Origin of the sequence: Enterobacter sp. MGH85, assembly GCF_001037655.1 — a bacterium.
GTDB lineage: Bacteria > Pseudomonadota > Gammaproteobacteria > Enterobacterales > Enterobacteriaceae > Enterobacter > Enterobacter intestinihominis.
On sequence record NZ_KQ089925.1, the window covers coordinates 2292070 to 2753442 of the forward strand.

Below are 461373 nucleotides of genomic sequence, written 5' to 3' on the forward strand. Positions count from 1 at the left end.
GATGACGGGCTCGAACCGCCGACCCCCTCCGTGTAAAGGAGATGCTCTACCAACTGAGCTAATCGCCCAATCTCAATTCTTATCTACACTGCGAGTCTACCGAAGTAGATGGTGGGTGATGACGGGCTCGAACCGCCGACCCCCTCCGTGTAAAGGAGATGCTCTACCAACTGAGCTAATCACCCCCGCTGTGTGGAGTCGCATTATAGGGAGAGTTGAAAATGAGTCAACGCATTTTCTAAAGTTTTTATTCGTTCGTCGTAAAATTAGTCAAAACGATCGCAAAACGGACTGTGGTGCATGATTTCTAAACAAAAACAGCAATCTCGAACCGGATAAAGTGATCGACATTGAGGAATCGGCCCACAGTGATAGAATATTGCCCATTGTTTTCTTCCCAGGATTTGCCGATTACCGGCATCTTTATAACGTAAGGCCATTTCATGAAAATCAAAACTCGCTTCGCGCCGAGCCCGACAGGCTATCTGCATGTCGGTGGTGCACGTACTGCTCTCTACTCCTGGCTTTTCGCACGCCACAACAAAGGTGAGTTTGTGCTGCGTATTGAAGACACCGACCTGGAGCGCTCAACGCCGGAAGCAATTGAAGCCATTATGGATGGGATGAACTGGCTGAATCTGGAGTGGGACGAAGGCCCATACTTCCAGACCAAACGTTTTGACCGCTATAACGCCGTAATTGACGAGATGCTGGTCGCAGGCACGGCCTATAAGTGTTACTGCTCAAGGGAGCGTCTGGATGCGCTGCGCGAAGAGCAAATGGCAAAAGGCGAAAAACCGCGTTATGACGGTCGTTGCCGTCATGACCACAGCGAGCATGCTGCTGATGAGCCTTGCGTAGTGCGTTTTGCTAACCCGCAGGATGGCTCTGTTATCTTTGATGACCAGATCCGTGGCCCGATCGAATTCAGCAACCAGGAGCTGGATGACCTCATCATTCGTCGTACTGACGGCTCGCCAACCTATAACTTCTGCGTGGTTGTGGACGACTGGGATATGGAAATCACTCACGTGATCCGTGGTGAAGACCATATCAATAACACCCCGCGTCAGATCAACATTCTGAAAGCGCTGAACGCGCCTGTACCGGTGTATGCGCACGTATCGATGATCAACGGTGACGACGGTAAAAAGCTGTCCAAACGTCATGGCGCGGTGAGCGTGATGCAGTACCGTGATGACGGCTATCTGCCGGAAGCGCTACTGAACTATCTGGTGCGTCTGGGCTGGGCTCATGGTGACCAGGAGATCTTCAGCCGCGAAGAGATGATCGAGCTTTTCTCTCTGAACTCGGTAAGCAAATCAGCCAGCGCGTTCAACACTGACAAACTGCTGTGGCTGAACCATCACTACATCAATACCATGCAGCCAGAGTATGTGGCGACTTATCTGCAATGGCACATTGAGCAGGCAAACATCGATACCCGTACGGGCCCTGAACTGGCGGATCTGGTGAAGCTGCTTGGCGAGCGTTGCAAAACGCTGAAAGAGATCGCCGAGAGCTGCCGTTACTTCTATGAAGAGTTTGACGCGTTCGACGCCGACGCGGCCAAGAAACACCTGCGTCCGGTTGCGCGTCAGCCGCTGGAAGTGGTGCGAGATAAACTCGAAGCCATTACCGAATGGACTGCAGAAAATGTTCACCACGCGATTCAGGCAACCGCTGATGAGTTGGAAATTGGCATGGGTAAAGTCGGTATGCCGCTGCGCGTTGCGGTGACGGGGGCAGGCCAGTCTCCGGCGCTGGACGTGACCGTTCATGCCATTGGCAAATCACGTAGCGTTGCGCGTATCAACAAGGCGCTGGGCTTTATTGCTGAGCGCGAAAGCCAGCAGTAATGCTCGTGAAATACAAATAACGGCAGGGTAACCTGCCGTTTTTTATGTCTGTTATTCAGCAATACCAAGACGCGTGAGAAAACCCTGCAAACCTTCGCGAGCGAGCAGCTTGTGCAAACGTTCCTGTTCGACAGTGGTCATGCTTTCCAGCGAGTCGATAATTTGTGGAAGCAGGCTGGATGAGGTCGCCACGCCATAGAGTGAAGGGCTTTCTGCCACATGGTAAACAGCCCGACTGTTACGAATGGCGGGAAGGCTAATGATGTGCTCCTTAACGTGCGCATCAATACATATCACCCTCGCTCTTCCGCCTTTTACACCGTTGATACCCTCCGTTTTCCATCCTTTCTGTCGTATCCAGCGATTAACGGTTTGTCGGGCGACGCCCAGACTGTCCGCCAGCTCTTCCGTGGTCATTTTGCTGCGTAATCTTTTCATATTAGCGTTGGTCGCGAATCCCTAAGCGTTGTAACAATCCGGTAATCCCTTCCCGCAGTAACAGAGATGTCATCTGCTTTTGCTCATCCGGCGTCATTTCATTCGCCAGCGTCAGGAGCAGGGCGTGAAGCGAGCCTTCGTGGTACGCCTTTTCTGGCATTTCCGGCGACTCTGTTACCCTGCGTGCGCTGCGAATAAAGTCGCGCACTTTTTCATTGACGTGTACCAGACGCGCCTTGCCGCCCTGAACGCCTGGTTTTGGCGATGTAATCCAACCCTCTTTGCGTACCCATTTATTGATGGTCTGTCGGCTATAGCCAGTCAGCAGGGCTAACTCTTCTGGCGTCATTCGTTCCTTGATCATACAATTTCCTGAATATCTGTGGGGTTAATTAGTGGTTCATTTTATAGCACCGTTTTACGTGAAAACGTGACAAGCTTAACTCCTGGCTGCGAGCAGACTCGCAAAGTGATTCATTTGCATGATTTTTCGGCGGTTGAAAGGCTGAGGTTGAATTTGCCGTTGACACTGTGCGGCGGAATTCATATTATGCCGCCCGTCAACATGACAGCTTTACGATGGGGCTATAGCTCAGCTGGGAGAGCGCCTGCATGGCATGCAGGAGGTCAGCGGTTCGATCCCGCTTAGCTCCACCAAACTCTGAACCCAACAGAGTACGGTAGGTAAAGTAACATGTGGGGCTATAGCTCAGCTGGGAGAGCGCTTGCATGGCATGCAAGAGGTCAGCGGTTCGATCCCGCTTAGCTCCACCAAAATTTAAACCCTCGTCGTCAGACGGGGGTTTTTTATATCTTGTAAAATATTTAGACTGTTTTTGTTGCAATTAACGTCGTTTTCTATACCTCACCTCAATCCAAATCAATAATTAAGTCCATAAATAGACCTAAACTTGATTCATCCAATTAATAAACCTATTATCGATCCGGTCAATAAGACGATGGTTAAATAGATTACCCGGATTAATGAATAGAAAAATTTACAATAATGTAAAAATATTTATGATTGCCCTGGCGCTAAGCCTGATTGCGATCCCCTTTTCCCGTTATATCTCTCCGCGCGCTATCGTTAACGAAAATGATGTTTATTTAGCGTGGCTGCCCTTAAGCGCCATGCTCGCCATCGTGTTGTTATTTGGACGATGGGCAATCATTCCTTTGTTGCTAAGTTTTAGTGTTACTAATGCTTATTACTTTGATTTAGCCCCGCTACAATCTATCGTTTTATTATGTTGTCAGACGTTTTCCGTCTTCGCCGCCTGTGGCGTTATCCGTTTGATGCTGGGCAAGCGCTGGCGCCACAGCATGCCGAATAAGTACATTGGTATACGTATTTTATGGCTCGGATTTATGGTGCCTGTGGGCATCAAATTATCGATGTATCTGGCGGGGTATTTATTTGATTTCCCGGTAACAATCTCCTCCTATTTCGGCGAAGGCTCTGCAATTTATAACGTTATCGATATTCAGAGTCTGATTTGCGCCGCCCTGATTTTCACCATGATGTTCTATTATCCATTAAGAATGATTATTAATCCTCGCTATGCCCGAACATTCTGGCGGCGAAGCGTGAAGCCCCTCTTTTGCAACAAAAAAGCGTTATTTATCGTTGTGTGGCTGATGCTGTTGGTCTCAATGATCGCTATTTTATGCGCGCCTTTTGAGTCGCAGTTTATTGCGGGTTATTTGATGCCGACCGTTTTCATTCTTTTTACCCTGGGTATTGGTCGTTTGAGCTATGCGCTCATCTCTTTATTCTGGGCAGCCTCAGCGCTCATGTTGTTGACCTATAATTATAATTTTCTCAATGGCGTTGAATCGGGCCACTCGCTCTCCTTTATTCTGTCGGTACTCATCTCTTTCGCTATCTGCCTGCTTTACATGTCGCAGATCTATCAGAAAAGTGAATGGCTGAAACAGGGGTGGCAGGAGAGGGCGCTTACCGATCCGCTCACCGGTCTGCCTAACATTCGTGCGCTGGAAGTTTTTCTACAGCATCATCCTGAGGCCAAAGTCTGCTGCTTGCGTCTGGATAATCTGGAATTCCTGAGCCGTCACTACGGCATCCTCATGCGCGTGCACTGTAAAAAGATGATCACCGCGTCGCTGCAGCCGTTATTGCAAAAAGACGAGAAGCTCTTCCAGTTACCAGGCAGTGAACTGATGTTGGTCTTGCTGGGACCGGGCACGGCTGAACGTCTGCAATTTATGGTTGACCATCTGAACAGCCGTAAAATTATCTGGAACAAGACTGAGCTCGACATTGAGTTTGGTGCCTCCTGGGGGGAAGTGCCAAATGGAGAAAGCGTGCATCACACGCTGGGTCAGTTGAGCTGGCTGTCCGAGCAGTCCTGTTCCGGGCATAACGTCCTTGCGTTAACCAACAGTCTGGATGATGTTTCTGGTCATACGACTGACAGGGTGCTAATGCTGGCCCGTATAAAACGCGCCCTTGATATCGGTGGTCTCCATCTTTACGCGCAGCCAATTCACAACGCGCGCGGAGAAGGGTACTTTGAAATCCTTTCGCGTCTTGAAAGTGATGGTGAGATCATCACCCCTGACCGCTTTATTCCGCTGATTGCTCAGTTCAACCTGAGCCACCGATTCGACCTGAACGTGGTGGAAAAATTGCTGATGTGGATGCGCAGTCATCCATCCGGACGGGCCGGAACGCGGTTCTCCGTTAATCTGATGCCGCTGACGCTGATGCAGAACGAGATTGCAGCTGAGATCATCGCGCTTTTTGAACGCTACGCCGTTGCACCGCAAGATATCGTCATTGAGATCACCGAGGAACAGGCTTTCTCTGACTCGGGAAGCAGCATCAACAATATCCAGCAGCTGCGGGATTATGGCTTCCGCATTGCTATCGATGACTTTGGTACCGGCTATGCCAACTTTGAGCGCCTGAAGCGACTGGAGGCCGATATCATTAAGATCGATGGCTGCTTCGTGAAAGATATCTGCACCGACAGCATGGATGCGATGATCGTGCAGTCCATTTGCAACATGGCAAAAACGAAATCGCTTTGTGTGGTGGCTGAATATGTGGAATCGGCTGAACAACGCGAGATGTTGCTGCGATACGGCGTTGATTATTTGCAGGGCTATTTGATTGGTAAACCACTGCCCCTGACGGCGCTGGAGACATAAAAAAACCGGGAGCGATGGCTCCCGGTTTTCATTGAGCGGTATGGATTACAGCACCAATGCTGCGATAGAGGCAGACAGGACGCTCACCAGCGTTGAACCGTAAACCAGCTTCAGGCCAAAGCGAGAAACGACGTTACCTTGCTCTTCGTTCAGGCCTTTAATCGCACCAGCGATAATACCGATGGAAGAGAAGTTCGCGAAGGAGACCAGGAAGACGGACAGGATCCCTTCCGCACGCGGGGAGAGCGTGCTGGCAATCTTCTGAAGATCCATCATCGCCACGAATTCATTGGATACCAGTTTCGTTGCCATGATACTGCCCACCTGCAACGCTTCGTGAGCGGGCACACCCATTACCCAGGCGACCGGGTAGAAGATATAGCCCAGAATACCCTGGAACGAAATACCAAGTACGGCCGCAAACAGGGCGTTCAGCGCAGCGATCAGTGCGATAAAGCCAATCAGCATCGCGGCAACGATAATCGCAACCTTGAAACCCGCCAGAATGTATTCACCCAGCATTTCGAAGAAGCTCTGTCCCTCGTGCAGGTTTGACATCTGAATGTTCTCTTCGCTGGCATCCACGCGGTACGGGTTAATCAGCGAAAGAACAATAAAGGTGCTGAACATATTCAGAACCAGCGCTGCAACCACGTATTTAGGTTCCAGCATAGTCATATACGCGCCCACGATAGACATGGAAACGGTAGACATTGCTGTCGCCGCCATGGTGTACATGCGGTTACGGGACATCTTGCCGAGGATATCTTTATACGCAATGAAGTTCTCAGACTGACCCAGGATCAGCGAGCTGACTGCGTTAAAGGATTCCAGCTTGCCCATGCCATTAACTTTCGATAACAGGAAGCCGATTGCACGGATAACCACCGGCAGAACACGAATGTGCTGGAGGATCCCGATCAGGGCAGAGATGAAGACGATAGGGCAGAGCACTTTCAGGAAGAAGAAGGCCAAACCCTGATCGTTCATGTTGCCAAAGACAAAGTTAGTCCCGTCGTTGGCAAATCCGAGCAGTTTTTCGAACATTTCGGAGAAGCCTTTCACGAAGCCGAGGCCTACGTTGGAGTTCAGGAAGAACCACGCAAGTAAAACTTCAATGACCAGCAGCTGGACAACATAGCGAATACGAATATTTTTGCGGTCAGTGCTGACCAGCAATGCGAGTGCAGTAACGACAACGAGTGCCAGGACAAAATGAAGGACGCGGTCCATATTTGCTCCAAATATGAGGCAGGTTTAATTTCCGTGCACATTCTATGTAACAAGCACAAAGAAAACGAGATCAAGCCCACACTATAGTTACATCCTGTGACGAGTCTCAAAAATAGTGATCAACAATACATTTTTGTTATGTTAGGTAAATGAGTGAAAAGTTAAGTTTGTGTGCTACGCTTCACAAATGTCTGCGCATTTTCACATTCTGTGACCTTGCTCCACCTGCCTGTCCATTGTCCCTGGCTATCAGAGTAATCATGTTAACCATTACAAATGAACTTGATAATCATTCTCATTTTGATAGCATAAAACATAGCACAGGCTATATTTCCAGAGGCAGAAATGACGAATAGTCGCGTAGAGAGTAGCAGCGGCAGGGCGGCACGCAAGCTGCGGTTCGCATTAATGGGACCTGCATTCATTGCCGCGATTGGCTACATCGATCCGGGTAATTTTGCGACCAATATTCAGGCCGGGGCCAGTTTCGGCTATAAGCTGCTGTGGGTTGTGGTGTGGGCCAACCTGATGGCGATGCTGATTCAGATGCTTTCCGCGAAGTTGGGTATTGCCACCGGGAAAAACCTGGCGGAGCAAATCCGCGATCACTATCCGCGTCCGGCGGTATGGTTTTACTGGGTCCAGGCGGAAATTATCGCCATGGCCACCGATCTCGCCGAGTTTATCGGGGCGGCGATCGGCTTTAAGCTTATTCTGGGCGTCTCCCTGCTACAGGGCGCCGTGCTGACCGGTATCGCCACGTTCCTTATTTTGATGCTCCAGAGGCGGGGACAAAAACCGCTGGAGAAAGTCATCGGCGGCCTGCTGCTGTTCGTCGCTGCCGCCTATATTGTTGAGCTGATTTTCTCCCAGCCGAATCTGGTGCAGTTGACGAAAGGGATGGTGATCCCGTCGTTACCCACCTCTGAAGCCGTATTTCTGGCCGCCGGGGTGCTGGGGGCGACCATTATGCCGCACGTAATTTATCTGCACTCTTCTTTAACCCAAAATCTGCACGGCGGGACGAGTAAAGAGCGCTACTCCGCCTCGAAATGGGATGTGGCAATTGCGATGACCATTGCCGGATTTGTGAATCTGGCGATGATGGCGACTGCCGCCGCCGCGTTTCACTTTAACGGGCATACCGGGGTTGCCGATCTCGACCAGGCGTACCTGACGCTGGAGCCGTTGCTGAGCCATGCCGCTGCCACTATTTTTGGTTTAAGCCTGGTTGCTGCGGGACTTTCCTCTACGGTTGTGGGGACACTGGCCGGGCAGGTGGTGATGCAGGGGTTCGTACGTTTCCATATTCCACTGTGGGTTCGCCGTTCGGTAACGATGCTGCCTTCCTTTATTGTAATTCTGATGGGGCTGGATCCGACCCGCATTCTGGTGATGAGTCAGGTGCTGCTGAGTTTCGGTATTGCGCTGGCGCTGGTGCCGCTACTGATATTCACCAGCAACAAATCGCTGATGGGCGATCTGGTGAATTCGACGTGGGTGAAACGCGCCGGGTGGGCCATTGTGGTCGTGGTGGTGGCGTTAAACATGTGGTTGCTGATAGGCACAGCCGCAGGCCTGTAAAAGAAAAAGGAGCCGTGAGGCTCCTTTTTGCTGTTAATGGTGATGGCCGTGACCATGGCCTCTGCCTTTTCCGTGCCCCCTGCCGCCACGGCGGTCGTCACGATCGTTCCAGCCTTCGCGGTAGCCGCGCTCGTAGGCCTTACGCTTATCCCAGCCACGGTGATAGCCGTTATCGTGTTTCCACCAGCGGTTTTTACGCCACTCATAATGTCGGTGCCAGTAGTCACGGTCGCGCCAGTAGCCACCGTCCCAGTATCTGCCGTAGTCATCACGATCGCCAATTTGTAATTTAATCGATGGCAACAGGGTGATTTCGCCCGCATTGGCGACCAGCGGGGCCGAAGCCAGTAGTACCGCTGCAAGAATCAGTGACCTGAACATACTCTTCTCCTTCACGATCGGGGCCGCTGTGCGACCTGTTAACGCAATTTTACGAGTTGGTAAACATTCGTTTCATCGCCTCAACTCCTAAATCATGAACGAGAGCACTTTTTGCTAAAAGTGTTTTTAATCTGAACTGGACAGGATCGCTTCTATCGTCTTCAGCTCTTCTGCGGAGAAATGACGATTTTCAAGCATGCCTGCAGCATCTTCAATTTGTCCGGTTTTGCTTGCGCCGATGAGCACTGATGTCACCGCATCGTGGCGCAGGATCCAGGCCAGTGCCATTTGCGAAAGCTTTTGCCCCCGTTTTTCCGCCAGCGCATTCAGCTTGCGTACCTTTTCCAGCTTTTTGTCGGTGATCTGGTCCGGATTAAGGAACTTACTGCCGCTTGCTGCGCGAGAATCCGCCGGGATGCCGTTCAGATAGCGATCGGTCAACTGTCCGCCCGCCAGGGGAGAGAAGGGGATACATCCCACCCCTTTTTGCTGCAACACGTCCAGCAACCCCTCTTCAGGCGCACGTTCAAACATGGAGTACTTCGGCTGGTGGATTAGACAGGGCGTACCCAGATCCTCCAGTATTTCAATCGCCTGCCGCGCCAGTTCTGCCGGGTAGTTGGACAGGCCGATGTACAGCGCTTTGCCCTGGCGCACCACATGGTCAAGCGCTTTCATCGTTTCACGTAGCGGCGTTTGTGGATCGGGGCGGTGGTGATAGAAGATATCAACGTACTCCAGCCCCATACGCCTGAGGCTCTGGTCCAGGCTGGAAATCAGATATTTACGCGAGCCCCAGTCGCCGTAAGGCCCGTCCCACATGGTGTAGCCCGCTTTGGTGGAGATGATTAGCTCATCGCGCCAGGGCAGGAAATCCTCCTGCAGGATGCGTCCGAAGTTGCGTTCGGCTGAACCAGGAGGTGGGCCGTAATTATTGGCAAGGTCAAAATGAGTAATACCCAAATCGAAGGCGCGCTGTAAAAGTTGACGGCTGTTTTCGAGCAGCGTCGCGTCGCCAAAATTATGCCAAAGCCCCAGCGAGATGGCGGGAAGCTTGAGGCCGCTTTGTCCACAGCGGCGATATTGCATTGTCTGGTAACGATTTTTGTCAGGTTGATAACCCATGAGCGAGACCTCTGGCGCTGGAAAGAAAAATCAGTGTATGCGTTTACACTAACCTGAAGAAAATGAGCATAGCTCAGCTTTTTTTGTAAAGCATTCTTTCCAGCCCCTGATTGTCGCCAATTCTGGACACCCTTCACGCTTATTTAATACTCAGAGTGAGGTCAACGTCAGAAGGACACCTATAATATGCGTACCCCCTATTGCGTCGCCGATTACCTGCTGGACCGACTAACAGATTGCGGTGCCGATCATCTGTTTGGCGTGCCGGGCGACTATAACCTGCAGTTTCTCGACCATGTGATAGACAGCCCGGACATCTGCTGGGTGGGCTGTGCCAACGAGCTGAACGCGTCTTACGCCGCAGACGGCTATGCCCGCTGTAAGGGATTTGCCGCACTCCTGACGACTTTCGGCGTTGGGGAGTTAAGCGCCATGAACGGTGTGGCGGGCAGCTTTGCCGAACATGTCCCCGTGCTCCATATTGTGGGGGCTCCGGGTATGGCGGCGCAGCAGCGAGGAGAGTTACTGCACCACACCTTAGGCGACGGCGAGTTCCGCCATTTCTACCACATGAGCGAACCCATCACCGTTGCACAGGCGGTGCTTACCGAACAAAACGCCTGCTATGAAATTGACAGAGTCCTGACCACCATGCTGCGGGAGCGCCGTCCGGGCTACCTGATGCTGCCCGCCGATGTGGCGAAAAAAGCCGCTACGCCCCCTGTAAGCGCTCTCACTCTTAACTCCGCACCGGCCGATTCAGCCTGCATGCAAGCGTTCCGTGAGGCTGCCGAAAAGCGTTTGTCAACGAGCAAACGCACCGCGCTGTTAGCGGACTTCCTGGTGCTGCGCCACGGTTTGCGCGCGGCCCTTCAGACGTGGGTGAAAGAGGTGCCGATGGCACACGCCACCATGCTGATGGGCAAGGGCATTTTTGACGAACGACAGAGCGGTTTTTATGGCACCTACAGCGGATCGGCGAGCGCCGCGGCGGTCAAAGAGGCAATCGAGGGGGCTGATACGGTGCTGTGCATTGGCACGCGCTTTACCGATACGCTCACAGCCGGGTTTACCCACCAGCTGACGCCAGATCAGACGATAGAGGTTCAGCCCCACGCGTCCCGCGTCGGCGACGTCTGGTTTACGGGTATCCCGATGAGGGAGGCCATTGAAACGCTGACAGCGCTGTGTAAAACGCATGTGTGTGATACGCGAGCTCCATCTGATCACAGCTCTTCTTTCCCCACTATCGAAGGGGCGCTGACTCAGGAGAGCTTCTGGCGTACCCTGCAAACGTTTATTCGCCCCGGAGACATTATTCTGGCCGACCAGGGGACGTCTGCTTTCGGCGCTATCGATTTGCGTTTACCGGCAGACGTGAACTTTATCGTCCAGCCGCTTTGGGGATCGATCGGCTACACGCTCGCGGCGGCGTTTGGCGCGCAAACAGCGTGTCCGAACCGACGCGTGATTGTCCTGACGGGTGACGGTGCCGCGCAGTTGACCATTCAGGAGCTGGGATCGATGCTGCGCGACAAGCAGCGCCCGATTATTCTGGTGCTTAACAACGAGGGATACACGGTTGAGAGAGCCATCCACGGGCCGGAGCAGCGCTATAACGATATTGCCCTCTGGAACTGGACGCAGATCCCGCAGGCGCTGAGCCTGGCGCCAGAGGCAGAATGCTGGCGCGTCAGCGAAGCGGAAACACTGGCGGAGGTGCTGGATAAAGTAGCACACCACGAGCGACTATCGCTGATCGAGGTGATGCTGCCGAAAGCCGATATTCCGCCGCTGCTGAGCGCGCTGACCAAAGCGCTGGAGGCGCGCAATAACGCCTGATTACCTGTCGTTTCGCCATGCCATCAACATCGGTTTGCCCGCCAGCAGGAGCCAGGCGGGCAACATCACGATACAAAGGAGCGGCAGAAGCGTGGTATCCGGCACCACAACGGCCGCCATAAACAGACTCAGCCATGCATCGCGCGTTACCACCAGTACCAGCCCCAGAATGGAGCAGGAGACGGTAATCGCCGCAGGGACAGCGTCGACGTGCTCATGCAGCATCAGCCCCAGCGCGACGCCAACAAATACCGCCGGGAAGATCCGTCCTCCCCGGAAACCACAGGCCGCAGCGATCACCAGCGCCGCCAGTTTTACCAGCGCGAACAGCAGATAATCGGAGACGCCAAAAACCTGGCTGAAGGCCAGCTGCTGCATCTCGTCCAGACCCTTAAACAGCGTAACCGTCCCGCCGATAGCGCCTAAAACGCCCAGAATAAAACCGCCCATACCCAGAATCAGCACCGGATGCTTCAGCCTGTGCATCAGACGATGCAGGCGCGGAAGACACCACACTGCGATCATTCCCAGCGCAATGGCTATCGCGACGACGACGGCACCGCTGACAATATCGGTGAGTTGCATCTGGCCATAGTGGGGGATGGGGAGTGAAAAATGAGGATGGAAAAACAGGCTGGTCGTGAGGGCCCCTGCTGCGGCGGCCATCAATGGCGCAAAGAGTTTATCCCACAGCGGCACATCATTGTCGCTGCTGAGCGTTTGCGAAAAGATGAGCGCAGCCGCTATTGGGGTACCAAACAGTGCCCCGATGGTACCGGCGGAAGCCAGAATCGTCCAGTCCAGCGCGCCAACGCGCGGGAAAAGACGCGCTCCCAGAAAGACCGCCAGCGCGATATTAACCGCCATAATGGGATGTTCAGGCCCGAGGCTTACGCCGCCCGCAAGACCGATAATCAGCGCGATAACAAGCCCCGGCAGAGCCGAGGGAGATACTGGCGCACCAATCAAGGGTTCCAGTGCCGGGTCCGGCCCGGCATGGCCCGGGCTATAGCGGATCACCAGACCTACGGCAATTCCGGTCAGGGTCAGCATCATCATGATCCACCCTGGCGAGTCAGTGCTGATGCCAAGTTTAACCGGCAGCGCGGTCCATAAAATCGTTTGCAGCACTGCCGCTACTTTCATGACGACGATGAGCACCAGGCTCGACGCTACGCCAATAATTAGCGCCGGGACAGCCAATAACAGCATGGTTCTGGCTCGCGGATGGAGCATGATGATTTCCTTGTACAAAACGGCTTAACGTTACTTTGCACAATCAGCATTGTGGCAATAGTGCAAAAGGTGCTGAAACGGTAAAGTTATTATGTGACGAAGATCGATAATCCATGGGCAGTCACCTTCTGGTCGTTGTTGTTATCACGCCTTGAATTTACAGTGTCCCAAAGATTTATTCTGACTTTAGCGGAGCAGTAGAAGAATGACAAAGTATGCTTTGGTAGGTGATGTAGGCGGCACCAACGCGCGCCTTGCCCTGTGCGATGTAAACAGCGGTGAAATTTCTCAGGCGAAAACCTATTCAGGGCTGGATTACCCAAGCCTGGAAGCGGTAGTTCGCGTCTATCTTGAAGAGCATAAAGTGAGCGTTGAAGACGGTTGTATCGCCATCGCCTGTCCGATCACTGGCGACTGGGTGGCGATGACCAACCACACGTGGGCCTTTTCAATTGCCGAAATGCGGAAAAACCTCGGCTTCTCGCACCTTGAAATTATCAACGATTTCACTGCGGTTTCCATGGCTATCCCAATGCTTAAACCTGAGCATCTGATTCAGTTCGGCGGTACGGCCCCGGTTGAAGGCAAACCCATTGCTGTTTACGGCGCCGGAACCGGTCTGGGGGTGGCGCACCTGGTTCACGTCGACAAACGCTGGGTCAGCCTGCCGGGTGAGGGCGGTCACGTGGATTTTGCGCCGAACAGCGAAGAAGAGGGCATTATTCTTGAGGAGCTACGCGCCGAAATTGGTCACGTGTCGGCCGAGCGCGTGCTTTCTGGCCCGGGTCTGGTGAACCTGTATCGGGCGATTGTAAAATCAGACGGACGTCTGCCGGAAAATCTGCAGCCTAAAGATGTGACCGAACGCGCGCTGGCCGACAGCTGTATTGACTGCCGTCGTGCTTTGTCGTTGTTCTGCGTCATTATGGGGCGTTTCGGCGGCAACCTGGCCCTGAATCTCGGCACCTTTGGCGGGGTCTATATTGCGGGCGGGATCGTGCCGCGCTTCCTCGATTTCTTTACCGCCTCCGGTTTCCGTGGTGGCTTTGAAGACAAAGGCCGCTTCAAAAGTTACGTGCAGGACATTCCGGTTTACCTGATTGTCCACGACAATCCGGGCTTGCTTGGCTCCGGGGCGCATCTGCGTCAGGTACTTGGCCAGATCCTCTGACATCCGTCTCCCTCTCCTGCGGGAGAGGGAACGCGCTACAGGTGCATGAGCTGGCGGAACGCTTTCACTCTGCTGCGGCTTACCGGCACCTGAAAATCCAGATCCTTCAGCCGCAAAATATAGGTGTTATTAAACCAGGGTTCGATCTCGCGGATCTTGTTCAGGTTGACGCAGAACGAGCGGTGGCAGCGGAAGAAGTGCGCTGCCGGGAGTTTGTTGCAAAATTCGGTGATGTTCATCGCCATTACGTAGGCCTCACGCCGCGTATAGACAAACGTCATTTTTTCGTGCGCTTCAGCATAGTAAATATCGTCGACAGGCGTGACGATGATCCGTTCGTCCTTGACCAGATTAATGGTGTCGTTTTCCCGCGCTACCGGATTGGCACTGGCGGGCAGCGACTGCTGCTGCCATGCGGCTTCCAGCTTATGCAGCATGCTGATAATACGCGACTCCTGATACGGCTTGAGAATATAGTCAAACGCCTCCAGCTCGAAGGCTTCCACGGCATGCTCTTTCCACGCGGTGACAAACACAATAAACGGCTTGTGGGCGAACTGATTGATATTTTGCGCCAGCAGAACGCCGTCCAGAGACGGAATATTAATATCGAGAAAAATCGCGTCGACCCGGTTATGCTGCAAAAATTTCAGCACGTCCAGGCCATCCTCAAAACAGCCAACAATCTCCATCTGGCTGTGGGTTTTGATAAGCCAGCTCAACTCCTGCTGAGCCAGAATTTCATCTTCTACGATGATGACTTTCATCTGTTACTCCGGCCTACGGCAACAAGGATATGGGGGCATTAACGGGCGTTCGTTCGTTCGGAACATAAAAAGCAATCTCGGTGCCCGGCTCAAGGCGGTGAATGTGCAGCCCGTCACCGTACAGCAGCTTGACCCGGTGGTGCACGTTCAGCAGTCCGATTTTATTTCCCGGCATTTCGTTTGATTCGACGCGCTCGATCACTTTTGGATCGATGCCGTGTCCGGTATCGCGCACGGCGATTCGCACGCGGTTACCGCTTTCCGTCACGCTAATCGTGACCACGCCTTTTCCTTTACACGGCTGAATGCCGTGAACAATGGCGTTTTCCACCAGCGGCTGGATCAGCAGGCTTGGGATCACGCAGTTGACCTCTTCATCAATATCGTAAATGACCGTCAGCTTATCGCCAAAGCGTGCCTGCTCAATCGCGATGTAATCCTTGATTTGATACAGCTCTTTTTTGATGTCGATCTGCTCGTCGTCTTTTAACTCAATGTTGTAGCGCAGATAGCGCGACAGATTAAAAATCAGCTGCCGCGCGGTATCCGGATTAAGACGAATGGAAGAGGAGATAGCGTTCAGCGCGTTAAACAGGAAATGGGGATTGATCTTGCTTTGCAGGGCACGCAGCTCTGCCTTATTTGCCATCTCGCGCAACTGCTCCGCACGCGAAACTTCGAGTTGGGTGGAGATAATCTGCGACAGGCCAATCGCCATCTCCTGGAGCGAGGAGGTGATTTGGTGCGCATGGCAGTAGTAAATTTTCAGCGTCCCCGTGACCACGCCTTTTTCCCACAGCGGGATCACCAGCATTGAGTGGATCTCTGGCGTCCGGTGGGCTTCATCATTGTTTTTAATGATGATTTTTCCGTAGTTAATCGCCTGTCTGGTGGTCGGGCTGATGGTATCGTCGCTGTCGCGATAATTGTGCTCACCGACGCCAACATAGGCCAGCACGTGGTCAATATTGGTGATGGCGACCGCATCGGCGTGAATATCCCGGCGGATGATATCGCAAACCTGACGTAAAGATTCGGTGTTAACGTGTCGGAAAAGCGGCAGCGTTTTGTTGGCAATATCCAGTGCCAGCTTCGCCTGACGCGCGGCGCTGGCCTCTTTTTCGCCTTCCACGCTTTGCACCAGCAGCACGATAAAGCCTATACAGACGCTCCCGAGGATCATCGGAATACCGATCTTCGAGACGATATCCAGCCCCAGCGCAGTGGTCGGTGCCCAGACGACGACCAGGATCATGGTCAGCGTTTCGCAGACCATCCCCGCGATTATACCCGCACGCCAGTGCTGTTTTTTTGGGATTTTGCGGTTAATCCAGCCGGAGAGTACCCCGGCAATAATGCTGGTGATAAAGCAGGGGACTGCCGTCACGCCGCCAATATCAATCAGGTATCGATGTGTGCCGGCGATAATGCCTGTGATAATCCCGACCCAGGGACCAAAGAGGATCCCGCCCGACATGACGGCGATGATGCGCACGTTCACCAGCGAGCCTTCTACCGGCACGCCGGACCAGGTGCTGAACAGGGCAAACATCGAAAAGATAAACGTAACGGCCAGCAGCTCTTTTGGCGAGTGGGCAGATTTATGCAACAGTTCGCGAAACAAGCGGATGCGGATAAGGAAAAAGAGACAGATCAGCATTAATGCCGCGCGGTCGAACACCGCCAGGAGCATATTGAAGATTTCGTGCACGGTCAGGCCTGGGAAAACGGGAAAAATCTATGATAGAAAACATAGGGCCAGATGACCAGCTATCCATCAGATTTATCAAATGGGGAAAAACCATAATTCTCAAAGGGGATTGCTGGCTTTTGACTGAAAGTCGCTGCTTTTTCGTTTGGGGAGAAGCGTCAGGTAACGATACTGAAAATATTGTGTTAAATCGCAGCGCTTAAAACTGCCTGTTCACGATAAGAGTTCCGCTTTTCACTGCAATCGCATTCCCGTTTTAGCGCAATATATTGTTTTGCCGTTATCCCCTCGACAGCGTCTTTTTCTTCAGGTTATTTTCTAAGCATGCCACACGGGTGGCAGCGTCGCTCGGACGGTCCGGGCGCTAACGTGACTCTGAGGAATCTATGGCTGAATTCAGTCCTGAACGCCGTTTTACGCGTATCGATCGTCTCCCCCCTTATGTTTTCAACATCACTGCTGAACTGAAAATGGCTGCGCGTCGGCGCGGTGAAGACATTATCGATTTCAGTATGGGTAACCCTGACGGCCCAACGCCGCCGCATATCGTTGAGAAACTCTGCACAGTTGCCCAGCGTCCCGATACCCATGGGTATTCAACCTCACGCGGCATTCCACGCTTGCGTCGGGCGATCTCCCGCTGGTATCAGGATCGTTATCAGGTGGATATCGACCCTGAAAGCGAAGCGATTGTGACCATTGGCTCCAAAGAGGGGCTGGCCCACCTGATGCTGGCGACGCTCGATCACGGCGATACCGTCCTGGTGCCGAATCCGAGCTACCCAATTCATATTTATGGGGCGGTGATTGCTGGCGCGCAGGTGCGTTCTGTCCCACTGGTGGAAGGCGTCGACTTCTTCAACGAGCTGGAACGGGCGATTCGTGAAAGCTATCCGAAGCCGAAAATGATGATCCTCGGTTTCCCGTCCAACCCAACGGCACAATGCGTCGAACTCGAATTCTTTGAGAAAGTGGTCGCGCTGGCTAAGCGTTACGACGTGCTGGTGGTACACGATCTCGCCTATGCTGATATCGTTTATGATGGCTGGAAAGCGCCGTCAATTATGCAGGTACCGGGTGCCCGTGATGTGGCGGTTGAGTTTTTCACCCTGTCGAAAAGCTACAACATGGCGGGCTGGCGAATTGGATTTATGGTGGGAAACAAAACGCTGGTGAGCGCCCTGGCGCGTATTAAAAGTTACCATGACTATGGTACGTTTACGCCATTGCAGGTCGCGGCCATCGCGGCGCTGGAAGGGGATCAGCAGTGCGTGCTTGATATTGCCGCCCAGTACAAGCGCCGCCGTGATGTGCTGGTAAAAGGGCTTCACGAAGCGGGCTGGATGGTTGAAATGCCTAAAGCTTCCATGTACGTCTGGGCGAAAATCCCCGAGCCGTATGCGGCGATGGGATCTCTGGAATTTGCCAAAAAACTGCTTCAGGACGCGAAGGTTTGCGTTTCTCCAGGCATTGGCTTTGGTGACTACGGTGACACGCATGTGCGTTTCGCGCTGATCGAAAACAGCGACCGTATCCGTCAGGCTGTGCGGGGGATTAAAAGCATGTTCCGCGCGGATGGCCTGCTCGCAGTGAAGAGCGTCGTGGAACAACCCGAGTCGTAACGGACACCAAAAAAACAGGCGCCAACGGCGCCTGTTTTTTTGACTGCATTTTCTTAACTAGATCATCAGAGCAAACGTTCCGGCCCAAACTAAAACAATAACCGAAATGCCCATAAAGAAATATTTCACGTTTCATCGCTCCGCGTATCTTCCGGTACGCATTAAAAAAACAGAGTCCAACTGAGTATAGAGAGTTGAAATCAGGCGAAAGGGGAAATCGGAATTATCCCGTTACGTCGCTAACTTCAGCTCTGAATTCTGTGCTTTCCTGTCGCCAGACGGCGCTAATGTACGCCTAAATTTCAGGAGTGACAAGAGGCATTTTTTCAAATAATTTCCGATACTTACGGGTGTCGTGGAACGGCGACAGTTTGATTTCGGTACGCAATAAATGCCTGTTGAGCGACGGTCGAAAAAAGCCGTTACGCACTGCGATTACAGGTGCTTGAAAAGGTTAGTTTCTTAGCGAAACTAACCTTCGAAAGGGGTTAGATATAAAGTGAGGCTTCGCCCAGAGGGCGGGTTTTAAAGCGGCGGTGCATCCACAGATACTGCTCAGGTGCTCGCATAATCTCAAACTCAATCACCTTATTGATAAAGGTCGCGGCTTCACTCTCATCCTCAGGATAGTTCGCCATCTCCGGTGAGATATGCAGACGATAGCCTGACTTATCCGCTTTTCTGACCATGGTCACCGTTAACATCGAGGCGCCAGAGAGACGTGAAATCACAAAGGTACCGTTCGTCGTAGCGACATCTTTAACCGCAAAGAAAGGGGCAAAGCTGCTGCCTTTAGGGCCGTAGTCCTGGTCCGGGGCAAACCAGACGGCTTCACCTTTTTTCAGGGCGCCAACCATACCGCGCAGATTGTTACGGCTGATCATCGCCTTATTTGAACGCATGCGGCCCCGCGTTTGTACCCATTCCATCAGTGCGCTGTTATGCGGGCGATAGGTTGCCATCATCGGCTGACAAAGACCCATAACGCGGCCGCCCAGCTCAAGCGACATAAAATGCACACCCACAACCATCACGCCGCGTTTTTGCATCTGGGCATGTTTGAGGTTATCCAGACCTTCAACGTCAAACCATTTACGGACACGCTCGTCTGGCCAGAACCAGGCCATACCGGTTTCAAGCAGCGCCATACCGATAGATTTAAAGTTTTCAGCGATCAGCGTTTCACGCTGCTGCGCGTTGTAATGCGGAAAGCAAAGTTCAAGATTTTTTCGGGCAATGGACTCGCGACGCTTAAGAAAGTGACGCGATGCGCTGCCGAGCTTCGAACCCAGGAAGCGAATCACGGGATAAGGAAGCTGGACCAGCAGCCAAAGTACGCCAAGGCCGAACCATGTAAACCAGTAGCGCGGGTGCAGAAACGCCCGCTGAAATTTGGATTGAGACAAAATAGTGGAACCTTTGTAAAGCCTGTGAAGGTAGCGCAGACTTCGCGATACCACGTGCCATTGAGACCGTAGGACGAGGTCATGGTTGCAGGCTTTACCGTTCTTTACGACGTTGCCTGGCCATTGCTGACTTGGGTGGGCGGCTTAATGTAGCACCGTTATACAATATGAGCTATTACTCGTTTTTGCTTAAAAAAGCGGCAATTGCAAAGCGGATTGATAAATCAGGCATTATAGGGGGAAATTAAAAGTGTCCCCTGCAGGAATCGAACCTGCAACTAGCCCTTAGGAGGGGCTCGTTATATCCATTTAACTAAGAGGACGTAGAAATAACTGATTTTTAAGTGTTCGTCTTGTGTTGCATGTTATCCCAATAGTCCACGCAGCTTCAAGCTTTTAGTCTCTTTTATTTCCTGTTCGTTCATGTCTGTACGCAAAGAAAATCATTTGGTTCACTTGCCATTGCGTACAGATTGAGTACAGAATGCTGAAAATCAGTGTGTACAGGATACAGAGCCGTGGCCCTCAGTGATACCAAACTACGCAGCATCAATGACAAGCCATACAACGGCGCGCCAGAAGTAACAGATGGCGACGGTCTCAGCGTGCGTATAACCCCTACCGGAACGATTACGTTTCAGTTTCGGTACCGATGGAACGGTAAACCTGTTCGCCTTTCTATTGGACGCTATCCAGCTACCTCTCTGAAAGAAGCGCGCGTAATAGTCGGCGAGATGCGCGAATTGTACCTCAAGGGGCTAAACCCTAAAAATTATTTTGCCAAAGAGGATGGCGAGCTGACGCTGAAAGAGTGTCTCGATCAGTGGTGGAACAAGTATGTTGAAACCCTGAAGCCTAATACACAGACTTTATACAAGTCAGTTGTGTACAACACTATGTACACAGAATTCCCGGATGCCCCCGTCGTCAACATCCCTGTTTCAGCATGGGTTAGGTTTTTCGATAAGCAGGAAAAGAAAAACGGCAAAAAGGCCAGGGTACTTCTCCTGCAGCTGCGATCAGTAATGAACTGGTGTATCAGCCGACAACTCATACCTTCGTGCGAGGTTCTGAAGCTCAGCGTTAAGACGATAGGAAAGAAGCCGGATGTTGGTAACAGGGTTTTAACCTATACCGAACTGGCAAAAATATGGCTCGCGCTGGAAAACAACAAGATCGTTACTTCCAACAAGGTGCTTCACCAACTGTTGTTGTTGTGGGGAGCCAGATTGTCAGAACTTCGCCTGGCTACTAACAGTGAATTCAATATGGACGATCTTATTTGGACTACTCCAGCTGAGCATTCAAAAATGGGGAATGTTATTCGTCGTCCTGTTTTTGAGCAGGTAAAGCCTTTTGTAGAGAGGCTTTTAAATTCGGGTAACACCGTCCTGTTCCCTGGCCAGGAACTGGATAAGGCAATAGATCGTTCGTCAGCAAATCTCTACATGAAAAAACTAAGGGATAAAATTGATATACCTGAATGGAGAACGCACGATTTCAGGCGCTCACTGGTAACGAATTTGTCAGGGGAGGGAGTTATGCCCCATGTCACCGAAAAGATGCTGGGGCATGAACTGGGTGGTGTGATGGCCGTGTACAACAAACACGACTGGCTGGTGGAGCAGAAAGAGGCTTATGAAATGTATGCCGATAAAATATTCTGGCATGTTAAACAGCTCGGTTGACGCCGCCCTCTTCAATCCATTTCATAACTGCTTTACGGCTGTAGCGTGACGGATATGTGAGAACAGGATTGGGGAAACCACGTTCTTTGCGTAAGCGCCAAACAGCAGTTTTTTTCTTTTTGAGCAGGTCGAATACTTCCTGCTCCTCCATAAAATCAGTAGTAGTCATAAATACCTCATCAAAAATTACCGTTAAAAACACACGTACCACACCCGCCGCGAGCGCCTTCAGTGCAGACATCGCAGCGATCTACTTTTTTGATTTTACCGTCTCCTCCTGCTGCATTGCTCCCTGCATGGCGGCGTGGCAGGCGTCTTCAATATGATTTCTAATACGTTTCCGGCATTCGTCCTGATTATCTGCGTAAGTAGACATTATTCCATCAACGGCAAGACTTATAGCCTCATCAGGAACTACCGGCGCTGGCGGGGCGGAGTAAAAATACTCGTCCTCAATTCCCTCAACGGGTTTTGAGAAGCCGATAAAATTACCGTAATGCCAAGGATAAGGGCCGTATGGCTCAACGGTCACACGACGCCAGCGGTGAATCGCAGGCTCCGTTTCGAGCGATGCCAGCGCGATACGCGCCAGCTTCAGTACCACCTTGGCAGTTATTTTTTCACTGAAGTGCTCTCGTGCTTTCTTTTCCGACCACACGACAGGCCACAGGACTTCTTTCGCAGCTGCTTCGATTTGCTGTAACTGCTCTTTGGTGAACTCTTTGGTAATAGTGCTCATTGGGCTTTGTCCTTCACCAGTTTTTCCCATTTTTCGCGCAGCTCTTTTCGGGCCTCAGCTTCATGATCTGGCGGGTACGAAAATCCGGCGCGCATACCCGAACAGCCATTCGAGCAACGAATTTCTGCCGATCCCCAGTTCATTCCCCGACTACGAACCTTCAAAGAGGGTGACATACCGCAATTAGGACAGCGTGGTAAGTGATAATTTTCCACGATGGGCCTCTTACTCATTGGCAATGATGATCATCGGTTTACCTCACGCACTGCTGTTTTATTGGCGCGAAGCATTTCTTTAGAGCGACCTGAAATCACCGTTTTCATGAGGAAGAAACCACGGCGATCCGCAATGACTCCAGGAGTACACATCAAAATCGTATCAACAACCCGAACGTGTCGGCGAAACTCGAATACGGTGCTGGTGATTATGATTTTTGCAGTGGGCCCCATGTCTTGGTATTCAATTTTCATGCTATTACCCTCGCGATCAGCTTTACAGTCCCGATGAAACAGTAGAATCCAGCAGTTAACCCAATCCCTGTTAAGAGAGAAAAGAACAGGGACCACATCATCAGTTCGGATATTTTTTTCATGGTGCAGCCTCGTCAGTTTCGTGACGAAACTCCCGAAGAATAGATGTGATTTCGGCTTGTATTGCTGGTGGAATTTCAATGGTTAGCCCTTCCCCGGAATCCTTTGTACAAGAGGAAATAAGTTCAAGGAACTTCCTGGCTTTTCCAGCATTAAACTGAGGGCTAGCTATGCTCTTGGTAACTTTTTTCTTTCCAGCTGCCTCGGCTTTTTTCATCAGACGTGAAGCTTCACGATCTGCGTAAACACCATGCTCACGAGATATACCGATTGCGATTGCGTAATTCATTGAGCCGTCACGAACGAGCTTTTTGATATACGGTGTGCATTCGTGAAGCTGGAGGTGCTGAAGAATATCTGACTCAGAGCGTTTAACTTTTGACGCTATCTCTGAAGGGCTCCACCCCTGATTTTGAAGGCGATGATAAGCTGCGCCTCGTTCAAGTGGAGTCAATGCCAGCCCCTGAGAACTGGTCACCATGAAGGCGATTTTGTCAGCCTCACTGCCTACAAAATCTTTGCACTCAAGACGAACAATATCGTGCCCCATTGCGATAGCAGCCAACGCGCCATGATAACGGTGGTGGCCGTCGATCACTTTCACCCCGCGCTCAGTAACTTCTACGGCAAGCGGCGGTATATATTCCCCGGCAATAAAGGCATCGCGGAATTCTTCTACATGCGCCTGGTTAAGTTCACGAACGTTGTAGCCTTCCTCGGCATAAATTTTATCTACTGGTACGTTGTAAGTTTTTCGGGTGGTTAATCCGGCGTCTTTATCGTTATAGAGCTGGCCTAAGCTTGGCATATGATCACCTTCTTTCAGGGAATGCTTTGCTATACGCCCCCACGAATGGGGGCGCATAAAACAACACACGGTATTGATGGGTTAAATGGAGCCTTCGTAAATAGGCAGGTCTTCACCGAGCTGGTTTTCCATATCAGTGACGATTTCCTGGAATGCATGCTCAACAACTTTCTTAGGTTCGATCAGCTCATACCAGAGGATTAACTGACCGTCACGCAGGCGATAACGGATACGGGCATCGACCTGATACGGCGAACCGTTATGGAATGGTGAAATTGCCAGGCTGATTTTTTCTGGCATTTTGGTGTTGCCAGAACCGGATTTTTCATCGCTGAACTGGAACTGGCAGGTGCCATCAGAAAGACGTTTAACGGACTTAAACTCTGACTTACGGGTTTCCTGGAATGCGAGAACCATTTCCAGCAGTTCAGTTCCTGACGGCCCTAGATATGAATCACTAACCGGCGCGACATTCTGAATGTTGTTTTCCAGGAACTCAGCAAAGTTAATCTGGTCCATTTTGCTCCCATCAGCAGCAACCCAGGCTTTCCATTCATCAGAGAACGGGCAGTCATAAACGGCCTTGTGTGCGGCCCAGCTTGGTTTTTCTGCATCCTGATGGAAGTCCAACACGGCTACGATTCGCGTTTTGGTCTTATCTGCGAAAACAACAGTACGAGAATCACGGAAACGTTGAATGTAAGCGATCAGAGACCCAGGGGAGATCAGGTTTGCAGCTTGACGAATACGTGACGGTGCCAGCTGTAGGCTTTCAAGCGACTTGACTTCAAAGCCCTCCGGCACGACAACAGACGGAATATCAGTTTGTGTTTTCAGGTTTGCAGAAACCAGATCACGAATTTCGGATACGGCAGAGCCTTCAATATGAGACATTGAATATTTCCTTTTCAGATTAGAACGGTTGGTTAGATAGGTATTACTGGGCCAGCTTGATTGGTGCAGTCTGAGTTTTTGGCTCAATGACTTTCAAATCCAACTGGGTTTGTGAAGGGTCATCGCGGAGCAAATCGCCATCGGCAGTGGCAAACATGATGGTGTCTGCACGGTCAAGCTCTGGAATAGTGCGAGTGACCTTTGGCGTAACCTTCATGGTGTTTTCATCGCGGTTGTTCAGCATTGCACAGTTCAGCGTCAGAGTAACAGCGCCTTTCTTACCTGTTTCTCGAACAGCCTTAATAACTTCTGCCAGCGCCTCGGTTAATTCAGCATCCAGCGTGCCTTTATTGATATAGGCAAGTTGCTGACTAAACGGCGTGGTGTTTTTATTTTCGGACATAAATATCTCCAGTTAACTATTTGGATCGCCTTTCTGGATAAGCAACCTGCACAGCCAGCTACGCCGCCAGATACTAGCGATGGTTTTTGGGTTGCGAACAGCCTGCACACCACGAGGGGCGCGCATCAGATCGCCGTACTGAAAATTAACGTTACGGAAGGTCATACTGGTCACCGATAGATAGGGTATCCGGCAGGAGTTGAACCCGCGCTGGGCAGGGAAACCCAGCCAACACCGGAAGCGGACACATTGAAGAAAAAGGGCGGTTAGCCATCAGAACATTATCATCTTCCTCCTGTTGGAATGGTTGAAGACTGGATAACCGCCAAGACTTAGGCAATAAAAAAGGCCGCTTTTGCGACCTTGTTAAATTATGGATTAAACTACCTAGGCCTAGTCCAATAATTTGTACTGGTATAAAGTTCATACTTATCTATGAAAAATCTTGTATCAATAAGATAGTTAGGATATGCGTAAGATAATTTGCGTAAATCATCCATTTCTACAAACAGGCCGTTCGCCTCTTCATCCTTTTCAACGGCTGAGTAAGCTTGAATAGCCAAATGTTTTTGCAATGGCGTATACGCTTTGTAATATATTTTATTACCTTTTAAGGCAATGATAACATACCCACCTTTTATTTTTGATAAGTCTAAATCCTTATCTGAAAATAACCTGTTGAATGACTTCAGTTTTTCTATTGCATTGAGCTTATCATTTAAACTCATTAATCTTATTTTGATCTGATTTTTTTCTTGCGGGGTTAGAGTTATAAACTCTTCTTCTTCAGCTATAAATTCGCTCATTAGCCTGAAAAAATTAACCCATGATGGGTTTGATTCAAAGGGGTTCGTTTTAAGTGTACGGCCTTCACATAAGTCGACCACCTCAATAGTCGTAGCCCACAAGTGCTGAAGCTTTGTTCTTAACTGAACCTCAATATCGAATCCTTTCCATTGGTGAGCTTCATCTTTATCGTAGCAGGTATAAATCCGATGAATGCCACGGTATCCTGTAGACTTTGGTGACTTTATGTAATCTTTAACTTTTGATTTATGCGTGGTTCTACTTTTGTCAAGAGATGAATCCAACAAAAGCAATTGTAATCTATTTTCAACAATAACACGACAGCCGCCAATATCACTCATTCTCGTTACTGCAATAGAGTTTGGGGTGACGCCATCCAGCGTTTTGCGTCGAAGCTTATCAATGATTGTCGGGAGTCGTTTTAAACGCCGCGCTATAATCGCGTTTTTATTTATCTTCTGTGCATGCTTCCATACCAGATTTTTTATAATCATCAATGGGTAAAGATGTGCGGCGCGATACTGCTGGATAATTTCGATAGCTTTTTCGATATCGCCATTTCCTTTACGTATACACTCTCCAGCTTTTTTTACTTGGTTTTTTGAGTGTTCGAGTACTATTTTTCCCTTCTCGTACTGTGCATTTGCCATGTTGTTACCTGCATCTGGTAGCTTTAATAATGGCACTATAACCTCCTGAAATCGTTGACACAACGCAATGACATTACTGTGTGCTCCGTATCTCGTTTAGCATTGCTAACTGGTGTTGATTCAGCCCAACCCCCTCACCATGAAGAGGCTGGAATAAATCTTTTTTTGCCCCGTATTGCCGACATCCTGTCCCGCCACGGTTCCGACGCATGGTTTAAAGTCGCGCCGTTCGACCATCTCCAGCAAACCGACGTTTTAAACGTTACGGTTGGGTACCTTACCGCTGTTGATGTGCTTAATGTAGGATATCCAACATTGTGGTGTCAAGGATGTATGTAGGAAAACCAACGTGAACTATTTGGGCATAAAAAAACCGAGCGAGAGCTCGGCTTGTTGGGGAGGAGGCTTAGAAGTCCATGATCACTTGTTTAACAAGGCCAACGATTGTGCAGTTTTCTCCGCACTCAATAGGCTTGTAATGTGGATTTAATGGCACTAAATAACGGTAAGGCCAGTCCACAACAAGCTTTTTAAGTGTGGCTTCATGGCCTCCATCAAGGTATGCAACAACGATTTTCCCATTAAGGGCTTCGATGTCCATGATGTCAGGCTCAACGATGATTATTGAATCTTCAGGGATAGATGGAGCCCCTGACGGGTTAGTCATTGAATCACCACGCACCCGCAGAGCAAAAGCACCGTCAGAAACTAGCGCGGTGGTATATACCCATTCTTTAGCATCGTCAGCCCTTACTCCCGGATCAGTTCTTGTCCAGGAACCGGCTTGAACCCATGAAATTAACGGCACTTCTTTTACACTGAATATCTCGGGTTTCAGATTGAGCTTGGGCTTAGGGTCACCTTTGCCAGATACAAGCCAAAGTGGATCACATTGAAGTGCATTCGCTAAAGACTGTAGGTTTGCTCCGTTCGGTTGGTAGTCATCCTTTTCCCACCCTGTAACCGTGACTCGATTCACACCAGCCATCTCAGCCAGTGCTTGCTGTGTCAGTTTTAACTCTTTCCGCCTTTGGCGGATACGGTCACTCATATTCATCATGTAGGCAATCCTACCACTTTTGCTGTGTAGGATTCTTGACATTGTTATGTTGGATATCCTACATTAAGTCTAAATTAAACCGTCGGAGAACAAACATGAGGAAATCCGAAGTTATTAATTATTTCGGAGGTGTCTGTAAAACCGCGACAGCCCTAGGAATCAAGCATCCTTCAGTATCCGAATGGCCTGAGATTATTCCAGAAGTTAGGGCGTATCAGGTTGAGAAAATCACCAACGGACTTTTGAAGTTTGATCAGTCGCTTTATCAAAATTCTACTGATTCAGCCGCCTAGCCGTAACTACCAAGGAAAATTCAAGATGGTAGAGCAAAGTCTCAAAGAAGTTGTGAAAGCAATGTGTAAGGCATACCCCGGCGGGCGTGAGGCTATGGCTGGCGCTCTTGGTATGACCGTCACGCAGTTTAATAACAACCTGTATGAGAAAAACGGGTGCCGGTTCTTCGAAGTCGCTGAACTTGAGGCGATGGAAGATATTTCAGATACCGCCGAACTGGCTGATTACTTCGCAAAGCGACGCGGAGCATTGCTGGTGGAGGTCCCCAAGTTTGAAGAACTCGATCGGGTCGAATTATTCAATAAAGCCATGAAAACAGCCGCCATGCGTGGGCATGTGGATCAGGTCATCAATCTTGCCCTTGAAGATGGGGTCATTGATGAAGCCGAAGCTGATGAAATCAGGTTTTACCACAGAAAGCATCTTGCCGCCCGAGAGGAAGAAGTGAATTCCATCCTTGCCGTCTTTGGTCGACGAAAACCAAAGCGAGAGTAACTCCTTACAGGCTCACCATGTAATCAGGAGGGCCGATGTATCAGGAACAAAATTTCCACGTGACTATGCCCACGGTTTTTGCTCGTGAGGACGCCCCGTGGATTAAAGAGCAGTTATCAACGCTCCCGGCAGGTATGCGGGAAAAAATCGCGATTGCGTATGCGCAGGCGTACCAGGAAGCGTTCGACGCTGAACCTGTGTCATTCCGGCAGCAGAACGCAGCACGGCGGAATGCTAATCGCCGATTGCGAGAGTTTTGCACGAGGTATACCCCGGCAGTCAGGGGATATACGTCACCCCCACCCAGGGTATGAATTTTTAAATCTGGTTTGGGGGAAAGGGGGCGGTGTTGGGTTTTAGCCCGAAGGGCTGGAACAGCTTTACCAGAAGAGATCGATCTAACAGATAGATCACTGTATGGGGTTAAACCGTCGATTGGAAATCCAGACGTTTAGCCATCCAAAAGGAGATTTAAATGATTTATTCAGAAGCTAACGAAAAATGGGCTCCAGTCCCAGTAGAGCTTTATTCCAAAGCTTACGAAGTCAGCAATCTTGGCCGGGTGCGCAGCATTCCACGTCTGGCTAATTCTGAATATTTTATTCGGCACATCCACGGTGGCTTTCTCAAAGGCCGGATGCGTAAAGACGGGACCAAAACCGTTGTGCTTTCGGTACAGCGTCAGCGTCAAAAGTTTGTAATCGCCGATCTGGTTGCGAAAGCATTTGGGGAGGTATCAGCCAATGCTTAACATCCAGCCGCGTGAGAAACAGATCGTCGCACTCAACATGTTGCGCAGCGCATGGAAGGGAAATAATTCTTTCATGCTCTATGCACCTGTTGGTTTTGGCAAAACTGCCATTGCAGCGCTGATCACTGACGGATTTGTAAGTCGTCAGATGCGTGTAATGTTTGTTGCGCCTTACACCGTTCTGCTGGACCAAACAGCAACGCGTTTCATGGAATATGGCCTTCCTGGCGAAGAGATCAGTTATGTCTGGCGTGATCATCCGTCGTACAACCCAAACGCGCTCATTCAGATTGCGAGCGCTGATACGCTTATTCGACGTGAATTTCCTGACAATATCGAACTGCTGATCGTTGATGAAGCACACCTGAAGCGCAAAAAGCTTCTGGAAGTTATCGACAAACTAACCCGTAACACTTCAACGAAGGTGATCGGCCTTTCTGGAACACCTTTCGCTAAATTCTTGGGCAATTACTATCAGCGTCTGATTAAGCCAACGACGATGAAAGAGCTGATCGCTATTGGCGCTCTTAGTAAATATGAGTTTTACGCACCGTCACACCCCGATCTTTCAGGTGTTGAAACGTCCTATGTCGCTGGTTATGGGAGTGATTACAAAGAAGGCCAACTCAGTAAAGTTATGAGTGAAGCCAAACTGGTCGGCGACATCGTAAAAAACTGGCTTGAGAATGGAGAAGACCGGCCGACGATTTGTTTCTGCGTGGATGTTGCTCATGCGAACTATGTGACCATGGAATTTTCGCGTGCCGGTGTAGCGGTTGAAGTCATGACTGCCAGCACACCACACGACGAACGCCAGCTGACCATCCGCCGATTTGAGCAGGGTATTACCAAAATCATCATTAACGTTGGTGTACTAGTAGCCGGATTTGATAGCGACGTCCGCTGCATCATTTTTGCCCGTCCAACCAAAAGCGAAATGCGCTGGATTCAGACGCTGGGCCGTGGTTTACGTGCGGCCCCTGGCAAAGACTACTGCCTGATCTTCGATCACAGCGGGACGGTCAATAAACTTGGCTACCCCGATGATATTGAATATGACTATCTCCCGTCGTCTTCAGACGGAATGGAAGATGCCCCGCAGCGAGTTGTAAAAGCTGACGAGCCGGAAAAACTGCCGAAAGAGTGCAGTCAATGCCATTACGTAAAACCTGCCGGAATTTACATCTGTCCGAAGTGTGGTTTTAAACCACTGGCTGGGGAAGACGTTGAAACCGATAAATCCCGTGGACTGACGAAGGTCAGCAAAGCGGAAGTCAAATTCACCAGTGAGCAGAAGCAATCCTGGTGGTCACAGATTCTTTTTTATCAGCGCACCCGAGCAACGCAGGGCCGACCTGTAAGTGACGGTTGGTGTGCTCATACCTATCGACAGAAATTCGGTGTCTGGCCGCGCGGACTTCACCACACGCCAAAAGAGATCACACCTGAAGTCAGCAATTACATCAAATCCAAGCAAATCGCCTTTGCAAAAGGCAAAAACAAACAGGGAGAGCAAGCCGCATGAATACCAAACAAGCCGCCATTGGCCGCTGGTCTGAAATTTTCGAGTATTACGGCCTGCCTGGCATTACTGGTAAAAATCATTTCAAGGGAGAGTGTCCGTTATGCGGTCGCAAGGGCAAATTCCGGTGTGACAACAAGAACGGCACCGGGTCATTCATTTGTGTATGTGGTTCCGGTGACGGATGGACCCTGCTGACTGGCGCAACGGGCAAAGAGTTTAAGGTTCTCGCTTCGGAAGTGGACAAGCTTATCGGCAATGAGTACACCGCTGCTCGCTCTGCTGCAAATCCCGTGCGTACATCTCTGGCGCAACAGCGAGAAAGGGTGAGCCGTAAGTTTGCAAAGCTAATTCCGTTACGAGGTACCAACGCTGACAGATATCTGAAGGGAAGGGGAATAAATACGCTTCCTGCTGAAAGCATCAGGTTCTGCGATACGCAGCCAGTCGACGGGAAAAACCTTCAGGCCATCTATGCCCTGGCTACTGATGACCGTGGCGAGCTGTGTTATCTGCACCGCACCCTCCTGGACGGCGACAAGAAAGCAAACACAGGCGGCGCATCTAAAAAGATGATGAAGCTGCAGGAGGATAGTTACCTGGAGTTTGCTAAATCCGTTGCAATTCGCATGTTCCCTACAGCCTCAACGCTTGGCATCGCTGAAGGTATCGAAACCGCGCTGGCGTGCCATCAGATCACCAAATGCAACACCTGGGCAACGATGAACACTGCTTTCATGAAGAAGTTCCGTGTTCCTGCAGGCGTAAAGAATCTCATTATTTTCGCAGACTCCGACGCGAACGGTGCCGGTCACGCAGCTGCATTCGAATGTGCAGCTGCAAACTTACACGCAAAGAACGATTTGGAAAGCGTCTCGGTTCGTTGGCCTGCACAGGGTGACTTTAACGATCTGCTTCTGAATGGTTCAGAAGTATTCGAATGGGTATTTCACAGAGGGATGAAGCAGTGAAGAAACCAGTTAAAACAAAACTGAAGGTTTACAAACCGAAAAAATGCGCTCACTGCGGGGAGACCTTCACACCAGATCGTGACCTGCAAAAGGTCTGCGGTCCTCTGTGCGCTATAGGTCACAACCGTGCGCTCAAAGCCAAAAAGGCAGAGGCCGAAAGAAAGGACAAGCTGAAGATGCGCAAAAAAGCGCTGCAGCCTCGGGGTTATTTTCTTAAGAAGGCTCAGACAGCATTCAATGCATTCATCCGCGAGCGTGACGTGGACAAAGCTTGCCCATCCTGCGGGGAATATCACCCGCCGATGATCTTTGGCGGTCAATGGGATTGTGGTCACTTCATGAGTGTAGGCGCTCGTCCTGAACTTCGGTTCGAAGAGAAAAATGCCTATCGACAATGCAAGGCCTGTAATGGTGGCGCTGGCCGGTTCACAGCAAAAAATAAGACGGTTCATGCCCGGTACCGAGAAACCTTAATTAATTGGTACGGGCTAGAGCTGGTGGAATGGCTGGAGGGGCCACACGAAGCGAAGAATTACTCAAAAGAAGACCTGGAAGAAATTGCGGCCAAATACCGCCGTAAAACTCGCGAGCTGAAAAACCGGAGCGCTGCATGAATTACCAACTGATCTACTGTGACCCACCCTGGGAATATGGCAACAAAATCAGTAACGGAGCTGCCTGTAATCATTACAGCACAATGAGCATGGAGGAACTTAAGCGTTTACCAATATGGTCACTGGCAGCTGAAAACGCTGTTTTGGCAATGTGGTACACCGGGACACACAACCGGGAAGCAGTAGAGCTGGCGGAATCCTGGGGTTTCCGTGTCAGAACGATGAAAGGGTTTACGTGGGTGAAGCTGAATCAAAATGCCGCTGATCGCTTCAATAAGGCATTGAACACCGGAGAGCTGGTGGACTTTAACGATCTGCTGGAAATGCTGGACCGTGAAACCCGCATGAATGGCGGGAACCATACGCGCAGCAATACAGAAGATGTATTGATTGCAACCCGAGGCGCAGGATTAACCCGCGTCAGCGCATCGGTAAAACAGGTTGTTCATACCTGCCTTGGCGAACATAGCGCGAAGCCGTGGGAAGTAAGGAACCGACTGGAAAAACTTTACGGAGAAGTGAAAAGAATCGAAATATTCGCTCGGGAAGAATGGAAAGGATGGGACCGCTGGGGAAACGAATGCACCAACAGCATTGAAATTATTACAGGACAGATAAAAGAGGTGAACGCCAATGATTAATCCATCTGAAGTTGGGAAAAAAGGCGAAATGATTCGCCTCAGGACTCTCGAAAGTCTCTGGATTCAGGGCAAGCTTCGCATGTGGGGGCGATGGTCTTATATCGGCGGTGGTTCTGGCGGAAATATGTTTAACCAACTGCTCGCGGCAGGGAAAGTTACAAAGACCGCCATCAATGATGCCCTGCGCCGCATGAAAAAAGCCGGTATCAAGAAGCCAGAACTGGAAGCATTCTTCAAAGAGTTACTCGAAAGCAAACATAAAAGTGGTCTGGCGTTCTGCACAGACGAAGAAGCTCTGATCGTTAACTCAGTGCTTTGCAAGGTGCTCATCCAGGCAGACCATAAAAATTTATATTGGTTAATTGAGGATCGTTACATTAAACGCCTCAGTAAAAAAGCGATGGCTCGCGACCTGAACAAAAAACATCCTGAGTGGTGCTTGCGTACTTGTGAGAGCCGAGTTGATGTCTGGCTAAATCTTGCAGAATCGATGCTTTACGCACCAATGTGTGACGCATTCGGAACAAATGACGACAAATTTAGCTTGAAAGTTTGCGCGCAAAGTGCTTAAATTGTGTTATGCTCGGGACGTTAAAGCGAACTGAGCAACAGAACAAAACATAAACCCGCCACTGCTGCGGGTTTTTTATTTTAAGGGCTGCCTTTGGGCGGCCTTTTTTTGTTTCCCCTCGTTCTGAGAGGACTCACGGCAATAAGAGGGGGCTAAATGTCCGATCCATTAACCGGCACCGGCGCTGTTCTCGGCGGCGGCCTGCTGGGTTCAGTCCTGTACGGCGTCTTTACTCATACAGATTTTGGTGTGGTGTTCGGGGCGTTTGGTGGTGCGGTGTTCTACGTCGCGACAGCCACAAACCTGTCCCGCGCCCGACTGGCAGCATATTTCCTGACGTCGTTTATCGTTGGGGTGCTCGGGGCAGGACTTATTGGCTCACTGCTAAATGCAGCTTCGCACTATGAAAAACCGCTGGATGCACTGGGCGCAGTGATTCTGTCTGCCCTGTGTATAAAAATCCTCACTTATCTTAACAACCAGGATTTGAACAACGTGTTCAAGTTTTTCTCGCGGCTACGCGGGGGAGGGGGAAATGGCAATTGACCCGTCAGCATTCTTTAATGCGTTTATCTGTGCGGCCATAGTTATCGTGCTGATGTTTTACCAGCGACATGGCGCCCGGCATCGCCCCTTTATTTCTGTCCTGGCGTATATAACCGTGCTGGTTTACGCCGCGATCCCCTTGCAGTTCATCTTCGGCCTTTATCGTGATTCCAGCTGGCTGGTGGTGGTCGCAAACATTCTTATCTTCGCCGCCATCCTGAAGGTTCGTGGAAATATGGCGCGGCTGGTTGATCGTCTGAGGCACTAATGAACCAATCACAATTTCAGAAGGCGGCTGGTATCAGCGCCGGATTAGCTGCGCGCTGGTTTCCGCATATCGACGCCGCCATGAAGGAATACGGCATCACCGCACCGCTTGACCAGGCCATGTTTATTGCCCAGATGGGGCATGAAAGCACCAGATTTACCCGGCTGGTGGAGAACCTGAATTACGCGGTTGAAAACCTGGTACCGACGTTCGGTAGCCACCGTATCACGCAACAGCAGGCCGCCGCGCTTGGCAGAACGGCAACACAGCCGGCAAATCAGAAAGCGATTGCCAATCTGGTTTACGGCGGTGAGTGGGGCAAAAAGAACCTGGGCAACCAGGTTTCTGGTGATGGCTGGAAATATCGCGGTCGCGGCCTGAAGCAAATCACCGGGCTCAGCAATTACCGCAACTGTGGCCACGCGCTGAAGTTGGACCTTGTAACCCAGCCTGAATTGCTGGAACAGGATGAATATGCTGCGCGCTCCGCTGCATGGTTCTATGTCTCGCACGGATGCCTGCTCCATTCAGGCGATGTGGAGCGCGTCACGCTGCTTATCAATGGCGGCAGGAACGGACTGGATAAACGCCGCGCGCTGTTTAACCTGGCGAAATCTGTGCTGGTCTGAGGTCACTATGGGATTTGAAACGGTAATTGGGATTGTTGCAGCAGTCATTGCTGCGATCGCCGGCGCTTTCGGCCTGGGCCATATTCGCGGCACCAGCAAGGCGGAAGCCAAAGCTGATAAGCAGCGCACCGAGGAGAACGCAGCGGCGAGCGTTGCGGTAGCAGAACGTAAAGCTGAAGTCACTAAAGAGGCCAGCAATGTCCAGCAGACTGTTAATCACATGCCTGATGACGATGTTGATCGCGAGTTGCGCGAAAACTTCACCCGCCCCGGTGGTGATTGATACGGGCTGCCTGTGGACCCGGATTATCTACGTGACAAACCACGATATTGACGTCCTGGATAAGCAAACCAAGCGCGACATCCTGGTGCATAACAAAGCGTGGCAGGCGAACTGCCAGAAGGTGAGCCCATGAGTTATACGCGATGCACATTTTGCGGTTCGGGTTTACACACCCGTGAAAATTGCCCGCATACATGGAGTGGCAACGCTCGCCGGGTGAATCTGCGCTGTAGCTACTGCGGCGCCACCGGTCACAATTCTAACGCCTGCCCGCACAACGCCAGCAGCGCTAACCGTCGTCGACTTAATGACGATTTCTATATGGACTGAGGATAAAAAATGACTCCGATAGTGCTTACAGCTGAACAAATTAAATCGCTCGCTGAGTTTGCTGAATCAGAAGGTCAAGCGGCGTATACGATCGCCCACGCAACAATTCCGGCTTTTGAAGCCGATGATGGCGAGGTTATCCCGGAATACACGGGTCTGGTCGCCTATTCATCTTCAGAAGAGCACGGCGTACTGCAACTGGAAGACTAGGCATTACAGCAGGCACTCAATGAATGCCTGCTGTAAAATGGACGGTTAGAGTAATTTTATAAATTTATCGCCGTCGTTAACTTGCTTGGCAATCCTGAGAATTACCGCAGCTATAGAGGCAATGAACTTTTCACGATTTGAAATCCCTTCGTCATTGAGATGTATTCCTTTGTCACCAATCAGGATGCCAAATTTTGGGTTTTCAATTAGCTCTCTTTGATCGCCCTTGCTTATGAGTGTGATTAATTTATTTATCTCTTCATTGGTAATTTCTGAATTATCAATTTGATGTGAGCGTGCATTTCTGATTTTGTTTACGACTTTAAGCTCCTGGTAGGAAAACTCATTCAAACCAAAATTTGTAGCGAGCTTGAGTTTTGCCGCGTATGACATAGTTAAGTTTTCGCCGAAACCATCAAAAAAATTAACGTTGTTTGATGCAGCACAGCACCACGCTTCAATAATTTTCTCGGTTACCAGGTGAAGGCGCAAGACGACACCTATGTCGTCTTCGCTTTGCATTATCGAAGATAGCCTTTCCCATGTTTGTTCATTAAGCAGAACCATTTCATTGAAAATTTTCTTATTCATAAATCATTCCTTTGTTGATTGTGCCAGTGCTCGTGGGCAGATGAGCACTCTACACCAGTATACAGAGAGGTAACTCATGGGCGGAACAATTGAGATCAGTGAGGTTGGGATGACAGTCAATATGGCTGGTGGCGGGAAAATAGTTATCGGCAATTGGGGTGATGGCCCAGTAAATACAGCAGCCGCTCGTCCACCCCTTACCCCGGAAGAGGAGCTTTACGGTCGTGGGCTCTGTCTCCTGCCTGATGGATGGGAAGATCTAAGCGGTGATGGACACTGGCAACATCACCTCACTGAATCTTTGCGTCATCTTTGGCCGTCGTTCAGCAGGGAACAGAAGATGGCTATCGCTTACTCCATCAGCGAACTGTCAGATGAGCTGACGAACATCACATACGAAGGTTCCTGGTAAAAACACATCTGCGCATCGCACGCGCACATCAAAGAAAGTCTTTCAGCTGTGAGCCTGGGCAAACCGTTAACTTTCGGCGGCTTCGCCGTGCGACAGGCTCACGTCTAAAAGGGTAGTAAACATGAAAAAAACTCTAAGCCTAAAAGATGCAATGCGTAGCCTTCACGTTATCGAAACCGATGAAGGAATCGAACTACAAAGCGCAGCTGGCACGGCAAAATATGATGCATGGGGCGCACGCCGTGAGGTGAATGGTATCCCAGAGTACTTTCCCTCTTCTGTCACGGTAAATAAGCGTCAGCCTGCGCCAGTGGGCGATAAAGCCCCATCTGTAACTGATGAATCATGCGCACCATTAGTACGCACAATGAAGCTTCGTGTTGAGTTGGACACCTCAGACGCACAAAAGGCTATTGATGATCTGGACGACAAAATCCGTAATAGCCATGCATTCAAAGTCCTGAAAGATGGCTTGTCATTCGAAAAGAACGGGGCGCTGGTGATTAATGACGGGCAGGTGTTCATTACCGATGCGAAGATTAGCGGTGGCGTATTGTCTACAAACTATAACGTAAAGTTGAACGACTCCGATAAAGGCAAGCCGCACGAAGCTGGCATGACCCTCGGTATTGAAGGTGACCAGAGCAAGGTAGTGTTTAAAGCTGATCGCTTTCATGTGCATGAAGCCGATCCATCCATCATCGGAAACGCCGTTGTATCAGCCACGAAGACGAAGATTGGGTTTGGCGATGAAACGAAGCAGGCCGTCATTGATGCCGTGCGTGAAAGCGATTTGTTCGCAGCCCTCCAGGCAAGTATTAATGCGCAGGCAGCTTCAGTAGCTAGCCTGCAACAGGCGATGCACGATGCGGTGAACGGTGCTATCCGCAATGCGCTCAAGCCTGGCGGTTTCCTCTGGAATGCACGGTCGCGTGGATTCTGACGGGAGGTAATATGCAGGTCACTATTGATGGTGTCCCGTTTGTGCCTGCCTGCGCTTCAGCGTCACGGATTGGCATTGCCATTTCGACACATCAGCGCGCAGACGTATTAAAACGAGCACTCGAACAGCACATGAAGCATCTTCCCGCCGGCGCGCTGGTGGTGGTTGTCGATGATGGTTCAAAACCTGCAGCGGTAGTGCCACACGGCGTGCAGCTGCTTCGCCATGAAACATCACTCGGCATTGTTGCATCGAAGAACGCCAGTTTAACCGCGCTGATGGACGCCGGGTGTGAACATCTTTTCCTTTGGGACGATGATGCTTTTCCGATTGCTGATAACTGGCACTTGCCATACATCGAATCACCCGAACCGCACCTGGCTTACCAGTTTCTCGATCTGGCAGGAACGAATAAGCTGAAGGACATGGCGGTCCTGTACCGGGATGATAAGCACATCGCTTACACCGGGCAGCGTGGCGTGATGCTGTATTACCACTGTAGCGCTATCGAGAAGGTTGGCGGTTTCGATCCGGTTTACGGTCGCGGCATGTACGAACACAGCGACCTCGCCCTGCGCATCCATAATGCTGGCCTGACGACGTGGGCTTACGGTGATGTGGTCGGTTCAGAAAAACTGATCCATTCTCTCGATGAGCATGAAGCCGTAGAGCGTTCGGTACCGCGTCCCGACCGACAGGCGCTGGTGGAACGTAACGTGAAGATCCACAACGAACGGCGTGATGCCGGGTTTACTGGTTACGTTGAATACCGCCAGCAGCGCGATGTAGTTATCACAACGCTGCTCACCAGTCAGCCTGACCCGCAGCGCGGCACGAAAATGGCGGCCTCGCCTGACATGCTGAGCAAATGGGCGGCCTCGCTTCGCCAGTGTGGGCGTATAGCGCTGGTGGATGAATTACTGACGGCCCCGGCCGATGTTGAGCTGTATCTCGTACCTGACGTGAAGATGAATGTCTACTTCCGTCGCTGGCTACACATCTGGCAGCACCTGCGAGAACACCCTGAATACCGGTTCGTCTGGTGTACCGATGGTACCGATGTCGAAATGCTTCGCGCGCCGTGGGAAGAAATGGAAGCCGGAAAGGTGTATGTCGGTTCAGAACCAAAGACCTACGCCGATACCTGGGCAAAGCAGAACCATCCGGAGCGCATCTATCAGGAATTCATTGAAGAGCACCGCAACGATGTGATGCTTAACGCTGGGCTGCTGGGTGGTACCCGCGCTGATGTAATGGCGTTCGCTCACGGCATCATCCGTCTTTACTACCGGATCGAGAGTTATCGGTTCTGGAAGAAAGAACAGGCTGGCGCCGCGGTGGGCGACATGCTGGCGTTCGGCATTGTTGCGAAGTCATTCGCTGACAGGCTGGTCACCGGCCCTCTGGTGCATACCGTGTTTAAAACTGATGGCATCGGCAAAGAAAATGCCTGGTGGCGCCATAAATAACAGGAGGTCTTATGATTTCGTATGAGGTTGAGTTCCCGACCCAAAAATCTGTAAGTTTCAAAATTAATGGTTACTCCTCAGCAGAGGGACTGGACTGTAAAACGGTAGAGGCTATTGGCGGTGAAGTCAAAGTACAGCTCGATAAGAAAAACATGTTGACTGTACCTTATCGTGAAGACATTACAGCAGACTTTACTCTTGAAGGTTACAAGCAGCGCGCTGAAACTCACGCGAAAACTGTAATCGATCAGATTGTGAATGCGGCTCAGCACCGAGCCGCCGACGATTTAATTCAGGAAGTTACGAACGCGATTGCTTCTTCTGAATTATTTTCTCAACTCTCTTAATCGCTTCGTGAGCATCTGGGGCAGATGAAATTTCAGGCGGTGTAACCTCCTTCAGTACATCCATCAGAACGTCCCCAACATTCTGTTTTGGTGACAGCTTGTTAACAGCTTCAATAATCAAAGAAAAAACCAGTTTATTGGTGGCTTTTTCAATCTTTAATTCACGTTGTAAATCTGCAACTGCTTTTTCCAGTTCTGACATGGAGCTCATGGGTATTTTCCTTATCGGAGGTAATCAGCTATCCCCCCGCGACAGAGTGCGCCAGTGTCCCACCACTGACGGGCTGAATGCTTACCTTAACCAGGGTTAAAGCGGAGCAACACCCTGATATTCAGACAGTAGCCGCCATCGTGCGGCTTTTTTATTGGAGATTCGCTGGTGGCTGAAGAGATTAAGTTTGTGGTGGTCGGCCATGTTTCTCGCATAGTTCATGCACAACGACTTGCAGCGCTGCTGGATGCTCATCTGCTTATTGATGACGGTAACCGCGGCGCGAACTGGAATCATCGTCGCGCTATCGAATGGGCTGCTGAGCAACCTTGCCGGGTAGTGGTGTTAGAAGACGACGCGCTGCCGGTTGAGGGATTCACCGAGACGGTAACGGACTGGATAGCGCGCTTTCCTGACGACATGCTGAGCTTTTATCTCGGTACCGGCCGACCGCCGCAGTATCAGAAAGAGATTGCCGGAATGCTGGTGGATGCGGATCGCGTCTGTGGTGACCACATCGTATTAAGCAAGCTGATTCACGGCGTATGTTATAGCCCTCCTCAGGGCAGGTTGGCGCGCATGCTCAGCACATGGAATAAAACGTTGGCAGCTGATTACGCCGTTGGTGAGGCATTCGGTGGCCGAGTAATTTATCCGTGTTACTCGCTGGTGGATCACGCTGACCTCCCGACGGTTGAGCGTCACCCTGACAACGAGCCGAGGACAGAACGCCGCCGCGCATGGAGGCTGGCATAAGCTGTTGTTTATCCCATCCTTCCTCACTTTGAGCACCGTCACGCATGGAGACTGGCATGAACAAAGAGCCTCGCGTATATGGCAGCCGATGGGATAAGGCCCGCCTGCGTTTCCTGCAGCAGCACCCACTATGTGTGATGTGCGAGCAGCAGGGGCGGATTACCCCAGCAACGGTGGTTGACCATATCGAGCCCCACAAACTTAAAGATGCGCTTAAGTCACGTAACCCGCTGGCTATATCGAAAGCACAGCTCCTGTTCTGGAGTAAAGAGAACTGGCAGCCACTGTGCAAAGCTCATCATGACTCAACGAAGCAGAGAATGGAGAAGAGCGGCACAGTCATCGGCTGTGATGCAAACGGCTACCCGCTCGATCCTGCTTCTCACTGGAGCACGTAATGACACAAGACCAACAAACGATCCTGATGTTCAAAGGGCTTATTGCTTCATTGCCTGAAGAGAGCCAGTCGAAAGTGAAGAAGGCAGAGCAAGCCATCCGTGAAGTACTGGCAACTTATCCTGATGGCGAGGCGACGATTGCACTCGGTTTGATTGGTGCAGAGCTTCAGTGCGATGAATTGGAACATGTAACAAAATGAAATTATTTCAAATGCAATGATCTCAAGTGAGAATGAATCGCATCAGTGGTAGGGGGGGGATCAAATCTTCAAAACCTTTGCCCCAAATGACCGCCGCCAAAGTTTGATTTTAACGCTAACCCGATTTTTTTAGTTTTAAGGTGTTGACATATGGCAGATAAACGAACCCGTTCCGACAGTTCGGCGGCAGCGGTTCAGGCCATGAAAAATGCATCAGTGGACACCATCGATCCTCCGTCCCATGCAGGTTTGGAAAAAAAAGCCGAACCATTCTGGCATGACAATATCAGATCGAAAGCTCTGGACAGCTGGACGCCAGCCGACCTTCTGGCCGCCGTAGAACTGGCAAATAACCAGCTCTATCTCACCGTTTTACGCAGAGATTTGCGTAAAGAAGAACGCGCGCGCGGTGAAGCGAGAAATGAGGCACTGATTAAAAATCTCCGCAAACAAATTCCTGATTTGCAGCGAACTATCCTGGCTCAGCGCCGTGACCTGCAGATCCATTCCCACGCAACCAACGGTGAAAGCCGCGACCAGAAGAAACGCAATCAGAATGATCGTGATGCACGAAACACGAAAAACGAGCATCAGGGCCAGGACGACAACCTGATCGCCTTTCCCAAGCACGGATAAAAGACTATGACGCGAGGTGAGCGTGTAATAGCGTTCATCGAGCGCTATTGCATCGTGCCGGAAGGCAAGCTTATCGGTCAGCCAATGAGGCTAGACCCCTTTCAGAAAGAATTCATCCTGGCGGTTTACGACAATCCAGCCGGAACGGATATGGCGATCCTCAGCATCGCACGAAAAAATGGGAAGACAGGCTTAATCGCCGGAATCCTGCTGGCACACCTGGTAGGGCCAGAAGCGGTGCAGAACACGCAAATTGTCAGCGGTGCACTTAGCCGGGAACAAGCAGCCATCGTTTTTAACCTCGCGGTGAAGATGGTTAACCTGAACCCCAGTCTGCAGGAGATAGTGCACATTACGCCGAGCGGCAAAAAGTTGATCGGTCTGCCGTGTAACGTCGAATACAAGGCTTTATCCGCAGAAGGTAAGACGACGCACGGCCTTTCCCCCATTCTGGCCATTCTCGATGAAACCGGGCAGGTTAGGGGGCCGCAGGATGATTTTATCGATGCAATAACTACCGCGCAGGGGGCCCATGAAAACCCGCTGCTGATTGTTATCAGTACGCAGGCAGCAAACGATGCTGACCTGCTGAGCATCTGGATTGATGATGCGGTCAAATCGAAAGATCCGCACATCGTGTGCCACGTTTATGAAGCGCCAAAGGACGCTGATATCAGCAAACGCGAGTCCTGGCTGGCTGCGAACCCGGCACTGGGAACATTCAGGTCAGAAAAAGACATGGCGCGCCAGGCCGAGAAAGCAGGCCGAATGCCAAGCTTCGAAAACACCTTCCGAAATCTCAACCTCAATCAGCGCGTTTCTACCGTATCGCCATTTATCTCCCGTAGCGCGTGGGAGCTTTGCGGAGAGATGCCGATTAACACCCCGAGGAAGTGGTACGCGGGGCTGGATCTGTCAGCCAGGAACGACTTAACGGCGCTGGTTATCGCTGGCGAAGCAGATGATGGTGTCTGGGATGTTTTCCCCTTCTTCTGGACACCGCAAAAGACTCTTGAAGAGCGAACCAAAACGGACCGCGCACCCTATGACGTTTGGGTGAGAGAGGGGCTGCTGCGCACCACGCCAGGCGCTTCGGTGGATTACTCATTCGTCGTTGCGGATATCGCAGAAATTATCGGTGATTTCGACCTTACCTCGATGGCTTTTGACCGCTGGCGTATTGACCAGTTCAGGAAGGATGCCGATGCCATTGGGCTGAGCCTCCCGCTGGTCGAGTTCGGCCAGGGCTTTAAGGATATGGGGCCAGCTGTAGACACGCTGGAGTCTCTGATGCTTAACGGGCGCGTGAGGCATGGCATGCACCCCGTATTAACGATGTGTGCTGTGAATGCGGTGGTGGTGAAAGATGCTGCTGGCAACCGCAAGCTCGATAAGTCCAAAGCAACAGGCCGTATTGATGGCATGGTCGCAATGACAATGTCCGTTGGTGCTGCTAATGGGGAAGTTACCGAACAGGGTGGTGACTTCGATGACTTCATTTTCCGACCGCTGAGCATGTGATGGAAGAACCTAAATACACGATTGACCTGCGAACCAATAACGGCTGGTGGGCAAGGCTGCAGTCCTGGTTTGTCGGCGGGCGTTTAGTCACCCCAAATCAGGGCTCACAGACGGGGCCTGTTTCGGCCCACGGACACCTGGGCGATTCATCCATTAACGATGAACGGATACTGCAAATTTCGACGGTTTGGCGCTGCGTGAGCCTGATTTCAACGCTCACGGCATGCTTACCGCTTGATGTCTTCGAAACCGACCAGAATGACAACCGCAAAAAAGTGGGTTTGAGCAATCCGCTGGCGCGACTGCTGCGCTACTCACCGAATCAGTACATGACCGCCCAGGAATTCAGGGAGGCCATGACGATGCAGCTCTGTTTCTACGGTAACGCGTATGCACTGGTGGACCGCAACAGCGCGGGTGACGTGATCAGCCTTCTCCCGCTTCAGTCTGCCAATATGGATGTGAAACTCGTCGGAAAAAAAGTGGTTTATCGCTATCAGCGCGACAGCGAATACGCCGACTTTTCGCAGAGAGAGATTTTTCACCTTAAAGGCTTCGGATTCACCGGGCTGGTCGGCCTGTCCCCCATTGCTTTTGCCTGTAAATCGGCAGGTGTGGCAGTTGCGATGGAGGACCAGCAGCGAGATTTCTTTGCCAATGGCGCCAAGTCTCCGCAAATCCTCTCAACCGGCGAAAAAGTGCTAACTGAACAGCAGCGCTCGCAGGTCGAAGAGAACTTCAAAGAGATCGCCGGCGGCCCGGTTAAAAAACGCCTTTGGATTCTGGAAGCGGGCTTTTCCACATCGGCAATTGGCGTAACGCCGCAGGATGCCGAAATGATGGCGTCCCGAAAATTTCAGGTAAGTGAACTGGCGCGATTCTTTGGCGTACCGCCTCACCTTGTCGGCGACGTCGAGAAATCAACGAGCTGGGGATCGGGCATCGAGCAGCAGAATCTCGGCTTCCTGCAGTACACCCTGCAGCCCTATATCTCCCGGTGGGAAAACAGCATTCAGCGGTGGCTTATTCCTGCTAATGATGTTGGCCGCATTCATGCTGAGCACAATCTCGACGGCCTGCTGAGGGGCGATTCGGCATCCCGCGCTGCCTTTATGAAGGCAATGGGAGAGGCAGGGCTACGCACCATCAACGAGATGCGACGAACGGACAACCTCCCGCCATTGCCGGGTGGAGATGTGGCTATGCGCCAGTCGCAATACGTGCCGATCACCGATTTAGGAACCAACAAAGAGCCCCGTAATAACGGGGCTTAATTTTTATGGGGGCCGTAATGCCTGAGATCGTAAAAACGCTGTCCTTCGACGAGACAGAAATCAAATTCACCGGTGACGGTAAACAGGGGATTTTTGAAGGCTACGCCTCTGTTTTTAATAACACCGATTCCGATGGCGACATCATTCTGCCCGGGGCGTTTAAAAACGCACTGGCGAACCAGACCCGCAAAGTGGCGATGTTTTTCAACCACAAGACGTGGGAGCTGCCGGTTGGTAAATGGGACAGCCTGGCCGAAGACGAAAAAGGTCTGTATGTGCGTGGTCAACTGACGCCAGGGCACAGCGGCGCCACCGACCTGAAAGCGGCAATGCAGCACGGTACCGTTGAGGGGATGTCGGTTGGTTTTTCAGTTGCGAAAGACGATTACAACATCACTACCACCGGCCGCATTTTTAAGAATATTCAGGCCCTGCGTGAAATCAGCGTTTGTACCTTCCCGGCCAACGAACAGGCTGGCATTTCAGCCATGAAAAGTGTCGATGGCATTGAAACGATCCGTGATGTGGAGAACTGGCTGAGGGATTCAGTCGGGCTCACCAAATCACAGGCAGTTGGGCTAATAGCCCGGTTTAAGTCAGCGATTCGGAGCGAGTCCGAGGGCGACGGAAACGAAGCACAAATCAAAGCTCTGCTTCAGAGCATCAAATCTTTCCCTTCTAATTTAGGTAATTAATTATGTCTGAACTCGCTCTCATTCAAAAAGCTATCGAAGAGTCACAGCAGAAAATGTCCCAGCTTTTCGATGCGCAGAAAGCAGAAATCGAAAGCACTGGGCAGGTTTCCAAGCAGCTGCAGTCCGACCTTGCGAAAGTACAGGAAGAACTGACCAAATCCGGCACTCGCCTCTTCGATCTTGAGCAGAAACTGGCCTCCGGTGCCGAAAATCCGGGTGAGAAGAAATCCTTCTCCGAACGGGCTGCTGAAGAGCTGCAGAAGTCCTGGAACGGCAGCAAAGGCAGCTTCGACGCGAAAACCTTTAACAAGTCGCTGGGCAGTGATTCTGATTCTGCAGGCAGCCTGATCCAGCCGATGCAGGTTCCAGGCATCATCATGCCGGGCCTGCGCCGTCTGACCATTCGTGATCTGCTGGCGCAGGGCCGCATTTCCAGTAACTCCCTGGAATACGTCCGTGAAGAGGTGTTTACCAATAACGCCGATGTGGTGGCGGAGAAAGCGCTGAAACCTGAATCGGATATTACCTTCAGCAAACAGACCGCGAACGTGAAGACCATCGCCCACTGGGTGCAGGCGTCACGTCAGGTTATGGACGATGCGCCAATGCTGCAGTCATACGTCAATAACCGCCTCATGTACGGTCTGGCGCTGAAGGAAGAAGGCCAGCTGCTGAACGGCGACGGTACCGGGGATAACCTGGAAGGTCTGAACAAAGTGGCTACCGCCTACGACACCTCGCTGAATGCCACTGGCGACACCCGCGCTGACATTATCGCTCACGCTATTTACCAGGTGACAGAGTCTGAGTTTAGCGCTTCCGGTATCGTCCTGAACCCGCGCGACTGGCACAACATTGCGCTGCTGAAAGACAACGAAGGCCGCTATATCTTCGGTGGTCCTCAGGCGTTTACCAGCAACATCATGTGGGGCCTGCCAGTGGTTCCGACTAAGGCTCAGGCCGCCGGTACCTTTACGGTTGGCGGTTTCGATATGGCCTCTCAGGTTTGGGATCGCATGGATGCCACCGTTGAAGTCAGCCGTGAAGACCGCGATAACTTCGTGAAAAACATGCTGACCATCCTGTGCGAAGAGCGCCTGGCGCTGGCGCACTATCGCCCGACGGCAATCATCAAGGGCAGTTTCTCTTCTGGCTCATGATGGAGGGGGCGGGGTGACCCGCCCTTTTAACTTATGGCGATAGATGTTCTGGATGTAATTGGCCTCCGCCTGTTTAAGCAGCAGATTGAATTTGAGGAAGACGACAGGGACGAGCTGATCACCCTGTACGCTCAGGCAGCTTTTGACTACTGCATACGCTGGTGCGATGAACCAGCATGGAAAGTTGCAGCTGATATTCCTGCAGCCGTTAAGGGCGCCGTTCTCCTTGTCTTTGCTGACATGTTTGAACACCGCACCGCGCAAAGCGAAGTACAGCTTTATGAGAACGCCGCAGCAGAACGCATGATGTTCATCCATCGCAACTGGCGCGGAAAATCTGAACCTGAGGAGGGCTCCTGATGGAACCTGGACGATTCAGGCACCGGGTAAAAATTCTCACCTTCACGACTTCGCGCGATCCATCTGGTCAGCCGGTTGAATCGTGGACTGGTGGCAACCCGGTCCCGGCTGAGGTAAAGGGGATCAGCGGCAGAGAGCAGCTTTCAGGCGGCGCGGAAACGGCGCAGGCAACCATTCGCGTCTGGATGCGCTTCAGGTCAGAGCTGAATGCATCTTCTCGTCTGGAAGTGCTCAGCGGCCCGTATAAAGGTCAGGTGCTAAATATCATCGGTCCTCCTGTAGCAAATGCGACCGGCACTCGCCTGGAAATTCTTTGCAAAACGGGAGCTGAAAAATGATTGAGACGAGCCTCGATTTTTCCGGGTTAAATGACATCGCAAAGGACCTGGAGGCGCTTAGCCGCGCTGAAAACAACAAGGTCCTGCGTGATGCTACGCGCGCCGGTGCCGAAGTGCTTAAGGAAGAAGTAATCGCACGCGCACCAGTGCGCACCGGGAAACTGAAAAAAAACGTGGTGGTGGTGACCCAAAAAAGCCGCCGCCGCGGGGAGATTTCTTCCGGCGTCCATATTCGTGGCGTTAACCCGCGCACCGGCAACAGCGATAACACGATGAAGGCGAATAACCCGAGAAACGCCTTTTACTGGCGCTTTGTAGAACTGGGCACTGCGAACATGCCTGCACATCCGTTTGTACGACCCGCTTACGATACGCGCGAGGAAGAGGCCGCCAGCGTCGCCATTGCCAGGATGAATCAGGCTATTGATGAGGTATTGAGCAAGTGAATGAAGATAATATCTACGCCTTGCTTTCTTCCCTGGCAGAAGGGCGGGTATATCCCTACGTTGCACCATTAGGTAGTGACGGAAAGCCGTCTGTCTCGCCACCCTGGATTATTTTTTCCATCGTCGATGATGTTTCCGCTGACGTGCTGTGTGGCCAGGCAGAGAGCAGGGTTTCCATTCAGGTAGATGCTTACTCAACCTCCATCAAAGAGGCGCGCGCGCTCGTGGAAGATGCTCTAGTGGCGCTACGGCCACTAAACCCGACGGAGGTCGCCAGGCTCCCCGGATACGAGCCCCATCGACGACTCTACCGCATGACCCTCGATTTCAGGGTTACCCCCTGACAATTAATTCACCCAACGAACCCGCCTGATGGCGGGTTTTCTTTTTCCAGGAGACAGCTATGTCTGCACTTTATGAAAAATCGCAGCTGACGAAGATCCTTATTTCCTCTCTGCCAGCCACCAAAGAAACGATGGATTCCGCAACCTTCCTCGATCTGAGTTGCACCATCAAAGAAATTCAGTTCACCGGTGGTCAGAAGCAGGATATCGACGTAACAACGCTTTGCTCTACCGAGCAGGAGAACATCAACGGCCTGCCTTCTCCGTCAGAAATCTCTCTATCCGGTAACTTCTACAAGAATCCGGCGCAGGACGCCTTGCGTGAAGCGTATGACAACGATACGACCTACGCTTTCCAGGTTATCTTCCCGTCCGGCAAGGGCTTTAAGTTCCTGGCTGAAATCCGCCAGCACACCTGGTCTTCCGGTACCAACGGCGTAGTGGCGGCAACGTTCTCCCTGCGCCTGAAAGGTAAGCCTGAAAACATCGAGTCTGGCTCCTGAGAGGTCTCATGAAGAATATTAAAAATCTCGCCCTGGCTAAGATGTCGGGATTTCGTCATAAGACGGTCGCCGTTCCTGAGTGGGAAGGCGTCAAAGTGGTTCTCCGTGAGCCGTCAGGTGAAGCCTGGCTGCGCTGGCAGGAAGTGGTGAAAGCGGGTGCTGATGATGAAAATGTGTCAGTATCGGAAAAGGCACACCGTAATCTTTGCGCTGACGTTGTGCTCTTCATTGACGTTCTGTGTGACACCGATAAGCAACCGGTATTCAGCGTAGATGAAGAAGAGCAGGTGCGTGAAATCTACGGCCCCGTCCATTCACGCCTGCTAAAACAGGCGCTTGACCTGATCAACAACGCGGACGAAGCGCGGGAAAAGTCTCAACCCCCGGCGTAAAGTTTCTGATGTCGCTTGCGCTCCGGATGGGGCGCACGCTATCAGAACTTCGGCAGAACATGACGGCAAGCGAGCTTCTGATGTGGATTGAGTACGACAGGCAAAGTCCGGTTGGCGATATTCGCGGGGACATTCAGGCCGCCCAGCTCGTCTCTGCCATCTACGGATCACAGGGGGCAAAAGTACCGCTGGACGATGCGATCCTGCGCTGGGGTGGTGACGAGCAATCAGCACCAAAAGACCCGTTTGCAGGACTTGAGGCTGCACTTACAGCTGCGACACAGTAAGAACATTCTTTTTACTCTCTGGCTAAAGAAATTTGGTGATTACAATCCCGAGCCTGCTTTAACACGAGTTTAATCCAAAATAAATTGCTGTTAATCTGAGAAAAAACTAAGAGGATGTGCAATGAAACGATTTATTTTGGCCCTGGGTATCTCTAGCGTGCTTTCAGGTTGTGCCGGCCTGCTTGATAAACAGGACCCTATTTGTTCTGGTGTGGCCATGGTTGGCGGACAAGAAACAACGGTGCAAATTTATGGCATTCGTAAGGTGGTTGAACAAACTCAGTATCGAGCTGGTTATCCGTTTAACTGGCAGTGGGTCGCAGCCAATAATTTCAAATCCAATACTTGTTCAAAATGAGTTTGTCAGATACGAACTCCTAAGTTAGCATAATGTTGCTGCTGTGAATCCACCTATGCGGATGGGCGTACAGTCAAATTTCTCTGATGAGAAACGTAAACGAGATCGCGAGTTCTTTGACTGGAGGACTCACCGGGAGGCACCCGGCACAGCAGCAACAAATTAAACCTCGCTCCGGCGGGGTTTTTTTTCGCCTGGAGAAATGTGATGGCAACCTTACGCGAATTAATAATCAAAATTTCCGCTAACTCGCAGTCATTCCAGACGGAAATTTCCCGCGCCTCACGTATGGGGCAAGACTATTACCGTACCATGCAAAATGGTGGACGACAGGCCGCCGCCGCCGCCCGTGAGAGCGAAAGGGCTCTATCCGATTTGACTGATGGATTTGCATCAGTAGGGAGAGCAGCAGCCGCTGCTACAGCTGCCTTTGCGACAGGTAAACTTGTTCAGATTGCCGATGAGTGGAATTCAGTAAACGCTCGTCTAAAGCAGGCCTCATCTTCTGCTGATGATTTTGCTGCCTCTCAGCGGCAGTTAATGGAAATAAGCCAAAGAACCGGCACGGCATTTTCAGATAACGCAAACCTTTTTTCTCGCGCAGCTGCCTCAATGCGCGAGTACGGTTATAGCTCTGACGAAGTTCTGAAAATTACAGAAGCTGTCTCTACCGGTCTTAAGCTTTCTGGGGCTAACACTCAGGAGGCGAGTTCTGTTATCACTCAGTTCAGTCAGGCGCTCGCACAAGGCGTTCTTCGTGGTGAAGAATTCAACGCCGTTAACGAAGCAGGTGATCGTGTTATTCGCGCACTTGCCGCCGGAATGGGCGTGGCCAGAAAAGACCTGAAGAGCATGGCTGACCAGGGGCAACTTACGATTGATAAGGTTGTACCTGCATTAATGAGCCAGTTGGGCTCATTACAGGGTGAGTTTGCCAGCATGCCGCAAACAGTTTCCGGATCCCTGCAAAAAGTCACAAACTCGTTCATGGCATGGGTTGGCGGTGTCAACCAGGCTACAGGTGCTACCGATGCGCTATCTGGTGGCCTGGACGGGGTTGCCCAAACGCTTGATTCATTTACATCATCGGCAGTAAGTGGCGCACTGAGTGATGTTGCAGACAATATGTCCACGATCACAACAGTGGCGGGTGCGCTTGTTGGTGTTGGGCTGGCAAGGTATCTCAGTGGAGTAGTAACTAGCGCCACGAGCGCAACCGGCGCGCTAATTTCTGCGGCTAAGTCAGAGGTCGCACTTGCTGTTGCGCAGGATAAAGCGGCTCAGTCTGCTGTTGCAGCTTCAAGGGCTGAAGTTTATCGAGCCCAGCAAGCTGTTCAGCGTTCACGAAGCGCAGATGTCCAAGCTGCTCAGCAAGAGAAAATTGCGGCAGCGGAAGCAAAGGTTACAGCAGCTCAAGCCAGGCTGACTACTGCTCTTGCAACTGGCACCGCTACGGAAAAAGTCAGAGCCAGAACTGCGCTTGAACGTGCACAGGCAGGGCTGGTGGCCGCAAAAAACGCCGATGCCCAGGCTGTTGCAGAAAGGCGTTTGGCCGCGACACAGGCCTCCTTAAGCCGGAACCTTGCAAACCGCGTTTCGACTCAGAGCAATCTCAATAGCGTAACATCTGTCGGTACTCGGCTGATGAGTGGTGCGCTTGGCTTGATTGGTGGCGTGCCTGGGCTGGTGATGCTGGGAGCAGGCGCCTGGTATGCGATGTATCAGAATCAGGAGCAGGCTCGTCGTTCTGCACAGGAGTATGCCAGTCAAATTGACGAGATTAGAGAGAAAACATCTCGCATGTCCTTATCGGAAACGGATGACAACCGTGGTAGGACTGTTGGAGCCCTTGTCGAGCAAAATCGTCTGATTGATGAGCAAGCAAGGAAGGTTGGTGACCTGAAGTCTCAAATTGACGATCTTAATGCCTCCCGTGGTAAGCCGGGCATTACCAGCGAGAACGATGCCAATATTTTAAGCGCTATCGCGATTGTTACTGATCAACTCGCGGTTGAAGAGGGAAAATTGAATGATATGCGAGATAAGTCTCGCGGAATTCAGCAGGCCCTCGAAGAAATAGAGCGGCGTCGTAACGATTTGATACGTGAGCAAGCCTGGCGTCAGAATGCTGTATATCAGTCACTAATTATGATGAATGGGCAGCATACTGAATTTAATAAACTTCTTGGTTTGGGCAATCAACTTCTCATGGCTCGCCAGGGGCTGGCTAACGTCCCGCTCAGACTCCCGCAGGCAGACCTCGACAAAAAGCAAACCGATGCCATCGAAAAGAGCCGCCGGGATCTGGAGTTGTCACGCCTGAAGGGGGAGGCCAAAGAGCGCCTGCGGCTGAGTTATGCAGCCGATGACCTGGGGTTAACCAGTGATCCACAATTCCAGACTGGACGTCAGGAGTTGATTAATAACGGTCTGGCTGAATGGCGGAATAATGAGGCCAACAAACCCAAGGCGAAGGGCGGTAAAACCGAAGGAGAGAAAACAGAGGATGTGTATAAGCGCCTTATCAAGCAGCAAAAAGAGCAGATCGCCCTGCAAGGTCAGAATACTGAACTGGCGAAGGTTAAATATCAGGTCAGCCAGGGCGAACTTGCTTCTCTGACGGAAGCCCAGAAAAAGACGGTATTGCAGAATGCAGCGCTGATTGACCAGGTTAAATTGCGTGAGCAACTGCGAAATTACGAAGCCAACCTTGCCGACAGTAACGCCAGCGCCCGCGCAGCTAATGAAGCGCAACTGCTTGGTTACGGGCAGGGAACCAGGTTCCGTGAAAGACTTCAGGAGCAGTTCAATCTGCGTAAGGAGTTTGAGCAGAAGAATACCGATCTTCTCCGCCAGCGTCAGGCTGGTGAAATCGACGAGACGTTCTATCAGCAGGGGCTGACACTTAATAAGCGCTACCTCGAAGAGCGCCTGCGCGACCAGGAGGGATATTACGCAGCTTCTGATGCGCAGCGTGACGACTGGATGACGGGACTGTCTGAGGGTTATGCGAACTGGGTGGACGAAGCTACTGATTATTCTTCCATGGCCGCTGACGGCATGAAGCAGGCTATGGGTGGCGCGGTCACCACGATCACCGACATGCTCAATGGCAACGTTGACAGCTGGAAGGACTGGGGCGTGAGCGTACTGAAGATTATTCAGAACGTTCTGGTGAACATGGCTGTTGCTAATGGCGTCAGCTCAATTGGATCACTGTTCAGTTTTGGTGCCTCGTCAGCCGCAACCGCCAGCAGCGGTACCGCTATTCAGAATGCTGGCGCGAACTTCACATTTAATGCGAAGGGTAACGTTTACGACTCTCCGTCCCTGAGCGCTTACAGCAATGGCGTTTTCCAGACGCCTCAGCTGTTTGCTTTTGCCAAAGGCGCAGGGATTTTCGGCGAGGCAGGTCCTGAAGCAATCATGCCCCTCACGCGGGCACCTAATGGTGATCTTGCCGTTCGCGCAGTGGGGATGCCGCAGGTCTCTGGCGGTGTGCCTTCAGTTAACTTCGGCGATATCAATATTCAGGGCGGATCTCCACAGGCATCCAGTCAGGGTACTGCCGGAGCAGCAGGCAGGCAGCTTAAGGATGCCATCACTGGTGTCATTAACGAACAGGCCAGCATGCCGGGCTCGCCTCTGTGGCGATTAATCAAGGGAGTTTAACCATGGCAGTCGAAACCTTCAGCTGGTGCCCAAAGGTTGCCTCTCAGGTTGATACAAGTTTTCGTACCCGAAAGGCGCAGTTTGGTGATGGCTATACACAGGTGGCCGGGGACGGCATCAACCCGGTAACACCTCAGTGGAGCGTGAGCTTTACCGGCGACGAGGCTTACATTCAGGCCATTAAAAACTTTCTGAACAGACATGCAGGGTGGAAGTCATTTATCTGGAAGCCGCCGCTTGAGCCTTCAGGTTTATGGCGCGCGGAATCCTTCCAGATATCTACCCACGGCAACAAAAAATACACCCTCAGCAGCACATTCATACAGGCATACCATCCATGAGTATTTCATCTGATGTCCAGAAACTGGAACCGGGTAAGCGCGTCCGCCTGATCGAGGTGGACGGCTCAGCGTTCGGTGCGGGTATTCTTCGCTTTCACAACGAGACAATCCCGCATACCGAGGCGGAAATCATCGCCGCAGGCGGCGACGAGTCAAAACTTGAGCCGAAGTCGGTGTGGTGGCAGGGGCAGGAGTATGGCGCGTGGCCGTATGAACTGACCGGCATATCTGTAAGCAGTGACGGCCAGAGTTCACGGCCGTCTCTCACCGTGGCAAACATCAGCGGTACGATTGGCGCGCTGTGCCGAAGATTTCAGGGGATGGCTAAAGCTAAGGTGATCATCCATGACACTTTCGCACACTATCTAGACGCCAGAAACTTCCCTGATGGGAACCCGACTGCGAATCCCAACGAGGAGCGCAAACAGGTTTATTACATCGACCGTAAGTCAGGATCGGACGATGAAACCGTAGAGTTTGAGCTTTCCAGTCCAGCCGATCTGCGCGGGCAACTTATTCCGACCCGGCAAATTCAGCCAATGTGCACGTGGTGCATGCGGGGCTGGTACAAAACCGGGAACGGCTGCACCTACGCCGGGCAAAACGGCTGGTTCGATAAAGACGGCAACCGGGTGGATGATCCTTCACAGGATGTTTGCTCCGGACTGCTGTCAACGGGCTGCAAACCTCGTTTCGGAGAGAATGAACAGCTGGATTATGGCGGGTTCCCCGGCGCTTCACTTCTGAGAGGATAATCATGCGCGACAAAACAGTTAGCGCCATTCTGGCGCATGCCGCCACATCCTTCCCCGAGGAGTGCTGTGGCGTGGTTATTCAGAAGGGGCGGGTGGAGAAATACATCCCCTGCAAAAATAATGCTGAGTCGCCGACTGAGCAATTTGAACTCAATCCTGAGGATTATGCGGCCGCCGAAGAGCAGGGCACTGTGGTGGCGATCGTCCACAGTCACCCCGGCGACGGGGCAACAACCCAGCCGAGCGAGCTCGACATGCTGATGTGTGATGCCACGGAACTGCCCTGGATTATTGCATCGTGGCCGGAGGGCGACATTCGCACCGTCATGCCTCGCGGAGACCGTCCCCTCACAGGACGCCAGTTTGTGCTCGGGCATGCAGACTGCTGGTCTCTCATCATGGACTATTTCCGCATCGAACACGGAATTGAACTGCCCAACTACAGCGTAGATCGGCACTGGTGGGAGCAGGGTGAAAACCTCTATATGGACAACTGGCAGGAATGCGGTTTCCGTGAGTACGACGGTCCCGCTCAGCCCGGTGACATGGTTATCATGCAGGTACAGTCCACCGTCCCGAACCATGCCGGGATTTTGCTTGATGGCAATATGCTACTGCATCACATGTATGGCCAGCTAAGCCAGCGTATTCCCTACGGTGGCTATTACCGTGACCGTACCATCAAAATTCTGCGTTATAAGGATTTGATGTAATGGAAAGAAAAACCGTTATCAAACTCAGCGGCTCAATGGCTCAGCGATTTGGCAGGATACATCGCCGCGCACTAACGTCGGCCAGCGAAGTGTTCAGGGCACTTTCTAACACCATTGACGGATTTGATGCCTACCTGCGAGAGACCAGAGCGAAAGGGCTGGACTTTGTCATCTTCCGAAACCAAATAAACATAGGCAAGGAAGAGTTTGAACTTCTTGGGCCTGGTGATGAGCTCCGAATTATCCCTGTCATACGCGGTAGTAAAAGGGCGGGCCTCTTTCAAATTGTCACTGCCGCCGCAATTGCGGCCTTCACCTGGTGGAACCCAATAGGATGGGCAGCAAGCACACAAATGGCACTATATGCCGCAGCTGGTTCTATGGCCGTTGGCGGTGTAGTGCAGATGCTCTCTCCTCAGGTTTCAGGTCTGCGAATGCGCCAGGAACCTGATAACAAACCCTCCTATGCGTTTGGTGGTCCCGTTAACACGACGGCATCTGGCAATCCCGTCCCCCTGCTTTATGGGCAACGGGAAATTGGCGGCGCCATTATATCCGCCGGGGTTTATGCAGAAGATCAGCAATAAACCAAACCACGTACTGCATGCCACCTGACGGTGGCTTTTTTATGGACGCGATATGACGACGACAATCATCAAAGGCCGCGGTAAAGGTGGCAGCAACCAGACCCGAACGCCCGTTGAAGCACCGGACAGCATTCAGTCCATTGCAAGGGCAAAGGTGCTGATTGCTCTTGGGGAGGGTGAGTTCGCCGGCGGGCTTGACGGTAAAAATATTTTTCTTGGTGACTCATCTTCATACACGCCTCTTCAGAACGACGACGGAAGTTATAACTTCAATAATGTGAAATATGAGTTCCGTTCCGGTACTCAGGACCAGGACTACATTCAGGGCTTCCCTGGCATTGAAAACGAACTTCAGGTTTCATATGAGCTGAAACAGGCTGTGCCGTACGTGCGCGCGGTATCCAACACGCAGCTCTCTGCGCTGCGAATTCGCCTGGGATGGCCAACTCTTTTACTCCAGAAAAACAACGGTGATAAAGTCGGCACCCGCGTCGAGTATGCTATCGATCTGTCGGTCGATGGCGGGCCGTATGAAACGGTGGTTAACGGTGCTGTTGATGACAAAACCACGTCGCTTTATGAGCGCAGTCACCGCGTCAATCTTCCGAAAGCCTCGACTGGATGGCAGTTGCGGGTTCGCAGAATCACGCCGGATTCCACGAGCATGAATATCGTCGACACCATGCGCGTTGTGGCCGTTACTGAAATTATTGACGCCAAAATTCGCTACGTTAACACAGCGCTGCTGTATGTAGAGTTTGACGCAAAGCAGTTCCCTAATGGCATTCCTCAGGTTGTGTGCAATCCGAAAGGGCGAATCATCCGTGTACCTGATACTTATGATCCCGAAACCCGCACTTATTCTGGTACATGGGAGGGCGTATTTAAATGGGCGTGGACGGATAACCCTGCCTGGATTTATTACGACATCATTCTGAACGAGCGCTTCGGGCTGGGTCAAAGAATCGATGCGAATCAGATAGACAAATGGGAACTTTATCGCATCGCCCAGTATTGCGATCAACTGGTACCAGACGGCAAGGGCGGCAGCGGGACGGAGCCTCGTTTTCGTTGCAACGTTTATATCCAGGACCGTAATGACGCCTGGACCGTACTTCGTGATCTGGCGGGTATATTTCGCGGCATGACGTACTGGGGCGACAATAAGATGTATGTCCTGGCTGATATGCCACGGGATGTGTGGCACATCTATAACCACGCCAGCGTTGTTGAAGGAAAATTTACTTTTGCGGATCCGAGTGAAACCACCCGAAACACTGCCGCGCTGGTGAACTGGTCTGACCCAGCTAACCACTACAAAGACACGCCTGAGCCTGTTTACGATAACGATCTGGCCATGCGCTTCGATTATCGTCAGCTCGAAATGACTGCAATCGGCTGCACCAGGCAGTCAGAGGCAAACCGGCGGGGGCGCTGGGCGCTGCTTACCAACGGTATCGGCGAGGTGGTGACCTTCAGCACGGGCATGGACGTTCCCCCTGTTGGTGAGGTGATCGGCGTGGCTGCTAACGAGCTGGCCGGAAGAACTATCGGCGGCAGGGTGAGCGCGGTTAACGGCCGCAACATAACCCTCGATCGCGCTGCTGATGTGAAAGCCGGTAATAGGCTGTTTTTGAATCTTCCATCAGGCACAGCTCAGGCCAGAACCGTCCAGGCCGTTAACGGAAACACAGTCACTGTCACCACACCCTACAGCGAAACGCCGGAGGCTGAATGTAACTGGGGCGTGGACTCTGACGATCTGTTTATAGCGCTTTTCCGTGTTACGGGAACGCGGGACAACAACGATGGCACTTTCGAAGTCACCGGGACGACTTACAACCCTGATATCTATTCCGCCGTTGATACCGGCGCAAGACTTGACGAGCGGCCAGTCAGTGTCATTCCACCTGGGGTTCAGGCTCCACCAGGAGATATTGTCGTAGACAGTTACTCTACGGTTAACCAGAACATTGCGATTACCACTATGCGTGTTGCCTGGGATTCTGTTCAGGATGCAGTTGCGTACGAGGCGGAATGGCGGCGTGACAGCGGCAACTGGATTAGTGTGCCCCGAACGTCTTCTCTCGGCTTTGAAGTGCAGGGTATCTACTCGGGTCGCTATCTGGTCCGTGTCAGGGCGGTGAACGCCAGCGACGTTTCATCAGTATGGGCGACATCATCAGAAGTAAATCTTACGGGTAAAGTGGGCAATCCGCCGAAACTGGTCGGCTTCATCGCTTCCGATAATGTGGTATTCGGTATCGAGCTGAGCTGGGGATTCCCGGCGAACACCGACGACACGCTGAAGACGGAAATTCAGTACAGTCTGACCGGGACGGAAGACGATGCGATGCTGCTGGCAGACGTACCCTATCCGCAGCGCAAGTATCAGCAGATGGGCCTAAAGGCTGGGCAAATTTTCTGGTACCGCGCGCAGCTGGTGGACCGCAGCGGAAACGAATCAGGGTATACAGACTTTGTGCGCGGACAGGCCAGCATTGATGTATCCGATATCACCGATGCCATTCTGGAGGACATGAAAGGTTCCGATACGTTCAAAGACCTGATCGAGAACGCGGTAGACAGCAATGAAAAAATTGCTGGCATGGCTGACGACATCAAACAGGCCAACGACGAACTGGCGCAACAGGCGCAGGAAATCGCAAAAAACGCCCAGGATATCGGGGAAGTTCAGACCAGCGTTACAAACCTGACGAGCACGGTTGGAGATGTGTCTTCTTCTCTGAGCGAGCTTGAGCAGACAGTGGCGACGGCTGATACCGCGCTGGGCCAGCGCATCGATAACATCAGCGTGTCTGTGGACGGCATGGCGGGGGGAGTGAAGAACTCCGCTATCGCGATTATTCAGGGCAACCTGGCGCAGGTGGCCGCGCGCAAAACGCTGTCGGCATCGGTCGCCGGTAACAGTGCGCAGCTGGATCGCATTGATGAGGTGATCGTCAACGAGAAGGAGGCAACGGCGCGTTCGCTGCTGAGTTTGCAGACTGACGTGAACGGAAACAAGGCATCCATCAACAGCCTGAACCAGACGTTCTCCGATTACCAGCAGGCCACGGCCACGCAGATAAACGGCATCACGGCGACCATCAACGGGCACACTTCAGCGATCACCACCAACGCGCAGGCCATTGCGAACGTCAACGGCGACCTGAAGGCGATGTACAGCATCAAGGTCGGGTTATCCAGCAATGGTCAGTACTACGCCGCAGGGATGGGGATCGGCGTGGAGAATACGCCGTCCGGCATGCAGTCGCAGGTTATCTTCCTGGCTGACCGCTTCGCCGTTACTCACCAGGCCGGAGCGACCGTTACGCTTCCTTTCGTTATCCAGAACGGGCAGACCATAATTCGGGACACGGTCATTGGAGACGGGACGATTGGAAACGCCAAGATCGGCAGCTATATCCAATCTTCAACCTGGGACGGCACCGGGAACGTTGGCTGGCACATCAACAAATCTGGCTACGCGACGTTTAACAACGTGACCGTTCGCGGCTCGATTTACGCCACAAACGGTAATTTTTCTTTCAATGGCTCCGGCAACACAACGGTGATTAATGGTAATGGCGTAACCATTAATATTCCGGGTGGCGGCCGCATCGTACTGGGGACGTGGACATAAAATGCCGACAGGACTACTGATAGAACTAAATGACGGCGGAAAGCGCATGGAGATAACTGCGGGCCTGCGATGCCCGTCGTTTGGGGCCAACTTTGACAGTGGCTACCAGAAAGCCAAGTACGCTGATGTTGCCGGTTATGTTTCCGGGGCGCAGGTGCTGTTTATCCCTCACGCGACGGCTTATCTTGATTCAGGGCTGCTTCATAAAATGAACTCGGTCACCATATCCGGTGGACGCGTGACGCAGAACTCCACGATGAAGGATGTAAGCATCAGTGAGCGTGAAAGCACGTACACGTTCCCCGGAAGCCTCTGGCAGATATTTCCGTCAGGCCAGCGTAGTGGGGTGGGACTGCTCATAAGCAACAGCACTGACTTCACCTCAATAACCAATGCCACGCAGTCAGGGCAGTGTATCTGGAAGGGGACCGTCAATGTCCCCACTGGCGGCTGGGCAGTTCCCACGATAGCGGGGTACGACAAGTCCAAATATATCGTCTTTGGGCGCTGCAATAGCGGTAACACAGTCGATTTCGATGGCAACACGGTCAGGTTCTTCAGCCCTCCATTCACCAACGATGATGCTCCGACGACCGGCACGATAGATATTGTCATCTTTGCCAGTGGCGTGGCGCCTCAGCCGGGCACCGGGCTCAACATCTTCAATGCAGCCGGGGCCTGCACGTTTTCGACGACAAAGCGGCCTTTCGTCTACCTCAACCAACTCTGGACGCCTTCGAAAAATGCCGTGAGCATCGGCAGCGGCTATGTTCCGCTGGGCAGGTTCGGGTTGATGGCTCACGAAGTAAATGGCATGTACGTGTATCGAATGTTCGGAATAAAAATACAGAACGGCAGTGCTTCAGTTCAGGGTGGGAAATATCTTGGGCGCGAGCGGTATGCAATTTTTGGTAATGACACGGTAACGCCACTGAACCTTCCCGTTCTTCCCGATATGTACGTCTGAATAAACTGTCTTTTTAATCAACCTCGCTCCGGCGGGGTTTTTTATTGCCTGGAGAAAATATGCTTTATAACACTGGCACCATCGCCATTAAAGGAAATACAGCCACCGGCACCGGCACGAACTGGGCGGCACCCGCCAGCCAGATTCGGGTTGGCCAGACGTTATTTGTTCTTTCTAACCCGGTACAGATGTTTCAGATCACGGCCATCAACAGTGCGACGTCACTGACGGTTACGCCTGCCGCGTCTCCGGCGTTGAGCGGCCAGAAGTACGGCATTCTTGTTACTGATAGTCTCTCGGTCGACGGCCTGGCGCAAAGCATGTCTCAGCTCATCAACGAGTATGACGAGAACATCGGCGCCTGGGAGACGTTCGCCACCACCTCAGCAAACCAGAACATCACCGTTACCATCAACGGCACCGCCGTAACTATCCCTGGCATTGGTAAACTGGCACAGAAAGGGAGCAACGGTGCGCTTGCTGTCGCAGACGGCGGAACCGGCGCAACGAATGATGCAGACGCTCGCACAAACCTCGGTTTGGGAAGCTCTGCAACAAAAAACACAGGAACAACGAGCGACAATGTCATGCAGCCCGGCATGTTTGGGCTTGGTCGTCCGGATGGGGCATTAATATTCAACACAACGAGCCAGGATGATCTTCTTACTGGATTGACAGGATATGGGCTTACAGTTCTTCGAAATAATGCACAGATACCAGAGCCATGGAATATATGGAACTATTCACCGACAATATTTGCCCGGACAGGTGATACGTATAGCCTTTTTTCAATGCCTTTTCAGTCATCTGGCAAAGTTCGTATTTTTGGTGGTGCAGCAGCAACTGGATGGAATCACAGCAGGATATTATACGATGATAAAAACACAGTCGTGGATAGCAATGGCTTTATAAAGCAGGCATCCCCGGTCGTCAAAATCTTCACTGATGGTAAGTATGAAACTAACGACGAATCAGAAGGCGTCACGGTGACTCGTCTGGATGTCGGGCAATATCTTATTGAAGGCTGTAAAGCACTCAATTCAGACGCTGCCTGGGGCGGTATCGACGGAGGATTTGAAATCCCCACAGACAGGAATAAGCAACCGCTCATATGGCTGGATTATGAGGTTAGCGCGGATGGTTCTGTGCTGGTGAAAACCTACCACCGAACTCACCCTGATGCGCCAGCATTTGCCAGGAATGAGCGTGATGGATTGGCAGATGGTGAGCCGGTTGACATCCCGGCTCACCAGTTCGTCAGCGTTCGTGTAGAAATGCCAGTTGATAGTATCTGGAATACAAAGCAACTGGCTGCAAAAAATGCTTTAGAAGACTCCATTGCATTATCAGCTGAACAAAAACAAGGCTCGTGAAGAAGAAGCCGCCGACCGCTATTACATATGACGGGCGGCGGCTGGTTGCTCAGTGTTCATGCCCGAGCAAACGTGGGGAATATTAACCGAGTAAAATTTAAAGGCCAACCTGGCGAACGGTAGGGAATTCAGATACAAGCCACATATCTGACTCTTCAAACATATCCTCCAGCATGCGGTTCAGCTTTTCCCGATCGCTTTTGCTGGCATCACTATTTAAGCCGTTCGCCTGCATCGGCTTCACCCTCACTTCAGCATCAGGGAAAATCTGGTTCACCCGCTTCGTCAGTTCGGCCAGAATGATCTCCCTGGCCCCTTCGAGCCCCTCTACATTTCGCTTGTCATAAACCAGTTCAACAAACATTATGTGCTCCATTGTTTACTGTTTGGATATACAGTATTTAAGCTTCAGAGCAATGCTGCGTCAAGTAAAGGTTTAAATCGGCTTGTGTACACATATGGGTACATAATAATTGGTTTGTTGGTGTTTATATTTAATAAAATCAGTTAATTGAATTTAATGTGCACTTTAACCATTTAACTAAGGGGACGAAGCGGCAAGAGTATAGCGTTATTTACACTTCTCGTTAAGCGCATTGCCGCCTGACTGGTCAAAGAGTCACCGTTCACGCCGATTTTTCGGCAGTTTTATCCTTTTTTTCCTGAGCCTTAAGTTCGGCCTTACGCTTGTTGGACATGTCGTTACGGATTTGCGCATGGCTCAGCAGTGCAAAGATAAAGGTTCCGCCACAAATGTTGCCTGCGAGAGTAGGCAGGGCGAACGGCCAGAAAAAGTCGCTCCAGTGGAGTGTGCCGTTAAATACCAGATAAAGGATTTCAACGGTCCCGACAACAATGTGCGTGGTATCGGCGAGTGCGATAAGCCAGGTCATCAGGATAATCACCACGATTTTCGCGCTGCCCGCTGACGGGAACATCCAGACCATAGTGGCGATGATCCAGCCGGAGATAATGGCATTAGAGAACATTTCAACCGGCGTATTTTTCATTACATCCATGCCAATCTTCACGAATGCGTCGCGGGTCGGTTCATCAAAGATTGGCATATACTCGAAGGCCCAGGCTGCAACGCCCGTACCGATCAGGTTCCCCAGCAGCACGACGCTCCACAGGCGCATCAGTAAACCAAAATTACCAAGGGTCGGATTTTGCATGACGGGCAGTACGGCAGTGACGGTGTTCTCCGTGAAAAGCTGCTGTCGCGCCATAATGACGATAATAAAGCCGAACGTGTAGCCTAAATTCTCCAGCAAAAAACCGCCCGGCACGCCTTCCAGTTGAACGTGAAATATACCTTTGGCGAGCAGAGAGGCACCCATCGACAGACCGGCTGCGATGGCCGACCACAGCAGGGCCATTGCGTCACGCTCCATCTCCTTTTCGCCATCCTGGCGAATATGCTCATGAATGGCCATGGCACGCGACGGCAGGCGATCCTCATCGACTTCTATCTCTTCTCCCCGGTCTTTCTCCTCACTTTCAATCTCATGTTCCTCATTGTTCTCGCCAATTTTTTCTTCGTTAATATCTTTCATAACTGCTCCTTCGGGGGTAATCGCTCATTTAAGCGTAGCGGCTTTTGGCGCCTTGCCCGTGGGGAAGCTCTTAAATTGCTGAAAATGGCAATAAAGGTGAGACATCTCTTTCAAAGCCAATATAAAATTGCCAGCGAAACGAATTCTTAAAGACAGGCTATGCTGAAATTAGCGTGATGACGCGAGCGGGTCGTCATTGTCCTCGTAGACATCGGTAAGCGTGCTGTTACAATCACTTGCACGTTTCAGGCGGAGCCTCACAGGCTCCGTCACAGATGGCATTCAACGATAGCCATATTGAACAGGGAGAAATATATGAAGCTTCGGCTGTCGGCGCTTGCGCTGGGCGTAACGATGCTTGTGGGCTGCGCCAGCTCTGGCGAGCAAACGGGACGCTCCGATCCTCTCGAAGGATTTAACCGTTCAATGTACAACTTTAACTATAATGTGCTGGATCCATATCTGGTTCGTCCGGTTGCCGTGGCATGGCGTGACTACGTTCCGCAGCCAGCGCGTAACGGGCTGAGCAACTTTACCAGTAACCTGGAAGAGCCAGCGGTGATGGTGAACTACTTCCTCCAGGGCGACCCGTATCAGGGGATGGTGCATTTCACCCGTTTCTTCCTGAACTCTCTGCTGGGTATGGGCGGCTTAATAGATGTCGCAGGCATGGCGAACCCGAAATTACAGCGTGAACAGCCGCATCGTTTCGGCAGTACACTGGGGCATTATGGCGTAGGTTATGGGCCGTATGTGCACCTGCCATTCTACGGCAGCTTTACCGTGCGTGATGATGGCGGCGATATGGTGGATACGCTGTATCCGGTGCTGTCATGGCTCACCTGGCCGCTGTCGATTGGTAAATGGACCGTGGAAGGGATTGAAACGCGTGCGCAACTGCTGGACTCTGACGGTCTGCTGCGTCAGTCTTCCGATCCGTACATCATGGTCCGCGAGGCCTATTTCCAGAACCATGACTTTATTGCCAACGGCGGTAAGCTGAAGCCGGAAGATAATCCGAACGCGAAAGCCATCGAGAACGAATTAAAAGATATCGATTCGGAATAAATAAAAAAGGTGAGCGATGCTCACCTTTTTTAATCGTGTTGGGATTAGAACGCGTAGTTGAAGTTGGTACCAAACAGCCAGGCTTTACCTTCAGAGGTAAACTCGTAAGGGCCTTCCTGGAAGGTCACTTTCTGTCCATGCATGTACGACACGCCCGCGTCGATAGAGGCATTCTCGTTGAACGCGTAGGTTGCCCCCGCACTTACCCAGAAACGGTCCTGATCCGGAATGGAGATAGAACGCTTATCTGCCGGTACCGGACTGTCATCAAATGCCACGCCGGTACGGAACGTCCAGTTGTCATCCATATAATAGGTCGTACCAAGTGCGATACGGTAAGCATCGTGGAAGCTTTCGTCTTTATAGAACAGCGTCTGGCCGTTGCTGCCGGTGGCTTTCAGCTCCTGGAACTGGCTCCAGCTGGTATACGCGAGGCTATAGTGAATAGCCCACTGCGGCGCAACGCGGTTATAACCTGACACTTCCCACATTTCTGGCAGATGCAGTGACAGTGAACCCGGTACGGTTTGATTCGAGGTACCCCATGGAATGGTGGTGCCTGCGCCCGGTACCATACCGTTGACTGGGCTCAGGATGCCGCTTTTGTAATCGCCATCGAAGTCAATCTTCACTTCTGAGCGGTAGGTCAGACCCCAGCGGTTGTTTTTATCCAGTTCATACAGGATACCGGCGTTCCAGCCGTAACCCCACTCGTCACCTTTCAGGCTGGCAATTTTATTGCTGTTTTTCGGCAGCGCAGCAGTTTGCTCCCCGGAATAACGCTCGATTTTTGCATCAGCGTAGACAGCATCAAAGCCCAGACCAAAGCTCCAGTTATCGTTCAGACGATATGCGCCGCTCAGGTTGAGGTTCAGGGTCGTCAGGTCGGTTTTACCGCCGTATTCCCCGGCCGGATAGTTGTTATTGAACTCCGTTGCCAGGCCATAGTTAGAAGTGACAGAGGCCCCCCAACCAAACTGTTCATTGATTGGCGCAACAAAGTGCAGGTTAGGCACCCACGCGGTCGGCGCAATGTTATCCGCCTTCAGATCTGCGCCGGTATACTGAGATTTGCCAGAAATGTTGACATCAGGATCGATGTAAACCGCACCGGCAGAGAAGGTAGGGCGATCAAACATCATGATAAGCGCCGGGTTACGGCTTGCGTTGCCTGCGTCATCGGCAATCGCACCTTCCCCGGAATACGCACGGCCAAGGCCAGAGGAAGAAAATTCGTTTAACTGGAAGCCCGCTGACCAGGCGGACGTTGAGACGATTGCCACTGCAACTGCTAAAGCAGTTTGTTTGAACAGGGTTTTCTGGCTCATGACCATAACCTCATTGAGTTATTTTTATTCAATAATTGTTACATACCGTAACAGGAGCGCGAAGTGTAGGGTCTGAGGTATGACATACAAATCAGACCAGTGGCGAGAGTATAGGTCTGACCAGCTGGGATGTTGCAAGTTTGTTTATTAATATTTTCAAACATGTTTCATGAAACGAGATCTGGTTGGCAAAATTGTGACCACTACGATTCATCCGAAAAGGTGAATTTTGTTTTAGATCATTTTTTAGTGTGATATTGCTCACTTATCCGGTTTTGCGCCATTAACGGCTGGAGGGGGCTCGTCCGGGGGCGTAAAATAGTCGCATCGTGTTTATCTCGCGCGCTGCGCGAATACAGAGGAAATTGAGCTATGAGTAAATGCAGTGCTGATGAAACCCCGGTTTGCTGCTGTATGGATGTTGGCACCATTATGGACAACACCGATTGCACCGCCTCTTACAGCCGCGTATTCCCTAACCGCGCTGAAGCGGAAGAGACGCTGGCCGCGCTGAGCAAGCGTGCGCGTGAAGTCGAATCCGATCCATGTGAAATCAAATCTACCTTCACGGAAGTGGAAGGCGGCGTACAGCTGGATATCGACTTTGTGTTCGCCTGCGAGGCAGAAACGCTGATCTTCCAGCTGGGCCTGCGTTAATTCCTGCGGTCTGGTGCCCTCACCCCAACCCTCTCCCACGGGAGAGGGCGCAAACACTAAAAACGGTAACCCACGGGTTACCGTTTTGCTTTTACCCTGGGCATTTTCTTTTTCTTCTCTGTGCCTTAGCTCGCAATTTTTCGCTTCCCCGATTGGCTCAATGTAAAAAAATAGTTAAGACTATTATCAGGTCAGACCACTTAACGTGCGCGCAAAATTTTTTTACAGGGGAGTGTTATGAGTCAGGCATTACCGCTTATCACCCGACACGGTGACCGCATTGCCATTGTCAGCGGGTTACGTACGCCGTTTGCACGTCAGGCAACCGCGTTTCACGGTATACCGGCTGTCGATCTGGGAAAAATGGTGGTGGGGGAGATGCTGGCTCGCAGCGAGATCCCGCCAGAGGTTATTGAGCAACTGGTTTTCGGCCAGGTGGTACAGATGCCGGAAGCACCCAATATCGCGCGTGAAATCGTGCTGGGTGCCGGCATGAATGTTCATACCGACGCCTACAGCGTCAGCCGCGCCTGCGCCACAAGTTTCCAGGCGGTGGCGAACGTGGCGGAAAGCCTGATGGCGGGGACCATTCGCGCGGGGATCGCCGGCGGCGCGGATTCCTCCTCCGTGCTGCCCATCGGCGTCAGCAAACAGCTGGCCCGCATCCTCGTGGATGCCAACAAAGCTCGCACTACCGGTGCAAAGCTTAAACTCTTCTCGCGTTTACGCCTGCGCGACCTCATGCCCGTGCCACCTGCCGTTGCTGAATACTCCACCGGCCTGCGCATGGGCGATACAGCCGAGCAGATGGCAAAAACCTATGGTATTACCCGCGAACAGCAGGATGCGCTGGCGCATCGCTCGCATCAGCTGGCAGCGAAAGCCTGGTCGGAGGGCAAACTGACCAACGAAGTGATGACCGCCTATGTACCGCCTTACCGGGAACCGCTCGCGGAAGATAACAACATTCGCGGCACCTCAACCCTGGCAGATTACGCAAAACTGCGCCCGGCCTTTGACCGTAAACATGGCACCGTTACGGCGGCCAACAGTACGCCGCTGACGGACGGTGCCGCCGCCGTGATCCTGATGACGGAATCCCGGGCGAAAGAGCTGGGCATCACACCGCTGGGCTATTTGCGCAGCTACGCCTTTACCGCCATCGATGTCTGGCAGGACATGCTGCTCGGACCGGCCTGGTCCACGCCGCTGGCGCTGGAGCGCGCGGGGCTAACGCTCTCCGATCTCACGTTAATTGATATGCACGAAGCCTTTGCCGCACAAACGCTGGCAAACGTGCAGCTTATGGCGAGCGAACGTTTTGCCCGCGACGTGCTGGGCCGCGCACATGCCACAGGCGAAGTGGATCAAAGTAAATTCAATGTGCTGGGTGGCTCCATTGCTTACGGTCATCCGTTTGCAGCGACCGGGGCGAGAATGATCACCCAGACGTTGCACGAACTGCGTCGCCGTGGCGGCGGCTTTGGTCTCGTCACCGCCTGTGCGGCGGGCGGCCTGGGCGCAGCAATGGTTCTGGAGGCTGAATAATGGAAACGACATCTGCATTTAACCTTGCTGTTCGCCTTGATAACGTGGCCGTTATCACCATTGATGTGCCCGACGAAAAAATGAATACCCTGAAGGCGGAGTTCGGCGTTCAGGTGCGTGCGATGCTCAGACAGATCCGCGAAAACAAAGCGATACGTGGCCTGGTATTTATCTCGGCAAAGCCGGATAACTTTATTGCCGGGGCCGATATCAACATGATTGCCCGGGCGACAAGCGCTCAGGAAGCAGAAGATCTGGCGCGTCAGGGGCAGCAGGTGATGGCGGAGATCCATGCGCTGTCGATACCCGTTGTCGCTGCGATCCACGGGGCTTGCCTGGGCGGCGGGCTTGAGCTGGCGCTGGCCTGCCACAGTCGCATCTGTACCGACGATGCGAAAACCGTACTCGGACTGCCTGAAGTACAGCTTGGATTGCTGCCCGGTTCAGGTGGCACGCAGCGCTTGCCGCGGCTGGTGGGCGTCAGTACTGCGCTGGAGATGATTTTAACCGGTAAACAGCTGCGCGCCCGTCAGGCGTTAAAGGCGGGTCTGGTTGATGAGGTCGTTCCGCACGCAATCTTGCTTGAGGCTGCCGTTGAGCGGGCGCTGAAAGGTCGTCAGGCGAAACGCCCCCTGCCGGTGCGTGAGCGTATCCTCGCCGGGCCGCTGGGGCGCACGCTGCTGTTTAATATGGTGGGTAAAAAAACCGAGCAAAAAACCAGAGGGAACTATCCGGCAGCGACGCGCATTCTGAAGGTGATTGAAACCGGTTTATCCCAGGGCAGCAGCAGCGGTTATGCCGCGGAAGCGAAAGCGTTTGGCGAGCTGGCGATGACGCCGCAGTCGCAGGCGCTGCGCGGCATTTTCTTTGCCAGCACGGAGGTTAAAAAAGATCCGGGCAGTGAAGCTGAACCGGCTCCGCTGCGCGCCGTTGGGGTTCTGGGTGGTGGGCTGATGGGCGGAGGCATCGCGTTTGTCACCGCCAGCAAAGGCAAATTGCCCGTACGTATCAAAGATATCAATCCTCAGGGCATCAACCACGCGTTGCAGTACAGCTGGCAGAACCTTGATCGCAAAGTGAAACGCCGCCATATCAAGGCCAGCGATCGCGATAAAATCCTCGCGATGATCACTGGCGCCACCGACTACAGTGGGTTTGCACACCGCGATCTGGTGATTGAAGCCGTGTTCGAAGATCTGGCCCTTAAGCAGCAGATGGTAGCGGACGTTGAACAGCATTGCGCGCCGCACACCATTTTCGCGTCAAACACCTCGTCTTTGCCGATCGGCGACATCGCGGCGAAAGCCATGCGCCCGGAGCAGGTGATAGGGCTGCACTATTTCAGTCCTGTCGAAAAAATGCCGCTGGTGGAGGTTATCCCTCATGCCACAACCAGCCCGCAAACTATTGCCACCGTGGTGAAGCTGGCGAAAAAACAGGGCAAAACTCCTGTTGTGGTCGCGGACAAAGCCGGCTTCTACGTCAACCGCATTCTGGCGCCGTATATTAACGAAGCGATGCGGTTGCTGGCGGAAGGGGAGAAAATTGAGCACGTCGATGACGCCCTGGTGAAGTTTGGTTTCCCCGTCGGCCCAATCCAACTTTTGGATGAGGTAGGAATTGATACGGGGACTAAAATTATCCCTGTGCTGGAAGCGGCTTATGGCGATCGTTTTGCGCCGCCTGCAAACTTTGTTTCCGCAATTTTGAAGGACGATCGCAAAGGCAGAAAAAATGAACGCGGTTTCTATCTTTACGCCGCGAAAGGGCGTAAAAGCAAGAAACAGGTCGACCCTTCGGTTTATGCGCTTATTCCTGTCACGGGTCAGGGAAAACTGTCGGCGGTTCAGTGTGCTGAGCGCTGCGTGATGATGATGCTCAATGAAGCGGCGCGCTGCTTTGGTGAGCAGGTGATCAAAAGCGCGCGCGACGGCGACATCGGTGCCGTGTTTGGTATCGGTTTTCCGCCATTCCTTGGCGGCCCGTTCCGGTATATGGATACCCTCGGGGCGGGTGAAGTGGTTGCGATCCTGCAACGTCTGGCCTCGCAATACGGTCCACGGTTTACACCTTGTGACGAATTATTGCAGATGGCGGAACGGGGTCAGACATTCTGGCCCGCAAGGGAAACTGATTGCGTAAACTGAAGTCAAAGAAGGGTAAATCCTGAGGTGATGGAACCTGTTCTGGCGAAATTGTAAACAGAGATTGACTATACTTACGCCATTGAGGTAAAAAACAGCGTTTCATTCACCGAATGGATCAGGCACAATGCCCGGCCATCGGGTTTTCTACCTCAGAGCATTAATCGCGGGTAGTTAACGCCGGTGATTCTGGTTAACAAAAGCGGTGCAATATGCAAGTTTTTATCATGCGTCACGGCGACGCGGCACTCGATGCCGCCAGTGACTCAGTACGTCCTTTAACCGTTTGTGGCTGCGACGAATCCCGTCAGATGGCGACATGGCTTAAAGGTCAAAAAGTGGACATTGAACGCGTTCTGGTGAGTCCGTTCCTGCGGGCAGAACAGACGCTGGATGTGGTAGGGGAGTGTATGAACCTGCCATCCAGTGTGGATGTTCTCCCTGAACTCACGCCGTGTGGCGATGTTGGCCTTGTCAGTGCTTACCTTCAGGCGCTGTGCAACGAAGGTGTCGCTTCCGCACTGGTCATTTCCCACCTGCCGCTGGTCGGCTATCTGGTATCTGAGCTGTGCCCGGGCGAAACGCCGCCGATGTTCACAACGTCCGCCATTGCCAACGTCACCCTCGACGAAACCGGCAAAGGGGTCTTTAACTGGCAAATGAGTCCATGCAACCTGAAGATGGCTAAAGCCATCTGACGTGACGTGCGATATGGCGGGGTGCCGCGTGCCTCCCGCCATCCTGTCAGGGCAACTCTGGCGGCTGCCACTCCTCCACCTCAATCAATACCAGCAATGCGGCATCTCCGCCGTACTCTTTCGGTGCCTGATGAAAAGCCATCACGTGTGGATGCTGAGCCAGCCACAGCGGCGTCTGTTGTTTGAGAATATGTTTGCCGTGACCGTGCATCACGCAGGCGCAAAAAACATGCTCGCGTCGGCACGCCGCGATCAACGCCCCCAGCTCCTGCTTCGCCTGCATCTGGGTCAACCCATGCAGATCGAGGAACAGCTCCGGCGAGTAATCTCCCCGGCGTAATTTTTTCAGTTCAAAATGGCTGACGTCTTCGCGCACGTATTTCACCGCGCCCTGCGTATTTAGCAGCGGCTGAAACTCATCTGAAAAATAGTGGCTGTTATCGGCCTGCTCCTGAAGCAACCGTTTGACCGGAACCTCGCTGATTTTTTTACGCTGCGGGCGATGGACAATGGTGTCGTGCGTGATTTTACGCGTCCCGGTCATCAGCTGACGGAAGAGAGCCTGATCCTCCTCGCTGAGCGATGTTTTCTTTTTCATTCGTCATTCTCATCTCGTATTTCCGATAGTGTACCCGACTAAACGCATTTTTTAACCTCAAGCGACACGCGTCATTGCTGATTTATCGCCGTCTTCATGGCAAACTAGCCGCCGAAAATTATGCGAGCATGCCCTGGAGGAAAGAGTGGATAAAATTTTTGTCGATGAAGCAGTAAACGAGCTGCATACCATACAGGACATGTTGCGCTGGTCGGTTAGCCGCTTCAGCGCCGCCAATATCTGGTACGGTCACGGCACCGATAACCCGTGGGATGAGGCCGTCCAGCTGGTGCTGCCGTCACTCTATCTGCCGCTGGATATTCCGGAAGACATGCGCACCGCGCGCCTGACCTCCAGTGAAAAACACCGCATCGTTGAGCGCGTGATCCGTCGCGTGAACGAGCGTATTCCGGTGGCTTACCTGACCAACAAAGCCTGGTTCTGCGGCCATGAGTTCTATGTTGATGAGCGTGTGCTGGTGCCACGTTCGCCGATTGGCGAGCTGATCAACAACCACTTTGACGGCCTGATTAACCATCAGCCGCAGCACATACTTGATATGTGCACCGGCAGCGGCTGCATCGCGATTGCCTGCGCGTACGCCTTCCCGGAAGCGGAAGTGGACGCCGTCGATATCTCCACCGACGCGCTGGCCGTCACCGAACACAACATTGAAGAGCACGGCTTGATACATCACGTCACGCCTATCCGCTCTGACCTGTTCCGCGACCTGCCGACGCTGCAATACGACCTGATCGTCACCAATCCACCGTACGTGGATGCCGAAGACATGTCCGATCTGCCGAACGAGTACCGTCACGAGCCGGAGCTGGGCCTGGCGTCAGGCTCTGACGGGCTGAAGCTGACCCGCCGCATCCTGGCCTGCGCGCCGGATTATCTGACCGACGATGGCGTTCTGATTTGTGAAGTGGGTAACAGCATGGTACATCTGATAGAGCAGTACCCGGATGTGCCGTTCACCTGGCTTGAGTTCGACAACGGCGGTGACGGCGTCTTTATGCTGACCAAAACGCAACTGCTTGATGCACGCGAATACTTCAGCATTTACAAAGATTAATCCAGCGGGCTTCGGCCCGTTTCACAACGCTCAAACACAAACAACAACATCGGAGCCGTGATGGCAGGAAACAGTATTGGACAGGTATTCCGTGTGACCACCTTTGGCGAGTCGCACGGTCTGGCACTGGGTTGTATCGTTGATGGCGTCCCGCCAGGCATCGAACTGACCGAAGCCGATTTACAGCATGACCTTGACCGTCGTCGTCCGGGTACCTCTCGCTACACCACGCAGCGTCGCGAACCGGACCAGGTCAAAATTCTCTCCGGCGTTTTTGAAGGCCGTACCACCGGGACCAGCATTGGTCTGCTGATTGAAAACACCGATCAGCGCTCCCAGGACTACGGCGCGATTAAAGACGTCTTCCGTCCGGGCCACGCCGACTATACCTACGAACAAAAATATGGCTTTCGCGACTATCGCGGCGGCGGACGTTCTTCCGCGCGTGAAACCGCGATGCGCGTGGCGGCAGGTGCGATTGCCAAAAAATATCTCCAGCAGAAATTCGGCATCGTTATCCGCGGCTGTCTGACCCAGATGGGCGACATTCCGCTGGCAATCAAAGACTGGGATCAGGTAGAACTTAACCCGTTCTTCTGCGCCGATGCCGACAAGCTGGACGCGCTGGACGAGCTGATGCGTGGCCTGAAAAAAGAGGGCGACTCCATTGGTGCGAAAGTCACCGTGGTGGCCGACGGTGTGCCGGCTGGCTGGGGCGAGCCGGTATTTGACCGCCTCGACGCTGACATCGCCCACGCGCTGATGAGCATCAACGCGGTGAAAGGCGTTGAAATCGGCGACGGTTTTGACGTGGTTAAGCTTCGCGGCAGCCAGAACCGCGACGAAATCACGAAGGCGGGTTTCCAGAGCAACCATGCGGGCGGCATTCTGGGCGGCATCAGCAGCGGGCAGCAAATTATTGCCAATATCGCGCTGAAGCCAACGTCCAGCATTACCGTGCCGGGCCACACGATTAACCGCTCAGGCGATGAAGTAGAGATGATCACCAAAGGACGGCACGATCCATGCGTGGGGATCCGCGCGGTACCGATCGCAGAAGCGATGCTGGCGATCGTGCTGATGGATCACTTCCTGCGCCAGCGCGCGCAGAATGCGGATGTGACGACCACCATTCCACGCTGGTAACTATGAAAAAAACCGCAATCGCTCTGCTGGCGCTGCTGGCCAGTGGAGCAAGCCTGGCCGCCACGCCGTGGCAGAAAATCACCCACCCGGTAGCGGGAAGCGCGCAGTCCATTGGCGCTTTCTCCAACGGGTGTATCGTCGGCGCGCAGGAACTTCCGCTGCAGTCGGACACCTATCAGGTGATGCGCACCGACCAGCGCCGTTACTTCGGCCATCCTGACCTGGTACTGTTTATTCAGCGTCTTGGCAACCAGGTGCATAACCTGGGGCTGGGGACGATGCTGATTGGCGATATGGGGATGCCTGCAGGTGGTCGCTTCAACGGCGGTCACGCCAGCCACCAGACCGGACTGGATGTGGACATCTTCCTGCAACTGCCGAAAACACGCTGGAGCTCAGCGCAGCTGCTGAAACCGCAGGCGCTGGATCTGGTCTCGGCCGACGGTAAACGGGTCGTCGCCTCGCGCTGGTCGCCGGAAATTTCCAGCATGATTAAGCTGGCGGCAGAGGATAACGACGTCACACGGATCTTTGTTAACCCGGCCATCAAGCAGCAGCTTTGCCTGGATGCGGGAATGGATCGCGACTGGCTGCGTAAAGTGCGCCCGTGGTTCCAGCACCGGGCGCATATGCATGTTCGCCTGCGCTGCCCGACGAACAGCCTGGAATGTGAAGATCAGCCGCTGCCACCGCCTGGCGATGGTTGTGGTTACGAACTGCAAAGCTGGTTTGAACCGGCCAAGCCTGGAACCTCTAAGCCTGAGAAGAAGACACCGCCTCCGTTGCCGCCTTCCTGCCAGGCGCTACTGGATGAGCATGTACTTTAATGGATAATTTCGTCGATCTGTTTATGGTGTCACCGCTGCTGCTGGCGGTGCTCTTTTTTGTTGCGATGTTAGCCGGATTTATCGATGCCCTGGCGGGCGGTGGCGGGTTGCTCACCGTTCCGGCGCTGCTGGCGGCAGGCATGAGCCCTGCCCAGGCGCTTGCCACCAACAAACTCCAGGCATGCGGCGGTTCGCTCTCCTCATCACTCTACTTTGTTCGGCGCAAAGTGGTGAATCTTGCCGATCAGAAGCTCAATATCCTGATGACGTTTATTGGCTCGACGGCGGGCGCGCTGCTGGTCCAGCACGTACAGTCCGACATTCTGCGCCAGATCCTGCCGATTCTGGTTATCTGTATTGGCCTCTATTTCTTACTGATGCCAAAGCTCGGCGAGGAAGACCGGGCGCGGCGACTGCACGGCCTGCCGTTTGCGCTGATTGCCGGTGGCTGCGTCGGTTTTTACGACGGCTTCTTTGGTCCGGGAGCAGGCTCGTTTTACGCGCTGGCATTCGTGACGCTGGCCGGCTTCAACCTCGCCAAATCCACCGCCCACGCCAAAGTCCTCAACGCAACCTCCAACGTTGGCGGTCTGCTGCTGTTTATCATTGGCGGCAAGGTTATCTGGGCTACCGGATTTGTGATGATGGCGGGGCAGTTCTTGGGCGCGCGCGCAGGCTCGCGTCTGGTATTAAGCAAAGGGCAAAAGCTGATCCGCCCGATGATTGTTGTTGTCTCGGCGGTGATGAGCGCCAAACTTCTTTATGACAGCCATGGACAGGAGATCCTCACCTGGTTGGGGATGAACTAATGAACAGTACGCATAAATACGAACAGCTGATTGAGATCTTTGACAGCTGTTTTGCTGATGATTTTAATACCCGTCTGATTAAAGGCGACGACGAACCGATCTATCTTCCTGCTGATGACCAGGTTCCATACAACCGCATCGTCTTTGCCCACGGCTTTTACGCCAGCGGTTTGCACGAGATTTCGCACTGGTGCATCGCGGGGAAAGCGCGTCGCGAGCTGGTGGACTTTGGTTACTGGTACTGCCCGGACGGGCGCGACGCCGCCACCCAGGGGCAGTTCGAAGATGTGGAGGTGAAACCGCAGGCGCTGGAGTGGCTGTTCTGCGTGGCGGCGGGTTTCCCGTTCAACGTCAGCTGTGACAACCTTGAAGGCGACTTCGAGCCAGACCGTATCGTCTTCCAGCGCCGCGTGCATGCGCAGGTGATGGAATATCTTGAGAAAGGCATCCCGGAACGTCCGGCACGCCTGATCGAGGCTTTACAAAATTATTACCATACGCCGGAGATCACGGCGGAATGCTTCCCGTGGCCGGAAGATTTATAACAGAGGAAAGAAGATGATCGCAGAATTTGAATCACGCATTCTGGCGTTAATTGATGACATGGTGGAACACGCCAGCGATGATGAGCTGTTCGCCAGCGGTTATCTGCGTGGTCACCTGACGCTGGCGGTAGCCGCGCTGGAAGCCGGGGACGATCACTCTGCCGACGCCGTTCACGCGGAAGTTACTCGCAGCCTTGAAAAAGCCATTCTGGCCGGGGAACTGTCTCCACGCGACCAGTCTTTAGTGCTGGGCATGTGGGACAATTTGTTCCAGCAGGCTAAACGCTAAGTTGCCGCCTTCTCTTCCCTCTCCCTTTTGGGGAGAGGGCCAGGGTGAGGGCACCAGACCGCACCCTACTTAACCCTTTTCCCCTTCAGCAATTTCCGCACCCATAGTCGGTTCGGATTAAGCCCCGCGAGCGTTACCCTGTCCAGCGGAACCGGCTCATCGCTCATTTGCGCGGCTAGCACTTCAGCCAGCAATGGCGCAGAGCATAATCCCCGCGAGCCTAAGCCACCCAACATAAACAGTTCCGGATAAACGGGCGCACTTACCGCCGTTTCTTTGTTGTCTGTAAGATCCTGATAGACTTCAAGCGTGGCGTCATAGTCCGGCACGTTTCCCGCCATCGGCAGGTGATCGCGGGTCGCGCAGCGTACGCCGCAGCGCGCCTGACCCTCACTGACATCAACCTCTTTCGCCCACGACGCATTCGGGAAACAGTCGAGCAGGCGCTGGCGGTTTTGCTGCTGATCCGCTTCGCTGTACTGCATATCTGTTTCACCGCGATGATAGCTGGCACCGATGCAGTGATGGCCGTTGGACGGATTTTGCGGCGTCGCGTAGCCGTCGTAACACAGCACCTGACGCAGTTTGCTCAGTTCGGGCGCGGTCGGGATATGGCTCACCTGGCCGCCGACTGGATAAACCGGCAATGACGCTGTCTGGGTAAACTGAGTGATGTGATGTCCGTTGGCCAGTACAACGCTGGCATGCTGCGACGCTTTGCCGTCAGCAAAACGCAGTTCCCAGTGCGCAGTGCGACTAAGCGATTCAACCTTGTGGGCATAATGCACTGTCAACCCACGCGACTGCCCGAGGGCTATCGCCGCAGAAGTCAGTTCAGCCGGACACAGCCAGCCGCCGAGTGGATACTGAATTCCGCCGCAGCCGGTGTCGACGCCAGCGGTCTCAGCAACCTGCTGAGCCGTCACTGCATGGGCGATGGTTTCCGGCAGCCCCAGCGACAGCATTTGGGTGATTTTCTGCTGGCTCTTCTCATCCCAGCCCAACTGCGTCACACCGCACCAGTCGTGGTCGAACGCAACCGGCAGGCTATCGTAAAGGCGACGAGCAAACGTAAACGCAGCCGGGAAGAACTGGAACAGTGCTGGATCGTGTGAACTTAATAAGGGATAAAGCGCGCCCTGACGGTTGCCTGATGCACCCATCGCCGGTGCCTCGTCAGCGCAGTAGAGCGTCACCTGCCAGCCACGGTGCAGCAGAGCCAGTGAGAGCAGGGCGCTGGCAATACCTCCGCCCACAATGGCGACCTCACGCGACGCACTGGGGCGGCGAGCAAACCAGGGTGCCTGTGCCGGGATCGCCAGATCCTGCTCCATCACCCCCACCAGCATGTCGCGTTTGCGGCCAAAGCCTTTGGTTTTCCGCATGGTAAACCCCGCCTCCTGCAACCCACGGCGGACAAAGCCCGCCGAGGTGAAGGTGGCAAGCGTCGCGCCCGGGCGTGCCAGACGTGCCATTGCGCTGAACAGGTGCGGACTCCACATGTCAGGGTTTTTGGCGGGCGCAAAACCGTCCAGGAACCAGGCGTCCACTTTCTGATGCATTGAGTCATCGAGCTTATCGGTCAGGTCGTTAATGTCGCCAAGCCACAGGTCGAGCGTGACGCGTCCGTCGTCCAGAATCAGACGATGACAGCCGCCGATAGCCGGTGGCCACTGGGCCTGAAGCTGTTCCGCCCAGTGGGCAAGCTCCGGCCAGCGCTGATGGGCAAGCCGCAGATCGTGCGCGGTAAGCGGAAATTTTTCGAAACTGATGAAATGTAATCTTTGTAAGGTAGCCTCGGGGTGTGCAGCGCGAAACTGGTCGAAGGCCTGCCAGAGGGTCAAAAAATTCAGCCCGGTGCCGAAACCGCTCTCCGCGACGACAAACAGGCTGCGCGGATGCTCAGGGAAGCGGGTGCTGAGATGATTTCCTTCGAGGAAGACATAGCGCGTCTCTTCCAGTCCGTTATCATTAGAAAAGTAGACGTCATCAAAATCTCGGGAAACAGGTGTACCCTCAGCGTTGAATTCGAGGTTGGCAGGTTGTATGGCGTTTTGTTTCACGTAAGTTACTCGTCCGACAGGCAGTGGCACGATCTTAGCGATGTGAGCCCATCGGTGCAAATTTCCACAGAAAATCGCTGATCGGACTTGTTCGGCGTACAAGTGTACGCTATTGTGCGACTCGAAACTTTTTATAGTGCGACTTACAGAGGTATTGAATGAAACGTGCAGTGATTACTGGCCTGGGCATCGTTTCCAGCATCGGTAATAACCAGCAGGAAGTCCTGGCATCTCTGCGTGAAGGACGCTCCGGGATCACTTTCTCTGAAGAGTTTAAAGATTCTGGAATGCGTAGCCACGTATGGGGTAACGTTAAACTGGATACCACCGGTTTAATTGACCGTAAAGTGGTTCGTTTCATGAACGATGCCTCTATCTACGCCTATCTTTCCATGCAGGAAGCGATCATGGATTCTGGTCTGAGCGAAGACGCTTACCAGAACAACCCACGCGTGGGCCTGATTGCAGGCTCCGGCGGTTCCTCTAAAGCTCAGGTGTTCGGTGCTGACGCCATGCGCAGCCCGCGCGGCCTGAAAGCGGTTGGTCCATATGTTGTGACCAAAGCCATGGGTTCAGCGGTTTCCGCGTGCCTGGCAACGCCGTTCAAAATCCACGGTGTGAACTACTCCATCAGCTCCGCATGTGCGACCTCCGCACACTGTATCGGTAATGCGGTTGAGCAGATCCAGCTGGGCAAACAGGACATCGTATTTGCTGGCGGCGGCGAAGAGCTGGGCTGGGAAATGGCCTGTGAGTTCGACGCGATGGGCGCACTGTCCACCAAATACAACGAAACGCCAGACAAAGCATCCCGTACCTATGATGCACACCGCGACGGTTTTGTTATCGCTGGCGGCGGCGGTATGGTTGTGGTTGAAGAGCTGGAACACGCGCTGGCGCGTGGCGCGCACATCTACGCTGAGATCGTGGGCTACGGCGCAACGTCTGACGGCGCTGACATGGTTGCTCCATCCGGCGAAGGCGCGGTGCGCTGCATGAAGATGGCGATGCACGGCGTTGATACCCCAATCGACTACCTGAACTCTCACGGCACCTCAACGCCGGTAGGCGACGTGAAAGAGCTGGGTGCGATCCGTGAAGTGTTCGGCGACAACAGTCCGGCTATCTCTGCAACCAAAGCCATGACCGGTCACTCTCTGGGTGCGGCGGGTGTGCAGGAAGCGATCTACTCTCTGCTGATGCTGGAAAACGGTTTTATCGCGCCAAGCATCAACATCGACGAGATGGACGAGCAGGCGGCAGGCCTGAACATCGTGACCGAAACCACCGAACGTGAGCTGACGACCGTTATGTCCAACAGCTTCGGTTTCGGCGGCACCAACGCCACGCTGGTGATGCGTAAGCTGAAAGCGTAAGCGTTTGAAGATATAGTAGAAGGGAGCCACGCGGCTCCCTTTTTTTATGCCTGAACACGGAGTTATGCATGAAGGCTGTTACCCCTGAGAAGAGCGCTCCTTCCGGGAACCTTTCCCTTTTCCGCATCGCCTTTGCGGTGTTTCTGACCTACATGACCGTTGGTCTGCCGCTGCCGGTGATCCCCTTGTTCGTTCACCAGGAGCTGGGCTATGGCAACACCATGGTCGGTATTGCGGTGGGCATTCAGTTTTTAGCGACGGTTTTAACCCGGGGCTACGCCGGTCGCCTGGCGGATCAGCACGGCGCAAAACGCTCGGCGTTGCAGGGCATGTTTGCCTGCGGGCTGGCGGGGGGAGCCTGGCTGCTGGCGGCGCTGTTGCCGATAGATGCAGCGTATAAATTCGCGCTGCTGGTGGCGGGGCGCCTGATCCTCGGCTTTGGCGAAAGCCAGCTGCTGACCGGCACCCTGACCTGGGGAATGGGGCTGGTGGGACCTGCGCGTTCCGGAAAAGTGATGTCCTGGAACGGGATGGCGATTTACGGCGCGCTGGCGGCAGGCGCACCACTGGGGCTGCTGATCCACAGCCAGTTTGGTTTTGCGGCGTTGGCAGGCACCACCATGGTATTACCGCTGCTGGCGTGGGCGTTTAACGGTTCGGTGCGCAAGGTGCCCGCCCATAAAGGCGAGCGTCCTTCGCTGTGGAGCGTGGTGGGGCAAATCTGGCAACCGGGGCTTGGGCTGGCGCTTCAGGGGGTAGGCTTCGCGGTTATTTGTACCTTTGTCTCCCTCTATTTCATGAGCCGCGGCTGGGCGATGGCGGGCTTTACGCTGACGGCCTTTGGCGGCGCGTTTGTATTGATGCGCGTGCTGTTTGGCTGGATGCCGGATCGCTTTGGCGGCGTGAAGGTGGCGGTGGCGTCACTGGTCATTGAGACCGTGGGTCTGGTACTGCTCTGGCAGGCGCCGTCCGCATCCGTTGCGCTGCTGGGTGCGGCGTTAACCGGCTGCGGCTGCTCACTGATCTTCCCGGCGCTGGGCGTTGAAGTGGTTAAGCGCGTGGCTCCGCAGGTGCGCGGCACGGCGCTGGGCGGCTATGCGGCGTTTCAGGATATCTCTTACGGCATCACCGGGCCGCTGGCGGGGCTGCTTGCAACGTCGTTTGGCTATCCTTCCGTATTTCTCGCCGGTGCGGTGTCAGCGGTAGTGGGGATTGTGGTGACGCTGGTGGCGTTTCGCAGGTCGTAGTTTTTGCCCGGTGGCGCTCCGCTTACCGGGCCTACAACCGCGCGAACCGTAGGCCGGGTAAGGCGTAGCCGCCACCCGGCAGTTTTAAGAAACCAGCCAGAAAATCGCCAGCGCAATCAGCAACGCGATAAACATCAATCCCGGACGGGCAGAAAGCGTCTTGAACGTGTCAACAACGGGGGCAAACAGCGGGTTGTAGATCGGCTGAATGTTTCTTACCTCCGGCACGCCGCCTTCCCGCTCGGCGCGGCGAACGAAGATCTGATTCAGTAAATCCTGTACCTGCGCGGTGGTCAGCACGGTTTGCGGTGTCGCCTGCCAGCTCTGCTGGGCGTAATCCCGGATCATATCGAACTCGTGCGGTTCCAGCGGTTGTTTCAGTGCCGCCTGTACGCTGTGCAGGGTCGGAGCGCTCTGGGTGCTGAGCGTCTGACGCGCCTGGAGCCAGGTGACCAGATGGGTAAACTGTTTTGCCGGGATCATCTCGCCCGCTTTCACACCGGAAAGTTCCAGCATGGATTGCCAGATAAGCTTTGTCGGTTCGCCGGTGGCGGCAGCCAGCTTAGTGACCATCTGCTTGAGCGTATTATGCTCCGCAGGCTGCAATGGCCGTTCTGTAGACGGGCGCTGTTGCGGCTGCGGGATAGAAAGCTGATTGCTTTGCAGCAGGGTCAACACGGTTTTCAGCTGTTCCGGCGAAAGCTGGCTCAGGGCGGTATGACCGTATTGCTGACGGATAAAATCACTCACCGCCTGACGATTATTCCCCTGGCCCAACAGCTCGGTCAGCTGCGAGATAATCTGGCGGGTAGTATGTTGCTGCTGTGCGCTGGTAAGACGCTGGTTCAGGTTTTGTTCGGCGGCAGGGAAATGGCGCGACTGTAGCGGCGCATCGTTTCTGACGCCCAAATCGTGCTTAACGCCGGCCCATACCTCTGCGTTTTGCTGTGAGGTCAACGCAATAAGACGCGTGATAAGACGCTCCAGTACGGTGCGTTGCTGCGTGGAGAGCGGTTGTTCGCCTGGCGTGTTGGGCGTTACGGGGCCTTCACCCGGAGGGCGCGGAGGCGTACCTGAAATGGGCTGCATCGTCAAAAATCCTTAAAGTCAAACTCTGCGTAACCGGGCGGAGATATATGCCCGGCGGCGAGATTATGGCACACTTGGCAGGTTTACTTCCTCTCAAACAGGTACTCAGACGTGAAAATCCTCGTTGATGAAAATATGCCTTACGCCCGTGAGCTGTTCAGCCGCCTGGGTGAGGTTAAGGCTGTCCCTGGTCGCCCGATTCCGGTCAGCGAACTGGACGATGCAGACGCCCTGATGGTGCGCTCGGTGACCAAAGTAAATGAGGCGCTGCTCACCGGCAAAGGGGTTAAATTTGTCGGGACGGCAACGGCCGGGACCGATCATGTGGATGACCAGTGGCTTAAGCAGGCGGGGATTGGTTTTTCCGCGGCACCAGGCTGTAACGCCATTGCCGTCGTGGAATATGTATTCTCCTCGCTATTGATGCTGGCCGAGCGCGATGGTTTTGCGCTGAAAGACCGCACCGTCGGGATTGTGGGTGTGGGCAACGTGGGCGGACGTCTGCAAAAGCGTCTGGAAGCCTGGGGCATCCGCACTCTGCTGTGCGATCCGCCGCGTAAGGATAACGGCGATGAGGGCGATTTCCGCACGCTGGATGAGCTGGTCGACGAGTGCGACGTCATCACCTTCCATACGCCGCTCTTTAAAGAAGGGCCGTACAAGACTCTGCACCTGGCCGACGAAAAGCTGATCCGCCGTCTGAAGGCTGGCACTATTCTGATAAATGCCTGCCGGGGACCGGTGGTGGATAACGCGGCGCTGCTGACATGTCTCGACGAGGGTCAAGATCTTAGCGTCGTACTGGACGTCTGGGAGCCAGAGCCGGATCTCAACGTCGCATTGCTGAATAAGGTGGACGTGGGTACCGCGCATATCGCGGGTTATACCCTTGAAGGCAAAGCGCGTGGCACAACCCAGGTGTTTGAGGCTTACAGCGCCTTTATCGGCCATCCGCAGCAGGTAGCGCTGGATACGCTGCTGCCCGCCCCGGAATTTGGTCGCATTACCCTTCATGGACCGCTGGATGAGGCAACGCTGAAAAGACTGGTGCATTTGGTGTATGATGTGCGCCGCGATGACGCGCTGCTGCGTAAAGTGGCGGGTATTCCGGGTGAGTTTGACAAGCTGCGCAAAAATTACCTTGAGCGCCGCGAGTGGTCCTCCCTGTATGTGATGTGCGATGACGCCCCCGCGGCGGCGCTGTTGCATCAGCTGGGATTTAACGCCGTTCACCACCCGGCACGTTAATGTCTTCTTAATGCTCCCTGTCGGATATTCCGGCAGGGACGCTTTTTTATTTCTGGAGTAAACCACCATGTCTGAAGGCTGGAACATTGCCATTTTGGGTGCCACTGGCGCCGTGGGCGAAGCCCTGCTTGAAACCCTTGCTGAGCGTCAGTTCCCGGTGGGCGACATTTACGCGCTGGCGCGTACCGACAGCGCAGGAGAACATCTGCGTTTCGGCGGGAAATCCGTGATGGTGCAGGATGCCGCCGCGTTTGACTGGACACAGGCTCAGCTGGCGTTTTTTGCCGCAGGTGCGGAAGCCACGGCATCCTACATTGAAGAAGCGACCAATTCAGGCTGTCTGGTGATCGACCTGAGCGGCCTGTTCTCCCTGGAGCCGGATGTGCCGCTGGTGGTGCCGGACGTCAACCCGTTTGTGCTGGCTGACTACCGCAACCGCAATATCATTGCAGTACCGAACAGCCTCACCAGCCAGCTGCTGACCGCGCTGAAGCCGCTGATCGACGACGGTGGCCTGTCGCGTATTTCCGTGACCAGCCTGCTGTCAGCCTCCGCTAACGGCAAAAAAGCCGTAGACGCACTGGCAGGGCAGAGCGCGAAGCTGCTGAACGGTATCCCGATCGACGAAGATGATTTCTTTGGCCGCCAGCTGGCGTTCAACATGCTGCCGCTGCTGCCGGATCGTGAAGGTTCGGTGCGGGAAGAGCGTCGTATCGTCGATGAAGCACGCAAAATTCTGCAGGATGACGGTCTGATGATCTCCGCGAACGTCGTGCAGTCTCCGGTCTTTTACGGCCACGCGCAGATGGTCGGGTTTGAAGCCCTGCGTCCGCTGGCGGCTGAAGAAGCCCGCGACGCGTTTGGCCGCGGAGAGGACCTTGTCCTGTCCGAAGAGAGTGAATTCCCGACGCAGGTGGGCGACGCTACCGGCAGCGCGCATCTCTCTGTGGGCTGCGTGCGTAACGATTACGGTATGCCTGAGCAGGTGCAGTTCTGGTCCGTTGCCGACAACGTGCGTTTTGGCGGCGCGCTGATGGCGGTCAAAATCGCGGAAAAACTGGTGCAGGAGTATCTGTACTGATGTCAGATGTGGAACAAAAGCCGGTCCACAGAATTGCCCTCGGCATTGAATACGATGGCAGTAAATACTATGGCTGGCAGCGGCAGAATGAGGTGCGCAGCGTCCAGGAGAAGCTGGAGAAAGCGCTCTCTCAGGTGGCGAATGAACCGATAAGCGTCTTCTGTGCGGGCCGCACCGATGCCGGCGTTCACGGCACGGGGCAGGTGGTGCATTTTGACACCACCGCCGTGCGCAAAGACGCGGCCTGGACGCTGGGTGTAAATGCGAATTTGCCTGGTGACATTGCCGTGCGTTGGGTGAAAGCTGTGCCGGATGATTTTCACGCGCGTTTCAGCGCGACGGCGCGGCGCTACCGTTATGTCATCTACAACCAGCGCCTGCGCCCGGCGGTGTTAAGCAAGGGCGTGACGCATTTTTATGAACCGCTGGATGCACAACGTATGCAGCGTGCGGCGCAGTGTCTGATTGGAGAGAATGATTTTACGTCGTTTCGTGCGGTGCAGTGTCAGTCCCGTACGCCGTGGCGTAACGTCATGCACATTAACGTCAGTCGTTATGGCGCGTATGTGGTGGTGGATATCAAAGCCAATGCCTTTGTACATCATATGGTGCGGAATATTGTAGGCAGCCTGATGGAAGTGGGCGCCGGACACCAGCCGGAGAGCTGGATTGCAGAACTGCTGGCAGCGAAGGACAGAACGCTTGCGGCAGCAACGGCGAAAGCGGAAGGTCTGTATCTGGTTTCGGTGGATTATCCGGACCGGTTCGACCTGCCAAAACCGCCAATGGGCCCGCTGTTTTTAGCGGACTAAACAAAGGCGCAATTAGGGCTTAGACAATATGGACGTAATACGTTTTCTGATAGATTTCATCCTGCACATTGATGTTCACCTGGCGGAGCTGGTCGCGCAGTACGGCGTCTGGATATACGCCATTCTGTTCCTCATTCTGTTCTGTGAAACCGGCCTTGTGGTTACGCCGTTCCTGCCGGGAGATTCACTGCTGTTCGTGGCGGGCGCGTTATCCGCACTGCCAACGAATGACCTGAATGTCCATCTGATGGTCGTCCTGATGATCATCGCCGCGATTATTGGTGATGCGGTCAACTACACTATCGGGCGGGTGTTTGGCGAGCGGTTGTTCAGTAATCCGGACTCGAAGATTTTCCGCCGCAGTTATTTAGATAAGACCCATGCGTTCTATGAGCGCCATGGCGGTAAGACCATTATCCTTGCCCGTTTTGTGCCTATTGTGCGCACATTTGCACCGTTTGTGGCGGGAATGGGTCACATGTCCTATCGTCATTTTGCCATGTACAACGTGGTGGGCGCGCTGCTATGGGTACTGCTGTTTACCTATGCGGGCTACCTGTTTGGCGATCTGCCGGTGGTTCAGGAAAACCTTAAGTTACTGATTGTAGCGATTATTGTGCTTTCCGTTCTGCCGGGTGTGATCGAAATTATTCGTCACAAACGCGCGGCGGCAAAACAAGCGAAGTAAGTGCACGCTGGCGGTTCGACCACTTTTTTATCCAAAGTTTCGGGCTGTTATGTTTTAATGTGCAACATTCATGGTCTGTTGGAGGCAAAAATGGCATTATTCGCCTCTTACAGCAAAACTGGCATACGACCAGGTTCAGGCAGAAAGGTTATCAATGAGCTGGATTGAACGAATTAAAAGCAACATTACCCCAACGCGTAAAGCGAGCATTCCTGAAGGGGTATGGACGAAGTGTGATAGCTGCGGCCAGGTTCTGTATCGCGCAGAGCTGGAACGCAATCTTGAGGTGTGTCCGAAGTGTGACCACCATATGCGTATGTCGGCGCGCAACCGCCTGCATAGCCTGCTGGACGAAGGTTCTCTGGTAGAACTGGGCAGCGAACTGGAGCCAAAAGATGTGCTTAAGTTCCGCGACTCCAAAAAATACAAAGATCGTCTGGCCTCTGCACAGAAAGAGACCGGCGAGAAAGACGCGCTGATCGTCATGAAAGGCACCCTGCATGAGATGCCGGTGGTTGCCGCCGCGTTTGAGTTCGCCTTTATGGGCGGCTCAATGGGCTCTGTGGTTGGTGCGCGTTTCGTGCGTGCCGTTGAGCAGGCGCTGGAAGACAACTGCCCGCTGATCTGCTTCTCTGCCTCCGGTGGCGCACGAATGCAGGAAGCGCTGATGTCCCTGATGCAGATGGCGAAAACCTCTGCCGCGCTGGCGAAAATGCAGGAGCGCGGTCTGCCGTACATCTCGGTACTGACCGACCCAACCATGGGCGGCGTTTCTGCAAGCTTCGCGATGCTGGGCGACCTGAACATCGCTGAGCCAAAAGCGCTGATCGGCTTTGCCGGTCCTCGCGTTATCGAGCAGACCGTACGTGAGAAACTGCCGCCGGGCTTCCAGCGCAGTGAGTTCCTCATTGAGAAGGGTGCTATCGACATGATCGTCCGCCGCCCGGAGATGCGCCTCAAACTGGCAAGCGTCCTGGCGAAGCTGATGAATCTGCCGTCGCCGAGCCCGGACGAGCCGCGCGAAGGCGTGGTGGTACCGGATCAGGAACCCGAGGCCTGATAACTGAAAAGGGCAGGGCCAAATGGCGCTGCCCTTTTGCTTTCTAAACCGTTAATGACAACCGGGCATCATGGAAAATAAAAGCATTCCTCAAGCCACGTCGCCCCTGGCCGCGTGGCTTTCTTATCTGGAAAACCTGCACAGTAAAACTATCGACATGGGCCTTGAGCGCGTAAGCCAGGTTGCCGCGCGCCTTGACGTGCTGAAACCTGCGCCTTTCGTGTTTACCGTGGCTGGCACTAACGGTAAAGGCACCACCTGCCGCACGCTGGAATCTGTCCTGATGGCAGCCGGTTATAAGGTAGGCGTTTACAGCTCGCCGCATCTGGTGCGCTACACCGAGCGCGTGCGGGTGCAAAACACCGAGCTGGCCGAATCGGCCCATACGGCGTCGTTTGCCGCTATCGAAGCCGCGCGCGGCGATACCTCATTAACCTATTTCGAATACGGCACCCTGTCGGCGCTGTGGCTGTTTAAGCAGGCGCAACTGGACGTGGTGATCCTGGAAGTGGGTCTGGGTGGACGTCTGGATGCCACAAATATGGTAGATGCGGATGTCGCCGTCGTCACCAGCATCGCGCTGGATCACACCGACTGGCTGGGGCCCGACCGCGAAAGCATTGGCCGTGAGAAGGCCGGTATTTTCCGGGCCGATAAGCCTGCCGTGGTTGGCGAACCGGACATGCCACATACCATCGCTGAAGTGGCGAAAGAGAAGGGTGCTCGTCTGCTGCGTCGCGGCGTGGACTGGCAGTATGAGGTGCAGGACAACGGCTGGCGCTTCAGCGATGCGCAGGGCGTGCTGGAGAATCTGCCGCTGCCGCAGGTACCACAGCCTAACGCGGCGACTGCGCTGGCAGCCCTGCGCGCCAGCGGGTTAGCGGTGAGCGAGCAGGCAATCCGCGATGGCATTCAGAACGCACTGCTGCCGGGACGTTTTCAGATTGTGAGTGAGTCACCGCGTCTGATTCTGGATGTTGCACATAACCCGCATGCGGCGGCGTACCTCGCAGGACGTCTCAAATCGTTACCAAAAACCGGGCGCGTGCTGGCGGTTATCGGTATGCTTCATGATAAAGATATCGGCGGCACGCTGGCCTGCATGGAGAGTGTGGTCGATAGCTGGTATTGTGCTCCTCTGGAAGGGCCGCGCGGCGCGACTGCTGAGCAGTTGATGGAACATCTCGGCAAAGGCGAAATCTACAGCAGTGTGATTTCGGCCTGGCGTGCCGCGATGGCGGAGGCTAAACCAGAAGATACCGTGCTGGTGTGTGGGTCATTCCACACGGTGGCACATGTCATGGAAGTGATGGACGCGGGGAGAACCGGTGGCGAGTAAGTTTCAGAACCGTTTAACAGGAACCATTGTGCTGGTCGCGCTCGGGGTGATTATTATCCCGGGATTGCTCGACGGGCAGAAAAAGCATTACCAGGATGAATTTGCGGCCATTCCGCTGGTACCCAAACCGGGCGATCGCGACGAGCCCGATATGCTGCCAGCGGCAACGCAGGCGCTGCCAGCCCAGCCGCCTGAAGGCGCAGCGGAAGAGGTGCGCGCAGGTGATGCAGCCGCGCCGTCTCTTGACCCGTCGCGTCTGGCCGCGAATAACAATGTTGAAATCGATCCCGTACCGGTAGAGCAACCCAAACCGGTTGAAAAACCGAAACCGGTAGAGAAAACGCAGCCTAAACCGCAGCGTGACAAAGCCGACGAGCAGCTGGCTGCGGCAACCGAAACGCCGCCACCGGCCAAACAGACCCAGCAGGAGGCTGCCCCTACGGGCAAAGCCTATGTCGTTCAGCTCGGTGCATTGAAAAATGCAGATAAGGTCAATGAGATTGTGAGTAAATTGCGCGGCGCGGGATACCGTGTTTATACTTCACCCACCACGCCGGTACAGGGTAAAATTACCCGTATCCTCGTGGGGCCGGATGCGTCTAAAGATAAGCTCAAAGGTTCGCTTGGCGAGCTGAAGCAAATCTCCGGCCTGAGCGGTGTGGTGATGAACTACAGCGCAAACTGACAGAAATTACCCCCTCACTCTAACCCTCTCCCCAAAGGGGCGAGGGGACGGTTTGCTCCCTCTCCCTTGAGGGAGAGGGCCGGGGTGAGGGGGAGGTAGACGTTCACAGAAACGTCAAAGGTGCGGTGGCGTTGAGCATTTTTTCAGCGCCTTTTTTATTTACGCGTGGGAAGGAAATCCCTACGCAAACGTTTTCTTTTTCTGTTAGAATTCGCCCCGAACTGGATGACAGGGCGTTTAATCGTGGGACACATATGGTCTGGATTGATTACGCCATCATTGCGGTGATTGGTTTTTCCTGTCTGGTTAGCCTGATCCGTGGCTTTGTTCGTGAAGCGTTATCGCTGGTAACCTGGGGTTGTGCTTTCTTTGTTGCCAGTCATTACTACACTTACCTGTCTGTCTGGTTCACGGGCTTTGAAGATGAACTGGTCCGAAACGGAATCGCCATCGCGGTGCTGTTTATCGCGACGCTGATTGTCGGCGCTATCGTCAATTACGTGATAGGTCAGCTGGTCGAGAAAACCGGTCTGTCAGGAACGGACAGGGTGCTCGGCATCTGTTTCGGCGCGTTGCGAGGCGTGCTGATTGTGGCCGCGATCCTGTTCTTCCTGGATACCTTTACCGGGTTCTCCAAAAGTGAAGACTGGCAAAAATCGCAGCTCATTCCGGAGTTCAGCTTCATCATCAGATGGTTCTTTGACTATCTGCAAAGCTCGTCGAGTTTCTTGCCCAGGGCATAAACCCTGAGATGTGGCTTAACGAGGAAAAGACGAATGTGCGGTATTGTCGGTATCGCCGGTTTCATGCCGGTAAACCAGTCGATTTATGACGCGTTAACGGTGCTTCAGCACCGTGGGCAGGATGCTGCGGGTATCATCACCATTGATGCAAACAACTGCTTCCGTTTACGCAAGGCGAACGGCCTGGTAAACGATGTGTTTGAAGCCCGCCATATGCAGCGTCTGCAAGGTAATATGGGGATCGGTCACGTTCGTTATCCTACTGCTGGCAGTTCCAGCGCCTCTGAGGCTCAGCCTTTTTACGTTAACTCCCCGTATGGCATCACGCTTGCCCACAATGGCAATCTGACCAATGCCCACGAGCTGCGTAAAAAGCTGTTTGAAGAGAAACGTCGCCACATTAATACCACCTCTGATTCTGAAATCCTGCTCAATATCTTTGCCAGCGAGCTGGATAACTTCCGCCATTATCCGCTGGAAGCAGACAACATTTTTGCCGCCGTTGCCGCGACTAACCGCCTGATCCGTGGCGCGTACGCTTGCGTAGCGATGATCATCGGTCACGGCATGGTGGCCTTCCGCGATCCAAACGGCATTCGCCCGCTGGTGCTCGGCAAACGAGACCTCGGCGATGGCCGTTCCGAGTACATGGTTGCCTCCGAAAGCGTGGCGCTGGACACTCTGGGCTTCGAATTCCTGCGTGATGTCGCGCCAGGCGAAGCGGTCTACATCACTGAGAAGGGCCAGCTGTTTACCCGTCAGTGCGCCGACAACCCGGTGAGCAACCCGTGCCTGTTCGAATACGTTTACTTCGCGCGTCCGGACTCGTTCATCGACAAAATTTCCGTTTACAGCGCGCGCGTCAACATGGGGACGAAGCTGGGCGAGAAGATTGCCCGCGAGTGGGACGATCTCGACATCGACGTCGTGATCCCAATCCCTGAAACCTCTTGTGATATCGCGCTGGAAATTGCCCGTATTCTGGACAAGCCGTACCGTCAGGGCTTCGTGAAAAACCGCTACGTTGGCCGCACCTTTATCATGCCGGGCCAGCAGCTGCGTCGTAAGTCCGTACGTCGTAAGCTAAACGCTAACCGTGCCGAGTTCCGCGACAAGAATGTGCTGCTGGTGGACGACTCCATTGTGCGCGGCACGACGTCTGAGCAGATCATCGAGATGGCGCGTGAGGCCGGGGCGAAGAAAGTATATCTCGCCTCCGCAGCGCCGGAAATTCGCTTCCCGAACGTGTATGGCATTGATATGCCAACCGCTAATGAGCTGATTGCGCATGGCCGTGAAGTGGATGAGATTCGCCAGATCATCGGGGCCGACGGCCTGATTTTCCAGGATCTGAACGATCTGATCGACGCGGTGCGCGCCGAGAACCCGGATATTCAGCAGTTCGAATGCTCGGTATTCAATGGGATCTACGTGACAAAAGACGTAGACCAGCAGTATCTCGACTACCTTGATTCTCTGCGTAACGACGATGCGAAAGCCGTCCAGCTGCAAAACGATCTCGAAAGCTTAGAGATGCACAACGAAGGTTGATGCTCCGGCAAGTGAGGGCGAATGCCCTCACTTGCAACTCCCCGTAAAATCCTGCACAGTCAGCCCTGAAATCAGCAAGGGCAAAAATCATGAAACGACTCATTGTAGGGATCAGCGGTGCCAGCGGCGCGATTTATGGCGTCCGGCTGTTACAGGTGCTGCGTGACGTTGCTGGCGTAGAAACCCATCTGGTGATGAGCCAGGCGGCGCGTCAGACCCTCTCTCTTGAAACCGATCTCTCTCTGCGCGACGTTCAGGCGCTGGCTGATGTTGTCCACGATGCCCGCGATATCGCCGCCAGCATCTCTTCTGGCTCGTTTAAAACGGCCGGCATGGTTATTTTGCCCTGTTCGATTAAAACCCTCTCCGGTATCGTAAACAGCTATACCGACACGCTGGTGACACGTGCGGCGGACGTTGTGCTGAAAGAGCGTCGTCCTCTGGTGCTCTGCGTGCGGGAAACGCCGCTACACCTGGGACATCTGCGTTTAATGACGCAGGCAGCCGAACTGGGAGCTGTGATAATGCCGCCGGTCCCCGCGTTCTATCATCGTCCACAAACGCTGGACGATGTCATCAACCAGACCGTTAACCGCGTGCTGGATCAGTTCGATATAGACCTGCCTAAAGATCTCTTTACCCGCTGGCAGGGGGCGTGAGGCTGTGCACAAACAAGGTGCATGAAATGACTGTTTGCCCTGTTTCAGGGCAAAACTGCAACCGCGATCATATCCTCGACATTTAATTCGCTTTTTCCCTTTTTCTCTTTCCGGTTCGTTCGGCAGACCTGCTATCTTTCACCATTAAGGCAGTATCGCAACGTTTTATTAACATATTTAACGTCGTAGTTTTAACCCGACGACAATGTGGCATAAGACCTGCAAGAGCAGCCTGCAACACAATACACAACATAAACCATAATAAAATCACGGTTCTTGAGGGTAAATGTATGAAGAAGACGGTTCTGGCTCTGTCTTTGCTCGTGGGCTTGAGTGCAGCAGCAAGTAGCTATGCAGCGCTACCACAGACAGTTCGTATCGGTACAGACGCAACCTACGCGCCATTCTCCTCCAAGGATGCGAAAGGCGATTTCGTGGGGTTTGATATCGATCTGGGAAATGAGATGTGCAAACGCATGGAAGTGAAATGCACATGGGTGGGCAGTGACTTTGACGCGCTGATCCCGTCGCTGAAAGCCAAGAAAATTGATGCCATTATCTCTTCTCTCTCCATCACGGAAAAACGTCAGCAGGAGATCGCCTTCTCAGAGAAGCTCTACGCTGCCGACTCACGTTTGATTGCCGCGAAAGGCTCGCCAATCCAGCCGACCATCGACTCGCTGAAAGGCAAACATGTTGGTGTGCTTCAGGGCTCGACCCAGGAAGGTTACGCCAATGCTAACTGGCGCGAGAAAGGCGTCGATGTGGTCGCTTACCAGAACCAGGATCTGATCTACTCTGACCTGGCGGCAGGCCGTCTGGATGCCGCGTTTCAGGATGAAGTCGCCGCGAGCGAAGGCTTCCTGAAACAGCCTGCGGGTAAAGAGTACGCCTTTGCCGGCCCGTCGGTGAAAGACAAAAAATACTTTGGCGACGGCACCGGTATTGGCCTGCGTAAGGATGATACCGAGCTGAAAGCCGCCTTCGACAAAGCGTTTAATGAGCTGCGTAAAGACGGTACCTACGACAAACTGGCGAAGAAATACTTTGATTTCAACGTCTACGGTGATTAATACCTGAATGAGATGCACTGATGTGGTGCATCTTTAGGGGAAGTGTTCCAGCATGGTGCAAGAAATGCACCATATTGGAACGCTGTGTGCATAGTTAAGCATTTTAAATGCAAAAATTCCCGTTCAGAGGCATTAATCTTTGCCTGAGTGAGGGGATTAATGGCACATTAACGGCACCCCGTAGTCGTAAAATCTCGTATTTAGACAGTTTGTTGAGGACAGATATGAAAAAACTGGTGTTGTCACTTTCTCTGGTACTGGCCTTTTGCAGCGCCACCGCAGCATTCGCAGCCATTCCGCAGAAAATTCGTATTGGGACTGACCCAACCTACGCGCCTTTCGAATCGAAAAATGCGAAGGGGGAACTGGTCGGTTTTGACATCGATCTGGCTAACGAGCTGTGCAAACGCATTAAAGCGCAATGTACCTACGTTGAAAACCCGCTGGACGCGCTAATCCCGTCCCTGAAAGCGAAAAAAATTGACGTGATCATGTCCTCCCTGTCTATCACCGAAAAACGTCAGCAGGAGATTGCCTTCACGGACAAACTCTACGCGGCTGACTCACGTCTGGTGGTGGCGAAATCCTCTGACATTCAGCCAACCCTTGAATCTCTGAAGGGCAAACGCGTGGGCGTGTTGCAGGGTACGACGCAGGAAACCTACGGTAACGAGCACTGGGCGCCAAAGGGGATTGAAATTGTCTCTTACCAGGGTCAGGAAAACATCTACGCAGACCTGACGGCAGGCCGTATTGACGCGGCATTCCAGGATGAAGTGGCGGCAAGCGAAGGCTTCCTGAAACAGCCTGTGGGTAAAGATTACAAGTTCGGGGGTCCGTCCATTAAGGACGAAAAACTCTTTGGCGTTGGTACCGGTATGGGCCTGCGGAAAGAAGACAACGAACTGCGTGAAGCCCTGAACAAAGCGTTCGCCGAGATGCGCGCGGACGGCACTTACGACAAGCTGGCGAAAAAGTACTTCGATTTTAATGTTTACGGCGGCTAATCGCCCCGTCTGATAACGTGCGGCCCCTCCCGTTGCGGGAGGGGAAAAGACACGGTTCTACCACTCACGAGACGACAGGGCACGCGGTATGCTGTACGGATTTTCTGGCGTTATTTTACAGGGCGCGCTTGTCACCCTTGAGCTGGCTATCAGCTCCGTGGTGCTGGCGGTGCTGATAGGCCTGGCGGGCGCGGGGGCAAAGTTATCCGCCAACAGACCGCTGGCGCTGATATTTGAAGGCTATACCACGCTGATTCGCGGCGTGCCTGACCTGGTGCTGATGCTGCTGATCTTTTATGGCCTGCAAATCGCACTTAACGGCGTCACGGATGCCATCGGCATGGATCAGATCGATATCGACCCGATGGTGGCTGGTATTATTACCCTTGGTTTTATCTACGGTGCTTATTTCACTGAGACCTTTCGCGGCGCTTACATGGCCGTGCCGAAAGGGCACATTGAAGCGGCGACCGCCTACGGTTTTACCTCCTCACAAACGTTTCGCCGGATCATGTTCCCGGCCATGATGCGCTACGCGCTGCCGGGCATCGGTAACAACTGGCAGGTTATTCTCAAGGCAACGGCGCTGGTCTCCCTGCTGGGTCTGGAAGATGTAGTGAAGGCCACGCAGCTGGCGGGTAAAAGCACCTGGGAACCGTTCTATTTTGCGGTAGTCTGCGGCGTAATCTATCTGGTCTTTACGACCGTCTCCAATGGTGTGCTGCTTCTGCTCGAACGTCGCTACTCCGTGGGTGTGAAGAGGGCTGACCTGTGATTGAGATTATTCAGGAGTACTGGAAATCCCTGCTGTGGACGGATGGCTACCGCTTTACTGGCGTGGCGATCACGCTGTGGCTGCTGATCTCCTCGGTGGTCATGGGCGGCATTCTGGCGGTGTTTCTCGCCATTGGCCGCGTGTCGAACAATAAATTTATCCAGTTTCCGATCTGGCTGTTCACCTACGTGTTTCGCGGTACGCCGCTGTACGTGCAGCTGCTGGTGTTCTATTCCGGAATGTACACGCTGGAGATCGTGAAAGGCACCGAGTTGCTGAACGCGTTCTTCCGCAGCGGTCTGAACTGTACGGTGCTGGCGCTGACCCTTAATACCTGCGCCTATACCACCGAAATCTTCGCCGGGGCCATTCGTTCCGTGCCGCACGGTGAGATTGAGGCGGCGCGCGCGTATGGCTTTTCCTCCGTGAAGCTCTACCGCTGTATTATTCTGCCTTCAGCGCTGCGCATTGCGCTGCCGGCGTACAGCAACGAAGTGATTTTAATGCTGCATTCGACGGCACTGGCGTTTACCGCCACGGTACCTGATCTGTTAAAGATTGCCCGCGATATTAACTCTGCCACCTACCAGCCGTTTACGGCGTTTGGCATTGCGGCAGTGCTCTATTTGATCATTTCTTACGTCCTGATCAGCCTGTTCCGTAAGGCTGAAAAACGCTGGTTGCAGCATATAAAACCGTCGACGCACTGAGAATTTATGATGGCTGAGAACAAATTAAACGTAATTGATTTGCACAAGCGCTACGGCGAACATGAAGTGCTGAAAGGGGTGTCGCTGGAGGCTAACGCGGGCGACGTGATCAGTATTATCGGCTCATCAGGTTCGGGTAAAAGTACCTTCCTGCGCTGCATCAACTTCCTCGAAAAGCCGAGCGAAGGATCGATTGTGGTGAGCGGACAGAACATCAACATGGTCCGTGATAAAGACGGTCAGCTTAAAGTGGCGGATAAAAACCAGCTGCGCCTGCTGCGTACGCGTCTGACAATGGTATTCCAGCACTTCAATCTCTGGAGCCACATGACGGTGCTGGAGAACGTGATGGAAGCGCCGGTTCAGGTGCTCGGCTTAAGCAAGCAGGAAGCCCGCGAGCGTGCGGTCAAATACCTGGCGAAAGTGGGTATCGACGAGCGGCAGCAGATCAAATATCCGGTGCACCTGTCAGGGGGACAGCAGCAGCGTGTTTCCATCGCCCGCGCGCTGGCGATGGAGCCGGAAGTATTGCTGTTTGACGAACCGACTTCCGCGCTGGATCCTGAACTCGTTGGCGAAGTGCTGCGCATCATGCAGAAGCTGGCGGAAGAGGGCAAAACGATGGTGGTGGTGACGCACGAGATGGGCTTTGCCCGTAACGTTTCTAACCACGTTATCTTCCTGCATCAGGGCAAGATTGAGGAGCAGGGGCATCCGGACGAGGTGCTGGCGAACCCGCAAAGCCCGCGTTTGCAGCAGTTCCTGAAAGGCTCGTTGAAGTAGGTTTGGCCTTTCTCCCTCTCCCTGTGGGAGAGGGCCGGGGTGAGGGCATCAGGCCGCAGAGCCGCCCAATTGCCCGGTGGCGCTTCGCTTTCCGGGCCTACAAAAACCGTAGGCCGGGCAAACGCAGTGTCGCCCGGCATTCAGACCGCACCACACTCCAGCCGATACACCCAGTCGTCATACCGTACGCCGTTAATCTCGTACGCCTTCTCCAGTACCTGCGTGCGCACAAAACCTGCTTTCTCAAGAACCCGCACCGACCCAACGTTATCCGCCAGCACGTACGCGTTTATCGCCTTCACGCCCGTCTGGTTAAATGCATACTCACACACCGCCCGCAGCGCCTCGCTGGCAATGCCTTTTCCCTGCGCGTCAGGCACAACCGTGTAGCCAATATCCGCCTCTTCATGGTTCGCCGCACTGATTTGCAGGCCGATATCCCCGAGCGGCGTAACGTCGTTATGCAGACGGATCACAAAGACATGCTCCGCCATCAGGCGCGCGGCAAATACGCGGCGCGTCTCTTTTTCAGGCATGATAGCGGCCATATAGCGCATGATGTTGGGGTCTTCGCGCAGAGAGCGAAAGAACGCCCAGTCAGAAGGTTCGAAAGGGGTGAGGTGAAGCCGGGTTGTGGTGATGGTTGCCATAGTTACGCCATATCATCCAGAGATGGCGTATAACTCTAACATATTCACTGCACCACATCCCCCAGCGCCTCTTCCATGTCATACCAGCGGAACGTAAATCCGGCCGCTTCCAGCCGTTTTGGCAGCGCGCGCTGGCCGCCCAGCACCAGCACCGAAGATTCGCCCATCAACAGCCGAATCGCCGTCGCAGGCACGCGCAGTACCGCCGGGCGATGCAGGGCATGACCCAGGGCGTGAGCAAACTGTTCATTACGTACGGGGTAGGGAGATACCATGTTAAACGGCCCGCGCAGGTCGTTATCCAGCAGCCAGAGAATACCGTTGACCATATCGTCGATATGGATCCACGCCAGATACTGACGACCGTTGCCGATGGGCCCGCCAAGCCCCATTTTAAACGGCGGCAACATTTTACCGAGAATACCGCCTTTCGGAGCAAGCACCACGCCGGTGCGCAGCAGGCAGACGCGGGTGTTATCGCTCTGCGCCCCGCAGGCGATACGCTCCCACTGGGCGCAGAGTTTATGGGTAAACTCGTTGTGCGGCGGCTCTTCTTCGGTCACCACCACTTCACCAAGATCGCCATAGTAGCCTGTTGCAGAGCCGGAAATCAGCACCGAGGGCGGCATCTCGCTGTTACGAATCAGCTCAACCAGCCTTTCGGTCATGTTCCAGCGGCTGCTGCATAAACGCTGTTTTTGCTCTTCGGTCCAGCGTTTATCAGCGATAGGCTCGCCTGCGAGGTTGATGACGGCGTCAAAGCCGTTCAGATCCTGCCGTTCCGCCAGGCCTTTCCAGATCTCAACGCCGGTGCCCAGCACCTGGCGCGCTTTCTCCGGGCTGCGCGTGACCACGGTAATGTCGTGATGCAACGCCTGCAAACGTGGAATGAGATGGCGACCAATCAGCCCCGTACCGCCGGTGAGCAGGATCTTCATACAACCTCCAGGTTTACGCCTGGCGCTGCCAGCTTAACGTCATGGAGACGGAGTCGGCGTAGCGCAGGGCGTGAAGTTTATCGATCTCCACTTCAGCATAAGTGACCCAGTGGTGTTCGCGTGCGATGTCGAGCACATCCTGAGTTAATTTTTCCAGTAGCGCAAAACGGTTGTTCTCAACGTACTGGATGATGCTTTTGGTGATCGTGCGATAGTTCAGCGCGTCATTGATGTCTTCGCTGGCGCGCGCCTTGTCTGCCGGGTAATGGATCACGACATTCACCACGATATCCTGGCGATTCGCGATCTCCTCCTCTTTGATACCAATGAATGTGCGTAAGCGTAGGTTTTTTATACGAATAATAGCGTCATGCTGGGACATTGCAGGTCTTCTCCGTGTCAGTATTTTTACCTCATCATACATGAGGAGAACACCTGCACCCAACGGGGCACAGGCTCAAATCTGATGGATTTTTTGCATGGCGCGTTCGGTTGCCGGGCGGGTCCGGATGCGCTCAAACCAGTTGTTAACCGCCGGATAAGTGGCCAGGTCGATCCGGTGGCGTTCATGGGTGTTGATCCACGGCCAGCAGGCGATATCTGCGATGCTGTAATGCTCACCTCCCAGCCACGGTGATTTTTCCAGCCGACGGTTCAGGACCCCGTACAGGCGCTGGGTTTCGACCTGATATCGCTCAATGGCGTAAGGGATCGTCTGCGGCGCATAGGCGGTAAAGTGATGATTCTGCCCCAGCATCGGCCCCAGGCCGCTCGACTGCCAGAATAACCATTGCAGCGTGTGATGACGCTCGCGCAACTCCCCGCTCAGAAGCTTGCCGGTTTTCTCCGCCAGATAAAGCAGTATCTCTCCGGATTCAAACAGGCTTAGCGGTTTTCCGCCGTCTGAAGGCAAGTTATCAATGATGGCCGGAATTTTATTGTTGGGCGAGATGGCCAGAAAAACGGGGCGGAACTGATCGCCTTTGCTGATATCCACGCGAATGATCCGGTAGTCCAGTTCGGCTTCTTCAAGAAAGAGGGTGATCTTATGGCCATTAGGGGTGGGGGCATAATAGAGATCTATCATTCTCAACTCCTGTCAGTGCGAATAGTGTTGCCATGAAAAATCAGTATAGGTGCTTGTTGTAAATCGTGAGTTTTCATCAAGTGACAGCGAGGCAAAGAGATTATATGTTGAGTGAAAACCGATCAGCCGAAGAGGATGTTATGAGCCAGCCTGTAATAACGTTGTGGTCCGATGCGAACTTTTTTTCTCCTTATGTCATGAGCGTTTATGTGGCGCTGGCAGAAAAGGGGCTAACTTTTAGTCTGAAAACCGTTGACCTGGACAGCGGCGAACATCTGAAGCCTCAGTGGCAGGGCTACGCGCTCACCCGCCGTGTTCCTGTGCTGGAGATTGACGGTTTTGAGTTGAGTGAATCCTCAGCGATTGACGAGTACCTTGAAGACCGCTTTGCCCCACCAGAGTGGGAACGCATCTATCCTCACGATCTGCAAAAGCGCGCCCGCGCCCGCCAGATCCAGGCGTGGCTGCGTAGCGACCTGGTGCCGATTCGCACAGAACGCTCCACGGACGTGGTGTTCGCTGGCGTCAAAAAGCCCGCCCTCAGCGAGGAAGGCTTATCCAGCGCCCGGAAGCTGATTGATACCGCGTCATCGCTGCTGTCACAGGGTAACCCAAACCTGTTTGGCGAGTGGTGTATTGCCGACACCGATCTGGCGCTGATGCTCAATCGCCTTATCCTCAACGGCGATGACGTCCCACAGCTACTGGTGGATTACGCCACATTCCAGTGGCAACGCGCGTCGGTACAGCGCTATCTGGCACTCTCTGCTAAGCGCGCGGGCTGATAAGACGGGGCGCTTGAGGTATGATAGGGGCAGTCTGAATTCCCGAGGAGTAACTGATGAAACTGATGTTTGCGTCGGATATTCATGGATCGCTGCCCGCGACCGAACGCGTGTTATCTCTGTTTGCCCAAAGCGGGGCGCAATGGCTGGTGATCCTGGGCGATGTGTTAAACCACGGCCCACGCAATGCGTTGCCGGAAGGGTATGCTCCCGCGCAGGTGGCGGAAAAACTTAATCATTTTGCCTCGCGCATTATCGCCGTTCGCGGCAACTGCGACAGCGAAGTTGACCAGATGCTGCTGCAATTTCCCATCACCGCTCCCTGGCAACAGGTGTTGATGGAAAACAGCCGTTTGTTCCTGACCCACGGGCACCTGTTCGGCCCGGATAACCTGCCGTCACTCGCCGCTGGCGATGTCCTGGTTTATGGTCATACTCATATTCCGGTGGCGGAAAAACGCGGGGCGTTTTACCACTTTAACCCCGGGTCTGTCAGCATTCCTAAAGGCGGTAACCCGGCAAGCTACGGCATGTATGAAGACGGGACATTAAGCGTTATCGCACTTAATGATCAGCAAGTTATTGCGCAGATAGCGATTAATCCGTAAGTTACACCACAACTGCAAACGCGCCGAAAGAGCGCTTAGACGAGAAGGTTTCCCGATGGTGGAGCAGAATCATTTGGCAAGTACTGAGTGGGTTGACATTGTCAGCGAAGAGAATGAAGTGATCGCGCAGGCCAGCCGCGAACAAATGCGTGCGGAGCGTCTGCGTCACCGCGCGACTTACATCGTTGTTCATGACGGCATGGGCAAGATTCTGGTCCAGCGTCGCACTGACACCAAAGATTTTCTTCCTGGTATGCTGGATGCCACAGCGGGTGGCGTCGTGCAGGCCGATGAAGTATTGCTGGATTCCGCGCGTCGTGAAGCGGAAGAAGAGTTAGGTATCGCTGGCGTGCCGTTTGCCGAGCACGGACAGTTTTATTTCGAAGATGAGCATTGTCGCGTCTGGGGCGGGCTGTTTAGCTGCGTTTCCCACGGACCTTTCGCCTTGCAGGAAGAGGAAGTGAGCGAAGTGTGCTGGATGACGCCGGAAGAGATCACCGCGCGTTGCGACGAATTCACGCCGGATTCCCTTAAAGCACTGGCGCTGTGGATGACCCGCAACGCCAAAAACGAATCCGCTAAACCGGAAAATAAGGCGGAAAAAGAGGAAGAGGCTGAGTAAGCCTTAACAGCTTTCCCGCAGACACAGGCTGGACGCGATGGGTTTATGGTCGCGCCAGTCTCCGTCATTCAGACGTTCCAGTAACGCTTTCCCGGCTTCAATCCCAATCTTGCGATGCGGTACTGCCATCGTCGTCAGCGGCGGCTGACAGACGCGGCTGACGTCGCTGTCGCCAAAGCCCACGACCGCTAAATCGTCCGGCACCTTGATGCGCCGACGCTGGCACTCATACAGCGCGCCGCAGGCCAGTTCATCTGACACGCACACCAGCGCATCCAGCTCCGGCCACGCCAGCAGGAACTCTGGCAATTGTGCCGCACCGGTGGAGAAGTTCGGCGGCATGGCGGCATTAATCACTCTATTTGGCGCCAGGTGGTGGCGCAGCATCGCCTTGTACCAGCCCTGCAAATGTTGCTGAAAAATCCACTGCTCCTGGTTAGCGCACAGCAGGCCAATATTCTGGTAGCCGCGCTGAATCACCATTTCGGTAAGTTCATACATGGCGGCGACGTTATCAATCCCGATATTCATATCAATAGGATCGGCACGCATTGCACCCATTTCCATCACCGGGATAGAGGCGTTTTTTAGCCAGTGTCGCACGGTATCGGAGTGCTCGACGCTGAGCAGTATCGCCGCGGCGATGTTCGAAGCCAGCAGCGTTTCAAGCAATTTTTCTTCCTGTTCAAGACGATGCTGAGATTCCGCCAGCATGATCTGATATCCGGCTGGCTGGAGCACCTGCTGTAGCCCGGCGAACATCTCGGAACAGCCAGCTTCGGAAAGATTGGGTACAACCATCGCAATCGTCCATGACGATGCCGATGCCAGTGCGCTGGCGGCAAGATTGGGCATGTAACCCAGCTCCTGCACCGCGGCTTCAATTTTTTCACGCAGTTTATCGGAAACCTGTTCGGGCGTGCGGAGGGCACGGGAAACAGTCATCGTGCCTACGCCGGCAAGCTGCGCGACATCCGCGAGCGTTACTTTTCCGGTACTGCGCCGTTTTCGGGTTAAAGACATACATCTTCCTGCTGACAGGACGCGATTTAGTTTCATCCTTCATTTTACGTGACAGGCAGTATACGCCTTAAATCCCTTTTTTTGCTGTGATTTCGCACCAGGATAGCAATTTGATAGCGCTATCACAGTTCTGCATGTTAGTCGTTGGTAGCGCTATCTTTGTGATCGCGATCGCAGTCATTAATTGATGGGTTGAATAGAGTTTGCCCATGTCTGGTCTTTAGCGGGAGTGAAAAATGCTCAAAAAGTGGATATATGATACAACCATCATCCTACAGGATAGCGTTGAAAGCTGGCCCCAGGCGCTGGAACTGTGCGCGAAACCGCTGCTGAATTTGCAGGTCATTGCGCCGGAATATGTCACGGCTATCATTGAGCAGCATCACAGGTTAGGTCCCTACTATGTGCTGGCTCCAGGACTGGCAATGCCACATGCGCGACCGGAAGAAGGAGCGAAAGGACTTGGCCTGTCATTATTAAAACTGAAACAGGGCGTCTCTTTTGGTGCCGGTGAGTTTGACCCCGTCGATGTGATTGTGATGCTGGCGGCGCCGGACAAGCATAGCCATATCGAAATGATCTCTGCCTTAGCGGAATTATTTTCCAGCGACGAAGATATGGCTGAATTACATCGGGCGAATACGCTGGAGGAGATAAAAACCATCATCAATCGCTTCTGATTTAATTATTTAATCCGATTCATCTCAACATTACGCGTCAGCGTGATGGGGCGTACTCTACTTAAAAAAGGGGATAACAATGAAAATCATGGCTATTTGCGGCTCCGGCCTGGGCAGCAGTTTTATGGTCGAAATGAATATTAAAAAGGTGCTCAAAAAACTGGAAATTGAGGCAGAGGTTGAACACTCCGATCTCTCCTCGGCCACGCCAGGCGCGGCGGACCTGTTTGTAATGGCGAAAGACATTGCCGCCAGCGCCAGCGTGCCGGAAAGCCAGCTGGTGGTGATCAACAATATTATCGATATCAACGAACTCGAAGCGCAGCTGCGCGCCTGGTTCGAAAGACAATAATCCTGAAAAGGCGAGGTGGATATGTTTATCCTTGAAACGCTGAATTTCGTTGTTGATATTTTAAAAGTCCCTTCAGTCCTGGTCGGGTTAATTGCCCTGATTGGTCTGGTGGCGCAGAAAAAAGCCTTTTCAGATGTGGTAAAAGGCACAATTAAAACCATTCTCGGCTTTATTGTACTGGGCGGCGGCGCAACCGTGCTGGTGGGCTCTTTAAATCCGCTCGGTGGTATGTTTGAGCACGCCTTTAATATTCAGGGCATTATTCCCAACAATGAAGCTATTGTGTCAATTGCCCTGGAAAAATATGGTGCCTCCACCGCGCTCATTATGGCTTTCGGGATGGTGGCGAATATTATTGTCGCGCGCTTTACCCGCCTGAAGTACATCTTCCTGACCGGGCATCACACCTTCTACATGGCGTGCATGATTGGCGTGATCCTGACGGTCGCAGGCTTCGAAGGGGTAGGGCTGGTCTTCACCGGTTCGTTGATCCTCGGCCTGATTATGGCCTTCTTCCCGGCGATTGCGCAGCGCTATATGAAGCGTATTACCGGCAACGATGAGATCGCCTTCGGTCATTTCGGCACGCTGGGCTACGTGCTGTCCGGCTGGATTGGTAGCAAGGTCGGTAAAGGCTCGCGCTCCACCGAAGAGATGAACCTGCCGAAGAACCTCAGCTTCCTGCGCGACAGTTCGATCTCCATCTCACTGACCATGATGATTATCTACCTGATTATGGCGGTGAGCGCCGGGCGTGAGTACGTGGAGGCCACCTTCAGCGGCGGCCAGAACTACCTGGTGTACGCCATCATTATGGCCATCACCTTCGCGGCAGGCGTGTTTATCATCTTGCAGGGCGTGCGCCTGATTCTGGCGGAAATTGTCCCGGCCTTTACCGGCTTCTCGGAAAAACTGGTGCCCAATGCGCGACCTGCGCTGGACTGCCCGGTGGTCTACCCGTATGCGCCAAACGCGGTGCTGATTGGCTTCCTGTTCAGCTTCCTCGGCGGGATTGTAGGCTTGTTCATCTGCGGTCAGTTTAGCTGGGTGCTGATCCTGCCGGGCGTCGTGCCGCATTTCTTCACCGGTGCAACGGCGGGCGTGTTTGGGAACGCCACCGGCGGACGTCGCGGGGCGATGATTGGCGCCTTTGCTAACGGCCTGCTGATCACCTTCCTGCCGGTCCTGCTGCTGCCTGTTCTGGGCGCGATTGGCTTTGCGAATACGACCTTCTCGGACGCCGACTTTGGCGCCGTCGGGATTGTGCTCGGCAACCTGGCGCGCTTCCTGTCGCCGCTTGCCATCACCGGACTGGTTGTTGTGTTGTTTGCGCTGCTGGTGGCCTACAACGTCTTCGCTAAAAACAAACCTGCCAGCGGTAACGCGCAGGAAAACCCCGGAGCCAAATCATGAATGAGAATGAAATAACCGAACTGGCGCGTCAGATCCGCCTTGAGACGCTGAAATCCCTGACGCAGCTGGGTTTTGGTCACTACGGCGGCAGCATGTCAGTCGTTGAAACACTGGCCGTTCTGTACGGCGCGGTAATGAAAATTGACCCGGCCGATCCGGACTGGCCAGAGCGCGATTACTTTGTGCTGTCGAAGGGCCATGCGGGCCCGGCGCTGTACAGCACGCTGGCGATTAAGGGCTACTTCCCGATTGAAGAGCTGAGCACGCTAAACCAGAACGGAACGCGTCTGCCAAGCCACCCGGATCGCCTGAAAACACGCGGCGTGGATGCCACCACCGGATCGCTGGGGCAGGGGATCTCCATTGCAGGCGGCATGGCGCTGTCGCACAAGCTGGCAGAAAGGCCAAACCGGGTGTTTTGCATCGTTGGCGACGGGGAGCTGAACGAAGGGCAGTGCTGGGAAGCCTTCCAGTTTATTGCTCACCATCGACTGAACAATCTGACGGTGTTCGTGGACTGGAACAAACAACAGCTCGACGGCGAGCTGGACGAAATCATCAGCGCCTTCGATCTGGAAGGCAAATTCCGGGCCTTTGGTTTTGACGTGGTGACGGTGAAAGGGGACGACATTCCGGCGCTGCTGGAGGTGACCGCACCGATCCCTGCGACCGATGCGCGTCCGCGAGTGGTGATCCTCGACAGCATCAAAGGGCAGGGGGTGCCATACCTGGAACAGCTCAGCAACTCGCATCACCTGCGATTAACTGAGGAAAGCAAAGCGGCGCTCAACGAGACGATTCGCCAACTGGAGGCTTCACATGATTAAGGTTGCACCGACAGGACAGAAAGATTCGGTTGAGATGCGTAAGGTCTATGCGGGTTTTGTGGCAAAACAGATTGAGGCCGGGAGCGAGATTATTGCGCTCGAAGCGGATCTGATGAGTTCGATGGCGATGGACGGCGTAGCGCGTGATTATCCACAGCACGTCATCAACTGCGGCATTATGGAGGCCAACGTGATTGGGACGGCCGCCGGGCTGTCGCTCACCGGACGTAAGCCGTTCGTCCATACCTTTACCGCCTTTGCCAGCCGTCGCTGCTTCGACCAGCTGTTTATGTCCCTGGACTACCAGCGCAATAACGTGAAGGTGATTGCCTCGGATGCGGGCGTGACGGCCTGCCACAACGGCGGGACGCATATGTCGTTTGAGGATATGGGCATCGTGCGCGGTCTGGCGCATTCAGTGGTGCTGGAGGTGACCGATGCGGTGATGTTCGAAGATGTGCTGCGTCAGCTTATCGACCTGGAAGGCTTCTACTGGGTGCGGACCATCCGTAAACAGGCGCCGAGCGTCTATGCCCCGGGGTCAACCTTCACCATCGGCAAGGGCAACGTGCTGCGCGAGGGAACCGATATTACCCTGATTGCTAACGGCATTATGGTGGCGGAAGCGCTGGAGGCGGCGCGCCAGCTGGAGCAGGAGGGGGTAAGCGCAGCGGTCATCGACATGTTTACCCTGAAGCCCATCGATCGGATGCTGGTGAAAAATTATGCCGAGAAAACCAGGCGTATTGTGACCTGCGAAAACCACAGCATTCACAACGGGCTGGGGTCGGCGGTGGCGGAAGTGCTGGTGGAAACCTGTCCGGTGCCGATGCGGCGGGTTGGGGTGAAGGAGCGTTACGGTCAGGTAGGCACGCAGGACTTCCTGCAGAAGGAGTATGGCCTGACGGCACATGACATTGTGTCGGCGGCACGAGAGTTGCTGTAATAAAAAAGGCGACCGTTGAATGGTCGCCTTTTTTTGCCGGATGGCGCTTCGCTTATCCGGCCTACAAAACCCTGGGCCCGGTAAGCGCTAGCGCCACCGGGCTTTTTAGCTTACTGCTGCTGCGAAGACTGAATCGCCGTCAGCGCGATGGTGTAGACGATATCGTCAACCAGCGCACCACGAGACAGGTCGTTCACAGGCTTGCGCATACCTTGCAGCATTGGCCCGATGGAGATCAGGTCTGCTGAACGCTGTACCGCTTTATAGGTGGTGTTACCGGTGTTCAGATCCGGGAAGATGAACACGGTAGCGCGACCTGCAACCGGCGAGTTAGGCGCTTTAGATTTCGCAACGTCAGCCATTACCGCGGCATCGTACTGGAGCGGGCCGTCGATCATCAGATCCGGACGTTTTTCCTGCGCAATGCGGGTTGCTTCACGGACTTTCTCTACGTCGCTGCCTGCACCAGAAGTACCGGTGGAGTAGGAGAGCATCGCGACGCGCGGTTCGATACCGAAGGCAGTCGCGGAGTCCGCAGACTGGATAGCGATTTCTGCCAGCTGCTCTGCGGTTGGGTCCGGGTTGATCGCGCAGTCGCCATAAACGTAAACCTGTTCAGGCAGCAGCATGAAGAACACGGAGGAGACCAGAGAGCTGCCCGGTGCGGTTTTGATCAGCTGCAACGGTGGGCGGATGGTGTTCGCGGTGGTGTGAACCGCACCGGAAACCAGGCCGTCAACTTCGTCCTGCTCCAGCATCAGCGTACCCAGCACGACGTTGTCTTCCAGCTGCTCGCGCGCAACGGCTTCGGTCATGCCCTTGTTCTTACGCAGCTCAACCAGGCGGGCAACGTAGCTTTCGCGAACCACTTCCGGGTCAACGATCTCAATGCCAGCGCCCAGCTCAACGCCCTGAGACGCCGCAACGCGGTTGATCTCATCCGGGTTACCCAGCAGCACACAGGTCGCGATACCGCGCTCTGCACAGATGGCCGCCGCTTTAACGGTACGTGGTTCGTCACCTTCTGGCAGAACCACGCGTTTGCCCGCTTTACGCGCCAGCTCGGTCAGCTGGTAACGGAAGGCTGGAGGAGACAGACGACGGCTGCGCTCGGACGTCGCCGTCAGGGATTCGATCCAGTCTGCGTTGATGTAGCCCGCAACGTATTCCTGAACTTTCTCGATACGCTCGTGGTCATCAACCGGCACTTCGAGGTTGAAGCTTTGCAGGCTCAGGGAGGTCTGCCAGGTGTTGGTGTTCACCATGAAGACAGGCAGGCCAGTGGCGAACGCACGTTCGCACAGCTTGCTGACGCGCGGGTCCATCTCGTAGGCACCGGTCAGCAGGATCGCACCGATTTCCACGCCGTTCATCGCAGCCAGGCACGCTGCAACCAGCACGTCTGGACGGTCAGCAGAGGTCACCAGCAGGGAACCTGCGCGGAAGTGTTCCAGCATGTGCGGAATGCTGCGCGCGCAGAAGGTCACGGACTTCACGCGGCGGGTGTTGATATCGCCTTCGTTAACGATGGTGGCATTCAGGTGACGCGCCATATCGATTGCACGGGTGGCAATCAGATCGAAGCTCCATGGCACCGCACCCAGCACCGGCAGTGGGCTGGAATCCTGCAGCTTGGCCGGGTCAACTTTGATGACTTTCGCTTTGGAAGAGTCGTCGAAGATTTCGGACAGGTCAGGACGCGTACGGCCCTGCTCATCTACTGGCGCGTTCAGCTTGTTAACAATCACGCCGGTGATGCTGGTGTTTTTTGCACCGCCGAAGCTGCTGCGCGTCAGTTCGATACGCTCTTTCAGCTGCTCTGGGGTGTCCGTGCCCTGAGACATCACGAAAACAATCTCTGCGTTCAGGGTTTTCGCGATTTCAAAGTTCAGAGACTGGGCAAACTGGTGTTTACGGGTCGGGACCAGGCCTTCAACCAGCACCACTTCAGCGTCCTGCGCGTTTGCGTGGTAGTTGGCGATGATCTCTTCCATCAGCACGTCTTTCTGGTTGCTGGAGAGCAGAGATTCAACGTGGCTCATCTTCAGCGGTTCAGCCGCTGGCAGATTGGAGTTCTTACGAACGATGGAGGTGGTCTGGTCTGGCGCATCGCCACCGGCACGTGGCTGGGCGATAGGCTTAAAGACGCTCAGACGAACGCCTTTGCGTTCCATAGCGCGGATCACGCCGAGGCTGACGCTGGTCAGGCCGACGCTGGTTCCGGTAGGGATCAGCATAATAGTACGGGACACGGTTTATCCTCTTTCGTTACCGCCGCGTTGGGCGGGCTACAAAACAGCACCGCCAGCATTGCTGGCGGTGTGGAATCAGGCAGTCAGGCGGCACGCGTCTTGCGCGATGACCAGCTCTTCGTTAGTTGGGATAACGATAGCCGGGCGGGTGCCTTCTTTGTTGATGAAGCCAGACTTGCCGAAGCGGGCAGCCAGGTTACGCTCGTGATCGACTTCGAAGCCCAGAACGCCCAGTTTGCCCAGGGACAGCTCACGTACCATTGCCGCGTTCTCACCGATGCCGCCGGTGAAGATAACCGCGTCCAGACGACCGTCCATCAGCGCGGTGTAAGAACCGATGTACTTCGCCAGACGGTGGCAGTAAACGTCCATTGCACGTTTAGCGTCAGCTTTTTCTGCGTAGTTGTCTTCAACGTAACGGCAGTCGCTGGTGACTTCGGTCAGACCCAGCAGGCCAGACTCTTTGGTCAGCATTTTGTTGATGTCGTCAACGCTCATGCCCAGGGTGTCGTGCAGGTGGAAGATGATCGCCGGGTCGATATCACCGGAACGGGTACCCATCACCAGACCTTCCAGCGGGGTCAGACCCATAGAGGTATCAACACACTTACCGTTGCGGATAGCAGAAACAGAACCACCGTTGCCCAGGTGGCAGGTGATGATGTTGACTTCTTCAACCGGCTTGTTCAGTACTTTTGCGGCTTCCTGAGTCACATAGAAGTGGCTGGTGCCGTGTGCGCCGTAGCGACGTACGCCGTGCTCTTTGTACAGGCTGTATGGCAGGGCATAGAGGTAAGACTCTTCCGGCATGGTCTGATGGAACGCGGTGTCAAACACGGCCACGTTTTTATCTTTCAGATTCGGGAAGGATTTCAGTGCTTCAGCGATACCGATCAGGTGAGCCGGGTTATGCAGCGGTGCGAAAGACGCAGAGTCTTTGATGCCCTGAATCACAGAGTCGTCGATTACCACGGAGCTGGTGTATTTTTCGCCGCCGTGGACGATACGGTGACCAATCGCAGTCAGCTGAGCAGACAGTTCTGGTTTTTGTGCCAGAATAGTGTTAACGATAAAGTTCAGCGCTTCACTGTGAGCGGCGCCTGCACCTAAAGCCGCTTCTTGTTTGCTGCCGTCCATCTTCCACTTGATACGTGCTTCAGGCAGATGGAAACATTCGGCCAAACCAGAGAGGTACTCATCACCGTTGAGCGCATCGATGATGGCGAATTTCAGTGAAGAGCTACCGCAGTTCAGAACCAGTACTAACTTACTCGACATGGAAGTACCTATAATTGATACGTGGCTAAAAAAACGTCAATGAGTCTAAAGCGTAACGCATGCTGACTCAGACATTTATGATTAACATCATGCCAAACGAACATTCTGGCAGGATGGAAGAAATACCTATGATTTTAAGCCATTTTGAACATTTTTCAGACAATGGCATAATATGCGATAATTTGACGAGTTAACGCTTCTCGTCTACGGCCTATCAGGCTGGCACAGGATACCCGATACGGGGTAGCGATGACAAAATATTTTGAACGTTGTCATAGCCTGTTGTGGTTTTGCACGAAAATTTTAATTTTTATATGTGAAGTTGAGGTACAGCCATGTCAACACCTGAAATCCCGTCCGTGAACTTTTTTAGTCTGTTTCGTCGGGGACAGCATTACGCAAAGACATGGCCGATGGAAAAGCGCCTCGCGCCCATGTTTATTGAAAATCGCACTATTCGCGCCACGCGCTATGCGATTCGCTTTATGCCCCCGATCGCTGTCTTTACTCTTTGCTGGCAAATTGCGCTGGGTGGACAGCTTGGACCTGCCGTCGCGACGGCGCTCTTTGCGTTAAGCCTGCCGATGCAGGGATTGTGGTGGTTAGGTAAACGTTCCGTCACGCCACTTCCGCCTTCTATTTTACACTGGTTTTATGAAGTGCGTGGAAAACTGGAGGAGGCCGGCCAGGCGCTCGCCCCGGTTGAAGGCAAGCCGGATTATCAGGCGCTGGCGGACACCCTCAAGCGCGCGTTTAAACAGCTTGATAAAACATTCCTCGATGACTTGTGATTGATCATCGAAACGACGTCCAAAAGAAGGCACAGTAACAATCAGTTACCGTGTCTTTTTTTTACAGTGCAATGCGCTACAGGAGTCGAAAGATGGAAATGACCCATGCTCAACGTCTGATTTTGTCTAACCAGTACAAGATGATGACTATGCTTGATCCCGATAACGCTGCGCGCTACAGCCGCCTGCAAACCATTGTTGAACGTGGTTTTGGCTTGCAGATGCGCGAACTGGATCGCGAATTTGGCGAACTGAAAGAGGAAACCTGCCGTATCGTTATCGACATCATGGAGATGTACCATGCGCTGCATGTGTCCTGGACCAATCTGAAAGACCAGCAGTCTATTGATGAGCGCCGCGTGACGTTCCTGGGCTTTGATGCCGCGACGGAGGCGCGCTATCTGAGCTATGTGCGCTTTATGGTGAACACCGAAGGGCGCTACACCCATTTTGATGCGGGTACGCACGGCTTCAACGCCCAGACCCCGATGTGGGATAAGTATCAACGTATGCTGAGCGCGTGGCACGCCTGTCCGCGTCAGTACCATTTAAGCAGCAACGAAATTCAACAAATCATTAATGCCTGACGGAGGTGCGTGTGCAGTGTAAAGGTTTTCTGTTTGATCTGGACGGTACGCTGGTGGATTCGCTGCCGGTAGTGGAGCGTTCCTGGTGTCATTGGGCCGACAGGCACGGCATTGACCATCAGGATGTACTGAATTTCATCCATGGCAAACAGGCCATTACCTCATTGCGGCACTTCCTGGCGGGACGTCCTGAGGAAGAGATTCAGGCGGAGTTCAAATATCTGGAGCAGATTGAAGCTACCGACACTGAGGGCATCACCGCGCTGCCCGGTGCGCGCGAACTGCTTGAGCATCTGAATGAAGCGCAGATCCCGTGGGCTATCGTCACCTCCGGCTCGGTTCCTGTCGCGCATGCCCGCCATAAGGCGGCCGGTTTACCGACGCCGGACGTCTTCATTACCGCTGAGCGCGTAAAGCGCGGCAAGCCCGAACCGGATGCGTTTCTGCTCGGCGCTGAACTGCTCGGCCTTGCGCCAGCGGAGTGCGTGGTGGTGGAAGACGCGGCGGCAGGTGTGCTGGCCGGACTGAACGCCGGAAGCCACGTCATTGCCGTTAACGTCCCGGCGGGGTCCCCCCGGCTGGAGGAGGCGGATTTTGTGCTTAATACTCTGACCGCCATCGACGTCTCGAAGGCATCAGACGGCGTTGTAACCGTCTCGCTAAAAATGTAATCCCATGATATAGCCCCGCATTACCGGGGCTTTTTTATGGCAGAATTGCTTCTCCTCCACTGACAAGGACATGTTGTGAACGGTGAACTGATTTGGGTCCTGAGCCTGCTGTTAATCGCCATCATTCTTTTTGCTACGGGCAAGGTGCGCATGGATGCCGTCGCCCTGTTTGTGATTGTCGCGTTCGTTCTGAGCGGTACCCTTTCCCTGCCGGAAGCCTTTTCCGGGTTTAGCGATCCCAACGTTATTTTGATTGCCGCCCTGTTTATTATTGGCGACGGGCTGGTACGCACCGGCGTGGCGACAATGATGGGGTCGTGGCTGGTTAAAGTGGCGGGCAGCAGCGAAACCAAAATGCTGATTTACCTGATGCTGACGGTCGCCGGACTGGGTGCGTTTATGAGCTCGACGGGGGTCGTGGCCATCTTTATTCCGGTTGTGCTGAGCGTCTGCATGAGGATGCAGATCTCCCCGTCGCGGCTGATGATGCCGTTGAGCTTTGCCGGGCTCATCAGCGGCATGATGACGCTGGTCGCGACGCCGCCGAACCTCGTCGTAAACAGCGAACTGATCCGTGAGGGGCTTGAGGGGTTTAGCTTTTTCAGCGTCACGCCGATCGGGCTGGTTGTACTGGTGATGGGCATTATCTATATGCTGTTGACCCGTTTCGCGCTGAAAGGGGAGAAGCAGGACAAAGCCAAAGAGGGCTGGAAGCGGCGAACTTTTCGCGATTTGATCAAAGAGTACCGTCTGACCGGGCGCGCCCGTCGGCTGGCTATCCGCCCCGGTTCGCCGATGATAGGCCAGCGGCTGGACGACCTTAAGCTACGCGAACGCTATGGCGCGAACGTCATCGGGGTTGAGCGCTGGCGTCGTTTTCGTCGGGTAATCGTTAACGTGAATGGGGTGTCAGAGTTTCGCGCGCGTGACGTCCTGCTGATTGATATGTCCACCGCGGACGTGGATCTGCGAGAGTTTTGTAGCGAGCAACTGCTGGAGCCGATGGTGCTGCGCGGCGAGTATTTCTCCGACCGGGCGCTGGATGTGGGAATGGCCGAGGTGTCGCTGATCCCGGAATCGGAGTTATTGGGCAAAACCGTGCGCGAAATCGGCTTTCGTACCCGCTATGGCCTCAACGTAGTGGGCCTGAAGCGCGATGGCGTAGCCCTTGAAGGGGCGGTGGTGGATGAGCCGATCCTGCTGGGGGATATCTTCCTCGTGGTCGGCAACTGGAAACTGATTAGCCAGCTCGGGCAGAAAGGCCGCGATTTTGTGGTGCTGAATATGCCGATTGAAGAGAGCGACGCGTCACCGGCGCACAGTCAGGCGCCCCATGCGATTTTTTGCCTGGTGTTGATGGTCGCGTTGATGCTGACGGACGAGATCCCTAACCCGGTGGCGGCGATAATCGCCTGTCTGTTAATGGGCAAATTCCGCTGTATCGACGCCGAAAGCGCTTACAAAGCGATTCACTGGCCAAGCATCATTCTCATCGTTGGGATGATGCCCTTCGCCCTGGCGCTACAGAAAACCGGCGGGGTGGATTTGATCGTAAAAGGCTTAATGGACGCGGGCGGGGGATATGGTCCGTACCTGATGATGGTTTGCCTGTTCGTCATGTGCGCCACCATTGGTTTGTTCATCTCCAATACCGCAACGGCGGTGCTGATGGCGCCTATTGCGCTGGCGATGGCAAAATCGATGGGCGTTTCGCCCTATCCGTTTGCGATGGTGGTAGCGATGGCGGCGTCCGCGGCATTTATGACGCCGGTATCTTCCCCGGTCAATACCCTGGTGCTGGGGCCGGGAAACTATCGATTCAGCGATTTTGTAAAGCTGGGCGTGCCGTTCACCGTGCTGGTGATGCTGGTATGCGTGGTGCTGATTCCGGTGTTATTCCCGTTCTGAGAACATCGCCGGGTGGCGGCTACGCCTTACCCGGCCTACGTGATTCGTAGGCCCTGCAAGCGCAGCGCCGCTGGGCGAAAAACTACAGCGGTGAATCCTGACTGATCTCATCCAGCGACAAATGGAAGCTCGGCACAAACACCTGCATAAAGTAATCCATCTCTTCGCTACGGCGGGAGTCGAGCGTTTTCTCCAGGCGCGTTTTCGCCAGCAGGAACTCGTTATTCCCCGCGGATAACTCTTCCAGACATTTCAGGTAGGCGCACAGCGCATCGGCCTGCTTAACCAGGGATTTCTCCTCTTCCGTATACTGATGCTCGTCGATCAGCGGCCCGAAGATATCACGCAGCTCATCAGGCACCATGTCGATCAGCTTCTGCTGGGCAATCTTCTCAATGGCCTTATATTCCTGGGCAATCTGCGAGTTGAAATATTTCACCGGCGTAGGCAGATCCCCGGTCAGCACTTCCGATGCATCGTGGTACAACGCCAGCAGGGCGATACGTTCGGCATTAACCTGCCCGTTGAATTTGCGGTTTTTAATCGCGGCCAGCGCATGAGCGACCATGGCAACCTGCAAACTGTGCTCAGACACATTTTCAGTGCGCACGTTGCGCATCAGCGGCCAGCGGTTGATGAGTTTCAGGCGGGAGAGGTGGGCAAAGAAATGACTCTGACTCATAGGTTACCTTATGTCTTCACTGCGACGGACTTCATTGTGCGGGGAGGGGAGGGAAGATGCAAATTTGCAGATGTTACAGGCCGGGTAAGCGCAGCGCCACCCGGCGGAAAGTCAGCGTTACTGATGGTACCCCGAGAGGAATCGCCCGAAGCGGCTGATGGCCATTTCGAGATCGTCTTCGCGCGGCAGGGTTACAATACGCACGTGATCCGGCCACGGCCAGTTAAACGCCGTCCCCTGAACCAGCAGCACTTTTTCCTGCAACAGGAAGTCGAGCACCATTTTCTGGTCGTCGTGAATATTGAAGCGCTTCGCGTCGATTTTCGGGAACATATACAGCGCGCCGTTAGGCTTCACGCAGGAGACGCCCGGAATATCATTAATTAATTCCCATGCACGGTTGCGCTGTTCATAGAGGCGGCCGCCTGGAACGATAAACTCGCTGATGCTTTGATAGCCCCCGAGTGCTGTCTGGATCGCATGTTGCGCCGGTACGTTGGCGCACAGACGCATGGATGCCAGCATCTCCAGCCCTTCAATGTAGCCTTTCGCATGTTTTTTCGGACCGTTCAGTACCATCCAGCCCTGACGGAAACCGGCAACGCGGTAAGTTTTAGACAGTCCGTTAAAGGTGACCGTCAGCAGATCGGGCGCCAGCGCGGCGATAGAGTGGTGCTGCGCCGCGTCGTACAGGATCTTGTCGTAAATCTCGTCGGCAAAGATGATCAGGTTGTGCAGGCGGGCGATCTCGACGATCTCCATCAGCAGCTCTTTTGAATAGACCGCGCCCGTCGGGTTATTCGGGTTAATGATCACGATTCCCCGGGTGCGCGGTGTTATTTTGGCGCGAATGTCATCCAGATCCGGGAACCAGTCCGACGATTCATCGCAAAGATAGTGCACCGCTTTACCGCTGGAGAGCGATACCGCAGCCGTCCACAGCGGATAGTCTGGAGCGGGAACCAGCATTTCATCGCCGCTGTTCAGGAGCGCCTGCATCGCCTGAACGATCAGCTCCGAGACACCGTTGCCAATGTAGATATCTTCAACGGTGACGTCGCGCATACCGCGAGCCTGGTAGTGCTGCATAATGGCTTTACGGGCGGAGTAGAGCCCTTTTGAATCGCAGTAGCCTTGTGCAGTGGGCAGGTTACGGATCACATCCACCAGGATCTCATCCGGCGCTTCAAAACCAAATGGCGCGGGGTTGCCGATGTTGAGTTTCAGAACCTTATTGCCTTCCTCTTCAAGGCGTTTTGCCTCTTTGAGTACCGGGCCACGGATGTCGTAACAGACGTTGTCGAGCTTGCTGGATTTTTCGATAGGGGACATGAACCTTTAACCTTTTCGCTATTATTGCAACTTCCTGCCGTGGAAGCAGCACGGAACAATGTACTCCCACCGCGCTTCGTTTTGAAGGGCGCACAGAAGAAGATTTTGTCCAACCAGGCAGCACTGCTGTGATTGCTTAATCTAATGATGGAGTGATTTTGCGCCTGAAATTACCGTGAAAACGCTTAATGTTGGGTTTTTTATGCTGAAAGTTTCACATAAATATTAATATTATTCTGATTTAAATAAAAAGACGATCCGGGCTGAAGCGTTAGTCCCCCTGAGTGACCATTCGTAAAACCTGAATGCTGAGATACAGTTTGCTCTATTAGCAAAGCCAGGTTAAAAGTTACTCATGTGAAATTAATGTTAAGTGTTATTAATGAATGGCCTGAATCTAAATTAAACTTTATTTATTATTAACGACGAAAATGCAACTTTCGTTAATTTTAATAAAAAGAGTGTAGTTGCTTATCATTGGCGTTAAATCCGTTATATTGCAATAAGACTTATAAATATAGTGGATTTGGGTTAAGATGTGTTTTGGGAATGCAGCGTAGCGATAGGCCTGTTACGTATATCAGCTTCTGCCTTCCTGTATTAATCGGTTGTTATTGTTAAAGTAATCTCTGGCTGATTGGGTAAGTCACATCTTGCTACGCTGGCAACGCTGCGATATAGATGGCAGAAAACATGTCTTACTCTTAATGGAATTTACATCTACCTTCAGATAACGAAATATCCTGAACGCAAGAGAATAAAAATAACGTCATGAAACGTGATTTCTGACTGTTGATATACCAAAGTACAATAACTATCTGTCAGGCAGTCTGCCGGGCCGGGACGCGAGGGAAACTCTTCAGAAGGAATTGCTTAACTGTTACACACAGCTTCAACCCGGGCAGCTCCGCACGAGCAACCTGAAAGTGAAAAGATATGATAAATGCAAATCGTCCGATAATGAATCTCGACCTCGATCTGCTGAGAACGTTTGTTGCGGTCGCCGATCTCAACACTTTTGCAGCAGCTGCTGCCGCCGTTTGCCGTACCCAGTCCGCCGTGAGTCAGCAAATGCAGCGGCTGGAACAACTGGTTGGTAAAGAGCTTTTTGCGCGTCATGGACGTAATAAGCTTTTAACAGAACATGGTATTCAGCTTCTGGGTTATGCCAGAAAGATACTGCGCTCTGAGAGATCCCCTCATAATTTCCCCAAAGCGTAACCATGTGTGAATAAATTTTGAGCTAGTAGGGTTGCAGCCACGAGTAAGTCTTCCCTTGTTATTGTGTAGCCAGAATGCCGCAAAACTTCCATGCCTAAGCGAACTGTTGAGAGTACGTTTCGATTTCTGACTGTGTTAGCCTGGAAGTGCTTGTCCCAACCTTGTTTCTGAGCATGAACGCCCGCAAGCCAACATGTTAGTTGAAGCATCAGGGCGATTAGCAGCATGATATCAAAACGCTCTGAGCTGCTCGTTCGGCTATGGCGTAGGCCTAGTCCGTAGGCAGGACTTTTCAAGTCTCGGAAGGTTTCTTCAATCTGCATTCGCTTCGAATAGATATTAACAAGTTGTTTGGGTGTTCGAATTTCAACAGGTAAGTTAGTTGCTAGAACCCATGGCTCCTTTGCCGACGCTGAGTAGATTTTAGGTGACGGGTGGTGACAATGAGTCCGTGTCGAGCGCTGATTTTTTCGGCCTTTAGAGCGAGATTTATACAATAGAATTTGGCATGAGATTGGATTGCTTTTAGTCAGCCTCTTATAGCCTAAAGTCTTTGAGTGACTAGATGACATATCATGTAAGTTGCTGATAGGTTTCCAGTTTTCCGCTCCTAGGTCTGCATATTGTACTTTTCCTCTTACTCGACTTAACCAGTACCAACCCAGCTTCTCAACGGATTTATACCATGGCACTTTAAAGCCAGCATCACTGACAATGAGCGGTGTGGTGTTACTCGGTAGAATGCTCGCAAGGTCGGCTAGAAATTGGTCATGAGCTTTCTTTGAACATTGCTCTGAAAGCGGGAACGCTTTCTCATAAAGAGTAACAGAACGACCGTGTAGTGCGACTGAAGCTCGCAATACCATAAGTCGTTTTTGCTCACGAATATCAGACCAGTCAACAAGTACAATGGGCATCGTATTGCCCGAACAGATAAAGCTAGCATGCCAACGGTATACAGCGAGTCGCTCTTTGTGGAGGTGACGATTACCTAACAATCGGTCGATTCGTTTGATGTTATGTTTTGTTCTCGCTTTGGTTGGCAGGTTACGGCCAAGTTCGGTAAGAGTGAGAGTTTTACAGTCAAGTAATGCGTGGCAAGCCAACGTTAAGCTGTTGAGTCGTTTTAAGTGTAATTCGGGGCAGAATTGGTAAAGAGAGTCGTGTAAAATATCGAGTTCGCACATCTTGTTGTCTGATTATTGATTTTTCGCGAAACCATTTGATCATATGACAAGATGTGTATCCACCTTAACTTAATGATTTTTACCAAAATCATTAGGGGATTCATCAGTACTGCGCTTTAATGATGAAGCCTGTATGTCATTAATGTTTAGCAACCTTCAGGGAGTGTTAACATTAGGGGCGTCAGATGAATCAGCAGATACCATTTTGCCCTTCCTTCTCAACCGAATTAGCTCGGTTTATCCGAAGCTTGCCCTGGACGTTAGCGTTAAACGCAATGCCTTCATGGTTGAGATGCTGAAAGAAAACGAGGTTGACCTGGTGGTCACCACGCATCGACCTGGCCAGTATGACTGCCTGACGCTGCGTACTTCTCCTACGCACTGGTACTGTGCCGCGGAGTACGTATTGCAAAAAGGTGAGCCAATACCCCTGGTCCTGCTGGACGATCCTAGTCCGTTCCGCGATATGGTGCTGACTGCGCTCAACGAAGCCAGTATTCCGTGGCGCCTGGCGTACGTTGCGTCAACGTTGCCTGCGGTACGAGCGGCAGTGAAGGCCGGACTTGGCGTAACAGCCCGTCCGGTGGAGATGATGAGCCCCGATCTGCGTGTGCTGGGTCAATCTGAGGGACTCCCGTCGTTGCCGGATACGGAGTACCTGCTGTGCCATAATGCCGCCAGCAACAACGAGCTAGCGAAAGTGGTATTCGAGGCAATGGAAAACTACCACAATCCATGGCAGTACGCGCCTGTTACTCCGGAAGGAGGGGATGACTCCCTGATTGTGGAAAGGGATTTTGAGTGATCATTCCCCCAAAATTCTCGTAACAAAATGTAAGTGCAAAAAAGAGCCACTCGCATGATTTTTTCCTGCGAGTGGTTTTTTTTGCTATTCATAACCGCGAACGGAGCAGGGTTAAAGCAAATACCGCTTATTTATCAATGCAGAAAATGCTTTTGGTTAAGTTATAAACGATACCTCTTCTAACTTGCCTAATACCCCGCCGATGTTAAAAAAACAGGAAATATGTTGCTGTTTTTTTGATTGAATTAACAAAAGCGTGTCTCAGATCAAGAAAATACTCCCATTTGGGGGGAGGAATCGTTGGCAAATCCTGTCAAAATAGGAGGGTTATTTTTTTTACTTCCAAAACGGACACGATTCAACAAGATGCATTTGACGTAAAGTCATGTACCCACCAGGGTTAAAGGGCACCAAATGTTAATGAGAATCGCACGTTGTAATTTAATGTGAAGAAACCTTTGTTAAAGTTGACAAAAGGTTATAGAAAGGAGTAAAAAACCCCATCATTTTGCTGTCTATGTCTCATTTCTGACAGTTAGTGTAAGGTTATTTTGTTCCTCCCCATGAATCGATGTGATGCCCATCTGCCAGCAAGAGCAGTGTCGTCGGTATCACTTTTGATGAGTAAGCAATGAGTATGTCAACATCCACAGAAGTCATCGCTCATCACTGGGCATTCGCAATCTTTCTTATTGTAGCCATTGGCCTGTGCTGCCTGATGTTAGTCGGCGGCTGGTTCCTGGGCGGTCGCGCCCGCGCAAGGCACAAAAACACACCTTTCGAATCAGGTATTGATTCAGTAGGTACCGCTCGCTTACGCCTGTCTGCCAAGTTCTACCTGGTAGCCATGTTCTTCGTCATTTTCGACGTGGAAGCGCTTTACCTCTTCGCGTGGTCTACCTCCATTCGCGAAAGTGGTTGGGTGGGCTTTGTCGAGGCCGCAATTTTCATTTTAGTGTTACTGGCCGGTCTGGTTTATCTGGTGCGTATTGGCGCGCTGGACTGGACACCTGTGCGTTCACGCCGTGAACACATCAACCCGGAAAACAGTATCTCTAATCGTCAGCAGTAACAGCGAGGCAATAAGATGGATTATACGCTCACCCGCATAGATCCTAACGGTGAGAATGACCGTTACCCCCTGCAAAAACAGGAGATCGTAACCGACCCCCTGGAGCAAGAAGTCAACAAAAGCGTGTACATGGGCAAGCTCGAACATGCCATGCACGATATGGTCAACTGGGGTCGTAAGAACTCCATCTGGCCATACAACTTTGGCCTTTCTTGCTGCTACGTTGAAATGGTGACGTCATTCACTGCGGTGCATGACGTTGCGCGTTTTGGGGCCGAGGTACTGCGTGCTTCTCCACGTCAGGCTGACCTGATGGTGGTGGCCGGGACCTGCTTTACCAAGATGGCACCGGTTATTCAGCGTCTTTATGACCAGATGCTGGAGCCAAAATGGGTAATCTCCATGGGCGCATGTGCAAACTCCGGCGGTATGTACGACATTTATTCCGTTGTGCAGGGCGTTGATAAGTTCATTCCGGTGGATGTGTACATCCCGGGCTGCCCGCCGCGTCCAGAGGCCTATATGCAGGCGCTGATGCTGCTGCAGGAGTCAATCGGTAAAGAACGCCGTCCGCTCTCCTGGGTTGTCGGCGATCAAGGTGTCTATCGCGCGAACATGCAGTCTGAGCGCGAGCGTAAACGTGGTGAACGTATTGCCGTCACCAACCTGCGTACGCCTGACGAAATTTAATTTGCGCCTGTGGGCCTGGAGAACACCTTCGCATATCACTACTCAAATAGCGCGAAGCCAGGCTTAACAGTCACCACGGACCATTTGCAATGGTGAACAATATGACCGACTTAACCGCGCAAGAAGCCGCCTGGCAGACCCGGGATCATCTCGATGACCCCGTCATTGGCGAACTGCGCAACCGTTTTGGGCCGGATGCCTTTACTGTTCAGGCCACCCGCACCGGGGTACCCGTTGTTTGGGTGAAGCGTGAGCAATTACTGGAAGTTGTCGATTTCCTCAAGAAATTGCCAAAACCTTACGTCATGCTGTTTGACTTACACGGCATGGACGAACGTCTGAGAACGCACCGCCAGGGTCTCCCTGCTGCGGATTTTTCCGTTTTCTACCACCTGATCTCAATAGACCGCAACACGGATATCATGCTCAAGGTGGCATTGTCTGAAAACGACATGCATCTGCCGACGATCACCAAACTTTTCCCGAACGCTAACTGGTACGAGCGTGAAACCTGGGAAATGTTCGGCATGACCTTCGACGGCCACCCGCATCTGACGCGCATCATGATGCCGCAGACCTGGACCGGCCACCCGCTGCGTAAAGACTACCCGGCACGCGCCACCGAATTCGACCCGTTTGAGCTGACCAAAGCCAAGCAGGATCTGGAGATGGAAGCGCTGACCTTCAAGCCGGAAGACTGGGGCATGAAGCGCGGCACCGAAAACGAGGACTTCATGTTCCTTAACCTCGGTCCAAACCACCCGTCTGCGCACGGTGCATTCCGTATTATTCTTCAGCTTGACGGCGAAGAGATTGTCGACTGCGTGCCTGACATTGGCTACCACCACCGTGGTGCCGAGAAGATGGGCGAACGTCAGTCCTGGCACAGCTACATTCCGTATACTGACCGTATCGAATACCTCGGCGGCTGCGTAAACGAGATGCCATACGTGCTGGCCGTTGAGAAACTGGCAGGCATCACCGTCCCGGATCGCGTTAACGTGATTCGCGTGATGCTGTCTGAACTGTTCCGTATTAACAGCCACCTGCTGTACATCTCCACGTTCATTCAGGACGTCGGCGCGATGACGCCGGTCTTCTTCGCCTTTACCGACCGTCAGAAAATCTACGATCTGGTGGAAGCGATTACCGGTTTCCGTATGCACCCAGCCTGGTTCCGCATCGGCGGCGTGGCGCACGATCTGCCGCGCGGCTGGGACCGCCTGCTGCGTGAATTCCTCGACTGGATGCCGAAACGTCTGGCGTCTTACGAGAAAGCCGCGCTGCGCAACTCCATCCTGAAAGGCCGCTCCCAGGGCGTTGCTGCCTACGGCGCGAAAGAGGCGCTGGAGTGGGGAACCACAGGTGCTGGCCTGCGTGCGACCGGTATTGATTTCGACGTGCGTAAAGCCCGTCCTTACTCTGGCTACGAGAATTTCGACTTTGAAGTCCCGGTTGGCGGCGGCGTTTCCGACTGCTACACCCGCGTGATGCTGAAAGTGGAAGAGCTGCGCCAGAGCCTGCGCATCCTTGAGCAGTGCCTCAACAACATGCCGGAAGGCCCGTTCAAGGCGGATCACCCGCTGACGACGCCGCCACCGAAAGAGCGCACGCTGCAACATATCGAAACCCTGATCACCCACTTCTTGCAGGTTTCCTGGGGCCCGGTCATGCCGGCACAAGAATCCTTCCAGATGATTGAAGCGACCAAGGGTATCAACAGCTACTACCTCACCAGCGACGGCAGCACCATGAGCTACCGTACCCGCGTGCGTACGCCAAGCTTTGCGCACCTGCAGCAGATCCCGGCCGCCATTCGCGGCAGTCTGGTCTCCGACCTGATTGTGTATCTGGGTAGTATCGATTTTGTTATGTCAGATGTGGACCGCTAATTATGCACGAGAATCAACAACCACAAACCGAGGCTTTTGAGCTGAGTGAAGCAGAGCGTGCCGCCATTGAGCACGAGATGCACCACTACGAAGACCCGCGTGCGGCGTCCATTGAAGCGCTGAAAATCGTACAGAAACAGCGTGGTTGGGTGCCGGATGGGGCGATCTATGAGATCGCAAAAGTGCTGGGCATTCCGGCGAGTGACGTAGAAGGCGTAGCCACGTTCTACAGCCAGATCTTTCGTCAGCCGGTCGGCCGCCATGTGATCCGCTACTGTGACAGCGTTGTCTGCCACATTACCGGTTATCAGGGCATTCAGGCTGCGATTGAGAAGAAACTTAATATTAAGCCGGGCCAGACCACGTTCGACGGACGCTTTACCCTGCTGCCAACCTGCTGCCTGGGTAACTGCGACAAGGGACCGACCATGATGATTGATGAGGACACTCACAGCCATCTGACGCCGGAAGCGATTCCTGACCTGCTGGAGCAGTACAAATGAAAACTGTAATTCGTACTGCTGAGACGCATCCGCTGACCTGGCGTCTGCGCGATGACAAACAGCCGGTCTGGCTCGACGAATATCAGAGCAAAAACGGCTATGCCGGTGCGCGTAAAGCCCTCGGCGGCATGGCGCCAGACGACATCGTTAATGCGGTGAAAGAGTCTGGCCTGAAAGGGCGCGGCGGTGCGGGCTTCTCCACCGGTCTGAAGTGGAGCCTGATGCCGAAAGATGAATCCATGAACATCCGTTACCTGCTGTGTAACGCCGATGAAATGGAGCCGGGTACCTATAAAGACCGCCTGCTGATGGAACAGCTGCCGCACCTGCTGGTGGAAGGCATGCTGATCTCCGCGTTCGCGCTGAAAGCGTACCGTGGCTACATCTTCCTGCGCGGTGAATACATCGAAGCGGCTGAAAACCTGCGTCGCGCGATTGCCGAAGCCACTGAAGCCGGACTGCTGGGAAAAAACATCCTGGGCACCGGGTTTGACTTCGAGCTGTTCGTGCACACCGGTGCCGGGCGTTATATCTGCGGTGAAGAAACCGCGCTGATTAACTCCCTGGAAGGCCGCCGCGCGAACCCGCGCTCCAAGCCACCGTTCCCGGCAAGCTCCGGCGTGTGGGGTAAACCGACCTGTGTAAACAACGTCGAAACCCTGTGTAACGTTCCGGCTATCCTTGCGAACGGCGTGGAGTGGTATCAGGGCATCTCATCAAGTAAAGATGCCGGTACCAAGCTGATGGGCTTCTCCGGTCGCGTGAAGAATCCCGGCGTCTGGGAGCTGCCGTTCGGCACCACCGCACGTGAAATTCTTGAAGACTACGCCGGCGGCATGCGCGATGGCCTGAAATTCAAAGCCTGGCAGCCGGGTGGGGCAGGGACAGACTTCTTAACCGAAGCCCACCTTGACCTGCCAATGGAGTTCGAAAGCATTGGTAAAGCAGGCAGCCGTCTGGGTACCGCGCTGGCGATGGCCGTCGACCACGAGATCGGCATGGTATCCCTGGTGCGTAACCTGGAAGAGTTCTTCGCCCGCGAGTCCTGCGGCTGGTGTACACCATGCCGTGACGGTCTGCCGTGGAGCGTGAAGATCCTGCGCGCTATCGAACGTGGCGAAGGCCAGCCTGGCGATATCGAGACACTTGAGCAACTGTGTCGATTCTTAGGGCCAGGTAAAACCTTCTGTGCCCACGCACCGGGTGCCGTCGAGCCGCTGCAGAGCGCGATTAAATATTTCCGCGACGAATTCGAAGCAGGCATCAAGCAGCCGTTCAGCAATACCCATTCTATCAATGGTATTCAGCCGAACCTGCTGAAAGCACGCTGGTAAAAACAGAATTTTGATTAACGCTCGGTTTCGGCCGAGCCAACTGGAAGCATGCTAATGGCTACGATTCATGTAGACGGCAAAGAATACGAAGTCAACGGGGCGGACAACCTGCTGGAAGCTTGTCTGTCTCTTGGCCTCGATATTCCGTACTTTTGCTGGCATCCGGCGCTGGGCAGCGTCGGTGCTTGCCGCCAGTGTGCGGTGAAGCAATATCAAAACGCGGAAGACACGCGTGGTCGACTGGTGATGTCCTGTATGACGCCAGCCACCGAAGGCACTTTTATTTCGATTGATGACGAAGAAGCCAAACAGTTCCGCGAAAGCGTAGTGGAGTGGTTGATGACCAACCACCCACACGACTGTCCGGTGTGTGAGGAGGGTGGTAACTGCCACCTTCAGGATATGACCGTCATGACCGGTCACAGCTTCCGTCGCTATCGCTTTACCAAACGTACCCACCGAAATCAGGATCTGGGGCCGTTCATCTCTCACGAAATGAACCGCTGCATCGCCTGCTACCGCTGCGTGCGTTACTACAAAGATTATGCAGACGGTCAGGATCTGGGCGTGTATGGCGCGCATGACAACGTTTACTTCGGTCGTCCGGAAGACGGTACGCTTGAAAGCGAATTCTCCGGTAACCTGGTAGAAATCTGCCCGACCGGCGTGTTCACGGATAAAACCCACTCCGAGCGTTACAACCGTAAATGGGACATGCAGTTTGCGCCAAGCATCTGCCAGCAGTGCTCCCTCGGCTGTAACACCAGCCCGGGTGAACGTTACGGTGAACTGCGTCGTATCGAAAACCGTTACAACGGTACCGTTAATCACTACTTCCTCTGCGATCGCGGTCGTTTTGGCTATGGCTATGTGAACCTGAAAGACCGTCCGCGTCAGCCGGTTCAGCGCCGTGGCGACGACGTCATTACCCTCAACGCTGAACAGGCGATGCAGGGCGCGGCAGATATTCTGCGCCAGTCGAAGAAAGTGATCGGCATCGGCTCCCCGCGCGCCAGCATCGAAAGCAACTTCGCGCTGCGCGAGCTGGTTGGGGCGGAAAACTTCTATACCGGTATCGCCCATGGCGAGCAGGAACGTCTGCAACTGGTGCTGAAAGTGCTGCGTGAAGGCGGTGTACACACGCCTGCGCTGCGCGAAATCGAATCCTATGATGCGGTTCTTGTGCTCGGGGAAGACCTGACGCAGACCGGCGCACGCGCGGCTCTGGCGGTTCGTCAGGCGGTGAAGGGTAAAGCACGTGAAATGGCAGCGGCGCAGAAAGTGGCTGACTGGCAGATTGCGGCGATCCTCAACATCGGCCAGCGCGCGAAGCATCCTCTGTTTGTGACTAACGTCGACAACACCCGTCTGGACGATATCGCCGCGTGGACCTACTGCGCACCGGTTGAAGATCAGGCGCGCCTCGGCTTTGCCATTGCCCACGCGCTGGACAGCAACTCGCCGGCCGTTGAACTGGATCGCGACCTGCAGAACAAGGTCGACGTGATTGTTCAGGCGCTGGCGGGGGCGAAGAAACCACTGATCATTTCCGGTACCAACGCCGGTAGCGCTGAAATCATTCAGGCCGCAGCGAACGTTGCCAAAGCCCTGAAGGGCCGTGGCGCTGACGTCGGTGTGACCATGATTGCCCGTGCGGTGAACAGCATCGGACTGGGCATGATTGGCGGCGGCTCGCTGGAAGAAGCGTTAAGCGAACTGGAATCCGGTTCTGCTGATGCGGTGGTAGTGCTGGAAAATGACCTGCATCGCCACGCTTCGGCCGCTCGCGTTGACGCCGCGCTCTCCAAAGCACCGCTGGTGATGGTTATCGACCATCAGCGCACCGCGATCATGGACAAAGCACACCTGGTGCTCTCTGCTGCAAGCTTCGCAGAAAGCGACGGGACGGTGATCAACAACGAAGGCCGCGCACAGCGCTTCTTCCAGGTTTATGACCCGGCCTACTACGACAGTAACACCGTGATGCTGGAAAGCTGGCGCTGGCTGCACTCTCTGCACAGCACCGTGCAGAGCCGTGAAGTGGACTGGACGCAGCTCGACCACGTTATCGACGCGGTTGTTGAGAAACTGCCTCAGCTGGCGGGCATTAAAGACGCCGCGCCTGACGCAAGCTTCCGTATTCGCGGCCAGAAACTGGCGCGTGAGCCGCACCGCTACAGCGGTCGTACTGCGATGCGTGCCAACATCAGCGTGCACGAACCGCGTCAGCCGCAGGATAAAGACACCATGTTCGCCTTCTCGATGGAAGGGAACAACCAGCCGTCTGCGCCGCGTTCGCAAATCCCGTTTGCATGGGCACCGGGCTGGAACTCCCCACAGGCATGGAACAAATTCCAGGCTGAAGTGGGTGGTCATCTGCGCCACGGCGATCCGGGCGTGCGTCTGATTGAAGCCTCCGAAACCGATCTGGACTTCTTCTCTACCGTTCCGGAACGTTTCCAGGCTCAGGAAGGCCACTGGCGTATTGCGCCGTACTACCATCTGTTCGGTAGCGACGAAATGTCCCAGCGTTCTCCGGTATTCCAGCAGCGTATGCCGCAGCCGTACATCAAGCTCAACCCGGCGGATGCCGCGAAGCTTGGCGTTAACGCGGGTGCGAACATTGCCTTTAGCTACGACGGCCAGACAATCAGCCTGCCGCTGATTATTTCTGAAAGCCTGTCAGCAGGGCAGGTGGGTCTGCCGATGGGTATGCCTGGCATCGCGCCGGTCCTGGCGGGTGCGCATCTTGATAACCTTCAGGAGGCAAAAGCATGAGTTGGTTAACGCCGGATCTTATCGACATCCTGCTGAGCATTCTGAAAGCGGTCGTCATTCTGCTGGTGGTCGTCACCTGCGGCGCGTTCATGAGCTTTGGTGAACGTCGTCTGCTCGGTCTGTTCCAGAACCGTTACGGACCGAACCGCGTGGGCTGGGGTGGTTCACTCCAGCTGGTGGCGGACATGATCAAGATGTTCTTTAAAGAGGACTGGGTTCCGCGCTTCTCGGACCGCGTGATCTTTACGCTGGCGCCGATGATCGCCTTTACCTCGCTGCTGCTGGCGTTTGCTATCGTTCCCGTCAGCCCGACCTGGGTGGTGGCTGACCTGAACATCGGCATTCTGTTCTTCCTGATGATGGCAGGCCTCGCGGTGTACGCGGTGCTGTTCGCAGGCTGGTCCAGTAACAACAAATACTCGCTGCTGGGTGCGATGCGTGCTTCCGCGCAGACGCTGAGCTACGAAGTGTTCCTGGGACTCTCCCTGATGGGCGTGGTGGCGCAGGCCGGTTCATTCAACATGACCGACATCGTCAACAACCAGGCCGACATCTGGAACGTTATCCCGCAGTTCTTTGGTTTTGTGACCTTTGCTATCGCGGGCGTGGCGGTGTGTCACCGTCACCCGTTTGACCAGCCAGAAGCCGAACAGGAACTGGCCGACGGTTACCACATTGAATATTCCGGTATGAAATTCGGTCTGTTCTTCGTGGGCGAGTACATCGGTATCGTCACCATTTCCGCGTTGATGGTAACGCTGTTCTTTGGTGGCTGGCATGGCCCGTTCTTACCGCCGTTCATCTGGTTCGCGCTGAAAACCGCGTTCTTCATGATGATGTTCATTTTGATTCGTGCGTCCTTACCGCGTCCGCGTTATGACCAGGTAATGTCCTTCGGCTGGAAAGTGTGCCTGCCGCTGACGCTCGTCAACTTGTTGGTAACGGCGGCTGTCATTCTCTGGCAGCAGCCATAAGGGGCTTTGAGATCATGACCTTAAAAGAATTACTCGTAGGCTTTGGCACCCAGGTACGCAGTATCTGGATGATCGGCCTGCACGCGTTTGCCAAACGCGAAACCCGGATGTATCCGGAAGAGCCGGTATATCTGCCGCCGCGCTACCGTGGCCGTATCGTGCTGACGCGCGACCCGGACGGTTCCGAGCGCTGCGTAGCCTGTAACCTGTGTGCGGTAGCGTGTCCGGTAGGCTGTATCTCTCTGCAGAAAGCCGAGACGGTAGACGGCCGCTGGTACCCTGAGTTCTTCCGCATCAACTTCTCACGCTGCATTTTCTGCGGTCTGTGTGAAGAAGCGTGCCCAACCACGGCGATTCAGCTGACTCCAGACTTCGAGCTGGGTGAGTACAAGCGTCAGGACCTGGTGTACGAGAAAGAGGATCTGCTGATTTCCGGTCCGGGCAAATACCCGGAATATAACTTCTACCGGATGGCGGGTATGGCAATCGACGGCAAAGATAAGGGCGAAGCAGAGAACGAAGCTAAGCCTATCGACGTCAAGAGCCTGTTACCGTAAGGAGAGGGCAATGGAATTCGCTTTTTATATCTGTGGCCTTATCGCCATCCTGGCTACGCTGCGAGTGATCACGCACACCAATCCGGTGCATGCGTTGCTGTATTTAATCATTTCGCTGCTGGCTATTTCCGGGGTGTTCTTTGCGCTGGGCGCGCACTTCGCCGGTGCGCTGGAAATTATCGTCTACGCGGGTGCCATTATGGTGCTGTTCGTGTTCGTGGTGATGATGCTCAACCTGGGCGGCTCTGAAATTGAACAGGAACGTCAATGGTTAAAACCGCAGGTGTGGATTGGCCCGGCAATTTTGTCGGCCATCATGCTGGTGGTGATTGTTTACGCTATTCTGGGCGTTAACGACCAGGGCATTGACGGCACGCCAATCAGCGCCAAGGCTGTTGGTATTGCGCTGTTTGGTCCGTACGTTCTGGCGGTTGAACTGGCCTCTATGCTGCTGCTGGCGGGCCTGGTTGTTGCCTTCCACGTCGGTCGCGAAGAACGTGTTGGTGAGGTGCTGAGCAACCGCACTGATGACCGTGCGAAAAGAAAAACGGAGGAGCGCGCATGATCCCCTTAACACATGGACTGATCCTCGCTGCGATTTTGTTCGTTCTGGGCTTAACCGGTCTGGTTATCCGCCGCAATCTGCTGTTTATGCTGATCGGTCTGGAAATCATGATCAACGCTTCCGCTCTGGCCTTTGTGGTCGCCGGCAGCTACTGGGGCCAGGCCGACGGTCAGGTGATGTACATTCTCGCCATCAGCCTCGCGGCTGCCGAAGCGAGTATTGGCCTGGCGCTGTTGCTGCAGCTCCATCGTCGCCGCCAGAACCTGAACATCGATTCAGTAAGTGAGTTGCGTGGATGAACATGCTTGCCTTAACCATTATTTTTCCGCTGATTGGCTTCGTGCTGCTGGCATTTTCTCGCGGCCGCTGGTCTGAGAATCTGTCTGCCACCGTGGGCATTGGCTCAATCGGTCTGGCTGCGCTGGTGACAGCGTATGCGGGTATCGATTTCTTTAACAATGGACGTCAGGCCTACAGCGTGCCGCTGTGGAACTGGATGTCGGTCGGTAACTTCAACATCGGTTTCAACCTGGTGCTGGATGGTCTGTCTCTGACCATGCTCTCCGTGGTCACCGGCGTCGGCTTCCTGATCCACATGTTCGCCTCTTGGTATATGCGCGGCGAAGAGGGTTACTCCCGCTTCTTCGCCTATACCAACCTGTTTATCGCCAGCATGGTGGTTCTGGTACTGGCCGATAACCTGCTGCTGATGTATCTGGGCTGGGAAGGCGTGGGTCTGTGCTCTTACCTGCTGATCGGTTTCTACTACACCGATCCGAAGAATGGCGCAGCGGCCATGAAAGCGTTCGTCGTGACCCGCGTGGGTGACGTCTTCCTCGCTTTCGCGCTGTTCATTCTCTACAACGAACTGGGCACGCTGAACTTCCGCGAAATGGTGGAACTGGCGCCAGCGCACTTCGAAGCAGGCAACAACATGCTGTGGTGGGCAACGCTGATGCTGCTGGGTGGTGCTGTGGGTAAATCCGCACAGCTGCCGTTGCAGACATGGCTTGCCGACGCGATGGCGGGTCCAACCCCTGTCTCCGCGCTGATCCACGCCGCGACCATGGTCACCGCCGGTGTCTACCTGATTGCGCGTACCCATGGCCTGTTCCTGATGACCCCGGAAATTCTGCATCTGGTGGGTATCGTCGGTGCGGTTACGCTGGTGCTGGCAGGCTTTGCCGCGCTGGTGCAGACCGACATCAAACGCGTTCTCGCGTACTCCACCATGAGCCAGATTGGTTACATGTTCCTGGCGCTGGGCGTTCAGGCGTGGGACGCAGCCATTTTCCACCTGATGACGCACGCGTTCTTTAAAGCGCTGCTGTTCCTCTCATCCGGTTCGGTGATCCTGGCCTGCCACCACGAGCAGAATATCTTCAAAATGGGCGGACTGCGTAAGTCCATCCCGCTGGTCTATGTCTGCTTCCTGGTAGGCGGCGCGGCGCTGGCGGCACTGCCGCTGATTACCGCAGGCTTCTTCAGTAAGGATGAAATCCTGGCGGGCGCCATGGCGAATGGTCATATCAATCTGATGGTTGCGGGTCTGGTCGGTGCGTTTATGACCTCCCTGTACACCTTCCGTATGATTTTCATCGTCTTCCACGGTAAAGAACAAATTCACGCCCACGCAGGGAAGGGGATTACCCACCACCTGCCGCTGATTGTGCTGCTGGTACTCTCCACCTTCGTTGGCGCGATGATTGTGCCACCGTTGCAGGGCGTACTGCCGGCAACAACCGAGCTTGAGCACGGTCGCGTTCTGACGCTTGAAATCACCTCCGGCGTTGTGGCTATCGCGGGCATCCTGATTGCCGCATGGCTGTGGCTGGGCAAACGCACGCTGGTGACTGCCGTTGCCAACAGCGCGCCGGGCCGTCTGCTGGGCACCTGGTGGTACAACGCATGGGGCTTCGACTGGCTGTACGACATGATCTTCGTGAAGCCGTTCCTGGGCATTGCGTGGCTGTTGAAGCGCGATCCGCTGAACAGCCTGATGAATATCCCGGCGATCCTCTCTCGCTTTGCAGGTAAAGGCCTGCTGTACAGCGAGAACGGCTATCTGCGCTGGTATGTGGCATCCATGAGCATCGGTGCGGTTGTCGTGCTGGCGCTGCTGATGGTGTTGCGATAGTGGTTTTTGCCCGGTGGCGCTGCGCTTACCGGGCCTACGAGACCGTAGGTCGGGTAAGCGTGAGCGTCACCCGACACCACAAACCGCACTAACACGTGAATTTTGTCGAATTCGTTGAAAATCGGTCCCTGAGGGACTTTAACAAGGAATAAAAATCGCCATGTTATTACCCTGGCTAATATTAATTCCCTTCATCGGCGGCTTCCTGTGCTGGCAGACTGAACGCTTTGGCGTGAAGATGCCGCGCTGGATCGCGCTGATCACCATGGGATTGACGCTCGCGCTTGGCCTGCAACTGTGGTTGCAGGGTGGCTACTCATTGACCCAGTCTGCGGGCCTTCCGCAGTGGCAGTCTGAGTTCATTCTGCCGTGGATCCCACGTTTCGGTATCACGATCCACCTTGCGATTGACGGTCTGTCGCTGCTGATGGTCGTGCTGACCGGTCTGCTCGGCGTTCTGGCGGTACTCTGCTCCTGGCGAGAAATCGAAAAATACCAGGGCTTCTTCCACCTCAACCTGATGTGGATCCTGGGCGGCGTTATCGGCGTGTTCCTGGCCATCGACATGTTCCTGTTCTTCTTCTTCTGGGAGATGATGCTGGTGCCGATGTACTTCCTGATCGCGCTGTGGGGCCACAAGGCATCCGACGGTAAAACGCGTATCACGGCGGCCACCAAGTTCTTCATCTACACCCAGGCGAGCGGTCTGGTGATGTTGATTGCCATCCTGGCGCTGGTGTTTGTGCATTACAACGCCACCGGCGTCTGGACCTTCAACTATGAAGATCTGCTGAAGACCCCGATGTCCCACGGCGTGGAATACATGCTGATGCTCGGCTTCTTCATCGCCTTCGCGGTGAAAATGCCGGTGGTTCCGCTGCACGGCTGGCTGCCGGACGCGCACTCTCAGGCGCCAACGGCGGGTTCCGTTGACCTGGCGGGTATCTTGCTGAAAACGGCGGCCTACGGTCTGCTGCGTTTCTCCCTGCCGCTGTTCCCGAACGCCTCCGCAGAGTTTGCGCCGATTGCCATGTGGCTTGGCGTGATCGGTATCTTCTACGGTGCATGGATGGCCTTCACGCAGTACGACATCAAACGTCTGATTGCTTACACCTCCGTTTCCCACATGGGCTTCGTACTGATTGCCATCTACACCGGTAGCCAGCTGGCGTACCAGGGCGCGGTGATCCAGATGATTGCGCACGGTCTGTCCGCAGCCGGTCTCTTCATCCTGTGCGGTCAGCTGTACGAACGTCTGCATACCCGCGACATGCGTATGATGGGCGGCCTGTGGGGCAAAATGAAATGGCTGCCTGCACTCTCCATGTTCTTCGCGGTTGCCACCCTGGGTATGCCAGGTACCGGTAACTTCGTTGGCGAATTTATGATTCTGTTCGGCAGCTTCAAAGTGGTTCCGATGATTACCGTCATCTCCACCTTTGGTCTGGTGTTCGCCTCCGTGTACTCGCTGGCGATGCTGCACCGCGCCTACTTCGGTAAAGCGAAGAGCGAAATTGCTGCTAAAGAACTGCCGGGGATGTCGCTGCGTGAGCTGTCCATCATCCTGCTGCTGGTCGTACTGCTGGTGCTGCTGGGCTTCTATCCGCAGCCGATTCTGGATACCTCGCACTCCGCGATGGGTAACATCCAGCAGTGGTTTGTTAATTCTGCTTCTACTACAAGGCCGTAATTCGCCATGACAATAACTCCACAACAACTGATCGCGCTGCTACCGCTGCTGATCGTCGGATTGACGGTGGTGGTTGTGATGCTCTCCATTGCGTGGCGACGCAATCACTTCCTGAATGCGACCCTGTCCGTTCTGGGTCTGAACGCTGCGTTAGTCTCCCTCTGGTTTGTTGGCCAGGCGGGCGCAATGGACGTCACGCCGCTGATGCGCGTTGACGGCTACGCCATGCTCTACACCGGTCTGGTGCTGCTGGCGAGCCTGGCAACCTGTACCTTTGCGTACCCGTGGCTCGAAGGGTACAACGACAACAAAGAAGAGTTTTACCTGCTGGTACTGATTGCCGCACTGGGCGGCATTCTGCTGGCGAACGCGAACCACATGGCCGCGCTGTTCCTCGGTATTGAGCTGATCTCACTGCCGCTGTTCGGCCTGATTGGTTACGCTTTCCGTCAGAAGCGCTCTCTGGAAGCGGCTATCAAGTACACCATCTTGTCCGCTGCTGCGTCGTCGTTCCTGCTGTTCGGTATCGCGCTGCTGTATGCACAGACGGGTAACCTCTCCTTCCTGGCGCTCGGCAAGAGCCTCGGCGACGGCATGATGCATGAGCCGCTGCTGCTGGCGGGTCTGGGCATGATGATTGTAGGCCTTGGCTTTAAACTCTCTCTGGTGCCGTTCCACCTGTGGACGCCAGACGTTTATCAGGGTGCGCCAGCGCCGGTCTCTACCTTCCTGGCGACGGCGAGTAAAATCGCTATCTTTGGCGTGGTCATGCGTCTGTTCCTGTACGCCCCGGTGGGTGACAGCGAAGCGGTTCGCGTGGTGCTGGGCATTATCGCGTTCGTCTCCATCATCTTCGGTAACCTGATGGCGCTGAGCCAGACCAACATTAAGCGTCTGCTGGGCTACTCCTCAATCTCCCATCTGGGCTACCTGCTGGTGGCGCTGATTGCGCTGCAAAGCGGTGAGATGTCGATGGAAACCGTGGGTGTGTATCTGGCCGGTTACCTGTTCAGCAGCCTCGGCGCGTTCGGCGTGGTGAGCCTGATGTCCAGCCCGTACCGTGGCCCGGATGCAGATTCCCTGTTCTCCTACCGTGGTCTGTTCTGGCACCGTCCGATTCTGTCTGCGGTAATGACCGTGATGATGCTCTCTCTGGCGGGTATCCCGATGACGCTGGGCTTTATCGGTAAGTTCTACGTGCTGGCCGTCGGTGTGCAGGCGGGTCTGTGGTGGCTGACTGCCGGTGTCGTTATCGGCTCCGCGATTGGTCTTTACTACTACCTGCGTGTGGCTGTGAGCCTGTACCTGAGCGCGCCTCAGCAGCTCAACCGTGATGCACCGTCCAACTGGCAGTACAGCGCCGGGGGGATCGTGGTGCTGATCTCCGCGCTTCTGGTGCTAATCTTCGGTATCTATCCGCAGCCGCTGATTGAGATTGTGCAGCGCGCGATGCCGCTGATGTAAAAGCAAAAAACCCGCCTCGGCGGGTTTTTTATTGCCCAGCGGCGCTACGCTTGCAGGGCCTACAGGTATTGTAGGTCGGGTAAGCGAAGCGCCACCCGACTAAGCTAACTGCTTCCTGCTTATAAGCGGCCCGTCAATCTTCTTCATCGAGCGGTCCAGCACCTCTTCAATCACCGACGACAGCTCATTCAGCTCAAACTTCGCCACATAGCCGTCAGCCTTCACTTTGCGTATATGATCTTCGTTCGCGTTGCCGGAAAGAGACGAGTGGATCACCACCGGAATATCTTTCAGTACTGGATCAGTTTTGATTTTGCGCGTCAGCGTAAAGCCGTCCATCTCCGGCATTTCGAGGTCGGTTAATACCAGGGCAATCTTATCGGTAACGGGGACGCCCTCAGCCTGAGCCTGCGCGGCCAGCTGAGTGATTTTCTCCCATGCGTCTTTGCCGGTGATATGCAGCTGAGCCGGGATCTCCATTGCCTGCAATCCCTTCTCCAGCATTGAGCGCGCTACTTTCGAGTCTTCAGCAACAATCGCGACAGAGCCAGGCTTGATGTTGAATTTGGTGGTTTCCAGATGGGTGGCGTGCAGATCGTGGTTCGCCGGGGTGATGTCATACAGGATCTGCTCCACGTCGAGCACCATTGCCAGATCGTTGGTATCGGTCTTATCGTCCAGACAGGCAATGCTGGTGATGTAGCGACCGCTGACGGCGGTTTCCGCGGCGTGCACCTGCTTCCAGTCGAGACGCATGATATTCTCCACCGATTCCACGGCAAACGCCTGCACGCTGCGGGCATATTCGGTGATCAGCAAAATGTTTAGCCCGGTGGCTGGCTTGCAGCCGGCGACGGCGGCCAGATCGATCACCGGGATCACCTGGTCGCGAATATTTACCATCCCCATCAGCGGAGACTTCATTCCCGCTGGTTTGGTGAAGGTCGGCATCGGCACAATTTCGCGCAGTTTGAACACGTTGATGCCGAACAGCTCGGATTTATTTTCGTTCAGAGAGGTGCCAAGACGGAACAGCAACAGTTCAAAACGGTTGGACTGGGTCAGGTTCGCCCTGTCATCAATATCTTTCTGGAAATTATCCATTCTACCCTCAAGAGAAATGCTGGCCTTTTAATCGTTATCGGCACCCTGAGGGAAAAATGAAGGACTAAACGCTGACCTGAGCAAAATCTTCCGCCAGCTCGCATGCCGGGAACACCTCCCGACACTCTGCCAGCAGGCTTTCACAGCCGCGGACGTCATAGCGTGAGCTGACGTGAGTGACAATCAGTTTCCGGACGCCAGCCTCGCGCGCCAGCTGCGCGGCCTGACGCGTTGAGCTGTGCCCCCGGCTATTGGCTTTTTCTTCCATCGCCGCTTCCAGCGTTGCCTCATGCACCATCACATCCACACCCCCGGCAAGCCGGAGCGCCGAAGGGCAGGGGGCGGTATCCCCAAAAATAGCCAGTTTTTTGCCCGGCTGCGGCGGCGCAAGGTAATCCTGACCGTTGATGACGCGCCCGTCTTCCAGCGTGACGGTCTCGCCGTGCTTCAGACGCTGGAACAGCGGGCCAGGTTTCACCCCATCGGCCTGCAACGCGGCGGCGTTCAGCGCGCCGGGCTTGTCATGCTCCTCAACGCGATAGCCGTAGCATTCCACCGGATGGTTAAGCGGGTAAGCGCGCACCTGGTAATCTCCGTCGTCGAACACCAGACCTTCGCCGATCTCAACCACCTTCAGCGGATAATCGGTCCACGAGCCGCTCAGGCGCAGCGTGGTCTCAACGAATGCCTGAATACCCGCAGGGCCATAAATGGTCAGCGGGTTAGCGTTACCGGCCATCGAACGGCTACACAGCAGGCCCGGCAGGCCAAACAGATGGTCGCCGTGCAGATGGGTGATAAATATTTTATCCACTTTCCCCGGGTGGTATGAGGTATGCAGCAACTGATGCTGCGTACCTTCGCCGCAGTCAAACAGCCACAGCCCGCCGCGGGTAGGATGCTTAAGATCCAGCAGAATCGCCGTCACGTTGCGTGAGCGGGTTGGCACGCCCGCGGACGTACCCAGAAAAATCAGTTCCATAACGCAATCAGCCCTTTGCCGAATGGGAAGGGGTTTAGTATAACGTGATGAACCCCAGGAAGGAGAAACACATGATCCAGTGGCAAGATCTACACCACAGCGAACTGACTATTCAGTCACTCTACGCCCTGCTCAAACTGCGCTGCGAAGTTTTTGTGGTTGAACAAACCTGCCCCTATCAGGATATCGACGGCGATGACCTGGTCGGCGAGAACCGGCACATCCTCGGCTGGCGCGATAACGAGCTGGTGGCGTATGCGAGGATTCTGAAAAGCGAAGAGGATTTTGACCCTGTCGTCATTGGCCGCGTCATTATCAGCGGAAGCGCGCGCGGTGAAAAGCTGGGCTATCAGCTGATGGAAAAAACGCTGGACGCATGCCTGAAACGGTGGCCAGACAAGGCGTTATACCTGGGCGCGCAGGCGCATTTGCAATCATTCTATGGCCATTTTGGTTTTACCCCGGTCACGGACATTTACGATGAAGATGGCATCCCACACATCGGTATGGCGCGCGAAGCGAAACAGGCGCAATAGCGAGACGTTGTCTATAGTTATCGGACTGGTGTACTAACATGGAGAAAAATATGTCATTTCAATCCTGGGATACCCGAGCAGACGACGATCTAACGCTGTTAAGCGAAACGCTGGAAGAAGTACTGCGCTCTTCAGGCGATCCTGCCGATCAGAAGTACATTGAGCTCAAAGCCCGCGCCGAGCAGGCGCTGCATGACGTGAAAAACCGCGTCAGCAACGCATCCGACAATTACTACTACCGCGCCAAACAGGCGGTTTATCGTGCCGACGATTATGTGCACGAAAAGCCGTGGCAGGGCATTGGGGTCGGTGCGGCCGTAGGGCTGGTGCTGGGCCTGCTGTTAGCCCGTCGTTAAGCCGGTAAACCCCTCCCTACACGTGGGTACTGCTATTTATCATCAGTACCCCGTATAATGTAAGGTTTTAACAGGGAGAGGTTCGCGTGCATTCGATTTCCATCGCGCTGGAACGCCTGCGCACTCAGCTTGCGCAAGCGTTACCCGCTACACCCGGTTTACGCCATTTCGATGTCTCTTTCCCGTTAAACGACGCCTTCGATCCGCTGGCCTGGCTGGGTGTGCAGCGATGCTATCCCCAGTTTTACTGGCAACAGCGGAGCGGTGATGAAGAACTTGCCGCGCTCGGAAGCCTCGCCCATTTTGACTCTCTGGCCTCGGCCTCCCGGTTTTTGCACACCCATGACGTAGCCAATGATACCCGTATCTGCGGCCTGAACGCCTTCAACCCGGCACAGGGAAAGCTGTTTTTACCACGCCTTCTCTGGCGACGGTCTGGCGGGGTCGCCACGCTGCGCCTGCAACTGTGGAGCGAAACGTCGCTGTGTGATGATGCCGGTGACGCACTGAAGTTTATTGATAACCTGCGCGACGCCGCGCCGATCCGCCCGTTGTCCGTGCAGATTGTGCAGGAAACCCATCATCCGGAAAAACCGGAATGGCTGGCGTTGATTCGTCAGGCGACGGATACCCTTGCTCGCGGCGATTTTGAGAAAGTGGTGCTCGCACGTGCTACAGACGTGCAGTGCCAGCAGCCCGTGAACGCCATCGCGCTAATGGCCGCCAGCCGCGCGCTAAACCTCAACTGCTATCATTTTTGTATGGTCTTTGACGCCAGCAACGCGTTCCTCGGCTCGACGCCCGAGCGACTGTGGCGGCGACGCGGCATGCTGCTGCGCACTGAAGCGCTAGCAGGCACCGTCGCCAGCCATTCTGACGATAAGCAGGCCCAGCGTCTGGGCGACTGGCTGATGAACGACGACAAAAATCAGCGGGAAAATATGCTGGTGGTGGAAGATATCTGCCAGCGTCTTCAGCACCATACCCGGACGCTGGAGATCCTCCCAGCGCAGGTGCTGCGTCTGCGCAAGGTGCAGCATTTACGCCGCTGTATCTGGACCGAACTCAAACAGTCTGATGACGAGCAGTGTCTGCATATTCTGCAACCGACGGCGGCGGTAGCCGGGCTGCCGCGTCAGGCAGCGCGAGAATTTATTGCGAAAGTGGAGCCGTTTGACCGGGAGTGGTACGCCGGATCGGCGGGCTATTTATCGCGCGATCAAAGCGAGTTCTGCGTGGCATTACGCTCCGCCCGCGTTCATGACGCCGCGCTGCGTCTTTATGCGGGGGCGGGCATCGTCAGCGGCTCCGATCCAGAGCAGGAGTGGCAGGAGATCGAAAATAAGGCCGCCGGGCTGCGTTCCCTCCTCCTGAGGGATTAATACTGATTCGTGCAATCCCGATTCATATCAAAATTCTGACTTTTTCTATTATTTATACTGTGTCGCATTCTTGATACTGGACAATCTCATGTCAGTAAGTTCTTTTAACCGACGCTGGGCGACGGTGATCCTTGAAGCCCTGACCCGCCATGGTGTCAGGCATGTGTGTATTGCTCCGGGCTCTCGCTCCACGCCGCTCACCCTTGCTGCGGCGGAAAACAGGGCTTTTATTCATCACACCCATTTTGACGAGCGTGGTCTCGGCCACCTGGCGCTCGGGCTGGCGAAAGTCAGCAACGCGCCCGTGGCGGTGATAGTGACTTCCGGCACGGCGGTGGCAAACCTCTATCCGGCGCTGATTGAAGCGGGGTTAACCGGCGAAAAGCTGATTTTACTCACCGCCGATCGTCCTCCGGAACTTATTGACTGCGGCGCGAACCAGGCGATTCGTCAGCCTGGCATTTTTGCCTCGCATCCTTCACAGACGGTCTCGTTGCCGCGCCCCACCCAGGATATTCCCGCCAGCTGGCTGGTCTCAACTCTCGACCACGCCATGAACGCACTGCGCAGCGGCGGGCTGCACATTAACTGCCCGTTTGCCGAACCGCTGTACGGCGAAATGAACGAGACCGGCCTAGCCTGGCAACAGCAGCTGGGAGAATGGTGGGAGAGCGAAAAGCCCTGGCTGCGTGAGCAGACGCATCTGGAAAGCGCTAAGCAGCGCGACTGGTTCTTCTGGCGCCAGAAGCGCGGGGTGGTGATTGCCGGGCGGATGAGTGCGGCGGAAGGCAAGCTGGCGGCGGAGTGGGCACAAACGCTTGGCTGGCCGCTGATTGGTGACGTGCTTTCCCAGACGGGCCAGCCGCTGCCCTGCGCTGACCTCTGGCTGGGGAACGCGAAAGCGGTCACCGAGCTGGCGCAGGCGCAAATTGTCGTCCAGCTGGGCTCGAGCCTGACGGGCAAGCGACTGCTCCAGTGGCAGGCCACCTGTACGCCAGAAGAGTACTGGCTGGTGGATCCGCTCGAAGGACGCCTTGACCCGGCGCACCATCGCGGTCGCCGCCTGGTGAGCGATATTGACAGCTGGCTGGAATTGCATCCGGCGGAAAAACGCAAACCCTGGGCGGTGGAGATCCCGGCGCTGTCGCGTCAGGCGTGGGAACTCACCAAAGCGCAGTGCGAGGAGTTCAGTGAAGCCGGGCTGGCGCACCGTATCCGCAAATATCTTCCCGAGCAGGGGCAACTTTTTGTCGGTAACAGCCTGGTGGTGCGCCTGATTGACGCCTTTTCGCAGCTGCCCGCGGGTTATCCGGTATACAGCAACCGGGGCGCGAGCGGCATTGACGGACTGATCTCCACCGCCGCTGGCGTACAGCGTGCCAGCGCAAAATCCACGCTGGCGATTGTGGGGGATCTCTCAGCCCTCTACGATCTCAACGCGCTGGCGCTCCTGCGTCAGGCGTCGGCTCCGTTCGTGCTGATTGTTGTTAACAATAACGGCGGACAGATTTTCTCCCTGCTGCCGACGCCGCAAAGCGAACGTGAGCGCTTCTATCTGATGCCGCAAAACGTGCAGTTCGAACACGCCGCCGCCATGTTCAGCCTGAAGTACCATCGCCCGGAAAACTGGGACGCGCTGGAGACGGCGCTGAACACCGCCTGGCGGCAGCCTGGCGCGACGCTGATTGAGCTGGTGGTAAACGATTCTGACGGCGCGCAGAAGCTGCAACATCTGCTGGCGCAGGTGAGTCACCTGTGATCCTCGCTGGCGTCACTCAGCCCGGAAAATCAGGCTACCCCTGGCTGGTTTTCTTGCACGGTTTTTCCGGTGACTGTCGTGAGTGGCAGACCGTTGGGGCGTCGCTGCATGACTACCCCAGACTCTACCTTGACCTGCCCGGGCACGGTGGTTCAGCGGATACGGGCGTGACGGGTTTTGCAGAGGTAAGTGAATTGCTCACGCATACCTTAATTAGTCACAACATACTAAATTACTGGCTGGTAGGGTACTCTCTCGGTGGCCGCATTGCGATGTTCCATGCCTGCCAGCATCCTGCGGGGTTAGATGGGGTGATTGTGGAAGGTGGACACCCTGGGCTGCAAGACGTCGAGGCGCGCCAGGCGCGGCTGACCTCGGACCGCCGCTGGGCGTCACGTTTTCGCAGTGAGCCGCTTGAAGCCGTCTTTGCCGACTGGTATCAACAGCCGGTCTTTACCTCCCTTACGGATGAACAGCGCAACGCGCTGATCGCGCTGCGTAGCCGGAACAACGGCCCGAGGCTGGCTGAGATGCTGGAAGCCACCTCGCTTGCCGTTCAGCCTGATTTACGTCCCGCGCTCACCGCGCGTGATTTTTCTTTCGACTATCTCTATGGCGAACGTGACGGGAAGTTTGCAGCCATCGCTGCTGAACTTAACGCCATGCGTCATGCTATCCCTCATGCCGGACACAACGCCCACCGGGACAACCCGGAAGCGGTTGCCGCGAGTCTGGCTCAGATACTACGTTATCGAACAAAGGACACGCTATGATCTATCCTGATGAAAACATGCTTTACGCGCCGGTTGAATGGCAGGACTGCTCCGAAGGCTACACCGACATTCGCTACCACAAATCCACCGATGGTATCGCCAAAATCACCATCAATCGTCCACAGGTACGCAACGCGTTTCGTCCGCTGACCGTAAAAGAGATGATCCAGGCGCTGGCGGATGCCCGCTACGACGACAACATCGGCGTCATCGTCCTCACCGGGGAAGGGGAGAAAGCCTTCTGCTCGGGTGGCGATCAGAAAGTCCGCGGCGACTACGGCGGATACCAGGATGATGCCGGCACGCACCACCTGAACGTGCTGGATTTCCAGCGCCAGATCCGCACCTGTCCAAAACCGGTGGTTGCGATGGTGGCAGGTTATTCCATCGGCGGCGGTCACGTGCTGCACATGATGTGTGACCTGACTATCGCGGCGGAAAATGCCATTTTCGGCCAGACTGGCCCGAAAGTTGGCTCCTTCGACGGCGGCTGGGGGGCATCCTACATGGCGCGCATCGTCGGCCAGAAAAAAGCCCGCGAAATCTGGTTCCTGTGCCGTCAGTACAACGCCCAGGAAGCGCTGGACATGGGGCTGGTTAACACCGTGGTGCCGATCGCCGATCTGGAAAAAGAGACCGTGCGCTGGTGTCGCGAAATGCTGCAAAACAGCCCAATGGCGCTGCGCTGCCTGAAAGCGGCCCTCAACGCCGACTGTGACGGTCAGGCGGGACTTCAGGAGCTGGCGGGTAACGCCACCATGCTGTTCTATATGACCGAAGAGGGTCAGGAAGGGCGCAACGCGTTCAACGAAAAACGCCAGCCAGACTTCAGCAAATACAAACGGAACCCGTAATGCGTCGCGCGCAGGTTTACCGCTGGCAGATACCGATGGACGCGGGCGTGGTACTGCGTGAAAGGCGGTTAAAAACCCGTGATGGCTTTTTCGTGCATCTCCGGCAGGGCGAGCGGGAAGGGTGGGGCGAAATCGCCCCGCTTCCGGGCTTTAGCCTGGAAACGCTGGATGAGGCGCAGGCGGCGCTGATGGCCTGGACACACGAATGGCGTGAGGGGGCAGATCCGTCGCTGCCGGACGTTCCTTCCGTCGCGTTCGGCATCAGCTGCGCGCTGGCAGAGCTGGACGGCTGTTTGCCGGATGCGGCGAATTATCGCGCCGCGCCGCTCTGTTCCGGCGATCCGGATGAACTTTTCGCGCTGCTCTCCGGGATGCCTGGCGAGAAGGTGGCGAAAATTAAGGTCGGCCTGTACGAAGCGGTGCGCGACGGAATGGTGGTTAACCTGTTACTGGAAGCCATTCCCGATCTGCACCTGCGCCTGGACGCCAACCGCGCCTGGACGCCGCTCAGGGCGCAGCAGTTTGCGAAGTACGTCAACCCGGCGTACCGCAACCGCATCGCGTTTCTCGAAGAGCCGTGCAAAACGCGCGACGACTCTCGCGCCTTCGCCCGGGAAACCGGCATTGCCATTGCCTGGGATGAGAGCCTGCGCGAAGCCGGTTTTACGTTTGCCGCCGAGCCGGGCGTCGGTGCCGTGGTCATTAAGCCAACGCTGACCGGCAGCCTCGACAAGGTGCGCGAGCAGGTTGCGGCGGCCCATGCCGCAGGGCTGACGGCGGTGATCAGTTCATCCATCGAATCCAGCCTCGGGCTGACGCAACTGGCGCGCATCGCTGCATGGTTAACGCCGGACACCGTTCCCGGTCTTGATACGCTAAACCTGATGCAGGCCCAGCTGATTCGCCAGTGGCCGGACAGCACCTTGCCGTGCCTCGATGTCGGGACGCTGGAGCCGCTGCAATGACTTTTACCGACTGGCCGTGGCGGCACTGGCGCTCCAGGAGTGCCGATACACCCGCGCTGCGTTTAGACGATATAACGCTCAACTGGTCACAGCTGGGCGAGCGTATCGATCGTCTGGCAGCCGGTTTTCAGTCTCAGGGTGTCAGGGACGGTGACGGCGTCATGCTGCTCGCCCACAACCATCCGCAGACCCTGCTGGCCTGGCTGGCGTTGCTTCAGTGCGGCGCCCGCATTTTGCCGGTGAACCCTCAGCTTCCCCGTCCGCTGCTGGACGTCCTCCTGCCGCAGATGACCCTGCGCTTTGCGCTGGTGCTTAACGGTGAGTATGACGGTCTGCCCGCGCTGGCATTAAGAGAGGGCGAGGAGCAGGGCGGCGTGACGTGGCGGGCAGAACGGCTGGCCTCGATGACGCTCACCTCCGGCTCCACCGGCTTGCCAAAAGCGGCGGTGCACACCTGTGCCGCCCACCTTGCCAGCGCAAAAGGCGTGTTGTCGCTGATGCCTTATGGCGGTGATGACGACTGGCTGCTGTCCTTGCCGCTGTTTCACGTCTCCGGTCAGGGGATTTTGTGGCGCTGGTTGCAGGGCGGAGGCCGTCTCACCGTGCGTGAAAAACAGCCGCTGGAGCAGGCCCTGCAGGGCTGTACCCACGCCTCGCTGGTGCCGACGCAGCTGTGGCGGCTGCTCAATTCACACCATCCCGTTGCGCTGAAAGCCGTGCTGCTCGGCGGGGCGGAAATCCCCGTTGAGCTGACCGAACAGGCGCGCAAGCAGGGGATCCGCACGTTCTGCGGCTACGGTCTGACCGAGTTCGCCTCCACCGTCTGCGCCAAAGAGGCCGACGGCGCGCCGGACGTGGGCAGCGCGCTGCCGGGCAGAGACCTTCAGGTGGTGAACGGTGAAGTCTGGATCCGGGCGGAAAGCATGGCGGCGGGCTACTGGCGAGACGGCGCCTTACTGCCGCTGGTCAACGAGCAGGGCTGGTTCGCCACCCGCGATCGCGGCGAGTGGCATGACGGACGCCTGACCATTCTGGGCCGAATGGACAATCTCTTTTTCAGCGGCGGAGAAGGGATCCAGCCGGAAGCGCTGGAGCGCGTTATCGTCACACATCCGCAGGTTAGCCAGGTGTTTATCGTCCCGCTGGATGACGCCGAATACGGGCAACGCCCGGTGGCGGTAGTGGAATGTGAGCCGGGCACGGATATCACGCTGTTGCCGGAGTGGGTTCAGGGCAGGCTGGCGCGCTTTGAGCAGCCGGTACACTGGCTGGCGCTGCCGTCAGAACTGAAAAATGGCGGGATAAAGATCTCCCGCCAGGCGTTAAGGCAATGGGTCAATGCCCTGTTGAGGGGCTAATCAGCCGATATCCGGCTGCGGTTTCTGCTGGCGTCGACGCATCCAGCGCAGCACCGGCGGCACGACAATCACCATGATCGCCATCGCCAGCAGGATCTTCGTCACGCTGCTCTCCCACAGGATCGCCATGTTGCCATTGCTGATGGAGAGGGCGCGGCGCAGGTTCTGCTCCAGCATTTCCCCCAATACAAACCCTAAAATCAGCGGCGACATCGGGAAGTGCATCTTGCGCAGAATGTAGCCCAGCACGCCGAGCAGCACCATTAACACCAGGTCGAAGGTGGTGCTGTGCACCGCGTACACCCCAACCGCAGAGACGGCGGCGATGGCCGGGACCAGGAACCACAGGGGAATGGTCAGCATGCGGGTGAACAGCCCGATCAGCGGGATGTTCATCACCAGCAGCATCACGTTGGCGATCAGCAGCGCCGCAATCAAGCCCCAGACGATATCGGGCTGCTCGGTAAACATCGCCGGACCGGGAGTGATGTTATAGAGCGTCAGCGCGCCCATCATCACCGCCGTGGTGCCGGAGCCCGGCACGCCGAGGGTCAGCATCGGGATAAACGAGCCGCAGGCCGAGGCGTTATTCGCCGCCTCCGGCGCCGCCACGCCGCGGATATCGCCTTTGCCGAAGCTGTCGCTGTTACCGCTCAGCTTTTTCTCGGTCATGTAGGTGATGGCGCTGGCGATAGTCGCCCCCGCGCCGGGCAGGATGCCGACAAAGAAACCGATCACCGACGAACGCAGGGTAGCACCCACACACTGTGCCCCCTCTTTGGCATTAAAGAGCATGCGGCCGGTTTTGCGCACCAGCGTCTGCCCGCTGCTGGTATGTTCCAGCATCAGTAAGATTTCTGAGACAGAGAACAGACCAATCACCACGACGATAAACTGCACGCCGTCGGAGAGATGAACGCTGTCGAAGGTAAAGCGATAAACCCCGGTGTTGGCATCCACGCCGACGGTGGCCAGACTGAGGCCAATCAACGCAGACAAAAACGACTTCAGCGGATTCTGCGCCATCATGCTGCCGAGACAAGCGATGGCAAATACCATCAGGGCAAAATACTCGGCCGGACCAAACGCCAGCGACCACTGGGCCAGCGCCGGGGCGAAGAGGATGATGCCGCCAATGGCGATCAGGGAGCCAAAGAACGAGCTGACGGCGGAAATAGAGAGCGCCACGCCGCCGCGTCCCTGCTGCGCCATCGGATAACCATCCAGCGCGGTCATAATGGCAGCGGCATCGCCGGGCACGTTAAGCAGTATCGAGGAAATACGCCCCCCGTATTCGCAGCCGATATAAACCGTCGCCAGCAGGATCAACGCCGATTCCGCAGGCAGGTGCAGCGCAAAGGCCAGCGGCAGTAAAATCGCCACGCCGTTGATAGGCCCAAGGCCCGGCAGCAGGCCAACGATCGTCCCGACGAAACAGCCGATCAGGGCGATCACCAGGTTTTCCGGGGTCATCGCTACCGCGAACCCCTGAGAGAGATAGATCCAGGTATCCATAGCGTGCTCCGTTAGTTAAACCATGCGCCGAGCGGCAGGGTCACGTCCAGCAGGCGGTCGAAGGCGTACCAGAGTAAAATGCCCAGTACGACCCCGGAGATCCCCGCCGCAGGCAGCGAGGCGTTAAACAGTATGCCAATCACCATCGTCAGCAGGGCGGTGGCGATCGGGAAGCCGAGCCACTCAAAGCCCCACGCGTACATCAGCAGAACAATCACCATTACCAGCAGACGTTGCAGCGTGCGGCGTGGCGGCCACTCCACGGTGTCCGGATGGCGCAGCAGCAGGGCCACCGAACAGAGCAGCATCAGGCCGACAATGCCTACGGGAAAGGGGCGTGGCCCCACGGGTTCATAGCTGTATTCGCTGTGGATCTGCCAGGCGACGAACAGGCCGCCAATGCAGAGCAGCAGCCATATCCCGGCAAAAATGCGATCGCTCATAGCGCCTCCGGTTATTTCGCCAGACCAAAGGCTTTCGCCTGTTCGCGGTAGTCATTCACCTGTTTTTTCACGTACTCGTCCAGCTGCTTGCCGTTCAGGTTGAACTCAAACAGCCCGCGCAGATCGCGCTGTTTTTTGAACTCCTCGGTTTGCTGAAGTTTTGCGAAGGTATCCACCCACCACTGGTACTCGGCGTCGGTCACTTTTGGCCCGACGAAGAAGCCACGGATGATCGGCCAGACCAGGTTATAACCCTGCTCTTTGGCGGTTGGGACGTCTGCAAGCTGGCCCGGCAGACGGTTTTCCGAGAAGACCGCCAGCACGCGGATCTTATCCCCGCTCAGGTAGGGAACCATTTCGCTGAGATCGCCCGATACTGCCTGCACGTGATTGCCCATCAGCGCCGTCACCGGCTCACCGCCGCCTTCAAAGGCCACGTAACGCATTTTGTGCGGATCCACTTTGGCCTGCTGCGCCAGCAGCGCGGCTTTCATCCAGTCCTGGCTGCCGATAGAGGCGCCTGCGCCAATCACCACGCTGTTCGGATCTTTTTCCATGGCGGTCAGCAGATCTTTCAGGGATTTCCACGGGGAGTCCGCGCGAACGGCGATCATGCCGTAATCGGTGCCTACGGTGGCGAGCCAGCGCACGTCATTTACGTCATAACGACCAAATTTCCCCTGCGACAGGTTCAGCAGCGAGCCGCCGGAGAAGGCCACCACGGTGCCGGGTTCAGCAGGGCGCTGGGCGACGATGGCGTTATAGGCTACCGCGCCCACGCCGCCGGGCATGTAGGTGACGCGCATCGGTTTCTCAATGGCCTTCGTCTCCAGCAGGCTGACCTGAATCAGCTTACAGGTCAGGTCAAAGCCGCCGCCGGGTTTGGCCGGGGCGATACACTCGGTGCGGGACGGGGTGTCCTGCGCCTGGACGACAGAGGCACTCAACAGCAATACGCTTGCAGCAAGGGTAGAAAGTAATTGTTTTTTCATCGTTTATCCTCACGCCGGAGAACCGGGAGTACGGGTACGGGTGTCTTTTTTCTGATTATGTGAACCACCTTGTAGCGGTTCCGTTGCGTGATTGTTAAAACAATAACCTTTCATTTCCCTTTCACTGCGACACCAACTTTACAGGATGTGATATGCGTCTCTTACTGGCGGAAGATAATCGTGAGCTGGCTCACTGGCTGGAGAAAGCGCTGGTACAAAACGGATTTGCCGTGGATTGCGTCAACGATGGACGGGCGGCCGATCACCTTTTGCAGGGGGAAAACTATGCCGTCGCGATCCTTGATATCGGCATGCCCGGCTTCGACGGGCTGGAAGTGGTGCATCGTCTGAGAAAGCGCGGGCAGACGCTGCCGGTGCTGTTTCTTACCGCCCGCAGCAACGTGGCAGACAGGGTGAAAGGGCTGAATGCCGGGGCGGATGACTATCTGCCGAAGCCGTTCGAGCTGGAGGAGCTTGATGCCCGCCTGCGCGCGTTGCTGCGCCGCAGTGAAGGACGAACCCAGGAGCGCCAGCGGCTGGGAGAGCTGGAGTACGATGATGAAGGCTTTTTTCTGCTGCGCGATGAACCTCTTTCCCTCACGCCGCGCGAGCTCTCTTTACTGAAGGTGCTGATGCACCGCCGGACCCGTCCCGTCTCCCGGCAACAGCTCTTCGACCAGGTGTTCAGCCTGAACGACGACGTCAGCCCCGAGAGTATCGATCTCTATATTCACCGCCTGCGTAAGAAGCTGACCGGCAGCGGCGTGCGGATCACCACCCTCCGGGGACTGGGCTACGTGCTGGAGTGCGGCGATGAAGTGGGTTAAGCCGCAGTCGCTTTACCTGCAACTTTTGCTCTTTCTGGGTTTGCCGCTGCTGCTGTTATGGGGGCTGTCAGCCTTTAACAGCTACGTTAGCGCGCTACAGGCGGCGACGCAGGCCTATGACCGTACGCTGTTATCCTCGGCGCGCACCGTGTCTGAGCGGCTGGTGGTGCACAAGGGCAAGCTGCTGGTGAACGTGCCCTGGGTCGTGCTCGACAGCTTTGAGCTGAACATGAACGATCGCCTCTACTACAAGGTGGTTGACCCTGACGGGCGGACGATCTCCGGCTATGACGATCTGCCAAATATGCCTCCCTCCACGTCGCGCACCACTCACTATCCGGCGCTGGCGTGGTTTTATCATACCGAGTATCGCGGGCAGGCGATCCGCGTGGCGAAGCTGCTCCAGCCGGTTAACGAAGATAACGTGTTCGGGATGGCGGAAATTTACGTCGCAGAAACGTTGCAGTCGCGGCGCTATCTGGCCACACAGCTGCTGTTTTCCTCACTCGTGTCGCAGGGGCTGCTGGTGCTGCTGACGCTGGTCCTGACCGCCTGGCTGCTGCGCCGCGTGCTGCGCCCAATGCGGCAACTCTCTTCGCTGATGGTGCGCCGTGAGCCCGGGCTGCTGGCCCCGCTGCCGGAGCTGCTGCCCTGGTCGGAAACGCGGCTGCTGATTGTCGCGTTTAACCGTTACATCGACCGGTTGCGCGGCGTACTTTCGCGGCAGGAGCGCTTCAATGCCGATGCCTCACACCAGCTCAAAACGCCGCTGGCGGTGCTAAAAACGCAGGTATCCGTTGCTCTGACGCGTAACGATCCGGCGCTGTGGCAGGAGAGCTTACGGGCAATGAACGTTACGCTGGATAACACCATCGTGCTGACGGAAAGGCTGTTACAGCTTTCGGCGGTGAAGCGGAAAGAGCAGGGGGAGCGACAGTTTGCCCCTGTGGATCTGGTGCAGGTGGTGCAAAACTGCTGCTTTTCGCGGCTGGCACAGGCGCGCAGCAAGGGTATCGATCTCGGTTATGACGGCGTACAGCAGCCGGTAATGATTGAGGGGGATGACGTTTTGCTGGGCGAACTCTGCGCTAACCTGCTGGAGAATGCGATCAAATACACGCCGGAGCAGGGCATCGTGACGGTGTACCTGCGCATGGATAACGATGCCGTTGAGCTGAGCGTGGAGGACAGCGGACCGGGTATTGCCGAAGACCAGATCTCCCAGGCCATGCTGCCGTTTCATCGGCTGGATAACGTGGGCGATGCCGCCGGGTCCGGCATTGGCCTGGCGCTGGCCAACGATATTGCCCGCCTGCACCGCAGCCATCTTCAGCTGATGCCCAGTGAAAATCTGGGCGGCTTGTGCGTAAAAATGCGTTTTTTATTGATGATATAAATACCGATATTATCAAATCGTTACAAACTAATTGCCCGATGTCCACTGAGCGCATTGATCCCACAGACAGTCAGGTTAAAATCTCGCGGTTTTTGGACATCTCTGAATATATTGTGCGGGATCACGACAATGAAAAAAGTGGCATTAATGGGCTTAGGCCTGATGTTTGTATCGGCAGCCGCCAACGCTATTTCCTTCAACGGCTCGGCGGGCGAAGATTATACCCACCTGGGCTTTGGTCTTGGCACGGATAGCGCAGGCCTGGCGATGACCGGCGGCTGGACGCACAACGACGACGATGGGGATGCGGCAAGCCTGGGCCTCGGCTTCAACGTGCCGTTGGGTCCCTTCCTGGCGACCGTCGGCGGTAAAGGGATTTACACCAACCCGAACGACGGCGACGAAGGTTATGCGGCGGCAGTGGGCGGCGGTTTGCAGTGGAAAATCGGCGACAGCTTTGGCCTGTTCGGTGAGTACTACTACTCTCCGGATTCCCTCTCCAGCGGTATCGATAGCTATGAGGAAGCCAACGTGGGTGGACGCTGGACCATCATCCGTCCTGTCACCATCGAAGCGGGTTATCGTTATCTGAACCTGGCGGGTAAAGACGGCCACCGCGACAACGCGCTGGCAGATGGTCCCTACATCGGTGTGAGCGCAGGTTTCTAATCCTTTCGGCGCGGCGTTCAGTCGCGCCAGTTTCTCTCTTCCCCCGGTCTTCGATTGCGCTATAGTGTTTTGACCATTGAAATGGGAGAACACAATGATAAACGTGGAAATGTTATCCACTGGCGACGAAGTGCTGCATGGGCAAATCATTGATACCAATGCCGCCTGGCTCGCCGATCTCTTCTTTGAGCAAGGATTACCGTTAACGCGCCGCAACACCGTGGGTGACAATCTTGAGTCGCTGGTCAACGTTCTGCGCGAGCGCAGCGAACGCTGCGACGTGCTGATTGTGAACGGCGGGCTTGGGCCCACCAGCGACGATCTCAGCGCGCTGGCCGCCGCCACGGCCAGAGGTGAAGGCCTGGTCCTGCACGAGGCGTGGCTGGCACAGATGGAGCGATTTTTCTCCGAGCGTGGCCGCGTGATGGCCCCCAGCAACCGCAAGCAGGCTGAAATTCCCGCCAGCGCGGAACTGATTGATAACCCGGTCGGCACCGCCTGCGGGTTTGCCGTTCAGCTGAACCGCTGCCTGATGTTCTTCACCCCGGGCGTGCCGTCGGAATTTAAAGTGATGGTCGAGCAGCAGATCCTGCCGCGCCTGCGCGCGCGCTTCACGCTGCCTGAACCGCCGCTGTGCCTGCGTCTGACCACCTTTGGCCGCTCGGAAAGCGACCTGGCCCAGAGCCTCGATCACCTGCAACTGCCTCCCGGCGTGTCGATGGGCTATCGCTCCTCCATGCCGATTATTGAACTGAAGCTGACCGGACCGGCGTCAGAGAAAGCCGCTATGCTGGCACTGTGGCCGGAAGTGCAGCGCGTCGCCGGGGAAAGCCTGATTTTCGAAGGAACGGAAGGGCTGCCGGCGCAGATCGCAGCGCATTTGCAGTCCCGCCAGCTGAGCGTGACGCTAAGCGAGCAGTTTACCGGTGGGCTTCTGGCGCTTCAGCTTACCCGGGCGGGTGCGCCGCTGCTGGCCAGTGAAGTGGTGCCGTTCCAGCAGGAGACGCTGGCGCAGACGGCGCGCTGGGCGTCCGAGCGCAGAGTGAAGCATTTCGCGGGGCTGGCGCTGTTTGTGGGCGGGCTGGATGAGGAGCATCTCAACTTCGCCCTGGCAACACCGGAAGGGACCCACGCCCTGCGGGTGAAGATGAGTATTACCCGCCACAGCCTGGCCGTGCGTCAGGAGGTGTGCGCGATGATGGCGCTGAACATGCTGCGCCGCTGGCTGAACGGGAAAGAGGTCGCCAGCGAGCACGGCTGGATCAACGTCGTGGAATCGCTGTTCGTAGAGTGAGGATGTGCCGGGGGAGTGTCCCCGGCAACGGTTACGCCAGTGCGTTTGCCAGCAAGGTAATGGGATGTTCACAGCGTTTGCTGGTGGACATCTCGATCTGCCACTTGCAGGTTTCACAATCCGTCACCACGATATCTGCGCCGCTCTCTTCAATCTGCCGGAACAGCGGCGCGCCAATGGCCTGTGACGTTGGGTAGTTTTCACGCTTGAATCCGTAGGTGCCAGCGATGCCGCAGCAGCGTGAGTCCAGCACCGTCAGCTCCAGCCCCGGGATCAGCCGCAGCAGCTCCAGCGTATAGATCGACCAGCCCATCTTCTCCATATGACATGGCGTGTGATACACCACCTTCAGCGGCAATTTGCCCAGCGGTAACGTCTGCCCACTGTCAAGTTTGCGCCAGAGAAAACGGGTCGCCAGCTCAATGTGCTCGCGCAGGCCGGTGTTATCCACATCCAGCAGATGCGGATATTCATCGCGCAGCGTGAAGGTACAGGTTGACGACGTCGCCAGTACCGGGATCCCGTTGTCGACGATCGCCTCACGTAAAGAGGTGACGTTGCTTTTCGCCTGCCTGCGCGCTTTGTCGGTAAAACCGTTGGCAATCAGCGGAACGCCGCAGCACTTCTCTTTGCTCAGCAGCTGAACGCCCGTCCCCATGGCGTTCAGCACTTTCAGCAGGTCTTTCCCCAGCTGCGGATGGTTGTAGTTCACGTAGCAGCCGTGGAAGAAGGCAACTTGCTCAGCAAACTGCGCCTGTTCTGCCGCCACGGATTTATACCAGCGGCGGAAGGTGCCGTGAGAATATTTCGGCAGACTGCGGTGATGGTCGATTTTGAGCGTCGCATCCAGCAGCCTGCGCACCGGCTTCAGGGCGGTGGCGGCATTGACGACCGGCGCGAAAGGCGTCGAGAGGCTGCCCATCAGATCGGTGTGGCTTAGTATCGCGTCGCGCAGCGTCGGTTTTTGCGTACTGTAGCGGGCGCGGGCGCGCTGGATGATATCGCCTATTTTCACGTCCGAAGGGCAGGCAACTTCGCAGCGTTTACAGTTGATACAGTATTTCAGCGCCTCGTCGTAGAGCGCGCCGTCCTTCAGGCGCAGACGCTCCCCGTCGGGGCCGGCCTGTTTCGGGCCGGGATAGCGCGGATCGACGCCGCTGACCGGGCAAACCGTGGTGCAAACCGTGCATTTGATACAGCTTTCAAATCGGGTGTCGTTCATTGTGCTCCCTCCCTGCGCTGGATAATCTGCTCCGCGACATGCAGCGCGGTGACGGCGCAGACGCCGCCACCGCAGCCCTGTGCCACGGGATCGTACCCGCCCAGAACCGAGCCGATGGCGTAAAGATTTTCAACCGGCTCCCCGCCCAGCTGCGGGCGCAGCTGGGTATCGACGATCACGCCGAACTGCTGCCAGGGCTGCGGGGTGAAGAAATCGCTTTGATACCAGTCCGCGCGGGAAGCGCTTTGCCGGACATCCAGCCCGAGAATTGCCTCACGCACGCCATCCCGGCTGCTCAGCAGACCGTTACTGAAGAAGCTGCCGCTTGCCAGCACCGTATAGCGTGCACGAAGCGGGATGTCGCCGTGGTTGCGGGTCCAGATTTCGCTTACCGCGCCCTCTGCCAGGGTGATTTTTTTCACCTCGTCGCCTGCCAACCAGACGCCACCCTGGGCGACAAACTGACGTTGAAGCTGGGTATGCAGACGAATGCCGGGCACGGAAGGGGGGAGCGTCGGCAGTAAACCGAGCGTACAGGGCAGGCGCGCCGAGAGCCAGCGCCAGAGCCGGTTGTCCGTTAAGCCAAAACAGGCGGGCATAAACAGGGCGTCGCAGGTCTCGCCGAGCGGTTGAAGCGCTGCGTACAGCTGCGGCCAGTAGCGTTCATTATCCAGCAGGCGGGCAATGTTCACCGCACGAAACTCGCTGGGGTTTTCGCGCAGCACGTCGAGCTCGGGGAGATCAATCTCCGCCGTATCCACCTGAATGCCCTGCTGTCTGAGAGACGCGGCGGCAAGATGCGGCTGGAAATCAAGGAAACCGCTGATCCCCACCACCCGCACGCGCCCGGCAGCGATGGGGGCGACAGGCACCTCTTCCGGGCTAAGCCAGGCGGCGCGCAGAGTGCCGAGCGGCGTGACGCGCTGATGATTTTGCTCGGCGTCACCCTGCATGCGTGCGCCGCAGGCGGTCAGCAGGTGTTCGGTTTCGCAGGCAAAGCGGGCCATATTCTCTGCGCCCGTCAGGCGGTAGGGTTGTTCAGGCGGCAGATCGGCGAACGATAGCGCGCCCAGTAAATCCAGCGAGCCGGAAGAGAAGTGCAGGGCACTTTGACCGCGAGTGACAATGGCGCAGCGTAGACCCCGCTGCGTCAGTTTGAGACCGCACAGCAGGCCCGCCAGCCCTCCACCCACAATCACGGTATCAAATTTCATGGTTGTGCTCCTTCTCCAGACCGCAAAGTCCCTGATAGACCCAGCGGGTAAACTCACTTTCGCGCAGGGCATCGCCCCAGGCGACGGGCTGAATGCCTTTCCAGCGCTCATTTAAAAAATCGCTGAGCTGGGCGAGCGACTGGGTTGAGGAGGTGGCATGAAAACGTTGCAGCAGCCCGGCGGCACGGCAGGCGCACAGCTCCCCCTGACAGGTGCCCATCCCGACTCGCGTGCGGCGGCGTAAATCAAGCAGGTTGTTCACCGTCAGGTTTTCCACGGCATATTGCACCTCGCCTGCGGTCACGGCTTCGCATTCGCACACCAGGCTGCGGCTGAGTCGCCCTTCACCAAGCCAGGTCGGGGTGCGGTCGCCGTGGCGGTAAATCGCCGAACCGCGAAGCGGGGCAGGAAGTGAAATGATTTTATGCAGCGTTTTTTCTGTCGATTGCTGCGAGCCGGGCAGGGCCCGCTCCGCCGTCACGCACGGCGCGGTGTTACCGAGCTTACGGCAGACGGCATCGGTGGCCCACTCCGCCATCAGCCGGTAGGTCATCAGCTTGCCGCCGGTAATGGTGATAAACCCGTCCATGCCGTCGCGTTCGGCGTGATCGAGCAGCACGATGCCGCGGCTGACGTTACGCCCGCTCGGATCGTTGTCGCTGGCGATGAGGGGACGCACGCCCGCGTAGGCACGCAGAATACGCGTCTGCGCCATCACCGGGGCCAGCTTTTCCCCTTCGCGCAGCAGAATATCCACCTCTTCGGCGGTAACGCGGTTGTAATCAATTTCGCTGTAGTCCACATGCATTGAGGTCGTGCCGATCAACGAAATGGTGTCCCCCGGCACGAGGATGTCGGCGTCAGACGGTTTACGGCAGCGGTTGATGACATGGTTATTGATGCGATGGTCGAGGATCAGCAGCGAGCCTTTGGCCGGGAACATGCGGACGGATAAATCGGCGTATTCCGCGATGCGCTGGCCCCAGATCCCCGCCGCGTTGACCACGACGGTGGCATACAGCTCGCGGTGTTCATTGTACTGCGTATCACACACGCGCACCCCGCGTACGGTATTACCTTCACGAATAAGCCCGGTGACGTGATGCCCGGTCAGGATCTGTGCGCCGTGTTCCCGCGCGTCGAGCATATTGGCGGCGGTCAGGCGGAAAGGATCAATGGTTCCGTCAGGCACTTTTACCGCGCCCAGTAACGCCGGGTTCACCGAGGGTTCCAGACGGCGCGCCTGCGCAGGATCGAGCGCCTCGGCCTGAATGCCTGCCGCCGTGCAGGCGGTGATAAAGGTTTGCTGAAAGCCGAGATCATCTTCGGGAAGGGTGATAAAAAGGCCGTTGGTCGGTTCAACGCAGTGGCGGGCGATGCGCCTGAGGATCTGGTTTTCAGCAATACACTCGCGCGCGGACTCAGCGTCAGTGACCGCATAGCGGGCACCGCTGTGCAACAGACCGTGGTTACGCCCCGTTGCGCCGGTGGCGATGTCGTGGCGCTCCAGAAGCGTGACGCTCAATCCCCGCAGGGCGCAGTCGCGTGCGATGCCGGCACCCGTCGCGCCACCGCCAATGATAATCACATCGCTGAAGCGTGGATCGTGAATTGTCATTGCCTTTCCTCTATGTTCGTTTTTTAGCATTTAGCCACATTGATCGTGTGGTTTGTTTGATTTCGAACATAAACGCGCGAAATTCGAAAGTGAAACGTGATTTCATGCGCTTTTTTGCGCATTATGTCATATTTCTGTAACAATCTGTGCGTTGATTCACAGTAACATTCACCGTGATTTCTTAACATCGCCGCCTCTGTAGCCGGGCGCGAGATGCCCGGTCATTTTTTGAAAGGCCACGGAGGCTGTTATGCTCAGTATCTTTAAACCTGCGCCACACCGGGCGCGACTGCCAGAGGCAGAGATTGATCCTCTCTACCGCCGTCTGCGTTGGCAAATCTTCCTCGGGATCTTCTTCGGGTATGCGGCGTACTATCTGGTACGTAAAAACTTTGCGCTCGCCATGCCGTACCTGGTGGAACAAGGCTTCTCCCGCGGCGATCTGGGCTTTGCGCTGTCGGGGATCTCCATCGCGTACGGTTTTTCGAAGTTCATTATGGGGTCGGTGTCGGATCGCTCGAATCCGCGCGTGTTCCTGCCCGCCGGTCTGATCCTCGCGGCAGCGGTGATGCTGTTCATGGGCTTTGTGCCATGGGCGACCTCCAGCATTGCCGTCATGTTCGTACTGCTGTTCCTCTGCGGCTGGTTCCAGGGGATGGGGTGGCCGCCATGCGGACGTACCATGGTGCACTGGTGGTCACAGAAAGAGCGCGGTGGGATTGTATCGGTCTGGAACTGCGCGCATAACGTCGGGGGCGGGCTTCCGCCGCTCCTGTTCCTGCTGGGGATGGCCTGGTTCAACGACTGGCACGCGGCGCTCTATATGCCTGCCTTTGGCGCCATTCTGGTGGCGATTATCGCCTTCGCCCTGATGCGCGACACGCCGCAGTCCTGCGGCCTGCCGCCGATTGAAGAGTACAAAAACGACTACCCGGATGATTACAGCGAGAAGCACGAAGAAGAGCTGACCGCGAAACAGATCTTCATGAAGTATGTGCTGCCAAACAAGCTGCTGTGGTACATCGCGGTGGCGAACGTGTTTGTCTACCTGCTGCGTTACGGCATCCTCGACTGGTCCCCGACTTACCTGAAAGAGGTGAAGCACTTCGCGCTGGATAAATCCTCCTGGGCCTATTTCCTGTATGAATACGCGGGCATTCCCGGCACGCTGATCTGCGGCTGGATGTCGGACAAAGTGTTTAAGGGCAACCGTGGGGCGACAGGCGTGTTCTTTATGACGCTGGTGACCATCGCGACGGTCGTTTACTGGCTTAACCCGCCGGGTAATCCGGGTGTGGATATGGCCTGTATGATCGTAATCGGCTTCCTGATTTATGGTCCGGTTATGCTGATCGGCCTGCACGCGCTGGAGCTGGCGCCGAAGAAAGCGGCAGGCACGGCGGCAGGCTTTACCGGTCTGTTTGGCTACCTCGGCGGTTCAGTGGCGGCAAGTGCCATCGTCGGTTACACCGTCGATTTCTTCGGCTGGGACGGTGGCTTTATGGTGATGATTGGCGGCAGCGTGCTGGCGGTTCTGCTGTTGATCGTCGTGATGATTGGTGAAAAACGTCACCATGCCGAGGTGCTGGCGCGTCGTCAGTAAGGAGCATTGCGATGAAATTAACTCAGTTAGCGACAGGCCTGCTGCTGGCGGGCCTGATGACAGGCTCCGCGCTGGCGGCGGATAAAATCGTGATCGCCCACCGTGGCGCCAGCGGTTATCTGCCGGAGCATACGCTGCCGGCAAAAGCGATGGCCTATGCCCAAGGCGCAGATTATCTGGAGCAGGATCTGGTGATGACGAAGGACGACCAGCTGGTCGTTCTGCATGACCATTATCTTGACCGCGTGACGGACGTGGCGGAGCGTTTCCCGGATCGTGCCCGTAAAGATGGCCGCTACTACGCCATCGACTTCACGCTGGCGGAGATCCGCTCGCTGAAGTTTACCGAGGGCTTCGAGATTGAGAACGGTAAGAAGGTGCAGGTCTATCCGGGGCGTTTCCCGATGGGCAAGTCTGACTTCCGTATTCACACCTTCGAAGAGGAGATCGAGTTTGTTCAGGGGCTGAACCACTCGACGGGCAAAAATATCGGTATCTACCCGGAAATCAAAGCGCCGTGGTTCCACCATCAGGAAGGAAAAGACATTGCCGCGAAGACGCTGGAGGTACTGAAAAAGTACGGCTACACCAGCAAGAAGGATAAGATTTTCCTGCAATGTTTCGATGCCGCGGAACTGAAGCGCATCAAAACTGAGCTGGAGCCGAAGATGGGGATGGATCTCAATCTGGTGCAGCTGATTGCCTATACCGACTGGAATGAAACTCAGGAAAAACAGCCGGACGGGAAGTGGGTGAACTACAGCTACGACTGGATGTTTAAGCCGGGCGCGATGAAGCAGATTGCGCAGTACGCCGACGGCATCGGGCCGGATTACCACATGCTGGTGGCGGAAGGCTCAACGCCGGGCCACGTGAAGCTGACGGCGATGGTGAAAGAGGCGCATGCGAGCAAGATGCAGGTGCATCCGTATACCGTGCGTGCAGACCAGCTGCCGGAGTATGCGACGGACGTGAATCAGCTTTACGACGTGCTGTATAACCAGGCGGATGTGGACGGATTGTTTACGGATTTCCCGGATAAAGCGGTCGAATTCATTCACCGGAAGTAGGTTTTGTAGGTCGGGTAAGGCGAAGCCGCCACCCGACAATCAGGCTCTGCGGCCTCATGCCCTCACCCTAACCCTCTCCCACCGGGAGAGGGGATAAGGACAACATCACATCTCGATCTCTATATCGCCTTTTGCCCGGCAGCAGCAGGGCAAAATTTCCCCTTCACTGATAAAGGCTAGCGGTTCGGTCAGCCAGTCTACCTGGCCTGCGACCAGACGGCAGCGGCAGGAGCCGCAGTAGCCTTCACGACACTGGTACTCGACTTCTACCTGATGTGCTTCAAGCGCCACCAGCAGAGAAGGGTGCTCTTCCTGGCACAACACCTCTGTACCCGAAAGGCTCAGCGTTACGCGGCTCATCAGAGCTGGAAATCGCTCAGGTCGTCGGTGTTGACTTCAGAATCAATCTGACCGACCAGGTAAGAACTCACTTCCACTTCCTGCGGCGCGACCTGCACGTTATCGGACACCAGCCAGGTGTTGATCCACGGGATTGGGTTAGAGCGCGTCTGGAACGGCAGGTCGAGACCGACGGCCTGCATGCGGATGTTGGTGATGTACTCAACGTACTGGCACAGAATGTCTTTGTTCAGGCCAATCATGGAGCCGTCGCGGAACAGGTAGTCTGCCCACTCTTTCTCCTGCTGGGCCGCCAGCACGAACAGGTCGTAGCATTCCTGTTTGCACTCTTCCGCAATTTCCGCCATCTCCGGATCGTCTGCACCGCTGCGCAGCAGGTTCAGCATATGCTGAGTCCCGGTCAGGTGCAGGGCTTCGTCACGGGCAATCAGACGGATAATTTTGGCGTTGCCTTCCATCAGTTTGCGCTCGGCAAACGCGAAGGAGCAGGCGAAGCTCACGTAGAAGCGGATTGCTTCCAGGGCGTTGACGCTCATCAGGCACAGATAGAGCTGTTTTTTCAGGATCCGCAGGTTTACGGTGACGGTTTTACCGTTCACGTTGTGCGTACCTTCGCCCAGCAGATGCCAGTAGCTGGTCATCTCGATCAGTTCGTCATAGTAGTGCGCAATGCCTTCGGCGCGCTTCTGGATCTGTTCGTTAGTGACGATATCATCAAACACCACCGCCGGATCGTTCACGATGTTGCGGATGATGTGGGTGTAAGAGCGGGAGTGGATCGTCTCGGAGAACGCCCAGGTCTCAACCCAGGTTTCCAGCTCAGGAATCGAGATCAGCGGCAGCAGCGCCACGTTCGGACTACGACCCTGAATGGAGTCCAGCAGCGTCTGGTATTTCAGGTTGCTGAGGAAGATGTGCTTTTCGTGTTCCGGCAGCGCCTGGAAATCGATACGGTCGCGGGAAACGTCAACTTCTTCCGGACGCCAGAAGAAGGAGAGTTGCTTTTCAATCAGCTTTTCGAAGATGTCATATTTTTGCTGATCGTAGCGTGCCACGTTGACCGGCTGGCCGAAGAACATCGGCTCTTTGAGCTGGTCGTTTTTCGTCTGTGAAAAGGTGGTATATGCCATTGCGGTGAGTCCTGTGGTGTTATTTCCCCTCACCCCGGCCCTCTCCCACAGGGAGAGGGGGAAAGAGTTCCCTCTCCCTGTGGGAGAGGGTTAGGGTGAGGGAATTTATTAGATCTTACATGCGCCGCTTTCGCAGCCATCGTCCTGAATTGACGGCGCCAGGTCGTCCTGGGCGTCTTCCGCACCATCACGGGTGTTGTGATAGTACAGCGTTTTCACGCCAAATTTGTAGGCGGTGAGCAGGTCTTTCAGCAGTTGCTGCATCGGAACCTTGCCTGACGGGAAGCGCGTCGGGTCGTAGTTGGTATTGGCAGAGATCGACTGGTCGATAAACTTCTGCATGATACCCACCAGTTGCAGGTAGCCATCGTTGTTTGGCATTTCCCACAGCAGCTCGTAGTTGTTGCCCAGCGTTTCGTAATCCGGTACCACCTGACGCAGCACGCCGTCTTTCGACGCTTTGATGCTGACGTGGCCGCGCGGTGGCTCAATACCGTTGGTGGCGTTGGAGATCTGCGAAGAGGTCTCGGACGGCATCAGGGCAGAGAGCGAGGAGTTACGCAGGCCGTGAGTTTTAATGGACTCGCGCAGGCCTTCCCAGTCGAGGTGCAGCGGCTCGCTGACGATCGCATCCAGGTCTTTTTTGTAGGTGTCGATCGGCAGAATGCCTTTCGCGTAGGTGGTTTCATTGAACCACGGGCACGCACCTTGCTCTTTCGCCAGCTCGTTGGAGGCTTTCATCAGGTAGTACTGAATGGCTTCGAACGTCTGGTGCGTCAGATTGTTGGCGCTGCCGTCGGAGTAACGCTTGCCGTTTTTCGCCAGCCAGTAGGCGAAGTTGATCACGCCGATACCTAAAGTGCGACGGCCCATTGCGCCGCGTTTTGCCGCCGGGATTGGGTAATCCTGGTAGTCCAGCAGGGCGTCGAGCGCACGAACCGCCAGCACGGCCAGCTCTTCCAGCTCGTCCAGGCTCTTAATCGCACCCAGGTTGAACGCAGAGAGCGTACACAGGGCGATTTCGCCATTTTCATCGTTCACATCGTCCAGCGGTTTGGTCGGCAGGGCGATCTCCAGGCACAGGTTGGACTGGCGCACTGGCGCAACCACCGGATCGAACGGGCTGTGGGTGTTGCAGTGGTCAACGTTCTGGATGTAGATACGGCCGGTAGAGGCACGTTCCTGCATCATCAGGGAGAACAGATCGACCGCCTTCACGCGCTGCTTGCGGATGCTGTCGTCTTTTTCGTATTTGGTGTACAGACGTTCGAATTCGTCCTGATCGGCGAAGAACGCGTCGTACAGACCCGGGACATCAGATGGGCTGAACAGGGTGATATCTTCACCTTTCAGCAGGCGGGTGTACATCAGCTTGTTGATCTGCACGCCGTAGTCCATGTGACGCACGCGGTTGCCTTCCACGCCGCGGTTGTTCTTCAGAACCAGCAGGCTTTCCACTTCCAGGTGCCACATTGGGTAGAACAGGGTCGCAGCGCCACCGCGCACGCCGCCCTGAGAGCAGGATTTTACCGCCGTCTGGAAGTGCTTGTAGAACGGGATACAGCCGGTGTGGAACGCTTCACCGCCGCGGATCGGGCTGCCAAGCGCACGGATACGACCAGCGTTGATGCCGATACCAGCACGCTGGGAGACGTATTTCACGATGGCGCTGGAGGTCGCGTTGATGGAATCCAGGCTGTCACCACACTCGATCAGTACGCAGGAGCTGAACTGACGGGTAGGGGTACGCACGCCAGACATGATTGGCGTAGGCAGAGAAATCTTGAACGTAGAGACCGCATCGTAGAAACGCTTCACGTAGTCCAGACGGGTTTCACGTGGATAATTAGAGAACAGGCAGGCGGCCACCAGAATATAGAGGAACTGAGCGCTCTCGTAGATTTCGCCCGTCACACGGTTCTGAACCAGGTATTTGCCTTCGAGCTGCTTCACCGCCGCGTAGGAGAAGTTCATGTCGCGCCAGTGATCGATAAACCCGTTCATCTGCTCGAACTCTTCTTCCGTATAGTCTTCCAGCAGATGCGTGTCGTATTTGCCCAGCTCAACCATTTTCACTACGTGATCGTAAAGCTTTGGCGGCTCGAACTGGCCGTAGGCTTTCTTACGCAGGTGGAAAATCGCCAGACGCGCAGCGAGGTACTGATAATCCGGTGCGTCGCGGGAGATCAAATCTGCCGCTGCTTTGATAATGGTTTCGTGGATATCAGACGTTTTGATGCCGTCGTAGAACTGAATGTGAGAACGCAGTTCGACCTGGGATATAGATACGTTGTTCAGTCCTTCTGCTGCCCAGTCGAGAACTCGATGGATTTTGTCCAGATTGATACGCTCGGTAGTACCGTCGCGCTTTGTCACCAGCAGACTCTGATTCATGTGGGTTTTTACCTGTCCGTGAAATAAAAAAATATCCCCCGCTTATCCACAGAACCGTCTTGTGACTAACTCTGTGGATAAATACTACATATAGGGGTTTTGCGATAAGAAGAACGCTATATGGTGAGTATTCTAGTATCGAATCTTTTCAGCACAAGGGTTGATTTTGACGTTAAATTGAGGTTGTGAAAGGGTAAAAAAGGCTAAGTCCTCGTACCGTAAGGCCTGGAAGAGATGTCAATATTCCAGAAAAAAAATTCAAAATTTGATCGAGTGCTGATTTCTTCAACGGGAGGTTAGAATTGCGCAACATGATGTCGCGCAATCTTTATAAGAATAACGAATGACGTTAGTCGTTTTTGGCGGTTGTGTGCAACATATAGTTAACATCCACGCCCGGGGCAAGTTTGAATTTATCCGTCAGAGGATTGTAGTGCAGACCCGTCATGTGCTGTTCCTTAAGCCATGTCTGGTCAACCCAGCCCAGCAGTTCGGCAGGCTTGATGAACTTCTTCACGTCGTGCGTCCCTTTCGGCACCATGCGCAGCACATATTCCGCGCCTACCACGGCCATCAGCCAGGCTTTGCCGTTACGGTTGATGGTCGAGAAGAAGACCTGTCCACCCGGTTTCACCAGTTTTGCACAGGCGCTGACGACCGACTGCGGATCGGGAACGTGCTCAAGCATCTCCATGCAGGTCACCACGTCATACTGGTGCGCATGTTTAGCCGCGTGCTCTTCCACGGTTTCCTGGACATATTCTACCTGTACGCCGGACTCCAGCGCATGAAGACGCGCAACCTGTAGAGGTTCGAAGCCCATGTCCAGACCGGTGACGGTGGCCCCTTCGCGCGCCATGCTTTCCGCCAGGATGCCGCCACCGCAGCCGACGTCGAGCACTTTCTTACCGAACAGACCGCCGGAACGCTCCGCGATATAGCCCAGACGTAGCGGGTTAATACGATGCAGAGGTTTGAACTCACCTTCGAGATCCCACCAGCGGGACGCCACCGCTTCAAATTTGGCAATCTCTTCGTGGTCAACGTTGTGAGCCACCGGGGATTTTTCGGCATTCATGGGCGCTTTTACTCCTTATTTAGCAAGACAAATGAGTATATCAGGCAATCCCTGTGAATAAAGCGTATAGGTTTACCTGTATCACCGCGGCTGTGTTATAATTTGCGACCTTTGAATCCGGGATACAGTAGAGGGATAGCGGTTAGATGAGCGACCTTGCGAGAGAAATTACACCGGTTAACATCGAGGAAGAGCTGAAAAGCTCCTATCTGGACTATGCGATGTCGGTCATTGTTGGCCGTGCGCTGCCGGACGTCCGCGATGGCCTTAAGCCGGTACACCGTCGCGTACTATACGCCATGAACGTATTGGGCAATGACTGGAATAAAGCCTACAAAAAATCTGCCCGTGTCGTTGGTGACGTAATCGGTAAATACCATCCCCATGGTGATTCCGCGGTGTACGACACCATTGTCCGTATGGCGCAGCCTTTCTCGCTGCGTTACATGCTGGTAGATGGTCAGGGTAACTTTGGTTCTATCGACGGCGACTCCGCCGCGGCAATGCGTTATACGGAAATCCGTCTGGCGAAGATTGCCCATGAGCTGATGGCTGACCTGGAAAAAGAGACGGTTGATTTCGTTGATAACTACGACGGCACGGAAAAAATTCCTGACGTTATGCCAACGAAGATCCCAAACCTGCTGGTGAACGGTTCGTCCGGTATCGCAGTGGGTATGGCAACCAACATTCCGCCGCACAACATCACGGAAGTGATTAACGGCTGCCTGGCCTACATCGACGATGAAGACATCAGCATTGAAGGGCTGATGGAACACATCCCGGGCCCGGACTTCCCGACGGCGGCAATCATCAACGGCCGTCGCGGTATTGAAGAAGCGTACCGCACCGGTCGCGGCAAGATTTACATCCGTGCTCGCGCCGAAGTGGAAGCGGACGCCAAAACCGGCCGTGAAACCATTATTGTTCACGAGATCCCGTATCAGGTGAACAAAGCGCGTCTGATTGAAAAAATCGCCGAGCTGGTAAAAGAAAAACGCGTTGAAGGCATCAGCGCGCTGCGCGACGAGTCTGACAAAGACGGTATGCGCATCGTGATTGAAATCAAGCGCGACGCGGTGGGTGAAGTTGTGCTGAACAACCTTTACTCCCAGACTCAGCTTCAGGTCTCCTTCGGTATCAACATGGTTGCGCTGCACCATGGCCAGCCGAAGATCATGAACCTGAAAGAGATCCTGAGCGCGTTTGTGCGTCACCGCCGTGAAGTGGTGACTCGCCGTACCATCTTTGAACTGCGCAAAGCGCGCGATCGTGCCCATATCCTTGAAGCACTGGCCGTTGCGCTGGCGAACATCGACCCGATCATCGAACTGATCCGCCGTGCGCCGACGCCGGCAGAAGCGAAGGCGTCGCTGGTTGCGCGTCCATGGGATCTGGGTAACGTGGCGGCGATGCTGGAACGTGCCGGCGATGATGCTGCGCGTCCTGAGTGGCTGGAGCCGGAATTCGGCGTGCGTGACGGTCAGTACTATCTGACTGAACAGCAGGCCCAGGCGATTCTGGATCTGCGTTTGCAGAAACTGACCGGCCTTGAGCATGAAAAACTGCTCGACGAGTACAAAGAGCTGCTGGAGCAGATTGCCGAGCTGCTGCATATCCTGGGTAGCGCAGAGCGCCTGATGGAAGTGATCCGTGAAGAGCTGGAGCTGGTTCGCGATCAGTTCGGCGACGAGCGTCGCACCGAAATCACGGCCAACAGCTCCGATATCAACATTGAAGATCTGATCAACCGCGAAGACGTGGTCGTGACGCTGTCTCACCAGGGTTACGTGAAGTATCAGCCGCTGACCGACTACGAAGCACAGCGTCGTGGTGGTAAAGGCAAATCTGCGGCGCGTATTAAAGAAGAAGACTTCATTGACCGTCTGCTGGTGGCCAATACCCACGACACGATCCTCTGCTTCTCCAGCCGGGGCCGTCTGTACTGGATGAAAGTCTATCAGCTGCCGGAAGCGAGCCGTGGCGCGCGGGGTCGACCTATCGTTAACCTGCTGCCGCTGGAAGCGAACGAACGTATCACCGCCATTCTGCCGGTACGCGAGTACGAAGAGGGCGTGAACGTCTTTATGGCAACCGCGAGCGGTACCGTGAAGAAAACCGCGCTGACCGAATTCAGCCGTCCACGTTCCGCCGGGATCATCGCGGTGAACCTGAACGAAGGCGACGAGCTGATCGGCGTGGATCTGACCTCTGGTTCTGATGAAGTGATGCTGTTCTCTGCCGCCGGTAAAGTGGTGCGCTTTAAAGAGAACGCCGTGCGCGCAATGGGTCGTACGGCGACCGGCGTGCGTGGTATCAAGCTGGCGGGTGAAGACAGCGTGGTTTCCCTGATCGTTCCGCGTGGCGAAGGCGCAATCCTGACCGTCACCCAGAACGGCTACGGTAAACGTACGGCGGAAAGCGAATACCCGACCAAGTCTCGCGGCACGCAGGGCGTTATCTCCATCAAAGTGACCGAGCGCAACGGTTCCGTTGTTGGCGCGGTACAGGTGGACGACGCGGACCAGATCATGATGATCACCGATGCCGGTACGCTGGTGCGTACCCGCGTGTCTGAGATCAGCGTGGTGGGTCGTAACACCCAGGGCGTTATCCTCATCCGTACTGCGGAAGATGAAAACGTCGTCGGTCTGCAACGCGTTGCTGAGCCGGTGGATGACGAAGAGCTCGACTCTATCGACGGCAGCGTCGCGGAAGGGGATGATGAAATCGTCCCGGAAGCGGACACCGATGATGAAGCAGCGGATGACGCTGACGAGTAACGTCTCCTGACGCATAAAGGGCCGGTTTCCGGCCCTTTTGTTTTGCGCAAGCAGACAAGTGAACGTTGCGACAAGCCGCGTTTACCGCTACCTTAACCACATTCTTTTTTCCCCGATGGCGGAGCCTCGCCCCTTTGAAATACCTCGTCTCCTTTCGTACCACGTTAAAAGTCTCTCGCTATCTGTTTCGGGCGCTTGCGCTACTGCTATGGTTGCTGGTGGCACTGCTCTCGGTATTTTACATCGTTAACGCGTTACACCAGAAAGAAGCGGAGATCCGCCAGGAGTTTAACTTAAGCTCGGATCAGGCCCAGCGCTATATCCAGCGCACGTCTGATGTGATGAAAGAGCTTAAGTATATCGCTGAGAATCGACTGACGGCGGAGAACGGCATTCTTGCCCTCCGCGGTCGGGATGAAAAAACCGAAGTACCTGATTTCGAACCGCTCTTCCCGGACTCCGATTGTTCCGCGATGGGCAAAGCCTGGCGTGGCTCACTGGAGTCCCTGTCATGGTTTATGCGCTACTGGCGCGATAATTTTTCGGCTGCTTACGATCTAAACCGCGTCTACCTGATTGGCAACGAAAATCTTTGCATGGCGGACTTCGGTCTGCGAGATATGCCCGTCGAACGCGAAGACGCGCTGAAAAGCCTGCATGAGCGCATAGTGAAATACCGCAATGCGCCTCAGGAAGAGCGCGGGAACAACATTTTCTGGATAAGCCAGGGGCCGCGCATGGGCGTCGGCTATTTCTATGCCCTGACTCCGGTTTACCTCGGAAACCGTCTGCAAGCGCTGCTGGGGATTGAACAAACCATCCGCATGGAAAACTTCTTCACGCCGGGCAGTCTGCCGATGGGCGTGACCATTCTGGATGAGAACGGCCACCCACTCATCTCCCTTACCGGGCCTGAAAACCGCCTGAAAGTGGAGCCCAGCTGGATGCAGGAGCGGTCATGGTTTGGCTATACCTCCGGGTTCCGCGAGCTGGTGCTGAAGAAAAGTTTACCGCCATCGTCGCTGAGCATTGTCTATTCGCTGCCGGTGGACAAGGTGCTGGAGCGCATTCGCATCCTGATCCTTAACGCCATTTTGTTGAACATCGCGGTAGGGGTTGCGCTGTTTATGCTGGCGAGAATGTATGAGCGGCGGATCTTTATTCCGGCGGAAGCGGATGCTCAGCGTCTGGAGGAGCACGAGCAGTTTAACCGTAAGATTGTCGCCTCGGCGCCGGTGGGGATCTGTATCCTGCGTACTCAGGACGGGACAAATATCCTCAGTAACGAGCTTGCCCATAACTACCTGAACATGCTCACGCATGAAGACCGCCAGCGGTTAACGCAGATCATCTGTGGGCAACAGGTTAACTTTGTGGATGTGCTGACCAGCACCCACACCAACCTGCAAATCAGCTTCGTCCATTCGCGCTACCGCAATGAAAACGTGGCGATTTGCGTGCTGGTGGACGTCTCCGCGCGCGTTAAGATGGAAGAGTCATTGCAGGATATGGCGCAGGCGGCGGAGCAGGCCAGCCAGTCGAAATCGATGTTCCTCGCGACCGTCAGCCATGAGCTGCGTACGCCGCTGTACGGCATTATCGGTAACCTCGATCTTCTCCAGACCAAAGAGCTGCCGAAAGGGGTCGACCGCCTGGTGACGGCGATGAACAACTCGTCCAGCCTGCTGCTGAAAATTATCAGCGATATTCTCGACTTCTCTAAAATTGAATCCGAGCAGTTGAAAATAGAACCGCGTGAGTTCTCCCCGCGCGAGGTGATGAACCATATCAGCGCCAACTATCTGCCGCTGGTGGTGCGCAAACAGCTGGGGCTGTACTGCTTTATCGAGCCGGATGTGCCGCTGACGCTGCATGGCGATCCGATGCGTCTGCAACAGGTCATCTCGAACCTGCTAAGCAACGCCATCAAATTCACCGATATCGGCTGTATTGTGCTGCATGTCTGCCGGGCAGGGGAGTACCTGACTATTCGCGTACGCGACACGGGTGTTGGCATTCCGGCGAAAGAGGTCGTTCGCCTGTTCGATCCGTTCTTCCAGGTGGGGACGGGCGTCCAGCGTAATTTCCAGGGGACCGGGCTGGGTCTGGCGATTTGCGAGAAGCTTATCAGCATGATGGACGGGGATATCTCCGTCGATACCGAGCCGGGTATGGGCAGCCAGTTCACCATCCGTATCCCGCTCTACTCGGCACACTATCCGGTGAAAACCACGGTCGACGGGCTGAGCGAAAAGCACTGCTGGCTGGCGGTGCACAACGCCTCCTTACATGATTTCCTGACCTCGATGCTGACCAGCAGCGGTGTGCGGGTCTCACGCTATGAAGGCCAGACGCCGGACGCAGATGACATGCTGATTACTGACGTTGAGCCAGACAAGGCGTGGGCGGGGCGGGGCGTGGTGATGTTCTGCCGCCGTCATATCGGTATTCCGATTGAGCGTTCGCCCGGGGTATGGGTGCACAGTGTGGCGACACCGCACGAAATGTTGGGCTTGCTGGCGCGTATTTACAGCGTACAGCTTGAGGACAGCGATGGCGCTACCGTGCTGGCTTCCCCTGATGAGCTGGCATCGGTGAATGACGATATGATGATTCTGGTCGTCGACGATCATCCGATTAACCGTCGTCTGCTCGCAGACCAGCTTGGCTCTCTGGGCTATCAGTGTAAAACGGCCAATGATGGCGTGGATGCCCTGAATGTCTTAAGTAAGAATCATATTGATATTGTGCTCAGCGATGTGAACATGCCTAACATGGACGGCTATCGTCTGACGCAGCGTATCCGACAGCTGGGGCTGACGCTGCCGGTGGTGGGGGTGACAGCCAACGCACTGGCGGAGGAGAAGCAGCGCTGTCTGGAGTCGGGAATGGACAGCTGCCTGTCGAAGCCGGTCACGCTGGATGTACTGAAGCAGACGCTATCCGTGTATGCGGAGCGGGTGCGAAAAGCAAGACAATAAAAAAGGCCCGAAAGGGCCTTTTTTATGTGTCCAACGGCACTGCGCTTGCGCGGCCTACGGGGTCTTTAGACCGGGTAACCGCGAGGGTCACCCGGCGTAGACAGCGACGATCAATCTTTGTCCGTTGCGCTCAGCGTCACGGAAGAGAGATAGTTCAGCAGGGCGATATCGTTATCCACACCCAGCTTCATCATCGCGGATTTTTTCTGGCTACTGATGGTTTTGATACTGCGGTTCAGTTTCTTGGCGATTTCAGTAACCAGGAAACCTTCAGCGAACAGACGCAGAACTTCACTCTCTTTAGGCGAGAGACGCTTGTCGCCATAGCCACCTGCGCTGATTTTTTCAAGCAGGCGTGAGACGCTCTCAGGCGTGAATTTCTTCCCTTTCTGTAGCGCCGCCAGCGCTTTAGGCAGATCGGTAGGTGCGCCTTGTTTCAGCACAATCCCTTCAATATCAAGATCCAGAACGGCGCTCAGGATCGCCGGGTTATTGTTCATGGTCAGAACAATGATCGAAATGTCCGGGAAGTGGCGTTTAATGTATTTGATGAGCGTAATCCCATCACCGTATTTATCCCCAGGCATGGAGAGATCGGTAATGAGCACGTGCGCATCAAGTTTAGGCAGGTTGTTAATAAGGGCTGTGGAATCTTCAAATTCACCGACTACATTCACCCACTCGATCTGTTCAAGTGATTTGCGAATACCGAACAGTACAATCGGATGGTCATCGGCAATAATTACGTTCATATTGTTCATGTATAAGGCTACCTTGCTACAGCAAGCCCTTGACGTAAGCGTCAATGTCGCTGATGTATTTTTCAATGCCAGAGGCATCTTTCTCACGAATTAGATGTTCCAGCGTTTCACATAACTGCTTGCCGGGAACCAGATTAAGCATGGCAAACACCCCTTTAAGCCGGTGTGCTGTCTGTGCCAGCGCTGCAAAATCCTGCGCAGCGGACTCAGTATACAACCGCTTAACATCATCTGGTACTGTATCAACGAAGAGCGAATAATATCCGCTGGCATGGAGTTCGGCATTTTCATCGCCGCCTAACGGTGACTCCAGGATCTCTTCCTGCGCCAGATTCTCTTCAATCAGTTGTAATACAGCTTCCTGCATTGCATTGCTCATATTAAAGTTGACGCGCAGCTGCCCAGGGCCGATTTTCCGCACGCCTGGCTCATCATCGCTTAAAAGCAAGCCGGAGGCAGTAAGATTAGACGGATTATCAGTTAAAAATAGATCAAATTCTTGACTCGCGAGCCTTTCGTCCGGGGTAATGCAGGACGCGCCCCAGTTTTCCAGCTGACGAACGACGATATTACGGATCTCACTGGAGGTCACGTCCACCATCACCACCACATCATCCAGCAGACGCTCTTCATCCTCTTCCTGAGGATTCGCCGCCATTTTAACATGCAAGGAGTAGCGGGTGCCGAGGGATTCGCGCGCCTTAATGTTCAGATGACCGCCCAGCTTACGCGCCAGCTGATCGCAGAGCCAGAAGGTGAGGGCATTCGCCTTACCGTAGTGGTCGCGCTGGGTATCGTTCAGGAACGGGAAGTGCAGGTTATCGATTTCGCTCACGGTGACGCCTTCGCCCGTATCCAGAATACGGAACGTCAGACGATCGTCGGTGGACTCATCGGTGCTGACTTCAAGGGTGATCTTGCCGATCTGTGTCGTGGTGACGGCATACTGAATCAACATCATCAGGATGCGACGCAGGGCATCGCGATCGCCGTGACGCTCGTCGTTGGCCGGTAAATGGTTGTTGATCAGCAGCTGGAGCCCTTTGCGCTTGATCACCGGCAGGACTTCCGGAACCACCTCATCAATCAGATCCTGGATGGAGAAGAGCGTAGGGGTGCCCTTCCAGATGTCATTCTCCAGCATGTTCGCAAGCTGGATTTCGTCCACCAGACGAACCAGCGAGTCGGCCTGGCTGCTAAGCTGTCGGCTTTCCGGCGTGCTTAAATCAGCAATCTGCGTGGCGAGTGACTTCAGCGGCTGTTTAAAGGCATCGCCAATGTTTTGCATAAACGCCGCGCGGCCATGCTGGTTTTTCTCATACAGCCTTTGCGCCTGCTTGAGCTTTTTATTCACCAGCACTTCGCGATCCTGATCGCGGATGATGAAGATTTGCGTGCGCGAGGCGACCTGACTGCGGAACTGACGGATCTCATACAGTTCATTATTAATGGTGGCCTGAATGACGCCCTGATGCTGGTCCGCCATGGCCGTAATATTTTGCAGGTTAAGATGCGGCAGAAGGTGATCGGCAATTTTGTTGCTCATCACCGTCCGGTTTGCCTCCTGATCGTGAACAAGCACCCCAAGCGGCAGCACGGAAATAATCTCTTCATTCAGGGCACGAAGAACACGCAACTCGTTGCTGGTCCCGGCTGATACCGACGTCGAGTCGCTCTGGCGGCCCGACTGGAAACGGAAGGTGCTGTAGCCAAACAGCGCCAGCGCCAGCAGGCCGATATTCAACAGCAGCGGCAGCATAATGTTTTGCAGGGTATCAAGCATCAGGGTGCCAAAAGGCACCTGCCACACCAGCCGCATACCGGTTGAGTTGAGCGATGAGGCAATCTCAATCTTCGAGCCATTAAAGGAGATCGCTACGCTGTCCGGGCCTTCTTTATCCGACGGCGTGCGCATATTTTGGGTGCTGTTGTCTGGCTCCAGTCGGAAACTGTCCAGCGGCATATCCGGCGGGATAAGATCGTTAATTGGCAGATCGAAGGCAACCACGGTCGCCAGATGGCCCGGCTGGTTAAAGGTGGTTCGCAGCGTAAAGTAGTGGCCATTCTGCCAGGCAAGACGGCGTAATGACGAGAAACTTTCGCGCTCGTCCAGCGCGTTGGCCTGTTGCAGCATTTCTGCCCGACGGGAATCGACAATGCTGCCAACGGTGGTCTCTTTAAAGCCCGACGAGAGATCCTTAAGCGGCAGGGTCGAGATCAGGATCATGCTGTTGTCCTGACCGTTCAGGTAATACATGGACCACGGTACGGTCTCGGCGCCCCACAGGGTGTCCAGATAGGAGGAGATCCGCTGCGTCATCTCAAGCGTTGCGCTGTCGTGCGAGCCGAAAATCAGGGCTTCCGTCTTGCGCTGCGGTTTTTCAAGGTAATACACATCCTGCTTAAGGCGCGTTTCCTGCAACCCTTCGCCTGATGAGGTGGCAGGTGCGGCGGCGATATTGTCGTAGATTTGCCAGGTCGCGTAGCGCCACGTATCAATGCGCTTATGCACCGCATGGGTGATATCGACAATTTGATAGCTTTTATCTTTAAGCCAGGTATTCACGGCGCTCTGAACCATCACTCCCATTGTGACTAACAGCACAACGATCAACAGAAGAAAGAAACGGGTGATGCTGCCCGGTAGAAGGGAGAATTTGCTCGGGGCGGTAGTTTCAGTCTGACTCATCGATGTGTTTAACCCGTAATGGCCGCGCGGTAATGGGATAGGGCAGTATAAAGGGTAATAACTGAATTTCCAGCGTCGTTATCGGTATGACCTTGACTTTTTATCTGTCGCAACCCGCTTCAACGTCATCCGTGTGAAAGATGTACAAAACCCAGTGAAATGTACAAATATGCTGTTACAACGGCAGTAAAATAGCACGAATTAACAAGAAATTAATTTTGAAAGTGAAAAGGAAAATCTGTAATCGCCGGGCGATGGATTTAGTTAATAGTCGTTATCATTACAGACGGGTAGCACATAAAATGTCTGTTGACGTAAAGAAAGGTAAAAAAAAACCGAATGCGGAGCATCCGGTTCAATTAGGGATAAACAGACATTCAGAACTGAATGACGGTAATAAATAAAGTTAATGATGATAGCGAGGGTTATTTTAGTGGTGTTGACGGGAATTTTTTTGTCATTCAGTGCTGTACTCTTTTTTAAGTTAGTCTTTTGAATTTTATAGGATATATTTTTGTTTTGATTATCCGTGCTATATTTTTAAACTTTTGATGCTTTGTGAAAGTTCCTTGAAATTTACATATTGAAACATCTTGATGGTAAAGTGAAACATCTTCAAAGTTTTCGTATCATATTCCTGTTGGATTATTCTGCATTTTTGAGGAGAATGAACTTGCCGACTGGTTAAGAGGGTTGACCAGTAAGCAGTGGTAAATAATAAAGCATATAACAGAGGGTTAATAAAATGAAAGTTAAAGTACTGTCCCTCCTGGTACCAGCTCTGCTGGTGGCAGGCGCAGCAAATGCGGCTGAAATTTATAACAAAGACGGCAACAAATTAGATCTGTACGGTAAAGTGGATGGCCTGCACTATTTCTCTGATGACGACAGTGCAGACGGCGACCAGACCTACATGCGTCTGGGCTTCAAAGGCGAAACTCAGGTTAACGACCAGCTGACCGGTTACGGCCAGTGGGAATACCAGATCCAGGGTAACTCTGGTGAGAACGAAAACAACTCATGGACGCGTGTGGCGTTCGCAGGTCTGAAATTCGCTGATGCGGGTTCATTCGACTACGGTCGTAACTACGGCGTTGTTTACGATGTGACTTCCTGGACCGACGTTCTGCCGGAGTTCGGCGGCGATACCTACGGTTCTGACAACTTCATGCAGCAGCGTGGTAACGGCTTCGCGACCTACCGTAACCAGGACTTCTTCGGTCTGGTTGATGGTCTGAACTTCGCGTTGCAGTACCAGGGTAAAAACGGCAGCCCAAGCGGCGAAGGCCAGACCAACAACGGTCGTGACGCGCTGCGTCAGAACGGTGACGGCTACGGCGGCTCTCTGACTTACGATCTGGGCGAAGGCTTCGCACTCGGTACGGCAGTCACCAGTTCTAAACGTACTGCTGACCAGAACGCTGCGGGCTACTACGGTGAAGGCGATCGCGCAGAGACCTACACCGGTGGTCTGAAATACGACGCGAACAACATCTACCTGGCTGCACAGTATACTCAGACTTACAACGCGACCCGCGTTGGCGATCAGGGCTGGGCTAACAAAGCGCAGAACTTCGAAGTGGTTGCTCAGTATCAGTTCGACTTCGGCCTGCGTCCATCCGTGGCTTACCTGCAGTCTAAAGGTAAAGACATCGAAAACTATGGCGATCAGGATATCCTGAAGTATGTTGACGTGGGTGCGACTTACTACTTCAACAAAAACATGTCCACCTATGTTGATTACAAAATCAACCTGCTGGATGAAAATGACTTCACCCGTCAGACAGGTATCGGTACTGACGATATCGTCGCGCTGGGTCTGGTTTACCAGTTCTAATTGCTCATACAGCGACAAAGGGGCCATCAGGCCCCTTTTTTCATGCTTTTTTAGGGTCTTCAAATACGCTGTTTTAGTGTACTCTTGCCGCCCTGGCATGAGGATAATAACCAATGGATATGACTTTTTTACGCGCCAGCGTTCTGGCGACTTTTTTACTCCTGACCGCGTGTGACTCTTCTACACAGCCCGCAAAAATCGACGCACCCGCCGCGACGGTGCTGGAAGGGAAAACCATGGGGACCTTCTGGCGCGTCAGCGTGATGGATATTGATAAGTCCCGCGCTGAAGAACTACGCGGTAAAATTCAGGCGCAGCTGGATGCCGACGATCAGCTACTCTCTACCTATAAAAATGACTCAGCGCTGATGCGTTTCAATCGCTCCAGCAGCACCTCGCTGTGGCCGGTGAGCGAAGCAATGGCCGATATCGTCACGGAAGCCATGCGCGTGGGCTACAAAACCAACGGCGCAATGGATGTGACCGTTGGGCCGCTGGTGAACCTGTGGGGATTTGGCCCCAACAAGCAGCCGGTGACCACACCCGATCAAGCCGCCATCGACGACGCCCGCGCGCGTACAGGGTTACAGCATCTGGCGGTGATCTCCCAGTACGGTCAGCAATACCTGCAAAAAGACATTCCCGACCTGTTTGTGGATCTCTCCACGGTAGGCGAGGGGTATGCTGCGGATCATCTCGCGGCCCTGATGGCGCAGGAAGGTATTCCCCGTTATCTGGTTTCCGTCGGGGGCGCGCTCGTCAGCCGGGGCATGAACGCCAGCGGCAGGCCGTGGCGAGTGGCCATCCAAAAACCAACCGATCAGCAGAACGCGGTGCAGGCGATTGTCGACATCAACGGGCACGGTATCAGCACCTCCGGAAGCTACCGCAACTATTACGAGCTGGATGGCAAACGTATCTCGCATGTGATTGATCCGCAAACCGGACGCCCGATTACCCACAACCTGGTGTCCGTGACGGTGATAGCGCCAACTGCGCTGGAAGCCGACGCCTGGGATACCGGATTGATGGTGCTCGGCACGGAGAAGGCCAAAGAGGTGGTGCGTCAGGAAGGGCTGGCCGTTTATATGATCACCAAAGAGGCTGACGGGTTTAAAACCTGGAGTTCACCGCAGTTCAACAGCTTCCTGGTGAGCGAAAAAAATTAAAAAGCAAGGTTGCGGGTTTTTGTTCGATGGCGTTCAGGCAAGCTGAGCGTATGCTTGTAAGAGGAGCCGATGATGAAAAACACAACCTATCTTACCGATGAGGATCGCTGGCAGGCTGTTCTGGCCCGCGATCCGCGTGCGGATAACCAGTTTGTCTTTGCCGTGCAGACGACCGGCATTTATTGTCGTCCGTCCTGCCGTGCCCGCCACGCGCTGCGTAAAAATGTCTGCTTTTATCCTGATGCTCACCAGGCCGCGCAGGCGGGTTTCCGCCCCTGTAAGCGCTGTAGGCCGGACCAGGTCGACCCTATGGCGCAGAAAAAGGCCAACGTTGCGCTGGCCTGCCGACTGCTTGAGCAGGATGCCGCGCTGAACCTGGAGGCCCTGGCGCAGCAGGTTGGCATGAGTCCGTTCCATTTCCACCGCTTGTTTAAATCCGTCACCGGCATGACGCCGAAAGCATGGCAGCAGGCTGCGCGTGAACAACGCCTGCGTAGCCTGCTTGCACAGGGCGGTAAAATCACCGACGCCGTACTGGCCGCTGGCTTCCCGGACGGCAGCAGCTACTACCGTAAAGCCAACGGCGCGCTGGGCATGACGGCGAAACAGTACCGTAACGGAGAGGCTGCGGTCCGCTATGCCATCAGCGACTGCTCGCTGGGCCACTGTCTGGTGGCGGAAAGCGAGCGCGGGATCTGCGCAATACTGCTGGGTGATGACGACGCCGGGCTGACGGCTGAGCTGCTCTCACTGTTTCCGCTTGCCGTCCGTGAACCGATGGAAGGCGCATTTGCCGGGCGTGTTCGTCAGGTGATTGCCTCTGTCGACAGCCGCGCGACGCCGTTGACGTTACCGCTGGATATCCGGGGTACCGCTTTCCAGCAGCAGGTCTGGCAGGCGCTGCGGGCTATCCCCTGCGGTGAAACGGCGAGCTATCAGCAGGTGGCGAAGGCCATTGGTAAACCCAATGCCGTACGTGCCGTGGCGGGGGCCTGCGGAGCCAACAAACTGGCGATAGTTATCCCCTGTCACCGCGTGGTGCGTAACGACGGTGCGCTGTCGGGTTATCGCTGGGGCGCAGCGCGTAAGGTGCTATTGTTGAAACGTGAGGCGAACAACCCGGAGGGATAATGCTCGATCTTTTTGCTGATGCTGAACCCTGGCAGGAGCCGCTCGCGCCGGGGGCGACGATCCTGAGACGTTTTGCGCTTTCCCGCGCGGCGGCGCTGTTCGACGGTATTGATACCGTCACCGCCCGTTCGCCGTTTCGCCATATGGTCACGCCGGGCGGGTATACCATGTCCGTGGCGATGACCAACTGCGGCGAACTGGGATGGGCGACGAATGAGCGGGGCTATGTATATGCCGCGAACGACCCGCTGACGGATCGGCCGTGGCCGCCGATGCCGGAGGCGTTTCAGGCGCTGTGTCACGATGCCGCCGTCGCGGCCGGCTATCCTGATTTTCGTCCCGATGCCTGTCTGATCAACCGCTATGCCGTCGGGGCAAAGCTCTCCCTGCATCAGGATAAGGACGAGCCTGACCTGCGCGCGCCGATTGTCTCGGTATCCCTTGGGCTGCCCGCTGTCTTTCAGTTTGGCGGCCTGCGGCGCAACGACCCGCTCAAACGGCTGATGCTGGAGCATGGCGATGTGGTGGTCTGGGGCGGTGAATCACGGCTTTTTTATCACGGTATTCAGCCGCTTAAAAATGGCGATCACCCGGTGGCGGGGGCGTTTCGCTACAACCTCACGTTCCGCCAGGCAGCGTACAGAGAATAAAAATAAGAATTATTCTTGATGTGTGTGAAAGGCAGTTTACACTGCTGGCTGATTTTTCTTGTCCGGATTGCTCTGCATGCAACTACTTCTTCTTGTCTGGCGGCAGTATCGCTGGCCTTTTATCGCGGTGATGGCGCTAAGCCTTGCCAGCGCGGCGCTGGGGATCGGCCTGATTGCCTTCATTAACGTGCGTTTGATCGAAATGGTCGACACGTCACTCTCCGTCCTGCCGGAATTTCTGGGTTTACTGCTGCTGCTGATGGCAGTCACGCTCGGGTCACAGCTGGCGCTGACCGCGCTCGGCCACCACTTCGTTTTCCGTCTGCGCAGCGAGTTCATCAAACGGATCCTTGATACTCAAGTGGAACGCATCGAACAGCTGGGAAGTGCTTCTCTGCTGGCGGGGCTGACCAGCGATGTGCGCGCCATTACCATCGCCTTTGTGCGCCTGCCGGAGCTGGTGCAGGGGATCATCCTGACCTTTGGCTCGGCAGCCTATCTCGCCTGGCTCTCCAGCAAAATGCTGGCGGTAACGGCGCTGTGGATTGTTATTACCATCTGGGGCGGGTTCCTGCTGGTATCACGCGTCTATAAGCACATGGCGGTGCTGCGCGAAACGGAAGACAAGCTCTATAACGATTATCAGACAGTGCTGGAAGGGCGCAAAGAGCTGACGCTGAACCGCGAGCGCGCCGAACATATCTTCAACCATCTCTATATCCCGGATGCGCACGAATATCGTCATCACATTATTCGCGCCGATACGTTCCACCTGAGCGCCGTGAACTGGTCCAACATCATGATGCTGGGTGCCATTGGCCTGGTGTTCTGGATGGCGAACAGCCTGGGGTGGGCGGATACCAACGTGGCGGCAACGTACTCCCTGACGCTGCTGTTTTTACGCACGCCGCTGCTGTCGGCCGTTGGCGCACTGCCGACGCTGCTGAGCGCACAGGTGGCCTTCAAAAAGCTGAAGAAGTTCGACCTTGCGCCGTTTAAGTCTGAGTTCCCGCGCCCGCAGGCCTTTCCGAACTGGCAAACGCTTGAGCTGCGTAACGTGACCTTCCGCTATCAGGATAACGCCTTCTCCGTGGGGCCGATAAATCTGACCATTCACCGCGGCGAACTGCTGTTCCTGATCGGCGGTAACGGCAGCGGCAAATCCACGCTGGCGATGCTGCTGACGGGCCTCTACCAGCCGCAATCAGGCGAAATTTTGCTGGATGGCAAAGCGCTGAGCGCGGAGAAACCGGAGGACTACCGCAAGCTCTTCTCGGCGGTATTTACCGACGTCTGGCTGTTCGACCGGCTGCTGGGCCCGGAAGGGCAGCAGGCGGATCCGGCGCTGGTGGAGAAGTGGCTTGCGCATCTGCAAATGTCACACAAGCTGGAGCTACAGGATGGCAAAATCCTGAATCTCAAGCTGTCGAAAGGGCAGAAGAAGCGCGTGGCGCTGCTGCTGGCGCTGGCCGAAGAGCGCGACATCATCCTGCTGGATGAATGGGCCGCCGATCAGGACCCGCACTTCCGTCGCGAGTTCTATCAGGTCCTGCTGCCGCTGATGCAGGCGATGGGGAAAACCATTTTTGCCATCAGCCATGACGATCACTACTTCATTCACGCCGACCGTCTTTTGGAGATGCGCGACGGCAAACTGAGCGAGCTGACCGGCGATGAGCGCGATGCGGCGTCACGGGACGCGGTGGCGCGCACGGCCTGATTGCAATTGTGCCGGGTGGCCCCCGGCACACTCATTTTTCATATATGCCGTTTTTTTCTCCATCCCGACCCGCCGTTTATTCTTATTTACATATCCCCGCGCTATGCTTAACGCCAACTCATTTAATGGATTTATGATTGATGTCGGTATTAAAGAAAAACAGCGCCAGGCAGCGTGACCAGGAGCGTGCGCGGCTCATCTGGCTCCTGACGACCGATAAAGCGGTCACGTCAACGTTATTGGGTAAGCTAACCCTGGCTGAGCAATATGATGTCGGCACGCTGGCCGACGATATTGCTGAGGTAGGTGCGCTGGTTGCACATTTACCACCTCCGGATCTGGCGGACACCCTGGAGGCATTGCCTTCCGAGGAGCGCCACGCCCTGTGGCGGCTGGTGCAGGATCATGAGCGCGGTCAGGTGCTGCTTGAAGCCTCGGAAAACGTCTGGGATGACCTTATCGATGAGATGAGCGATCGGGACATTCTTGACGCCCTGCAAACGCTGGATATCGATGAGCAGATTTACCTCGTTCAGCATCTTCCGCGCAACCTGACCGGACGCCTGCTGGCTTCCCTGCCTGCCGAGGAGCGGGCGCGCGTGCGTCAGGTGATGCACTACGAGAAAAACAGCGTCGGCGCGATCATGGAGTTTGGCGTCATCACCGTGCGTCCGGACGTCACCCTGGGTACGGTGCAGCGCTATCTTCGTCGCCTGGGCAGTATGCCGGACAACACCGATAAACTGTTCGTCACCTCGCGGGATAAGACCCTGCTCGGGGAGCTGGAGCTTAAAACGATCCTGCTGAACAGCACCCAGCAGCGGGTAAGTGAGGTCATGGAAACCGAGCCGATGGTCTTCTCGCCGGAAGACGATGCCGAAAAAGCCGCGCGTACCTTCGAACGTGATGACCTGGTGAGCGCGGCGGTGGTGGATTCGGTGGGCAAGCTGATGGGGCGTCTGACCATTGATGAGATCGTTGACGTGGTCTATGAAGAGACCGATAACGACCTGCGTGCCCTTGGCGGTATCAGTGCCGAAGACGATGTTCATGCCTCCGTCGGCAAGGCCGTCAAAACCCGCTGGGCGTGGCTCGCCATCAATTTATGCACCGCGTTCGTGGCGTCCCGCGTTATTGACGGCTTCGAACATACCATTTCCCAGCTGGTGGCCCTGGCGTCGTTGATGCCGATTGTGGCGGGGATCGGCGGGAACACCGGCAACCAGACTATCACCATGATCGTTCGCGCCCTGGCGCTGGAAAACATTCAGCCGGGTAATTTTTCGTGGCTGATTTTCAGGGAGATGGGCGTCGCGCTGATTAACGGCCTTGTCTGGGGCGGCATCATGGGCGGCATTACCTGGTGGCTGTACGATGATATGGCGCTGGGCGGGGTCATGATGCTGGCGATGGTGCTGAACCTGCTGGTGGCGGCGATGATGGGCGTGATTATCCCGTTGACCATGACCCGGCTGGGGCGCGACCCCGCGGTGGGGTCGAGCGTGATGATCACCGCCATTACCGATACCGGCGGTTTCTTTATTTTTCTTGGACTGGCGACGATTTTTCTTCTGTAGCCAGTGCTTTTTGCTTAAGTCGGGCAGGGAGGATGAACATCATCACAATCCCGCCCAGCACGCCAATCGCCAGGTTGCCGGTGGAAACCGTTGCCACAACCGTCACCAGCATCACGACGGTTTCAGCCACCGGCGCGTTTTTCAGCGTTCCGGGCTGAACGCTATGCCAGCTAAAGGTCTTGACGGCCACAATGGCCATAATACCCGCCAGTACCGCCATCGGGATTTTGGCCATCACCTCGCTGAGCGCCGTAACCAGCACAAGCAGTACGATACCCGCCGCAAGGGTGGAGATACGGCTTCTGCCTTTCCCCATCTCCACGTTAACGATGGTCTGCCCAATCATCGCGCAGCCCGCAATGCCGCCGTAGAACCCGGCCATAATATTCCCCACGCCCAGACCGATGCTCTCGCGGCGCTTGCTTGAAGGGGTAACGGTCAGTTCATCCACCAGTTTTGCCGTCAGCAAGGATTCCAGCAGGCCAACAAAAGCGATACTTAGCGCACACGGCCAGATAATGCTCAGGGTTTCCAGATTGAGCGGCACCAGCAGTTGCGTAAAGCCCGGCAAACCGCCGCTCATGGAGCCTTCATCCCCTACCGTTGGCAGGATTTGCCCGCTGGTGACGGTGAACAAAGTCAGCAGCACAATGGCAATCAGCGGGGAGGGCACGCTTTTGATATAGCGTGGCACCCACAGCACAATCAGCAGCGTCAGCACGAACAGGCCTACTATCAGCGGGCTTCGGCTCCAGAAATGGGGCACCTGGGCAAAGAAAATCAAAATGCCAAGGGCGTTAACAAACCCGGCCATCACCGACTGGGGAATAAAGCGCATTAGCCGCGCCATTCCCAGCGCGCCGAACAGGATCTGAATCACGCCAGCCATCACCACCGCGGGCAGAATGTACTGTACGCCGTGTTGATGGACCATCGGGCCAATCACCAGCGCGACGGAACCGGCCGCCGCCGTCACCATGGCCGGACGCCCGCCGAGCAGGGAAAGGGCGAAACAGAGCACCACGGAGGCGATAAGGCTCACTTTCGGATCCACGCCCGCGACCACGGAAAACGAAATCACTTCCGGGATCAGCGCCAGCGCGGTAATCACGCCGGCCAGGGTTTCGCGCATCAGACGTTGAGGCGAACGTAAAACGGTGGCGACATGGCCTTCTTGGGGTACAGACGAGTGAGGTAATGACATAACAATTCGCTGGTAGGGGCAGGCTTCCGTGCGCGCGATCACAAAGTGCAGCATCATAGCCAGGAAAATCGTCGGGTGCCAGCCTGTATGCCAAAACCCTACAAACAATCCATCATTAAATTTCACAATTACAATAATTTCGTAACCTTTAAACAATATTTAAAAGTTGCTACCGTGCCACCGCAGCGTGTTTCACCTGTAATTTCTACGCATCAAGCACTATTCAACTAAGGCATAAATGATGAAAAAAATGACTGCCGTGCTCTTTTCTCTGGCCGTGGGGCTGAACGCCGTCTCGCTGGCGGCGAAGGCTGACGCACCAAAAGAGCAGGAAACGGATGTCCTTTTAATTGGTGGCGGCATCATGAGCGCCACGCTGGGCACATATCTTCAGGAATTAGAGCCGAACTGGTCCATGACGATGGTCGAGCGCCTTGATGGCGTGGCGCAGGAAAGCTCTAACGGCTGGAATAACGCCGGGACGGGGCACTCGGCACTTATGGAACTGAACTATACGCCGCAGAAAAAGGACGGTTCCATTAGTATCGAGAAGGCGGTAGAGATCAACGAAGCGTTCCAGATCTCACGTCAGTTCTGGTCTCACCAGGTGAACAGCGGTGTGTTGCACAATCCGCACTCCTTCATCAACACCGTTCCGCACATGAGCTTTGTGTGGGGCGATCAAAACGTCAACTTCCTGCGTGCGCGTTACGCTGCCCTGCAACAGAGCACGCTTTTCCGCGGGATGAAATACTCTGAAGATCACGCTCAAATCAAAGAGTGGGCGCCGCTGGTTATGGAAGGCCGCGATCCGAACCAGAAAGTGGCGGCGACCCGCACTGAAATTGGTACTGACGTTAACTACGGTGAAATCACCCGTCAGCTGGTGGCCTCTCTGAAGAAAAAAGAGAACTTTAACCTGCAACTCAGCTCCGAAGTGCGTGGTTTCAAGCGCAACGCGGATAACAGCTGGAGCGTGACCGTTGCCGATCTGAAAAACAACGAAGCCGAGCATGTGATTAAGGCGAAGTTCGTGTTTATCGGTGCTGGCGGCGCGGCGCTGAAACTGTTGCAGGAGTCCGGTATTCCGGAAGCGGACGACTACGCCGGCTTCCCGGTTGGCGGCCAGTTCCTGGTGTCGGAAAACCCTGAAGTGGTTAACCGTCATCTGGCTAAAGTGTACGGTCAGGCTTCTGTTGGTGCACCACCGATGTCCGTTCCCCATATCGACACCCGTATGCTGGACGGTAAGCGCGTGGTGCTGTTCGGGCCGTTCGCTACATTCTCTACCAAGTTCCTGAAAAACGGTTCCCTGTGGGATCTGCTGAGCGCGACCACGACGTCAAACGTCAAGCCAATGATGGACGTGGGACTGGATAACTTCGATCTGGTGAAATACCTTATTAGCCAGGTGATGCTCTCTGATGAAGAACGCTTCGAGGCGCTGAAAGAGTACTATCCGCAGGCGAAGAAAGAAGACTGGCGTCTGTGGCAGGCGGGTCAGCGCGTGCAGATCATCAAACGCGATCCGAAAGAGGGCGGCGTGCTGCGTCTGGGTACCGAAGTAGTAAGCGATAAGGATGGCACTATTGCCGCGCTGCTGGGAGCATCCCCGGGGGCGTCTACCGCTGCGCCAATCATGCTACACCTGATGGAAAAAGTGTTTAAGGACAAAGTATCCAGCCCGGAATGGCAGGCGAAGCTGAAAACCATTATTCCATCCTACGGTACGAAGCTGAACGGTAACGTTGACGCCACGGAACAAGAGCTGGAATACACCAGTCGCGTTCTGCAACTGCAATACGTCAAACCGCAGGCTGCGGATGCTGCGCCACAGGCAGAGCTGAAGCCTCAGGCGGAAAACAAGCCGGTTGCGGATATCGCGCTGTAAGGTAAACGCAAAACGGTAACATCCGTTACCGTTTTTCGTGTTTTCTCCCTCTCCCACCGGGAGAGGGTTGGGGTGAGGGCACCAGAACGCACCCTTTCCAGGTCGGGTAAGCGTGAGCGCCACCCGACTTATTTTTAACGAACTACTGCTTGTTCTACCGTCTCATCCGCCTTCCATACGCGATATTTCACATCCACGTTTTCCGGCGTATAAACGACAATCGGCAGCTTGCTGTTATAGCGCAGCAGGCTGTTATCACCCAGATAGGCGGTGATAAATTTCTTCTCTTTCTTGCCGTCCGGGCACGCCATCATGGTGGAGACTGGCGAGGTTACTTTGTCGAAGACATAGTAGTCATAACCCCAGCCTTCCAGCGTTTTGCTTTCCAGTTGGCCGCCCAGACGATGCTGGTTGCAGTCCACTTCCAGCGTCTGGCCGATTAACAGCTCGACTTTGAAATTCCCTTCATTCTGCTGAGCCGGGAGCTGAATTACCTGGCGCTTCATCCCTTTGTCCGCTTGCGGATACGGGGCAACTTTTTCCAGCGGCTGCTCTTTTGGGGTTTCGCTGGCGAAAGCGCTGGTGCTCGCGCACGCAGCGGCGATAAGGGCGATGGCAAATTTAGGTGCGTTTTTCACTGTCATTCCTTTTTGTTAAAACGATCCCGGAAAGACTAACATAATGTATGTGAATGGTTGGCGTAATTTACTCACATTTTCATTTTAAACGGATTAAAGCACTGCTTTTATGCTCTTTTATTGGTGTTTAATGCTGTGGTGGAGTCGGTGCAGAGATCGTGTTATTTTACGCGTTAATTATTGTTATTCATCTGTAAAGGGAGAAGAGATGGTACGGGAAAAACTGAAGACACCTGAAGGCCGCAAGTTCCTGCTGGCGTTACTGGTTGTGTTTATGATTGCTGCTGCATGCGTGGGGCGAGCAACCATTGTCGGCGTGATCGAGCAGTACAACATCCCGCTCTCTGCGTGGACAACCAGCATGTTTGTCCTGCAATCAGCGATGATCTTTGTTTACAGTCTGGTGTTCACCGTCCTGCTGGCGATTCCGCTGGGGATTTTCTTTCTCGGTGGGCGTGAGAAGCACTAAGCATTGTGCATGCGAAGACAGGCAATAAAAAACCAGCCATAAGCGGCTGGTTTTTTTGTGTAGTTTTGGTCGGCACGAGAGGATTTGAACCTCCGACCCCCGACACCCCATGACGGTGCGCTACCAGGCTGCGCTACGTGCCGACGCATAAAAGGAATACTACTCGATTCCTTTTTGATTGCAAGGGGGAAGCAACGCTAACTGATTCATAAATAATCAGTTAGCGATAAAGCGCTTCTCGTCTGTCAGTACCTGCAACAGCAAGCTGAGCTGCGGTTTCTGGTCTTTCAGCTTCTCACCTTCGAGGCTGTACGTCTGGTAATTGCCGTTGCTGTTCAGCACAAGGGACAGCGTCGGCGTGGTCACCACCAGCGTGTTTTCGCCAGCAGCCGTGACCCAGTTATGACGCCGCGTGGCGCTAAAGAGGTCTTGTCCCTGCGAGTATTCAATTGCCGGCGTGCTAACGTGCAGCAGCCGCTGCATTAACGTGGTCATGACGTCTTTATGGTCGGTCAGCATGTTGATGCGTTGCGCGGGAGTGCCCGGCCAGTGGATCACCAGCGGGACATGCAGGTTCGGGCGCGACCAGTCCATGCCCTTCGCTTCGTCGCCGAGCGGCACGCCATGCCCCGCCGTGATAATGACGACCGTATTGTCCAGCTTGCCCGCGTCGCGCAGGGCGGTCAGCACGCGAGCGATCTGCGCATCGACATCACCCGCCGCACGGCTATAGCGGCGCGCGAAGCCTTTCTGATTGCTGTCATCAAGATTTGTGCCGTTAAACGCAACCCAGGAGAACCAGCGGTTATCTTCCTGTGCATAGCGCTTCAGCCAGTCTATCCACTGGTCAGCAGTCCGATCGTCAGACTGGCTCTGCGCGGCTGGCAGTGAGAAATCAGACAGCAGCGCCTGGCGGTACAGCGAGCTGTTGAAACCATCAGAGGCGAACAGCCCCAGCTGGTAGCCCTGCTGATTAAGCCCGGTAATCAATGCAGCCGGAATACGGGCCGACAGCACGCCGTCCATATAGCTCGGTGAAATGCCGTAGAACAGACCGAAAATACCCGCGTCGGTCGAATTACCGGAACTCATATGCTGAGTGAATACGATGTTGTTCTCAGCGAATTCAGCCAGGGCAGGCATTTGCTTCTCATAGCGAGAATAGTTCAGGCCATCGACGGTAATCAGCAGCACGTTCTGACCGCGCCCCATGTCGCGATATTTCAGATCGCTCAGGGGATACTGCACGCTGACCGCTTCCGGATTACCCTGTTCGACCAGACGACGCTGATACTCCTGCGCGTCCAGCAGACCGTGTTTTTCAAGGAAACGACGTGCCGTCATCGGATAGGAGAGCGGCAGATTCGCGCGCTGCATGGTAATCGGGCGGTAGAAGTTCGCATCTGCCCAGATATACATCAGGTGCGAACCGATAAATGAGGCGAAAAAGAGCGCCGCGACGGGCTTCGCATAATGTCGGCGTCGGGTCAGGCTGCGGAGCTTTTGCCAGCTCCACGTCGCGAACAACATTTCGATCAGCAGGATAATCGGCACGCTGATAAACATCAGCTGCCAGTCGCGGGCGGTCTCGTTCTGATCCGGGTTAATCACCAGCTCCCAGACGACAGGATTCAGGTGCAGGTGGAACCGGGTAAAAACTTCGCTGTCGATAAGCAACAGCGTCATGCCCGCCGTCGCAAGAATGGCGGACAGGAAGCGCATCAGCCGCTGCGACATGACGATAAACGTCAGTGGGAACAGGATCAGCAGATAGGTGGCGAAGACCAGAAAGCTAAAGTGACCAACAAGGCTCATCCACGAGTAGATACGCCCGGTTAACGTGGTTGGCCAGTCCGCCACAAACAGATAACGGCAGCCGAGCACCATCGCCAACAGAATGTTGAACAGGGCAAACCAGTGCCCCCAGCTGACCATCTGGGAGACTTTTTCACGGTAGCGCTGACGATTCGTCACCATAAACTGTTGTTCGTTTCCCTTAGTGTGCCTGGTCGTCGCTAACGGATGACTGCAAAGCCTGGGCGAAAGATTTGGCGATCGCCTGACGCTGAGCCGGAGCAACGCTGGTATTGATCAGGTTGGTAACCATATTTCCCAAAACCATCAGGGAGAGATCGGTTGGCGTTTTATGTTTTTCCAGTACGTTGACCAGCTCACTGAGCAGTTGTTCAACGTGTTCGTCACTGTAGCGGGAATGTTGTGGCATAAATCAAAATCAGTTTGTTGAGAGAAGGGCGACATATTACCGTAGCAACAGCTTTTTTTCCCCTTTTTTATCTTCTGTTGCACACATGCGTTGGTGGTGGTTGAATACCGCCCGGTCTAAAAGGAGAGTTTATCATGAGTCTGGAAATCAACCAGATTGCCTTGCACCAGCTTATCAAGCGTGATGAGCAAACCCTTGAAGTGGTGCTACGCGATTCGTTACTGGAACCAACGCCTACCGTTGTCGAGATGATGGCGGAGTTGCATCGCGTCTACAGCGCGAAAAATAAAGCCTATGGCTTGTTCAGCGAAGAGAGCGAGCTGGCGGATAGCCTGCGCCTGCAACGTCAGGGCGAAGAGGATTTCCTGGCATTCAGCCGCGCTGCAACCGGCCGTCTTCGTGACGAACTGGCGAAATATCCCTTCGCCGATGGCGGTATCGTCCTGTTCTGCCACTACCGCTATCTGGCGGTAGAGTATCTGCTGGTCACCGTGCTGAATAATTTAAGCAGCATGCGTGTGAACGAGCAGTTGGATATCAGCTCAACGCACTATCTGGATATCAACCATGCGGATATTGTGGCGCGTATTGATTTAACCGAATGGGAAACCAATCCGGAATCGACGCGCTACCTGACCTTCCTTAAAGGCCGCGTGGGCCGCAAAGTGGCCGATTTCTTTATGGACTTCCTCGGTGCCAGTGAAGGGCTGAACGCCAAAGCGCAGAACAAAGGTCTGCTCCAGGCGGTGGATGACTTTACCGCTGAGGCGCAGCTGGATAAATCTGAGCGTCAGACCGTGCGTCAGCAGGTTTACAGCTACTGTAACGAGCAGTTACAGGCCGGGGAAGAGATTGAGCTGGAGTCGCTGTCCAAAGAGCTGGCGGGCGTCAGCGAAGTCAGCTTCCAGGAATTTACCGCGGAAAAAGGCTATGAGCTGGAAGAGAGCTTCCCGGCGGATCGCAGTACGCTGCGTCAGCTGACGAAATTTGCCGGTAGCGGCGGTGGGTTAACCATTAACTTTGATGCCATGCTGCTCGGGGAACGTATCTTCTGGGATCCGGCGACCGACACGCTGACCATTAAAGGCACGCCGCCGAATCTGCGCGATCAGCTCCAGCGTCGCACCTCAGGCGGTAAGTAGCGGCCATAAAAAAACCCCGCAGAAGCGGGGTTTTTCTCGACAGGTTTGCGATTACGCGCGAACGAAGTCGATGTGAGACAGTTTTGGCTTGAACGGGTGACGCTGAACAGCCTGAACTTTCACTTTTTCTTCTTTACCGCCAACAACGATGGTCAGAACTTCGCTGTAGAATTCAGCTTTGTTCTGCATGTTCCACACTTTGTCGTGATCCAGTTCGATTGCAACTGGAGCAGCTTCGCCACCGTAAACGATAGCCGGGAACTTGTTAGCGTTACGCAGGCGGCGGCTCGCACCCTTACCCTGCACGTTACGTACTTCTGCTTCGATAGTGAACATTGATTTCTCTCTGTATTTAAAACCCTGCTACAGGCGACCCAGCAGCAGGTGAGTGTTCTGCCTCACGGATGTGAAGCGGGCGGCATTTTATACTCAAATGGCTCGCGCATCAACGAAAAGTCCCGTTAACCGCGCAATTCGTTTGCCCGGCGAAAGCGTCCTTCATAGTCAAAGACCTTCTCACGCACCTGCCAGAACTGCCCTTTTTTACGGGCGACAACAAAATCAGGATGGCGCAGCAGCGCCTGCTGGCGCACGATATCGGCAACGGTTATCCAGCGCAGCGGCACGCCGGGCGTGCGGGTATGCGGGCGGATAAAGAGCTGTTCGAACGCGGTGCGCTGGGCGGGCGTCTGGACCCTGAACCGCTCGCTGACGTCTGCGCCGTCCTCGTCGTAATAGGTAATCTTTAGCCACTCGCCTTTTTCATCCGCACCGGGCTGTAAGACCATGCCGGAACAGCGCAGCACCAGCGCATCTTTCAGCTTCAGCGCCGCTTTCAGCATGTCATCCGGGTCGACCAACACCGTGTCACACTCCCGACAGCGGCGGGCAGCGATATCGTTCTCGGCGTTGCACTGCGGGCAGTTTTTGAAGCGGAAGCGGAAATCACACTGTTCGCGATGGCCTTCATCGTCTTCAAACCAGCCCTGACAGCGGCGGCCAAAATGTTCGATCAGCGTGCCGTCGGCGGTAGTTTTGCCCCAGAAAGTGTTGGCAAACCCGCAGGCCGGACAAAACACCTGTACCGGCACGTTGTCGCTCTTGCCTTTTGGCGTGCCCACTTCCGGGGAGTAGAGATCGTGCGGATTACCGGCATAATCGAGGATCAGACAGTCGGTTTTGCCCGGTGCCAGGCGCAGGCCACGGCCGACAATCTGCTGGTACAGGCTGACGGATTCGGTCGGGCGAAGAATCGCAATCAGGTCAACGTGCGGGGCGTCAAACCCGGTGGTTAATACGGAGACATTCACCAGGTAGCGGAACTGCTGGGCTTTGAAAGCCTCAATCAGGCTGTCGCGCTCCGGCCCGGGGGTTTCACCGGTAATTAACGCCGCGTCGTTGGTGGGCAGAAGCCCCGTGATTTCACGCGCGTGTTCGACGGTAGCAGCAAAAATCATCACCCCTTTGCGCGTTTGCGCAAACTCTTCAATCTGGCTGATGATATGCGGCGTGATCCGCTTCTGTTTTTTCAGCTCATGGTTAAGATCCGCCTCGCTGAACAGCCCGTTGCTCTGCGCCTGTAAGCGGCTGAAATCGTACTGCACGACCGGCATATCCAGCCGCTCCGGTGGCGTCAGATAGCCATGCTTGATCATGTAGCGCAGCGGAAGCTCATAGATACAGTCGCGGAACAGGGCCTTTTCATCGCCACGCACCATGCCGTGATAATGAAACTGATAAATCCAGCCCTTGCCCAGACGAAATGGCGTGGCGGTCAGGCCAAGCAGGCGTAAGTGAGGGTTCACCTCTCTCAGATGAGTGAGGATTTGCTGATACTGGCTGTCGTCGTCATCGCTGATGCGGTGACACTCATCGACAATCAGCAGGGAAAACTCGCTGCGAAACAGGTCCAGGTTGCGCGCAACGGACTGTACGCTGCCAAACACCACTTTCCCGTGGCTCTCTTTGCGCTTCAGCCCGGCGGCAAAAATATCGGCCTCCAGGCCGAGCGCGCAATATTTGGCGTGGTTTTGCGCCACCAGCTCTTTTACGTGCGCCAGCACCAGCACGCGCCCGCGAGCCAGGCGCGCCAGTTCGGCAATCACCAGGCTTTTACCGGCTCCGGTCGGGAGCACGATGGCAGCGGGTTCCCGGTGCTTGCGAAACCAGGCGAGGGTGGCATCAACGGCTTCTTGCTGATAGGGGCGTAGTGTGAACGTCATGGCTTCTCTATTCAGTTAACTCGCATATAGTATGCCACGAAACTTTTTCCCTTGAGTGGCGCAACCAGACCATTATACTGAACTGTTTCTGACTGCTTCTTTTTCGGACGCGTAGTCCGACTTCCAGCACCATTAAGGCTAAAAAGATTTCATGCGACTTGATAAGTTTATCGCTCAGCAACTCGGCGTAAGCCGCGCTATTGCCGGGCGTGAAATTCGCGCCAGCCGCGTAACCGTGGACGGCGACATTGTGAAAGACAGCGCTTTTAAACTCCAGCCTGACCACCAGGTGGAGTATGACGGCAACCCGCTGACCCAGCAGAATGGCCCGCGCTACTTCATGCTCAACAAACCGGAAGGTTACGTCTGTTCAACGGACGATCCGGATCACCCGACGGTGCTCTACTTCCTCGACGAACCTGTGGCGCACAAGCTGCATGCGGCAGGGCGACTGGATATTGATACCACCGGCCTGGTGCTGATGACCGATGACGGTCAGTGGTCGCACCGCATCACCTCCCCGCGCCATCACTGTGAGAAAACCTATCGGGTGACACTTGAGTCGCCGGTCTCGGATGACACGGCAGAGCAATTCGCGAAAGGCGTTCAGCTGCATAATGAAAAAGATCTGACCAAACCGGCGGTGCTGGAAGTCATTACCCCAACGGACGTCCGTCTGACCATCAGTGAAGGCCGCTACCACCAGGTGAAACGGATGTTTGCCGCCGTGGGCAACCACGTTGTGGGGCTGCATCGTGAACGTATCGGCGCGATTGAACTCGATCCAGACCTGGCGCCAGGGGAATATCGTCCGCTGACGGAAGAAGAGATTGCCAGCGTCGGGCTGCTTTCACGCTAAATTCAGGAGAACCCTGTGACCACCAGGCCACACTCGTCGTTTAAAATCGTATTTATCCTTGGCCTGTTGGCCATGCTGATGCCGCTGTCTATCGATATGTATCTGCCCGCGCTGCCGGTGATTTCCGCGCAGTTTGGCGTACCGGCAGGCAGCGCACAGATGACGCTCAGCACCTACATTCTTGGTTTTGCGCTCGGCCAGCTCTTTTATGGCCCAATGGCAGACAGCCTGGGGCGCAAACCCGTTATTCTGGGCGGGACGTTGATATTTGCCGCAGCGGCGGTGGCCTGCGCGCTGGCGCAGAGTATCGATCAGCTGATCGTGATGCGTTTCTTCCATGGCCTGGCTGCGGCTGCGGCAAGCGTGGTGATTAACGCGCTGATGCGCGACATCTACCCGAAGGAAGAGTTCTCACGCATGATGTCGTTCGTCATGCTGGTCACAACCATTGCGCCGCTGGTCGCCCCCATGGTAGGCGGGGCGGTGCTGGTGTGGTTCAGCTGGCATGCGATTTTCTGGATCCTGGCGATTGCCGCGCTGCTGGCCTCGGTGATGATCTTCGTCTTTATCGATGAAACGCTGCCGGTCGAGCGCCGTCAGAAGTTTCACGTCCGCACCACGCTTGGCAACTTTGCCTCGCTGTTTCGCCATAAGCGCGTGCTGAGCTATATGCTGGCCAGCGGCTTTAGCTTTGCCGGGATGTTTTCGTTCCTGAGCGCGGGGCCGTTTGTGTACATCGAACTGAACCATGTGTCACCCCAGCACTTTGGTTACTACTTCGCGCTGAATATCGTGTTCCTGTTTGTGATGACCATTATCAACAGCCGCTTTGTCCGGCGGGTCGGGGCGCTGAATATGTTCCGCGCCGGGCTGTGGATCCAGTTCGTGATGGCTATCTGGCTGGTATTGAGCGCATTGTTGGGCGTAGGTTTTTGGGCGCTGGTGGTGGGCGTGGCGGCGTTTGTTGGCTGCGTCTCGATGGTCTCATCCAACGCGATGGCGGTGATCCTCGACGAATTCCCGCATATGGCGGGCACCGCCTCGTCGCTGGCAGGGACGTTCCGTTTCGGGATTGGCGCGATTGTCGGGGCGCTGCTCTCAATGGCGACGTTTAATACTGCCTGGCCGATGCTGTGGGCGATTGCCCTCTGCGCGACTTGCTCCATCCTCTTCTATCTTTACGCCAGCCGGCCCCGTAAGACGGCGCATAAATGAGCACTTAAGGCCCGAAACGGGCCTTTTTGTTGACCCATATCAACCAACCCTCGGTTCGTTTACCCGGTGTTTGTTTCTTTTATGTAAAATCTATTTATGTAAAAAGTCACATCATTGTATTTAAAAAGGTTGAGTTAGATCGCAGAAACGGGTACATATAGCGCCGACGCGAGCCTGCAACGCCTATAAAATCCGCTAAACAGTGCAGGTTGGCGATGATGTGTTACTATAAATGTAAATAAATTGTGAAGTAAATTTGCTTCCGGGGATCTGAACGTGAATACATTACAACTCTCCATTGTCCATCGCTTGCCCCAGAGCTATCGCTGGTCGACGGGTTTTGCAGGTTCGAAAGTTGAACCGATTCCGCAAAGCGTTGCCGGGGAGGATAATTGTCTGGTGGCGCTCAAGCTGCTTAGCCCGAGCGATGAAAATGCGTGGCCGGTTATGGAACGTCTCAGCCAGGCGCTGACGGACATCGAAGTAGACAGCTCCGTGCTGGAATGCGAAGGTGAGCCGTGCCTGTTTGTTAACAGCCAGGATGAATTTGCTGCGACCTGCCGTCTGAAAAACTTCGGCGTGGCGATTGCCGAACCGTTCTCCGGTCAATATCCTTTCTGAGTGCTAGTCAGCGGACAATAGCTGGCGCGTGTAATCCTGCGCAGGCGCAGTGAATACGAGCTGGCACTCTCCCTGCTCAACGACTTCTCCCTGCCGCAATACCACCACCTGATGGCAAAGCGCACGCACCACCTGTAAATCGTGGCTGATAAAGATATAGGCCAGCCGATGCTTTTCCTGTAGCCCCTTCAGCAGCGCCAGAATTTGCGCCTGCACGGTGCGGTCCAGTGAAGAGGTAGGCTCGTCCAGCACGATCAGCTCCGGTTTCAGGATCAACGCGCGGGCAATCGCTATACGCTGGCGCTGTCCGCCGGAAAACTCAGCCGGATACCGGTGCCGGGTCTCGGGATCTAAACCCACTTCCGCCATCACCCGCTTCACGTCGATTTCACGCTGTTGTGCCGTCAGCGCGGGCTGATGAACGCGCAGGCCCTCTTCAATAATCTGCAATACGCTCAGCCGCGGGTTCAGCGAAGAGTTCGGATCCTGAAAGACCACCTGCATGCGCGGGCGGACGGGCAGCATTTGGCGGCGGCTCAGGTTTTGCAGCGGCATGCCGTCAAAGAGAATGCTTCCCTGCGAGGCGATCAGGCGCAGCAGCGCCAGGCCGGTGGTGCTTTTGCCCGAACCGGATTCGCCCACAAGCCCAAGCGACTCGCCCGGACGCAGAGAGAAGCTCATGTTTTTCAGAACATGATTGTGATCGACCACGCGACGCAAAATGCCTTTGCGGATCGGGAATGACACCGACAGGTCCTCAACCTTCAGCAACGGTGCGCTGTCAGCGTTAAGCGGAACCGGGTCGCCAGAGGGTTCGCTATCGAGCAGGCGCTGTGTATACGGGTGCTGAGGCGCGCTCAGCAGGGCAGTTGCCCTGTTCTGTTCGACGCAGCGGCCATTTTGCATCACGGCCACCGCGTCAGCGAGCTTTTTCACGATGCCCAGGTTATGCGTAATAAACAGCAGGCTCATGTTCAGCTCGTCGCGCAGTTCGCGCAGCAGTTGCAGAATTTGCGCCTGCACCGTGACGTCCAGCGCGGTGGTGGGTTCATCCGCAATCAACAGTTCGGGGCGCGTCAGCAGCGCCATCGCGATCATCACGCGCTGGCGCTCGCCGCCGGAAAGCTGATGCGGGAAATCGTTCAGCCGTTTCGCCGCATTACGAATGCCGGTGCGTTCAAGGCAGTCCAGAATTTCCCCCCGCGCTGCCTCTTTACGCATTCCCCGATGAAGTGACAGCACTTCATAGAGCTGTTTTTCCAGCGTATGCAATGGATTGAGCGACACCATCGGCTCCTGAAAAATCATGGCAATCTTATTGCCACGAATGCCGCGCAGGGTTTGCTCATCAGCGTTCAGCAGGGATTGTCCATGGAACAGAATATCCCCGTGCGGATAGCTGACCGGCGGGGAAGGGAGCAGGCGCAGCACCGACAGTGCCGAAACGCTCTTACCGGAGCCGGATTCCCCGACCAGCGCCAGCGTCTCTCCGCGCTGGATCTGCAACGATAAATCCGTCACCACCGGGCGAGATTCGCCCTGCTTTGAAAACGCAATCGACAGATTTTCTATGCTCAGAAGAGGCCGGGTCATGTCATACCGCCTTGTTGGGATCGAAGGCATCGCGCACGGCTTCGCCAATAAAAATCAGCAGGGAAAGCAGCACCGCCACGGAGAGGAATGCGGCGATGCCCAGCCAGGGGGCCTGGAGGTTGTTTTTGCCCTGCAACAGCAGTTCGCCAAGAGACGGTGAGCCCAGCGGCAAACCGAAACCAAGAAAATCGAGCGACGTCAGGGTGGTAATGGAGCTACACAAAATAAACGGCAGGAAGGTGAGGGTCGCCACCACCGCATTGGGAAGCATGTGACGGAAGATAATTGCGCGATCGCTCACGCCTAATGCCTGCGCGGCGCGAATATAATCGTAATTTCGCGTGCGCAGAAACTCCGCGCGCACCACGCCGACCAGTGCCATCCAGCCGAACAGGACGGTGATGCCTAACAGCCACCAGAAGCCAGGCTGTACTACGCTGGACAGCAGGATAATCAGAAACAGCGTCGGCATACCGGACCAGACTTCAATTACGCGCTGCCCCCACAAATCGATTTTTCCACCGTAATAGCCCTGCATGGCGCCCGCCACGACGCCCATCACGCTGCTAAAGAGCGTCAGAAGCAGCCCAAACAGGAGCGAGATGCGGGTGCCATAGAGGATGCGCGCCAGCACATCGCCGCCGTTGGCGTCCGTTCCCAGCCAGTTCTGCGAGGAAGGCGGGGAAGGGAAGGGGGTGGACGTGGCGTAGTTAATACTGTTCGCGCCAAAGCGAATCGGTGCCCAAAGCGCCCAGCCGTGCTGCGCGATCTGTTCACGTAACCAGGGATCCTGATACTCGGCTGGCGTCGCAAACGGACCGCCAAAATCGCTTTCGCTATAGGTAGTAAGCACCGGCACGTACCAGCGATCTTTGAAATGCACCAGCAGGGGTTTATCGTTGGCAATCAGTTCGGAACACAGACTTAAGGCAAACAGGACGGCGAAGATCCACAGCGACCAGTAGCCGCGACGGTTGTGGCGAAAGCGCGCCCAGCGGGCCTGATTGACGGGGCTTAAACGCAACATCAGCGGCCCTCAAAATCGATACGGGGATCGACCAGCGTATAGCTGATATCGCTGATGATATTCAGCAGCAGGCCGATCAGGGTGAAAATGTACAGTGTGCCAAACATCACCGGGTAATCACGGGAGACGGTGGCCTCATAGCCGAGCAGCCCTAAACCGTTGAGAGAGAACATCACTTCTATCAGCAGAGAGCCGGTAAAAAACATACTGATGAACGTGGCGGGAAAACCGGCAATCACCAGCAGCATGGCGTTACGAAAAACGTGCTTCCACATAATCTGCTTTTCACCGACGCCTTTGGCGCGCGCGGTGACGACGTACTGTTTGCGGATCTCATCAAGAAAGGCATTTTTGGTCAGCATCGTAAGCGCCGCAAAACCGCCGATAACCGTCGCCAGCACCGGAAGCGTGATGTGCCAGAAGTAATCGGTTATTTTCTGATACCACGGCAACGTGCTGAAATCCGCAGAGACCAGCCCGCGCAGCGGGAAGACGTCGAAATAACTGCCGCCAGCGAAAAAGACAATCAGCAGCACGGCAAACAGAAACGCCGGGATAGCGTAGCCGATGATAATGAACGTGCTGCTCCAGATATCAAAACGGCTACCGTTGTAGACCGCTTTGCGGATCCCCAGCGGAATGGAGACCAGATAAATAATCAGCGTCCCCCACAGTCCGAGCGTGATGGAAACCGGCAGGCTTTGCTTGATCAGGGTTAGCACCGAGGCGCTGCGAAACAGGCTGTCGCCAAAATCGAAACGGACATAATCCCAGAGCATCCTGAAATATCGCTCGTGCAGCGGCTTGTCAAAACCATAGCGATGGGTGATCTCGGCGATCACCTCCGGATCCAGTCCCCGACCGCCCCGGTAGTGGCTTTCGCTGATATTGCCCACGCCCGTCCGGGCATGGCTGGCCCCCATTCCTTCACCGCCGCCGCCCGGCATGCCGCCAGCGTGACCAAATTCTATGGCCGCAATCGCCTGGTCCACCGGGCCGCCGGGGGCAATCTGCACGATAAAAAAGTTAATGGTAATGATGGCCCATAGCGTCGGGATAACCAGCAGCAGCCTGCGGATAAGATAAGCGCCCATCGTCACTCCTCAACGCCGCGCTGCGGGCAGTTTTGCGGCTTTATTCACGTCATACCACCACGTATCAAAACCAAGCGTATAAACCGGGCGAACGGCGGGCAGGGAGAATTTGTCCCAGCGGGCCACGCGATCTTCACCCATGTACCACATCGGCAGCATGTAATAGTTCCAGGTTAACACCCGGTCAAGCGCGCGCCCGAGCGGCAGAAGTTTCTCTTTATCGCCCTGAGCGGCAACGATTTTCGCGATCAGCGCATCAATCACCGGACTCTTTACCCCCGGAGCGTTGTAGGAGGAGTCGATATACCCCGATGCCCAGGAGATTTGCAGGTCTGAACTCGGCCACGGCTGGGCAGCCCACAGGGTTTGCATCATGTCGTAATCGCGACTGCGCTTGCGGTTGGTCAGCTGGGCAATATCGACCTGGCGGATATTCATGGTCACCCCAAGACGGGCAAGGTTCTTCTTAAACGGCAGCACCCACTGATCGTTTGCGCCGGAGGCAATCAGCAGTTCGAAGCTGAGCGGCTTACCAGTTTTAACATTTACTCGTAGCCGATTTTTCAACACCCAGCCAGCGTCATCCAGCAGTTTGCTGGCTTTCAGCAGGTTGTCCCGGTCGAACCCGTTTCCGTCGGATTTTGGCGGTTCAAATAGGCGGGTGAACACTTCCGGCGGGAGCTCCGCTTTCATTGGCGCCAGCAAAACCAGCTCGTCCGCGTGGGGATAATCACGGGCGGCATATTCAGTATTCTGGAAATAGCTGTTCGCCCGGCTGTAGGCTCCGTAAAACAGCGCTTTGTTCATCCATTCGAAATCAAACGCCAGGGTAATGGCTTCACGCACCCGACGATCGGAAAAAACCGGGCGCTGAATATTAAACGCCAGCCAGCGCGTGTCCTGCGCGGATTCGTTTTTATGTTCGTCTTTAACGATATAGCCTTTCGCGAAATTTTTTCCGATATACCGGGTCGCCCAGTTTTTGGCGCTGTTCTCGACACGTAAATCAAATGCGCCTGCCTTAAACGCCTCGAAGGCTACGTTATCATCCAGGTAGTAGTCGTAGCGGATTGTATCGAAGTTCCAGCGGCCCCGGTTTACCGGCAGCGTGGCTGCCCAGTAATCTTTCACGCGGGAATAGATCACGTACTGGCCCATTCGCCAGTCGGTAATGCGATACGGTCCTCCGGCCACCGGCGGGGAAGAGAGGGGATCGCTCAGCTTATGGTTTTTCCAGAATGATTCGGGCATGACGGGCAGGGAGAACAGGCTCAGCATATTCTCTTTGTTTGGCTCAGGGAGTTCGATTCGCACGGTCAGCGGGGCGATGGCTTTCACCGTGGTGCCCTTGTACACCAGACGAAACTGCGGCACGCCTTCGGTCATAAATTTATGAAAGGTGAACGCCACATCGCGGGCGCTAACCGGCGTACCGTCGTGAAAACGCGCCCGCGGATTAATCGCGATTTCTGCCCAGCTAAAATCATCGGCGTAACGCACGTTCTCAGCGACCAGGGGATAATAGCTGCCGGGCTCGTCGTCGGAGGTGACGAACAGCGTGTCATAGAGGGATTCGGTACGCGCTGCCGCCACGCCGCGCAGGGCGAAGCGGTTAAAGTTGTCAAACGTTCCGGTCGCGGAAAGCGTCACGTTCCCGCCTTTCGGGGCGGCGGGGTTCACATAATCGTAGTGAGTAAAGTTGACCGCATACTTCGGCTCGCCAATGACGGCAAAGGCCGTGCTCTCTTTGATGGTCTGCGCCTGGCCCGACAGGCTCACCAGCGCCAACAGCATCAATACAACGCGCATAATCATAGTGCGGCGGATCCCTTTGTTCACAGGCAGGCTCGGTTGAGGAGAATAATAAGGGACAGCGCCGTGATTGTGAAATTATTCCCCGAGCGTGATGTCGGGTTGCCACGTCCTGAACTGCTCCAGCGGCATTGGTCGGCCGATCCAGTAGCCCTGAAGATAGTTCACGCCATGCTCGCGCAGCCACGCCGCCTGCTCGGGCGTTTCAACACCCTCGGCGACGGTTAACATATTCAGGCGTTCTGCCAGCGTCAGCACCGCGTCAAGCACTGGCGAGGTAACGGTTTCAGTCCCGATGGCATTCACGAAGCCACGGTCAATTTTCAGGTAATCCATCGTGAAGCGTTCCAGATAGATCAGCGCGCTGTGGCCGGTGCCAAAATCATCGATGGCGATTTCAAAACCTTCATTGTGCAGCCATTCAAACAGCTGATTTGCCTCGCGGTGGTTGATCATGTCGCGCTCGGTTATTTCCAGCACAATCTGGAAGTGATCGGGCGGAAGGGCAGCGGCAAACGCGCGCATATCCTCCTTAAAGCTTTCCGCATGCAGATGACCGGGCGCGATGTTGATCCCAAACTTGGCCCCAGGCGGGAGCACCGTTTGCAGGACAGGGGCATCGCGGATAATCAGGTCAAAAAGATGCAGCGTCAGCGGGACGATCAGCTTCTGCGCTTCAGCAAAATTAATAAAGGCATCCGGTGGAATTTCGCCCATCACCGGGTGCTTCCAGCGCATCAGGACTTCCAGCCCGGTCATTCTGAGCGACTGCGCATCCACGACGGGCTGATAGACCACGTAGAACTGGTCGTGCTTGATGGCCGTAAGGATCTCTTTCCCGGGATTAAGACGGATAGTGAGAATATAGAAATTCAGCAGACCTGCCGCAATACCGCAGACCAGGCCGAAGAACACGGCGTAGAGCAGTTCATCGGTCTTCCAGGCTTGCGCATAGACGTTAACGGTCAGAGGAATATTTTTCAGCGTGGCGGTGCGAGCGGGGACCTCAGGCAAATCCCGCGCCTGAACCAGCATTCCGGACTGGGTGGATAACGCGGAGTCGCCAATGACGATCGATATTCCGGAAAATTCATCCTGACGTGACGTATAAAGAAGGTAAGGCGTCAGGTTGATGTTCACGGAGGTAAATACGCCGCCGTCTTTTACCAGCGGATTGCGATACCAGATAGCGATCGCGGGTTTATCCGGCAGCATGGGCGTGCCCGGCAGGAGCGCGATATCAACAGGTTTGCTGATGTGTAGCTGAGGGATAAGCGTTTCCATTGGGGTATTCATCGGACCTGTTGCCGAAGAGCAGAAGGCCTGTTTATCCCGGACCAGCAAAAAGGCGCGCACGTTAATACTGAAGGCCGCGCGTGAGGTGAGCGCCGCACTGACCTCTTCACAGCTGTTCAGCGTGAGCGGCTGGAGCGTATCAATAGAGGTTTTAAGCTCGTCGAAAAAGTTCTCCATGTAGACGCTTAAATCCGTAATGAGGGTATCGTACCTGACTTCTCGCTTGTGATAACTCCAGTAAAACTGTAATGCACTCAGAAGCAGGGCGGTAAACAACCCCGTCAGAATACTGAGAAACAGTATCTTGCGGTTGCTGGAGAAGTAGCGGGTAAACATAGATGTCGTGATTCCTGAAATGACGCGGGATGTCTATCAGTGTAACGGGCAAAAAAAAACACTGCCGGAGCAGTGCTTTTTTAATCGTATCGCCAGCCAAGGGATAACCAACGATACGACAGCAATATTAACTACGGCTCAGAACGCGGCGAGCTTCGTTGTAGCGCTTCTTCCAGTAAGGTTCGTTCATGCTGGAAATCGTCACACCACTGCTGGTGGAAGCATGGACAAACTGATCGTTACCGATATAGATGCCAACGTGTCGACCGGTTGAACCTGCTCTGAACAGGACTAAATCGCCCGTACGCAGTTTAGTGCGCGAAATGGACTTGCCCATTTCCTGCTGTTCATAAGTAGAACGCGGAAGGTCTAACCCAAACTGCTCACGGAAAGTACGCTGTACGAATGCGGAGCAATCGATGCCTTTCTTGGTGCTGCCGCCCAGGCGGTAACGCACGCCTTTCCAGTCAGCATACTGATCCATAATACGCGACTTAACGTCGAGATTACGTACCATATTTTCAAATTCATCCTGAGAGGCTTGCAGTGAAGAGGAATCTTCCATTCCCACAACACGCGTCTCAGGATGCATATTCTTCGCGGTGTTCGTCGTACTACATGCCGAAAGCAGAACCGCCACTGCAATCGCCGGGATCCCCCGCAAGATATATCTCAAAATTGGTTGAGATTTGACCATTTTGTTTGTTTTCCCTTGAAGTCCTTAACGAAAATATCGTTATAAAAATGCCAACCGTGACGAGACTAATTATCTGTTCACAATGAGACAATTCTTTATGGTGAAATCTGTGGCACAACGCACAAAATTATTCACCACGATAATAATTATCTCAATGGGGCAAAACGAGTTCGAGGTTAACCGATTGCAAAGGGCATTGCGAGCAAAAAAGACCGTTTTTTTATAAGAAAATGTGATACACAACGTTACAGCGCGGAATTGCTCAAAATGCCGCCATTCATACCGGTAATCCCTGCAATTGCTTCATTTTTATCACGAATTGTATGACGGAATGATGACAGCGCTGAATGATGCCGGAAAGAAGTGACTCAGGGATCGAAAACGATCCCTGATGAATGGTGTTAATTAGCGTTATTTATTTGTTTCAGACTTGTTTAAATTTGCCGGGAAGATAGCGATCAAAAATACTTATTACGCGATCGCTCAGGGGAGTCATCAGCACCCAGGGTAAACCAATTAACACCGCCGTGAGGGAGCCTACGGCGATATCTGTCAGCCAGTGAGCGCCAATCATCACCCGCGGGAATGCAAATACCACCACAATAACCAGGGCGATGGCGAAGGCTTTTTTACCGAAATAGCGCAGCATGAAGCCAGCAAAAATCAGCAGCATCATACCGTGGTCGCCCGGGAAGCTGTCCTTCGACGCGTCTTTGGTTGGAATATGAAGCAGCTCGCTGACGCGGTTAATATTCGGGAAAGAGAGCGACGGACTGGCGCGTTTAACCGGCATCAGATGCTGCGCCAGCTGGTTGATAATCACGGCTGCCAGCAGCATGACCAGGCCGATAATCAGAATACGGCGACGACCCGTTTTGTCCTCCTTCAGCCAGAAGGAGAGCATCAGACAGCCCATTGCCAGCAGCGAACAGCCGTCAAACGCGCGGTTGTTGGTGATCGCCACCAGCCACAGGAAGGCTTCACTCTTCGCCAGCGCCTGGTTAAAGAAGTGGAACAGCCCGGAATCCAGCGGGAACCAGAAACCGTGATCCGCCGGGATATACCAGGAGAAAAAGAGCGCCAGACCGGCAGCGTTGAGCAATAAAATAGCAGGAAGTCGAGTCGTCATAGTCTTCAGCAATGTGTGAAATCAGGGGCAACGTTAGCCGCCCAAACTTAAACGAAGCTTCAACAGGCTTGACTGGAGGGCATTCCAGTCGGTATTAACCGCACTAATTAACTCTATCCGGCTGTCGGGTGGCGCGACGTTCTGGGTTTCTATAAAGAAATCCTCGCCCTGACGATTAATGCGCACCAGACCATCCGGGGTGCGCATGATCCCTTTTACCCGCTCAACCGGCGCCAGTCTCGCCCATTCCAGTATACCAATGGTGTCGAAAACCGTATCGGCATCGAAGATCCAGCCGCAGGCCTGGTGTCCCTGGCCGCTGTTCAGATTTCGACGCCAGCGCTGATGTTCCGGCAGGCTCAGCGCAGCCAGACCTTGCTTCGCGCCGTGGCTATGTGAATGCTCTGCGCTGGCAGGCAGTTGCGTCTGGTTGAGGCGGGGAAGATCGAGCAGGTCGCCATCAATGTTGCCCTGGGTGGTCTGCACATACTGACGTCCACCGCCAGCCTGCTGCCACCAGGCATTGAACGCGGCCTGACTTTCAGGCGTCGCGCGATCGGATTTATTCGCCACGATGATATCTGCCGAGGCGAGCTGGTCGCGGAAATTGTCATTATTGATCGCTTTTTCATCCAGCAGCTGGCGGGGGTCGAGCAGGCAAAGCGTCGCACGCAGCTCAAGCCACGGCTCGTAGACCGGGGCGGTCAGTAAATCAAGAATTTGCTTCGGATGACCCAGCCCAGTGGGTTCAATCAGCAGACGGTCAGGCTTGCCCTGACGCAGCAGCGTATTCAGCCCGACCTGCATCGGCAGACCATTCACGCAGCACATACACCCGCCCGGGATCTCTTTCACCATCGCGCCGCTGTCGGCGAGCAACGCGCCGTCGATCCCCACTTCGCCAAATTCGTTGACCAGCACGGCCCACTTTTCCGCCGGATCTTTATTGGCCAGCAAATGCAGAATGGACGTAGTTTTACCGCTGCCGAGAAAACCGGTGATCAGGTTGGTTTTGGTCACGTGCGCTCCGATAAATAATTGTGATGTAGTAACAACTATCTATCATCCTGACGAAAAAATCGGGCATTGAGAAGAGGGAGGGCGAACGGAGCGTAAAACCGTTCGCCTTAAACGCAATAATCGCTAAATTTTTAACGTTTCGTTAACGGCCTGACGCGCGCCGAGCCGGACGAGGCGCTGGTACGCGCCGGTGATTGCCTCGACAAAGACAGGGTTTTGCGGCAGGTCGTCGCCAAAGATTTCTTTTAGCGTCAGCAGGGCGCTAACGCGTTCTGCGTCACTGCTGGAAGCGACAATGGCCTGAAACTTGTCGCTCAGCGGATCGCGCACGTCAATGGCGTTGCCCTGGTCGTCCGTCCCGCTGACGTAGCGCATCCAGCCTGCGACGCCCAGCGCCAGTAATGGCCAGGCGGTGTTACGCTCAAGATGCATGCGGATCCCATCCAGCATGCGCTGAGGCAGCTTCTGACTGCCGTCCATAGCGATTTGCCAGGTGCGGTGCTGTAGCGCCGGGTTGGCGAAGCGGTCAAGCAGGCTGTCAGCATAGGCTGTCAGATCGACGTTGGTGATGCGCAGCGTAGGGGCCTGCTCATTCAGCATCAGCCTGCGGGCAGCCTCGCGGAAGCTGTCGTCCTGCATACATTCATTTATGTGCGCGTAGCCGGCAAGGTAGCCCAGATACGCCAGGAAGGAGTGGCTGCCGTTCAGCATCCGCAGCTTCATCTGCTCCCAGGGCAGGACATCCTCAACCATCTGTACGCCTGCAACCTCCCATTCCGGACGCCCGGCGACAAAGTTATCTTCCACTACCCACTGAATGAACGGTTCACAGCTGATGGCGCAGGGATCTTCAACGCCAAGTTCCTGGGTGATTTCCGCGAGTGAGGCGTCAGTGGCGGCGGGCACGATTCGGTCGACCATGGTGCCAGGGAAGCTCACGTGCGCCTCGATCCATCCGGCCAGCTCTGCGGAACGCTTTCCGGCCATGCCGAGAACGGCATTTTTCACCACGTGGCCGTTATCGGGAATGTTGTCGCAGGAGAGCACGGTAAACGCCGGCAGGCCGCGCTCGCGGCGGCGATGAAGCGCTTCGACCAGAATACCCGGCGCGGAATGCGGCTCAGACGGATGCTCAAGATCGTGCAGAATGCGGCTGTTGTGCATATCCAGTTTCCCCGTCGCCGGATCGATGCAGTAGCCTTTTTCGGTAATGGTGAGGGAGACAATGGCCACCTGCGGTTCGCAGAACTTCTCAATAATGGCTGCCAGCGAGTCGAGTTTTGCGTTCAGGCACTCTTTTACCGCACCGATAATAATGGGTTGATTGCCTTCGGCACCTTTCTCCAGCACGGTAAACAGATGATCCTGCGCGCGGAGCTGGCGCATGAGAACATCGCCGCTAAAGAGACTAATCTCACAAATACCCCAGTCGCCTCCTTTGGCGTTCAGCACCCGGTTTGTTAACAACGCCTGATGCGCCCGGTGGAACGCGCCAAAGCCGAAATGGACGATGCGGGAGCGTAACTGCTCGCGATCGTAGCGGGGCTGCTGGACATGAGCAGGAAGCGCGGTGGAGGCAATAGTCTTCATGTAGTACACACCTGATTAACCATTAATTAACAATGCCAGTGTAAAGTTATATGACAACAAATTAAATTGGTAAGCCGTAAATATCCCGGTTATGTGAGTTTGATCAATCAATGTCGCGCGCTGTGTTGACCACTTCGATTAAACATGTATGGTAGTCGTCATTGAGGTAATCCATATTGGTATAACAACTTGAGAGGGTGGGGCAATGGAACAAACCTGGCGTTGGTACGGGCCGAACGATCCGGTTTCTCTTGATGATGTGCGTCAGGCTGGCGCAACGGGTGTGGTCACGGCGCTGCATCATATTCCGAACGGTCAGGTGTGGCCGGTGGAGGAAATCCAAAAGCGTCAGGCACAGCTGGCAGAGAAGGGTCTAACCTGGTCTGTCGTGGAAAGTATTCCGGTTCACGAAGATATCAAAACCCACTCCGGTGAGTGTGAAACCTGGATTGCGAATTATCAGCAGAGCATTCGTAACCTGGCGGCCTGCGGTATTGATACCGTCTGCTATAACTTTATGCCAATTCTGGACTGGACGCGTACCGACCTGGAATATGAAATGGCCGATGGTTCGAAGGCGCTGCGTTTCGATCAAATCGCTTTTGCGGCTTTCGAGCTGCACATTCTGAAGCGTCCGGGGGCGGAAGCAGACTACACCGCCGAAGAGCAGCAGCAGGCGCTGGCGTGGTTCAATGCCGCCAGTGAAGCGGACATTGAGAAGCTGGTTCGCAATATTATCGCGGGCCTGCCGGGGGCGGAAGAGGGCTATACCCTCGATCAGTTCCGCGCGCGCCTGGCGGAATATGGCGATATCGATAAAAACCAGCTGCGTGAAAACATGGCGCACTTCCTGCGCGCTATTGTGCCGGTGGCAGAAGAAGTCGGCGTGCGGCTGGCGGTCCATCCGGACGATCCTCCGCGCCCAATCCTCGGCCTGCCGCGTATCGTGTCGACCATTGAGGATATGCAGTGGCTAAAAGAGACGGTGGACAGCATCTACAACGGCTTTACCATGTGTACGGGCTCTTACGGCGTGCGTGCGGATAACGATCTGGTGCGGATGATCGAAACCTTTGGGGATCGCATTCATTTCACTCACCTGCGTGCAACCTGCCGTGAAGAGAATCCAAAAACCTTCCATGAAGCAGCCCACCTTGGCGGCGACGTGAACATGGTTGCGGTGGTGGATGCCATTCTCTCTGAAGAAGTACGTCGTAAGCAGGCGGGGGATGTACGTCCTATCCCGTTCCGTCCGGATCACGGGCATCAGATGCTGGACGATCTGCGCAAGAAAACGAATCCAGGGTATTCGGCGATTGGCCGTCTGAAAGGGATGGCGGAAGTGCGCGGTATCGAGCTGGCGCTGAAAATGACGAAGTATCCAGAGCTTCTGTAAGCCTGATTGCCCGGTGGCGCTACGCTTACCGGGCCTACGAAAAACCGGCTCTGAGGCCGGTTTTTGTGTTTTTGTAGGCCGGGTAAGGCGCAGCCGCCACCCGGCAAACGCCACAATCAGTCAGCGCGACCCATATAGCGTTTTTCTTCGATATGGATACGGATTTTCTCGCCCGCTGACAGGTATTCTGGCACCTGTACGACCAGACCGGTAGTCAGGGTAGCCGGTTTGTTACGCGCGCTTGCAGACGCGCCTTTGATGCCCGGTGCCGTTTCAACGATTTCCAGATCAACGGTCTGCGGCAGCTCCAGCGCCAGCAGCACGCCATCCCAGGTCAGCACCTGCATGTCCGGCATTCCACCTTCAGGAATAAACAGCAGCTCTTCTTCGATCTGATCTTTGGTGAAGATATACGGGGTGTAATCTTCTTTATCCATGAACACGTATTCGTTGCCGTCGATATAAGAAAAATCAACGTAGCGACGGGTCAGGGTCACGGTATCCACGATATCGTCGCCTTTAAAACGTTCTTCCACTTTCAGGCCGGTACGGACATCGGAGAAACGCATTTTATACAGCGTTGCTGCGCCACGGGCGCTGGGTGCCTGAATGTCGATATCTTTCACAATCAGCAGTTTGCCGTTGTAATTCAGTACCATACCTTTCTTGATTTCGTTCGCTCTTGGCATTGCAGTAATCCTGTTTACGGGAGGTAAAAAATATCGCGCCAAATTACTCGCGCGCGGCCTTTCAGGCAAGCGGAATTCGTGGGTTTTGCTATCAATACATAAAAGGTGTTACTGTGCGCGCGATGCCCGACTGCGCGGGCATCTGCCACCAACAGAGAGCATGTATGGATTGTCGTTCCGACTGTGGCGCGTGCTGTACCGCACCGTCCATCTCAAGCCCCATTCCAGGCATGCCACAAGGCAAGCCTGCCAATACCCGCTGCGTTCAGCTCTCTGAATCTAACCTGTGCATGATCTTTGGCTCGCCTTTACGCCCGAAGGTGTGCTCCGGGCTCCAGCCTGGCGCCGAAATGTGCGGCAGTACGCGCCAGCAGGCCATCACTTATCTGCTTGAGCTGGAAGCGCTCACCGCGCCTTAAACGTCCTTAATTCGCGTCAGGCAGCTCAGCGTCAGGACGCACATCACCAGCGCAATCCAGAACACCGTATGATAGTTCCAGATTTCAGCCACAACGCCCGCCAGTGAGCCTGCAATAATCCAGCCCACGCGGGTGGTATTAGTATAAAGGGTGGTGGCAGCGCCTGCCTGACCCGGCATCAGATCCTGGAAGTAGAGCATGCCGATACCGGCCAGAATGCCGATGTAAATGGCGTTCAGCAGCTGTAAAGCAAGAAGCAGGGCTGGCGTATGAACCGTCAGCATACCGACATAAAACAGCAGCCCGGCAACGGCGGCGATGCGCATCAAAAAGCGCTTGCCGAAGCGCTTCGCGTAATAGCCCGCAATCAGCATGGTGGGGATCTCAAGCCCCGCGGCGGTTCCCATCATGATCCCGGCCAGCTTCTCCGGCAGATGCAGCTCATCAATAATAAACAACGGCATATTAATGATATAGAGGCTGTTCGTTCCCCACATCAGCGTACAGATAATGAATAACAGTAGTGCGTCGCGCCGGTTACGCCGCGGTGCTTCCAGCGTACCGGTCGCCACTTTCGGCTCTTTACGCATGGAAGGCAGGAAGAACCATACCATTGCGCCACACACCACGAAGGCTACCGCCGCGCTGAGGTACATTACCGTAAAGCCAAAACCCATTGCCAGTGCGTAGGCGAGCGGGGGGCCAATCACCCACGCAAGCGACACCTGCGCGCGCAGTATCGAGCTGAACATCACCGCTTCCCGCCCGGTGCGGTCGGCATGCTCGCGGGCAAGGGCGAACATCTGCGGGTTGGCGGTCGAGCCGAAGCTGCTCAGGAACACCCCAACAAACAGCAGAATGAAATAGTTGCGGTTCCAGGCAAACAACACGCAGGCGAAAACGCCCAGCAGACAGCAAAAAACAATCAGGCTTTTGCGATCGCCTTTTCTGTCGGAACGCCCGGCCAGAAACTGGCTGACCAGGATGCCAATGATGGCGCTCCCGGTGAAGAAGAAGCCAACCATCGCCGGACGCGCGTGGACTTCGTTGGTCAGAAACAGGCTCAGCGTAGGCGTTTGTAACGCACCGGCAATACCGGTGAGGAAAGCAACAATCAAAAACGCCGTTGACGTCAAATCAAAGGGCTTTGGTGAGGCGGCAGCGGGGGTGTTATGCATGTTCAGTCTTTGCGAGTAACAGAGAGAGGCGGAGTTTACGCCGCCTGTCATTAAATAAACAGAGGGCAAAATCAAGATTGCCACAATAAATCAAAATAGCATTTCAGTTTAACGCTGTTTCGCTGAAGCGTGCTGAACCTGTTTGCTGAACATCAGCAAAAACCTCCCTATTGAAGAAGAAATGTGCTGCACTTCTAAATTCTGCAACAAGAAATGTAACTTTTCTTGCAACCTTTTGTAGAAAAGACAAGACTTCTTGAAACGTTTCAGCGCTATCTTGCATGTACTGTAGAAGCAGGTTAGCGCATATTTTCTCAGTTAAGCTGAAACGATTCAATTTCAGCAGGAGAGGAGAATCATGTTCCAGTTATCTGTTCAGGATATCCACCCGGGCGAACAGGCCGGGAATAAAGAAGAGGCTATTCGCCAGGTCGCCGCTGCGCTCGTGCAGGCTGGCAACGTGGCGGACGGCTACGTCAACGGCATGCTGGCGCGTGAACAGCAGACCTCCACCTTCCTCGGTAACGGTATTGCAATTCCGCACGGCACCACGGACACCCGCGATCAGGTGCTGAAAACCGGCGTGCAGGTTTACCAGTTCCCGCAGGGCGTGCTCTGGGGCGAGGGGCAGGTGGCTTACGTGGCGATCGGTATCGCGGCAAGCGGTGACGAACACCTGGGCCTGCTGCGTCAGCTGACGCACGTGCTGAGCGATGATGCCGTCGCGGAACAGCTTAAATCCGCCACCACTGCTGAAGAGCTGCGTGCCCTGCTGATGGGCGAAAAACAGAGCGAAGCGCTGAAGCTGGATAATGAAACCCTGATGCTGGACGTCGTTGCGTCCGATCTGGTGACGCTCCAGGCGCTGAACGCGGCTCGCCTGAAAGAGGTGGGGGCGGCTGATACCGCCTTTGTGACCCGCACCATCAATGATAAGCCTTTAAACCTGGGTCAGGGCATCTGGCTGAACGACAGTGCTGAAGGCAACCTGCGCAGTGCTATCGCGGTCAGCCGTGCTGCCGTTGCCTTTGAGACAGACGGGGAACGCGCCGCGATGCTGGTAACGGTTGCCATGGCTGACGATCAGCCGGTATCCGTCCTGAAGCGCCTTGGCGATCTGCTGCTGAACAATAAAGCTGAAAAATTGCTGAACGCAGACGCGGCGACGGTGCTGGCTCTGTTGACCAGCGACGATGCGCTGACGGACGACCTGCTGAGCGCAGAGTACGTGGTGCGTAACGAACACGGCCTGCATGCCCGTCCGGGCACCATGCTGGTGAATACCATTAAACAATTTGAAAGTGAGATCACCGTGACCAATCTGGACGGTTCGGGTAAACCAGCCAACGGGCGCAGCCTGATGAAAGTTGTCGCGCTGGGTGTGAAGAAAGGCCATCGTCTGCGTTTTACCGCGCAGGGTGCTGATGCTGAACAGGCGCTGAAAGCGATTGGCGACGCCATCGCGGCCGGTCTGGGGGAGGGCGCATAATGAGCAGACGTGTTGCGACCATTACGCTGAACCCGGCTTACGATCTGGTGGGCTTCTGCCCGGAAATTGAGCGTGGCGAAGTTAACCTGGTGCGAACCACCGGCCTGCATGCCGCAGGGAAAGGGATTAACGTGGCGAAGGTGCTGAAAGATCTCGGCATCGACGTCACCGTTGGCGGCTTCCTTGGCAAAGACAACCAGGACGGTTTTCAGCAGTTGTTCAGTGAACTGGGCATCGCCAACCGTTTTCAGGTTGTGCAGGGCCGTACCCGTATTAACGTTAAGCTGACCGAGAAAGACGGTGAAGTAACCGATCTGAACTTCTCCGGCTTCGAAGTGACCCCGGCTGACTGGGAGCGCTTCGTTGCCGATTCCCTGAGCTGGCTGGGCCAGTTTGACATGGTGTGCGTCAGCGGCAGCTTGCCGTCCGGCGTCAGCCCGGAAGCGTTCACCGACTGGATGACGCGCCTGCGCAGCCAGTGCCCGTGCATTATTTTTGACAGCAGCCGCGACGCGCTGGTCGCCGGTCTGAAAGCCTCGCCATGGCTGGTTAAGCCTAACCGCCGTGAACTGGAAATCTGGGCGGGCCGTAAGCTGCCAGAATTAAAGGATGTGATTGACGCTGCCCATGCGCTGCGCGAGCAGGGTATCGCTCATGTGGTGATTTCGCTGGGTGCAGAAGGTGCCCTGTGGGTTAACGCCTCCGGGGAATGGATTGCCAAACCGCCTTCTATGGAAGTGGTCAGCACCGTGGGTGCCGGGGATTCGATGGTTGGCGGCCTGATCTACGGTCTGCTGATGCGCGAATCCAGTGAACATACCCTACGCCTTGCTACCGCCGTTGCGGCCCTGGCCGTGAGCCAGAGCAATGTCGGTATTACCGATCGTACCCAGTTAGCCGCGATGATGGCGCGCGTTGACTTAAAACCTTTTAACTAACAGCAGGAGAGGAATAATGAAAACGCTGCTGATCATTGACTCCGGTCTCGGACAGGCTCGTGCCTATATGGCGAAGACCCTGCTGGGCGCGGCGGCACAAAAAGCGCATCTGGATATCATTGATAACCCGGGTGATGCTGAAATGGCGATTGTTCTGGGCGACAAAATCCCCGCGGACAGCGCCCTGAACGGCAAAAAAGTATGGCTGGGCGATATTAACCGCGCGGTGGCACACCCCGAACTGTTTCTGAGCGAAGCAAAAGGTCATGCGACGGTTTACAGCGCACCCGTTGAGGCCGCGCCGGTCGCAACCGCTGGGCCGAAACGCATTGTTGCGGTAACGGCCTGCCCGACAGGTGTGGCTCACACCTTTATGGCGGCTGAAGCCATTGAAACCGAAGCGAAAAAACGCGGCTGGTGGGTGAAGGTTGAAACTCGCGGATCTGTTGGCGCGGGTAATGCCATCACGCCGGAAGAGGTGGCCGAAGCCGATCTGGTGATCGTGGCGGCCGATATCGAAGTGGATCTGGCGAAGTTTGCCGGTAAGCCGATGTACCGCACCTCAACCGGCCTGGCGCTGAAGAAAACTGCGCAGGAGTTTGATAAAGCGCTGGCGGAAGCCAAACCTTATCAGGCGACCGGTGCGGCTAAGACGCCTGGCGAAGGTAAGAAAGAGTCTGCGGGTGCCTATCGTCACCTGTTAACCGGGGTTTCCTACATGCTGCCGATGGTGGTGGCGGGCGGCCTGTGTATTGCGCTCTCCTTTGCCTTTGGTATCGAAGCCTTTAAAGAGCAGGGCACGCTGGCGGCAGCGTTGATGCAGATTGGCGGCGGCTCCGCGTTTGCGCTGATGGTGCCGGTGCTGGCGGGCTTTATCGCCTTCTCCATTGCTGACCGTCCGGGTCTGACGCCGGGTCTTATCGGCGGTATGCTGGCCGTGAGCACTGGTTCTGGCTTTATCGGCGGTATTATTGCCGGTTTCCTTGCCGGTTACGTGGCGAAGCTCATCAGCTCTAAGCTGAAGCTGCCGCAGAGTATGGAGGCGCTGAAACCTATCCTGATCATCCCGCTGATTTCCAGCCTGGTGGTCGGTCTGGCGATGATTTACCTGATTGGTAAGCCGGTCGCGGGCATTCTGGAAGGTCTGACCCACTGGCTGCAAACCATGGGGACGGCGAACGCGGTGCTGTTGGGCGCAATCCTCGGCTGTATGATGTGTACCGACATGGGCGGTCCGGTAAACAAAGCGGCATACGCGTTCGGCGTTGGCCTGCTGAGTACCCAGACCTACGCGCCGATGGCGGCGATCATGGCGGCAGGTATGGTGCCTCCGCTGGCACTTGGCCTGGCGACAATCATTGCCCGTCGTAAGTTCGATAAAGCGCAGCAGGAAGGCGGCAAAGCGGCGCTGGTGCTGGGTCTGTGCTTCATTACCGAAGGCGCAATCCCGTTTGCGGCGCGCGATCCAATGCGTGTTCTGCCATGCTGTATCGTCGGCGGTGCGGTAACGGGAGCTATCTCCATGGCGGTAGGTGCGAAACTGATGGCACCGCACGGCGGTCTGTTCGTCCTGCTGATCCCTGGCGCCATCACGCCGGTGCTGGGCTACCTGCTGGCGATTGTTGCCGGTACGCTGGTGGCGGGTCTGTCTTACGCGGTGCTGAAGCGTCCGGAAGCGGAAGTGGTCGCAAAAGCAGCCTAAAAGAGGTGTCGGGTGGCGGCTTCGCCTTACCCGACCTACAAAAAAGCCGGGTCGCGTTAAGCGCCCGGCTTTTTTTATGCCGCCTGTTCAGCGGTCTGCTGTGCCTTCAGCCAGGCAATCTCTTCTGCCCAGATATCCGGATTGATGGTTTCCAGCACCATTGGAATGCCGTCGAAGCGGGGATCCTGCATGATAAAGCGGAACGCATCGTGGCCGATATTACCTTCGCCCAGGCTGTGGTGACGGTCTACGCGGCTGCCGAACGCGCTTTTCGCATCGTTTAAGTGCATACCGCGAAGATACTTAAAGCCAACAATACGCTCGAACTCTTCGAAGGTATTTTTCGTGGCCTCGGTTGTGCGCAGATCATACCCGGCGGCAAACGCGTGGCAGGTATCAATGCACACGCCCACGCGGGATTTGTCTTCCACGCCGTCGATGATCGCCGCCAGATGCTCAAACTTAAAGCCGAGGTTGCTGCCCTGACCGGCGGTATTCTCAATCACCGCCGTCACGCCCTGGGTTTTATCCAGCGTCATGTTGATGGACTCGGCGATGCGCGCCAGACAGGCGTCTTCGTCGATTTGCATCAGATGGCTACCGGGATGGAAGTTCAGCAGCGTCAGCCCCAGCTGTTCACAGCGCTGAACCTCATCCAGGAATGCTTCGCGGGATTTTTCCAGCGCCTCAGCAACCGGGTGGCCGAGGTTAATCAGGTAGCTGTCGTGCGGGAGGATCTGCCCAGGCCCATAGCGGTATTTCTCGCAGGCGGCTTTGAAGTCATCAATCACTTCCGCGGTGAGGGGAGCTGCGCGCCACTGGCGCTGGTTTTTGGTGAACAGGGCGAAAGCGGTCGCCTCGATTTCGGCGGCGCGAATGGCGGCATTCGCAAGGCCACCGGCAGCGCTGACGTGCGCTCCAACATATTTCATAAAAAGACTCCTGTTAACCCGAAATGCCTATGATAGCGGGTTAACAGGAGAAGGACGAGATGGTTTATGCCAACAGGCTGTGTACCGCAAGGTTAATCGCACCGCCGCCAACAATCAGCCAGATGAACAGCACCAGCGCCATCAGCAGCGGTTTCGCCCCGGCTTTTTTCAGCGCGCTGACGTGCGTGGTGACGCCCAGCGCCGCCATCGCCATCGCCAGCAGGACCGTATCCAGCGTGACCAACATATCCACCATCACTTTTGGCAGCAGGTGGAAAGAGTTGAAGATAGCGACCACGATGAACAGGATCGCAAACCACGGAATGGTGATTTTGCTTTTCTCGCTGCCGCCTGCAGGAGCCAGCTGTTTAACCCGCGCCGCGAGGAAAATCAGGAACGGGGCCAGCATCATCACGCGCAGCATTTTGGCAATGACCGCCGCGTTTTCCGCTTCCGGGTTAATGGCGTGACCTGCCGCCACCACCTGCGCCACTTCGTGCATGGTTGAGCCGATATAAATGCCGTAGGTTTCCGGGCTAAACCAGTGCGCCACCAGCGGATACATGGCTGGATACAGGAAGATCGCCAACGTACCGAAGATAACTACCGTCGCGACGGCAACCGTGACTTTACTGGCTTCGGCTTTGACTACCGGCTCTGTTGCCAGTACAGCCGCTGCGCCGCAGATGCTGCTACCCGCACCGATCAGCCAGCTGGTCTGTTTGTCCAGTCCAAAGATCTTCTGGCCGATAAAGCACGCCAGTAAAAAGGTGCTCGAAAGGGTCAGGACGTCGATGGCAATCCCGCTGACACCCACATCCGCGATCTGCGAAAAGGTGAGACGGAAGCCATAAAGGATGATCCCGAGACGTAATAAATGCTGCTTGGCGAAAATCACGCCGCCGTCGCAGGATTTCCAGATGTGCGGGTAAACGGTGTTCCCGACCACCATGCCGAGCAGAATGGCCAGCGTCAGGGCGCTGAACCCTGCGCCGGCAACAGCTGGTATACTGCCACCCCATAAGGCCACGCCGGTAACCACGGCGCTGAGCGCGAGACCCGGCACGAAGTGCCACACTGTACGATGATGTTGTAAGGTGATTTCTGACATAACCTTCTCCTTTGTCTGGCTAAAGGTTACGATGCTCTGGCTTAAAAATAAAATTGATTATATATTTATAATCAATCTTTATAAGTGGTAAGCAACCATGCACATTACATTGCGTCAGCTGGAAGTTTTTGCCGAGGTGCTGAAAAGCGGCTCGACAACCCAGGCGTCACAAATGCTGGCGCTCTCGCAGTCCGCCGTTAGCGCGGCCTTGACCGATCTTGAAGGGCAACTGGGCGTCCAGCTTTTCGACAGGGTAGGAAAGCGACTGGTGGTGAACGAACATGGCCGCCTGCTGTATCCGCGTGCCCTGGCCTTGCTTGAGCAGGCAACGGAGATCGAACAGCTGTTCCGCGAGGACAACGGCGCTATTCGCGTCTACGCCAGCAGCACGATCGGTAATTACATCCTGCCGGAAGTGATCGCCCGCTACCGCCGGGATTTTCCGACCCTGCCGCTGGAGATGAGCGTCGGCAACAGCCAGGACGTGATTAACGCGGTGATTGATTTCCGCGTGGACATCGGTCTTATCGAAGGGCCGTGCCACAACGTCGATATCATTGCGGAGCCCTGGCTTGAGGATGAGCTGGTGGTGTTTGCTTCCCCGGCCTCTTCTTTACTCCAGGGCGAGGTTACGCTGGAGCGTCTGGCGCAAGCGCAGTGGATCCTGCGAGAGCAGGGCTCCGGCACGCGTGAGATTGTCGATTATCTGCTGCTGTCCCATCTGCCGCAGTTCCAGCTAGGGATGGAGTTAGGTAACTCCGAGGCCATTAAGCATGCCGTACGTCATGGCCTGGGCATTAGCTGTCTTTCCCGACGGGTGATCGCCGAACAGCTGGAAACCGGCTCTCTGGTTGAGATCCCCGTTCCGCTGCCGAAGCTGGTGCGCACGCTGTGGTGCATCCACCATCGTCAGAAACACCTTTCCAGCTCGCTCCAGCGTTTTCTTCGCTATTGTGCCATTTAACGTTCCCCGGTGGCGCTTCGCTTACCGGGGCCAGGTGCGCTTATCACTCCACATTTTTATGCTTTACTTATAATCCTGGCCGAGTCATGAAGCTCTCTTATAACTGAGCATTTCTGCCGGAAGCAACGCAGATCGTCTGCTACAATCGCGCCTCATTTATTGAATGGACAGCATTTTCACATGGTTTCAGAAACTAAAACCACAGAAGCGCCCGCGCTACGTCGCGCACTTAAGGCGCGTCACCTGACGATGATCGCCATTGGCGGCTCCATCGGTACGGGTCTTTTCGTTGCCTCTGGCGCAACAATTTCGGCAGCCGGCCCGGGTGGGGCATTATTCTCTTATATCCTGATTGGCCTGATGGTCTACTTCCTGATGACCAGCCTGGGCGAACTGGCGGCATACATGCCGGTGTCTGGTTCGTTTTCGACCTACGGACAAAAATACGTTGAGGAAGGCTTCGGCTTCGCGCTGGGCTGGAACTACTGGTATAACTGGGCGGTGACCATCGCCGTTGACCTCGTCGCCGCACAGCTGGTGATGACCTGGTGGTTCCCGGACACGCCCGGCTGGATCTGGAGCGCCCTGTTCCTGGCGGTCATCTTCCTGCTGAACTACATCTCCGTGCGCGGTTTCGGCGAAGCGGAATACTGGTTCTCTTTAATTAAAGTGGCAACCGTCATCATCTTTATCGTCGTCGGTGTGGCGATGATCGTTGGTATTTTCAAAGGGGCCGAACCGGCGGGCTGGAGTAACTGGACAATAGGCGATGCGCCGTTTGCCGGGGGCTTCTCGGCGATGATTGGCGTGGCGATGATTGTCGGCTTCTCCTTCCAGGGCACCGAACTGATTGGCATTGCGGCCGGTGAATCCGAAAACCCGGAGAAGACCATCCCGCGCGCGGTGCGTCAGGTGTTCTGGCGTATCCTGCTGTTCTATGTGTTCGCGATCCTGATTATCAGCCTGATCATTCCGTATACCGACCCAAGCCTGCTGCGTAACGATGTGAAAGACATCAGCGTCAGCCCGTTCACCCTGGTCTTCCAGCACGCGGGTCTGCTCTCTGCGGCGGCGGTGATGAACGCGGTGATCCTGACGGCGGTACTGTCTGCGGGTAACTCCGGTATGTACGCCTCCACCCGTATGCTTTACACCCTGGCCTGCGATGGTAAAGCGCCACGTATTTTCTCGAAACTGTCTCGCGGTGGCGTGCCACGCAACGCGCTGTATGCGACCACGGTGATTGCGGGTCTCTGTTTCCTGACCTCCATGTTCGGCAACCAGACGGTCTACCTGTGGCTGCTTAACACCTCTGGTATGACGGGCTTCATTGCCTGGCTGGGCATTGCCATCAGCCACTACCGTTTCCGTCGCGGGTACGTCAAGCAGGGTCATGATCTGAATAACCTGCCGTACCGGTCAGGGTTCTTCCCGCTGGGGCCGATCTTCGCCTTCGTTCTGTGCCTGATCATTACCCTGGGCCAGAACTATGAGGCCTTCCTTGCGGACACCATTGACTGGGGCGCCGTCACGGCCACCTATATTGGCATTCCGCTGTTCCTGATCATCTGGTTTGGCTACAAACTGACGAAAGGAACGCGCTTCGTTCGCTACAGTGAAATGGATTTCCCGGAACGATTTAAACAATAACCGCACTTCCTCTCTTTTAGCCCGCTCAATCGAGCGGGCTTTTTTATGGGCAGATCAGAAGCTGTAGGTCATGCCAACGGTATAGCGACGGCCATCCAGCACGGTGTCATACGTATCGTAGTCAATCTGCTTATCGAGCACGTTATACACACCGGCAGTAACCAGCAGGTTTTTGTTGGCGTTGTAGCGCATACCGACATCAACCTGAGTGTAGGACGGTGTACCCTGGGACATTGACGTGCGGCTCAGGTACTCAGACGTTTTACCGCGCAGGTTCAGACGGCTCCAGAAGCCGACGTCGGGCGTCGCCTGCCAGTCCAGGGTGGTGTTGAACATGTGTTTTGGCATTTTGTTCAGTGGCTTGCCGGAGAACTGGCCGCTCTTCTGCTCGGATTCCGTATAGGTGTAGTTTGCAGTCCAGTTCACATCGCGCGTGATTTTCCAGCCGAACGAGGACTCCACACCGCGCATATTGGCTTTGTCCACGTTGACGCGATCGCTGACGAAATCATAGCTATGATCGCCAATCGTACAGGCGGGATCGGCGCTGCTGTTACAGCGGCGAACTTCCGTAATTTTATCCTTGAAGTCGGTATTAAACAGCGTCACACCGGCATTAAGGTTATCGTTGTTATCCCAGAGCAGGGCGAGCTCTTCGCTCAGGCTCTTCTCGGGTTTCAGATCCGGGTTGCCGACGATGATACCGTCAAGACGGCCGCCACCTGTCACCTGGCCCCAGCTGGCAGACGACTGACGCAGATCCGGCGCACGATAGCCAGCAGAAACCCCGCCTTTCAACGTCCACTGATCGGCCAGGTGCCATACGCCGTAACCGCGCGGCGTCCAGTTCGTCCCGTAGTTTTGGTCTTTATCCATACGCAGGCCGCCGGTCAACGTAAAGCTTTCCGTCATTGACCATTCATCTTCGGCAAACAGGGCCCAGCTCCAGCGCGTCAGTTTGTTCAGGCCGTCAGCAGCTTCCAGCTGATTGCCGTTGTCGCGCAATTTCTCATAACGGTACTGTCCGCCGAGGGTCAACGTATGATCGCCGAGGAAGATCTGGTTCTGGTTGTTAAAGGTGGTGTTGTAGGAACGCATTTTGCGACCTGGATTATTGGTCTCTTCCTGCTGGATATAGCTGGTGGTATTGAAGTCGTCGTAATAACCACTGTGGGTTAACGAGTAGGTCGTGTGCTCATAGCGCGAGTCGCTTTTGGTATTTGGCGTACAGGTTGTTCCCCGGCAGGTTTCAGCCGCTTTCGACATCCCCGGGGTGCTGTTTCTGTCCTGAAGCTCGCGAGCAAAGTCGAGATCGAAATCGTTCTTCTCGTCCGGCGTGAAGTTCAGCGTAATGCCACCGTTACGCATTTTCTGCTCGTTATAGCCGTTCACGATTTTATCTTCTGCGCGGCGTGACAACAGCCCCGTCACTTTTGCACCCAGCAGCCCATCAATCAGGGGACCAGAAGCGTAGGCGTTGGTCTGGAAGATATCGCCGGAGTCATGGTTTTCCTGGAAGGTGGCGTCGCCATGCAACGAACCGGTCCAGGCTTTGGTGTTCGAGACTTTTTTGGTAATGACGTTAATGACGCCACCCATAGCATCGGAGCCGTAAAGCGAGGACATCGGGCCGCGGATGACCTCGATGCGCTCAATGGACTCCAGCGGCGGCAGCCAGCCTTGTTCAATACCCGAGTTGTCGCTGTTTGGGCGGGTGCTTCGCGTACTGACGCGTTTGCCGTTCACCAGGAACAGGGTGTACTGAGAGGCCATGCCGCGAATACTGATATCACTGCTACTTCCACCGCCGGTGACGACGACGCCCGGGACATCTCTCAGGGCATCGGTAACATCACGGTAGGCTTTATCTTCAATCTGCTGTTTTGAAATCACAGAGATGGAGGCGGGGGCATTCTGGATCTTTTGTTCAAAACCCGTCGCGGTAACGACAACGGTATCCTGATCGGCTGCGTGAACGAAGGGGGAACATGTGGCAGCGCCAATGGCGACGGCCAGGAGCTTAATGCGTGGTATTGTCATTTGTACATTCCGTATAAAAATGAAAAAAACTCCATCGGGATAACCCTGAGAACTGTATGTTTTTGTCTTGTAAGAACTCTTTGAGATGGAGAAGAGCCTGGAATTGTACAAAAGAATGTAGAATTGTAAACACAAATGATAATTGAAATCATTTGTGTTTGAGTGAGGGCGACGGAAAACAGGCTGGATTCAAGCGGATAGGATTATGTAAATGAGGGGAAAGGCCCGACAGGCGAGAGGCTATCGGGCAAACAGCTGTATTTACGCGAACAAATGTGTCGCATGGAAGCGAAGATGATCTTCAATAAAGGACGCCATGAAGTAATAGCTGTGATCGTATCCCGGCTGTATGCGCAGCGTCAGCGGCCAGTCCTTCTGGCGCGCGGCTTCCGCCAGCAACGCAGGCTGTAACTGCCCGGCGAGGAACTGATCGGCATCACCCTGATCCACCAGCATCGGGATAGCGTCTTCTGGCTGGCTCGCCAGCATCAGCGCACAGCTGTCCCATTCCTGCCATTTCTCTGCATCCTCACCCAGATAGTGCGTGAAGGCTTTTTGTCCCCACGGCACCTGCGTTGGGTTCACAATCGGCGCAAATGCGGACACGCTGGTGTATTTCCCCGGATTTTTCAGCGCCATTATCAGCGCCCCGTGGCCACCCATCGAATGTCCGCTTATCGCGCAGCGCTCGCTGACCGCGAACTGAGAATGCACCAGGGCAGGCAGTTCATCGCGAATGTAGTCATACATGCGGTAATGGCTCGCCCAGGGTTGTTCCGTGGCGTTGAGATAGAACCCGGCGCCTTTACCCAAATCGTATCCGGCATCGTCGGCCACGTCATCGCCACGCGGGCTCGTATCTGGCATCACCAGCGCAATGCCCAGTTCGGCGGCAATACGCTGGGCGCCCGCTTTGGTGGTGAAGTTTTCGTCGTTGCAGGTCAGGCCTGAAAGCCAGTACAGCACCGGTGGATTGTCCGCAGGGGGCAGGAAAATACTGAACGTCATAGCACAGTTCAGCGTGGTGGAGTCGTGCCGCCAGCGCTGCTGTCGACCTTCAAAACAACGATGCTCTTCGAGCAGTTCCATGCAGGGCTCCTTATCCGAAAGACTATTCATTAAACGCATAATACAGAGTTTTCATTGACCTGTGAGCAACTTTCACTTTCGCAGGACGGCGAGATGTTGCATCATAAATTTACTTTTCTTTAACAATTGGAGCGATCATGGCGCTGCGTATCGCGCTCAGCGGATTTGTGGTTCTGGTCGTGGCGATGGGGATAGGGCGCTTCGCCTTCACGCCTCAGGTGCCGCTGATGATTGCCGCCGGGCAACTCACGCTCACCAGCGCGGGGCTGGTGGCGGCAATGAACTACCTGGGCTATCTGGTGGGGGCATGGGATGCTATGCGCGCTCATCGCTTCGTTGAAACGCGTCTCTGGCTTGGCATCACTGGCGCGGTGGCGCTGACGCTGCTCTCTGCGGCGGCAGATAATGCTGTCGTTCACGGTCTGCTGCGCTTTGTGATCGGCTGCATGAGCGGCTGGTCGATGGTGCTGATTGCCGCCTGGACCAACGAGCGGCTGGGGCAGTTGGGCAAGCCGGGGCTTAGTGCAGCCGTCTTTGCCGGACCCGGGGCCGGCATCGCCCTGAGTGGCCTGCTGGCGGTCTATATTCAGGCGAGATCCCTGTCTGCCGGCGCGGCATGGCAAATCTACGGCGTACTGGCGCTGGTGCTAATTGCGCTTGTGGCGCGCTACCTGCCGCGCGCGGGCCAGCTTCATCGCCCCGGTACCGCGCCTGAGCCGTTGCTGCTGACTACGGATCTCAGGCGTCTGGTCTGGAGCTACAGCCTGGCAGGGTTCGGCTATATCCTCCCTGCGACCTTCCTGTCGCAAATGGCGGCGGTGCGTTTCCCCGGCAGCCTGTTTGCCCAGTTTGTCTGGCCAATATTTGGCGCCGCCTCGGTGGTGGGGATTGCGATCAGTATTGCCCTACGGCATACATCAAGCGCTAACCGCAGGCTGGCGATTGTTCTCTGGTTACAGGGGATAGGCGTGCTGGCAGCCTGGCTGCTGCCGGGCATTGGCGGCTTGCTGACGGGTGGGCTGCTGGTGGGCGGCGGGTTCCTCTGCGCCGTGCAGCTCTCTCTTCAGTACGGTCGCGAGCTGGCGCCAGATCATACGCGTTATATGGCGGGACTGCTCACCACCGGGTATGCCATTGGTCAGCTGATTGGTCCGGTCACGTCGGCACTCTCGACCTGGCTCACGCACCGGCTGGAACCCGCGCTGGGGCTGGCGGGGATCGCGCTGTTCGCTGGCGGAGCGTTAGTCTGGAACCGTCAGGCTGAAAGGCAACAGCAATTGCAATAATTATCGACGTGAATACTGGATTATGTGCGTCGCCTCACGCACAATGAGCGCACACTTTTGCCACAACGAGGGCAAAAGACGCCACACCTGCAGGAGAAAAGAATGTCATCACTCAGTAAAGAAGCAGCCCTTGTCCATGAAGCGCTGGTTGCGCGCGGTCTTGAAACGCCACTGCGCCCGCCCGTGCAGGAGCTGGACAATGTTACCCGCAAGAGTCTGATCGCCGGCCATATGACGGAGATCATGCAACTGCTGAATCTCGATCTGAGCGACGACAGCCTGATGGAGACGCCGCACCGCATCGCGAAAATGTACGTCGACGAAATTTTCTCCGGCCTGGATTACGCGAACTTCCCGAAAATCACCGTCATTGAAAACAAGATGAAGGTCGATGAGATGGTGACGGTACGCGATATCACGCTGACCAGCACCTGCGAGCATCACTTTGTGACCATCGATGGTAAAGCGACGGTGGCCTATATTCCAAAAGATACGGTCATTGGCCTGTCCAAGATCAACCGCATCGTGCAGTTCTTTGCCCAGCGTCCTCAGGTGCAGGAGCGTCTGACGCAGCAGATCCTGACCGCACTGCAAACCCTGTTGGGGACTAACAACGTGGCGGTGTCTATCGACGCGGTTCACTACTGCGTGAAAGCTCGTGGCGTGCGTGATGCAACCAGCGCGACTACCACCACCTCGCTGGGCGGCCTGTTCAAATCGAGCCAGAACACCCGCCAGGAGTTTCTGCGCGCCGTGCGCCACCACAACTAATCAGACAGGGCAGGGACCATGGAGCGAAACGTCACGCTCGATTTTGTTCGCGGCGTCGCCATTCTCGGTATCCTGCTGCTGAATATCAGCGCCTTCGGTCTGCCGAAGGCCGCCTATCTGAACCCTGCGTGGTATGGCGACATCACGCGCAGCGACGCCTGGACATGGGCAATCCTTGATCTCTTCGCACAGGTTAAATTTCTGACCCTCTTTGCGCTTCTGTTTGGCGCGGGACTTCAGCTTCTCCTCAAACGCGGTACGCGCTGGATCCAGTCGCGTTTAACGCTGCTGGTTATCCTCGGTTTTATTCACGGGCTGCTTTTCTGGGACGGCGATATTCTGCTCGCGTATGGTCTGGTGGGCCTGATTTGCTGGCGGCTGATCCGCGACGCGCCCGGTGTAAAAAGCCTCTTTAACACTGGCGTGATGCTCTATGTCATGGGACTGGCCGTGTTATTGCTGCTTGGCATGATCGCTGATGCTTCCACCAGTCGTTCGTGGATCCCGGATGCGGCCAATCTGCAATATGAGCAGTTCTGGAAGCTGAAAGGCGGCATAGAAGCGATCGGCAACCGGGCCGATATGCTCGGCGATAACCTGCTGGCGCTGGGGGCGCAATACGGCTGGCAGCTGGCGGGGATGATGCTGATGGGCGCAGCCCTGATGCGCACCGGCTGGCTGAAAGGAGAATTTAGCCTGCGACACTATCGTCTCACAGGCGCTGGCCTGGTACTGCTCGGCGTGATGATTAACCTTCCGGCGGTGATCTTACAGTGGCATCTTCAGTGGGATTACCGCTGGTGCGCGTTCCTGTTGCAGGTGCCGCGAGAGCTGAGCGCGCCGTTCCAGACCATTGGCTATGCGGCGCTGATCTATGGCTTCTGGCCCCAGCTTTCTCGCCTGTGGATCGTCAGTGCGGTGGCCTGCGTTGGACGGATGGCGTTAAGCAATTACATCCTGCAAACGCTGATATGCACCACGCTTTTCTACCGATTCGGCCTGTTTATGAAATTCGACCGCCTGACGCTGCTGGCGTTTGTTATTCCGGTCTGGATTGTTAACGTGGTGTTTTCAGTTATCTGGCTGCGTTTTTTCCGCCAGGGCCCGCTGGAGTGGGTATGGCGACGGTTAACCGCCCTTGCGTCGGGCGTGTCATTGCGTAATACATCCAGATAACGATCTGGATCACAATCATTAACAAAACGGATGTAAGCGTTTTCATCTGTGTGAGCTTCATCACGTAGTCTCCTCTCTCTCGCTGCCAGAATAGCCACCTTGCTAAACACAGGGGGTGTCTGTGAGTTGCTGCAATCCTTTTAAGGGTGGTGAATATGATCACCATTCGTGACGTCGCCCGCCAGGCGGGTGTTTCTGTTGCTACTGTCTCCCGCGTGCTGAACAACAGTGCGCTGGTCAGCCCTGAAACGCGTGAAACCGTAATGAAAGCCGTGACCCAGCTGGGGTACCGGCCAAACGCCAATGCTCAGGCGCTGGCGACGCAGATCAGCGATACCATTGGTGTCGTGGTGATGGACGTGTCGGACGCCTTCTTCGGCGCGCTGGTCAAAGCGGTGGACGTCGTTGCCCAGCAGCACCAGAAATATGTGCTGATTGGCAACAGCTATCACGAGGCTGAAAAAGAGCGTTATGCCATTGAGGTACTGATCCGCCAGCGCTGTAACGCCCTGATTGTGCACTCAAAAGCCCTGAGCGATGAAGAGCTGGCCGGGTTTATGGAGCAGATCCCCGGTATGGTGCTGATCAACCGTATCGTCCCCGGTTATGCGCACCGCTGTGTCGGTCTGGATAACATCAGCGGCGCGATGATGGCGACGCGGATGCTCATCAGCAACGGCCATCAGCGCATTGGTTATCTGGCTTCCAGCCACGGTATTGAAGACGACATGATGCGCCGCGAGGGCTGGCAAAACGCCCTGAAAGAACAGGGCATTGCGCCGCTGGAGAGCTGGGTTGGTACCGGTTCGCCGGACATGCAGGGCGGTGAAGCGGCAATGGTGGAACTGCTGGGGCGTAATCTTCAGCTGACGGCCGTGTTTGCCTATAACGACAGCATGGCGGCAGGTGCGCTTACCGCGCTGAAAGATAATGGCATTGCGGTGCCGCAGCATTTATCGCTGATCGGTTTTGATGATATTCCGATTGCCCGTTACACCGATCCGCAACTGACAACGGTGCGTTACCCCATTGCGTCGATGGCGAAACTGGCGACAGAGCTGGCGTTACAGGGGGCGGCAGGGCTGTTAGATCCTGACGCAACGCATTGTTTTATGCCGACTTTAGTACGCCGCCATTCGGTCGCTATCCGACAAACTGTGGCTCCGATCACTAACTGATAACATCACGTGATGTAACCGTTTTCAATCTGTGAGTAAATTCACAGTATCTTAACAAGCCGCTGTCTATGATGTCAGCGTTTTAGGGGCTGAAACACAATGTAACGGTGATTATTCACTTTTACCGTTACCAGAATGCCTCAAACAACGAATAAAACGCATTTCTGGAGCGTTACCGAACACGGAAGCTGGACATTTTATAAGTGAACTTCGGCGATCAGTAACGTTTTATTAACATCTGCCCGCCGACCGTTTTTCACAAGAACTACCCTGCATAAAAAAAACCGGAGATACCATGAATAAGAAGGTGTTGACTCTGTCTGCTGTCATGGCAAGCATGCTTTTTGGCGCAGCAGCACACGCAGCGGATACCCGTATTGGCGTGACTATCTATAAATACGACGACAACTTCATGTCCGTTGTGCGTAAAGCAATTGAAAAAGATGCTAAATCAGCGCCAGACGTGCAGCTGCTGATGAATGACTCCCAGAATGACCAGTCTAAACAGAACGATCAGATTGACGTTCTTCTGGCAAAAGGCGTGAAAGCGCTGGCTATTAACCTGGTTGACCCGGCTGCGGCAGGTACGGTGATCGAGAAAGCACGCGGCCAGAACGTGCCGATTGTCTTCTTCAACAAAGAGCCTTCCCGTAAAGCGCTGGACAGCTACGATAAAGCGTATTACGTGGGTACTGACTCCAAAGAGTCCGGGATTATCCAGGGCGATCTGATTGCGAAACACTGGGCGGCGAACCCAAACTGGGATATGAACAAAGATGGTCAGATTCAGTTCGTTCTGCTGAAAGGCGAACCGGGCCATCCGGATGCTGAAGCACGTACCACCTACGTTATTAAAGAGCTGAACGACAAGGGCCTGAAAACCCAGCAGCTGGCGTTAGACACCGCAATGTGGGACACCGCTCAGGCGAAAGATAAGATGGATGCGTGGCTCTCTGGCCCGAACGCCAACAAAATTGAAGTGGTCATCGCCAACAACGATGCAATGGCAATGGGTGCAGTTGAAGCGCTGAAAGCACACAACAAATCCGCCATTCCTGTATTCGGTGTGGATGCCCTGCCAGAAGCGCTGGCGCTGGTGAAATCTGGCGCAATGGCCGGTACCGTGCTGAACGATGCTAACAACCAGGCGAAAGCCACCTTCGATCTGGCGAAAAACCTCGCTGATGGTAAAGGCGCTGCTGACGGCACCAGTTGGAAAATTGAAAACAAAATCGTTCGCGTTCCTTACGTGGGCGTAGACCAGTCCAACCTGGCTGAGTTTATCGGTAAATAAGTTATCTGAATTGTCTTCACTGGGCGCAATTCGTTGCGCCCTTTTATAACGCGATATGCGAGGCCAACAAGGTATAATTATGGTCAGCACAACTACTCAGTCGTCCGGTGAATACTTGTTGGAAATGACCGGTGTTAACAAGTCATTCCCCGGTGTTAAGGCGCTCGATAATGTTAATTTAAAAGTTCGTCCTCACTCTATTCATGCGTTAATGGGTGAAAACGGTGCGGGTAAATCAACATTATTAAAATGCCTTTTTGGGATCTATCAAAAAGATTCTGGCAGCATTCTTTTTCAGGGAAAAGAGATCGACTTCCATTCAGCGAAAGAAGCGCTGGAGAACGGTATCTCGATGGTACACCAGGAATTAAACCTGGTTCTGCAACGTTCAGTTATGGATAATATGTGGTTGGGCCGCTATCCAACCAAAGGTGTCTTTGTCGATCAGGATAAAATGTATCGCGACACCAAGGCCATTTTCGATGAGCTGGATATTGATATTGACCCGCGCGCACGCGTCGGGACATTATCCGTTTCCCAGATGCAGATGATCGAAATTGCCAAAGCGTTCTCCTATGATGCGAAAATCGTGATCATGGATGAACCGACATCGTCATTAACGGAAAAAGAGGTTAACCACCTTTTTACCATCATCCGTAAGCTGAAAGATCGCGGCTGCGGCATTGTCTATATCTCACATAAAATGGAAGAGATCTTCCAGCTGTGCGATGAAATTACCATCCTGCGCGATGGCCAGTGGATTGCCACCCAGCCGCTGGAAGGGCTGGACATGGACAAGATCATCGCCATGATGGTTGGCCGTTCATTGAACCAGCGCTTCCCGGATAAAGAAAACAAGCCGGGCGAAGTGATTCTGGAGGTGCGTAACCTGACCTCACTGCGTCAGCCGTCCATCCGCGATGTCTCTTTCGATTTGCACAAGGGCGAGATCCTTGGTATCGCAGGGCTGGTGGGCGCTAAGCGCACCGATATCGTGGAAACCCTGTTTGGTATCCGTGAGAAAGCCGAAGGCACCATTACCCTGCACGGTAAGAAAATCAACAACCATAATGCTAACGAAGCCATTAATAATGGCTTCGCGCTGGTGACGGAAGAGCGGCGTTCCACCGGTATTTACGCTTATCTTGATATTAACTTTAACTCGTTAATTTCTAATATTCGCAATTACAAAAACAAGGTCGGGTTGCTGGATAATTCCCGCATGAAGAGCGATACCCAATGGGTGATTGACTCCATGCGCGTGAAAACGCCGGGCCACCGCACGCAAATTGGCTCACTCTCGGGAGGGAACCAGCAGAAAGTCATTATTGGTCGCTGGCTATTAACCCAGCCTGAAATACTGATGCTGGATGAACCTACGCGCGGTATCGACGTGGGTGCAAAATTCGAGATTTACCAGCTGATCGCAGAGCTGGCGAAAAAAGATAAAGGGATCATTATTATTTCTTCCGAAATGCCGGAATTGTTAGGGATCACAGACCGTATTCTGGTTATGAGCAATGGTCTCGTTGCCGGTATTGTTGAAACCAAAACGACAACGCAAAACGAAATTTTGCGTCTTGCGTCTTTGCACCTTTAAGATCAGGGGCTCCTCATGAGTGCGTTAAATAAAAAAAGTTTTCTCACTTATCTGAAAGAAGGCGGTATTTACGTTGTTCTTTTAGTCTTGCTGGCGATAATTATTTTCCAGGACCCAACGTTCTTAAGTCTGCTGAACTTAAGTAATATTCTGACCCAGTCTTCCGTACGTATTATCATCGCGTTGGGCGTGGCTGGGCTCATCGTTACCCAGGGGACAGACCTTTCGGCAGGGCGCCAGGTGGGTCTGGCGGCGGTTATTGCGGCAACCCTGTTGCAGTCGATGGAAAACGCCAACAAGGTGTTCCCGGAGATGGCGACCATGCCGATTTTCGTGGTGATCCTGATCGTATGCGCCATCGGCGCGGTAATTGGCCTGATTAACGGCATCATCATTGCTTACCTGAACGTGACGCCATTCATCACTACGCTTGGCACGATGATCATCGTTTATGGTATCAACTCCCTGTACTACGATTTCGTCGGCGCGTCTCCAATCTCTGGCTTCGAAAGCGGCTTCTCGACCTTCACGCAGGGGTTTGTTGCGCTGGGCAGCTTCCGTCTCTCCTATATCACCTTCTATGCGCTGATTGCGGTGGCGTTCGTCTGGATCCTGTGGAACAAAACCCGCTTCGGTAAAAACATCTTTGCTATCGGGGGTAACCCGGAAGCGGCGAAAGTCTCCGGCGTCAACGTGGCTCTGAACCTGCTGATGATTTATGCCCTGTCCGGTGTGTTCTACGCCTTCGGCGGGATGCTGGAAGCAGGCCGTATCGGCTCTGCCACCAACAACCTCGGCTTTATGTACGAACTGGATGCGATTGCGGCCTGCGTGGTCGGCGGCGTCTCCTTCAGCGGCGGCGTGGGTACCGTGCTGGGCGTGGTGACCGGTGTGATCATCTTCACCGTGATCAACTACGGCCTGACCTACATCGGCGTGAACCCGTACTGGCAGTACATCATCAAGGGCGCGATCATTATCTTCGCGGTTGCCCTGGATTCACTGAAGTACGCGCGTAAGAAATAAGTTCTTCAGAATGGAAAGGCCCGCTCACGTAGCGGGCCTTTTTTTGCCCGGTGGCGCGACGCTTACCGGGCCTACAAAATCGCGATCGTAGGTCGGGTAAGGCGAAGCCGCCACCCGACATCAGTTATTACTTCTTCTGCATTTCCAGCAGCTGCTCCGGCGTCACCGCCGGATAACCTTGCGCATTTTCAGGCACTTCGTGCATCGTTGGGATCGGCACCAGCGGGCCTAAAAAGCGCGGTTCACGCTTGAACAGGTACAGGTCAGCCAGCGCGCCAAAACGGGCGCCAAACTCACGTACGCGTACGCTCAGCATATCTTTTGGCGACGGCACGGCGTAGCACTGGGCCTGGATCCCCATATGCAGGGCGATAAACAGCGCCCGCTCGCAGTGGAAACGCTGGGTGATGATGATGAAATCATTGGTGTCGAACACCTTACGGGTACGCACGATGGAATCAAGGGTGCGGAATCCGGCGTAGTCGAGCACGATATCGGCCGGGTCGACGCCTGCGGCAATCAGGTCTTTGCGCATCGTCACCGGCTCGTTATAGCTTTGCAGGGCGTTATCGCCGCTTAACAGCAGATAGTTCACCTTGCCGCTGTTATAGGCGTTCAGTGCGCCCTGAATACGATACCGGTAATACTGATTGATGACGCCGGTGCGGTAATACTTGGCGGTGCCAAGCACCACGCCAACCTGGCGGTAGGGGAGGTCCTGTAGGTCATCAAAAATGTAGGGAGCTGTTTTCCAGCTCATCCAGCGGTCGAGACCCAGCACGATCAACAGCAGTATGCCGACCAGGACAGACAGGCTGTAAAACACGCGCTTTAACATGCAGATGGCTCGTACCGATGATGAAATTTCCCTCAGGCTACTGTACCCGCCTGGTTAGCGCAAGAAACAGCGATTCAACTGAGGGGTTTTTCGTCAGACTGGCGGGCAAATCTGCCCGCCGAACAGATTATGCCAGCAGCACGCGGTCGATGGTTGAACAGCCCAGCGCTTTCAGCGTGGCTGCGGTCGCGTCCCACTGGATCAGCGGTGCATCGGCCTTTTCAGCGAGGATCGCGCGCTGAATATCCGGGTAGTCATACCCGTTCAGGCTGAGCAGGTTCAGGGCGCCCTGGAGCGGAGGCAGCGTCGGGTTAAACGCGGCGTTCTCTGCATAGCTGCCGGTGAAGATGCGGCCGTCGCGGCACTGAAGGGCGACGCCGCTTGGTGATTTGCTGTATGGGGTGTGGCTTTTATTGGCGGCGGCAATGGCCGCTTCGCTGAGCGCATCCCCTGATAGCGCGTAACCGTGGTCCTGCTCGTCCATCAGCAGGGTTTTGATCTCAAGATCTTTAGGGCCAAAAGCATCCGGCAGGTAATCACCCAGCGTATGCGGCGCGCGTCCCGGCAGGTTGATACGCAGTTCAAGACCGCTGTTCAGCTCATTCATAAACTGGCGGCAGTGGCCGCAAGGGGTATAGTTGACGGTGATGGCGCGCAGGGCCTTTTCGCCGCGCAGCCAGGCGTGACTGATGGCACTCTGCTCCGCATGAACGGTTTGCTGCATGGTCGCACCGAGAAACTCCATGTTCCCGCCGAAGTACCAGGTCCCGCTCACGCCGCGCGCAATTGCGCCTACGTTAAAATGGGAAAGGTCAGCGCGGGCGCAAGCAGCCGCCAGCGGCAGCAGGGCGAAAGCCAGCGCGTCTTCGTCCAGCCCCGTTGCCTGTTTAAGCGTCGTGACCTGATCTGCCGTCAGCAGGGCGGGGAAATGCGCATCCGCCAGAACCGGAGCCAGGGCTGATTGCAAATTCTTTGCAAGCTGAGAGAAAGCAGCTTGAAAACGTGGATGCATGACGTTGCCTCATCAAGGTTAATGGATCGGTAGTGTACGGAGCCGTACGGCCTTTATATGTGATCTAAATCTCATTATGTATGCAACTTATGAAATGAAAATGAAATTTGCGCGACGCATCGCAAATTTTAGCCCATGACTGCCAGAATAATCGGGAAGATAAACGGCGCAAGCAGGGAGGTTATAATCCCGCAGATCACCAGCGCCAGCGAGCTGAATGCCCCTTCCTGATAATCCAGCTCCGCGCAGCGTGCGGTGCCCAGCGCGTGCGAGGCGGTACCCATCGCCAGACCGCGCGCCGCTTTGGTCCGAATTTTCATGATATTCAGCAGTGTATGACCAAACACCGCGCCCAGGATACCGACGAAAATCACGCACACGGCGCTGATGGCCGGAATGCCGCCGATGCTGCCGCCCACGGCCATGGCAATCGGCGTAGTAACGGATTTAGGCAGGATAGAGGCGGCGATCTGCGGCGATGCGCCCATCAATAAGGCCACCGAGGTACCGGTGATCATCGCAACAAGGCTACCCACAAAGCAGATGGTTATGATGGATTTCCAGCGCGCGCGGATCTGATGCAGTTGCTCATATAAAGGAAACGCCAGCGCCACCACGGCAGGCTGCAACAAATCGTTGAGGATCTTGCTCCCGGCGAAGTAACGTTCATAAGAAATGCCGGTGAGCAGCAGAAAAGGAATAATCACCACCATGGCGACCAGCAGCGGGTTGAGCAACGGCATTTTGAAACGAACCGCAAGCTTACGCGCAGCAAAGAACACCACCAGGGTTAACGGCAGGGACCACCAGATATTCGCCATCATTTTTTTGTTTTCTCCCCGATGACCTTACGTTCGCCATGCACAATGTGTGAGCTCCAGCTGACGACCAGGAAAACTACCAGCGTACTGATTGCGCAGGAGACCACTATCGGGCCGAACTGCGCCTTAAGCACATCGTAATACTGCATAACCCCAACGCCGATAGGCACAAAAAGCAGGGCCATATAGCGAATGAGAACGAAGCACCCCGGGTTGACCCATTTCGCGGGCAGCACCTGTAATGCCAGCAGCACAAACAGGATCAACATGCCGATAATGCTGCCGGGGATGGTAATAGGCAGCAGCGACGCGATAAAAATGCCGGCGTACAGGCAGGCATAAATCAGAACGAAGGCGCGAAGGTATTGCCAGATAGTATTCAGTGATTTGCTCATGGTGAAAGTCCTTGCTGAGACGTATTCATCATACAATTAAACCTGAAAATGTGCCACGGATCACATCATGAATTTTGGGCATACCAGACATTCCAGAATGGAACGCCGGGCTTTCAACATACATAGAGAGCAGCTACTATAGCGCGTCTTTTTTCACAGGTACTCAGAATGCGTGTTTTACTGGCCCCGATGGAAGGCGTGCTCGACTCTCTCGTGCGCGAGCTGCTTACCGAGGTGAACGATTACGATCTCTGCGTGACGGAGTTTTTGCGCGTGGTCGATATGTTGCTGCCAGAAAAATCATTTTATCGTCTCTGTCCGGAACTGCATCGTCAGAGCCGCACCCCCTCCGGTACGCTGGTGCGCGTCCAGCTGCTCGGCCAGTATCCTGAGTGGCTGGCGGAAAACGCCGCCCGCGCGGTAGCGCTTGGCTCGTACGGTGTCGATCTTAACTGCGGCTGTCCGTCAAAGCTGGTCAACGGCAGCGGCGGCGGGGCGACGTTACTCAAAGATCCGGAATTGATTTATCGCGGCGCAAAGGCCATGCGTGAGGCGGTGCCATCGCATCTACCGGTGACGGTCAAAGTGCGTCTGGGATGGGACAGCGGCGACAGGCAGTTTGAAATTGCCGACGCGGTGCAGCAGGCGGGCGCCACCGAGCTGGTGGTGCACGGGCGAACCAAAGAGGATGGTTATAAAGCCGAGCGCATTAACTGGCAGGCGATTGGCGAGATCCGCAAACGTCTTACTATTCCGGTGATTGCTAACGGCGAAATCTGGGATTATGAGAGCGCGCAGGCCTGCCTCAAAGAGACCGGCTGTAATGCCGTGATGATTGGCCGCGGTGCGCTGAACGTGCCGAACCTCAGCCGGGTGGTGAAATACAATGAGCCGCGGATGCCGTGGGCGGACGTGGTGAAACTCCTGCAAAAATACACGCGGCTGGAAAAGCAGGGCGATACCGGGTTGTATCACGTCGCGCGCATTAAGCAGTGGCTGAGTTATTTACGGAAAGAGTACGACGACGCGCTGGGATTATTTCAGGAGATCCGTACGCTACAGACGTCGGCGGATATTGCCCGTGTGATCCAGTCGAAGCACTGAGCGAAGTGTGAATACGTTTGCCCGGCGCGGAGCCGGGCAAACGTATCAGAAAATCATTTTGAATACACCGGTTACCACCAGCAGCCCTATCAGAAATATAATCAAAATAACCCACAATAATATTTTCATTCGCCTCTCCTGCGTATGTCTGTCGTCAGTAAGTGTAGCAGTCAATTCATAATTGGTATGAATAGGTGAAATTAAATCATTCGCTTGGGGAATAAATTTCCGGATATGAAAATGTATAACAATATGCGGATTGCCACGCGTTACTAAAAAACGGAACGTCAGTAAGCGTAAGTTGCACCTTTATTTTTTTTGAGTTTATGGCGTAATGAAACGTTCTCTTACTTTATCTCTGAGTGCTCCCCTTATTTTTATGCTGTCCGCCTGCGCGCCGGAACATGCCACGGTGTCTCCAGTGAAAACGCAAGCCGCCGCCGCTGCTGTAAATACCCAACTAAGTCATGCCGACTGGCCAAAAAACGAATGGTGGAAAGATTTTAATGACCCTCAGCTTAACGCGCTGATTGCTAAAGCGCTGGCGGATGCACCGGATATGCAAATTGCCCGGCAGCGCATCACCCTGGCAGAAGCACAGGCGAAAGCCGCTGTCGCTGCTGATGGTCCACAAATGGATTTTTCCGCAGATGTGGAACGGCAAAAGATGTCGGCAGAGGGGCTGATGGGGCCATTCGCCCTGACTGACCCGGCGGCGGGGACAACCGGACCCTGGTACACCAACGGCACCTTTGGTCTGACGGCCGGATGGGATCTGGATTTATGGGGTAAAAACCGCGCCCAAATTGAGGCCCGCATCGGTAAGGTGAATGCGCAAAAAGCGGAGCTGGAGCAGACCCGCCAGCTGCTCGCCAGCAGCGTCGCGCGGCTGTACTGGGACTGGCAGACCGAGGCCGTGGTGGGTGACGTGCTCGCGCAGATCAAACGGGAGCAGGAAAATATCATCGGTGCCGATCGTGAGCTTTATCAGCACGGCATTACCTCCTCGGTGGAAGGCGTTGAAACAGATATCAATGCCAGCAAAACCGATGAACAGCTCGCTGACGTGCACGGCAAAATGAAGGCCATTGAGGCGCGTCTGAATGCATTGACCAATACCCCTTCAGTCACGCTCGCCCGGCATGCCTTACCTGACGCAGAGGCGTCGCTGCCGTCAACGCTCGGTTATGAGCTGCTGGCTCGCCGCCCGGATTTGCAGGAGGCGCACTGGTATATCGAAGCGTCCATGAGCGAAGTGGATGCCGCCAGAGCCGCGTTCTACCCTGACATCAATTTGATGGCGTTCTTGCAGCAGGATGCGTTGCACCTTAGCGACCTGTTCCGCTCATCTGCTCAGCAAATGGGCGTAACCGCGGGGCTGACGCTGCCAATTTTTGACAGCGGTCGGTTAAATGCGAACCTGGATATCGCCCAGGCGCAAAACAACCTCTCCGTGGCGAACTACAACAAGGCCGTAGTGGACGCCGTAAACCAGGTTGCCCGGACGGCCAGCGAAGTGGAAACCCTGACCGCCAAAAATCAGCACCAGCAGCAGATCGAAAAAGATGCGGCGCGCGTCGTTGCGCTGGCACAGGCGCGCTTCAGCGCGGGGATCATTGCCGGCTCGCGGGTGAGTGAAGCAAAAATTCCGGCGCTCAAAGAGCGTATTGCCGGGTTGATGCTGAAAGGTCAGTACGTGGATGCTACGCTCCAGCTCACCTCCGCGCTGGGTGGCGGATATCATCGCAGCTAAAATCGCGCATTATCTATACTTACCTCTTTGCAGATTTTCAGGAGGTGAGTATGACGCGAGTCGCAATCGTTACCGCATCGGATTCAGGAATTGGCAAAACGACGGCTCTGATGCTGGCCGAACGCGGGTTTGATATCGGGGTGACCTGGCATTCAGATGAGGAAGGGGCGCTGGCAACCTGCCGTGAAATTGAAGCGCGCGGGCAGCGTGCCGAGGCCATCCAGCTCGACTTAAGCAATTTGCCGGAAGGCGCAAAGGCCATTGAAACCCTGATTACGCGTTTCGGGCGGCTGGATGTGCTGGTAAACAATGCCGGGGCGATGAACAAAGGGCCATTTCTGGACCTGTCGTTTGACGACTGGCGGCACATATTTACCGTTGACGTGGACGGCGCGTTTCTCTGCTCGCAAATCGCGGCGCGTCAGATGGTGAAGCAGGGAGAAGGGGGGCGGATCGTGAACATCACCTCGGTGCATGAACATACACCATTGCCGGACGCCAGCGCCTATACGGCGGCCAAACATGCGCTGGGCGGGTTAACAAAATCGATGGCGCTGGAGCTGGTTAAACATAAGATTCTGGTGAACGCCGTTGCGCCTGGTGCGATCGCCACGCCGATGAATGATATGGACGACAGCGAAGTGAAAGAAGGTTCAATGCCGGAAATCCCGCTGGCACGGCCAGGGCATACCAAAGAAATAGCCAGCCTGGTGGCGTGGCTGTGTGACAGCGACGCCAGCTACACCACCGGGCAGTCGTTTATCGTCGACGGCGGTTTTATGCTGGCGAATCCGCAGTTTAAGCCAGCAGAATAAACATTCCCCTCACCCCAGCCCTCTCCCCAAAGGGGAGAGGGTGTATAGAGTTCCCTCTCCCCTTTGGGGAGAGGGGTAGGGTGAGGGGCAGCAGGCCGCACTCACTCTTCATCCCGCCGCTTTTCACGATGCTTGAGCCACAGCCGTACCCCAATCACCACCGCAACAACCAGGATCAGCCAGGCCCAGTGTTTAAGATGCTGATCGAGATTATGCAGCCACGGGCCTATCACTTCGCCACCCATGTAGCCAAGCGTGGTAAAAATCAGCGCCCAGGCAATCGCCCCGATAATGTTCAGCGGCAGGAAAATTTTCGGCGGTAAGCGGCTCGCGCCAATCAGTATTGGCCCAATGATGCGAAAGCCATACATAAAGCGGGTGCCAATCACAAACATATAGGGATACCGCTGGATAAGCCGCTGAGCACGACGAATTTTCTTTTGATGCTTAGCAAAACGTTGTAAAAGCGTCGGACCAAAGCGCAGACCCAGAAAGTAGAGCAGCTGGTCGCCAATCATACCGCCCAGTGCGACGGCGGCGACCACCAGCGGGAATTTCAGCAATCCCTGATGTGCGGCCACTCCGCCCAGCAGCGTGATGGTTTCACCCTCTGCCACGCTGCCGATGACCAGCGCGGCGTATCCATATTGTTCAATAAGACCGTTGATATCCATTAAGTAAATGTCGTCTCCCTTACTGTGCCTGCGTTAATCATATACCCCATCCATCAACCACGCGGCAATCAACGGAAATTTCCCACTGTACATAAAATAATCTAAAGCCTGCATTATACTTTAGCTATCGCTGACGGGCCGACAACAAGGGGGCGTTATGAACCATGTCTGGGGACTTTTCTCCCATCCCGATCGTGAAATGCAGGTCATCCGTAACGAGAACGAAACGGTCGCGCATCACTACACCCACCACGTCCTGCTGATGGCAGCGGTGCCGGTGGTCTGCGCGTTTATTGGTACTACACAAATAGGCTGGAACTTTGGTGACGGCACCGTGGTTCAGCTTTCCTGGTTTACCGGACTGTACCTGGCCATTCTGTTTTATGGCCTGATGCTGGCCGGGGTGGCGGTAATGGGGCGGGTCATCCACTGGATGGCGCGCAACTATCCGCAGCGCCCGTCGCTGGCACACTGTATGGTCTTCGCCGGATACGTCGCGACCCCGCTGTTCTTAAGCGGTATTGTTGCGCTCTATCCACTGGTCTGGCTGTGCGAGCTGATCGGTACGGTTGCCCTCTTTTACACCGGTTATCTGCTGTATGTAGGAGTGCCAACCTTCCTCAACATTAATAAAGAAGAGGGCCTGAGCTTCTCCAGCTCTACGCTTGCCATCGGCGTGCTGGTCCTTGAGGCGCTACTGGCCCTGACAGTTATTCTTTGGGGTTATGGATACCGTCTCTTTTAAGTCCCCTGCATTGCTGGCGTAAATGCCAGCAATGCAGCATCTGGTTATGATTCTCCGCTGGCGACAACGCACGGTGACCGCTATGATGCCGAAGCCAGCCTGTGTTTATCCGTCGACACAGGCGGTGTACGTCATAACGTGCGTGAATCATTATCAGAAGTCTCATCATGCTGAAATTTCGAGTGTCACTCCTTAGTCTTGCGCTACTGTTGGGCGTCTCCGCTACCGCGCCAGCCATCGCCAAAACGCCCGCAGTTGCCACCGCTGCTGCGCAACCCCAGATTGCGTCCGGCAGCGCGATGATCGTTGACCTGAATACCAACAAGGTGATCTACGCCAGTCACCCGGATCTGGTGCGCCCGATCGCTTCCATAACCAAAGTCATGACCGCGATGGTGGTGCTTGATGCACGACTGCCGCTGGACGAAAAGCTAAAAGTGGATATCAGCCACACGCCAGAGATGAAAGGGATCTACTCTCGCGTGCGTCTGAACAGTGAAATCAGCCGTAAAAATATGCTGCTGTTGGCGCTGATGTCCTCAGAGAACCGCGCGGCGGCGAGCCTTGCCCACCATTATCCTGGCGGTTACGACGCGTTTATCCGCGCGATGAATGCCAAAGCCAAAGCGCTGGGGATGAAAAATACCCATTTCGTGGAGCCAACCGGTCTGTCGATCCATAACGTCTCGACGGCGCGTGATTTAACCAAGCTGCTGATCGCCAGTAAGCAATACCCGCTGATTGGTCAGCTCAGCACCACGCGTGAGGAGATGGCGACATTCTCGAACCCGGCGTATACGCTGCCGTTCCGCAACACTAACCATCTGGTGTATCGCGATAACTGGAATATTCAGTTAACCAAGACCGGATTCACCAATGCGGCAGGGCACTGCCTGGTGATGCGCACCGTGTTTAACGGTAAACCAGTGGCGCTGGTGGTGATGGATGCCTTCGGCAAATATACCCACTTTGCGGATGCCAGTCGCCTGCGCACCTGGATTGAAACCGGGAAAGTGCAACCGGTGCCGGCTTCAGCGATGGCGTATAAAAAGCAGAAAGCGGAACAGATGGCGACGGCGCAGAACGACTGAGTCGCCTGTCTGTGCCGGGTGGCGGCTTCGCCTTACCCGGCCTACGGCCCTAAAGCGGCCCCGATACGTAGGCCCGGTAAGCGGAGCGCCACCGGGCGAAAGCGCCTACTCCGGCAGCGTCCAGTCACCATCGTTGAGTGGACGCTGCATGATCAACGTATCCCGCCAGTCGCCCTTCTTATACCCCACGCTGCGCAGTTGACCGACAACCTCGAAGCCATGTTTTTTATGCAGCCGTAACGATCCCGCATTATTGTTTCCGTCACCGACCACAGCAATCATCTGCCGCCAGGGACCTTGCTCACACCGTGCAATCAGGGCATCCATCAGCGCCGAGCCAAACCCGCGCCCGGTGGTGCTGGCATCCACATAGATGGATTCCTCAAGGGTGTACCGGTAGGCCTGACGTGGACGATAAAACGTGGCGTAGCAGTAGCCGACGACAATGCCGCGATACAGCGCAACCAGCCACGGTAAACCGCTGTCGGTCACACTCTTCATCCGCTGACGCATCTCATCGACGGTGGGGGGAACTTCCTCGAACGACGCACGGCCATGAAGCACATGCCAGGCGTATATCGCCGAGATGGCATGTGCATCGTCAGGAAGGGCGTCGCGCACCTCGATTTCAGTTTCGGGTAAAATCTCTACAGCCGACATGTTCTGCCCGCTCCTTGTTTGGAAAGCCAGAGAAACGTTTCTCTGGCACAGGCAGATACTCTAGTACGATTGAGGAGAGCTTAACAATCTCTTAAATTTGGCTATAGGCGTTCATCAGAGGCTTGCGTATTGTGCTCCTCTGTTTCGGCACTCTCTTTCCAGTATTTCTTCCGCGTTGTCTTACCAATGCCGGGGTTCATACTGTTTGTAGGGTCATTTTTGCGATAAAACTGTTTAAGCGTCTCCGGCGCTTTGTACAGATGCCCCACGTTGTGCTCGGCAGGATATTGCGCGCCACGCTCGTGCAGCAACGCCAGCATCTGCTCTTTCAACGCATGCGCATCCACCCCTTTTTTGACGATGTAATCCTGGTGGAAGACATAGCACATGAAATGGCCGTAATAGAGCTTGTGCACCAGCTTGCTGTCAATCTCCGGCGGCAGATGTTCAAACCACTCGGTATCGTTACGACGCAGGGCAATATCCAGCGCCAGAATATCCTCTACCTCTTCGGAATGCACAGCCTGATAACGGATAGCCGCACCCGCCGCGGCGAAGCGGTGCAGGAAGGCTTTGCTGCCTTCTTCCGGCGTGCAGGCGAAGAAATCCCCGTCGGCAGTTTTGAAGAACTCGGTGAGCCAGCTCTGCGCTTCGGCAATTCCGTCCCCGGCCATTTTCAGCAGCAGGTGGTGCTCATACTTATCGCGCCAGGTCTTCATCCGCTCCGGTAAATGCGCCGGGAAGGCGTTGCCCAGTTTCTGCATAAAGCGGTCGGTGAAGTGCGGTTTGAACAGCGACACTTTCTCCAGCATCGCGTCGGTGCGGCCCTTCATGGTGAAGAAGAACGGAATTTTGTCGGTGCCGAGCTTGTCGATCATCAGGAAGGTATCTTTGCCGTAGCGCTCAGCGATGTCATAAATGTCCCGGTGCATATACTCGCCCGCCACCGGCAGGTGAGTGAACTCGGCCAGAATATGACGGCGGATCTCCGTCAGCACCTCCGGCTGATTGGTGCCAATGTAAAACACCTGCTGCTTTTTCTCTGCCGGGAAGGTATCGAGGCGCACCGCAAAAACGGCCAGCTTGCCCGCGCAGCCGGAGGATTCAAACAGGCGATCCGGATCGGCGTTATAGCGCGCTGGCGTATCGGCATTGATATCGCGCACGCGGGTGATGTAATCGTGGTCATGCGCGTGACGGCCATCGTGCTGAACGTCTTCGTCCTTCACGCGGTCATCGTCAAGTTTGCTGAGGATCTGCTCTGGCGTTACACCCAGATCGATCCCCAAATGGTTAACCAGCGTCAGCTTGCCGTTTTCATCGATACGGGCAAACAGCGACATCTCCGTGTAGGCCGGGCCGCGCTGCACCAGCGAGCCGCCGGAGTTATTGCAGATCCCGCCGATCACCGAGGCGCCAATGCACGATGAGCCGATCACCGAGTGCGGTTCGCGTCCCAGCGGCTTAAGCGCTTTTTCCAGCGAGTAAAGCGTGGTGCCGGGGAAGGCGAGCACCTGTTCGCCCTTGTCCAGCAGGTGCAGTTTGTCGAGGCGCAGGGTGCTGATAATCACGATGTCACGATCGTAATCGTTGCCGTTCGGCGTGGAGCCTTCGGTCAGGCCGGTGTTAGCAGCCTGCATTAAAATAATCTTGTCTGCCGCAACGCAGGCGCTGAGCACGCGCCACAGTTCGAGCAACGTACCGGGGAAGACTACCGCCAGCGCGTCGCCCTGGCCGGAGCGAAAGCCCTTCCGATAGCGGGCGGTTTTGGCCGGGTCGGTAAGCAGGTGAGAGTGACCAACCAGGCGAGACAGTTCGTTAATAAATGTAGTGTTATCGTCAGTTCGAACAGAAGACATCTTCCACTCCTTGTGGTGGGGCAAATTTCTCGCTGTAAAGCATAGCGCGATTAGCCGTTGAGCGGTCGGGTATTCATGAGAAAAATCAGAGAATAACCCTGCAAGGTTTTCAGGCTTTATGGCACACTGCGCTTTTCGCACGGTCTGGCCGGGTGCTTCCCGCGGTTATTGATGAGAGAGAATAACAACATGAAATGGCTATGTTCTGTAGGTGTCGCCGTCAGCCTGGCGCTGCAACCTGCGCTGGCAGAGGATTTGTTTGGTAATCACCCGCTCACGCCTGAAGCCCGCGACGCCTTTGTCACGGATTTACTCAAAAAGATGACGGTCGATGAGAAAATCGGCCAGCTGCGCCTGATAAGCGTCGGCCCGGAGAACCCGAAAGAAGCCATTCGCGAGATGATCAAAGACGGGCAGGTAGGAGCCATTTTTAACACCGTTACCCGCCAGGATATCCGCAAAATGCAGGATCAGGTGATGGAACTGAGCCGCCTGAAAATTCCGCTGTTCTTCGCCTACGACGTGGTGCACGGCCAGCGTACCGTCTTCCCGATTAGCCTCGGCTTAGCCTCCTCCTTTAACCTCGATGCGGTGAAAACCGTCGGGCGCGTATCGGCATATGAAGCCGCAGACGACGGCCTGAACATGACCTGGGCGCCGATGGTAGACGTCTCCCGCGATCCGCGCTGGGGCCGTGCTTCGGAGGGCTTTGGGGAAGATACTTATTTAACCGCCACGATGGGCAAAACCATGGTGGAAGCGATGCAGGGCAAAAGTCCGGCAGATCGTTACTCGGTGATGACCAGCGTCAAGCACTTCGCCGCCTATGGCGCGGTGGAAGGCGGCAAAGAGTACAACACCGTGGACATGAGTCCGCAGCGCCTGTTTAACGACTATATGCCGCCGTACAAAGCGGGGCTGGACGCGGGCAGCGGCGCGGTGATGGTGGCATTGAACTCTCTCAACGGCACGCCTGCCACCTCCGATTCGTGGCTGCTGAAAGATGTGCTGCGCGACCAGTGGGGCTTCAAGGGCATCACCGTTTCGGATCACGGGGCGATTAAAGAGCTGATCAAGCACGGCACAGCGTCTGACCCGGAAGATGCGGTACGCGTGGCACTCAAGTCCGGCATCAACATGAGCATGAGCGACGAATACTACAGCAAATACCTGCCGGGGCTGGTGAAGAGCGGCAAGGTGACGATGGCGGAGCTGGACGATGCCGCTCGCCACGTGCTGAACGTGAAATATGACATGGGGCTGTTTAACGATCCTTACAGCCATCTGGGGCCGAAGGAGTCTGATCCGGCGGACACCAATGCTGAAAGCCGCCTGCACCGCAAAGAAGCCCGCGAAGTGGCGCGCGAAAGCCTGGTGCTGCTGAAAAACCGTCTCGACACGCTGCCGCTGAAAAAATCCGGCACCATTGCCGTGGTCGGTCCGCTGGCCGACAGCAAGCGTGACGTCATGGGCAGCTGGTCCGCCGCAGGCGTGGCGGATCAGTCCGTTACCGTGCTGACAGGCATTAAGAGCGCTGTGGGTGATAATGCAAAAGTGGTTTACGCCAAAGGCGCAAACGTCACCGACGATAAAGACATCGTGACCTTCCTCAACCAGTACGAGGAAGCGGTGAAGGTGGATCCACGCACGCCGAAAGAGATGATCGACGAAGCGGTTAACGCCGCGAAGCAGTCCGACGTGGTGGTCGCCGTGGTAGGTGAAGCGCAGGGGATGGCGCACGAAGCCTCCAGCCGGACCGACATCACGATCCCGCAAAGCCAGCGTGACCTGATCGCGGCCCTGAAAGCCACCGGCAAGCCGCTGGTGCTGGTGCTGATGAACGGGCGTCCGCTGGCGCTGGTGAAAGAAGACCAGCAGGCTGACGCCATTCTGGAAACCTGGTTCGCCGGTACCGAAGGCGGTAACGCCATTGCCGACGTGCTGTTTGGCGATTACAACCCGTCCGGCAAGCTGCCGATGTCCTTCCCGCGCTCCGTCGGGCAGATCCCGGTTTACTACAGCCACCTGAACACCGGTCGTCCGTACAACGCCGACAAGCCGAACAAGTACACGTCCCGTTACTTCGACGAGGCTAACGGCCCGCTCTATCCGTTTGGCTATGGCCTGAGCTACACCACGTTTAAGGTCTCTGACGTGAAAATGTCGGCGTCGACCCTGAAGCGTGACGGCAAAGTGACCGCCAGCGTGGAAGTGACCAACAGCGGCAAACGCGAAGGCGCGACGGTGATCCAGATGTACGTTCAGGATGTCACGGCCTCCATGAGCCGTCCGGTGAAACAGCTGCGCGGCTTCGAAAAGGTCAACCTGAAACCGGGCGAAACCAAAACGGTCAGCTTCCCGATTGACGTAAATGCGCTGAAGTTCTGGAATCAGCAGATGAAATACGATGCCGAGCCTGGCAAATTCAACGTCTTCATCGGCGTGGATTCCGCCCGGGTGAACAAAGCCGAGTTTGAACTGCAATAATCTTACCTTTCTCCCTATCCCCCGCCTGGCGGGGGATGCCTCTCATCTGGTACGAAAAACGGTTAAATTCACTGTTTTAAGCTACGCTTTTCTCTCAAGCCTATGAAAAAGGCCACAAAATAATGAGGAAAGTAGAATGACGATTATTAAGGGGATAACAGGGTCGGCGGTGCTTCTGGCGGCGCTGAGCCTGCCGTTACAGGCCGCAGAGCCGGTTAAGGTGGGTTCCAAAATTGATACCGAGGGCGCGTTGCTCGGCAATATCATTTTGCAGGTGCTCGAAAGCCACGGCGTGAAAACGGTCAATAAAGTGCAGCTTGGCACTACGCCTGTCGTGCGCGGTGCTATCACTTCCGGCGAGCTGGATATCTACCCGGAATACACCGGCAACGGGGCATTCTTCTTCAAGGATGAAAACGATCCGGCCTGGAAAAATGCCAAAGCCGGGTACGAAAAAGTCAAAAAGCTGGACGCGGAAAAAAATAAGCTGGTCTGGCTTACACCGGCACCGGCCAACAACACCTGGACCATCGCGGTGCGCAAAGATATCGCCGAGAAAGGCAAGCTCACCTCGCTTGACGATCTCAGCCGCTACCTGAAAGAGAAGGGCGAGTTTAAGCTCGCGGCCTCGGCAGAGTTTATCGAGCGCGCTGATGCCCTGCCAGCGTTTGAAAAAGCTTATGATTTCAAGCTCGATCAGGCACAGCTACTTTCTCTGGCGGGCGGCGACACGGCGGTGACCATTAAGGCGGCGGCGCAGAAAACCTCCGGCGTCAACGCGGCGATGGCTTACGGCACCGACGGCCCGGTCGCGGCGCTTGGTCTGCAAACCCTGACCGACCCGAAAGGCGTTCAGCCAATTTACGCCCCAACCCCGGTCGTGCGCGAGGCGGTGCTGAAAGCCTACCCGGATATCGACGATTGGCTCAAACCGGTGTTTGAAAAACTGGATGCGAAAACGCTGCAACAGCTGAATGCCAGCATTGCCGTAGAGGGGCTGGATGCCAAAAAAGTGGCTGCCGACTTCCTGAAACAACAAGGGCTTGTGAAGTAACGGGATAAGGCTGTGCCAATAAAATGTCATAACCGCGTCCTGCTGCTGTTGGTCTGTGTGGCCATCGTGGCGGTCGCGTTACCTTTTGTGAATGTCGCGCCAAACCGTCTGGTGTCGGGCGAACCGCGCGCGCTGTGGCAGATCTGGGCATTTACGCCGCTGCTGCTGGGCGCGGCGCTGGCGAGTACCGTAGTCTTAGCCTTCTGGCCGGGGCGAACCGCGCTGTGGCTGACGCTTCTGCTCAGCGAAGCGCTGTTTATCGTACTGTTCTGGAGCGCGGGACAGGCGGCAACGCAGATGGCCTCGGTTGAAAGCCCTCTGGCGCGCACGTCGATTGGCAGCGGCCTGTGGCTGTGGCTGGCACTCTGCCTGCTGGCCTGTAGCGATGCCATTCGCCGCCTGACGCCGATACCTGTGTGGCGCTGGCTGCTGAACGCGCAATTCTGGGTTATTCCCCTGCTGATCCTCTTCAGCGGCGATCTGAATCAACTCTCGCTGTTAAAAGAGTACGTCAACCGCCAGGAGGTGTTTGACAACGCGCTGGCGCAACATCTGACGATCCTGTTCGGGACGCTGGTCCCGGCGCTGCTGCTGGGCGTGCCGCTGGGCATGTGGTGCTACCGACATCCCAGCCGCCAGGGTGCCGTCTTTACCGTGCTCAACGTTATTCAGACCATCCCCTCCGTTGCCCTGTTTGGCCTGCTGATTGCCCCCCTCGCCGGTCTGGTTAAATCCTTCCCTGCGTTGGCCGCGGCAGGCATTGCCGGAACCGGGCTGACCCCGGCGTTGATTGCCCTTGTGCTGTATGCGCTGCTGCCACTGGTGCGCGGCGTGGTGGCGGGGTTAAGCCAGGTTCCGCCCGACGTGCTGGAAAGCGCCCATGCGATGGGGATGAGTGCGCGCCAGTGTTTCTGGAAAATACAGCTGCCGCTTGCGCTTCCGCTGCTGGTTCGCAGCCTGCGGGTGGTGACGGTGCAAACCGTTGGGATGGCGGTAATTGCCGCGCTGATCGGGGCGGGCGGCTTTGGGGCGCTGGTGTTCCAGGGGCTGCTCAGCAGCGCGCTGGATCTGGTGTTGCTGGGCGTTGTGCCCACGATTGCGCTGGCGGTCGTTCTGGATGCCCTGTTTGCCCTGTGGCTCGCGCTGCTCAGGAGAAGAGCCAATGATTGAATTTCATGATGTGAGTAAAACCTTTGCGGGCCGTCCGGCGGCAAGCCATCTCAATCTGCATTTTGCCGAGGGGGCGTTCTCGGTATTGATCGGGACGTCGGGGTCGGGAAAATCGACGACGCTGAAGATGATCAATCGGCTGGTGGAGCACGACAGCGGGACGATTCGCTTTGCCGGAGAGGAGATCCGCAGCCTGCCGGTGCTGGAGCTGCGGCGGCGTATGGGCTACGCCATTCAGTCCATCGGCCTGTTTCCCCACTGGACGGTGGCGCAGAACATTGCCACCGTGCCACAGCTGGAAAAATGGTCCCGGGGGAAGATCAATGAGCGTGTCGACGAGTTGATGGCGCTGCTGGGCCTGGACGCGTCGCTTCGTAACCGCTATCCGCACCAGCTTTCCGGCGGACAGCAGCAGCGGGTCGGGGTGGCGCGCGCGCTGGCCGCTAACCCGCAGGTACTGCTGATGGATGAGCCCTTCGGCGCGCTGGATCCGGTCACCCGCGGCGCACTTCAGGCCGAGATGAGCCGCATCCACCGTATTCTCGGGCGCACCATCGTGCTGGTGACGCATGATATCGACGAAGCACTGCGGCTGGCCGATCGTCTGGTACTGATGGATCACGGCGAAGTCGTCCAGCAGGGTACGCCGCTTGAGCTGTTAACGTCGCCGGCAAACGATTTTGTGCGTGAATTCTTTGGCCGCAGCGAGCTGGGCGTCAGGCTGCTCTCGCTGCGCACCGTCAGGGACTATCTGCGTCCGCAGGATGCGCAAATCGGTGGTGAACCGCTGCATGACGGGATGAGCCTGCGCGATGCCCTTTCGGCGTTTGTCGCCCGGCAGTGTGAGGTGTTACCCGTTGCGGACGGGCAGGGGACACCATGCGGGACGATCCATTTTCGCGATCTGCTGGCGGGGGAGGTGACGCGTGAAGTGGGTCCGTGATCCGTTACTCTGGCTGACAGGGCTGTTTATCGCCTTACTCTACCTGATGCCGCACAGCGCGGCGCTGTTTAATGCGCTTATTCCCGGGCTGCCGCGCCCGGTGTACCAGCAGGAGAGCTTTGTTAATCTCGCCCTGGCGCACTTCTGGCTGGTAGCGGCGTCAAGCGTGATTTCCATCGTGCTGGGCACAGGTGCCGGTATTGCGGTGACGCGGCCTGCGGGCAGGGAGTTCCGTCCGTTGGTGGAGACCATCGCCGCAACGGGGCAGACCTTCCCGCCGGTGGCCGTGCTGGCGATTGCCGTGCCGGCGATCGGTTTTGGGCAGGAGCCTGCCATCATTGCGCTGATCTTGTACGGCGTGTTGCCCATTCTGCAAGGGACGCTGGCGGGCATTGCGGCGGTGCCTGCATCGGTGCTGAGCGTAGCGGAAGGGATGGGAATGAGCGCCTGGCAGCGGCTACTGAAGGTAGAACTGCCGCTGGCAGCACCGGTGATTATTGCCGGTGTGCGGACGTCCGTGATCATCAACATTGGTACGGCAACCATCGCGTCGACGGTCGGGGTCAATACGCTGGGGACGCCAATCATTATTGGGTTAAGCGGGTTTAACACGGCTTATATTATTCAGGGGGCGGTTCTGGTTGCGCTGGCGGCGATTGTGGTGGATCGCCTGTTTGAACGCCTGGCCGGATACCTCAGCCAACACCGCCGCGAACAATAAACGAGTAACCTGCAAGCATAACGCCACCGATACCGCTGACGGCCATCAGTGCAAAAAGGGTAATTACGGCCAGTTTCGTTGCCTTCATCATGTGCTCCTGTTGTTAACGGAACAATTATACGGTGAAGCGCAGCTGTTAATGAACCATTAAATGCGTTACAACGCATTTGGCCCCAGCGAGTAAACGGGATAACCATGTTCGCGCCATTCCGTCAGGAGCTGCTGCTGGGAAGCGGAGGGGACTTCGCCACACCAGACCAGCAGCGTCTGCCCCTCAAACAGTTCCGGCCTGAGCTGTGCCAGGGAGTGTGCAAGCACGTCAACGCGCCAGCCCTGCTGGGTGGCAATCCAGGCTTCGAGCCACAGCCGGGTGGTATCGTGGACGTTCCAGCCGATCACCAGCGCATCTTTGCTGTTTTTATTCCGCGCTGAGGCAAGACAGACGGAAATATAGTTAATCAGCACGCCATCAAGCATACTGAGCAGTGCCTGTAAGGTGGTTTGCTGACACTGAAGCCGACGCCGTAGGGGAATAAAAAGATGGGTGATCAGGGTTTGCGCGGGGTAGTCTCGACCCTGTTCTTTGATCCAGCCGCGCAGACGCTGCAAATTGCCGGTCTGCAACAGCCTCAGCAGCGTTTCCTGCTGCTCGCGCCAGAGATGCTGCGTATCAGGATCGTCCTGGCTCAGAAGCGACTTCACCTTGCCTACCTGTACGCTATTGTCGATCCAGCTTTTGATCTCGCGGATCCGGTCAATATCCGCATCGTTAAACAGGCGGTGCCCGCCGTCCGTTCTTTGCGGCTTAAGCAATCCATACCGTCGCTGCCACGCCCGTAGCGTAACGGGATTGATATCACACAGGAGTGCCACTTCACCTATCGTGTAAAGCGCCATTTTCGCCCCCAGGCTTGCGCGTCCCCAGCTTAACTGTAGACCCACTTTGCGGAACCAGGAAGATTTGATTCTTTTTTGTACAAATTATACGAAAGACAGGTTATCTCCGGCAAAAGGTGTGATGACGGACACGATTTATCGCTTTTTTGGCACGTTTCAAAGAAAGTTAACCGCCATCAGTGTATGTTACGCGTTTTTAGAATGTGCGGTTTGTGAGTATGTACGAGTTTAATCTGGTGCTGCTGTTGCTTCAGCAGATGTGCGTGTTTCTTGTCATCGCCTGGTTGATGAGCAAAACGCGCCTGTTCATTCCGCTGATGCAGGTCACCGTCCGTCTGCCGCACAAATTCCTCTGCTACGTCGTATTTTCCATATTCTGCATTATGGGGACCTGGTTTGGTCTCCATATTGAAGATTCCATCGCCAATACGCGCGCCATTGGCGCGGTAATGGGCGGGCTGCTCGGAGGCCCGGTCGTGGGCGGTCTGGTGGGGTTAACCGGCGGCCTGCACCGCTATTCGATGGGCGGTATGACGGCACTAAGCTGCATGATCTCCACCATTGTCGAAGGGCTGCTCGGTGGTCTCGTCCACAGCTATATGATTAAGCGCGGACGGCCGGATAAAGTGTTCAGTCCCCTTACCGCCGGGGCGATCACCTTCGTGGCGGAAATGGCGCAGATGGCGATCATCCTGCTGATCGCGCGCCCGTTTGACGATGCGTTACATCTGGTCAGCAGCATTGCCGCACCGATGATGGTCACCAATACCGTTGGTGCGGCGCTGTTTATGCGCATTCTGCTCGACAAACGCGCCATGTTCGAAAAATACACCTCGGCATTTTCTGCCACCGCATTAAAAGTTGCGGCGTCGACGGAAGGGATCCTGCGGCAGGGATTCAACGAGGAGAACAGCATGAAGGTGGCGCAGGTGCTGTATAAAGAGCTGGATATCGGGGCCGTGGCGATTACCGATCGCGAAAAGTTGCTGGCGTTTACCGGTACCGGGGACGACCACCATCTTCCAGGTAAGCCGATCTCCTCGGCCTACACTTTGCGCGCTATTGAAACGGGTGAAGTGGTGTATGCCGACGGGAATGAAGTGCCGTACCGCTGTTCCCTGCATCCGCAGTGCAAACTTGGCTCTACGCTGGTCATTCCCCTGCGGGGCGAAAACCAGCGCGTCATGGGCACCATTAAGCTTTACGAAGCCAAAAATCGCCTGTTCAGCTCCATCAACCGCACGCTGGGGGAGGGGATCGCCCAGCTGCTTTCGGCGCAAATCCTGGCGGGGCAGTATGAACGGCAAAAAGCGCTGCTGACGCAGTCAGAAATTAAGCTCCTGCACGCTCAGGTGAATCCGCATTTCCTGTTTAACGCGCTCAACACGCTGAAGGCGGTGATCCGCCGCGACAGCGATCAGGCCGCGCAGCTGGTGCAATTTCTGTCGACATTTTTCCGCAAAAACCTGAAGCGTCCCTCGGAGATCGTCACCCTCGCGGACGAGATTGAGCATGTAAACGCCTATCTGCAAATTGAAAAAGCGCGCTTCCAGTCACGATTACAGGTGTCGTTATCCGTCCCGGATGAGCTGGCGTATCAGCATCTTCCGGCCTTTACCCTGCAACCGATTGTGGAGAACGCCATTAAGCATGGGACGTCGCAGCTGCTGGGAACCGGAGAAATCATGATTTCCGCTTCCCGTTTTAACCACCATCTGGTGCTGGATATTGAAGATAACGCGGGGCTGTATGAAGCCTCCGCGTCAGGCGGTCTGGGCATGAGCCTGGTGGATAAGCGCCTGCGCGCACATTTTGGTGATGACTGCGGTATCACCGTCGCCTGTGAGCCAGACCGCTATACCCGAATTACCTTACGATTGCCGCTGGAGGAGAACGCATGTTAAGAGTGCTGATTGTTGATGATGAGCCGTTAGCACGGGAAAACCTGCGTGTTCTGTTGCAGGAGCAGAGTGATATCGAGGTTGTGGGGGAATGTGCCAATGCGATTGAAGGCATCGGTGCGGTGCATAAACTGCGCCCGGACGTGCTGTTCCTCGATATTCAGATGCCGCGCATCAGCGGTCTGGAGATGGTCGGCATGCTCGACCCGGAGCACCGTCCCTATATCGTCTTTCTGACGGCCTTTGATGAGTACGCGGTAAAGGCGTTTGAAGAGCACGCGTTTGATTATCTGCTGAAACCGATTGAAGAGAAACGCCTTGAAAAGACCCTGACCCGTCTGCGCCAGGAGCGTACCGCGCAGGACGTGACGCTGCTGCCGGAGCATCAGCAGCCCCTGAAGTTTATCCCCTGTACCGGGCACAGCCGGATTTACCTCCTGCAAATGGACGACGTTGCCTTTGTCAGCAGTCGTCTGAGCGGGGTATACGTCACCAGCGCTGAAGGCAACGAAGGCTTTACCGAGCTTACGTTACGCACGCTGGAGAGCCGCACGCCGCTGATCCGCTGTCATCGACAGTATCTGGTGAACATGGCGCACCTGAAGGAGATCCGCCTGGAAGATAACGGCCAGGCCGAACTGGTGCTACGTGCAGGGCAAACCGTGCCCGTCAGTCGTCGCTATCTGAAAAGTTTGAAAGAGGCGATAGGGCTGTAAAACTGGTACACTGCGCGCCATTGCATCATCGACATTCGAAGGCTCTATGCTAAGTAACGATATTCTTCGTAGCCTGCGCTACACCCTGAAAGCGAACAATAATGACATGGTGCGCATTCTTGCGCTCTCCGACATGGAATCCACGTCCGCCGGGTTCGACACCTGGATGACTAAAGAAGATGAAGAGGGTTTTGTTCGCTGCCCGGACATCATTCTGTCGGGCTTCCTGAACGGCCTGATCTACGACAAGCGCGGCAAAGATGAATCTGCGCCTGAGCTGGCGCTGGAGCGTCGGGTGAATAACAACACGGTGCTGAAAAAGCTGCGTATTGCGTTCTCCCTGAAAACTGACGACATTCTGGCGATCATGACCGAGCAGAAATTTCGCGTGTCGATGCCGGAAATCACCGCCATGATGCGCGCGCCGGATCATAAAAATTACCGCGAGTGTGGGGATCAGTTTCTGCGTTATTTCCTGCGTGGGTTGACGCAGCGGGTGCATAACCAGAAGGGGTGATATTTAGCCGGGTGGCGGCCTCGCCTTACCCGGCTAAAAACTCGTTGGCCCGTGCAAGCGTAGCGCCGCCGGGCAAAAAAAAGCCGGATTCTCATCCGGCTTATTTATTACTTCACCTGCTGACCCGGCTTCGCGCCTTCGTCAGGGCTTAACAGGAAGATGTCTTTTCCGCCCGGGCCTGCGGCCATCACCATCCCTTCAGAGATGCCGAAGCGCATTTTACGCGGCGCCAGGTTTGCCACCATCACGGTCTGACGACCGATCAGCACCTGCGGATCAGGGTACGCGGAACGAATGCCGGAGAAGACGTTACGTTTCTCGCCGCCCAGATCCAGCGTCAGACGCAGCAGTTTGTCAGAACCTTCCACGAACTCCGCGTTTTCGATCAGCGCCACGCGCAGGTCGACTTTGGCGAAATCATCAAAGGTGATGGTCTCCTGAATCGGATCGTCCGCCAGCGGGCCGGTCACCGGCGCGGCAGCCGCTTTCACCTCTTCTTTTGATGCTTCCACCAGCGCGTCAACCTGTTTCATCTCGATGCGGTTATACAGCGCCTTGAAGGTGTTCACCTTGTGGCCGAGCAGCGGCTGCTGGATGGCATCCCAGGTCAGTTCGGTGTTCAGGAATGCTTCCGCGCGGGCTGCCAGCTGCGGCAGAACCGGCTTCAGCCAGGTCATCAGCACGCGGAACATGTTCAGACCCATGGTGCAGATCGCCTGCAAGTCGGCGTCGCGGCCTTCCTGTTTCGCCACCACCCATGGTGCCTGCTCGTCGACATATCGGTTGGCCACGTCTGCCAGCGCCATGATTTCGCGAATGGCTTTACCAAATTCACGACTTTCCCAGGCTTCGCCAACCGCAGCGGCGGCGTCGGTGAAGGTTTTATACAGCTCAGGATCGGCCAGTTCGGCAGAGAGCACGCCGTCAAAGCGTTTAGCGATAAAACCTGCGTTACGGGACGCCAGGTTCACCACCTTGTTGACGATGTCCGCGTTCACGCGCTGCACGAAATCTTCCAGATTCAGGTCGATATCGTCGATGCGGGAAGAGAGCTTCGCGGTGTAGTAGTAGCGCAGGCTATCCGCATCGAAGTGGTTCAGCCAGGTGCTGGCCTTAATAAACGTCCCGCGAGATTTGGACATCTTCGCGCCGTTGACCGTTACGTAGCCGTGTACGAACAGGTTAGTCGGCTTGCGGAAATTGCTGCCTTCAAGCATCGCTGGCCAGAACAGGCTGTGGAAGTAAACGATGTCTTTGCCGATGAAGTGGTACAGCTCGGCGGTGGAATCTTTCTTCCAGTACTCGTCGAAGCTTAGGGTATCGCCGCGCTTGTCACACAGGTTCTTGAAGGAGCCCATGTAGCCGATTGGCGCATCCAGCCAGACGTAGAAATATTTGCCCGGCGCGTTCGGGATTTCGAAGCCGAAGTATGGCGCATCGCGGGAGATATCCCACTGCTGCAGACCGGATTCAAACCACTCCTGCATCTTGTTCGCCACCTGCTCCTGCAGCGCGCCGCTGCGGGTCCACGCCTGCAGCATTTCGCTGAACGACGGCAGGTCGAAGAAGAAGTGCTCGGAGTCACGCATTACCGGCGTGGCGCCGGAAACCACGGATTTCGGCTCGATAAGCTCGGTCGGGCTGTAGGTCGCGCCACACACTTCGCAGTTATCGCCGTACTGGTCCGGGGATTTACATTTCGGACAGGTGCCTTTGACGAAACGGTCCGGCAGGAACATGCCTTTTTCCGGATCGTACAGCTGAGAGATGGTGCGGTTTTTAATGAAACCGTTCTCTTTCAGACGGGTGTAGATCAGCTCTGACAGCTCGCGGTTCTCGTCGCTGTGCGTGGAGTGATAGTTGTCATAGCTGATGTCAAAGCCAGCAAAATCGGTCTGATGCTCCTGACTCATTTCGGCGATCATCTGTTCCGGGGAAATTCCCAGCTGCTGCGCTTTCAGCATGATTGGGGTGCCGTGGGCATCGTCCGCACAGATGAAATTAACCTCGTGGCCGCGCATTCGCTGGTAACGGACCCAGACATCAGCCTGGATATGCTCCAGCATGTGGCCGAGGTGGATTGAGCCGTTGGCGTACGGCAGGGCGCACGTTACCAGAATTTTTTTCGCGACTTGAGTCATAGTAGGCATTACTTCTTTTAACTGTGAAAAGGGTTTTCGATATTACCAAAAGGGGCATTATTAAGTAAGCACAAACCACGGCCTTTCAGGTAAACTTGTTCATCTAAGGTCTTATTCACAAGAACAAAGGAGTCGGGATGAGTTCTCAATCCCAGGCCAAATCACCGGAAGCCTTACGAGCAATGGTCGCCGGGACGCTGGCTAATTTTCAGCATCCAACCCTGAAGCACAATCTCACGACGCTGAAAGCGCTTCATCATGTCGCATGGCTGGACGATACGCTGCACATTGAGCTGCAGATGCCGTTCGTCTGGACCAGCGCCTTTGATGCCCTGAAAGAGCAAACCAGCTCTGAGCTGCTGCGCATTACTGGCGCAAAAGCAATTGACTGGAAGCTAAGCCACAGCATCGCCACGCTCAAGCGCGTGAAAAATCAGCCGGGCGTTAACGGCGTGAAGAACATCATCGCCGTCAGTTCTGGCAAGGGTGGGGTGGGTAAATCGTCGACCGCCGTGAACCTGGCGCTTGCGCTGGCGGCAGAAGGGGCGAAAGTCGGCATTCTGGATGCGGATATTTATGGCCCGTCCATTCCGAACATGCTGGGTGCTGAAAACCAGCGTCCAACTTCGCCGGACGGCACCCACATGGCGCCGATCGTGGCGCACGGTCTGGCGACCAACTCCATTGGTTACCTGGTCACGGACGATAACGCAATGGTCTGGCGCGGCCCGATGGCCAGCAAAGCGTTGCTGCAAATGTTGCAGGAGACAATGTGGCCTGACCTCGATTATCTGGTGCTGGACATGCCGCCGGGCACCGGTGATATCCAGCTGACGCTGGCGCAGAACATTCCGGTCACCGGCGCCGTCGTGGTCACCACGCCGCAGGATATCGCGCTGATCGACGCCAAAAAAGGCATCGTGATGTTCGAGAAGGTGGAGGTGCCGGTACTCGGCATCGTCGAAAACATGAGCATGCACATTTGCAGCAACTGTGGACACCATGAGCCGATCTTCGGTACCGGCGGTGCGGAGAAGCTGGCGGCGCAATATCACACCCAGCTGCTGGGGCAACTGCCGCTGCATATCACACTGCGTGAAGATCTGGATAGCGGTAAGCCGACGGTGGTCAGCCGTCCTGATAGCGAATTCACGGAAATCTATCGTCAGCTGGCGGGGCGCGTTGCGGCGCAACTGTACTGGCAGGGGGAAGTGATCCCGAGCGAGATCGCCTTCCGCGCGGTGTAACGCCTCTGCGCGTTAGTGCCGGGTGGCGGCTTCGCCTTACCCGGCCTACCTCGATTTTGTAGGTCAGGTAAGCGTAGCGCCACCTGACTTTACCCAAGCCGATAGTGCATCAAATAATACTCTCCTTCCGGAGAATCCCCCGTCGCCTCAATGTGCCAGCCGTGGCGCTGGTAAAACGCAACCGCTCGCTCATTCTTCACCAGACACTTCAGGGCGCCTGTACTGGTAAACGTCCTCTGTACTTGTTCCAGTAACAAACGGCCAACTCCCAGACGCTGATACTGCGGGTCGACAAACAGATTGTGCAAAAAGTTATCATTTTCCCAGACGGAGGCAAACCCTACCCGGTGACCGTCGTGAATCGCAACCCAGATCTGCTCGTCACGCGTTGCGGCGTCAAAATCCTCAAGCTGCCATTCAGAATTGTCCAGCCATGGCCAGGCCACGCGTCGTGCATGCAGGTACAGCGTGCGCAGAAATGGCCGGTCGTCCTCCTGCCAGGGCCGGATCATCGTATCAGCGGTGATAGAAAATATCTCCGTTATAGGCTTTGTAGATTTTGCCATCAGCATCGCCAATCAGAACGTAATTTTCACCCATGTAGGTCCAGTGCGTACCGGCATCGGGCGCGGGAAGGTTACGTAGCTGGTACTGTTTGATGGTGTACTCTGGCGTCTGATACTGCGCGGGCGCGGTATCGCCAATCTTAAATTTGGTGAAGTCGGCGATGAACTCCTGCTCTTCATAAGCCTTAATGCCGGAAGGCGCGGCGGCCGTTTGCGGGGCTGCGAATGCGGAGCCCGCCAGAGACAGTAATACACCCAGAAGCACCAATTTACGCTTAGCCATTTTTTCTCCAGTGATATCGTTACGGATACGCTTGTCTGCGGGGGACAGTGCCGCAGACAGCCCATTTTAAGTATCAAAACAGGGTGTGTTTGAAAAAAAATGTAACAAAAGTGAACGGTTTTGTGTAGTGCCAGCGGTTGTGAGTATTTTTGATATGAATGCGTGCTGACGGGAATAATTCATTGTAACTATCGTTTTGCTGAATTAATTCTGAAAATACATTGTTGCCGTAATTTTATAAACTGTAGATCGTGCTTTTTTTTGCCACAGGCTTTAAGATTTTCAGGAAGATTATATTTTAATTAATTGCCCGTCACAGATCGGGCAATTCGTGTCTTCACTTTTAGATTACGTTTTAGTATTCCCTTGAAAAGAAACTTATTTCAAGCGTGGGTTAGCGCAGGGCTGCGCCCCGTCGGGCGTTCGCTACGAGCAGGGATGATAAGTATATATAAATGAAAAACACAACAGCATTATCTGTAATATTCTTAGCAATAAGTCAGTTGGCGGGGTGCGTAATTTCTCCCGGCCAAACGTTAAGTTCCGCAGGCAAAAAAATAATTGCGCCGGCTGATCTCAATAATAGTTTAGATAAACAAATCGAAATTTATCCACTTACGCCCGGATTAATTGAGAAACTACGTCCCGCAGCAGCTAAATCTCAGGCAAATCCTAATCTTGATGAGCAGGTCAAAAACTGGGAATACCGTATTGGAATCGGTGACATCCTGACGGTCACCGTCTGGGATCACCCGGAGCTGACTACGCCCGCGGGACAGTATCGTAGCGCAAGCGATACGGGAAACTGGGTCAATGCCGATGGCACGCTCTTTTATCCTTACGTGGGTAAACTGCACGTGGCGGGAAAAACGGTTTCCAGAGTGCGCGAGGAGATCACCGCGCGGCTGGATAACGTCATTGAAAGCCCTCAGGTCGACGTCAGCGTTGCCGCTTTCCGTTCGCAAAAAGCCTACGTTACGGGAGAAGTGGCGAAATCTGGCCAGCAGGCCATCACCAACATTCCGCTGACGGTTATGGATGCCGTTAATGCCGCAGGTGGGCTTACTGCTGATGCGGACTGGCGGAACGTGGTGCTGACTCACAACGGTCAGGATTCCCGAATTTCCCTTTATGCCCTGATGCAGCATGGCGATTTAACCCAGAATAAGCTGCTCAACCCTGGCGACATCTTGTTTATTCCCCGCAACGATGCGCTGAAAGTATTCGTGATGGGCGAAGTTGTTAAACAGAGCACGCTGAAGATGGATCGCAGCGGCATGACGTTGGCCGAAGCGCTCGGCAATGCCGGTGGCCTGAACCAGAATATGGCTGATGCGACGGGTATTTTTGTTATCCGCTCGGTACGCGAGTCCGGGAAAATTGCGAATATCTATCAACTGAATGCAAAAGACGCTTCGGCCATGGTGCTGGGCACCGAGTTTCAGCTTGAGCCTTACGACATTGTCTATGTCACCACTGCTCCACTCTCCCGCTGGAATCGCGTAATAACACAGCTTGTTCCGACAATCAGCGGGGTGCATGACCTCACCGAAACGGTTCGTTATATCAGATCGTGGCCGCAATAATGTTCGAATCAATACTCGTGGTATGTACCGGAAATGTCTGCCGTTCTCCGATTGGAGAACGGCTTTTGCGCCAGCACTTGCCCGACAGACACATCACCTCGGCGGGAATACTCGGCCTTGAGGGGTATCCGGCGGATGAGTGCGCCCAGGACGTGGCCTGGCGGCATGGGATCTCCCTCGACGGTCATGTGGCGCGCAGGCAGACACGCAGGCTGATGCAGGGATCCGATCTCATCCTGGTTATGGAGCCGGAACATCTTCGCTTCATTGCAGCCATGGCACCGGAAAACAGGGGGAAGTCGCTGCTTTTTGGGCAGTGGCTGGAGCCGCAGGATATCCCAGACCCCTATCGTAAAAGCCGTGAAGCGTTTGAATATGTGTTCGGGCTATTGGGTAAAGCCAGCCAGGAATGGGCACGTCGTTTAGGACAGAAAGGAATAAAGCATTAATGTCGTCTTACACAACAGACAATTATGGTGCAGGGGCACCCGAACAAAATGAAATCGATCTCGTTCGTTTGCTCGGCGAAATGATCGACCACCGCACGATGATATTGTGCGTGACTTTCCTTTTCACTTTATGCGCGGGCCTCTATGCCTGGGTTACGCCACCTGTTTATCAAGCGGATGCTATGGTGCAAATAGAAAGCAAACAGGATAACGGCCTGCTCAAAGGCTTGAGCCAGCTGGGCACCGATATTTCGCCGGATGTTGCCCCTGAAATTTTACTGTTGAAATCTCGCATGATCCTCGGCGAGACCGTCGACAAATTAGATCTGACGTATCAGGCAAAGCAGCGCGTTTTGCCTGTGGTGGGGCGTCTCTGGCAGCGTCTGCAAGGGCGTGGGCAGGGCAACATAACGTTAGGCGAACTCCAGATCCCGCAGGTGGAGGGCAAAGCGCAAGAACTCACGCTGACCGTACAGGAAGCGGGAAGGTATCACCTGACGGGCGAAAACATTGAGGCAGACGGCCAGGTGGGTAAAACGCTGGTTACGCAAGGGATCGTGCTGCGGGTGACCTCGATTGAGGCGACGCCAGGCACACAGTTTTCGCTTAAGTCGTTGACGCGCCTGGAGACGATCAATGCACTGAAGAAGCGTCTGACGGTCGTGGAATCGGAGAAACAGAGCAGTATTGTGACCTTAACCCTGACGGGTGAAGATCCTGACAAAATCGCCCGGGTGCTGAATGCGATAGCTGAAAATTATCTTCAGCAAAATATCGCGCGCCAGGAGGCTCAGGATTCGCGTAGTCTGGATTTTTTACAGGAGCAGTTACCGAAAATCAGAGCGGACCTGGATCAGGCTGAAGCGCGGCTGAATGCCTACCGGGCGCAGCGCGACTCTGTGGATCTGTCTTTAGAGGCAAAATCCGTCCTGGATCAGGTTGTGAACGTTGAGAATCAGCTAAATGAGCTGACGTTCCGGGAGGCAGAAATTTCCCAGCTCTTTAAAAAGAGTCACCCTACCTACCGTGCATTGCATGAAAAAAGACAAACCCTTGTGCGGGAACGGGATCGTCTTAATAACCGTGTGTCCTCGATGCCCTCCACGCAGCAGGAGATTTTACGCCTGAGCCGCGATGTTGAGTCGGGCCGCACGATTTATTTACAGCTTTTGACGCGTCAGCAGGAGCTGAATATTTCCCGCTCCAGCGCTGTCGGGAACGTGAGGATCATTGATGAGGCGGTTACACTCCCGGATCCGATAAAACCGCGAAAAGCGCTAATCATTGTGCTTGGCGCGCTGTTCGGGCTCATCCTTTCAATGGGGACCGTACTGGTACGTCAGGCGTTCAAACGTGGGATCACGCTTTCCGAACAGCTGGAAGCGCAGGGGATGCCGGTTCTGGCGACGTTACCACGTTCACAGTGGCTGTGGAGTAAAACGCATTTGCGCAGAAAAAATCCGTTTTCTCGTCGCTGGACACACAAAACATCGGATGTGCCTTTCCTGCCAGTCGATCGCCCTGCTGATATGTTTGTTGAAGCGGTACGCGGGCTGCGAACCAGTCTGCATTTCACCATGATGGAGGCTGAAAATCGCATTGTGATGATTTCTGGCCCCACGCAGGACTGCGGAAAAACACTGGTGGCGACGAACCTGGCGGCCATTGCCGGGCAGAGCGGTCAGCGGGCGCTGTTTATTGATGCGGATATGCGCCAGGGTTATGTGCATAATATTTTTGGCCTGGAGAACCGCCACGGATTATCCTGCCTGCTGGAAGGGAAGCGCGACTTTGGGGAGGTCATTCAGCATGCTGAAAAAGGGGGAATTGACGTCATCACCTGCGGCCCGGAACCCCTGCGTCCGTTAGAAATGCTGTTAAGCGAACGGTTCATTGACATCATGTCCTGGGTTAACGAGCACTATGACATTGTCATCATCGATACACCCCCAGTTCTTGCCGTCAATGATGCTGCGCTGGTTGCCAGAGCAGCCGGAACAACGCTAATGGTTGCCCGTTACGATAAAACCAGCGTGAAAGAGATGGAGAATACCGTTAAACGTCTACAGCACGTTGGCGTGAAGGTCAGCGGCACAATCCTCAACGATATTGTTAAATCCGCAGCGCTGTTTTACAGCTCGGGGTACAGCCAGTATGACTACGGTTATGCTTCGAGGAAAAAAGGATAGGGGCGTCAGGACGGGGATAATAAACCCTCTCCCGGATGGGAGAGGGAAAAGCATTACTTCGCCATCACTTCCTGCGCGGTACGCTCAACCAGAGACAGCAGGACTTTAACGTCCTCCAGCGTCACGGTTGGGTTCAGCAGGGTCAGCTTCAGGCAGGTGACGCCGTTATGCTCGGTCACCCCGACGTTTGCGCGGCCGGATTCCAGCAGCGCATCGCCAATTTTCTGGTTCAGCAGGGCGATACCGGCGTCAGCCATCTGGGTCTGCGGACGGAAGCGGAACAGCACGCTTGCCAGCTGGGGTTGCATAACCAGTTCCAGAGCAGACTGCTCTTTTACGTAAGCCGCAACCTGCTGTGCCAGCGTCACGCCGTGATCGATAATTGCGGCATATTGCTCCTGACCCAGCGCTTCCAGGCTCATCCACAGTTTCAGCGCGTCGAAACGACGGGTGGTTTGCAGAGATTTGGAAACCAGGTTAGGCACACCCGCTTCTTCATCGAACTCGGAGTTCAGATAAGCTGCCTGATAGCGCATCAGCTCATAATGACGCGCTTCTTTCAGCAGAAACGCACCGCAGCTGATGGTCTGGAAGAACTGCTTGTGGAAGTCCAGCGTTACGGAGTCCACAAGTTCAATGCCGTCCAGATAGTGACGATACTGCTCAGACATCAGCAGCGCGCCGCCCCAGGCCGCATCAACGTGTACCCAGATATTCTGTTTCGCAGCCAGCTCAGCAATAGCACGCAGCGGATCGATAGCACCCGCATCCGTTGTGCCGGCCGTGGCCACAATCGCCAGGATCTGTTCGCCGTTCGCGTTGCACTGTTCGATTTTCGCCGCCAGATCGGTGAGATCCATGCGGGAGAATTCATCAGTTTTCACCTGCACCACGGACTGGTAGCCCAGACCCATCAGCGCCATGTTTTTCTGCACGGAGAAGTGGGCGTTTTCAGAGCACAGCACGCGAATTTTGCGCAGATCGCCCACCAGACCGTCCTGCTGTACCGAGTGGCCTTGACGCGCGAAGAACGCATCACGCGCCAGCATCAGGCCCATCAGGTTACTCTGGGTGCCGCCGCTGGTGAAGACGCCTGCGTCGCCAGCCTGATAACCCACGCGGGTACGCAGCCATTCGATCAGCTTGATCTCAATAATGGTTGCGGACGGGCTTTGATCCCAGGAGTCCATACTCTGGTTGGTGGCGTTAATCAGCACTTCCGCCGCCTGGCTTACAACCAGGCTTGGGCAGTGCAGGTGCGCCACGCACTGCGGGTGATGAACGGACAAACTGTCTTTCAGGAAGAACTCCACGGCGCGTTCAATCGCCGCTTCGTTGCCCAGCCCTTTCGGGTTGAAATCCAGCTTAATACGGTCGCGCAGCTCCGCGACCGTTTTGCCCTGGTACATCTCAGGCTGTTTCAGCCAATGCATCACAGCCTGAGTGCTTTGTTCAATCGCCTGCTGGTAAGCTTCAATGCTCTGGGCAGAGGAGAACAAAATTGGGTTTGAATCAGACATCGTAATCAACAACTCCGGTTACGCCGGGCGAACGCCCGCAGCAAGCAGTGCCTGCTCGAATTTATCCAGGAAGACTTTCAGCTCGTCATCGCTGATCAGCAGTGACGGCAGCAGACGCAGAACGATACCGTTACGGCCGCCACGCTCCAGAATTAGGCCTGCTTCGAAGCACTTCTTCTGGATCAGTGCAGACAGCTCGCCATCGCCCGGGAAGCAACCCATGTGGTCGGCGGCTTCATGTGGCTTAACGATTTCAATACCGATCATCATGCCCAGACCGCGAACGTGGCCGATAACCGGATAGCGTTTCGCCATCTCTTTCAGCTGGCCTTTCAGCCATTCGCCCTGTGCGGCCACTTTGCCCGCGATATTCTGGTCTTTCAGGATCTTCAGCGTCGTCAGACCGGTTGCCATCGCCAGCTGGTTGCCGCGGAAGGTACCGGTGTGGTGACCAGGCGCCCACGCATCGAACTGCTTCTTGATACCGAGCACAGCCAGTGGCAGACCGCCGCCAACTGCTTTGGACATCACGATGATGTCAGGCTCAATGCCTGCGTGTTCGAAGGCAAAGAATTTACCGGTACGGGCAAAGCCAGCCTGAACTTCGTCGAGGATCAGCAGAATGCCGTGTTCCTGAGTCACTTTACGGATGCGCTGCAACCACTCAGCCGGAGCCGGGTTCACGCCGCCTTCGCCCTGAACAGCTTCCAGGATCACCGCGGCAGGTTTACGCACGCCGCTTTCAACGTCGTTGATCAGGTTATCGAAGTAGTAGGTCAGCGCCTTCACGCCCGCTTCACCACCGATACCCAGTGGGCAGCGGTACTCGTGTGGGTAAGGCATGAACTGGACTTCTGGCATCATACCGTCAACCGCTTCTTTCGGAGACAGGTTACCGGTGACGGACAGTGCACCGTGGGTCATACCGTGGTAACCACCAGAGAAACTGATGATACCGCTGCGACCGGTTACTTTTTTCGCCAGCTTCAGCGCCGCTTCAACGGCGTCAGCCCCGGACGGGCCAGTGAATTGCAGACAGTACTCTTTGCCCTGACCAGGCAACAGAGAGAGGAGGTATTCTGAAAACGCGTCTTTCAACGGCGTAGTCAGATCCAGGGTATGTAACGGCAAGCCGCTGGTAATGACATTTTGGATGCTTTTCAGCACATCAGGATGATTGTGGCCAAGCGCGAGGGTGCCTGCGCCTGCTAAACAGTCAAGGTATTCTTTATTATCTGCATCGGTGATCCACACGCCTTCTGCTTTCGTGATCGCTAAAGGCAGTTTGCGCGGATAACTCCTGACGTTAGATTCAAACTCGGCCTGACGGGCCAGATAGGTTTCGTTGCTTTTGTGGGCATCTACGGTGTCAATACGGACTTTATCCGTCATCATATCACTCCTACAACCGCCGCTTCGTTATGAGCAACGATTGAATAAAAAGTTAAAAAACAGATGGGGCCTGAAAAAAACGCCGCCAATATAGAGCCTTTTGTCACCGGGCTCAATGGTTAATTTGTTTACTGTTTTGTGACACAGGGTACAGGGGAGGGGATAACCTCATTTTCCGGCAAAAATATGCAGTTTATTCTCAATAAAAACAGTGGGTTATATATGGATTGTCAGCATTGTAAAATCAGATGAAAGAGTGTGGCAAATTGTGCGCCTGGCAGGCTAAAAGGAGGCGGAGAGCCTCCTTAGACTGTTTATTTTTGGGTAACGCGTAAAACGCCGTGTTCACGTCCCTTTGTTTTATTCCATGACGCGTCCGTAATACCGTTTTCATCCAGACTTATCGATATCACAAAACCGTTACCATGGATCTCATAGAAATTCGCATTCAGACGTTTAACGCTGGCTTTTTTGCCGTTCACGGTAGCGCTAAAAAAGCCGTTAGAAAGGGTAGCGTTAACCGTATCCGACGAGAACGAGGCTTCGCGAAGGGGATCGTGAACGGATGCCGTTGGTTCGTGTTGTGCCGCGTTTTCCGCTTTGGTTTTGCTGATATCGCAAGATCCATCGCCAGCGCTAATTTGCGTGCATCCCGAGCGCTCTAACTGAGCACGATAGTGTGCGCTAATGGCGTGTGCAGGCGAAATACACCCAGCAAGTACGGCAGCGCTTAACACTAGCATCATTGATTTTTTCATTTTATCACCTTAAAAACGACACAAATAATAAGAAACGTACATAATGCCGATCCAGACCCCGACCGAAATAAGCAATAGATACAGGGCAGCTGAAATAAAAATGTGTTTGAGCATGTTATTGGCCATCATCATACTTTCCATCAGCGAAGTACTGTCGCCCTGAAAAGCTTCCTCTATTATGAATGTAGTCGAGTTACGTGTTTTTCTTAAAAGCCAATCCCGATGCCTGCGCCCATAGCAAGATCATTATTTGTAGAATCGCTTACGCCAGCTTTAACGATGGTGTTGCTACCAACGTGGAAGGATGCACCCACACTAACAGCTTGCTCGTCTTTAAAGCTACCTACACCAGCAGAGAACATGACAGCCTGATCTTTCTCTACTTGAGGCATAGAGGCGATAGCTACAGCGCTAGCAGCACCTGATCGGGCTTCTTTCTTATTGCTATCAACTTCATCTTTCAGGCTCTTGAATTGAGAGTTAGTGTTAGCTTGCGCTTGTGCGAACACTTGTTGAGCAGCTTTCAGATCTTTAGCTTGTGCTGTAGTTTGGGTATTGAGTGACTTAACCAGATTGATAGTTTTAGTATCAACTTCTTTCTTAGTGATGGTAGTTGTGATTCCGTTAGAGCCAGCTTTACCTGCATCCCCTTTATCACCTTTAGCGCCAGTGTCGCCCTTATCACCTTTGATGGAATCTCCTTTATCTCCTTTCTCACCCTTAACACCTGGAGCACCATCTTTCCCAGCTATACCTTGTGCGCCTGTATCACCTTTTAAACCTTGCGCACCTGTAGCACCATCTTTACCATCGATCCCGTTTTTACCATCAACACCATCTTTACCATCTACGCCGTTAGTCGGCTTAGGAGTGTTTTCTAATGCTGTAAGACGGGTGGAGTTATTACCAGCCATGATAAGAGCAGTGTTAGCGTTTGTATCGGCTTGATTAGCTGTATCTTGCGCAATCTGTGCTTTATCAGCAAGAAGCTGTTTAGCCCCTTGTAAGTCACTGTTGACGTTATCAATAGCAGAAGTATTAGCTGTTGCAGTAGTTAATGCACTATTTGCTGTTTGTGCATTACGCAGGATTTCAACGTGATCACTAGCCTGATTACCTTCAACAGTGGTAAGGCGTTTACCTTGCTCAATTACAACAGTATCAGAAGCCGCAATATGGGAAGCGTTTTTATCAGCTAATGTTTTAGCCTGATCCGCCGTATCTTGTGCAGTAGAAGCAGCAGAGGAAGCAGCATTAATAGCTGTATCTTGTTGACTATTTACCTGATTGATTGCAGGGATTTTGTTAAAATACACATCAGCAATATCATTCGATAGACCATCAACTTGACCTTGCAAATTACTATGTGCTGTTTCCAGATCCTGACCACTGGAAAGAACTACATCACTAGCGGGTGTAGCAGCTTTAGCAACACTAGATAACAGGATGCCAAAAACAGTAATAACCATTACTGATTTGTTAATACATTTCATTTGAAAGGCTCGCATTAATTTAATTAAGTGGTAACGGTGCTGAACTATAAATAGTTTACGTTTGGAAATGTTGATCTAAATCACAGTTAGCACATATAGCTTAAATGGTTGGATGTGATATTAAAGGAATTTAAGCATTACAAAACAAGGGGTTGTATAGACGCTGTGTTTTTAGATGTATAAGTTGATGTTTATAAATGAAATTATATTTCAAGTTCATTCAATGGATTTTTTAAATGTATACTTTGAATCATAATTCATAAATTTCATATGAAATTAACTTCAATTGAAGCTGAAAGTAAGCATTATGAATGAGGAAAAACGGGTTAATATAAGATTTTTAACAAAAAGTGCTATTTTTTAATAAAATGTAAAAAAAGTAACAAAATCTGGCACTAAGACCTTTTCAAGTGTTGCTATAATTAAATATTAAAAGAGAATATTCACACAGGAGAGCAATGAATGAAAGTAAGCAAAGCTTACAAATTCATAAATACTTCAGGAGTTACTTATTACTCTTTGTGAATATGTTTTTGATTTTGACTTACTCGAATAAAACTTGTTTTATTCGTATAGGTAAGCAATTAAAGAAAGTTATTAATCTACTTTCTAATCCTTCTAATAACAACACAAATCATAGATTTGGTTGTAAGTAAAATCAAAACATTAAATTCAAAAACACCGATAGAGAAAAGCAAAAGCCAATAAAATTTATATAAGAGAGTTAGTTATTTCCCTTATCGTTCTCTTATGCCCTTTTACCTTATTGTGGTTTTCCCTCTTATCGGAATATTAAGCTTGCGTTCAGCTTGCGAAATTATTTAATCATCCATATATATTTATACAAAGTAATCGTAAGCGCTTGCGAAGCTCCCTGTTATTTATGTATGGATGGATAAGTAATTTCAGGAACAAAAAACAATTATTGACAACCGGAATGTCTGATTGTTTTTAAGTTGGTGTTTATTATTAGAATATTTGCCAACTTTTTTTATTCGAGAATTAAGCTTCTCAAAACATGTTTGTGATCACGTTAGTGATAAAATAACGAAACCTCCTAATATGAAAGGAAGATCTCCAGGCGGGGAATCATCTAATCATTTAGGAGGTTTTTGTTTATACCGCCTGATAAACAAGGAAGTAAATATTATGCCAAAATCATCTATCACTATTGGTGATGTATTCATTACTAACAATTGTGGGTTTTGTACTGTCATTGATTATACAAACAAAGATAGCGTAACTATCAAATTTGATAATACAGGTTTCATTACAAAGGTTAGAGCAAGAAATTTAAAATCAGGACAAGTAAAAGATCCCTATGCAATCTCGGTTTGTGAGGTTGGTTTTATAGGAGTGGGTGTACCAACTACGATTAATGGAAAACTTACAAGAATCTATAGTTTATGGGTACATATGCTTACACGTTGTTATAGTGAAAAGTATCACTTAGATTTCCCTAGCTATAAAGGTTGTAGTGTTGCCCCTCGTTGGTGTTGTTTTGCTAATTTTGCTAACGACATCAAAACACTTGAAGGGTATGAAGATTGGTTAGATCCGCATAATAAAATTTGCCTCGATAAAGATGCAAAAGATCCAGGTAATAAACTCTATAGTATTGATACGTGTCGTTTCATTACCTCTTATGAAAACATTGCTGATGCTTCCTATCGTCGCTCTCATTGATTCCTTTCTGCCTTTCCTTATCGGTGCTCTTAGTCTTTTGTGTTCGCTCCTGCCTTGCGTGAAGAAGCGATGACCGGGAAGGCTTTAGCTTTCGACGGTCGCAAATGCTTTAGCTTTGCGGCCTACTTTCCTACGCTCAACATCATTAAGCGGTATACAAGCGGGTTAACACATTTCAGGTGCTTCATTATGTGATTTAGCTATTCCAGGTGTGATAACTGCTGTGATAAATACTGTGATAATTCGAAAAATCTTGCACCCTGCCTACGGCCCCGGTTACACTAAACACCTACAAATTGTTTGTGTGTAAATGATTGTTTTCTAAGTAATTTGACTCGGGGTAGTGTTCGCTTGAACATTTGAGAAATACCCGTATTACCTGATCTGGATAATGCCAGCGTAGGGAAGTCAGATGCCTACCCGGTCATCGCTTCTTTCCGCACGGCAGGAGCGAAACCATGCAGCCTGACCTGCTCGACTCACACGTTTTACATCAATTCCGAACCCGTTCCCCGCTCACGCACTGTATGACCAACGATGTCGTGCAGACCTTCACCGCCAACGTTCTGCTCGCGCTCGGTGCTTCCCCGGCAATGGTGATCGAAGCCGAGGAAGCGGAACAGTTTGCCGCGCTTGCCGATGCCCTGCTCGTCAACGTTGGCACGCTCACCGCGCCGCGCGCCCAGTCGATGCGTCGGGCTATTGAGAGCGCGGTAGCCGCGGGCACACCCTGGGTTCTGGACCCCGTCGCGGTTGGCGCGCTGGCGTTCCGCACCCGTTTTTGCCAGCAAATATTATCCCTTAAACCTGCGGCCATTCGTGGCAACGCCTCCGAAATCCTCGCCCTTGCCGGAATGAGTGCGGGCGGACGTGGGGTCGATTCCACCGATACGGCAGCGAGCGCGTTGACCGCTGCGCAGGCGCTTGCCCGCCAGACCCACGCCGTTGTAGTCGTCACAGGGGAAGTGGACCACATCACCGACGGCCAGCGAACCCGTACGGTCGCGGGGGGCGACCCGCTGATGACCCGCGTGGTAGGAACTGGCTGTGCGCTCTCGGCGGTCGTCGCCGCCTGCTGCTCGCTGCCTGGCGACAGGCTTGATAACGCGGCGGCAGCCTGCGGCTTTATGAAGCGCGCAGGGTCAGTTGCCCTGACTCAAAGCCGGGGGCCCGGCAGCTTTGTCTCCGCGTTTCTGGACGCGCTTTACGCGCTGGAGGAACAGGTATGACACGTATTAATGCCCTGACTATTGCGGGAACCGATCCAAGCGGCGGAGCGGGGATCCAGGCAGACCTGAAAACCTTCTCTGCGCTCGGCGCATACGGGTGCTCGGTTATCACCGCGCTGGTTGCGCAAAACACGCGCGGCGTACAGTCGGTGTATCGCATTGACCCGGATTTTGTCGCCGCGCAGCTGGATTCGGTATTCAGCGACGTACGTATCGACACCACCAAGATCGGCATGCTGGCAGAGGCGGACATTGTTGAAGCGGTCGCTGAACGTCTCAAACACTACCAGATAAAAAATGTGGTGCTTGATACCGTGATGCTGGCCAAAAGCGGCGATCCGCTGCTCTCCGCCTCGGCTGTCGACACCCTGCGTAAAAAGCTGCTGCCGCAGGTTGCGCTGATCACGCCAAACCTGCCTGAAGCCGCCGCGCTGCTGGATGCGCCACACGCGCAAAACGAACGTGAGATGAAAGAGCAGGGGAATGCGCTGCTGGCGATGGGGTGTCGCGCGGTGCTGATGAAAGGCGGCCATCTTGATGATGCAGAAAGCCCGGACTGGCTTTTCACCCACGATGGCACGCAACGTTTCACCGCGCCACGCGTCCAGACCAAAAACACCCACGGCACGGGCTGTACGCTCTCGGCGGCGCTGGCGGCGCTGCGTCCTCGTCACGCCACATGGGCGGATACGGTGCAGGAGGCAAAGGTCTGGCTCTCGGGCGCGCTGGCAAAAGCCGATTCTCTGGAAGTGGGTCACGGTATTGGTCCGGTTCACCATTTTCATGCATGGTGGTAAGCCGTATACTGGCATGAAACTCATGCCAGAGAAAAACAGAGATGGAACAAGCGCATACCCGGTTAATTGCTCAACTCAAGGAACGAATTGCCGCACCGGACAACACGCCGCTGTATCTGAAATTTGCCGAAACGGTTAAGAGCGCGGTGCGCAGCGGTGTGCTCGCGCACGGTAATATTTTGCCCGGCGAGCGCGATCTGAGCCAACTGGCCGGAGTGTCGCGTATTACGGTGCGTAAAGCCATGCAGGCGCTGGAAGAGGCTGGCGTCGTCACCCGCGCGCGTGGATACGGGACGCAAATCAACAATATCTTTGAATATTCGCTGAAAGAGGCGCGCGGCTTTTCTCAGCAGGTGGTGCTACGTGGCAAAACGCCCAACACCCTGTGGGTCAATAAACGCATCGTGAAGTGCCCGGAAGAGATCGCCCGCCATCTTTCCCTTGCGCCGGAAAGCGATGTGTTTTTGCTTAAGCGCATCCGTTACGTGGATGACGATGCGGTATCGATAGAGGAGTCCTGGGTACCGGTAGGATTAATTCCCAACCCGGACGACATTGGCGTCTCGCTTTATGATTACTTCCGCAGCCAGAATATCTTTCCGAAGCGCACCCGTTCCCGCGTCAGCGCCCGGATGCCGGACAGCGAGTTTCAGGCACATATCAAGATGGACGATAAGATACCGGTGCTGGTGATCAAGCAAGTCGCGCTCGATCAACAGCAGCGGCCAATTGAGTACAGCATCAGCTACTGCCGCAGCGACCTATACGTCTTTGTGTGCGAGGAGTAGGGCCTCGCGCGTGGGGGCGCAGTCTCCACCGCGATGGCTGACTACCCAGGCGGCCACGGCATTGCCAAGCTGCACCGACTCTGGCAGTGACCATCCCGCAGCCAGCCCGGCAAGGGTACCTCCCGCATGGCTGTCACCGGCGCCGATGGTATCGACCACGGTAGCAGGAAACGCCGGAACGTGTCCGGAAGCGTCACCGTCGTACCAGACCGCTCCGTCTTTATCATGGCGTACGATTAGCGCAGCGCCAAACCGTTGCTGCCACTGAGTGCCGAGCTGTTCCACGTTCACGCCAAGCCATTCGGCGGCAAGTTCCGCCTCCTGCCGATTGAGCGAGACAACCGGTTTACGGGCCATAATCCGCGCCATCAGCGGGTCGGGAATATCCGCGATGCGCGGACCGAAATCGATAAAGAGCGTCACATCCTGAAGACGTTCCACCCAGGCCGTCAGCAGCTCGCCGCTGGGCGACGCCAGCTGGTAGCCGGACAAATAGATCAGGCTTTTCTCCGGCACGCTCAACCCATCCAGCCAGCGTTGCTGCCACTGATTCTCCACACCGCTAAACGACATGAAGGTCCGTTCACCATCAGGCTCCACCAGCGCCAGGCACCAGCCGTTATCGCCCGTTTCCGCTTCCACGGCGCTGTGCAGATCCTGCTTCGCCATGGCATTACGGATAATATCGGCCCACACGCCGTGGCCAACGGGAAGCGCGTTTTGCGCTGCAATGCCGAGCCGCTTGAGGGCGATGGCGATATTCAGCGCGCAGCCGCCAATATTCACTCCCTGTTGCTTAAGCTCGATATCACACCCGCGCCAGGGCAGGGCGTAGGCGTCGGCAATCACGTCGATGACCGCCGCGCCGAGCACCGTTACGGGGCGCGTAGCGTGAAGGGTTTCGAGACGGCGGGCAAAAGCACTCATACGCCCTCCCTTTGCTCCCGGAAGTGCAGCAGTTTTTCGCAGTAGCGTCCGAAATCAAGCTGGTTTACGGCATCAAGTTCGCTTTTAAGCGCCGGATCAATGGCCTGTACACCGTGCAGCGCGCCACAGATGGCCGTTGCCATCGCGCCGATAGTGTCCGTATCACCGCCCAGGTTAGCGCATAACACCGCGCAGCGGTTCGGATCGGTGCCCGCGAGTTCGACCATCGCAATCGCCGCCGGAACGGACTCCAGTGTGCTCGTGCCCGCGCCAATAAGCTGATAGATCTGCTCGCTGGCGGTCTCCGTACCGTTGGCTTCGCGCACGGTTTTCAGGGCCAGCTCAATACGAGCGGAAAGCGATGCGCTGAAGGTGGTGGTGTTCGCCTCCTGTGCCGCACGGGCAATACCCGGCAGGGCATCGGCGATGTTCTGCCAGCGCTCGCCGTCGATAGCGCGTGAAACCGCCCACGCGATCACCACCGCACCGGCGATGGCGAGATCCGATTTATGGGTCGGGCTGGAGGCTAACGCAACCTGTTCAACAAAATGTGCCAGACGCGTGGCCGGTAGCAGGCATCCCAGCGGGGAGGCGCGCATCGCCGCCCCGTTGGTGACGCCGTTATTTTCCAGCTCGCTCACCGGCTTGCCGTCACGGATGGCGTTCAGGGCAATTTTGGAGGTCGGGCCGAGCACATTCTTATTGAACGCGTCAAAATCCAGCGCCCAGTCCAGAATATGCTTACCTATAACGTCAGGATTAATTTCCCCGTCGCATTCGATAATCGCGTCGGCCAGGCACAGCGCCATCGACGTATCATCCGTAAATTCGGCCTGATTAAAGTAGCAGGCGGCATTATTCTCAGCCGGGCCGGGTAAGAAACGGTCGATCCAGCCGAAGTGCGCTTTCACCCGCTTGCGCGGCCACAGTTCAGACGGCATCCCCATCGCATCCCCTAACGCCTGCCCGTAAAGAGCACCGAGAATACGGTCTTGTTTCATTTAACTTCCCCTCGTGTCAGCGCGGTATCGCCATCAACCACCTCAATTGCGGTGATCTCTTTATCCGATTCGCGGAAAAACAGCATAAACAGCACGGCAATCACTACAATCATGATTGCACCAAACGTCCACATTCCGGCCCAGTTGAAGGTCAGCCCATTCACCGGCTCTTTATAGGCGAACATTTTTTCCATCATCACGCCGCCGAGACGGTAACCCAGCAGGCTACCAAAGCCCTGACAGCACAGCGTGATCAAGCCCTGCGCTGCGTTGCGCATATGCACGGGCGCTTTTTTATCCACGTAGATGTACGCGGTGACGTAATAGAAGTCATAGCTTACGCCGTGCAGCAGAATGCCGAGGAACAGCAGGGCGTAGGTGAAGTATTGTTCGGCGCCGCCGTAAACAAAGAAGCCGTAGCGAATGGCGGCGGTGATCAGCCCCAGCAGCAAGACCTTCTTAATACCAAAGCGTTTGGTAAAGAACGGCAGAGCGAGCATGAAGAAGATTTCAGAGAACTGGCCGAGGGTCATCCAGCCGGTGGCGTTTTTCATCCCCACTTCGGTGAGATAGCCGTTGGCAAAGATGTAGTAGAAAGCCAGCGGCATGGCGAACAGGAATGAGCAGAAGAAGAACACCAGGAAGTTTTTATCGCGCAGCAGGATCAGCGCATCCAGCCCCAGCATCACTTTGATATCCAGCTTGCCGGTGCTCTTCGGCGGGGTATTCGGCAGGAAAAGTGCGAAGACGCCGAGCAGAAGGGAGCTGGCAGCGGTCATCAGCAGCGGGATATTGGTGTCAGAGATGTCGCTATAGCCCATCATCTGCGGCAGGAAGCCGCACGCCAGACCGGATGCAATCCAGCCGATGGTGCCCATCACGCGGATGCGCGGGAAATCAGCCTCCACGTCATCGACGTTCGCAAAAGCGATGCTGTTCGTCAGCGCGATGGTCGGCATATAGGTCAGGGAGTAGGCCAGCAGCAGCGGGAAGAAGGTGCTGAACTGGGTTTGCTGTGCTGCGAAATACATCAGAATCGCGCCAGCGAACATCAGCACGGCCAGCACTTTCTGGGCGGCGAAGAAACGGTCGGTCAGCGAGCCGACCAGGATAGGAGAGAGGATCGCGGCAATAGCGGTACAGGCATAGGACCAGCCAATTTCCCCAGCGGTAAACCCGCTCTTGCTCAGCCACAGCCACAGCGGCACAAACCACGCGCCCCAGATAAACCATTCAACAAACATCATGAATGACAGTTGGACTTTCGTTTTCATTTTTTAATCCTGCATGTCAGAGGTACGCATGTAACATACCATGTGATAATACCTTTTAAATACCTTTAAGGCGATTGTTTGATCAGTGTAACAAAAATGTTGTACATGAAACGAGCCAGCAGATTGTGCTTAAAAAAGTTGCAAATGGTGGAAAATAGGTTAAGTCGGTACCAGGCTTAGTCTGCCTGCAAAAACGTGGGCTTGGATCACACGCTCCGACATCATGTCGGACATACGGGAGCATCACTATGACTGATATTGCGCAGCTGCTTGGCAAAGACGCCGACAGCCTTTTACAGCATCGTTGTATGACCATTCCAGCCGACCAGCTTTATCTGCCTGGCCATGATTACGTAGACCGCGTCATGGTCGACAACAACCGTCCTCCTGCCGTACTGCGAAACATGCAGACGCTTTATAATACCGGCCGCCTGGGCGGAACCGGGTACCTCTCTATTCTGCCCGTTGACCAGGGCGTTGAACACTCTGCGGGGGCATCGTTTGCCGCGAACCCGCTCTATTTTGATCCGAAAAATATCGTCGAGCTGGCGATTGAGGCGGGCTGTAACTGCGTGGCCTCCACCTACGGCGTGCTGGCCTCCGTGTCGCGTCGCTATGCCCACCGCATTCCGTTCCTCGTTAAGCTGAACCACAACGAAACCCTGAGCTACCCAACCGAATACGACCAGACGCTCTACGCCAGCGTCGAGCAGGCGTTCAATATGGGTGCGGTGGCGGTCGGGGCAACCATCTATTTCGGTTCTGAACAGTCGCGTCGTCAGATAGAAGAGATCTCCGCGGCGTTCGAGCGCGCCCACGAGCTGGGCATGGTAACCGTGCTGTGGGCCTATCTGCGTAACGGCTCGTTCAAAAAAGACGGAGTGGATTACCACGTGTCTGCGGATCTGACCGGTCAGGCAAACCACCTTGCGGCGACCATCGGCGCGGACATCGTGAAGCAGAAAATGGCCGAGAATAACGGCGGCTATAAAGCGGTGAACTTTGGCTATACCGACGACCGCGTCTACAGCAAGCTGACCAGCGACAACCCGATCGATCTGGTGCGCTACCAGCTGGCGAACTGCTATATGGGCCGCGCCGGGCTGATTAACTCCGGCGGTGCGGCAGGCGGTGAAACCGACCTGTCCGATGCGGTGCGCACGGCGGTGATTAACAAACGCGCGGGCGGCATGGGGCTGATCCTCGGCCGTAAGGCGTTCAAAAAATCTATGGCCGACGGCGTGAAGCTGATCAACGCGGTTCAGGACGTCTATCTGGACAGTAAGGTCACGATCGCTTAAGTCTTTTCCCCTCACCCTAACCCTCTCCCCAACGGGGAGAGGGGACTCTTCAGTGCATACGGGAAGAGGGCCGCCACCCGGCAACACATCAGCGCAAAAGCTGACAGTCCGGCGGCAACCGGCACTGCAACGCGCCGGGCAAAACTTCGATGCGGAATCGCTCGCCGCTGAGCGGCTCTCCGTCGAGGTTAAAGGTCATGCCGTGGGGGGCGATCACTTCAAACCACGCGGATTTCCCGTCGATGATATTGGGGCTCTCCTCTGGCTGCGTCAGCGTCGTAAACAGCGCCGGCAGCAGCCCGTCGCCGGTAAAAATACGCAGCTGTAATTGACCGTCATTAATCAGCGCTTCCGGGCAAAGCTGCTGTCCGCCGCCTGCCTGACGCCCGTTGCCGATACCAATCACCAGCGCGTCGCCCTGCCAGTGGAAGTTTTCACCTTGGATCTCACAGCTGTCGGGCCTGAGCGTGTCCATGCGCATCAGACCATGGATGAGATACGAAACGCCGCCCAGCGCCGCCTTCAGTTTTTCCGGCGTTTCGCTGGTAATGCGGGTGCCGAAACCGCCCGTCGCCATATTGATAAAGCAGGTTTTTTCATTCACCTGAGCAATATCGACGGCGGTAGCCTTACCGAGAATGGCCAGCTGTAGCGCTTTGCCTACATCCTCTGGAATACCGGCGCTGGTGGCAAAATCGTTGGCGGTACCGAGCGGTAAAATCCCCATCGCCGGGCGAGCTGCGTCGTTGAGGTCAATGAGCGCACCGGCGATCTCGTTGATCGTTCCGTCGCCGCCGCCGGAAATGATGGTCTGAACACCTAACCTGATGCCCTCATCGATGTAGCGCGCCGCATCGCCTTTTTCAAACGTTACCCGCACGTGTATGCATGCTCCGTCTTCACGCAATTCGGTAATCGCCTGGCGCAGCAGATCGTTGCCTGCACTCTTGCCGTTAAGAATTAATAAACTGTCTGGATAGGTTGCCATCCGGGTTGCTCCCTTTTTTAGCTATAGAAAGAGTGTATCCCAGAGAGGGAAAAAGCGGGTAAGAACAGGATGAAAGGCAAAAAATAAGCCCGCGTAAGGGCTTTGAAATCGACTAAAGAACCCCGTAGCGCTTACAATGCATACTACTGCCGCTCAATTGACTATTGTGGTCAACGTTTGAGGTGTGACATTGGCCTTGCCTCGATTTTGAGCTGCTTACGCCAGACCCGATTATGTAGCGTTAGCGCAATGGAGCGGTAAAAAATCGATGAATTCATCCACATAATGTTCAGAAAGAAACATCCCAGCCCCAGCAAAGAGGTTATTTGCGGTGTGTAGTTCTCAACAGGGCCGAATAAAAGCGAAATCCCCGTCCAGATGAAATAAATGATGCTCATTATGCCTGTCAGCGTAATGACGAAAATATGCAGTTTATATCCAGGTAAAGAACCTCGTGTAGTCAGAAACATCGTGCTCATCACTACCAGACAATACACAATCGCTGCAATGAATACTCCCATCATAACCTTAAATTCGGGTAAGCCGAGCCAGCGAAACAGCAACAACCAGAGGGACACTTGCAGCATGGCGTAGCAAAAAATAGCCAGTAACGTGCTCACTGCCAAAGGAATTCCTGTCATATGGACGCCCACAGGAACGCCGAACCGATCTTTTAACTGTTCTTTTAATGTTTCAAGCTGGTTGGGATCATCGGTCGCCATTTTACTTTTAACCAAAGCACTTAATGCAAGGCTATCTTTAATGTATTTCATCATGGACGGGTCAATAACTTCCTGTAAATGAAAAAGACTGAATTAAACCAAAAATGTATTTACCCGTTTGTGCAACATTCTGTGGATTTCTGATATTTCCTGAGATGGCACTTCCAACGAAGGCAGAAGAATTTGAAATGGTATTCAGCAACTCACGCTGTAAGAGCAACTGCAACGCTTCTGACGGATAACGTTTGGGATACACGCCTGCCTTCATTGCTGCTTTTACACCTGAATTCGAGATGCCGGGATTGCGGATACGAATAATCTCCTCTGTTAATCGCGTACGGTCGGCCCGGCTCATTTTTTGTAATAAGGAGAGCAAACTCTCAGACGATGAACGGTTAAGAAGGCGATATGTTAATGCAGCGCTTTTTAAACCCGCAGCAGCCCCGGCAAGAGAAATCGCATCCAGGGCTGTGTTGGTTGCTGTATACCACTCCTGGGAGTCCATCCACGCAACGTAGTCATCGTGATTCATAGCAATCAACGATAGTCGGCCAAGCCCATTTGCACATTGAATTCCAGTTGCTACACCACCGGCTAAAATCACAGCGGCTATAGCACCGGAAGACCCTGCAGTGAGAGGTATAGCCATACCGGCCCCTGCCGCAAGTACAACAGTAAGAATTGCGGCTCCGCAGGAAATTGCCGTTGAACCAATTTCAGTCGCCAGGGAAGGGGACTGAATCGTAGCCGTTGTTGCGTGAACGGGGTTAACTTGTGAGGCATTTACTTTGGTTATGACTACATGACTAACCGAGCTTTCGTTTGGTGTCGCAATCCTTCTTGATGGCCGTACTAGCCACTGACGTGTACCGTCTGAGTAGATAATCCCGGCCTGGCTAAAATTTCTGCTGCAGTCCAGTTGACCTGCAAGTGCTGTGAAATTTATATCGCCGCCAGAGGCAAGACCAAGACTGCGTGCAAGTTCGTAATCTGGAAGATCCTTTGAAAGTTGTCCTGTGAATGTCACTTCATCTCTCCGTCCGTGTGAAACGTTGATTGTTAATAAATCAAGAGTAAAGGTCCTGTTAACACTTAAAATTAGGAATGTTCCGAATAGTGTTCATCCCTCTCAAATCCATTAAAAATGTGATTAGGATCCTTTGTTCGTTCGACTTGCTTAGATGATACGCCTAATGCTGACACAAACCTTTCCCGGGTCAATGCAACGCCATATTTATCAGGGGGAAAAATTTCAGGAGTTAACAAAAAAAATAAGCCCGCGTAAGGGAGATTACGCAGGCTAAGGAGGTGGTTCCTGGTACAGCTAGCATTTATGGGTTATGTTTTTCAGCGGGGGGATAATACCCGTATTGAACGAAGCGGTATGTGATCCGATTCTAAGAATTATCCCAGCGTGAAAAAATCCCGTTGATTGACTATTTGCCGTGCGGATTTCGGGTATTTTCACCTTCAAAATTGCGCATCAGCAGCGCAAACTCCAGCTCTACTTCTTCAGGAACCGGCAGCCAGACCACATGGCCGTCGCCAGGTGCGACCTCAATCGCCTCACCTTTTTTGTTTTCCAGATGCTCCAGGCGGAAGTTCATGTTGCCCTGCGGTGTCATCAGCTCCAGGCTGTCGCCTTTAGTGAATTTGTTTTTTACGGCGACGGCGGCCAGCGGGCCTTTACGCTCGCCGGTGAAGTCGCCTACAAACTGCTGGCGTTCGGAAATCGAATAGCCATGCTCGTAGTTCTGGTAGTCGTCGTGGGTATGTCGACGCAGGAAACCCTCGGTATAACCGCGATGCGCCAGACCTTCCAGCGTTTCCAGCAGGCTGGTGTCGAACGGTTTACCGGCGGCGGCATCGTCGATGGCTTTGCGATACACCTGCGCGGTACGAGCGCAGTAGTAGTAGGACTTGGTGCGGCCTTCGATTTTCAGGGAGTGCACGCCCATCTGGGTTAAACGCTCCACGTGCGCGATGGCGCGCAGATCCTTCGAGTTCATGATGTAGGTGCCGTGCTCGTCTTCGAAGGCGGTCATGTACTCACCCGGACGTTTGGCTTCTTCGATCATAAACACGCTGTCGGTAGGCGCGCCGATACCCAGCGTTGGCTCAACGTTGGTGACCGGGATCGGCTCGTGTTTATGCACGATGTTACCGATGTCATCCTCTTTGCCTTCCTGAACGTTATATTCCCAGCGGCAGGCGTTGGTGCAGGTGCCCTGGTTCGGGTCACGCTTGTTGATATAGCCAGAGAGCAGGCAGCGGCCGGAGTAGGCCATGCACAGCGCGCCGTGAACGAAGATTTCGATCTCCATATCCGGCACCTGGGTGCGGATCTCTTCGATCTCTTCGAGAGACAGCTCGCGAGACAGAATGACGCGGGTCAGCCCCATCTGTTTCCAGAATTTCACCGTTGCCCAGTTGACGGCGTTAGCCTGCACCGAGAGGTGAATGTCCATCTCCGGGAAGTTCTCCCGAACCAGCATGATTAAACCCGGGTCTGACATGATCAGCGCGTCCGGCCCCATCTCCACGACCGGCTTCAGGTCACGAATGAATGTTTTCAGCTTGGCGTTGTGCGGCGCGATGTTCACCACCACGTAGAATTTTTTGCCCAGGGCATGCGCTTCGTTGATGCCGAGCTGAAGATTCTCGTGGTTGAATTCGTTGTTACGCACGCGCAGCGAATAGCGCGGCTGGCCCGCGTAGACGGCGTCGGCACCATAGGCGAAAGCGTAACGCATATTTTGCAGCGTTCCCGCCGGGGAAAGGAGTTCCGGTTTAAACATGTTTGTTCTCGTTCTGATGACAGGTCAGATCCGCGTGCACCAGGTGCAGCGGTAAGGGGAGATCCCCCACTTTAAGGGCGGGCATTGTAGCGCTGCGGGGCGGGGAGGTAAAGCCCGGACCCCTCACCCTAACCCTCTCCCCCCTGGGGAGAGGGTTAGGGTGAGGGGAGAATGTTGTCAGGCAATCCTGCAGGCATCCGCTTCCCAGCGATACCCCACGCCGTACACCGCGCGAATAAACGACTGGTCGGCGTCCAGCGCCTCCAGCTTGCGGCGCAGGTTTTTGATGTGGCTGTCGATGGTGCGGTCGGTCACCACGCGGTAATCGTCATACAGATGGTTGAGCAGCTGCTCGCGGGAAAACACTTTTCCCGGCTCGTGGGAGAGGGTTTTCAGCAGGCGGAACTCCGCGGGGGTGAGATCCAATAGTTTGCTGCGCCAGCTCGCCTGGAAGCGGCTTTCGTCGACGATCAGCGGGCTTTGTGCATCCAGCACCTGCAATTCACGCTGCGGTTTGCAGCGGCGGAGGATGGTTTTCACGCGAGCGACCACCTCCCGCGGGCTGTAAGGCTTGCAGATGTAATCGTCAGCGCCGATTTCGAGCCCCAGCAGACGGTCGATCTCTTCGATTTTGGCCGTCACCATCACGATGGGCACATCGGAGAAACGACGAATTTCCCGGCACAGGGTCAGGCCGTCAGTACCCGGCAGCATCAGATCCAGCAGGATCAGATCCGGCGGCGTCTGGCGCACGTAGGGCAGCACCTGGTCGCCGTGGCTGATAAGCGTTGGCGCATAGCTCGCAGCGCGCAAATAGTCGATCAGCAGTTGCCCAAGTTTAGGCTCGTCTTCCACGATCAAAATACGCGGTGTGTTGTCGTCAATCGGTAACTCGGTCATGCTTCCCTCGATAAATCCCGTTCCAGAGGTAACTCTACTGTAATGCTAACCCCGCCAAAAGGCGAATGGGCGGCGCGGATGGTGCCACCATGCGCCTCCACAATGTTTACGCAAATCGCCAGCCCAAGGCCGGAGCCCCCGCTGGCGCGGTTGCGTGAACCTTCGGTGCGATAGAAGCGCTCGAACAGTTTTTCCAGCTGCGCATCCTTCACGCCAGGGGCGGAGTCCGCAAAGGTCAGGGCAAAGCGCCCGTTCTCCTGCTTGCCGGAGATATGCAACCCGCCGCCGCCGTCGGTGTAGCGGAGGCTGTTCTCCAGCAGATTATTGAACAGCTGCATCAGGCGATCTCTGTCGCCGAATACCACCGCGCTGTCAGGCAGCGAGAGGTTGATTTTCAGGTCACGGCTGGCGAAGCGTTCGCGGAACGCGCCGGTCACGACTTCAAGGATATTGATCACGTCGATTGGGGCTTTCTGGTAGGCCAGGGCGCCTTCATCGGACATGGAAAGCTGATGCAGATCGTCCACCAGCTTGGTCAGCGTGCCGACTTCCGCCTGTAGCGAGGCCACGGATTCGGGGGTGAACTGCCGCAAGCCGTCCTGAATCGCCTCCAGCTCGCCGCGCAGCACCGCCAGTGGGGTGCGCAGCTCGTGCGAAATGTCGGCCATAAAGTCGCGGCGCATCTGCTGGTTTTTCTCCAGCGTGCTGGCGAGCTGGTTGAAGTCCTGCGCCAGCTTGCCCAGTTCATCCTGACTGCGGGTGTCCACGCGGGTCGAGAAATCACCCGCCGCCAGCTTATGCGTGCCTTCCACCAGGCGTTTAACCGGCGCCAGCAGGCCGCGCGCCAGCGGGAAGGTGGCGAGCGCCGCAAGCAGGGTAGAAAGCGCGACAATCAGCCAGCTGGTCTGGCGCTGCTGGCGATCAAAGTTGATGTCGGTGTTGCGCGTCAGCCGCTCGACCGGCGAGGCAATAACCCAGCCCACCGTGGCGCCGTTCGAGGTAATGGCGCGCTTTGTACCGTCCGGCGGTACCGGCGAGCGCGGGCCAACGAGCACGTGCATCTCCTGATCGATCACCCAGAACTGGGTGCGCCAGCCGTGCGGCGGCATGCCCGGCCCCGGGCGGTCGTCGTCATTATCGTGCTCCAGCGAGCGCAGAATTTGAAATATAAAACGATCGTTATTGCGCAGAAAACGCCAGTTACCGTGCAGGCTATACTGTTCCCCCAGCGCGTCGCTTAAGCCCTGTAAGCGCTGTTCGTTACCGTGCTTGATGTAGTCAATAAAGCCGCGCTCAAAGCTGACCCGCACCGCCCAGTGCATGGTAATCAGCAGGACGATACAGGTAGCGAAAATCGCCACAAAAAGCTTACCGGTGATCCCCGGACGCCAGAATTTCATGGTGCACTCCTTTTGCCGCGTCGGATCACAACGTTTTTGGTCGTGTCATTCGGTACTCTGGCAAAGATAAAAGCGGGCAGGGCGATAATTACCGCCATGCTGAGGTAAGTGTATAAAAAGACCTGATGCGCGACGGGGGTGTCGGCGCTGAGATGGTGCTGACCGTACATGCCGAGCAGCAATCCGGCGACCGTGACCCCCACGCTCATGGAGAGCTGCATGATCATCGACAGCAGGCTGTTACCACTGCTCGCCAGTTCGTCCGGCAGATCTTTCAGCGTCAGGGTGTTCATCGACGAGAAGCGCATGGAGTTGATGATCCCCTGGCAGAACAGCACCAGCGGCAGGATGTAGTACCAGCCCAGCAGCGCCACGGCCATAAACAGCAGACTAACCAGCGCCAGCCCGAGCGTGGCGGCCACCAGCACCCGGCGATAGCCAAAGCGGTTTACCACCTGCACCACAATACGCTTCATCCCCATGCTGCCGAGCACCATCGGGATCATCATCAGCCCGGCATGGAACGGCGAGAAGCCCATCCCAATCTGTAAAAATACCGGCGTCATAAACGGCAACATGCCGCTGCCGATGCGTCCGGCAAAGCTGCCGAACAGACCAAGACGGTAGGTGGGATTCTCGAACAGGTTCAGGCTAAACAGCGCGTTAGCGTTGCCTCTGGCATACCACAGATACCAGAGAATGGCGGTGATACCCAGCGCTACCAGCAGGGCGAGCGACAGGGAGGAGATCCCCAGCCCTTTTTGTCCGTCGAGCGCCAGGGTGAGCGTCGCCATGCCAGCTGCCAGCAGGATGAAGCCAAAGAAATCAAAGCGCCGGGTCTGCATTTTATAGTTCGGCATCAGCGTCAGGGTGGCAATCGCGCCGATAATACCGACCGGCAGGTTGATCAGGAAGATCCAGTGCCAGGAGGCATACTCCACCAGAATACCGCCCAGCGCCGGGCCCAGCAGCGGGCCGACCTGACCGGGCAGGGTGACGAAGGTCATCGCCGCCATATACTGCGCGCGCGGAACAATTTTCATCACCGTTAACCGCCCGACGGGCACCATCATCGCACCGCCGACGCCCTGTAGCACGCGCGCCATCACCAGCTGGTCGAGGGTATTGGCCTGGGCGCAAAACAGCGAGCCGGTGGTAAACAGCACAATGGCGGTGAAAAAGATGTTCCGCACGCCGACTTTATCCGCCAGCCAGCCGCTGGCGGGCAGCATCACGGCGACCGTCAGCACGTAGGCGACAATCACCATATGCATGTGCAGCGGGCTCTCCCCCAGGCTTTTCGCCATTGAGGGGAGGGCTGTGTTCACGATGGTCGTGTCCAGCGACTGCATAAAGAAGCCGAACGCGACGATCCACAATTGCCAGCGAACGTTACTGGGTAGGTCGGTCATTTACTCGGTCACCGTGGTTCTCTTTTTACGCGAAAAACGCAGCCGCAGGCGGTCAAAGAACAGATAGACTACCGGCGTGGTGTAGAGCGTCAGCAGCTGGCTCATCACCAGGCCGCCAACGATCGTGATCCCCAGCGGCTGGCGCAGTTCAGAGCCGTCACCGCCGGATATGACCAGCGGCAGTGCGCCGAACAGCGCGGCCAGCGTAGTCATCATGATCGGGCGAAAACGCAGCAGACAGGCCTGGAATATCGCCTCGTCCGGCGTCAGGTTGCCGTTGCGCTGGGCGTCCAGGGCAAAGTCGACCATCATTATCGCGTTTTTCTTCACAATACCTATTAATAGCATGATCCCAATGAGCGCGATGAGGCTGAATGGAGCACCGAACAGCTCCAGCGCCAGCAGCGCCCCCACGCCCGCAGAGGGAAGCGTGGAGAGAATGGTCAACGGATGCACGTAGCTTTCGTACAGCACGCCCAGCACGATGTACACCGTGGCAATGGCCGCCAGGATCAAAATGACCTGCGAGTTCATGGTGTCCTGGAACACCTGCGCCGTACCGGCAAAGCTGCCGCGCACGGAGGAGGGCACCCCAAGCTGGGTCATGGCGCGGTTGATGGCGTCACTGGCCTCAGACAGCGACGAGCCGGTTGGCAGGTTAAACGACACGGTCGAGGCGGCGGAAAGCCCCTGGTGGTTCACCGACAGCGGCGCGTTCGACGGCTGCCAGCTGGCGAAGTACGACAGCGGGATCGCCTTGCCGTCATCATTGATCACAAACATCTTGTCCAGCGCGCTGATGTCCTGGGTGTAGCGCGGATCGACTTCCATTACCACCTTGTACTGGTTCATCGGCTGATAGATGGTGGAGACTTCACGCTGCCCGAAGGCGTTGTTAAGCAGGCTGTTGGCCGCCTCCACGTTAATGCCCAGGCGGGCCATAGTTTCACGATCGTAGGTGAGCGCCATCTCCGCGCCGTTGTTCTGGCTGTCGGAGTTCACGTCCGCCAGCTGCGGCAGCGCGGCCAGCGCTTTACGGATCTTCGGCTCCCACTCGCGCAGGGCGGCTAAGTCATCCGAGAGCAGGGTGTACTGATAGCTGGCGTTAGCCTGTCGTCCGCCGACTCGGATATCCTGAACGGCCATCAAAAACAGGTTCGCCCCCGGCTCTTTGGCGAGCTTCACCCGCAAGCGGTCAATGATCTGCTGCGCCGTTTCGTGACGTTCACCGCGCGGCTTAAGGGTAATAAACATCATCCCGCTGTTAACGCGCGAGCCGCCGGTAAAGCCGGTAACGTTGTCTACGGCCGGATCTTCCCGGATGATTTTCATAAAGTCCTGAAGCTTGCCGCGCATCGCCTGGAACGAAATGCTCTGGTCTGCCTGAATACCGCCCATCAGCACGCCGGTATCCTGCTCCGGGAAGAAGGTTTTCGGGATGGTGATATACATCCAGACGTTGAGCCCGATGGTGGCGATAAGCACCAGCCCGACAATACGCGTGTGGTTCAGCACCCATTTCAGCGATTTGCCGTAGCCGGACTGCATCGCCATCAGGACGTGGCCAAAGCCTTTCCGGCGCGGCTGTGAGTGTGGTTGGCTGCGCTTTAGCATCCAGCCGCACATCATCGGCGTTAGCGTCAGCGAAATCACCAGTGAGATACCAATGGCGACGGAGAGCGTGACGGCAAATTCGCGCAGCAGTCGCCCCGGCAGGCCGCCCATCAGCAGCAGCGGCAGGAACACCGCCACCAGCGACAGGCTCATGGACAGGACCGTGAAGCCCACTTCGCGCGTCCCCTGAAGCGCCGCCTGGAGCGGCTTCATGCCCGCTTCCAGATGACGCGAGATATTCTCCAGCACCACGATGGCATCATCCACCACAAACCCGGTGGCAATCGTCAGCGCTATCAGCGACAGGTTGTTAAGGCTAAACCCGCACAGGTACATGGCGGCAAAGGTGCCTATCAGCGATACCGGGACCGCTACCGCCGGGATCAGCGTGGCGCGCCCCGAGCGCAGGAACAGGAACACCACCAGAATTACCAGCGCGACGGAGATGATCAGCGTTTGCTCTACCTCTTCAAGCGAGGCGCGGATGGTGGGGGAGCGGTCCTGCGCAATCTGGAGATCGATGGCCGCCGGAATGGTTTCCTGAAGCTCCGGCAGCCGCGCGCGGATGCTGTTCACCGTCTGAATGATGTTGGCTTCCGGCAGCTTGCGGATCATCAGCAAAATCGCCGGTTTGGCATTGGTCATCCCGGCGTTACGCACGTCCTGCACCGAATCGGTGACGCTGGCGACGTCGCTCAGGCGCACCGCCGCGCCGTTGTTGTAGTGAATAATCAACGGCTGATACTCGGCGGCGGTTTTCAGCTCGTCGTTGGTCTGGATTTGCCAGCGGTGGCTGCTGTCCTCAATCGCACCCTGCGGCTTACGCACGTTGGCGTTGCTGATGGCGGAACGCACGTCGTCCAGCGACACGCCCTGATTAAATAGCGCCTGCGGATTCAGCCCCACGCGCACGGCGGGCAAGGAGCTGCCGCCGACATCCACGTCACCCACGCCGTCAATCTGGGCGATGGTTTGCGCCAGCTGGGTGGAGGCAAAATCGTACAGCTCGCCCTGGGAGTAGGTCTCTGACGTAAGCGTCAGGATCATGATCGGCGCATCGGACGGGTTGGCCTTGCGGTAGGTTGGACGGCTCGGCATGCCGCTCGGCAGCAGGCTTTGGGCGGCGTTAATCGCAGCCTGCACGTCACGCGCCGCACCGTTAATATCCCGGTCGAAGTTAAATTCCAGAATGATGCGCGTGCTGCCCAGCGAACTGCTGGAGGTCATCTCGTTAACCCCGGCAATTCGCCCAAGCGATCGCTCAAGCGGCGTCGCCACCGATGAGGCCATGGTTTCCGGCGAAGCACCCGGCAGCGAGGCGCTGACCATGATCACCGGGAAATCGACCTGCGGCAGCGGGGCCACCGGCAGCAGCCGGAAGCCGAGCACGCCGCACAGGGTGATAGCGACGGAGAGTAAAATCGTCGCCACCGGACGGTAAATGAAGAGGGCGAAAAACTTCACTTACGCCTCCTCTTCACGTTTCGGGAAGCGGCTTTTTGTCCACAGGGCCAGACGGTCAAACAGCAGGTAGATAACCGGCGTGGTAAACAGTGTCAGCACCTGGCTCACCAGCAGACCGCCTACCATGCCGATGCCCAGCGGACGGCGCAGTTCGGCCCCCACGCCGGTGCTCAGCATCAGCGGCAGCGCGCCCAGCAGGGCGGCGAGAGTGGTCATCAGGATCGGGCGAAAACGCAGCAGGCAGGCCTGGTAAATGGCCTCGCGCGGCGCCATACCCTGCTCGCGCTCGGCGGCCAACGCAAAGTCGATCATCATGATGGCGTTTTTCTTCACGATGCCGATAAGCAGGATGATGCCAATTATCGCAATCACGTCCAGTTCGCTCCCCGCCAGCATCAGCGCCAGCAGCGCCCCCACGCCCGCTGTCGGCAGGGTGGAGAGGATGGTGATCGGGTGGATGAAACTCTCATACAGCACGCCAAGCACGATATACATCGCCACCACCGCCGCGACAATCAGCCAGACGGTGCTGCCCAGCGCGGCCTGGAACGCCAGCGTACTGCCCTGGAACTGGGTCTGAATATCGGACGGGAAGCTGAGTTCTTTCTCCGCGCCCAGAATGGCCTCCACCGCTTCGCCCAGCGAATACCCGTCCGGCACGTTGAACGAAATGGTGGTGGACGGGAACTGATCGAGATGGTTAATCGACAGCGGGGTGTGGCGCTCTTCCACGCTGGCAATGGCGCTGAGCGGCACAATCCCGCCGTCTTTGCTGGTCAGGCGTATCGAGTCCAGCGCGGCAAGCCCGGGCGTGTTCTCGGTGTTATGTTCAAGCACCACGCGATACTGGTTGGCCTGGGTGTAAATGGTGGAGATCAGTCGCTGACCAAAGGCGTTATACAGGGCGTTATCCACGTCGGACATGGTAATGCCCAGACGGCTGGCGGTGTCGCGGTTGACGTTCACGTACGCCGCCAGCCCTTTATCCTGCCAGTCGCTGCTGACGTCAGAAACCTGCGGCAGTGCTTTCAGCTTATCCACCAGCTGCGGCACCCAGGTGCTGAGTGCATCAAGCGATGTGGCCTGGAGCGTAAACTGGTACTGCGTGCGGCTCACCTGCGTATCAATGGTTAAATCCTGGATCGGTTGCAGATACAGCTCAATGCCCGGCACGCGCGCCACCGCGCTTTGCAGGCGCTCAACTACCGCGTTGACGCGATCGTCGCGGTCATCGAGCGATTTAAGGTTAATTTGCAGGCGCGCGCTGTTGAGCGACGGGTTGGTGCCGTCCACGCCCACGTAGGCAGTCAGGCTTTCCACCGCCGGATCTTTCATGATGATCTCAGACACCTGCTGCTGGCGCTGTGCCATGTTGGCGAAGGAGACCGTCTGCGGCGCCTGAAGCGTGCCCTGAATAATGCCGTTGTCCTGAATCGGGAAGAAGCCTTTCGGAATGAAAATCCACAGCATCACGCTGAGCGCCAGGGTGCCGAGCGCCACGCCGAGCGTCGCCCAGGGATGGTTCAGGACTTTCGCCAGCACGCGGCCGTAGGCGGCGATAATGCGCTCGAACATCCGCTCGGAGGCGCGCGAGAAGCGGTTTTGCTTGCGCAAAGATTCGTGGCTCAGCATGCGGGCGCACATCATCGGCGTTAGCGTCAGCGACACCACGGCAGAGATCAGAATGGCGACCGCCAGCGTCACGGCAAACTCGCGGAACAGCCGCCCGACGATATCGCCCATAAACAGCAGCGGGATCAGCACCGCAATCAGCGAGAAGGTGAGCGAGATGATGGTAAAGCCAATTTCTCCTGCGCCCTTCAGCGCGGCGGCTAAGGGCTTTTCACCTTTTTCGATATAGCGCGAGATGTTCTCGATGACCACGATGGCATCGTCCACCACGAACCCGGTGGCGATGGTGAGCGCCATCAGCGTCAGGTTATTAATCGAAAAGTCGAGGAACACCATCACCGCAAACGTCCCGACCAGCGAGAGCGGCACGGCGACGGCGGGAATGATGGTTGCCGGAACGTTGCGCAGGAACAGGTAGATGATCATCACCACCAGCGCAATCGCCAGCATCAGCTCGAACTGGGTGTCTGACACCGAGGCGCGAATATTCGTGGTGCGGTCAGAAAGCACTTTCACGCTCACCGATTTTGGCAGGCTTTCCACCAGCTGCGGCAGCATGGTGCGAATGCTGTCGGCGGTATCAATAATGTTCGCGCCCGGCTGGCGCTGAACGTTCATGACAATCGCCTGCTGCTTATTGGCCCACGCCCCGAGCCAGCTGTTTTCCGCGCCTTGTTCGACGGTTGCCACGTCGCCGAGGCGGATCGGCGCGCCGTTTTGATAGGCCACAATCAGCTGGCGGTATTCATCGGCGGACTGCATCTGGTCGTTGGCAGAGAGCGTGACCGCACGGGTTGGGCCGTCCAGCGAGCCCTTCGCTGAGTTAACGTTGGCGCTGCTGATGGCGGTGCGAATGGTTTCGCTGGTTAACCCCAGCGCGGCAATGGCCTGGGCATTGAGCTTAACGCGAACGGCGGGGCGTTGACCGCCCGCCAGCGTCACCAGCCCGACGCCGGTCACCTGCGAAATCTTTTGCGCGACGCGGGTTTCGACCATGTCTTCCACCTGCGTCATCGGCATGGCCGAGGAGGTGACGGCAAGGGTCATGATCGGCGGGTCTGCCGGGTTCACCTTGCTGTAAACCGGTGGATTCGGCAGGTCAGACGGCAGCAGGTTAGTGGCGGCGTTAATCGCGGCCTGCACCTCCTGCTCGGCGACGTCCAGCGACAGCGTGAGCTGGAACTGAAGCGTGACGACCGAGGCGCCGCCTGAGCTCTGGGAGGACATCTGCTTCAGGCCAGACATCTGGCCAAACTGACGCTCCAGCGGGGCGGTGATGGCGGACGTCACCACATCCGGACTGGCGCCCGGATAGAGGGTGACAACCTGAATGGTCGGGTAGTCCACTTCCGGCAGCGCCGACACGGGCAGAAAACGGTAGCCAATGATCCCGGCCAGCAGGATCGCCACCATCAACAGGGTCGTCGCAACCGGACGTAAGATAAACAGGCGTGATGGCCCACCTGTAGAGCTCGGCGGCATCACCTGCATCAGGCTTTTGCTCCTGTATTCTGCGCTTCCACCACCTCGACCTGCGCCCCTTCGGTCAGACGGTCAATACCGTCGGTCACGACGCGGTCGCCAGCGGACAGCCCGGCACTGATCACCACCGTCTGACTGTCCTGGATCCCGGTTTTCACCAGATGTTTGCTGACCTTGTTTTCGCTGTTCAGCACCCAGACAAAGTTGCCTTCACTGCCCATTTGCAGGGCCGCCGTCGGGATCACCACGGCGTTTTCTTCGGTCGCGACCAGCATTCGCGCATTGACGAACTGATTCGGGAACAGGGCATCGTCCTGATTGTTGAAGCGTGCTTTAAGCTTGATGGTGCCGGTGGTGGTATCGATCTGGTTATCCAGGCTCAACAGCGAACCTTCGCTCAGCTTCTGCTTGTTGGTGCGATCCCAGGCTTCAACCACCAGCGCTTTTCCGGCCTTCTGCGCCTGTATCACCGTCGCAATGTCGCTTTCCGGCAGGGTAAAGACGAGATCGATAGGGTGCGTCTGGGTGATCACCACGATGCCCGTGGTGTCTCCGCTGGAGATTTGGTTGCCGATATCAACCTGTTTCAGGCCCACGCGGCCGTCAATCGGCGCGGTGATCCGGCTCCAGTCGAGCTGGAGCTGGGCGCTGGCGACCGCGGCTTCGTCGGCCTTGATGGTGCCCTGAGATTCACTGACCAGAGACTGCTGGGTATCCAGCTCCTGGCGCGACACGAGGTTGGTTTTTACCAGCTGCTGATAGCGGGCTAAATCGCGGCGGGCATTGGCGAGGGTGGCTTTGTCTTTCGCGAGCTGCCCCTGCGCCTGCGCCAGGGCCACCTTAAACTGGCTTGGGTCGATTTCCGCCAGCAGATCGCCGGCTTTCACCTGCTGGCCTTCCTGGAAGTGGATGGCCATCAGCTGACCGTCTACGCGGCTACGTACCGTCACGGTGTTGGCGGCGGTAATGGTTCCCAGCCCGGAGAGATAACGAGGCACCGCTTTATTCACCGCCGTTGCCGCCTGCACCGGTGCCAGCGCCGCGCCGCGCATACCGTGGCGCCCGCCGCCCGTTGGACGTTGTGAGGGGCTATTGGCGCCAGCAGGTGCCGTGGAGTTCGCGGACTGGCTGTGCCAGTACCAGGCGGCGGCCAGGACCACCACAATCAGACCAACGGCGATTGCCCAGCGGGATTTGTTACTGCCTTTCATCGTTATACGTTCTCGTCCTGAAACACTTTCGGGGAATGATACTAGTTTAGTCAGGTAACACAGCGGAAAAATGGAGGAAATATGGAAGACTGTCAGGAATGGTCTGAGTGTGGTGCGTTGTTTCGCCGGGTGGCGGCTTCGCCTTACCCGGCCTACAAGATCCTCGAACCGTAGGCCGGGTAAGCGCAGCGCCACCCGGCACAACCCCATTAGCTAAACACCACCTGCGCCCAGCGGGCCAGTCCTGCCGTAACGGAGCCAAAGTCATCGCCGCCGGCAATCGGGATCCCCGGCAGCTGTTCCGCCAGCGCTTTCTTGATCAGCGGTGAACGGGCGCTACCGCCGGTCAGGTAAATCACGTCCGGTTTCTCTTTGCCATTCTCAAGCGCCAGCTGCACCTGCTCCAGAATACGCTGTAGCGGCTGAGCCAGCGCCATTTCCAGCCCTTCCTGGGTGATAGCCGTAGCCAGATCGTCCCTGATAAACGGTAGCGTAACCGCATGCTCAGGACGATCGGAAAGGGCAATTTTGCTCTCTTCGGCGGTGCGCACCACCCGGTAGCTCAGACGCTGACGCCACACCTTATACAGCAGCGCGACCTTCTCTGCATCCTGCGCATCACGCACCAGATCGTTAAGGAAACGCCCATTCGCGGTGCTGTAAAAATCACTCTGGGCAGGGACGTCGTTGATGGCAATCGCATTCCACCATGGCAGGATCGGCAGGGCGATGCCTTTCTCGGTTTGACCGCCCATGCCGAGCAGCGGCATCAGGCTCTTGAATGCCAGGGCGATATCCAGATCGTTACCGCCCACGCGGCAGCCGCTGTGCCCCAGCAGGCTGTTTTCACGATCGCGACGATGATGCCACTGCGGACCCATCAGCAGTAATGAACAGTCCGTCGTACCACCGCCGATGTCCACCACCAGCACCCGTTTCTCTTCCGTCAGCGTGGCTTCAAAATCCAGCCCCGCCGCAACCGGCTCATACTGGAACACCACGTCACGGAAGCCAGCCCGGTGCGCTGCACGCTCAAGGATCCCCTGCGCCTGTTGGTTGGCTTCGTCGCCGCCCAGCCCCTGGAAGTTGATCGGACGGCCAATCACCGCCTGGGTGATGGCATCCGGCACCTGCGACTGCGCCTGATTGCGGATGTGCAGCATCATCGCGCAGACCAGATCTTCAAACATCGCCACCTGCTGCGGCTTCAGGCCGCTGGCGCCGAGGAAGGATTTCGGCGATTTAACGAAGTAGACCTCTTCCGGGTCTTCAATGTACTGCCCGAGGGAAGAGAGGCCGAACTGCACGCTGGACGGGGTAACGTCGATATCTTCCTCGCGGTTAAAGCTGACCGCACGGCGCAGCAGCGCCTGGGTCTCCGCCGCCGTGGCCGGAACCTGATGGTGGCGGAACAGCCACTCGCTCACCGCTTCACGCGTGGGCGCACAAAGCATTGACGGCAACAGCGTACTGCCGTTTTCCATTTTCAGGAGCTGCGGTTGTCCGTTTTGCATTATCGCAACCGAGCAGTTTGCGGTGCCGTAGTCGAATCCAATAAACACAATAAATCCCCATGCCGGTGAGAAGGGGCGAGACTTTAGCGAAATGTCTGCCAGGCGACAACAGGAATATGAAAGCAAGGCGCAAGGCGATCTTTCGGTTTATGCTGAGGTAAATACAAAAGGAGAGACGATGTACACCCTGAACTGGCAACCGCCCTACGACTGGTCGTGGATGTTTGGCTTTCTTGTCGCGCGTGCGGTCACGGGGGTTGAGACCGTTACGGAGGATTACTACGAGCGCAGTTTTGGCTATGCGGGGCACCAGGGCGTTTTACGGGTTACGCCAGACAGCGCAACCCATACGCTGGCGGTGTCGCTCAGCCCTGGCCTGATCCCGGTGGCGGATATTTGCCTGGATCGCATTGCCCGCCTGTTCGATCTTGATTGCGACCCGCTAAGAATTGCGAAGACCCTGGGCGACCTCGGCGCGGCGCGGCCGGGGTTACGTTTGCCGGGCGCGATGGATGCCTACGAGCAGGGCGTGCGCGCCATTCTCGGGCAACTGGTGAGCGTGGCGATGGCGGCAAAACTGGCGTCAAGAGTGGTGGCGCTGTGCGGTGAACCCATCCAGGACGCGCCGGGCTACCTCTGTTTTCCTCCGCCAGAGGTACTGGCCGCGGTGGATTCGCTGGCGTTGAAAGCCCTTGGGATGCCGCTCAAGCGTGCGGAGTCGTTGATTCATCTGGCGCAGTCGGTGGTGGACGGTGAATTCCCGCTGTTCCCGCCTGCGAACGTCGAGGCCGGGATGAAGGCGCTACAGCAGCGCCCCGGCATCGGGCGCTGGACCGCAAATTATCTGGCCTTGCGCGGCTGGCAGGCGAAGGATGTTTTCCTGCCGGATGATTATCTCATTAAACAGCGCTTTGCCGGTATGACGCCCGCGCAGATCCGTCGCTATGCCGAGCGCTGGCAGCCGTGGCGCTCGTATGCGCTGTTACATATCTGGTACACCGACGGCTGGTCGCCGTCAGTTGATGGCGAAATAGCTGGTATTCAGCAGTAGATCGAGCGGCTGCGCTTCCCCGATGGTGTCGCCGTAAATAAAGTCAATGCCGATGCCCGACAGCGTATTCATCATGATCGACTGATGGCATGGCCCGGCAATGGTTTTTATGCCCAGACGCTGGGCGTGGCCCTGAATGATGGTCACCATCATCTCATCCATCAGATTGCCGTGGACGTTGGTCACCACGTCTGCATCCAGCAGCAGATAATCAGCGGTGTTGGCGCTGAGCTGGCTGAAGACGTTCATATCGCGTCCAACCCGGGTCAGCACCACGCGACAGCCAGCCTGACGAAGCTTTTGCAGACCCTGCTGCACGTTTTCATCCGTATTGCTCAGCACATCAACGGCGATCGCCAGATGCAGCAGCCGCGCCGGCAGCGGACCTCTGGTGATCAGGTCGAGCAGCTCATCCACCAGCGTGACGCTGGCTAAACCCGCTTCTGAGAGCGGCAGCGCGACGCCCATCCCTTTGGCCGCCACCTGTGCGGCATAGGTACGGAAAAATTCGCTGAATATACGTCGGTCAAGGGCGTGCAGCAGCTCCGGCTCCGCCAGCCCGGCGCGGAAGGCATGCTCTTCCAGCACTTCCCCCTGGCTGGTCCACAACCGCAGGGAAATCAGCCAGAAGCTACTGCTCTCGGGAATGCGCGGTGAGGCGACGCTGCGGGCGATCATCAGCAGATGATTATCTTTGATCATGTGCCACTGCTCATCCAGCGACATCATGCTGCGCGTGCTGTGGATCCGCTCCTGCTGGGGTTCATAGACGGTGACCACACCGCGCCCGCTGTTTTTCGAGGCGTAACAGGCGATATCGGCCTGAGACATCACTTCCGCTGTCTGATAATTAGCGTCGTCAATCAATGTGATCCCCGCGCTGGCGCCGATGCGGTGCAGGCGTCCTTCCCAGGAAAAATGATAGTTGTTGATGGCGTCGATCAACCGGCCCGCAATATAGCGTGCGCTTTCGACGTTGCAGTCCGGCAGCAGCAGGCCAAACTCGTCGCCGCCCAGACGCGCCAGCACGTCGCTGGAGCGCAGCATGGTCAGCATCAGCGAAGAGAGTTCGCGCAGGAGCGCGTCGCCCGCCGCGTGGCCTGCGGTATCGTTCACCGCCTTAAAACGGTCAAGATCGATAAAGACCAGCGCGTGACGCTGATGAGTCTCCTGTACCGTCTGCAACAGGCGCTTATGATGGTTTTCAAAACTGACGCGGTTCGCCAGGTGGGTAAGGGCGTCATGGGAAGCGCTGTAGCTCAACTGGCGCAGCATTTTGCGCGACTCGGTGACATCCTGAATCACCAGCACCGAGCCGATAGCGTGCCCCTCCAGGGTGCTGAGCGGGGTAATGCTGTAATGAATGTCGAAACTGCCGCCATTCCGGCAGTTAAGCACCACATCCTGTTCGATATCGGTACGGGACATATCGCCGCTGTGGATGTTTTCCATTAACGGGCCGTTCTCGCCGAAGGTAATGTGCAGCACCTTCAGAACGGGCTGACCCAGCGCTTCGCTTTGCGACCAGCCGCTCATCTTCTCGGCGACCGGGTTCATAAAGGTGATGTTCATGTCGATATCGGTGCACAGCACCGCTTCGCCGATGGAGTCGAGGGTGATATGCAGGCGCTCTTTTTCCTGGAACAGCGCCTCGTTCAGTTGCTTCACCTCGGTCATATCCATATTGATCCCTAACAGCCGCTCCACTTCGCCCTGTTTGTTCAGCACCCGGTTCGCCAGCGAACGAATGTGGCGAATGCCATCCTTGACGCGAATGCGAAATTCCAGCTTGAAAGGCACCCTGGCCTGGAGTGACTCACGCAGTACCTGTTCGGCGTGCGCACGATCTTCAGGCACCATGGCCGCATGCCAGAGCTGCCAGGTGGGTTTAATGTGCGGGGGGATCTCGTACAGCTCAAACATCCGTTTATCCCAGCTGATCACGTCCGGCTCGAGATCCCACTCCCAGATCCCGATGCCGCCGGCTTCGTTCGCGAGGGTGATACGCTCCATCAGACGCTTATTCACCCACTCGGTCTGTTTCAGGTCGTTGATGTCTTCAATCTGGGCAATAAAGTAGAGCGGCGTGCCGTCTGCATGGCGCACAACGGAAACGGCCAGCAGCGCCCACACCACCTCGCCGCTGCGGGTGTAGTAGCGTTTTTCGAGGCTGTAGCTGTTGATCTCCCCGTTAATCAGCTGTTGCAACTGCTCCAGGTCGGTATTTAAATCTTCCGGCCAGGTTAACTGCTGGAACGTGAGCGACTGAAGCTCAGACTGACTGTAACCGAGGAAATTGCACAGCGCCTTGTTGGCCTGAAGCCACTGGCCCTCAATGCCCACCAGCGCCATACCAATCGCGGAATATTCCATCGCATTACGAAAACGTTCTTCGCTTTCAGTAATATGTTTACGCTCGGCCCGGAAGGCATACATCACCATCGTCATAATGTTGGCGGGGAGCAGCATCATCAGGAAGGGAAGCCATGGCGCGTTGAAGGTCACCATCATGTTTGAAGGTGTCATGGAGGGCGGGTTTCGCGCCATCATCAAGGACACCATCATGATGGTGAATAAAAAAATCAGGAATGCTTCCATTCGCGGCAGGCGTACCGCGCTCCACATCAGCAAAACGATGATGCAGGTGAACGGCCACGGCAGCCAGGTGATTGCCGTCCAGCTAAGAACCAGCGTAACGACCAGGGTCACCAGCGTTTCCAGCAGCAGTCTCGGGTTGCGGTGGCGCAGCAGGTAATGCGGTTTAAACAGCAGACCTAACGGTACAAGCGCCAGCGCGCCAATGGCTTCTGAAAGTACCCAAAACAGAAAATTACGCAGCGGCTCCGCGCCTGGCACCAGAAAATGAACCAGAATGCCGCCCACCAGCGGCGGCACCAGGGCGCTGCCGAGGGCAAGGCGTATCCAGTCGTTGAGGTTTTGCAGCGGGTTATACCAGGGGAGCAGCTTACGCAGCAACACCGCACCAACACAGGCCTCAATAATATTGATTGCCGTGTAGGTTAAGTTGATTGATTCCCATGAAAAGAGCATCCACGAGGCAAAAATATTGCCAAAGGAGCAGGCGAGGGCGATGCCGGGCCACATTTTTCCCGCATGGCGGTAAAACGCCACCATCATAATGGAGGTCGGGAACCACAATGGCGCCAGCAGCGTACCGAAGCGAGTCAGCTCAAGGGAAAATAAGGTGAAAATGAACGTGACCAGACCCAGACAGACAAGCCGCAGTAAAGGATGTGGGGTAGTAACCAAAACCCGCTGGTATTGTTTATTCATTACCGCTCTATCCAGGGACGCCGTGTTGTCAGGAGCCAGCTCCGGACGCGTGAAATCATTAATTTGGTTTATGCTAGTACAAACATTTTACAATTCATATGCTGAGTGCTCAGATTTTGACTTCATAGACTTATAAAATAGTTACTCTGCGAAGAAGGGGGATGAAATGGTGAAAATCCGTGCGTAAAAATTTCGCTAAAGGCGTGAAACGGCGCTTTTCAGCCCGCCTCGCATAACCTGCGCATTCGACTGGTATCACGCCCCCGAAATCCCTATAATTGCCGCGTTTGACGCTCCGGCGTCGTCCTTCCTTACATCCAGGTTAATCAGGTCGCTAAATTTATGACTGATAAGTCTCATCAGTGCGTCATCATAGGCATCGCCGGCGCATCGGCTTCAGGTAAAAGTCTTATTGCCAGTACGCTTTATCGCGAACTGCGTGAACAAGTGGGTGATGAGCATATCGGTGTTATTCCCGAAGATAGCTATTACAAAGATCAATCCCATCTTTCGATGGAAGAGCGCGTAAAAACCAACTACGACCACCCCAGTGCGATGGATCACAGTCTGCTGTTCCAGCATCTGGAAGCGCTGAAGCGCGGCGAGGCGATTGAGCTGCCCGTCTACAGTTACGTGGAACATACCCGCACCCAGGAAACGATCCGCATTGAGCCCAAGAAGGTGATTATCCTTGAAGGGATTTTGCTGCTCACCGACGCCCGTCTGCGCGAATCAATGAACTTCTCGATTTTCGTCGATACCCCGCTGGATATCTGCCTGATGCGGCGTATTAAACGCGACGTTAACGAACGCGGTCGCTCCATGGACTCCGTGATGGCGCAGTATCAGAAAACCGTTCGCCCGATGTTCCTGCAATTTATTGAGCCTTCTAAACAATACGCCGATATTATTGTGCCTCGCGGCGGTAAAAACCGTATTGCCATTGATATCTTAAAAGCGAAAATCAGTCAGTTTTTTGAATAAGCCGTGTGAATTGTGTACCGTTCAGAGATAACCTGGTTTTGCCCTGACGCCGTAAGGATTCAGGGCGCGATGCACGAAAGGAGAAAGTGCCATGCGTCTTTGTGACCGCGATATAGAAGCCTGGCTGGATGAAGGCCGCCTGTCTATCACCCCGCGTCCGCCGGTTGAGCGTATTAACGGCGTGACCGTCGATGTACGTCTGGGGAATAAGTTCCGCACCTTCAGCGGCCACACGGCACCGTTTATCGACCTCAGCGGGCCGAAAGACGAAGTCAGTGCGGCGCTGGATCGCGTCATGAGTGACGAAATCGTCATCGAAGAAGGAGAGGCGTTTTATCTCCATCCTGGCGAACTGGCGCTGGCGGTGACCTTTGAATCGGTCACGCTGCCTGCGGATCTGGTCGGCTGGCTTGACGGACGCTCTTCTCTGGCGCGTCTGGGCCTGATGGTGCACGTCACCGCGCACCGTATCGATCCGGGCTGGTCTGGCCGTATCGTGCTGGAGTTCTTTAACGCCGGTAAACTGCCGCTGGCGCTTCGCCCGGGAATGATGATCGGGGCGTTGAGCTTCGAACCGCTGACCGGCCCGGCAGACCGTCCTTATAACCGCCGTCAGGACGCAAAATATCGCGACCAGCAGGGTGCGGTTGCCAGCCGTATCGATAAAGACTGATCTGTGAGTTCACTGAGGAAGCCATGAGAAGAGTTCTGACAACGCTGATGATTTTGCTGGTGGTGCTGGTGGCTGGCCTTTCAGCGTTGGTGCTGCTGGTTAACCCGAATGACTTCCGGGCCTACATGGTGCGGCAGGTTGAAGCGCGCAGCGGGTATGAACTCAAGCTGGACGGGCCGCTGCGCTGGCACGTCTGGCCGCAGCTCAGCATTCTCTCCGGACGTATGTCGCTCACCGCGCCGGGCGCCGCGCAGCCGCTTGTTACGGCGGATAACATGCGTCTTGATGTCGCGCTCATCCCGCTCTTATCCCATCAGCTCCAGGTTGAACAGGTGATGCTGAAAGGGGCGGTGATTCAGCTTACGCCACAAACCGAAGCCGTTCGTCAGGCGAATGCTCCGGTCGCACCGCGTGAAAATACTTTGCCTGACGTTCCGTCTGACACCGGCTGGTCTTTCGATATTGGTAATCTGAAAGTCGCTGACAGCGTGCTGGTTTTCCAGCATGAGGATGACGAACAGATCACCGTCCGCAATATCAACCTCAGGATGGAGCAGGACGCCAACCATCAAGCGACCATGGAGTTCTCCGGGCGGATCAACCGTAACCAGCGCGATCTCAACCTGTCGATGAATGCGAACGTGAACGCCTCTGACTACCCGCACCAGCTGACGGCGGACGTTCAGCAGGTCAACTGGCAGCTGACCGGCGCGGATTTACCCGCGAAGGGGATCGCCGGCCAGGGCACGATGCAGGCGGTGTGGCACGAGGAGCGCAAACAGCTCGAACTGAACGCGCTCAACCTCCAGGCCAACGACAGTTCCCTGAAGGGGCAGGCGAGCGTCACGCTTGATGAAAAACCCAAGTGGGTGTTGGATCTGCAATTCGACAAGCTGAACCTTGAGAACCTGCTCGCGGCCCAAACGGTGAATGCGACCGATGAGGGTGTCGCGCAGGGAGGGCAAAGCCAGGTCACGCAGTCGCGTCCGGTGATCTCCTCCAGTCTCGATCTGCCTGACTACAATGGTCTGCGCGGATTTACCGCCGACATTCTGCTGAAAGCGAATAGCGTGCGCTGGCGTGGGATTGATTTTACTGACGTCAACAGCCAGATGTTCAACCACAACGGCCTGCTGGTCATCTCTGAGCTCAGCGGAAAAATGGGGGCAGGAAATCTCTCCCTGCCGGGCACGCTGGACGTACGTAAAGACGTTGCCAGCGCCGCGTTCCAGCCGCGTCTGGAAAACGTTGAGATTGGCACCATCCTGAAAGCCTTTAATTACCCGATTTCCCTCACGGGGCAGCTGTCGCTGGCCGGGGATTTCTCCGGCACGAAGATTGATGCGGATGCCTTCCGTCGTAGCTGGAAGGGGCAGGCGCACGTTGAGCTAAAAGATTCGCGCATGGAAGGGCTGAACTTCCAGCAACTGGTGCAGCAGGCGGTAGAGCGCAGCAGCAGCGTGAAGGCGAATGAAAACTACGACAGCGCAACCCGTCTCGATAGCTTTACCAGCGAGCTTGCCCTCGACAACGGTCAGCTCTCGCTCGACGAGATGCAGGGAATCTCGTCCCTGCTGGCGCTGACCGGAAACGGCGCGCTGGATCTGGTGAAAGAGACGGTTGACACCCGCTTCAATGTCCGCGTGAAGGCCGGCTGGGAAGGGGAAGGCCAGCTTGTCGAGTTCCTGAAACAGACGCCGATACCGCTGCGCGTGTACGGAAAATGGCAGGAACTCAATTACAGTTTGCAGGTCGATCAGATCCTGCGTAAGCACCTTCAGGATGAAGCGAAACGTCGGCTGAATGACTGGGCGGACCGCAATAAAGAGTCTCAGTCTGGTAAGGACGTGAAAAAGTTGCTCGATAAGCTCTGATGCCTGTTGTGCCGGGTGGCGGCTTCGCCTTACCCGGCCTACAAAAGCCAGACACCGTAGGCCGGGTAAGCGAAGCGCCACCCGGCTTTTTTACACCTCAAAATCCATCTCATCTTCACCGCGCAGCGGTATCAGCTGCACCTTCTGCACGCGATGGCTCTCTACCTGCAAGGTTTTGATCATGTAATTCCCCACCTGGACATCTTCGCCCGGCTGCGGAATACGTTGCAGATATTCCATCAGCAAACCGGCGATGGTGTGGTATTCGCGCTTCTCGTCCAGCGGAAGCGGAACGAACTGCACCAGATCTTCGAGCGGCATATGGCCGTTGGCGGTCCAGCTGCCGTCTGCGTTTTTCTGAATATCGTGGCGTGCATCGATCTCATCCACCTCATTAGGCAGATTACCGGCGATGGTTTCCATCACGTCGCTGAGCGTCACCAGCCCTTCCACAGAACCAAACTCATCAACGACAAACGCGAAGTGGGTACGCGCGTTGCGGAACTGCTCCAGCGCGGAGAGCAGCGGCAGCGCTTCCGGGAAGACCAGCGGCTGGCGCACCAGCGCCCGCAGGTTGAGCGGCTCGCCGTGAAGCTGCTGTTGCAGCAGGTCAATCACGTGTACCACGCCCAGCAGCTCTTCTTCCTCTTCTCCGCCGGTCACCACCACGCGGGTGTGCTGGTTTTTATCCAGCAGGGCACGGATCTGCTCTTCCGGTGCCGTCAGGTCAATATGCTCAATGTCGTGGCGGGAGGTCATGATACTGCTGACCGAGCGCTGGTTGAGGTTAAGCACGCGCTCTATCATCCGGCGTTCCTGCGGGTTGAAGATCTGCCCGTCGCTGTGGTCGGCTAGCATCGCAGCGGATTCAGCATCCAGCTCGGCATCCTCTTTTTTGCCGCTCAGCAGGCGCATCACCGTATCTGCGGTGCGCTGTCGTAATGTCTGGTTCGCGGAAAGAAAACGGCGGCGGTTGAAAATGGCCAGCTGGTTAAGAAACTCAATAAGCACCGAGAAACCAATGGCTGCGTACAGATATCCTTTCGGGATATGGAAGCCAAAACCATCCGCCACCAGGCTAAAGCCAATCATCAGCAGGAAGCTCAGACAGAGAATGACGATAGTCGGGTGACTGTTCACGAAGCGCGTCAGGGCTTTACTGGCGAGCACCATCAGGGTGATGGCAATGATCACGGCGGCCATCATCACCGCCAGATGGTCAACCATCCCGACGGCAGTAATCACGGAGTCGAGAGAAAAGACGGCATCCAGCACCACTATCTGCGCGACCACCGGCCAGAATTTAGCGCCGCGCCGCTGGGTGGGGTTTTCACTGTCTTTTCCTTCCAGCCGCTCATTAAGCTCAACCGTGGCTTTGAACAGCAGGAACAATCCGCCGAAAAGCATGATCAGGTCGCGGGCGCTAAAGCTCAGACCCTGCACGCTGAATAAGGGTTTGGTGAGCGTGACCAGCCATGATATTGAGGCCAGTAACAGCAGACGCATCACCATGGCGAGCAGAAGACCCGTCACGCGGGCGCGGTCGCGTTGTGAAGGGGGTAATTTATCGGCAAGGATGGCGATAAACACCAGGTTATCAATGCCGAGCACTAATTCGATGACGACCAGCGTCACCAGCCCGGCCCAGATTGATGGATCGGCAATCCATTCCATAGTAAATGCAATACCTTCTGTTATATGACTAATGTCACACTTCGATCATGGATAAAGCAGCCGGAAATTGCAATGCCGGGGTGAGATTTCTCTTAATGCTACACTCAGGTAAAACCCATTTGCGGGGCTGTGTAAATAAGGTAATTGCGAAGATTTAATTACAAAAGACGATATTTAGGATATATCGCAATAAATGGTCCGGCGCTCTATTTTGTCAATATAAAGAAAATCCGAAAACCTCAAAACTTTGCTCTTAATATTAATCTTAAAAACGAATATTAGGACGGTTGTCTCCTTGCCTGCTATTAGGTTAGCTGCAACAATTCTTCCAGCATCAAATGTTAAATCTCCTTGTTGCTATTTTTGTTTCAGTCTTTGGTGAAGGTTATACATTATCAATCACCCGTTAAAGGTGGCGGATATATTTCTCAAAAAGCCTGATCCAAGAGGGTGTCTAACCATAACGCATTGTTTAGTCAGTGGATTGGTAACTGAAAGCCAAGGGCGGTAGCGTGCCTGAAAGCGTGTGAATCAGCCTCAATTATTCTGTCAATAGCCAATGGATGAATAAGCTTTTTTTAGGACTGATGCCAGTTATATTGCTAAATGATTAACTGCATTCTGATTGTCACCACGACCCGCGCTTATTTTAATTGCACAGGATAATTACTCTGCCAAAGTGATAAATAATCAATGATGAAATCCAAAATGAAATTGATGCCATTATTGGTGTCTGTGACCTTGATGAGTGGTTGCACGGTCTTTCCCGGCAGCAATATGTCAACAATGGGCAAGGATGTGATTAAACAGCAGGATGCTGATTTTGATCTCGACAAAATGGTGAATGTTTACCCATTAACCCCACGTCTGGTAGAACAATTACGCCCACGTCCGAATGTTGCTCAGCCAAATATGTCTCTGGACCAGGAAATTGCCTCTTACCAGTATCGCGTTGGTCCGGGTGACGTCATTAACGTGACCGTCTGGGATCACCCTGAACTGACCACACCTGCGGGCCAGTACCGCAGCTCAAGCGACACCGGTAACTGGGTACAGTCCGATGGCACCATGTTCTATCCCTACATTGGCAAAGTGCACGTCGCGGGCAAAACGCTTGCTGAGATCCGTAGTGATATTACCGGCCGCCTGGCGCAGTACATTGCTGACCCGCAGGTGGACGTTAATATCGCCGCGTTCCGATCCCAGAAAGCCTATATCTCAGGCCAGGTCAACAAATCCGGCCAGCAGGCTATCACTAACGTCCCGCTCACCGTTCTTGATGCGATCAATGCCGCAGGCGGCTTAACCGACGGTGCTGACTGGCGCAACGTGGTGCTGACCCACAACGGCAAAGAGCAGCGCATTTCGCTTCAGGCGCTGATGCAAAACGGTGACCTGACCCAGAACCGTCTCCTCTATCCGGGCGATATTCTTTACGTGCCGCGCAACGACGATCTGAAAGTGTTCGTGATGGGTGAAGTGAAGAAACAGAGCACCCTTAAGATGGACTTCAGCGGTATGACCCTGACCGAAGCCCTGGGCAACGCGGAAGGTATCGATCTGACCGCCTCCAACGCCAGCGGTATCTTTGTGATCCGTCCGATCAAAGGCGAAAACGCGAAAGGCAAGATTGCCAACATCTACCAGTTGGACATGTCCGACGCGACGTCGCTGGTCATGGCAACGTCGTTCCGTCTCCAGCCATACGATGTGGTCTATGTCACCACCGCGCCGGTTGCCCGCTGGAACCGTCTGATCAACCAGTTGCTGCCTACCATCAGTGGCGTTCGCTACATGACGGATACGGCGAGCGACATTCATACCTGGTAAGCCGCGATGTTTAACAAAATTCTGGTGGTGTGTGTGGGGAACATTTGCCGTTCCCCCACGGCTGAAAGGCTGTTGAAAAATTACCAGCCTGCGTTAACGGTCGACTCCGCAGGGCTGGGCGCGCTGGTCGGAAAAGGTGCCGACGAACGTGCCGCAAGCGTCGCCCTTGAGCATAACCTCTCACTCGACGGGCACGTTGCCCGTCAGGTCTCTGGCCGAATGTGCCGGGAATATGACCTGATCCTCGCGATGGAAAAACGCCACATTCACGCGCTGTGCGATATCGCACCGGAGATGCGCGGCAAGGTGATGCTGTTTGGTCACTGGGATGGTGAGCGCGAAATTCCCGATCCGTATCGCAAGAGCCGCGAGGCCTTTGAGGCGGTATACACCTTACTAGACCAGTCTGCCCGCCAGTGGGCGCAGGCACTGAAAGCTCAGCAGGGATAACAATGACAGAAAAAACAAGACCTTCTGCCGCCCCGACGTCGGGCAGTGATGAAATCGATATCGGTCGCCTGGTCGGGACCGTTATTGAAGCGAAATGGTGGGTGCTGGGTATAACCGCCATCTTTGCCGTGGCGGCGATCGTTTATACGCTGTTCGCGACGCCTATTTACAGCGCCGACGCGCTGGTGCAGATCGAACAAAATACCGGAAACTCGCTGGTTCAGGATATCGGCTCTGCGCTGGCCAACAAGCCGCCGGCATCGGAGGCTGAAATTCAGCTGATCCAGTCGCGCCTGGTATTGGGCAAAACGGTTCACGATCTGGGGCTGGATATCGCGGTCACCAAAAACACCTTCCCGGTGTTTGGCGCAGGCTGGGATCGCCTGATGGGGCGCAGTAACGATACGGTAAAAGTGACCGACTTCGTGATTCCAAAAGGGGCAGGGGACCAAACCTTTACCCTGACCGTGCTGGGACCCAAACAGTATCAGCTGACCAGCGACGCAGGCTTCAGCGCGCGCGGCGAAGTGGGGCAGATGCTGACCAAAGATGGCGTGAGCATCAGGGTTGGTGCCATCCAGGCGCACGAGGGCGGTGAGTTTACGGTCACCAAATTCTCGACGCTCGGGATGATCAACAATCTGCAAAACAACCTGACCGTCACCGAAAACGGCAAGGACACCGGCGTCCTGAGCATGACCTTCACCGGTGAAGACAAGGATCAAATCCGCGACATCCTGAACAGCATCACCCGTAACTACCTTGAGCAGAACGTTGAGCGCAAGTCAGCGGAAGCCGCTAAAAGCCTCGCGTTCCTCAGTAAACAGCTGCCGGAGGTGCGCGCCCGTCTGGATGACGCCGAGAACAAGCTGAACGCATACCGTCAGGATAAAGACTCCGTCGACCTGCCGCTGGAGGCGAAATCGGTTCTCGACTCCATGGTCAATATTGATGCGCAGCTAAACGAGCTGACCTTTAAAGAGGCGGAAATTTCCAAGCTCTATACCAAACGTCACCCGGCGTACCGCACGCTGCTCGAGAAACGTCGTACCCTGGAAGAAGAGAAGGCGAAGCTGAATGACCGCGTGACCGCGATGCCGAAGACGCAGCAGGAAATCGTACGCCTGACGCGTGATGTGGAATCCGGCCAGCAGGTTTACATGCAACTGCTGAACAAGCAGCAGGAGCTGAAAATCACCGAAGCCAGCACCGTGGGCGACGTGCGTATCGTTGACCCGGCGATTACCCAGCCGGGCGTGCTGAAGCCGAAGAAAGCGCTGATTATCCTCGGCAGCATTATTCTCGGCCTGATGCTCTCTATCGTCGGCGTGCTGCTGCGCTCGCTGTTCAACCGCGGTATCGAAAGCCCGCAGGTGCTGGAAGAGAACGGGATCAGCGTGTACGCCAGCATCCCGCTTTCGGAGTGGCAGAAGTCCCGTGACAGCGTCAAAACTGTTAAGGGCGTCAAGCGTTACAAACAGAGCCAGCTGCTGGCCGTGGGTAACCCGACCGACCTGGCGATTGAAGCGGTGCGTAGCCTGCGTACCAGCCTCCACTTCGCCATGATGCAGGCCAAAAACAACGTCCTGATGATGACCGGTGTCAGCCCGTCAATTGGTAAGACCTTCGTCTGTGCCAACCTGGCGGCGGTGGTGAGCCAGACCAACAAGCGCGTGCTGCTGATCGACTGCGACATGCGTAAGGGCTACACCCATGAGCTGCTGGGCACCAACAACGTTAACGGCCTGTCGGAAATCCTGCTGGGTAAAGGGGAGATCAGCGAGAGCGCCAAGCCGACCTCGATTCCGAAATTTGACCTGATCCCGCGTGGCCAGGTACCGCCGAACCCGTCTGAACTGCTGATGAGCGAGCGCTTCACGCAGCTGATCGAGTGGGCAAGCAAAAACTATGACCTTGTGCTGATCGATACCCCACCAATTCTGGCGGTCACCGACGCCGCCGTGGTAGGGCGTCATGCGGGCACCACGCTGATGGTTGCACGCTATGCGGTGAACACCCTGAAGGAAGTGGAAACCAGCCTGAGCCGCTTTGAGCAGAACGGTATTGAGGTGAAAGGGGTCATTCTGAACTCCATCTTCCGCCGTGCGACGGGTTATCAGGATTACGGCTACTACGAGTACGAATACAAGTCTGACTCTAAATAACAAAACACACCCCACACCCCTCACCCTAACCCTCTCCCCTGAGGGGAGAGGGGACTGCCTGGTGCGGTCTTTCACCCTCTCCCCTCCGGGGAGAGGGCCGGGGTGAGGGGCAGGAGGAATACATGAGCACACAACGCCCTTTGATTTCTATCTATATGCCGACATGGAATCGTCAGCAGCTGGCGATCCGCGCGATTAAATCGGTCCTGCGTCAGGATTACGATAACTGGGAACTGATTATCGTGGATGACTGTTCCTCCTCTTACGAACAGCTACAAAAGTTTGTCGAAGACCTGAACGACCCGCGCGTGGTGTACACGCACAACGCCATCAACTCCGGGGCGTGCGCGGTGCGCAATCAGGCGATTATGCAGGCGAAAGGGCAGTATCTGACCGGTATCGACGATGATGACGAATGGACGCCAAACCGTCTGTCGATCTTCCTGTCGCACAAAGCGCAGCTGGTGACCCACGCGTTTCTGTATGCCAACGACTATGTCTGTCAGGGCGAGGTCTATTCGCAGCCGGCCAGCCTGCCGCTGTATCCGAAATCACCGTATTCCCGCCGCCTGTTCTACAAGCGCAACATTATCGGCAACCAGGTGTTTACCTGGGCCTGGCGCTTTAAGGAGTGTCTGTTCGATACCGAGCTGAAGGCCGCACAGGATTACGACATTTTCCTGCGGATAGTGGTGGAGTACGGCGAGCCGTGGAAGGTGGAAGAGGCCACGCAGATCCTGCACATCAACCACGGGGAGATGCAGATCACCTCGTCACCGAAAAAATTCTCGGGCTACTTCCATTTTTACCGCAAGCACAAGGACAAGTTTGACCGTGCCAGTCGGAAGTATCAGCTCTTTACCCTCTATCAGATCCGCAATAAGCGCATGAACTGGCGCACGCTGCTGACGCTGCTGTCGGTGCGTAACGGCAAGCGTCTGGCTGACGGGCTTCGGGGGAAATAATGTTTCTGGAAGATTGCCGCGCTAACAGCTGGAGCCTGCGCCCGTGCTGCATGGTTCTGGCCTACCGTATTGCGCACTTTTGCTCGGTGTGGCGCAAAAAAAATGTGCTGAACAATATCTGGGCCGCGCCGGTGCTGGTGCTGTACCGCATCATCACCGAATGCTTTTTTGGCTATGAAATTCAGGCCGCTGCCACCATTGGCCGCCGCTTTACCATTCATCACGGCTATGCGGTCGTCATCAACAAGTTCGTCGTCGCGGGTGATGATTTCACCATTCGCCACGGGGTGACAATCGGCAACCGTGGGCCAGACAGCCTGGCCTGCCCGGTGATTGGCAATAACGTCGAGCTGGGCGCCAACGTGGTGATTATCGGGGAGATTACCGTGGGCAATAACGTGACGGTTGGCGCAGGTAGCGTGGTGCTGGACAGCATTCCGGACAATGCGCTGGTGGTGGGCGAGAAAGCCCGCGTGAAGGTGATTAAATGAACATTCTGCAATTTAACGTACGCCTCGCAGAGGGCGGGGCGGCAGGCGTAGCGCTGGATCTGCACCAGCGCGCGCTGCAAAAAGGATTACAGTCGCGCTTTGTTTACGGTTACGGCAAGGGCGGCAAGAAAAGCGTCAGCCATGATAACTATCCGCAGGTGCTGAAGCAGACGCCACGTCTGACCTCCATCGCCAATATTGCGCTGTTCCGCCTGTTTAACCGCGACCTGTTCGGCAACCTGAATAACCTCTACCGCACCGTCACCCGCACCCGCGGGCCGGTTGTGCTGCACTTCCACGTGCTACACAGCTACTGGCTGAATCTGGAAGAGGTGGTAGCGTTTTGTGGAAAAGTGAAGGCGCACAAGCCGGACACCCGTTTCGTCTGGACGCTACACGACCACTGGAGCGTGACCGGACGCTGCGCCTTTACCGACGGCTGCGAAGGCTGGAAAGATAACTGCCAGAAATGCCCTACGCTCAGCAACTATCCGCCGGTGAAGGTCGATCGCGCGCATCAGCTGGTTGAGGGCAAGCGTCAGCTGTTCCGCGACATGCTCTCGCTCGGCTGCACCTTTATCTCTCCAAGCCAGCACGTGGCAGATGCTTTTAATAGCCTGTACGGAGCAGGGCGCTGCCAGATTATCAACAACGGTATTGATGTGGCGACGGAAGAGATCCTGGCCGAACTGACGCCCGTAGCCATTACCACGGGCAAGCCGAAAATCGCTGTCGTCGCCCATGACCTGCGCTACGACGGCAAAACCAACCAACAGCTGGTGCGCGACATGATGGCGCTCGGCGACAAAATTGAACTGCATACCTTCGGCAAATTCTCGCCGTTCGAAGGCGCTAACGTGGTGAATCACGGGTTTGAAACCGACAAGCGCAAACTGATGAGCGCGCTCAACGGTATGGACGCGCTGGTGTTCAGCTCTCGAGTGGACAACTACCCGCTGATCCTGTGCGAAGCGCTCTCCATTGGCGTGCCGGTCATTGCCACCCACAGCGACGCGGCGCGCGAAGTGCTGGAGAAATCGGGCGGTAAAACCTTCAGTGAGAACGAGGTGCTGCCGCTGGTGCAGCTGTCGAAGGCCGATATCGCGCAGGCTGTTTTTGGCACGGACCTGGAATCGTTCCGCAACCGCAGCCGCAAAGCGTACAGTGGACAACAGATGCTGGAGGAGTATGTCTCGTTCTATCAGAATCTGTAGTTATCTGCTGCTGCCGCTGATCTACCTGCTGGTCAACGTCAAGATTGCCCAGCTCGGTGAAAGCTTCCCAATCACCATCGTCACCTTCCTGCCGGTTCTGCTGTTGCTATACGTTGACAAGCTTAACCTCAAAAAGCTGATGATTGCGCTGGGGATCGGGTTTGGTCTGACGGCCTTTAACTACATCTTTGGTCAGTCGCTGGACGCCAGCAAATATGTCACCTCCACCATGCTGTTTGTTTATATCGTTATCATTATTGGCATGGTGTGGAGTATTCGTTTTAAAACTATCTCTCCGCACAATTATAGGAAAATCCTCAGGTTCTTTTATATTGTCGTCGGGCTGATTGTTATGCTTGCGGCATTGGAGATGGCGCAAATTATTCTCACAGGCGGCAGTAGCCTGATGGAAATAATTTCGAAATATCTTATATACAGTAACAGCTATGTACTGAACTTCATTAAGTTTGGTGGCAAGCGTACCACTGCGCTCTATTTTGAACCGGCGTTTTTTGCTCTGGCATTAATCTCAATTTGGCTCAGCATCAAACAGTTCGGTATCAAAACCCCCAAGACCGATGCTATGATTCTTGCAGGAATCGTTCTGTCAGGGTCGTTCTCAGGGGTAATGACGTTTATTCTGTTTTACCTGCTGGAGTGGGCGTTCCAGTACCTGAACAAAGAGGCGATTAAGAAAAAACTGCCGCTGGCGATCATTTCTCTGACGGTATTTTTAGTGGGCGTAATATTCGCCTTCCCGTACATTTCTGAACGTCTGGGTGATTTGGGAACGGAAGGTTCGTCGTCCTATTATCGCATCATTGGTCCACTGGTGATGGTGGGTTATTCCTTAACCCATATTGATGGCGTAGTAAGATTCGGCTCACTTTACGAATATGTTGCATCATTCGGAATCTTTAACGGTGCGGATGTCGGTAAAACCATAGACAATGGTCTGTATCTGTTAATTATCTATTTTTCCTGGTTCGCCGTACTGTTGACACTGTGGTATCTGTTTAAAGTTTTCAAAATGATGATTAACGCGTTTGGTGATAACCAGAACTTTCGCGTGCAACTTTATCTGTTCACACCGGTGTCGTTGTTTTTTACCGGGTCAATATTTAGCCCGGAATATGCATTCTTAATTGTATGTCCGTTTATTTTGCGCAAAGCGTTGAATATTACGAGCGTATGACGAAATGAGGTGATTTATGTTTCTTAGCGTCATTACTGTCGCCTTTCGTAACCACGAAGGGGTGGTAAAAACCTGGCGCTCGCTGCGCAACCTGGCGCGCGATCCGAGCCTCACCTTTGAGTGGATCGTGGTCGATGGCGGCTCGAACGACGGCACGGCGGAGTTCCTGGAAAAACTTAACGGTGAGTTCAACTTACGTTACATCAGCGAGAAAGATAAAGGCATTTACGATGCCATGAATAAAGGCATCAACATGGCGCAGGGGCGCTACGCCATCTTCCTCAATTCCGGCGACGTGTTCCATGAAGATGTGGCGCTGTTTGCACGCCAGCTGGCGCGCCAGAAAGAAGATGCCATGTTTATCGGTGATGCGCTGCTTGATTTCGGCGAGGGGAAAAAAGTCCTGCGCGGCGCGAAACCAGGCTGGTATATCTACCACAGCTTGCCGGCAAGCCATCAGGCTATTTTCTTTCCGATGAGCGGCCTGAAAAAGCAGCCTTACGATTTGCAATATAAAGTGTCATCAGATTATGCCCTGGCCGCCAGCCTGTACAAATCTGGCTACCCGTTCCGTCGAATTAAAGGACTGGTATCCGAATTTTCAATGGGCGGCGTGTCAACCTCGAATAATCTGGAATTGTGCCAGGATGCCAAAAACGTGCAGCGTAAAATATTACGCGTACCGGGGTTCTGGGCGGAATTATCTTATTTCTTACGTCTGAAAACGACGGGTAAAGCGAAAGCCTTATATAACAAAGCCTGAGATATAAGGAAACGTAATGCAGGAATTAAATGGATTCTCCGTGCCGAAAGGTTTTCGGGGCGGGAGCGGTATTAAAGTTCAACTGTGGTGGGCTGTACAGGCAACGTTATTTGCCTGGTCGCCGCAAATACTGTACCGCTGGCGCGCATTTTTACTGCGTCTGTTTGGCGCAAAAATAGGAAAAAACGTAGTCATTCGTCCTTCGGTGAAAATTACTTATCCCTGGAAATTAACGCTTGGGGATTACGCCTGGGTAGGGGATGACGCGGTGTTATATACCCTTGGCGAGATTACGATTGGCGCAAATTCGGTGGTTTCACAGAAGTGTTATTTGTGCACCGGCAGTCACGATTTTATGAGCCCGCATTTTGATATTACCGTTTCGCCTGTTGTGATCGGTGAAAAATGCTGGCTGGCAACAGACGTCTTTGTTGCACCCGGTGTTTCTGTTGGCGATGGCACGGTAGTCGGTGCCCGCAGCAGCGTTTTTAAATCGCTTCCGGCAAATAAAATTTGCCGTGGCAACCCCGCAGTGGTGATACGCGAACGCGTTGAAACTGATTAAATTCATAAGTAGAGGAATATAAACATGTCTAAAGTCGCCCTCATCACCGGCGTTACCGGGCAGGATGGTTCTTACCTGGCAGAGTTACTGCTGGAAAAAGGGTATGAAGTACACGGTATTAAACGTCGTGCGTCTTCATTTAACACCGAACGTGTCGATCATATTTATCAGGATCCTCACGCGGCGAACCCGAAATTCCACCTGCACTACGGCGACCTGACCGATACCTCCAACCTGACCCGCATCCTGCAGGAAGTACAGCCGGATGAAGTCTACAACCTGGGCGCGATGAGCCACGTTGCGGTTTCCTTCGAATCCCCGGAATACACCGCTGACGTGGACGCCATGGGTACGCTGCGTCTGCTGGAAGCGATTCGCTTCCTGGGTCTTGAGAAGAAAACCCGTTTCTATCAGGCATCTACCTCTGAGCTGTACGGCCTGGTGCAGGAAATTCCACAGAAAGAGACCACGCCGTTCTACCCACGTTCTCCGTACGCGGTAGCGAAACTGTACGCTTACTGGATCACTGTGAACTACCGTGAATCCTACGGCATGTACGCCTGTAACGGCATTCTGTTCAACCACGAATCCCCACGTCGTGGCGAAACCTTCGTGACCCGTAAAATCACCCGCGCGATCGCTAACATCGCTCAGGGCCTGGAGTCTTGCCTGCACCTCGGCAACATGGATTCCCTGCGTGACTGGGGCCATGCGAAAGACTACGTGAAAATGCAGTGGATGATGCTGCAGCAGGAACAGCCAGAAGACTTCGTGATCGCGACCGGCGTGCAGTACTCCGTACGTCAGTTCGTTGAGATGGCTGCGGCACAGCTGGGCATCAAGCTGCGCTTCGAAGGCACCGGCGTGGAAGAGAAGGGTATCGTTGTTTCCGTGACCGGCCACGACGCACCGGGCGTGAAGCCAGGCGACGTGATTGTTCAGGTGGATCCGCGTTACTTCCGTCCTGCTGAAGTGGAAACCCTGCTGGGCGACCCAACCAAAGCGCACGAGAAGCTGGGCTGGAAACCAGAAACCACCCTGCAAGAAATGGTATCCGAGATGGTGGCCAAAGATCTTGAAGCAGCGAAAAAACACTCCCTGCTCAAGTCCCATGGCTACGAGGTTGCCATCGCGCTGGAGTCCTGAGAATGACAAAACAACGTATTTTTGTCGCCGGTCATCGCGGAATGGTGGGTTCCGCGATTGTCCGCCAGCTTGAACAGCGGGGCGACGTTGAGGTGATTGTTCGCACCCGTGACGAGCTGAACCTGCTTGACAGCAAAGCGGTGCAGGACTTCTTCGCCAGCGAACGTATCGACCAGGTGTATCTGGCGGCGGCGAAGGTGGGCGGTATTGTCGCTAACAACACCTACCCGGCGGATTTCATCTACGAGAACATGATGATTGAGAGCAACATCATTCACGCGGCGCATCTGCACAACGTGAACAAGCTGCTGTTCCTCGGTTCATCCTGTATCTACCCAAAAATGGCGAAACAGCCGATCGCCGAGAGCGAACTGTTGCAGGGCACGCTGGAAGCCACCAACGAGCCGTACGCGATTGCCAAAATTGCCGGGATCAAGCTGTGTGAATCGTACAACCGTCAGTATAACCGCGACTATCGCTCGGTAATGCCGACCAACCTGTACGGACCGCACGACAACTTCCACCCGAGCAATTCGCACGTGATCCCGGCGCTGCTGCGTCGTTTCCACGAGGCGACTGCCGAAAACGCCCCGGACGTGGTGGTGTGGGGCAGCGGCACGCCAATGCGTGAGTTCCTGCACGTGGACGATATGGCGGCAGCCAGCGTTCACGTCATGGAGCTGGATCGCGAGGTGTGGCAGGAAAACACCGAGCCGATGCTGTCGCACATTAACGTCGGGACCGGCGTGGACTGCACCATTCGCGAGCTGGCGCAGACCATCGCGCAGGTGGTGGGCTACAAAGGACGCGTGGTGTTTGATGCCACCAAACCGGACGGCACGCCGCGCAAGCTGCTGGACGTGACCCGTCTGCATCAGCTGGGCTGGTATCACGAGGTCTCACTGGAGCAGGGGCTGGCCAGCACCTACCAGTGGTTCCTGGAAAACCAGCACCGCTTCCGGGGGTAATGATGTTTTTAAGTCAGGAAGATTTTGCCACGGTGGTGCGTTCCACTCCGCTCATCTCAATTGATTTGATCGTGGAGAACGAACGCGGCGAGTTCTTGCTGGGGAAACGAACCAATCGTCCTGCACAGGGCTTCTGGTTCGTGCCCGGCGGGCGCGTGCAGAAGGATGAGACGCTAAGCGATGCGTTTGAGCGTCTCACTCTGGCGGAACTGGGCCTGCAACTGCCGATGGCAGCGGGCCAGTTTTACGGGGTCTGGCAGCACTTCTATGACGATAACTTTTCGGGCACCGGGTTCACCACGCACTATGTCGTGCTGGGGTTCCGCCTGAAGGTGAGTGAGGCAGACCTGCGTCTGCCTGATTCTCAGCATGACGATTACCGCTGGTTAACGCCAGAGGCGCTGCTGGCAAGCGACAACGTCCATGACAACAGTCGGGCGTACTTCCTTGCGGAACGTCAGGCCGAGGTGCCAGGCCTATGAAAATCCTCGTCTACGGAATTAACTACTCGCCGGAGCTTACCGGTATCGGGAAATACACCGGCGAGATGGTCGAGTGGATGGCGAGCCAGGGACATGACGTGCGGGTGATTACCGCCCCGCCGTATTACCCGGAGTGGAAGGTAGGCGAACGCTATTCCAGCTGGCGCTACCGCCGCGAAGAGGGGGCTGCGACCGTCTGGCGCTGCCCGCTCTACGTGCCGAAACAGCCCTCGACGCTGAAACGTTTAATTCATCTGGGCAGCTTTGCCCTGAGCAGTTTCTTCCCGCTGATGGCGCAACGTCGCTGGAAGCCGGATCGCATCATCGGCGTGGTGCCGACCCTGTTCTGCACGCCAGGCATGCGCCTGCTGGGCAAACTCTCCGGCGCGCGCACCCTGCTGCACATTCAGGATTATGAAGTGGACGCCATGCTCGGACTGGGGATGGCCGGGAAAGGCAAGGGCGGCAAGGTGGCGAAGCTCGCCAGCGCCTTTGAGCGCAGCGGCCTGCACAACGTGGATTACGTCTCGACCATCTCGCGCTCGATGATGAACAAGGCGCAGGAGAAGGGTGTCCCGGCGGAGAAGGTGATCTTCTTTCCGAACTGGTCCGAAGTGGCGCGTTTCCGCGATGTGACAGACCAGGATGCGCAGGCGTTACGCGCGCAGCTCGGGTTGCCTGCTGAGCAAAAAATCATTCTTTACTCAGGCAACATCGGCGAAAAACAGGGGCTGGAGAGCGTGATTGACGCCGCGCTTCAGCTGAGCGAACACCCGTGGATGTTCGTGATAGTCGGGCAGGGCGGCGGTAAAGCGCGGCTGGAAAAAATGGCCAGCGAGCGCGGACTGACCAACATCCGCTTCTTCCCGCTTCAGTCTTATGACGCGCTGCCCGCGCTGCTGAAAATGGCGGATTGCCATCTGGTGGTGCAAAAACGCGGCGCGGCGGATGCGGTGCTGCCGTCCAAGCTGACCAACATTCTGGCAGTGGGCGGAAATGCGGTGATTACGGCAGAAGCCGCAACAGAATTAGGCCAGCTGTGCAACAGCTACCCGGGCATTGCCGTTTGCGTAGAGCCAGAATCGGTTCCTGCGCTGGTGACCGGAATTGAGCAGGCACTCGCCATGCCAAAAGAGAACACGGTGGCACGTGAATATGCCGAACGCACGCTCGAGAAAGAGAACGTGCTGAGCCAATTTATTGCAGATATACGGGGATAAATCATGAGTCAAACCACTTTGTATCCGGTCGTAATGGCGGGTGGATCCGGGAGCCGGTTGTGGCCACTGTCCCGCGTGCTTTATCCAAAACAATTTCTGTGCCTGAAGGGCGACCTCACCATGCTGCAAACGACGGTTAACCGTCTGCACGGCGTGGAGTGTGAAAGCCCGGTGGTGATCTGTAACGAGCAGCACCGCTTTATCGTTGCCGAGCAGCTGCGCCAGCTGAATAAACTGACCGAAAATATCATTCTGGAGCCTGCGGGACGTAACACCGCGCCTGCTATTGCTCTTGCGGCGCTGGCAGCAAAACGCAGCAGCCCGGACTGCGACCCGCTGATGCTGGTGCTGGCGGCTGACCACGTTATTCAGCAGGAAGACGCCTTCCGCGACGCGGTTCGCGCGGCGATTCCTTACGCTGAGAACGGCAAGCTGGTGACCTTCGGCATCGTGCCGGATCTTCCGGAAACCGGCTATGGCTACATTCGCCGCGGCAACGTTACGCCTGGTGAAGGCGACAGCGTGGCCTTTGACGTGGCGCAGTTTGTCGAAAAACCGAATCTGGAAACCGCCCAAGCCTACGTGGCCAGCGGTGAATACTACTGGAACAGCGGTATGTTCCTGTTCCGCGCCGGTCGCTACCTGGAAGAGCTGGAAAAATATCGCCCGGATATCTTAAATGCCTGCGAAAAAGCGATGGCGGTGGTGGATCCGGATCTCGATTTTATCCGCGTGGACGAAGAAGCCTTCCTCGCCTGTCCGGAAGAGTCCATTGACTATGCGGTGATGGAACGTACGGCAGATGCGGTAGTGGTGCCGATGGATGCGGGCTGGAGCGACGTTGGCTCCTGGTCGTCACTGTGGGAGATTAGCGCGCATACCCCGGAGGGTAACGTCCATCACGGTGATGTGATCAGCCACAAAACGGAAAACAGCTACGTCTACGCCGAATCTGGCCTTGTCACCACGGTAGGGGTGAAAGATCTGGTGGTCGTGCAGACCAAAGACGCGGTGCTGATTGCCGACCGTAATGCCGTGCAGGACGTTAAAAAAGTGGTGGAGAAGATCAAGGCCGATGGCCGCCACGAACACCATATTCACCGTGAAGTCTACCGCCCGTGGGGCAAATATGACTCCATCGACGCTGGCGAGCGCTATCAGGTGAAACGCATCACCGTGAAGCCGGGTGAAGGGCTGTCGGTGCAGATGCACCATCACCGCGCCGAACACTGGGTAGTGGTGGCGGGAACCGCCAAAGTGACCATCAACGGTGAAGTGAAGCTGCTCGGTGAAAACGAATCCATTTATATTCCGCTGGGTGCCACGCACTGCCTGGAAAACCCGGGGAAAATTCCACTCGACTTAATTGAGGTGCGTTCCGGCTCTTATCTGGAAGAGGACGATATCGTGCGCTTCCAGGACCGCTACGGGCGGGTGTAGCGCCGTCTTAACGCCGGATGGCGCTTCGCTTATCCGGCCTACGAATGAATAAAAAACAATTAAGCCTGTTAACGGGCGGGCCAACTGTTGCCTGAAAAAGGGGTCATCATGGAAAAATTAACCTGTTTTAAAGCCTACGATATTCGCGGCAAGCTGGGCGAAGAGCTGAACGAAGACATTGCGTGGCGCATCGGCCGCGCGTACGGCGAATACCTGAAACCACAAACTATCGTGCTGGGCGGCGACGTGCGTCTCACCAGCGAATCCCTGAAACTGGCGCTGGCGAAAGGGCTACAGGACGCGGGCGTCGACGTGCTGGACATTGGCCTTTCCGGTACCGAAGAGATCTATTTTGCCACCTTCCACCTGGGCGTGGACGGCGGTATCGAAGTGACGGCCAGCCATAACCCGATGGACTACAACGGCATGAAGCTGGTGCGCAAGGGCGCGCGTCCTATCAGCGGCGACACCGGTCTGCGCGACGTGCAGCGTCTGGCCGAGGCCAACGACTTCCCGCCGGTGAACGAAGCGAAGCGCGGCAGCTATAAGCAGATCAACCTGCAAAAAGAGTACATAGACCACCTGCTGGGCTACATCAACGTGGCGAACCTCAAACCGCTGAAGCTGGTGATTAACTCCGGCAACGGCGCGGCAGGCCCGGTTGTCGATGCACTTGAAGCCCGCTTTAAGGCGCTGAACGTGCCGGTGACCTTCGTCAAAGTGCACAACACGCCTGACGGAAACTTCCCGAACGGTATTCCTAACCCGCTGCTGCCGGAGTGCCGCGACGACACCCGCAACGCGGTGATTGAGCACGGCGCTGATATGGGTATCGCCTTTGACGGCGATTTCGACCGCTGCTTCCTGTTCGACGAGAAAGGGCAGTTTATCGAAGGCTACTACATCGTTGGCCTGCTGGCGGAAGCGTTCCTTGAGAAAAACCCGGGCGCGAAGATCATTCACGATCCGCGCCTCTCCTGGAACACCGTCGACGTGGTGAAGGCCGCGGGCGGCGAGCCGGTAATGTCCAAAACCGGCCACGCGTTTATCAAAGAGCGTATGCGCGAGGAAGACGCCATCTACGGCGGCGAGATGAGCGCCCACCACTATTTCCGTGATTTTGCCTACTGCGACAGCGGGATGATCCCGTGGCTGCTGGTGACTGAGCTGCTGTGCCTGAAAGGACAGAGCCTGGGCGAACTGGTGCGCGACCGCATGGCGGCCTTCCCGGCGAGCGGGGAGATCAACAGCAAACTGGCACAGCCAGCCGAGGCCATCGCCCGCGTCGAACAGCACTTTGCCATTCATGCGCTGGAGATTGACCGTACCGACGGTATCAGCATGGCGTTCCCGCAGTGGCGCTTCAACCTGCGCTCTTCCAACACTGAGCCGGTGGTGCGCCTGAACGTGGAGTCCCGCGCCGATACCGCGCTGATGGAAGCCCGAACGAAGGACATTCTGGCGCTGTTGAATCAGTAAAAAGAAAACCTTACCCCTCACCCTAACCCTCTCCCCAAAGGGGAGAGGGAACTTGAACACCCTCTCCCCTTTGGGGAGAGGGCCGGGGTGAGGGGCGAGGGGAAAGGTTTAGAACTAAAGGAACAACGATGACAAATCTAAAAAAGCGCGAGCGAGCGAGAACGAATGCATCGTTAATCTCTATGGTGCAGCGTTTTTCTGATATCACCATCATGGTCGGCGGACTGTGGGCGGTGTGTTGGGTCAGCGGGCAGTCGTTCTTATACATGCACTTGCTGATGGCGTTGATTGCGCTGGTGGTGTTTCAGATGATCGGCGGCATGACCGATTTCTATCGTTCATGGCGTGGCGTCAAAATGACCACCGAACTGATGCTGCTGCTACAGAACTGGACCTTAAGCCTGATTTTCAGCGCGGGCCTGGTGGCGTTCAGCCATGATTTTGATAACCGCTTTGTGACCTATCTCTGCTGGTATCTGTTAACCAGCGTTGGCATGGTGGTTTGCCGCTCGCTGATCCGCTTTGGCGCGGGCTGGCTGCGCAACCGTGGGTATAACCGTCGCTTTGTTGCCGTGGCGGGCGACCTGCCGGTGGGACAGGTGCTGCTCGACAGCTTCCGCAAAGAGCCATGGTTAGGTTTTGAAGTGGTGGGGGTTTATCACGACGCGAAGCCCGGCGGCGTACCATCTGACTGGGCGGGCAGCTACGAACAGCTGATAGAAGACGCGAAAGCCGGCAAAATTCACAACGTCTACATCGCCATGCAGATGAAAGATGAATCCCGCATCAAGACACTGATGCGCGAGCTGGCCGATACAACCTGCTCGGTGATCCTCATCCCTGACGTGTTTACCTTCAATATTCTCCACTCCCGTATTGAAGAGGTGAACGGGGTACCGGTTGTTCCGTTGTACGACACGCCGCTGTCGGGGATTAACCGCGTGCTGAAGCGCGTGGAGGATATCGTACTTTCGTCCCTGATCCTGCTGCTCATCTCCCCGGTGCTGTGCTGCATTGCGCTGGCGGTGAAGCTCAGCTCTCCGGGGCCGATCATCTTCCGTCAGACCCGCTACGGCATGGACGGTAAGCCGATCATGGTGTGGAAATTCCGCTCCATGAAGGTGATGGAGAACGACAAGGTGGTGACCCAGGCGACACAGAACGATCCGCGCGTCACCCGCGTGGGTAACTTCCTGCGCCGTACCTCGCTCGATGAGCTGCCGCAGTTCATCAACGTGTTCACCGGCGGGATGTCCATCGTCGGGCCTCGTCCTCACGCCGTGGCCCATAACGAGCAGTACCGTACCCTGATTGAAGGCTACATGCTGCGCCATAAGGTGAAGCCAGGCATCACCGGCTGGGCGCAGATCAACGGGTGGCGCGGCGAGACCGACACGCTGGAAAAAATGGAAAAACGCATCGAGTTCGATCTGGAGTACATCCGCGAGTGGAGCCTCTGGTTCGATATCAAGATTGTTTTTCTGACCATTTTCAAAGGCTTCGTGAACAAAGCGGCGTACTAAGATGAGCTTACGAGAAAAAACCATCAGCGGCGCAAAATGGTCAGCCATGGCCACCATCGTCATCATTGGCCTCGGCCTGGTGCAGATGACGGTGCTGGCGCGCATTATCGATAACCACCAGTTTGGTCTGCTGACCGTCTCGCTGGTGATTATCGCCCTGGCCGATACGCTGTCGGACTTTGGTATCGCCAACTCCATTATCCAGCGCAAAGAGATCAGCCATCTTGAGCTGACCACCCTCTACTGGCTGAACGTTGGGCTGGGTATCTTCGTCTTTGTGCTGGTGTTCCTGCTGAGCGATGTGATTGCCGGCGTGCTGCATAACCCGGACCTGGCGCCGCTGATGCGCACCCTGTCGTTTGCTTTCGTGGTGATCCCGCACGGGCAGCAGTTCCGCGCGCTGATGCAGAAAGAGCTGGAGTTCAACAAGATCGGCATGATTGAAACCAGCGCCGTGCTGGCGGGCTTTACCTTCACCGTTGTCAGCGCCCATTTCTGGCCGCTGGCGATGACCGCCATTCTCGGCTACCTCGTTAACTCTGCCGTGCGCACGCTGCTGTTTGGCTTCTTTGGCCGCAAGATTTATCGCCCGGGACTGCATTTTTCGCTGGCGTCTGTTTCATCCAACCTGCGCTTCGGCGCGTGGCTGACGGCAGACAGCATTATCAACTATGTGAATACTAACCTCTCTACGCTGGTGCTGGCGCGCATTCTGGGCGCGAGCGTCGCGGGCGGCTACAACCTGGCGTATAACGTCGCGGTTGTCCCACCGATGAAGCTCAACCCAATCATTACCCGCGTGCTGTTCCCGGCGTTCGCCAAAATTCAGGACGATACCGAGAAGCTGCGCGTAAACTTTTACAAACTGCTCTCCGTGGTGGGGATCATCAACTTCCCGGTACTGCTGGGGCTGATGGTGGTCGCCAGCAATTTCGTACCGCTGGTGTTTGGCGAGAAGTGGAACAGCATCATCCCGATCCTGCAACTGCTGTGCGTTGTGGGGCTGCTGCGCTCGGTGGGGAATCCAATTGGTTCTCTGCTGATGGCGAAGGCGCGCGTGGATATCAGCTTCAAGTTCAACGTGTTTAAAACCTTCCTGTTTATTCCGGCAATTATTGTGGGCGGGCACATGGCGGGCGCCATTGGCGTGACGCTCGGCTTCCTGCTGGTGCAGATCGTTAATACCGTGCTGAGCTACTTCGTGATGATCAAACCGGTGCTGGGCTCCAGCTACCGTCAGTACATTCTCAGCCTGTGGCTGCCGTTTTATCTCTCCTTACCGACTCTGGCGGTGAGCTACGGCCTGGGCGTGGTGCTCAACGGGCATCTGCCGCTGGCGGCGCTGCTTGCGGTGCAGGTCGCGGCAGGCGCGCTGGCATTCGGCGTGATGATTGTACTGTCACGCAATGCGCTGGTGGTTGAGATAAAGCGCCAGTTTTGCCGTAACGAAAAAATGAAAACGCTGCTTCGCGCAGGCTAATTTTACGAGGCCATTATGAAATTACTTATTCTTGGCAACCATACCTGCGGCAACCGTGGCGACAGCGCCATCCTGCGCGGTTTATTGGATGCAATTAACACCCTTAAGCCTGAGACAGAAGTGGATGTGATGAGCCGTTATCCGGTCAGCTCATCCTGGTTACTGAACCGCCCGGTGATGGGCGACCCGCTCTACAGCCAGATGAAACAGCACAACAACGCTGCGGGCGTGATGGGGCGCGTGAAGAAAGTGCTGCGTCGCCGCTACCAGCATCAGGTGCTGCTTTCTCGCGTAACCGACACCGGCAAGCTGCGCAACATCGCCATCGCGCAGGGCTTTACCGATTTCGTGCGTCTGCTGTCCGGCTATGACGCCATTATTCAGGTGGGCGGCTCGTTCTTCGTCGACCTGTACGGCGTGCCGCAGTTTGAGCATGCGCTCTGCACCTTTATGGCGAAAAAACCGCTGTTTATGATTGGCCACAGCGTCGGGCCGTTCCAGGATCCGCAGTTCAACCAGCTGGCGAACTATGTCTTCGGCCACTGTGACGCGCTGATCCTGCGCGAATCGGTCAGCCTCGACATGATGAAGCGCAGCGAAATCGACACCACCAAAGTGGAGCACGGCGTAGACACCGCCTGGCTGGTGGATCATCAGGATGACAGCTTCCAGGCCAGCTACGCGGTACAGCACTGGCTGGACGTGGCGGCAAAACAGAAAACCGTCGCCATTACCCTGCGTGAACTTGCGCCCTTCGATAAACGCCTCGGCACGACTCAGGCGGCGTATGAAAAAGCCTTTGCCGAGGTGGTGAACCGCGTGCTGGACAGCGGTTACCAGGTGCTGGCGCTTTCCACCTGTACCGGTATCGACAGCTACAACAAAGATGACCGCATGGTGGCGCTCAACCTGCGCAACCTGGTCAACGACCCATCCCGCTACCACGTGGTGATGGACGAGCTGAACGACCTGGAGATGGGCAAGCTGCTCTCCGCCTGCGAACTGACCGTGGGCACGCGTCTGCACTCAGCCATTATCTCGATGAACTTCGGCACGCCAGCCATCGCCATCAACTACGAACACAAGTCCGCGGGCATTATGCAGCAGCTCGGTATGCCGGAAATGGCCGTCGATATTCGTCATCTGCTGGACGGATCGCTGGGTGCGATGGTGGGCGACACGCTCGGCCAGTTGCCTGCGATAAACGAACGTCTGACGGTGGCGGTGAAAGCCGAACGCGAAAAAGGTATTGGCATGGTGAAATCCGTCCTCGACCGCGTCCGGGAGGGGAAATGAAGGTTGGTTTCTTCTTACTGAAATTTCCGCTGTCGTCTGAAACCTTTGTGCTGAACCAAATCACCGCGTTTATCGATATGGGGTATGACGTGGAGATTATCGCCCTGCAAAAGGGCGATACGCAAAACACCCATGCGGCGTATACCCAGTATGGGCTGGAGGCGAAAACCCGCTGGTTGCAGGACGAACCCGCCGGACGGATGAACAAACTGCGCCATCGCGCCGGACAGACGCTGCGCGGCCTGCATCGCGCCTCGACGTGGCGGGCGCTGAATATGTCGCGCTATGGGGCGGAGGCCCGCAACCTGATCTTATCCGCCATTTGCGGGCAAACGGCCCAGCCGTACCGGGCCGATGTCTTTATCGCTCACTTTGGCCCGGCTGGCGTCACGGCGGCAAAACTGCGTGAGCTGGGGGTGATTGACGGCAAAATCGCCACCATTTTCCACGGTATCGATATCTCCAGCCGGGAAGTGCTGAACCACTACACGCCGGAATATCAGCAGCTGTTTCGCCGTGGTGACATGATGCTGCCGATAAGCGACCTGTGGGCCGGGCGCCTGAAAACCATGGGGTGCCCGAGCGAGAAAATCACCGTTTCACGCATGGGCGTGGACATGGAACGCTTCACCCAACGACCCGTCAAGGTGCCGGGCAAGCCGCTGCAAATTATCTCTGTTGCCCGCCTGACCGAAAAGAAAGGGCTGCACGTAGCCATCGAAGCCTGTCGCCAGCTGAAGGCGCGTGGTGTGGACTTCCACTACCGCATCCTGGGTATCGGGCCGTGGGAGCGTCGCCTGCGCACGCTGATTGAACAGTATCAGCTGGAAGACGTGGTCGAGATGCCCGGCTTCAAGCCGAGCCACGAAGTGAAAGCCATGCTCGATGACGCGGATGTGTTCCTGCTGCCTTCCGTAACCGGCGCCGACGGTGATATGGAAGGCATTCCCGTGGCGCTGATGGAGGCGATGGCCGTCGGCATTCCGGTGGTCTCGACGTTACACAGCGGCATCCCGGAGCTGATCACCTCTGAGCATTCCGGCTGGCTGGTCCCTGAAAACAATGCGCTGGCGCTGGCGGACCGTCTGGCCGCGTTCAGCGATATCGATCAGCAGACGCTGATCCCTGTGCTGCAAAATGCGCGGCAAAAAGTTGAAGCAGAATTCAATCAGCAGGTGATTAATCGCCAGTTAGCGAGCCTGCTGCAAACGCTGTAACGCTGAGGTTGTATGCTGAATAAGATTACCCGACGCCGATTTGTCTCTTCTTTATCCGTCCTGGCTGCCATGCCGCTGCTGTCACCCCGCGCTGTGCGGGCGGCAACCGGGAAGACGGTTTCTGTCGATCGTTACAACAATAAGGACTGGATCGCCGCGTTTAAGCAGGCATTTGCCGAGGGCGATACCGTTGTTGTTCCCGCCGGGTTAACCTGTGAAAACATCAATACCGGCATTTTCATTCCTGATGGCAAAACCCTGCTGATCCGCGGTACGCTGAAGGGCAACGGGCGCGGGCGGTTTGTGCTTCAGGAGGGCTGCAAGGTCATTGGGGAAGGAGAAGGGCGCACGCATAACATCACGCTGGACGTGCGTGGCTCCGACTGTGTCATTAAAGGGCTGGCGATGAGCGGCTTCGGCCCCGTCACCCAGATCTACATCGGCGGTAAAAAGCGGCGAGTGATGCGCAACCTGCTCATCGATAACATCACCGTGACGCAGGCCAACTACGCGATCCTGCGTCAGGGGTTCCACAATCAGGTGGACGGTGCGCGCATTACCAACAGTCAATTCAGCCACTTGCAGGGTGACGCGATTGAGTGGAACGTGGCGATTAACGACCGTAACATCCTGATCTCGGACCACGTGATCGATAACATCAACTGCACCAACGGCAAGATCAACTGGGGCATAGGCATCGGGCTGGCCGGCAGTACGTACGACAATGATTATCCGGAACAGCAGACCGTTAAAAACTTCGTGGTGGCAAATATCACCGGCAGCAACTGTCGGCAGCTGGTGCATGTTGAAAACGGTAAACACTTTGTAATCCGTAATATCAAGGCCAGCAATATTACTCCCGACTTCAGTAAAAAGGCCGGAATTGATAACGCGACGGTAGCTATTTATGGCTGTGATAATTTCGTTATTGATAATGTCGATATGGTCAACAGCGCCGGAATGCTAATTGGCTATGGCGTGATCAAGGGCGATTATCTGTCGATACCGCAGAACTTCAAACTTAACGATATTCGCCTGGATAACCGACAGCTTGCCTATAAGCTGCGCGGGATACAGATTTCCTCCGGCAATGCCACGTCGTTTGTTGCCATCACCAACGTTGAGATGCAGCGGGCAACGCTTGAGCTGCATAACAAACCCCAACACCTTTTCTTACGTAATATCAACGTGATGCAGGAGTCAACGACGGGACCGGCCCTGAAGATGAACTTCGATTTGCGCAAAGACGTGCGCGGGAAGTTTATGGCTAAAAACGAGACGCTGTTGTCGCTCGCGAACATAAAAGCGGTAAATGAAAAGGGGCAGAGTTCGGTAGATATTGATCGGGTCGATCAACACGTGGTGAATACGGAACGGTTGAATTTTGCGCTGCCGCACAGGTAATCATCCAGACTATTTTGCGACAATTCCTGGAACGAAATCGCGATCTATTCAGATTACAACTACTGTAATTTGTGGTGGGGTGACCTAGGATTACTTCATATTTACGGCAAAACATGCTGGCGAAAACAGGTTTAAAAGCTATAATTCGTCAACCATTTTAAGGTGGAAGAAATAATGATTAATTTGAAAGCAGTCATACCGGTAGCGGGTCTGGGCATGCATATGTTGCCAGCCACGAAGGCAATTCCCAAAGAGATGCTGCCGATCGTTGACAAGCCGATGATTCAGTACATCGTCGACGAGATTGTTGCTGCAGGGATCAAAGAAATCGTTCTGGTGACGCACTCTTCGAAGAATGCGGTAGAGAACCACTTCGACACCTCTTATGAACTCGAAGCGTTGCTTGAGCAGCGCGTTAAGCGTCAGCTTCTGGCGGAAGTTCAGTCTATCTGCCCTCCTGGCGTGACCATCATGAACGTGCGTCAGGCGCAGCCGCTGGGTCTGGGCCACTCGATCCTGTGCGCGCGTCCGGTCGTAGGCGATAACCCGTTTATCGTGGTACTGCCCGATATCATCATTGATACCGCTTCTGCCGATCCGCTGCGTTACAACCTGGCGGCAATGGTTGCACGCTTCAACGAAACGGGTCGCAGCCAGGTGCTGGCGAAACGTATGAAGGGTGATCTCTCTGAGTACTCAGTTATTCAGACTAAAGAGCCGCTGGAGTCGGAAGGGCAGGTGAGCCGTATCGTTGAGTTTATCGAAAAACCCGATCAGCCGCAGACCCTGGACTCCGACCTGATGGCAGTCGGCCGTTATGTGCTGAATGCGGATATCTGGGCTGAGCTGGAAAAAACCGAGCCGGGTGCCTGGGACCGTATCCAGCTGACCGATGCGATTGCTGAGCTGGCGAAGAAGCAGTCGGTTGATGCCATGCTAATGACCGGTGACAGCTATGACTGCGGTAAGAAAATGGGGTATATGCAGGCGTTTGTGAACTATGGCCTGCGTAATCTGAAGGAAGGGGCGAAGTTCAGAAGCCGGATTGAGAAGTTGCTGGCTAACGACTGATAGTCCTTCCGCAGCCTGAAAGACCTTATGCGCGGCAGCCATCATTTTGTTATGTTGTTACATAAACAAAATGATGGCTGCCGCTTTTTGTTATTAATTCCTGTGATAACAGAGAGTTACCTGCTTCAAATCTGGGCTGATTTGTAGCGATTTGTGCTTGTTTCTGACGCCATTTAGGACGACAATTAACGCCAGTTTTTGTCTGTAATCAGGCCAGAAAATTCTTCTCTAAACTTCTCTCAGTGCACTGGTAGCTGTTAAGCCAGGGGCGGTAGCATACCTCGCATAAGTTAATGAATAAAGAACGAATGGCTCTGGATAGTAAAGTGATCGCGTTCCAGCACTCCTCGCGGGGTAAAAATAACAAATTAAGCAGATAGGGGATGGCAATGAAAGTATTGGTGACGGGCGGAACCGGATTTCTTGGTACTGCTTTAGTCCAGACGTTGAAATCATCGGGGCACGAGGTGATACTAACAACGCGCAGGCAAGAGAACATTGCAGAAGGTATTTTCAACTTGGGTGATATCTCAGCCGACACCAACTGGGCTCATCTTCTCCAGGGGTGCGACACCGTCATTCATACTGCGGGAAGGGCACATATTCTCAATGATGACGCACAGGATGCATTAGCGGAATTCCGACGGGTTAATCACGATGCGACGATAAAATTAGCTAAAGATGCCGCCAGTAGCGGTGTAAAGCACTTTATTTTCATAAGCTCTATCGGTGTCAACGGTAATTCCACTTCAGGAACTCCCTTTACAGAAACATCGGCACCTCGACCGACTTCTGATTATGCCATTTCCAAGCTCGAAGCTGAGCAGAGCCTGTTAAAAAATTTTGGAGGGACCGATATGGCTATCACTATTGTCCGTCCGGCTTTAATTTGTGGCGAAAATGCACCGGGTAATATTCAGCGTCTTTTGAAACTTGTATCGAAAAACCTGCCGTTACCGTTTAAAAATGTTAAGAATAAGCGTGCTCTTGTTTCGCTGGATAATGTCGTCAGTTTTATCAATGAATGTGTCGTAAACGAGAAAGCTAAGAATCAACTCTTTTTACTCGCTGATGCAGAACGACCTTCAACGGAAGAGATGATTGAAACTTTTGCTGCTGGTATGGATATCAAAGCGAAAATTATTTATTTCCCTAAAAGCATTATGAAGTTACTGCTTTCCGCTGTTGGAAAAGGTGGTATTTACGATCAGTTGTTTGGCGATCTGGAAGTCGATGCCTCCAAATCGCGGGAACATTTGCACTGGACACCCCCGATAACACTTCATGAAACTATGAAAAAAACGGCGAAATATTATACTGAAGGTAATAAATAATGTTGAATTTTGGAATTGTGATATTCGCTTTTTTAGCATCGTGTGCGCTGACTTGGGGATTGCGGGGGTATGCAATAAAGCATAATGTTATTGACCGCCCAAACCAGCGAAGTTCGCATTCTGTGCCCACCCCGCGAGGTGGTGGAGTAGCGATCGTCCTGACGCTCCTGGTCGCTTTGGTAGGATTTTATTTTAACCATACGCTAACGTTCGACAGCTTCCTGGGTTTATTTATTCCAGGTGTAATTGTCGCCATCATTGGTTTTCTTGATGATCATGGTCATATTGCGGCACGATGGCGTCTATTAATGCATTTCCTGGCAGCAGCAATTGGCATTTATTTCCTGGGATCCTTCCCTGTAATTACGCTGTTTGGTTACGATCTTTCTTTATCCTGGATTGGTATGATTCTCGGCTGTGTATATCTGGTCTGGATGCTGAACTTATATAATTTTATGGATGGGATTAATGGCTTAGCCAGCGCTGAAGCAATAACATTCGCCGCATGTAGCGCAATGTTGATTGTTGTAAACCAGTACACGGACGCGCCTGGAAGTATTTATCCGCTGACGCTTGCCCTAATCGGTGCCGCCGCCGGTTTTATTGTCTGGAATTTCCCGAGAGCAAAAATCTTCATGGGGGATGCCGGGAGTGGTTTCCTGGGGATAACTATTGGACTGATGATTCTCCATATTGCGAAAGCAGATACGCATTTCTTTATTGCAGAATTATGTTTGCTGGGCGTATTTATCGTCGATGCCACGACAACGCTATTGAGGAGGCTCGTAGCAGGTAAAAAGGTCTATGAAGCACATGCCAGCCATGGCTACCAAATCCTCGCAAGAAAATATGGCAGCCACGTTCCGGTGACATCATTGGCAATTGCCGTCAATCTGCTGTGGCTTTTCCCCTTCGCCTTTTTTATTGCCTCAGGCAAAATTGATGGTGTTGTGGGGCTGCTCATCGCCTGGTTCCCGCTTCTCGTTGTTGCACTGAAATGTGGTGCAGGCGTTAAAGACAAAGAGAGCAATGTCAATGCATGACTTATTGATTTTGGGCGCGGGTGGTCATGGCCGTACGCTGTACGAGACAGCGAGACTGCTGGGATATAAGGATATCGTTTTCCTCGACGATAATACCTCTGCCTGCCAGGAAATTAATCAGCTGATTATTGGAAAAATTTCCGAACTACAGTTACATATTGGTAAGGTCAGTCATGTCGCTATTGGCATCGGAAACAATAAAGTCAGAGAGCAGCTCTATCAGCAACTGCTCGGCTTAGGTATTCATCCTGTAACGCTTATACATCCCTTTGCATTTGTCAGTCCATCGGCGACCCTTGCTGAGGGAACTGTTGTGTTAGCGGGAGCTGTAGTGGGTGCCAACGCAAAATTAGGTTTGGCGACGATTGTGAATAGCCACTCGACAATAGATCACGATGCCATTCTTGGTGATTTCGCTCATTTAGGTGTTGGTGTCCATCTTGCGGGCAGCGCTGTGATTGGGAAAGCAGCGTTTCTCCAGGCGGGGACAGTGGGCGGTTATAATACTAAAGTAGACGATTACTCAGTGTGTCCTGCTGGTACTATTTTATAAACTGAATGCAAGCTTTAGTGAGGCGACCAGTTTTTAGTATGCTAAATTATTTAATATCTTTACCACGACCAATAAAACGTATTATCACACTCTCTATAGATGTTGTGCTTCTGCTGTGCGCATTTTGGTTTGCATTTTGGGTGCGCATTGATTCAATGACTCCAGTATATAGTACAGAGCATTGGCTTTTTATTCTTTCAATAATTTTAGTTACTTTGGCAATCTTTGTTAAATTAGGGCTGTATCGGGCCGTAATTCGTTATATTACTGCCAAAATATTACTGGTAGTAACGATGGGGATGGTCATATCGTCCATTTTGCTTATTATCGCAGCGTTCTATACCAACCTCTATTTGCCGAGAACGATTCCTTTTATCTATTTCTCATTCGGTCTACTGCTTATTGCCGGATCACGGCTTGGGATGAGAATGTTGGTGAATCGTGGGTTGAATCTGGGCACTCGGGTAGTTATTTATGGTGCAGGTGCATCCGGTCGTCAATTACTGCCTGCGCTGAGCCAGATGGACGAATATTACCCCGTTGCTTTTGTCGATGATAACCGTGCCCTGCAAGGTCAGGTGATTCACGGGGTAAGCGTTTTTGCGCCAGAAAAACTGCCCTGGCTGGTTGAGAAATACGAAGCGAAGAAAATTCTGCTGGCCATGCCAAGCGCAAGCCGGGCAAGAAAGAACGAAGTCATTAAAACACTGGAAGGTCTGCCGTGCGAAGTGCTCTCCATCCCGGGAATGGTCGATCTGGTGGAGGGGAAGGCAAGTATTGATTCCTTGCGGAAAGTCGTTATTACAGACCTGCTGGGCCGCGATCCTGTCTCACCCATTCCGGAATTGATATCCCGAAATATTAACGGGAAAGCAGTGATGGTTACCGGGGCAGGGGGGTCAATAGGGTCTGAACTATGCCGACAGATACTTAAAAATAAGCCAAACCAGCTTATTCTCTTCGAATTGTCTGAGTTCTCACTCTATTCCATTGATTCCGAACTGCGTAACCTAAATCTTGGTCAGGATTTTAAAGTTAAAATCTATCCAATCCTCGGTAATGTTCAGGATAAAGAGCATCTCGAAAGGTTAATCAGAGCATTCAACGTCGACACAATTTATCATGCTGCGGCGTACAAGCATGTACCGCTTGTCGAGTTCAACGTTCTTGATGGCGTGCGCAATAATATATTTGGTACGTTAAGCTGTGCTCAGGCCGCGGCAAGTTGTGGTGTTGAAAACTTTGTCTTAATTTCGACCGATAAAGCCGTACGGCCCACCAACACAATGGGGGCGACCAAACGCATGGCGGAGCTGGTGCTGCAAGCGCTGGCGAAGGAATCCAATAATACCTGCTTTAGTATGGTTCGTTTCGGCAACGTGTTAGGCTCATCAGGCTCAGTTGTGCCGTTATTTGAAAAACAGATTGCTGCAGGTGGGCCGGTGACGCTGACACACGAAGATATCACGCGTTACTTTATGACCATTCCTGAAGCGGCTCAACTGGTGATCCAGGCGGGAGCCATGGGCACGGGCGGCGATGTTTTTGTTCTGGATATGGGGGAACCCGTCAGGATTATCGATCTTGCACACCGCATGATTACGCTGCAAGGGCTAACCGTTCGTGATGATAAAAACCCTTATGGTGATATTGCGATAAAAACGACAGGTCTGCGTCCAGGTGAGAAACTGTATGAAGAGTTGCTTATCGGCGACAATGTATCCGTTACGCAGCACCCGCGTATCAGAACAGCTAACGAAGTAATGTTGCCATGGAGTGAAATGAGCCACATTCTTCAGGATCTCGACAACGCCTGCCGTGAGTTCGACTACGAACGTGTGCGTGAAATACTCTTGCAGGCACCTGCCGCGTTCAATCCAACGGATGGTATCTGCGATTTACTATGGAATAAAAATGTGAGTTAAAAGCCTATCGTCGCCCTTCTCCTCCCTGTTTACTTATAATGAGTAAACAGGGTGGTAGGCATACCATCTTTTGTTTCAGAAAACTTTAAGAGCGAAATAAACGTGAAAATACTGGTCACGGGTGGAGCTGGTTTTATTGGGTCTGCTGTTGTACGACACATTATTAATCACACGCAGGACACTGTGATTAATGTCGATAAATTGACCTACGCCGGTAATCTCGAATCGCTAGCCACCGTCGCACAGAGCGATCGTTATTATTTTGAACATGCTGATATTTGCGATAACGCTGCTATGGAACGTATTTTGTCTTATCACCAACCTGATGCAGTGATGCATCTGGCGGCTGAGAGCCATGTCGATCGTTCGATAAGTGGTCCTGCAGCCTTTATCGAAACTAATATTATCGGCACTTATGTGCTATTAGAAGCTAGCCGTAAATACTGGTCCGAACTTAGCGCAGAGAAAAAAACTAGATTCCGTTTCCATCATATTTCTACAGATGAAGTGTATGGCGATCTTCCGCATCCGGATGAAGTTGTAAAGGGCACTGAACTGCCGCTGTTTACTGAAAAAACCGCATATGCCCCAAGCAGCCCGTATTCTGCTTCAAAAGCCTCAAGTGATCATCTAGTCCGCGCATGGCTGCGAACCTATGGCTTCCCTACCATCGTAACCAATTGTTCAAACAACTACGGCCCGTATCACTTCCCAGAAAAATTAATCCCGTTAGTAATTCTCAATGCACTAGAAGGCAAACCTCTGCCAGTGTATGGCAACGGAGATCAAATACGTGACTGGCTGTATGTAGAAGATCACGCCCGTGCTTTATATATCGTAGTAACGCAAGGTAAAATCGGTGAGACCTATAATATAGGAGGCTATAATGAACAGAGAAACCTTAATGTTGTGCATACGATCTGTGATCTGTTAGATGAAATTGTACCAAAAAAAGTTTCCTACCGAGAACAAATAACTTTCATACCAGATCGGCCCGGTCATGATCGTCGTTATGCAATTGATGCTAAAAAGATTAGCAAGGAACTGGGATGGAAACCACTGGAGACTTTTGAAAGCGGAATTCGTAAAACGGTTGAGTGGTTTCTAGCGAATAGGGAGTGGATAGCAAATGTTAATAACGGAAGTTACCACTCCTGGATAAAGCAAAATTATGAGGGCGGTTAGTAATGAAGGGTATTATTTTAGCGGGGGGGTCAGGTACACGATTATATCCAATTACAATGGGCGTATCGAAACAGTTACTTCCTGTTTATGATAAACCCATGATCTATTACCCGCTTTCAGTATTAATGTTGGCTGGCATTAAAGATATTTTAATTATTACAACACCAGATGATCAGCCAGCTTTTATACGTTTACTCGGTGATGGCCGTCAGTTTGGCATAAACATAGAATATGCAATCCAACCCAGCCCTGATGGTTTAGCTCAAGCATTTATCATCGGTGACAACTTTATTGGTAATGATTCTGTTTGTTTGGTCCTTGGGGATAATATTTTCTTTGGTCAAGGATTTACACCAAAACTTAAAACGGCAGCAAATAGAAATAAAGGTGCTACTGTATTTGGTTATCAGGTTATGAATCCTGAGAGTTTTGGTGTCGTCGAATTTGATAAAAATTACACGGCATTGAGTATAGAAGAAAAACCTGTAGCACCCAGATCAAATTGGGCAGTAACAGGTCTTTATTTTTACGATAATGAAGTTGTTGATATTGCTAAACATATAAAGCCATCACCCCGAGGTGAACTCGAAATTACAACTGTTAACCAAGTATATCTAGAAAATAATATGTTGACAGTCGAGTTGTTAGGTCGAGGATTTGCTTGGCTTGATACAGGTACTCATGACAGTTTAATTGAGGCAGGAAGCTTTGTTGAGACGGTTCAAAAACGTCAGGGGATGATGATTGCGTGCCTTGAGGAAATAGCGTGGAGAAATGGCTGGTTAAGCGATCAGGATTTATATTCAAGAGCGGGGCTATTTGTGAAAACTAACTACGGCGCATATTTACTAAAATTAATTAATAGATAACAAAACTTTATAAACATAATGTCGCCTGCATGGTTTGTGTTTATGAGCCTTATATAATATAAGAAACAGATAGGTTAGATGATGAAGAAAATTTTATTTGTAACTGCACGTTTCCCTTGGCCAATTATTACTGGAGATGCTCTGCGTGCTTATAATCAAATAAAAGAGCTTTCGAAAGAAAATTTAGTGGATGTTTTTTCGGTAGAAAAAGCAAACACCACAAGTGGTAATGTCAATAATTTTATAAATTCGTGTTCTTCTGGTAATTTATCAAAGATCGGTAAAATAAAAAACATAATTAAAAATAGGGGGCAAACTGCATTGCAATGTGCGGTGTATAATGATAAGGCCTCGTGGCAAAAATTAAAAAAACTTTTACTTGCTAATAATTATGACATGATAATTTTCCAATTGGTTAGGTTGGAGTTCCTTATCTTTAAAACTATTTCTTTAAGAAAAGAACACAGTATCAAATCATTAATATATTGTGATTTTGTTGATGCTCTTTCATTAAATATGCAGAATAGAGCTGCAACAGAAAACTTTCTCATGAAGAAAATATGTGGCTTCGAAAGTAAAAAGCTGTCCGCGATTGAGAGGGAAATATACGAAGTAATCGATGCGGGATTTATAATTTCAGAAAGAGATGCTAAACATATAGGTAAAGAAGGTTTTAAGATTATACCTAATGGCGTGAACATTCCCGGAGTAAAAAAAACCTTAAAAAAAGACGACGGCGTTATAAATTTAGCTTTTTGGGGGAATATGAGTTATTACCCCAATGTTAAAGCTGCAATCTTTTTAACTGATTTGTTTAATAGTCTACCAAAAGAAAAATATAAACTTCATATCATCGGTGCTCAGCCATGTAAACAAGTTTTGGCTTTGAATAAACCAAATGAAGTTATCGTTCATGGTTATGTTGATGATTTGAAGAATCTTCTGGCAAATATGGATATAGCAGTATTCCCTATTTTCGACGGTTCTGGTCTTCAGAATAAAGTATTAGAAGCGTTTGCATTAGGCCTGCCAGTCATAACTACAAATATAGTTCTGGATTCAATGCCAAAACTTAGTGAATACGCTATCGTTGCCAATAGTAAAAATGATTTTATCCGTTCTATCGAGCTTTTTGAGTCTAGAGAAGAGATTGCTAATAAAAATTCTCTTTGTGCGATAGAAGTATTGAAGAAACATTACAACTGGAATCTTATCAACTGTGTGACAGGAATGAAATGAAAAAAGTATTGTTGTTCAATTTCTATAAGGGAATATTGTACAGAGGTATTCCGATCTATTCATCCAACTTAATTACAGCACTTGAAAAGAATGGATGTATAGTCAATGAGTGGAGTTGTCCAAAATTTGCACAAAAATTACCTAGGGCAATTATAGACTTACTCTTTGTTCTTTGTGAGCAAGTTATTATTCCTATGATAAGTATTATGGGAAGATATGAAAAAATTATATATCCTTATAACTCATGTTCTGTAATATCGGCTTTTTCCAAAAAATCCATATTAATAATTCATGATTTCATCCCAAATAAAAGAATTAAGGAAAGGCTAAGTCTTTCTGCGTTATATATTGTACTAACACAGCGATTTCATGCTTTTTTGAAAAGAGATGTAGCATTTGTCTCAGCAACAACAAAAAGAATTGGAATGAATGTTAAATGGTTAAAAGATAGTAATGTTTATCTTTTCCCTAACTCCTTCTATCAACTAGAAGCTAAATTATCACAAGGTAATATTCAAAAAAGTAATGCTGAATCCTATGCAGTATTAATTTCAGGTAATGGTTCTAATAAAGAATTTAATCACGCAATGCAGTTATGGAAAACATGTGCATACGCTGCTTCGCATAAGCTTAAGGTTATAGGATTAGGCTCTCACAGAGAATGGGCATTGAAAATACTTAGAGAGTTAAAGATTGAGAATGTCCAGGTGCTGCCGGTTCTTACAGATGACGAATTATTATCGGAACTAAAGAACGCTTCAATGGTCTGGGCTCATTCGACTCATGAAGGATTCGGAAGGCCAGTAATTGAAGGCAGAATATGTGGTAAAAGCGTTTTAGCGTCAAATATTTCTGCATTTAGAGAACATAGAGACGAAAGTGTTTATTTATATGACGATCATTCTTTTTGTGAGAAATATTTTTTGGCTCATGTGACTAGTGATTCATCAGGTTATAAGATTAAGTATCATATTATTTTAGAGGAAGAAATTGAAAAATGGCTACTAGCAAATTGATACCTGTTATAATGGCTGGCGGTACAGGTAGTCGTTTATGGCCACTATCCCGTGAACTTTATCCCAAACAGTTCATTCCAGTAAAGGGTGATTACACGATGTTGCAATCAACAATCAACCGTTTGGATGGACTTGATTGTAATAATCCTATAGTAATTTGTAATGAAAAACACCGTTTTATCGTGGCAGAGCAGTTACTACAATTAAACAAGCTAACTAAAAATATTGTCCTTGAACCTGCAGGGCGAAATACTGCTCCAGCCGTCGCTCTTGCTGCATTAGCCGCGAAAAAGAATAACGCCGAAAGCAATCCATTATTACTGGTACTTGCTGCCGACCATATTTTTGAGAAGGAAGAAGTTTTCAGAGATGCGATCAGACAAGCGATTCCTTGTGCAGAACAAGGCAAACTTGTAACTTTTGGGATTGTGCCTGATAGAGCTGAAACTGGTTATGGTTATATTCTCCGCGGCGATAGCATAAGTCAGAAAGGATGTAAGGAAGCATATAAAGTCTCAAGGTTTGTAGAAAAACCCGATCTGGATACTGCTAAATCTTATGTAGATAGCGGGAAATATTATTGGAATAGCGGTATGTTTCTTTTCCAGGTTGATAGCTATCTGGCCGAGTTGAGAAAGTTCAGGCCTGATATTCTTGAGGCATGCGAAAAAGCAATGAGTGCTATCAATCCTGACCTTGATTTCACCAGAGTTGATGAGAAGTCATTCTTGGCTTGTCCGGATGAGTCGATTGATTATGCTGTGATGGAGAAAACTGAGGACGCCGTTGTAGTGCCAATGGATGCCGGCTGGAGCGATGTTGGATCATGGTCATCATTGTGGGATATTAGCCCACATGACACCGATGGTAATGTCCATCGTGGTGATGTCATTAGTTTCCGAACAAAAAATAGTTACGTACATTCAGAATCAGGTCTCGTTGCCACTGTGGGCGTGAAAGACCTTATCATTGTGCAGACCAAAGATGCAGTTCTCATTGCTGATAGGCATGCCGTACAGGATGTTAAAAAGATAGTGGAGAAAATAAAGGCTGAGGGGCGTTTAGAGCATCATAAACACCGCGAAGTTTTTCGTCCCTGGGGTAAATATGATTCGATTGACGCTGGAGAACGCTACCAGGTTAAGCGTATAAGCGTAAAACCTGGGGAGGGGCTATCAGAACAAATGCATCATCACCGTTCTGAACACTGGGTTATTGTATCTGGGACTGCGAAAGTAACAATTAACGGAGAAGAAAAAATTTTGACAGAAAATCAATCCGTTTATATCCCACTTGGCGTTATTCATTCTCTTGAGAACCCAGGGAAAATCATGCTTGAACTGATTGAAGTGCGTTCTGGTTCCTATTTGGAAGAAGATGACATTATTCGCCTTTCAGATCGTTATGGGCGAATTTAGAAATTGTCACAGCAAATACGTTATATCAAGATTTAAGGTAATAATTGCCAGAGATATATGAGGAAAATAATGGATAAATTGACTTGTTTCAAGGCGTATGACATTCGCGGCCGCTTAGGTGACGAACTTAATAATAATATAGCAAAGCGAATTGGTCGAGCCTATGGTGAATATCTGAAACCTCGGACCGTTGTATTAGGTGGTGATGTGCGCCTTACAAGTGAATCTCTAAAAATGTCACTAGCCGAAGGTTTGCAGGACGCAGGTGTTGACGTACTGGATATTGGAATGTCAGGGACCGAAGAAATCTATTTCTCTACATTCCATCTCGGTGTTGACGGAGGAATTGAAGTTACAGCAAGTCATAATCCGATGGATTACAATGGGATGAAGTTGGTTCGCGAGGGAGCCCGGCCTATCAGCGGTGATACAGGGCTGCGAGATATACAACGTTTAGCTGAAGAAAATAATTTTTCTCATGTAGATATTGCGAAACGTGGAAGTTATGAAAAAATAGATACTAAAAAAGCATATATTGATCATATTCTCAGCTATATCAAACCTGAAAATATTAAACCACTTAAACTTGTTATTAACTCAGGTAACGGAGCCGCAGGCCCTGTTATTGATGAGATTGAAAAACGTTTCAAGGAAATTCAGATTCCAGTTGAATTTGTGAAAATTCACAATTTACCTGATGGAAATTTCCCTAATGGGATTCCAAACCCTCTTCTTCAAGAATGCCGTGCTGACACAAGCGAAGCCGTTATTAATCACAAGGCAGATATGGGCATTGCGTTCGATGGCGATTTTGACAGATGTTTCCTCTTCGATAATGAAGGTAATTTTATTGAAGGTTATTACATTGTCGGGTTGCTTGCAGAATCTTTCCTCGAAAAGCAACCAGGCGCGCGGATCATACATGATCCCCGCCTTTCATGGAATACTATAGATGTGGTTCAGCGAGCAAAGGGTATTCCTGTAATGTCCAAAACAGGCCATGCTTTCATCAAAGAACGCATGCGTTTGGAAGATGCTGTCTATGGTGGTGAAATGAGTGCTCATCATTATTTTCGTGACTTTGCCTACTGTGATAGCGGAATGATTCCGTGGCTACTTGTAGCCGAGTTAGTGAGTATTAAAAATAAAACGTTGGCAGAACTAGTCCATGATCGGATGAAATCTTTCCCAGCCAGCGGAGAGATTAATAGCATCGTTAATGATCAAGAAAAAGTGATTTCTGAAATACTTGAATACTATAAAAGTGATGCCTCGGTAGTAGACTATACCGATGGAATCAGTATTGAATTTTCTGACTGGCGTTTTAATCTCCGAAGCTCAAACACTGAGCCTGTTATCCGCTTGAATGTTGAGTCTCGTGGTAATACTGCGTTAATGGAAGCCAAAACAGCAGAGTTATTGAATAAAATTCGAGCATAGCTTGTCTTTTATATGGGTGCACATGTAGTAATTGTGCACCCATTAATATATGGATTAAATATTATTATTTATAATATCTGATTCCTTAATAATCTTGTATGTTGGGAAGTGTACAATTCCTATGAATGAGAAGAGTTTAAAAAATAATCAATTCAAAATAAGTGCGCATTTAGCGTTTATATATTTCCTGCTTACTTCTTCTTTATTATTGATTTTTTTAACGGAATCGGCAAGTGCTACACTTTATGGAACTGTAGAGGATATTTTTGCGGTTTTTTGTGCCATTATATTGTTTGGTGAGATGATTTACTTCTATATGCATAGAGTGAAGTTTATCTCGTTGCAATTAATGTTTGCTTTTGTATTTTCTTTAATTATAGGTATTCCTTCTTTTTATTTGTATTTCTTTAAAAAAGCTTCTGATGGCTTTGAATTGACTTGTATATGGGGTATGTTAATAAATATCATACTCTATCTTACAGCTATCAAAAATGTTCATAGGCAACAAGCAAAAAGTATAAATAATCTATTTAAGATTATATTTTCCATTGTTGGTGTTTGCCAGTTAATTAAAATTGTTTTTTATCTGAAATTTATTTTATCATCAGGCTTAGGGCATTTAGCTATTTATACTGATAGTGAAGAATTACTTTCAAGTATTCCTTTTGCTATCCGTGCTATTAGTGGCTTTTCTTCTATAATGGCTTTGGCAGTCTTTTATTATAAATCATCGAAAAAATATAAGATGCTAGCATTTATTTTGCTCGCATCTGACCTTGTTATTGGGATAAGAAATAAATTCTTTTTTGCTTTTATATGTATTATTATTCTCTCGTTATATTCAAATAGAAAGAAAATAATAGCAATATTCGCTAGAATATCCAAAGTACACTATTTATTAATTGGCTTCGTCGGTTTTTCAATGATTTCATATCTTCGTGAAGGATATGAAATCAATTTTATTAATTATCTTGGCGTTGTACTTGACTCTCTGTCGTCTACGCTTGCAGGTTTACAAGATTTATACTCTTTGCCCGATGAAAATGGTTGGGCGTTACTAAACCCCCTTACGATATTATCGCAAGTGTTGCCGCTCAGTGGTTTTGGCTTCATAAGCGATGCACAAATTGCTCATGAATATTCAACAATAGTGCTTGGCAGCGTGTCTAATGGGATAGCGTTGTCATCTTCTGGTCTTCTTGAAGCAAGTATAATAAGTTTGCATTTCAATTTATTTATTTATCTTGCCTATCTGTTAATTATGATCTCGATAATTCAAAAAGGTTTGAATAGTAATTATGTTATTTTTAACTTTTTTGCCCTAGCTATGATGACTGGTTTCTTCTATTCTGTTCGTGGAGAATTAATTTTGCCATTTGCTTATGTTTTAAAATCGTTTCCAATAATAATAATTGCAAATCTATTGACTCAACAAAAAAGTAGAAATTGAAATGCTAAAAGATATTCTTAGTGATGGTATCTATGCACTCTTTAATAAGGTAAGTTATTTTGGGGCAAAAACACTCGCTATTGTTTTAATTACTCGAGAACTTGGCATAGAATCAGGAGGCGTATTTATATTTTTAATTGGTACGCTAGAAATATTAAGAGTTGTATCTGATTTTGGTGTGGATATATTTGTAATCAAGAAGTATTCTGATGTTGAAAATCCCATTCGATTGTTGAAGAGGGTGTTCTATCAAAAAATATTCGTCGGGGTAGTAGTATCAATATTGTTTTTTGTAATTTGTTATGCATTAGGATATAACAGAGATATTTATATTCCGATTTCACTGTCATTATTTTTTGCACTTCTCTTTAATTTATCTAATAGCTTTTTTCAATCACAAAATTTGAATAAAGCTTTATCTCCTTCCATAGCGTTAGCCCTGTTTTTAACTTTTGTAATTTATGGTGTTCAGTTTATTTTAAGAATGCCTTTTACTGCCTGGAATTATTTGCTTGCAGAGAGTTTATTTGTTTCGGTAGTTACAATTCATTTATTTAGAAAAGTTGGTTGGAAAAAGATTCATGCTGCAGGGAAGATTTCTCCTAAAGATGTATTCTTGTTGTATCAGCATACTGTCAGTATAGGCCTTAATGCTATGGTGGTAATTATTTACAGTAGACTGGATAATATATATATAAAAAATATAGTTCCTGAGGGTTTAGCTGCGTATGGACAAATTTTTCGTCTGGTTGATCCACTAGTAATGGTGTCATCATTATTTTCTACTGTGGCTTATGCAAAATTTAGTCGTTTGGATTTAAGAAGCCATAGGAACATAAATAAGGTTTATCCGTTTATCTACATGATCCTTGGGTATATAATCTTAAGTTCAGTGTGTTACTTTACTGTTCTATTTTTCTTTGGTCGGTACTTAATATTGGATAATGAAAGTAATAACATAATGATACTCGGGTTTCTATTAATTGCCGGAATCAAGTGTATGAATGGTGCACTAACATCAATCATTCAATCTCAGGGACTATATCGTTTTGGCTTATATATCGCAATAATCTGTATGTGCATAGCTATTCCACTAATGTATATACTAGTTCATCAATATGGTACGATTGGTGCTATTTTTACAATAGCTTCAGTAGAGTTAACAAGCATGATATTATTAGCTGTAAGTATTGGGCTGTTAACTAAGAGAAAAATTTGAATTGCTGAATGTTCACAATACTTTAAGTGAGTATATTTAACAAAACGAAATATAATCCATTGCTATATGCTCTATTCTATTTAATATATGGCTGTTTTTTTTGTGGTTCATTTCCCCCTCCTGGAGACCAAATTTTTTATTTCGTAATTTCCAATTTGTGCTTTATTATAAAAATAATATCTCAAATGCTTTCTCTTCTCACAAACATAAGATAGTATTTATAAATTGTGCTTGCTCAATAATAATGTTACCTGACAGGAGTATGTAATGTCCAAGCAACAGATCGGCGTTGTCGGTATGGCAGTGATGGGGCGCAACCTGGCGCTCAACATCGAAAGCCGTGGTTATACCGTCTCCGTTTTCAACCGCTCCCGTGATAAAACCGAAGAAGTCATTGCCGAGAACCCAGGCAAGAAGCTGGTTCCTTTCTATACGGTGAAAGAGTTCGTTGAGTCTCTGGAAACGCCTCGTCGTATCCTGTTAATGGTGAAAGCAGGGGCGGGTACCGATGCAGCTATCGACTCCCTGAAGCCTTACCTCGAAAAAGGCGACATCATCATTGATGGCGGTAACACCTTCTTCCAGGACACCATTCGTCGTAACCGTGAGCTGTCTGCTGAAGGCTTCAACTTCATCGGTACCGGTGTTTCCGGTGGTGAAGAGGGCGCGCTGAAAGGCCCATCCATCATGCCTGGCGGCCAGAAAGATGCATACGAACTGGTTGCGCCAATCCTGACCAAAATCGCAGCCGTGGCTGAAGATGGTGAGCCTTGCGTAACCTATATCGGTGCGGACGGTGCAGGTCACTACGTGAAAATGGTGCACAACGGCATCGAATACGGCGACATGCAGCTGATTGCTGAAGCTTATTCCCTGCTGAAAGGCGGCCTGAACCTCACCAATGAAGAGTTGGCTGAAACCTTTACCGAGTGGAACAAAGGCGAGCTGAACAGCTACCTGATCGACATCACCAAAGATATCTTCACGAAAAAAGATGAAGAGGGTAAATACCTGGTTGATGTGATTCTGGATGAAGCAGCGAACAAAGGTACCGGTAAATGGACCAGCCAGAGCTCTCTGGATCTGGGCGAACCGCTGTCTCTGATCACCGAATCCGTCTTTGCGCGTTACATCTCTTCTCTGAAAGAGCAACGCGTCGCGGCATCTAAAGTGCTGTCTGGTCCACAGGCTAAACCAGCCGGCGACAAAGCTGAGTTCGTTGAGAAAGTGCGTCGTGCACTGTACCTGGGTAAAATCGTTTCTTACGCACAGGGCTTCTCTCAGCTGCGTGCGGCGTCAGACGAGAATAACTGGGATCTTAACTACGGTGAAATCGCGAAGATCTTCCGCGCGGGTTGCATCATTCGTGCACAGTTCCTGCAGAAAATCACCGATGCCTATGCTGAAAACGCCGGTATCGCCAACCTTCTGCTGGCACCGTACTTCAAAAAGATTGCGGACGAGTACCAGCAGGCGCTGCGTGACGTGGTTGCTTACGCAGTACAGAACGGTATTTCGGTTCCAACCTTCTCCGCTGCGGTGGCATACTACGACAGCTATCGTGCTGCCGTGCTGCCTGCCAACCTGATTCAGGCGCAGCGTGACTACTTCGGTGCGCATACCTACAAGCGTACGGATAAAGACGGTGTCTTCCATACCGAATGGATGGAATGAGTTAACTCTCTGCAATAACATCAACCCGGAGCTCGTCTCCGGGTTTTTTTATGCAAAAAATGCCGCGCAATAATCGAAGTAGTCTGAATCTCGTCCCGCACGTAATGATTACTCCTGGTTTGCCTTGACAGTGTTGTTTGCCAGGAGGTACAAAGCCCAACAGTTATGTTTATCGCGATGGTCTGGCGGCCATCAGTACAGTTAACTAAAAGAAGTCATTAGCGAATGAAAATAACAATTTCCGGAACAGGGTATGTCGGTCTTTCAAACGGCATTTTGATTGCTCAGAACCATGAAGTGGTTGCACTTGATATCGTGCAGGCCAAAGTGGATATGCTCAATGAGAAGAAATCGCCGATCGTCGACAAAGAAATCCAGGATTATCTCAGCAACAAAACGCTGAATTTCCGCGCCACGACTGATAAAGAAGATGCATACCGCGATGCGGATTACGTCATTATTGCCACGCCTACTGACTACGATCCAAAAACCAACTATTTCAACACCTCAACCGTCGAAGCGGTTATCAAAGATGTTATCGGCATTAACCCTGATGCAGTAATGGTTATCAAGTCGACGATCCCGGTTGGTTTTACCAAATCCATCAAAGAAAAATTTGGTATTGATAATATCTTCTTCTCGCCAGAGTTCCTGCGTGAAGGAAGGGCGCTTTACGATAACCTGCACCCATCCCGTATCGTGATTGGCGAGCGTTCCGAGCGTGCGGAGCGTTTTGCTGCACTGCTTCAGGAAGGCGCAATCAAAAAAGATATTCCGGTGCTGTTCACCGATTCCACCGAGGCAGAAGCGATTAAGCTTTTCGCTAACACCTATCTGGCCATGCGCGTGGCTTACTTCAACGAGCTGGACAGCTATGCCGAGAGTTTAGGTCTGAATACCCGTCAGATCATCGAGGGCGTATGTCTCGACCCGCGTATCGGTAACCATTACAACAACCCGTCATTCGGTTACGGCGGCTACTGTCTGCCAAAAGATACCAAGCAGCTGCTGGCAAACTATCAGGCAGTGCCGAACAACCTGATTTCCGCTATTGTGGATGCCAACCGCACGCGTAAAGACTTCATCTCAGATTCTATTCTCGCGCGTCAGCCGAAAGTGGTGGGCGTGTATCGCCTGATCATGAAGAGCGGTTCCGATAACTTCCGCGCTTCTTCCATTCAGGGGATCATGAAGCGTATTAAGGCGAAGGGCGTGCAGGTCATTATTTATGAACCGGCCATGCAGGAAGACGAGTTCTTCCATTCACGTGTGATCCGCGATCTGGATGCGTTTAAGAAAGAAGCGGACGTGATTATCTCCAACCGTATGGCGGAAGAGCTGGCGGACGTGAAAGATAAAGTTTATACCCGCGATTTGTTCGGCAGTGACTGATTAAACTCGTGATAAAAAACCCGGCACTATGCCGGGTTTTTTGTTTTTAAACGTTATAGAAGTTGCGGTACCAGTCGACGAAGTTTTTCACGCCTTCTTTGACTGAGGTTTGTGGTTTAAACCCAATAACGTCATACAGCGCTTTGGTGTCCGCACTGGTCTCCAGCACGTCCCCCGGCTGGATCGGCATCATATTTTTTACCGCTTCTTTGCCCAGCGCCTCTTCAAGCGCGGTGATGTAATCCATCAGTTCGACAGGTGAACTGTTACCGATGTTATACACGCGATACGGGGCAGAGCTGGTTGCTGGCGAACCGGTTTCGACCGTCCAGTCGGCATCGGCCTGAGGAATAACGTCCTGTAGGCGAATAATCGCCTCCGCAATATCATCGATATAGGTGAAGTCGCGCTTCATCTTGCCGTAGTTGTATACGTCGATGCTGTTGCCTTCAATCATGGCCTTGGTGAATTTGAACAGCGCCATGTCCGGTCGGCCCCACGGGCCATAGACGGTAAAAAAGCGCAGGCCAGTGGTCGGCAGGTTATACAGATGCGAATAGGTATGCGACATCAGCTCATTGGCTTTTTTGGTTGCCGCATACAGGGATACCGGGTGGTCCACGGAGTCGTCAGTAGAAAACGGCATCTTACGGTTGAGGCCGTAGACAGAGCTGGATGACGCATAAAGGAGATGCTGAACCTTGTTGTGGCGACAGCCTTCCAGCACGTTAAGGTGACCTACCAGGTTAGCATCTGCGTAGGCATGCGGCTTTTCCAGCGAGTAACGCACGCCCGCCTGTGCGGCAAGATGGATCACGCGGTCAAATTTTTCATTGGCGAAGAGCGCAGCCATGCTCTCGCGGTCCGCTAAGTCCAGCTTGTGGAAGGTGAAACTCCCGGATTTGAGCAGTTCGAGGCGAGCGAGCTTGAGGTTAGGGTCATAGTAATCATTCAGATTATCAATCCCAACAACTTCATGCCCTGCATCAAGCAGGCGCTTGCTGACATGAGAACCGATAAAGCCCGCCGCGCCCGTTACCAGAAATTTCATAGCTTCCCTCATTCACAGTGTTCTTGTTGATGTCCCAGGACATCAGATTCCGACTATGATAGCGCGTTGCTCTTCACATACATAACCCATCTTTCCGATATAACTCATCGTATTCTTATAGAATTTTCTACAACAAGAGATACACTATGGAAACAAGATTATTTTTGCCCTTTTTCATCTGTTAGGGATTGTATGACGCAGAACAACGATAGCCTGGTCAATCGCAGCAATGACCCGGAGCAAATTGATTTACTTGATGTAATGCTACAGCTGTGGCGTGGTAAGTGGGTAATAGGGGCTTTTATTGCTGCTTTTATCGTTCTTGCTGGCGTTTACATCACTGTAGCCAAAGAGAAATGGACGTCATCAGCCATCATAGCCCAGCCTGATGCGGCACAAATCGCCACCTATTCCAATGCATTGAATATCCTCTATGGCGGGGCAGCTCCCTCCATGTTAGACATTCAGAATCGTGCTATTGGACGTTTCAATTCCTCCTTCTCGGCATTAGCTCAGGCGCTGGAGAATCAGGAAGATCCGGAAAAACTGACTATTGAGCCTACGGTTAAAGGACAAAGTTTGCCTTTAACCGTAAGCTATCAGGGCGAATCCGCTGAAGCAGCTCAAAAGCAATTAGCTCAGTACATTCAGCAGGTTGACGAGCAGACGGCAAAAGAACTGACGCTTGATCTCAGAGATAACCTCAAGCAGCAGATCACAACCCTGAACGACTCCCTCCAGAATCAGGAGAAAGTTGCTCAGGAGCAGAAAGATCTACGCATCAAGCAGATTACTGAGGCGCTGAAGAACGCAGAAGCCGCTAAGATCACCACTCCGCAGCTTCAACAGACTCAGGATGTTACTCAGGAAACCATGTTCCTGTTGGGTACCGTAGCGCTCAAATCAATGGTTGATAACGAAGCGTCTCGCCCGCTGGTCTTCTCAGGCGCTTACTACCAAACCAAACAAAATTTACTGGATATTCAGAACCTCAACGTTAACCCAGACACTATTCACGTCTATCGTTACGTCATGAAGCCGAACCTGCCTATCCGACGCGACAGCCCGAAAAGTGCTATTACCCTTATCCTTGCCGTACTGCTCGGCGGAATTATCGGTTCTGGTGTCGTCCTCGGCCGTAACGCGCTGAGAAACTACAAGCCACGAGCCTGATTTACACACAAAAAAAGACCGGGTCTCCCCTAATGCCGATCGTTTAAGGATCGGTTGACCGATCCAGCGGCTGGTGTAAAAAGGGTTCTGTGTTCATCATGGAGCCCTTTTTAAATGGAACTGTCCCAGGCCCTCGGCATTATTAATCTTACCGCCCCCGAAGAGGTCCAGAGCCTTGCCGACCTTCTTCCCCACGACCTCATTCAGCAGGCTTTTTCCCTGACTGATACAGTGACTCTGCGTAAACGTAAACTCCCGCTCGAATCCATGGTCTGGCTGGTTATCGGCATGGCGATTTTCAACAACAAACCTCTCTCTCATATCGTCAACCTGATGGATATCGTTGACCGCACCGGAAGGTCATTTACTGCCCCCAGCTCCGTTATCGCCCGCCGTAAAACACTGGGCGAGGATGCTATCCGGGAGTTGTTTAACCTTACGCAACAGCACTGGCACAAGGAAGCCCGGCATCCGCTCTGGCATGGACTGACGCTGAATGCCGTTGATGGTGTGGTCTGGCGAACGCCGGACACACCGGAAAACGCTGCTGCCTTCGCAAAAGCGGAAAACCAGCATGGCGAAAAGGGCTTCCCGCAGGTTCGTATGGTGTGTCTGATGGAACTGAGCAGCCATCTGCTGCGTGCCAGTGTAATGGGCCGGTATGACGTTAATGAAATGCGCCTGGCAGCAGGGCTGACTGAACAGGTACCGGATAACAGCGTGACGCTGTTCGACCGGGGGTTCTGGTCAGCCGGTCTGCTGGATAACTGGCACCGGGCCGGAGAAAACCGTCACTGGCTGCTGCCGCTGAAAAAAGGCACGCAGTATGAAGTGGTTCGCAGGCTGGGTAAACAGGATGCGCTGATAACCCTGAAGACTTCCCCGCAGGCCAGAAAGCAGTGGGAAGGACTGCCGGATACGCTCACAGTCCGGCTGGTGAGCCGTAAGGTAAACGGCGTGGAGCGACAGGTTGTCACGTCAATGACAGATGCCATGCGTTACCCGGCGGCAGACATAGCGGAACTGTATAAACACCGGTGGGAAATAGAGCTGGGGTACCGTGAAGCAAAACAGTATCTGTGCGGCAACCGCTGGACACTGAGAAGTAAGTTACCGGAGATGGTAAGGCAGGAGTTGTGGGGAATACTGCTGACCTACAATCTGGTGCGGTATCAGATGGTAAAAATGGCGTTCAGCCTGAAAGGTGACTATCTGCCGTATCAGCTGAGCTTCAGCGGCTCACTGGCAGAGATAATGCGGTTGTTAATCGGGCTGCCATGGTCATCACCGGGCGCAGTACCGGGGCATCTGAAGCACTTCTACAGTAATGCGGCAATGCTGAAACTGCCACTGAGGAGGGAGCGGGAATATGAAAGGGAAATCAGGCAGAAAAATCAAAATATCCCTTTAAAAACAATGCTGGTCACCTTAAGTGACCAGCATTAGGGTTTCCCCGGTCTTTTTTTATTTATGCCGTTTCCGCAAATTCTCAATCACCGTCGTTAAATCCAGCTCCTGATCCTGAAGCAGCACCAGCAGGTGATACATCAAATCCGACGCTTCGTTCGTCAGCTCCTCCCGATCATGCACGGTAGCCGCCAGCGCCGTTTCAACGCCTTCTTCACCCACTTTCTGCGCAATACGCTTGGTGCCGCTGGCGTACAGCTTCGCCGTGTACGAGCTCTCGGGATCCGCTGATTTACGCTCTGCCAGCAGCTGTTCCAGCTGATAGAGGAACAGCCACTGATGGCTCGCCTCGCCGAAGCAGCTACTGGTGCCTTTGTGGCAGGTCGGCCCAATCGGGTTGACCAGCACCAGCAGGGTGTCGTTGTCGCAGTCAGGCGTAATGCTGACCACATTCAGGAAGTGACCCGAGGTTTCCCCTTTCGTCCACAGACGCTGCTTGGTGCGCGAGAAAAACGTCACCTTGCCGCTGTCGAGCGTTTTTGCCAGTGCCTCCTGGTTCATGTATCCCAGCATCAGCACTTCGCCTGAAACGGCATGCTGTACAACCACCGGCAGTAATCCGTCAGTTTTTTCCCAGTCCAGCTGCGCCTGTTGTTGCTCTGTTAACATACCCTGATCTCCACGCCCTGGTCGACCAGGTACGTTTTTAACTCACCAATATTGATAATCTGTTTGTGAAAGACGGAAGCGGCCAGCGCGCCGTCCACGTTCGCATCGCGGAAGGCTTCAAGAAAGTGTTCCATGGTGCCCGCGCCGCCGGAGGCAATCAGCGGAACCTGGCACACCGCGCGCACTTTTTTCAGCTGCTCGAGGTCGTAACCGTTACGAACGCCGTCCTGGTTCATCATGTTCAGAACGATTTCACCCGCACCGCGTTTTTGCACTTCCTGCACCCAGTCCAGCGTCTCCCATTGGGTGACGCGCGTGCGGCTTTCGTCGCCGGTGTACTGGTTAACGTGATATTTGCCCGTTGCGGCATCAAACCAGGTGTCGATCCCCACGACAATGCACTGCACGCCAAAGCGATCCGCCAGACGCGTAATCAGCTCCGGGTCGGCCAGGGCAGGGGAGTTAATGGAAATTTTATCCGCTCCGAAAGAGAGAATTTTCGCCGCATCGTCAGCAGATTTAATCCCGCCCGCCACGCAGAAGGGTATATCAATCACTTCCGCCACGCGCGCCACCCAGCTTTTGTCCACCACGCGGCCATCGCTGGAGGCGGTGATATCGTAAAATACCAGTTCGTCTGCGCCTTCTTCGGCATAGCGTTTTGCCAGCGGAACGATGTCACCAATGATCTCATGGTTGCGGAACTGCACGCCTTTTACAACCTGACCATCACGCACGTCCAGGCAGGGAATTATCCGTTTTGCCAGCATTGAATCGCCTCCTTCACCGTAAATTTGCCTTCCAGCAGCGCGCGACCCACGATCACGCCGCGTACACCGGTTCCGCGCAGAGCGGCGATATCCGCCAGGTCGCCGATACCGCCAGAGGACTGAAACGCCACCTGCGGATAACGTGCGCAAACCTCTTCATACAGCGAGACGTTAGATCCTGCGAGCGTACCATCGCGTGAAATATCCGTGCACAGCACATGCTTCAGCCCTACCGGGAGATACATCCCGACCAGCTCTTCCAGCGTTACGCCGGAGTTTTCCTGCCAGCCGCTGACCGCGACCTGCTTATTACCCTGCTCGTCAATGCGCACATCCAGCGCCAGCACCAGCGCATCCGCGCCGAAGCGGCGGAACCAGCCCTTGACACTTTCAGGATCTTTCACAGCGGTCGAACCGACCACCACGCGCGCCACGCCCGCGTCCAGTAAGGCGGCAACATCGGCTTCCGTACGCACGCCGCCGCCCACCTGCACCGGGACGTCCACGCCAGCCACCAGTGTTTTAAGCAGCGGGATCTGGCGCTTCGCCGGATCTTTCGCGCCGGTCAGATCGACCAGATGCAGCACCTCAGCGCCCTCGGCGGCGTAAGCCTGTAACCGCGGCAGCGGGTCGTTGCCGTAGTCGCGCTGCTGCCCGTAATCGCCCTGGTGGAGACGAACAACCGTGCCGTCAATTAAATCTAAAGCGGGAATTATCATCACATCTCCAGGAAATTTTTCAGCAGTTGCGCACCGGCGGCACCGGAGCGTTCCGGGTGAAACTGCACGCCGTAAAAGTTATCTTTCTGCACGGCGGCGGTGAACGCCTCGCCGTAATTGCACTGGGCGATGGTGTAGGTATTCACGGGCATGGCGTAGCTGTGGACGAAGTAGAAGTACGCGCCGTCTTCGATTCCCTGGAACAGCCTGTTGCCCGCTTTCGGATAAACGCGATTCCAGCCCATGTGCGGCAGCGGCAGGCCGTGGTCGGTCATTTTCGGCACGTCTTCTTCTATAATGCCCAGCAGATCGACGCCGTTGCTCTCTTCGCTGCGGCGGCCAAGCAGCTGCATGCCGAGGCAAATGCCCAGCACCGGTTGAGTACAGGCTTTGATGAGATCCACCAGCTCGCGCTCGTGGATCTGATCCATCGCCGCCTGGGCGGTGCCTACACCCGGCAGAAAGAGTTTATCCGCGCGCAGCACCACGTCCGGGTCGCGGCTTACCACCGGCTCGTAGCCGTGGCGCATAATCGCCGACTGTACGGAGTTCAGGTTGGCGCATCCGGTGTCCAGAATCACCACGTTCATTACAGCACTCCTTTCGACGAGGGAAGGGCGTCACCTTCCACGCGGATCGCCTGGCGCAGGGTACGGCCAAAGGCTTTGAACAGGCTCTCGACGCGGTGGTGATCGTTTTTGCCTTTGGTTTTCAGGTGCAGCGTCAGGCCCATAGTGTAAGAAAGCGAGCGGAAGAAGTGCTCCACCATCTCGGTGCTGAGATCGCCCACGCGCTGGTAGGTGAAGTCGGCTTTATATTCCAGGTGCGGACGCCCGGAGATATCCATCGCGCAGCGCGCCAGGCACTCGTCCATCGGCAGAACAAAGCCGAAGCGGTTGATGCCGCGCTTGTCGCCAAGCGCCAGCTTCAGGGCTTCGCCCAACGCCAGGCCGGTATCTTCCACGGTGTGGTGATCGTCGATATACAGGTCGCCCTTAACCGTGATCTCCATACGGAAGCCGCCGTGCGTGGCGATTTGATCCAGCATGTGGTCAAAGAAACCGACGCCGGTGTGGATCTTGCTGCCGCCTTCGCGGTCGAGCCAGACCTTCACGTCGATCTGCGTCTCTTTGGTGTTGCGTTCAACGTGGGAATAGCGGTCGCGTCTGGTGAGCTGCTCGCTAATCATCGCCCAGTTTAGCGTGTCGCGGTTATAGCGCAGGCCTGCAATGCCCATATTTTCGGCCAGCGTGATATCCGTGACGCGATCGCCAATCACATAGCTGTTCGCTTTATCCAGCGCCTCTTCCGCCAGATAACGTTCAACAAGCTTCACTTTTGGCTTGCGGCAGTCGCACTCGTCGGCAGGCATGTGCGGGCAGATCAGCACCTCGTCGAAGGCGATGCCCTGCGAGGTCAGCACCTGCATCATCAGGTTGTGCGGGCCGTCAAAGTCCACCTGCGGGAAGCTGTCTGTGCCCAGACCGTCCTGGTTGGTGATCATCACCAGCTTATAGCCTGCTTTCTGAAGCTTCAGTAGCACCGGGATCACGTCGGGTTCAAACGCCAGCTTGTCGAAACGATCGACCTGAAAATCGCTGGGTGGCTCCGAGATGATGGTGCCGTCACGATCGATAAAGAGATACTTCTGACTCATACTTTCTCCGCTTTCAGGGCGTCAATCACGCGCTGGCTCTCCGCGCGGGTGCCGACGGTAATACGCAGGCAGCCGCTCAGGGTAGGTTGTTTATTCTGGTCTCGTAAGATAATGCCCTGATCCCACAACGATTTAAATATCGCGCTTGAGGCGGTGAAGCGCACCAGGATGTAGTTGGTCTCCGAGTCGAACACCTGCTCCACGCACGGAATCGTTTTCAGGGCATCGACTAGATACTGACGCTCCTCCAGGATCTGCGCCACACGCTCGCGCATCGCGCTGATGCCCTGCGGGGCCAGCGCCTGTGCCGCAATATCGGCAACCGGCGTTGAGAGCGGATACGGGGCGATCACTTTCAGCAGCAGGTCGATAACCGCTTTATTTGCCAGCGTAAAACCGCAGCGAAGACCGGCGAGAGCGAACGCTTTGGACAGAGTGCGCAGCACAACGAGATGCGGATACTCTTCAAGCCAGCCTGCCAGTGTCGCCTGCGGGCAGAACTCAATGTAGGCTTCGTCGGCCACAACCAGCGCTTTGCCGCGCGTCATTTCCAGCAGGGAACGGATATCCTGCGGATTGATAATCTGCCCGGTGGGGTTGTTCGGGCTACAGACAAACACCACCTTCACGCCGTCAAGGTTATCGGCGATGCCCTGCAAATCCAGCTGCCAGTTGTCGAGCGCCTGTACGTTGCGGCAGGCCACGCCAAAGGTTTCGGCGCTGACGCTGTACATCCCGTAGGTGGGCTGGCAGTACATCACCGCGTCTTTACCCGGTTCGCAGAAGGCGCGGATCAGCAGCTCAATCCCTTCATCAGCCCCACGGCTGACCAGCACCTGCTCAGGCTTCACGCCTGCATACTGCGCATAGTTCTCGATCACCGCTTTCGGCTGACACTCCGGGTAGCGGTTCAGCGTCTGCTGCGAGAGCTCAAAGGCCACCGCCGTGGGGTATTCGTTGGCATTCAGCCAGACGTCGCCGTTCCCGCCGAGACGACGCGCAGACTGATAGGGCGTCAGGCGACGGACATTTTCGCGGGCTAATTCTTCGATGTTCATGCTTGCTCCTTCAGGGCGGCAACGCGCAGCGTCACGGCATTTTTGTGGGCAGTCAGGCGCTCGGCGGCGGCCAGGGTTTCGATGGTCGACGCCAGCGAGGCAAATCCCTCGCGGGAGAGTTCCTGCACGGTCATGCGCTTCTGGAAATCTGCCAGCCCCAGGCTGGAGCAGGTTGAGGTATAGCCATACGTGGGCAGCACGTGGTTGGTGCCGGAGGCGTAATCCCCGGCGGATTCCGGTGACCAGTCCCCGAGGAACACCGAGCCTGCGCTGGTTATGCTGTCGACCAGATCGCGCGCGTTGCGGGTCTGAATGATCAGGTGCTCAGGACCGTACTGGTTGGAGATGGCGATGCACTGGTCGATATCGCGAGCCACAATCAGTCGGCTGGCCGATAGCGCCTGACGCGCCGTTTCCGCACGCGGCAGGTCGGCCAGCTGACGCTCAACGGCATCGCCCACGCGTTTTGCCATGTCGGCATCTGGCGTCAGTAAAATCACCTGCGAGTCAGGGCCGTGCTCGGCCTGCGAGAGCAGGTCAGAGGCCACGAAATCCGGTGTAGCGCCGCTGTCGGCAATCACCAGCACTTCAGACGGACCGGCAGGCATATCAATCGCCGCGCCGTCCAGACGCTGACTGACCTGGCGCTTCGCTTCGGTAACGTATGCGTTACCCGGGCCAAAGATTTTGTCGACTTTGGGAACAGACTCCGTCCCGAACGCCAGGGCGGAAATCGCCTGCGCGCCGCCCACTTTATAGATCGCCTGCACGCCGCACAGCTTCGCCGCATACAGGATCTCATCGGCGATCGGAGGCGGAGAGCAGAGCACCACCTTCTGACAACCGGCAATACGTGCCGGAGTGGCCAGCATCAGGACGGTCGAAAACAGCGGGGCAGAGCCGCCAGGAATATAGAGGCCAACGGACGCCACCGGGCGCGTCACCTGCTGGCAGCGCACGCCGGGCAGGGTTTCCACATCCACCGCCTGCAATTTCTGCGCGGTGTGGAAGGTATCAATATTTTTCACCGCGACGGCCATCGCCTGTTTGATCTCATCCCCAAGGCGGCTTTCCGCCCCGGCGATCTCCTGTGCGGTGACCTGTAACGCGTCGACCTCAGTTTTATCAAACTTCGCGCTGTACTCACGCAGCGCGTCGTCTCCGCGGGCTTTGACGTTATCGAGGATCTCCGCCACGGTGCGGGTGATGCTCTCCGAGGCGGAAATTGCCGGGCGCATCAGCAGCTCACGCTGTTGCGCGTCGCTATAGGTATTCCAGTCGATGATTGTGTTAAAGCTCATGGTCGTTACTCCATCATCTTCTCAATTGGCAGCACCAGAATAGAACTCGCGCCCAGCGCCTTCAGTTTTTCCATCGTTTCCCAGAACAGGGTTTCGCTGCTGACCATGTGCATCGCCACGCGCTGCTGGTCGCCCGCCAGCGGCAGAATGGTTGGGCGCTCAGCACCTGGCAGCAGGGCAATCACTTCGTCCAGGCGCTCGGTAGGCGCGTGCATCATGATGTATTTGGATTCACGCGCCTGAATCACGCCCTGAATACGGGTCAGCAGCTTGTCGATGAGCTGCTGTTTGGCATCGGCCATCTCGCCGTCGCGCTGGATAAGGCACGCTTTGGAGCGGTAGATCACCTCCACTTCGCGCAGGCCGTTGGCTTCCAGCGTGGCGCCGGTGGAGACGAGGTCACAGATGGCATCGGCCAGGCCCGCGCGTGGCGCCACTTCAACAGAGCCATTCAGCAGACAAGATTTAAACTGCACGCCTTTTTGATCGAGGTAACGCTTCAGCAGGTGAGGGTAAGAGGTGGCGATACGTTTGCCGTTCAGCGCGGCCGGGCCATCCCAGGCTTCATCAACCGGCGTGGCCAGCGACAGGCGGCAGCCGCCGAAGTCCAGACGACGCAGGGTAAAGTAGCGCGGATCTTCGCCCTGCGCGCGGCGGGTTAATAACTCTTCTTCCAGTACGTTTTCGCCGATGATGCCGAGGTCAACGACGCCATCCATGACCAGGCCCGGAATATCGTCATCACGTACGCGCAGAATGTCGATCGGCATATTTTCAGCCAGGGCGATCAGGCGCTGGGTGTGCAGGTTGATTTTAATCCCGCAGCGGGCCAGCAGTTCGCGTGAATCATCGCTTAAACGGCCTGATTTTTGAATAGCTATGCGTAAACGTGAGTTATCTAACATTCTGTGTTCCTCGTTAACCTGTTTTAATCTGTCTGAATGCGGTCCAAAAAAAAGCCCCCGGAAGAAGATCTTCCGGGGGCTTTTTCATGCGTTCATGCACCACTGGAAGATCCAAACGTCTTCCAGCACACATCGCCTGAAAGACTAGTCAGGATGATGGTGATGATGGTGGTTTTTAAAAGGAACGCGTGTCATATAAATTCTCGTTGAATGCTTATGCATTTGATGTCTTTTAACCTAAACCAGTTGTACGCCATAAAGCAAGGGCTTTTTTTGATCATTAATTCATTTCATATTGATGGTATGAATTGTGCGTTCCATAAGGCTGGCGTAGCCTTATAACAGGCGTCGTTAAGCGGAGAATGTCATGAAAAAGGTCGCGATTGTCGGATTAGGGTGGTTAGGAATGCCACTGGCGATGTCATTAGCCGCGAAAGGCTGGCAGGTGACAGGGAGTAAGACCACGCGGGACGGGGTTGAGGCGGCGCGCATGTGCGGCATTGATGGTGTCGAGCTGCGTCTCGAACCCGAGCTTATCTGCGATACCGACGAGCTGGATGAACTGATGAATGTGGACGCGCTGGTCATTACCTTACCAGCGCGGCGCAGCGGGCCGGGCGAGACGTTTTACCTGCAGGCGGTGCAGGAGATTGTCGACAGCGCCCTGGCGCACCATATTCCGCGTATCATTTTCACCAGCTCGACCTCCGTCTATGGCGATATCGACGGTACGGCGAAAGAAAACACCGAGCGCCGTCCGGTAACCGCCAGCGGACAGGTACTGAAAGAGCTGGAAGACTGGCTGCACAATCTGCCTGGCACGCAGGTGGATATTTTACGCCTCGCCGGGCTGGTGGGGCCGGGGCGTCATCCGGGACGCTTCTTTGCCGGTAAATCCGCGCCGGATGGTCAGCACGGCGTTAACCTTGTACACCTTGAAGATGTTATCGGTGCGATAGAGCTGCTTTTACAGGCTCCGAAAGGGGGGCACATCTATAATATATGTGCGCCTTCGCATCCGCCACGCAGCACCTTTTATCCGCTGATGGCGCGCCAGCTGGGTCTGGCGCCGCCGGTGTTCAGTGAGGCGCAGGGGGAGCGCAAAGGCAAAATTATTGATGGCAATCGTATTTGCCATGAACTGGGATTTGAATATCAGTATCCCGATCCGCTGGTTATGCCCATGGAATAATTGCGCCGGCGGAGGCCATCGCACACCGCAAGGGGGCGAAGATGAAACCGCTGCTGGATGTTCTTGTTATTCTGGATGCGCTGGAAAAAGAGGGGAGCTTTGCCGCCGCCTCGGCGAAGCTCTATAAAACCCCTTCGGCTCTGAGCTACACCGTGCAAAAGCTCGAGAGCGATCTTAATATTCAAATTCTTGACCGCACTGGCCATCGCGCGCGTTTCACCCGTACTGGGCAGATGCTGCTGGAAAAAGGGCGTGACGTGCTGCATACGGTTCGCGAGCTGGAAAAACAGGCCGTCAAACTTCATCAGGGCTGGGAAAATGAGCTGGTGATTGGGGTTGATGATACTTTCCCTTTTTCGCTGCTTACCCCGCTTATTGAGGCGTTCTATCAGCGCCATAGCGTCACGCGGCTGGTTTTTATCAACGGCGTGCTGGGCGGCTCGTGGGACGCCTTAACGCAGGGCAGGGCGGATATCATCGTTGGAGCGCTGCATGAGCCTCCTCAACTGAGTGAATTTGGTTTCGCCCGGCTGGGCGTTCTGGAGTAGATCTTTGCCGTTGCGCCTCACCACCCGCTGGCGAATGAACCGGAGCCTGTTTCAAGACGCGTCATTAAAAACCATCGCGCCATTGTGGTGGGAGACAGCTCCCGCCCCGAGTGCGGCATTTCATCGCAGCTTCTGGATGAGCAGGAGGCCATCACCGTTTTTGATTTTAAAACCAAGCTGGAACTGCAAATAAGCGGCCTGGGGTGCGGCTACCTTCCCCGTTATTTAGCACAGCGCTTTATTGAAAGCGGCGCGCTGGTGGAAAAACAGGTTTTAGCGCAGAGCAGTAACGAATCGGTATGGGTGGGCTGGAATGAACAGACCGCCGGGCTTGCCAGCGCCTGGTGGCGAGACGAAATTTTAGCAAATAGTGCTATCGCGACAGTTTACACTCAGGCAGATGATGGGAAATCAACCAGTTAGTAAAATTAATTTATGGGCAGGTTTCTCAATGTATTGCCTTTTGTATCTGGAATAGGGCAAAATGCCGCCGCTGCAAACAAATGAATAATCGACGATATAAAAGGCGTCGGTTATTTTTTTTTGCATGTACGAAACGAAACTAAAAACCAAGAGGCCGGGCTTCGTACCGGATAGATATTTACTAAAATCCGACAGTTGTTGTCGCTGAGGAAGAAAGAAATGGGGCAATTTTTCGCTTACGTGGCGGTTATCACCGTAAAGGAGAATAACTATGTCGCATAACGCAACTCCAAACACCTCTCGCGTGGAATTACGTAAAACGCTTACGTTGATTCCGGTTGTTATGATGGGCCTTGCCTATATGCAACCGATGACGCTGTTCGATACATTCGGTATCGTATCAGGCCTTACTGACGGTCACGTTGCAACGGCGTACGCCTTTGCACTGGTCGCCATTCTCTTTACAGCGCTGAGCTACGGTAAACTGGTTCGCCGTTTCCCGTCCGCAGGCTCTGCGTACACCTATGCTCAGAAATCCATTAGCCCGGCTGTTGGCTTTATGGTGGGCTGGTCATCACTGCTGGACTACCTGTTCATGCCGATGATCAACATTCTGCTGGCAAAAATTTACTTCGAAGCGCTGGTACCTTCCGTACCGTCGTGGATCTTCGTTGTGGCGCTGGTGGCCTTTATGACCATCTCTAACCTGCGCAGCATCAAGACCGTGGCTAACTTCAACACCCTGATCGTGATCCTTCAGATGGGGATTGTTGCGGTTATCGTTGGGCTGATCATCTACGGCGTTTCCCACGGTGAAGGCGCAGGTACGCTGACCAGCACCCGTCCGTTCTGGTCTGAAGGTGCGCACGTTGTGCCGATGATCACCGGGGCGACTATCCTGTGCTTCTCGTTCCTGGGCTTCGACGGTATCTCTTCTCTGTCTGAAGAGACCAAAGACGCTGAGCGCGTGATCCCGAAAGCGATTTTCCTGACCGCGCTGATTGGCGGCCTGATCTTCATCGGTGCGTCTTATTTCTTACAGCTGTACTTCCCGGATATCTCTCGCTTTAAAGATCCGGATGCATCGCAGCCTGAAATCATGCTGTACGTGGCGGGTAAAACCTTCCAGTGGGGCGTGCTGATCTTCTCCAGCGTCACCGTACTGGCATCCGGTATGGCAGCGCACGCGGGCGTTTCTCGTCTGATGTACGTGATGGGCCGTGACGGTGTGTTCCCAACTCGCTTCTTTGGTTACGTGCATCCGAAATGGCGTACCCCGGCGTGGAACGTGCTGCTGGTGGGCGCAATTGCCCTGCTGGCAATCAAGTTCGACCTGGTAACGGCCACTGCGCTGATTAACTTTGGTGCGCTGGTGGCGTTCACCTTCGTTAACCTCTCCGTGATTTCGCAGTTCTGGATCCGTGAGAAGCGCAACAAGACGCTGAAGGACCACATCAACTATCTGGTGCTGCCAGTGTGTGGTGCCCTGACGGTGGGCGCCCTGTGGATCAACCTGGAAGAGAGCTCAATGGTTCTGGGTCTGATCTGGGGTGCAATCGGTCTGATTTACCTGGCTTGCGTAACGAAGAGCTTCCGCAACCCGGTTCCTCAGTACGAAGACGTCGCGTAAGACTGTGTCGGGTGGCGGCTTCGCCTTACCCGACCTACGGACTTCTACACCGTAGGCCCGCGTAAGCGAAGCGCCACCGGGCAAAAAAAAAGCCGGAGACATCGCCTCCGGCTTTTTTGTATCCGCTACTCAGACAATTTCTTGCGCGTACTGGAACAGCGCTTTCAGCAGCGCCTGTTTCTCAGCATCCCCTTCATACTGGCCGTAAAGCATCTCCAGCTCCTGGGCGTAGCTATTAAGAAACTCCGGCGTAAACACGTTGCGCCGATGCTGTAACCAGCGCTCCTGCTCTGCTTCATCCAGCGAGCCGGGATAGTTACGCGCGCGATAATTGAACATCAGCTTCTCAATGCGCTTATCTGCGAAGGTGATATCCAGCGCGGGCAGGTTACGCGGGTCGGTTTGCAGCACGATGTTCATCGCTGCGCGATCGGCATCGCTGAAGAAGCCGTTATAAAGCTGCGCATCCACATTATCAGACGGCACGAACGGCTCTGCTTCGGCAAAAATTGCGACGACTTTCTCGCGCACCTGCGGGTTGTCGCGCAGCACTTTCAGGTTATCGAGGCAGTGCTGACGGTTAATCCCCAGCCGGTCGGCGTCTTCCGGGCGCAGCGTGTTGGCCTGCGCAAGCACCGGGCATTTATTGATGTGCACCAGTTTTACCGGTACGGCTGGCAGGCCACCCAGCGCCTCTTTCGGCGTATAGAGCCGTTCACGTAAGGTGTCGCTGTCGAGCTCAAGCAGCGGCGAGATATCCCCGGCAAGATCCACCATGATGACGGCGTTACGGTTGTCCGGATGCCAGGCAAGCGGCGCCACCCAGCTTGTGTTCCCGCGCCACGCACCGAACATCCCTGAAATATGCACCAGCGGTTTCATCTGCGGCACGTCAATCAGCGTCATCAGCTTTTGCTTGCTGCGATGGCTCAGCAGATACTCAAACAGGCGAGGCTGCGCGGTTTTTACGAGCTTCGCCATAGCGATGGTCGCGTAGACGTCTGCCATCGCGTCGTGGGCGTTGCTGTGCTCGATGCCGTTGGCCCGCGTCAGGTGCTCGAGCCTGAAGCTCGGCAAGCCGTCGTCGTTCTCCGGCCAGTTAATTCCCTCCGGGCGCAGCGCATAGCAGGCGCGCATGATATCCAGCAAATCCCAGCGCGAATTGCGGTTCTGCCAGCTCCAGGCATAGGGATCGTAGAAGTTGCGGTAGAAGATATTGCGCGTCACTTCATCGTCAAAACGGATGTTGTTGTAACCCACCACGCAGGTATTGGGCACCGTGAACAGGTCGTGGATGCGACGGGCAAATTCTGCTTCGCTAACGCCTTTATCCCGCGCTTCCTGAGGCGTGATGCCCGTCACCATCACCGCGCCTGGCTGCGGCAGATAGTCATCGGCGGGCTTGCAGTAAAACACCTCGGGTTCGCCGATAACGTTAAATTCGTCATCGGTTCGGATAGCCGCAAACTGCGCCGGTCGGTCCAGCGCCGGATGGGTACCAAAGGTTTCGTAATCGTGGAACAAAAAAGTCGGGCGCGCGGCAGAGTCAGACACCAGTAATCTCATCCTGTTAAAAATTGACGTCTCTATGGTAAACGATTGGGGTGAGCAGTCCGAATAAAAAGCACCTTCAGGCAAGAAATTTGCGAGATTTGTTCCGAAAAAATCTGCGTGCTGTCACATTTTTTTGCAATTAAGGCAGGTAACGACATCAGAACTCCCGTAAAAAGGTCATCGATTTTTACTGACCTGAGGATATACCGTTGAAACGCCGTCTGTTTATTGCTGTTTCTTTACTCGCTTCGAGTATTTCATCCGCGCTGGCTGCCGAGCCGCTGGATTTTTCACCTCAGCCGCCTGCCATCCAGGCAGGATCCTGGGTATTGATGGATTACACCACGGGTCAAATCTTAACGGCGGGCAACGAACATCAGCAGCGTAATCCGGCGAGCCTGACCAAACTGATGACGGGGTACGTTGTTGATCGTGCCATTGATAGCCACCGCATCAGCCCCGATGACATTGTGACGGTCGGACGTGACGCCTGGGCAAAAGGCAACCCGGTCTTTGACGGTTCGTCTCTGATGTTTCTGAAGCAGGGCGATCGGGTTTCTGTGCGCGATCTCAGCCGCGGCCTGATTGTTGATTCCGGCAATGACGCCTGCGTGGCGCTGGCGGATCACGTGGCGGGCGGTCAGCCGCAGTTCGTCAGGATGATGAATGACTACGTTGAAAAGCTGAACCTGCGCGATACCCACTTCGAAACCGTACACGGGCTGGATGCACCGGGTCAGCACAGCTCCGCTTACGATCTCGCCGTACTTTCCCGGGCCATCATCCACGGCGAGCCTGAGTTCTACCACATGTACAGCGAGAAGAGTCTGACCTGGAACGGCATCACTCAGCAGAACCGCAACGGCCTGCTGTGGGATAAGACCATGAACGTGGATGGTCTGAAAACGGGACACACCTCGGGCGCGGGCTTTAACCTGATCGCCTCCGCAGTGGATGGTCAGCGTCGACTGATTGCGGTGGTGATGGGGGCAGACAGCCCGAAAGGACGTGAAGATCAGGCGCGCAAGCTGCTCCACTGGGGACAGCAAAATTTCGATACGGTGCAGATCCTGCATAACGGCAAAAAAGTGGGAACCGAACGCATCTGGTATGGCGATAAAGAGCAGATCGCGCTGGGCACGGATCAGGATTTCTGGCTGGCATTACCCAAAACGGAAGTGCCGAACATCAAGGCGAAATATGTAATGGATAAAAAAGAGCTGGAAGCGCCGATCGCCGCGCATCAGCGGGTAGGGGAGATCCAGCTGTACGATCGTGACAAGGTGGTAGCGCACTGGCCATTGGTTACGCTGGAGCGCGTTGAAAAGGGCGGCCTTTTCTCCCGCCTCGGCGATTATCTGCATCATAAACTCTAACCTTTTCGGGCAGACTGGCAGTGTTGCGAGTCTGCTCACATAATAAACACTCCTGGTTTGCCGATAATCTCGATTCTGCTTTATAGTGTATATATATACAGTAATAAACGGAGGCAGCATGGACTACAGCATCAGGCAGCAACAGAAACGTACGATCGCTGGCTTTCATCTCGTGGGACCGTGGGAAAAGACGGTCAAGCAGGGATTTGAACAGCTGGTCATGTGGGTAGATGGACGACATATTCAGCCGCAGGAGTGGGTGGCCGTTTATTATGACAATCCGGATGACGTGCCGGCAGAAAAGCTTCGCTGCGTTACCGCCGTAACGGTAGCGGACGATTTCACTATCCCTGATAACAGCGAAGGGGTAATGCTGACCGAAATTGCTGCCGGAGAGTATGCTATTGCCGCCGCGCGCGTCGAAAATCATGATTTCGCCACCCCATGGTATCAGTTCTTCAACTCCCTGCTGGAAGACAGCAAATTCCAGATTGCGCCAAAACCCTGCTTCGAACGCTATCTGAACGATGGCAATGCTGACGGCTACTGGGATATTGAGATGTTTGTACCGGTAGAGCACAAAGTGGGATAATCCTGCGAAACGCAGGGTTTTTCAGCCGGGCGCGATCCACCCGGCTGAAAACACAGTACAATTGTGGTTTGCCGTAGAGCTGGAGACGGGTGTGCGCCCCGACAAGTCATTAACCCCTTTTGAAATTCGGTTATACAAACATTATCGCGTGGTGCACGGTTGCCGCATTGCGCTGGCGTTTGTGCTGACCTTCGTACTGGTTCGTTTGCTGGATATCCCGGAAGGAACGTGGCCGCTGATCACGCTGGTGGTGGTGATGGGGCCGATCTCATTCTGGGGGAACGTGGTCCCTCGCGCTTTCGAACGCATAGGTGGTACCGTTTTAGGCTCGGCGCTTGGGCTTATCGCCCTGAAGCTGGAGCTAATTTCATTTCCGTTCATGTTGCTGTGGTGCGCGGTGGCGATGTTTCTTTGCGGATGGCTGGCCCTCGGAAAGAAACCGTATCAGGCGCTGCTGATTGGCATTACGCTCGCCGTTGTGGTCGGCGCACCGGCGGGCGATATGACCACCGCATTGTGGCGAAGCGGGGACGTGATCCTCGGCTCGTTGCTCGCCATGCTGTTTACCGGCATCTGGCCGCAGCGCGCCTTCCTGCACTGGCGCATTCAGATGGCAAACTACGTCACGGCATTTAACCGGGTCTACCAGGCCGGGTTTTCGCCGAATCTGATTGAGCGTCCGCGGCTGGAAAAGCACCTGCAAAAAATCCTTAATGATGTGGTCAAAATGCGCGGGTTAATTACCCCGGCAAGCAAAGAGACGCATATCCAGAAAGCTATTTTTGAAGCCATTCAAACGGTCAGCCGTAATCTGGTCTGTATGCTTGAACTGCAAATCAATGCCCACTGGGCCTCACGCCCCAGCCATCTTCTGATGCTCAACGCGCATACGCTGAAAGAGACGCAGCAGATGACGCAACAGACCCTGCTGACCATCGCTCATGCACTTTACGAAGGTAACCCACAGCCGATACGGGCGAACAGCGAGCGGCTGAATGACATCGTCATCGAGCTCAAACAGCTGATGAATGAGCGTCAGGGCGACAATGTGTCGGAAACGCCCATCCACGGCTATGTCTGGCTGAGTATGGAGCTGGCGCGACAGCTGGAGTTGTTATCGCAGCTGATTTGCCGGGCACTGCGCAAATAAAAAGCGTATGTGATGCCTGCTGCTTCGATTCAGCAACAATTAGGGTTATGATGGTTTTAAACGATATACTCATTGTCATTCGCAGCCGCTGTCTGTTAAAACGGTTGCTTTAACGAATCCGAATCTCACATTATCAGGGGTGTAAAAATGGAAACTACCAAGCCTTCGTTCCAGGATGTTCTGGAGTTCGTCCGCCTGTTCCGCCGCAAAAACAAGCTACAGCGCGAAATCCAGGACGTAGAGAAGAAGATCCGTGACAACCAGAAACGTGTCCTGCTGCTGGACAACCTGAGCGACTACATCAAGCCAGGTATGAGCGTTGAAGCCATTCAGGGCATCATCGCCAGCATGAAGAGCGATTATGAAGATCGCGTTGATGACTACATCATCAAAAACGCTGAGCTGTCCAAAGAGCGTCGCGACATCTCCAAAAAGCTGAAAGTGATGGGCGAAATCAAAAACGTCGACGCTAAAGGCGAGTAATCGCACACTCTGTTGCCCGGTGGCGCTGCGCTTACCGGGCCTACAGGACCCTAGGTCGGGTAAGCGTAGCGCCACCCGACAATTTACGTGGTGCAGAAAAGCAAAAAGCCTGCTTAAAAGCAGGCTTTTTTAATTTGGCTCCTCTGACTGGACTCGAACCAGTGACATACGGATTAACAGTCCGCCGTTCTACCGACTGAACTACAGAGGAATCGTGTGAACGGGGCGCATATTATCGATGCGCCCTGAGGATGTCAAAGGGTGAATGCAGATTTTCAATCGTTTGCCGATTTATTCTCCACTTCGCACATTTGTCAGGCACTTGCCGTTTCCGAAACCTCCTGCTCCGGTTTTTTTCGCGGATATTTCCACAGCCAGCGTCCGCTCACCATGCGCCAGTAGAACAGCGCCCCGCGCACGGCCCAGTCAAGGAACATCCCCAGCCAGACGCCGACAACGCCCATACCTAACATTACCCCCAGCGTGTAGCCCGCCACGACGCGGCAGCCCCACATGCCGAGCATGGAGACCCACATCGCAAACCGGGCATCGCGCGCCCCTTTCAGCCCGGCAGGAAGTACCCAGGACGCGGCCCAAATTGGCATAAACGCCGCGTTGAGCCAAATCAGCACCTTCACGACCTCTTTCACGTCATTTTCGTGCGTATAGAACGAGGCCATTAGCCCGGCTAAAGGCGCAGTTCCCCACGCAATCGCCGTCAGTCCAATGGTTGAAAGCCAGAAGACATGCCGAAGCTGCCGTTCCGCCTGCCCTATCTGCCCCTTTCCGAGGCGTCTGCCGGTGATGATCGTCGACGCCGATCCCAGTGCGTTTCCGGGCAGGTTAATGAGCGAGGCGATGGAGAAGGCAATAAAGTTGCCGGCGATGACGTCTGTTCCCATCCCGGCAACAAACATCTGCGTCAGCAGTTTCCCACCGTTAAACAACACGGATTCGATGCTGGCCGGAATACCGATCCCCATCACTTCCCAGATAATGGCGAAGTTAAGCGGACGGAAATAGCTTTTAAGCGTCAGGCGCAGCGATGGCGTAATTCCCGCCATCAGCACGCCGATTATCGCCGCCGCACCAATATAACGGGAAATGGTCAGCCCTAATCCCGCGCCGACAAAGCCCAGCCCCTCCCAGGAAAAGACACCGTAAATCAAAACACTGCTGATAATGATGTTCAGGATGTTCATGCCGCCATTTATTAGCAGCGGAATTTTGGTATTCCCTGCGCCACGAAGCGCACCGCTACCAATCAGCGCGATGGCAGCCGCCGGATAGCTCAGCACCGTCATTTCCAGATAGGTGAGCGCCAGATCCTTCACTTCACCTGTCGCTTCACCCGCGACGATGTCGATAATTTCTTTGCCGTAATAATGGATAACCGCCGCAAGGATGATCGAAAAGAGGGTCATGATCATCAGCGACTGTCTGGCCGCCTCCCGGGCGCGTTTTGGATCGAGTTTTCCAAGACTAAACGCCACCACTACCGTTGTACCGAGATCGATAGCGGCAAAGAAGGACATCACAACCATGTTGAAACTGTCCGCCAGCCCTACCCCGGCCATGGCTTCTTTACCGAGCCAGCTCACCAGGAAGGTGCTTAACACCCCCATCAACAGGACGCAGGTATTCTCCAGGAAAATAGGCACAGCAAGGGGGGTGATTTCACGCCAGAACAGAACTCGATAACTCTTACGTTTTGCATACCAGGGCGTGCGCATAATCGCCTGGCGCAGGGGTGCGGTGACGTTCAAAATGGGCCTTAACGAGAAAGTTGAAACTCCATTTCAAATGATGGGGCAGAAATGCGTATCCTGCAAAGTATTTTCCATAAAATTATGTTTGGATTTACAACAAAATGACGACAGAATCATCAAACAATCACTTTTGCCTGAGATCAGGTTTGACAAAAGTTTTTTCGCCGCTAAGATAAGCCTCCACAACGATTCCTCTGTAGTTCAGTCGGTAGAACGGCGGACTGTTAATCCGTATGTCACTGGTTCGAGTCCAGTCAGAGGAGCCAAATTTGAAAAGCCTGCTTTTATAGCAGGCTTTTTGCTTTTCTGCGTTCAGTAAAATTGTCGGGTGACGCTCCGCTTACCCGACCTACAAAAACATCGAATCGTAGGCCGGGTAAGGCGAAGCCACCACCCGGCAAAAGCCGCACTATCCGTTCACACGAATTGGCGCCGTTGCCTCCACCAGCCACGGCCGCGCATCGCTGTCCACCCGGGGTGAAAGCGCCTCTCGTACCTGCTGGTGGTACTCATCCAGCCACTGTTTTTCTGACTCGCTCAACAGATGCAGCTCCACCTGGCTTAAATCGATTGGGATCAGCGTCAGCGAGGCAAACTTACAAAATCCCGGACGGCTTTCGACAATCTCCACCTGGTTTTCAATGCGAATACCGTGGCTATCGCCCAGGTAGTAACCCGGCTCAATGGTCATAATATTGCCCGCCACCAGCGGCCACGGGTTGACCTTTTGCGCAAAACGGTGCGGGTTCTCGTGGATCAGAAGCTGATGCCCTACGCCATGCCCGGTGCCGTGGTCGTAATCCAGTCCCAACTCCCACAGCGGACGGCGCGCAAAGGCATCCAGCTGGTGCCCCTGAGTGCCGGACGGGAACTGAAGGGTAATCAGCGACAGGAAGCCTTTAAGCACTGCGGTGTAGTGCAAACGCTGCTGTGGATCGACCTTTCCCCAGGCCAGGGTACGCGTCGCGTCCGTGGTGCCGTTGCGGTACTGCCCCCCGGAATCATTCAGGTAAAAGTGGTCGTGGCCGATGGGCTTGTTGCTGGCCTCGCTTGAGTGGTAATGGCACATCGCCGCGTTACTCGCGGAAGCGGAAATGGTGGCGAAACTCGGCTCGACAAAGCCAGGCTGTTGCAGGCGGAACGCAAGCTGTTTCGCCTGCACGTCAAGCTCGGTCAGCGGCATTCCCGACGCGGCCCGCTGAGGAACTTCCCGGCTCAGCCAGGCCAGGAAATTCACCCATGCCGCACCGTCCTGGTGATGACATTCACGATAGCCCGCCAGCTCCACCGGGTTTTTCGTAGCTTTCATCAGGGTGATCGGGTCGGTCTGCCAGATAATTTCCCCCTGAGGTTCAACCGCAAAGCGTAACGCCACCGGTGCGGAATCGGGATCGATCATGACCCGCTTACCCTGCGCAAGCTGCCTACAGCGCGGGATAAAGGCTTCCTGAGGCGCAATCGTGAAGGCGTTCCGCACGGCATCCGGCAGCGCATTCAGCTTGCTGTCATCCACAAACCATTCCACCGCACCCTCGCGGCTCAGCAGGGCAAACGACAGAGGCACCGGGCAAAAGGGGATATCTGAGCCCCGCACGTTCAGCAGCCAGGCGATATTGTCCGGCAGGGTAACGGCCAGATAATCCGCGCGGTGCTCTGCCAGCACGGCGGCGGCGCGCTGGCGTTTGGCGGCGCTGCTTTCGCCGCTGATGTCTACAGGCATCTCGCGGATAAGCCCTGCGGGGGCGGCAGGGCGGTCAACCCAGAGGGTATCGAACGGAGAGCGCGCGAGCGGTACCAGTTCGCACGGCGTGGCCGAGAGCCGCGTAAACTCTGCATTGGTCATCAGCAGCGTATCAAAGCCGATGCGCGTGCCGGCCGCAACGTTTTTCGCCAGCCACTCGGCCAGCGGCTCGTTGTGCAGATGGTGGATCTCCACCTCGTGGAGATTGACCTGTACGCGGGCCTGAACCTGATAGCGTCCGTCAACAAACAGCAGCGCTCTGTCTTTCAGTACCAGCGCCAGCCCCGCCGAGCCGTCAAAGCCCGTCAGCCAGGCCAGCTTTGCATCATACGGTGCGCAAGATTCGCTCTGCCAGGCATCGGCGCGCGGCACAATCATCCCGTCGAGCTGATTGTCCTGTAGCCACTGGCGCAGGGCCGTAAGCGGTGATGTGGTGTGCATATTGTGTCCTTAGTATCACCTAAACGGTGGCTCATTGAAGGTGCGCAGCTTACGGGAATGTAGTTTGTCGCCCTCTGCACGCAGTAAATCGATGGCGCGAATACCAATCTGAAGGTGCTCTGAGATCGCCCCTTCGTAGAAACGGTTCGCCTGACCCGGCAGTTTGATCTCGCCGTGCAGCGGTTTATCGGACACGCACAGCAGCGTGCCGTACGGGACGCGGAAGCGGTAGCCCTGCGCGGCAATGGTGGCGCTTTCCATATCGATCGCGACCGCACGGCTGAGATTGAAACGCAGGGCGGAGGCGGAATAGCGAAGCTCCCAGTTACGATCGTCGGTGGTGACGACCGTACCGGTACGCAGGCGCTGCTTCACCTCTTCACCCGGCATGCCGCTCACCTCTTTGGTGGCGTCGTACAGGGCGCGCTGCACTTCCGCAATACTCGGGATAGGAATGTCCGGCGGCAGAACCGCGTCAAGGACATGGTCGTCACGCAGATAAGCGTGGGCGAGGACATAATCACCAATCAGCTGGCTTTCACGCAGGCCGCCGCAGTGGCCGATCATCAGCCAGACGTCCGGGCGCAGAACCGCCAGATGGTCGCAGATGGTTTTCGCATTCGACGGGCCAACGCCGATGTTAATCAACGTAATGCCCTGACCGTCAGCGGTGACCAGGTGCCAGGCGGGCATCTGGTGCTTTTTCCACGCCAGGTCGGAGATGGCCTCTTCCGGTGCTTCGGTTTCGGCAGTGATCCAGATCCCGCCCGCGCAGGAGAGAGCGATGTAAGGGCTGTCCGGGTCAAGGATCTGGCTACAGCCCCAGCGGACAAATTCGTCTACATAGCGGGTGTAGTTGGTAAACAGTACGAACGGCTGGAAATGTTCGGCTGGGGTGCCGGTGTAGTGGCGCAGGCGTGCCAGCGAAAAATCGACACGGCGGGCATCAAAGTGCGACAGCGGTGAAAACTCTGCCGGGTGATAGATCCCGTCCGCCGTCTCATCGCCAATCTGCGACAGCTCAGTGGTCGGAAAATGGCGGGTCAGCCCCGCGCTCATGGAGCGATCCAGCGTCAGCGCTGAGCCGTCTATTACGTACGGGTAAGGGATCTCGTGCAGGGACGGTTCAACGCTGATATGCGCGCCGTAATCCTGATACAGCAGGGTAAGCTGCTCTTCCAGATAGGGGCGGAACAGCGCAGGTCGCGTGATGGTCGTGCTGTAACAGCCGGAGTGGGTGAAACGCGCATAGGCGCGGGTTTTCGGATTGCTGCTGGCGCTGCCGTCCCAGGTGACAGAGAGCGATGGATAAACAAAAAGGCCCTGGGTTCTGGCCTTTTCATCGGGAAGTTTCCCTGTTTCGATATAGTCACTGATGGCGCTGCGCAGTGCATTGACGGACTGTTCATACAGCGCGTCGAGTTTTTCCAGCGCCTGAGCCGGGGTCAGGCTGGAGCCCTTATTATTCATGTCTGTCTCCTTGTTCCACAGGTGTGCGGCTATACCCGATAGTATGTCACACGCCTGTGAAACAAAAGTGAGGAGATCAGCTGTGCGCGGTTTCCTTCATCAACAGGGCGGTGGCAGCAGAAAGCAGGCAACCTGCCAGCAGATAAATCGCCACGCTATGCCAGTTCCCGCCGGAGAACGTCACCAGCGCGGCGGCGATAAACGGCGTAAACCCGCCGCCGACCACGCTCGCCACCTGATATCCCACGCCCGCGCCGCTGTAGCGGTAGCTTGCGCCAAACAGCTCGGTAAACATCGGCTGCTGCACGCAGACCACCATATCGTGAGCGATGTTCGCAAGCATGATCGCAAAGAAGACAATCCAGAAGACCGACTGGGCCTCCAGCGCCATAAAGAACGGCCAGGCGCTGAGTGTGCCGATAAGCGCCCCGGTGATATACACCCGTCGACGACCAAAGCGATCCGCCAGCCAGGCGAAGCAGGGGATGGTCAGGCAGCTGATCCCGCCCACCACCAGGCCAATATTCAGGAACAATTCCCGCGGCAGGCCGAGGTTTTGCGTGGAGTAGTTGAGGGCGAAGGCGGTGACGATATACATCGTCAGCAGTTCGCACAGGCGCAGGGCGATAATTTTCAGAAAAGCGCCAGGGTGCTGCACCAGCGCTTCCATCACCGGCAGCCGTTTTTTTGCGACCGGTTTTTCGCGCTTCTGTTGCTCAAACTCAGCCGACTCTTCCATGCCGTTACGGATCCACAGGGCCACCACGACCAGCACAATGCTGAAGATAAACGGAATACGCCAGCCCCAGCTCAGAAACTGCTCGTCTGTCGTGAGCTGGCTTATGAGCGACACCAGGCCCGTGGAGAGCAGCAGACCCACGCCATAACCTACCTGCACGCCGCTGCTGTAGAACGCTTTCTTATTCTTCGGCGCGCTTTCCACGGACAGCAGTGCCGCGCCGCCCCATTCGCCGCCGACGGCAAAGCCCTGAATGGCGCGAAGCGTCACCAGCAACACCGGGGCCCACCAGCCAATCGATGCAAAGGAGGGCAAAACACCGATCAGCGCGGTGGCAATGCCCATCATCCAGACGGTGAGCATCAGCATGCGCTTACGGCCAAGGCGGTCACCGAAGTGGCCGAAAATTATCCCGCCCAGCGGACGAAACAGAAAACCGACGCCGAAGGTGGCAAACGCAGCAAGCGTGCCCATGGCGGGGCTGATCTGAGGAAAGAATTCACGGTTAAAGACCAGCGCAGCGGTAATACCGTAGAGCAGAAAGTCATACCAGTCGACGACGGCGCCTGCGAAGCTACCTAAAGCGGCGCGGCGGGCGCGGTTAAGCGAAGGTGTCTCCTCGTTGCGGCGAGCGGAGATGAGGGTGGAGTCCATAGTTGTCCTGTCTGTACTGATTTTTAATTATTGGTATAAGAAAAGGTCACTCACGTTGCAGCCGTCATATTGACGGAACGTATGAGACTACCGCGACAGACGGCCTGAGAAAACGTTTTTATCTTTCCTGAAAGCGCAGAATCAATAAATTTCATCTTATCGGGTCCCAATATAAATCAGCCTGTTTGGCTCCGGTTAGGGCTGAATGGTTTACAGTAATAAAGATCGCTGTGTGACGTAAGCTGAGGGAATAACGATGCAACGCCTCTTTCCTGCACTCTGGGTAGTCCTGTTTTTGGTGGCTTCGCCGCTGCATGCGGAGCCAAAAGTCTACGGCGAACAGCGCATCCACCGCTGGTGGGATGCGGTAACAGACGATATTTCCCAGACCTGGGAGCAGCCAGATCGTTACGATCTCTACCTGCCGTTTCTGAGCTGGCATGCCCGCTTTATGTATGACAAAGAGAAAACGGATAACTACAACGAAATGCCGTGGGGCGGCGGACTGGGCGTTTCTCGCTACAACGACGAGGGCAACTGGAGCGCACTCTTTGCCATGATGTTTAAAGATTCACATAACGAGTGGCAGCCCGCGATGGGCTACGGCTGGGAAAAGGGCTGGTATCTGGATAACGCAAAAGATTTCCGTCTGGGGCTGGGGGCCGCCGCGGGGATCACCGCGCGCGACGACTTTGCTAACTATGTCCCGCTGCCGTTTATCTTCCCGCTTTTCTCTGCCGGATATAAGCGCGTCACCGTCCAGTTCACCTATATTCCCGGAACCTACAACAACGGCAACGTGCTGTTTGCCTGGCTGCGCCTGGGCTTTTAAAGTGTGATCACTTTTTTGGCCACTGCGTTGGACAGAATCAGCAGCGAAAACAGGACGGACGTAACAAAGGTGAGCACAATCAGAGCAAGTTTGGTGCTCAGGGACGTTACCGGAATGAGCGCCGTCAGCAGGTGAAACACCGAGTAGTGCATGATATAGACCCCGGTCATCGTTTTGCTAATGGCGGCCAGCACGGACTCTTTAAACTCCGCATTGCGGCGAAAACGTACGCCGTTGGCCGCAATCACCAGGGCAATAATCAGGATGTAGATTTGCGATCCGGTGAGGATAAAGGCGTTTCTGTCCGCTTTAAATAGCGCAAAAAAGAAATGCCGTTCGTAAAACCACGTGAAGAGATAGATAAACGGTATGGCAATCACCGCTGCCCTGACCACATTTTTGCGGCCGATCCACGCCGCAATCTGCGGATCGCAAAAGAGCTGCCCCGTCAGATAAAACAGCAGCCACGTCCACAGGCGATACTGCGGCGACAATGAAAGCACGTGGACATCAGGATAGAGGGCTGACAGCAAATCGTACCCGTATGAGAAAAGCAGCAGGGTGACAATCACCCCGCAAAACAGCGTTCGCCGCTGGCTGAGCCACTCCACCGCCGGATGAAAAGTGTAAATCACGACAAATGCGAACACGAACCAGGGCTGGATAAGATATCCGCGCTGATAGGGCTCCCACAGGTAGTAAATGGTTACCCAGAACAGAAAGACGATCACCAGGCTTTTGATCTTATCAAGCTGCCAGCGCGTGCCGTGTCGGGATTGCCCATCCAGATACCCTGCAACCACAAAAAACAACGGCGTGGCGATGGTCGAAATGAAGGTTAAAAAACCGAGGATCCAGTGATAGTCATAATCGTAATGGTCCCAGGTGTTGTAGATGGTGAAGAAGGTGACCGCCGTCATACAGCCCAGCGTCTTGATGATGTTCAGCCCTGTCGCATTCATTGTTGTTCAGCTTCGTCCTTACGATGAAAACACGCGTAAATTACGGGGAGTACCAGCAGCGTCAGGATTGTAGCAAACCCAAGCCCAAACATAATCACAACGGCCATGCTCTGGAAGAACACATCCAGCAGCAGGGGGGCGAGGCCAAGCACGGTCGTAAAGGCGGTGAGCAGGATGGGACGCAGGCGCGACGTGGCGGCGTAAACGATCGCACTGTGCTGATCCTGCTGCGCTTTCTGCTGCTCAATCTCTTCCACCAGCACAATGCCGTTGCGGATCAGCATCCCGCTCAGGCTCAGCAGGCCAATCAGTGCCATAAAGCCAAAGGGGATCCCGGTAAGTAAAAAACCGGGCGTAACGCCGATCAGCGCCAGCGGCACGGTCAGCCAGATAGCGACGGCGTTTTTCACCGAACTGAACATCAGCACCGTGATCACAAACATCACCAGATACCCGAGCGGCAGCGTGGTAAATAGCCCCTGCTGCGCTTCGCTGGAGTTCTCCGCGTCCCCGCCCCATTCGATGCTGTAGCCGTGGGGCAGAGGCAGGGCATCTATTTGCGGCTTCACGCGGGCGAGAATATCGCCGGACGTTTGCTGGCTTAGCGGGTCAGGGTCGGTCTGCACGGTCAGCACGCGCGAGCGGTCGCGACGCAGGATCAGCGGATCTTCCCACTCCAGCGCGAAGCCGCTGACGACGTTGCTCAGCGGAATATACTGCTGACGGGTCTGGCTCCATACCAGGACGTTATTCAGGTGATTGGCGTCCAGCCGTTCACTTTCCGGCGGGCGCACCACCACGGGTAACAGGTCGCTTCCTTCTCTGTACAGTCCCGCCCGGCTGCCGGAGAAATTCATCTCCAGGGCGTTATCGACGTCCTGCTTGTCCACGCCAAGCTCACGTCCCAGCGCGGTGACGTACTGCGGGCGGATCACTTTGCTGCGGTTTTGCCAGTCGTTCCTGACGCTGTCCGTCGCCGGATCGCGCGTAAGAATACTGTCTACATGGCTGGCGATCAGACGCAGCCTGTCCGGATCGGGGCCCTTAATACGTATTTCAATGGCGCTGTCACCGGAGGGGCCAAACATCACCCGTTTCGTGCTGGCGTTAACCTGCGGGTAGTTCCGTGCAATGTACTCATCAACGTGGCGGGTCAGGGCGGGGATGTTACGCTGGTCGTCCATTCTCACCATGATTTGTGCATAGTTGCTGTACTGCCGCTGTCCGCTGTAGGTCAAAATAAATCGCATACTTCCCTGACCAATCGTCGAGACCGTAGTTTCCACGCCAGGCTGGCCGTTAATGGTTTTCTCGATATCACCGGTCATCTTCTCGGTCCAGTTAATGTCGGTCCCGTAAGGGAGCCAGAGGTCGACAAAGAAAATTGGCGTACTGGATGAGGGGAAGAAGTTCTGCCGCACCGAGCCAAAGCCCCAGATGGCGGCAGCCAGCAGTGCGGCCATCACCATCAGCGTTGGCGCTTTACGCCGTAACAGTGCATTGAGCAAACCCCGGTAGATCCGATAGATGCGTTTGTCGTAGGGATCCGTTTCGTCGGCGTCTGGCGGTGCTGCGTCATGTTTAAACAGCCACCATTTAATCAGCACCGGCGTAATGGTGAGGGCTGAGAACCAGCTCAGCATCAGCGAAATCAGCAACACCTGAAACAGCGACTTACAGTATTCGCCGGTGGAGTCCTGTGACAGCCCGACGGGCGCAAAAGCCAGGATGGCGATGACCGTCGCACCCAGCAGCGGCAGCGCAGAGCGGCGAATAATAGCGTTAATGGCGTTAAGCAGAGGCGAGCCCTGCTGCCGGGCTATCAGTACCCCTTCGACAACCACAATGGCGTTATCGACCAGCATACTGAGGGCGATGATCAGCGCCCCCAGTGAAATACGCTGTAGTTCTATGCCCCAGAGATACATGATCAGCAGCGTGCCCAGCACGTTGAGCGCGAGGGAAAAGGCGATAATGAGCCCGCTGCGTAAGCCCATAAAGATCAGCAACACACCGACGACAATCGCCAGCGCCATCAGGAAATTAATGATAAATCCGTTGACGGAATGCCCGACCTCCGCCGCCTGATCGTAAAACAGGTCGATATGGATACCTGCCGGTTTCTCGGCTGACATCTGCTCAAGCTTCGCCTCCAGGGCATGTCCCACGTCGATCACGTTAACGCCGGGTATAAAGGAGACGCCCATGGTGACGGCTTTTCTGCCGTTGGCATGGTAGATGCTGGCAGGGGACGCATCCAGCCCACGTGACAGGGTGGCAATATCCCGTAAACGGGTAGCCGCCCCAACGCCGGGCGGGGTCACTATGAGATCGGCCAGCTCGTCAATACTTTCGAATTCACCGGTAGGATGCAGACGAATTGACTCAGTACCGGAGGGGATCTCTCCCGCGCTGGAAACCACGTTCAGCCTGCTGAGCTGGGCAGAAAGCTGGTTAAGCGTAATCCCGCGCGCGGCCATTTTGCTCAGAGAAATGTCCACGTTAATCTGCTGGGTGAGGGCTCCGCCGATGGCCACTTTGCCCACGCCCGGCACGAGGACCAACTCCCGGCGCAGCTGCTCGGCATACCGGACCAGTTCCGGATTGCTGAATTCATCGCCGGAAATGGCAAAGAAAAAGCCGAACACATCGCCAAAATCGTCATTCACAAACGGGGTCACTACCCCCGGTGGAAACTGTCGGGCGGCATCTCCCACCCGGCGACGCAGTTCATCCCAGATTTGCGGCAGCGCATTTGAGTGGTAGCGCGAGGCTATATTGACCGTGATCTGCGACAGGCCGCTGGAGGAGATGGAGCTGACGTTATCCAGGTAAGGTAACTGCTGAAGCGCGTTTTCCAGTGGCAGGGTGACCTCTTCCTCAACCTGCTGCGCCGACGCGCCCGGATAATGAGTGATTACCACCGCCGTTTTGATGGTAAACGCCGGATCTTCCAGTCTGCCGATGTTCAACAGGGCAATAATGCCACCTACGCCCAGCAGCAGAATAGTCAGCCAGACGCGAACCGGGTTGCTGATAAACTGACGAGAGATATCCATTACAGTCCCCGTTCACGCGTCCAGATACGTACCGGCTGGTTGGGATGTAACTCCCCAACGCCTGCGGCCACCACGCGTTCACCGGCCTTAAGCCCACCGGCGATGACGACCCCCTCAGCGCTGACTTGCCCGACGCTGACCTTACGATCTTCCAGGTGCAATGTATCGCCTTCGCCCGTCACCACCCAGACGTGTGGCTCATTGCGCGGGCGGTTATCCGGGTTAAAGACCGCTTCAACCGGCACCACCAGCGCCTCACTGCCCACGCCCGCCGGTAGGTTGGTTAAATTGATGGTGACCGTTCCGCTGACGCCGCCCACGACGGGAAAATCATCCGGGCGGGGCATGGTTAAAATCACCTGCTAGGTCAATGTGTTGCTGTCGCTACTGCCTGAGTGCTCTTTGTACACAGCGGTAAACTCGCGACCGGGCAGGGCGTTGATCCTCACTACCGGTTTGTACTGCGCATTGCGGATATCGAAGGTGTTAAACAGGTTCTCTGGAAGGCTGAACACCACGTCCAGCAGGTCGGTACGGGTCAGGGTGACGACGGGCTGGCCGGCTGAGACGACCTGATGATTTCGCACATGTACGCTGGCCGCTGTCCCGCTAAAGGGGGCGACGAGCGTCATCTGGCTTAATTCCTCGCGAGCAATCTGTAGCGCGGCGTTTGCAGAATCGCGGTTTGCGCGCTGGACATCCATCTCGGCCTTCGACACGGCCTGGCGTCCTGCCAGGGTCTGGAAGCGGTCGAATTGCCGCTGAGCCAGGGTCGCCGCCGTTTGCCTGTCGTTCAGACGCTGCCGGGCTTCGCGATCGTTAAGACTGGCGAGCCTTTGCCCCTGTTTGACAACGGCACCCTGGCGAATGTCCAGGGTCTCAATCTGCCCGGCACGTTTGAACGCGAGATCGGTGGCGTCGCCGGATTCGATACGCGCGGGAAATACGCGCTGCTGCGCGTTGCCGGCCTTGACCACCTCTGTGACTTTTACCATTTTTGGCAGGGGCGCGGCGCGGTCGGGTTTGGGGTCGCACGCCGTCAGCAGCAATAAAACAGCAGGCAGAAGAGAGAGGTAGCGCTTCACAGTATTCCCCTGATAATAATTGTTTTATTTATTTCGTCATCAATGCTGGGGTGGCACTATTCCGCCAGGGCCGAGACGACCACATAGGTAAATAAACCGATTGCTGTGCTGGCGATAATGGCAAGCGCAATAAACAAACCAAGGCGAATCAGGCTTAAACCGTACATGCATTCCTCCATGAGGTTGAAGGTGGCGCGGGATAATGAGAATGAACATGTTGCATGTCTGACTATGAGCATAGTCGGTGAATAAATAAATGTTAAATAACCATTATTAGTGGCGTGACATACTCAGGCGAAACAAGCGATACGATAGCGTATCCCCTTTGAATAACATCCTGATATTCCTGTGCTACGTTTAATAGCATCCATTCCTTTTTTCCGTAAAAGGCATTCACGCCTGTACCCATGGGTTTGATGCGATCTCTCCTGATTCACTCACTGTTGTGTTGGTTATAAAAAGGATGCTTGATATGTATAGAACGATTCTGGTGCCGGTGGATGTATACGAAACAGCGTTGTCTGATAAAGCGCTACAGCATGCCCAATTCCTGGCGCAAAGCGCATCGGGTAATGTCCATCTGCTGTACGTTATGCCAAAGTTCTCGGCGGAACTGACCCGCGGTTTTATTGCAGACGCGAGAAAGATGGATGAATATATGATTAATAATGCTAAAGAAAAACTGGCCGCGCTGGTAAAAAAAATCAGCCTGCCGGAAGCAAATGTCCATCTACATGTTCGCAGCGGGAATATACGTGATGAGGTAATCAAACTGGCGGATGAACTTAACGTCGGCGCGATTATTGTGGGGTCGCGCAATCCCAATATTCAAACCCATTTATTAGGGTCAGAGGCGGCGAGTATCGTTCGTTATGCACATGTTCCTGTTTTCGTTATTCGTTAATGACATGAAAGCAAGGTGATTTCTGAAAAGAACCCGAGGAAGGAACGATGATAACAGAAAAGCCTCACCATCCGTATTATCAACAGACCGTTGATGAAACCCTGACAAATATCCAATCCAGCCTGGACGGACTTACCAGTGCAGAAGCCACCGCCAGACTGGAAAAATACGGTGAAAATGCCTTACCGCAAAAACCGGGTAAACCCGGCTGGCTGCGCTTTCTGGCCCATTTCAACGATGTTCTCATTTACGTCCTTCTGGCGGCGGCGCTGCTGAAGCTGATAATGGGACACTGGGTGGATATGTTTGTCATTCTTGGGGTGGCTATCATTAACGCCCTGATTGGACATATTCAGGAGAGCAATGCGGAGAAATCGCTGCAAAGCATTCGTAATATGCTCTCCAGCGAGGCTGTGGTCATCCGGCAGGGCAACCATGAAACTATCCCGACGACAGCGCTGGTGCCGGGAGATATCGTGGTGATACGCGCCGGGGATCGCATTCCTGCCGACCTTCGCGTAATAGAGGCGCACAACCTGCGGGTGGAAGAAGCTATTCTTACCGGCGAATCCACGGTAGTGGAGAAAAGCAGCGATGCGCTCCACGGGGAGTTGCCGTTAGGCGACCGTTACAACCTGCTTTATTCTGGCACCACCGTCAGCTCCGGCGGGGGAAAAGGGCTGGTGGTGGCGACCGGTGGGGAGACCGAACTCGGCCATATCAACCAGATGATGTCGGACATTGAAAAACACCGTACCCCGCTGATGGTGCAAATGGACAAGCTCGGCAAGACCATTTTTATCACCATTCTGGTGATGATGCTGGCGCTGTTCGTTTTCAGTCTTATCTTCCGTAATATGCCCGTATCAGAGCTGGTGCTGTCGCTGATTAGCCTTGCGGTGGCGGCGGTGCCGGAAGGTTTACCGGCCATTATCTCTATCATCCTCTCGCTGGGCGTGCAGGCGATGGCGCGTCGCAAGGCGATTATTCGCAAGCTGCCTACCGTGGAAACGCTGGGGGCGATGACGGTGATCTGCTCGGATAAAACCGGCACCCTGACCATGAATGAGATGACGGTAAAAGCGGTGATTACCGCGGACACCACCTACCGCGTGGAGGGAGACAGCTACGAGCCGGTGGGCAATATTCACCCTGTTGACGATCCAACACCGGTAACCGTGACCCAGGGGTCTGTGCTGGAGCGCTATCTGCGCACCGTCGATCTCTGTAATGACAGTCAGTTGATCAAAGATGAGCAGGGGCTATGGAAAATCACCGGCGGGCCCACCGAAGGCGCGCTGAAGGTGCTGGCGGCAAAAATCCCGCTTCCGGCAATTGACGCCGAATTGCGCAGTAAAATCCCATTCGATTCGCAATATAAATACATGTCCACCCTTTATCGCCTGGGCGACGAAGAGGTGATGTTAATCACCGGTGCGCCGGACGTCCTTTTCCGTCTTTGCCAGCACCAGCAGACCCAAAACGGGCTGGAGCCGTTCAACCTGCACTATTGGGAAGAGAAGATTGAAGAGTATGCGCGCGAAGGATTGCGCATGGTGGCTGCGGCCTGGAAACCGGCCGCCAGCGGGCAGCGCGAGCTGACGCATGCGGATCTGCAAGAGGGGGTCATACTGCTCGGCATTGCGGGCATGATGGATCCCCCGCGCCCGGAAGCCATTTCGGCCATTGCCGACTGCTTGCAGGCGGGCATTCGCGTGAAAATGATTACCGGGGATCATCCACAAACGGCGATGAGCATTGGTCAGATGCTGGGTATTGGCAACGCGGCGAGCGCCATTACCGGGCGCGAACTGGAGGCGATGGACGACCACCAGCTGAGCGAGGCGGCGCAAAAATACGATATCTTTGCCCGAACCAGCCCGGAAGATAAATTCCGTCTGGTGCAGGCGCTGCAAAGTAAGCAGGAAGTGGTCGGGATGACCGGGGACGGCGTGAACGATGCGCCTGCGCTGAAGCGGGCGGATGTCGGCATCGCGATGGGGATCAAAGGTACTGAAGTCACCAAAGAAGCCGCCGATATGGTGTTAACGGATGATAACTTTGCCACCATTGCCCGGGCGGTCCATGAAGGGCGTCGGGTCTACGACAACCTGAAAAAGACCATTCTGTTCGTTATCCCGAGCAACATCGCCCAGGCCCTGCTGATCATTATTGCCCTGCTGGCGGGGAACCTGATCCCGTTAACACCGGTACTGATCCTGTGGATGAACATGGCAACCTCGGCAACGCTGTCGTTTGGTCTGGCGTTTGAAGCGGGTGAGAAGGACATCATGAACCGGCCGCCGCGTAAGTCTAACCTGCACGTGATGGACGGTTACGCCATCTGGCGCGTGGTGTTTGTCGGCCTGATGATTGCCATCAGCGCCTTTGTGCTGGAGGCCTGGCTGCAACCGCGCGGTTACTCGGCGGAGTTCATCCGCACCGTGTTGCTGCAAACGCTGGTCACTGCCCAGTGGTTTTACATGCTCAACTGCCGCGTCACCGACGGCTTCTCCCTGAGTAAAGGTCTGCTGGCTAACAAGGGCATATGGATCGTGAGCGGCGTACTTCTGGCCCTTCAGCTTCTGATCGTCTATGCGCCATTTATGCAGATGTTGTTCGGTACCGAAGCGCTGCCGTTCCGCTACTGGATCATTACCTTCCTGATCGGGTTCGCAATGTTCATGATTGTGGAAGCGGAAAAAGTCCTTACCCGGAGATGGCGCACGACGAAAGGTTAACTGAATGAGTAGGCTAAGCCTGCCCACCGGCAGGCTTTCTCTTTGACCGAGTACAGAACACTATGATTCGATTTGCCGCGTTCGTTTTTACGCTTTGTATACTGGTTCCCGCTGCATCTGCTGTAACCTACCCACTCCCTCCCGAGGGGAGCCGCCTGGTGGGAGCGCCGATAACTGTCACCGTACCTGAAGGCAATACCCTGCCGCTCGAAGCGTTTGCAGCGCAGCACGGGCAAGGGTTAAGCAATATGCTGGAAGCTAACCCGGGGGTAGATCCGTTTTTACCACGTGCCGGTACAGCGCTGGTGGTGCCGCAGCAGCTTATTCTGCCGCCAACCGTGCGTGAAGGGATTGTGGTGAACGTCGCCGAAATGCGTCTTTACTATTATCCACCCGGCAGCAACACGGTTGAGGTGCTGCCTATTGGCATTGGTCAGGCCGGGCGCGAAACGCCGCGTAACTGGGTAACCGCCGTTGAGCGCAAACAGGAAGGCCCAACTTGGTCACCCACGCCAAATACGCGACGTGCTTACGCGAAGGAGGGGAAAACGTTGCCCGCGTTCGTGCCCGCCGGGCCGGATAACCCGATGGGGCTGTATGCCCTTTATATCGGCAGGCTGTACGCGATCCACGGTACCAACTCAAATTTCGGCATTGGCCTGCGCGTCAGCCAGGGCTGCATTCGCCTGCGTAATAACGATATCAAATACCTGTTCGATAACGTTTCGGTGGGGACGCGGGTACAGCTTATCGATCAGCCCGTAAAAGTGACCACCGAGCCGGATGGTAGCCGCTGGGTAGAGGTTCACGAGCCGCTTTCACGCAATCGCGCGGAATTTGAATCAACCCGAAAAGTGCCGCTGCCCATTTCGGCCGCGCAAAGGACGCAGCTGATAAGTGAAGGGGCGGGCGCTGAGCTGGAACGGCGGTCGGGGATGCCGGTGAGGCTTGCAATGCCCGGTGGCGTTGCGCTTTCCGGGCCTACAGGACCGTAGGTCGGATAAGCGGAGCGTCACCCGACAAACGTACCAAACGCAGAAAAGCAAAAAGCCTGCTTTAAAAGCAGGCTTTTCAAATTTGGCTCCTCTGACTGGACTCGAACCAGTGACATACGGATTAACAGTCCGCCGTTCTACCGACTGAACTACAGAGGAATCGTGTGAACGGGGCGCATATTATCGACCTGCGTACGCCTTGTCAAAGGATGGATCGCCGACTTTAGACTGTTTGCTGACAAAAACAGCAAACTGACGTTTTTGCCAACGGAATGCACCATTATTGTGCAGATATACCCCGAATGGGGCAGATCGGAATCCGTTGTCACTGTCTGAAAACAGGCACCAGCGATTGGCTTTCCTTATTTTCAGCCGCTTAGCAAAGATATTTATTCGCTGCCAAAACCTGGCATCCATATTGCAAAACCTGTTTAACAACACAGCCGTTACCGGCACGCTATTTTCGAACAGGGGGCAACATGAACTTAAGACGACTGAAATACTTCGTAAAAATCGTCGATATCGGCAGCCTGACCCAGGCGGCTGAAGTGCTGCATATCGCGCAGCCTGCGCTGAGCCAGCAGGTCGCGACTCTGGAAGGCGAAATGGACCAGCAACTGTTGATCCGCACCAAGCGCGGCGTAACGCCTACCGAAGCGGGAAAAATTTTATATACCCATGCCCGTACGATCCTGCGTCAGTGCGAACAGGCGCAACTGGCCGTGCACAACGTAGGTCAGACCCTGAGCGGGAATGTCTCCATCGGCCTGGCACCGGGAACGGCCGCATCGTCGGTAACCATGCCGCTGCTTCAGGCGGTGCGCGCGGAGCTACCGGAAGTGCTGGTTTATCTGCATGAGAACAGTGGTTCCGTGCTCAATGACAAACTGCTCAACGGTCAGCTGGATATGGCGGTGCTGTACGATCGCTCACCGGTTGCCGGGATCACCAGCCAGCCGCTGCTTAAGGAAGATCTTTATCTGGTCGGGACCCGTGATTGCCCCGGCCAGAGCATTGATTTAACCGCCGTGGCAGAGATGAACCTGTTCCTGCCGCGCGACTACAGCGCCGTGCGTGTTCGCGTTGACGAAGCGTTCTCGCTGCGCCGTCTGACGGCGAAGATTATCGGGGAGATTGATTCCATCTCCACGCTGACTGCCGCCATTGCCAGCGGCATGGGGGTAACGGTACTGCCCGAGTCTGCCGCACGTTCACTGTGCAGCGCGGCGAATGGCTGGATGGCCCGCATCACCACGCCATCCATGAGCTTACCGCTGTCGTTGAATATGTCCGCGCGCGGCTCCCTGTCACCGCAGGCGCAGGCGGTGAAAGAGATCCTGATGTCTCTGGTCAGTAAGCCGTCGCTGGAAAATCGCGAGCTGCAACTGGTCAGCTGATATTCCAAATAAGCATAAGATGCTGGTTTTTATTATTTGTTCTCCAGCCCGGCTGACTCTAACAATAGCCTTATGTCAGATGCGCCGGAGTGAATCGTGAATTTCCAGCAACTTAAAATTATTCGTGAGGCGGCCAGGCGGGATTACAACCTGACCGAGGTCGCTAACATGCTTTACACCTCTCAGTCGGGTGTCAGCCGACATATCCGCGAGCTTGAGGAGGAGTTAGGCATTGAGATTTTTATCCGTCGCGGCAAGCGCCTGCTGGGCATGACGGAGCCAGGCAAGGCATTGCTGACCATCGCTGAGCGCATTCTCAACGAGGCCAGCAACGTTCGTCGGCTGGCAGATCTCTTTACCAACGACGCTTCAGGTGTGCTGACAATCGCCACCACCCATACGCAGGCGCGCTACAGTCTTCCGACCGTTATCAAAGCATTTCGTGAGATCTTCCCGGACGTACGTCTGGAACTGATCCAGGGCACGCCGCAGGAAATCGAAGTGCTGCTGCATAACGGTGGGGCAGATATTGGTATCGCCAGTGAACGGCTGAGCAACGACCCGCTGCTGGTGGCGTTCCCGTGGTTCCGCTGGCATCACAGCCTGCTGTTACCCGCCGATCACCCCCTAAATCAGGTTTCGCCGTTGACGCTGGAAGAGATCGTCAAATGGCCGCTGATTACCTACCGGCAGGGCATTACCGGACGCTCGCGCATTGATGAAGCGTTCAAGCGTAAAGGGCTCACACCGGACGTGGTGCTGAGCGCACAGGATTCCGACGTGATCAAAACCTACGTCGAGTTAGGGCTGGGGATTGGCCTGGTGGCCGAGCAGTCTGGCGGAGAATATGAAGCCGGAAATCTGGTGCGCCTGGATACGCGTCATCTTTTCGACGCGAATACCGTCTGGCTGGGGCTAAAGCGCGGGCAGCTTCAGCGCAACTACGTGTGGCGATTTATCGAGCTGTGCAATGCAGGGCTGTCCGTGGATGAGATCAAACGCCAGGTGATGGAGCCGGAAGAGGTGGCGATTGATTATCAGATTTAGTCGTTAATCATTAGGCCGGGTAAGGCGCAGTCGCCACCCGGCAAATTTACCGAACCTACAAAAGCAAAAAGCCTGCTTTAAAAGCAGGCTTTTCAAATTTGGCTCCTCTGACTGGACTCGAACCAGTGACATACGGATTAACAGTCCGCCGTTCTACCGACTGAACTACAGAGGAATCGTGTGAACGAGGCGCATATTATCGACCTGCGTGCGCCTTGTCAAAGGGGAAAACACCGTTTTTGTTCGTTTGCCGAGAATTTCAGCAAACCGATGATTTAATAGCAAATTTGCTTTCAAATTGCACAGCAAATCGCGCCGCCCGCAGACAGGCGGCGCGCAGGATCAGAACAGAACGGAGTAGTTCAGACCAAACGTACGTCCACGGCCTTTATAAGTATAAAGACCCGGTGCACCGTAGGTTGGACTATACAGCCCCGGTGCGCGCTGGCCCCAGGCGGTGGTGTAGTCTTTGTCCAGCAGGTTCTCCACGCTGAAGCTGACTTTGCCCACCGGCAGGGCGTAGCTACCCAGGAAATCAACGGTGTTATAGCCATCAATCTTCTTACCGTCGGCGTCAGACACGTCGAAGGTTTGTGTGCTCTGCACGCGCAGGGCCCAGTCGCCCGGCGCCCAGTTCACCCATGCGCTGGCTTTCGACGGGCTGGCGCTGTCGACCGTCAGCTTCTGCCATTTCCCGTTTTCACGCGTTTCGGACTTGATGGCGTTAAAGTTCGCCCCGGTGCTCCAGTCGCTGTCGGTGAAGAAATAATCCACCTGGCCTTCAATCCCGTAGATACGACGTTTGTCGTCTACCAGGTTGATGGTCATGTCGCTCTTGTTGATGGTGATGGTTTTATCCGAGAGCGAGTAGTAGGCCGCCACCTGGGTACGCAGGTTATCGCCGGTGAAGCGCCAGCCCAGCTCGTAAGCATTGACCTTAATACCGTCCAGCGTTGAGTCGTTCACGTTCACGCTGTTTTGCAGGCGATAGTGACCATCGACCAGCTGATAGGTGCCGGAGCCGTAGTACTTCGCCAGGTCCGGAATTTCGAAGCCCTGGGAGAAGTTAAACCACAGCTGTTGCTGTTCGGTCAGACGTCCAAGGATCCCGGCGTTAAACAGGAAGTTGTTGTAGTCGGTTTTCCCGCCCGGCACCGCGTCAGCGGAGGTGGCTTTGCCCGTGGCGATTGCCTGCTGCTGGGCGTAACCGACAAAATCGTCCACCTTGTTTTCGGTGTACTGGTAGCGCACGCCGCCGCTCAGGGTGATAGCGTCAATGTCATAGCTGGCTTGCAGGAACGGCGCGAGGTTGGTAATGCTGTATCCCGGGTAACGGCCCACGTTGTAGGCGTTGTCCAGCTCCATGCCGCCGCTCGCCGCCGCTTTGCTTAAGTCGAAGAACTGCTGGTTGGCGTCGAACGTTTCGTGATCGGCATCCACACCCCAGGTGAGGGTCAGGTCGTCCATCGGCTTGCTGTTCAGCGTCAGCTTGCCACCGTAAAAATCGGTTTTCTGCTGGGACGCGCCAATGCTGGTCACCGCGCCTTTGCTCAGCGTCGGGAACGGGTAGTAGGTCAGGCTCTCATCACGGTAGTAAATCTGCGCAACCAGATCCTGCCCCCAGAAGTCGGTGTTCGAGTACTGCAGGTTGATCAGGTGACGCTCTGTGCCCGGGATACGGTCAGAGTCCAGGTTGTCTTTGTTATAGGCTTTGGCATCGCCCGTGACCGCAGCGAAATTATCTCCGAGGAACAGGCCGTGCTTGCCGTCGGATTCGCTCTTGTAGTACTGGGTGGTTAACTGGAGCTGCTGATGATCGTCGATGTTGATGGTGCCCGTTCCCATCACGTCGATACGGTCGGAATACTGCAAGCCGGTCTGGGTGTTATCGATAATCACCTCGTCGCCGTTGCCGTCATACCAGCCGCCGTAGCGCTGATAGGAGACCGACAGACGTCCAGAGGCGTTGTCGTTGCCGCCGCTTACGGCTGCTGAGACGTTCTCATCATGGTCGTTATGGCTGTTAAATCCGCTTTTTGCCCCGGTCTGGAACTCCACTTCGGTCTCCGGCTGGCCTTTTTTGGTGACGATGTTCACCAGCCCGCCGGTACTGCCGCCGCCGTACAGCGAGGTGGCGCCGGAAATGACCTCGATACGGTCAATGTTGAACGGATCGATAGAGTCGAGCTGGCGGCTGTCGCTGCGAGACGAGTTCAGACGTACGCCGTCCACCATCACCATCATGGAGCGACCGCGCAGGTTCATGCCGTAGTTGGTGCGTCCCTGGCTGCTGACGTCCATGCCGGGGATCAGCTGGGCCAGCACCTCTTTAATCTCTTTCCCGCCCTGAACCTGCTGCTCAATTTCCGCCCGCTCTATAACCCAGGTGGTTTGCGCCATCTCTGCCACGCTGCGATGTGCCCGGCTGGCAGAGACCACAATATCTTCTTCCTTTTGTTCTTCCGCCCACGCAGAGGTAGAAAGCATGGCAAGTAAGCACGGATTTAAAACCCAAAGATGAGAACGTTTCATTGTTATGTTGATCCTGAATGTGTGTGTCAGTACTCGGTGGTCTTCATTAATGATTTAAAAACCTGGCTGCTCTCCGGGCTGGTGGTGCTCCGCCAGTGGATCACGCCGGGGGTGGTTGCCAGTTCAAACGGCTCGTCATCGTGAGCGCGATTCAGAATTCGCGCCGCGCGCCAGGCCATCAGGCTGAGCTGGGGTTCGGCAATACCGAGACGGTGCATCCCGGCATTGACGGCAAACAGGCGGTTGCTCTGCGGGCCGTCCCATTCAAGGGTAAAATCGTTGTTGATGCAGAAGGCTTCATCCTCATCCAGACGCAGTCGGGAAGAGAGCGGAGCGAGGAAAGCAGGCTGCACGGCGCGGTAGCCGGTGGCGAAAATCACCACGTCGCTTTCCAGCTGTTCGCGACCGCCGTCCAGGTGATGCTGGATGCTCAGGCGCTGCCCGTTCTCCTGGCGCGTCAGCGCCGTCACCGAGCGGGACGGCATCAGGTGCGCCCAGGGTTTTTCCCGCAGCACTTCGAAGCGGTGATACATAGCACGATAGATGGCCAGCAGCGACTCCGTGGTGATCCCGTCGGAGGTCATCTTCTGCTCCTGCAACATCTGGCGACGGGCGTCGTCACCGAGGGTGGAGAAGCTGTCCACATACTCCGGCGTGAAATACTCGTTAGCAAACGCGGCTTCATCCAGCGCGTTGTAGTTGTTGCGACGCGAGATCCAGTTGAGGCTCAGCGGCTGGCCCCATTCCCCACGGAAGATATTCAGAAACAGATCCGCACCGCTCTGGCCGCCGCCGACGACGGTGACGCGCTTGCCTGCTAAATCCGGCGTGCGCAGCATCATTTCGCTGGCATGGAAGCAGGTGTCGTCCTGCGCGGTGACGCAGTCTGGCAGATTGATCTGCTTCCCAATCCCCACGCAGACGTGGCGCGCCAGGAAGCGATCCCGCTGGGTCACGACCTCAAACAGACCGTTTTGCTCATCAAAGCTGACCTGCTGCACCTGCTGGCTGAAGGCCAGATTAGTCAGGTTATCCGCCGCCCAGCACAAGTAGTCGGCAAACTCCTCGCGCGAGACAGTGCGCTGCTCGGTAGTGAGGAAACGGTAGAACTTTTTGCGCTGTACCAGGTAGTTCAGGAAGCTGTGGCGGTTGGTTGGCTCCACGGCGCTGACCAGATCCTTCAGGAAGCTGGTCTGCATGTGGCAGTCCGGTACCATCATTCCCGGGTGCCAGGAGAAGTGCGGTTTGCGTTCAAGAAACAGCGAGCTAAAACCGTCCAGCCCCTCTGCCAGCGCGGCAATACTGAGGTTGAACGGACCGATACCAATGCCGATGAAATCATAGGTTTTCATTGCGCTGACTCCTGGGAGACCAGAAAAAGAGGGTTATCAAGATCGCAGACGTAGTTCGGCAGCATGCGGTTGCCGCCATCGTGTTCAGAGAAGGTCAGTTTGACCGGGTTGAGGATCACGCGAATAATCTGCGGCTTAAACAGGTCGAACTTCGCGAAGCGCGCCGCAAGATCCGGATGGGCGGCCATATAGCGACGTAACACCTGCGCCAGGATCTGATAGAAGCGGGTTTCGCTCACGCCGGTTTGCAGGGTGAGACGGGAAATAAAGCGCAGCACCGTGACAAAGTTGCCGGTTTGCAGGTCGTGGATGATGTAATCCGCACTGAGCCGTGCGGTGACGGCTTTTACCTGCTCCGGCAGGCTCTGCGCCTGCGGGAAATCCTCGTCCACCAGGCGCATGTCGCCCTGGAAATCCTTCAGCAGAATGCGCTGTGGGACGTAATCTTTCATCACCAGCGTGACGTTCTGGCCGTGGGCGATGAGCGCCACCCCGTAGCGGCAGAGCAGGTGATAGAAGGGGATCACCGTCGCCTCAAACAGCTTTTCCAGCCATGCGTCAGCGGTTAACCCCGAGCGTTTGATCCATGCGTCAATCAGCGGGCGCCCGTCGTTATCGGTTTCCATCAGCGCGGCCATCAGCACCGCCTGTTCGCCATCCTGTAAATAGCAGGATGGGTTCTCGCGCCAGATCACCCCCAGCATCTCCTGATAGCGGTACGGCGCCTCAGGCAATGCGGCATAACCCGGATGCGACAGATATCCGGCTGCGGGTTCGCCAAGCACCTGCGCCCCGGAGTGAATCAGCGTGGCATCGCTGGCGAACTGCTGCTGTAGCCAGCGCGAGGCCAGCGGACCGGCGGCAATATACTTGCCCGGAATACCGCGGTAGCAGGAAGTGTTGTAGATGGTCAGCGGCAGCTTGATGTCATACGGCGCGCGACGGCTGGCGTTGGTCAGCGTGCGCAGGGACTGCTGCGCCAGATACTCATCGCCGAACTCTCCCAGCTCCACCATCTCACCGCGCGCGAGCTGTGCCAGGAAATGAATGGCAATTTTTTGCTGCCACTGCCACGGATGCAGCGGCACCGGCAGCCAGCTGTCGTCCAGATCCAGTTCCTGCCAGCGGGCGTCGAATCGGTTGCGCTCGGCATCGTCCATGGCGCTGGCGAGCAGGGTGTTGATATCGCAATCGGCGTCACTGCTCCAGACCAGACGATCGCGTTGCACGGCGACCCAGTACAGACGAAAACGCCCGCGATATTCCGGCGCGTAAAGGCGCAGGGCATCCAGCCCCCAGCCGCGGCGTCCCTTGTTAAAAATAAACTTAGGGTGACCGCGCATCAGGCACTGTAGTTCGTCCGGGTCGAGGTGGATCAGCGCATCGGCATCCAGCGTGTCACGCGCCTGCAACAGCTGCATGTCGCCCCGCAGCGTGGCGTAGAGATCTTCCATGTGCTCCGCCGTTTGCGCGTCGCTCATCTCCAGCACGGTGGCCAGTTGCAGCAGCGCGTTTTCCGCTTCGACCGCCGCGCCGCTGGCGGTGGTCAGGGTATCAGGGTCAATATGCAGCCAGCCCCAGATCCCACGCGTGGCGCTAAACTGCCAGGTCGCGTTGCCCATACTGATGCGCCAGTAGTCCGCCGAAACCGGCTCGGCGCGCAGGGTGCGTTCATATTCCAGTTCAGCGAGGATCTTCGCCACCATCTCGCGGTTCACTTTCTGCCAGAGCGCGTTCACAGTTCCACCTCATGGAAGAAGCGGTGACGCTCGCTCATGATGAGACGGGAACGTTTGTGCGGGAAGTCGAACTCTTTCACCGTGTCGAAACCGGCAGACGCCAGATGGCGGAACAGACGCTGGTTGTCGAAGCGCGGTTCCGCCACAATGCGCGCCGTACGCGGTTCATCGAGATACAGATAGTGGCTGAGGCCGCGCAGCCAGCTGCGGATATACTGCGCCCCGCGCCAGTTCTCTTCACCCACCAGCATGTGCAGTCCGCGATCATAGGGCTGCCAGCGATAGTGGCGGCCAATGCGGTCTTCCGCCGCCCAGTAAAGTTCAAAATAGCCGAACGGCTGGTCGTCAAAGCAGCCGATCACCGGGTAGCAATAGGTCGAGTCGAGCTGACGGCGCAGGTAGTTCTCCTGCTCGGCCTGCGGGCCCGCCATCTCCCAGAAGGCGTTCACGCGTGGGGTGTTCATCCAGCGGGTAAAACGCTCGCCGTCCAGCGCCACGTCCGCTACGCGGAAGCTCAGGGTGCGCTTAATCTGCGGATCGTAACGGCGATACACTTCGCCCTGCGGACGATGAGGGCGCAGCGGGAAGTACAGCTGACGGCTTTCATCAAACTGCATTCCGCCGCTCGCCTGCGGACGTTCGCCTTTCAGCCACAGCGGCAGCTGCCAGAATATTTCGCGCGCCAGATAATCCCCGTTTGCGAGGCTAAACAGCGCCTGCGCCTGAGGTTCATCCTGCCAGGCGGCCCACGGCAGGGTAATGCCGGTCAGGGCGGGGGAGGCTACAAACAGCTGGTCGAGGGCGTCCACCAGCCAGCCGTCCGGGAGCCCGGCCAGACGCGCAAGGACCGCGCTGCCGTCAAGACCCAGCGTCAGCGGCAGGTTTTGTTCCGTGGCCGTACAGCGAAAGCCGTAGCCGGAATGGACGATATTCGCGTTTGCCATCACGCCTTCTCCTTATAAAACGGGTTGCTAAAGTCGAAATAGATCACCGCCGGATCGACGATGGTGTTTTCGTTGCGATCGTGCAGGTAGCAGAAGAAGTTGCCTTTGCAGTTCCAGGTCGGGCTGTCGAGCACATAATCAAGGCAGCGGGTCTGCTTCGCCGTCGTGCGCAGTTTGGCCAGCGCGTCACGCACGCGGGGCATCAGGTTCTCTTCGCTGTCGAAGCCGGCAGCGGCGAGCGCGGCGGTGACGGCAAGGGTAGAGTTCAGCAGCAGGTAATAAGGGAAGTAGCGCAGCAGCTGGCTCTCACCGAAGCGGTTTTCCACCTCGGTTTCGCCTGCCTCTTTCAGCCACGCGTCGGCCCCTTCGGTCCAGGCGCTGCCCTGACAATCGCGGTAGATCAGCCCAACGGGGAAATCCTGCTGCATCTCAACGAGGATATTTTGCTGGTGCGCCAGCAGGACCAGACCGTAGTCCGCCTCGGCGCTGAACAGCGGAAGCAATACGCGGTCGCAGTAGGCGTCCAGCCAGCAGCGGGCGGCCTGGGCGAGCGGGAGATCCAGACGCTGGCTCAGACGGCGCACCGCCGCCGCCAGCAGGCTGTCGCCGCCGTCCGGTGCCGCCTGGGTCAGGCTCACCAGCACGTTGGTTTGGGTATCTGGCGTATCAAATAGCAGGTTCACGCGCAGGGCCATCAGGCTCTCTTCCTGAATGACGCCGCTTTCATCGCGCAGCCCGGCCCAGCCGTCTTCCTGCATCACGCGCATGGTCGGGTAGCGCGCCTGGAGCTCCTGCCAGCGTGCCGTTTTCGCCAGCCGCGCCAGGCGCATGCCGCGCTTAACTTCTTTGACCGACAGCGTGCGCACGGAGTTGGTCAGCCGCACGCTGAGGGAAAACTTAATCATGTCGCTATTGGTTTCGCTGTACAGCGAGCGGGAAGAGCTGGTAGGCAGCCACTGTGCGCCCGCCTCGCCAAGATCCCGCAGGGCGCCTTTTTCAACCAGACGCTGGCACCACGGCTGCTCCAGCAAATAGGCAGCCTGCCACGGATGCATCGGCAGCAGCCAGCGGGTGTCGGTGAAGTGGCCGAGAAGATCCGGCGCACTCTGGGCCGCGAAGCACAGCAGACGTTCACGCAGGGAGACGTTCAGACTTTCCCCGGCAATCAGTTCATGCTCAACCGCAAACCAGCGCAGCGGGAAGCGCGAGGCGAAATCCGGCAGATAGCGGCGCGCCTCGGCCTCGTTAAACGGCTCGTGCGACTTTGGGGCAGGATGAAAAGCATGGCCGACCAGCAGCGCCTGTTCCGCTTCGGCAAAGGTCAGCGGCTTATCGCGCAGGTTTGCCCAGTTGTGGCGTAAATCAATGGCCTGCCAGGTGTGCGTATGGCTCTCCAGGACGCGCTGCTTAAAGCGCGCCAGCGTATCGGCGTCCAGAGCGCCTTTTACTGTCTCTTTTTCAAGAATGAAATCAATCAGTTGATGGAATGTGACCGTGTCACCGCCGTCGCTGTCAGCCTGAATCAGCGTGGCCGGGAAACAATACTGGTGATGCTGCGTGGGGGAGAAATAGCGTACCGGAACCCGGATGGCCTGGGTTGGGGAGAGCGGGATATGTATCTGCGATAACTCATCCGCACGGGTTGCGGGAAGATAGTGCCAGTCCTTCGTTTCGCGCAGCAGCGCGTTCAAAAAACACTGGGCCGCAACATCTGTACCGGCGGAGCGGGGCAGAGCACGCATAGATGTACCTCATTCCATGACTGATAATAATTCTCGTTATGATATTCATTCTGTTTACAGCCGCAACTATTTTTGCAATATTTGTTTTCATAAACTTCATAATTTCCACACATTTATTGACATTATCTTCACAATTCTATGCGCACCTGTACTGAGAACATCACTGACAATATGGCCCCGAAGGCAAACTGGCCCCTTGCACTGGGCGCCGGTTTATTGGGTATCGGACAAAACGGTTTGCTGGTCATGCTGCCGCAGCTGGTCTCCCTGACCGGACTGTCGCTCTCCGTCTGGGCCGGGCTGCTGATGTTCGGCTCGATGCTCTTTTTACCCGCATCGCCCTGGTGGGGACGCCAGAGCGAGCGGCACGGCTGTAAGGTCGTGATGCTGGCCTCGTTAGGCGGCTATCTGGCGAGCTTCGTCGTGATGGCGCTGGTGGTCTGGGCGATGGCCAACGGCGCGCTGAATGCCCTCTGGGGAATGGCGGGCCTGGTTCTGTCGCGCATGCTGTACGGCCTGACGGTATCGGGGCTGGTGCCTGCGGCCCAGACGTGGGCCATTCAACGCGCGGGGCTGGATAAAAGAATGGCGGCGCTGGCAACGATAAGCTCTGGCCTTAGCTGCGGGCGTCTGCTGGGACCGCCTCTGGCCGCGCTGATGCTCAGCGTCAGCCCGGTCGCACCGCTCTGGCTGATGGCGCTGGCGCCGTTTATCGCGCTGCTTCTGGTGCTGCGCGAAGCCGCCGATCCCCCGCTGCCGCCGGTGGCGTACCAGTCGACGCGGTTACAGGCCTCTATGATGCCTTTCCTGCTGCTGGCGCTGCTGCTGGCGGCGTTGGTCAGCCTGATGCAGCTTGGTTTATCGCCGCATCTTCATCCGTTATTTAATGGCGATGCCGTGCAAATCAGCCATCATGTCGCCCTGCTGCTGAGCCTGGCCGCGCTTGCGACCCTGGCGGCGCAGTTTCTGGTGGTACGCCCGCAGCATTTTAGCCCGAGGGTTTTACTCTTAATTGCCGCGGTCTTGATGGTGGCGGGGCTTGGGCTGATGTGTCTCGCCAGTTTAGCCCTGTTCTACGTGGGCATTGTCATCACCTCGCTGGGTGCCGCCATGGCCACGCCGGGATACCAGCTTTTGCTCAACGATCGGCTGACGACGGGCAAAGGGGCAGGGGTGATCGCCACCAGCCATACGCTGGGGTACGGGGCCAGTGCGCTGCTGGTACCCGTGGTGACGCGCTTTTACGGTGAGCAGTTTTTGATTACTGCCGCATGGGGAATGGCGCTGCTGTTTCTCGCGGTGAGCGTGTGGGTACGATCGACCGATCGTACCCCTGCTGAACATTAGTGGAACGGATGAGAGGAGGTGCTGGCTGCGTCCTCACTTTGCCGCAGACGCTGGAGCGGATCCTGCTGGTAAAACTGGCAGAAACGCTGCCACAGCGCCGGGAAGCGTGGGGCGAAAAGCTCAGGTGCGCTAAAGAAATACTCGGACAGCACCGCGAAGCACTCGGCGGGATCGGTCGCGGCATAGGCATCAATGCTGGCCGCGCTTTCACCCACCAGGTCTATCTCATCCTGAATGTTTTCCATCGCCGCGTGCAGGTCGTGCTCCCATCCCGCGACTTCACGCAGCGGGATCAGCGGCACGCCGCTGGCGCGATCGCCGTTGCGGGTATCCAGCTTATGCGCTACTTCGTGAATGATCAGGTTGAAGCCCGAGGCATCGAACGAGTCCTGAATATCCAGCCAGTTGAGGATGATCGGCCCTTGCTGCCAGCTCTGCCCGGACTGCACCATACGCTGGTTGTGCACCAGCCCGATGTCATCCTCCCACTCATCATCGACGATAAACGGCGCCGGGTAGATCAGCACTTCATGGAAGCCATCCAGCCATTCGATACCCAGCTCCAGTACCGGTAAGCAGAAGAGCAGGGCGATGCGCGAATTTTTAAGCGGATCCAGTTCGAAGCCCTGTAGCGGCACCAGCCGTTTTTGCTGTAAAAAACGCTCGGCCAGCTGAATCAGCTTTGATTGCTCTTCAGGCAAGAGATTCGCCAGCACGGGGATCGCCAGAGCCTCATCCCAGGGCAGCGCCATATTTCGACCAGCGTCGTTCGTTTTCCAGGGCCACTTAATCATCGCTTTGCTCGTTACTCGCACGTGAACAAAATGGAAAGGTCAGGGGCTGTTAGCATGCCAACATACTCTGTTAAGCAGTATGACACTCCTCTTCGGCGGCATGCAGACTGGCAGCCTGTTTAAGAGGAATCCAGCCCGCATAAACTATCACTATGTGCCGTAAGGTTGATAGCGCTTTAGGGGTATCCCCTTCATTTTGTGAAGTATGTCGTACGCGGCTATGATAAATCTCTTCTTACCCTACCGTGCTTAAGGATCCCGTCAGTATGCCCGTCAATTTTGACCTCAACGATCTCTATGCCTTCCGCGCTTTACTGGAATACGGCAATTTCCGTCTTGCGGCGGAGTCTATCTGCCTTTCCCAGTCGGCGTTGAGTCGCAGAATTGAAAAGCTGGAGGCGGCACTGGGGACAAAACTGTTCGACAGAACCACCCGGCGCGTCACGCTGACCCTGTATGGACAGACCTTTGCCGACCGGTGCGGGCAACTGCTTGTCGACGTGGAGTCCATGCTTTCGGATATCGATAAGGCCAGCGAGGAGCGCACGGGATTAATCACCGTGGCGACAGTGCCGTCAGCCGCCTGTTACTTTATGCCGGATGTGATCCGCCGCTTTCAGTCCCGTTACCCCCGCGTGCGCATTAAACTTATCGACAGCAGCGCCGGAAATGTTATCGAGGCCGTCACCCGCGGACAGGCGGATTTTGGTATCTGCTTTGCCCGGAGTTTACAGCCCGACATCGAGTTTGTCCCGTTGGTTGAGGATGTCTACGTGGCCGCCTGCCGACGAGACAGCCCGCTTGCAAAAAGAAAAAGCCTGACGTGGCAGGCTTTTTATCAGCAGGATTATATCGGTCTGGATAAGACCTCCGGCAACCGCAATCTTCTCGACCAGCGGGTCGGACATATTCGGCCTGAGCGCCCCAGCATCTGCGAAACGCGGCACGTGACGACTATGCTCGGGATGGTTGAAGCCGGGATCGGCATTGCGGCCGTTCCCGCCATGTCAATGCCCCGCGCAGAGCATTCGCTGCTGACGTCGGTGCCTTTAACAGAGCCAGAGGTCAGGCGAACCGTGGGGTTGATTCGCCGCCGCGGGCGGATCCAGTCCTACATTGCTGCCGAACTCGAAACGCTGATCACCGAGCAGTATCGCGAGGTGCACTGACGGGCGTTAAGCCCGTTGCCGTAATGACGCTGGCCGCCTGTGGCGAGGAGAGAAAGGCCAGCAGCGCTTTTCCCTGTTCGGGATGGTCGGCCTTCTGCGTTACGGCTCCGGCGAAACGGGTAATGTACTGCATGTCGTCAGGCAACTTACCCACAAACGTCACGCCCGGGACCGGCAGAAGCTCGCTCACCTGCTGAAAGCCGAGATCGTATTTCCCTTTTGCCACTTCAGACGCCACCGGGATGCGCTCAACCCGGTGCGCTTTATTTTGGACCTGGCCGTCGATGCCCAGCTTACGGAACAACTGGCTCTCAACATACCGGCCGCTGGCGCTGTCGGAATAAGCCATGGAATGCGCCTTCAGCAGCGTTTGCCGCAGGGCGGGTACCGTACTGATATCCGGCACCGGCGCGCCCGCTTTGACGACCATCCCGACGGGCGAATCCGCCAGCTCCACGCGGGAGCCCGCCGCCGTCCTGCGATCCTGTTCCAGTTTCGCCAGCGCATCGCCCACCATAATCAACACGTCCGCTTTTTCGCCCCGGGCGAGCCGGGCCGGAATGGCCTGCGGTGTTTTGCCCATCGACGGGCCGGAGACCACAATGAGCCTGTCGCCGCTTTGCGCTTCGTACTGCGGCGCCAGCTTCTCCAGCGCCGCTTTGAAGCCGCCAGAAATCATCACCGTCACCTCCTGCGCAAGCGCGCCCGCGCTGAGGGTGGCGAAGGTCAGGGCGGCAATCACCGTTCTGAATGTAAGCATGAGGGATCACTCCTTAACGGCGGTTTGCAGGATTAACGTGCGACGACGATAGAGATAAAGCGTTGCCAGCAGGGCGCAAACGGCGGCAAAGCTCATCCAGTAGCCCGGGGAGGCTTTATCGCCGGTGTACTCAATTAAGGCGGTAGAAATCACCGGCGTGAAACCGCCAAAGACCGCCGTTGCCAGGCTATAAGCCAGCGAGAAGCCCGCCACGCGCACCTCTGCTGGCATGATCTCCGTCAGGGCCGGGATCATCGCGCCGTTATACAGGCCGTAGAGGAAAGAGAGCCACAGCAGCACGGTCAGCATCATTGAGAAACTCGGGGCTGCCGCCAGCATCGTCAGTGCCGGATAGCTGGTCGCCAGCGCCAGCAGCGTCATGGCGATCAGCACCGGTTTGCGTCCGAAGCGGTCCGACAGCGCGCCGCCAATCGGTAGCCAGATGAAGTTAGAAATGGCTACCAGCAGCGTGACCAAAAGACTGTCCGAGGCGCTGAGCATCAGGACTTTTTTACCGAAGGTCGGTGCGTAAACGGTGATCAGGTAAAACGCGGTGGTGGTCATCGCCACCATCAGCATGCCCGCGATGACTACTGGCCAGTTGGCGAGCAGCGTTGTGAAGACCTGACGCATCGCCAGATGGTGGCGACGGGCGCTGAATTCCTCGGTCTCTTCGAGCTTGCGGCGCAGGAAAAAGATGAACGGCACAATCAGACAGCCAAACAGGAACGGAATACGCCACCCCCATTCGCGAATGGCACTCTCTTCCAGCACCATATTCAGCGCAAAGCCCATCGCCGCCGCGATCATAATGGCGACCTGCTGGCTACCCGACTGCCAGCTGGTGTAGAAACCCTTGCGGCCCGGCGTGGCGATCTCCGCCAGATAAACCGAAACCCCGCCCAGCTCGGCGCCTGCCGAAAAGCCCTGCAACAGGCGGCCGGTCAGCACCAGCAGCGGCGCCCACAGGCCAATGCTCTGATAAGAAGGGATCAGCACAATCAGAAAGGTTCCGGCGGCCATAATCGACAGGGTGACGATCAGCCCTTTACGGCGACCCACTTTATCAATGTAAGCCCCCAGCACAATGGCCCCGATCGGACGCATCAGAAAGCCCGCGCCAAAGACGGCGAAGGTCATCATCAGCGACGCAAATTCACTGCTTGCCGGGAAGAACATGTGGGCGATGTAGGTGGCATAAAAGCCGAACAGAAAGAAGTCGAATTGCTCAAGAAAGTTGCCCGACGTGACGCGGAAAATCGCGCCCGCTTTCGAACGAACCGTTGCAGGTGAGGTTGAGGAAACCATAATTATCTCCAGTTTTATAGTGACGTTATGCTCGTCTGTTTCTGAAAACTGGATCAGGAAGTGGAAATTGATAAGCGCAAATCGCGCATGGACTGATGCGTGTGGTGCATTAATGACAAAGCGTTGACCAGTATTTACATATTCAACAATAACTTAACATTTCATTAATCTGTTATTTACCACATTTCGCTAAGTTGCTGATATATCAGTTTTGTGACACCGCGCAGGTGAGAAGCCAGGCGGGGCCTGGCTTGGGATTATCAGCGCAGCGCGTTCGCAATCGCGCTAAACATCAGCGACGCTTCCAGCGGCTGGGCGCTGAATGACGGCTCTGCCTGCGGCCAGGTGGACCACTGGACGATAACCAGATTTTCTTTCTGATTAACCACGATCATCTGACCAAAAATACCCAGCGCCCACAGGGAATCCTTCAGCGAATTTTCGACTTTCGGCTCCACGTTTGTGGCGGTGGCCGGCACTTCGTTGTTCCACCACTGGTAGCCGTACAAGCCTTTCGGATGCGCGGCGGACACCGATCCTTTGGCCTGTGTCCAGGCTGAGGACTGCTTCACCCAGCCCTCGGGGAGGATCTGCTTTCCGTCCGGCAATGTACCGTTATGCAGGATAAACTCCCCGAAACGCCCCCAGTCTTCCAGCGTGGCGTTAAATCCATGCGCACCCACGTCGTGCTGGCCTTTGCTGTAGGCATGCCACACGCCGTCGCTCGCCATGCCGTACGGCTGCCAGATGCTTTTCTCCAGATACGCCGCGAGCGTCATGCCGGTGGCGCGCTCAAGCACATCGCCTAACAGCCAGGCGCCACCCGAGGAATAGGACCAGTTTTCACCCGCCGGGTGTTCACGGTGTAATCCTTTCACCAGGGTGCGCACGCAGTCGTAGGTGCCCGGTTTCGCTTCGCATTCGGTAAGCCGGGCGAAGTCTGACTGCGGGTTAGTGTAATCTTCGTTCCACGCCACGCCCGAGGTGTGGGTGATGAGCTGTTTTAGCGTTACGCCCTCCCAGGCGGTGCCTTTTAAATCCGGTTCGTACTGGGTGATGAGGTCGTCCAGTGAGTGGATTTTACCCTCTTTTATCGCAACGCCCACCAGCGCGGAAACCACCGATTTGCCCACGGAACGCGACGTCCAGAGCGTTGAGTTGGTATTGCCTTCTCCCAGGTATTTATAGGCCACTTTGCCATTTTTCAGCACCAGCATGCCGCTGACGTTCTGGCGTTTCAGGTAATCCTGAAGATTGTAAATCTTACCCTTCACCTGATAGCGGGCATCGGTGAGCGGTTTTTCTGCGGGCAGCAGCGGCGTTGCGTTGCCGTGGCGGAACACATCGCCCGCGTAGTTGCGGTAGTCATTGCGAAAGCCCACCACGCGATCGGCCTGGCTCCAGGTGAGCATGGTATGTGCGTCCGGGAGTCTGGCATCGAAAGGCGCCGGACAGGTCGTGAGGTCGGTACCGTTGCAGGCCGCCATGACGGAGGGCGAGAGCAGGCTGCTGACAACCAGCGCCGCGAGCAGTGTGCGGTTTGTTTTGATTTTCATATTTATCTCGTTTGGCTCAGGAAGGACTTCAGTTTAAGAACCTGCGGCCTATAATAAAAAACGCGTTATGGGGGAAAATCCCCCGGAAAAATCGCGTGGAGAATGACGTGGCATCACTGATCTATTCCTTTGCCCAACTTGAGGCGTTCACCGCCGTCGCTGAGCACGGCAGCCTGATGAAGGCGGCCAGTAAACTCGGCAAAGATCGTACAACCCTGCGGGATCTGATCGATTTTCTTGAGGATGGGCTGGGCTACGCTCTGTTCCTGCGGGAGGGGCGCAGCCTGCGCCTGACGCCGGAGGGGGAGCAGCTTCAGCGGCAGGCGCACCTGCTGATGCGGCAGGTCAAAGCATTTGAGGCGTTTGCCCGATCGGTGCCGGACAGCGCCACGCAGGACATTGCACTCGTTTACGATCCGTTCACCCCCAGAGCTTTTTTACAGGCGCTGATTGCCACACTGGCGGCGAAAAAGATCCGCCTGAGCCTGACCAGCGCATCGCGCGATGAGGCGGAAGCCATGCTGGCGAACGGTCAGGCCGATCTGGGGATCTGCCAGGCGCGCAACCGCAGCGTGGGCAATGAGATGGAGTGGCGGGCGCTGGGGGCGATCGAAATGGATTTTTACGCCGCAACGACGCTTTTTGCGGAGGTTGCGTCGCCGGTGTCGCTGCTCGATCTCTCTCTGGTTCCGCAGGTGATTATGCATGCCGCGTCAGACGAGCCGGTTGCCCGTCGCCTGCAAATTTCAGGGCACACGCTTTTCACTAACGAACTGGAGATGCTGCGCGGCCTGCTGGAGAAAGGGTGCGGCTGGGGATTTTTGCCGACGCATCTTCAGGCGGCGCGATGGCAAAACGTAAAAAGGCTGCACACCGAAGTGGGCAGCCAGGGGATCGGTCAAACGATGGTGACGATCTGGAAACCGGGCAGCGACAAGCGCCGGTTAATTAATGAAACGCTGTCGCTGCTGCCATCATTGTGGAAAGACTCAGCGCTGTGAACAGCCTTTGCACTGCTTGTTCTGGATCTGCTGGAAGAAGTCGTTGCCTTTGTCATCCACCAGGATAAACGCCGGGAAGTTCTCCACTTCAATTTTCCAGATCGCTTCCATTCCCAGTTCCGGATACGCCACGCACTCCAGACTCTTGATGCTGTTTTGCGCCAGCACCGCCGCCGGGCCGCCAATGCTGCCGAGGTAGAAGCCGCCGTGCTTATGGCAGGCGTCCGTCACCTGCTGGCTGCGGTTACCTTTCGCCAGCATGATCATGCTCGCACCGTGGGATTGCAATAAGTCCACGTAGGAGTCCATACGCCCGGCTGTGGTTGGACCTAAGGAGCCAGACGCGTAGCCTTCCGGCGTTTTGGCCGGGCCTGCATAGTAAATCGGGTGATCTTTGACGTACTGCGGCAGGGCTTCGCCGTTATCGAGCAGCTCTTTCAGCTTCGCATGGGCGATGTCGCGCGCCACAATAATGGTGCCATTCAGCGACAGGCGGGTGGAGACCGGGTGCGAGGAGAGCTGCGCCAGAATATCGGGCATCGGCTTGTTCAGATCAATGCTTACCACGTCGCCTTCTCCCTGCTGGCGCAGGGATTCAGGAATATACTGGCCCGGATTGTGCTCCAGCTTCTCAATCCAGATCCCCTCGCGGTTAATCTTCGCCTTGATGTTGCGGTCGGCGGAGCACGAAACACCCATGCCGATCGGGCAGGAGGCACCGTGGCGCGGCAGACGGATCACGCGAATATCGTGGGCGAAGTATTTCCCGCCAAACTGCGCGCCAAGGCCGAGGTTTTGCGCTTCCTGAAGCAGTTCCTGCTCGAGCTGGACGTCGCGGAACGCCTGGCCGTGCGCGTTGCCTTCGGTTGGCAGGCTATCGTAGTAGCGCGCAGAGGCGAGCTTGACGGTTTTCAGCGTGGCTTCCGCTGAGGTGCCGCCGATAACGAAGGCGATATGGTAAGGCGGGCAGGCCGCGGTGCCGAGGGTCCGCATCTTCTCAACCAGATAATTTTTCAGCTTCGCCGGGGTGATCAGCGCTTTGGTTTCCTGATACAGATAAGTTTTGTTGGCGGAACCGCCGCCTTTCGCCATGCAGAGGAATTTGTACTCGTCACCATCCACGCTGTAGAGGTCGATCTGCGCGGGCAGGTTGGTGCCAGTATTCACCTCTTTATACATATCCAGCGCCGCATTCTGCGAGTAGCGCAGGTTGTCTTCAATATAGGTGTTATACACGCCCTGGCTCAGCGCGGCTTCGTCACCGCCGCCGGTCCAGACGCGCTGGCCTTTCTTACCCATAATGATTGCCGTGCCGGTATCCTGACAGGTGGGCAGCACGCCTTTCGCCGCAATCTCGGAGTTGCGCAGGAATTGCAGGGCGACGTACTTATCGTTCTCGCTGGCTTCCGGGTCGCTCAGAATAGCCGCAACCTGCTTCTGGTGAGAGGTGCGCAGCATAAACGCCGCGTCGTGGAAGGCCTGCTGGGCCAGCAGGGTCAACGCCTCTGGCTCGACTTTCAGCACTTCCTGACCGTCGAACTCGGCAACGGAAACGTGCTCTTTGGTCAGCAGATAATATTCGGTGTCGTCATGCGCGAGTGGGAAGGGGTTCTGGTAGATAAAGGGTTTGTTTGACATAGCTTGCTCCACAAAAATTTAACCGCCGGAGGAAATGTCCGGCGGTCAGAAATCAGAACATCATGGACATCCACGGGTAACCAATCAGCAGCAGAGCTGCCAGGAAGATGGCGCCGAAGATAGTGCCGAGGCGCCAGTAGTCTTTGGTTGGCAGGTAGCCGCTACCGTAGTAAATCGGGCTTGGGCCAGTACCGTACGGGGTAATGATCCCCATCACGCCCAGCGAGGTCACCATCAGCAGGACGAACACTTCCATATTCATGCCCGGAATGGTGGAGGCGATGGTCAGCATCGCAGGCAGCAGCGCCGTGGTGTGCGCGGTGGTGCTGGCGAACAGGTAGTGCAGCAGGTAGAACGCCAGCAGCAGGACGATGGTGGCGACACCCGGCGAGATACCGCTCATTAGCAGGCCGCCTTCTTTACCCAGCCAGCTGATAAAGCCGGTGGAGGAGAGACCATCCGCCAGTGCCACCAGGGTGGCGAACCAGACGAAGGTATTCCACGCGGCTTTGTTGCCGGTGATGTCGTTCCACTCCAGCACGCCGGTCCACAGCATCAGGCCAACGATCAGCAGGGCAGCCATGGCCGGTTCAATCCACGCCGCGGCGAAGATCCACATCAGAAGCGCGCAGCACACGAACACCAGCAGCAGGATCTCATTGCGCGACAGTTTGCCCAGTTTTTCCAGTTCGCGGGTCGCCCACAGTGGTACTTCATTGTTTACCTTCACTTCTGGCGGGTAGAACCAGTAGGCCAGCAGCGGCATGGTCAGGATCAGCAGGATACCCAGCGGCAGGAAGGCGAGGAACCAGGTCCCCCAGGAGATATCAATTCCAACGGTGCTTTTCACCAGCGCCAGTGCCAGCAGGTTAGGTGCCAGAGCGGAAAGGAACATCGAGCTGGTGATACAAGCCGCGGTGATTGCCACCCACATCAGATAGGAACCGATTTTGCGCGCGCTTGGGTCGTTGGGTTTTGAACCGTACAACGGCGGCAGGTTAGCGATAATCGGGTAGATGGTCCCACCGCTGCGCGCGGTATTGGACGGGGTGAACGGGGCCAGCAGCAGGTCCGCAAACGTAATGGCGTAACCGAGCGTCAGGCTGCGACGGCCCAGGTACTTCACCAGAATCAGCGCCAGGCGGCGGCCGAAGCGGGTTTTGTCGTAGCCTGCGGCAAACATAAAGGCACCGAAGATCAGCCACACGGTGGAGTTACCAAACCCGCTCACCGCCCATTTAAAGGAGGCGCCCGCCAGCTTGAATTTCGGGTCAGCCAGCTGTTCGGGGCTAAAGAGCACCCACTGGCTGCACAGCGCAATCGCCACCACGCCGGTGAGGCCGATTACGGCGCCCGGCAGAGGTTCGAAAATCAACCCGACGATGACGCCAACAAAGATGGCGAAGTAGTGCCACGCATAAGGCGGCAGACCTTCCGGAACGGGGACAAACAACAGCAGGACGGCGACAATGACGGGCAGGGCCATCATCAGCAGGCGTTTTGCTGTTCCATTTGATGCCAGATTCGCCGCAGGAGGCGTTACAGCAGTTTTTGTTTTCATAGTTTCACGTCTTAAGTTGTCAAAAATTCGTCGTACAGCGAAAACACAAATTCGATTGCTTTATTCGTTTTGCTTTTTTTAGTTATTTAAGGTGCGTTTTTGTGTTTTCAGTAATAGCGATTTAACGCATTTTTGTTTGCGCTAAATAAAAAATGATGATGTTTTTATATTGCGCCTTTGGATGCCATTACTATTGATCGCGATCAAAAAAACAGAATTGAGGACGTAATTTTATACTTTTTATAATAACCACTCTGAGTAGTGTGGTTATTCGCTATTTTTAAGCATTTTATTTATCAATTTTATAACATTATTAGTTTGGACTGTATTTTACGTTATGATTTTAAAGGGGTTTTGGTGTGTATGGTGTATTGGCCTTACCAATGTTGATTTAACTTTTTTTAAATTAATGTGAACGTATAAAACATTCGCGCTAACACCAATGTGTTATTAATGTTATCGCAGGGATTAAATAGTTTATTAACTAACGTAATGACTTTAGAAACTAAAAAAAGCTTTATATTAATGTTATGACATCGGCAAAAACACGAAATAAAAAATCCATACCGATAACGAATTCTTAATTTTTAAAGTTTGGAGTTTCAATTATGAGCACTAACGAACGTATTTTAAGCCCCTTCACATTACCGAATGGTACTGAACTGAAAAACCGTTTGTTAATGGCCCCGATGACAACCTGTACGGGGTATTACGATGGCACCGTGACCAGCGAGCTGGTGGAGTACTACCGTGCCCGCGCTGGCAGCATCGGCACCATTATCGTTGAATGCTGTTTTGTTGACGATCTCGGCCTTGCGTTCCCGGGCGCAATTGGTATTGATAACGACGAAAAAATCGCCGGACTGGCAAAAATCGCTGACGCCATTAAGTCCAAAGGTTCCAAAGCCCTTCTGCAAATTTACCACGGCGGCCGTATGGTCGACCCAAAACTGATCGGCGGCCGCACGCCGGTTGGCCCAAGCGCGGTTGCCGCGCCGCGTGACGGTGCCGCGACGCCGGTTGCTCTGACTTCAGAAGAAGTGGAAGGCATGATCGGCAAGTTCGGCGAAGCCGTACGCCGCGCAATTCAGGCCGGCTTCGATGGCGTCGAAATCCACGGGGCGAATACCTATCTGATCCAGCAGTTCTACTCCCCGAACTCTAATCAGCGCGACGACGAGTGGGGTGGAAGCCGCGATAACCGCGCGAAATTCCCGCTGGCGGTGCTGGACATTACCCACAAGATGGTGCGCCAGTATGCGGACGACGCGTTCATCGTTGGCTACCGTTTCTCACCGGAAGAGCTGGAAGTCCCCGGCATTCGCTTCGAAGACACCCTGTATCTGCTGGAAAAACTGGCCGCTCGTGGGGTGGATTATCTGCACTTCTCCCTTGGCGCCGCCCTGCGTCCTTCTATCGTCGATACTCAGGACCCGACGCCACTTATCGAAAAATACTGCGCCATGCGCTCTGACACGCTGGCGCAGGTACCGGTGATGGGCGTTGGCGGCGTGGTGAATGCCACGGATGTGAATGAAGCGCTGGATCACGGTTACGACCTGATAGCCGTTGGCCGCGCCACCATCGCCTATCCAGACTGGACCGATCGCATCGCGGCGGGCGAAAGCCTGGAGCTGTTTATGGACAGTACCCGACGCGAAGAACTGAGCATCCCGGAACCGCTGTGGCGCTTCTCGCTGGTGGAAGCGATGATCCGCGACATGAGCATGGGCGAATCTAAATTCAAACCGGGCACCTTTATTGAAAAAGTGCAGGACGATGCTAACGAACTGGTGATTAACGTCAGCCTCGAAACCGACCGCATCGCCGATATCGAACTGGCCTCCGGCCCGAGTGAAGACGTCGAGTTTGTCACCAGCTTCGAAGAGATCCGTACCCGTATTCTGGATGCCAATACCCCGCACGTGGATGCTATCACCGGCGCAACCAGCCAGAGCGAGGCGGTGAAAAAAGCGGTCTCGAAGGCGATGCTGAAATCCAGCAAAGCGCTGGCGGCAGAAGAGGGCGCTGACCCGAATGAGACTAAAAGCGTGGACGTGGTGGTGGTCGGCAGCGGCGGTGCCGGTCTGGCGGCGGCGATTCAGGCGCACGACGAAGGCGCGAGCGTGCTGATCGTTGAGAAAATGCCGACTATTGGCGGGAACACCATTAAAGCCTCTGCCGGGATGAACGCGGCTGAGACCCGCTTCCAGCGCGTGAAGGGCATTCAGGACAGCAAAGAGCTGTTCTACCAGGAAAGCCTGAAAGGCGGTGGCAATAAGAACAACCCTGAACTGCTGCGTCGCTTTGTCGAGAACGCGCCGCAGGCCATCGAATGGCTGGCAACGCGCGGCATTATGCTGAACGACATCACCACCACCGGCGGGATGAGCATCGACCGTACGCACCGTCCGAAAGACGGTTCCGCGGTGGGCGGATATCTGATTAGCGGCCTGGTGCGCAATGTCAACAAACGCAACATCGAGGTGATGCTGGATACCTCCGTGAGCGACATCATCTTCGAAAACGGCGAAGTGACCGGCGTGCGTCTGACCACCGAAGAGAACGAAACCCTCACCGTGGCAACCAAAAGCGTAATTGTCGCGACGGGCGGCTTCAGCGCCAACAGCCAGATGGTGGTGAAATACCGTCCGGACCTGGAAGGGTTCGTGACGACTAACCACAAAGGCGCAACCGGCGGCGGTATCGCGCTGCTGGAGCGTATTGGCGCAGGCACCGTCGATATGGGCGAAATCCAGATCCACCCAACCGTTGAGCAGAAAACGTCGTACCTGATTTCCGAATCCATCCGCGGCGGCGGGGCGATTCTGGTAAACCAGCAGGGCAACCGCTTCTATAACGAAATGTCGACCCGCGACAAAGTTTCGGCGCAAATCATCGCGCTGCCGGAGAAATACGCTTACATCGTCTTTGACGAGCATGTTCGCGCCAAAAACAAAGCCGCGGATGAGTACATCGCGAAAGGGTTTGTCACCAGCGCCAGCTCGCCAAAAGCCCTGGCGGAAGCGCTGGGGATGGATCACCACCAGTTCCTGGCAACGCTGGAACGCTACAACGGCTTTGTGGAAAAACAGCATGACGATGATTTTGGCCGCACCACCGCGCTGCGTGCGCCTATCAACGAAGGGCCGTTCTATGCCATTCAGATTGCGCCGGGCGTGCACCACACCATGGGCGGTGTGACCATCAATACAGAAACCTGCGTGCTGGACAGTAACCACAACGTATTGCCGGGAGCCTTTGCTGCGGGTGAGGTTGTCGGGGGTATCCACGGCGGTAACCGCATCGGTGGTAATGCGGTGGCAGATATCATTATTTTTGGTACGCTTGCCGGACATCAGGCGGCTATGCGTTCGAAAACACGGTAAGGCTCCTGTTTCCCCGGCGGCGCGGTGCTTGCCGGGGCTACATCTGAGGACTTATGCAATGCCTGATAGCCATCGCGTTTACAGCTACAACGCCGTTCTGATGGGCTCGCCCATCCTCCTGAAACTCTTCTCCCATGACGAAGCCCTCGCGTCCCGCGTGTTTCGCCTGATCAAACAGTACGAAGATCTCCTCACCGTCAACCGTGCGCATTCGCAGGTGATGGATGTCAACCATGCTGCCGGTCAGCATCCGGTTGTCGTCAGTCGCCCGGTGTTTGACCTGATCCGCTGCGCGAAAGCGGCCAGCCTGCCTACAGACAGTGCGTTCAACCTGGCGATAGGTCCGCTGGTCAAACGCTGGAAAATTGGCTTTAAGGGGGACGCTGTACCGCCCGCGGACGAGATCGCCGCCTTGCTGAGTATCACGGATCCTGCGAACGTGGTACTGGATGACGCCAACAGCAGCGTGTTTCTTACACGCCAGGGAATGGAGATCGATCTGGGGGCTATCGCCAAAGGTTATATCGCCGACAGGGTGCGGGATTACCTGCATAAAGAGGGCGCCGAACTCGGGTTGATCAACCTTGGCGGCAACGTCCAGACGTTAGGCTCGCCGGAGGGTGGCTGGCGCGTCGGGCTGAAAAAACCGTTCGCCGGTGACGCGCTGATTGGCGCCATAACGGTAGAAAACCGGTCGGTTGTGACGTCAGGCACCTATGAGCGCTACTTCGAGCAGAACGGCAAACGTTATCATCACATACTTGACCCGCGTACCGGCTACCCGCTGGATAACGAACTGGACAGCGTGACGATTATTTCGCAAGACTCCCTCGACGGCGATATCTGGACCACGCTGATCTACGGCATGGGCGTGGAGCAGGGCTGCGCCGCGCTGCGTTCGCGCCCCGATATTGAAGCCATTTTTGTCACCAAAACAAAAGAAGTGGTGATCTCCTCGATGCACCACTTCCGTTTTACCCTTCTGGACGACAGCTACCGAATTACTGGCAGTACTGTTTGAGCAGGCCGACCTGTTCCGGCTGCAAACGATAGCGATATACCGGTCGACCGGTGGCACCGTAGTGAATGCTGGTGAACAGGATATTTATTTGCGCCAGCCAGATCAGGTATTTGCGGCAGGAGACGCGGGAAATGTTGACCGCATTCGCCAGATCGTCGGTGGAAAATTCTATCTCCGGATGGCTATCGATCCACTGGCAAATGGTGCGCAGCGTCTGCGGCGTTAAGCCTTTCGGTAATTTTTTGCTGTCGGCCAGCTCCGGCGCGCCGCCGTGGATCAGCCTGTCGACGTCGGCCTGTTCATAATACTGATGCGAGCCCATCAGACTGCGCTTTGCCTTCCAGCCGTTCAGCGCCTCTTCAAAACGCGGGAACTGGAACGGTTTAATCAGGTAATCCACCACGCCATAGTGCATCGACGTCTGGATCGTTGCGGCGTCGGAGGCTGACGAAATCATGATAACGTCAATCGGGCGGCCCGATGCCCGGATGATGGGCAATAGATCCAGCCCGTTATCCTGCTGCATATAGACATCCAGCAGCACCAGATCGATCGGCTGGCCTGGGTTTGCGATCAATGCTTCGGCCTGGTTGAGCGTGGAAGCGACGCCGCAGCAGTTAAAACCCTCAACGCGGTTAACATACAGACGGTTGAGGTCGGCTACCATGGCGTCATCATCGACAATTAATACATTTATCACGCGATATTCCTCTCGCTATCCCAGGGGATCTGAACAAAAAATTGGGTAAATACGCCAGGCTCCGACTCGACGGTAATATCTCCGCCCAGGTTCTGGATCTGCTGACGTGCAAGGAACAGCCCAACGCCACGGTTTTCACCTTTTGTTGAGTAGCCCTTTGTAAAAATAGCCTCCAGCCGCTCGGGATCAATGCCGGGACCGTCATCGCTGACCTCACCGCTCAGCCAGCCGTTCTGATAATGCAGCAGCAGGCCGATCTCGCCTTCCGGCTGAGCTTCCATCGCATCCAGGGCATTTTCGATTAAATTGCCCAGCACGGTGATCAGAACCGCAACCTGCTCTTCATTGCTTGTGTCAGGAAGCTGACTCTCCTCGGCCAGCGTCAGGGTCACTCCCGCCTCTTTGGCGCGGTTGATTTTACCCAGCAGGAAACCCGCAATGACCGGCGATTTAACCTTGCGCTGTATCGCGCCGATATCCGTCTGATAATTCTGTGCGGTCTGGATGATGTACTCTTCCAGCTTATCGTAGCGCTTCATGTGCAGCAGGCCGAGGATCACGTGCAGCTTGTTCATAAACTCATGCGTATGTGAGCGCAGGGCATCAACATAGTTGACCATACCATCGATACGCTGCATTAACTGGCTGATTTCGGTCTTATCGCGGAAGGTGCTGATTGCCCCGATGACCTGATTCTGGCTTTTCACGGGGACCATGTTGCACAGCAGTAGCCGTCCGTTACAGCCGATCTCTTGATCCTGACGAGCAATGCCGGTTTTCGCCACTTCCCGCAGGCTGGCCAGCAGTGGTTCGCCGCTGCTCTCGGAGTGCTCACCCGAGCTCAGGAGCAAAATTTCTCTGGCGGTGTGGTTAATCATCGTCACGCGCCCGTGCATATCTACAGCCATCACGCCTTCGCGCAGGGACTGCAACATGGCCTGGCGCTGCTCAAAGAGGGCGGAGATCTCGTAAGGCTCAAGCCCGAAGAGAATACGTTTCAGAACCCGGACCAGACCCCATATCGCCACTGAGCTCATCAGAACGCTGAATAAGATGGTCCACACGGCATTGAGCCGACCGCGGGCAATCTGATCTTCAACTTTATTCAGCGAAATACCCACCACGACCACGCCGATCTGGTCGTGCCGATCGTCATAAACGGGCGTAAAGACGCGCAGTGCTTCCGCGAGCGCGCCGCGGTTCACGGAGACATTCTCTTTCCCTTCGAGGGCGGGCGTCAGATCGTCGCCAATAAAATGCAAACCTAACAGCGCTTCGTTTGGATGGGAATAGCGGATCCCACGCAGGTCGGTAACCACGGTAAACAGCAGGTCGTTGCGCTTCGTCACCGCCTGGGCAATCGGCTGGATGATGCCGGCCTGCGGCGATTCCATCAGGCCACGCTTGATCTCCGGGCTGTCGGCCAGCGTTCGGGCGATACCCAGCGCGGTATCTTTCACGTCATCGCGCGTGGCACGGGTCATCTGCACAGAGTACAGCGCGAAGACCACCAGCAGCACAGAGCCGATAATGGCGCACACCATCAGCGTAACCAGCGTATTCAGCTTCATAGGGCGCTTGCGCGTCGGGGGGAAGGGCTGCAAATCGCTCATTAACACTCCGCGATGAAAAAGAAAGGGCTAATTATCGCTGATGACGGGCATTTCATAAAGCCATGTAAAGAGAGGCGTTTCGTGAGCCTTCTCTCATGTGACCTGTATAAAACACTTTATAGTGTGGGGGTACTCATAATAAGGAGGCAGTTTATGAGCATTATGCTTACCGGTACGGCCAGGGAAAGACGGCACGCCAGCACGATGAACATCGACAGATTATCTACGCTGGATATGCTTAATGTCATACACCAGGATGACGCACAAATATCTTCTGCACTTACCCCTCACTTAAGTATGCTGGCTCGCGTGGTGGATAACGCGGCGGCGACGCTTAGTCACGGCGGACGTCTGGTGCTGATCGGCGCAGGCGCGTCCGGAGGCGTGGCGAAGCAGGCGGCAGAAGCGTTCGCGCCGGGAAAACATCCGGTCATTGCGATGACAGCAGGCGATAACGCCGGAAGCTACGCGCGCGGCGTTGCAGACCTTCAGACGATAAAATTCGGCGAGCACGACATGATGCTGGCGCTGTCCGTCAGCGGCAAAACGCCATGGGTTTGGGGCGCGATGCGTCATGCGTGGTCTCTGGGCTCAACGGTCGCGCTCATTACGGAGGATGCGCAAAGTGAAGCGGCGCAGCTGGCGAGCATGGTTATTGCCCCCGATCTGGGCGCGGATGTGGTTGCCGGGTATACCAACGCCAAAGCGGGCATTGCGCAAAGCATGATAATGCATATGGTCACCACCGGTCTGGCGATACGGACAGGACGGGTGTACAGCAACCTGCGTGTTGATCTGGAGGCAAGCAATACCAGATGGGCCGAGCGACAAATTGCCATTGTAAAGGAAGCGGGGGGATGCTCCCGGGCGCAGGCGAAGGCGGCGCTGGAAAGCTGTAACCATCAGTGTAAAACGGCGGTGCTAATGGTGCTGACGGGTATGGATGCCTGGAAAGCACATGAATTACTGGCGCAGAATAACGGGTTTGTTCGCCTGGCCTTGCAGGAAGCGCCGTAATATTTCAGCGTCAAATAAAAAAAGCCCGCGTTGCGGGCTTTGCTATTTATGGGGATCAGAACTGGTAGATCATACCGATGCCAACGATGTCATCGGTTGCAATACCGTTGTCACTGTAGAAGGCATCATCTTCGTCAGGTTGATTTTATAATCAACGTAGGTGGAGAAGTTCTTGTTGAAGCTGTAGGTCATGCCCACGTCGATGTAGTTAACCAGATCCTGGTCAACATAGTCATAACCATTGCCTGGATGATAATCGTTACCACCCAAATCGATGCCTTTTGAATAGACCCACGCCAGGGATGGACGCAGACCGAAGTCAAACTGGTACTGCGCTACGGCTTCAAAGTTCTGAGTTTTGTTGGCGATGCCATCGTTGCCGTACGGAGTCATGTTGCGGGTTTCCGCATACATCATTGCCAGGTAGACATCATTCGCATCGTATTTTGCACCGATTGTCCACGCTTCCGCACGTTCACCGCCGGCATATTTGCTGAAGCGATTATAGGTACCTGCGCCGTAAGCAACCTGGTCGTTGGTACGGTCAGACGATGAATAAGCGGCACCCAGCGACAGACCGAAATCGAAGTCATAGGTAGTTGACATACCGAAGCCGTCGCCGTTCTGGAAACGAACATCATCATGGCCGTTTTTGGTGCCTTCCTGATTTTCGTTTGCGTTAGCGCCTTCATTAGCACCCTGATATTGCAGTGCAAAGTTCAGGCCGTTAACCAGACCGAAGAAGTCATTATTACGGTAGGTCGCCACACCGTTAGTACGGCCAACCATATAGTTGTCGGTCCAGGTATAGGAGTCGCCACCAAATACTGGCAGCATATCGGTCCAGGCTTCAACGTCATACACGACGCCGTAATTACGGCCGTAATCGAATGAGCCATATTCGCCGTATTTCAGGCCAGCAAAGGCCAGACGGTTAAAAGAGGTGTCGCCTGCGCCTTCGGTATCGTTAGCGTAGGTTTTATATTCCCACTGGCCGTAACCAATAAGATCGTTATTAATTTGTGTTTCGCCTTTGAAACCAATCTGGACATAGGTTTCATCGCCGTCGTCGCCTGGGTTGTCGGAGAAGGTATGACGTGCATCAACTTTACCGTACAGGTCAACTTTGTTGCCGTCTTTGTTATACATTTCCGCCGCATTTGCTGCGCCAGCCATTAATAACGCGGGTACGAGAATTGCCAGAACTTTTCTTTTCATTATATATTCCCTTTAAATATAAATTGTCTGAATATATGTAATTACCCTCCGTAACTACATGGCTGATACTATTCTATGGATTATTATTTAGGTTCAAAAATAAATGTAATTAAACTGGTAAAAATATTACAAAATATTTCTTTTTATCTCTTTATTTTTCGCGTGAATTAATTCATTGAAAATATAGCGGGTAATTATTATTAAGTATTTCTAAATTCTATTTATTAAGGGTTTTGATTCGGGTGTATTATAATTCACTCTCTTTTGAGCAACAGGATGGGATGATGGAACTTGCGCAGTGGCAGCACCGTTTTGAGCGCTGGCTCGACGAAAATCATTTTACTGATGATGCGGCGCACGATATCGCCCATTTTCGCCGCGTCTGGATGACGGCGCAGACCATTATGGCTGACGGGGATTGCGATCCGCTGGTTGTGCTGACCGCATGCTACTTCCATGACATTGTCAGCCTGCCGAAAAATCACCCGCAGCGTAGTCACTCCTCGCGGCTGGCAGCGCGAGAAACGCGCCAGATCCTGAGCCGCGATTTTCCTGATTTTCCGCCCGATCGGTATGCGGCCGTTGAGCATGCCATTGAAGCGCACAGCTTCAGTGCCGGTATCGCGCCGCAAAGCCAGGAGGCCAAAACGGTCCAGGATGCCGACCGGCTGGAGGCGTTAGGCGCCATCGGCCTTGCGCGCGTCTTTGCCGTGTCCGGTGCGCTGGGCACCGCGTTGTTTGATGCCGACGACCCGTTTGCCGGGGCGCGTGCGCTGGATGATAAAGCTTTCGCGCTCGATCACTTTCAGACCAAACTCCTGCGCCTGCCGGACACCATGCAAACCGCACGGGGACGCGAACTTGCGCGTCACAATGCCGATTTTCTGATCCAGTTTATGGCGAAGCTGAGTGCCGAATTACAGGGCGATTACCTCGGAACCGACAGCCAGATATTGACCCATTTCCGTCGCAGTGTGCGATCCTGAACTGTGGTACTCTGTTTTCTGTCTTTATTGTCCGGTTAAGAGAATGCAGGAAAATCGATCAGTGACTGTGCCCGCGCCTGAGCGGGTTGAGAAATCAACGGCAGCCGTGCAGGCACTCCTGCGTCAGCTGCTGGAAATGTACGATGCTAAAACGCTGGCAAACCAGCTGGTGGCACATGGCGAGAGCCACTGGAGCCCGGCAATACTCAAGCGGCTGCTGATAAGCGACAGGGCAGGGCACCGCCTGAGCGACGGCGAGTTCTGTTATCTGCGTAACCTGCTGCCGCACCCGCCTGCTGCGCATCCGAATTATGCCTTTCGCTTTATCGATCTCTTTGCCGGTATTGGCGGCATTCGCCATGGTTTTGAAGCTATTGGCGGGCAGTGCGTGTTCACCAGTGAATGGAACAAACATGCCGTCCGCACCTATAAGGCGAACTGGTACTGCGACCCCGACGAGCACCAGTTTAATGCCGACATCCGCGACGTCACCCTGAGCCACAAAACCGGCGTCAGCGACGAAGAAGCCGCTGAGCACATTCGCAACACCATTCCGGCGCACGATGTGCTGCTGGCAGGCTTTCCGTGTCAGCCGTTCTCACTGGCTGGCGTGTCGAAAAAGAACGCGCTGGGACGTGCGCACGGCTTTGCCTGTGATACGCAGGGCACACTGTTCTTTGATGTTGCCCGGATTATTGATGCCCGCCGCCCGGCAATTTTTGTGCTGGAGAACGTCAAGAATTTAAAGAGCCATGACGGCGGCAAAACCTTCCGCATTATCATGCAAACGCTGGATGAACTGGGTTACGACGTGGCGGATGCAGAGGACATGGGGCCTGACGATCCGAAAATTATCGACGGCAAACACTTCCTGCCACAGCACCGCGAGCGCATCGTGCTGGTGGGATTCCGCCGCGATCTCAATCTGAAAGGCGATTTTACGCTGCGCGATTTGCCCTCGCTGTATCCGGCGCGCCGTCCGACAGTGGCCGATCTGCTGGAGCCCGCCGTCGATGCGAAATTCATTCTGACGCCAGTGCTGTGGAAATACCTCTATCGCTATGCCAAAAAGCATCAGGCCAAAGGCAATGGCTTTGGGTTTGGCATGGTCAATCCGCTTAATCCTGACAGCGTGACGCGTACGCTGTCGGCGCGCTATTACAAAGATGGCGCGGAAATTCTTATCGATCGGGGCTGGGATAAGGCGCTGGGCGAAAAAGATTTCGACGACCCTCAGAATCAACAGCACCGACCGCGGCGCTTAACGCCGCGCGAGTGCGCCCGCTTAATGGGCTTTGAGGCGCCGCAGGGCTACAGTTTTCGCATTCCGGTGTCGGATACACAAGCCTATCGTCAGTTTGGCAACTCGGTGGTGGTGCCAGCCTTTGCCGCCGTCGCAGAACTGCTGGCCTCGCGCATCAGCAAGGCCGTTCAGCTGCGTCAGAGTGAGGCCGTCAATGGCGGACGTTCACAATAAGGCCACGCGGAGTAAAAACATGCGTGCCATCGGCACGCGTGATACCGCGATCGAAAAACGGATCGCTGGCCTCCTGACCTCCATCGGGTTTGAATTCAGGGTTCAGGATGCCACGCTTGCCGGGCGTCCTGATTTCGTGATCGATGCGTATCAATGCATCATCTTTACCCACGGCTGTTTCTGGCATCATCACGACTGCTATCTGTTTAAAGTCCCGGCGACACGCACCGACTTCTGGCTGGAGAAGATTGGCAGGAACGTCGAGCGTGATAAACGCGATGTTTCGCAGCTTTACGCCCAGGGCTGGCGGGTGCTGATTGTCTGGGAGTGCGCACTGCGCGGAAGAATGAAGCTGAATGACGTGGAACTGACGGAGCGGCTGGAAGAGTGGATCTGCGGCGGCGGTCAGGCCGCGCAGATCGATACCCAGGGCATTCACCCGATCACGGTTTCTCCACCTCACACGCCGTGACAATCGGTTTCGCGGGCAGTAAATATTTACCCAGCGTGACCAGCACCACGGCAAAGACAATCACGCCCAGCGCCAGCCATTCAATCGTCGACAGCACTTCGCCCGCAAAACCGGTACCCAGAAGCACGGCAACCACCGGGTTAACGTAGGCGTAGCTGGTGGCAACCGCCGGTGAGACGTTGCGGATCAGGTACATATAGGCGTTGATGGCAATAATCGAGCCAAACAGCGCCAGATACCCGACGGCCAGGAAACCTGAGAGATCTGGCATTGCCGTCAGTTTTTCACCCGTCAACGCCGAGGCAATCAGCAGCACGATGCCTGCCGCGAGCATTTCAATGGCACCCGCCATCATCCCGGAGGGCAGCTCAATGCGGGAGCCGTAGACCGAGCCGAAGGCCCAGCTCATCGAGCCGATCATGATCATAACGGCAGCCCAGGGGTTTCCGCTCAGGTTTCCGCCGCTGTTCAGCATGATAATACCTACAAGCCCAATCGCGATGCCCAGCCATTCGAGCTTACGGGTGCGGATCCCGAACAGACGACTAAAGCAGAGCGTAAACAGCGGCACGGTCGCGACGACCACGGCGGCGATGCCCGACGGCACGTTCTGGTGTTCGGCGACGGTTACTGCGCCATTGCCCACCGCCAGCAGCAGCAGGCCAATCAGGGCGGCGTTAAGCAGGGGACGCAGCGGCGGTAGCTTGTGGCCGCGCAGCAATAAAAACGCCATCAGCAGCACGCCAGCCGTAAGGAAACGAATACCGGCCATCATCAGCGGGGGCCAGCTTTCCACGCCAATACGAATGACAAAGTAGGTGGATCCCCAGATGATATACAGGGAAAAAAGTGCTCCAATGAGCGGTAATAAATGCCGAAAACGCATAGTCCCTCACGACGAAATAAAAAGTTCGCTCATAGTTAACGCCAAAACTATCGGGCTGGCGAGTGCTTTAATTGTGTTGTCAATGTGAAATTTTTGTTGACGTGAGGTGCCTGTTTCCGGGCGCTGAGTTTTGTTCCATACTATTCACTTAATTAGCAAAAAAAGAAGGATAGAGATTTTGGCAGGAAGTAGCTTATTAACATTACTGGACGATATCGCCACCTTGCTGGATGACATTTCAGTCATGGGAAAACTGGCGGCGAAAAAAACCGCCGGGGTACTGGGGGATGACTTGTCGCTTAACGCGCAGCAGGTCAGCGGCGTGCGGGCGAACCGTGAGCTGCCGGTGGTGTGGGGCGTAGCGAAAGGGTCCTTTATTAACAAGGTGATCCTTGTTCCGCTGGCGCTTCTGATTAGCGCCTTTATACCCTGGGCCATTACGCCATTGCTGATGATTGGCGGGGCGTTCCTGTGCTTCGAGGGTGCCGAAAAAGTGTTGCATATGTTTGCCGCACGCAAAGAGAAAGACACCCCGGAAATGCGCCAGCAGCGTCTGGAAGCGCTGGCCGCGCAGGATCCAAAAACGTTCGAGCGCGATAAGGTCAAAGGTGCGATCCGTACTGACTTCATCCTTTCGGCCGAGATTGTGGCGATTACGCTTGGGATCGTATCCGAAGCACCGCTGATAAATCAGGTCATGGTGCTTTCGTTGATTGCCATTCTTGTAACGGTTGGGGTGTATGGCCTGGTCGGTCTGATCGTCAAGCTGGATGATATCGGCTTCTGGCTCAAAAAAAAATCCAGCGCCATTGCCCGCGTTATCGGCAAAAGCCTGCTGGTGCTGGCGCCGTGGCTGATGAAAAGTTTGTCGATAGTGGGAACTCTGGCGATGTTCCTGGTCGGCGGCGGTATTATCGTGCACGGCGTTGCTTCGCTGCATCATGCAATTGAACATCTGGCGTCGGGACATGGTTCGGTGATCGCCGCCATTCTGCCGACGCTGCTTAACCTTGTGTTGGGCTTTATCGTAGGTGTCATTGTGGTGGCAGTGGTCAAGCTGGTAGAAAAAGTACGCGGAAAATCGCATTAATTTTTGCTGACCCCGGATGCAAAAAGACCATTCCTCGTCTAAATTGAAAACGTTTCACCCTGATACAGGAGGCAGGTATGGTCTTTTTGGTCAGTGATGAAGTTAAGCCAAAGAATGGTGGTCCATGCATGATTGTCACCGGTTATTCCAGTGGAATGGTGGAGTGCCGGTGGCATGACGGATACGGCATTAAGCGGGAGGCTTTTCGTGAAGATGAGCTTCAGCCTGGTGATAAAAGGCAAAAACGCGATAAGGCTTAATCACACAACGCCCGGCCTTGCCGGGCGTTTTTACTGGCAGAAGACTTATCATATCGGATGGTGAGCGACACTCAGGGAGTGCGTGTGCAGCACAATACCTTTGTTGTAAAACAATCTTTTTTGCAGTGGCTGCATAAGCGTAGCAATCCCCGTTTGGTTGTTAACCTCTGTTTTATCGTTGTCCTGATCTTTTCCACCCTCCTGACCTGGCGCGAAGTTGTGGTACTGGAAGATGCCTATATCTCCAGTCAGCGTAACCATCTGGAAACGGTTGCCAGTGCGCTGGACAGACAACTCCAGTTCAGCGTCGATAAAATGCTGTTTTTTCGCCACAGCATGCGTGATGCGCTGGAAACGCCGCTGGCGTTTGGCGTGCTGCATGATGCGGTAAAGCGTTTTGCCCGTTTGCGCGCATCCCCCACCTGGCAAATTGAGGTTGATAAACAGCGCACATTGCCGATCAACGGTGTGTCTGATGCCTTCGTTGAAAAGACCACCCTTCTGAATCGCGATGATGAGTTTCTTGATAATGAACTGTCCGCCGCGCTTGAAGTGGGGTATTTATTGCGTCTGGCATCCAGTTCTTCCGGCAACGAAGAGCGCGTGATTTATGTCTCTCGCGCCGGATTCTTTCTGGAAACGGATACGCCGGAAAATGCCAGCGATATCGTGCAGCGTTACTACCATCTGGTCACTCAGCCCTGGTTTACCCAACAGTCCGAGCGTGAGAACCGTGCGCGTGCCGTGCGCTGGTTTATCTCGCCTCCTTCCTCCTTTGTGGGCAAAAAGCCGCTGATCACCGCCAGTGTGCCTGTTTATTACAATCACGTCTGGTATGGCGTGGTGGCGATGGATTTCACCTTTGCCACCCTGCGTCGTCTGCTGGTGGAGGCCGTAGGCGATAACCCGGAAGGGGAATACCAGCTGTATGACAGTCGTCTCACCCTACTCGCGACGTCTGGATCATCTGCTGCGGACGTTAATCATTTTGACGCGCCCGAACTAGCGCAGATAGCGCACGCAATAGAATCGGATTCCGAAGGCGGCATTCGCCTGGGGAGTCGTTTTGTCAGCTGGGAGCGTCTCGACCACTTTGATGGCATCGTCCTGCGCGTGCACACCCTGGAAGAAGGGGTGCGCGGCGATTTCGGCAGCATCAGTATTGTGCTGGCATTGCTTTGGGCGCTGTTCACCGCGATGCTGCTCATCTCATGGCTGGTGATCCGGCGCATGGTCAGTAATATGTATTCGTTGCAGAATTCGCTGCAATGGCAGGCCTGGCACGACCCTCTGACCCGGTTGAATAATCGTGGGTCGCTGTTTGAGCGGGCGAAAATACTGGCGAAGCAGTGTGAACAGCAGGCGCTGCCTTTCTCTGTCATCCAGATCGATCTTGACTGCTTTAAGAGCATTAATGACCGGTTCGGGCACCAGGCGGGTGATAAGGTGTTGTCCCATGCTGCGGGGCTGATTGCCAGTACCCTGCGCACTAAAGATATTGCCGGGCGCGTCGGCGGCGAAGAGTTCTGTGTGGTGCTGCCCGGCATGACGCTTGAAGAGGCAGCGGAAGTTGCAGAGCAGATCCGTGAGCGTATCGACAGCAAAGAGATCCTGATTAAGAAAAGTACTACCCTGCGCGTGAGCGCGTCGTTTGGCGTCTCTGGCGCGCAGGAGAAGGGCAATTATCACTTCGAAAATCTGCAATCCACCGCCGATGCGCGTCTGTATGAGGCGAAACAGCGCGGGCGTAACCGGGTCATCTGGCAGGATCACGTTAAAAAGTAATCAAGCCCCTCGCGCCAGCCGGCCGGTCCGGTGTGCTGAGTGCGATAAACCCGTGTGGGATCGTTGTTCTTAAGGCTGACCCCCTCCCGGTTGAAGCCTTTCACCACCACGGCGAAGGCTACGCTGTCCAGCAGAGGGGCATCATTGGGGCCGTCGCCCAGGCCCAGCGTTGTCGGGTCAAATCCGTCGTGCAGGCGATACTGTTCCACAAGCCAGTGCACCGCCACGTCTTTGCCACAGCTCGTGTCCAGAATATGCCAGAAGCGAGCACCCGGGACGATCTTCAGCCCCTGCCGGGCCAGTTCGGCTGCGAAGCGTTTCATTTGTTCATCACTGTCACGCCAGATCAGCGTCACGGAAGCCTCGTGTTTACGTGCAAGCGCCGCACGGGGACGGCTTAGCCCGGTCCATTCGGCGACCACGCGCTCATCCACATCGTCGAAGGTGGTGAATTTCAGATGCATCTCCTGGCGTACCCGGGCAATAAACTGCCAGATATCGTCATGCTTCTTTTCTGAGATGAACCGTGCGGCGTTTTCCCACCGTACGTCAGGCTGGATCACCGCGCCGTTTTCCGCAATGTAGGGCAGCCCGCCAAGGCCAAGTTCCTGCTGGATGTCACGCATTTCGGACGCGGTTTTGCTGCTTCACAGAATGACTGGTACCTGTTCATCCTGTAATCTCTTCAGCCAGGAAGCGGCAGGCTGCCAGTCGAGAGTGTGAAAATCCAGCAGCGTACCGTCGAGATCGGTAAAGACGAGCAGAGTCTCCTTTAGCGAAGGCATAACGTCTCCTGAATAATGATGTTCATCTAAGAAAAGTCTTAAAAAAACTCAGCATTGATGTCCCGTTGAAGTGGAAACGATCCCGATAAACCCACACGCAGCGCATGTTTATACTCATAACCAAAATTCACATGTATAAAATATAATATTCGCTAAGAGAATATATGCTTGTAAGACAAAACTGTTGGGGATAATGTCTTACCTGCATCAGATTTCCTGGTGTAACGAATTTACAAGTGCTTCTTGCATAAGCAAGTTTGATCCCGGTCATCCCCATGACCGGGATTTTTTTCGCCTTAGCGGTTCGTTTCCGAGACACTAAAGTCATGGATATCCAGCTCGAATGCTTCAGCCAGTTCACGGTAGGTATGGTAATCACGACCATTGACCACGACACGGTCTGAATTATCCTCCGCGCGATGAACTTCGGACTCACTGATTTCATTAATGGCGGCAAGCAGGGCATCGACATCCACTTCCACCTCACGCTTAATGGTGTCGCTGTACTCTTTGTCAGTCTTCATGGCGGGCTCCTCATTTAACCGTCTCAACAGCTAAGTATAGACCGCACACAAAAACGCCATTCGCGTCAGGCGGCGATGCCAGCCAGGGTAATTTGTTCTACACTGGCTCAAAACCACAGGAGGAATGTATGAAGGTCAACGATCGGGTAACCGTCAAAACGGACGGTGGGCCGCGCCGCCCGGGCGTGGTGCTGGCAATAGAAGAGTTTAATGAAGGCACAATGTATCTGGTGTCGCTGGAAGATTACCCGCTCGGCATCTGGTTCTTCAACGAACTGGGGCACCCGGATGGGATCTTTGTGGAAACGGCGGAATAGGGCGGCGTCGGGGGCGTCTTCTCCCCGGCCCGGCTGCTGAAAAGCAAAATCTCTGGCCAGGCCAGAGATCAAGGTAGGGTACAACATGGCCGTGCAAATTAGCGCATATTAACGAAAATCCCATTCGTCACATTATCTGTCAGGCGTACGACATGGTATATCACTTGCTTATTATGCGTTTTAATTTTCCTTTTAATATTTCCTTTGTGTGACGATACTGTTTTTGCCTTGATATTCATCTGGTCTGAGATCTGAATTGTCCCTTGTCCAGCCATCCACATTCTTAGCATACTTGATTCAGTTCTGCTTAATGATAGGGTGGGTAAGTTAACCGCTCCTACATTCTTAACTTCTTTATTCAAATAATCGCCCAGAATGTCATCAAGCGACTCTGGTTTAATCGATTTCGAACTGATTAATAAGTTTTTACGCACCAACAAATACTCATCGAAATGAATATTGGCGATCGCCATAAAAACAATAAACAGGGTTCTGGGATGCTGATTAATGATCTGCTTAATGTGCTGACTGTTAGCGGGGTCGTGAATGAAACAGTCCTCATTAATAAACACCACGCCGGGCTTGTGAGACTCACAAGCGGCTGCGAGTTCTTCAACGGTGTGTGCATCGTTGATGTCTCTCTTTCTTACCCCTCTGCTTGCTAAGTACCCGGTTAACCCTAGCCGGGTGTAGCTGCATAAATCCATAATGATCGTTGACATGGCATACCCTCACTCAATGCGTAACGATAATTCACCACCTGCCTGAGAGCTCATAAACAGCCATACGGGATGGAAAAAATCTAATAAAACCTGTGAGCATGACAAAGACTTTCAGGCGAACTCACTATCCCGTAAAGTTACGTATAATTTGCCAGGAATCATCTTAAAGTAAAGTAAATATTAAGTATTGTGAGGTGGTTAGAAACATTTAAACCGCGTCAGATATATCCTGGTAGATGTTTTTCAAGATTATTTTTAGGAATATCCTCAGAAAGACATTGCAAACACTGCGGGTTATTATTTGCGTGGAAGTTCGCTGACAATATCCGCTAAGAGATTGAATATCTCGCTGAATAAATGCTCGCAGAAGGGGGCGATAAGTGGCATCAATAATGACATTAATAAAAGGCCAACCGTCAACGTCACCGGAAAGCCGATGACGAATACCGACAGCTGCGGGGCCATTCGGTTGAGTAAACCCAATGCGAGGTTAACGGTGAGCAACAGGGTTATGACAGGCAGCGCCAGCATGAGCCCGTTGAGGAAGATCAGCCCGGCAGCCCGCACCAGCGCCAGAAAAGCGTTACTGTTCACCGGGTTGTCGCCAATCGGCAGCGTGTGGAAGGTGTCCACCAGCATAGAGATGAGCCACAGGTGGCCGTTGAACGAGAGAAACAACAGCATCGCCAGCAGGTCGATAATACGCGCCAGCACGGGCATATTCAGATGGCTGCCCGGGTCAACGAACGTCGCGAAAGACAGACCCATCTGCAAACCGATCAGTTCGCCCGCCGTTCGTACCGCGGCGAAGGCGAGCTGCATCGTAAACCCGACCGCCACGCCAATCATCACCTGTTGCAGGGCAATCCAGATCGCATTCGGGGAAAAAATCGGAATATCCACCGCCGGCAGGGAAGGGGCAACGATAATGGTGATAACCATGCCCAACCCAATTTTGATGCGTTTAGGCACCGACTTTTCACTGAGTATGGGGGCGGTGGAGATCAGCGCCATGATGCGCAGCATCGGCCAGAAATAGATCCCGAGCCACTGAACAAACTGATCGCTGGTGAATTGCAGCATCGTCCGTCAGCCGATGATGTAAGGCAGATTGGTGAACAGGTTGCGCATGTAATCCAGCAGCAAATTGAGCATCCAGGGCCCGGCAACGATAATCGCCACGAAGACGGCGATGATCTTCGGGATGAACGACAGGGTCATTTCGTTAATCTGCGTGGCGGCCTGAAGAATACTGATAATCAGACCGGTTACCAGCGCAACCAGAAGCAGGGGCGCGGCGACGGCAATCGCGACTTTCATCGCTTCCGTGCCCATCATCATGACCGACTCAGGCGTCATTGCGCGCTCCTCAACTGTAGAAACTCTGCGCCAGCGAGCTGACCAGCAGCTGCCAGCCGTCGACCAGTACGAACAGCATGATCTTAAAGGGCAGGGCAATGGTTGCGGGCGGGACCATCATCATCCCGAGCGCCATCAGGACGCTGGCGATCACCAGGTCAATAATCAGGAACGGAATGAAAATGGTGAAGCCAATCTGGAACGCCGTTTTCAGCTCACTGGTCACATACGCTGGCAGCAGAATGCGCATCGGCACCGCTTCCGGTCCCTGTAACTCGCCCGTGTTAGCGAGACGGGCAAACAGGGCCAAATCCGCTTCGCGCGTCTGGCGAAGCATAAATTCACGTAATGGCTGAGCCCCCTTTTCCAGGGCAACCTGCATGGAAATTTTATCTTCGCTGAACGGCTGGTACGCCTCGGTGTAAATCTTGTCGATCACCGGCGACATAATGAAAAAGGTCAGGAACAGGGCTAAACCCAGCAGCACCTGATTGGGCGGCGCGGAAGGCGTGCCGAGCGCGTTGCGCAGCAGGCCAAACACGATGATGATGCGGGTAAAGCTGGTCATCATCAGCAGGATCGCCGGGATAAAGGTCAGCGAGGTGATGAACACCAGCGTCTGCACGGACAGGGACCAGCTTTGGCCCCCATTCGCCAGCGGTGTGGAAACCAGTCCCGGCAGCTGCGCATACACGGAGGGCGCGAACAGGCCCAGGCCTGCCAGCGTAAGCAATAACAGACGACGCATCAGGATCTCCCGGAACGCTTGAGCAAACTCTTCATAACGGACTGAAAATCCGCAGGGGCCTGGGCGTTAGCCTCCACCGTGACAGGCGAAGGGGGCAGCGTGTGAAGAACGTTAATGCTGGAGGCGGTCACGCCTAGCACCAGTCGCGCATCTTCCACTTCCACAATGACCACGCGCTCGCGTGGGCCGAGTGTGGTGCTGGCGCTGACCTTCAGTCCGCGCGTGCCGGCCGTTTTCCCCGCCAGCCCGAAACGCTTTGCCAGCCAGGCAGCGATAAGGATAAAGGCAATAATACCGAACAGCGCGCCGCTCACCTGAAGCAGCGGGGAGCCGGGTACGGCGGAGGGCGCGGACAGTGTTGCCTGGGTTTTCATACTTAACGGCTCAGGCGACGCATACGTTCGGAAGGGGTAATGATGTCGGTGATACGTACGCCGTATTTATCGGCCACCACCACTACTTCGCCCTGTGCAATCAGGTAGCCGTTGATCAGAATATCCAGTGGCTCACCCGCTAAACCGTCCAGGGCTACAACGGAACCCTGCGTCAGGCGCAGCAGCTCTTTAATAGTCATGCGGGTGCGGCCCAGCTCAACGGTCAGCTTGACCGGAATGTCCATAATCAGGTCGATGTCCTGTAACGTCCCGCTGACGTCGCCGCCGCCTAACTGCTGGAAGACCGCGTCTGCCGCGCTTTTCGTCGGCGTCGTTTTTTGCTCGTTTAACGCGTCAGCCCACAGTTCGTCCAGTGCTCCGCTGTTTTCATCGGACGGATTGTTCATGTCACTCATTTGGGCTGTTCCTCATTCAGCGAATTCAAAATCGGGTTGATCAAGTGCTCAACGCGTAACGCATACTGGCCGTTAATCGTGCCGTACTGGCTTGTCAGCACGGGTACGCCATCCACATGGGCAATAATGCGGTCGGGTTTATCTATCGGCAAAACGTCGCCGGGTTGTAATTTCAGGATCTGCGATAACCGCATGGAGATGTCGGCAAAGTTAGCCACCAGCTCCAGCTGCGAGTGCTGAACCTGGCGCACCAGGTTCTCACGCCAGTTCTGATCTTCATGGCGTGAGTTCTCCAGCGGCGGGTTCACCAGCAGTTCGCGCAGCGGTTCAATCATGCTGAACGGCAGGCAGATGTTGAACTCGCCCGTCAGGTTGCCGATCTCGACGTGGAACGGGGTGTTCACCACGATGTCATTCGGTGAAGTGGTGATGTTGGTAAACTTCACCTGCATCTCGGAACGCACGTACTCCACTTCCAGAGGGTTAATCGCTTTCCACGCGTCGCTGTAGGATTCCAGCGCCAGCTTCAGCATGCGGTTGATAACGCGCTGTTCGGTATGGGTAAACTCGCGGCCTTCCACTTTGGTCGGGAAACGGCCATCGCCACCGAACAGGTTGTCCACTGCGATGAATACCAGGCTTGGCGAGAACACCACCAGGCCGGTACCGCGCAGCGGTTTCAGATGGATCAGGTTAAGGTTGGTTGGCACCGGCAGGTTGCGGGCAAACTCATGATACGGCTGAATGCGGATCGCACCGACGGTGATATCCGGGCTACGACGCAGCAGGTTAAACAGCCCCATTCGGAACTGACGTGCGAAACGTTCGTTGATGATCTCCAGCGCCTGTAAACGCTCGCGCACCACGCGACGCTGGGTATTGGGATCGTAGGGACGAATATTATCGTCGCCGGTCAGACCCGGCTTCGGATCGTCACTCTTATCGCTGTCGCCATTGAGCAGCGCATCGATTTCTGCCTGAGAAAGAATACTGTCGCCCATGTCGTTACCGCAGAATGAAGGCTGTATACAGAACGTCAGTGACTTCCTGCTTAGGTTGGCCGTTGACCAGCGGGGTCGCCAGCGTCTGTTTGATCGCATCGACCAGCTTTTGCTTGCCCACATCGGTGGCGAGCGCGGAGGCATCCTGACGAGAAAACAGCAACAGCAGACGGCTACGCACTTCTGGCAGGTAGTCGTTCAGACGTGCACGGGTCGCTTCATCTTTCAGACGCAGCGTAATGCCCACGTAAAGCACGCGATCCGCATCGCCGAGGTTCACGGTGAACGTATCCAGCGGGTAGAAGACCGGCGCCGGTGGAGGCGGCGCTTCAGCTTTGGCGGCTGCGCTGGAGGGTTCCTGCTGCATACGCCAGTAACTGTAGCCTGCGGTGGCGCAGGCCGCGAGGGTAATCAACACCAGCAGCGGGATCCAGATGGAACGCTTGCTTTTTTTGGTGATAGCGGAGTCTGTCATCTGATACGAGCTTCCTGTTTCGGTACAGCTTAATACGGTGATTATCCCGTGTCCGGCTTAGGTCAAAGCGTGGAAAAGACGGGGATAATCACGTTACCTCTGGCGTTTAGGCAAAGATGTCTACGGCACGGCTGCCGCGCGCGGCGGATTGCAGGGCGGCAGGGGTTGGCAATAACTCTTCGCTCTCCTCGTTAAACCCGCCATGCTGGCCTGAACGCGAAGCATGCTGTTGTTGCCCGGATGAAGATTGCTGCTGCCCGGCAAAGCCTTCGCTGCTGACGCTGCTTTGGGAAAGCTGAATGCCGTTTTCCGCAAGCTGCGTGCGCAGGATCGGCAGGGCCGCTTCCAGCGCCGCACGAACGTGGCTGTGGGGCGAAACCATCTGCAACTGCGCCTGGTTGTCATCCAGCTTAAGCGAAATTTGCACCTGACCCAGATCTTCCGGGTGCAGGCGTAGCTCTGCGGTCTGTTGGCCCTGTCTGGTGAACAGGGTGATGTGCTGGCTTAGATTCTGCTGCCATTCGTGCGTGCCCAGCGGCTGGCTTAACACCGGCGCGGTCGCAACGGTAGCGGCAGGCTGGGGGGGTGCCAGGTGACTAACGATCGGGGCCAGCGTCGCGGTTGGGCTGGCGGCAGACGACGCCGTGCTCACTACGTCCTGCTTCTCCGCGACGGCGGCAACAGCTGGCGTAACGGCTGCCGTGGCGGGCAGCGACGTGTCGCTGTCCTGAACCGACGTTTTTTCCTGACCCGTTAACGCATGGCTAAGCGGCTGATGCTGGCCGTTGTCCGTCTGGGCTAGCGCAGAGGGTAGGGCGGCACGAGGGGCGACCTCCCCGGTGCTTGCTGGCTGCGTCGCCATTGGGGTGGTAGTCTGCTGGTGCGGTAACATTGCCATCAGCGCGCTTAACCCGGCCAGCTCCTCTTCTTCAGTCGTGGTCTCGCTGTTTGCTTTCGCGTCCATCCGGGTCAGCGCCTTCAGCGCATCCGTATTCGCTGCGGGTTTCAGACCGGAGACAAGGCTTTGCAGGGAGACGGCGGTATCTTCACCGGTCAGCGTCTCCTGGCGGGAGAGCAGCTCGGCGATTTTGGACTGGAGCGTGGTATCACCGTTTTTTTCCTGTGCCGCTGTCGACAGCTTGCTTCCCGCTGCTTTCAGATCGGCCAGCGTCAGCGGAGCATCTTTGCCTTTGCCGGTGGTCTCGGTCAGCGCGCCCGCCAGCAGAGAGAGAAAATCTTGCGCGCCCTCAGCGCCTTTTCCGGTCAGCGTGCCGCCGGACGGGTCGCTGTCGGTCATCAGCAGTTGTTGCAGTGTGATCATTCTGGTTTCCTCATTGATGCGCGCTGGGCAAACTCATCCATTTTTTTCTGATCCAGACGGTTTTCCGCCAGGGTCGAGGCTGCAATCTGCCGGTCCTGTAAGGTTTGCCAGGCCTGCAACCGCTGTTTTTTCTCGCGCCAGAAATTCAGCGCGGTATCGACTTTTTGCGTCCACTGGTTAAGCTGCTGGCGATGCTGCTCAATCGCCTTTTCCAGCGTCTGGATAAACTGCTGATAGTTAATCCAGCGCTGGCTACCAATGCCCTGCGTCATGTCGGTGTTAAGGTTGGTGCGATATTCATGCTGATAGTCGATTAACATCTTCAACTGTTCTTCAGCCTGTTGGCACCCGCGTCGCATTGCGCCAAGTTGCAATGCGGCATCATCAACTTCTTTTTCAGCCAGATCTTTCAGCGTTGATAACGCGCTGTTCTGCGCCATGACCTTCGCCCTCCACCTGTGTTACACCTGCGGGAAAATCAGCTCCAGTGCCTGGAGGGAATCTTCCCAGTCGGCGCGTTCAAAAATACCCTGTTGCAGAAATGCCTCCAGCTGCGGCCACAGGGCAATCGCTTTATCGAGCATCGGATCGCTGCCTTTGGCGTACGCCCCGACGCTTACCAGATCGCGGTTGCGCTGGAAGCTGGAGAGCAGTTGTTTGAAGTTACGCACGCGCGCGTAGTGTTGTTCGGTGATCAAGGCCGTCATCGCACGGCTGATCGAGGCTTCAATATCAATCGCCGGGTAGTGCCCGGCTTCGGCCAGACGGCGCGACAGCACGATATGGCCGTCGAGGATCGCGCGCGCAGAATCGGCAATCGGGTCCTGCTGGTCATCGCCTTCGGTCAGTACCGTATAGAACGCGGTGATGGAGCCTCCGCCGCTGATGCCGTTCCCCGCACGCTCAACCAACGCCGGGAGCTTGGCGAAGACCGACGGCGGGTAACCTTTGGTCGCGGGCGGCTCGCCGATGGCCAGCGCAATCTCACGCTGCGCCATCGCGTAGCGGGTCAGGGAGTCCATAATCAGCAGCACGTGCTGGCCCCGGTCGCGGAAATCTTCCGCGATACGCGTGGCGTAGGCGGCACCCTGCATACGCAGCAGCGGCGACACGTCAGCCGGGGCGGCGATCACCACCGAGCGGGCGCGACCCTCCGCACCAAGAATGTTTTCGATGAAATCTTTGACTTCGCGACCACGCTCACCAATCAGGCCGACGACGATAACGTCCGCCTGGGTATAACGCGCCATCATGCCGAGCAGGACCGATTTACCCACGCCGGAGCCGGCAAACAGCCCCATACGCTGGCCGCGTCCCACGGTGAGCAGGGCGTTAATTGGCCGCACGCCGGTATCCAGTACGTGCTCGATTGGCGTGCGTTGCAGCGGGTTAAAGGGTTGGGTGATCAGCGCGCCGGTTTCGGTGGTATCTGGGGAGGGCAGGCCATCGAGCGGTTTGCCGCTCCCGTCCAGCACGCGGCCCAGCAGCGCCGGACCGAGCGGGAGCTGTTTGCCGCTTTGCAGGCCGTCACCGCTGATGTTTTTCGCGTAGACGCGGGCGCCGGGCAAAATCCCTTCCACTTCCTCAAGGGGCATCAGAAACAGTCGCTGGCCGTTAAACCCGACCACTTCACTTTCCACTTCACGCGTCTCACTTCCGTCCTGACGCTCAATCACGCAGGTGGCGCCGAGCGGAAGTTGCAGACCCGTGGCTTCCAGGACCAGACCGGTGGCACGCGTCAGGCGTCCATAACGACGAACGGATGGCAGCTGCGCCATCTTCGTTTCAAAATTATCGAGCGTGTTAAGCCAGCGCGTAAGGCGTGCGGTCATCAGACGACTCCCGGTGCCGCCAGGCGGCACAGTTCCTGCCAGCGGGTCGCGACGCTGGCATCCAGATCGCCCTCATCCGCCGAGACCTTACAGCCTCCGTGATGGAGCGACGGATCGCCGCGCAGCCGCCAGCCGTGCAGGCTCAGCGTCGCGCCGAGGCTCTCTTCCACGCGCTGCAAATCATCAGGATGCACGCGCAGCTGCGGTTTGCCGCTGAACAGCGGCTCCTGCTGGAGCAGCCCCTGGATTTGCTTAATCAGCGCGGCGTTATCCACGACCGGCGTCTGGCCGATCACCTGACGGGCCGCCTCCAGCGCCATCTGCATCAGGCGCGAGGCAATCACGCTGTCCAGCGCATCCAGCGTGTGCTGAAACTCGCTCACCAGCTGCTGCATGCGGGCATGCAGCGGCGCCTGCTGCTGGCGCGCCTGCTCAATGCCCTGCTCTAAACCTTTCGCCAGCCCTTCCTGATAACCCTGTGCGTGCCCGGTCTGACGGCCTTCGTTCATCCCGGCGTTGAAGCCCTGCTCGTGCGCCTGCATTTGCATCTGGGCCAGCATCTGGGCGCGCTGTTCCTCTTCACTCAGCTCGGGCACGCCCGCCCCGGCGTCGCCCTCATCGGACGACACTATGGCAGGGGTGAACTCTGCGGTGGGAGGGGAGAGGTCGTCAGGCGTCCAGCGCTTCCACGACAGTTCATCAGACATAGGTGTCGTCTCCGCTGCCAATCACCATCTCGCCGGTTTCTGCCAGACGACGAACAATAAGCAGGATCGCTTTCTGTTCGTTCTCCACCTGAGACAAACGCACCGGGCCACGGTTGGCCAGGTCGTCGCGCAGGATATCGGCCGCACGCTGGGACATGTTGCGCAGGAACTTCTCGCGCAGCGGCTGCTCGGCGCCTTTGAGGGCGATAAGCAGGGACTCCGAATCCACTTCCTGAAGCAGGCGCTGGATGCTGCGATCGTCCACTTCGACCAGGTTTTCGAACAGGAACATCTCGTCGATAATTTTCTGCGCCAGTTCGCCGTCGAACTCGCGCACCGCCGTAATAACCGCCTCTTCCTGCTGCGTTTTCATCAGGTTGATGATTTCCGCTGCCGTTCTCACGCCGCCCATTTTGCTGCGCTTGAGGTTCTGTCCGTCGAGCAGGTTGTTCAGCACTTCGGTCAGCTCCGCCAGCGCGGCTGGCTGGACGCCGCCGAAGGTGGCGATACGCAGCATCACGTCGTGGCGCAGGCGCTCGTCGAACAGCGCCAGAATATCGGCCGCCTGGCCCCGTTTGAGGTGAACCAGAATGGTGGCGATAATCTGCGGGTGCTCGTCGCGAATAAGATCGGCGGCGCTTTGCGGCTCCATAAAGTTGAGCGTTTCGATCCCGCTGGCGGTGTCGCGCGTTTCGAGAATATCTTCCAGCAGGCTGGCGGCGCGTTCTTCGCCCAGCGCCTTAACCAGCACGGAGCGCAGGTATTCGTTGGCGTTGACGTTGAGCGCAGCAAACTGCTCGGCTTCCTGCTCAAACTCCGCCAGCACTTCGGTCAGCTGCTTGTTGGAGATCTGGCGCACGTTGGCCATCGCCGCGCTGAGGATCTGCACTTCTCGCTGAGAGAGGTGTTTAAACACCTCCGCCGCGCGATCTTCGCCAATGGTCATCAGTAGGATGACGCTCTTATCGGTGCCTGTAAGCGTATTACTCATGTTCGTTACCCATCCAACCGCGGATGACCAGCGCGACGACGCGCGGATCGTTATCTGACATTTCGCGAATGCGCTGGCTCATCACCTCTGCGCCCATACGCTGGTTAGCACGGCGCTGCTGCATCTGTTCATCTTTGCTGAGACGAACTTCAACCGCTTCTTCCTCGTCCGGACGCGCGTTCTTCTGTTCCAGCGCAGCTTTTTCGGCTTCAGCGCGACGCTGAAGCTGAGGACGGACACCCTTACGCCACAGCAGCCACGCGACAATCAGCACCAGCAGCCAGCGGCCTGCGGACATCAGCTGATCGAAGAACGCCTGCTGTTGCCAGAACGGCAGTTCGCCACCGGTCTCATCCACCGGGTTGAACGGTGAGTTCACAACGTTGAGGGTATCGCCACGTTTTTCAGAGAAGCCCATCGCTTCGCGGGTCAAATCTTCGATCTGCTTCATCTGCTCTGCCGTGAGCGGCAGCGGTTTACCGTCCGGCAGCGTTTTGTAGTTCACCACCACGGCAACAGAGAGACGCTGAATATCTCCCGTGTTCAGTTTGGTATGGCGGATAGTCCGGTCGACTTCGTAGTTGGTCGTTTCGTTACGGCTGCTGTTACGCGGGCCGGCACTGTTCGCGGTCGAGGTCGTCTGCTGATTCGTTTGCTGACCGTTCTGCGGGTTGGCCGGCGGCGTGGAGATTGGCGCGGCGTTGGCAGGCGCAGGCTGGTTAGAGAGCGCACCCGGCACACCGCCAGGATACTGGCCACCGACCTGTTCCGTCTCATTGATCTGACGCGAGCGTAACACGGCGCGAGAAGCATCCCCGTTCGGGGCGTACTGCTCTTCGGTCTGTTCTTTATTCGAGAAATCAATCTGCGCGGTGACCTGCGCATGCACGTTGCTGTTGCCCACCACCGGGCCCAGAATCGCTTCGATGCGACGCTGGAGACGGCCTTCCACGTCGGCGGCGTATTTCAGCTGGGCGTCGTTGAGATCGCGCCCGGCGGTGTTGGACTGCGTCAGCAGGTGACCGCTCTGATCCACCAGCGTAACGTTACCCGGCGGCAGACCGGCTACCGCACTGGAGACCAGGTGCGTGACGGCGCTGATCTGGCCTTCATCCAGCGCACGACCGGGTTCGAGGTTAACCGTCACAGAGGCAGAAGGGGACTTTTGTTCGCGGACAAACAGGGACGGCTTAGGCATCGCCAGGTGCACGCGGGCACTTTTCACCGGGCCTAAGGTTTCAATCGTACGGGCCAGCTCACCTTCCAGCGCGCGCTGGTAGTTAACCTGCTCGCTGAACTGGCTGATGCCGAATTTTTCCTGATCCAGCAGTTCAAACCCAACCGCGCCGCCTTTCGGCAGCCCCTGCTGGGCGAGACGCAGGCGAAGCTCGTGCACTTTATCTGCCGGCACTTCAAGCGCACCGCCGTTATCGGCAAAGCGATACGGGATGTTCATCTGGGTCAACTGGGTGACGATGGCACCGCCATCCTGGTCGGAAAGGTTGCTGTAGAGCGTGCGGTAGTCCGGGCTTTTTGCCCATAAGACCATCGCGACAACGATCGCAATGGCGGCAGCGCCTGCCACAATCAACGGGATCTTAGGGTTGGCGCGAAGGCGGTTCATCCACTCGAGTGATTTATTCTGCGGCGCTGTCGATGCTGCTGTCGCACTCATTGCGCACCTCTTAAATCCTGGTGGTTTACGTTATTCGTGTAGAGAAACAAAACTGACTCCCGGGTCGGCAAACACGACAAAAGTTCCATACTGATGGCCCTGCCATTATTTGATGAATCGGGATTTTCTATGCGTCAAATAACCTGGTTTTTTAACGCTATTTACCGCCATTATCTTATTGACAAGCTGTTAGTCTTGACCTCGTAAAAAACCATCCAGGGGAGAGTCATGGCTATACAGGGCATTGAAGGGGTACTCAGTCAGTTACAGGCGACGGCGATGACCGCCCGTAATCAGAGCGTAACTGACCAGCCGCAGGGCATTAGCTTCGCCGGTCAACTGCATGCGGCGCTGGACCGGATCAGCGATAAGCAAAACGCGGCCCGTACCCAGGCTGAGAGATTTACCCTCGGTGAACCCGGCGTGGCGCTCAACGATGTGATGGCCGATCTGCAAAAAGCGTCGGTGTCATTGCAGATGGGGTTGCAGGTGCGTAACAAGCTGGTGTCGGCGTATCAGGACGTGATGTCGATGCAGGTGTGAAACCTTCCAATCTTACGCTGGCAGCCTGATGGCTTTAATGCCACAATATTTTTTTCTTCGCATGCAGGAAAGATGATGAAAAAAGTAGCAATTGTGGCTGCAATTCTGACGTTAGCGGGATGCGTTCAGGTCGAAAACTATCAGGAAGTGGTTAAGCATCCGGCACCTTCGCATCTGGCAGGTTACTGGCAGTCGAAAGGGCCGCAGAGCGCGATGGTGAGCCCGGAGGCGATTGCCACGCTGGTGGTGACGCCAGAGGGTGATACCCTGGACTGCCGTCAGTGGCAGCGCGTTATCGCGGTGCCGGGTAAGATCATGCTGCGTTCAGATGATTATTATAACGTGACCGAAAAACGAGACGTCTATCCGCTCGATCGTGATGGGGCGGCGCTGGAGTATGACGGCATGGAACTGTACAAGGTTGACCGCCCAACGGTGGAATGCGCAGATTTCCTGAGCAAGAATCCGCTGGAGAGTAAGCTTCCGTAACCGTTTTGGAGTTTGCGCCCTCTACCCGTGGTCTGAGGGATCTCCACAAAATAATGCCTTCACCGTCGGGCCCCTCTCCCTGGAGGGAGAGGGCTGGGGTGAGGGGAACATACGGCTCTGGTGGTCATTCCGTTCACTTTGTGTTCCTTGCTACTCTGTAGCGACATAAGCGGTGAACGTGCCAGAGTGGCTCAGTCGCCACCACCCTGGCGACCCGGGCTCCCGGCGGAAAATCGCCGCTTCGCGGTACCCTCAGCTTTTTCCTTCAGGCTATCGGGTCGGGCATGAGCCTGCATCCATGCAAGCCACGCCCTCTCGGCGCTTCCCTGCGCCTCGCCCCGGCCTTACGGAAACGCTTCGGCGATTTACAGCCGGACCAGGGCATCGCTGAAAGCCCTCAGTTATTATGAAGGCAACGTTATTGCTTCTGCTTTCAAATTACTGGGGATATCTCTCCCTGTGGGAGAGGGTCGGGGTGAGGGCATCAGGCCGCACCTATCCCGTACTACAGCGCGTCCTCAATCACCCAGACGCTGACGCTTCCCCCGTTACAGAAGAACGTCCCTTCGCCATCCGCCGCCGTGGTCACGGTTTCCTCGCGGTTGCCTAAAAAATCCCGCCAGGTCTTATTGCCGTAATTCTCGCCGAGGCAGATCGTCTTCTCACCGTTATCACCATTCGACAGCACCACCACACAGCCCGGGTGCTCCTCTGTCCCGCTGCGGCTAAACGCAATGCAGTTTGGATGATCGAAAAAGAGGGTTTGCACGCCGTGGGCAAAACGCTGCCGGGCGAGGATCAGCTCGTGGAGCTGTTCAATCACCGGCATATCAATGTGATACGTCTCACCATCCCCGCCAGTGTCGTCATAGCTGGCGCCAAAAAGATCCGGGTAGAACACGCTCGGCACGCCGTTTTCACGCAGCAGGATGAGCGCGTAGGCCAGCGGTTTGAACCAGGCTTCAACCGGGGCTTCCAGCGCCTGCAAGGGCTGGGTGTCATGGTTGGCCACCAGCGTTACGGCATGGAACGGATCGGCTTCCACCAGCGTACCGGTGAAAATCTGGCTCATATCGTAGTCGCGTCCTTGGCGTGACGCTTCGTGAAATTTCATTTGCAGCGGCGCGTCAAACAACATGGTTTTGCCGTCCACCTGATTGATGTATTGCTGCAATTTATCCACTTCGTGAGACCAGTATTCCGCCACAATAAATAGCGGCTGCGGGGCCACCTCCTGGACATGTTCAATCCACTCTTTATAGAACCAGGCCGGAATGTGTTTTACCGCGTCCAGGCGGAAGCCGTCGCAGTGGGTTTGCTCCATCACCCAGCGCGCCCAGTATTTGATCTCCTCCGTCACCGCGTGGTTGCGAAAATCAATATTTTCACCCATCAGGTAATCGAAATTGCCCATCTCGTCGTCGACCTGATCGTTCCAGCCTTCGCCGGTGTAGTCGTTAACGATTTTGAAGATACCGTCCTCACTGGGATTTTCAATGTGGTCGATACCGCTAAAGCATTTGTAATCCCAGATGAACTGCGAATACTGCCCGGCCCGAACGGGGAAGGTGTAGCGCGTCCAGGCTTCACATTCGATGATCTCATCGCTGATTTGGGTGCGATCCTGAGCATCCACGCGTTGCACGCGGACGGGTTCCTTTTCATCGGCCCCCATTTTATGGTTGACCACCACGTCCAGAAGCACCGCAATCTGGTTGCTTTTTAAGGCGTTGATGGCCTCCAGCAGTTGGGCTTTATCGCCGTATTTGGTGGCGACGCTGCCTTTCTGGTCAAACTCACCGAGGTCGAAAAGGTCATAAGAGTCATACCCGACGGAATAGCCGCCGGATGCGCCTTTGTAGGCCGGGGGTAACCAGACCATATTGATGCCGATTTCGTTCAGGTTGGGGGCTAATGCCGTGACTTCTTGCCACAATTCACCGCCGGTGGGGTAGTACCAGTGAAAACATTGTAAAAGTGTTGGGTTGCGCATGCACCATCTCCATGAGGTCGCGAAACTCAAGTATGGAGCAGGTTTGGCAGAAATGCCTGGCGAACGAAACGGTTAACGCTTGCCCGCCAGTTAAATGGCTAATTAATATCGCTATTACTTTGCGGAACCAGGACATGACCGCCCTGATTACCGTAGGTGGAGAGAACGGTTTTCTGGATGGAGGATTGCCCAACCAGCTTCGCCAGCTCATCCATTCTGGCTTGCAGCAATGTTTTTACCTGGCCTTCGTTGTCCAGGATCACCCGCAGCGTCGGGCGAAGCTGCTCCTGAATCTGCATCGAAGGTTCACTTTCCTGAGTGAGACGAGCCAGTGAGTGCACCGCATTAACATAGTCGGTTTCACAGATGATCAGATCATCCCATAGTCCCTGCCGCGCCAGTCGCAACATCAACTGGCTCTGCTCAAGGAGTTGCTGATAAAGGGCATAAAGTTGCGGTGCGTTACTCATTAGACGGCGTCCTGGACAAGAGTTGGTATACCTGCTGCCTCCTTCCAGCCATCCGCAATATTGCGCAGTAAATTCTCCACCTCTTCGATGGCACTGGCATCATTGCGAAGGTTGGCCTGAAGCAGGCGACGAACCATATAGGCATAGAGAGCGATCAGGTTTTGTGTTAACTCGTCTTTACTCTCTTCATCCAATCCGACCTTCAGGCCATTTTCGATGATATTAATCGCTTTGGAGAGTGCCAACCCTTTTGCAGGGATATTACCGTCTTCCAGGAACAGACGCGCGCGTACCAGCGCGCTGAGGGCACCATCAAATAGCATGATAACCAACTGCTGCTGGCTGGCGCTCATCACCGCGCTTTCAACTTCTATCTTTGCGTAGGCCTGCGTGCCTTTTGCGCCGTACATGTTATCCCCCTCGGGTCTGATTATCTGTTACTACTTGTTGGAAGACGTATTTTCGAACTGTTGTGTAAGGTAGCTGCTCGTAGAGTTCAACGAGTTCATCATGACGTCCAATTGCGTAAACTGTTCTTTATAACGCGCTACCATGGTGTCGATACGCTCGCTGGCCGCGTTATATTGCTTGGTTAAATTGTTCAGGGTTTTACTGACGCCATCTTTTGCAGCCTGAATGATGCCGGTACTGGAGAGCCAACCTGTGAGGTTTGTTCCAACGGTGGTGGTGATACCGGATGTTTTCCCGTCACCGATCAGCAGGTCTTTGATACCAGCCGCGCTGTTTTTCATTGCCGCGCTAAGCTTGTCATCATCCACTTCCAGTTTACCGGTGCTTGGGTCGGTAGTGATGCCAGCTTGAGCCAGGGTCTTGATATTGGAACTGGTGTGAGGATTATTCAGCACGCTTCTCAACTGAGTCTGAATAGTGCGTAGCGTACTGTCGCCTAATAACGCGCCGTTGCTGGTATTCTGAGCGTCTGAACCCGCATCCACAGCAGTATATTTTGTGAGGCTGCTGAAAGTATCTTGCAGGGAGTTATACGCCGTCACCCAGTCGTTTATCGCTTTGGTCGCTTTAGTGTTATCGGTAGTGATCGTTAAGGTCTGATTACCGGTTGTCACGTCGTTCAGGTTGAGAGTGATATCTTCCAGCGCATCACTGATTGTATTGCTGCTGTTTTCAATATCAACGTTATTAACTTTCAATAGCGCATTTTGGGCCGTAACGCTTTCCATCATGCCGTTAGCGGTATCTGCGCTATTACCGTTGTAGCCCATGAAGGACTGAAGTGCCGCATCGCCGCTGACACTAATAGTCATGGCATTGTCTTTACCGGTATCTTTCGACGTAATGGACAGACGATACTCACCATTACCGACGTTAATAATACTGGCACTTACGCCAGCATCCGCTTTGTTGATCGCATCTCGGATACCAGTTAGAGAACTGTTTTCTGCACTGATATTAATGGTGACAGGTTTCTTGTCACCACCTTGCTGAATGGTGATGGTGCTGTCCGCTGTCGCAATCGCCGTTTTATTATCACTTTGCGTTTTAGCTGTTGTCAGGGTTTGCGCCTGCGCAAGCTGCGATACGTTAATGGTGTATTTACCCGCAATCGCGCTGCCGCTGGTTGTAGCACTGAAGGATGTGCTGCTGCTGGCGGTGGTAGTCGCTGTAAAGAGATCGGCTTTGCTAAGTGCAGTATTTGCCGTCTGGAAGGATTCCAATGCACTTTTCAGCGTGCCGTAAGCACTAAGTTTTGCTGTATAGGAAGTTTGCTGCTTAGAGATCGGCGTCAGTTGTGCTTTTTGTGCAGCGGTCAGACTGTCCAGAATGTCGCCTAACTGCAAACCTGATCCGACTCCCAACGTAGAAATACTTGCCATATTTATTCCTTAATGTAACGACATGTAGAACGAATAGTGGGGTTATCGGCCTCAACTCAGGAAAGTTTACGGTTAGGTTCAAATTTTTAATGGCGAGAATAACGCTATTGGAGAAGAGTATTTCCGTGGCTAAAAAAATTAACGCGATCCTGAAAAAAAATCTAAAGGTTGGTTTGGACCAGACGATAACACCATTGACGGCGATGAAGCCGAAGGGTGGAAACCCAAATCTAACCCACAGATTTGATGAACAACAGGAAACGTAATCATGGCACAAGTCATTAATACCAACAGCCTCTCGCTGATCACTCAGAACAACATCAACAAGAACCAGTCTTCAATGTCTACCGCCATTGAGCGTCTGTCATCTGGTCTGCGTATCAACAGCGCAAAAGATGATGCTGCTGGCCAGGCGATTGCTAACCGCTTCACCTCCAACATCAAAGGTCTGACTCAGGCTGCACGTAACGCTAACGACGGCATCTCTGTTGCACAGACTACTGAAGGCGCACTGTCTGAAATCAACAACAACTTACAGCGTATTCGTGAGCTGACCGTTCAGTCTTCTACCGGTACTAACTCCCAGTCTGACCTGGACTCAATTCAGGATGAAATCAAATCCCGTCTGGACGAAATTGACCGCGTATCTGGTCAGACCCAGTTCAACGGCGTGAACGTGCTGGCAAAAGACGGCTCCATGAAAATTCAGGTTGGCGCGAACGATGGCCAGACCATCACCATCGACCTGAAACAAATAGACTCTAATACTCTGAAACTGTCCGGTTTTAACGTTAACGGTAAAGGTGGCGTAGCCAACGCAGTTGCAACTGCAGCCGATATGACCGCTGCTGGCTTTACCCTGGCTGGTAATACGTACACAGGTTCTGCAGGATTTAAAGCTGCATCTTCTGCAGATGTATTAGGTAGCCTGGCAAATGGTGACACTGTCCTCAGTGCTGGCACTGTTGCTGATGGTCTCTCAGGAGCAGCAAATACCTACACCTACGATAAAGCAAACGACAAGTTTACTTTCGGTGTAACAGGCGCGACCTCTGCACAGGTTCTGAGCTACCTGAACCCATCTGCGGGCGACACTACCTCAGCTACCGTTACTATCGGTACAACTAAACAAGACGTCATCATTGCTAAAGACGGTACTTTAACCGCTAAAGATGATGGTGCTGCTCTGTATCTGGATACTACCGGCAACCTGACCAAAAACAGCGCGGGTACCCCACCAGTTGCAACACTGGCTGGTCTGCAGGCTAACGGCGGTGGTACTGCGATTGCTTCTTCTATTACCACTGCATCTGGCGAAACCCTGACTCTGGCAGGCGGTACGGCTGGTACTATCGATGTTACTAATGCCTCTATCAGCGCTGACAAACTGCAGAGCGGTGCTGCTGCAGCAGGTTATACAACATCTACCGGCTATGCCGTTGACAACGCCGGTGCGGTTAAAAACGGTGCTGCGGATGTGTATGTTGATAACAACGCTGCATTAACCACCACAAATACAGCTACTTATTTTGTTCAGACTGATGGCTCTATCACCAATGGTTCTGGCAAGGTTGCGCACAAAGATGCGAATGGTAAGATCACCACTGACGCTCAGACTGCTACTACTGCCACTACTGACCCACTGAAAGCCTTGGACGACGCTATCAGCTCCATCGATAAATTCCGTTCTTCTCTGGGTGCGGTACAGAACCGTCTGAGCTCTGCGGTAACCAACCTGAACAACACCACCACCAACCTGTCTGAAGCGCAGTCCCGTATTCAGGACGCCGACTATGCGACCGAAGTGTCAAATATGTCTAAAGCGCAGATAATCCAGCAGGCTGGTAACTCCGTGTTGGCCAAGGCTAACCAGGTTCCTCAGCAGGTTCTGTCTCTGCTGCAAGGCTAATCGCCTGATTACGCTTAAACCCCGCTTCGGCGGGGTTTTTTCTGTCCGCATTTACGCGTAACCCCCCAAATAACCCCTCATTTCACCCACTATTCACCCGATTAAAACCCCTCCAGAATCGGATAATCATGCCGATAACTCAACTAACGCAGGGCTGTTTATCGTGAATTCACTCTATACCGCTGAAGGTGTAATGGATAAACACTCGCTGTGGCAGCGTTATGTTCCGCTGGTGCGTCACGAAGCATTGCGCCTCCAGGTGCGTTTGCCGGCGAGCGTGGAACTGGACGATCTGCTACAGGCGGGCGGTATCGGGTTATTGAATGCAGTTGACCGGTACGACGCTCTGCAAGGAACGGCATTTACGACTTACGCAGTGCAGCGTATTCGTGGTGCGATGCTGGACGAGCTGCGCAGCCGCGACTGGGTGCCGCGCAGCGTTCGCCGCAACGCGCGCGAAGTGGCGCATGCGATGGGGCAGCTGGAACAGGAACTGGGGCGCAACGCGACGGAAACCGAAGTGGCGGAGCGTCTGGGCATTCCTGTTGAAGAGTATCGCCAGATGTTGCTCGATACTAATAACAGCCAACTCTTCTCTTATGATGAGTGGCGCGAAGAGCATGGCGATAGCATCGAGCTGGTGACGGATGAACATCAGCAAGAAAACCCGTTACACCACTTACTGGAAGGGAATTTACGCCAGCGCGTGATGGAAGCGATTGAAGCTTTACCGGAACGTGAGCAACTGGTGTTAACCCTCTATTACCAGGAAGAGCTCAATCTCAAAGAGATTGGCGCCGTGCTGGAGGTGGGCGAGTCACGGGTGAGCCAGCTGCACAGCCAGGCCATTAAACGCCTGCGCACAAAACTGGGTAAGTTATAGGTGAGTCATTCGCCTTGGAAATGCCGCACAACGTATTGACAACCAGGAGTTATCATGACGGTGCAGCAATCTAAAAGACGGCCTTTAAGCCGCTACCTGAAAGACTTTAAACACAGCCAGACGCATTGCGCCCACTGTAAAAAATTACTCGACCGCATCACGCTGGTTCGTCGCGGTGAAATCGTGAATAAGATTGCGATTTCCCGCCTCGACACGCTGATGGATGAAGCCGCCTGGCTTGAAGAGCAAAAAGAGTGGGTAGCGCTTTGCCGTTTCTGTGGCGATCTCCACTGCAAAGAGCAAAGCGACTTCTTCGATATTATCGGCTTCAAGCAGTTCCTGTTTGAACAAACGGAGATGAGTCACGGCACCGTGCGTGAATACGTGGTTCGCCTGCGCCGCCTGGGTCAGCATTTGACCATGCAAAATATCTCCCGCGATCTGCTGACGACCGGATACCTGGATGAAAATCTGGAGCCCTGGCTGCCCGCCACCAGTACCAACAATTACCGCATCGCGCTGCGAAAGTACGCGCAATATAAAGTCCAGATGCCGGGCGTCATAAAGCAGAAAGTCCACGCCGGAACAACTTCTGATATATATTAAAAAAGAATAAGATGTAGCGCAGCCGCCTTTGACGTTGCAGGCGATTTCTCTACACTACTCAAAAATTCCACTGTATCGGAGTACTTATGAAATTAGCAGTTCTGGGTCGTCAGGCGCTGATGGGGATGATGGCCGTTGCGCTGGTCGCGGGGATGAGCGTGAAAACGTTCGCGGCAGATAATCTGCTCAACAAAGTCAAAGAGCGCGGCACGCTGCTGGTTGGGCTGGAAGGAACCTATCCTCCGTTCAGCTTCCAGGGCGACGACGGTAAGCTGACCGGTTTTGAAGTGGAGTTTGCGCAAGAGCTGGCCAAGCATCTCGGCGTCAAAGCCTCCCTGAAACCGACCAAATGGGATGGTATGCTGGCGTCACTGGATTCCAAACGTATCGACGTGGTGATTAACCAGGTGACCATTTCTGACGAGCGTAAGAAGAAGTATGACTTCTCTACGCCGTACACCGTGTCCGGTATCCAGGCGCTGGTGAAGAAAGGTAACGAAGGCAGCATCAAATCCGCCGCGGATCTGAAAGGTAAGAAAGTCGGCGTCGGTCTGGGCACCAACTACGAAGAGTGGCTGCGCCAGAACGTGCAGGGCGTGGACATCCGCACCTATGATGATGACCCGACGAAATACCAGGATCTGCGCGTAGGCCGTATCGACGCCATTCTGGTTGACCGCCTGGCAGCGCTGGATCTGGTGAAGAAAACCAACAATACCCTGGCCGTCGCGGGCGATGCATTCTCCCGTCAGGAGTCCGGCGTGGCGGTGCGTAAAGGTAACGAAGATCTGCTGAAAGCCATTGATGCTGCCATTGCTGAAATGCAGAAAGACGGCAGCCTGAAGGCGCTTTCTGAGAAGTGGTTCGGCGCAGACGTGACGAAATAAGTCTCTGACCGACAAAAAAAGGCGCTTTTAAAAGCGCCTTTTTTATTTCTCGTGCGTCTGCGTGCATAATGAAATAACAATTGTTTGCGTGACCGGAGGAACCATGTCACTACAGAATTTAACGCGCTTTCCCCGTCTGGAATTTATCGGCGCACCCACGCCGCTGGAGTATCTGCCGCGATTTTCTGACTATCTGGGGCGCGATATTTTCATTAAGCGTGACGATGTGACGCCCATGGCGATGGGCGGGAATAAGCTGCGCAAGCTGGAATTTCTCGCCGCCGATGCCCTGCGCGAGGGCGCGGATACGCTGGTCACCGCCGGGGCCATTCAGTCTAACCACGTTCGCCAGACGGCGGCAGTGGCGGCGAAGCTGGGCCTTCACTGCGTAGCCCTGCTGGAGAACCCGATTGGCACGCAGGCAGAGAATTACCTGACTAACGGTAACCGCCTGATGCTGGATCTGTTCAACGTCCAAGTTGAAATGGTTGACGCGTTGACCGACCCGGCTGCACAGCTTGATGAACTGGCGACGCGCCTGGAAGCGCAGGGCTTTCGTCCGTACGTCATCCCGGTTGGCGGCTCGAATGCGCTTGGTGCCCTCGGCTATGTTGAGAGCGCGCTGGAAATCGCCCAGCAGTGCGAAGGCGCGGTGAGTTTGTCCTCGGTGGTAGTGGCGTCCGGCAGCGCGGGTACCCATGCCGGTTTAGCGGTCGGGCTTGAGCAACTGATGCCGGACGTAGAGTTGATTGGCGTGACGGTCTCCAGAAGCGTTGCGGATCAAAAGCCGAAAGTCGTCACCCTGCAACAGGCGGTGGCAGAACAGCTTGCGCTTCAGGCGAAGGCGGAAATATTGCTGTGGGATGACTACTTCGCGCCGGGTTATGGCACCCCCAATGATGAAGGGATGGAGGCCGTTAAGCTGCTGGCCCGCCTCGAAGGTATTCTGCTTGACCCTGTCTATACCGGTAAGGCGATGGCGGGCCTTATCGACGGTATCGCCCGCAAGCGCTTTAAGGATGAAGGACCCATTTTGTTTGTTCATACTGGCGGGGCGCCTGCGCTGTTTGCCTATCATCCCCATGTCTAAAAATCAGGTAGAAAAATAATAATGCAAGAAAGTATTCAACTGGTTATTGATTCGCTGCCGTTCTTGCTTAAGGGCGCGGTGTTTACTTTACAGCTCAGTATCGGCGGGATGTTCTTCGGGCTGGTGCTCGGGTTTGTGCTGGCACTGATGCGCATGTCGAACGTCTGGCCGGTGCGGTGGCTGGCGCGGTTTTACATCTCCGTGTTTCGCGGAACGCCGCTTATCGCCCAGCTGTTTATGATTTACTACGGGCTGCCCCAGTTCGGTATCGAGCTGGATCCGATCCCGGCGGCGATGATTGGCCTGTCGCTGAATACGGCGGCGTACACCTCTGAAACGCTGCGTGCGGCGATCTCGTCCATCGATAAAGGACAGTGGGAAGCGGCGGCCAGTATCGGGATGACCCCGTGGCAGACGCTGCGCCGGGCGATCCTGCCCCAGGCGGCGCGCGTGGCGCTACCTCCGCTGAGCAACAGCTTTATCAGCCTGGTGAAAGACACCTCGCTTGCGGCGACCATTCAGGTGCCGGAGCTGTTCCGTCAGGCGCAGCTGATCACCTCGCGCACGCTGGAAGTGTTTACCATGTATCTGGCGGCCTCGCTGATTTACTGGGTGATGGCGACGGTGCTGTCCGCCCTGCAAAACTATTTTGAAAACCAGCTTAACCGCCAGGAGCGAGATCCAAAATGAGTGCAATTGACGTCAAAAACCTGGTGAAAAAATTCCACGGGCAAACGGTGCTGCACGGCATCGACCTTGAGGTTGAGCAGGGCGAAGTGGTGGCAATTATCGGCCCGAGTGGGTCAGGGAAAACCACGCTGTTGCGCAGCATTAATTTGCTTGAGCAGCCTGAAGGCGGGACGATCCGCGTGGGCGATATCACCATTGATACCGGGAAACCCATCAGCCAGCAAAAAGGGCTGATTCGCCGCCTGCGTCAGCATGTTGGCTTCGTATTCCAGAGCTTTAATCTCTTTCCGCACCGTACGGTGCTGGAAAATATTATTGAAGGCCCGGTCATCGTAAAGGGTGAACCAAAGGAAGACGCGACGGCCCGCGCCCGCGAGCTGCTGGCAAAGGTTGGCCTGGCCGGGAAGGAGACGAGCTATCCGCGTCGGTTATCTGGCGGGCAGCAGCAGCGTGTCGCCATTGCGCGCGCGCTGGCGATGCGCCCGGATGTGATCCTGTTCGACGAACCCACATCCGCACTCGATCCTGAGCTGGTCGGGGAAGTGCTTAACACTATCCGACAGCTGGCGCAGGAAAAACGCACGATGGTGATTGTGACGCATGAAATGAGCTTCGCTCGCGACGTTGCCGATCGGGCAATTTTCATGGATCAGGGGCGAATAGTAGAGCAGGGGCCAGCTAAGGCGCTGTTTGCCAATCCTCAGCAGCCTCGAACCCGCCAGTTCCTTGAAAAATTCTTAATGCAGTAGCATTTTCACGCTCAATTTGCTCCAGATGTCACTTCTGGAGCAAATTATCCTCCCATAAATTCAGTTTTGTTGATTTTTTATTCCACCCGATGTGGATAAGCCATCGCCAAATTAAAGATAATCCGTCTGTGGTCGATATTTTATATAAATGATCCTGCTTTATGTGTTAGGTTATATTCACCATAATAATGATTATCTTTATCAGAGGCTTCATTCGGCAAGTATGAGGGATATAGACTTTTTCACCTGGCGACGGGAATGCGTCCTCCGGTTTCAGGAAATGACCTGTGCTGACGAGGTATATCAGGAACTTCAGCGACAAACGCAGGCGCTTGAATTCGATTATTATGCGCTTTGTGTTCGACACCCTGTGCCATTTACCCGCCCGCGAACATCCGTCCATTCCAGTTATCCGCAACAATGGATGGCGCAATATCAATCCGAGAATTATTTCGCCATTGACCCGGTACTGAAGCCGGAGAATTTCATTCAGGGTCATTTGCCCTGGACGGATGAATTATTCACGGATGCCCAGCAATTATGGGACGGCGCGCGGGACCACGGTTTACGTAAGGGAATAACCCAGTGTCTGATGCTGCCAAATCATGCGCTCGGCTTCCTCTCCGTGTCATGTACTAGCTTACAGGCACACTCGATATCCAGTGAAGAAATTGAGCTGCGTTTACAAATGCTGGTTCAGATGGCGCTCACTACACTGTTGCGCTTTGAACATGAGACGGTGATGCCGCCGGAAATGAAATTCAGCAAGCGTGAACGGGAAATTCTGAAGTGGACCGCAGAAGGGAAGACGTCGGCAGAAATCGCCATCATTCTTTCCATCTCGGAAAATACCGTCAACTTCCATCAGAAGAATATGCAGAAGAAATTCAACGCGCCGAATAAGATCCAGATAGCGTGTTATGCCGCGGCGACTGGGCTTATTTGACTGATATCACGTTCTGCGTGTCAGACGAGGAAAAGGCTGAATGCACTGCATCCAGCCTTTTTTGTTACTGGCGGTAGGCTTGTTTAATTTGCTTAACTGTATTGGCAAAAACAGCGGATTCCGCCTGATCTTCCATCTGCGCGATCTGTTTTTCCATTTTAATGATCACACGTCCAGCATCAGCCTGGCCCATCGCCTGTAGCATAAGCGTCAGCAGCGACTTCAGGCAGTTTACTTCCTGTGCCAGTTCCTGGTTATTCTCGGCAGTGGCAAATTCAGGTGTGCTCATTTATTTTCCTCATTATAAAACAGCGCATGAGCGCGACGATGAAAGTTAAGGCGGCGGAGTATACCACAAGCTGCGGCAAAAAATGCAGTGGTTGTTTTTTATACTTTTACGCGTATTGATTATTGGCCCGTGCGGATTATGAAGGTAATCTGCCCAATATGTTAGCGACAATTAAATGTTTATCGCCGGTACGCCATCCGTTAATTGTTGTTACAAAAAAATGAGAGCATTTTTTAGTTTACGTTAACAAATGTTTTGGTGGCTTTTTGAATGCTGGTGCTAAAAAAATAGCGGTAAAGCCCAGTACACATGGGTTTTCTTTCCACTTACTGTACAGCCTAATTTCCAAAAACGAGACCCGAATCGTATAGCCGATTTTTTAGCGTTTTAATCTTGCATGGAAAACCGTTAATATAAACCCAATTAGCAGTCAGTAGCGTTATCCCTATTCTGGAGACATTTCCTTTGATCAACGTCCTTCTTGTTGATGACCACGAACTGGTGCGCGCAGGGATACGACGCATTCTTGAAGATATAAAGGGTATTAAAGTTGCCGGCGAGGCGTGCTGTGGCGAAGATGCCGTCAAATGGTGTCGCGCGAACTCCGCAGACGTGGTGCTGATGGATATGAACATGCCCGGTATTGGCGGGCTTGAAGCCACGCGCAAAATCGCGCGCATGTTCGTTGATACCAAAGTCATCATGCTGACCGTCCATACCGAAAATCCGCTGCCCGCCAGGGTCATGCAGGCGGGGGCTGCGGGGTATCTCAGTAAAGGTGCTGCACCGCAGGAAGTCGTCAATGCGATCCGCACCGTTCACGCAGGGCAGCGCTATATCGCTTCTGATATTGCTCAACAGATGGCGTTGAGTCAGATTGAACCGGAAAAAACGGAATCTCCGTTTGCCAGTTTGTCTGAGCGCGAATTGCAGATTATGCTGATGATCACTAAAGGTCAGAAGGTGAATGAGATTTCTGAGCAGTTGAATCTCAGCCCGAAAACGGTCAACAGCTATCGCTATCGGATGTTCAGTAAACTGAACATTCACGGTGATGTCGAACTGACTCACCTGGCCATTCGCCATGGTTTGTGCAATGCGGAGTCGTTAATAAGTCAGTGAGTGAAGCGTTCGATTCAAAAGCATTTCTGAAAACCGTCACCAGCCAGCCAGGCGTCTACCGGATGTACGATGCTGGCGGTACGGTTATCTATGTCGGTAAGGCGAAAGATCTGAAGAAACGCCTTTCAAGTTATTTCCGCAGCAACCTTGCCTCCCGTAAAACCGAAGCGCTGGTCGCACTTATACACAACATTGATGTCACCGTAACGCACACGGAAACGGAAGCGCTGCTCCTTGAGCACAACTACATTAAGTTGTATCAGCCGCGCTACAACGTTCTGCTGCGTGATGACAAGTCCTATCCGTTTATCTTCCTGAGCGGCGACACGCACCCGCGGCTGGCGATGCATCGTGGCGCTAAGCATGCGAAAGGTGAATATTTCGGCCCCTTCCCGAATGGTTATGCCGTGCGGGAAACGCTGGCGCTTTTGCAAAAAATCTTCCCTGTTCGCCAGTGCGAAAACAGCGTTTATCGCAACCGCTCCCGGCCATGCCTGCAATATCAGATTGGCCGCTGCCTGGGACCATGCGTTGAAGGGCTGGTGAGCGAAGAAGAGTACGCGCAGCAGGTGGAATATGTCCGCCTGTTTTTAGCCGGGAAAGACGATCAGGTGCTGACGCAACTGATTACCCGCATGGAAAAAGCCAGCGCGGCGCTGGAATTTGAGGAGGCCGCACGCATCCGCGACCAGATCCAGGCGGTGCGCAGGGTGACCGAGAAGCAGTTTGTTTCCAATACGGGCGACGACCTCGATGTCATCGGCGTTGCCTTTGACGCCGGCCTGGCCTGCGTTCACGTGCTGTTTATTCGTCAGGGCAAAGTGCTCGGCAGCCGCAGTTACTTCCCGAAAGTGCCGGGCGGGACTGAGATGGGTGAAGTGGTGGAGACCTTTGTCGGCCAGTTTTATTTGCAGGGCAGCCAGATGCGTACGCTGCCCTCGGAGATCCTGCTTGACTTCACGCTGGACGATAAAACCCTGCTGGCGGACTCACTTTCAGAGCTGGCAGGTCGCCGGGTGAATGTCCAGACGAAACCGCGCGGCGATCGTGCGCGTTATCTGAAGCTGGCGCGAACCAATGCCGCCACGGCGCTGACCACCAAACTTTCCCAGCAATCGACCGTCAGCCAACGTTTAACCGCGCTTGCTGCGCTGCTCAAGCTGCCGGAAGTGAAACGCATGGAATGCTTCGACATCAGCCATACGATGGGTGAGCAGACCGTGGCGTCGTGTGTGGTCTTTGATGCCAATGGACCACTGCGGGCAGAGTATCGTCGCTATAACATCACCGGCATTACGCCCGGTGACGATTATGCCGCCATGAACCAGGTGCTGCGCCGTCGCTATGGTAAAGCGATTGAAGAGAGCAAAATCCCGGACGTTATCCTTATCGACGGCGGGAAAGGGCAGTTGGGGCAGGCGAAGGCGGTATTCGAATCGCTCGACGTGGAGTGGGATAAGAACCATCCGCTGCTGCTAGGGGTAGCGAAAGGGGCAGATCGTAAGGCTGGCCTGGAAACGCTGTTCTTTGAGCCGGAAGGCGAGGGCTTTAGCCTGCCGCCAGATTCCCCTGCACTGCACGTGATCCAGCACATCCGAGATGAGTCGCACGATCATGCCATTAGCGGACACCGCAAAAAACGGGCGAAAGTGAAAAATACCAGTACCCTTGAGACGATTGAAGGCGTCGGGCCAAAACGTCGCCAGATGCTGTTGAAGTATATGGGCGGATTGCAAGGATTACTCAACGCCAGTATGGAAGAAATTGCAAAAGTGCCGGGTATTTCGCAAGGGCTGGCAGAAAAGATCTACTACTCGTTGAAACATTGAGGGCTCTGTAGCAACATAGAGCTAAATTTTACTGACAACAGACAGTTACCGTCATCATGCGATTTAATATCCCTACGTTGCTTACTCTCTTTCGCGTTGTGCTCATTCCGTTCTTCGTCCTGGCATTTTACCTGCCGGTCGTCTGGGCGCCTTTTGCCTGTGCGCTTATTTTCCTGATTGCCGCCGTGACGGACTGGTTTGACGGTTATCTGGCGCGTCGCTGGAACCAGAGTACCCGCTTTGGCGCGTTCCTCGATCCGGTTGCGGATAAGGTGATGGTGGCAATCGCGATGGTGCTGGTGGCGGAACATTATCATACCTGGTGGGTGACGCTGCCTGCCGCGACCATGATTGGCCGTGAGATTATTATCTCTGCCCTGCGCGAGTGGATGGCGGAGCTGGGTAAACGCAGCAGCGTGGCGGTGTCCTGGATCGGTAAAGTTAAAACCACTGCGCAGATGGCGGCGCTGGTGTGGATGCTGTGGCGTCCGAATGCTTGGGTAGAGTGGGCCGGCATTGGTCTGCTGTGGGTTGCGGCGGTGCTGACATTGTGGTCAATGTTGCAATACTTGAACGCTGCGCGCGGTGATTTGCTTGAACAGTGATCGTTTCGGCTTAATTTTCAGCAAACGATCCTGAGATGCAAAAAATAACGTTGACTCATAACGTCATATCAGTAGAATGCAACGCATCGAACGGCGGCACAGTAAGCCGGACGATAATGAAATCAAGTGCTTAGCAAGTCGTTAAATAGTTACTTGATAACATGCGGGAATAGCTCAGTTGGTAGAGCACGACCTTGCCAAGGTCGGGGTCGCGAGTTCGAGTCTCGTTTCCCGCTCCAGATTAATGCATCGGCAGTTTGCGGGTGCAGGTCGAAAGACAAAAGATTTAAGGCGCGTTAGCAAAGCGGTTATGTAGCGGATTGCAAATCCGTCTAGTCCGGTTCGACTCCGGAACGCGCCTCCACTTTCTTCCCTGGCCGGATGGTGGAATCGGTAGACACAAGGGATTTAAAATCCCTCGGCGTTCGCGCTGTGTGGGTTCAAGTCCCACTCCGGCTACCATGGGAAAAAGTAGAATAATCAAAGCAATAAGCAGTGTCGTGAAACCACCTTCGGGTGGTTTTTTTGTACCTGCAATTCACGCCCTGTGCATATCCTGTGCTCACGGGGGGCAATGAAGTGCCTTCTCACGCACGGTAATGCCACTTCACTCGTTTTTCCTCAAACATAGAGAACAGGGGGGCTGTCCAGTAGTTCCGGTACGGTTCTGGTCTGATTCAGTTCCGTGCTGTTTTGATGCGTTTGACGATTCTGAAACTGAGTGAATAGTTGTGAATTCCCTGTTTTCGAAATGCCAAAGCTAAATGTCCGCTGAGAGCGAGGAGCGGAAGTTTGACAAACGGATGTACGAATTGAGGAAAGATAAGGTATTGACCACAACACTTTTGCCGAATGATGTTATGGTTGATACTACTCACGCAGTATCAACCACGGTGGTGCCTATAAATGAGATGGCGTTTACTCAGTACAACTCTACTTCTATCCTGCGCCATCTATCCAGGCAAAGGTATCGCTGATAAGTGCGAAAGGCTGGATAAGGAGGGGCTTCTAATATATCAGCAGTTTAAGAAATCCAAGATGTGTAAGGATTCGACTATCAACGCTGGATGGACAGACTGTTTATTTAAAGCCTACGGTACTAACATTCTTCTTTCTGGTGCAATAGGAACGACCATCGACGAACGCACCACGGGAATTTCGGGTAGCGGATTCTATGTCCTCTCTGTTGATGAACGAGCCAAGGTTAGAACGTTTATTGATCGGAAATTGGGTCTTCTATTGAGGGTGGAAGGGAAAGACAACCTTGAAAAGTCTGGATGCCTTTACAACGAGGTGTACATAACACTTGATGCTCGGGTACTGGGTCCAGGTGAATTTAATACGTTGACCATGGGGATTGAGTAGCATTAGGGGCTTCAGGTAAGATTGGGGTGATAACTGCTTTTTTACAATCCATCATGTTCTTAAGATCCTGGCACTGAGCGGACCACCCAGCTGAGCTGAAGGTCCGTTGAGAGCGAATAGCGGACATTCAAATTCAGTTGGAATTAACATTCATTGCTGATTAGTGGCCTTGTCTCCTTCCCTAAGAGATTCTGAATAATTCTGGTGCAGCATTGCCACCAGAGGCATCAGATGATTTTCCGTTAACGGTGCCAGTAGCAGAGATTCAGAACCGTCAGTGGGATACCAGATAACTTCTTCGATCTCCGCCGCTGGCTGAAAATCGCTCGCAGTAAGGACGCTGTGATAAATCTCAGCAACAACGACACGTCCTGGCTCGTTTATCGCCTTATCTGTGAAACGCCCAACATAGCTAACGTCCTGACCAGTCAGGTTAAGATTCAGTGATCTCCCCCTTGAAAACAGTGCCGGTCTAAACTGAAGTATCCGGTCTTTCTTTTACCCAACAAAGAGGCCATTCCGTCATGAAAAAGACCCGTTATGCACAACTCGTCTGACATTTCTATGCTCGCCATAGGCGCTATCGAAGCGCAGACTCCTGTCGCCCGTATGCTGGCGCAGTCGAATGAAATTACAGAAGCGACGTATAACCTGACGCGGGATCAGAAAAGGATCCTGCTGATTGTGGTGGGCCGCCTTCGAAACGCGTCACGTAACGGCGCAACGCCCACCGTCGCGTTCGAGTTTACCGTCAGCGAATATGCGCAGATGTATGATTTGCCCTCAGCGGAAGCCAGCAAAGATATTCGCAAGGACGTGAATGGCTTTGCTTCCCGTGAAGTGGTGCTCTATATGACGGAAGAGGATTCCGGCGATGAGAAGGGTTCTGTTGCCTACCCCTGGATGATTCAGCGATCCTACAACCGCTAAAGGCTTGGGTTGATGAAGCGAGCAAGGCCAGCTGAAACAACCCGGCAGAGATTAAAGAACAGTACCGTAGCGCCAGCATTTTGAAAAACAGGCGTGTGGTATTCAACATAAAAGGAAATGACTACCGGCTAATCGTCGCAATAGCGTATCAGCGAGGATGGATGTTCGTTAAGCTCGTCGGGACTTACCGCGAATATGACAAGATTAACGCTGAAACGGTTGAACTGGAGTAACACTATGCAGATTAAACCAATCAGAACTGAACAGGACTACGAAGCCGCACTGCTGGCGGATTCACCTATGTTTGATATAGAGCCTGAGCTGAACAGCCCCGAGGGAGATTTCTTTGAGGTGATGTGTCTGCTCATCGAAGAGTATGAGAAAAAGCACTACCCCATCGAAGCACCTGATCCGATTGAAGCCATTAAATTCCGCATGGACCAGCAAGGTTTGACAGTGAAAGACCTGGAGCCCGCTATAGGCAAATCTAACCGGGTCTATGAGGTATTGAACGGAAAGCGTAACCTCACCTTACCAATGATTCGCCGTCTGCATGACCAATTTGGTATACCACTGGAAAGCCTGATCGGGACGTAATTCACAAAGGCAGGCCGTCAAATCGGCCTGCTTTCCACAATCCGCATGTTAAACCTTACCTGATTTCCATATGAGGGCAGTTTCTACACCCCCTGTGGAAATGGAGACAGCTTTGTCCCGCAGTTGGTGGATTTCATTATTGAGGGTATTAATCCACTTATTTAGTAACGCTGACGTAAACAGAGAAGGTGTTAACCTCTGTTTTAAAGTTATCAGTCATAACCGCAATGTAAGCGTTCTTTGTCTTTTTAAACTGCTTCAAGATTATTTGGACATTACTTGTACACACAAAGGAGGTCGCCAATACACCGTCTTTCCCGGAGAAATCTTTTAAGAATGTACAATCAACCATTCCATCATTTGCCTTAAAAACTGCTTTATCGCCTTGCCATGTAAACGTAGCATTGACATTGTTATCTAAAGATTTTGCAATTAAGCGTTGGCTATTCGGTTTGGTCACTGATGTTTCATCATGCAAACGATAAAGCCCATTCGACTTCATTTCCGATAAATATTTGCAAGCTTCATCACTCCCTTTATCACATCCATCGCTATATAATTTACTTGCTTTGTATAGGTCTTTTTTCACACCCAGACCATTTAGGTATAAATAACCAAGGCTAGCCATCCCATAAGGTGACCCTTTATTTACAGCTTGCTCTAAATAGTATTTAGCTTGCGAGTAGTCTTTTGAGGTTCCTTCACCATCAGTTAACATCACCCCAAGATTGACCATCGCCCCAACGTTGCCGAGATCTGCTGATGTTTTATACCACCTCACCGCTAGTGAATCGTCGCGCTTTACGCCTATACCGTCATCATACATTCGCCCTAAATGATATCCAGATTCGGCATTACCTTGAATAGCAGACTTTTTATAGTATTCAAAAGCCTTTTTGGTGTTCTTCTTTACCCCAAGGCCATTTTCATAGAACCAGCCCATCTTTAATTCTGAAACTTCGTTCCCTGCATCAGCACCCAATTGATAATATTTCCTGGCAAGAACGGGGTCTACAGAACCAGCTAAGCCTTTTTCATATATGACTGCGAGGTTTTGGTAAGCATTACCTTTATACCCAGCCCCTGATTTTTTAAACAATTCGATAGCTTTATCGTAATCCTGTTGAACTCCATAACCAAATGAATATATGACTCCTAGAGAATATAGGGCGTTCTGATTGTTATGCCCAGCAGCTTTTTCAAGCCATAATTTGGCTTTAGAATAATCCTTTTCAACACCATCACCATTTAAATAAATAATACCTAAGCTAGTTTGAGCCTCGACGTCGCCTCTCGATGCATCCTCTTCAAGCGCGGAGATCTTCTCCGATGCATAAGCCGTATTATTCCCAGATAAGAGGAGTAATATTAAAAGCATTTTATAATTAATTCTCTTCATTAAAATCTCTTTAACTTAGTAATGGGGATGCCGCCGAGAGATATATCAATATGTTAAATTTTATCCTTTCAAATTAAAGGGGTAATCTACATATCAATTCTAAGAATCTTTCGTTTTATCATTGACCTCAAACACAAGCAACGCTGAAGGTCTCGTATGCTAAAAGCCTGTAAGTATACGCCATAAGCCACAGTTCTTCTCCCATTTTCACTGGCTTGTAGATGACATTCAAGTCCGGTACCTCAGGGTTACTACACGTTCAAATCACCAACCTATAACGTTTTCCTGTTCTTCCGTACCATTATGGGCAAAGGCGATGGTAAGCCTGATCCGGCTCCGGCCGTGAAGAATGCAGAAACCACCCGTGTTTATCCGCTCTGGGATGTGGAAAAAGAAGTTAAGCCGATGCAGTTCCCGGATGCGAGCGGCAAACGCATTAACATGATGTATCCGACCGACAGCAACTACTGGACGAAGCTGAAGGACTTTGTTGATTATGAGCCTCTGACAGCTATCCCGGATGAAACCCGTAGTGCTCTGCTGAGTATCGGTATGGTGAAAGGCAAGCCGTTCAATCCAACAGCAAAGCAGCAGGAAATGCTGAAGAAAGCCGTTGAGGCTGCACCCCGCATGATCCTGGCCCGTCGTCAGGTGGGACGTGACGATCAGCGCCAGCTCTATTACAAAGATCGCCAGTGGGAAACCTCCTGGGCCGGTGCCACTGCCGAGTGGATGCAGTACGGAACGCTGGACGAAAACCAGCGTGCGGCCTTCTTCCAGATTGCTTACTCCAGCGCGGCAGCAATGGTGATGCACACCACCGGCGCAGGTTCTAAATATCCGTTCGCGACCAAAGATAAAGACGGTAAGTTCCTTGATGGCAGCAATACCTATAAACTCCATTTGCCGGCAAATCCACCTGCGGCGCTGTTCTGGGCGGTAACCGCCTATAACATCACCGATGGCACCATGCCGGAAACTGACCAGTTACTGCCTTCCACCAATGGTTACTACAACATTCCGAAGAACAGTGATGGTTCTATCGATTTGTGGTTCGGGCCGAATAAACCAGAGGGCGTGGCTGATAATGCCTTTATCAAAACCGTACCGAATCGTAACTTCCTGGTAGCCCTGCGCCTTTATGGTACTGAGGATGGTTTCTACGACCAGACCTGGGTTCCGGATGACCTGATTAAAACCAGTCAGTAGAATTTAAGGCATACACCTGTAACAGGTGTGATTTATCACTGAGAAGCGCCAACACTAAGCCCTGCGTTCACGCGTGGGGCTTTTTTGTTCCAGTCATTCTCCCTGTCAGTGAAAATAACCAGTTGATAATAATAAAATATCCCACTTACTGCTTAACTTACTTTGAGCATATGTATGCTGACAGACAGGTTATGTGCATAACCATAAACCGGGATGATTTTCATGAATACAAAATATCTACAGCTTCTGATACTTTTTGCGGGAACCGTACCGGGCGTATTACTGGCACAAACAGGGAATGTAAAAACAGAACGTGAAAAATCAGACGATGACCCAACGAAAGTCACCACTCAGGTTGGTGTGGCCTGGTCAGATAACTATGATTTTAATGACAGTGACGTCACATTTTCTGGCTCACTGGCGCTTGACCCTGCCCGTAAGCTCAATGCCCGTATCAATAGCGACGCCTCTGAATGGCGAGTCGGTGGCTCCTGGTTATTCCCCATCGGTATTTTCAATTTTAATATCGGGAAGAATGATTTCTCCAACGGCGCGTCGCAAACCAACTATTCAGTTGGTACATTTTTGCCCCTGAGCTACTTCGGCATTGAGCCTGCCGGGTTCCAGATATTTCCGATGGCGGGCTATACCTATAACACGGGTGAGGCGGTTGAGTGCCAGAAGGATAAACACAGCGCGTGTGAGCAGGCTGGCTTCAATGGAGCCCCCTCACCTGAGAACGGTTTTGCACCAACCAATATTTCAGGTGGTAGTGGCTATCTTGGGGCATTTGTTCTGAAACCCGTAACGGAAAGTCTGCGTCTGATGGCCTTTCTGGGTGGTTCTTATGGTTCAGAAAATGATAATGGTGAGAATTACAAAGGCTACTTTGGTGGCGTGGGGATGGGCTACTCCATCAATCAACACCACTCATTCCGGGCGATGACCTACATTCAGGACAATAACACCTATATTGATAATGCAGACAAACGCCTGCTGCTGGCATACAAATATCAGTTCTGAGATAAATAACTGAATAAGTGAAGTTTTGCTCCGAACCGTCCAGCTAAAATCAGGAGTGAAGGTGCAGTGCCGGGTGCCTCCCGGTGAGCTTACGTCAGTTAGCGTATAGCCCGCGTGACCTTAAAACGGAGTTCACTGAACGCCCCACCGCACAGGGGGATCCACTGCCTGATTGATACTAGTGTTTTTCTCTGAGCAAACAAGTCCTGACAGGGACTCTTCATCGGTTTGTTGAAATTGAGACCCTGAACTTCCGCTTATGGCACGAAGCGGACCAGGTAACTGAGCTAAAGGTCTGCTCTGAGCGATCTGCGGACATAGCTAACAGCATTCTGTGTGAGTCAACGGGGAGCAGGTCATTTAAGAAATTGCGATGATTACCACTGTAAAATTTGAGAAGCTATAGAAACTCGGCTGGGTACCACAGGAACTTCAAATGCGTTCAGAAAATCGGCAACATGAACGGCAATCATTCTTCAAGTACATGCCATTAAGTACTGCAAAGATTGTGCTTAAAAATTCGACGCTACGGTGGAGTTCTCCCTCTCTTTTGAATGATCCTTTCGACGTACCAAGAGAGCTTTTCCCTGAAGTGTCTGAACAACAAGTCTCGACTGCCTTTGCTCAGAAGTTAATCCATGAATTTCAAAACCCTAGAGATAATCTCGACGAACTCGAACCCGGCATCATAGAAATATTTCAAGGCATGAGAAAGAGCTTCCCTTTAGGTATTTCTTCGGAAATGAATCAGCACCTTGTAAATATGATGAGCGCAGCCGTCCAAATAACAGATGCACTGTCTGCACTGCAGGAGCTGAAAGAGCATTGGTTAAATACGCTTGATAAAAAAAGAGTGATTTGCGTATCGGAAGAGCCGGACATTATCCCCATGTGGAATCACTATGCCGATGGTTATAAAGGTCTTGTTCTAGAGTTTGAGTGCTTGGATGAGTTGGATAGCGTTTGGCTGTTGGCAAACCCTATCAACTATACTGACACCAAACCCTTAATCTACAGCGCCGAGGGATTAGCTGAGTTAGCATCTCGCAATATACGATGGCAACAAAGTACCTGACTGAGGAACTTATGCGCATAAAAACAACAAATTGGGCATATGAGAAAGAATGGCGAGTTTCGACAATTAAGAAAAGCCATGAAGATGGTCTTTATAGTGACTATGGGTTTCATATCAATGAATTAATATCCGTTATTTTAGGGCATCAATTCGATAACTCAGAACTACCTACCATAATGGCGTTAACTCAAAAGTACCCAAATGCAACCATAAAGCGCGCCAAGCTTACCGCACAAAGGGAACTGGTTTTTGAGGTCATATCTTAATTATGGTCATGCAACATTGCACAGCCTCGATAACGAACTTCCGCTCCTAGCACAGAGCGGAAATTCTACTATTAACAATTAATCCCCATAAACAATCTCCCGCCCCGGCCAAGCCCCCCCGCAACAACCCCCTTTTTATTCACATATTATTCTTATGATATCAGTAAGATACATGAGGATAATCATGCAGAAATCCTTCCGATTCACCAATTCATCCATCAAAGCCCTTCCGGCAAACACAGATACCCGATCTACAGAGCTTGAGGTGTCTGATACCGAAGTCATCGGCCTTAAATGTCTCTCAGGCCGAACGGGTAACAAACGTTTTCTCTTGCGTTACACATTCTACGGTACCAAAAAAAGTATCAGTATTGGCAGATTCCCTGAAATTGATGTGGGGACAGCCCGTCAGATAGCGCGTCGTCACAAAGAGTCAATTGCACTGGGTAATGACCCGAAAGCGGAACGCGATAACTACCGTGCGATGCCCACACTTAGTGAGTTTTTCCACCAGACCTATGTTCCGTTCATCAAGCGCCATAAAAAGTCCTGGGATAAGGATGTGCAGCGTTTCACGCAATACATTGAATCCCGTCTGGGGAAGATTCGTTACTGTGACCTTCGGGCCCGGGAGATCCAGCAGGTGCTTTTCGACATGCTTGAGGGTCGTATTCACGGCCAGCAATATGCCCCGTCTACCTGTAACAGGGCACTGGCTATTCTGAAAACGATGGGGCGTTATGCGCTACGACAGGATGTCCTGGAGAAGAATGAAGCCGATAAGATCCCTTTGCTGAAGGAGAATAATCAGCGGACGCGCTTTTTTGACGCTGATGAGATTAGGAGGATCCTCGATGCTGCATCTCGATACCGAAATAAAGCTGCTGGTGGGCTGATCGCCATGTTGCTGCTAACTGGCACCCGCAAATCAGAAATGCTTAACGTCATGCACAAACATATTGATCGGGATAACAGGTCCTTGTTTATTCCTTATACTAAGAATGGTCGCAGCAGGACTGTGTATCTCAGTGATGTCGCATTATCGATTATTGATTCGATCCCAAGGGTTGGCAGTAACCCCTATCTGTTTGCCGTAAAAGATAATGGAAAGCCGATATCAGAACCACGGTGGGCGTATCAAAAAATACTGGCCGAGTGCGGTATAGATAAGAGTGAAGTCTGTTTTCACACCACGCGACATTCCGTCGCATCATTACTTGTCTCCAGTGGTCAGTACAGTCTGTATGACGTTAAAGCCCAGCTGGCGCATGCCAGTATTCAAAGCACGGAGCGCTACGCGAAATTGACACCAGAGCGTATGCGTCAGACCGGGCAGGGCGTAACAGATCTTCTTTTGAACACCGTTACTGTCGGTAACAATGATGATTTTAGCACCCCTTAAACGTGGAGAATGATTATGTCGTTAAAATGTCCTAAGTGCGGTAGCCGAAACACAGTGACAGAAACAGCCGGAAAGATAGCGGCGTTGACTCACGATGATCGGTTCCTGACAACGTCAGCGGGTTATATCAGCCCGGGTCAATTATCTGAATTGCTCAAAGACATCATCAGGGCAATAAAACGTCTCTTTGGGTTTATGGAGCAACGAGAGAGAAATAATGCGCCAGTGCTGGTCTGTAAATCGTGTGGATATTATGAGCGAATATAGATGGCCTCTGAAGTCAATTCCAGATTCTTTACCCTGTCTATATAACCCCGATACTAAAAACGTATCGGGGTTTTTGTTTATGAGGATTGTTCAATGAAATTTGTCTCGAACTGGCAAGACCTGCCGTCGCTCCTTCTTCCCGATTCAGTTATGACTATCCTGAGAAAAGAGCTGATACTCCCATTTGATGATGAATCTTCTGCAATGAATTTCTGGGGAGAGGTCGGAGTAACATTAATGTACATTGAACCTGATGATGTTCCTGGAGATATTAAGCGACACGTATTGGATATAATCCATCATTTAATTGCAAACCCCGAGTTCGTGGTCAGTCTGACAGAAGAGTATTACTTGATGCTATCAATTACAGAAGATAACGGAAATGGCATTTATCTGTTGTTTCATCCCAATTGCCCTCTGGACGGGATTGATACATTAATGTCTATGGCGGAATCCCGTCTGTAAATCAGATTATAATCAGGAGGATAAAATGAGAAAATCAAAGTCAGCAAGAAATAATAATGAACACGATGAGTTGGAGTTAAATAATGGTTTAAGTGATGTTGAAAAAGGCATCGCTGAAGATGAGCAAATATTATCTGAAGAGAGTTATAAGTTGCTCATTGAATCAGGACAGGCGGAAAAAATCAGTCCTAAGGCCAGTGGTATGCTGACATGGCAACTAGCAATGGCTGAAACAGATAATGAGCTTTATCTGCGCCTCGTGGCAAATGGCAGCGGAGGGTTGTTCTCTAAAGACTGGATCCCACTTTCTAAGATTGAAAGTGTACTAGAAGTTCAAGCGACAACGGGCTTCACATCTAGCGTATTCAGACCATTATTTAAAGGGGCTAGTGCCAATAATGCTGGTTTTCTGGCTGCTGTTCTGCGCTCGCCGGATCTATGCCTGCTGGAGGCTCATCCAGAGAAATTATTTACGCATGTTTTATATGCTGACTGGCGGGTGAGACTGAAAACGCTCAACAAGATTGGTGATCGAGAAAAGAACGCGGAGGATTAATTCTTTACCAGTACGTTCATACAATCAGAAACGGCAACTCACCACTGTTCATCTTCTTCAGGAAAAAGTCATTATGCAAACCCAGTATGCCTTAAAGCAGGCAGGATTAACTCTGCCTGTTACCAAATTATTTCAGCAGCACATCGCTACGCTTCTGGCAGAACAATCTCAGCAAACATCGGTCAGGGCAGTGGTCATTAATTTTCGTGACCCGGACTACAGTGCAGAATCCGGCGGATTTCATCCGGTTGAAATGCGTTTCATCCGTCAGGATAACGAGTGGTATTTCGATTATGTCACAGACTTTAGTTACATGGGGCGAGTCTATCCGGAACTGGAAAAGGAAATAGATTTTTGCTGGTCGGGTCATTACGTCTACCATTATCTGATTGGCGATATTTCATTGGCGGCAGAGAGGAATGAACTCTGGTCCTTATGGGAGGGTAATTTTATGGATTACCTGTCTATGGGGATTTACCGGGTAACGGTAACTGTGGAAAGTTGTTGACCTGTTATGAACAGGAAGAAAACGGGCATCTTTGTAATCCTCTTCATGCGCAGTACATCGCAGCATGATGATGATACTGGTTGTACCGGACCGTTCGCATAAACATGTGCAGACACGGGGGATCTCAGATCCCTCGTGGTTTTACCAACATTTCCCCTAAATGACCAATCAGGGGGATGTCTGTTAATCATTACCCCAACGGACGTTTTACACCCTTAAAATTATTTCGATATTACAGTTGGTTAGACGCAATTGTGAGTAAGGGTTCTTAATTTCAAATCCATAAAGGTACGGACTATGCACCGAACACGAGGCGAGAAAATAGCCGAGAGACTGGGATGGATCTTACTTCAGCTTTATACGGGCAATACCCTGTCAGTCGATGACATTTGCCAGCAGTTTTCCGTGTGCCATCGCACAGGGCAGCGTGACTTATTGAGAGTGGAAACCGTAACAGAGGTGATTGCACCCGGCAAAGTGCGACTGGCCCCTCTGATAAGAGAGCGCGTCAGACAGGGTATCTGAGGGTTTTTTATTAATGCCAGATAATACAGACCGGCTGAAAGCAGATATTTTTGGAACCCCCTAAGAACGAGGTATCGAAATATTTTTATCAACCAGGACATAACCTGTCCCTCCCTCATATTACCCTTCGTCTGAAATATATATCACACGCATAATTTACCGAGGCTTCATATCATGAAAAAGATTGTTATTACATTTTTTGTTATAGGATTTTCTACCACCTCGTTTGCAGCCAAAATATCGCTTGAAACGGCAGGGCTCTGCTATGAAGCGACCCGACAATCAACAAAAATGGCCATGCTATTAGACCCGGACGCTGCTGAATATAAACATCTCAATAACAATACGAAAGAGTTATTCGGAACGCTGTCGGGGGGCGTGGGAGAAAAGGATTCAAAGAAAATACGGGATGCCTGGAAAACCGTCCTGGATAATGCCGGAATGGAAGGTCGCATGGCTAAATCTGATGGATATCGGGAAATGAACCGATATCCACAGGAGGTGATTATGCAGGAAGCCAATAAATGTGTCCGTCTGGCTCTTAAAGCAGGACTTGTTAAACTCTGAGTCCTTAAGAATAATATCGGGAGCATAAGCTCCCGTATTCTTCAGGCACAATATAATGCCAGTCAGATTTTTCGTTTTTCCAGATGACACTGATAAGATGTTCCACCTTGGTCGGCGATAAACCAGTCTACCGCTTCTCCCGTAAGTCTGTTAATCGAGACATGTGATACACCCCCCCAATTTTTTTTATCTCTTGAACCCTCGATCACATACTCTATTTTTTCATCAGTGATTATGGGATGTACAACCCGGAACCAGGTATCATCCCGTCCTTGTGGTTCGCCATCAATATCAACAATTACGGCTTCAGTAAACCAGGAAGTACTTTTCCCGTTAGCAACACACGTACTACCTGAATTGGCACTTATGTTGAAACAGAGTTTGTTTTGTGACAAATAGGGGCTCGGCCAAATACTTGCAGAGTCATCCCCACTTTTGTCTTTAGGGCTGCACGCAATAAGGGATGATTCAGCCAGGGCAGGCAAGCTTACGAGTAGGGATAACGCAAGATATTTAAATTTCATGGGGGGAGATGTCCTTATAGGTGGTTCTGCTTCCAGGTGCAAAGCTAAACCACCATTCTTAGCTTTACAGATATAATTTGAAAACCTTGTGGGATCTTCGGGTTAGGTTGTGTCTCTTAACCTGAGATAACTTACACGGGAGCCATCGCCCCCGCTATGTTTTTATATATTCAGCCGAAAATCCAGTTCCAGGCCTTTTTTAATCCACTGACTACGGCCTTTTTGGCGGCTTTTACGACCACGCGCAAAGGCGCGGGTAGGGTATTATCAATAATATCGTCAAGAGCGCGATCAACGGTATCACCGAATCCTTCCGTTGCCTCTTCTGTAACTGTACGGGTTTTGTGCTCGTCTCTCACCTGAGAAGCGACGCCGCTTTGAGCGTGCTTTGGGAGCGCACGAACCATTGCCTCCACCAAATGGGTCACATTGTATCCCTCACTGGCGGCGACAGCGATCACCGGATGGTCAGTAAACCCAAATCGCTGTGTGATATATGCTTCTTTATCGAGGATATTTTGCATCTGGGATGGAGAAGGCCGGGCGTTGTCAACATCCCACTCACGGAATGGCTCAATTTTGTCGACCTGATTAAGCACAAACAGTGTTTTAGCCTCACCGCCAGCAGGGGCCAGCACATTTTTGTAGAAATGTTCATCCGCAGAAAAGGCGCGATCATCGCCTTTAATCACCCAGAGAACCAGATCCAGCTGTGGTAACAGATCACGATAAAGTTGTTCATATTCAGCGTCACGCTCAGCATTTTCGCCCACACCCGGAATATCAATCAACCGCACTGAGCGTTTGCCAAACTGGATGCGCATTTCCTGCGTTTCACGGGTACAGGCGGCCACATCGCTGACTGCACAAATATCACCCTTAAAAATCGCATTACATAAGCTGGACTTCCCGGCTCCGGTCTTTCCCATAATGCCAATGACCGGCTCATAACTGATAACGTCATTGATGCGTCGGGCAATACTGTCCCTGATATTTTCAGGTAATATTTCAAGAGCATCCTTCACAGGATTTCGATTTTTAGTTTCTGTATTATTCATCTTGAGCACCATTCTCCATTCTCGCTTTAATTAACGCACACTCGTAATAAGAAATAATTACTTTTAGCAAGGCATTCACTTTTTCCAGATCACGGGGTGCCGCGTAACCGACGATCCCTTTTTTCATAGGGCTGAAGCGTTCCTTGCGGGAAAGGTTCATTGCGGCCAGTTGATCATCAATACCGTGCATTAACAAATGACCGTTTTCGCCAGCACTGAAGTGATTGCAAATCATCTCGGCATGCCTGAGTAGGTTTTCGGGAACTACATTGAATGGCGCGTCAAGCCAGGCTTTAAGATGCGCATTCTGTTCATTATCGTTGGCGTCAAGAAGACCGCTGAGTAAGTCCGTTGCTATGTTTTCGAAAAAATTCTCGAGCGCTTTTTCATCTTTATTCATTAGAGGTATCTCCGGTTGATTCCGTACTTTCATTCTGCTCGTATCGTTTCAGGGCAAGGCGTATGTCTTGCGTAACCTGATTACGAATCGATGCTGGTTTTAGAACTTCAACCTCGGGCATCCAGTATTTGATGAGAGGGATAATTTGGCCGAAGTGAGCCACCCGTGAAATCACGAGCAAATCACCGCTTGCGGAAGTGTGAATAATTTCCTGACCCGGCAACAGCGCGCGGCGCAAGAACCACGGGGCTACACGTGCAGAAACTGACATCAGTACTTCAGTAAGCTCTGCGCCATACCAGATACTTTCCGCATTCTCGATTTGCAGATGAATTTCCGGCGACATGGCAAATGACATGTTACTGGGGAGAACCTGTTTCATCGCTGAAATGACGAAACTTTTCAGCACTCCTCCCTCAATGGCAGCGAGATACCAGATCCCTCTGTCACTGACGAGACGATAGGGTTCAATGGCGCTGTAACTTTTCGCTTTATACATAAAGCTTATTTTTTTGCTGCCGCGAATCGCGTCTGACAATGTATTCAACGTAGACATAAAAACCCCACAATTTTCGTAGGGACGCTGTTTGATCAGAAACGGATTATTTTCGGCATTGCCCAGCAATATGCCTAACAGGCGGTCATCCCAGCGTGGAAATAACCCTTCAATACCCAGAATACGCGTAAAGCGGCGCAAGTCAGTATTGCTGCGCTGTCCCAGAACACCAACGGGAAGATGATATTTCTTACCACTGCGAAGAAGGTTGAGATAAGCCAGCCGCTGCGTAAG

The 461373-nt window shown here is 54.4% G+C and carries 417 protein-coding genes, 12 tRNA genes, 10 pseudogenes, 1 riboswitch and 1 other annotated feature (1 of these 441 only partly in view); of the genes and pseudogenes, 269 read left to right on the forward strand and 170 right to left on the reverse strand.

Annotated features, from left to right (window positions below):
- Window positions 1–109: 109 nt before the first annotated feature.
- Window positions 110–185: transfer RNA gene (locus SK51_RS10840), tRNA-Val, on the reverse strand.
- A gap of 258 nt (window positions 186–443) precedes the next feature.
- On the opposite strand from SK51_RS10840, the gene gltX reads away from it, so the two are divergent.
- Window positions 444–1859, forward strand: a complete 1416-nt coding sequence (gene gltX / locus SK51_RS10845) for a glutamate--tRNA ligase (protein ID WP_022648938.1) — start codon at window positions 444–446, stop codon at window positions 1857–1859.
- A 51-nt stretch (window positions 1860–1910) separates the two neighbouring features.
- Here gltX and SK51_RS10850 read toward each other — a convergent pair whose 3' ends face one another.
- A complete protein-coding gene (locus SK51_RS10850) occupies window positions 1911–2297 on the reverse strand; it encodes a YfeC-like transcriptional regulator (RefSeq protein WP_032671363.1) in 387 nt (128 codons plus the stop codon).
- A 1-nt stretch (window position 2298) separates the two neighbouring features.
- Window positions 2299–2661 carry a YfeC-like transcriptional regulator gene (locus SK51_RS10855; RefSeq protein WP_022648936.1) on the reverse strand — a complete coding sequence of 121 codons (363 nt, stop codon included), beginning with the start codon at window positions 2659–2661 and terminating at the stop codon, window positions 2299–2301.
- Window positions 2662–2878: 217 nt separating this feature from the next.
- Between SK51_RS10855 and SK51_RS10860 the strand changes: the two genes are divergently transcribed.
- The 3 genes from SK51_RS10860 (at window position 2879) to SK51_RS10870 (ending at window position 5471) form a co-directional block, all read left to right on the forward strand.
- Window positions 2879–2954 (forward strand) — tRNA-Ala (locus tag SK51_RS10860).
- A 41-nt stretch (window positions 2955–2995) separates the two neighbouring features.
- Window positions 2996–3071 (forward strand) — tRNA-Ala (locus tag SK51_RS10865).
- Between the two features lie 210 nt (window positions 3072–3281).
- Window positions 3282–5471 carry an EAL domain-containing protein gene (locus tag SK51_RS10870; protein ID WP_023306662.1) on the forward strand — a complete coding sequence of 730 codons (2190 nt, stop codon included), beginning with the start codon at window positions 3282–3284 and terminating at the stop codon, window positions 5469–5471.
- A 45-nt stretch (window positions 5472–5516) separates the two neighbouring features.
- On the opposite strand, the gene nupC is transcribed toward SK51_RS10870, so the two are convergent.
- A complete protein-coding gene (gene nupC, locus SK51_RS10875; protein WP_022648934.1) occupies window positions 5517–6704 on the reverse strand; it encodes a nucleoside permease NupC in 1188 nt (395 codons plus the stop codon).
- Window positions 6705–7049: 345 nt separating this feature from the next.
- Between nupC and SK51_RS10880 the strand changes: the two genes are divergently transcribed.
- Window positions 7050–8288 carry an Nramp family divalent metal transporter gene (locus SK51_RS10880; RefSeq protein WP_023300656.1) on the forward strand — a complete coding sequence of 413 codons (1239 nt, stop codon included), beginning with the start codon at window positions 7050–7052 and terminating at the stop codon, window positions 8286–8288.
- Between the two features lie 33 nt (window positions 8289–8321).
- Here the strand turns inward: SK51_RS10880 and ypeC are convergent, their stop codons facing one another.
- A complete protein-coding gene (gene ypeC, locus SK51_RS10885; protein WP_022648932.1) occupies window positions 8322–8669 on the reverse strand; it encodes a DUF2502 domain-containing protein YpeC in 348 nt (115 codons plus the stop codon).
- Window positions 8670–8795: 126 nt separating this feature from the next.
- Window positions 8796–9794 (reverse strand): L-glyceraldehyde 3-phosphate reductase, encoded by a 999-nt coding sequence (mgrA, locus tag SK51_RS10890; protein WP_023306661.1) that lies wholly within the window; start codon window positions 9792–9794, stop codon window positions 8796–8798.
- Between the two features lie 186 nt (window positions 9795–9980).
- On the opposite strand from mgrA, the gene ipdC reads away from it, so the two are divergent.
- Window positions 9981–11636 (forward strand): indolepyruvate decarboxylase, encoded by a 1656-nt coding sequence (gene ipdC, locus SK51_RS10895; protein ID WP_023306660.1) that lies wholly within the window; start codon window positions 9981–9983, stop codon window positions 11634–11636.
- Here ipdC and SK51_RS10900 read toward each other — a convergent pair whose 3' ends face one another.
- Entirely contained in the window at window positions 11637–12872 is a 1236-nt protein-coding gene (locus SK51_RS10900; RefSeq protein ID WP_022648929.1) for an ion channel protein, read from the reverse strand.
- A gap of 205 nt (window positions 12873–13077) precedes the next feature.
- Between SK51_RS10900 and glk the strand changes: the two genes are divergently transcribed.
- Window positions 13078–14043: a glucokinase gene (gene glk, locus SK51_RS10905; RefSeq protein ID WP_022648928.1), complete on the forward strand. Its 966-nt coding sequence runs from the start codon at window positions 13078–13080 to the stop codon at window positions 14041–14043.
- A 35-nt stretch (window positions 14044–14078) separates the two neighbouring features.
- On the opposite strand, the gene SK51_RS10910 is transcribed toward glk, so the two are convergent.
- Complete coding sequence (locus SK51_RS10910) at window positions 14079–14810, reverse strand: LytR/AlgR family response regulator transcription factor (RefSeq protein ID WP_023306659.1); 732 nt, start codon at window positions 14808–14810, stop codon at window positions 14079–14081.
- A 13-nt stretch (window positions 14811–14823) separates the two neighbouring features.
- Window positions 14824–16521, reverse strand: coding sequence for a sensor histidine kinase (locus SK51_RS10915; RefSeq protein ID WP_022648926.1), 1698 nt, complete (start codon window positions 16519–16521; stop codon window positions 14824–14826).
- Window positions 16522–16907: 386 nt separating this feature from the next.
- Here SK51_RS10915 and alaC point away from each other — a divergent pair, with 386 nt between their 5' ends.
- Entirely contained in the window at window positions 16908–18143 is a 1236-nt protein-coding gene (alaC, locus tag SK51_RS10920; protein WP_023300650.1) for an alanine transaminase, read from the forward strand.
- Between the two features lie 57 nt (window positions 18144–18200).
- Here the strand turns inward: alaC and ypdK are convergent, their stop codons facing one another.
- The 3 genes from ypdK to SK51_RS10935 all read right to left on the reverse strand — a co-directional run bounded on the left by ypdK (window position 18201) and on the right by SK51_RS10935 (window position 19872).
- Window positions 18201–18272 (reverse strand): membrane protein YpdK, encoded by a 72-nt coding sequence (gene ypdK / locus SK51_RS25220; protein ID WP_099458937.1) that lies wholly within the window; start codon window positions 18270–18272, stop codon window positions 18201–18203.
- 359 nt (window positions 18273–18631) lie between these two features.
- A complete protein-coding gene (gene lpxP, locus SK51_RS10930) occupies window positions 18632–19552 on the reverse strand; it encodes a kdo(2)-lipid IV(A) palmitoleoyltransferase (RefSeq protein WP_168713920.1) in 921 nt (306 codons plus the stop codon).
- A 248-nt stretch (window positions 19553–19800) separates the two neighbouring features.
- Window positions 19801–19872 (reverse strand) — tRNA-Arg (locus SK51_RS10935).
- 195 nt (window positions 19873–20067) lie between these two features.
- Between SK51_RS10935 and SK51_RS10940 the strand changes: the two genes are divergently transcribed.
- On the forward strand, window positions 20068–21237 hold the full coding sequence (locus SK51_RS10940; RefSeq protein WP_048206672.1) for a tyrosine-type recombinase/integrase: 1170 nt from the start codon (window positions 20068–20070) through the stop codon (window positions 21235–21237).
- Here the strand turns inward: SK51_RS10940 and SK51_RS10945 are convergent.
- The 8 genes from SK51_RS10945 to SK51_RS10985 form a co-directional block, all read right to left on the reverse strand.
- A complete protein-coding gene (locus tag SK51_RS10945; RefSeq protein ID WP_165298120.1) occupies window positions 21221–21406 on the reverse strand; it encodes a DNA-binding protein in 186 nt (61 codons plus the stop codon). The two genes, SK51_RS10940 and SK51_RS10945, sit on opposite strands and share 17 nt — an antisense overlap.
- A gap of 81 nt (window positions 21407–21487) precedes the next feature.
- Window positions 21488–21976, reverse strand: coding sequence for a hypothetical protein (locus SK51_RS10950; RefSeq protein WP_048206673.1), 489 nt, complete (start codon window positions 21974–21976; stop codon window positions 21488–21490).
- 245 nt (window positions 21977–22221) lie between these two features.
- A complete protein-coding gene (locus tag SK51_RS10955; RefSeq protein ID WP_048206674.1) occupies window positions 22222–22446 on the reverse strand; it encodes a hypothetical protein in 225 nt (74 codons plus the stop codon).
- A gap of 118 nt (window positions 22447–22564) precedes the next feature.
- On the reverse strand, window positions 22565–23374 hold the full coding sequence (locus SK51_RS10965; protein ID WP_048206678.1) for a ParB/RepB/Spo0J family partition protein: 810 nt from the start codon (window positions 23372–23374) through the stop codon (window positions 22565–22567).
- A gap of 81 nt (window positions 23375–23455) precedes the next feature.
- Complete coding sequence (locus SK51_RS10970; RefSeq protein ID WP_047352689.1) at window positions 23456–24268, reverse strand: YfdQ family protein; 813 nt, start codon at window positions 24266–24268, stop codon at window positions 23456–23458.
- A gap of 43 nt (window positions 24269–24311) precedes the next feature.
- Window positions 24312–24671, reverse strand: a complete 360-nt coding sequence (locus tag SK51_RS10975; RefSeq protein WP_047352688.1) for a hypothetical protein — start codon at window positions 24669–24671, stop codon at window positions 24312–24314.
- A 383-nt stretch (window positions 24672–25054) separates the two neighbouring features.
- Entirely contained in the window at window positions 25055–26164 is a 1110-nt protein-coding gene (locus SK51_RS10980; protein WP_223604519.1) for a RelA/SpoT domain-containing protein, read from the reverse strand.
- A 370-nt stretch (window positions 26165–26534) separates the two neighbouring features.
- Complete coding sequence (locus SK51_RS10985) at window positions 26535–27188, reverse strand: LexA family protein (protein ID WP_048206680.1); 654 nt, start codon at window positions 27186–27188, stop codon at window positions 26535–26537.
- A 95-nt stretch (window positions 27189–27283) separates the two neighbouring features.
- Here SK51_RS10985 and SK51_RS24165 point away from each other — a divergent pair, with 95 nt between their 5' ends.
- The 15 genes from SK51_RS24165 (at window position 27284) to SK51_RS11055 (ending at window position 35313) form a co-directional block, all read left to right on the forward strand.
- Window positions 27284–27481 (forward strand): Cro/CI family transcriptional regulator, encoded by a 198-nt coding sequence (locus SK51_RS24165; RefSeq protein ID WP_064503097.1) that lies wholly within the window; start codon window positions 27284–27286, stop codon window positions 27479–27481.
- Between the two features lie 25 nt (window positions 27482–27506).
- Window positions 27507–27977: a YmfL family putative regulatory protein gene (locus tag SK51_RS10990; protein WP_048206682.1), complete on the forward strand. Its 471-nt coding sequence runs from the start codon at window positions 27507–27509 to the stop codon at window positions 27975–27977.
- A 475-nt stretch (window positions 27978–28452) separates the two neighbouring features.
- Window positions 28453–28728: an NUMOD4 domain-containing protein gene (locus SK51_RS11000; RefSeq protein WP_048206684.1), complete on the forward strand. Its 276-nt coding sequence runs from the start codon at window positions 28453–28455 to the stop codon at window positions 28726–28728.
- Entirely contained in the window at window positions 28721–30253 is a 1533-nt protein-coding gene (locus SK51_RS11005; RefSeq protein ID WP_048206685.1) for a DEAD/DEAH box helicase, read from the forward strand. Before SK51_RS11000 ends, SK51_RS11005 begins: the two co-directional genes overlap by 8 nt.
- Complete coding sequence (locus tag SK51_RS11010) at window positions 30250–31221, forward strand: DUF7146 domain-containing protein (RefSeq protein ID WP_048206686.1); 972 nt, start codon at window positions 30250–30252, stop codon at window positions 31219–31221. The genes SK51_RS11005 and SK51_RS11010 overlap by 4 nt, the downstream gene beginning before the upstream one ends.
- A complete protein-coding gene (locus SK51_RS11015; RefSeq protein WP_048206687.1) occupies window positions 31191–31835 on the forward strand; it encodes a recombination protein NinG in 645 nt (214 codons plus the stop codon). The genes SK51_RS11010 and SK51_RS11015 overlap by 31 nt, the downstream gene beginning before the upstream one ends.
- Complete coding sequence (locus SK51_RS11020) at window positions 31832–32476, forward strand: MT-A70 family methyltransferase (protein WP_048206688.1); 645 nt, start codon at window positions 31832–31834, stop codon at window positions 32474–32476. The genes SK51_RS11015 and SK51_RS11020 overlap by 4 nt, the downstream gene beginning before the upstream one ends.
- Window positions 32469–33047, forward strand: coding sequence for a DUF1133 family protein (locus SK51_RS11025; protein ID WP_048206689.1), 579 nt, complete (start codon window positions 32469–32471; stop codon window positions 33045–33047). The genes SK51_RS11020 and SK51_RS11025 overlap by 8 nt, the downstream gene beginning before the upstream one ends.
- 156 nt (window positions 33048–33203) lie before the next feature.
- Window positions 33204–33593, forward strand: coding sequence for a phage holin family protein (locus SK51_RS11030; RefSeq protein ID WP_017384387.1), 390 nt, complete (start codon window positions 33204–33206; stop codon window positions 33591–33593).
- Entirely contained in the window at window positions 33583–33861 is a 279-nt protein-coding gene (locus tag SK51_RS11035; RefSeq protein WP_047051615.1) for a phage holin family protein, read from the forward strand. Before SK51_RS11030 ends, SK51_RS11035 begins: the two co-directional genes overlap by 11 nt.
- On the forward strand, window positions 33861–34490 hold the full coding sequence (locus SK51_RS11040) for a glycoside hydrolase family 19 protein (protein WP_048206691.1): 630 nt from the start codon (window positions 33861–33863) through the stop codon (window positions 34488–34490). Before SK51_RS11035 ends, SK51_RS11040 begins: the two co-directional genes overlap by 1 nt.
- A 7-nt stretch (window positions 34491–34497) precedes the next feature.
- Window positions 34498–34773, forward strand: a complete 276-nt coding sequence (locus SK51_RS11045; RefSeq protein WP_048206693.1) for a hypothetical protein — start codon at window positions 34498–34500, stop codon at window positions 34771–34773.
- Window positions 34724–34906: a hypothetical protein gene (locus SK51_RS11050; protein ID WP_048206694.1), complete on the forward strand. Its 183-nt coding sequence runs from the start codon at window positions 34724–34726 to the stop codon at window positions 34904–34906. The genes SK51_RS11045 and SK51_RS11050 overlap by 50 nt, the downstream gene beginning before the upstream one ends.
- Window positions 34903–35103 carry a hypothetical protein gene (locus SK51_RS24170; RefSeq protein WP_045348936.1) on the forward strand — a complete coding sequence of 67 codons (201 nt, stop codon included), beginning with the start codon at window positions 34903–34905 and terminating at the stop codon, window positions 35101–35103. The genes SK51_RS11050 and SK51_RS24170 overlap by 4 nt, the downstream gene beginning before the upstream one ends.
- 9 nt (window positions 35104–35112) lie before the next feature.
- A complete protein-coding gene (locus SK51_RS11055) occupies window positions 35113–35313 on the forward strand; it encodes a hypothetical protein (RefSeq protein WP_045324965.1) in 201 nt (66 codons plus the stop codon).
- Window positions 35314–35358: 45 nt separating this feature from the next.
- Here the strand turns inward: SK51_RS11055 and SK51_RS11060 are convergent, their stop codons facing one another.
- Window positions 35359–35904 (reverse strand): hypothetical protein, encoded by a 546-nt coding sequence (locus SK51_RS11060; RefSeq protein ID WP_048206695.1) that lies wholly within the window; start codon window positions 35902–35904, stop codon window positions 35359–35361.
- A gap of 76 nt (window positions 35905–35980) precedes the next feature.
- Between SK51_RS11060 and SK51_RS11065 the strand changes: the two genes are divergently transcribed.
- The 4 genes from SK51_RS11065 to SK51_RS11080 all read left to right on the forward strand — a co-directional run bounded on the left by SK51_RS11065 (window position 35981) and on the right by SK51_RS11080 (window position 39075).
- A complete protein-coding gene (locus SK51_RS11065) occupies window positions 35981–36316 on the forward strand; it encodes a hypothetical protein (RefSeq protein WP_048206696.1) in 336 nt (111 codons plus the stop codon).
- Window positions 36317–36437: 121 nt separating this feature from the next.
- Window positions 36438–37259 carry a phage tail tip fiber protein gene (locus tag SK51_RS11070; protein ID WP_048206697.1) on the forward strand — a complete coding sequence of 274 codons (822 nt, stop codon included), beginning with the start codon at window positions 36438–36440 and terminating at the stop codon, window positions 37257–37259.
- 11 nt (window positions 37260–37270) lie between these two features.
- On the forward strand, window positions 37271–38728 hold the full coding sequence (locus tag SK51_RS11075; protein WP_048206699.1) for a glycosyltransferase family 2 protein: 1458 nt from the start codon (window positions 37271–37273) through the stop codon (window positions 38726–38728).
- An 11-nt stretch (window positions 38729–38739) separates the two neighbouring features.
- Window positions 38740–39075 (forward strand): hypothetical protein, encoded by a 336-nt coding sequence (locus SK51_RS11080; RefSeq protein WP_023296835.1) that lies wholly within the window; start codon window positions 38740–38742, stop codon window positions 39073–39075.
- Here SK51_RS11080 and SK51_RS11085 read toward each other — a convergent pair.
- Window positions 39029–39286 (reverse strand): hypothetical protein, encoded by a 258-nt coding sequence (locus tag SK51_RS11085; protein WP_023296834.1) that lies wholly within the window; start codon window positions 39284–39286, stop codon window positions 39029–39031. The two genes, SK51_RS11080 and SK51_RS11085, sit on opposite strands and share 47 nt — an antisense overlap.
- A gap of 168 nt (window positions 39287–39454) precedes the next feature.
- Here SK51_RS11085 and SK51_RS11090 point away from each other — a divergent pair, with 168 nt between their 5' ends.
- From SK51_RS11090 to SK51_RS11205, 24 genes and pseudogenes are all read left to right on the forward strand, one after another.
- Window positions 39455–40042: a hypothetical protein gene (locus tag SK51_RS11090; protein WP_407057360.1), complete on the forward strand. Its 588-nt coding sequence runs from the start codon at window positions 39455–39457 to the stop codon at window positions 40040–40042.
- A 56-nt stretch (window positions 40043–40098) separates the two neighbouring features.
- Window positions 40099–40440 (forward strand): HNH endonuclease signature motif containing protein, encoded by a 342-nt coding sequence (locus SK51_RS11095; RefSeq protein WP_048206702.1) that lies wholly within the window; start codon window positions 40099–40101, stop codon window positions 40438–40440.
- On the forward strand, window positions 40440–40640 hold the full coding sequence (locus tag SK51_RS11100; protein WP_048206703.1) for a hypothetical protein: 201 nt from the start codon (window positions 40440–40442) through the stop codon (window positions 40638–40640). Before SK51_RS11095 ends, SK51_RS11100 begins: the two co-directional genes overlap by 1 nt.
- A 150-nt stretch (window positions 40641–40790) precedes the next feature.
- Window positions 40791–41276 carry a hypothetical protein gene (locus tag SK51_RS11105; RefSeq protein WP_048206704.1) on the forward strand — a complete coding sequence of 162 codons (486 nt, stop codon included), beginning with the start codon at window positions 40791–40793 and terminating at the stop codon, window positions 41274–41276.
- 6 nt (window positions 41277–41282) lie between these two features.
- The gene (locus SK51_RS11110; protein ID WP_048206705.1) at window positions 41283–42797 is read left to right on the forward strand and encodes a terminase large subunit; all 1515 of its coding nucleotides are present in this window, start codon (window positions 41283–41285) and stop codon (window positions 42795–42797) included.
- Complete coding sequence (locus tag SK51_RS11115; protein WP_048206706.1) at window positions 42797–44071, forward strand: phage portal protein; 1275 nt, start codon at window positions 42797–42799, stop codon at window positions 44069–44071. Before SK51_RS11110 ends, SK51_RS11115 begins: the two co-directional genes overlap by 1 nt.
- A gap of 17 nt (window positions 44072–44088) precedes the next feature.
- Window positions 44089–44766, forward strand: coding sequence for an HK97 family phage prohead protease (locus SK51_RS11120; RefSeq protein ID WP_048206707.1), 678 nt, complete (start codon window positions 44089–44091; stop codon window positions 44764–44766).
- A 2-nt stretch (window positions 44767–44768) separates the two neighbouring features.
- A complete protein-coding gene (locus SK51_RS11125) occupies window positions 44769–45926 on the forward strand; it encodes a phage major capsid protein (protein WP_047749348.1) in 1158 nt (385 codons plus the stop codon).
- Window positions 45927–45959: 33 nt separating this feature from the next.
- Window positions 45960–46286: a head-tail connector protein gene (locus tag SK51_RS11130; RefSeq protein WP_016063563.1), complete on the forward strand. Its 327-nt coding sequence runs from the start codon at window positions 45960–45962 to the stop codon at window positions 46284–46286.
- Entirely contained in the window at window positions 46286–46624 is a 339-nt protein-coding gene (locus tag SK51_RS11135) for a phage head closure protein (RefSeq protein WP_016042205.1), read from the forward strand. Before SK51_RS11130 ends, SK51_RS11135 begins: the two co-directional genes overlap by 1 nt.
- Window positions 46621–47070 (forward strand): HK97-gp10 family putative phage morphogenesis protein, encoded by a 450-nt coding sequence (locus SK51_RS11140; RefSeq protein WP_006809157.1) that lies wholly within the window; start codon window positions 46621–46623, stop codon window positions 47068–47070. Before SK51_RS11135 ends, SK51_RS11140 begins: the two co-directional genes overlap by 4 nt.
- Window positions 47067–47414, forward strand: coding sequence for a tail completion protein gp17 (gene gp17 / locus SK51_RS11145; RefSeq protein WP_048206708.1), 348 nt, complete (start codon window positions 47067–47069; stop codon window positions 47412–47414). Before SK51_RS11140 ends, gp17 begins: the two co-directional genes overlap by 4 nt.
- 59 nt (window positions 47415–47473) lie before the next feature.
- Window positions 47474–47893 (forward strand): annotated as a pseudogene (locus tag SK51_RS11150) (phage tail tube protein); the annotation flags it as partial.
- A 32-nt stretch (window positions 47894–47925) separates the two neighbouring features.
- Entirely contained in the window at window positions 47926–48309 is a 384-nt protein-coding gene (locus SK51_RS11155) for a phage tail assembly chaperone (protein ID WP_001549114.1), read from the forward strand.
- Window positions 48310–48317: 8 nt separating this feature from the next.
- Window positions 48318–48596, forward strand: coding sequence for a phage tail assembly protein T (locus SK51_RS11160; RefSeq protein ID WP_023305929.1), 279 nt, complete (start codon window positions 48318–48320; stop codon window positions 48594–48596).
- Between the two features lie 121 nt (window positions 48597–48717).
- Window positions 48718–48954 carry a phage exclusion lipoprotein Cor gene (gene cor / locus SK51_RS11165; RefSeq protein WP_042863304.1) on the forward strand — a complete coding sequence of 79 codons (237 nt, stop codon included), beginning with the start codon at window positions 48718–48720 and terminating at the stop codon, window positions 48952–48954.
- A 207-nt stretch (window positions 48955–49161) separates the two neighbouring features.
- Window positions 49162–52626 (forward strand): phage tail tape measure protein, encoded by a 3465-nt coding sequence (locus SK51_RS11170; RefSeq protein WP_048206709.1) that lies wholly within the window; start codon window positions 49162–49164, stop codon window positions 52624–52626.
- 2 nt (window positions 52627–52628) lie between these two features.
- Entirely contained in the window at window positions 52629–52967 is a 339-nt protein-coding gene (locus SK51_RS11175; protein WP_022648745.1) for a phage tail protein, read from the forward strand.
- The gene (locus SK51_RS11180) at window positions 52964–53722 is read left to right on the forward strand and encodes a phage minor tail protein L (protein ID WP_006809150.1); all 759 of its coding nucleotides are present in this window, start codon (window positions 52964–52966) and stop codon (window positions 53720–53722) included. The genes SK51_RS11175 and SK51_RS11180 overlap by 4 nt, the downstream gene beginning before the upstream one ends.
- A 2-nt stretch (window positions 53723–53724) precedes the next feature.
- A complete protein-coding gene (locus tag SK51_RS11185; protein WP_022650858.1) occupies window positions 53725–54435 on the forward strand; it encodes a C40 family peptidase in 711 nt (236 codons plus the stop codon).
- A complete protein-coding gene (locus SK51_RS11190; protein WP_045347590.1) occupies window positions 54435–55022 on the forward strand; it encodes a tail assembly protein in 588 nt (195 codons plus the stop codon). Before SK51_RS11185 ends, SK51_RS11190 begins: the two co-directional genes overlap by 1 nt.
- A gap of 52 nt (window positions 55023–55074) precedes the next feature.
- Window positions 55075–58668, forward strand: a complete 3594-nt coding sequence (locus SK51_RS11195) for a TipJ family phage tail tip protein (RefSeq protein ID WP_048206710.1) — start codon at window positions 55075–55077, stop codon at window positions 58666–58668.
- 1 nt (window position 58669) lies between these two features.
- Complete coding sequence (locus tag SK51_RS11200) at window positions 58670–59635, forward strand: DUF6453 family protein (protein WP_048206711.1); 966 nt, start codon at window positions 58670–58672, stop codon at window positions 59633–59635.
- Between the two features lie 59 nt (window positions 59636–59694).
- On the forward strand, window positions 59695–61008 hold the full coding sequence (locus tag SK51_RS11205) for a phage tail fiber protein (RefSeq protein WP_048206712.1): 1314 nt from the start codon (window positions 59695–59697) through the stop codon (window positions 61006–61008).
- 97 nt (window positions 61009–61105) lie between these two features.
- Here the strand turns inward: SK51_RS11205 and SK51_RS11210 are convergent, their stop codons facing one another.
- The gene (locus SK51_RS11210; RefSeq protein WP_048206713.1) at window positions 61106–61372 is read right to left on the reverse strand and encodes a DinI family protein; all 267 of its coding nucleotides are present in this window, start codon (window positions 61370–61372) and stop codon (window positions 61106–61108) included.
- A 262-nt stretch (window positions 61373–61634) separates the two neighbouring features.
- Window positions 61635–62564: a formate/nitrite transporter family protein gene (locus SK51_RS11215; RefSeq protein ID WP_022648872.1), complete on the reverse strand. Its 930-nt coding sequence runs from the start codon at window positions 62562–62564 to the stop codon at window positions 61635–61637.
- Between the two features lie 315 nt (window positions 62565–62879).
- Between SK51_RS11215 and mlaA the strand changes: the two genes are divergently transcribed.
- Window positions 62880–63632, forward strand: a complete 753-nt coding sequence (gene mlaA / locus SK51_RS11220) for a phospholipid-binding lipoprotein MlaA (protein ID WP_022648871.1) — start codon at window positions 62880–62882, stop codon at window positions 63630–63632.
- A 44-nt stretch (window positions 63633–63676) separates the two neighbouring features.
- Here mlaA and fadL read toward each other — a convergent pair whose 3' ends face one another.
- Window positions 63677–64960 carry a long-chain fatty acid transporter FadL gene (fadL, locus tag SK51_RS11225; RefSeq protein ID WP_022648870.1) on the reverse strand — a complete coding sequence of 428 codons (1284 nt, stop codon included), beginning with the start codon at window positions 64958–64960 and terminating at the stop codon, window positions 63677–63679.
- A 372-nt stretch (window positions 64961–65332) separates the two neighbouring features.
- Between fadL and SK51_RS11230 the strand changes: the two genes are divergently transcribed.
- The 4 genes from SK51_RS11230 (at window position 65333) to sixA (ending at window position 70007) form a co-directional block, all read left to right on the forward strand.
- Window positions 65333–65617 carry a YfcZ/YiiS family protein gene (locus SK51_RS11230; protein ID WP_022648869.1) on the forward strand — a complete coding sequence of 95 codons (285 nt, stop codon included), beginning with the start codon at window positions 65333–65335 and terminating at the stop codon, window positions 65615–65617.
- 237 nt (window positions 65618–65854) lie between these two features.
- Window positions 65855–67165, forward strand: coding sequence for an acetyl-CoA C-acyltransferase FadI (gene fadI / locus SK51_RS11235; RefSeq protein WP_023306658.1), 1311 nt, complete (start codon window positions 65855–65857; stop codon window positions 67163–67165).
- The gene (fadJ, locus tag SK51_RS11240) at window positions 67165–69312 is read left to right on the forward strand and encodes a fatty acid oxidation complex subunit alpha FadJ (protein WP_023306657.1); all 2148 of its coding nucleotides are present in this window, start codon (window positions 67165–67167) and stop codon (window positions 69310–69312) included. The genes fadI and fadJ overlap by 1 nt, the downstream gene beginning before the upstream one ends.
- Window positions 69313–69521: 209 nt before the next feature.
- Window positions 69522–70007: a phosphohistidine phosphatase SixA gene (sixA, locus tag SK51_RS11245; protein WP_003861375.1), complete on the forward strand. Its 486-nt coding sequence runs from the start codon at window positions 69522–69524 to the stop codon at window positions 70005–70007.
- 46 nt (window positions 70008–70053) lie between these two features.
- Here sixA and smrB read toward each other — a convergent pair whose 3' ends face one another.
- Window positions 70054–70605 (reverse strand): endonuclease SmrB, encoded by a 552-nt coding sequence (gene smrB / locus SK51_RS11250; protein ID WP_022648866.1) that lies wholly within the window; start codon window positions 70603–70605, stop codon window positions 70054–70056.
- Between the two features lie 145 nt (window positions 70606–70750).
- Between smrB and prmB the strand changes: the two genes are divergently transcribed.
- Genes prmB through SK51_RS11280 form a run of 6 tightly spaced genes read left to right on the forward strand, consistent with a single transcriptional unit; the run spans window position 70751 to window position 75299 of the window.
- Entirely contained in the window at window positions 70751–71683 is a 933-nt protein-coding gene (prmB, locus tag SK51_RS11255; RefSeq protein ID WP_022648865.1) for a 50S ribosomal protein L3 N(5)-glutamine methyltransferase, read from the forward strand.
- Window positions 71684–71743: 60 nt separating this feature from the next.
- Window positions 71744–72829: a chorismate synthase gene (aroC, locus tag SK51_RS11260; protein WP_023306656.1), complete on the forward strand. Its 1086-nt coding sequence runs from the start codon at window positions 71744–71746 to the stop codon at window positions 72827–72829.
- A gap of 2 nt (window positions 72830–72831) precedes the next feature.
- A complete protein-coding gene (mepA, locus tag SK51_RS11265; protein ID WP_032676153.1) occupies window positions 72832–73656 on the forward strand; it encodes a penicillin-insensitive murein endopeptidase in 825 nt (274 codons plus the stop codon).
- Window positions 73656–74465: a sulfite exporter TauE/SafE family protein gene (locus SK51_RS11270; protein WP_022648863.1), complete on the forward strand. Its 810-nt coding sequence runs from the start codon at window positions 73656–73658 to the stop codon at window positions 74463–74465. Before mepA ends, SK51_RS11270 begins: the two co-directional genes overlap by 1 nt.
- Window positions 74465–75010 (forward strand): elongation factor P hydroxylase, encoded by a 546-nt coding sequence (locus SK51_RS11275; protein ID WP_022648862.1) that lies wholly within the window; start codon window positions 74465–74467, stop codon window positions 75008–75010. Before SK51_RS11270 ends, SK51_RS11275 begins: the two co-directional genes overlap by 1 nt.
- Window positions 75011–75023: 13 nt before the next feature.
- Window positions 75024–75299 (forward strand): YfcL family protein, encoded by a 276-nt coding sequence (locus SK51_RS11280; protein WP_022648861.1) that lies wholly within the window; start codon window positions 75024–75026, stop codon window positions 75297–75299.
- A 65-nt stretch (window positions 75300–75364) separates the two neighbouring features.
- Here the strand turns inward: SK51_RS11280 and mnmC are convergent, their stop codons facing one another.
- Complete coding sequence (mnmC, locus tag SK51_RS11285) at window positions 75365–77362, reverse strand: bifunctional tRNA (5-methylaminomethyl-2-thiouridine)(34)-methyltransferase MnmC2/FAD-dependent 5-carboxymethylaminomethyl-2-thiouridine(34) oxidoreductase MnmC1 (protein WP_023306654.1); 1998 nt, start codon at window positions 77360–77362, stop codon at window positions 75365–75367.
- A gap of 158 nt (window positions 77363–77520) precedes the next feature.
- Between mnmC and fabB the strand changes: the two genes are divergently transcribed.
- Both fabB and SK51_RS11295 read left to right on the forward strand, forming a co-directional pair.
- A complete protein-coding gene (gene fabB, locus SK51_RS11290; protein ID WP_023306653.1) occupies window positions 77521–78738 on the forward strand; it encodes a beta-ketoacyl-ACP synthase I in 1218 nt (405 codons plus the stop codon).
- 68 nt (window positions 78739–78806) lie between these two features.
- Window positions 78807–79985: an MFS transporter gene (locus SK51_RS11295; RefSeq protein WP_047353263.1), complete on the forward strand. Its 1179-nt coding sequence runs from the start codon at window positions 78807–78809 to the stop codon at window positions 79983–79985.
- An 84-nt stretch (window positions 79986–80069) separates the two neighbouring features.
- On the opposite strand, the gene flk is transcribed toward SK51_RS11295, so the two are convergent.
- Window positions 80070–81074 (reverse strand): flagella biosynthesis regulator Flk, encoded by a 1005-nt coding sequence (gene flk / locus SK51_RS11300; protein ID WP_023306651.1) that lies wholly within the window; start codon window positions 81072–81074, stop codon window positions 80070–80072.
- 111 nt (window positions 81075–81185) lie between these two features.
- On the opposite strand from flk, the gene pdxB reads away from it, so the two are divergent.
- The 15 genes from pdxB (at window position 81186) to hisP (ending at window position 95288) form a co-directional block, all read left to right on the forward strand.
- Window positions 81186–82322 carry a 4-phosphoerythronate dehydrogenase PdxB gene (pdxB, locus tag SK51_RS11305; RefSeq protein ID WP_023306650.1) on the forward strand — a complete coding sequence of 379 codons (1137 nt, stop codon included), beginning with the start codon at window positions 81186–81188 and terminating at the stop codon, window positions 82320–82322.
- A 67-nt stretch (window positions 82323–82389) separates the two neighbouring features.
- Window positions 82390–83403 (forward strand): aspartate-semialdehyde dehydrogenase, encoded by a 1014-nt coding sequence (locus tag SK51_RS11310; protein ID WP_023306649.1) that lies wholly within the window; start codon window positions 82390–82392, stop codon window positions 83401–83403.
- On the forward strand, window positions 83403–84215 hold the full coding sequence (gene truA / locus SK51_RS11315) for a tRNA pseudouridine(38-40) synthase TruA (RefSeq protein WP_023306648.1): 813 nt from the start codon (window positions 83403–83405) through the stop codon (window positions 84213–84215). Before SK51_RS11310 ends, truA begins: the two co-directional genes overlap by 1 nt.
- A 28-nt stretch (window positions 84216–84243) precedes the next feature.
- On the forward strand, window positions 84244–84903 hold the full coding sequence (locus SK51_RS11320) for a DedA family protein (protein WP_023306647.1): 660 nt from the start codon (window positions 84244–84246) through the stop codon (window positions 84901–84903).
- Between the two features lie 154 nt (window positions 84904–85057).
- Window positions 85058–85963: an acetyl-CoA carboxylase, carboxyltransferase subunit beta gene (gene accD / locus SK51_RS11325; protein WP_022648854.1), complete on the forward strand. Its 906-nt coding sequence runs from the start codon at window positions 85058–85060 to the stop codon at window positions 85961–85963.
- A gap of 70 nt (window positions 85964–86033) precedes the next feature.
- Entirely contained in the window at window positions 86034–87302 is a 1269-nt protein-coding gene (gene folC, locus SK51_RS11330) for a bifunctional tetrahydrofolate synthase/dihydrofolate synthase (protein WP_023306646.1), read from the forward strand.
- The gene (dedD, locus tag SK51_RS11335; RefSeq protein WP_048206714.1) at window positions 87292–87987 is read left to right on the forward strand and encodes a cell division protein DedD; all 696 of its coding nucleotides are present in this window, start codon (window positions 87292–87294) and stop codon (window positions 87985–87987) included. The genes folC and dedD overlap by 11 nt, the downstream gene beginning before the upstream one ends.
- Before the next feature lie 254 nt (window positions 87988–88241).
- A complete protein-coding gene (gene cvpA / locus SK51_RS11340; RefSeq protein WP_000262116.1) occupies window positions 88242–88730 on the forward strand; it encodes a colicin V production protein in 489 nt (162 codons plus the stop codon).
- A gap of 33 nt (window positions 88731–88763) precedes the next feature.
- Window positions 88764–90281 carry an amidophosphoribosyltransferase gene (purF, locus tag SK51_RS11345; RefSeq protein WP_006811407.1) on the forward strand — a complete coding sequence of 506 codons (1518 nt, stop codon included), beginning with the start codon at window positions 88764–88766 and terminating at the stop codon, window positions 90279–90281.
- A gap of 89 nt (window positions 90282–90370) precedes the next feature.
- Window positions 90371–90940, forward strand: a complete 570-nt coding sequence (locus SK51_RS11350; RefSeq protein WP_023306645.1) for a UbiX family flavin prenyltransferase — start codon at window positions 90371–90373, stop codon at window positions 90938–90940.
- 290 nt (window positions 90941–91230) lie between these two features.
- Entirely contained in the window at window positions 91231–92013 is a 783-nt protein-coding gene (argT, locus tag SK51_RS11355) for a lysine/arginine/ornithine ABC transporter substrate-binding protein ArgT (RefSeq protein ID WP_015572255.1), read from the forward strand.
- A 224-nt stretch (window positions 92014–92237) separates the two neighbouring features.
- Window positions 92238–93020, forward strand: a complete 783-nt coding sequence (gene hisJ / locus SK51_RS11360; protein WP_032676157.1) for a histidine ABC transporter substrate-binding protein HisJ — start codon at window positions 92238–92240, stop codon at window positions 93018–93020.
- 88 nt (window positions 93021–93108) lie between these two features.
- Entirely contained in the window at window positions 93109–93795 is a 687-nt protein-coding gene (locus tag SK51_RS11365; protein ID WP_006811404.1) for a histidine ABC transporter permease HisQ, read from the forward strand.
- The gene (gene hisM, locus SK51_RS11370) at window positions 93792–94505 is read left to right on the forward strand and encodes a histidine ABC transporter permease HisM (RefSeq protein ID WP_048206715.1); all 714 of its coding nucleotides are present in this window, start codon (window positions 93792–93794) and stop codon (window positions 94503–94505) included. Before SK51_RS11365 ends, hisM begins: the two co-directional genes overlap by 4 nt.
- A gap of 9 nt (window positions 94506–94514) precedes the next feature.
- Window positions 94515–95288, forward strand: a complete 774-nt coding sequence (gene hisP / locus SK51_RS11375; RefSeq protein ID WP_003861426.1) for a histidine ABC transporter ATP-binding protein HisP — start codon at window positions 94515–94517, stop codon at window positions 95286–95288.
- A 140-nt stretch (window positions 95289–95428) separates the two neighbouring features.
- Here the strand turns inward: hisP and SK51_RS11380 are convergent, their stop codons facing one another.
- The 4 genes from SK51_RS11380 to yfcG form a co-directional block, all read right to left on the reverse strand.
- On the reverse strand, window positions 95429–95938 hold the full coding sequence (locus tag SK51_RS11380) for a GNAT family N-acetyltransferase (protein ID WP_023306643.1): 510 nt from the start codon (window positions 95936–95938) through the stop codon (window positions 95429–95431).
- 44 nt (window positions 95939–95982) lie between these two features.
- The gene (locus tag SK51_RS11385) at window positions 95983–96876 is read right to left on the reverse strand and encodes a TIGR01777 family oxidoreductase (protein ID WP_023306642.1); all 894 of its coding nucleotides are present in this window, start codon (window positions 96874–96876) and stop codon (window positions 95983–95985) included.
- A gap of 13 nt (window positions 96877–96889) precedes the next feature.
- Window positions 96890–97258, reverse strand: coding sequence for a dihydroneopterin triphosphate 2'-epimerase (gene folX, locus SK51_RS11390; RefSeq protein ID WP_003861432.1), 369 nt, complete (start codon window positions 97256–97258; stop codon window positions 96890–96892).
- A gap of 75 nt (window positions 97259–97333) precedes the next feature.
- On the reverse strand, window positions 97334–97963 hold the full coding sequence (gene yfcG, locus SK51_RS11395; protein WP_022648841.1) for a GSH-dependent disulfide bond oxidoreductase: 630 nt from the start codon (window positions 97961–97963) through the stop codon (window positions 97334–97336).
- Between the two features lie 140 nt (window positions 97964–98103).
- On the opposite strand from yfcG, the gene yfcF reads away from it, so the two are divergent.
- The 3 genes from yfcF to yfcD are packed head-to-tail and all read left to right on the forward strand — an operon-like array spanning window position 98104 to window position 99978.
- A complete protein-coding gene (yfcF, locus tag SK51_RS11400; protein ID WP_023300634.1) occupies window positions 98104–98748 on the forward strand; it encodes a glutathione transferase in 645 nt (214 codons plus the stop codon).
- A gap of 56 nt (window positions 98749–98804) precedes the next feature.
- The gene (gene yfcE, locus SK51_RS11405) at window positions 98805–99356 is read left to right on the forward strand and encodes a phosphodiesterase (RefSeq protein ID WP_023300633.1); all 552 of its coding nucleotides are present in this window, start codon (window positions 98805–98807) and stop codon (window positions 99354–99356) included.
- Window positions 99357–99411: 55 nt separating this feature from the next.
- A complete protein-coding gene (gene yfcD / locus SK51_RS11410) occupies window positions 99412–99978 on the forward strand; it encodes an NUDIX hydrolase YfcD (protein ID WP_006811396.1) in 567 nt (188 codons plus the stop codon).
- A gap of 3 nt (window positions 99979–99981) precedes the next feature.
- On the opposite strand, the gene SK51_RS11415 is transcribed toward yfcD, so the two are convergent.
- On the reverse strand, window positions 99982–101001 hold the full coding sequence (locus tag SK51_RS11415) for a LacI family DNA-binding transcriptional regulator (RefSeq protein WP_003861441.1): 1020 nt from the start codon (window positions 100999–101001) through the stop codon (window positions 99982–99984).
- Between the two features lie 236 nt (window positions 101002–101237).
- On the opposite strand from SK51_RS11415, the gene SK51_RS11420 reads away from it, so the two are divergent.
- From SK51_RS11420 to SK51_RS11440, 5 genes are all read left to right on the forward strand, one after another.
- Window positions 101238–101681: a PTS sugar transporter subunit IIA gene (locus SK51_RS11420; RefSeq protein WP_023306641.1), complete on the forward strand. Its 444-nt coding sequence runs from the start codon at window positions 101238–101240 to the stop codon at window positions 101679–101681.
- A gap of 79 nt (window positions 101682–101760) precedes the next feature.
- Complete coding sequence (locus tag SK51_RS11425; RefSeq protein WP_003861447.1) at window positions 101761–102033, forward strand: PTS sugar transporter subunit IIB; 273 nt, start codon at window positions 101761–101763, stop codon at window positions 102031–102033.
- A 21-nt stretch (window positions 102034–102054) separates the two neighbouring features.
- On the forward strand, window positions 102055–103446 hold the full coding sequence (locus tag SK51_RS11430) for a PTS ascorbate transporter subunit IIC (RefSeq protein ID WP_017383437.1): 1392 nt from the start codon (window positions 102055–102057) through the stop codon (window positions 103444–103446).
- Window positions 103443–104273 (forward strand): transketolase, encoded by an 831-nt coding sequence (locus SK51_RS11435; RefSeq protein ID WP_023300630.1) that lies wholly within the window; start codon window positions 103443–103445, stop codon window positions 104271–104273. Before SK51_RS11430 ends, SK51_RS11435 begins: the two co-directional genes overlap by 4 nt.
- Window positions 104266–105219 (forward strand): transketolase family protein, encoded by a 954-nt coding sequence (locus tag SK51_RS11440; protein ID WP_023306640.1) that lies wholly within the window; start codon window positions 104266–104268, stop codon window positions 105217–105219. The genes SK51_RS11435 and SK51_RS11440 overlap by 8 nt, the downstream gene beginning before the upstream one ends.
- Before the next feature lie 110 nt (window positions 105220–105329).
- Here the strand turns inward: SK51_RS11440 and pta are convergent, their stop codons facing one another.
- Entirely contained in the window at window positions 105330–107471 is a 2142-nt protein-coding gene (gene pta, locus SK51_RS11445; RefSeq protein WP_022648836.1) for a phosphate acetyltransferase, read from the reverse strand.
- Window positions 107472–107546: 75 nt separating this feature from the next.
- The gene (gene ackA / locus SK51_RS11450) at window positions 107547–108749 is read right to left on the reverse strand and encodes an acetate kinase (RefSeq protein ID WP_022648835.1); all 1203 of its coding nucleotides are present in this window, start codon (window positions 108747–108749) and stop codon (window positions 107547–107549) included.
- Window positions 108750–109084: 335 nt separating this feature from the next.
- Here ackA and yfbV point away from each other — a divergent pair, with 335 nt between their 5' ends.
- The 4 genes from yfbV to SK51_RS11470 all read left to right on the forward strand — a co-directional run bounded on the left by yfbV (window position 109085) and on the right by SK51_RS11470 (window position 112706).
- Entirely contained in the window at window positions 109085–109540 is a 456-nt protein-coding gene (gene yfbV, locus SK51_RS11455) for a terminus macrodomain insulation protein YfbV (protein ID WP_003861459.1), read from the forward strand.
- A 92-nt stretch (window positions 109541–109632) separates the two neighbouring features.
- Window positions 109633–110127, forward strand: a complete 495-nt coding sequence (locus SK51_RS11460; RefSeq protein WP_008502874.1) for a YfbU family protein — start codon at window positions 109633–109635, stop codon at window positions 110125–110127.
- A gap of 11 nt (window positions 110128–110138) precedes the next feature.
- Window positions 110139–110798 (forward strand): sugar phosphatase, encoded by a 660-nt coding sequence (locus SK51_RS11465; protein WP_022648834.1) that lies wholly within the window; start codon window positions 110139–110141, stop codon window positions 110796–110798.
- A gap of 75 nt (window positions 110799–110873) precedes the next feature.
- Window positions 110874–112706 (forward strand): SLC13 family permease, encoded by a 1833-nt coding sequence (locus SK51_RS11470; protein WP_022648833.1) that lies wholly within the window; start codon window positions 110874–110876, stop codon window positions 112704–112706.
- 82 nt (window positions 112707–112788) lie between these two features.
- On the opposite strand, the gene yfbR is transcribed toward SK51_RS11470, so the two are convergent.
- On the reverse strand, window positions 112789–113388 hold the full coding sequence (gene yfbR / locus SK51_RS11475; protein WP_022648832.1) for a 5'-deoxynucleotidase: 600 nt from the start codon (window positions 113386–113388) through the stop codon (window positions 112789–112791).
- A gap of 117 nt (window positions 113389–113505) precedes the next feature.
- Complete coding sequence (gene alaA / locus SK51_RS11480) at window positions 113506–114720, reverse strand: alanine transaminase AlaA (RefSeq protein WP_022648831.1); 1215 nt, start codon at window positions 114718–114720, stop codon at window positions 113506–113508.
- A gap of 936 nt (window positions 114721–115656) precedes the next feature.
- On the opposite strand from alaA, the pseudogene hexA reads away from it, so the two are divergent.
- A pseudogene (hexA, locus tag SK51_RS11485) lies at window positions 115657–115905 on the forward strand (transcriptional regulator HexA); the annotation flags it as partial.
- A 14-nt stretch (window positions 115906–115919) separates the two neighbouring features.
- Here hexA and SK51_RS24180 read toward each other — a convergent pair.
- Window positions 115920–117128, reverse strand: coding sequence for an IS4-like element ISVsa5 family transposase (locus SK51_RS24180; RefSeq protein ID WP_001339197.1), 1209 nt, complete (start codon window positions 117126–117128; stop codon window positions 115920–115922).
- A 106-nt stretch (window positions 117129–117234) separates the two neighbouring features.
- Between SK51_RS24180 and SK51_RS11490 the strand changes: the two are divergent.
- The 14 genes and pseudogenes from SK51_RS11490 to nuoN all read left to right on the forward strand — a co-directional run.
- Window positions 117235–117933 (forward strand): annotated as a pseudogene (locus SK51_RS11490) (LysR substrate-binding domain-containing protein); the annotation flags it as partial.
- A gap of 631 nt (window positions 117934–118564) precedes the next feature.
- On the forward strand, window positions 118565–119005 hold the full coding sequence (nuoA, locus tag SK51_RS11495; protein WP_003861475.1) for an NADH-quinone oxidoreductase subunit NuoA: 441 nt from the start codon (window positions 118565–118567) through the stop codon (window positions 119003–119005).
- A 15-nt stretch (window positions 119006–119020) separates the two neighbouring features.
- Complete coding sequence (gene nuoB, locus SK51_RS11500) at window positions 119021–119695, forward strand: NADH-quinone oxidoreductase subunit NuoB (RefSeq protein ID WP_003861482.1); 675 nt, start codon at window positions 119021–119023, stop codon at window positions 119693–119695.
- Between the two features lie 89 nt (window positions 119696–119784).
- Window positions 119785–121587, forward strand: coding sequence for an NADH-quinone oxidoreductase subunit C/D (gene nuoC / locus SK51_RS11505; RefSeq protein WP_003861484.1), 1803 nt, complete (start codon window positions 119785–119787; stop codon window positions 121585–121587).
- 2 nt (window positions 121588–121589) lie between these two features.
- A complete protein-coding gene (nuoE, locus tag SK51_RS11510; protein ID WP_006176513.1) occupies window positions 121590–122090 on the forward strand; it encodes an NADH-quinone oxidoreductase subunit NuoE in 501 nt (166 codons plus the stop codon).
- Complete coding sequence (gene nuoF, locus SK51_RS11515) at window positions 122087–123424, forward strand: NADH-quinone oxidoreductase subunit NuoF (protein ID WP_003861487.1); 1338 nt, start codon at window positions 122087–122089, stop codon at window positions 123422–123424. The genes nuoE and nuoF overlap by 4 nt, the downstream gene beginning before the upstream one ends.
- Before the next feature lie 54 nt (window positions 123425–123478).
- Complete coding sequence (nuoG, locus tag SK51_RS11520; protein ID WP_023300626.1) at window positions 123479–126202, forward strand: NADH-quinone oxidoreductase subunit NuoG; 2724 nt, start codon at window positions 123479–123481, stop codon at window positions 126200–126202.
- On the forward strand, window positions 126199–127176 hold the full coding sequence (nuoH, locus tag SK51_RS11525) for an NADH-quinone oxidoreductase subunit NuoH (protein ID WP_022648828.1): 978 nt from the start codon (window positions 126199–126201) through the stop codon (window positions 127174–127176). The genes nuoG and nuoH overlap by 4 nt, the downstream gene beginning before the upstream one ends.
- 14 nt (window positions 127177–127190) lie before the next feature.
- Complete coding sequence (gene nuoI / locus SK51_RS11530) at window positions 127191–127733, forward strand: NADH-quinone oxidoreductase subunit NuoI (RefSeq protein WP_003861491.1); 543 nt, start codon at window positions 127191–127193, stop codon at window positions 127731–127733.
- 10 nt (window positions 127734–127743) lie between these two features.
- Window positions 127744–128298, forward strand: coding sequence for an NADH-quinone oxidoreductase subunit J (gene nuoJ, locus SK51_RS11535; RefSeq protein WP_006176507.1), 555 nt, complete (start codon window positions 127744–127746; stop codon window positions 128296–128298).
- Entirely contained in the window at window positions 128295–128597 is a 303-nt protein-coding gene (gene nuoK, locus SK51_RS11540; protein ID WP_006176506.1) for an NADH-quinone oxidoreductase subunit NuoK, read from the forward strand. Before nuoJ ends, nuoK begins: the two co-directional genes overlap by 4 nt.
- Window positions 128594–130435 carry an NADH-quinone oxidoreductase subunit L gene (gene nuoL / locus SK51_RS11545; protein WP_022648827.1) on the forward strand — a complete coding sequence of 614 codons (1842 nt, stop codon included), beginning with the start codon at window positions 128594–128596 and terminating at the stop codon, window positions 130433–130435. Before nuoK ends, nuoL begins: the two co-directional genes overlap by 4 nt.
- Before the next feature lie 160 nt (window positions 130436–130595).
- The gene (gene nuoM, locus SK51_RS11550; protein ID WP_022648826.1) at window positions 130596–132125 is read left to right on the forward strand and encodes an NADH-quinone oxidoreductase subunit M; all 1530 of its coding nucleotides are present in this window, start codon (window positions 130596–130598) and stop codon (window positions 132123–132125) included.
- Between the two features lie 6 nt (window positions 132126–132131).
- Window positions 132132–133589 (forward strand): NADH-quinone oxidoreductase subunit NuoN, encoded by a 1458-nt coding sequence (gene nuoN / locus SK51_RS11555; protein WP_022648825.1) that lies wholly within the window; start codon window positions 132132–132134, stop codon window positions 133587–133589.
- A 99-nt stretch (window positions 133590–133688) separates the two neighbouring features.
- Here the strand turns inward: nuoN and SK51_RS11560 are convergent, their stop codons facing one another.
- Window positions 133689–134693 carry a chemotaxis protein gene (locus SK51_RS11560; RefSeq protein ID WP_023306639.1) on the reverse strand — a complete coding sequence of 335 codons (1005 nt, stop codon included), beginning with the start codon at window positions 134691–134693 and terminating at the stop codon, window positions 133689–133691.
- 64 nt (window positions 134694–134757) lie between these two features.
- Window positions 134758–135675 (reverse strand): ribonuclease BN, encoded by a 918-nt coding sequence (rbn, locus tag SK51_RS11565; protein WP_023306638.1) that lies wholly within the window; start codon window positions 135673–135675, stop codon window positions 134758–134760.
- 71 nt (window positions 135676–135746) lie between these two features.
- Between rbn and SK51_RS11570 the strand changes: the two genes are divergently transcribed.
- The 8 genes from SK51_RS11570 to menE all read left to right on the forward strand — a co-directional run bounded on the left by SK51_RS11570 (window position 135747) and on the right by menE (window position 143658).
- On the forward strand, window positions 135747–136211 hold the full coding sequence (locus SK51_RS11570) for a GNAT family N-acetyltransferase (protein ID WP_023300622.1): 465 nt from the start codon (window positions 135747–135749) through the stop codon (window positions 136209–136211).
- Window positions 136212–136261: 50 nt separating this feature from the next.
- Complete coding sequence (gene elaB / locus SK51_RS11575; RefSeq protein WP_022648821.1) at window positions 136262–136567, forward strand: stress response protein ElaB; 306 nt, start codon at window positions 136262–136264, stop codon at window positions 136565–136567.
- A gap of 86 nt (window positions 136568–136653) precedes the next feature.
- Window positions 136654–137949 carry an isochorismate synthase MenF gene (gene menF, locus SK51_RS11580; protein ID WP_023306637.1) on the forward strand — a complete coding sequence of 432 codons (1296 nt, stop codon included), beginning with the start codon at window positions 136654–136656 and terminating at the stop codon, window positions 137947–137949.
- Between the two features lie 88 nt (window positions 137950–138037).
- The gene (gene menD, locus SK51_RS11585) at window positions 138038–139708 is read left to right on the forward strand and encodes a 2-succinyl-5-enolpyruvyl-6-hydroxy-3-cyclohexene-1-carboxylic-acid synthase (RefSeq protein WP_022648819.1); all 1671 of its coding nucleotides are present in this window, start codon (window positions 138038–138040) and stop codon (window positions 139706–139708) included.
- On the forward strand, window positions 139705–140481 hold the full coding sequence (gene menH, locus SK51_RS11590) for a 2-succinyl-6-hydroxy-2,4-cyclohexadiene-1-carboxylate synthase (RefSeq protein ID WP_023306636.1): 777 nt from the start codon (window positions 139705–139707) through the stop codon (window positions 140479–140481). Before menD ends, menH begins: the two co-directional genes overlap by 4 nt.
- A complete protein-coding gene (gene menB / locus SK51_RS11595; protein ID WP_014832749.1) occupies window positions 140478–141335 on the forward strand; it encodes a 1,4-dihydroxy-2-naphthoyl-CoA synthase in 858 nt (285 codons plus the stop codon). Before menH ends, menB begins: the two co-directional genes overlap by 4 nt.
- Window positions 141335–142300, forward strand: a complete 966-nt coding sequence (gene menC, locus SK51_RS11600; protein WP_023306635.1) for an o-succinylbenzoate synthase — start codon at window positions 141335–141337, stop codon at window positions 142298–142300. The genes menB and menC overlap by 1 nt, the downstream gene beginning before the upstream one ends.
- Window positions 142297–143658 (forward strand): o-succinylbenzoate--CoA ligase, encoded by a 1362-nt coding sequence (menE, locus tag SK51_RS11605; RefSeq protein ID WP_023306634.1) that lies wholly within the window; start codon window positions 142297–142299, stop codon window positions 143656–143658. Before menC ends, menE begins: the two co-directional genes overlap by 4 nt.
- Here the strand turns inward: menE and SK51_RS11610 are convergent, their stop codons facing one another.
- The 3 genes from SK51_RS11610 to SK51_RS11620 are packed head-to-tail and all read right to left on the reverse strand — an operon-like array spanning window position 143659 to window position 146608.
- Window positions 143659–145173 carry a tripartite tricarboxylate transporter permease gene (locus SK51_RS11610; protein WP_023300617.1) on the reverse strand — a complete coding sequence of 505 codons (1515 nt, stop codon included), beginning with the start codon at window positions 145171–145173 and terminating at the stop codon, window positions 143659–143661.
- An 11-nt stretch (window positions 145174–145184) separates the two neighbouring features.
- Window positions 145185–145616, reverse strand: a complete 432-nt coding sequence (locus tag SK51_RS11615) for a tripartite tricarboxylate transporter TctB family protein (RefSeq protein WP_022648813.1) — start codon at window positions 145614–145616, stop codon at window positions 145185–145187.
- 11 nt (window positions 145617–145627) lie between these two features.
- Window positions 145628–146608, reverse strand: a complete 981-nt coding sequence (locus SK51_RS11620; protein WP_038416442.1) for a Bug family tripartite tricarboxylate transporter substrate binding protein — start codon at window positions 146606–146608, stop codon at window positions 145628–145630.
- A 152-nt stretch (window positions 146609–146760) separates the two neighbouring features.
- Here SK51_RS11620 and tctD point away from each other — a divergent pair, with 152 nt between their 5' ends.
- The 4 genes from tctD (at window position 146761) to SK51_RS11640 (ending at window position 150794) form a co-directional block, all read left to right on the forward strand.
- A complete protein-coding gene (tctD, locus tag SK51_RS11625; RefSeq protein WP_017693014.1) occupies window positions 146761–147435 on the forward strand; it encodes a transcriptional regulator TctD in 675 nt (224 codons plus the stop codon).
- Window positions 147422–148831, forward strand: coding sequence for a sensor histidine kinase (locus tag SK51_RS11630; RefSeq protein WP_023306632.1), 1410 nt, complete (start codon window positions 147422–147424; stop codon window positions 148829–148831). Before tctD ends, SK51_RS11630 begins: the two co-directional genes overlap by 14 nt.
- Before the next feature lie 129 nt (window positions 148832–148960).
- The gene (locus SK51_RS11635) at window positions 148961–149500 is read left to right on the forward strand and encodes a YfaZ family outer membrane protein (RefSeq protein ID WP_022648809.1); all 540 of its coding nucleotides are present in this window, start codon (window positions 148961–148963) and stop codon (window positions 149498–149500) included.
- Between the two features lie 94 nt (window positions 149501–149594).
- Entirely contained in the window at window positions 149595–150794 is a 1200-nt protein-coding gene (locus SK51_RS11640) for a nicotinamide mononucleotide deamidase-related protein YfaY (RefSeq protein ID WP_023300615.1), read from the forward strand.
- 31 nt (window positions 150795–150825) lie between these two features.
- Here SK51_RS11640 and glpC read toward each other — a convergent pair whose 3' ends face one another.
- From glpC to glpA, 3 genes are read right to left on the reverse strand one after another with little or no spacing between them, the layout of a single operon-like run.
- Window positions 150826–152016, reverse strand: a complete 1191-nt coding sequence (glpC, locus tag SK51_RS11645) for an anaerobic glycerol-3-phosphate dehydrogenase subunit GlpC (RefSeq protein WP_023306631.1) — start codon at window positions 152014–152016, stop codon at window positions 150826–150828.
- Window positions 152013–153230 carry a glycerol-3-phosphate dehydrogenase subunit GlpB gene (gene glpB, locus SK51_RS11650; RefSeq protein WP_048206717.1) on the reverse strand — a complete coding sequence of 406 codons (1218 nt, stop codon included), beginning with the start codon at window positions 153228–153230 and terminating at the stop codon, window positions 152013–152015. The genes glpC and glpB overlap by 4 nt, the downstream gene beginning before the upstream one ends.
- On the reverse strand, window positions 153220–154848 hold the full coding sequence (gene glpA, locus SK51_RS11655; protein WP_023306629.1) for an anaerobic glycerol-3-phosphate dehydrogenase subunit A: 1629 nt from the start codon (window positions 154846–154848) through the stop codon (window positions 153220–153222). Before glpA ends, glpB begins: the two co-directional genes overlap by 11 nt.
- Window positions 154849–155098: 250 nt before the next feature.
- On the opposite strand from glpA, the gene glpT reads away from it, so the two are divergent.
- Together glpT and glpQ are read left to right on the forward strand one after the other, a co-directional pair.
- Window positions 155099–156451 (forward strand): glycerol-3-phosphate transporter, encoded by a 1353-nt coding sequence (gene glpT, locus SK51_RS11660; protein ID WP_022648804.1) that lies wholly within the window; start codon window positions 155099–155101, stop codon window positions 156449–156451.
- 11 nt (window positions 156452–156462) lie between these two features.
- The gene (glpQ, locus tag SK51_RS11665) at window positions 156463–157521 is read left to right on the forward strand and encodes a glycerophosphodiester phosphodiesterase (RefSeq protein ID WP_023306628.1); all 1059 of its coding nucleotides are present in this window, start codon (window positions 156463–156465) and stop codon (window positions 157519–157521) included.
- A gap of 105 nt (window positions 157522–157626) precedes the next feature.
- Here the strand turns inward: glpQ and yfaE are convergent, their stop codons facing one another.
- From yfaE to ubiG, 4 genes are all read right to left on the reverse strand, one after another.
- A complete protein-coding gene (gene yfaE, locus SK51_RS11670; RefSeq protein WP_003859419.1) occupies window positions 157627–157881 on the reverse strand; it encodes a class I ribonucleotide reductase maintenance protein YfaE in 255 nt (84 codons plus the stop codon).
- A complete protein-coding gene (gene nrdB, locus SK51_RS11675; RefSeq protein WP_023306627.1) occupies window positions 157881–159011 on the reverse strand; it encodes a class Ia ribonucleoside-diphosphate reductase subunit beta in 1131 nt (376 codons plus the stop codon). Before nrdB ends, yfaE begins: the two co-directional genes overlap by 1 nt.
- 108 nt (window positions 159012–159119) lie before the next feature.
- The gene (gene nrdA / locus SK51_RS11680) at window positions 159120–161405 is read right to left on the reverse strand and encodes a class 1a ribonucleoside-diphosphate reductase subunit alpha (protein ID WP_023306626.1); all 2286 of its coding nucleotides are present in this window, start codon (window positions 161403–161405) and stop codon (window positions 159120–159122) included.
- Window positions 161406–161754: 349 nt separating this feature from the next.
- The gene (ubiG, locus tag SK51_RS11685) at window positions 161755–162483 is read right to left on the reverse strand and encodes a bifunctional 2-polyprenyl-6-hydroxyphenol methylase/3-demethylubiquinol 3-O-methyltransferase UbiG (protein ID WP_006811346.1); all 729 of its coding nucleotides are present in this window, start codon (window positions 162481–162483) and stop codon (window positions 161755–161757) included.
- Between the two features lie 146 nt (window positions 162484–162629).
- Here ubiG and gyrA point away from each other — a divergent pair, with 146 nt between their 5' ends.
- Both gyrA and rcsC read left to right on the forward strand, forming a co-directional pair.
- Window positions 162630–165266 (forward strand): DNA topoisomerase (ATP-hydrolyzing) subunit A, encoded by a 2637-nt coding sequence (gene gyrA, locus SK51_RS11690; RefSeq protein WP_023300608.1) that lies wholly within the window; start codon window positions 162630–162632, stop codon window positions 165264–165266.
- Between the two features lie 134 nt (window positions 165267–165400).
- Window positions 165401–168247 (forward strand): two-component system sensor histidine kinase RcsC, encoded by a 2847-nt coding sequence (gene rcsC / locus SK51_RS11695; RefSeq protein WP_023300607.1) that lies wholly within the window; start codon window positions 165401–165403, stop codon window positions 168245–168247.
- 110 nt (window positions 168248–168357) lie between these two features.
- On the opposite strand, the gene rcsB is transcribed toward rcsC, so the two are convergent.
- Entirely contained in the window at window positions 168358–169008 is a 651-nt protein-coding gene (gene rcsB, locus SK51_RS11700) for a response regulator transcription factor RcsB (RefSeq protein ID WP_003859405.1), read from the reverse strand.
- Window positions 169009–169024: 16 nt separating this feature from the next.
- On the reverse strand, window positions 169025–171697 hold the full coding sequence (rcsD, locus tag SK51_RS11705) for a phosphotransferase RcsD (RefSeq protein ID WP_048206718.1): 2673 nt from the start codon (window positions 171695–171697) through the stop codon (window positions 169025–169027).
- Window positions 171698–172442: 745 nt separating this feature from the next.
- On the opposite strand from rcsD, the gene SK51_RS11710 reads away from it, so the two are divergent.
- The 6 genes from SK51_RS11710 to mgtE all read left to right on the forward strand — a co-directional run bounded on the left by SK51_RS11710 (window position 172443) and on the right by mgtE (window position 179781).
- The gene (locus SK51_RS11710; RefSeq protein ID WP_023306624.1) at window positions 172443–173534 is read left to right on the forward strand and encodes a porin OmpC; all 1092 of its coding nucleotides are present in this window, start codon (window positions 172443–172445) and stop codon (window positions 173532–173534) included.
- Window positions 173535–173647: 113 nt separating this feature from the next.
- Window positions 173648–174703 carry an FAD:protein FMN transferase ApbE gene (gene apbE, locus SK51_RS11715; protein WP_023300605.1) on the forward strand — a complete coding sequence of 352 codons (1056 nt, stop codon included), beginning with the start codon at window positions 173648–173650 and terminating at the stop codon, window positions 174701–174703.
- A 72-nt stretch (window positions 174704–174775) separates the two neighbouring features.
- Complete coding sequence (gene ada, locus SK51_RS11720; protein WP_023300604.1) at window positions 174776–175834, forward strand: bifunctional DNA-binding transcriptional regulator/O6-methylguanine-DNA methyltransferase Ada; 1059 nt, start codon at window positions 174776–174778, stop codon at window positions 175832–175834.
- On the forward strand, window positions 175834–176484 hold the full coding sequence (alkB, locus tag SK51_RS11725; RefSeq protein WP_023300603.1) for a DNA oxidative demethylase AlkB: 651 nt from the start codon (window positions 175834–175836) through the stop codon (window positions 176482–176484). Before ada ends, alkB begins: the two co-directional genes overlap by 1 nt.
- A 76-nt stretch (window positions 176485–176560) precedes the next feature.
- Entirely contained in the window at window positions 176561–178204 is a 1644-nt protein-coding gene (locus tag SK51_RS11730; RefSeq protein WP_023306623.1) for a multidrug ABC transporter permease/ATP-binding protein, read from the forward strand.
- A gap of 140 nt (window positions 178205–178344) precedes the next feature.
- A complete protein-coding gene (mgtE, locus tag SK51_RS11735; RefSeq protein WP_006811337.1) occupies window positions 178345–179781 on the forward strand; it encodes a magnesium transporter in 1437 nt (478 codons plus the stop codon).
- Here the strand turns inward: mgtE and SK51_RS11740 are convergent.
- Window positions 179744–181039 (reverse strand): SulP family inorganic anion transporter, encoded by a 1296-nt coding sequence (locus SK51_RS11740; protein ID WP_047353265.1) that lies wholly within the window; start codon window positions 181037–181039, stop codon window positions 179744–179746. The two genes, mgtE and SK51_RS11740, sit on opposite strands and share 38 nt — an antisense overlap.
- A gap of 187 nt (window positions 181040–181226) precedes the next feature.
- Here SK51_RS11740 and mqo point away from each other — a divergent pair, with 187 nt between their 5' ends.
- Complete coding sequence (mqo, locus tag SK51_RS11745) at window positions 181227–182876, forward strand: malate dehydrogenase (quinone) (protein WP_032622479.1); 1650 nt, start codon at window positions 181227–181229, stop codon at window positions 182874–182876.
- Window positions 182877–183010: 134 nt separating this feature from the next.
- Here mqo and eco read toward each other — a convergent pair whose 3' ends face one another.
- The gene (eco, locus tag SK51_RS11750; protein WP_048206719.1) at window positions 183011–183520 is read right to left on the reverse strand and encodes a serine protease inhibitor ecotin; all 510 of its coding nucleotides are present in this window, start codon (window positions 183518–183520) and stop codon (window positions 183011–183013) included.
- Window positions 183521–183722: 202 nt separating this feature from the next.
- Between eco and SK51_RS11755 the strand changes: the two genes are divergently transcribed.
- The gene (locus tag SK51_RS11755) at window positions 183723–183983 is read left to right on the forward strand and encodes a DUF2534 family protein (protein WP_006811332.1); all 261 of its coding nucleotides are present in this window, start codon (window positions 183723–183725) and stop codon (window positions 183981–183983) included.
- Window positions 183984–184049: 66 nt separating this feature from the next.
- Here SK51_RS11755 and SK51_RS11760 read toward each other — a convergent pair.
- The 3 genes from SK51_RS11760 to SK51_RS11770 all read right to left on the reverse strand — a co-directional run bounded on the left by SK51_RS11760 (window position 184050) and on the right by SK51_RS11770 (window position 186207).
- A tRNA-Pro gene (locus tag SK51_RS11760) sits at window positions 184050–184126 on the reverse strand.
- 73 nt (window positions 184127–184199) lie between these two features.
- On the reverse strand, window positions 184200–185960 hold the full coding sequence (gene yejM / locus SK51_RS11765) for an LPS biosynthesis-modulating metalloenzyme YejM (protein ID WP_022648735.1): 1761 nt from the start codon (window positions 185958–185960) through the stop codon (window positions 184200–184202).
- Between the two features lie 19 nt (window positions 185961–185979).
- A complete protein-coding gene (locus SK51_RS11770) occupies window positions 185980–186207 on the reverse strand; it encodes a YejL family protein (protein WP_001135586.1) in 228 nt (75 codons plus the stop codon).
- A 134-nt stretch (window positions 186208–186341) separates the two neighbouring features.
- On the opposite strand from SK51_RS11770, the gene yejK reads away from it, so the two are divergent.
- Window positions 186342–187349, forward strand: coding sequence for a nucleoid-associated protein YejK (gene yejK / locus SK51_RS11775; protein WP_017693031.1), 1008 nt, complete (start codon window positions 186342–186344; stop codon window positions 187347–187349).
- A gap of 51 nt (window positions 187350–187400) precedes the next feature.
- On the opposite strand, the gene rplY is transcribed toward yejK, so the two are convergent.
- Window positions 187401–187685 carry a 50S ribosomal protein L25 gene (rplY, locus tag SK51_RS11780; protein ID WP_022648733.1) on the reverse strand — a complete coding sequence of 95 codons (285 nt, stop codon included), beginning with the start codon at window positions 187683–187685 and terminating at the stop codon, window positions 187401–187403.
- A 125-nt stretch (window positions 187686–187810) separates the two neighbouring features.
- The gene (locus SK51_RS11785) at window positions 187811–189571 is read right to left on the reverse strand and encodes a DNA repair helicase RadD (protein WP_022648732.1); all 1761 of its coding nucleotides are present in this window, start codon (window positions 189569–189571) and stop codon (window positions 187811–187813) included.
- A 151-nt stretch (window positions 189572–189722) separates the two neighbouring features.
- Between SK51_RS11785 and rsuA the strand changes: the two genes are divergently transcribed.
- From rsuA to SK51_RS11800, 3 genes are all read left to right on the forward strand, one after another.
- On the forward strand, window positions 189723–190430 hold the full coding sequence (rsuA, locus tag SK51_RS11790) for a 16S rRNA pseudouridine(516) synthase RsuA (protein WP_022648731.1): 708 nt from the start codon (window positions 189723–189725) through the stop codon (window positions 190428–190430).
- Window positions 190431–190445: 15 nt separating this feature from the next.
- Window positions 190446–191645: a Bcr/CflA family multidrug efflux MFS transporter gene (locus tag SK51_RS11795; RefSeq protein WP_022648730.1), complete on the forward strand. Its 1200-nt coding sequence runs from the start codon at window positions 190446–190448 to the stop codon at window positions 191643–191645.
- A gap of 276 nt (window positions 191646–191921) precedes the next feature.
- Window positions 191922–192266 carry a YejG family protein gene (locus tag SK51_RS11800; protein ID WP_003859372.1) on the forward strand — a complete coding sequence of 115 codons (345 nt, stop codon included), beginning with the start codon at window positions 191922–191924 and terminating at the stop codon, window positions 192264–192266.
- 3 nt (window positions 192267–192269) lie between these two features.
- Here the strand turns inward: SK51_RS11800 and yejF are convergent, their stop codons facing one another.
- The 9 genes from yejF to SK51_RS11845 form a co-directional block, all read right to left on the reverse strand.
- Window positions 192270–193859 (reverse strand): microcin C ABC transporter ATP-binding protein YejF, encoded by a 1590-nt coding sequence (gene yejF / locus SK51_RS11805; protein ID WP_023306621.1) that lies wholly within the window; start codon window positions 193857–193859, stop codon window positions 192270–192272.
- A 1-nt stretch (window position 193860) separates the two neighbouring features.
- Window positions 193861–194886 carry a microcin C ABC transporter permease gene (locus SK51_RS11810; protein ID WP_023306620.1) on the reverse strand — a complete coding sequence of 342 codons (1026 nt, stop codon included), beginning with the start codon at window positions 194884–194886 and terminating at the stop codon, window positions 193861–193863.
- Window positions 194886–195980 carry a microcin C ABC transporter permease YejB gene (locus SK51_RS11815; protein WP_023306619.1) on the reverse strand — a complete coding sequence of 365 codons (1095 nt, stop codon included), beginning with the start codon at window positions 195978–195980 and terminating at the stop codon, window positions 194886–194888. Before SK51_RS11815 ends, SK51_RS11810 begins: the two co-directional genes overlap by 1 nt.
- A 9-nt stretch (window positions 195981–195989) precedes the next feature.
- Window positions 195990–197795 carry an extracellular solute-binding protein gene (locus tag SK51_RS11820; RefSeq protein ID WP_032671337.1) on the reverse strand — a complete coding sequence of 602 codons (1806 nt, stop codon included), beginning with the start codon at window positions 197793–197795 and terminating at the stop codon, window positions 195990–195992.
- 75 nt (window positions 197796–197870) lie between these two features.
- Window positions 197871–199424: a cyclic di-GMP phosphodiesterase gene (locus SK51_RS11825; RefSeq protein WP_023306617.1), complete on the reverse strand. Its 1554-nt coding sequence runs from the start codon at window positions 199422–199424 to the stop codon at window positions 197871–197873.
- Between the two features lie 127 nt (window positions 199425–199551).
- Window positions 199552–200121 carry a bifunctional murein DD-endopeptidase/murein LD-carboxypeptidase gene (gene mepS, locus SK51_RS11830; RefSeq protein ID WP_003859364.1) on the reverse strand — a complete coding sequence of 190 codons (570 nt, stop codon included), beginning with the start codon at window positions 200119–200121 and terminating at the stop codon, window positions 199552–199554.
- A gap of 424 nt (window positions 200122–200545) precedes the next feature.
- Entirely contained in the window at window positions 200546–201250 is a 705-nt protein-coding gene (locus SK51_RS11835) for a phosphatase PAP2 family protein (protein WP_023306616.1), read from the reverse strand.
- A 33-nt stretch (window positions 201251–201283) separates the two neighbouring features.
- Window positions 201284–202270 (reverse strand): CobW family GTP-binding protein, encoded by a 987-nt coding sequence (locus tag SK51_RS11840; protein ID WP_023306615.1) that lies wholly within the window; start codon window positions 202268–202270, stop codon window positions 201284–201286.
- 123 nt (window positions 202271–202393) lie between these two features.
- Window positions 202394–203860 carry a mannitol dehydrogenase family protein gene (locus tag SK51_RS11845; protein ID WP_023306614.1) on the reverse strand — a complete coding sequence of 489 codons (1467 nt, stop codon included), beginning with the start codon at window positions 203858–203860 and terminating at the stop codon, window positions 202394–202396.
- A gap of 205 nt (window positions 203861–204065) precedes the next feature.
- Between SK51_RS11845 and uxuA the strand changes: the two genes are divergently transcribed.
- Complete coding sequence (uxuA, locus tag SK51_RS11850) at window positions 204066–205256, forward strand: mannonate dehydratase (RefSeq protein WP_023306613.1); 1191 nt, start codon at window positions 204066–204068, stop codon at window positions 205254–205256.
- Between the two features lie 116 nt (window positions 205257–205372).
- On the opposite strand, the gene yeiP is transcribed toward uxuA, so the two are convergent.
- Window positions 205373–205945 carry an elongation factor P-like protein YeiP gene (gene yeiP, locus SK51_RS11855; protein WP_003859355.1) on the reverse strand — a complete coding sequence of 191 codons (573 nt, stop codon included), beginning with the start codon at window positions 205943–205945 and terminating at the stop codon, window positions 205373–205375.
- 164 nt (window positions 205946–206109) lie between these two features.
- Here yeiP and SK51_RS11860 point away from each other — a divergent pair, with 164 nt between their 5' ends.
- The gene (locus SK51_RS11860; protein ID WP_023306612.1) at window positions 206110–206364 is read left to right on the forward strand and encodes a YkgJ family cysteine cluster protein; all 255 of its coding nucleotides are present in this window, start codon (window positions 206110–206112) and stop codon (window positions 206362–206364) included.
- On the opposite strand, the gene setB is transcribed toward SK51_RS11860, so the two are convergent.
- Window positions 206361–207542 carry a sugar efflux transporter SetB gene (gene setB, locus SK51_RS11865; RefSeq protein ID WP_032622475.1) on the reverse strand — a complete coding sequence of 394 codons (1182 nt, stop codon included), beginning with the start codon at window positions 207540–207542 and terminating at the stop codon, window positions 206361–206363. The two genes, SK51_RS11860 and setB, sit on opposite strands and share 4 nt — an antisense overlap.
- A gap of 358 nt (window positions 207543–207900) precedes the next feature.
- On the opposite strand from setB, the gene fruB reads away from it, so the two are divergent.
- The 3 genes from fruB to fruA are packed head-to-tail and all read left to right on the forward strand — an operon-like array spanning window position 207901 to window position 211671.
- A complete protein-coding gene (gene fruB / locus SK51_RS11870; RefSeq protein ID WP_022648705.1) occupies window positions 207901–209031 on the forward strand; it encodes a fused PTS fructose transporter subunit IIA/HPr protein in 1131 nt (376 codons plus the stop codon).
- Window positions 209031–209969 (forward strand): 1-phosphofructokinase, encoded by a 939-nt coding sequence (gene fruK / locus SK51_RS11875; RefSeq protein ID WP_006811313.1) that lies wholly within the window; start codon window positions 209031–209033, stop codon window positions 209967–209969. The genes fruB and fruK overlap by 1 nt, the downstream gene beginning before the upstream one ends.
- A 16-nt stretch (window positions 209970–209985) precedes the next feature.
- A complete protein-coding gene (fruA, locus tag SK51_RS11880; protein WP_048206720.1) occupies window positions 209986–211671 on the forward strand; it encodes a PTS fructose transporter subunit IIBC in 1686 nt (561 codons plus the stop codon).
- 74 nt (window positions 211672–211745) lie between these two features.
- Here fruA and nfo read toward each other — a convergent pair whose 3' ends face one another.
- A complete protein-coding gene (nfo, locus tag SK51_RS11885) occupies window positions 211746–212603 on the reverse strand; it encodes a deoxyribonuclease IV (RefSeq protein WP_023300589.1) in 858 nt (285 codons plus the stop codon).
- 64 nt (window positions 212604–212667) lie between these two features.
- Window positions 212668–213714, reverse strand: a complete 1047-nt coding sequence (locus SK51_RS11890; protein WP_023306611.1) for a YeiH family protein — start codon at window positions 213712–213714, stop codon at window positions 212668–212670.
- Window positions 213715–213811: 97 nt separating this feature from the next.
- On the opposite strand from SK51_RS11890, the gene yieE reads away from it, so the two are divergent.
- Window positions 213812–214678, forward strand: coding sequence for a DNA-binding transcriptional regulator YeiE (gene yieE / locus SK51_RS11895; protein WP_017383387.1), 867 nt, complete (start codon window positions 213812–213814; stop codon window positions 214676–214678).
- Window positions 214679–214858: 180 nt separating this feature from the next.
- A complete protein-coding gene (locus SK51_RS11900; RefSeq protein ID WP_022648700.1) occupies window positions 214859–216328 on the forward strand; it encodes an amino acid permease in 1470 nt (489 codons plus the stop codon).
- A gap of 54 nt (window positions 216329–216382) precedes the next feature.
- Here the strand turns inward: SK51_RS11900 and SK51_RS11905 are convergent, their stop codons facing one another.
- Together SK51_RS11905 and fghA are read right to left on the reverse strand one after the other, a co-directional pair.
- Window positions 216383–218368, reverse strand: a complete 1986-nt coding sequence (locus tag SK51_RS11905; protein ID WP_023306610.1) for a ligand-gated channel protein — start codon at window positions 218366–218368, stop codon at window positions 216383–216385.
- Between the two features lie 261 nt (window positions 218369–218629).
- Window positions 218630–219457, reverse strand: a complete 828-nt coding sequence (gene fghA, locus SK51_RS11910) for an S-formylglutathione hydrolase (RefSeq protein WP_023306609.1) — start codon at window positions 219455–219457, stop codon at window positions 218630–218632.
- A 137-nt stretch (window positions 219458–219594) separates the two neighbouring features.
- Between fghA and SK51_RS11915 the strand changes: the two genes are divergently transcribed.
- The 7 genes from SK51_RS11915 (at window position 219595) to mglC (ending at window position 227788) form a co-directional block, all read left to right on the forward strand.
- Complete coding sequence (locus tag SK51_RS11915) at window positions 219595–220743, forward strand: YbfB/YjiJ family MFS transporter (RefSeq protein WP_023306608.1); 1149 nt, start codon at window positions 219595–219597, stop codon at window positions 220741–220743.
- Window positions 220744–220845: 102 nt separating this feature from the next.
- On the forward strand, window positions 220846–221514 hold the full coding sequence (folE, locus tag SK51_RS11920) for a GTP cyclohydrolase I FolE (RefSeq protein WP_017383384.1): 669 nt from the start codon (window positions 220846–220848) through the stop codon (window positions 221512–221514).
- Window positions 221515–221532: 18 nt separating this feature from the next.
- A complete protein-coding gene (yeiB, locus tag SK51_RS11925; protein ID WP_023306607.1) occupies window positions 221533–222690 on the forward strand; it encodes a DUF418 domain-containing protein YeiB in 1158 nt (385 codons plus the stop codon).
- Window positions 222691–222845: 155 nt separating this feature from the next.
- Entirely contained in the window at window positions 222846–223868 is a 1023-nt protein-coding gene (gene galS, locus SK51_RS11930) for an HTH-type transcriptional regulator GalS (protein ID WP_023306606.1), read from the forward strand.
- Window positions 223869–224163: 295 nt separating this feature from the next.
- Complete coding sequence (gene mglB, locus SK51_RS11935) at window positions 224164–225162, forward strand: galactose/glucose ABC transporter substrate-binding protein MglB (protein ID WP_022648695.1); 999 nt, start codon at window positions 224164–224166, stop codon at window positions 225160–225162.
- Window positions 225163–225241: 79 nt separating this feature from the next.
- Window positions 225242–226762, forward strand: a complete 1521-nt coding sequence (gene mglA, locus SK51_RS11940; RefSeq protein WP_003859320.1) for a galactose/methyl galactoside ABC transporter ATP-binding protein MglA — start codon at window positions 225242–225244, stop codon at window positions 226760–226762.
- A gap of 15 nt (window positions 226763–226777) precedes the next feature.
- Complete coding sequence (gene mglC, locus SK51_RS11945; protein WP_022648694.1) at window positions 226778–227788, forward strand: galactose/methyl galactoside ABC transporter permease MglC; 1011 nt, start codon at window positions 226778–226780, stop codon at window positions 227786–227788.
- A gap of 127 nt (window positions 227789–227915) precedes the next feature.
- On the opposite strand, the gene sanA is transcribed toward mglC, so the two are convergent.
- The 4 genes from sanA to SK51_RS11965 all read right to left on the reverse strand — a co-directional run bounded on the left by sanA (window position 227916) and on the right by SK51_RS11965 (window position 230854).
- Complete coding sequence (gene sanA / locus SK51_RS11950; RefSeq protein ID WP_022648693.1) at window positions 227916–228626, reverse strand: outer membrane permeability protein SanA; 711 nt, start codon at window positions 228624–228626, stop codon at window positions 227916–227918.
- 127 nt (window positions 228627–228753) lie between these two features.
- Window positions 228754–229638, reverse strand: a complete 885-nt coding sequence (gene cdd, locus SK51_RS11955) for a cytidine deaminase (protein WP_023306605.1) — start codon at window positions 229636–229638, stop codon at window positions 228754–228756.
- Window positions 229639–229766: 128 nt separating this feature from the next.
- Window positions 229767–230462, reverse strand: coding sequence for a CidB/LrgB family autolysis modulator (locus tag SK51_RS11960; protein ID WP_022648691.1), 696 nt, complete (start codon window positions 230460–230462; stop codon window positions 229767–229769).
- Complete coding sequence (locus SK51_RS11965; RefSeq protein WP_022648690.1) at window positions 230459–230854, reverse strand: CidA/LrgA family protein; 396 nt, start codon at window positions 230852–230854, stop codon at window positions 230459–230461. Before SK51_RS11965 ends, SK51_RS11960 begins: the two co-directional genes overlap by 4 nt.
- Before the next feature lie 168 nt (window positions 230855–231022).
- Between SK51_RS11965 and dusC the strand changes: the two genes are divergently transcribed.
- Window positions 231023–231958, forward strand: a complete 936-nt coding sequence (dusC, locus tag SK51_RS11970) for a tRNA dihydrouridine(16) synthase DusC (RefSeq protein ID WP_023306604.1) — start codon at window positions 231023–231025, stop codon at window positions 231956–231958.
- Between the two features lie 45 nt (window positions 231959–232003).
- Here dusC and yohP read toward each other — a convergent pair whose 3' ends face one another.
- Window positions 232004–232087, reverse strand: a complete 84-nt coding sequence (gene yohP / locus SK51_RS25855) for a small membrane protein YohP (RefSeq protein WP_015572324.1) — start codon at window positions 232085–232087, stop codon at window positions 232004–232006.
- A gap of 205 nt (window positions 232088–232292) precedes the next feature.
- Between yohP and mdtQ the strand changes: the two genes are divergently transcribed.
- Complete coding sequence (gene mdtQ / locus SK51_RS11975) at window positions 232293–233711, forward strand: multidrug resistance outer membrane protein MdtQ (RefSeq protein WP_047353260.1); 1419 nt, start codon at window positions 232293–232295, stop codon at window positions 233709–233711.
- A 50-nt stretch (window positions 233712–233761) separates the two neighbouring features.
- Window positions 233762–234526, forward strand: a complete 765-nt coding sequence (locus SK51_RS11980) for an SDR family oxidoreductase (RefSeq protein ID WP_023306602.1) — start codon at window positions 233762–233764, stop codon at window positions 234524–234526.
- A gap of 101 nt (window positions 234527–234627) precedes the next feature.
- Here the strand turns inward: SK51_RS11980 and SK51_RS11985 are convergent, their stop codons facing one another.
- Window positions 234628–235200: a DedA family protein gene (locus SK51_RS11985; protein ID WP_023306601.1), complete on the reverse strand. Its 573-nt coding sequence runs from the start codon at window positions 235198–235200 to the stop codon at window positions 234628–234630.
- A gap of 157 nt (window positions 235201–235357) precedes the next feature.
- Between SK51_RS11985 and SK51_RS11990 the strand changes: the two genes are divergently transcribed.
- Both SK51_RS11990 and pbpG read left to right on the forward strand, forming a co-directional pair.
- Window positions 235358–235945, forward strand: a complete 588-nt coding sequence (locus tag SK51_RS11990; protein ID WP_048206721.1) for a Yip1 family protein — start codon at window positions 235358–235360, stop codon at window positions 235943–235945.
- A 167-nt stretch (window positions 235946–236112) separates the two neighbouring features.
- The gene (gene pbpG, locus SK51_RS11995) at window positions 236113–237036 is read left to right on the forward strand and encodes a D-alanyl-D-alanine endopeptidase (RefSeq protein ID WP_023300582.1); all 924 of its coding nucleotides are present in this window, start codon (window positions 236113–236115) and stop codon (window positions 237034–237036) included.
- A gap of 105 nt (window positions 237037–237141) precedes the next feature.
- On the opposite strand, the gene SK51_RS12000 is transcribed toward pbpG, so the two are convergent.
- Both SK51_RS12000 and dld read right to left on the reverse strand, forming a co-directional pair.
- The gene (locus tag SK51_RS12000; RefSeq protein ID WP_022648685.1) at window positions 237142–237696 is read right to left on the reverse strand and encodes a GNAT family N-acetyltransferase; all 555 of its coding nucleotides are present in this window, start codon (window positions 237694–237696) and stop codon (window positions 237142–237144) included.
- A gap of 101 nt (window positions 237697–237797) precedes the next feature.
- Window positions 237798–239555, reverse strand: coding sequence for a D-lactate dehydrogenase (gene dld, locus SK51_RS12005; RefSeq protein WP_048206722.1), 1758 nt, complete (start codon window positions 239553–239555; stop codon window positions 237798–237800).
- Between the two features lie 189 nt (window positions 239556–239744).
- Here dld and bglX point away from each other — a divergent pair, with 189 nt between their 5' ends.
- The 5 genes from bglX to SK51_RS12030 all read left to right on the forward strand — a co-directional run bounded on the left by bglX (window position 239745) and on the right by SK51_RS12030 (window position 245930).
- On the forward strand, window positions 239745–242042 hold the full coding sequence (bglX, locus tag SK51_RS12010) for a beta-glucosidase BglX (RefSeq protein ID WP_023306598.1): 2298 nt from the start codon (window positions 239745–239747) through the stop codon (window positions 242040–242042).
- A gap of 136 nt (window positions 242043–242178) precedes the next feature.
- Window positions 242179–243096 carry a glycine betaine ABC transporter substrate-binding protein OsmF gene (osmF, locus tag SK51_RS12015; protein WP_022648682.1) on the forward strand — a complete coding sequence of 306 codons (918 nt, stop codon included), beginning with the start codon at window positions 242179–242181 and terminating at the stop codon, window positions 243094–243096.
- Window positions 243097–243108: 12 nt separating this feature from the next.
- Window positions 243109–244266, forward strand: a complete 1158-nt coding sequence (locus SK51_RS12020; RefSeq protein WP_023300579.1) for an ABC transporter permease — start codon at window positions 243109–243111, stop codon at window positions 244264–244266.
- Complete coding sequence (locus SK51_RS12025; protein ID WP_022651508.1) at window positions 244259–245209, forward strand: ABC transporter ATP-binding protein; 951 nt, start codon at window positions 244259–244261, stop codon at window positions 245207–245209. Before SK51_RS12020 ends, SK51_RS12025 begins: the two co-directional genes overlap by 8 nt.
- On the forward strand, window positions 245193–245930 hold the full coding sequence (locus SK51_RS12030; protein WP_023306597.1) for an ABC transporter permease: 738 nt from the start codon (window positions 245193–245195) through the stop codon (window positions 245928–245930). The genes SK51_RS12025 and SK51_RS12030 overlap by 17 nt, the downstream gene beginning before the upstream one ends.
- Here SK51_RS12030 and SK51_RS24200 read toward each other — a convergent pair.
- Window positions 245905–246018, reverse strand: a complete 114-nt coding sequence (locus SK51_RS24200) for a protein YohO (protein WP_022648678.1) — start codon at window positions 246016–246018, stop codon at window positions 245905–245907. The genes SK51_RS12030 and SK51_RS24200 overlap by 26 nt on opposite strands.
- A gap of 68 nt (window positions 246019–246086) precedes the next feature.
- Window positions 246087–246827 (reverse strand): HTH-type transcriptional regulator MlrA, encoded by a 741-nt coding sequence (gene mlrA / locus SK51_RS12035; RefSeq protein ID WP_048206723.1) that lies wholly within the window; start codon window positions 246825–246827, stop codon window positions 246087–246089.
- Window positions 246828–247045: 218 nt separating this feature from the next.
- Here mlrA and SK51_RS12040 point away from each other — a divergent pair, with 218 nt between their 5' ends.
- Genes SK51_RS12040 through SK51_RS12050 form a run of 3 tightly spaced genes read left to right on the forward strand, consistent with a single transcriptional unit; the run spans window position 247046 to window position 249961 of the window.
- Window positions 247046–248731 (forward strand): sensor histidine kinase, encoded by a 1686-nt coding sequence (locus SK51_RS12040; RefSeq protein WP_003859271.1) that lies wholly within the window; start codon window positions 247046–247048, stop codon window positions 248729–248731.
- A complete protein-coding gene (btsR, locus tag SK51_RS12045) occupies window positions 248725–249444 on the forward strand; it encodes a two-component system response regulator BtsR (protein ID WP_022648676.1) in 720 nt (239 codons plus the stop codon). The genes SK51_RS12040 and btsR overlap by 7 nt, the downstream gene beginning before the upstream one ends.
- A gap of 46 nt (window positions 249445–249490) precedes the next feature.
- The gene (locus SK51_RS12050) at window positions 249491–249961 is read left to right on the forward strand and encodes a YehS family protein (protein ID WP_015572337.1); all 471 of its coding nucleotides are present in this window, start codon (window positions 249491–249493) and stop codon (window positions 249959–249961) included.
- A gap of 107 nt (window positions 249962–250068) precedes the next feature.
- Here the strand turns inward: SK51_RS12050 and metG are convergent, their stop codons facing one another.
- On the reverse strand, window positions 250069–252102 hold the full coding sequence (gene metG / locus SK51_RS12055) for a methionine--tRNA ligase (protein WP_023300575.1): 2034 nt from the start codon (window positions 252100–252102) through the stop codon (window positions 250069–250071).
- Between the two features lie 137 nt (window positions 252103–252239).
- Between metG and apbC the strand changes: the two genes are divergently transcribed.
- Window positions 252240–253349 carry an iron-sulfur cluster carrier protein ApbC gene (apbC, locus tag SK51_RS12060; protein ID WP_022648674.1) on the forward strand — a complete coding sequence of 370 codons (1110 nt, stop codon included), beginning with the start codon at window positions 252240–252242 and terminating at the stop codon, window positions 253347–253349.
- 89 nt (window positions 253350–253438) lie between these two features.
- On the opposite strand, the gene SK51_RS12065 is transcribed toward apbC, so the two are convergent.
- Both SK51_RS12065 and SK51_RS12070 read right to left on the reverse strand, forming a co-directional pair.
- Entirely contained in the window at window positions 253439–253915 is a 477-nt protein-coding gene (locus SK51_RS12065) for a GNAT family N-acetyltransferase (protein WP_032622520.1), read from the reverse strand.
- Window positions 253866–254198, reverse strand: a complete 333-nt coding sequence (locus SK51_RS12070) for an RcnB family protein (RefSeq protein WP_022648672.1) — start codon at window positions 254196–254198, stop codon at window positions 253866–253868. Before SK51_RS12070 ends, SK51_RS12065 begins: the two co-directional genes overlap by 50 nt.
- Window positions 254199–254653: 455 nt before the next feature.
- On the opposite strand from SK51_RS12070, the gene SK51_RS12075 reads away from it, so the two are divergent.
- The 3 genes from SK51_RS12075 to SK51_RS12085 are packed head-to-tail and all read left to right on the forward strand — an operon-like array spanning window position 254654 to window position 258422.
- The gene (locus SK51_RS12075) at window positions 254654–255784 is read left to right on the forward strand and encodes a polysaccharide export protein (RefSeq protein WP_023306594.1); all 1131 of its coding nucleotides are present in this window, start codon (window positions 254654–254656) and stop codon (window positions 255782–255784) included.
- Entirely contained in the window at window positions 255784–256233 is a 450-nt protein-coding gene (locus tag SK51_RS12080) for an arsenate reductase/protein-tyrosine-phosphatase family protein (RefSeq protein ID WP_048206724.1), read from the forward strand. Before SK51_RS12075 ends, SK51_RS12080 begins: the two co-directional genes overlap by 1 nt.
- The gene (locus SK51_RS12085) at window positions 256233–258422 is read left to right on the forward strand and encodes a polysaccharide biosynthesis tyrosine autokinase (protein ID WP_023306593.1); all 2190 of its coding nucleotides are present in this window, start codon (window positions 256233–256235) and stop codon (window positions 258420–258422) included. Before SK51_RS12080 ends, SK51_RS12085 begins: the two co-directional genes overlap by 1 nt.
- A 53-nt stretch (window positions 258423–258475) precedes the next feature.
- On the opposite strand, the gene SK51_RS12090 is transcribed toward SK51_RS12085, so the two are convergent.
- The 4 genes from SK51_RS12090 to SK51_RS25610 all read right to left on the reverse strand — a co-directional run bounded on the left by SK51_RS12090 (window position 258476) and on the right by SK51_RS25610 (window position 263585).
- Window positions 258476–259942 carry a pyridoxal phosphate-dependent decarboxylase family protein gene (locus SK51_RS12090; RefSeq protein WP_032623919.1) on the reverse strand — a complete coding sequence of 489 codons (1467 nt, stop codon included), beginning with the start codon at window positions 259940–259942 and terminating at the stop codon, window positions 258476–258478.
- Between the two features lie 18 nt (window positions 259943–259960).
- Entirely contained in the window at window positions 259961–261337 is a 1377-nt protein-coding gene (locus SK51_RS12095; RefSeq protein ID WP_032623920.1) for a diaminobutyrate--2-oxoglutarate transaminase, read from the reverse strand.
- Window positions 261338–261648: 311 nt separating this feature from the next.
- The gene (locus SK51_RS12100) at window positions 261649–262092 is read right to left on the reverse strand and encodes a hypothetical protein (protein ID WP_022648666.1); all 444 of its coding nucleotides are present in this window, start codon (window positions 262090–262092) and stop codon (window positions 261649–261651) included.
- Between the two features lie 206 nt (window positions 262093–262298).
- The gene (locus SK51_RS25610) at window positions 262299–263585 is read right to left on the reverse strand and encodes a YadA-like family protein (protein ID WP_023306590.1); all 1287 of its coding nucleotides are present in this window, start codon (window positions 263583–263585) and stop codon (window positions 262299–262301) included.
- Window positions 263586–264530: 945 nt separating this feature from the next.
- On the opposite strand from SK51_RS25610, the gene SK51_RS25225 reads away from it, so the two are divergent.
- From SK51_RS25225 to SK51_RS12120, 4 genes are all read left to right on the forward strand, one after another.
- Window positions 264531–265271 carry a hypothetical protein gene (locus SK51_RS25225; protein WP_123906485.1) on the forward strand — a complete coding sequence of 247 codons (741 nt, stop codon included), beginning with the start codon at window positions 264531–264533 and terminating at the stop codon, window positions 265269–265271.
- Window positions 265272–265597: 326 nt separating this feature from the next.
- Window positions 265598–265694, forward strand: a riboswitch (TPP riboswitch).
- A 35-nt stretch (window positions 265695–265729) separates the two neighbouring features.
- Complete coding sequence (thiM, locus tag SK51_RS12110) at window positions 265730–266500, forward strand: hydroxyethylthiazole kinase (RefSeq protein ID WP_023306588.1); 771 nt, start codon at window positions 265730–265732, stop codon at window positions 266498–266500.
- Window positions 266497–267297, forward strand: a complete 801-nt coding sequence (gene thiD, locus SK51_RS12115) for a bifunctional hydroxymethylpyrimidine kinase/phosphomethylpyrimidine kinase (protein WP_023300565.1) — start codon at window positions 266497–266499, stop codon at window positions 267295–267297. Before thiM ends, thiD begins: the two co-directional genes overlap by 4 nt.
- Window positions 267298–267338: 41 nt before the next feature.
- A complete protein-coding gene (locus SK51_RS12120) occupies window positions 267339–268085 on the forward strand; it encodes a GntR family transcriptional regulator (RefSeq protein WP_048206726.1) in 747 nt (248 codons plus the stop codon).
- Here the strand turns inward: SK51_RS12120 and SK51_RS12125 are convergent.
- The 3 genes from SK51_RS12125 to SK51_RS12135 are packed head-to-tail and all read right to left on the reverse strand — an operon-like array spanning window position 268059 to window position 271287.
- Window positions 268059–269012 carry a PfkB family carbohydrate kinase gene (locus tag SK51_RS12125; protein ID WP_023306586.1) on the reverse strand — a complete coding sequence of 318 codons (954 nt, stop codon included), beginning with the start codon at window positions 269010–269012 and terminating at the stop codon, window positions 268059–268061. The genes SK51_RS12120 and SK51_RS12125 overlap by 27 nt on opposite strands.
- Window positions 269009–270013 (reverse strand): ADP-ribosylglycohydrolase family protein, encoded by a 1005-nt coding sequence (locus SK51_RS12130; RefSeq protein WP_022648656.1) that lies wholly within the window; start codon window positions 270011–270013, stop codon window positions 269009–269011. Before SK51_RS12130 ends, SK51_RS12125 begins: the two co-directional genes overlap by 4 nt.
- The gene (locus SK51_RS12135) at window positions 270010–271287 is read right to left on the reverse strand and encodes a nucleoside permease (RefSeq protein WP_022648655.1); all 1278 of its coding nucleotides are present in this window, start codon (window positions 271285–271287) and stop codon (window positions 270010–270012) included. The genes SK51_RS12130 and SK51_RS12135 overlap by 4 nt, the downstream gene beginning before the upstream one ends.
- A 248-nt stretch (window positions 271288–271535) precedes the next feature.
- Between SK51_RS12135 and fbaB the strand changes: the two genes are divergently transcribed.
- On the forward strand, window positions 271536–272588 hold the full coding sequence (gene fbaB, locus SK51_RS12140) for a class I fructose-bisphosphate aldolase (protein ID WP_023306585.1): 1053 nt from the start codon (window positions 271536–271538) through the stop codon (window positions 272586–272588).
- Window positions 272589–272676: 88 nt separating this feature from the next.
- On the opposite strand, the gene yegS is transcribed toward fbaB, so the two are convergent.
- The 11 genes from yegS to yegD form a co-directional block, all read right to left on the reverse strand.
- Window positions 272677–273576 (reverse strand): lipid kinase YegS, encoded by a 900-nt coding sequence (yegS, locus tag SK51_RS12145; RefSeq protein WP_023306584.1) that lies wholly within the window; start codon window positions 273574–273576, stop codon window positions 272677–272679.
- Window positions 273577–273746: 170 nt separating this feature from the next.
- On the reverse strand, window positions 273747–274352 hold the full coding sequence (locus SK51_RS12150; protein ID WP_023306583.1) for a hypothetical protein: 606 nt from the start codon (window positions 274350–274352) through the stop codon (window positions 273747–273749).
- A 7-nt stretch (window positions 274353–274359) separates the two neighbouring features.
- Complete coding sequence (locus tag SK51_RS25425; RefSeq protein WP_023300559.1) at window positions 274360–275325, reverse strand: Ssp4 family T6SS effector; 966 nt, start codon at window positions 275323–275325, stop codon at window positions 274360–274362.
- Window positions 275326–275734: 409 nt separating this feature from the next.
- Complete coding sequence (trhP, locus tag SK51_RS12160; protein WP_017383261.1) at window positions 275735–277096, reverse strand: prephenate-dependent tRNA uridine(34) hydroxylase TrhP; 1362 nt, start codon at window positions 277094–277096, stop codon at window positions 275735–275737.
- A 177-nt stretch (window positions 277097–277273) separates the two neighbouring features.
- Window positions 277274–277996: an envelope stress response regulator BaeR gene (gene baeR, locus SK51_RS12165; RefSeq protein WP_015572364.1), complete on the reverse strand. Its 723-nt coding sequence runs from the start codon at window positions 277994–277996 to the stop codon at window positions 277274–277276.
- Window positions 277993–279396, reverse strand: a complete 1404-nt coding sequence (baeS, locus tag SK51_RS12170; RefSeq protein WP_023306582.1) for an envelope stress sensor histidine kinase BaeS — start codon at window positions 279394–279396, stop codon at window positions 277993–277995. The genes baeR and baeS overlap by 4 nt, the downstream gene beginning before the upstream one ends.
- On the reverse strand, window positions 279393–280808 hold the full coding sequence (locus SK51_RS12175; protein WP_048206727.1) for an MFS transporter: 1416 nt from the start codon (window positions 280806–280808) through the stop codon (window positions 279393–279395). Before SK51_RS12175 ends, baeS begins: the two co-directional genes overlap by 4 nt.
- Window positions 280809–283886, reverse strand: coding sequence for a multidrug efflux RND transporter permease subunit MdtC (mdtC, locus tag SK51_RS12180; protein ID WP_048206728.1), 3078 nt, complete (start codon window positions 283884–283886; stop codon window positions 280809–280811).
- Window positions 283887–287009, reverse strand: coding sequence for an MdtB/MuxB family multidrug efflux RND transporter permease subunit (locus SK51_RS12185; protein WP_023306580.1), 3123 nt, complete (start codon window positions 287007–287009; stop codon window positions 283887–283889).
- Entirely contained in the window at window positions 287009–288211 is a 1203-nt protein-coding gene (locus SK51_RS12190; RefSeq protein WP_032623941.1) for an MdtA/MuxA family multidrug efflux RND transporter periplasmic adaptor subunit, read from the reverse strand. The genes SK51_RS12185 and SK51_RS12190 overlap by 1 nt, the downstream gene beginning before the upstream one ends.
- Window positions 288212–288420: 209 nt before the next feature.
- Window positions 288421–289773 (reverse strand): molecular chaperone, encoded by a 1353-nt coding sequence (gene yegD, locus SK51_RS12195; RefSeq protein WP_023306578.1) that lies wholly within the window; start codon window positions 289771–289773, stop codon window positions 288421–288423.
- A gap of 130 nt (window positions 289774–289903) precedes the next feature.
- Between yegD and alkA the strand changes: the two genes are divergently transcribed.
- Window positions 289904–290776: a DNA-3-methyladenine glycosylase 2 gene (alkA, locus tag SK51_RS12200; RefSeq protein ID WP_023306577.1), complete on the forward strand. Its 873-nt coding sequence runs from the start codon at window positions 289904–289906 to the stop codon at window positions 290774–290776.
- Here the strand turns inward: alkA and SK51_RS12205 are convergent.
- Complete coding sequence (locus tag SK51_RS12205) at window positions 290741–294070, reverse strand: diguanylate cyclase (protein ID WP_048206730.1); 3330 nt, start codon at window positions 294068–294070, stop codon at window positions 290741–290743. The genes alkA and SK51_RS12205 overlap by 36 nt on opposite strands.
- 342 nt (window positions 294071–294412) lie before the next feature.
- Here SK51_RS12205 and udk point away from each other — a divergent pair, with 342 nt between their 5' ends.
- From udk to asmA, 3 genes are all read left to right on the forward strand, one after another.
- On the forward strand, window positions 294413–295054 hold the full coding sequence (gene udk / locus SK51_RS12210; RefSeq protein WP_000130320.1) for a uridine kinase: 642 nt from the start codon (window positions 294413–294415) through the stop codon (window positions 295052–295054).
- Between the two features lie 91 nt (window positions 295055–295145).
- Complete coding sequence (gene dcd, locus SK51_RS12215) at window positions 295146–295727, forward strand: dCTP deaminase (protein WP_006811250.1); 582 nt, start codon at window positions 295146–295148, stop codon at window positions 295725–295727.
- A gap of 23 nt (window positions 295728–295750) precedes the next feature.
- A complete protein-coding gene (asmA, locus tag SK51_RS12220; protein WP_023306575.1) occupies window positions 295751–297601 on the forward strand; it encodes an outer membrane assembly protein AsmA in 1851 nt (616 codons plus the stop codon).
- Between the two features lie 90 nt (window positions 297602–297691).
- Here the strand turns inward: asmA and SK51_RS12225 are convergent, their stop codons facing one another.
- On the reverse strand, window positions 297692–299275 hold the full coding sequence (locus tag SK51_RS12225) for a TerC family protein (RefSeq protein WP_048206732.1): 1584 nt from the start codon (window positions 299273–299275) through the stop codon (window positions 297692–297694).
- A 693-nt stretch (window positions 299276–299968) separates the two neighbouring features.
- Between SK51_RS12225 and SK51_RS12230 the strand changes: the two genes are divergently transcribed.
- From SK51_RS12230 to ugd, 35 genes are all read left to right on the forward strand, one after another.
- Window positions 299969–301105: a polysaccharide export protein gene (locus SK51_RS12230; RefSeq protein WP_022648641.1), complete on the forward strand. Its 1137-nt coding sequence runs from the start codon at window positions 299969–299971 to the stop codon at window positions 301103–301105.
- Between the two features lie 6 nt (window positions 301106–301111).
- Window positions 301112–301555 (forward strand): low molecular weight protein-tyrosine-phosphatase Wzb, encoded by a 444-nt coding sequence (wzb, locus tag SK51_RS12235; protein ID WP_003862078.1) that lies wholly within the window; start codon window positions 301112–301114, stop codon window positions 301553–301555.
- Window positions 301556–301557: 2 nt separating this feature from the next.
- A complete protein-coding gene (wzc, locus tag SK51_RS12240) occupies window positions 301558–303720 on the forward strand; it encodes a tyrosine-protein kinase Wzc (RefSeq protein ID WP_022648640.1) in 2163 nt (720 codons plus the stop codon).
- 122 nt (window positions 303721–303842) lie between these two features.
- A complete protein-coding gene (gene wcaA, locus SK51_RS12245) occupies window positions 303843–304685 on the forward strand; it encodes a colanic acid biosynthesis glycosyltransferase WcaA (protein WP_048206734.1) in 843 nt (280 codons plus the stop codon).
- Window positions 304685–305176 carry a colanic acid biosynthesis acetyltransferase WcaB gene (wcaB, locus tag SK51_RS12250; RefSeq protein ID WP_023306573.1) on the forward strand — a complete coding sequence of 164 codons (492 nt, stop codon included), beginning with the start codon at window positions 304685–304687 and terminating at the stop codon, window positions 305174–305176. Before wcaA ends, wcaB begins: the two co-directional genes overlap by 1 nt.
- Window positions 305173–306390, forward strand: coding sequence for a colanic acid biosynthesis glycosyltransferase WcaC (wcaC, locus tag SK51_RS12255; protein ID WP_023300547.1), 1218 nt, complete (start codon window positions 305173–305175; stop codon window positions 306388–306390). Before wcaB ends, wcaC begins: the two co-directional genes overlap by 4 nt.
- Window positions 306365–307585 carry a colanic acid polymerase WcaD gene (gene wcaD / locus SK51_RS12260; protein WP_022648637.1) on the forward strand — a complete coding sequence of 407 codons (1221 nt, stop codon included), beginning with the start codon at window positions 306365–306367 and terminating at the stop codon, window positions 307583–307585. The genes wcaC and wcaD overlap by 26 nt, the downstream gene beginning before the upstream one ends.
- A gap of 16 nt (window positions 307586–307601) precedes the next feature.
- On the forward strand, window positions 307602–308348 hold the full coding sequence (gene wcaE, locus SK51_RS12265) for a colanic acid biosynthesis glycosyltransferase WcaE (RefSeq protein ID WP_023300546.1): 747 nt from the start codon (window positions 307602–307604) through the stop codon (window positions 308346–308348).
- Window positions 308349–308364: 16 nt separating this feature from the next.
- Window positions 308365–308913 (forward strand): colanic acid biosynthesis acetyltransferase WcaF, encoded by a 549-nt coding sequence (gene wcaF / locus SK51_RS12270; RefSeq protein WP_032676169.1) that lies wholly within the window; start codon window positions 308365–308367, stop codon window positions 308911–308913.
- A 24-nt stretch (window positions 308914–308937) separates the two neighbouring features.
- Complete coding sequence (gene gmd, locus SK51_RS12275) at window positions 308938–310059, forward strand: GDP-mannose 4,6-dehydratase (protein WP_003863514.1); 1122 nt, start codon at window positions 308938–308940, stop codon at window positions 310057–310059.
- Between the two features lie 2 nt (window positions 310060–310061).
- Window positions 310062–311027, forward strand: coding sequence for a GDP-L-fucose synthase (gene fcl, locus SK51_RS12280; protein WP_048206735.1), 966 nt, complete (start codon window positions 310062–310064; stop codon window positions 311025–311027).
- Between the two features lie 2 nt (window positions 311028–311029).
- Window positions 311030–311509: a GDP-mannose mannosyl hydrolase gene (locus tag SK51_RS12285; protein ID WP_072201098.1), complete on the forward strand. Its 480-nt coding sequence runs from the start codon at window positions 311030–311032 to the stop codon at window positions 311507–311509.
- Entirely contained in the window at window positions 311506–312729 is a 1224-nt protein-coding gene (gene wcaI / locus SK51_RS12290) for a colanic acid biosynthesis fucosyltransferase WcaI (RefSeq protein ID WP_022651482.1), read from the forward strand. The genes SK51_RS12285 and wcaI overlap by 4 nt, the downstream gene beginning before the upstream one ends.
- 3 nt (window positions 312730–312732) lie before the next feature.
- Complete coding sequence (cpsB, locus tag SK51_RS12295) at window positions 312733–314169, forward strand: mannose-1-phosphate guanyltransferase (RefSeq protein ID WP_023306572.1); 1437 nt, start codon at window positions 312733–312735, stop codon at window positions 314167–314169.
- A 108-nt stretch (window positions 314170–314277) separates the two neighbouring features.
- The gene (gene cpsG / locus SK51_RS12300; RefSeq protein WP_022648631.1) at window positions 314278–315648 is read left to right on the forward strand and encodes a colanic acid biosynthesis phosphomannomutase CpsG; all 1371 of its coding nucleotides are present in this window, start codon (window positions 314278–314280) and stop codon (window positions 315646–315648) included.
- Window positions 315649–315776: 128 nt separating this feature from the next.
- Window positions 315777–317171, forward strand: a complete 1395-nt coding sequence (wcaJ, locus tag SK51_RS12305; protein ID WP_023306571.1) for an undecaprenyl-phosphate glucose phosphotransferase — start codon at window positions 315777–315779, stop codon at window positions 317169–317171.
- A 1-nt stretch (window position 317172) separates the two neighbouring features.
- Window positions 317173–318651, forward strand: a complete 1479-nt coding sequence (gene wzxC, locus SK51_RS12310; RefSeq protein WP_022648629.1) for a colanic acid undecaprenyl disphosphate flippase WzxC — start codon at window positions 317173–317175, stop codon at window positions 318649–318651.
- A gap of 15 nt (window positions 318652–318666) precedes the next feature.
- Window positions 318667–319947 carry a colanic acid biosynthesis pyruvyl transferase WcaK gene (gene wcaK, locus SK51_RS12315; protein ID WP_023306570.1) on the forward strand — a complete coding sequence of 427 codons (1281 nt, stop codon included), beginning with the start codon at window positions 318667–318669 and terminating at the stop codon, window positions 319945–319947.
- The gene (wcaL, locus tag SK51_RS12320; RefSeq protein ID WP_023306569.1) at window positions 319944–321164 is read left to right on the forward strand and encodes a colanic acid biosynthesis glycosyltransferase WcaL; all 1221 of its coding nucleotides are present in this window, start codon (window positions 319944–319946) and stop codon (window positions 321162–321164) included. Before wcaK ends, wcaL begins: the two co-directional genes overlap by 4 nt.
- Before the next feature lie 12 nt (window positions 321165–321176).
- On the forward strand, window positions 321177–322568 hold the full coding sequence (gene wcaM, locus SK51_RS12325) for a colanic acid biosynthesis protein WcaM (protein WP_023306568.1): 1392 nt from the start codon (window positions 321177–321179) through the stop codon (window positions 322566–322568).
- A 174-nt stretch (window positions 322569–322742) separates the two neighbouring features.
- A complete protein-coding gene (gene galF, locus SK51_RS12330) occupies window positions 322743–323639 on the forward strand; it encodes a GalU regulator GalF (protein WP_023306567.1) in 897 nt (298 codons plus the stop codon).
- 383 nt (window positions 323640–324022) lie between these two features.
- Window positions 324023–324973: an NAD-dependent epimerase/dehydratase family protein gene (locus SK51_RS12335; RefSeq protein WP_080346813.1), complete on the forward strand. Its 951-nt coding sequence runs from the start codon at window positions 324023–324025 to the stop codon at window positions 324971–324973.
- Window positions 324973–326016, forward strand: coding sequence for an MraY family glycosyltransferase (locus SK51_RS12340; RefSeq protein WP_023306565.1), 1044 nt, complete (start codon window positions 324973–324975; stop codon window positions 326014–326016). Before SK51_RS12335 ends, SK51_RS12340 begins: the two co-directional genes overlap by 1 nt.
- On the forward strand, window positions 326003–326569 hold the full coding sequence (locus SK51_RS12345; protein WP_223861945.1) for a PglD-related sugar-binding protein: 567 nt from the start codon (window positions 326003–326005) through the stop codon (window positions 326567–326569). Before SK51_RS12340 ends, SK51_RS12345 begins: the two co-directional genes overlap by 14 nt.
- 155 nt (window positions 326570–326724) lie before the next feature.
- On the forward strand, window positions 326725–328494 hold the full coding sequence (locus SK51_RS12350; RefSeq protein ID WP_370551880.1) for a polysaccharide biosynthesis protein: 1770 nt from the start codon (window positions 326725–326727) through the stop codon (window positions 328492–328494).
- A 102-nt stretch (window positions 328495–328596) separates the two neighbouring features.
- Entirely contained in the window at window positions 328597–329679 is a 1083-nt protein-coding gene (gene rfbB / locus SK51_RS12355; RefSeq protein ID WP_022648621.1) for a dTDP-glucose 4,6-dehydratase, read from the forward strand.
- A 2-nt stretch (window positions 329680–329681) separates the two neighbouring features.
- Complete coding sequence (gene rfbA, locus SK51_RS12360; protein WP_022648620.1) at window positions 329682–330548, forward strand: glucose-1-phosphate thymidylyltransferase RfbA; 867 nt, start codon at window positions 329682–329684, stop codon at window positions 330546–330548.
- A gap of 78 nt (window positions 330549–330626) precedes the next feature.
- Window positions 330627–331787, forward strand: coding sequence for a glycosyltransferase (locus SK51_RS12365; RefSeq protein WP_223861944.1), 1161 nt, complete (start codon window positions 330627–330629; stop codon window positions 331785–331787).
- The gene (locus SK51_RS12370; protein ID WP_023306562.1) at window positions 331784–332803 is read left to right on the forward strand and encodes a glycosyltransferase; all 1020 of its coding nucleotides are present in this window, start codon (window positions 331784–331786) and stop codon (window positions 332801–332803) included. The genes SK51_RS12365 and SK51_RS12370 overlap by 4 nt, the downstream gene beginning before the upstream one ends.
- Window positions 332785–334221: a mannose-1-phosphate guanyltransferase gene (gene cpsB, locus SK51_RS12375; protein ID WP_022648617.1), complete on the forward strand. Its 1437-nt coding sequence runs from the start codon at window positions 332785–332787 to the stop codon at window positions 334219–334221. Before SK51_RS12370 ends, cpsB (SK51_RS12375) begins: the two co-directional genes overlap by 19 nt.
- A 69-nt stretch (window positions 334222–334290) precedes the next feature.
- Window positions 334291–335661, forward strand: coding sequence for a phosphomannomutase CpsG (gene cpsG, locus SK51_RS12380; RefSeq protein WP_023306561.1), 1371 nt, complete (start codon window positions 334291–334293; stop codon window positions 335659–335661).
- Between the two features lie 121 nt (window positions 335662–335782).
- On the forward strand, window positions 335783–337111 hold the full coding sequence (locus SK51_RS12385; protein ID WP_023306560.1) for a hypothetical protein: 1329 nt from the start codon (window positions 335783–335785) through the stop codon (window positions 337109–337111).
- Between the two features lies 1 nt (window position 337112).
- Window positions 337113–338330 carry a lipopolysaccharide biosynthesis protein gene (locus SK51_RS12390; protein WP_032676171.1) on the forward strand — a complete coding sequence of 406 codons (1218 nt, stop codon included), beginning with the start codon at window positions 337113–337115 and terminating at the stop codon, window positions 338328–338330.
- Between the two features lie 267 nt (window positions 338331–338597).
- Window positions 338598–340004: an NADP-dependent phosphogluconate dehydrogenase gene (gene gndA, locus SK51_RS12395; RefSeq protein WP_048206737.1), complete on the forward strand. Its 1407-nt coding sequence runs from the start codon at window positions 338598–338600 to the stop codon at window positions 340002–340004.
- Between the two features lie 225 nt (window positions 340005–340229).
- The gene (gene ugd / locus SK51_RS12400) at window positions 340230–341396 is read left to right on the forward strand and encodes a UDP-glucose 6-dehydrogenase (RefSeq protein ID WP_022648612.1); all 1167 of its coding nucleotides are present in this window, start codon (window positions 340230–340232) and stop codon (window positions 341394–341396) included.
- A 46-nt stretch (window positions 341397–341442) separates the two neighbouring features.
- On the opposite strand, the gene SK51_RS12405 is transcribed toward ugd, so the two are convergent.
- Window positions 341443–342447, reverse strand: a complete 1005-nt coding sequence (locus tag SK51_RS12405) for an NAD-dependent epimerase (RefSeq protein WP_022648611.1) — start codon at window positions 342445–342447, stop codon at window positions 341443–341445.
- 192 nt (window positions 342448–342639) lie between these two features.
- Between SK51_RS12405 and wzzB the strand changes: the two genes are divergently transcribed.
- On the forward strand, window positions 342640–343620 hold the full coding sequence (gene wzzB / locus SK51_RS12410) for an LPS O-antigen chain length determinant protein WzzB (RefSeq protein WP_022648610.1): 981 nt from the start codon (window positions 342640–342642) through the stop codon (window positions 343618–343620).
- A gap of 114 nt (window positions 343621–343734) precedes the next feature.
- Complete coding sequence (locus tag SK51_RS12415) at window positions 343735–345066, forward strand: IS4 family transposase (protein ID WP_023306559.1); 1332 nt, start codon at window positions 343735–343737, stop codon at window positions 345064–345066.
- A gap of 18 nt (window positions 345067–345084) precedes the next feature.
- Here the strand turns inward: SK51_RS12415 and hisIE are convergent, their stop codons facing one another.
- The 9 genes from hisIE to hisL form a co-directional block, all read right to left on the reverse strand.
- Window positions 345085–345696, reverse strand: coding sequence for a bifunctional phosphoribosyl-AMP cyclohydrolase/phosphoribosyl-ATP diphosphatase HisIE (hisIE, locus tag SK51_RS12420; RefSeq protein ID WP_023306558.1), 612 nt, complete (start codon window positions 345694–345696; stop codon window positions 345085–345087).
- Window positions 345690–346466: an imidazole glycerol phosphate synthase subunit HisF gene (hisF, locus tag SK51_RS12425; protein ID WP_048206738.1), complete on the reverse strand. Its 777-nt coding sequence runs from the start codon at window positions 346464–346466 to the stop codon at window positions 345690–345692. The genes hisIE and hisF overlap by 7 nt, the downstream gene beginning before the upstream one ends.
- A complete protein-coding gene (gene hisA, locus SK51_RS12430) occupies window positions 346448–347185 on the reverse strand; it encodes a 1-(5-phosphoribosyl)-5-[(5-phosphoribosylamino)methylideneamino]imidazole-4-carboxamide isomerase (protein WP_023306557.1) in 738 nt (245 codons plus the stop codon). Before hisA ends, hisF begins: the two co-directional genes overlap by 19 nt.
- A complete protein-coding gene (gene hisH, locus SK51_RS12435; RefSeq protein ID WP_003859485.1) occupies window positions 347185–347775 on the reverse strand; it encodes an imidazole glycerol phosphate synthase subunit HisH in 591 nt (196 codons plus the stop codon). Before hisH ends, hisA begins: the two co-directional genes overlap by 1 nt.
- Entirely contained in the window at window positions 347775–348842 is a 1068-nt protein-coding gene (gene hisB / locus SK51_RS12440) for a bifunctional histidinol-phosphatase/imidazoleglycerol-phosphate dehydratase HisB (protein ID WP_023306556.1), read from the reverse strand. Before hisB ends, hisH begins: the two co-directional genes overlap by 1 nt.
- On the reverse strand, window positions 348839–349900 hold the full coding sequence (gene hisC / locus SK51_RS12445) for a histidinol-phosphate transaminase (RefSeq protein WP_022648605.1): 1062 nt from the start codon (window positions 349898–349900) through the stop codon (window positions 348839–348841). Before hisC ends, hisB begins: the two co-directional genes overlap by 4 nt.
- Window positions 349897–351201, reverse strand: a complete 1305-nt coding sequence (gene hisD, locus SK51_RS12450) for a histidinol dehydrogenase (RefSeq protein ID WP_023306555.1) — start codon at window positions 351199–351201, stop codon at window positions 349897–349899. Before hisD ends, hisC begins: the two co-directional genes overlap by 4 nt.
- A gap of 5 nt (window positions 351202–351206) precedes the next feature.
- The gene (gene hisG, locus SK51_RS12455) at window positions 351207–352106 is read right to left on the reverse strand and encodes an ATP phosphoribosyltransferase (protein WP_000886595.1); all 900 of its coding nucleotides are present in this window, start codon (window positions 352104–352106) and stop codon (window positions 351207–351209) included.
- Between the two features lie 45 nt (window positions 352107–352151).
- Window positions 352152–352275 (reverse strand) — a sequence feature (His leader region).
- On the reverse strand, window positions 352251–352301 hold the full coding sequence (gene hisL / locus SK51_RS25235) for a his operon leader peptide (protein ID WP_099516347.1): 51 nt from the start codon (window positions 352299–352301) through the stop codon (window positions 352251–352253). (Overlaps the previous feature by 25 nt.)
- A 172-nt stretch (window positions 352302–352473) precedes the next feature.
- Here hisL and SK51_RS12460 point away from each other — a divergent pair, with 172 nt between their 5' ends.
- The 4 genes and pseudogenes from SK51_RS12460 to SK51_RS12470 all read left to right on the forward strand — a co-directional run bounded on the left by SK51_RS12460 (window position 352474) and on the right by SK51_RS12470 (window position 355899).
- Window positions 352474–353298 (forward strand): SDR family oxidoreductase, encoded by an 825-nt coding sequence (locus SK51_RS12460; RefSeq protein WP_023306554.1) that lies wholly within the window; start codon window positions 352474–352476, stop codon window positions 353296–353298.
- A 41-nt stretch (window positions 353299–353339) separates the two neighbouring features.
- Window positions 353340–354269: pseudogene (locus SK51_RS12465) on the forward strand (LysR substrate-binding domain-containing protein).
- A gap of 219 nt (window positions 354270–354488) precedes the next feature.
- A complete protein-coding gene (gene yoeI, locus SK51_RS25240; RefSeq protein ID WP_099458931.1) occupies window positions 354489–354551 on the forward strand; it encodes a membrane protein YoeI in 63 nt (20 codons plus the stop codon).
- Window positions 354541–355899 (forward strand): APC family permease, encoded by a 1359-nt coding sequence (locus SK51_RS12470; protein ID WP_022648602.1) that lies wholly within the window; start codon window positions 354541–354543, stop codon window positions 355897–355899. The genes yoeI and SK51_RS12470 overlap by 11 nt, the downstream gene beginning before the upstream one ends.
- A gap of 129 nt (window positions 355900–356028) precedes the next feature.
- Here SK51_RS12470 and sbcB read toward each other — a convergent pair whose 3' ends face one another.
- Window positions 356029–357465, reverse strand: a complete 1437-nt coding sequence (sbcB, locus tag SK51_RS12475; protein WP_023306552.1) for an exodeoxyribonuclease I — start codon at window positions 357463–357465, stop codon at window positions 356029–356031.
- Between the two features lie 191 nt (window positions 357466–357656).
- Between sbcB and dacD the strand changes: the two genes are divergently transcribed.
- From dacD to SK51_RS12495, 4 genes are all read left to right on the forward strand, one after another.
- Window positions 357657–358829: a serine-type D-Ala-D-Ala carboxypeptidase DacD gene (gene dacD, locus SK51_RS12480; protein WP_139153368.1), complete on the forward strand. Its 1173-nt coding sequence runs from the start codon at window positions 357657–357659 to the stop codon at window positions 358827–358829.
- Between the two features lie 118 nt (window positions 358830–358947).
- The gene (gene sbmC, locus SK51_RS12485) at window positions 358948–359421 is read left to right on the forward strand and encodes a DNA gyrase inhibitor SbmC (RefSeq protein WP_022648599.1); all 474 of its coding nucleotides are present in this window, start codon (window positions 358948–358950) and stop codon (window positions 359419–359421) included.
- A gap of 91 nt (window positions 359422–359512) precedes the next feature.
- Window positions 359513–360571 carry an FUSC family protein gene (locus SK51_RS12490; RefSeq protein ID WP_022648598.1) on the forward strand — a complete coding sequence of 353 codons (1059 nt, stop codon included), beginning with the start codon at window positions 359513–359515 and terminating at the stop codon, window positions 360569–360571.
- Between the two features lie 147 nt (window positions 360572–360718).
- Window positions 360719–361054 carry a DUF496 family protein gene (locus tag SK51_RS12495; protein ID WP_000450410.1) on the forward strand — a complete coding sequence of 112 codons (336 nt, stop codon included), beginning with the start codon at window positions 360719–360721 and terminating at the stop codon, window positions 361052–361054.
- A 135-nt stretch (window positions 361055–361189) separates the two neighbouring features.
- Here the strand turns inward: SK51_RS12495 and SK51_RS12500 are convergent.
- Both SK51_RS12500 and emmdR read right to left on the reverse strand, forming a co-directional pair.
- Window positions 361190–361265, reverse strand: a tRNA-Asn gene (locus SK51_RS12500).
- Between the two features lie 103 nt (window positions 361266–361368).
- A pseudogene (gene emmdR / locus SK51_RS12505) lies at window positions 361369–362852 on the reverse strand (multidrug efflux MATE transporter EmmdR).
- A gap of 161 nt (window positions 362853–363013) precedes the next feature.
- Between emmdR and SK51_RS12510 the strand changes: the two are divergent.
- Window positions 363014–363089 (forward strand) — tRNA-Asn (locus tag SK51_RS12510).
- Between the two features lie 143 nt (window positions 363090–363232).
- Here the strand turns inward: SK51_RS12510 and SK51_RS12515 are convergent.
- From SK51_RS12515 to shiA, 3 genes are all read right to left on the reverse strand, one after another.
- Window positions 363233–365005 carry an aminopeptidase P family protein gene (locus tag SK51_RS12515; RefSeq protein ID WP_032676172.1) on the reverse strand — a complete coding sequence of 591 codons (1773 nt, stop codon included), beginning with the start codon at window positions 365003–365005 and terminating at the stop codon, window positions 363233–363235.
- Window positions 365006–365020: 15 nt separating this feature from the next.
- Complete coding sequence (locus SK51_RS12520) at window positions 365021–366475, reverse strand: AMP nucleosidase (RefSeq protein ID WP_022648595.1); 1455 nt, start codon at window positions 366473–366475, stop codon at window positions 365021–365023.
- Window positions 366476–366551: 76 nt separating this feature from the next.
- Window positions 366552–367868, reverse strand: a complete 1317-nt coding sequence (shiA, locus tag SK51_RS12525) for a shikimate transporter (protein WP_023306549.1) — start codon at window positions 367866–367868, stop codon at window positions 366552–366554.
- Between the two features lie 256 nt (window positions 367869–368124).
- Between shiA and pagP the strand changes: the two genes are divergently transcribed.
- Entirely contained in the window at window positions 368125–368700 is a 576-nt protein-coding gene (pagP, locus tag SK51_RS12530; protein ID WP_023300518.1) for a lipid IV(A) palmitoyltransferase PagP, read from the forward strand.
- Here pagP and SK51_RS12535 read toward each other — a convergent pair.
- From SK51_RS12535 to SK51_RS12545, 3 genes and pseudogenes are all read right to left on the reverse strand, one after another.
- Window positions 368697–369620, reverse strand: coding sequence for an acyltransferase (locus SK51_RS12535; RefSeq protein ID WP_160863192.1), 924 nt, complete (start codon window positions 369618–369620; stop codon window positions 368697–368699). The two genes, pagP and SK51_RS12535, sit on opposite strands and share 4 nt — an antisense overlap.
- 38 nt (window positions 369621–369658) lie before the next feature.
- A complete protein-coding gene (locus SK51_RS12540) occupies window positions 369659–372721 on the reverse strand; it encodes an efflux RND transporter permease subunit (protein ID WP_032676173.1) in 3063 nt (1020 codons plus the stop codon).
- Window positions 372721–373806 (reverse strand): annotated as a pseudogene (locus tag SK51_RS12545) (efflux RND transporter periplasmic adaptor subunit). Before SK51_RS12545 ends, SK51_RS12540 begins: the two are co-directional and overlap by 1 nt.
- A 472-nt stretch (window positions 373807–374278) precedes the next feature.
- On the opposite strand from SK51_RS12545, the gene SK51_RS12550 reads away from it, so the two are divergent.
- The 3 genes from SK51_RS12550 (at window position 374279) to ldtA (ending at window position 378446) form a co-directional block, all read left to right on the forward strand.
- Window positions 374279–374710, forward strand: coding sequence for a universal stress protein (locus SK51_RS12550; RefSeq protein WP_023306545.1), 432 nt, complete (start codon window positions 374279–374281; stop codon window positions 374708–374710).
- 47 nt (window positions 374711–374757) lie between these two features.
- Window positions 374758–377451, forward strand: coding sequence for a cation-transporting P-type ATPase (locus tag SK51_RS12555; protein ID WP_023306544.1), 2694 nt, complete (start codon window positions 374758–374760; stop codon window positions 377449–377451).
- Between the two features lie 62 nt (window positions 377452–377513).
- The gene (gene ldtA / locus SK51_RS12560; protein WP_032671311.1) at window positions 377514–378446 is read left to right on the forward strand and encodes a L,D-transpeptidase; all 933 of its coding nucleotides are present in this window, start codon (window positions 377514–377516) and stop codon (window positions 378444–378446) included.
- Between the two features lie 83 nt (window positions 378447–378529).
- Here ldtA and SK51_RS12565 read toward each other — a convergent pair.
- Window positions 378530–378605, reverse strand: a tRNA-Asn gene (locus SK51_RS12565).
- 320 nt (window positions 378606–378925) lie between these two features.
- Between SK51_RS12565 and nac the strand changes: the two genes are divergently transcribed.
- Window positions 378926–379843, forward strand: a complete 918-nt coding sequence (gene nac / locus SK51_RS12575; protein WP_022648585.1) for a nitrogen assimilation transcriptional regulator NAC — start codon at window positions 378926–378928, stop codon at window positions 379841–379843.
- 96 nt (window positions 379844–379939) lie between these two features.
- Entirely contained in the window at window positions 379940–380890 is a 951-nt protein-coding gene (cbl, locus tag SK51_RS12580; RefSeq protein ID WP_003859532.1) for an HTH-type transcriptional regulator Cbl, read from the forward strand.
- A 99-nt stretch (window positions 380891–380989) separates the two neighbouring features.
- Here the strand turns inward: cbl and SK51_RS12585 are convergent.
- From SK51_RS12585 to SK51_RS12610, 6 genes are all read right to left on the reverse strand, one after another.
- A tRNA-Asn gene (locus tag SK51_RS12585) sits at window positions 380990–381065 on the reverse strand.
- 167 nt (window positions 381066–381232) lie between these two features.
- Window positions 381233–383422 carry a TonB-dependent siderophore receptor gene (locus SK51_RS12590; RefSeq protein WP_048206739.1) on the reverse strand — a complete coding sequence of 730 codons (2190 nt, stop codon included), beginning with the start codon at window positions 383420–383422 and terminating at the stop codon, window positions 381233–381235.
- Between the two features lie 26 nt (window positions 383423–383448).
- A complete protein-coding gene (locus tag SK51_RS12595) occupies window positions 383449–384774 on the reverse strand; it encodes a lysine N(6)-hydroxylase/L-ornithine N(5)-oxygenase family protein (RefSeq protein ID WP_023306541.1) in 1326 nt (441 codons plus the stop codon).
- Window positions 384771–386513, reverse strand: coding sequence for an IucA/IucC family protein (gene iucC / locus SK51_RS12600; RefSeq protein WP_023306540.1), 1743 nt, complete (start codon window positions 386511–386513; stop codon window positions 384771–384773). The genes SK51_RS12595 and iucC overlap by 4 nt, the downstream gene beginning before the upstream one ends.
- The gene (locus SK51_RS12605; RefSeq protein WP_023306539.1) at window positions 386510–387457 is read right to left on the reverse strand and encodes a GNAT family N-acetyltransferase; all 948 of its coding nucleotides are present in this window, start codon (window positions 387455–387457) and stop codon (window positions 386510–386512) included. Before SK51_RS12605 ends, iucC begins: the two co-directional genes overlap by 4 nt.
- Window positions 387457–389199: an IucA/IucC family protein gene (locus tag SK51_RS12610; protein WP_023306538.1), complete on the reverse strand. Its 1743-nt coding sequence runs from the start codon at window positions 389197–389199 to the stop codon at window positions 387457–387459. The genes SK51_RS12605 and SK51_RS12610 overlap by 1 nt, the downstream gene beginning before the upstream one ends.
- Before the next feature lie 138 nt (window positions 389200–389337).
- Here SK51_RS12610 and SK51_RS12615 point away from each other — a divergent pair, with 138 nt between their 5' ends.
- Window positions 389338–390546 (forward strand): MFS transporter, encoded by a 1209-nt coding sequence (locus tag SK51_RS12615; protein WP_023306537.1) that lies wholly within the window; start codon window positions 389338–389340, stop codon window positions 390544–390546.
- On the opposite strand, the gene mtfA is transcribed toward SK51_RS12615, so the two are convergent.
- Window positions 390543–391340 (reverse strand): DgsA anti-repressor MtfA, encoded by a 798-nt coding sequence (mtfA, locus tag SK51_RS12620; protein WP_003859539.1) that lies wholly within the window; start codon window positions 391338–391340, stop codon window positions 390543–390545. The two genes, SK51_RS12615 and mtfA, sit on opposite strands and share 4 nt — an antisense overlap.
- A gap of 266 nt (window positions 391341–391606) precedes the next feature.
- Here mtfA and SK51_RS12625 point away from each other — a divergent pair, with 266 nt between their 5' ends.
- The gene (locus SK51_RS12625; RefSeq protein ID WP_023300505.1) at window positions 391607–392509 is read left to right on the forward strand and encodes an L-proline-binding transcription factor PsrA; all 903 of its coding nucleotides are present in this window, start codon (window positions 391607–391609) and stop codon (window positions 392507–392509) included.
- Here the strand turns inward: SK51_RS12625 and SK51_RS12630 are convergent.
- The 3 genes from SK51_RS12630 to SK51_RS12640 all read right to left on the reverse strand — a co-directional run bounded on the left by SK51_RS12630 (window position 392481) and on the right by SK51_RS12640 (window position 396133).
- Window positions 392481–393269, reverse strand: a complete 789-nt coding sequence (locus SK51_RS12630; RefSeq protein ID WP_023306536.1) for a substrate-binding domain-containing protein — start codon at window positions 393267–393269, stop codon at window positions 392481–392483. The genes SK51_RS12625 and SK51_RS12630 overlap by 29 nt on opposite strands.
- 6 nt (window positions 393270–393275) lie before the next feature.
- Entirely contained in the window at window positions 393276–394577 is a 1302-nt protein-coding gene (locus tag SK51_RS12635) for an MFS transporter (protein ID WP_023306535.1), read from the reverse strand.
- 260 nt (window positions 394578–394837) lie between these two features.
- Complete coding sequence (locus SK51_RS12640) at window positions 394838–396133, reverse strand: serine hydrolase domain-containing protein (RefSeq protein WP_032676176.1); 1296 nt, start codon at window positions 396131–396133, stop codon at window positions 394838–394840.
- A gap of 95 nt (window positions 396134–396228) precedes the next feature.
- Here SK51_RS12640 and SK51_RS12645 point away from each other — a divergent pair, with 95 nt between their 5' ends.
- Entirely contained in the window at window positions 396229–397134 is a 906-nt protein-coding gene (locus SK51_RS12645; RefSeq protein WP_032624005.1) for a LysR family transcriptional regulator, read from the forward strand.
- Here the strand turns inward: SK51_RS12645 and fumA are convergent.
- Together fumA and SK51_RS12655 are read right to left on the reverse strand one after the other, a co-directional pair.
- A complete protein-coding gene (fumA, locus tag SK51_RS12650) occupies window positions 397123–398772 on the reverse strand; it encodes a class I fumarate hydratase FumA (RefSeq protein ID WP_023306532.1) in 1650 nt (549 codons plus the stop codon). The genes SK51_RS12645 and fumA overlap by 12 nt on opposite strands.
- Before the next feature lie 52 nt (window positions 398773–398824).
- The gene (locus SK51_RS12655; protein ID WP_022648571.1) at window positions 398825–400333 is read right to left on the reverse strand and encodes an anion permease; all 1509 of its coding nucleotides are present in this window, start codon (window positions 400331–400333) and stop codon (window positions 398825–398827) included.
- 608 nt (window positions 400334–400941) lie between these two features.
- Between SK51_RS12655 and SK51_RS12660 the strand changes: the two genes are divergently transcribed.
- On the forward strand, window positions 400942–403722 hold the full coding sequence (locus tag SK51_RS12660) for a flavocytochrome c (RefSeq protein WP_023306531.1): 2781 nt from the start codon (window positions 400942–400944) through the stop codon (window positions 403720–403722).
- Window positions 403723–403780: 58 nt separating this feature from the next.
- The gene (locus SK51_RS12665) at window positions 403781–404743 is read left to right on the forward strand and encodes an FAD:protein FMN transferase (RefSeq protein ID WP_023306530.1); all 963 of its coding nucleotides are present in this window, start codon (window positions 403781–403783) and stop codon (window positions 404741–404743) included.
- Here SK51_RS12665 and dcuR read toward each other — a convergent pair.
- Both dcuR and SK51_RS12675 read right to left on the reverse strand, forming a co-directional pair.
- Window positions 404724–405443 (reverse strand): two-component system response regulator DcuR, encoded by a 720-nt coding sequence (gene dcuR, locus SK51_RS12670; RefSeq protein ID WP_023300497.1) that lies wholly within the window; start codon window positions 405441–405443, stop codon window positions 404724–404726. The two genes, SK51_RS12665 and dcuR, sit on opposite strands and share 20 nt — an antisense overlap.
- The gene (locus SK51_RS12675) at window positions 405440–407056 is read right to left on the reverse strand and encodes a sensor histidine kinase (RefSeq protein ID WP_032676177.1); all 1617 of its coding nucleotides are present in this window, start codon (window positions 407054–407056) and stop codon (window positions 405440–405442) included. The genes dcuR and SK51_RS12675 overlap by 4 nt, the downstream gene beginning before the upstream one ends.
- A 153-nt stretch (window positions 407057–407209) precedes the next feature.
- On the opposite strand from SK51_RS12675, the gene SK51_RS12680 reads away from it, so the two are divergent.
- Complete coding sequence (locus SK51_RS12680) at window positions 407210–408073, forward strand: N-acetylmuramic acid 6-phosphate etherase (RefSeq protein ID WP_023306529.1); 864 nt, start codon at window positions 407210–407212, stop codon at window positions 408071–408073.
- 55 nt (window positions 408074–408128) lie between these two features.
- Here SK51_RS12680 and ompC read toward each other — a convergent pair.
- A pseudogene (gene ompC / locus SK51_RS12685) lies at window positions 408129–409291 on the reverse strand (porin OmpC).
- A gap of 284 nt (window positions 409292–409575) precedes the next feature.
- Here ompC and SK51_RS12690 point away from each other — a divergent pair.
- From SK51_RS12690 to SK51_RS12700, 3 genes are read left to right on the forward strand one after another with little or no spacing between them, the layout of a single operon-like run.
- Window positions 409576–410277 (forward strand): phosphohydrolase, encoded by a 702-nt coding sequence (locus tag SK51_RS12690; protein ID WP_048206740.1) that lies wholly within the window; start codon window positions 409576–409578, stop codon window positions 410275–410277.
- A 43-nt stretch (window positions 410278–410320) separates the two neighbouring features.
- Entirely contained in the window at window positions 410321–411754 is a 1434-nt protein-coding gene (locus SK51_RS12695) for a DNA cytosine methyltransferase (protein ID WP_100248960.1), read from the forward strand.
- Window positions 411735–412226, forward strand: a complete 492-nt coding sequence (locus tag SK51_RS12700) for a very short patch repair endonuclease (protein WP_022648562.1) — start codon at window positions 411735–411737, stop codon at window positions 412224–412226. Before SK51_RS12695 ends, SK51_RS12700 begins: the two co-directional genes overlap by 20 nt.
- Here the strand turns inward: SK51_RS12700 and yedA are convergent.
- The gene (gene yedA, locus SK51_RS12705) at window positions 412198–413112 is read right to left on the reverse strand and encodes a drug/metabolite exporter YedA (RefSeq protein WP_022648561.1); all 915 of its coding nucleotides are present in this window, start codon (window positions 413110–413112) and stop codon (window positions 412198–412200) included. The two genes, SK51_RS12700 and yedA, sit on opposite strands and share 29 nt — an antisense overlap.
- Before the next feature lie 175 nt (window positions 413113–413287).
- On the opposite strand from yedA, the gene SK51_RS12710 reads away from it, so the two are divergent.
- The 3 genes from SK51_RS12710 (at window position 413288) to dgcQ (ending at window position 416247) form a co-directional block, all read left to right on the forward strand.
- Window positions 413288–414202, forward strand: a complete 915-nt coding sequence (locus tag SK51_RS12710; protein WP_192977436.1) for a DUF808 family protein — start codon at window positions 413288–413290, stop codon at window positions 414200–414202.
- A gap of 77 nt (window positions 414203–414279) precedes the next feature.
- Entirely contained in the window at window positions 414280–414462 is a 183-nt protein-coding gene (locus tag SK51_RS12715) for a YodC family protein (RefSeq protein WP_022648559.1), read from the forward strand.
- Between the two features lie 84 nt (window positions 414463–414546).
- Complete coding sequence (dgcQ, locus tag SK51_RS12720) at window positions 414547–416247, forward strand: cellulose biosynthesis regulator diguanylate cyclase DgcQ (protein WP_032671304.1); 1701 nt, start codon at window positions 414547–414549, stop codon at window positions 416245–416247.
- Here dgcQ and SK51_RS12725 read toward each other — a convergent pair.
- Window positions 416232–417032 (reverse strand): annotated as a pseudogene (locus SK51_RS12725) (mannosyl-3-phosphoglycerate phosphatase-related protein). The gene dgcQ and the pseudogene SK51_RS12725 sit on opposite strands and share 16 nt — an antisense overlap.
- A gap of 296 nt (window positions 417033–417328) precedes the next feature.
- Window positions 417329–417556 carry a YodD family peroxide/acid resistance protein gene (gene yodD / locus SK51_RS12730; protein ID WP_017383339.1) on the reverse strand — a complete coding sequence of 76 codons (228 nt, stop codon included), beginning with the start codon at window positions 417554–417556 and terminating at the stop codon, window positions 417329–417331.
- A 128-nt stretch (window positions 417557–417684) separates the two neighbouring features.
- On the opposite strand from yodD, the gene dsrB reads away from it, so the two are divergent.
- Window positions 417685–417873: a protein DsrB gene (gene dsrB / locus SK51_RS12735; RefSeq protein ID WP_003859583.1), complete on the forward strand. Its 189-nt coding sequence runs from the start codon at window positions 417685–417687 to the stop codon at window positions 417871–417873.
- Window positions 417874–417971: 98 nt separating this feature from the next.
- Here the strand turns inward: dsrB and rcsA are convergent, their stop codons facing one another.
- The 14 genes and pseudogenes from rcsA to fliF form a co-directional block, all read right to left on the reverse strand.
- On the reverse strand, window positions 417972–418595 hold the full coding sequence (gene rcsA / locus SK51_RS12740; protein ID WP_023306523.1) for a transcriptional regulator RcsA: 624 nt from the start codon (window positions 418593–418595) through the stop codon (window positions 417972–417974).
- Between the two features lie 290 nt (window positions 418596–418885).
- Window positions 418886–419678, reverse strand: a pseudogene (gene fliR, locus SK51_RS12745) (flagellar biosynthetic protein FliR); the annotation flags it as partial.
- Window positions 419679–419684: 6 nt separating this feature from the next.
- Window positions 419685–419954 (reverse strand): flagellar biosynthesis protein FliQ, encoded by a 270-nt coding sequence (fliQ, locus tag SK51_RS12750; RefSeq protein WP_003859587.1) that lies wholly within the window; start codon window positions 419952–419954, stop codon window positions 419685–419687.
- 10 nt (window positions 419955–419964) lie between these two features.
- Window positions 419965–420702 (reverse strand): flagellar type III secretion system pore protein FliP, encoded by a 738-nt coding sequence (gene fliP, locus SK51_RS12755; RefSeq protein WP_022648554.1) that lies wholly within the window; start codon window positions 420700–420702, stop codon window positions 419965–419967.
- The gene (gene fliO, locus SK51_RS12760; protein ID WP_023306522.1) at window positions 420702–421076 is read right to left on the reverse strand and encodes a flagellar biosynthetic protein FliO; all 375 of its coding nucleotides are present in this window, start codon (window positions 421074–421076) and stop codon (window positions 420702–420704) included. The genes fliP and fliO overlap by 1 nt, the downstream gene beginning before the upstream one ends.
- A 2-nt stretch (window positions 421077–421078) precedes the next feature.
- Complete coding sequence (gene fliN / locus SK51_RS12765) at window positions 421079–421492, reverse strand: flagellar motor switch protein FliN (protein WP_023306521.1); 414 nt, start codon at window positions 421490–421492, stop codon at window positions 421079–421081.
- Window positions 421489–422493: a flagellar motor switch protein FliM gene (gene fliM / locus SK51_RS12770; protein WP_006811158.1), complete on the reverse strand. Its 1005-nt coding sequence runs from the start codon at window positions 422491–422493 to the stop codon at window positions 421489–421491. The genes fliN and fliM overlap by 4 nt, the downstream gene beginning before the upstream one ends.
- A 4-nt stretch (window positions 422494–422497) precedes the next feature.
- Window positions 422498–422968: a flagellar basal body-associated protein FliL gene (gene fliL / locus SK51_RS12775; protein ID WP_003859598.1), complete on the reverse strand. Its 471-nt coding sequence runs from the start codon at window positions 422966–422968 to the stop codon at window positions 422498–422500.
- 106 nt (window positions 422969–423074) lie between these two features.
- A complete protein-coding gene (fliK, locus tag SK51_RS12780) occupies window positions 423075–424289 on the reverse strand; it encodes a flagellar hook length control protein FliK (RefSeq protein ID WP_023306520.1) in 1215 nt (404 codons plus the stop codon).
- Entirely contained in the window at window positions 424286–424729 is a 444-nt protein-coding gene (gene fliJ / locus SK51_RS12785; RefSeq protein WP_006811155.1) for a flagellar export protein FliJ, read from the reverse strand. The genes fliK and fliJ overlap by 4 nt, the downstream gene beginning before the upstream one ends.
- Window positions 424730–424750: 21 nt before the next feature.
- Window positions 424751–426121 (reverse strand): flagellar protein export ATPase FliI, encoded by a 1371-nt coding sequence (fliI, locus tag SK51_RS12790; protein ID WP_032624018.1) that lies wholly within the window; start codon window positions 426119–426121, stop codon window positions 424751–424753.
- On the reverse strand, window positions 426121–426828 hold the full coding sequence (gene fliH, locus SK51_RS12795) for a flagellar assembly protein FliH (RefSeq protein ID WP_022648550.1): 708 nt from the start codon (window positions 426826–426828) through the stop codon (window positions 426121–426123). The genes fliI and fliH overlap by 1 nt, the downstream gene beginning before the upstream one ends.
- Entirely contained in the window at window positions 426821–427819 is a 999-nt protein-coding gene (gene fliG / locus SK51_RS12800; RefSeq protein ID WP_003859608.1) for a flagellar motor switch protein FliG, read from the reverse strand. Before fliG ends, fliH begins: the two co-directional genes overlap by 8 nt.
- Window positions 427812–429494, reverse strand: coding sequence for a flagellar basal-body MS-ring/collar protein FliF (fliF, locus tag SK51_RS12805; protein WP_022648549.1), 1683 nt, complete (start codon window positions 429492–429494; stop codon window positions 427812–427814). The genes fliG and fliF overlap by 8 nt, the downstream gene beginning before the upstream one ends.
- A 228-nt stretch (window positions 429495–429722) precedes the next feature.
- Here fliF and fliE point away from each other — a divergent pair, with 228 nt between their 5' ends.
- Together fliE and yedD are read left to right on the forward strand one after the other, a co-directional pair.
- Entirely contained in the window at window positions 429723–430037 is a 315-nt protein-coding gene (fliE, locus tag SK51_RS12810; protein WP_022648548.1) for a flagellar hook-basal body complex protein FliE, read from the forward strand.
- A 75-nt stretch (window positions 430038–430112) separates the two neighbouring features.
- On the forward strand, window positions 430113–430526 hold the full coding sequence (gene yedD / locus SK51_RS12815) for a lipoprotein YedD (RefSeq protein WP_023306518.1): 414 nt from the start codon (window positions 430113–430115) through the stop codon (window positions 430524–430526).
- Between the two features lie 505 nt (window positions 430527–431031).
- On the opposite strand, the gene amyA is transcribed toward yedD, so the two are convergent.
- From amyA to fliD, 4 genes are all read right to left on the reverse strand, one after another.
- Window positions 431032–432519, reverse strand: coding sequence for an alpha-amylase (gene amyA / locus SK51_RS12820; RefSeq protein ID WP_023306517.1), 1488 nt, complete (start codon window positions 432517–432519; stop codon window positions 431032–431034).
- Between the two features lie 98 nt (window positions 432520–432617).
- Complete coding sequence (fliT, locus tag SK51_RS12825) at window positions 432618–432989, reverse strand: flagella biosynthesis regulatory protein FliT (RefSeq protein ID WP_006811148.1); 372 nt, start codon at window positions 432987–432989, stop codon at window positions 432618–432620.
- Entirely contained in the window at window positions 432989–433399 is a 411-nt protein-coding gene (fliS, locus tag SK51_RS12830) for a flagellar export chaperone FliS (protein ID WP_023306516.1), read from the reverse strand. Before fliS ends, fliT begins: the two co-directional genes overlap by 1 nt.
- 30 nt (window positions 433400–433429) lie before the next feature.
- Window positions 433430–434842: a flagellar filament capping protein FliD gene (gene fliD / locus SK51_RS12835; protein WP_023306515.1), complete on the reverse strand. Its 1413-nt coding sequence runs from the start codon at window positions 434840–434842 to the stop codon at window positions 433430–433432.
- A gap of 268 nt (window positions 434843–435110) precedes the next feature.
- Here fliD and SK51_RS12840 point away from each other — a divergent pair, with 268 nt between their 5' ends.
- The 8 genes from SK51_RS12840 (at window position 435111) to sdiA (ending at window position 442602) form a co-directional block, all read left to right on the forward strand.
- Window positions 435111–436751: a FliC/FljB family flagellin gene (locus tag SK51_RS12840; protein ID WP_022648544.1), complete on the forward strand. Its 1641-nt coding sequence runs from the start codon at window positions 435111–435113 to the stop codon at window positions 436749–436751.
- Between the two features lie 163 nt (window positions 436752–436914).
- A complete protein-coding gene (locus tag SK51_RS12845) occupies window positions 436915–437634 on the forward strand; it encodes an RNA polymerase sigma factor FliA (protein WP_003859623.1) in 720 nt (239 codons plus the stop codon).
- A gap of 54 nt (window positions 437635–437688) precedes the next feature.
- Window positions 437689–438240 carry a flagella biosynthesis regulatory protein FliZ gene (gene fliZ, locus SK51_RS12850; protein ID WP_023300482.1) on the forward strand — a complete coding sequence of 184 codons (552 nt, stop codon included), beginning with the start codon at window positions 437689–437691 and terminating at the stop codon, window positions 438238–438240.
- A gap of 86 nt (window positions 438241–438326) precedes the next feature.
- A complete protein-coding gene (gene tcyJ, locus SK51_RS12855) occupies window positions 438327–439127 on the forward strand; it encodes a cystine ABC transporter substrate-binding protein (protein WP_023300481.1) in 801 nt (266 codons plus the stop codon).
- 103 nt (window positions 439128–439230) lie between these two features.
- Complete coding sequence (gene dcyD / locus SK51_RS12860; RefSeq protein ID WP_023306514.1) at window positions 439231–440217, forward strand: D-cysteine desulfhydrase; 987 nt, start codon at window positions 439231–439233, stop codon at window positions 440215–440217.
- Window positions 440218–440238: 21 nt separating this feature from the next.
- The gene (gene tcyL / locus SK51_RS12865; protein ID WP_022648540.1) at window positions 440239–440907 is read left to right on the forward strand and encodes a cystine ABC transporter permease; all 669 of its coding nucleotides are present in this window, start codon (window positions 440239–440241) and stop codon (window positions 440905–440907) included.
- The gene (gene tcyN, locus SK51_RS12870) at window positions 440904–441656 is read left to right on the forward strand and encodes an L-cystine ABC transporter ATP-binding protein TcyN (protein ID WP_023306513.1); all 753 of its coding nucleotides are present in this window, start codon (window positions 440904–440906) and stop codon (window positions 441654–441656) included. The genes tcyL and tcyN overlap by 4 nt, the downstream gene beginning before the upstream one ends.
- A gap of 223 nt (window positions 441657–441879) precedes the next feature.
- The gene (gene sdiA / locus SK51_RS12875; RefSeq protein WP_032622448.1) at window positions 441880–442602 is read left to right on the forward strand and encodes a quorum-sensing transcriptional regulator SdiA; all 723 of its coding nucleotides are present in this window, start codon (window positions 441880–441882) and stop codon (window positions 442600–442602) included.
- 64 nt (window positions 442603–442666) lie between these two features.
- Here the strand turns inward: sdiA and SK51_RS12880 are convergent, their stop codons facing one another.
- Both SK51_RS12880 and SK51_RS25775 read right to left on the reverse strand, forming a co-directional pair.
- Window positions 442667–442891 (reverse strand): DUF2594 family protein, encoded by a 225-nt coding sequence (locus tag SK51_RS12880; protein ID WP_003859644.1) that lies wholly within the window; start codon window positions 442889–442891, stop codon window positions 442667–442669.
- Entirely contained in the window at window positions 442878–442958 is an 81-nt protein-coding gene (locus SK51_RS25775; protein ID WP_418235935.1) for a hypothetical protein, read from the reverse strand. The genes SK51_RS12880 and SK51_RS25775 overlap by 14 nt, the downstream gene beginning before the upstream one ends.
- A gap of 398 nt (window positions 442959–443356) precedes the next feature.
- Here SK51_RS25775 and uvrY point away from each other — a divergent pair, with 398 nt between their 5' ends.
- The 10 genes and pseudogenes from uvrY (at window position 443357) to SK51_RS12930 (ending at window position 449339) form a co-directional block, all read left to right on the forward strand.
- The gene (gene uvrY, locus SK51_RS12885; RefSeq protein WP_017384478.1) at window positions 443357–444013 is read left to right on the forward strand and encodes a UvrY/SirA/GacA family response regulator transcription factor; all 657 of its coding nucleotides are present in this window, start codon (window positions 443357–443359) and stop codon (window positions 444011–444013) included.
- A complete protein-coding gene (gene uvrC, locus SK51_RS12890; protein WP_022648536.1) occupies window positions 444010–445842 on the forward strand; it encodes an excinuclease ABC subunit UvrC in 1833 nt (610 codons plus the stop codon). The genes uvrY and uvrC overlap by 4 nt, the downstream gene beginning before the upstream one ends.
- A gap of 56 nt (window positions 445843–445898) precedes the next feature.
- The gene (gene pgsA, locus SK51_RS12895; protein ID WP_003859652.1) at window positions 445899–446447 is read left to right on the forward strand and encodes a CDP-diacylglycerol--glycerol-3-phosphate 3-phosphatidyltransferase; all 549 of its coding nucleotides are present in this window, start codon (window positions 445899–445901) and stop codon (window positions 446445–446447) included.
- A gap of 163 nt (window positions 446448–446610) precedes the next feature.
- A tRNA-Gly gene (locus SK51_RS12900) sits at window positions 446611–446686 on the forward strand.
- Window positions 446687–446737: 51 nt separating this feature from the next.
- Window positions 446738–446811, forward strand: a tRNA-Cys gene (locus SK51_RS12905).
- Window positions 446812–446822: 11 nt separating this feature from the next.
- Window positions 446823–446909, forward strand: a tRNA-Leu gene (locus SK51_RS12910).
- Window positions 446910–447353: 444 nt separating this feature from the next.
- Window positions 447354–447812 carry a hypothetical protein gene (locus tag SK51_RS12915; RefSeq protein ID WP_048206741.1) on the forward strand — a complete coding sequence of 153 codons (459 nt, stop codon included), beginning with the start codon at window positions 447354–447356 and terminating at the stop codon, window positions 447810–447812.
- Between the two features lie 540 nt (window positions 447813–448352).
- A complete protein-coding gene (locus tag SK51_RS12920; RefSeq protein WP_053072947.1) occupies window positions 448353–448742 on the forward strand; it encodes a RepB family plasmid replication initiator protein in 390 nt (129 codons plus the stop codon).
- Window positions 448712–448975: pseudogene (locus SK51_RS12925) on the forward strand (type II toxin-antitoxin system HigB family toxin). Before SK51_RS12920 ends, SK51_RS12925 begins: the two are co-directional and overlap by 31 nt.
- A gap of 4 nt (window positions 448976–448979) precedes the next feature.
- A complete protein-coding gene (locus SK51_RS12930; RefSeq protein WP_048206742.1) occupies window positions 448980–449339 on the forward strand; it encodes a helix-turn-helix domain-containing protein in 360 nt (119 codons plus the stop codon).
- Window positions 449340–449496: 157 nt separating this feature from the next.
- On the opposite strand, the gene SK51_RS12935 is transcribed toward SK51_RS12930, so the two are convergent.
- Window positions 449497–450738, reverse strand: a complete 1242-nt coding sequence (locus SK51_RS12935) for an SEL1-like repeat protein (protein WP_048206743.1) — start codon at window positions 450736–450738, stop codon at window positions 449497–449499.
- A gap of 342 nt (window positions 450739–451080) precedes the next feature.
- Between SK51_RS12935 and SK51_RS12940 the strand changes: the two genes are divergently transcribed.
- From SK51_RS12940 to SK51_RS12980, 9 genes are all read left to right on the forward strand, one after another.
- Window positions 451081–451947: a DUF1214 domain-containing protein gene (locus SK51_RS12940; RefSeq protein WP_230679790.1), complete on the forward strand. Its 867-nt coding sequence runs from the start codon at window positions 451081–451083 to the stop codon at window positions 451945–451947.
- A gap of 213 nt (window positions 451948–452160) precedes the next feature.
- Complete coding sequence (locus SK51_RS12945) at window positions 452161–452970, forward strand: hypothetical protein (protein ID WP_230679791.1); 810 nt, start codon at window positions 452161–452163, stop codon at window positions 452968–452970.
- A gap of 436 nt (window positions 452971–453406) precedes the next feature.
- Complete coding sequence (locus SK51_RS12950) at window positions 453407–454045, forward strand: DUF2971 domain-containing protein (RefSeq protein ID WP_053072948.1); 639 nt, start codon at window positions 453407–453409, stop codon at window positions 454043–454045.
- An 11-nt stretch (window positions 454046–454056) separates the two neighbouring features.
- On the forward strand, window positions 454057–454311 hold the full coding sequence (locus SK51_RS24965; protein ID WP_053072949.1) for a hypothetical protein: 255 nt from the start codon (window positions 454057–454059) through the stop codon (window positions 454309–454311).
- 184 nt (window positions 454312–454495) lie between these two features.
- Window positions 454496–455713 carry a site-specific integrase gene (locus tag SK51_RS12955; protein ID WP_048206744.1) on the forward strand — a complete coding sequence of 406 codons (1218 nt, stop codon included), beginning with the start codon at window positions 454496–454498 and terminating at the stop codon, window positions 455711–455713.
- 360 nt (window positions 455714–456073) lie between these two features.
- Window positions 456074–456445, forward strand: coding sequence for a hypothetical protein (locus SK51_RS12960; RefSeq protein ID WP_226876832.1), 372 nt, complete (start codon window positions 456074–456076; stop codon window positions 456443–456445).
- Between the two features lie 25 nt (window positions 456446–456470).
- Window positions 456471–457001 (forward strand): hypothetical protein, encoded by a 531-nt coding sequence (locus SK51_RS12965; RefSeq protein ID WP_048206745.1) that lies wholly within the window; start codon window positions 456471–456473, stop codon window positions 456999–457001.
- A gap of 73 nt (window positions 457002–457074) precedes the next feature.
- Window positions 457075–457509, forward strand: a complete 435-nt coding sequence (locus SK51_RS12970; protein WP_048206746.1) for a DUF2787 family protein — start codon at window positions 457075–457077, stop codon at window positions 457507–457509.
- A gap of 699 nt (window positions 457510–458208) precedes the next feature.
- Entirely contained in the window at window positions 458209–458601 is a 393-nt protein-coding gene (locus SK51_RS12980; protein WP_021536923.1) for a hypothetical protein, read from the forward strand.
- 62 nt (window positions 458602–458663) lie between these two features.
- Here SK51_RS12980 and SK51_RS12985 read toward each other — a convergent pair whose 3' ends face one another.
- From SK51_RS12985 to SK51_RS13000, 4 genes are all read right to left on the reverse strand, one after another.
- Window positions 458664–459125 carry a hypothetical protein gene (locus SK51_RS12985; RefSeq protein ID WP_021536924.1) on the reverse strand — a complete coding sequence of 154 codons (462 nt, stop codon included), beginning with the start codon at window positions 459123–459125 and terminating at the stop codon, window positions 458664–458666.
- 170 nt (window positions 459126–459295) lie between these two features.
- Complete coding sequence (locus tag SK51_RS12990) at window positions 459296–460183, reverse strand: GTPase family protein (RefSeq protein ID WP_038417052.1); 888 nt, start codon at window positions 460181–460183, stop codon at window positions 459296–459298.
- Window positions 460176–460583 (reverse strand): hypothetical protein, encoded by a 408-nt coding sequence (locus SK51_RS12995; RefSeq protein WP_021536926.1) that lies wholly within the window; start codon window positions 460581–460583, stop codon window positions 460176–460178. The genes SK51_RS12990 and SK51_RS12995 overlap by 8 nt, the downstream gene beginning before the upstream one ends.
- A protein-coding gene (locus SK51_RS13000; protein WP_023314385.1) for a helix-turn-helix transcriptional regulator crosses the window boundary here: on the reverse strand, window positions 460576–461373 show its 3' portion. It continues 129 nt past the right edge of the window; only the last 798 of its 927 coding nucleotides appear in the window; its start codon lies off the right edge, out of view; its stop codon occupies window positions 460576–460578. Before SK51_RS13000 ends, SK51_RS12995 begins: the two co-directional genes overlap by 8 nt.

Excerpts from the sequence above, each read along its gene's own strand:
- SK51_RS11890 (WP_023306611.1), bottom strand. The coding sequence starts at position 213,714 with ATGTCAGAAATCACCTTACAACATCATCGTACAGTGTGGCACTTCGTG.
- SK51_RS12415 (WP_023306559.1), top strand. The coding sequence starts at position 343,735 with ATGGAACTGTCCCAGGCCCTCGGCATTATTAATCTTACCGCCCCCGAA.
- SK51_RS12100 (WP_022648666.1), bottom strand. The coding sequence starts at position 262,092 with ATGAAAAAATCAATGATGCTAGTGTTAAGCGCTGCCGTACTTGCTGGG.
- SK51_RS11560 (WP_023306639.1), bottom strand. The coding sequence starts at position 134,693 with ATGGATAATTTCCAGAAAGATATTGATGACAGGGCGAACCTGACCCAG.
- SK51_RS12630 (WP_023306536.1), bottom strand. The coding sequence starts at position 393,269 with ATGCTTACATTCAGAACGGTGATTGCCGCCCTGACCTTCGCCACCCTC.
- SK51_RS11570 (WP_023300622.1), top strand. The coding sequence starts at position 135,747 with ATGATCCAGTGGCAAGATCTACACCACAGCGAACTGACTATTCAGTCA.
- wcaC (WP_023300547.1), top strand. The coding sequence starts at position 305,173 with ATGAACATTCTGCAATTTAACGTACGCCTCGCAGAGGGCGGGGCGGCA.
- nuoM (WP_022648826.1), top strand. The coding sequence starts at position 130,596 with ATGTTATTACCCTGGCTAATATTAATTCCCTTCATCGGCGGCTTCCTG.
- fliH (WP_022648550.1), bottom strand. The coding sequence starts at position 426,828 with ATGTCTGATGAACTGTCGTGGAAGCGCTGGACGCCTGACGACCTCTCC.
- SK51_RS12635 (WP_023306535.1), bottom strand. The coding sequence starts at position 394,577 with ATGGTTTCCTCAACCTCACCTGCAACGGTTCGTTCGAAAGCGGGCGCG.
- SK51_RS11730 (WP_023306623.1), top strand. The coding sequence starts at position 176,561 with ATGCAACTACTTCTTCTTGTCTGGCGGCAGTATCGCTGGCCTTTTATC.
- SK51_RS12390 (WP_032676171.1), top strand. The coding sequence starts at position 337,113 with ATGCTAAAAGATATTCTTAGTGATGGTATCTATGCACTCTTTAATAAG.
- SK51_RS11110 (WP_048206705.1), top strand. The coding sequence starts at position 41,283 with ATGACGCGAGGTGAGCGTGTAATAGCGTTCATCGAGCGCTATTGCATC.
- galS (WP_023306606.1), top strand. The coding sequence starts at position 222,846 with ATGATCACCATTCGTGACGTCGCCCGCCAGGCGGGTGTTTCTGTTGCT.
- nfo (WP_023300589.1), bottom strand. The coding sequence starts at position 212,603 with ATGAAATATGTTGGAGCGCACGTCAGCGCTGCCGGTGGCCTTGCGAAT.
- SK51_RS11845 (WP_023306614.1), bottom strand. The coding sequence starts at position 203,860 with ATGAAGACTATTGCCTCCACCGCGCTTCCTGCTCATGTCCAGCAGCCC.
- trhP (WP_017383261.1), bottom strand. The coding sequence starts at position 277,096 with ATGTTTAAACCGGAACTCCTTTCCCCGGCGGGAACGCTGCAAAATATG.
- rcsB (WP_003859405.1), bottom strand. The coding sequence starts at position 169,008 with ATGAACAATATGAACGTAATTATTGCCGATGACCATCCGATTGTACTG.
- SK51_RS12340 (WP_023306565.1), top strand. The coding sequence starts at position 324,973 with ATGTTGAATTTTGGAATTGTGATATTCGCTTTTTTAGCATCGTGTGCG.
- yfcG (WP_022648841.1), bottom strand. The coding sequence starts at position 97,963 with ATGATAGATCTCTATTATGCCCCCACCCCTAATGGCCATAAGATCACC.
- SK51_RS11075 (WP_048206699.1), top strand. The coding sequence starts at position 37,271 with ATGCAGGTCACTATTGATGGTGTCCCGTTTGTGCCTGCCTGCGCTTCA.
- rfbA (WP_022648620.1), top strand. The coding sequence starts at position 329,682 with ATGAAGGGTATTATTTTAGCGGGGGGGTCAGGTACACGATTATATCCA.
- SK51_RS11035 (WP_047051615.1), top strand. The coding sequence starts at position 33,583 with ATGGCAATTGACCCGTCAGCATTCTTTAATGCGTTTATCTGTGCGGCC.
- SK51_RS11005 (WP_048206685.1), top strand. The coding sequence starts at position 28,721 with ATGCTTAACATCCAGCCGCGTGAGAAACAGATCGTCGCACTCAACATG.
- fabB (WP_023306653.1), top strand. The coding sequence starts at position 77,521 with ATGAAACGTGCAGTGATTACTGGCCTGGGCATCGTTTCCAGCATCGGT.
- pagP (WP_023300518.1), top strand. The coding sequence starts at position 368,125 with ATGCAACGCCTCTTTCCTGCACTCTGGGTAGTCCTGTTTTTGGTGGCT.
- baeS (WP_023306582.1), bottom strand. The coding sequence starts at position 279,396 with ATGAAATTCTGGCGTCCGGGGATCACCGGTAAGCTTTTTGTGGCGATT.
- gndA (WP_048206737.1), top strand. The coding sequence starts at position 338,598 with ATGTCCAAGCAACAGATCGGCGTTGTCGGTATGGCAGTGATGGGGCGC.
- SK51_RS12930 (WP_048206742.1), top strand. The coding sequence starts at position 448,980 with ATGCAGATTAAACCAATCAGAACTGAACAGGACTACGAAGCCGCACTG.
- wcaJ (WP_023306571.1), top strand. The coding sequence starts at position 315,777 with ATGACAAATCTAAAAAAGCGCGAGCGAGCGAGAACGAATGCATCGTTA.
- SK51_RS10945 (WP_165298120.1), bottom strand. The coding sequence starts at position 21,406 with ATGACTACTACTGATTTTATGGAGGAGCAGGAAGTATTCGACCTGCTC.
- SK51_RS12715 (WP_022648559.1), top strand. The coding sequence starts at position 414,280 with ATGGTCTTTTTGGTCAGTGATGAAGTTAAGCCAAAGAATGGTGGTCCA.
- yejM (WP_022648735.1), bottom strand. The coding sequence starts at position 185,960 with ATGGTGACGAATCGTCAGCGCTACCGTGAAAAAGTCTCCCAGATGGTC.
- nuoN (WP_022648825.1), top strand. The coding sequence starts at position 132,132 with ATGACAATAACTCCACAACAACTGATCGCGCTGCTACCGCTGCTGATC.
- yfbV (WP_003861459.1), top strand. The coding sequence starts at position 109,085 with ATGTCAACACCTGAAATCCCGTCCGTGAACTTTTTTAGTCTGTTTCGT.
- SK51_RS11210 (WP_048206713.1), bottom strand. The coding sequence starts at position 61,372 with ATGTTTGTTGAACTGGTTTATGACAAGCGAAATGTAGAGGGGCTCGAA.
- ubiG (WP_006811346.1), bottom strand. The coding sequence starts at position 162,483 with ATGAATGCCGAAAAATCCCCGGTGGCTCACAACGTTGACCACGAAGAG.
- SK51_RS11195 (WP_048206710.1), top strand. The coding sequence starts at position 55,075 with ATGACGACGACAATCATCAAAGGCCGCGGTAAAGGTGGCAGCAACCAG.
- SK51_RS11770 (WP_001135586.1), bottom strand. The coding sequence starts at position 186,207 with ATGCCACAACATTCCCGCTACAGTGACGAACACGTTGAACAACTGCTC.
- SK51_RS12470 (WP_022648602.1), top strand. The coding sequence starts at position 354,541 with ATGTCGCATAACGCAACTCCAAACACCTCTCGCGTGGAATTACGTAAA.
- nrdA (WP_023306626.1), bottom strand. The coding sequence starts at position 161,405 with ATGAATCAGAGTCTGCTGGTGACAAAGCGCGACGGTACTACCGAGCGT.
- argT (WP_015572255.1), top strand. The coding sequence starts at position 91,231 with ATGAAGAAGACGGTTCTGGCTCTGTCTTTGCTCGTGGGCTTGAGTGCA.
- SK51_RS12130 (WP_022648656.1), bottom strand. The coding sequence starts at position 270,013 with ATGAAACAAGACCGTATTCTCGGTGCTCTTTACGGGCAGGCGTTAGGG.
- nuoI (WP_003861491.1), top strand. The coding sequence starts at position 127,191 with ATGACCTTAAAAGAATTACTCGTAGGCTTTGGCACCCAGGTACGCAGT.
- SK51_RS11100 (WP_048206703.1), top strand. The coding sequence starts at position 40,440 with ATGACACAAGACCAACAAACGATCCTGATGTTCAAAGGGCTTATTGCT.
- fadJ (WP_023306657.1), top strand. The coding sequence starts at position 67,165 with ATGGAAACGACATCTGCATTTAACCTTGCTGTTCGCCTTGATAACGTG.
- gyrA (WP_023300608.1), top strand. The coding sequence starts at position 162,630 with ATGAGCGACCTTGCGAGAGAAATTACACCGGTTAACATCGAGGAAGAG.
- SK51_RS11620 (WP_038416442.1), bottom strand. The coding sequence starts at position 146,608 with ATGAAAAAACAATTACTTTCTACCCTTGCTGCAAGCGTATTGCTGTTG.
- SK51_RS24165 (WP_064503097.1), top strand. The coding sequence starts at position 27,284 with ATGAGGAAATCCGAAGTTATTAATTATTTCGGAGGTGTCTGTAAAACC.
- SK51_RS10950 (WP_048206673.1), bottom strand. The coding sequence starts at position 21,976 with ATGAGCACTATTACCAAAGAGTTCACCAAAGAGCAGTTACAGCAAATC.
- fadL (WP_022648870.1), bottom strand. The coding sequence starts at position 64,960 with ATGAGCCAGAAAACCCTGTTCAAACAAACTGCTTTAGCAGTTGCAGTG.
- SK51_RS11040 (WP_048206691.1), top strand. The coding sequence starts at position 33,861 with ATGAACCAATCACAATTTCAGAAGGCGGCTGGTATCAGCGCCGGATTA.
- nuoB (WP_003861482.1), top strand. The coding sequence starts at position 119,021 with ATGGATTATACGCTCACCCGCATAGATCCTAACGGTGAGAATGACCGT.
- SK51_RS12660 (WP_023306531.1), top strand. The coding sequence starts at position 400,942 with ATGAGCACTAACGAACGTATTTTAAGCCCCTTCACATTACCGAATGGT.
- SK51_RS12495 (WP_000450410.1), top strand. The coding sequence starts at position 360,719 with ATGGAAACTACCAAGCCTTCGTTCCAGGATGTTCTGGAGTTCGTCCGC.
- yfaE (WP_003859419.1), bottom strand. The coding sequence starts at position 157,881 with ATGAGCCGCGTAACGCTGAGCCTTTCGGGTACAGAGGTGTTGTGCCAG.
- SK51_RS11065 (WP_048206696.1), top strand. The coding sequence starts at position 35,981 with ATGGGCGGAACAATTGAGATCAGTGAGGTTGGGATGACAGTCAATATG.
- mqo (WP_032622479.1), top strand. The coding sequence starts at position 181,227 with ATGAAAAAAATGACTGCCGTGCTCTTTTCTCTGGCCGTGGGGCTGAAC.
- yodD (WP_017383339.1), bottom strand. The coding sequence starts at position 417,556 with ATGAAGACTGACAAAGAGTACAGCGACACCATTAAGCGTGAGGTGGAA.
- glk (WP_022648928.1), top strand. The coding sequence starts at position 13,078 with ATGACAAAGTATGCTTTGGTAGGTGATGTAGGCGGCACCAACGCGCGC.
- SK51_RS12915 (WP_048206741.1), top strand. The coding sequence starts at position 447,354 with ATGAGATGGCGTTTACTCAGTACAACTCTACTTCTATCCTGCGCCATC.
- yfcD (WP_006811396.1), top strand. The coding sequence starts at position 99,412 with ATGGTGGAGCAGAATCATTTGGCAAGTACTGAGTGGGTTGACATTGTC.
- SK51_RS11815 (WP_023306619.1), bottom strand. The coding sequence starts at position 195,980 with ATGGGCGCTTATCTTATCCGCAGGCTGCTGCTGGTTATCCCGACGCTA.
- SK51_RS12000 (WP_022648685.1), bottom strand. The coding sequence starts at position 237,696 with ATGTCGGCTGTAGAGATTTTACCCGAAACTGAAATCGAGGTGCGCGAC.
- purF (WP_006811407.1), top strand. The coding sequence starts at position 88,764 with ATGTGCGGTATTGTCGGTATCGCCGGTTTCATGCCGGTAAACCAGTCG.
- SK51_RS11010 (WP_048206686.1), top strand. The coding sequence starts at position 30,250 with ATGAATACCAAACAAGCCGCCATTGGCCGCTGGTCTGAAATTTTCGAG.
- fliL (WP_003859598.1), bottom strand. The coding sequence starts at position 422,968 with ATGACAGACTCCGCTATCACCAAAAAAAGCAAGCGTTCCATCTGGATC.
- rcsD (WP_048206718.1), bottom strand. The coding sequence starts at position 171,697 with ATGAGTCAGACTGAAACTACCGCCCCGAGCAAATTCTCCCTTCTACCG.
- SK51_RS11060 (WP_048206695.1), bottom strand. The coding sequence starts at position 35,904 with ATGAATAAGAAAATTTTCAATGAAATGGTTCTGCTTAATGAACAAACA.
- yegS (WP_023306584.1), bottom strand. The coding sequence starts at position 273,576 with ATGGCAACCTATCCAGACAGTTTATTAATTCTTAACGGCAAGAGTGCA.
- fliQ (WP_003859587.1), bottom strand. The coding sequence starts at position 419,954 with ATGACGCCTGAGTCGGTCATGATGATGGGCACGGAAGCGATGAAAGTC.
- SK51_RS12285 (WP_072201098.1), top strand. The coding sequence starts at position 311,030 with ATGTTTTTAAGTCAGGAAGATTTTGCCACGGTGGTGCGTTCCACTCCG.
- eco (WP_048206719.1), bottom strand. The coding sequence starts at position 183,520 with ATGACAGTGAAAAACGCACCTAAATTTGCCATCGCCCTTATCGCCGCT.
- SK51_RS12540 (WP_032676173.1), bottom strand. The coding sequence starts at position 372,721 with ATGGATATCTCTCGTCAGTTTATCAGCAACCCGGTTCGCGTCTGGCTG.
- mglB (WP_022648695.1), top strand. The coding sequence starts at position 224,164 with ATGAATAAGAAGGTGTTGACTCTGTCTGCTGTCATGGCAAGCATGCTT.
- dld (WP_048206722.1), bottom strand. The coding sequence starts at position 239,555 with ATGTCTTCTGTTCGAACTGACGATAACACTACATTTATTAACGAACTG.
- menD (WP_022648819.1), top strand. The coding sequence starts at position 138,038 with ATGTCAGTAAGTTCTTTTAACCGACGCTGGGCGACGGTGATCCTTGAA.
- SK51_RS12970 (WP_048206746.1), top strand. The coding sequence starts at position 457,075 with ATGCAAACCCAGTATGCCTTAAAGCAGGCAGGATTAACTCTGCCTGTT.
- fghA (WP_023306609.1), bottom strand. The coding sequence starts at position 219,457 with ATGGAACTGCTCGAAGAGCATCGTTGTTTTGAAGGTCGACAGCAGCGC.
- sixA (WP_003861375.1), top strand. The coding sequence starts at position 69,522 with ATGCAAGTTTTTATCATGCGTCACGGCGACGCGGCACTCGATGCCGCC.
- aroC (WP_023306656.1), top strand. The coding sequence starts at position 71,744 with ATGGCAGGAAACAGTATTGGACAGGTATTCCGTGTGACCACCTTTGGC.
- fliD (WP_023306515.1), bottom strand. The coding sequence starts at position 434,842 with ATGGCAAGTATTTCTACGTTGGGAGTCGGATCAGGTTTGCAGTTAGGC.
- uxuA (WP_023306613.1), top strand. The coding sequence starts at position 204,066 with ATGGAACAAACCTGGCGTTGGTACGGGCCGAACGATCCGGTTTCTCTT.
- SK51_RS11900 (WP_022648700.1), top strand. The coding sequence starts at position 214,859 with ATGGTTTCAGAAACTAAAACCACAGAAGCGCCCGCGCTACGTCGCGCA.
- fliM (WP_006811158.1), bottom strand. The coding sequence starts at position 422,493 with ATGGGCGACAGTATTCTTTCTCAGGCAGAAATCGATGCGCTGCTCAAT.
- glpA (WP_023306629.1), bottom strand. The coding sequence starts at position 154,848 with ATGACAATTCACGATCCACGCTTCAGCGATGTGATTATCATTGGCGGT.
- rplY (WP_022648733.1), bottom strand. The coding sequence starts at position 187,685 with ATGTTCACTATCGAAGCAGAAGTACGTAACGTGCAGGGTAAGGGTGCG.
- SK51_RS11365 (WP_006811404.1), top strand. The coding sequence starts at position 93,109 with ATGCTGTACGGATTTTCTGGCGTTATTTTACAGGGCGCGCTTGTCACC.
- rcsA (WP_023306523.1), bottom strand. The coding sequence starts at position 418,595 with ATGTCAACGATCATTATGGATTTATGCAGCTACACCCGGCTAGGGTTA.
- SK51_RS12405 (WP_022648611.1), bottom strand. The coding sequence starts at position 342,447 with ATGAAATTTCTGGTAACGGGCGCGGCGGGCTTTATCGGTTCTCATGTC.
- fruB (WP_022648705.1), top strand. The coding sequence starts at position 207,901 with ATGTTCCAGTTATCTGTTCAGGATATCCACCCGGGCGAACAGGCCGGG.
- SK51_RS25610 (WP_023306590.1), bottom strand. The coding sequence starts at position 263,585 with ATGAAATGTATTAACAAATCAGTAATGGTTATTACTGTTTTTGGCATC.
- ackA (WP_022648835.1), bottom strand. The coding sequence starts at position 108,749 with ATGTCGAGTAAGTTAGTACTGGTTCTGAACTGCGGTAGCTCTTCACTG.
- SK51_RS10985 (WP_048206680.1), bottom strand. The coding sequence starts at position 27,188 with ATGATGAATATGAGTGACCGTATCCGCCAAAGGCGGAAAGAGTTAAAA.
- SK51_RS12080 (WP_048206724.1), top strand. The coding sequence starts at position 255,784 with ATGTTCGAATCAATACTCGTGGTATGTACCGGAAATGTCTGCCGTTCT.
- SK51_RS11155 (WP_001549114.1), top strand. The coding sequence starts at position 47,926 with ATGAAGAATATTAAAAATCTCGCCCTGGCTAAGATGTCGGGATTTCGT.
- fadI (WP_023306658.1), top strand. The coding sequence starts at position 65,855 with ATGAGTCAGGCATTACCGCTTATCACCCGACACGGTGACCGCATTGCC.
- nuoE (WP_006176513.1), top strand. The coding sequence starts at position 121,590 with ATGCACGAGAATCAACAACCACAAACCGAGGCTTTTGAGCTGAGTGAA.
- asmA (WP_023306575.1), top strand. The coding sequence starts at position 295,751 with ATGAGAAGAGTTCTGACAACGCTGATGATTTTGCTGGTGGTGCTGGTG.
- mepS (WP_003859364.1), bottom strand. The coding sequence starts at position 200,121 with ATGGTCAAATCTCAACCAATTTTGAGATATATCTTGCGGGGGATCCCG.
- SK51_RS11135 (WP_016042205.1), top strand. The coding sequence starts at position 46,286 with ATGGAACCTGGACGATTCAGGCACCGGGTAAAAATTCTCACCTTCACG.
- SK51_RS11430 (WP_017383437.1), top strand. The coding sequence starts at position 102,055 with ATGTTTATCCTTGAAACGCTGAATTTCGTTGTTGATATTTTAAAAGTC.
- thiD (WP_023300565.1), top strand. The coding sequence starts at position 266,497 with ATGACACGTATTAATGCCCTGACTATTGCGGGAACCGATCCAAGCGGC.
- menC (WP_023306635.1), top strand. The coding sequence starts at position 141,335 with ATGCGTCGCGCGCAGGTTTACCGCTGGCAGATACCGATGGACGCGGGC.
- pgsA (WP_003859652.1), top strand. The coding sequence starts at position 445,899 with ATGCGATTTAATATCCCTACGTTGCTTACTCTCTTTCGCGTTGTGCTC.
- SK51_RS12135 (WP_022648655.1), bottom strand. The coding sequence starts at position 271,287 with ATGAAAACGAAAGTCCAACTGTCATTCATGATGTTTGTTGAATGGTTT.
- folC (WP_023306646.1), top strand. The coding sequence starts at position 86,034 with ATGGAAAATAAAAGCATTCCTCAAGCCACGTCGCCCCTGGCCGCGTGG.
- SK51_RS11860 (WP_023306612.1), top strand. The coding sequence starts at position 206,110 with ATGGATTGTCGTTCCGACTGTGGCGCGTGCTGTACCGCACCGTCCATC.
- SK51_RS12230 (WP_022648641.1), top strand. The coding sequence starts at position 299,969 with ATGATGAAATCCAAAATGAAATTGATGCCATTATTGGTGTCTGTGACC.
- SK51_RS10855 (WP_022648936.1), bottom strand. The coding sequence starts at position 2,661 with ATGATCAAGGAACGAATGACGCCAGAAGAGTTAGCCCTGCTGACTGGC.
- fliF (WP_022648549.1), bottom strand. The coding sequence starts at position 429,494 with ATGAGTGCGACAGCAGCATCGACAGCGCCGCAGAATAAATCACTCGAG.
- SK51_RS12980 (WP_021536923.1), top strand. The coding sequence starts at position 458,209 with ATGAAAAAGATTGTTATTACATTTTTTGTTATAGGATTTTCTACCACC.
- SK51_RS12190 (WP_032623941.1), bottom strand. The coding sequence starts at position 288,211 with ATGAAAGGCAGTAACAAATCCCGCTGGGCAATCGCCGTTGGTCTGATT.
- mtfA (WP_003859539.1), bottom strand. The coding sequence starts at position 391,340 with ATGATTAAGTGGCCCTGGAAAACGAACGACGCTGGTCGAAATATGGCG.
- SK51_RS11295 (WP_047353263.1), top strand. The coding sequence starts at position 78,807 with ATGAAGGCTGTTACCCCTGAGAAGAGCGCTCCTTCCGGGAACCTTTCC.
- fruK (WP_006811313.1), top strand. The coding sequence starts at position 209,031 with ATGAGCAGACGTGTTGCGACCATTACGCTGAACCCGGCTTACGATCTG.
- mdtQ (WP_047353260.1), top strand. The coding sequence starts at position 232,293 with ATGAAACGTTCTCTTACTTTATCTCTGAGTGCTCCCCTTATTTTTATG.
- SK51_RS11785 (WP_022648732.1), bottom strand. The coding sequence starts at position 189,571 with ATGACGTTCACACTACGCCCCTATCAGCAAGAAGCCGTTGATGCCACC.
- SK51_RS12625 (WP_023300505.1), top strand. The coding sequence starts at position 391,607 with ATGCCCGTCAATTTTGACCTCAACGATCTCTATGCCTTCCGCGCTTTA.
- nuoC (WP_003861484.1), top strand. The coding sequence starts at position 119,785 with ATGGTGAACAATATGACCGACTTAACCGCGCAAGAAGCCGCCTGGCAG.
- SK51_RS10900 (WP_022648929.1), bottom strand. The coding sequence starts at position 12,872 with ATGCTCCATCCGCGAGCCAGAACCATGCTGTTATTGGCTGTCCCGGCG.
- SK51_RS12695 (WP_100248960.1), top strand. The coding sequence starts at position 410,321 with ATGCAGGAAAATCGATCAGTGACTGTGCCCGCGCCTGAGCGGGTTGAG.
- hisH (WP_003859485.1), bottom strand. The coding sequence starts at position 347,775 with ATGAACGTGGTGATTCTGGACACCGGATGCGCCAACCTGAACTCCGTA.
- SK51_RS12070 (WP_022648672.1), bottom strand. The coding sequence starts at position 254,198 with ATGGCTAAGCGTAAATTGGTGCTTCTGGGTGTATTACTGTCTCTGGCG.
- SK51_RS12880 (WP_003859644.1), bottom strand. The coding sequence starts at position 442,891 with ATGAGCACACCTGAATTTGCCACTGCCGAGAATAACCAGGAACTGGCA.
- SK51_RS11740 (WP_047353265.1), bottom strand. The coding sequence starts at position 181,039 with ATGCTGCACTTTGTGATCGCGCGCACGGAAGCCTGCCCCTACCAGCGA.
- SK51_RS12050 (WP_015572337.1), top strand. The coding sequence starts at position 249,491 with ATGCTAAGTAACGATATTCTTCGTAGCCTGCGCTACACCCTGAAAGCG.
- wcaA (WP_048206734.1), top strand. The coding sequence starts at position 303,843 with ATGAGCACACAACGCCCTTTGATTTCTATCTATATGCCGACATGGAAT.
- fliT (WP_006811148.1), bottom strand. The coding sequence starts at position 432,989 with ATGAGTAACGCACCGCAACTTTATGCCCTTTATCAGCAACTCCTTGAG.
- gmd (WP_003863514.1), top strand. The coding sequence starts at position 308,938 with ATGTCTAAAGTCGCCCTCATCACCGGCGTTACCGGGCAGGATGGTTCT.
- SK51_RS12075 (WP_023306594.1), top strand. The coding sequence starts at position 254,654 with ATGAAAAACACAACAGCATTATCTGTAATATTCTTAGCAATAAGTCAG.
- SK51_RS11045 (WP_048206693.1), top strand. The coding sequence starts at position 34,498 with ATGGGATTTGAAACGGTAATTGGGATTGTTGCAGCAGTCATTGCTGCG.
- SK51_RS11420 (WP_023306641.1), top strand. The coding sequence starts at position 101,238 with ATGCTCAAAAAGTGGATATATGATACAACCATCATCCTACAGGATAGC.
- hisJ (WP_032676157.1), top strand. The coding sequence starts at position 92,238 with ATGAAAAAACTGGTGTTGTCACTTTCTCTGGTACTGGCCTTTTGCAGC.
- alaC (WP_023300650.1), top strand. The coding sequence starts at position 16,908 with ATGGCTGAATTCAGTCCTGAACGCCGTTTTACGCGTATCGATCGTCTC.
- SK51_RS11435 (WP_023300630.1), top strand. The coding sequence starts at position 103,443 with ATGAATGAGAATGAAATAACCGAACTGGCGCGTCAGATCCGCCTTGAG.
- fliJ (WP_006811155.1), bottom strand. The coding sequence starts at position 424,729 with ATGGCGCAGAACAGCGCGTTATCAACGCTGAAAGATCTGGCTGAAAAA.
- wcaL (WP_023306569.1), top strand. The coding sequence starts at position 319,944 with ATGAAGGTTGGTTTCTTCTTACTGAAATTTCCGCTGTCGTCTGAAACC.
- SK51_RS12945 (WP_230679791.1), top strand. The coding sequence starts at position 452,161 with ATGATTTTCATGAATACAAAATATCTACAGCTTCTGATACTTTTTGCG.
- yedA (WP_022648561.1), bottom strand. The coding sequence starts at position 413,112 with ATGCGTTTTCGGCATTTATTACCGCTCATTGGAGCACTTTTTTCCCTG.
- SK51_RS12655 (WP_022648571.1), bottom strand. The coding sequence starts at position 400,333 with ATGAAAACAAAAACTGCTGTAACGCCTCCTGCGGCGAATCTGGCATCA.
- SK51_RS11915 (WP_023306608.1), top strand. The coding sequence starts at position 219,595 with ATGGCGCTGCGTATCGCGCTCAGCGGATTTGTGGTTCTGGTCGTGGCG.
- SK51_RS12175 (WP_048206727.1), bottom strand. The coding sequence starts at position 280,808 with ATGACCGACCTACCCAGTAACGTTCGCTGGCAATTGTGGATCGTCGCG.
- osmF (WP_022648682.1), top strand. The coding sequence starts at position 242,179 with ATGACGATTATTAAGGGGATAACAGGGTCGGCGGTGCTTCTGGCGGCG.
- nuoF (WP_003861487.1), top strand. The coding sequence starts at position 122,087 with ATGAAAACTGTAATTCGTACTGCTGAGACGCATCCGCTGACCTGGCGT.
- wcaB (WP_023306573.1), top strand. The coding sequence starts at position 304,685 with ATGTTTCTGGAAGATTGCCGCGCTAACAGCTGGAGCCTGCGCCCGTGC.
- SK51_RS12225 (WP_048206732.1), bottom strand. The coding sequence starts at position 299,275 with ATGGAATGGATTGCCGATCCATCAATCTGGGCCGGGCTGGTGACGCTG.
- cpsG (WP_022648631.1), top strand. The coding sequence starts at position 314,278 with ATGGAAAAATTAACCTGTTTTAAAGCCTACGATATTCGCGGCAAGCTG.
- dusC (WP_023306604.1), top strand. The coding sequence starts at position 231,023 with ATGCGTGTTTTACTGGCCCCGATGGAAGGCGTGCTCGACTCTCTCGTG.
- SK51_RS12090 (WP_032623919.1), bottom strand. The coding sequence starts at position 259,942 with ATGTCTGATTCAAACCCAATTTTGTTCTCCTCTGCCCAGAGCATTGAA.
- yeiP (WP_003859355.1), bottom strand. The coding sequence starts at position 205,945 with ATGCCAAGAGCGAACGAAATCAAGAAAGGTATGGTACTGAATTACAAC.
- SK51_RS12120 (WP_048206726.1), top strand. The coding sequence starts at position 267,339 with ATGGAACAAGCGCATACCCGGTTAATTGCTCAACTCAAGGAACGAATT.
- SK51_RS11635 (WP_022648809.1), top strand. The coding sequence starts at position 148,961 with ATGAAAAAAGTGGCATTAATGGGCTTAGGCCTGATGTTTGTATCGGCA.
- folX (WP_003861432.1), bottom strand. The coding sequence starts at position 97,258 with ATGTCCCAGCATGACGCTATTATTCGTATAAAAAACCTACGCTTACGC.
- rsuA (WP_022648731.1), top strand. The coding sequence starts at position 189,723 with ATGCGACTTGATAAGTTTATCGCTCAGCAACTCGGCGTAAGCCGCGCT.
- SK51_RS11050 (WP_048206694.1), top strand. The coding sequence starts at position 34,724 with ATGTTGATCGCGAGTTGCGCGAAAACTTCACCCGCCCCGGTGGTGATT.
- glpQ (WP_023306628.1), top strand. The coding sequence starts at position 156,463 with ATGAAATTAACTCAGTTAGCGACAGGCCTGCTGCTGGCGGGCCTGATG.
- SK51_RS11070 (WP_048206697.1), top strand. The coding sequence starts at position 36,438 with ATGAAAAAAACTCTAAGCCTAAAAGATGCAATGCGTAGCCTTCACGTT.
- SK51_RS12040 (WP_003859271.1), top strand. The coding sequence starts at position 247,046 with ATGTACGAGTTTAATCTGGTGCTGCTGTTGCTTCAGCAGATGTGCGTG.
- SK51_RS12185 (WP_023306580.1), bottom strand. The coding sequence starts at position 287,009 with ATGCAGGTGATGCCGCCGAGCTCTACAGGTGGGCCATCACGCCTGTTT.
- folE (WP_017383384.1), top strand. The coding sequence starts at position 220,846 with ATGTCATCACTCAGTAAAGAAGCAGCCCTTGTCCATGAAGCGCTGGTT.
- mlaA (WP_022648871.1), top strand. The coding sequence starts at position 62,880 with ATGAAGCTTCGGCTGTCGGCGCTTGCGCTGGGCGTAACGATGCTTGTG.
- SK51_RS11055 (WP_045324965.1), top strand. The coding sequence starts at position 35,113 with ATGACTCCGATAGTGCTTACAGCTGAACAAATTAAATCGCTCGCTGAG.
- fliG (WP_003859608.1), bottom strand. The coding sequence starts at position 427,819 with ATGAGTAATACGCTTACAGGCACCGATAAGAGCGTCATCCTACTGATG.
- SK51_RS12955 (WP_048206744.1), top strand. The coding sequence starts at position 454,496 with ATGCAGAAATCCTTCCGATTCACCAATTCATCCATCAAAGCCCTTCCG.
- smrB (WP_022648866.1), bottom strand. The coding sequence starts at position 70,605 with ATGAAAAAGAAAACATCGCTCAGCGAGGAGGATCAGGCTCTCTTCCGT.
- nuoG (WP_023300626.1), top strand. The coding sequence starts at position 123,479 with ATGGCTACGATTCATGTAGACGGCAAAGAATACGAAGTCAACGGGGCG.
- SK51_RS10880 (WP_023300656.1), top strand. The coding sequence starts at position 7,050 with ATGACGAATAGTCGCGTAGAGAGTAGCAGCGGCAGGGCGGCACGCAAG.
- hisD (WP_023306555.1), bottom strand. The coding sequence starts at position 351,201 with ATGAGCTTTAACACAATCATCGACTGGAATACCTATAGCGACGCGCAA.
- SK51_RS11215 (WP_022648872.1), bottom strand. The coding sequence starts at position 62,564 with ATGAAAGATATTAACGAAGAAAAAATTGGCGAGAACAATGAGGAACAT.
- cor (WP_042863304.1), top strand. The coding sequence starts at position 48,718 with ATGAAACGATTTATTTTGGCCCTGGGTATCTCTAGCGTGCTTTCAGGT.
- fliE (WP_022648548.1), top strand. The coding sequence starts at position 429,723 with ATGGCTATACAGGGCATTGAAGGGGTACTCAGTCAGTTACAGGCGACG.
- mglA (WP_003859320.1), top strand. The coding sequence starts at position 225,242 with ATGGTCAGCACAACTACTCAGTCGTCCGGTGAATACTTGTTGGAAATG.
- SK51_RS11205 (WP_048206712.1), top strand. The coding sequence starts at position 59,695 with ATGCTTTATAACACTGGCACCATCGCCATTAAAGGAAATACAGCCACC.
- mgrA (WP_023306661.1), bottom strand. The coding sequence starts at position 9,794 with ATGGGTTATCAACCTGACAAAAATCGTTACCAGACAATGCAATATCGC.
- SK51_RS12995 (WP_021536926.1), bottom strand. The coding sequence starts at position 460,583 with ATGAATAAAGATGAAAAAGCGCTCGAGAATTTTTTCGAAAACATAGCA.
- SK51_RS11350 (WP_023306645.1), top strand. The coding sequence starts at position 90,371 with ATGAAACGACTCATTGTAGGGATCAGCGGTGCCAGCGGCGCGATTTAT.
- SK51_RS11990 (WP_048206721.1), top strand. The coding sequence starts at position 235,358 with ATGAACCATGTCTGGGGACTTTTCTCCCATCCCGATCGTGAAATGCAG.
- nrdB (WP_023306627.1), bottom strand. The coding sequence starts at position 159,011 with ATGGCATATACCACCTTTTCACAGACGAAAAACGACCAGCTCAAAGAG.
- SK51_RS11820 (WP_032671337.1), bottom strand. The coding sequence starts at position 197,795 with ATGATTATGCGCGTTGTATTGATGCTGTTGGCGCTGGTGAGCCTGTCG.
- SK51_RS11615 (WP_022648813.1), bottom strand. The coding sequence starts at position 145,616 with ATGAGCGATCGCATTTTTGCCGGGATATGGCTGCTGCTCTGCATTGGC.
- truA (WP_023306648.1), top strand. The coding sequence starts at position 83,403 with ATGTCAGATGTGGAACAAAAGCCGGTCCACAGAATTGCCCTCGGCATT.
- hisP (WP_003861426.1), top strand. The coding sequence starts at position 94,515 with ATGGCTGAGAACAAATTAAACGTAATTGATTTGCACAAGCGCTACGGC.
- SK51_RS12370 (WP_023306562.1), top strand. The coding sequence starts at position 331,784 with ATGAAAAAAGTATTGTTGTTCAATTTCTATAAGGGAATATTGTACAGA.
- tcyL (WP_022648540.1), top strand. The coding sequence starts at position 440,239 with ATGCAAGAAAGTATTCAACTGGTTATTGATTCGCTGCCGTTCTTGCTT.
- SK51_RS12385 (WP_023306560.1), top strand. The coding sequence starts at position 335,783 with ATGAATGAGAAGAGTTTAAAAAATAATCAATTCAAAATAAGTGCGCAT.
- nuoL (WP_022648827.1), top strand. The coding sequence starts at position 128,594 with ATGAACATGCTTGCCTTAACCATTATTTTTCCGCTGATTGGCTTCGTG.
- wzc (WP_022648640.1), top strand. The coding sequence starts at position 301,558 with ATGACAGAAAAAACAAGACCTTCTGCCGCCCCGACGTCGGGCAGTGAT.
- SK51_RS11825 (WP_023306617.1), bottom strand. The coding sequence starts at position 199,424 with ATGTTTACCCGCTACTTCTCCAGCAACCGCAAGATACTGTTTCTCAGT.
- ldtA (WP_032671311.1), top strand. The coding sequence starts at position 377,514 with ATGATTCGATTTGCCGCGTTCGTTTTTACGCTTTGTATACTGGTTCCC.
- SK51_RS10910 (WP_023306659.1), bottom strand. The coding sequence starts at position 14,810 with ATGAAAGTCATCATCGTAGAAGATGAAATTCTGGCTCAGCAGGAGTTG.
- SK51_RS10850 (WP_032671363.1), bottom strand. The coding sequence starts at position 2,297 with ATGAAAAGATTACGCAGCAAAATGACCACGGAAGAGCTGGCGGACAGT.
- SK51_RS11980 (WP_023306602.1), top strand. The coding sequence starts at position 233,762 with ATGACGCGAGTCGCAATCGTTACCGCATCGGATTCAGGAATTGGCAAA.
- SK51_RS10965 (WP_048206678.1), bottom strand. The coding sequence starts at position 23,374 with ATGCCAAGCTTAGGCCAGCTCTATAACGATAAAGACGCCGGATTAACC.
- dsrB (WP_003859583.1), top strand. The coding sequence starts at position 417,685 with ATGAAGGTCAACGATCGGGTAACCGTCAAAACGGACGGTGGGCCGCGC.
- pbpG (WP_023300582.1), top strand. The coding sequence starts at position 236,113 with ATGCTGAAATTTCGAGTGTCACTCCTTAGTCTTGCGCTACTGTTGGGC.
- SK51_RS12460 (WP_023306554.1), top strand. The coding sequence starts at position 352,474 with ATGAAAAAGGTCGCGATTGTCGGATTAGGGTGGTTAGGAATGCCACTG.
- cvpA (WP_000262116.1), top strand. The coding sequence starts at position 88,242 with ATGGTCTGGATTGATTACGCCATCATTGCGGTGATTGGTTTTTCCTGT.
- mgtE (WP_006811337.1), top strand. The coding sequence starts at position 178,345 with ATGTCGGTATTAAAGAAAAACAGCGCCAGGCAGCGTGACCAGGAGCGT.
- fliP (WP_022648554.1), bottom strand. The coding sequence starts at position 420,702 with ATGCGTCGTCTGTTATTGCTTACGCTGGCAGGCCTGGGCCTGTTCGCG.
- yfcE (WP_023300633.1), top strand. The coding sequence starts at position 98,805 with ATGAAACTGATGTTTGCGTCGGATATTCATGGATCGCTGCCCGCGACC.
- SK51_RS12960 (WP_226876832.1), top strand. The coding sequence starts at position 456,074 with ATGAAATTTGTCTCGAACTGGCAAGACCTGCCGTCGCTCCTTCTTCCC.
- elaB (WP_022648821.1), top strand. The coding sequence starts at position 136,262 with ATGTCATTTCAATCCTGGGATACCCGAGCAGACGACGATCTAACGCTG.
- dcyD (WP_023306514.1), top strand. The coding sequence starts at position 439,231 with ATGTCACTACAGAATTTAACGCGCTTTCCCCGTCTGGAATTTATCGGC.
- glpC (WP_023306631.1), bottom strand. The coding sequence starts at position 152,016 with ATGAACGACACCCGATTTGAAAGCTGTATCAAATGCACGGTTTGCACC.
- SK51_RS11905 (WP_023306610.1), bottom strand. The coding sequence starts at position 218,368 with ATGACAATACCACGCATTAAGCTCCTGGCCGTCGCCATTGGCGCTGCC.
- fliI (WP_032624018.1), bottom strand. The coding sequence starts at position 426,121 with ATGACCGCACGCCTTACGCGCTGGCTTAACACGCTCGATAATTTTGAA.
- nuoJ (WP_006176507.1), top strand. The coding sequence starts at position 127,744 with ATGGAATTCGCTTTTTATATCTGTGGCCTTATCGCCATCCTGGCTACG.
- SK51_RS11440 (WP_023306640.1), top strand. The coding sequence starts at position 104,266 with ATGATTAAGGTTGCACCGACAGGACAGAAAGATTCGGTTGAGATGCGT.
- accD (WP_022648854.1), top strand. The coding sequence starts at position 85,058 with ATGAGCTGGATTGAACGAATTAAAAGCAACATTACCCCAACGCGTAAA.
- SK51_RS12985 (WP_021536924.1), bottom strand. The coding sequence starts at position 459,125 with ATGAAATTTAAATATCTTGCGTTATCCCTACTCGTAAGCTTGCCTGCC.
- fliO (WP_023306522.1), bottom strand. The coding sequence starts at position 421,076 with ATGAAAACCCAGGCAACACTGTCCGCGCCCTCCGCCGTACCCGGCTCC.
- cpsG (WP_023306561.1), top strand. The coding sequence starts at position 334,291 with ATGGATAAATTGACTTGTTTCAAGGCGTATGACATTCGCGGCCGCTTA.
- SK51_RS11015 (WP_048206687.1), top strand. The coding sequence starts at position 31,191 with ATGGGTATTTCACAGAGGGATGAAGCAGTGAAGAAACCAGTTAAAACA.
- hisB (WP_023306556.1), bottom strand. The coding sequence starts at position 348,842 with ATGAGTCAGAAGTATCTCTTTATCGATCGTGACGGCACCATCATCTCG.
- fliK (WP_023306520.1), bottom strand. The coding sequence starts at position 424,289 with ATGATCACACTGCAACAACTGCTGATGACCGACAGCGACCCGTCCGGC.
- sanA (WP_022648693.1), bottom strand. The coding sequence starts at position 228,626 with ATGTTAAAGCGCGTGTTTTACAGCCTGTCTGTCCTGGTCGGCATACTG.
- SK51_RS12680 (WP_023306529.1), top strand. The coding sequence starts at position 407,210 with ATGAGCATTATGCTTACCGGTACGGCCAGGGAAAGACGGCACGCCAGC.
- alaA (WP_022648831.1), bottom strand. The coding sequence starts at position 114,720 with ATGTCCCCTATCGAAAAATCCAGCAAGCTCGACAACGTCTGTTACGAC.
- SK51_RS12700 (WP_022648562.1), top strand. The coding sequence starts at position 411,735 with ATGGCGGACGTTCACAATAAGGCCACGCGGAGTAAAAACATGCGTGCC.
- SK51_RS11965 (WP_022648690.1), bottom strand. The coding sequence starts at position 230,854 with ATGAGCAAATCACTGAATACTATCTGGCAATACCTTCGCGCCTTCGTT.
- ipdC (WP_023306660.1), top strand. The coding sequence starts at position 9,981 with ATGCGTACCCCCTATTGCGTCGCCGATTACCTGCTGGACCGACTAACA.
- mglC (WP_022648694.1), top strand. The coding sequence starts at position 226,778 with ATGAGTGCGTTAAATAAAAAAAGTTTTCTCACTTATCTGAAAGAAGGC.
- tcyJ (WP_023300481.1), top strand. The coding sequence starts at position 438,327 with ATGAAATTAGCAGTTCTGGGTCGTCAGGCGCTGATGGGGATGATGGCC.
- SK51_RS11105 (WP_048206704.1), top strand. The coding sequence starts at position 40,791 with ATGGCAGATAAACGAACCCGTTCCGACAGTTCGGCGGCAGCGGTTCAG.
- SK51_RS12520 (WP_022648595.1), bottom strand. The coding sequence starts at position 366,475 with ATGAATAATAAGGGCTCCAGCCTGACCCCGGCTCAGGCGCTGGAAAAA.
- wcaM (WP_023306568.1), top strand. The coding sequence starts at position 321,177 with ATGCTGAATAAGATTACCCGACGCCGATTTGTCTCTTCTTTATCCGTC.
- menE (WP_023306634.1), top strand. The coding sequence starts at position 142,297 with ATGACTTTTACCGACTGGCCGTGGCGGCACTGGCGCTCCAGGAGTGCC.
- SK51_RS11175 (WP_022648745.1), top strand. The coding sequence starts at position 52,629 with ATGGCAGTCGAAACCTTCAGCTGGTGCCCAAAGGTTGCCTCTCAGGTT.
- wcaE (WP_023300546.1), top strand. The coding sequence starts at position 307,602 with ATGTTTCTTAGCGTCATTACTGTCGCCTTTCGTAACCACGAAGGGGTG.
- glpT (WP_022648804.1), top strand. The coding sequence starts at position 155,099 with ATGCTCAGTATCTTTAAACCTGCGCCACACCGGGCGCGACTGCCAGAG.
- SK51_RS11190 (WP_045347590.1), top strand. The coding sequence starts at position 54,435 with ATGGAAAGAAAAACCGTTATCAAACTCAGCGGCTCAATGGCTCAGCGA.
- SK51_RS11275 (WP_022648862.1), top strand. The coding sequence starts at position 74,465 with ATGAACAGTACGCATAAATACGAACAGCTGATTGAGATCTTTGACAGC.
- hisIE (WP_023306558.1), bottom strand. The coding sequence starts at position 345,696 with ATGTTAACAGAGCAACAACAGGCGCAGCTGGACTGGGAAAAAACTGAC.
- tctD (WP_017693014.1), top strand. The coding sequence starts at position 146,761 with ATGCGTCTCTTACTGGCGGAAGATAATCGTGAGCTGGCTCACTGGCTG.
- SK51_RS12205 (WP_048206730.1), bottom strand. The coding sequence starts at position 294,070 with ATGAATAAACAATACCAGCGGGTTTTGGTTACTACCCCACATCCTTTA.
- SK51_RS12125 (WP_023306586.1), bottom strand. The coding sequence starts at position 269,012 with ATGAGTGCTTTTGCCCGCCGTCTCGAAACCCTTCACGCTACGCGCCCC.
- SK51_RS11125 (WP_047749348.1), top strand. The coding sequence starts at position 44,769 with ATGTCTGAACTCGCTCTCATTCAAAAAGCTATCGAAGAGTCACAGCAG.
- sbcB (WP_023306552.1), bottom strand. The coding sequence starts at position 357,465 with ATGAGATTACTGGTGTCTGACTCTGCCGCGCGCCCGACTTTTTTGTTC.
- fliS (WP_023306516.1), bottom strand. The coding sequence starts at position 433,399 with ATGTACGGCGCAAAAGGCACGCAGGCCTACGCAAAGATAGAAGTTGAA.
- fbaB (WP_023306585.1), top strand. The coding sequence starts at position 271,536 with ATGACTGATATTGCGCAGCTGCTTGGCAAAGACGCCGACAGCCTTTTA.
- mlrA (WP_048206723.1), bottom strand. The coding sequence starts at position 246,827 with ATGGCGCTTTACACGATAGGTGAAGTGGCACTCCTGTGTGATATCAAT.
- SK51_RS11170 (WP_048206709.1), top strand. The coding sequence starts at position 49,162 with ATGGCAACCTTACGCGAATTAATAATCAAAATTTCCGCTAACTCGCAG.
- SK51_RS12335 (WP_080346813.1), top strand. The coding sequence starts at position 324,023 with ATGGCAATGAAAGTATTGGTGACGGGCGGAACCGGATTTCTTGGTACT.
- SK51_RS10955 (WP_048206674.1), bottom strand. The coding sequence starts at position 22,446 with ATGAAAATTGAATACCAAGACATGGGGCCCACTGCAAAAATCATAATC.
- SK51_RS12950 (WP_053072948.1), top strand. The coding sequence starts at position 453,407 with ATGCGTTCAGAAAATCGGCAACATGAACGGCAATCATTCTTCAAGTAC.
- SK51_RS12990 (WP_038417052.1), bottom strand. The coding sequence starts at position 460,183 with ATGAATAATACAGAAACTAAAAATCGAAATCCTGTGAAGGATGCTCTT.
- SK51_RS11160 (WP_023305929.1), top strand. The coding sequence starts at position 48,318 with ATGTCGCTTGCGCTCCGGATGGGGCGCACGCTATCAGAACTTCGGCAG.
- hisF (WP_048206738.1), bottom strand. The coding sequence starts at position 346,466 with ATGCTGGCAAAACGGATAATTCCCTGCCTGGACGTGCGTGATGGTCAG.
- cdd (WP_023306605.1), bottom strand. The coding sequence starts at position 229,638 with ATGCATCCACGTTTTCAAGCTGCTTTCTCTCAGCTTGCAAAGAATTTG.
- wzxC (WP_022648629.1), top strand. The coding sequence starts at position 317,173 with ATGAGCTTACGAGAAAAAACCATCAGCGGCGCAAAATGGTCAGCCATG.
- wcaI (WP_022651482.1), top strand. The coding sequence starts at position 311,506 with ATGAAAATCCTCGTCTACGGAATTAACTACTCGCCGGAGCTTACCGGT.
- ugd (WP_022648612.1), top strand. The coding sequence starts at position 340,230 with ATGAAAATAACAATTTCCGGAACAGGGTATGTCGGTCTTTCAAACGGC.
- SK51_RS12965 (WP_048206745.1), top strand. The coding sequence starts at position 456,471 with ATGAGAAAATCAAAGTCAGCAAGAAATAATAATGAACACGATGAGTTG.
- SK51_RS12675 (WP_032676177.1), bottom strand. The coding sequence starts at position 407,056 with ATGAGCGATTTGCAGCCCTTCCCCCCGACGCGCAAGCGCCCTATGAAG.
- SK51_RS12085 (WP_023306593.1), top strand. The coding sequence starts at position 256,233 with ATGTCGTCTTACACAACAGACAATTATGGTGCAGGGGCACCCGAACAA.
- SK51_RS11985 (WP_023306601.1), bottom strand. The coding sequence starts at position 235,200 with ATGGATATCAACGGTCTTATTGAACAATATGGATACGCCGCGCTGGTC.
- SK51_RS12840 (WP_022648544.1), top strand. The coding sequence starts at position 435,111 with ATGGCACAAGTCATTAATACCAACAGCCTCTCGCTGATCACTCAGAAC.
- SK51_RS11120 (WP_048206707.1), top strand. The coding sequence starts at position 44,089 with ATGCCTGAGATCGTAAAAACGCTGTCCTTCGACGAGACAGAAATCAAA.
- cpsB (WP_023306572.1), top strand. The coding sequence starts at position 312,733 with ATGAGTCAAACCACTTTGTATCCGGTCGTAATGGCGGGTGGATCCGGG.
- SK51_RS12515 (WP_032676172.1), bottom strand. The coding sequence starts at position 365,005 with ATGCACACCACATCACCGCTTACGGCCCTGCGCCAGTGGCTACAGGAC.
- SK51_RS12150 (WP_023306583.1), bottom strand. The coding sequence starts at position 274,352 with ATGATGAAATACATTAAAGATAGCCTTGCATTAAGTGCTTTGGTTAAA.
- yejK (WP_017693031.1), top strand. The coding sequence starts at position 186,342 with ATGAGTCTGGAAATCAACCAGATTGCCTTGCACCAGCTTATCAAGCGT.
- SK51_RS11415 (WP_003861441.1), bottom strand. The coding sequence starts at position 101,001 with ATGTCTTTAACCCGAAAACGGCGCAGTACCGGAAAAGTAACGCTCGCG.
- wzzB (WP_022648610.1), top strand. The coding sequence starts at position 342,640 with ATGACGCAGAACAACGATAGCCTGGTCAATCGCAGCAATGACCCGGAG.
- SK51_RS12595 (WP_023306541.1), bottom strand. The coding sequence starts at position 384,774 with ATGAAAACCTATGATTTCATCGGCATTGGTATCGGTCCGTTCAACCTC.
- galF (WP_023306567.1), top strand. The coding sequence starts at position 322,743 with ATGATTAATTTGAAAGCAGTCATACCGGTAGCGGGTCTGGGCATGCAT.
- yeiB (WP_023306607.1), top strand. The coding sequence starts at position 221,533 with ATGGAGCGAAACGTCACGCTCGATTTTGTTCGCGGCGTCGCCATTCTC.
- SK51_RS11080 (WP_023296835.1), top strand. The coding sequence starts at position 38,740 with ATGATTTCGTATGAGGTTGAGTTCCCGACCCAAAAATCTGTAAGTTTC.
- SK51_RS11115 (WP_048206706.1), top strand. The coding sequence starts at position 42,797 with ATGGAAGAACCTAAATACACGATTGACCTGCGAACCAATAACGGCTGG.
- SK51_RS11000 (WP_048206684.1), top strand. The coding sequence starts at position 28,453 with ATGATTTATTCAGAAGCTAACGAAAAATGGGCTCCAGTCCCAGTAGAG.
- nac (WP_022648585.1), top strand. The coding sequence starts at position 378,926 with ATGAACTTAAGACGACTGAAATACTTCGTAAAAATCGTCGATATCGGC.
- SK51_RS11280 (WP_022648861.1), top strand. The coding sequence starts at position 75,024 with ATGATCGCAGAATTTGAATCACGCATTCTGGCGTTAATTGATGACATG.
- SK51_RS12610 (WP_023306538.1), bottom strand. The coding sequence starts at position 389,199 with ATGCGTGCTCTGCCCCGCTCCGCCGGTACAGATGTTGCGGCCCAGTGT.
- SK51_RS12345 (WP_223861945.1), top strand. The coding sequence starts at position 326,003 with ATGTCAATGCATGACTTATTGATTTTGGGCGCGGGTGGTCATGGCCGT.
- SK51_RS12550 (WP_023306545.1), top strand. The coding sequence starts at position 374,279 with ATGTATAGAACGATTCTGGTGCCGGTGGATGTATACGAAACAGCGTTG.
- hisC (WP_022648605.1), bottom strand. The coding sequence starts at position 349,900 with ATGAACATCGAAGAATTAGCCCGCGAAAATGTCCGTCGCCTGACGCCC.
- SK51_RS12690 (WP_048206740.1), top strand. The coding sequence starts at position 409,576 with ATGGAACTTGCGCAGTGGCAGCACCGTTTTGAGCGCTGGCTCGACGAA.
- thiM (WP_023306588.1), top strand. The coding sequence starts at position 265,730 with ATGCAGCCTGACCTGCTCGACTCACACGTTTTACATCAATTCCGAACC.
- SK51_RS12095 (WP_032623920.1), bottom strand. The coding sequence starts at position 261,337 with ATGATGACGGATAAAGTCCGTATTGACACCGTAGATGCCCACAAAAGC.
- SK51_RS11200 (WP_048206711.1), top strand. The coding sequence starts at position 58,670 with ATGCCGACAGGACTACTGATAGAACTAAATGACGGCGGAAAGCGCATG.
- SK51_RS12365 (WP_223861944.1), top strand. The coding sequence starts at position 330,627 with ATGATGAAGAAAATTTTATTTGTAACTGCACGTTTCCCTTGGCCAATT.
- setB (WP_032622475.1), bottom strand. The coding sequence starts at position 207,542 with ATGCATAACACCCCCGCTGCCGCCTCACCAAAGCCCTTTGATTTGACG.
- SK51_RS11710 (WP_023306624.1), top strand. The coding sequence starts at position 172,443 with ATGAAAGTTAAAGTACTGTCCCTCCTGGTACCAGCTCTGCTGGTGGCA.
- wcaF (WP_032676169.1), top strand. The coding sequence starts at position 308,365 with ATGCAGGAATTAAATGGATTCTCCGTGCCGAAAGGTTTTCGGGGCGGG.
- SK51_RS12640 (WP_032676176.1), bottom strand. The coding sequence starts at position 396,133 with ATGAAAATCAAAACAAACCGCACACTGCTCGCGGCGCTGGTTGTCAGC.
- nupC (WP_022648934.1), bottom strand. The coding sequence starts at position 6,704 with ATGGACCGCGTCCTTCATTTTGTCCTGGCACTCGTTGTCGTTACTGCA.
- SK51_RS12350 (WP_370551880.1), top strand. The coding sequence starts at position 326,725 with ATGACTCCAGTATATAGTACAGAGCATTGGCTTTTTATTCTTTCAATA.
- SK51_RS11320 (WP_023306647.1), top strand. The coding sequence starts at position 84,244 with ATGGACGTAATACGTTTTCTGATAGATTTCATCCTGCACATTGATGTT.
- bglX (WP_023306598.1), top strand. The coding sequence starts at position 239,745 with ATGAAATGGCTATGTTCTGTAGGTGTCGCCGTCAGCCTGGCGCTGCAA.
- SK51_RS11140 (WP_006809157.1), top strand. The coding sequence starts at position 46,621 with ATGATTGAGACGAGCCTCGATTTTTCCGGGTTAAATGACATCGCAAAG.
- apbC (WP_022648674.1), top strand. The coding sequence starts at position 252,240 with ATGAGTTCTCAATCCCAGGCCAAATCACCGGAAGCCTTACGAGCAATG.
- SK51_RS11020 (WP_048206688.1), top strand. The coding sequence starts at position 31,832 with ATGAATTACCAACTGATCTACTGTGACCCACCCTGGGAATATGGCAAC.
- nuoK (WP_006176506.1), top strand. The coding sequence starts at position 128,295 with ATGATCCCCTTAACACATGGACTGATCCTCGCTGCGATTTTGTTCGTT.
- SK51_RS12535 (WP_160863192.1), bottom strand. The coding sequence starts at position 369,620 with ATGACGGCGGTCACCTTCTTCACCATCTACAACACCTGGGACCATTAC.
- nuoH (WP_022648828.1), top strand. The coding sequence starts at position 126,199 with ATGAGTTGGTTAACGCCGGATCTTATCGACATCCTGCTGAGCATTCTG.
- ypeC (WP_022648932.1), bottom strand. The coding sequence starts at position 8,669 with ATGTTCAGGTCACTGATTCTTGCAGCGGTACTACTGGCTTCGGCCCCG.
- btsR (WP_022648676.1), top strand. The coding sequence starts at position 248,725 with ATGTTAAGAGTGCTGATTGTTGATGATGAGCCGTTAGCACGGGAAAAC.
- SK51_RS10970 (WP_047352689.1), bottom strand. The coding sequence starts at position 24,268 with ATGTCTCATATTGAAGGCTCTGCCGTATCCGAAATTCGTGATCTGGTT.
- cpsB (WP_022648617.1), top strand. The coding sequence starts at position 332,785 with ATGGCTACTAGCAAATTGATACCTGTTATAATGGCTGGCGGTACAGGT.
- gltX (WP_022648938.1), top strand. The coding sequence starts at position 444 with ATGAAAATCAAAACTCGCTTCGCGCCGAGCCCGACAGGCTATCTGCAT.
- udk (WP_000130320.1), top strand. The coding sequence starts at position 294,413 with ATGACTGATAAGTCTCATCAGTGCGTCATCATAGGCATCGCCGGCGCA.
- SK51_RS11960 (WP_022648691.1), bottom strand. The coding sequence starts at position 230,462 with ATGATGGCGAATATCTGGTGGTCCCTGCCGTTAACCCTGGTGGTGTTC.
- yfbR (WP_022648832.1), bottom strand. The coding sequence starts at position 113,388 with ATGAGTCAGAGTCATTTCTTTGCCCACCTCTCCCGCCTGAAACTCATC.
- SK51_RS10870 (WP_023306662.1), top strand. The coding sequence starts at position 3,282 with ATGAATAGAAAAATTTACAATAATGTAAAAATATTTATGATTGCCCTG.
- SK51_RS12615 (WP_023306537.1), top strand. The coding sequence starts at position 389,338 with ATGCGCACCTGTACTGAGAACATCACTGACAATATGGCCCCGAAGGCA.
- fliZ (WP_023300482.1), top strand. The coding sequence starts at position 437,689 with ATGACGGTGCAGCAATCTAAAAGACGGCCTTTAAGCCGCTACCTGAAA.
- rbn (WP_023306638.1), bottom strand. The coding sequence starts at position 135,675 with ATGGAACTGATTTTTCTGGGTACGTCCGCGGGCGTGCCAACCCGCTCA.
- hisA (WP_023306557.1), bottom strand. The coding sequence starts at position 347,185 with ATGATAATTCCCGCTTTAGATTTAATTGACGGCACGGTTGTTCGTCTC.
- yedD (WP_023306518.1), top strand. The coding sequence starts at position 430,113 with ATGAAAAAAGTAGCAATTGTGGCTGCAATTCTGACGTTAGCGGGATGC.
- SK51_RS11310 (WP_023306649.1), top strand. The coding sequence starts at position 82,390 with ATGTCTGAAGGCTGGAACATTGCCATTTTGGGTGCCACTGGCGCCGTG.
- menB (WP_014832749.1), top strand. The coding sequence starts at position 140,478 with ATGATCTATCCTGATGAAAACATGCTTTACGCGCCGGTTGAATGGCAG.
- SK51_RS11230 (WP_022648869.1), top strand. The coding sequence starts at position 65,333 with ATGAGTAAATGCAGTGCTGATGAAACCCCGGTTTGCTGCTGTATGGAT.
- SK51_RS11460 (WP_008502874.1), top strand. The coding sequence starts at position 109,633 with ATGGAAATGACCCATGCTCAACGTCTGATTTTGTCTAACCAGTACAAG.
- SK51_RS11640 (WP_023300615.1), top strand. The coding sequence starts at position 149,595 with ATGATAAACGTGGAAATGTTATCCACTGGCGACGAAGTGCTGCATGGG.
- SK51_RS12065 (WP_032622520.1), bottom strand. The coding sequence starts at position 253,915 with ATGGCAAAATCTACAAAGCCTATAACGGAGATATTTTCTATCACCGCT.
- SK51_RS11610 (WP_023300617.1), bottom strand. The coding sequence starts at position 145,173 with ATGGATACCTGGATCTATCTCTCTCAGGGGTTCGCGGTAGCGATGACC.
- SK51_RS12665 (WP_023306530.1), top strand. The coding sequence starts at position 403,781 with ATGCCTGATAGCCATCGCGTTTACAGCTACAACGCCGTTCTGATGGGC.
- tcyN (WP_023306513.1), top strand. The coding sequence starts at position 440,904 with ATGAGTGCAATTGACGTCAAAAACCTGGTGAAAAAATTCCACGGGCAA.
- yejF (WP_023306621.1), bottom strand. The coding sequence starts at position 193,859 with ATGACCCGGCCTCTTCTGAGCATAGAAAATCTGTCGATTGCGTTTTCA.
- SK51_RS11025 (WP_048206689.1), top strand. The coding sequence starts at position 32,469 with ATGATTAATCCATCTGAAGTTGGGAAAAAAGGCGAAATGATTCGCCTC.
- SK51_RS24965 (WP_053072949.1), top strand. The coding sequence starts at position 454,057 with ATGCGCATAAAAACAACAAATTGGGCATATGAGAAAGAATGGCGAGTT.
- SK51_RS24200 (WP_022648678.1), bottom strand. The coding sequence starts at position 246,018 with ATGAAGGCAACGAAACTGGCCGTAATTACCCTTTTTGCACTGATGGCC.
- SK51_RS10975 (WP_047352688.1), bottom strand. The coding sequence starts at position 24,671 with ATGTCCGAAAATAAAAACACCACGCCGTTTAGTCAGCAACTTGCCTAT.
- SK51_RS11380 (WP_023306643.1), bottom strand. The coding sequence starts at position 95,938 with ATGGCAACCATCACCACAACCCGGCTTCACCTCACCCCTTTCGAACCT.
- nuoA (WP_003861475.1), top strand. The coding sequence starts at position 118,565 with ATGAGTATGTCAACATCCACAGAAGTCATCGCTCATCACTGGGCATTC.
- alkA (WP_023306577.1), top strand. The coding sequence starts at position 289,904 with ATGTACACCCTGAACTGGCAACCGCCCTACGACTGGTCGTGGATGTTT.
- yieE (WP_017383387.1), top strand. The coding sequence starts at position 213,812 with ATGCACATTACATTGCGTCAGCTGGAAGTTTTTGCCGAGGTGCTGAAA.
- dcd (WP_006811250.1), top strand. The coding sequence starts at position 295,146 with ATGCGTCTTTGTGACCGCGATATAGAAGCCTGGCTGGATGAAGGCCGC.
- wzb (WP_003862078.1), top strand. The coding sequence starts at position 301,112 with ATGTTTAACAAAATTCTGGTGGTGTGTGTGGGGAACATTTGCCGTTCC.
- fruA (WP_048206720.1), top strand. The coding sequence starts at position 209,986 with ATGAAAACGCTGCTGATCATTGACTCCGGTCTCGGACAGGCTCGTGCC.
- SK51_RS11180 (WP_006809150.1), top strand. The coding sequence starts at position 52,964 with ATGAGTATTTCATCTGATGTCCAGAAACTGGAACCGGGTAAGCGCGTC.
- SK51_RS11085 (WP_023296834.1), bottom strand. The coding sequence starts at position 39,286 with ATGAGCTCCATGTCAGAACTGGAAAAAGCAGTTGCAGATTTACAACGT.
- fliN (WP_023306521.1), bottom strand. The coding sequence starts at position 421,492 with ATGAGTGACATGAACAATCCGTCCGATGAAAACAGCGGAGCACTGGAC.
- SK51_RS11385 (WP_023306642.1), bottom strand. The coding sequence starts at position 96,876 with ATGAAGATCCTGCTCACCGGCGGTACGGGGCTGATTGGTCGCCATCTC.
- SK51_RS11030 (WP_017384387.1), top strand. The coding sequence starts at position 33,204 with ATGTCCGATCCATTAACCGGCACCGGCGCTGTTCTCGGCGGCGGCCTG.
- SK51_RS24170 (WP_045348936.1), top strand. The coding sequence starts at position 34,903 with ATGAGTTATACGCGATGCACATTTTGCGGTTCGGGTTTACACACCCGT.
- mepA (WP_032676153.1), top strand. The coding sequence starts at position 72,832 with ATGAAAAAAACCGCAATCGCTCTGCTGGCGCTGCTGGCCAGTGGAGCA.
- SK51_RS12590 (WP_048206739.1), bottom strand. The coding sequence starts at position 383,422 with ATGAAACGTTCTCATCTTTGGGTTTTAAATCCGTGCTTACTTGCCATG.
- apbE (WP_023300605.1), top strand. The coding sequence starts at position 173,648 with ATGGATATGACTTTTTTACGCGCCAGCGTTCTGGCGACTTTTTTACTC.
- SK51_RS10990 (WP_048206682.1), top strand. The coding sequence starts at position 27,507 with ATGGTAGAGCAAAGTCTCAAAGAAGTTGTGAAAGCAATGTGTAAGGCA.
- baeR (WP_015572364.1), bottom strand. The coding sequence starts at position 277,996 with ATGACCGAGTTACCGATTGACGACAACACACCGCGTATTTTGATCGTG.
- sdiA (WP_032622448.1), top strand. The coding sequence starts at position 441,880 with ATGAGGGATATAGACTTTTTCACCTGGCGACGGGAATGCGTCCTCCGG.
- SK51_RS11095 (WP_048206702.1), top strand. The coding sequence starts at position 40,099 with ATGAACAAAGAGCCTCGCGTATATGGCAGCCGATGGGATAAGGCCCGC.
- SK51_RS12605 (WP_023306539.1), bottom strand. The coding sequence starts at position 387,457 with ATGGCAAACGCGAATATCGTCCATTCCGGCTACGGCTTTCGCTGTACG.
- yfcF (WP_023300634.1), top strand. The coding sequence starts at position 98,104 with ATGAGCCAGCCTGTAATAACGTTGTGGTCCGATGCGAACTTTTTTTCT.
- alkB (WP_023300603.1), top strand. The coding sequence starts at position 175,834 with ATGCTCGATCTTTTTGCTGATGCTGAACCCTGGCAGGAGCCGCTCGCG.
- SK51_RS11810 (WP_023306620.1), bottom strand. The coding sequence starts at position 194,886 with ATGTTGCGTTTAAGCCCCGTCAATCAGGCCCGCTGGGCGCGCTTTCGC.
- SK51_RS12935 (WP_048206743.1), bottom strand. The coding sequence starts at position 450,738 with ATGAAGAGAATTAATTATAAAATGCTTTTAATATTACTCCTCTTATCT.
- SK51_RS11185 (WP_022650858.1), top strand. The coding sequence starts at position 53,725 with ATGCGCGACAAAACAGTTAGCGCCATTCTGGCGCATGCCGCCACATCC.
- SK51_RS11425 (WP_003861447.1), top strand. The coding sequence starts at position 101,761 with ATGAAAATCATGGCTATTTGCGGCTCCGGCCTGGGCAGCAGTTTTATG.
- SK51_RS12025 (WP_022651508.1), top strand. The coding sequence starts at position 244,259 with ATGATTGAATTTCATGATGTGAGTAAAACCTTTGCGGGCCGTCCGGCG.
- sbmC (WP_022648599.1), top strand. The coding sequence starts at position 358,948 with ATGGACTACAGCATCAGGCAGCAACAGAAACGTACGATCGCTGGCTTT.
- SK51_RS24180 (WP_001339197.1), bottom strand. The coding sequence starts at position 117,128 with ATGTGCGAACTCGATATTTTACACGACTCTCTTTACCAATTCTGCCCC.
- wcaK (WP_023306570.1), top strand. The coding sequence starts at position 318,667 with ATGAAATTACTTATTCTTGGCAACCATACCTGCGGCAACCGTGGCGAC.
- SK51_RS11755 (WP_006811332.1), top strand. The coding sequence starts at position 183,723 with ATGGTACGGGAAAAACTGAAGACACCTGAAGGCCGCAAGTTCCTGCTG.
- hisG (WP_000886595.1), bottom strand. The coding sequence starts at position 352,106 with ATGTTAGATAACTCACGTTTACGCATAGCTATTCAAAAATCAGGCCGT.
- shiA (WP_023306549.1), bottom strand. The coding sequence starts at position 367,868 with ATGGACTCCACCCTCATCTCCGCTCGCCGCAACGAGGAGACACCTTCG.
- SK51_RS11130 (WP_016063563.1), top strand. The coding sequence starts at position 45,960 with ATGGCGATAGATGTTCTGGATGTAATTGGCCTCCGCCTGTTTAAGCAG.
- SK51_RS12920 (WP_053072947.1), top strand. The coding sequence starts at position 448,353 with ATGCACAACTCGTCTGACATTTCTATGCTCGCCATAGGCGCTATCGAA.
- SK51_RS12555 (WP_023306544.1), top strand. The coding sequence starts at position 374,758 with ATGATAACAGAAAAGCCTCACCATCCGTATTATCAACAGACCGTTGAT.
- SK51_RS11630 (WP_023306632.1), top strand. The coding sequence starts at position 147,422 with ATGAAGTGGGTTAAGCCGCAGTCGCTTTACCTGCAACTTTTGCTCTTT.
- metG (WP_023300575.1), bottom strand. The coding sequence starts at position 252,102 with ATGACTCAAGTCGCGAAAAAAATTCTGGTAACGTGCGCCCTGCCGTAC.
- amyA (WP_023306517.1), bottom strand. The coding sequence starts at position 432,519 with ATGCGCAACCCAACACTTTTACAATGTTTTCACTGGTACTACCCCACC.
- ada (WP_023300604.1), top strand. The coding sequence starts at position 174,776 with ATGAAAAACACAACCTATCTTACCGATGAGGATCGCTGGCAGGCTGTT.
- SK51_RS11835 (WP_023306616.1), bottom strand. The coding sequence starts at position 201,250 with ATGACGACTCGACTTCCTGCTATTTTATTGCTCAACGCTGCCGGTCTG.
- fcl (WP_048206735.1), top strand. The coding sequence starts at position 310,062 with ATGACAAAACAACGTATTTTTGTCGCCGGTCATCGCGGAATGGTGGGT.
- wcaD (WP_022648637.1), top strand. The coding sequence starts at position 306,365 with ATGTCTCGTTCTATCAGAATCTGTAGTTATCTGCTGCTGCCGCTGATC.
- fumA (WP_023306532.1), bottom strand. The coding sequence starts at position 398,772 with ATGTCAAACAAACCCTTTATCTACCAGAACCCCTTCCCACTCGCGCAT.
- flk (WP_023306651.1), bottom strand. The coding sequence starts at position 81,074 with ATGCAGCCCATTTCAGGTACGCCTCCGCGCCCTCCGGGTGAAGGCCCC.
- SK51_RS11270 (WP_022648863.1), top strand. The coding sequence starts at position 73,656 with ATGGATAATTTCGTCGATCTGTTTATGGTGTCACCGCTGCTGCTGGCG.
- yohP (WP_015572324.1), bottom strand. The coding sequence starts at position 232,087 with ATGAAAATATTATTGTGGGTTATTTTGATTATATTTCTGATAGGGCTG.
- glpB (WP_048206717.1), bottom strand. The coding sequence starts at position 153,230 with ATGAAATTTGATACCGTGATTGTGGGTGGAGGGCTGGCGGGCCTGCTG.